The sequence below is a fragment of the Pseudomonas sp. TE24901 genome (assembly GCF_054058375.1).
The window spans coordinates 110734-484470 of the sequence record NZ_JBSSAF010000004.1 but is presented as its reverse complement, the minus strand read 5'-3'; the positions used below and the strand labels follow the sequence as shown (position 1 = coordinate 484470).

At 60.1% G+C, this 373737-nt stretch carries 364 protein-coding genes and 2 pseudogenes (1 of these 366 only partly in view); 190 read left to right on the top strand and 176 right to left on the bottom strand.

The window, feature by feature from the left end:
* Positions 1-187: 187 nt before the first annotated feature.
* Both ACVWVP_RS11030 and ACVWVP_RS11025 read right to left on the bottom strand, forming a co-directional pair.
* Complete coding sequence (locus tag ACVWVP_RS11030; RefSeq protein ID WP_178921589.1) at positions 188-1024, bottom strand: cache domain-containing protein; 837 nt, start codon at positions 1022-1024, stop codon at positions 188-190.
* 50 nt (positions 1025-1074) lie between these two features.
* A complete protein-coding gene (locus ACVWVP_RS11025) occupies positions 1075-1848 on the bottom strand; it encodes a transporter substrate-binding domain-containing protein (RefSeq protein WP_259173489.1) in 774 nt (257 codons plus the stop codon).
* A 415-nt stretch (positions 1849-2263) separates the two neighbouring features.
* Between ACVWVP_RS11025 and ACVWVP_RS11020 the strand changes: the two genes are divergently transcribed.
* The 7 genes from ACVWVP_RS11020 (at position 2264) to ACVWVP_RS10990 (ending at position 15068) form a co-directional block, all read left to right on the top strand.
* Positions 2264-3634, top strand: a complete 1371-nt coding sequence (locus ACVWVP_RS11020; RefSeq protein ID WP_178921585.1) for a glutamine synthetase family protein — start codon at positions 2264-2266, stop codon at positions 3632-3634.
* 101 nt (positions 3635-3735) lie between these two features.
* The gene (locus tag ACVWVP_RS11015; protein ID WP_178921583.1) at positions 3736-4335 is read left to right on the top strand and encodes a class I SAM-dependent methyltransferase; all 600 of its coding nucleotides are present in this window, start codon (positions 3736-3738) and stop codon (positions 4333-4335) included.
* 123 nt (positions 4336-4458) lie between these two features.
* Complete coding sequence (rnd, locus tag ACVWVP_RS11010; RefSeq protein WP_457405771.1) at positions 4459-5592, top strand: ribonuclease D; 1134 nt, start codon at positions 4459-4461, stop codon at positions 5590-5592.
* Positions 5589-5882 (top strand): YcgL domain-containing protein, encoded by a 294-nt coding sequence (locus ACVWVP_RS11005; RefSeq protein WP_016971378.1) that lies wholly within the window; start codon positions 5589-5591, stop codon positions 5880-5882. The genes rnd and ACVWVP_RS11005 overlap by 4 nt, the downstream gene beginning before the upstream one ends.
* Positions 5883-6001: 119 nt before the next feature.
* Positions 6002-6934: a D-2-hydroxyacid dehydrogenase gene (locus ACVWVP_RS11000; RefSeq protein ID WP_457405769.1), complete on the top strand. Its 933-nt coding sequence runs from the start codon at positions 6002-6004 to the stop codon at positions 6932-6934.
* A gap of 138 nt (positions 6935-7072) precedes the next feature.
* Positions 7073-10582, top strand: a complete 3510-nt coding sequence (locus ACVWVP_RS10995) for an OspG family effector kinase (RefSeq protein WP_457405767.1) — start codon at positions 7073-7075, stop codon at positions 10580-10582.
* Positions 10583-10628: 46 nt separating this feature from the next.
* Entirely contained in the window at positions 10629-15068 is a 4440-nt protein-coding gene (locus tag ACVWVP_RS10990; protein ID WP_457405764.1) for an SET domain-containing protein-lysine N-methyltransferase, read from the top strand.
* 48 nt (positions 15069-15116) lie between these two features.
* Here ACVWVP_RS10990 and ACVWVP_RS10985 read toward each other — a convergent pair whose 3' ends face one another.
* Complete coding sequence (locus tag ACVWVP_RS10985; protein WP_176995308.1) at positions 15117-15701, bottom strand: nitroreductase family protein; 585 nt, start codon at positions 15699-15701, stop codon at positions 15117-15119.
* A 154-nt stretch (positions 15702-15855) separates the two neighbouring features.
* Between ACVWVP_RS10985 and ACVWVP_RS10980 the strand changes: the two genes are divergently transcribed.
* Positions 15856-16305 (top strand): YcgN family cysteine cluster protein, encoded by a 450-nt coding sequence (locus tag ACVWVP_RS10980; protein ID WP_003172524.1) that lies wholly within the window; start codon positions 15856-15858, stop codon positions 16303-16305.
* 14 nt (positions 16306-16319) lie between these two features.
* A complete protein-coding gene (locus ACVWVP_RS10975) occupies positions 16320-17540 on the top strand; it encodes a hypothetical protein (RefSeq protein WP_457405762.1) in 1221 nt (406 codons plus the stop codon).
* 141 nt (positions 17541-17681) lie between these two features.
* On the opposite strand, the gene ACVWVP_RS10970 is transcribed toward ACVWVP_RS10975, so the two are convergent.
* The 3 genes from ACVWVP_RS10970 to ACVWVP_RS10960 all read right to left on the bottom strand — a co-directional run bounded on the left by ACVWVP_RS10970 (position 17682) and on the right by ACVWVP_RS10960 (position 19600).
* Positions 17682-18023, bottom strand: coding sequence for a YgaP family membrane protein (locus ACVWVP_RS10970; RefSeq protein ID WP_259173475.1), 342 nt, complete (start codon positions 18021-18023; stop codon positions 17682-17684).
* 67 nt (positions 18024-18090) lie between these two features.
* Positions 18091-18558 carry an RNA methyltransferase gene (locus ACVWVP_RS10965; RefSeq protein ID WP_003189607.1) on the bottom strand — a complete coding sequence of 156 codons (468 nt, stop codon included), beginning with the start codon at positions 18556-18558 and terminating at the stop codon, positions 18091-18093.
* Between the two features lie 97 nt (positions 18559-18655).
* Positions 18656-19600 (bottom strand): LysR family transcriptional regulator, encoded by a 945-nt coding sequence (locus ACVWVP_RS10960; RefSeq protein ID WP_178921568.1) that lies wholly within the window; start codon positions 19598-19600, stop codon positions 18656-18658.
* A 189-nt stretch (positions 19601-19789) separates the two neighbouring features.
* On the opposite strand from ACVWVP_RS10960, the gene ACVWVP_RS10955 reads away from it, so the two are divergent.
* From ACVWVP_RS10955 to ACVWVP_RS10925, 7 genes are read left to right on the top strand one after another with little or no spacing between them, the layout of a single operon-like run.
* Positions 19790-21436, top strand: a complete 1647-nt coding sequence (locus tag ACVWVP_RS10955; protein WP_178921566.1) for a DUF1302 domain-containing protein — start codon at positions 19790-19792, stop codon at positions 21434-21436.
* 38 nt (positions 21437-21474) lie between these two features.
* The gene (locus ACVWVP_RS10950) at positions 21475-22824 is read left to right on the top strand and encodes a DUF1329 domain-containing protein (RefSeq protein WP_178921564.1); all 1350 of its coding nucleotides are present in this window, start codon (positions 21475-21477) and stop codon (positions 22822-22824) included.
* Positions 22824-23867, top strand: a complete 1044-nt coding sequence (locus ACVWVP_RS10945; RefSeq protein ID WP_178921562.1) for a WD40/YVTN/BNR-like repeat-containing protein — start codon at positions 22824-22826, stop codon at positions 23865-23867. The genes ACVWVP_RS10950 and ACVWVP_RS10945 overlap by 1 nt, the downstream gene beginning before the upstream one ends.
* A complete protein-coding gene (locus tag ACVWVP_RS10940; protein ID WP_178921560.1) occupies positions 23864-26278 on the top strand; it encodes an efflux RND transporter permease subunit in 2415 nt (804 codons plus the stop codon). The genes ACVWVP_RS10945 and ACVWVP_RS10940 overlap by 4 nt, the downstream gene beginning before the upstream one ends.
* Positions 26275-27504 (top strand): MFS transporter, encoded by a 1230-nt coding sequence (locus ACVWVP_RS10935; RefSeq protein ID WP_178921558.1) that lies wholly within the window; start codon positions 26275-26277, stop codon positions 27502-27504. The genes ACVWVP_RS10940 and ACVWVP_RS10935 overlap by 4 nt, the downstream gene beginning before the upstream one ends.
* A gap of 35 nt (positions 27505-27539) precedes the next feature.
* A complete protein-coding gene (locus ACVWVP_RS10930) occupies positions 27540-28517 on the top strand; it encodes a fumarylacetoacetate hydrolase family protein (protein ID WP_259173468.1) in 978 nt (325 codons plus the stop codon).
* On the top strand, positions 28514-29302 hold the full coding sequence (locus ACVWVP_RS10925) for a cyclase family protein (RefSeq protein WP_178921554.1): 789 nt from the start codon (positions 28514-28516) through the stop codon (positions 29300-29302). The genes ACVWVP_RS10930 and ACVWVP_RS10925 overlap by 4 nt, the downstream gene beginning before the upstream one ends.
* Before the next feature lie 117 nt (positions 29303-29419).
* On the opposite strand, the gene ACVWVP_RS10920 is transcribed toward ACVWVP_RS10925, so the two are convergent.
* On the bottom strand, positions 29420-29794 hold the full coding sequence (locus tag ACVWVP_RS10920) for a YajD family HNH nuclease (protein ID WP_178921553.1): 375 nt from the start codon (positions 29792-29794) through the stop codon (positions 29420-29422).
* 97 nt (positions 29795-29891) lie between these two features.
* Between ACVWVP_RS10920 and ACVWVP_RS10915 the strand changes: the two genes are divergently transcribed.
* Complete coding sequence (locus tag ACVWVP_RS10915; protein ID WP_457405754.1) at positions 29892-30812, top strand: ParB/Srx family N-terminal domain-containing protein; 921 nt, start codon at positions 29892-29894, stop codon at positions 30810-30812.
* A 131-nt stretch (positions 30813-30943) separates the two neighbouring features.
* On the opposite strand, the gene ACVWVP_RS10910 is transcribed toward ACVWVP_RS10915, so the two are convergent.
* A complete protein-coding gene (locus ACVWVP_RS10910) occupies positions 30944-31630 on the bottom strand; it encodes a spermidine synthase (RefSeq protein WP_178921551.1) in 687 nt (228 codons plus the stop codon).
* A 78-nt stretch (positions 31631-31708) separates the two neighbouring features.
* Between ACVWVP_RS10910 and ACVWVP_RS10905 the strand changes: the two genes are divergently transcribed.
* Positions 31709-31993: a hypothetical protein gene (locus ACVWVP_RS10905; RefSeq protein WP_176995312.1), complete on the top strand. Its 285-nt coding sequence runs from the start codon at positions 31709-31711 to the stop codon at positions 31991-31993.
* Here the strand turns inward: ACVWVP_RS10905 and ACVWVP_RS10900 are convergent.
* Both ACVWVP_RS10900 and ACVWVP_RS10895 read right to left on the bottom strand, forming a co-directional pair.
* Positions 31990-32463: a cyclic nucleotide-binding domain-containing protein gene (locus ACVWVP_RS10900; RefSeq protein ID WP_457405752.1), complete on the bottom strand. Its 474-nt coding sequence runs from the start codon at positions 32461-32463 to the stop codon at positions 31990-31992. The two genes, ACVWVP_RS10905 and ACVWVP_RS10900, sit on opposite strands and share 4 nt — an antisense overlap.
* A 70-nt stretch (positions 32464-32533) precedes the next feature.
* The gene (locus ACVWVP_RS10895; protein WP_457405750.1) at positions 32534-34576 is read right to left on the bottom strand and encodes a S9 family peptidase; all 2043 of its coding nucleotides are present in this window, start codon (positions 34574-34576) and stop codon (positions 32534-32536) included.
* A 24-nt stretch (positions 34577-34600) separates the two neighbouring features.
* Here ACVWVP_RS10895 and ACVWVP_RS10890 point away from each other — a divergent pair, with 24 nt between their 5' ends.
* Genes ACVWVP_RS10890 through ACVWVP_RS10880 form a run of 3 tightly spaced genes read left to right on the top strand, consistent with a single transcriptional unit; the run spans position 34601 to position 36483 of the window.
* Positions 34601-35131, top strand: a complete 531-nt coding sequence (locus ACVWVP_RS10890; protein WP_178921546.1) for an MFS transporter — start codon at positions 34601-34603, stop codon at positions 35129-35131.
* Positions 35132-35152: 21 nt separating this feature from the next.
* Positions 35153-35929 (top strand): class II glutamine amidotransferase, encoded by a 777-nt coding sequence (locus tag ACVWVP_RS10885; RefSeq protein ID WP_457405747.1) that lies wholly within the window; start codon positions 35153-35155, stop codon positions 35927-35929.
* An 11-nt stretch (positions 35930-35940) separates the two neighbouring features.
* Positions 35941-36483: a DUF2937 family protein gene (locus ACVWVP_RS10880; RefSeq protein ID WP_178921544.1), complete on the top strand. Its 543-nt coding sequence runs from the start codon at positions 35941-35943 to the stop codon at positions 36481-36483.
* A gap of 109 nt (positions 36484-36592) precedes the next feature.
* Here ACVWVP_RS10880 and ACVWVP_RS10875 read toward each other — a convergent pair whose 3' ends face one another.
* Positions 36593-37513, bottom strand: coding sequence for a LysR family transcriptional regulator (locus ACVWVP_RS10875; protein ID WP_259173461.1), 921 nt, complete (start codon positions 37511-37513; stop codon positions 36593-36595).
* A 173-nt stretch (positions 37514-37686) separates the two neighbouring features.
* On the opposite strand from ACVWVP_RS10875, the gene ACVWVP_RS10870 reads away from it, so the two are divergent.
* From ACVWVP_RS10870 to ACVWVP_RS10860, 3 genes are read left to right on the top strand one after another with little or no spacing between them, the layout of a single operon-like run.
* Positions 37687-38427 carry a 5-oxoprolinase subunit PxpA gene (locus ACVWVP_RS10870; protein ID WP_178921539.1) on the top strand — a complete coding sequence of 247 codons (741 nt, stop codon included), beginning with the start codon at positions 37687-37689 and terminating at the stop codon, positions 38425-38427.
* Positions 38424-39128 carry a 5-oxoprolinase subunit B family protein gene (locus tag ACVWVP_RS10865; RefSeq protein ID WP_457405743.1) on the top strand — a complete coding sequence of 235 codons (705 nt, stop codon included), beginning with the start codon at positions 38424-38426 and terminating at the stop codon, positions 39126-39128. Before ACVWVP_RS10870 ends, ACVWVP_RS10865 begins: the two co-directional genes overlap by 4 nt.
* Positions 39125-40039, top strand: a complete 915-nt coding sequence (locus ACVWVP_RS10860) for a 5-oxoprolinase subunit C family protein (RefSeq protein ID WP_178921535.1) — start codon at positions 39125-39127, stop codon at positions 40037-40039. The genes ACVWVP_RS10865 and ACVWVP_RS10860 overlap by 4 nt, the downstream gene beginning before the upstream one ends.
* A gap of 106 nt (positions 40040-40145) precedes the next feature.
* On the opposite strand, the gene ACVWVP_RS10855 is transcribed toward ACVWVP_RS10860, so the two are convergent.
* From ACVWVP_RS10855 to ACVWVP_RS10845, 3 genes are all read right to left on the bottom strand, one after another.
* The gene (locus ACVWVP_RS10855) at positions 40146-41324 is read right to left on the bottom strand and encodes a vWA domain-containing protein (RefSeq protein ID WP_176995322.1); all 1179 of its coding nucleotides are present in this window, start codon (positions 41322-41324) and stop codon (positions 40146-40148) included.
* Entirely contained in the window at positions 41324-42169 is an 846-nt protein-coding gene (locus ACVWVP_RS10850; protein ID WP_034112447.1) for an AAA family ATPase, read from the bottom strand. The genes ACVWVP_RS10855 and ACVWVP_RS10850 overlap by 1 nt, the downstream gene beginning before the upstream one ends.
* Before the next feature lie 233 nt (positions 42170-42402).
* A complete protein-coding gene (locus ACVWVP_RS10845) occupies positions 42403-43479 on the bottom strand; it encodes a DUF748 domain-containing protein (protein WP_457405739.1) in 1077 nt (358 codons plus the stop codon).
* A 124-nt stretch (positions 43480-43603) separates the two neighbouring features.
* Here ACVWVP_RS10845 and cysK point away from each other — a divergent pair, with 124 nt between their 5' ends.
* Complete coding sequence (gene cysK, locus ACVWVP_RS10840; RefSeq protein WP_259173456.1) at positions 43604-44578, top strand: cysteine synthase A; 975 nt, start codon at positions 43604-43606, stop codon at positions 44576-44578.
* A gap of 109 nt (positions 44579-44687) precedes the next feature.
* Positions 44688-45626 (top strand): aspartyl/asparaginyl beta-hydroxylase domain-containing protein, encoded by a 939-nt coding sequence (locus tag ACVWVP_RS10835; protein ID WP_259173455.1) that lies wholly within the window; start codon positions 44688-44690, stop codon positions 45624-45626.
* A 128-nt stretch (positions 45627-45754) separates the two neighbouring features.
* Here ACVWVP_RS10835 and acnA read toward each other — a convergent pair whose 3' ends face one another.
* Entirely contained in the window at positions 45755-48496 is a 2742-nt protein-coding gene (acnA, locus tag ACVWVP_RS10830; protein ID WP_457405737.1) for an aconitate hydratase AcnA, read from the bottom strand.
* A gap of 196 nt (positions 48497-48692) precedes the next feature.
* Between acnA and rlmM the strand changes: the two genes are divergently transcribed.
* Together rlmM and tusA are read left to right on the top strand one after the other, a co-directional pair.
* Positions 48693-49769: a 23S rRNA (cytidine(2498)-2'-O)-methyltransferase RlmM gene (gene rlmM / locus ACVWVP_RS10825; RefSeq protein WP_457405734.1), complete on the top strand. Its 1077-nt coding sequence runs from the start codon at positions 48693-48695 to the stop codon at positions 49767-49769.
* Positions 49770-49893: 124 nt separating this feature from the next.
* Entirely contained in the window at positions 49894-50139 is a 246-nt protein-coding gene (tusA, locus tag ACVWVP_RS10820) for a sulfurtransferase TusA (RefSeq protein ID WP_218647059.1), read from the top strand.
* A gap of 97 nt (positions 50140-50236) precedes the next feature.
* On the opposite strand, the gene ACVWVP_RS10815 is transcribed toward tusA, so the two are convergent.
* Positions 50237-51631 (bottom strand): MATE family efflux transporter, encoded by a 1395-nt coding sequence (locus tag ACVWVP_RS10815; protein WP_259173453.1) that lies wholly within the window; start codon positions 51629-51631, stop codon positions 50237-50239.
* 286 nt (positions 51632-51917) lie between these two features.
* Between ACVWVP_RS10815 and pdxB the strand changes: the two genes are divergently transcribed.
* Positions 51918-53060 (top strand): 4-phosphoerythronate dehydrogenase PdxB, encoded by a 1143-nt coding sequence (gene pdxB, locus ACVWVP_RS10810; protein ID WP_259173451.1) that lies wholly within the window; start codon positions 51918-51920, stop codon positions 53058-53060.
* 139 nt (positions 53061-53199) lie between these two features.
* On the opposite strand, the gene ACVWVP_RS10805 is transcribed toward pdxB, so the two are convergent.
* Positions 53200-53373, bottom strand: coding sequence for a PA1571 family protein (locus ACVWVP_RS10805; protein WP_053136589.1), 174 nt, complete (start codon positions 53371-53373; stop codon positions 53200-53202).
* Positions 53374-53609: 236 nt separating this feature from the next.
* Here ACVWVP_RS10805 and ACVWVP_RS10800 point away from each other — a divergent pair, with 236 nt between their 5' ends.
* Positions 53610-55394: an ABC transporter transmembrane domain-containing protein gene (locus tag ACVWVP_RS10800; protein WP_259173449.1), complete on the top strand. Its 1785-nt coding sequence runs from the start codon at positions 53610-53612 to the stop codon at positions 55392-55394.
* A gap of 63 nt (positions 55395-55457) precedes the next feature.
* Here ACVWVP_RS10800 and ACVWVP_RS10795 read toward each other — a convergent pair whose 3' ends face one another.
* Positions 55458-57386 (bottom strand): transglycosylase SLT domain-containing protein, encoded by a 1929-nt coding sequence (locus tag ACVWVP_RS10795; RefSeq protein WP_457405729.1) that lies wholly within the window; start codon positions 57384-57386, stop codon positions 55458-55460.
* Between the two features lie 213 nt (positions 57387-57599).
* Between ACVWVP_RS10795 and ACVWVP_RS10790 the strand changes: the two genes are divergently transcribed.
* Positions 57600-59522: an ATP-binding cassette domain-containing protein gene (locus ACVWVP_RS10790; protein WP_178921514.1), complete on the top strand. Its 1923-nt coding sequence runs from the start codon at positions 57600-57602 to the stop codon at positions 59520-59522.
* Positions 59523-59620: 98 nt separating this feature from the next.
* Here ACVWVP_RS10790 and ACVWVP_RS10785 read toward each other — a convergent pair whose 3' ends face one another.
* Positions 59621-60061, bottom strand: a complete 441-nt coding sequence (locus tag ACVWVP_RS10785; RefSeq protein WP_178921512.1) for a universal stress protein — start codon at positions 60059-60061, stop codon at positions 59621-59623.
* Between the two features lie 106 nt (positions 60062-60167).
* Between ACVWVP_RS10785 and ACVWVP_RS10780 the strand changes: the two genes are divergently transcribed.
* A complete protein-coding gene (locus ACVWVP_RS10780; RefSeq protein ID WP_178921510.1) occupies positions 60168-60605 on the top strand; it encodes a hypothetical protein in 438 nt (145 codons plus the stop codon).
* Positions 60606-60777: 172 nt separating this feature from the next.
* Here the strand turns inward: ACVWVP_RS10780 and ACVWVP_RS10775 are convergent, their stop codons facing one another.
* On the bottom strand, positions 60778-61125 hold the full coding sequence (locus ACVWVP_RS10775; RefSeq protein WP_457405726.1) for a hypothetical protein: 348 nt from the start codon (positions 61123-61125) through the stop codon (positions 60778-60780).
* Between the two features lie 17 nt (positions 61126-61142).
* Between ACVWVP_RS10775 and fadB the strand changes: the two genes are divergently transcribed.
* The 6 genes from fadB to ACVWVP_RS10745 all read left to right on the top strand — a co-directional run bounded on the left by fadB (position 61143) and on the right by ACVWVP_RS10745 (position 68739).
* Positions 61143-63290 carry a fatty acid oxidation complex subunit alpha FadB gene (fadB, locus tag ACVWVP_RS10770; RefSeq protein ID WP_457405724.1) on the top strand — a complete coding sequence of 716 codons (2148 nt, stop codon included), beginning with the start codon at positions 61143-61145 and terminating at the stop codon, positions 63288-63290.
* A gap of 29 nt (positions 63291-63319) precedes the next feature.
* The gene (gene fadA / locus ACVWVP_RS10765) at positions 63320-64495 is read left to right on the top strand and encodes an acetyl-CoA C-acyltransferase FadA (RefSeq protein WP_016971415.1); all 1176 of its coding nucleotides are present in this window, start codon (positions 63320-63322) and stop codon (positions 64493-64495) included.
* 97 nt (positions 64496-64592) lie between these two features.
* Positions 64593-64829, top strand: coding sequence for a DUF1653 domain-containing protein (locus tag ACVWVP_RS10760; RefSeq protein ID WP_028619417.1), 237 nt, complete (start codon positions 64593-64595; stop codon positions 64827-64829).
* 114 nt (positions 64830-64943) lie between these two features.
* A complete protein-coding gene (gene topA, locus ACVWVP_RS10755; protein ID WP_457405722.1) occupies positions 64944-67565 on the top strand; it encodes a type I DNA topoisomerase in 2622 nt (873 codons plus the stop codon).
* Positions 67566-67782: 217 nt separating this feature from the next.
* Positions 67783-68304 (top strand): DUF6586 family protein, encoded by a 522-nt coding sequence (locus ACVWVP_RS10750; RefSeq protein ID WP_457405719.1) that lies wholly within the window; start codon positions 67783-67785, stop codon positions 68302-68304.
* Positions 68305-68505: 201 nt separating this feature from the next.
* On the top strand, positions 68506-68739 hold the full coding sequence (locus tag ACVWVP_RS10745; RefSeq protein ID WP_176995340.1) for a hypothetical protein: 234 nt from the start codon (positions 68506-68508) through the stop codon (positions 68737-68739).
* 273 nt (positions 68740-69012) lie between these two features.
* Here the strand turns inward: ACVWVP_RS10745 and sulA are convergent, their stop codons facing one another.
* Positions 69013-69486, bottom strand: a complete 474-nt coding sequence (gene sulA, locus ACVWVP_RS10740) for an SOS-induced cell division inhibitor SulA (RefSeq protein WP_178921503.1) — start codon at positions 69484-69486, stop codon at positions 69013-69015.
* 10 nt (positions 69487-69496) lie between these two features.
* Positions 69497-70105, bottom strand: coding sequence for a transcriptional repressor LexA (gene lexA / locus ACVWVP_RS10735; RefSeq protein ID WP_003172575.1), 609 nt, complete (start codon positions 70103-70105; stop codon positions 69497-69499).
* A 263-nt stretch (positions 70106-70368) separates the two neighbouring features.
* Here lexA and ACVWVP_RS10730 point away from each other — a divergent pair, with 263 nt between their 5' ends.
* Together ACVWVP_RS10730 and nagZ are read left to right on the top strand one after the other, a co-directional pair.
* Entirely contained in the window at positions 70369-71076 is a 708-nt protein-coding gene (locus ACVWVP_RS10730) for a TetR/AcrR family transcriptional regulator (protein WP_176995342.1), read from the top strand.
* 154 nt (positions 71077-71230) lie between these two features.
* Positions 71231-72241 (top strand): beta-N-acetylhexosaminidase, encoded by a 1011-nt coding sequence (gene nagZ / locus ACVWVP_RS10725; protein WP_178921501.1) that lies wholly within the window; start codon positions 71231-71233, stop codon positions 72239-72241.
* 112 nt (positions 72242-72353) lie between these two features.
* Here nagZ and ACVWVP_RS10720 read toward each other — a convergent pair whose 3' ends face one another.
* Genes ACVWVP_RS10720 through mfd form a run of 3 tightly spaced genes read right to left on the bottom strand, consistent with a single transcriptional unit; the run spans position 72354 to position 79084 of the window.
* Complete coding sequence (locus ACVWVP_RS10720) at positions 72354-75044, bottom strand: DEAD/DEAH box helicase (RefSeq protein WP_457405715.1); 2691 nt, start codon at positions 75042-75044, stop codon at positions 72354-72356.
* 9 nt (positions 75045-75053) lie between these two features.
* A complete protein-coding gene (locus ACVWVP_RS10715) occupies positions 75054-75623 on the bottom strand; it encodes a CsiV family protein (protein ID WP_178921497.1) in 570 nt (189 codons plus the stop codon).
* Between the two features lie 11 nt (positions 75624-75634).
* Positions 75635-79084 (bottom strand): transcription-repair coupling factor, encoded by a 3450-nt coding sequence (gene mfd / locus ACVWVP_RS10710; RefSeq protein ID WP_457405712.1) that lies wholly within the window; start codon positions 79082-79084, stop codon positions 75635-75637.
* Between the two features lie 340 nt (positions 79085-79424).
* On the opposite strand from mfd, the gene ACVWVP_RS10705 reads away from it, so the two are divergent.
* On the top strand, positions 79425-80888 hold the full coding sequence (locus tag ACVWVP_RS10705) for a glyceraldehyde-3-phosphate dehydrogenase (RefSeq protein ID WP_259173432.1): 1464 nt from the start codon (positions 79425-79427) through the stop codon (positions 80886-80888).
* 162 nt (positions 80889-81050) lie between these two features.
* On the opposite strand, the gene tcuC is transcribed toward ACVWVP_RS10705, so the two are convergent.
* Positions 81051-82349: an MFS transporter gene (gene tcuC / locus ACVWVP_RS10700; protein ID WP_176995348.1), complete on the bottom strand. Its 1299-nt coding sequence runs from the start codon at positions 82347-82349 to the stop codon at positions 81051-81053.
* Between the two features lie 273 nt (positions 82350-82622).
* Positions 82623-83165 carry a chalcone isomerase family protein gene (locus ACVWVP_RS10695; protein WP_178921491.1) on the bottom strand — a complete coding sequence of 181 codons (543 nt, stop codon included), beginning with the start codon at positions 83163-83165 and terminating at the stop codon, positions 82623-82625.
* Positions 83166-83399: 234 nt separating this feature from the next.
* Here ACVWVP_RS10695 and sthA point away from each other — a divergent pair, with 234 nt between their 5' ends.
* Positions 83400-84794, top strand: a complete 1395-nt coding sequence (sthA, locus tag ACVWVP_RS10690; RefSeq protein ID WP_016971429.1) for a Si-specific NAD(P)(+) transhydrogenase — start codon at positions 83400-83402, stop codon at positions 84792-84794.
* 42 nt (positions 84795-84836) lie between these two features.
* Here the strand turns inward: sthA and ACVWVP_RS10685 are convergent, their stop codons facing one another.
* Together ACVWVP_RS10685 and ACVWVP_RS10680 are read right to left on the bottom strand one after the other, a co-directional pair.
* Positions 84837-85559, bottom strand: coding sequence for a glycerophosphodiester phosphodiesterase (locus ACVWVP_RS10685; RefSeq protein WP_176995351.1), 723 nt, complete (start codon positions 85557-85559; stop codon positions 84837-84839).
* Positions 85560-85603: 44 nt separating this feature from the next.
* The gene (locus ACVWVP_RS10680; RefSeq protein ID WP_176995352.1) at positions 85604-86188 is read right to left on the bottom strand and encodes a PilZ domain-containing protein; all 585 of its coding nucleotides are present in this window, start codon (positions 86186-86188) and stop codon (positions 85604-85606) included.
* A 94-nt stretch (positions 86189-86282) separates the two neighbouring features.
* Here ACVWVP_RS10680 and ACVWVP_RS10675 point away from each other — a divergent pair, with 94 nt between their 5' ends.
* Genes ACVWVP_RS10675 through ACVWVP_RS10665 form a run of 3 tightly spaced genes read left to right on the top strand, consistent with a single transcriptional unit; the run spans position 86283 to position 89527 of the window.
* Positions 86283-87533, top strand: a complete 1251-nt coding sequence (locus ACVWVP_RS10675) for a lipoprotein-releasing ABC transporter permease subunit (protein ID WP_178921486.1) — start codon at positions 86283-86285, stop codon at positions 87531-87533.
* A 7-nt stretch (positions 87534-87540) separates the two neighbouring features.
* Positions 87541-88224, top strand: coding sequence for a lipoprotein-releasing ABC transporter ATP-binding protein LolD (gene lolD, locus ACVWVP_RS10670; protein WP_163000979.1), 684 nt, complete (start codon positions 87541-87543; stop codon positions 88222-88224).
* A 58-nt stretch (positions 88225-88282) separates the two neighbouring features.
* A complete protein-coding gene (locus ACVWVP_RS10665; protein WP_176995355.1) occupies positions 88283-89527 on the top strand; it encodes a lipoprotein-releasing ABC transporter permease subunit in 1245 nt (414 codons plus the stop codon).
* A 116-nt stretch (positions 89528-89643) separates the two neighbouring features.
* Here the strand turns inward: ACVWVP_RS10665 and ACVWVP_RS10660 are convergent, their stop codons facing one another.
* Both ACVWVP_RS10660 and ACVWVP_RS10655 read right to left on the bottom strand, forming a co-directional pair.
* Complete coding sequence (locus tag ACVWVP_RS10660) at positions 89644-90990, bottom strand: heavy metal sensor histidine kinase (RefSeq protein ID WP_457405708.1); 1347 nt, start codon at positions 90988-90990, stop codon at positions 89644-89646.
* Positions 90987-91667 carry a heavy metal response regulator transcription factor gene (locus tag ACVWVP_RS10655; protein ID WP_176995357.1) on the bottom strand — a complete coding sequence of 227 codons (681 nt, stop codon included), beginning with the start codon at positions 91665-91667 and terminating at the stop codon, positions 90987-90989. Before ACVWVP_RS10655 ends, ACVWVP_RS10660 begins: the two co-directional genes overlap by 4 nt.
* A 156-nt stretch (positions 91668-91823) precedes the next feature.
* On the opposite strand from ACVWVP_RS10655, the gene copI reads away from it, so the two are divergent.
* Together copI and queF are read left to right on the top strand one after the other, a co-directional pair.
* Complete coding sequence (gene copI, locus ACVWVP_RS10650) at positions 91824-92345, top strand: copper-resistant cuproprotein CopI (protein ID WP_259173428.1); 522 nt, start codon at positions 91824-91826, stop codon at positions 92343-92345.
* Positions 92346-92414: 69 nt separating this feature from the next.
* Positions 92415-93245, top strand: coding sequence for an NADPH-dependent 7-cyano-7-deazaguanine reductase QueF (queF, locus tag ACVWVP_RS10645; RefSeq protein WP_178921161.1), 831 nt, complete (start codon positions 92415-92417; stop codon positions 93243-93245).
* Between the two features lie 166 nt (positions 93246-93411).
* Here queF and ACVWVP_RS10640 read toward each other — a convergent pair whose 3' ends face one another.
* Both ACVWVP_RS10640 and ACVWVP_RS10635 read right to left on the bottom strand, forming a co-directional pair.
* Positions 93412-93678, bottom strand: a complete 267-nt coding sequence (locus tag ACVWVP_RS10640) for a DUF4404 family protein (RefSeq protein WP_005786202.1) — start codon at positions 93676-93678, stop codon at positions 93412-93414.
* 110 nt (positions 93679-93788) lie between these two features.
* Positions 93789-94397 carry an HAD family phosphatase gene (locus ACVWVP_RS10635; protein ID WP_457405703.1) on the bottom strand — a complete coding sequence of 203 codons (609 nt, stop codon included), beginning with the start codon at positions 94395-94397 and terminating at the stop codon, positions 93789-93791.
* Between the two features lie 197 nt (positions 94398-94594).
* Between ACVWVP_RS10635 and ACVWVP_RS10630 the strand changes: the two genes are divergently transcribed.
* Positions 94595-95284 carry an MlaA family lipoprotein gene (locus ACVWVP_RS10630; RefSeq protein WP_457405701.1) on the top strand — a complete coding sequence of 230 codons (690 nt, stop codon included), beginning with the start codon at positions 94595-94597 and terminating at the stop codon, positions 95282-95284.
* A 60-nt stretch (positions 95285-95344) separates the two neighbouring features.
* On the opposite strand, the gene ACVWVP_RS10625 is transcribed toward ACVWVP_RS10630, so the two are convergent.
* Complete coding sequence (locus ACVWVP_RS10625; RefSeq protein ID WP_178921156.1) at positions 95345-95641, bottom strand: PilZ domain-containing protein; 297 nt, start codon at positions 95639-95641, stop codon at positions 95345-95347.
* A gap of 276 nt (positions 95642-95917) precedes the next feature.
* On the opposite strand from ACVWVP_RS10625, the gene rssB reads away from it, so the two are divergent.
* Together rssB and rssC are read left to right on the top strand one after the other, a co-directional pair.
* Positions 95918-97099 carry a two-component system response regulator RssB gene (rssB, locus tag ACVWVP_RS10620; protein ID WP_178921154.1) on the top strand — a complete coding sequence of 394 codons (1182 nt, stop codon included), beginning with the start codon at positions 95918-95920 and terminating at the stop codon, positions 97097-97099.
* Positions 97099-97581 (top strand): anti-sigma factor antagonist RssC, encoded by a 483-nt coding sequence (gene rssC, locus ACVWVP_RS10615; protein WP_003172602.1) that lies wholly within the window; start codon positions 97099-97101, stop codon positions 97579-97581. The genes rssB and rssC overlap by 1 nt, the downstream gene beginning before the upstream one ends.
* Positions 97582-97690: 109 nt before the next feature.
* On the opposite strand, the gene tal is transcribed toward rssC, so the two are convergent.
* The 3 genes from tal to ACVWVP_RS10600 all read right to left on the bottom strand — a co-directional run bounded on the left by tal (position 97691) and on the right by ACVWVP_RS10600 (position 101614).
* The gene (tal, locus tag ACVWVP_RS10610; RefSeq protein WP_178921152.1) at positions 97691-98617 is read right to left on the bottom strand and encodes a transaldolase; all 927 of its coding nucleotides are present in this window, start codon (positions 98615-98617) and stop codon (positions 97691-97693) included.
* 262 nt (positions 98618-98879) lie between these two features.
* A complete protein-coding gene (locus tag ACVWVP_RS10605) occupies positions 98880-100160 on the bottom strand; it encodes an MFS transporter (RefSeq protein WP_457405698.1) in 1281 nt (426 codons plus the stop codon).
* 68 nt (positions 100161-100228) lie between these two features.
* Positions 100229-101614: a M20 family metallopeptidase gene (locus ACVWVP_RS10600; protein WP_457405696.1), complete on the bottom strand. Its 1386-nt coding sequence runs from the start codon at positions 101612-101614 to the stop codon at positions 100229-100231.
* A 120-nt stretch (positions 101615-101734) separates the two neighbouring features.
* Between ACVWVP_RS10600 and ACVWVP_RS10595 the strand changes: the two genes are divergently transcribed.
* Positions 101735-102619 (top strand): LysR family transcriptional regulator, encoded by an 885-nt coding sequence (locus ACVWVP_RS10595; protein ID WP_178921146.1) that lies wholly within the window; start codon positions 101735-101737, stop codon positions 102617-102619.
* Positions 102620-102625: 6 nt separating this feature from the next.
* Here ACVWVP_RS10595 and dusA read toward each other — a convergent pair whose 3' ends face one another.
* Positions 102626-103636 (bottom strand): tRNA dihydrouridine(20/20a) synthase DusA, encoded by a 1011-nt coding sequence (gene dusA / locus ACVWVP_RS10590; RefSeq protein ID WP_457405693.1) that lies wholly within the window; start codon positions 103634-103636, stop codon positions 102626-102628.
* A 103-nt stretch (positions 103637-103739) separates the two neighbouring features.
* Between dusA and ACVWVP_RS10585 the strand changes: the two genes are divergently transcribed.
* Positions 103740-104891, top strand: a complete 1152-nt coding sequence (locus ACVWVP_RS10585) for a tyrosine-type recombinase/integrase (RefSeq protein ID WP_457405691.1) — start codon at positions 103740-103742, stop codon at positions 104889-104891.
* Here the strand turns inward: ACVWVP_RS10585 and ACVWVP_RS10580 are convergent.
* The 9 genes from ACVWVP_RS10580 to ACVWVP_RS10540 form a co-directional block, all read right to left on the bottom strand.
* Positions 104866-105141, bottom strand: coding sequence for a pyocin activator PrtN family protein (locus tag ACVWVP_RS10580; protein ID WP_457405689.1), 276 nt, complete (start codon positions 105139-105141; stop codon positions 104866-104868). The two genes, ACVWVP_RS10585 and ACVWVP_RS10580, sit on opposite strands and share 26 nt — an antisense overlap.
* Before the next feature lie 258 nt (positions 105142-105399).
* A complete protein-coding gene (locus tag ACVWVP_RS10575; RefSeq protein WP_457405687.1) occupies positions 105400-105666 on the bottom strand; it encodes a hypothetical protein in 267 nt (88 codons plus the stop codon).
* A 58-nt stretch (positions 105667-105724) separates the two neighbouring features.
* Positions 105725-106036, bottom strand: coding sequence for a hypothetical protein (locus tag ACVWVP_RS10570; RefSeq protein WP_457405684.1), 312 nt, complete (start codon positions 106034-106036; stop codon positions 105725-105727).
* 60 nt (positions 106037-106096) lie between these two features.
* Entirely contained in the window at positions 106097-108895 is a 2799-nt protein-coding gene (locus ACVWVP_RS10565) for a toprim domain-containing protein (RefSeq protein ID WP_457405780.1), read from the bottom strand.
* Positions 108896-108906: 11 nt separating this feature from the next.
* On the bottom strand, positions 108907-109152 hold the full coding sequence (locus ACVWVP_RS10560; RefSeq protein WP_177036319.1) for a hypothetical protein: 246 nt from the start codon (positions 109150-109152) through the stop codon (positions 108907-108909).
* Positions 109153-109223: 71 nt separating this feature from the next.
* Entirely contained in the window at positions 109224-109598 is a 375-nt protein-coding gene (locus ACVWVP_RS10555; protein ID WP_178921126.1) for a hypothetical protein, read from the bottom strand.
* Positions 109595-109888, bottom strand: a complete 294-nt coding sequence (locus ACVWVP_RS10550; RefSeq protein ID WP_178921124.1) for an ogr/Delta-like zinc finger family protein — start codon at positions 109886-109888, stop codon at positions 109595-109597. Before ACVWVP_RS10550 ends, ACVWVP_RS10555 begins: the two co-directional genes overlap by 4 nt.
* Complete coding sequence (locus ACVWVP_RS10545; RefSeq protein ID WP_457405682.1) at positions 109888-110358, bottom strand: YmfL family putative regulatory protein; 471 nt, start codon at positions 110356-110358, stop codon at positions 109888-109890. The genes ACVWVP_RS10550 and ACVWVP_RS10545 overlap by 1 nt, the downstream gene beginning before the upstream one ends.
* Before the next feature lie 29 nt (positions 110359-110387).
* Positions 110388-110603 (bottom strand): DNA-binding protein, encoded by a 216-nt coding sequence (locus tag ACVWVP_RS10540; protein WP_065882224.1) that lies wholly within the window; start codon positions 110601-110603, stop codon positions 110388-110390.
* Between the two features lie 85 nt (positions 110604-110688).
* Here ACVWVP_RS10540 and ACVWVP_RS10535 point away from each other — a divergent pair, with 85 nt between their 5' ends.
* The 4 genes from ACVWVP_RS10535 to ACVWVP_RS10520 all read left to right on the top strand — a co-directional run bounded on the left by ACVWVP_RS10535 (position 110689) and on the right by ACVWVP_RS10520 (position 112622).
* Entirely contained in the window at positions 110689-111027 is a 339-nt protein-coding gene (locus tag ACVWVP_RS10535) for a helix-turn-helix domain-containing protein (protein WP_457405680.1), read from the top strand.
* 83 nt (positions 111028-111110) lie between these two features.
* Positions 111111-111635 carry a hypothetical protein gene (locus tag ACVWVP_RS10530; RefSeq protein WP_065882228.1) on the top strand — a complete coding sequence of 175 codons (525 nt, stop codon included), beginning with the start codon at positions 111111-111113 and terminating at the stop codon, positions 111633-111635.
* A 367-nt stretch (positions 111636-112002) separates the two neighbouring features.
* Entirely contained in the window at positions 112003-112305 is a 303-nt protein-coding gene (locus ACVWVP_RS10525) for a hypothetical protein (protein WP_457405678.1), read from the top strand.
* Complete coding sequence (locus ACVWVP_RS10520; protein ID WP_457405675.1) at positions 112302-112622, top strand: hypothetical protein; 321 nt, start codon at positions 112302-112304, stop codon at positions 112620-112622. The genes ACVWVP_RS10525 and ACVWVP_RS10520 overlap by 4 nt, the downstream gene beginning before the upstream one ends.
* A 60-nt stretch (positions 112623-112682) precedes the next feature.
* Here the strand turns inward: ACVWVP_RS10520 and ACVWVP_RS10515 are convergent, their stop codons facing one another.
* From ACVWVP_RS10515 to ACVWVP_RS10390, 26 genes and pseudogenes are all read right to left on the bottom strand, one after another.
* Positions 112683-113954, bottom strand: coding sequence for a phage late control D family protein (locus ACVWVP_RS10515; RefSeq protein WP_457405673.1), 1272 nt, complete (start codon positions 113952-113954; stop codon positions 112683-112685).
* Positions 113951-114391 carry a phage tail protein gene (locus ACVWVP_RS10510; protein WP_457405670.1) on the bottom strand — a complete coding sequence of 147 codons (441 nt, stop codon included), beginning with the start codon at positions 114389-114391 and terminating at the stop codon, positions 113951-113953. The genes ACVWVP_RS10515 and ACVWVP_RS10510 overlap by 4 nt, the downstream gene beginning before the upstream one ends.
* A 5-nt stretch (positions 114392-114396) precedes the next feature.
* Positions 114397-117072: a phage tail tape measure protein gene (locus ACVWVP_RS10505; protein WP_457405668.1), complete on the bottom strand. Its 2676-nt coding sequence runs from the start codon at positions 117070-117072 to the stop codon at positions 114397-114399.
* Positions 117062-117181, bottom strand: coding sequence for a GpE family phage tail protein (locus ACVWVP_RS10500; protein WP_457405666.1), 120 nt, complete (start codon positions 117179-117181; stop codon positions 117062-117064). Before ACVWVP_RS10500 ends, ACVWVP_RS10505 begins: the two co-directional genes overlap by 11 nt.
* Positions 117182-117189: 8 nt before the next feature.
* Positions 117190-117525: a phage tail assembly protein gene (locus ACVWVP_RS10495; RefSeq protein WP_457405665.1), complete on the bottom strand. Its 336-nt coding sequence runs from the start codon at positions 117523-117525 to the stop codon at positions 117190-117192.
* A gap of 51 nt (positions 117526-117576) precedes the next feature.
* Positions 117577-118092: a phage major tail tube protein gene (locus ACVWVP_RS10490; RefSeq protein ID WP_457405662.1), complete on the bottom strand. Its 516-nt coding sequence runs from the start codon at positions 118090-118092 to the stop codon at positions 117577-117579.
* 57 nt (positions 118093-118149) lie between these two features.
* A complete protein-coding gene (locus tag ACVWVP_RS10485) occupies positions 118150-119325 on the bottom strand; it encodes a phage tail sheath protein (protein ID WP_457405659.1) in 1176 nt (391 codons plus the stop codon).
* 108 nt (positions 119326-119433) lie between these two features.
* The gene (locus ACVWVP_RS10480; RefSeq protein ID WP_457405657.1) at positions 119434-120102 is read right to left on the bottom strand and encodes a hypothetical protein; all 669 of its coding nucleotides are present in this window, start codon (positions 120100-120102) and stop codon (positions 119434-119436) included.
* 3 nt (positions 120103-120105) lie between these two features.
* Complete coding sequence (locus ACVWVP_RS10475; RefSeq protein ID WP_457405655.1) at positions 120106-121818, bottom strand: phage tail protein; 1713 nt, start codon at positions 121816-121818, stop codon at positions 120106-120108.
* Positions 121815-122432, bottom strand: a complete 618-nt coding sequence (locus tag ACVWVP_RS10470) for a phage tail protein I (protein ID WP_457405652.1) — start codon at positions 122430-122432, stop codon at positions 121815-121817. The genes ACVWVP_RS10475 and ACVWVP_RS10470 overlap by 4 nt, the downstream gene beginning before the upstream one ends.
* Positions 122432-123343, bottom strand: coding sequence for a baseplate J/gp47 family protein (locus tag ACVWVP_RS10465; RefSeq protein ID WP_457405650.1), 912 nt, complete (start codon positions 123341-123343; stop codon positions 122432-122434). The genes ACVWVP_RS10470 and ACVWVP_RS10465 overlap by 1 nt, the downstream gene beginning before the upstream one ends.
* The gene (locus ACVWVP_RS10460; RefSeq protein ID WP_457405647.1) at positions 123340-123684 is read right to left on the bottom strand and encodes a GPW/gp25 family protein; all 345 of its coding nucleotides are present in this window, start codon (positions 123682-123684) and stop codon (positions 123340-123342) included. Before ACVWVP_RS10460 ends, ACVWVP_RS10465 begins: the two co-directional genes overlap by 4 nt.
* On the bottom strand, positions 123681-124259 hold the full coding sequence (locus tag ACVWVP_RS10455) for a phage baseplate assembly protein V (protein ID WP_457405778.1): 579 nt from the start codon (positions 124257-124259) through the stop codon (positions 123681-123683). The genes ACVWVP_RS10460 and ACVWVP_RS10455 overlap by 4 nt, the downstream gene beginning before the upstream one ends.
* Before the next feature lie 61 nt (positions 124260-124320).
* The gene (locus ACVWVP_RS10450; protein WP_457405645.1) at positions 124321-124779 is read right to left on the bottom strand and encodes a phage virion morphogenesis protein; all 459 of its coding nucleotides are present in this window, start codon (positions 124777-124779) and stop codon (positions 124321-124323) included.
* Positions 124769-125251, bottom strand: a complete 483-nt coding sequence (locus ACVWVP_RS10445) for a phage tail protein (RefSeq protein ID WP_457405643.1) — start codon at positions 125249-125251, stop codon at positions 124769-124771. The genes ACVWVP_RS10450 and ACVWVP_RS10445 overlap by 11 nt, the downstream gene beginning before the upstream one ends.
* A pseudogene (gene lysC / locus ACVWVP_RS10440) lies at positions 125248-125433 on the bottom strand (Rz1-like lysis system protein LysC); the annotation flags it as partial. The gene ACVWVP_RS10445 and the pseudogene lysC, both read right to left, overlap by 4 nt.
* Entirely contained in the window at positions 125348-125791 is a 444-nt protein-coding gene (gene lysB, locus ACVWVP_RS10435; protein WP_457405641.1) for an Rz-like lysis system protein LysB, read from the bottom strand. The pseudogene lysC and the gene lysB, both read right to left, overlap by 86 nt.
* Complete coding sequence (locus ACVWVP_RS10430) at positions 125788-125991, bottom strand: hypothetical protein (protein ID WP_457405639.1); 204 nt, start codon at positions 125989-125991, stop codon at positions 125788-125790. The genes lysB and ACVWVP_RS10430 overlap by 4 nt, the downstream gene beginning before the upstream one ends.
* Positions 125988-126833, bottom strand: coding sequence for an N-acetylmuramidase domain-containing protein (locus ACVWVP_RS10425; RefSeq protein WP_457405637.1), 846 nt, complete (start codon positions 126831-126833; stop codon positions 125988-125990). Before ACVWVP_RS10425 ends, ACVWVP_RS10430 begins: the two co-directional genes overlap by 4 nt.
* Entirely contained in the window at positions 126830-127108 is a 279-nt protein-coding gene (locus ACVWVP_RS10420; RefSeq protein ID WP_093511917.1) for a phage holin family protein, read from the bottom strand. Before ACVWVP_RS10420 ends, ACVWVP_RS10425 begins: the two co-directional genes overlap by 4 nt.
* A 1-nt stretch (position 127109) precedes the next feature.
* On the bottom strand, positions 127110-127463 hold the full coding sequence (locus tag ACVWVP_RS10415) for a putative holin (RefSeq protein WP_457405634.1): 354 nt from the start codon (positions 127461-127463) through the stop codon (positions 127110-127112).
* A gap of 27 nt (positions 127464-127490) precedes the next feature.
* A complete protein-coding gene (locus ACVWVP_RS10410) occupies positions 127491-127703 on the bottom strand; it encodes a tail protein X (RefSeq protein ID WP_457405632.1) in 213 nt (70 codons plus the stop codon).
* Positions 127703-128164 (bottom strand): head completion/stabilization protein, encoded by a 462-nt coding sequence (locus ACVWVP_RS10405; RefSeq protein WP_457405629.1) that lies wholly within the window; start codon positions 128162-128164, stop codon positions 127703-127705. The genes ACVWVP_RS10410 and ACVWVP_RS10405 overlap by 1 nt, the downstream gene beginning before the upstream one ends.
* Before the next feature lie 105 nt (positions 128165-128269).
* A complete protein-coding gene (gene gpM, locus ACVWVP_RS10400) occupies positions 128270-128971 on the bottom strand; it encodes a phage terminase small subunit (RefSeq protein WP_457405627.1) in 702 nt (233 codons plus the stop codon).
* Between the two features lie 10 nt (positions 128972-128981).
* Positions 128982-130034 (bottom strand): phage major capsid protein, P2 family, encoded by a 1053-nt coding sequence (locus tag ACVWVP_RS10395; protein ID WP_457405624.1) that lies wholly within the window; start codon positions 130032-130034, stop codon positions 128982-128984.
* A gap of 46 nt (positions 130035-130080) precedes the next feature.
* Positions 130081-130926: a GPO family capsid scaffolding protein gene (locus tag ACVWVP_RS10390; protein ID WP_457405621.1), complete on the bottom strand. Its 846-nt coding sequence runs from the start codon at positions 130924-130926 to the stop codon at positions 130081-130083.
* A gap of 153 nt (positions 130927-131079) precedes the next feature.
* On the opposite strand from ACVWVP_RS10390, the gene ACVWVP_RS10385 reads away from it, so the two are divergent.
* Together ACVWVP_RS10385 and ACVWVP_RS10380 are read left to right on the top strand one after the other, a co-directional pair.
* Complete coding sequence (locus ACVWVP_RS10385; RefSeq protein WP_457405618.1) at positions 131080-132840, top strand: terminase ATPase subunit family protein; 1761 nt, start codon at positions 131080-131082, stop codon at positions 132838-132840.
* Positions 132840-133862 carry a phage portal protein gene (locus tag ACVWVP_RS10380; RefSeq protein WP_457405616.1) on the top strand — a complete coding sequence of 341 codons (1023 nt, stop codon included), beginning with the start codon at positions 132840-132842 and terminating at the stop codon, positions 133860-133862. Before ACVWVP_RS10385 ends, ACVWVP_RS10380 begins: the two co-directional genes overlap by 1 nt.
* A gap of 70 nt (positions 133863-133932) precedes the next feature.
* On the opposite strand, the gene ACVWVP_RS10375 is transcribed toward ACVWVP_RS10380, so the two are convergent.
* Positions 133933-135246, bottom strand: coding sequence for a KAP family P-loop NTPase fold protein (locus tag ACVWVP_RS10375; RefSeq protein WP_457405613.1), 1314 nt, complete (start codon positions 135244-135246; stop codon positions 133933-133935).
* Between the two features lie 98 nt (positions 135247-135344).
* On the bottom strand, positions 135345-136316 hold the full coding sequence (locus ACVWVP_RS10370; RefSeq protein ID WP_457405611.1) for a BRO-N domain-containing protein: 972 nt from the start codon (positions 136314-136316) through the stop codon (positions 135345-135347).
* Positions 136317-137262: 946 nt separating this feature from the next.
* On the opposite strand from ACVWVP_RS10370, the gene ACVWVP_RS10365 reads away from it, so the two are divergent.
* Positions 137263-138078, top strand: a complete 816-nt coding sequence (locus ACVWVP_RS10365) for a hypothetical protein (protein ID WP_457405609.1) — start codon at positions 137263-137265, stop codon at positions 138076-138078.
* A gap of 237 nt (positions 138079-138315) precedes the next feature.
* Here the strand turns inward: ACVWVP_RS10365 and ACVWVP_RS10360 are convergent, their stop codons facing one another.
* From ACVWVP_RS10360 to ACVWVP_RS10345, 4 genes are all read right to left on the bottom strand, one after another.
* The gene (locus tag ACVWVP_RS10360) at positions 138316-138957 is read right to left on the bottom strand and encodes a Fic family protein (protein WP_457405606.1); all 642 of its coding nucleotides are present in this window, start codon (positions 138955-138957) and stop codon (positions 138316-138318) included.
* Positions 138954-139163, bottom strand: a complete 210-nt coding sequence (locus ACVWVP_RS10355; RefSeq protein ID WP_457405603.1) for a hypothetical protein — start codon at positions 139161-139163, stop codon at positions 138954-138956. Before ACVWVP_RS10355 ends, ACVWVP_RS10360 begins: the two co-directional genes overlap by 4 nt.
* 369 nt (positions 139164-139532) lie before the next feature.
* The gene (locus ACVWVP_RS10350) at positions 139533-139748 is read right to left on the bottom strand and encodes a hypothetical protein (RefSeq protein ID WP_457405600.1); all 216 of its coding nucleotides are present in this window, start codon (positions 139746-139748) and stop codon (positions 139533-139535) included.
* A gap of 373 nt (positions 139749-140121) precedes the next feature.
* On the bottom strand, positions 140122-140676 hold the full coding sequence (locus tag ACVWVP_RS10345) for a M91 family zinc metallopeptidase (RefSeq protein WP_457405598.1): 555 nt from the start codon (positions 140674-140676) through the stop codon (positions 140122-140124).
* Between the two features lie 222 nt (positions 140677-140898).
* Between ACVWVP_RS10345 and ACVWVP_RS10340 the strand changes: the two genes are divergently transcribed.
* Positions 140899-141123, top strand: coding sequence for a hypothetical protein (locus ACVWVP_RS10340; RefSeq protein WP_259173416.1), 225 nt, complete (start codon positions 140899-140901; stop codon positions 141121-141123).
* Between the two features lie 68 nt (positions 141124-141191).
* On the opposite strand, the gene ACVWVP_RS10335 is transcribed toward ACVWVP_RS10340, so the two are convergent.
* Both ACVWVP_RS10335 and ACVWVP_RS10330 read right to left on the bottom strand, forming a co-directional pair.
* The gene (locus ACVWVP_RS10335) at positions 141192-141830 is read right to left on the bottom strand and encodes a LysE family translocator (protein WP_457405596.1); all 639 of its coding nucleotides are present in this window, start codon (positions 141828-141830) and stop codon (positions 141192-141194) included.
* A 68-nt stretch (positions 141831-141898) separates the two neighbouring features.
* Positions 141899-143086 (bottom strand): MFS transporter, encoded by a 1188-nt coding sequence (locus ACVWVP_RS10330; protein ID WP_176995378.1) that lies wholly within the window; start codon positions 143084-143086, stop codon positions 141899-141901.
* Between the two features lie 482 nt (positions 143087-143568).
* On the opposite strand from ACVWVP_RS10330, the gene mqo reads away from it, so the two are divergent.
* Positions 143569-145215 carry a malate dehydrogenase (quinone) gene (mqo, locus tag ACVWVP_RS10325; protein ID WP_457405593.1) on the top strand — a complete coding sequence of 549 codons (1647 nt, stop codon included), beginning with the start codon at positions 143569-143571 and terminating at the stop codon, positions 145213-145215.
* Between the two features lie 463 nt (positions 145216-145678).
* The gene (locus ACVWVP_RS10320; RefSeq protein ID WP_031319816.1) at positions 145679-146008 is read left to right on the top strand and encodes a YXWGXW repeat-containing protein; all 330 of its coding nucleotides are present in this window, start codon (positions 145679-145681) and stop codon (positions 146006-146008) included.
* Positions 146009-146011: 3 nt separating this feature from the next.
* Here ACVWVP_RS10320 and ACVWVP_RS10315 read toward each other — a convergent pair whose 3' ends face one another.
* The 3 genes from ACVWVP_RS10315 to ACVWVP_RS10305 all read right to left on the bottom strand — a co-directional run bounded on the left by ACVWVP_RS10315 (position 146012) and on the right by ACVWVP_RS10305 (position 147108).
* Entirely contained in the window at positions 146012-146380 is a 369-nt protein-coding gene (locus ACVWVP_RS10315; RefSeq protein ID WP_405046579.1) for a hypothetical protein, read from the bottom strand.
* A gap of 78 nt (positions 146381-146458) precedes the next feature.
* Positions 146459-146854 (bottom strand): PIN domain-containing protein, encoded by a 396-nt coding sequence (locus ACVWVP_RS10310; RefSeq protein WP_259173413.1) that lies wholly within the window; start codon positions 146852-146854, stop codon positions 146459-146461.
* Positions 146851-147108, bottom strand: coding sequence for an AbrB/MazE/SpoVT family DNA-binding domain-containing protein (locus ACVWVP_RS10305; RefSeq protein WP_178919860.1), 258 nt, complete (start codon positions 147106-147108; stop codon positions 146851-146853). Before ACVWVP_RS10305 ends, ACVWVP_RS10310 begins: the two co-directional genes overlap by 4 nt.
* 155 nt (positions 147109-147263) lie before the next feature.
* On the opposite strand from ACVWVP_RS10305, the gene ACVWVP_RS10300 reads away from it, so the two are divergent.
* Positions 147264-147656 (top strand): RidA family protein, encoded by a 393-nt coding sequence (locus tag ACVWVP_RS10300; protein ID WP_178919861.1) that lies wholly within the window; start codon positions 147264-147266, stop codon positions 147654-147656.
* On the opposite strand, the gene ppnN is transcribed toward ACVWVP_RS10300, so the two are convergent.
* Together ppnN and ACVWVP_RS10290 are read right to left on the bottom strand one after the other, a co-directional pair.
* Complete coding sequence (gene ppnN, locus ACVWVP_RS10295) at positions 147657-149030, bottom strand: nucleotide 5'-monophosphate nucleosidase PpnN (RefSeq protein WP_178919862.1); 1374 nt, start codon at positions 149028-149030, stop codon at positions 147657-147659.
* A 149-nt stretch (positions 149031-149179) separates the two neighbouring features.
* Positions 149180-150004, bottom strand: coding sequence for an aspartyl/asparaginyl beta-hydroxylase domain-containing protein (locus ACVWVP_RS10290; RefSeq protein ID WP_259173410.1), 825 nt, complete (start codon positions 150002-150004; stop codon positions 149180-149182).
* Positions 150005-150278: 274 nt separating this feature from the next.
* Between ACVWVP_RS10290 and fabV the strand changes: the two genes are divergently transcribed.
* Entirely contained in the window at positions 150279-151472 is a 1194-nt protein-coding gene (fabV, locus tag ACVWVP_RS10285; protein ID WP_176995384.1) for an enoyl-ACP reductase FabV, read from the top strand.
* 229 nt (positions 151473-151701) lie between these two features.
* Positions 151702-152325 (top strand): HAD family hydrolase, encoded by a 624-nt coding sequence (locus ACVWVP_RS10280; RefSeq protein ID WP_178919865.1) that lies wholly within the window; start codon positions 151702-151704, stop codon positions 152323-152325.
* On the opposite strand, the gene ACVWVP_RS10275 is transcribed toward ACVWVP_RS10280, so the two are convergent.
* Positions 152322-153227: a LysR family transcriptional regulator gene (locus ACVWVP_RS10275; protein WP_259173407.1), complete on the bottom strand. Its 906-nt coding sequence runs from the start codon at positions 153225-153227 to the stop codon at positions 152322-152324. The two genes, ACVWVP_RS10280 and ACVWVP_RS10275, sit on opposite strands and share 4 nt — an antisense overlap.
* Before the next feature lie 103 nt (positions 153228-153330).
* Here ACVWVP_RS10275 and ACVWVP_RS10270 point away from each other — a divergent pair, with 103 nt between their 5' ends.
* The gene (locus ACVWVP_RS10270; protein ID WP_457405588.1) at positions 153331-154500 is read left to right on the top strand and encodes an acetylornithine/succinylornithine family transaminase; all 1170 of its coding nucleotides are present in this window, start codon (positions 153331-153333) and stop codon (positions 154498-154500) included.
* Between the two features lie 119 nt (positions 154501-154619).
* Here the strand turns inward: ACVWVP_RS10270 and punR are convergent, their stop codons facing one another.
* Positions 154620-155534 carry a DNA-binding transcriptional activator PunR gene (punR, locus tag ACVWVP_RS10265; protein ID WP_178919868.1) on the bottom strand — a complete coding sequence of 305 codons (915 nt, stop codon included), beginning with the start codon at positions 155532-155534 and terminating at the stop codon, positions 154620-154622.
* A gap of 122 nt (positions 155535-155656) precedes the next feature.
* Here punR and punC point away from each other — a divergent pair, with 122 nt between their 5' ends.
* A complete protein-coding gene (gene punC / locus ACVWVP_RS10260) occupies positions 155657-156841 on the top strand; it encodes a purine nucleoside transporter PunC (RefSeq protein WP_457405585.1) in 1185 nt (394 codons plus the stop codon).
* Between the two features lie 105 nt (positions 156842-156946).
* Here punC and ACVWVP_RS10255 read toward each other — a convergent pair whose 3' ends face one another.
* Both ACVWVP_RS10255 and ACVWVP_RS10250 read right to left on the bottom strand, forming a co-directional pair.
* Complete coding sequence (locus tag ACVWVP_RS10255) at positions 156947-157780, bottom strand: nucleoside-binding protein (protein ID WP_457405584.1); 834 nt, start codon at positions 157778-157780, stop codon at positions 156947-156949.
* Between the two features lie 143 nt (positions 157781-157923).
* On the bottom strand, positions 157924-158874 hold the full coding sequence (locus ACVWVP_RS10250) for a LysR family transcriptional regulator (protein ID WP_178919870.1): 951 nt from the start codon (positions 158872-158874) through the stop codon (positions 157924-157926).
* Positions 158875-159046: 172 nt separating this feature from the next.
* Here ACVWVP_RS10250 and ACVWVP_RS10245 point away from each other — a divergent pair, with 172 nt between their 5' ends.
* The gene (locus ACVWVP_RS10245) at positions 159047-160549 is read left to right on the top strand and encodes a nucleobase:cation symporter-2 family protein (RefSeq protein WP_178919871.1); all 1503 of its coding nucleotides are present in this window, start codon (positions 159047-159049) and stop codon (positions 160547-160549) included.
* A 79-nt stretch (positions 160550-160628) separates the two neighbouring features.
* Here ACVWVP_RS10245 and ACVWVP_RS10240 read toward each other — a convergent pair whose 3' ends face one another.
* Together ACVWVP_RS10240 and ACVWVP_RS10235 are read right to left on the bottom strand one after the other, a co-directional pair.
* A complete protein-coding gene (locus ACVWVP_RS10240) occupies positions 160629-161561 on the bottom strand; it encodes a proline iminopeptidase-family hydrolase (protein ID WP_178919872.1) in 933 nt (310 codons plus the stop codon).
* A gap of 93 nt (positions 161562-161654) precedes the next feature.
* Positions 161655-162419 (bottom strand): LuxR family transcriptional regulator, encoded by a 765-nt coding sequence (locus ACVWVP_RS10235; RefSeq protein WP_178919873.1) that lies wholly within the window; start codon positions 162417-162419, stop codon positions 161655-161657.
* A gap of 183 nt (positions 162420-162602) precedes the next feature.
* Between ACVWVP_RS10235 and ACVWVP_RS10230 the strand changes: the two genes are divergently transcribed.
* The 6 genes from ACVWVP_RS10230 to ACVWVP_RS10205 are packed head-to-tail and all read left to right on the top strand — an operon-like array spanning position 162603 to position 168763.
* The gene (locus ACVWVP_RS10230) at positions 162603-163490 is read left to right on the top strand and encodes a proline iminopeptidase-family hydrolase (protein ID WP_259173401.1); all 888 of its coding nucleotides are present in this window, start codon (positions 162603-162605) and stop codon (positions 163488-163490) included.
* Positions 163491-163493: 3 nt separating this feature from the next.
* Positions 163494-164441: an ABC transporter permease gene (locus ACVWVP_RS10225; protein WP_178919875.1), complete on the top strand. Its 948-nt coding sequence runs from the start codon at positions 163494-163496 to the stop codon at positions 164439-164441.
* Positions 164438-165295, top strand: a complete 858-nt coding sequence (locus tag ACVWVP_RS10220; protein WP_457405581.1) for an ABC transporter permease — start codon at positions 164438-164440, stop codon at positions 165293-165295. The genes ACVWVP_RS10225 and ACVWVP_RS10220 overlap by 4 nt, the downstream gene beginning before the upstream one ends.
* Positions 165292-166248, top strand: coding sequence for an ABC transporter ATP-binding protein (locus ACVWVP_RS10215; protein ID WP_178919877.1), 957 nt, complete (start codon positions 165292-165294; stop codon positions 166246-166248). The genes ACVWVP_RS10220 and ACVWVP_RS10215 overlap by 4 nt, the downstream gene beginning before the upstream one ends.
* Complete coding sequence (locus tag ACVWVP_RS10210; protein ID WP_178919878.1) at positions 166245-167216, top strand: ABC transporter ATP-binding protein; 972 nt, start codon at positions 166245-166247, stop codon at positions 167214-167216. Before ACVWVP_RS10215 ends, ACVWVP_RS10210 begins: the two co-directional genes overlap by 4 nt.
* A gap of 32 nt (positions 167217-167248) precedes the next feature.
* The gene (locus ACVWVP_RS10205; RefSeq protein ID WP_178919879.1) at positions 167249-168763 is read left to right on the top strand and encodes an ABC transporter substrate-binding protein; all 1515 of its coding nucleotides are present in this window, start codon (positions 167249-167251) and stop codon (positions 168761-168763) included.
* 134 nt (positions 168764-168897) lie between these two features.
* Here the strand turns inward: ACVWVP_RS10205 and ACVWVP_RS10200 are convergent, their stop codons facing one another.
* The 4 genes from ACVWVP_RS10200 to ACVWVP_RS10185 all read right to left on the bottom strand — a co-directional run bounded on the left by ACVWVP_RS10200 (position 168898) and on the right by ACVWVP_RS10185 (position 172587).
* A complete protein-coding gene (locus ACVWVP_RS10200) occupies positions 168898-169638 on the bottom strand; it encodes a YciK family oxidoreductase (RefSeq protein ID WP_457405578.1) in 741 nt (246 codons plus the stop codon).
* A 178-nt stretch (positions 169639-169816) separates the two neighbouring features.
* Complete coding sequence (mupP, locus tag ACVWVP_RS10195; protein WP_178919881.1) at positions 169817-170488, bottom strand: N-acetylmuramic acid 6-phosphate phosphatase MupP; 672 nt, start codon at positions 170486-170488, stop codon at positions 169817-169819.
* A gap of 4 nt (positions 170489-170492) precedes the next feature.
* Positions 170493-171191, bottom strand: coding sequence for a bifunctional 2-polyprenyl-6-hydroxyphenol methylase/3-demethylubiquinol 3-O-methyltransferase UbiG (gene ubiG / locus ACVWVP_RS10190; protein ID WP_003189760.1), 699 nt, complete (start codon positions 171189-171191; stop codon positions 170493-170495).
* Positions 171192-171255: 64 nt separating this feature from the next.
* Positions 171256-172587, bottom strand: coding sequence for a TRZ/ATZ family hydrolase (locus ACVWVP_RS10185; RefSeq protein ID WP_178919882.1), 1332 nt, complete (start codon positions 172585-172587; stop codon positions 171256-171258).
* A 108-nt stretch (positions 172588-172695) separates the two neighbouring features.
* Here ACVWVP_RS10185 and mtnA point away from each other — a divergent pair, with 108 nt between their 5' ends.
* From mtnA to ACVWVP_RS10100, 17 genes are all read left to right on the top strand, one after another.
* A complete protein-coding gene (gene mtnA / locus ACVWVP_RS10180) occupies positions 172696-173766 on the top strand; it encodes an S-methyl-5-thioribose-1-phosphate isomerase (protein WP_259173391.1) in 1071 nt (356 codons plus the stop codon).
* Between the two features lie 423 nt (positions 173767-174189).
* Complete coding sequence (gene gyrA / locus ACVWVP_RS10175) at positions 174190-176853, top strand: DNA gyrase subunit A (protein WP_178919884.1); 2664 nt, start codon at positions 174190-174192, stop codon at positions 176851-176853.
* A gap of 216 nt (positions 176854-177069) precedes the next feature.
* Positions 177070-178155: a 3-phosphoserine/phosphohydroxythreonine transaminase gene (gene serC / locus ACVWVP_RS10170; RefSeq protein ID WP_178919885.1), complete on the top strand. Its 1086-nt coding sequence runs from the start codon at positions 177070-177072 to the stop codon at positions 178153-178155.
* The gene (pheA, locus tag ACVWVP_RS10165; protein ID WP_003172650.1) at positions 178155-179249 is read left to right on the top strand and encodes a prephenate dehydratase; all 1095 of its coding nucleotides are present in this window, start codon (positions 178155-178157) and stop codon (positions 179247-179249) included. The genes serC and pheA overlap by 1 nt, the downstream gene beginning before the upstream one ends.
* A 9-nt stretch (positions 179250-179258) precedes the next feature.
* A complete protein-coding gene (gene hisC, locus ACVWVP_RS10160; RefSeq protein ID WP_457405574.1) occupies positions 179259-180371 on the top strand; it encodes a histidinol-phosphate transaminase in 1113 nt (370 codons plus the stop codon).
* A gap of 28 nt (positions 180372-180399) precedes the next feature.
* Complete coding sequence (locus ACVWVP_RS10155) at positions 180400-182610, top strand: bifunctional prephenate dehydrogenase/3-phosphoshikimate 1-carboxyvinyltransferase (protein WP_457405775.1); 2211 nt, start codon at positions 180400-180402, stop codon at positions 182608-182610.
* Entirely contained in the window at positions 182607-183296 is a 690-nt protein-coding gene (gene cmk, locus ACVWVP_RS10150; protein WP_003172653.1) for a (d)CMP kinase, read from the top strand. Before ACVWVP_RS10155 ends, cmk begins: the two co-directional genes overlap by 4 nt.
* A gap of 120 nt (positions 183297-183416) precedes the next feature.
* On the top strand, positions 183417-185102 hold the full coding sequence (gene rpsA / locus ACVWVP_RS10145; RefSeq protein ID WP_016975322.1) for a 30S ribosomal protein S1: 1686 nt from the start codon (positions 183417-183419) through the stop codon (positions 185100-185102).
* 160 nt (positions 185103-185262) lie between these two features.
* The gene (locus tag ACVWVP_RS10140; RefSeq protein ID WP_178919888.1) at positions 185263-185547 is read left to right on the top strand and encodes a hypothetical protein; all 285 of its coding nucleotides are present in this window, start codon (positions 185263-185265) and stop codon (positions 185545-185547) included.
* A 132-nt stretch (positions 185548-185679) separates the two neighbouring features.
* Positions 185680-185976 (top strand): integration host factor subunit beta, encoded by a 297-nt coding sequence (gene ihfB, locus ACVWVP_RS10135; protein WP_003218804.1) that lies wholly within the window; start codon positions 185680-185682, stop codon positions 185974-185976.
* Between the two features lie 20 nt (positions 185977-185996).
* Entirely contained in the window at positions 185997-186227 is a 231-nt protein-coding gene (locus tag ACVWVP_RS10130) for a LapA family protein (RefSeq protein WP_178919889.1), read from the top strand.
* A gap of 533 nt (positions 186228-186760) precedes the next feature.
* Positions 186761-187795, top strand: a complete 1035-nt coding sequence (locus ACVWVP_RS10125) for a polysaccharide biosynthesis protein (protein ID WP_178919890.1) — start codon at positions 186761-186763, stop codon at positions 187793-187795.
* Positions 187796-187798: 3 nt separating this feature from the next.
* Positions 187799-188917, top strand: coding sequence for a UDP-2-acetamido-2,6-beta-L-arabino-hexul-4-ose reductase (gene wbjC, locus ACVWVP_RS10120; RefSeq protein ID WP_457405569.1), 1119 nt, complete (start codon positions 187799-187801; stop codon positions 188915-188917).
* Positions 188918-188972: 55 nt separating this feature from the next.
* A complete protein-coding gene (gene wecB, locus ACVWVP_RS10115; RefSeq protein ID WP_457405567.1) occupies positions 188973-190103 on the top strand; it encodes a non-hydrolyzing UDP-N-acetylglucosamine 2-epimerase in 1131 nt (376 codons plus the stop codon).
* The gene (locus tag ACVWVP_RS10110; protein ID WP_457405564.1) at positions 190104-191369 is read left to right on the top strand and encodes a glycosyltransferase family 4 protein; all 1266 of its coding nucleotides are present in this window, start codon (positions 190104-190106) and stop codon (positions 191367-191369) included.
* A gap of 129 nt (positions 191370-191498) precedes the next feature.
* Positions 191499-192512: an MraY family glycosyltransferase gene (locus tag ACVWVP_RS10105; protein ID WP_457405562.1), complete on the top strand. Its 1014-nt coding sequence runs from the start codon at positions 191499-191501 to the stop codon at positions 192510-192512.
* A gap of 93 nt (positions 192513-192605) precedes the next feature.
* The gene (locus ACVWVP_RS10100; RefSeq protein WP_178919895.1) at positions 192606-194600 is read left to right on the top strand and encodes a polysaccharide biosynthesis protein; all 1995 of its coding nucleotides are present in this window, start codon (positions 192606-192608) and stop codon (positions 194598-194600) included.
* Positions 194601-194665: 65 nt separating this feature from the next.
* On the opposite strand, the gene ACVWVP_RS10095 is transcribed toward ACVWVP_RS10100, so the two are convergent.
* The 15 genes from ACVWVP_RS10095 to ACVWVP_RS10025 all read right to left on the bottom strand — a co-directional run bounded on the left by ACVWVP_RS10095 (position 194666) and on the right by ACVWVP_RS10025 (position 211587).
* On the bottom strand, positions 194666-195883 hold the full coding sequence (locus ACVWVP_RS10095; RefSeq protein WP_178919896.1) for a glycosyltransferase family protein: 1218 nt from the start codon (positions 195881-195883) through the stop codon (positions 194666-194668).
* Positions 195876-196673, bottom strand: coding sequence for a glycosyltransferase (locus ACVWVP_RS10090; RefSeq protein WP_457405558.1), 798 nt, complete (start codon positions 196671-196673; stop codon positions 195876-195878). The genes ACVWVP_RS10095 and ACVWVP_RS10090 overlap by 8 nt, the downstream gene beginning before the upstream one ends.
* 42 nt (positions 196674-196715) lie before the next feature.
* A complete protein-coding gene (locus ACVWVP_RS10085) occupies positions 196716-197360 on the bottom strand; it encodes a DapH/DapD/GlmU-related protein (RefSeq protein WP_457405555.1) in 645 nt (214 codons plus the stop codon).
* A 48-nt stretch (positions 197361-197408) separates the two neighbouring features.
* A complete protein-coding gene (locus ACVWVP_RS10080; RefSeq protein WP_457405552.1) occupies positions 197409-198395 on the bottom strand; it encodes a glycosyltransferase family 2 protein in 987 nt (328 codons plus the stop codon).
* Positions 198392-199711 carry a hypothetical protein gene (locus ACVWVP_RS10075; RefSeq protein WP_372339901.1) on the bottom strand — a complete coding sequence of 440 codons (1320 nt, stop codon included), beginning with the start codon at positions 199709-199711 and terminating at the stop codon, positions 198392-198394. The genes ACVWVP_RS10080 and ACVWVP_RS10075 overlap by 4 nt, the downstream gene beginning before the upstream one ends.
* 117 nt (positions 199712-199828) lie before the next feature.
* Positions 199829-200836, bottom strand: coding sequence for a 4-hydroxy-2-oxovalerate aldolase (dmpG, locus tag ACVWVP_RS10070; protein ID WP_457405549.1), 1008 nt, complete (start codon positions 200834-200836; stop codon positions 199829-199831).
* A complete protein-coding gene (locus ACVWVP_RS10065; RefSeq protein WP_178919901.1) occupies positions 200829-201731 on the bottom strand; it encodes an acetaldehyde dehydrogenase (acetylating) in 903 nt (300 codons plus the stop codon). Before ACVWVP_RS10065 ends, dmpG begins: the two co-directional genes overlap by 8 nt.
* Before the next feature lie 38 nt (positions 201732-201769).
* On the bottom strand, positions 201770-202708 hold the full coding sequence (locus ACVWVP_RS10060; RefSeq protein ID WP_178919902.1) for an FkbM family methyltransferase: 939 nt from the start codon (positions 202706-202708) through the stop codon (positions 201770-201772).
* On the bottom strand, positions 202705-203748 hold the full coding sequence (locus tag ACVWVP_RS10055; RefSeq protein WP_457405546.1) for an NAD-dependent epimerase/dehydratase family protein: 1044 nt from the start codon (positions 203746-203748) through the stop codon (positions 202705-202707). The genes ACVWVP_RS10060 and ACVWVP_RS10055 overlap by 4 nt, the downstream gene beginning before the upstream one ends.
* A gap of 20 nt (positions 203749-203768) precedes the next feature.
* Positions 203769-205601 carry a thiamine pyrophosphate-binding protein gene (locus ACVWVP_RS10050; RefSeq protein ID WP_457405544.1) on the bottom strand — a complete coding sequence of 611 codons (1833 nt, stop codon included), beginning with the start codon at positions 205599-205601 and terminating at the stop codon, positions 203769-203771.
* A 68-nt stretch (positions 205602-205669) separates the two neighbouring features.
* Positions 205670-207382 (bottom strand): thiamine pyrophosphate-binding protein, encoded by a 1713-nt coding sequence (locus ACVWVP_RS10045; RefSeq protein ID WP_457405541.1) that lies wholly within the window; start codon positions 207380-207382, stop codon positions 205670-205672.
* A gap of 3 nt (positions 207383-207385) precedes the next feature.
* A complete protein-coding gene (gene rfbH / locus ACVWVP_RS10040; protein WP_178919906.1) occupies positions 207386-208699 on the bottom strand; it encodes a lipopolysaccharide biosynthesis protein RfbH in 1314 nt (437 codons plus the stop codon).
* A gap of 24 nt (positions 208700-208723) precedes the next feature.
* The gene (rfbG, locus tag ACVWVP_RS10035; RefSeq protein ID WP_457405537.1) at positions 208724-209809 is read right to left on the bottom strand and encodes a CDP-glucose 4,6-dehydratase; all 1086 of its coding nucleotides are present in this window, start codon (positions 209807-209809) and stop codon (positions 208724-208726) included.
* A 2-nt stretch (positions 209810-209811) separates the two neighbouring features.
* Complete coding sequence (gene rfbF, locus ACVWVP_RS10030; RefSeq protein WP_178919907.1) at positions 209812-210585, bottom strand: glucose-1-phosphate cytidylyltransferase; 774 nt, start codon at positions 210583-210585, stop codon at positions 209812-209814.
* A gap of 12 nt (positions 210586-210597) precedes the next feature.
* Positions 210598-211587, bottom strand: coding sequence for an FAD-binding oxidoreductase (locus ACVWVP_RS10025; RefSeq protein ID WP_457405533.1), 990 nt, complete (start codon positions 211585-211587; stop codon positions 210598-210600).
* A gap of 655 nt (positions 211588-212242) precedes the next feature.
* On the opposite strand from ACVWVP_RS10025, the gene ACVWVP_RS10020 reads away from it, so the two are divergent.
* Positions 212243-212575 carry a ComEA family DNA-binding protein gene (locus tag ACVWVP_RS10020; protein WP_457405531.1) on the top strand — a complete coding sequence of 111 codons (333 nt, stop codon included), beginning with the start codon at positions 212243-212245 and terminating at the stop codon, positions 212573-212575.
* A gap of 17 nt (positions 212576-212592) precedes the next feature.
* Here the strand turns inward: ACVWVP_RS10020 and ACVWVP_RS10015 are convergent, their stop codons facing one another.
* Positions 212593-213171: a TetR/AcrR family transcriptional regulator gene (locus tag ACVWVP_RS10015; protein WP_034102685.1), complete on the bottom strand. Its 579-nt coding sequence runs from the start codon at positions 213169-213171 to the stop codon at positions 212593-212595.
* A gap of 132 nt (positions 213172-213303) precedes the next feature.
* Here ACVWVP_RS10015 and ACVWVP_RS10010 point away from each other — a divergent pair, with 132 nt between their 5' ends.
* Both ACVWVP_RS10010 and ACVWVP_RS10005 read left to right on the top strand, forming a co-directional pair.
* Entirely contained in the window at positions 213304-213948 is a 645-nt protein-coding gene (locus ACVWVP_RS10010) for a GntR family transcriptional regulator (protein WP_178919911.1), read from the top strand.
* Positions 213949-213962: 14 nt separating this feature from the next.
* A complete protein-coding gene (locus tag ACVWVP_RS10005; RefSeq protein WP_457405528.1) occupies positions 213963-214811 on the top strand; it encodes an urea carboxylase-associated family protein in 849 nt (282 codons plus the stop codon).
* Between the two features lie 74 nt (positions 214812-214885).
* On the opposite strand, the gene ACVWVP_RS10000 is transcribed toward ACVWVP_RS10005, so the two are convergent.
* On the bottom strand, positions 214886-215053 hold the full coding sequence (locus ACVWVP_RS10000) for a DUF2897 family protein (RefSeq protein ID WP_003172675.1): 168 nt from the start codon (positions 215051-215053) through the stop codon (positions 214886-214888).
* A gap of 110 nt (positions 215054-215163) precedes the next feature.
* Complete coding sequence (eat, locus tag ACVWVP_RS09995) at positions 215164-216528, bottom strand: ethanolamine permease (protein ID WP_259173358.1); 1365 nt, start codon at positions 216526-216528, stop codon at positions 215164-215166.
* 413 nt (positions 216529-216941) lie between these two features.
* Here eat and kdpF point away from each other — a divergent pair, with 413 nt between their 5' ends.
* The 6 genes from kdpF to ACVWVP_RS09965 all read left to right on the top strand — a co-directional run bounded on the left by kdpF (position 216942) and on the right by ACVWVP_RS09965 (position 224964).
* Positions 216942-217031: a K(+)-transporting ATPase subunit F gene (gene kdpF, locus ACVWVP_RS09990; protein WP_003218754.1), complete on the top strand. Its 90-nt coding sequence runs from the start codon at positions 216942-216944 to the stop codon at positions 217029-217031.
* A 9-nt stretch (positions 217032-217040) separates the two neighbouring features.
* Entirely contained in the window at positions 217041-218735 is a 1695-nt protein-coding gene (gene kdpA / locus ACVWVP_RS09985; protein WP_457405526.1) for a potassium-transporting ATPase subunit KdpA, read from the top strand.
* 11 nt (positions 218736-218746) lie between these two features.
* On the top strand, positions 218747-220804 hold the full coding sequence (gene kdpB, locus ACVWVP_RS09980) for a potassium-transporting ATPase subunit KdpB (protein WP_178919915.1): 2058 nt from the start codon (positions 218747-218749) through the stop codon (positions 220802-220804).
* A 110-nt stretch (positions 220805-220914) separates the two neighbouring features.
* Positions 220915-221460, top strand: coding sequence for a potassium-transporting ATPase subunit KdpC (gene kdpC, locus ACVWVP_RS09975; RefSeq protein WP_457405522.1), 546 nt, complete (start codon positions 220915-220917; stop codon positions 221458-221460).
* 125 nt (positions 221461-221585) lie between these two features.
* On the top strand, positions 221586-224237 hold the full coding sequence (locus ACVWVP_RS09970; RefSeq protein WP_457405520.1) for a DUF4118 domain-containing protein: 2652 nt from the start codon (positions 221586-221588) through the stop codon (positions 224235-224237).
* A gap of 37 nt (positions 224238-224274) precedes the next feature.
* On the top strand, positions 224275-224964 hold the full coding sequence (locus ACVWVP_RS09965) for a response regulator (RefSeq protein WP_017136125.1): 690 nt from the start codon (positions 224275-224277) through the stop codon (positions 224962-224964).
* 118 nt (positions 224965-225082) lie between these two features.
* On the opposite strand, the gene ACVWVP_RS09960 is transcribed toward ACVWVP_RS09965, so the two are convergent.
* Positions 225083-226120 (bottom strand): patatin-like phospholipase family protein, encoded by a 1038-nt coding sequence (locus ACVWVP_RS09960; RefSeq protein WP_178926036.1) that lies wholly within the window; start codon positions 226118-226120, stop codon positions 225083-225085.
* A 217-nt stretch (positions 226121-226337) separates the two neighbouring features.
* On the opposite strand from ACVWVP_RS09960, the gene ACVWVP_RS09955 reads away from it, so the two are divergent.
* The 3 genes from ACVWVP_RS09955 (at position 226338) to ACVWVP_RS09945 (ending at position 228310) form a co-directional block, all read left to right on the top strand.
* Positions 226338-226616, top strand: coding sequence for a hypothetical protein (locus ACVWVP_RS09955; RefSeq protein ID WP_010176194.1), 279 nt, complete (start codon positions 226338-226340; stop codon positions 226614-226616).
* Positions 226617-226660: 44 nt separating this feature from the next.
* Entirely contained in the window at positions 226661-227422 is a 762-nt protein-coding gene (locus ACVWVP_RS09950; protein WP_457405516.1) for a CHAD domain-containing protein, read from the top strand.
* A 90-nt stretch (positions 227423-227512) separates the two neighbouring features.
* The gene (locus ACVWVP_RS09945; RefSeq protein ID WP_259173348.1) at positions 227513-228310 is read left to right on the top strand and encodes an acyl-CoA thioesterase; all 798 of its coding nucleotides are present in this window, start codon (positions 227513-227515) and stop codon (positions 228308-228310) included.
* A gap of 3 nt (positions 228311-228313) precedes the next feature.
* Here ACVWVP_RS09945 and ACVWVP_RS09940 read toward each other — a convergent pair whose 3' ends face one another.
* From ACVWVP_RS09940 to ACVWVP_RS09920, 5 genes are all read right to left on the bottom strand, one after another.
* Positions 228314-228676 (bottom strand): Mpo1-like protein, encoded by a 363-nt coding sequence (locus ACVWVP_RS09940; RefSeq protein ID WP_010566540.1) that lies wholly within the window; start codon positions 228674-228676, stop codon positions 228314-228316.
* 296 nt (positions 228677-228972) lie between these two features.
* The gene (locus ACVWVP_RS09935) at positions 228973-229374 is read right to left on the bottom strand and encodes an Imm50 family immunity protein (RefSeq protein WP_457405512.1); all 402 of its coding nucleotides are present in this window, start codon (positions 229372-229374) and stop codon (positions 228973-228975) included.
* A gap of 69 nt (positions 229375-229443) precedes the next feature.
* Entirely contained in the window at positions 229444-229629 is a 186-nt protein-coding gene (locus ACVWVP_RS09930) for a hypothetical protein (RefSeq protein ID WP_457405509.1), read from the bottom strand.
* A 228-nt stretch (positions 229630-229857) separates the two neighbouring features.
* Entirely contained in the window at positions 229858-231339 is a 1482-nt protein-coding gene (locus ACVWVP_RS09925; protein ID WP_259173343.1) for a methyl-accepting chemotaxis protein, read from the bottom strand.
* A 96-nt stretch (positions 231340-231435) separates the two neighbouring features.
* Positions 231436-232242 carry a TatD family hydrolase gene (locus ACVWVP_RS09920; protein ID WP_457405506.1) on the bottom strand — a complete coding sequence of 269 codons (807 nt, stop codon included), beginning with the start codon at positions 232240-232242 and terminating at the stop codon, positions 231436-231438.
* A 235-nt stretch (positions 232243-232477) separates the two neighbouring features.
* On the opposite strand from ACVWVP_RS09920, the gene ACVWVP_RS09915 reads away from it, so the two are divergent.
* The 3 genes from ACVWVP_RS09915 (at position 232478) to ACVWVP_RS09905 (ending at position 235006) form a co-directional block, all read left to right on the top strand.
* A complete protein-coding gene (locus ACVWVP_RS09915) occupies positions 232478-233899 on the top strand; it encodes an MltF family protein (RefSeq protein ID WP_259173341.1) in 1422 nt (473 codons plus the stop codon).
* 103 nt (positions 233900-234002) lie between these two features.
* On the top strand, positions 234003-234437 hold the full coding sequence (locus tag ACVWVP_RS09910) for a DoxX family protein (protein ID WP_178924956.1): 435 nt from the start codon (positions 234003-234005) through the stop codon (positions 234435-234437).
* Positions 234438-234697: 260 nt separating this feature from the next.
* Positions 234698-235006, top strand: a complete 309-nt coding sequence (locus tag ACVWVP_RS09905; protein WP_259173340.1) for a class I SAM-dependent methyltransferase — start codon at positions 234698-234700, stop codon at positions 235004-235006.
* A gap of 4 nt (positions 235007-235010) precedes the next feature.
* Here the strand turns inward: ACVWVP_RS09905 and ACVWVP_RS09900 are convergent, their stop codons facing one another.
* From ACVWVP_RS09900 to ACVWVP_RS09890, 3 genes are read right to left on the bottom strand one after another with little or no spacing between them, the layout of a single operon-like run.
* On the bottom strand, positions 235011-236678 hold the full coding sequence (locus ACVWVP_RS09900; RefSeq protein ID WP_457405502.1) for a Gldg family protein: 1668 nt from the start codon (positions 236676-236678) through the stop codon (positions 235011-235013).
* A gap of 15 nt (positions 236679-236693) precedes the next feature.
* A complete protein-coding gene (locus ACVWVP_RS09895; RefSeq protein WP_259173338.1) occupies positions 236694-237419 on the bottom strand; it encodes an ABC-2 transporter permease in 726 nt (241 codons plus the stop codon).
* Positions 237416-238342, bottom strand: a complete 927-nt coding sequence (locus ACVWVP_RS09890) for an ABC transporter ATP-binding protein (protein ID WP_457405501.1) — start codon at positions 238340-238342, stop codon at positions 237416-237418. The genes ACVWVP_RS09895 and ACVWVP_RS09890 overlap by 4 nt, the downstream gene beginning before the upstream one ends.
* Positions 238343-238611: 269 nt before the next feature.
* Between ACVWVP_RS09890 and ACVWVP_RS09885 the strand changes: the two genes are divergently transcribed.
* Both ACVWVP_RS09885 and greB read left to right on the top strand, forming a co-directional pair.
* Positions 238612-239556, top strand: a complete 945-nt coding sequence (locus ACVWVP_RS09885; protein WP_457405499.1) for a hypothetical protein — start codon at positions 238612-238614, stop codon at positions 239554-239556.
* A 131-nt stretch (positions 239557-239687) separates the two neighbouring features.
* Entirely contained in the window at positions 239688-240161 is a 474-nt protein-coding gene (gene greB, locus ACVWVP_RS09880) for a transcription elongation factor GreB (protein WP_178924966.1), read from the top strand.
* 45 nt (positions 240162-240206) lie between these two features.
* Here the strand turns inward: greB and ACVWVP_RS09875 are convergent, their stop codons facing one another.
* A complete protein-coding gene (locus ACVWVP_RS09875) occupies positions 240207-242717 on the bottom strand; it encodes an ABC transporter permease (RefSeq protein WP_457405497.1) in 2511 nt (836 codons plus the stop codon).
* Positions 242717-243400: an ABC transporter ATP-binding protein gene (locus ACVWVP_RS09870; protein ID WP_259173328.1), complete on the bottom strand. Its 684-nt coding sequence runs from the start codon at positions 243398-243400 to the stop codon at positions 242717-242719. The genes ACVWVP_RS09875 and ACVWVP_RS09870 overlap by 1 nt, the downstream gene beginning before the upstream one ends.
* A 10-nt stretch (positions 243401-243410) precedes the next feature.
* Here ACVWVP_RS09870 and ACVWVP_RS09865 point away from each other — a divergent pair, with 10 nt between their 5' ends.
* The 3 genes from ACVWVP_RS09865 to ACVWVP_RS09855 all read left to right on the top strand — a co-directional run bounded on the left by ACVWVP_RS09865 (position 243411) and on the right by ACVWVP_RS09855 (position 245419).
* A complete protein-coding gene (locus tag ACVWVP_RS09865) occupies positions 243411-244016 on the top strand; it encodes an arylesterase (protein WP_178924972.1) in 606 nt (201 codons plus the stop codon).
* A 58-nt stretch (positions 244017-244074) separates the two neighbouring features.
* Complete coding sequence (locus ACVWVP_RS09860; protein WP_016972348.1) at positions 244075-244368, top strand: hypothetical protein; 294 nt, start codon at positions 244075-244077, stop codon at positions 244366-244368.
* 82 nt (positions 244369-244450) lie between these two features.
* Positions 244451-245419, top strand: coding sequence for a L,D-transpeptidase family protein (locus ACVWVP_RS09855; protein WP_457405494.1), 969 nt, complete (start codon positions 244451-244453; stop codon positions 245417-245419).
* Between the two features lie 122 nt (positions 245420-245541).
* On the opposite strand, the gene oprI is transcribed toward ACVWVP_RS09855, so the two are convergent.
* The gene (oprI, locus tag ACVWVP_RS09850; protein ID WP_003172710.1) at positions 245542-245793 is read right to left on the bottom strand and encodes an outer membrane lipoprotei OprI; all 252 of its coding nucleotides are present in this window, start codon (positions 245791-245793) and stop codon (positions 245542-245544) included.
* A 612-nt stretch (positions 245794-246405) separates the two neighbouring features.
* Here oprI and ACVWVP_RS09845 point away from each other — a divergent pair.
* On the top strand, positions 246406-246687 hold the full coding sequence (locus ACVWVP_RS09845; RefSeq protein WP_003189869.1) for a GNAT family N-acetyltransferase: 282 nt from the start codon (positions 246406-246408) through the stop codon (positions 246685-246687).
* A 65-nt stretch (positions 246688-246752) separates the two neighbouring features.
* Here ACVWVP_RS09845 and ACVWVP_RS09840 read toward each other — a convergent pair whose 3' ends face one another.
* Together ACVWVP_RS09840 and ACVWVP_RS09835 are read right to left on the bottom strand one after the other, a co-directional pair.
* Positions 246753-247829: a 3-deoxy-7-phosphoheptulonate synthase gene (locus ACVWVP_RS09840; protein ID WP_010211874.1), complete on the bottom strand. Its 1077-nt coding sequence runs from the start codon at positions 247827-247829 to the stop codon at positions 246753-246755.
* Positions 247830-247960: 131 nt separating this feature from the next.
* Positions 247961-248395 carry a PilZ domain-containing protein gene (locus ACVWVP_RS09835; protein WP_178924974.1) on the bottom strand — a complete coding sequence of 145 codons (435 nt, stop codon included), beginning with the start codon at positions 248393-248395 and terminating at the stop codon, positions 247961-247963.
* Between ACVWVP_RS09835 and ACVWVP_RS09830 the strand changes: the two genes are divergently transcribed.
* The 5 genes from ACVWVP_RS09830 (at position 248394) to cysB (ending at position 252323) form a co-directional block, all read left to right on the top strand.
* The gene (locus tag ACVWVP_RS09830; RefSeq protein ID WP_178924976.1) at positions 248394-248780 is read left to right on the top strand and encodes a thioredoxin family protein; all 387 of its coding nucleotides are present in this window, start codon (positions 248394-248396) and stop codon (positions 248778-248780) included. The two genes, ACVWVP_RS09835 and ACVWVP_RS09830, sit on opposite strands and share 2 nt — an antisense overlap.
* A complete protein-coding gene (locus ACVWVP_RS09825) occupies positions 248777-249739 on the top strand; it encodes a putative 2-dehydropantoate 2-reductase (RefSeq protein WP_457405491.1) in 963 nt (320 codons plus the stop codon). The genes ACVWVP_RS09830 and ACVWVP_RS09825 overlap by 4 nt, the downstream gene beginning before the upstream one ends.
* Positions 249740-249755: 16 nt before the next feature.
* Positions 249756-250673, top strand: a complete 918-nt coding sequence (locus ACVWVP_RS09820) for a 5'-nucleotidase (RefSeq protein WP_178924980.1) — start codon at positions 249756-249758, stop codon at positions 250671-250673.
* A 70-nt stretch (positions 250674-250743) separates the two neighbouring features.
* Positions 250744-251244: a universal stress protein gene (locus ACVWVP_RS09815; RefSeq protein WP_178924982.1), complete on the top strand. Its 501-nt coding sequence runs from the start codon at positions 250744-250746 to the stop codon at positions 251242-251244.
* A gap of 104 nt (positions 251245-251348) precedes the next feature.
* Complete coding sequence (gene cysB, locus ACVWVP_RS09810) at positions 251349-252323, top strand: HTH-type transcriptional regulator CysB (protein WP_003189876.1); 975 nt, start codon at positions 251349-251351, stop codon at positions 252321-252323.
* 107 nt (positions 252324-252430) lie between these two features.
* Here cysB and ACVWVP_RS09805 read toward each other — a convergent pair whose 3' ends face one another.
* Both ACVWVP_RS09805 and ACVWVP_RS09800 read right to left on the bottom strand, forming a co-directional pair.
* Complete coding sequence (locus ACVWVP_RS09805) at positions 252431-252913, bottom strand: GreA/GreB family elongation factor (RefSeq protein WP_178924984.1); 483 nt, start codon at positions 252911-252913, stop codon at positions 252431-252433.
* Between the two features lie 5 nt (positions 252914-252918).
* Positions 252919-253287, bottom strand: coding sequence for a hypothetical protein (locus ACVWVP_RS09800; RefSeq protein WP_176998255.1), 369 nt, complete (start codon positions 253285-253287; stop codon positions 252919-252921).
* Between the two features lie 132 nt (positions 253288-253419).
* Between ACVWVP_RS09800 and earP the strand changes: the two genes are divergently transcribed.
* Positions 253420-254553, top strand: a complete 1134-nt coding sequence (gene earP / locus ACVWVP_RS09795; protein ID WP_457405489.1) for an elongation factor P maturation arginine rhamnosyltransferase EarP — start codon at positions 253420-253422, stop codon at positions 254551-254553.
* 49 nt (positions 254554-254602) lie between these two features.
* Positions 254603-255175: an elongation factor P gene (locus ACVWVP_RS09790; protein WP_003172723.1), complete on the top strand. Its 573-nt coding sequence runs from the start codon at positions 254603-254605 to the stop codon at positions 255173-255175.
* Between the two features lie 64 nt (positions 255176-255239).
* Here ACVWVP_RS09790 and ACVWVP_RS09785 read toward each other — a convergent pair whose 3' ends face one another.
* The 4 genes from ACVWVP_RS09785 to ACVWVP_RS09770 form a co-directional block, all read right to left on the bottom strand.
* Positions 255240-256256 (bottom strand): alpha/beta hydrolase, encoded by a 1017-nt coding sequence (locus ACVWVP_RS09785; protein WP_259173304.1) that lies wholly within the window; start codon positions 256254-256256, stop codon positions 255240-255242.
* Positions 256257-256284: 28 nt separating this feature from the next.
* Complete coding sequence (locus ACVWVP_RS09780) at positions 256285-256704, bottom strand: organic hydroperoxide resistance protein (RefSeq protein WP_178924994.1); 420 nt, start codon at positions 256702-256704, stop codon at positions 256285-256287.
* A gap of 318 nt (positions 256705-257022) precedes the next feature.
* The gene (locus tag ACVWVP_RS09775) at positions 257023-257475 is read right to left on the bottom strand and encodes a MarR family winged helix-turn-helix transcriptional regulator (RefSeq protein ID WP_178924996.1); all 453 of its coding nucleotides are present in this window, start codon (positions 257473-257475) and stop codon (positions 257023-257025) included.
* Positions 257476-257555: 80 nt separating this feature from the next.
* Complete coding sequence (locus ACVWVP_RS09770; RefSeq protein ID WP_457405484.1) at positions 257556-258506, bottom strand: LysR family transcriptional regulator; 951 nt, start codon at positions 258504-258506, stop codon at positions 257556-257558.
* Between the two features lie 109 nt (positions 258507-258615).
* On the opposite strand from ACVWVP_RS09770, the gene ACVWVP_RS09765 reads away from it, so the two are divergent.
* Positions 258616-259365: a sulfite exporter TauE/SafE family protein gene (locus ACVWVP_RS09765; RefSeq protein WP_457405482.1), complete on the top strand. Its 750-nt coding sequence runs from the start codon at positions 258616-258618 to the stop codon at positions 259363-259365.
* Here the strand turns inward: ACVWVP_RS09765 and ACVWVP_RS09760 are convergent.
* A complete protein-coding gene (locus tag ACVWVP_RS09760) occupies positions 259355-260236 on the bottom strand; it encodes a LysR family transcriptional regulator (protein WP_178925002.1) in 882 nt (293 codons plus the stop codon). The two genes, ACVWVP_RS09765 and ACVWVP_RS09760, sit on opposite strands and share 11 nt — an antisense overlap.
* Before the next feature lie 70 nt (positions 260237-260306).
* Between ACVWVP_RS09760 and ACVWVP_RS09755 the strand changes: the two genes are divergently transcribed.
* Together ACVWVP_RS09755 and ACVWVP_RS09750 are read left to right on the top strand one after the other, a co-directional pair.
* Positions 260307-260513 carry a DUF1127 domain-containing protein gene (locus ACVWVP_RS09755; protein ID WP_256732950.1) on the top strand — a complete coding sequence of 69 codons (207 nt, stop codon included), beginning with the start codon at positions 260307-260309 and terminating at the stop codon, positions 260511-260513.
* A gap of 45 nt (positions 260514-260558) precedes the next feature.
* The gene (locus tag ACVWVP_RS09750) at positions 260559-261791 is read left to right on the top strand and encodes a winged helix-turn-helix domain-containing protein (RefSeq protein WP_457405479.1); all 1233 of its coding nucleotides are present in this window, start codon (positions 260559-260561) and stop codon (positions 261789-261791) included.
* Between the two features lie 113 nt (positions 261792-261904).
* On the opposite strand, the gene ACVWVP_RS09745 is transcribed toward ACVWVP_RS09750, so the two are convergent.
* Positions 261905-263251, bottom strand: a complete 1347-nt coding sequence (locus ACVWVP_RS09745) for a class II 3-deoxy-7-phosphoheptulonate synthase (protein ID WP_259173301.1) — start codon at positions 263249-263251, stop codon at positions 261905-261907.
* Positions 263252-263373: 122 nt separating this feature from the next.
* Here ACVWVP_RS09745 and ACVWVP_RS09740 point away from each other — a divergent pair, with 122 nt between their 5' ends.
* Positions 263374-264129: a spermidine synthase gene (locus ACVWVP_RS09740; protein ID WP_178925008.1), complete on the top strand. Its 756-nt coding sequence runs from the start codon at positions 263374-263376 to the stop codon at positions 264127-264129.
* Positions 264130-264248: 119 nt separating this feature from the next.
* On the opposite strand, the gene ACVWVP_RS09735 is transcribed toward ACVWVP_RS09740, so the two are convergent.
* Positions 264249-265040: a crotonase/enoyl-CoA hydratase family protein gene (locus ACVWVP_RS09735; protein WP_178925010.1), complete on the bottom strand. Its 792-nt coding sequence runs from the start codon at positions 265038-265040 to the stop codon at positions 264249-264251.
* A 422-nt stretch (positions 265041-265462) separates the two neighbouring features.
* Between ACVWVP_RS09735 and ACVWVP_RS09730 the strand changes: the two genes are divergently transcribed.
* Positions 265463-267136, top strand: a complete 1674-nt coding sequence (locus ACVWVP_RS09730; RefSeq protein WP_178925012.1) for a DEAD/DEAH box helicase — start codon at positions 265463-265465, stop codon at positions 267134-267136.
* Between the two features lie 207 nt (positions 267137-267343).
* Here the strand turns inward: ACVWVP_RS09730 and ACVWVP_RS09725 are convergent, their stop codons facing one another.
* Positions 267344-268111 (bottom strand): DODA-type extradiol aromatic ring-opening family dioxygenase, encoded by a 768-nt coding sequence (locus ACVWVP_RS09725; RefSeq protein ID WP_457405473.1) that lies wholly within the window; start codon positions 268109-268111, stop codon positions 267344-267346.
* Positions 268112-268214: 103 nt separating this feature from the next.
* Between ACVWVP_RS09725 and ACVWVP_RS09720 the strand changes: the two genes are divergently transcribed.
* Positions 268215-268871, top strand: coding sequence for a thiopurine S-methyltransferase (locus ACVWVP_RS09720; RefSeq protein ID WP_457405471.1), 657 nt, complete (start codon positions 268215-268217; stop codon positions 268869-268871).
* 164 nt (positions 268872-269035) lie between these two features.
* On the opposite strand, the gene htpX is transcribed toward ACVWVP_RS09720, so the two are convergent.
* A complete protein-coding gene (gene htpX, locus ACVWVP_RS09715) occupies positions 269036-269923 on the bottom strand; it encodes a protease HtpX (protein ID WP_178925016.1) in 888 nt (295 codons plus the stop codon).
* A 304-nt stretch (positions 269924-270227) separates the two neighbouring features.
* On the bottom strand, positions 270228-271439 hold the full coding sequence (locus tag ACVWVP_RS09710) for a pyridoxal phosphate-dependent aminotransferase (protein ID WP_016978462.1): 1212 nt from the start codon (positions 271437-271439) through the stop codon (positions 270228-270230).
* 202 nt (positions 271440-271641) lie between these two features.
* On the opposite strand from ACVWVP_RS09710, the gene msrB reads away from it, so the two are divergent.
* From msrB to ACVWVP_RS09695, 3 genes are all read left to right on the top strand, one after another.
* The gene (msrB, locus tag ACVWVP_RS09705) at positions 271642-272034 is read left to right on the top strand and encodes a peptide-methionine (R)-S-oxide reductase MsrB (RefSeq protein ID WP_457405469.1); all 393 of its coding nucleotides are present in this window, start codon (positions 271642-271644) and stop codon (positions 272032-272034) included.
* A gap of 184 nt (positions 272035-272218) precedes the next feature.
* Entirely contained in the window at positions 272219-272704 is a 486-nt protein-coding gene (locus tag ACVWVP_RS09700) for a glutathione peroxidase (RefSeq protein WP_176998239.1), read from the top strand.
* Positions 272701-273165 carry a MarR family winged helix-turn-helix transcriptional regulator gene (locus tag ACVWVP_RS09695; RefSeq protein ID WP_178925018.1) on the top strand — a complete coding sequence of 155 codons (465 nt, stop codon included), beginning with the start codon at positions 272701-272703 and terminating at the stop codon, positions 273163-273165. Before ACVWVP_RS09700 ends, ACVWVP_RS09695 begins: the two co-directional genes overlap by 4 nt.
* On the opposite strand, the gene ACVWVP_RS09690 is transcribed toward ACVWVP_RS09695, so the two are convergent.
* The gene (locus ACVWVP_RS09690) at positions 273146-275455 is read right to left on the bottom strand and encodes a response regulator (protein WP_457405465.1); all 2310 of its coding nucleotides are present in this window, start codon (positions 275453-275455) and stop codon (positions 273146-273148) included. The two genes, ACVWVP_RS09695 and ACVWVP_RS09690, sit on opposite strands and share 20 nt — an antisense overlap.
* 164 nt (positions 275456-275619) lie before the next feature.
* Between ACVWVP_RS09690 and ACVWVP_RS09685 the strand changes: the two genes are divergently transcribed.
* The gene (locus ACVWVP_RS09685) at positions 275620-276510 is read left to right on the top strand and encodes an ATP-binding protein (RefSeq protein WP_178925022.1); all 891 of its coding nucleotides are present in this window, start codon (positions 275620-275622) and stop codon (positions 276508-276510) included.
* Positions 276507-276989, top strand: a complete 483-nt coding sequence (locus ACVWVP_RS09680; RefSeq protein ID WP_178925024.1) for a GAF domain-containing protein — start codon at positions 276507-276509, stop codon at positions 276987-276989. The genes ACVWVP_RS09685 and ACVWVP_RS09680 overlap by 4 nt, the downstream gene beginning before the upstream one ends.
* Before the next feature lie 31 nt (positions 276990-277020).
* Here ACVWVP_RS09680 and ACVWVP_RS09675 read toward each other — a convergent pair whose 3' ends face one another.
* The 8 genes from ACVWVP_RS09675 to ACVWVP_RS09640 all read right to left on the bottom strand — a co-directional run bounded on the left by ACVWVP_RS09675 (position 277021) and on the right by ACVWVP_RS09640 (position 285812).
* Positions 277021-280656, bottom strand: coding sequence for a transporter substrate-binding domain-containing protein (locus tag ACVWVP_RS09675; protein ID WP_178925026.1), 3636 nt, complete (start codon positions 280654-280656; stop codon positions 277021-277023).
* 8 nt (positions 280657-280664) lie between these two features.
* Complete coding sequence (locus tag ACVWVP_RS09670) at positions 280665-281291, bottom strand: response regulator transcription factor (RefSeq protein WP_178925028.1); 627 nt, start codon at positions 281289-281291, stop codon at positions 280665-280667.
* 249 nt (positions 281292-281540) lie between these two features.
* Positions 281541-281942: a response regulator gene (locus ACVWVP_RS09665; RefSeq protein ID WP_178925071.1), complete on the bottom strand. Its 402-nt coding sequence runs from the start codon at positions 281940-281942 to the stop codon at positions 281541-281543.
* Positions 281943-282114: 172 nt separating this feature from the next.
* Positions 282115-283446, bottom strand: a complete 1332-nt coding sequence (locus tag ACVWVP_RS09660; RefSeq protein WP_178925030.1) for a deoxyguanosinetriphosphate triphosphohydrolase — start codon at positions 283444-283446, stop codon at positions 282115-282117.
* Positions 283447-283518: 72 nt separating this feature from the next.
* A complete protein-coding gene (locus ACVWVP_RS09655; RefSeq protein ID WP_457405459.1) occupies positions 283519-284682 on the bottom strand; it encodes an EAL domain-containing protein in 1164 nt (387 codons plus the stop codon).
* Between the two features lie 91 nt (positions 284683-284773).
* Complete coding sequence (locus ACVWVP_RS09650; RefSeq protein ID WP_178925034.1) at positions 284774-285115, bottom strand: hypothetical protein; 342 nt, start codon at positions 285113-285115, stop codon at positions 284774-284776.
* Positions 285112-285495, bottom strand: coding sequence for a phage holin family protein (locus tag ACVWVP_RS09645; protein WP_012723020.1), 384 nt, complete (start codon positions 285493-285495; stop codon positions 285112-285114). The genes ACVWVP_RS09650 and ACVWVP_RS09645 overlap by 4 nt, the downstream gene beginning before the upstream one ends.
* A gap of 2 nt (positions 285496-285497) precedes the next feature.
* Positions 285498-285812, bottom strand: coding sequence for a DUF883 family protein (locus ACVWVP_RS09640; protein WP_010211812.1), 315 nt, complete (start codon positions 285810-285812; stop codon positions 285498-285500).
* 347 nt (positions 285813-286159) lie between these two features.
* Between ACVWVP_RS09640 and ACVWVP_RS09635 the strand changes: the two genes are divergently transcribed.
* On the top strand, positions 286160-287368 hold the full coding sequence (locus ACVWVP_RS09635) for an ammonium transporter (RefSeq protein ID WP_178925037.1): 1209 nt from the start codon (positions 286160-286162) through the stop codon (positions 287366-287368).
* On the opposite strand, the gene ACVWVP_RS09630 is transcribed toward ACVWVP_RS09635, so the two are convergent.
* Positions 287355-289079: a cation:proton antiporter gene (locus ACVWVP_RS09630; RefSeq protein WP_457405455.1), complete on the bottom strand. Its 1725-nt coding sequence runs from the start codon at positions 289077-289079 to the stop codon at positions 287355-287357. The two genes, ACVWVP_RS09635 and ACVWVP_RS09630, sit on opposite strands and share 14 nt — an antisense overlap.
* 148 nt (positions 289080-289227) lie before the next feature.
* Here ACVWVP_RS09630 and ACVWVP_RS09625 point away from each other — a divergent pair, with 148 nt between their 5' ends.
* The 3 genes from ACVWVP_RS09625 (at position 289228) to ACVWVP_RS09615 (ending at position 290814) form a co-directional block, all read left to right on the top strand.
* On the top strand, positions 289228-289464 hold the full coding sequence (locus tag ACVWVP_RS09625) for a glutaredoxin family protein (protein ID WP_178925041.1): 237 nt from the start codon (positions 289228-289230) through the stop codon (positions 289462-289464).
* 74 nt (positions 289465-289538) lie between these two features.
* A complete protein-coding gene (locus tag ACVWVP_RS09620; RefSeq protein ID WP_178925044.1) occupies positions 289539-289874 on the top strand; it encodes a transcriptional regulator in 336 nt (111 codons plus the stop codon).
* A 49-nt stretch (positions 289875-289923) separates the two neighbouring features.
* A complete protein-coding gene (locus ACVWVP_RS09615; RefSeq protein ID WP_457405451.1) occupies positions 289924-290814 on the top strand; it encodes a pseudouridine synthase in 891 nt (296 codons plus the stop codon).
* A 55-nt stretch (positions 290815-290869) separates the two neighbouring features.
* Here the strand turns inward: ACVWVP_RS09615 and ACVWVP_RS09610 are convergent, their stop codons facing one another.
* Together ACVWVP_RS09610 and mobA are read right to left on the bottom strand one after the other, a co-directional pair.
* Positions 290870-291091, bottom strand: a complete 222-nt coding sequence (locus tag ACVWVP_RS09610) for a YgdI/YgdR family lipoprotein (RefSeq protein ID WP_016978480.1) — start codon at positions 291089-291091, stop codon at positions 290870-290872.
* Between the two features lie 80 nt (positions 291092-291171).
* Positions 291172-291774, bottom strand: coding sequence for a molybdenum cofactor guanylyltransferase MobA (gene mobA / locus ACVWVP_RS09605; RefSeq protein WP_457405448.1), 603 nt, complete (start codon positions 291772-291774; stop codon positions 291172-291174).
* 76 nt (positions 291775-291850) lie between these two features.
* On the opposite strand from mobA, the gene moaB reads away from it, so the two are divergent.
* Both moaB and ACVWVP_RS09595 read left to right on the top strand, forming a co-directional pair.
* On the top strand, positions 291851-292390 hold the full coding sequence (moaB, locus tag ACVWVP_RS09600; RefSeq protein WP_025857889.1) for a molybdenum cofactor biosynthesis protein B: 540 nt from the start codon (positions 291851-291853) through the stop codon (positions 292388-292390).
* On the top strand, positions 292374-293600 hold the full coding sequence (locus tag ACVWVP_RS09595; protein WP_457405444.1) for a molybdopterin molybdotransferase MoeA: 1227 nt from the start codon (positions 292374-292376) through the stop codon (positions 293598-293600). The genes moaB and ACVWVP_RS09595 overlap by 17 nt, the downstream gene beginning before the upstream one ends.
* A 130-nt stretch (positions 293601-293730) precedes the next feature.
* Here the strand turns inward: ACVWVP_RS09595 and ACVWVP_RS09590 are convergent, their stop codons facing one another.
* On the bottom strand, positions 293731-294060 hold the full coding sequence (locus ACVWVP_RS09590; RefSeq protein WP_259173285.1) for an EscU/YscU/HrcU family type III secretion system export apparatus switch protein: 330 nt from the start codon (positions 294058-294060) through the stop codon (positions 293731-293733).
* Positions 294057-295634, bottom strand: coding sequence for a flagellar hook-length control protein FliK (gene fliK, locus ACVWVP_RS09585; protein ID WP_457405442.1), 1578 nt, complete (start codon positions 295632-295634; stop codon positions 294057-294059). The genes ACVWVP_RS09590 and fliK overlap by 4 nt, the downstream gene beginning before the upstream one ends.
* A 200-nt stretch (positions 295635-295834) precedes the next feature.
* Between fliK and ccmA the strand changes: the two genes are divergently transcribed.
* The 10 genes from ccmA to ACVWVP_RS09535 all read left to right on the top strand — a co-directional run bounded on the left by ccmA (position 295835) and on the right by ACVWVP_RS09535 (position 303182).
* Positions 295835-296470 (top strand): cytochrome c biogenesis heme-transporting ATPase CcmA, encoded by a 636-nt coding sequence (gene ccmA / locus ACVWVP_RS09580; protein ID WP_178925056.1) that lies wholly within the window; start codon positions 295835-295837, stop codon positions 296468-296470.
* The gene (gene ccmB, locus ACVWVP_RS09575) at positions 296467-297135 is read left to right on the top strand and encodes a heme exporter protein CcmB (protein WP_014717701.1); all 669 of its coding nucleotides are present in this window, start codon (positions 296467-296469) and stop codon (positions 297133-297135) included. Before ccmA ends, ccmB begins: the two co-directional genes overlap by 4 nt.
* Positions 297136-297220: 85 nt before the next feature.
* Entirely contained in the window at positions 297221-297976 is a 756-nt protein-coding gene (locus ACVWVP_RS09570) for a heme ABC transporter permease (RefSeq protein ID WP_178925073.1), read from the top strand.
* Positions 297973-298149 (top strand): heme exporter protein CcmD, encoded by a 177-nt coding sequence (ccmD, locus tag ACVWVP_RS09565; protein ID WP_176998216.1) that lies wholly within the window; start codon positions 297973-297975, stop codon positions 298147-298149. Before ACVWVP_RS09570 ends, ccmD begins: the two co-directional genes overlap by 4 nt.
* The gene (gene ccmE, locus ACVWVP_RS09560) at positions 298146-298601 is read left to right on the top strand and encodes a cytochrome c maturation protein CcmE (protein ID WP_178925059.1); all 456 of its coding nucleotides are present in this window, start codon (positions 298146-298148) and stop codon (positions 298599-298601) included. The genes ccmD and ccmE overlap by 4 nt, the downstream gene beginning before the upstream one ends.
* A 3-nt stretch (positions 298602-298604) precedes the next feature.
* Positions 298605-300593: a heme lyase CcmF/NrfE family subunit gene (locus tag ACVWVP_RS09555; protein WP_178925061.1), complete on the top strand. Its 1989-nt coding sequence runs from the start codon at positions 298605-298607 to the stop codon at positions 300591-300593.
* Positions 300590-301126 carry a DsbE family thiol:disulfide interchange protein gene (locus tag ACVWVP_RS09550; protein ID WP_457405437.1) on the top strand — a complete coding sequence of 179 codons (537 nt, stop codon included), beginning with the start codon at positions 300590-300592 and terminating at the stop codon, positions 301124-301126. The genes ACVWVP_RS09555 and ACVWVP_RS09550 overlap by 4 nt, the downstream gene beginning before the upstream one ends.
* Positions 301123-301596 carry a cytochrome c-type biogenesis protein gene (locus tag ACVWVP_RS09545; RefSeq protein ID WP_457405434.1) on the top strand — a complete coding sequence of 158 codons (474 nt, stop codon included), beginning with the start codon at positions 301123-301125 and terminating at the stop codon, positions 301594-301596. The genes ACVWVP_RS09550 and ACVWVP_RS09545 overlap by 4 nt, the downstream gene beginning before the upstream one ends.
* On the top strand, positions 301589-302773 hold the full coding sequence (gene ccmI, locus ACVWVP_RS09540) for a c-type cytochrome biogenesis protein CcmI (RefSeq protein WP_176998213.1): 1185 nt from the start codon (positions 301589-301591) through the stop codon (positions 302771-302773). Before ACVWVP_RS09545 ends, ccmI begins: the two co-directional genes overlap by 8 nt.
* Positions 302774-302789: 16 nt before the next feature.
* Positions 302790-303182 (top strand): hypothetical protein, encoded by a 393-nt coding sequence (locus ACVWVP_RS09535; RefSeq protein WP_178925067.1) that lies wholly within the window; start codon positions 302790-302792, stop codon positions 303180-303182.
* 95 nt (positions 303183-303277) lie between these two features.
* Here ACVWVP_RS09535 and ACVWVP_RS09530 read toward each other — a convergent pair whose 3' ends face one another.
* Positions 303278-304465 carry an MFS transporter gene (locus tag ACVWVP_RS09530; RefSeq protein WP_457405431.1) on the bottom strand — a complete coding sequence of 396 codons (1188 nt, stop codon included), beginning with the start codon at positions 304463-304465 and terminating at the stop codon, positions 303278-303280.
* A gap of 110 nt (positions 304466-304575) precedes the next feature.
* Between ACVWVP_RS09530 and ACVWVP_RS09525 the strand changes: the two genes are divergently transcribed.
* From ACVWVP_RS09525 to phnP, 14 genes are all read left to right on the top strand, one after another.
* The gene (locus ACVWVP_RS09525) at positions 304576-305484 is read left to right on the top strand and encodes a LysR family transcriptional regulator (RefSeq protein WP_457405428.1); all 909 of its coding nucleotides are present in this window, start codon (positions 304576-304578) and stop codon (positions 305482-305484) included.
* Between the two features lie 233 nt (positions 305485-305717).
* Entirely contained in the window at positions 305718-306551 is an 834-nt protein-coding gene (phnC, locus tag ACVWVP_RS09520) for a phosphonate ABC transporter ATP-binding protein (protein WP_176998209.1), read from the top strand.
* Between the two features lie 32 nt (positions 306552-306583).
* Positions 306584-307585, top strand: coding sequence for a phosphonate ABC transporter substrate-binding protein (gene phnD, locus ACVWVP_RS09515; RefSeq protein WP_178925557.1), 1002 nt, complete (start codon positions 306584-306586; stop codon positions 307583-307585).
* Positions 307586-307732: 147 nt separating this feature from the next.
* Positions 307733-308515: a phosphonate ABC transporter, permease protein PhnE gene (phnE, locus tag ACVWVP_RS09510; RefSeq protein ID WP_017136208.1), complete on the top strand. Its 783-nt coding sequence runs from the start codon at positions 307733-307735 to the stop codon at positions 308513-308515.
* 36 nt (positions 308516-308551) lie between these two features.
* Positions 308552-309256, top strand: a complete 705-nt coding sequence (gene phnF / locus ACVWVP_RS09505; RefSeq protein ID WP_176998207.1) for a phosphonate metabolism transcriptional regulator PhnF — start codon at positions 308552-308554, stop codon at positions 309254-309256.
* A 12-nt stretch (positions 309257-309268) separates the two neighbouring features.
* Entirely contained in the window at positions 309269-309706 is a 438-nt protein-coding gene (gene phnG, locus ACVWVP_RS09500; protein WP_259173276.1) for a phosphonate C-P lyase system protein PhnG, read from the top strand.
* Positions 309706-310296: a phosphonate C-P lyase system protein PhnH gene (gene phnH, locus ACVWVP_RS09495; protein WP_178925554.1), complete on the top strand. Its 591-nt coding sequence runs from the start codon at positions 309706-309708 to the stop codon at positions 310294-310296. The genes phnG and phnH overlap by 1 nt, the downstream gene beginning before the upstream one ends.
* Positions 310296-311372: a carbon-phosphorus lyase complex subunit PhnI gene (locus ACVWVP_RS09490; RefSeq protein WP_178925553.1), complete on the top strand. Its 1077-nt coding sequence runs from the start codon at positions 310296-310298 to the stop codon at positions 311370-311372. The genes phnH and ACVWVP_RS09490 overlap by 1 nt, the downstream gene beginning before the upstream one ends.
* On the top strand, positions 311365-312231 hold the full coding sequence (locus tag ACVWVP_RS09485; RefSeq protein ID WP_457405422.1) for an alpha-D-ribose 1-methylphosphonate 5-phosphate C-P-lyase PhnJ: 867 nt from the start codon (positions 311365-311367) through the stop codon (positions 312229-312231). Before ACVWVP_RS09490 ends, ACVWVP_RS09485 begins: the two co-directional genes overlap by 8 nt.
* Complete coding sequence (gene phnK, locus ACVWVP_RS09480; protein WP_178925551.1) at positions 312228-313028, top strand: phosphonate C-P lyase system protein PhnK; 801 nt, start codon at positions 312228-312230, stop codon at positions 313026-313028. Before ACVWVP_RS09485 ends, phnK begins: the two co-directional genes overlap by 4 nt.
* On the top strand, positions 313025-313747 hold the full coding sequence (gene phnL / locus ACVWVP_RS09475; RefSeq protein ID WP_457405419.1) for a phosphonate C-P lyase system protein PhnL: 723 nt from the start codon (positions 313025-313027) through the stop codon (positions 313745-313747). The genes phnK and phnL overlap by 4 nt, the downstream gene beginning before the upstream one ends.
* On the top strand, positions 313737-314882 hold the full coding sequence (locus tag ACVWVP_RS09470; RefSeq protein ID WP_457405416.1) for an alpha-D-ribose 1-methylphosphonate 5-triphosphate diphosphatase: 1146 nt from the start codon (positions 313737-313739) through the stop codon (positions 314880-314882). The genes phnL and ACVWVP_RS09470 overlap by 11 nt, the downstream gene beginning before the upstream one ends.
* Positions 314882-315454 carry a phosphonate metabolism protein/1,5-bisphosphokinase (PRPP-forming) PhnN gene (gene phnN, locus ACVWVP_RS09465; RefSeq protein ID WP_457405414.1) on the top strand — a complete coding sequence of 191 codons (573 nt, stop codon included), beginning with the start codon at positions 314882-314884 and terminating at the stop codon, positions 315452-315454. Before ACVWVP_RS09470 ends, phnN begins: the two co-directional genes overlap by 1 nt.
* Positions 315445-316194: a phosphonate metabolism protein PhnP gene (gene phnP, locus ACVWVP_RS09460; protein ID WP_178925547.1), complete on the top strand. Its 750-nt coding sequence runs from the start codon at positions 315445-315447 to the stop codon at positions 316192-316194. Before phnN ends, phnP begins: the two co-directional genes overlap by 10 nt.
* A gap of 130 nt (positions 316195-316324) precedes the next feature.
* Here phnP and ACVWVP_RS09455 read toward each other — a convergent pair whose 3' ends face one another.
* On the bottom strand, positions 316325-317212 hold the full coding sequence (locus ACVWVP_RS09455) for a LysR family transcriptional regulator (protein WP_178925546.1): 888 nt from the start codon (positions 317210-317212) through the stop codon (positions 316325-316327).
* A 14-nt stretch (positions 317213-317226) separates the two neighbouring features.
* Entirely contained in the window at positions 317227-317883 is a 657-nt protein-coding gene (locus ACVWVP_RS09450) for a peroxiredoxin-like family protein (RefSeq protein ID WP_178925545.1), read from the bottom strand.
* 227 nt (positions 317884-318110) lie between these two features.
* Here ACVWVP_RS09450 and ACVWVP_RS09445 point away from each other — a divergent pair, with 227 nt between their 5' ends.
* Entirely contained in the window at positions 318111-318299 is a 189-nt protein-coding gene (locus tag ACVWVP_RS09445; protein ID WP_178925544.1) for a type II toxin-antitoxin system HicA family toxin, read from the top strand.
* A gap of 11 nt (positions 318300-318310) precedes the next feature.
* Positions 318311-318715 (top strand): type II toxin-antitoxin system HicB family antitoxin, encoded by a 405-nt coding sequence (locus ACVWVP_RS09440; RefSeq protein WP_178925543.1) that lies wholly within the window; start codon positions 318311-318313, stop codon positions 318713-318715.
* Positions 318716-318805: 90 nt separating this feature from the next.
* On the opposite strand, the gene ACVWVP_RS09435 is transcribed toward ACVWVP_RS09440, so the two are convergent.
* A complete protein-coding gene (locus tag ACVWVP_RS09435) occupies positions 318806-320002 on the bottom strand; it encodes an MFS transporter (RefSeq protein ID WP_178925542.1) in 1197 nt (398 codons plus the stop codon).
* 178 nt (positions 320003-320180) lie between these two features.
* Between ACVWVP_RS09435 and ACVWVP_RS09430 the strand changes: the two genes are divergently transcribed.
* Positions 320181-320795: a DUF5666 domain-containing protein gene (locus tag ACVWVP_RS09430; RefSeq protein ID WP_176998194.1), complete on the top strand. Its 615-nt coding sequence runs from the start codon at positions 320181-320183 to the stop codon at positions 320793-320795.
* 131 nt (positions 320796-320926) lie between these two features.
* Here ACVWVP_RS09430 and ACVWVP_RS09425 read toward each other — a convergent pair whose 3' ends face one another.
* The 8 genes from ACVWVP_RS09425 to gcl all read right to left on the bottom strand — a co-directional run bounded on the left by ACVWVP_RS09425 (position 320927) and on the right by gcl (position 330388).
* Positions 320927-321931 carry a sulfate ABC transporter substrate-binding protein gene (locus tag ACVWVP_RS09425; RefSeq protein WP_178925540.1) on the bottom strand — a complete coding sequence of 335 codons (1005 nt, stop codon included), beginning with the start codon at positions 321929-321931 and terminating at the stop codon, positions 320927-320929.
* 105 nt (positions 321932-322036) lie between these two features.
* On the bottom strand, positions 322037-322861 hold the full coding sequence (locus ACVWVP_RS09420; protein WP_178925539.1) for an ion transporter: 825 nt from the start codon (positions 322859-322861) through the stop codon (positions 322037-322039).
* Positions 322862-322892: 31 nt separating this feature from the next.
* A complete protein-coding gene (locus tag ACVWVP_RS09415) occupies positions 322893-323768 on the bottom strand; it encodes an urea transporter (RefSeq protein ID WP_457405410.1) in 876 nt (291 codons plus the stop codon).
* Positions 323769-323886: 118 nt separating this feature from the next.
* Positions 323887-325302 carry a pyruvate kinase gene (gene pyk / locus ACVWVP_RS09410; RefSeq protein ID WP_176998190.1) on the bottom strand — a complete coding sequence of 472 codons (1416 nt, stop codon included), beginning with the start codon at positions 325300-325302 and terminating at the stop codon, positions 323887-323889.
* Complete coding sequence (locus ACVWVP_RS09405) at positions 325292-326572, bottom strand: glycerate kinase type-2 family protein (protein ID WP_457405407.1); 1281 nt, start codon at positions 326570-326572, stop codon at positions 325292-325294. The genes pyk and ACVWVP_RS09405 overlap by 11 nt, the downstream gene beginning before the upstream one ends.
* Positions 326573-326763: 191 nt before the next feature.
* Positions 326764-327654 carry a 2-hydroxy-3-oxopropionate reductase gene (locus ACVWVP_RS09400; protein WP_071496242.1) on the bottom strand — a complete coding sequence of 297 codons (891 nt, stop codon included), beginning with the start codon at positions 327652-327654 and terminating at the stop codon, positions 326764-326766.
* 165 nt (positions 327655-327819) lie between these two features.
* Entirely contained in the window at positions 327820-328602 is a 783-nt protein-coding gene (hyi, locus tag ACVWVP_RS09395; protein ID WP_259173265.1) for a hydroxypyruvate isomerase, read from the bottom strand.
* Positions 328603-328612: 10 nt separating this feature from the next.
* Positions 328613-330388, bottom strand: coding sequence for a glyoxylate carboligase (gene gcl, locus ACVWVP_RS09390; RefSeq protein ID WP_178925534.1), 1776 nt, complete (start codon positions 330386-330388; stop codon positions 328613-328615).
* A gap of 256 nt (positions 330389-330644) precedes the next feature.
* Here gcl and ACVWVP_RS09385 point away from each other — a divergent pair, with 256 nt between their 5' ends.
* On the top strand, positions 330645-331085 hold the full coding sequence (locus tag ACVWVP_RS09385; protein ID WP_178925533.1) for a GlcG/HbpS family heme-binding protein: 441 nt from the start codon (positions 330645-330647) through the stop codon (positions 331083-331085).
* Positions 331086-331204: 119 nt separating this feature from the next.
* Here the strand turns inward: ACVWVP_RS09385 and ACVWVP_RS09380 are convergent, their stop codons facing one another.
* A complete protein-coding gene (locus ACVWVP_RS09380) occupies positions 331205-331663 on the bottom strand; it encodes an REP-associated tyrosine transposase (protein ID WP_259173264.1) in 459 nt (152 codons plus the stop codon).
* Between the two features lie 206 nt (positions 331664-331869).
* A complete protein-coding gene (locus tag ACVWVP_RS09375; RefSeq protein ID WP_176998184.1) occupies positions 331870-332475 on the bottom strand; it encodes a TetR/AcrR family transcriptional regulator in 606 nt (201 codons plus the stop codon).
* A gap of 241 nt (positions 332476-332716) precedes the next feature.
* Here ACVWVP_RS09375 and ACVWVP_RS09370 point away from each other — a divergent pair, with 241 nt between their 5' ends.
* From ACVWVP_RS09370 to ACVWVP_RS09350, 5 genes are all read left to right on the top strand, one after another.
* Positions 332717-333844, top strand: a complete 1128-nt coding sequence (locus ACVWVP_RS09370; RefSeq protein ID WP_457405399.1) for an efflux RND transporter periplasmic adaptor subunit — start codon at positions 332717-332719, stop codon at positions 333842-333844.
* Between the two features lie 13 nt (positions 333845-333857).
* Positions 333858-336920: an efflux RND transporter permease subunit gene (locus ACVWVP_RS09365; protein ID WP_457405398.1), complete on the top strand. Its 3063-nt coding sequence runs from the start codon at positions 333858-333860 to the stop codon at positions 336918-336920.
* Between the two features lie 4 nt (positions 336921-336924).
* Positions 336925-340050, top strand: coding sequence for an efflux RND transporter permease subunit (locus ACVWVP_RS09360; RefSeq protein WP_457405396.1), 3126 nt, complete (start codon positions 336925-336927; stop codon positions 340048-340050).
* Positions 340047-341453, top strand: a complete 1407-nt coding sequence (locus tag ACVWVP_RS09355; protein WP_259173260.1) for an efflux transporter outer membrane subunit — start codon at positions 340047-340049, stop codon at positions 341451-341453. The genes ACVWVP_RS09360 and ACVWVP_RS09355 overlap by 4 nt, the downstream gene beginning before the upstream one ends.
* Positions 341454-341887: 434 nt before the next feature.
* A complete protein-coding gene (locus tag ACVWVP_RS09350) occupies positions 341888-342802 on the top strand; it encodes a DUF808 domain-containing protein (protein WP_457405394.1) in 915 nt (304 codons plus the stop codon).
* Positions 342803-342891: 89 nt separating this feature from the next.
* Here the strand turns inward: ACVWVP_RS09350 and ACVWVP_RS09345 are convergent, their stop codons facing one another.
* Together ACVWVP_RS09345 and ACVWVP_RS09340 are read right to left on the bottom strand one after the other, a co-directional pair.
* Complete coding sequence (locus ACVWVP_RS09345; RefSeq protein WP_178921972.1) at positions 342892-343680, bottom strand: MlaA family lipoprotein; 789 nt, start codon at positions 343678-343680, stop codon at positions 342892-342894.
* Positions 343673-344971, bottom strand: a complete 1299-nt coding sequence (locus ACVWVP_RS09340; protein ID WP_178921970.1) for a serine/threonine protein kinase — start codon at positions 344969-344971, stop codon at positions 343673-343675. Before ACVWVP_RS09340 ends, ACVWVP_RS09345 begins: the two co-directional genes overlap by 8 nt.
* 236 nt (positions 344972-345207) lie before the next feature.
* On the opposite strand from ACVWVP_RS09340, the gene ACVWVP_RS09335 reads away from it, so the two are divergent.
* Complete coding sequence (locus ACVWVP_RS09335) at positions 345208-345576, top strand: hypothetical protein (RefSeq protein ID WP_457405391.1); 369 nt, start codon at positions 345208-345210, stop codon at positions 345574-345576.
* Between the two features lie 111 nt (positions 345577-345687).
* On the opposite strand, the gene ACVWVP_RS09330 is transcribed toward ACVWVP_RS09335, so the two are convergent.
* Positions 345688-347241, bottom strand: a complete 1554-nt coding sequence (locus ACVWVP_RS09330) for a glycoside hydrolase family 17 protein (protein ID WP_457405388.1) — start codon at positions 347239-347241, stop codon at positions 345688-345690.
* Positions 347242-347574: 333 nt separating this feature from the next.
* On the opposite strand from ACVWVP_RS09330, the gene ACVWVP_RS09325 reads away from it, so the two are divergent.
* The 3 genes from ACVWVP_RS09325 (at position 347575) to ACVWVP_RS09315 (ending at position 350675) form a co-directional block, all read left to right on the top strand.
* Positions 347575-348426 carry a glycine betaine ABC transporter substrate-binding protein gene (locus ACVWVP_RS09325; protein WP_016972152.1) on the top strand — a complete coding sequence of 284 codons (852 nt, stop codon included), beginning with the start codon at positions 347575-347577 and terminating at the stop codon, positions 348424-348426.
* 282 nt (positions 348427-348708) lie between these two features.
* A complete protein-coding gene (locus ACVWVP_RS09320) occupies positions 348709-349020 on the top strand; it encodes a DUF485 domain-containing protein (protein ID WP_176996499.1) in 312 nt (103 codons plus the stop codon).
* A complete protein-coding gene (locus ACVWVP_RS09315) occupies positions 349017-350675 on the top strand; it encodes a cation acetate symporter (protein ID WP_176996498.1) in 1659 nt (552 codons plus the stop codon). Before ACVWVP_RS09320 ends, ACVWVP_RS09315 begins: the two co-directional genes overlap by 4 nt.
* Positions 350676-350687: 12 nt before the next feature.
* On the opposite strand, the gene ACVWVP_RS09310 is transcribed toward ACVWVP_RS09315, so the two are convergent.
* Together ACVWVP_RS09310 and gltA are read right to left on the bottom strand one after the other, a co-directional pair.
* Positions 350688-350969, bottom strand: coding sequence for a hypothetical protein (locus ACVWVP_RS09310; RefSeq protein WP_178921964.1), 282 nt, complete (start codon positions 350967-350969; stop codon positions 350688-350690).
* 12 nt (positions 350970-350981) lie between these two features.
* A complete protein-coding gene (gltA, locus tag ACVWVP_RS09305; protein ID WP_176996496.1) occupies positions 350982-352271 on the bottom strand; it encodes a citrate synthase in 1290 nt (429 codons plus the stop codon).
* Between the two features lie 364 nt (positions 352272-352635).
* Here gltA and sdhC point away from each other — a divergent pair, with 364 nt between their 5' ends.
* From sdhC to ACVWVP_RS09250, 11 genes are all read left to right on the top strand, one after another.
* The gene (gene sdhC, locus ACVWVP_RS09300) at positions 352636-353010 is read left to right on the top strand and encodes a succinate dehydrogenase, cytochrome b556 subunit (protein WP_016979564.1); all 375 of its coding nucleotides are present in this window, start codon (positions 352636-352638) and stop codon (positions 353008-353010) included.
* Entirely contained in the window at positions 353004-353372 is a 369-nt protein-coding gene (gene sdhD / locus ACVWVP_RS09295; RefSeq protein WP_016974690.1) for a succinate dehydrogenase, hydrophobic membrane anchor protein, read from the top strand. Before sdhC ends, sdhD begins: the two co-directional genes overlap by 7 nt.
* Positions 353373-353375: 3 nt before the next feature.
* Entirely contained in the window at positions 353376-355148 is a 1773-nt protein-coding gene (sdhA, locus tag ACVWVP_RS09290) for a succinate dehydrogenase flavoprotein subunit (protein WP_176996495.1), read from the top strand.
* Positions 355149-355159: 11 nt separating this feature from the next.
* Positions 355160-355864, top strand: a complete 705-nt coding sequence (locus ACVWVP_RS09285; RefSeq protein WP_003172807.1) for a succinate dehydrogenase iron-sulfur subunit — start codon at positions 355160-355162, stop codon at positions 355862-355864.
* Positions 355865-356125: 261 nt separating this feature from the next.
* Positions 356126-358957 (top strand): 2-oxoglutarate dehydrogenase E1 component, encoded by a 2832-nt coding sequence (locus tag ACVWVP_RS09280; protein ID WP_178921962.1) that lies wholly within the window; start codon positions 356126-356128, stop codon positions 358955-358957.
* Between the two features lie 44 nt (positions 358958-359001).
* Positions 359002-360225 carry a 2-oxoglutarate dehydrogenase complex dihydrolipoyllysine-residue succinyltransferase gene (gene odhB, locus ACVWVP_RS09275; RefSeq protein ID WP_017255679.1) on the top strand — a complete coding sequence of 408 codons (1224 nt, stop codon included), beginning with the start codon at positions 359002-359004 and terminating at the stop codon, positions 360223-360225.
* 99 nt (positions 360226-360324) lie between these two features.
* On the top strand, positions 360325-361761 hold the full coding sequence (gene lpdA, locus ACVWVP_RS09270) for a dihydrolipoyl dehydrogenase (RefSeq protein WP_178921960.1): 1437 nt from the start codon (positions 360325-360327) through the stop codon (positions 361759-361761).
* Positions 361762-361965: 204 nt separating this feature from the next.
* Entirely contained in the window at positions 361966-363132 is a 1167-nt protein-coding gene (gene sucC / locus ACVWVP_RS09265) for an ADP-forming succinate--CoA ligase subunit beta (protein WP_003233235.1), read from the top strand.
* On the top strand, positions 363132-364013 hold the full coding sequence (gene sucD, locus ACVWVP_RS09260) for a succinate--CoA ligase subunit alpha (RefSeq protein ID WP_003172813.1): 882 nt from the start codon (positions 363132-363134) through the stop codon (positions 364011-364013). Before sucC ends, sucD begins: the two co-directional genes overlap by 1 nt.
* A gap of 433 nt (positions 364014-364446) precedes the next feature.
* Positions 364447-365760, top strand: coding sequence for a branched-chain amino acid transport system II carrier protein (gene brnQ, locus ACVWVP_RS09255; protein ID WP_178921958.1), 1314 nt, complete (start codon positions 364447-364449; stop codon positions 365758-365760).
* 256 nt (positions 365761-366016) lie between these two features.
* Positions 366017-366754 (top strand): DUF599 domain-containing protein, encoded by a 738-nt coding sequence (locus tag ACVWVP_RS09250; RefSeq protein ID WP_178921956.1) that lies wholly within the window; start codon positions 366017-366019, stop codon positions 366752-366754.
* A 104-nt stretch (positions 366755-366858) separates the two neighbouring features.
* On the opposite strand, the gene ACVWVP_RS09245 is transcribed toward ACVWVP_RS09250, so the two are convergent.
* The gene (locus ACVWVP_RS09245) at positions 366859-367110 is read right to left on the bottom strand and encodes a hypothetical protein (RefSeq protein WP_010211724.1); all 252 of its coding nucleotides are present in this window, start codon (positions 367108-367110) and stop codon (positions 366859-366861) included.
* Between the two features lie 157 nt (positions 367111-367267).
* On the opposite strand from ACVWVP_RS09245, the gene ACVWVP_RS09240 reads away from it, so the two are divergent.
* The 4 genes from ACVWVP_RS09240 (at position 367268) to ACVWVP_RS09225 (ending at position 370976) form a co-directional block, all read left to right on the top strand.
* A complete protein-coding gene (locus ACVWVP_RS09240) occupies positions 367268-367744 on the top strand; it encodes a PaaI family thioesterase (RefSeq protein ID WP_457405382.1) in 477 nt (158 codons plus the stop codon).
* Positions 367741-368193, top strand: a complete 453-nt coding sequence (locus ACVWVP_RS09235; protein ID WP_457405379.1) for a PaaI family thioesterase — start codon at positions 367741-367743, stop codon at positions 368191-368193. Before ACVWVP_RS09240 ends, ACVWVP_RS09235 begins: the two co-directional genes overlap by 4 nt.
* An 89-nt stretch (positions 368194-368282) precedes the next feature.
* Positions 368283-370187: a molecular chaperone HtpG gene (gene htpG, locus ACVWVP_RS09230; protein WP_457405375.1), complete on the top strand. Its 1905-nt coding sequence runs from the start codon at positions 368283-368285 to the stop codon at positions 370185-370187.
* Positions 370188-370253: 66 nt separating this feature from the next.
* Positions 370254-370976: a dienelactone hydrolase family protein gene (locus tag ACVWVP_RS09225; protein WP_178921947.1), complete on the top strand. Its 723-nt coding sequence runs from the start codon at positions 370254-370256 to the stop codon at positions 370974-370976.
* Between the two features lie 112 nt (positions 370977-371088).
* Here ACVWVP_RS09225 and ACVWVP_RS09220 read toward each other — a convergent pair whose 3' ends face one another.
* Together ACVWVP_RS09220 and ACVWVP_RS09215 are read right to left on the bottom strand one after the other, a co-directional pair.
* Positions 371089-371955 (bottom strand): pirin family protein, encoded by an 867-nt coding sequence (locus ACVWVP_RS09220; protein WP_178921945.1) that lies wholly within the window; start codon positions 371953-371955, stop codon positions 371089-371091.
* 65 nt (positions 371956-372020) lie between these two features.
* Positions 372021-372437: an OsmC family protein gene (locus ACVWVP_RS09215; protein WP_178921943.1), complete on the bottom strand. Its 417-nt coding sequence runs from the start codon at positions 372435-372437 to the stop codon at positions 372021-372023.
* Between the two features lie 141 nt (positions 372438-372578).
* Between ACVWVP_RS09215 and ACVWVP_RS09210 the strand changes: the two genes are divergently transcribed.
* Complete coding sequence (locus tag ACVWVP_RS09210) at positions 372579-373601, top strand: amidohydrolase family protein (protein WP_178921941.1); 1023 nt, start codon at positions 372579-372581, stop codon at positions 373599-373601.
* A 95-nt stretch (positions 373602-373696) separates the two neighbouring features.
* Positions 373697-373737 (top strand): annotated as a pseudogene (locus tag ACVWVP_RS09205) (MCP four helix bundle domain-containing protein); its annotated part runs 730 nt beyond the window's last position; the annotation flags it as partial.

Below are 373737 nucleotides of genomic sequence, written 5' to 3'. Positions count from 1 at the left end.
GCGCCATGGATGGCGCGTGGCGGCGGCCCCCCAAATACCTGTCGGATTACGGGCACACCGAGCCTAGGCGAGGTGCCGAGTGTTGGGGCAAGAGCCCTTTGCTTACTTTGGGGCTTTTCCAAAGTGAGCCGCCGTAAGGGCGGAACCCTAAGCCGCCGTTACCGCAGCAACGGATATGCACACACAATCAGGGACTGTAATACCCCACAGCCACCATCAAATCCCCCACCCTACGCAAATAAGCATGCTTATTCTCAACCCGATCCGTCACCGGGTTCTTCCAGCGATACTTGTACTCCCCCTGATCCTGCTCCCCCATCAGCCTCAAGATAGGCTCCCCCACCGGCTTCCCATCCGGATCCTTGATCTTGGCAAAGTCGGTATTCACCAGCCGCAAATTGGTCCCATGCGCCACATAGCGTTCGGTCTTAAGGTCCACCACAAACACATACAAATCATCCTGCAGAAACCCACCCTGCAATGAGTTGATCGCCTTCAGCGTCCCGGCTTGGTCCTTGAGCAGCGCATTCGCCGCCTTGTTGCGCAAGGCCCGCGCCTGTTCCGGCGTCGCCCGTGGCAGGTAATACCCCACCGCCAGAATCCGCTCCCCCACACGCTGATAAAACACATGCTTGTGTTCAACCTTGCCGTCATTCCAGTTCTGCCAGCGGTAGTCCGCCTGCTGGATGCCCTGGCCCTCGGGCACGTTCAAGGCGTCCTTGAACGACTGCCGCAAATCCGGCCCCAGCACCTCGGACACATCACGGCCGATCAGCGCCGAGGAGGGCCCGCCGCTGGCCAGCAAGACGCCTTTTGTGTCGACCACGAACACGTAGCGGTCATGGTCGACGAACTCACCCTGGCGGCTGAACGCGGCGAAGGCCTTGTCGCCGTTGCTCTGGTAATACACCAGGGCTTTTTCCAGCAGCGCCTTGGCGGCGCGGGCGTCCTCTTCCTGAGTGGTGGCGTGCACCTGGCTGGCACACAACAGCAGCAGCCAGGTGAGTCGGAGCAGTCCCTTCATGACCCGTCCCTCGTTGTTATTGATGTGACAACAGCGTAGACCGCCGTGGCTCAGGGCGCCGCCAGCCATTGGTTGACGATGCCGTCGTACACGCCAGTGGCCACGCTCAGGTGCAACCACTGGTCGACGTAGCTCTTCCAGGCCACATCATCGCGGGGCAGCAGAAAGGCTTTTTCGCTGTATTGCATCGGGTGGTCGGGGTTGACCGCGCACAGCCCGGGTTTCTGCTTCTGTTGGTAGCGCGCCTCACTGGCGTCGGTGATCATCACGTCGGCCTTGCCCGCCAGCAGTTCGTCGAAGATCGTCACGTTGTCGTGCAGGCGGATTTGCGCCTGGCCCAGGTGGGCACGGGCGAACACTTCGTTGGTGCCGCCAGCGGGCTCGATCACCCGCACTTCGGGTTTATTGATTTGCTCGACAGTCTGGTAGTGCTGCACATCAGCGCAGCGCACCAGCGGGATCTTGCCATCCACGCCGAGGGTTTGGCTGAAGAAGGCTTTTTTCTGGCGCTCCAGCGACACCGAGATACCGCCCACGGCGATGTCGCAGCGTTGGGCGAGGAAGTCCGGCATCAGGGTTTTCCAGGTGGTGGGCACCCAGCGGATCTTGGCGTTGAGGCTCTTGGCCAGGTTTTCGGCCATGGCAATGTCGATGCCTTCATACGTGCCGTCGGCGCGCAAGGAGGTGTAGGGCTTGTAGTCGCCGGTGGTGCACACGTTGAGCGTGCCCCGCTGCAGAACCTCGTCGAGACGCGACGGGGCGTTGTCGGCCAGGGCAGGCGTGGCCAGGCAGGCCAGTACACACAGGGTCAGAGGCGCTTTCATGCAGTCGAATCCTTGGGGGCATGATCAGGGGCGGTCATTATTTGCAGGTGCCGGGGAGGGTGGCAAGGCGCGGCGAATGTTTAGCCAACGTGCAACCAAACTCCATCAACCCTGACTTGAACCCCCTTTGCAGGCATGTGACGCTGCCGGGCATCTACCTCACTGTGACCCTTGTATGGACGGTTCCCCCGACACTCACCCCGAGACATCGCCTGGCGCCCATGTGCCGAGCTGTCCGACGGTTGTCGAGGCACTGCCGTCCGAGTTGGCCTTTTGGGCGTTGTTCCACTGCCGACACGCGCGCCCACCAGATACTTTTCTCCTACGTTGATCTGCCCCATGGATGACGCGCACCTGTGCGCATCTGCCCGGCGGCGCCTGCGCGCCTGCCTGACGCAAACGTATGAGAATTGCCATGAGTGTTTTTGCCAGCCTGCACGAAGCCCAATCCTTCCTTGAACACAACCCGGACATCGAGATGTTCGAGCTGTTTATCCTCGACAACAACGGTGTGCCGCGCGGCAAGTTGCTGCACCGCGACGAGCTGTTGGCGGTGTACGACAGTGGCCGTCCGCTGCCCAGCACCATCCTTGGCCTGACCATCAACGGTGATGACGTAGAAAACTCGGGGCTGGTGTGGGAGGTGGGTGATATCGATTGCCGTGCCTACCCGGTCAGCGGCAGTTTGCAGCGCATGCCGTGGCGCCTGATCCCGACGGCGGCAGTGCAGGTCAGCATGCACCCCACCGAAGGCCTGCCCGCGACGGTGGCCGACCCTCGGCATTTGCTGGCCAAGGTGATAGACGGCCTCAAGGCTGACGGTTACTACCCGGTGATGGCGGCGGAGCTGGAGTTCTACCTGCTCGACCAGAAGCCCGACAGCAATGGTCGCCCGCAACCGGCGCGGGATGGGGACGGCGGCCGGCCGCGCTCGACCCAGGTCTACGGCCTGCGCGAGCTGGAGCAGATCGAGCCGTTTCTCGCCGACCTCTACAGCGCCTGCAAACTGCAAGGCATTCCGGCGCGCACGGCGATCTCCGAATACGCCCCGGGCCAGGTGGAAATTACCCTGGAACACCGCGCCGACGCGCTGCAGGCGATGGACGAGGCGGTGCGTTACAAACGCCTGGTCAAGGGCGTGGCCCACAAGCACGGGATGACCGCCTGTTTCATGGCCAAGCCCTTCGACGACCTGGCTGGCACGGGCATGCACATGCACGTCAGCCTGGCGGATGCCCAGGGCAATAACCTGTTTGCCAGCGAAGCCACCGATGGCACGCCGCTGTTGCGCCAGGCGGTAGGCGGCATGCTCAGCACCTTGCTCGACTCGTTGCTGATGTTCTGCCCCAACGCCAACTCCTACCGCCGTTTCCAGACCAACAGCTATGCGCCGCTAGCCGCCACCTGGGGCGTCGATAACCGCACCGTCAGCCTGCGCGTGCCGGGAGGGCCGGCGAATTCGCGGCATATCGAACACCGCATCTGCGGCGCCGACGCCAACCCTTACCTGGCGGCCGCCGCGATCCTGGCCGGTATCCACCGGGGGATCCGTGAGCAACTGGACCCCGGCGCGCCGGTGGAAGGCAATGGCTATGCCCAGGCCAAGGAACTGCTGCCGACCGACTGGCTCACCACCTTGCGCGCGCTGGAAGGTTCCAGCTGGGCGCGGGATGCCTTCGGCAGCGAATTCCTCAACGTCTACCTGGCGGTAAAACGCGCCGAATACCGTCAATTCATGGGCGAAGTGGGCGAGCAGGATTGGCGGTGGTACTTGCATCAGGCGTGACGGGTTTGGTGGCGGTACGGGTTTCGACCTTTTTTTCACGTTGCAGTGGTTAAGCTGCGTATCAAGGTCGTTCACTACCGTTCCACTCACTTGAGCCCGTGATGTCGCCACAACCACCATCCTCCATCGAGATTGAATTCGCCGAGCGCTGCGACCGTGAGCACGCCAGGGTCTGCGGCGACACGCGCCCGCCGGGGCTGTTGCAGCGCCTGGCGGTGTGGCGCGATGAGCGGCTGGTGCGCCATGCGCTCAAAGTGGCCGGCGAACCGGGCCTGATCCTCGACCTGGCCTGCGGTTCGGGGCGGTTCTGGCCGGTGTTGGCCGAGCACATCAACCGCGTGATCCTGGCCTCGGACAATTCCCAGGCCATGCTCGACCACGCGTGCACCCATCACCCGGCGTCGTTGCTCAAGCGGGTCAAGACCTTCCAGGGTTCGGCGTTTTCCATCGGCCTGTCGGCCAATGCGGTGGATTGCATCTTCTGCCTGGAATTGTTCCGCCATGTGCCCACGCGCGAAGCGCGCCTGGCGCTGCTCAGTGAGTTCTATCGGGTCAGCCGCGATACGGTGATCGTGTCGGTCAATGCCGGCACACCGGTAGAGGAGGAGTTTCGCCACGCCGGCTTCAGCGTCCTGAACCACCAAGAGTTCCTGCCGGGCTCCAAGCTGTGGCGTGTCTACGTTCTGCGTAAGAGAGGATAACTCCTAGCGGTCGGACTACTCTTTCATCTCTTGTAGGAGTTTTCACGATTGTGCGTGCACAGCGAATGCTCGCTACGGCCTTTCGCGATATATACTGCGCGCCATTCTTCAAGGGAGAGCCGTGTGGCCATCGATATTCACTGGATCTGCGACAACGATAGCCTCGGCCAGCACTGCGCCGAATGGCAGCAGTTGCCATTCGTCGCCCTCGACACCGAATTCATGCGGGTCGACACCTTTTATCCTATTGCCGGGCTGATCCAGATCGGTGATGGCGCACGCGCTTACCTGATCGATCCCCTGACCATCGACAACTGGCAACCCTTGGCCGCCTTGCTGGAGAACCCGGCGGTGATCAAGGTGGTACACGCCTGCAGCGAAGACCTGGAAGTATTGCTGCGCCTGACCGGCAGCCTGCCGGTGCCGTTGTTCGATACCCAACTGGCGGCGGCTTACCTGAACCTCGGTTTCTCCATGGGCTATTCGCGCCTGGTGCAAGCCGTGCTCGATATCGAATTGCCCAAGGGCGAGACCCGTTCGGACTGGCTGCAGCGGCCACTGTCCGAGACCCAGGTGAGCTATGCCGCCGAAGATGCGGTGCACCTGGCGGAGGTCTACACCCGCTTGCGCCCGCAACTGTCGGACGACAAGTACACGTGGGTCCTGGAAGACGGCGCCGAACTGGTGGCCAACCTACGCCGCGAAGTGGACCCTTACGAGGTGTACCGCGACGCCAAGCTGGCGTGGAAACTGTCCCGCGCGCAACTCGCCGTATTGCGCGAGCTGTGCGCCTGGCGTGAACAGCAGGCCCGCGCGCGTGACTTGCCGCGCAACCGCATCATTCGCGAACACTCGCTATGGCCCCTGGCCAAATCCCAGCCGGATAACCTCGCCGCGCTGGGCAAGATCGAAGACATGCACCCGCGCACCGTGCGTCAGGACGGCCAGTTCCTGCTGGATCTGATCAAACGTGCCGGCAGCCTGCCCATGGACCAGTGGCCGCCCGCCGTTGCCGAACCGCTGCCGGTGGATGCCGCGGCGCTGATCAAGCAACTGCGCGCCCTGGGCCAGGCCGAAGCTGAGCGCCTGGACATGGCGCCGGAACTGATGCTGCGCAAGAAAACCCTCGAAGCCCTGGTCAAAAGTGGCTATCCCGATGGGCCTTACCAATTGCCAGACTCGCTGCGTGGCTGGCGCCGCGAGTTGATGGGCCAGGCGCTGCTCGACAGCCTGGCCACTGCCGGAGAACAGCCTTGAAACGTATTTGCTCCATCTACCGCAGCTCCAAACGCACCGGCATGTACCTGTATGTGCTCAAGAGCGATGCCCTTGAACGGGTACCCGAAGGCCTGCTGACGATTTTCGGCAAGCCGGCGCACGCCTTCGACCTGGTGCTGACGCCTGAGCGCAAGCTGCAACAGGAAGACATCGTGCAAGTCCTGGAAAACCTCGACAAGCAGGGTTACCACCTGCAAATGCCACCGGCCGAGGACGAGTACATCGAACACTTGCCCGAAGAGCTGCTGCGCCGCAACGACCCGATGTGATCGGTCGGTGCCCTGTTCAGGGCACATTCATCCATGGACTCGTATTATCAGGCGCTGGCCGCAGGGAGGCAGCGAACGGCCTCGGCGGTCGCCTGCATTGTTTTTGAAAGGTTTTAACCATGCGTGTTCTGATTGCTGAACAGGATCACCCGCTCTACGCCCAGTTGCTGAGCGCAGCGGCTCCGGACCTTGAGGTGCTCACCAGCGGCGACTCGGCCGAGCTGTCGCGCCTGGCCGCCGATTGCCCGGTATGGCTGGGCCAGCCAGACCTGCTGGCGACGCTGTTGCGCCAAGGTCATCATCCGCAATGGCTGCAATCGACCTGGGCCGGTATCACGCCGCTGTTGGCCGATGGCTTGCCCCGCGACTATCGCCTCACCCGTGCGGTGGGCATCTACGGCCAGGTCATGGCTGAGTTCGTGCTCACCTATATGCTCGGCCACGAGCGTGAAGTGCTGGCGCGGCTGGTCAGCCAGGTCGAGCGCAAGTGGGACAATCGCATGGGCCAGAGCCTGGCGGGGCGCAAGGCGTTGATCGTGGGCACCGGCGATATCGGCCAGGGTGTTGCCGAGTTCCTGGTGCCGTTCGGCGTGAAGCTGTACGGCATTGCCAGTGCCGCCCGGGAGCAGGCGCCGTTCATCGAAGTGGCCGGGCTGGACCAGTTGGGCCGCCTGGTGGGCGAGGTGGATTACGTGATCAACCTGCTGCCCAACACCCCCAACACCCACGACCTGTACGACGCGGCGTTGTTCAAGCAATTCAAGCCGACCGGGTTGTTTATCAACGTCGGGCGCGGTGTGTCGGTGGTGGATGCCGACCTGGTCGAGGCCTTGAAGGAAGGGCACCTGGCCGGCGCGGTGATCGATGTGTGCCGCCAGGAACCTCTGCCACAACGGCATCCGTTCTGGACCGCCTGGGGGCTGTTGCTGACGGGGCACAGCTCGGCGCCAACGTCGCCGGAGTTGATGGTGGAGTTGTTTGTGCAAAACCTGCGGGCGTATCAAGCCAAAAAAGCACTGCGTGGGGCTGTGGATTTCGCACGGGGTTATTGACCCAAATACAGTGGCATTGACATAAGCACTGACAGTCAAGCGGGAACTGCTTCCCTGGGGATTAACACCCAGTGAACGCCAACCAGGCCGAAAGGCGTGGGTGGCAGGAAGTATTCCCGCTATGGACAGGTCACTACTATGCACGCCATCAATGCCCTACGTACTCCATCATATTCCGTAACAAGCGCAGGTGATCAAACACCGCCACCCTCGACGAACCTCCCGCTACAGTCGCCAAACCGTCAGGTGCAGGCCCCGACGCTCGACAACCCGGCGGCGTTGAAAAGGGCTTTCGGCGACAGTTGCAACTGGCTAGCCCTGGCAAAAAAACTCAAGGATGTCACACAAGCCTTGAGCGAGGCTTATCCTGATCAAGCGCTGGCAGCGCCGCATCAGCAGGGCAGCGGTTTTCAGGCGGACTTGGCAGCACGCTTGAAAAACACCACGATCCATGTGTGTGAGGACTCCACCTATTTTCAGCAGCATCCTCTGACGTCTTCCAGTCTGGACGCCTTTCTGGCGGCCAGTGGCCTGAGCGTACCGAAATCCATTGGCGCGCTGATCGAACTCAATAACGTGGTCGCCAAGAACGCTCAGGTACATCCCCTGGGCAATTTCAGTGGCGCACTCGCCTGGCCTGTACCGTTGTCGAATCAGGACCAGGATTCGTTGGCTGCCTGGCTGCAAAGTGATTCGTCCGGCCTGCCGGGGGTGCCATTGGCCGAGGGTGCCAAAGGGGTGCTGGGGCACTTGCTCAGTGGCAGTGCTGTGTCCGAGTCTGACTTGAAGAGGCCGAGCCTGGCGATTGAGAAACTGCTCGGCTCACCCAAGGCCCAGGCGCTGGGGAAAGCCCTGCAGGACAAATTGGGTGGTATTGCCACGGACACCAGCATCAATGACTACCTTTTGGCAGCTATTCATGTCGGGCTTGATCCTGAGTCACGTGGGCGTCCTGCCCCCAACAGTGTTGCCGGGTTTGACCTGGCGCAGCGTTCACACTGGGGCAAACCTGCGTCGGTAGTGATCCAGGCTTTGGCCGAGCACTTGAGGATAAAGGGCAGAGCCTCCCGGCAGACGGCAGATCTGGCCGCACGCCTGCTGCTGGCTCGCCAGGCCCCTGAGTTGCTGGTCAAGGGCGTTCCTTCCAGCGTGACATATGGCAGCCTGCTCTGGACCCAATTTGCGATAGCCACGGCCAAGCTTGAGGCGGACTCCCCCGGCCGAGTCCTGAACATGACCTACAGCGAAGTCCTGGTCGCAGCCGAAGAGATCGGCCCCGGCCTACCGGGCGTTCAAGTGGCCCAGCGCAACGCCCTGACCCTATGGGCAGCGGCCAACGGTGTTGTTGATGGGCGCGACACTTCATCTGTCGCAAGTGAAATGGAACGCATCCGGCTCGCCTACAACAACCAGTTAAGTGTCCTGACGTCTGCAGCGACCTTGCTGCAGACTGAAATACCCGACCGCAAGGCGTTGGCGCTTGCCCAGCTCAAAGCGGCCTTTCCTGAGGTGGAAACCCACGTCTTTGAAGCAAAGACCTTGCAGAAAGCCTGGCTCAATCCAGGGCGGCCCGGTGTGTTTCCTGGCATGCGTTCGATGATGGATATCGTCATGGAGGGAGACACGCTGGGTGATAAGGAACATTGGATTTCCCAGGATAAACGCATCCCCATCCAGCGGTTCTGTGCATTGTCCGAAAGCGGCAAGCTGGATGTATCGGGTGCATTCGCCAGCGCCTATGAGCAAAGCCTCACAGCCCTTGAAAACGGGCATGAGGGTTTGGTTCGCTACCTGATTTCCACGCTGGCGACTGAAGATAGAATGAACTTCGAATATGGCCGGCTGGAGTTTTTTCACACGAATGACTACACCATGGCCATGGACCTCACCACCCCCCTGGCTTTGAAAACCCGGGGGCATACCCTCGATGTCAAGGTAACCCGGGGCGGCGAGACGCATATTTATGAGATCGACACCCGCACGTTCAGCATAAAAAACCGCGACTACTTAAGGTCACGCTACACACCGCCCTATACAACCGGGAAGCTGGAAGATCGCACGGCAAATACCGTTAGTAAGACAGTGCTGTTTGATCCCTTCAAGGAGGAGGCGGCCCAGGCCCGCGAAAAAAACGCGCCGGCAACCGTGCCTGACAGCTTGGGGTCCGAACGCAGTAAATACATTGCGAAGGTTTTCGCCAAGTCTCTCGACTTGCACAATGAAGACCTGCTCAACCACGCCAGGGGCTTCACGTCCTACGACCAGGGGCGTGCCCGGAATGATGCGATAGGTGAGTTCTTTCTCAACCTCATTCCCTTGCGATCGGCCATCGTCAATTTCAGTAACGGCAACTACGCGGCAGGCCTGTTTGACCTCGGGCTGGATGTCATAGGCCTCGTGACGCTGGGGGCCGGGAAGGCTGCACAGGCGAGCAGATTGCTGGCCAAAGGTGTTTCCAGTCTAGGTGCGGTGACCAAAGCCGCGCGCTTGCTGGGGGCTACCGCTGTCGAGGCGTTCAACCCCTTCAGTGGTTTGGTGGATTTGGCCAAGGGAGGCGCCCATTTGCTTGCCAAAGGTGCGCAGAAAGGCGTGGAAACCGTCAACAAGCTCAGGGGGGCCAGTGGCAGTTATGACCTGCTCAAGGCCGCCAGCAAACACTACGGTGAAGCAGCGACCGGCAGCCTCAAAATAGCGGGCCAAAGCACTGAAAACGGTGCAGTGCTCCTCAAGGGCAAATGGTACGGTTTTGACCCTGACAAGATGCGCCCCTACGGCCCACCCCTTGATGGGTTCACGCCAAGAACCCGGGCTGTGGACGGTGCGATCAGCCCCGCGAAAATCGAGCCCTCCCGAGCATTGAGCAATACCCAATTTGGCAACTACAAGGTGCCGGCATCGAGCATTACCGGGCTTACACCTGACAGCCGGGGCGTGTACGTCGCTGCTGATGGGCACCTGTCGCATATCCGGCATACCGACAGCACCGGCCTGAGCGCCGTGTACGAAGTCCGCCAGGTGACCCGTACAGCAGACGGGGCCGTGCAAGCGCGGATCTATCACAACAACCGGCAAACCCCTCTGCTGGTCGAGCATGTCCAGGGTGACCAGTGGCAACGTCTCGGCGCTCAGGGCGGTGGCCTGCCGTCGGTCAAGTCGGACCTTGGGCCGGAGATTGGGCGGGGTGGAGAGGGCATTATCTACGCGAGCCTGGATGGCAAGAGTGTTTACAAAGACCTGGGACCGACGCGACTGACCACTGCCGAGGGCCACACCGATATGGAGGTGGTCAACCTGAACAAATACTACGGCGAAGGCTTTGCCGTGGTGATGATCGATGAGGGGCGTAAGTACATAAAGATGGGCAGGATCGACGGCATCGACCTCAGTCAGATTGAAAAGGGCAGTTTGCCGGCATCCGCGCGGTCGTTACTCGACGATGCATTCGCAGAAATGGAAGCGAAGGACATTTTCCATAACGATCCTCAGTTGAAAAACTTCATGTACTCCGCAAGAGACAACAAAGTGTATCCCGTGGACATGGATGGTCTGCCTGCCGAGTTTATGGTGCCGGGCGTCAGCGATGTGTACTACCGGAGTAAGGAAGAGGCACGCCGCAAGTTCAACGAGCTTCTCGCTAAGGCGCCTTGACAGCGTTACGCCGGACAACCCCTTGACTATGGACAGGTAGCCTCTCATGACGGTCATTAATCCCGCCAACCCCTATTCCCGTGACACCCAGCCGACTGTGCCAGTCGCCAACCCTCTATCGACGGTGGTGGTAGGTCGGCCCCAGACGTCGAGCTCGCAAGGTGCAGCGTCGACGCTGGATAACCCGACCGCGTTGAAAACCGCATTTGGTGACAGCTGCAACTGGCAAGTTCTGGCGAGAAAATTACACACGCTGATTGAAGCACTGAATAAACGGTTCCCCTCAGACATCCCCCTCGTGCAGGGCCAAAACGCCGCCCGGTTTGAAGCCGAGGTAATGGCAGGCCTGAAAAGTGCCTCAATGACGGTGTGCGAAGACTCCACGTTTTACCGCCAACAGGCGCTGACGGCGCCTGCCGTTGTCAGCCTCGAGGCTTTTCTGAAAGGCAGTGGCTTGACCCTTGCGAAAACCTGGGACGCGTTGATCGAGTTGAATCACATCGTGACCCGGCGCGCGCAGGTCCACCCTTTGGGGAATTTCAGCGGTGCGCTGGCTTGGCCGATACCGCTCAGCGTGCAAGCACAGCGGTCAATCATCGACATGCTGCAAAGCCCAACCACCGGGCTGCCCGGCCTGCCGTTGGTGGATACGCACACTGGCGTCCTCGGGTATCTGCTCAGTGGCAGCTCGATCACCGAGAACGACTTGCGCGCGCCAAGCGCTGCGATTGAGACGTTACTTGGCTCACCCAAGGCCCAGGCACTGGGACGGGCGATCCAGGCAAAACTGGATGGGGTTGCCAGCGACAGCAGCCTTAACGAGTACCTGTTGGCTGCGATCCAGTTGGGGCTGGACCCTGAGGCTTTGGCCGCACCGCCGCACACGACAGTCGCCGGTTTTGACCTTGCACAAAAGGGGCATTGGGGCCAGCCACCTTCGACAGTGATCGATGGCCTCAGCCGTCATCTGTTGGAAAAAGGACGGGTGACAGCGCAAACCGCCAATCTGGGTGCTCGGCTGCTAATGGCGAAGTCGGCGCCGCAGTTCCTGGTCAAGGGCATTCCCTCAAGCGTGACTTACGGCAGTGTCACCTGGGTGCAGTTGGCGATTGCGACGGCGCGCATTGAAGCGGATTCTCCAGGGCGTGCGCTCAACCTCAATTACACCCAGGTGCTGGCCCTGGCCGAGCAGCTCAACACGCCCGAGGCTGTTCTTCAGCAGGCTCAGCAACACGCGCTGACCGACTGGGGTGTGGCGAACGGCTTGCTGAAAACCACCGCGCCGACAGATGCCGAGCGTGAGCGGGTAAGAGTGGCCTACAACAGCCAACTGGCGGCCTTGAGGCGTGCCAATACCCTGGCTCAGACGCCCATCCCCAGCCGTCGGGAAATGGCGCTGGATGCGCTGAAACAGGCGTTTCCCGACGTGGACCCCAAGGTGTTCGAAGCGCCAACCCTGCATAAGGCGTTCCTGATCCCAGGCCGTACCGGTCGATTTCCCGGGATGCAGTCCATGCTGGACATCGTCATGCACGGTGGCCCGTTAGGTGCCAATGAGCACTGGGTGTCCCGGGACACGCGCATCCCCATCAAGCCCTTCTGCACTCAGTACGCCGCGGGCAAGCTGGACGTTGCGACAGCCTTCAAGACCGCATACGACCAGGCGATCACGTCGATCGAAGCCGGCCAACAAGGCTTGGCCAACTACTTGATCTCCACGTTGCCGCCCCAGGATCGTGAGAACCTGGAACACGGGCAATTGGAGTTCTTTCATACCAACGACTATACGTTGGCCGTGGACATGACGACCAAACCCACCCTCAGTAATCGGGGCCACACCTTGCAGGTGAAAACCACGCGTGGCGGGGAGGTCAATATTTATGAGATCGACACGCGAAATGCCACGATCAAGAAACAGAATTATCTAAGGAGACGCTATACACCGCCCTATACGGACGAGAACCTGCATCACCGTAACGCCAATGTCGTGAGCAAAACGGTGGTATTTGATCCCTTCAAGGACGAACGGCTCCCCCAGGTCGGCTCGACGCGCAGCGATTACATTGCCAGGGTGTTTGCCAAGTCCCTTGACCTGCGCAACGAGGATTTGCTGCAGCAGGCCAGGGGCGTGACCTCCTTTGATGAAACCGCGGCGACAAACAAGGCCATCGGCGAGTTCTTCCTGAACCTTATTCCCCTGAGATCGGCCATCGTCAATTTCAGCAACGGCAATGTGGCTGATGGTCTGTTCGATTTGAGCCTGGATTTCATCGGATTGGTCACATTGGGCGCCGGCAAGGCGGCGCAAGCGAGCAAGGCGTTATCAAAGGGGGTTTCAAGTCTGCGTGGTGTGGCCAGGGTGGCGCGATTCATCGGCGCGACGGCCATTGAAGCCTTCAATCCCTTGAGTGGCGTGGGCGATTTGACGGTGGGCGCAGCCAGGCTTATCGGTGCGGGTGCGCAACGGGTGCTTTCCAAGGGGCTGGAAACGGTCAATGCGCTGAGGGGCGCCAGCGGCAGTTATGACCTGTTGAAGGCTGTGAGCAAGCACTATGACGGGGCGGCGACGGGCACGTTGAAGGTGGCGGGCGAGTCTGTTGAAGTCGGTGCCGTGTTACACAACGGCAAGTGGTATGCCTTTGATACCGCATTGATGCGTGCTTACGGATGCCCGCTTGAAGACTTCACCGCGCATACCCATGCCGTGGATGGTGTGAGTGGCGCGGCTCATGTGGAGCCAGGCAGCGAGTTGAGTAACACCTTGTTCCGCCACTTCAAAGTTTCCGAGGCGAGCATCAGCGGCCTGTCACGCAACAGCCAGGGGGTTTATGTGGCTGCCAACGGTCATGCCTCCCACATTCGCCACACCGACAATGCTGGGCAAACGGCCGTGTATGAAGTTCGACAAGTGACTCGCACCGAAGAGGGGGCTGTTCAGGCGCGGATCTATCACAACAACCGGCAAACGGAGGTATTAGTCCAGCATATCGAGGGGGATCAGTGGCAACGCCTGGGGGCGAAGGGCGGTGTGCATGTAAACGGCGATCATCTACGGGCGTGGGAAGCCTTGTCCGTACCGGAGCAGCAAAAGGTCACGATTCAGGGGTTTGCCAGGCGGCATCGGCTCAACCCGGCCACCTGGGCACATTACGTTCAGGCTGACGGCCGTTTGAGCGTCGCGGGCGTCATCCTGCGCGACCGCGCCGCGGGTGTACCGTTGAATGCGATTACACCCAGGCACATTCGTGACTGGCAGGGCATGACGCAGCAAGCACGTGATGCAATGACCATGGAGGGCTTCGCCAGTGGCCACAATCTGGGGATCGCTGATTTCAAGGGGCACGTGAGGCAATCCGGTGGCCTTATGGGCCGTGGCGAGGCGTTGTTGTTCAGGGCTGCCGGCGGTACGTACGACACCCTCACAGACACGCATTTGCAGCAGTGGAGCCAGCTTTTCCAACAGCCCGGTAATCGCGTCACCCCTGAGGCGTTCAGACGTCAACACAACCTCAATCCTGTCACGTGGGTCACCTTTGTCTATGTCGATGGCACCTTGAGCCCGGCGGGCTTGAAGCGCAGCGCGCGTGCGCCAGCGGGTGTTCCCGTTCTGCCTCCGACTGTGCAGCCGCCTCCTGGGGCATCGCGCAAACGACCAGCTTCTGACCCCATCGACCCGCCGCAACAGGAACCGCTGGACCTGTCGATGCCCAAACCCTCACCTCCAGCACCGGCGCCGAACGTACCGGTTCCCGGGCCGTCCAGGACTGTCCCGACCGTCGTCAAGATCGAGCCCGGCGTCACGACACCTCGTACCCTGTCGTCCCATCAGGTCGACAATTCGCTACCGATTCTGCAAGACCCGCGAGACCCCAAGATCAGCTTGACCCTCGCGCTGGAGGGGCCTATCGATGACATTCGGATCTCCCATTGGAATGGTCTGTTGGACGGTCTGGGTTCGGCAGAAAAAAAAGCGGTCGCTGATCGCATCAAGGCGTCCATAAAAGACTGGCTGCGCAGCGAAGGGCAGCACGGAACGAAGTTTGATGAAACATTGGAGGTCGTCACGCCACTGGACGATGGCGGGCCGGCGCGAGGGGCTTCGGTGTGGGCACGACGCGACATTCCCCAGTTCGAGGTGCTGGGGCCTTATTCAGGCAAATATCATGCGTCAGAGGCCTCATTATTTGAGGAGCAGCGCAAACAAGGCTCGCGAGCGGTGTTGACCTATCTGTTCGGCACGCGCTCGGGTACACGTTCGGTGAGTGCGTTCAACACCGGAAACACCCTGAGCCTGGTCAATACGGCGCAGTTGAGGAACGGGCCGGCGTGGCAGGCGAATAATGTCGCGTCCATCTCGGTGGGAAAAAACCTGACTTTCTATGTGTCGCTCAAGGACATCAAGGCCGGTGATGAGTTACTGCTGGACTATGGGCCTTATTACAACCCGGTGCCCGACATCGCGATCAAACCTGATCCCGACGCCTGACCGATCAGCGATAAAGCTGCATCCTTGGCGATGCAGCTTCATTCGGCATCAAAGGCTGAAATCACCTTCGGACACCAACTCGCTCAAGGGCCGACGTGGGCTCGGCGTTTCACGGCCTTGCAGGTACTCCGGCAAGGTCGACTTGTCACCCAGCTTGCCCACGGCCACGGCGGCGTGCAGCGCGTAGCCTTCGGGAATCTTCAACTCTTTGCGGGTCAGCTCCTGGTCGAAACCGGCCATGCCGTGGGTGTGCCAGCCGCTGAGGCTGGCTTGCAGCGCCAGGTGGCCCCAGGCCGAACCGGTGTCGAAGGTGTGCCACAGGGCCGGGGTTTCTTCGCTGGCGCCGGGGGCGGTGAAGTCGGTTTTCGAGGCGATGATCACCAGGGCCGACGCGTGTTGCGCCCAGCCACGGTTGAATTCATTGAGCAGGCCCAGGAAGCGCTCCCAGTCCGGCGTGTCGCGGCGCGCGTAGAGAAAACGCCAGGGCTGCGAGTTGTAGGCCGACGGCGCCCAGCGCGCGGCTTCGAAGAAGCTCAGCAGGGTTTCCTGGGAGATGGTTTCGCCGGTGAAGGCGCGGGGCGACCAGCGTTCGGTGAACTGGGTGTGGATCGGATAATCGGCAACACGTGTCATGGAGCAGTTCCTGATCGTCAATTCGGCGTTCAAAGCTACTGCGCGGCCACTAGACTGACAAGTGTTGTTACACCGCCAGTCGTAAGCGCTTGGCCCCGGGGGCCTCTGGCACTAGACTGGCGGCCTTTTCACCTACCGATACTGATGTAGAGCCATGGCCGCCAAAGTCGAACCTTTCTGGATACGCAAAACCCTCGAACACCTCGACCAGGAGGAATGGGAGTCGTTGTGCGACGGCTGCGGCCTGTGCTGCCTGCAAAAGCTCGAAGATGAAGACGACAACAGCGTCTATTACACGCGTATCGCCTGCAAACTGCTGGACCTCAAGACCTGCCAGTGCACCGACTACCCCAACCGCCGTGCGTCGGTGCCCGACTGCATCCAGCTCACCCCGGGCCAGGCCGACCAGTTCAAATGGCTGCCGCCGACCTGTGGTTACCGCCTGGTCAGCGAGCGCAAGGACTTGCCGCTGTGGCACCACCTGGTGTGTGGCGACCGCGACGCCGTACACCACGAACGCATTTCCCAGTCCGGGCGCATGCTCAGCGAAGGCAGCGTGCCCGAAGATGACTGGGAGGATTACCTGATCTTCCGCGCGGGCTGAAAAAAGGAGTGTGTATGAGGCTGGGATCCAAGCTGGCGGCGACCCTGGTGCTGTTGTCGCTGAGCCTGCCGGGCTGGTGCGCGAAGAAGGTCGACCTCGATTATCACGTCAAGCTGCTGCCCCAGAGCGACCAGGCCGAAGTGCGCGTGAGCCTGTCCCAGGGCGCGGCCGTGCGCAGCCTCGACTTCGACCTGGGCCATGACGGTGACTACAGCGACTTCAAGGCCGACGGCCAGTGGAAAGTCACCGGCACCCGTGGCCTGTGGCAGCCCGGCGCGAGCAAGGCCAGCCTGACGTACCGCGTTCGCCTCACCCATGCACGCAAACCGGGTCTCTATGAAGCCCGCATGACGCCAAGCTGGGCGCTGTTCCGTGGCGAAGACCTGGTGCCGGCCGCACGGTTGGACCAGCAGGATGGGGTCGAGCTGGTGTCGCGGCTGGTGTTCGAGTTGCCGGCCGGCTGGAAAAGCGTCGAAACCGCCTGGCCACGTATCGGCAAGAACAAATTCCGCATCGACAACGTTTCGCGTCTGTTCGACCGGCCCACCGGCTGGATGCTTGCCGGCAACCTCGGCAGCCGGCGCGTGCGCCTTGGGGAAACCGAAGTCACCGTGGCCTCGCCCAAGGGCCAGGCCATGCGCCGCATGGATGTGCTGACCCTACTGACGTTCGTCTGGCCCCAGGTGGAGGCGGCATTTCCGCGCCATCCGGCCAAATTGCTGGTGGTGGGCGCGAGTGACCCGATGCGCCGTGGCGTGTTTTCGTCGCGGGACTCGATCTACCTCAACAGCCGCACGCCGTTGGTCAGCGAGAACGGCAGCAGCCCGTTGATCCGTGAGGTGGTGCAGGCGATCGGCCGCTTCAACGACCATGAAAGCAGTGACTGGATCAGCGAAGGTTTGGGTGAGTACTACGCCATTGAGTTACTGCGGCGTGCCGGTGGCATCACCGATGAACGGTATGCCGCGATCCAGACGCGCCTGAACCATGAGGGCAAGGACGTCACCACGCTGCGTGGCGAGCACGTCGGTGCGGCGACGGTTGCGCGGGCGGTGGTGGTGTTGCAGGAGTTGGACCGGGAGATCCGCGTGAAGACCCACAACAAGCGTTCACTGGATGACCTGGCCCAGGCGGTGATGCGCGCCAACAGCATCACCACGCCAGAGTTTGTGCAGTTGGCTGAAAGCATTATTGGCGAGTCGTCGGTGGTGCTGGATAGCAAATTACTGCGCTGATTCCAAACCTTGCACTATCCAATGTGGGAGCGGGCTTGCTCGCGAATGCGGTTTATCAGTTCAAGATGAGTTAACTGACACACCGTCTTCGCGAGCAAGCCCGCTCCCACATTTAGATCTCCATTGTTTGGACGATCCCTGTTAGCCAGTGGTTTTTTCAGCGGCCACTTCAGCCTTGGTCTTCAAGTTTTTCAACTCGGCGCCCGCGCGTTCGATCTTCGTGCGCACGCTGTTCATTTCCTGGCGGCCCTGTTCCAGCTTGTCCTTGAGCGAGCTGTGCCCGGTAAAACCACGGGCCAGGGCCACGCCGCCGATCGCTACCTGGATCAAGCCGAAAATGCCGCCACGGCGCAGGCCTTTACCCACCATCATCACGCCACCGGCCACCGAGCCGATGCGTTCCCAGCCATGCACGTTCTGTGTCGGTGGGGTTTCAAACGGCGTGTGCTCGATGATAGGTCGCAGGGTTTTGCTGTCGCTCATGATCTGTCTCCAACAAGGGCAAAGGTAAACAGCTGACTGCCCGCAGGCGCCGGATGTTCCCGCAGAATCAGTATTTGGGGCCCGAACGGGTGTTGTTGCCCTTGGCCAGGCGGTCATAGAGCACCACGTTGACGGTCGCCGCGAGGTTCATGCAGCCGGTGGTCGGGATGTACACCACGTCTTCACACCAGTCACGGATCTCCTTGTCGAGGGAGCCGTCCTCAGGGCCGAAGATATACAGCGCGCGGTCCGGGTGGGTGTATTCGGGCAGCGGGCGGGCGCCCTCCACCAGTTCCACGGCGACGGGGATGCAGCCCAGGGGCAGGATCTTTTTCAGGTCATCGATGCCGATCAGCGGAATGTCGTGGTGGACCTTCTTGGTGTCGGTGATGAAGTCCCGGGCGCGCTCGTAACGCACGCCGGTGTAGAACACCGAGGCCACGCCGTAGCAGCCGGCGGCGCGCATCACCGAACCGACGTTTTCGGGGGATTTGGGGTTATACAGACCGATGCAGCTGTAGCGTTTATTGCCCACGGGGAAGGGTGCCTTGGAGAAAAAACGCGATTATACGGCCTGGAGGTGATGCGGTCTTGGACGATCGTTATGCAACCAAGTACAAGGGTCGGACGCTCTAGCGTTGATTCGAGCGGTCTGGGCTACCTGCACGCAGGGTATATTCCGCAGCCAACTCCTGCAGCATATTGCGTATCCAGCGATGGGCTGGGTCGCTGTCGAGCACTTTATTCCACAGGGTGAATTCCCGTAGCAGTGGCATCTCAAACGGCGGCGTCAGGACACGTAACGACAGAAAGTCCTTGTACAGCGTCGCCAGGCTGCGGGGTATCACGGCCACCCGCTGAGTGCCTACCAGCAGATGCGGCACGGTGTTGAAGCTGCTGGTGGTCAGTTCCACCCGGCGGGCTTGGCCATAACCCTGCAGGATCTTTTCGCTGAAGCTCGGTTCGCGGGCGCTGCCGAAGTTGACCGCGATATGGCCCAACTTCAAATATTCTTCCAGGCTCAGGTGCTCGCCCACCAGGTTGTTTTGCGACCAGACCACGCACTGGTAGTCATCCTCGAATAACAATTCCTTGGCATGCAGGTCGGACAAGTACTGATCCGGCATGATCACAAAGTCCACTTCGCCTTGGGTCAGCATCTGGTTGTAGTGATCGGAGGCGTGCTGGATGTCCAGTGTGATATGCGGCGCGCGTTGCTGCAGGCGCTGGGCCAGCGGCCCCAGAATTACCGTGGTCACGAAGTCGGTGGCAATCAGCTTGAAGTGCCGCTTGCAGGTCAGCGGGTCGAATTCGGGCTTGTTAACGATGGTCGACTGAATATCCAGCAACACTCGTCGCACGGGCTCCGTTAGCCCTTGGGCAAGCGGCGTAGGGAGCATCTTACGACCGACCTGCACCAGCAACTCATCATCAAAATAATCGCGCAGGCGCCCGAGCAACCCGCTGGCTGCTGACTGGCTGACGTTCAAACGCGCAGCGGCGCGGGTGATGTTTTGCTCGGTCAGCAGCGTGTCGAGCACCACCAGCAAGTTCAAATCCAAGTGATGAAAACGCATGGCCCTGCCCCCAGAAGAGTACGGCGCTTTGTATCACTTTTTTTGGATGGGTGGCATCCCGATAATCGATTGTTCGGATTGTTTGGCCGTCCCTATGATCGACCCAGAACCTGCAGGAGCGCAGCTTCGCAACAGACCTTTCAAGACAAAAATAACAAGTCAGAGGTTGGTACGATGAGACGGATACCTATGAGCGGCTGCCAAGCGACCGCCCTGGCCACCGCGCTGGCCGCAGTTGGCTGTTTGCCCCACGCGGGCGCTTTTGAAATCGACACTGGCGACTCCGACCTGCGCCTGCGGTGGGACAACACGCTCAAGTACAACGCCGCCTGGCGCGTCAAAGACCGTGACAGCAAGCTGGTGAGCGCGGTCAATCAGGACGACAGTGACCGCAATTTCAGCAAAGGCCTGATCTCCAACCGGGTGAACATCCTGTCGGAATTCGATGCGCGCTATAACAACTTCGGCGCACGCGTCAGCGCCGCCGGCTGGTACGACAACGTCTACGAAAACCGTAACGATAACGACTCGCCAGGCACTGCCAACCAGCGCTCCGTTAACTACGACCACTTTACCGACGACACCCGCAAACTGCATGGCAGCAATGCCGAGATCCTCGACGCGTTTGTATTCGGCAAGGGCAACATCGGCGAGCTGCCCAGCAGCTTCCGGCTGGGGCGCCATACCGTGCTGTGGGGCGAAAGCCTGTTCTTCGGCGCCAACGGCATCGCGGCGGGGCAAGCGCCCGTGGATATCATCAAGGCCACCTCGGTGCCCAACACACCGTTCAAGGAACTGATTCGCCCGGTCAATCAGTTCTCCGGGCAGATCCAATTGCGGCCCAATGTTTCGGTGGCGGCGTATTACCAGTTTGCCTGGGAAGAGAATCGCATCCCGGCGGTGGGCAGCTATTTTTCCACCTCGGATGCCGTGGGTGAAGGCGGCGAACGCTTGATTGTCGGCGGTCCGATTGGCCCCAATCGGCAACCGCTGGCGTTCTTTCGCGGCAAGGACATCAAGCCCGACGACAAGGGCCAGTACGGCCTGTCGCTGCGTTTTTCCCCGGAAGACTGGAACACCGACTTCGGCCTCTACGCCATCCGTTACCACGCCAAAGACCCGATGATTTACACCCATGCCAACCCCACCGGGCCGAATGTTCAGACCGGCCAGTTGGGCGATTACGAACTGGTGTATGCCGAAGGCATTCGTGCGTATGGCGCCAGTTTCAGCACCTCGGTGGGCGATGCCAATGTCGCCGGCGAAGTGTCGGTACGGCGCAATACGCCGCTGGTCAGTCTGTCCCAGGCCAACCCCACTGGCCTTGGCGACAACGACAGCCACGCGCTGTATGCGGTCGGCAACTCGCTGCACGCGCAACTCTCCAGCCTCTATTCGTTTAACAGCAACGGCTTTTGGGATTCCGCCAGCCTGGCCGGCGAAGTGGCCTGGCACCGACGCACCAGCATCACCAAAAACGCTGCCGCGCTGGACCCCAACAGTGAACGCGATGCCTGGGGATTGCGCATGAGCTTCACGCCGAATTTTTTCCAGGTGTATCCCGGTGTCGACCTGAGTGTGCCACTGGGGCTGGGCTACAACCCCAAGGGGCGTTCTTCGGTGATCAGCAAGTTCAACAACGGCGTGGGCGACAAGGGCGGCGATGTCAGCGTGGGCCTGCAGCTCGAGTACCTGCAAACTTGGAAGGCCGGCCTCAACTACACGCACTACATCGGTGGCGCCGACAACTTCCTCGACAGCCGCAATGCCAACACCTACGGGCAACCGCTCAAGGACCGCGACTTTATTGCCTTCACCGTCCAGCGGTCGTTCTGAACACAGCAGCACAACAACAATAAACAGAGGTGCGTTTCATGAAACTCCAACCGTTGATGCTTGCGGGTCTGCTGGTGGCCGTTGCGCCCTCCGCCTGGGCGGCGACCGAGGCCCAGGCCCAGCTACTCAAGTCCACGCTGACCCCGCTGGGCGCCGAGCGCGCCGGCAATGCCGATGGCAGCATTCCTGCGTGGGACAAGGGCTTTACCCAAGTGCCGGCTGGCGTCAACCCGGGGCCGCGGCTGCCGGACTACTTTGCCGCTGACAAACCGCTGTACTCGGTTACCCCACAGAACGTTGCGCAGTACGCCGACAAGCTCAGCGACGGGCAAAAAGCACTGTTCGCCAAATACCCGACCTACCGGATCGACGTGTACCCGAGCCGGCGCACGGCTGCCGCACCGCAATGGGTCTACGACAACACGCTGAAAAACGCCACCAGCGCGCACCTCACCAGCCAGGGCAACACCCTGGAAGGCGCCAGCGGCGGTATTCCATTTCCCATTCCCACCACCGGCGCCGAGGTGATCTGGAACCATCACTTGAGCTGGCGTGGCGTGGCGTGGAAGAACGACTACAACGTGTACGTGATTACCGCCAGCGGCCAGCGCATCTTGTCCGCTACCGTGCAGGCACAGCGCGAGATGCCGTACTACTTCCAGGACGGTAAATCCGAATACAAAGGCGTGTACTGGATGACCCGCCTGGTCAACCTCGGCCCGCCGCAGCGTGCCGGTGAAGCGCTGCTGGGACGCGAACCGCTGGATTACGCCAGCGGCGGCCCGCAATCCTGGGTCTATCTGGCCGGCCAGCGCCGGGTGCGCAAACTGCCGGTGTCGTCCTATGACACGCCAACGCCCACCAGCTCCGGCGTCGCCAACTTCGACGAAGTTTCGGTATTCACCGGCCCGCTGGACCGTTACGACTGGAAGATCGTCGGCAAGCAAGAAATGCTGATTCCCTACAACAGCAACAAAATTTTGCAACCGGCCAAGGATGATGCGGTCCTCAGTGAACGCTTCCTCAACCCCGACCACATGCGTTGGGAACTGCACCGCGTATGGGTGATTGAAGGCAACTTGGTTGCCGGCAAACGCCACAGCATGCCCAAGCGCCGGCTGTACGTAGACGAAGACACCTGGATGGCGGTTTTGGGGGACAGCTGGGACGCCAACCACCAGTTGTGGCGCACCTATTTTCAACTGCCGTACCTGATGCCGCAGTTGCCTGGCCTGGTGCGCGGCTTGTACGGCCAGTACGACCTGCAGACCGGCGCGTGGATGGCACACAACGTGGTCACCGAAAAACGTGTGCACAACGACGTGGTTGCGCCGTTTCCTGACAGTGATTTCAGCCCGGACGGCCTGGCTGCCGACGGGGTGCGTTGATGCCTCGTTATTACTACTGGCTGGCGCTGGGCCTGCTCGGCGCCAGCCTGGCAACCCAGGCCAGTGAAGCATCGGTCAGCGATGTTTTATTGCGCCCGGCTCTCAAGGTGAGCGCGCCGCAACAAGCGGTGTTGATCGACATCACCCGCGCCGGCACGCGGCTGGTCGCTGTCGGCGAGCAAGGTCTGATTCTGCTCTCGGACGACAACGGCCGGCACTGGCGCCAGGCCGCGGTGCCTGCCAGTGTGAGTCTCACGTCGGTGAGCTTTGTGTCTGCCTTGCAAGGCTGGGCGGCAGGGCATGCGGGCGTGGTGTTGCACACTGTCGATGGCGGTGAGCGCTGGACCCTGCAACTGGACGGCAAACAGTCAGCCCAGCGGGTGCTCGATGCCGTGCCCTCCGGCAACCGGCAGCAACTCAACATTGCCCAACGGTTTGTCGCCGACGGTGCCGACAAACCCTGGCTGGCGGTCCATTTCAGCAACGAGCGCGAAGGCATCGTGGTGGGCGCCTTTGGCCTGATCCTGCACACCAGCGACGGCGGCGCCACCTGGCAGTCGTGGGTCGATCGCCTGCCCAATCCGGCCGGCAACCACCTGTATGCAATCGCCACCCAGGGCCTGCGCATCTACATTGTTGGCGAGCAGGGCACCATATGGACATCGGCGGACGGCGGCGCGAGTTTCATCCGCTTGAGCAGCCCCTATGACGGCAGTTTTTTTGCCTTGGATGTGTCCCCTGACGGTGATGTTCTCGTGGCGGGATTGAAGGGCAATGTATGGCGCAGCAACGATCAAGGTGTGCACTGGCAAGCCGCGCCAAACCCATTTAACAGCAGTGTCATGTCGGCCCGCTCGCTGGGCAGGGCGGGCGTAATGCTCGCCGACCAGAGCGGTCACCTGTTACTCAGCACGCCAGGAGCTGCGCTGCGTGAGCAAGGCGTATCGGCAGCTGTGTCGTCATTTATCCAAGCGGCGGACGGACAATGGATCACGGTCGGCGCACGGGGCATCCAGCGCGTGGAACAGGTGAACGTGCAATGACCGATCTCAGTCATCCTGGCGAACAGAGTCTCAAGGCATTTGATCGGCGTTCCGGTTCGCTGGTCGAACGTGCGCTGTTCAACCATCGTGCGTGGGTGCTCTGGCTGTGCCTGCTGCTGACCCTCGGCCTCGGTGCCGCGAGCACGCGCCTTGGGCTTAACGCCAGCTTCGAAAAAATGATCCCTACCGGGCATCCCTACATCGCCAACTACCTGGCCAATCAACCAGAGCTTACTGGCCTGGGCAACGCCGTGCGTATTGCCGTAGAGGCCCCCGGCGGTTCGATCTACGACGCGCACTACCTGGAGCTGCTGGCACGCCTCAATGACAAAGTGTTCCTGTTGCCGGGTGTCGACCGGCCTTTCATGAAGTCGTTGTGGACCCCCAACATGCGCTGGATGGCCGTGACCGAAGAGGGCGTGGAAGGCGGCCGGGTGATCCCTGACGACTACGACGGTTCGCCCGACAGCCTCGACACCGTGCGCCGCAACGCTGCGCGCTCGGGTGAGATCGGCCAGACGATTGCCGTCGACGGCCGCAGCAGCCTGATCTTCGTGCCCTTGATGGACATCGACGCGCAAACCGGCAAGCCGTTGGACTACAGCGCCTTGTCACAACAATTGGAGCGACTGCGCACTGAATTCCAGGCCCAGGGTCTGACCCTGCACATCACTGGTTTCGTCAAAGTGGTGGGCGACCTGATCGAGGGCTTGCGCCAGGTGCTGCTGTTTTTTGCAGCAGCGATTGTGATTGCCACGCTGATGCTTTACGCGTTCACCCGCTGTCTGCGCAGCACGTTGCTGGTGATGGCCTGTTCGTTGGTCGCTGTGGTTTGGCAACTGGGCCTGGTGGCGTTGCTCGGGTTTGAACTTGACCCGTATTCGGTGCTGGTACCGTTTCTGGTGTTGGCCATCGGCATGAGCCATGGCGCACAGAAAATGAACGGCATCATGCAAGACATCGGGCGCGGCATGCACCGCCTGGTGGCGGCGCGCTTCACCTTTCGACGGCTGTTTCTTGCCGGTCTCACCGCGTTGCTGTGTGACGCGGTGGGTTTCGGCGTGCTGATGCTGATCGACATCCAGGTGATTCAAGACCTGGCATTGATCGCCAGCATCGGCGTCGCGGTGCTGGTGTTCACCAACCTGATCCTGCTGCCGATCCTGCTCAGTTATTGCGGGGTCAGCGCCCGTGCAGCCGTGCGCAGCCTGCGCAGTGAAGACGCCGCCCTGTGCGGGAAAAAGCATGCGTTGTGGGCGTTTCTGGACCGCTTCACCCAGCGCCGCTGGGCGACGGTCACGCTGATCGTCAGCGCGTTGCTCGGCGGTGGCGGCTGGTGGATCAGCCAGCAACTGCAAGTCGGTGACCTGGACGCCGGCGCGCCAGAGTTGCGCGCCGACTCGCGCTACAACCGCGACAACGGTTTTATGGTGGCGCATTACGGCGCCAGCAGCGATGTGTTCGCGGTCATCGTGCGTACGCCTGACAACGCGTGCTCCGACTACACCACGTTGATGCGTGTTGATGCACTGGAGTGGCGCTTGCGCCAACTGCCGGGCGTGGAGGCCACGGCGTCACTGGCGAGCCTCAACCGCAGCCTGTTGGTGGGCATGAGCGAGGGTAACCCGAAGTGGTATGACCTGACGCAGAACCAGGCGCTGCTTAATTCGATCACCGGGCGTGCGCCGCGTGAGTTGTTCAATCAAAGCTGCAACACCCTCACGCTTTACACCTACTTGCGCGACCACAAGGCGGTGACGCTCACCCGATTGGTGAATGAAGTTGAAGCGTTTGCCCAGGCCAACAACACCGCAGACGTGAAGTTTTTACTGGCTGCTGGCAATGCCGGTATCGAAGCCGCCACCAACATTGTGGTCAAGCAGGCCAATCACGACATGCTGTATTGGGTGTACGGCGCGGTCATCGTGCTGTGCCTGCTGACTTTCCGTTCGGTGGCGGCCGTGATTTGCGTGGTGCTTCCGCTGATGCTTACTTCGATTTTGTGCGAAGTGCTGATGGTGTGGCTGGGCATCGGCGTCAAGGTCGCGACCTTGCCGGTGATTGCGCTGGGCGTGGGCATCGGCGTGGATTACGCGCTTTACGTGATGAGCATTCTGCTGGCGCGACGCAAAGCCGGAGACAGCCTGTCCCAGGCGTATTACCAGGCCCTGCTGTTCACCGGCAAAGTGGTGATGCTCACCGGCGTCACCCTGGCCGTTGGCGTGGCCACTTGGGCGTTTTCGCCGATCAAGTTCCAGGCGGATATGGGTATTTTGCTGGCGTTCATGTTTTTGCTGAACATGGTCGGCGCACTGGTGCTGCTGCCGGCCCTGGCGCACTTTCTGCTGCCCGCGCCGGCAGCAGCTGTCACGTCTGAACACTCGATAACAACAACAGGAAAAACCTCATGAGTCAGTTCTCGCAAGCCGCTCCCGTGCCGCGTCGGCGCGGTTCGGGCGCATTGTTGTTGCTCGGCAGTTGCCTGCCGGTGCTGGGCGGCGTGTTGATTGCGCCGGTGTTGCCGCGCATCGCCGAACAATTTGCCGGCACGGCCAATGTCGGGCTGCTGGTGCCCATCGTGCTGACATTGCCGGCGCTGATGATCGCGCTGTTTTCACCGTTCGCCGGCTGGCTCTCCGACCGCATCGGGCGTAAGCGTCTGCTGGTGTTGGCGATGCTGCTGTATGGCATCTGCGGGCCGTTGCCGCTGGTGCTGGATGGCCTTGACGCGATCCTGCTCAGCCGAGCTGGGTTGGGGCTGGCCGAGGCGGCCATCATGACCTGCTGCACGGCGTTGATCGGCGACTACTACGACGGTCGTGAGCGCGTGCAATTGCTGTCGTGGCAGACCATCGTTACGTCGCTCTCGGCGACCGCGTTTTTCATGCTTGGCGGGTTTATCGGCGAGCACGGTTGGCGCGTGCCGTTTGCGTTATACATCGTCGGCCTGGTGTTTGCGCCACTGATGCATTGGGTGCTCAGAGAGCCATTACGCCGTGTCAGTGCTGCGCTTGCGGTGCCGCACACAGGGGCGTTTCCAGTGCGCTCACTGTCGGTGATTTGCGCCATGACGCTGTTGGTTGCGCTGGGCTTTTTTATCGTGCCGGTACAAACCGGGTTCCTACTGGAGCACATCGGCATCGACTCGCCGCAGCGCATCGGCATGGCAATTGGCTTGGGCCATTCGGCGGTGTTTCTGGGCGCAATACTGTTCCGTCGCCTGAGTCGGTTCGGGCCTGGGTTGCTGCTGGCGCTGGGGTTCTTGATCTCCGGCGCCGGCATCCTGCTGCTGGCCAATGCCGTGGATTACCGCACGGCGATCATCGCGGTCATGGTCAACGGTCTGGGGGGCGGCCTGGCATTGCCGACGGTGCTGAGTTGGGCGCTATCGACCTTGAGTATCGAACATCGCGGCAAGGGTACCGGCCTGTTCAATGCAGGTTTTTTTGGTGGCCAGTTTGCCAGTCCGTTATTAGTGATGGCCTTGTCCGGCGTGGCGGGCGGTCGCGTCGGCGCCGTGGCACTGGTGGGCTGGGGCCTATTGCTGGCGGCGCTGGTAGCGTTGATTGCGCCTTGGATAGCAGGCAAGCGGTTGCTGGATCCGATTCAGGTCGCCAATGACGTGGTACTGCATTGACCCGACCGCTGTTTACCCTTCAGAAGGATGCACCGATGAAACTCGCTACGTTAAAAAATGGCCAGCGTGACGGCCAGTTAGTGGTGGTCTCCCGGGACTTGCGCCAAGCCGTGATCGCGCAGCCGTTCACCACTTTGCAGCAAGCCCTGGAAAACTGGGCACACGCCGAGCCGGTCTTGAGCCAGCAATATCAAGCACTCAACCAGGGCCAGGTGCCCGAGGCGTTTGCCTTTGACCCGGTCGCTGCCGCTGCGCCGCTGCCGCGAGCCTATCAGTGGTGTGATGGTTCGGCGTTTCTCAATCATGCGCACCTGCTGCAAAAGGCCTTTGACCTGGCGCCGATGAAAGACGAACGCATCCCCTTGATGTACCAGGGCGCCAGCGATGACTTCCTCGGCCCGAGGGATGACGTGCCGTTGCCGGAGGTGAATCACAACATCGACTTTGAGGGAGAGTTTGCGGTGATCCTCGACGAAGTGCCGATGGGCTGCCCTGTCGAGCAGGCGTTGCAATACGTGCGGCTGGTGTTGCTCGTCAACGATGTGAGCCTGCGCGGGTTTCTGCTGCATGAGGTGAGCACCGGCTTCGGTTTTTTGCAGGCTAAGCCCTCGTCGAGTTTTTCGCCTGTGGCCGTTACCCCGCACGCACTCGGCAGTGCCTGGCGCAACGGGCGCGTGTGCTTGCCGTTGACCGTCACGTGGAACCAGAATTGGTTCGGCTCACCGAATGGCGCCGAAATGAGTTTCAGCTTTGCCGACCTGATCGCCCACGCCGCGCGCACCCGGCGTTTGCGTGCCGGGACCATTATCGGCTCAGGTACCGTGTCCAACCTTGACTGTGCGGCAGGTTCGGCGTGCATCAGCGAGCGTCGCGCCATCGAGATGATCGAGCATGGCAAGCCGCTGACCGGGTTCATGAACTTTGGCGACCGCATTCGCATCGAGGCGCTGGACGGCGACGACCAGTCGGTGTTCGGCGCCATCGACCAACGTGTGGTGGAGGCTTCTTCATGAGTGCGCGCCAACGTCGCCTGGTGGACTTATCCGTCGTCCTCGAAAACAACCCCTACACCGACCCACCGCCGTTACTGCCAAAAATCGAATACATCGATCATCAAGCCGGGGAAGCAGAGTTGCTGGCAATGTTCCCGGGCCTGCGCATCGAAGACATGCCGGGCCAGGAGGCCTGGGCCGCAGAACGCCTGAACATCACCACCCACAGTGGCACGCACATGGATGCGCCTTGGCATTACGCGTCCACCACCGACGGCGGCAAGCCCGCCTATGGCATTGATGAGTTGCCGCTGGACTGGTGCCTGCGACCGGGAGTGAAACTCGATTTTCGGCATTTCGCGGACGGGCACGTAGTGACCGCTGCCGAGATAGAGGCCGAACTCAAGCGCATCGACTACGTGCTGCAGCCGCTGGACATCGTGCTGGTGAACACCCGTGCCGGCGCGTTGTTCGGGCAGCCGGGTTATCTCGATGCGGGCGTGGGCATAGGTCGGGAAGGCACCCTTTATCTACTGGAGCGCGGCGTGCGCGTGGTGGGCACCGACGCGTGGAGTTGGGACGCACCGTTCAGTCACACCCGCGCGCGGTTTGCCGCCACCGGCGACAGTTCGTTGATCTGGGAAGGGCACAAGGCCGGGCGCGATATTGGCTACGGGCAGATGGAAAAACTCGCCAACCTGGAAGCGCTACCGGCCTTCGGTTTCGAGGTGTCGTGTTTTCCCTACAAGATCAAACACGCGTCGGCCGGATTTGTGCGGGCAGTCGCGATCTTTGAGGAGGACTAGGGCGATCGCTATCGCAGGCAAGCCAGCTCCCACAAGGGAACGCATTCCAATTGTGGGAGCTGCGGTGCGACGATTCGACTTGCCTGCGATGAGGTCAGAACAGGCGATGAAGAGCCTTCAGGCGTCCTTCTTCATCAACCCCGCCAACGCCGCAAACGGGTTATGCGTGGCCTTGGCAATCGTCGGGCTGCTGGTGGAGCCGTCGCCGAAGTACTGCTGGTCGGTGTAGCGCGAGTGCTCGTTGTCGTGGCAATACAGGCACAGCAACTCCCAGTTGGAGCCATCCTGGGGATTGTCATCATGATTGTGGTTGCGGTGGTGTACCGTCAGTTCGCTCAGGCGCTTGCCTGAGAACTCACGGGCGCAGCGGCCGCACACGTGGGGGTACATCTTCAAGGCTTTGTCGCGGTAGCCCATTTCCCGGTCGCGCTGGGCATCGGCAAGGATGCGGTCCAGCTTGGCGGTGTGGGAGGGCGGGTTGGTCGAGCTCATCATGGCTCCTGGCTATTTTGGGTTCACGGACAGGGTTGATTCTAGCCGCTTGCGCTGCACTTGACTGCTTCACTTTACAGATAAGGATCTGAAACTCATGCGTCTGCCTTCATGGATTGTTGCGTTACTGCTGTGTGCTGTTACCGCCCAGGCCCAGGCGTTTTCCACGCCCAAGCCCGGCCAGGTGATCGAGGTGGCCCTCGACCAGCTGCACCCCACCCAGGCCGTGGTGGGGTTTGACCAGATCTACTACAGCCTGGGCCTGTTCGCCGACAAACCGGCCAAGGTCTTCGACGAGTACTGCGAAACCAATGGCCAGGGCAGCGCTGACAAGGTGCCGAAAAAAGCCGACCTGCACACACCCGACAGTTTCACCTGCAAGGACCCGGTGGGCACCCACCCCGACGACATGAAAACCGTGGTGGTCGGTCCGGCCGGCCAGCTGTACCTGACCGATGGTCACCACAGCTTCACCACCCTGTGGGAAGTGCCCGGTGGTGGCCCGCAATTGAAAATGTGGGTGAAAGTGACGGACGACTTCAGCAACAGCCCGGACATGGCCACCTTCTGGCACCGCATGGAGGCCGCGCGCAAGGTGTGGCTCAAGGACAACCGGGGCCAGACGTTGCCACCCGAGCAACTGCCGGCGCACCTGGGCTTCAAGAACCTGCAGGACGACACCTTCCGCAGCCTGGTGTACTTCACCCGCAAGGCGGCCTACGGCAAGCCGGACGATGGCGCGATTGCGCCGGAATTCCTGGAGTTCTACTGGGGTAACTGGCTGCGCACCCAGATCGACCTGAGCGCGTACAACCTGGGCAAGAAGGGCGGCTACAAGGACGCCATCGAGGCAGTCGCCAAGCGCATGGTCAGCCTGGCGCCGGGTTCGCAGGTGGGGGACAGCGGGTTCACCGCCCATCAACTGGGCGGGATGACCCAGCTGGACCGGGATGAACTGGAAAAGACCTTCGACAAAAAAGTGCCGTACGTGATCGATTACCGCAAATCCCGAAACTGAGGCAGGACGAAATGTGGGAGCGGGCTTGCTCGCGAATACGCTGTGTCAGCCGGCACATCTGGTGGCTGATGCTCCGCATTCGCGAGCAAGCCCGCTCCCACACGGGACCTGTGGTGTTTGGTGAATCGTGTTCAGCCTTTGAGCTTCTCGGCGATCCAGATGGTATGCCGGGTGCCCTTGTTGCCATGGGCGAACACCTGCACTTCTTCGGCCTTGAAACCCGCCTTGCGCAGTTTGTCGCTGAACAGTTTGTCGGCGCTGGCCGACCACACGGCCAACACGCCCTTGGGGCGCAAGGCCTTGGCACAGGCCGCCAGGCCACCGGCGGAGTAGAGCCAACTGTTGGCCTTTTGCGTGAGGCCTTCGGGGCCGTTGTCCACGTCCAGCATGATCGCGTCAAACCCCTGGGGCTCGGTTTGCAGCACCTTGGCCACGTCTTCCATGCGGATCACGGTGCGTGGGTCCAGCAGTGGCCGACCGGATTTTTCTCCCAGGGGGCCACGGTTCCACTCCACCACGCCCGGCACCAATTCAGCGACAACCACCTCGGCTGTCTTGCCCAAATGCTTGAGTGCCGACGCCAGGGTAAAGCCCATGCCCAGCCCGCCGATCAACACCCTTGAACCCGGGCGCCCGGCAACCTTGCGGCAGGGGATTTCCGCCAGCGCGTCTTCGGAACCGTGCATGCGCGTGTTCATCAACTGGCCGCCGTCACCGCCCTGGATCTTGATGACAAAATCCTCACCGTATTCGAACAGGCACAAGGCACCGCCGTTGTCGGGGATCGGGGTGGTGTCCAGCAGAACGAAACGTTTCATGGAAATCTCATTGGGAAGGGCATTCTTGCGCGGTTGGGAGTAGCCTTACGACATTCCGGTCAGGCCATGGAGCCATCGATGAAGTGCAGCATTCTAACGGTCATTGTGCTTGGCGCGCTCACATTGGGTGCGGCGCAGGCTCAAGAGGTGCAAAGCGTGCCGGTCGCACCCGCGCCAACCCCAGGCGCCCCGGGCACGCCGACCCCAACCTTGTACCCACAAGTCACCCCGCCGGTCGCGCCAAAGGCCACGGCCAACGGTTCACCGGCACTGGTGCCCATCGTGTTGCCCACGCCGCCTAAAGATCAAACCGTGCCGGGCCTGCTGCAGAACGACAGCAAGCCAAAGACCCCGGGCGGTTAAAACTGTTGCGACAACAGTTGCCCGTCGGCCATGCGCAGGCGCTTGGACAGGGCAATGGCGATGGCACGGATGATCTTGGCGGCGACCCTGGGCGCTTCGTTGAGCATTTTTTCCAGGGAGTCCTTGCCCAGGTTCAACAGCACGCACTCAATGGCGGCCACGCAACTGGCTGAACGGCGCTCGCCGTCGAGCACCGCCATTTCGCCGAAGGCCCGACCGCTGCGCAGGGTGGCGATGGTCACGCGTTGGCCGTCGTGATGGGTTTTCTGCACGGCCACCTGGCCGCTATGGATGATGCACATGAACGTGCCGGCATCGCCTTCGAGGAAGATCACTTCATCGCGGGCAATGCTGCTGATATTGAAGTAGCCCGCAGCCACATGAAAATCTTCCGGCAGCAGCGGGTCAAACAGCCCGCAGTCCATCAGCATGTCGCGGATTTCGTTATTCAGTAAGGTCGGTTGTGGCATGGCTGCAATCTGGGTCCATCAAACAGGTAGGCGGTCTGTGTGTTCAGACAGGACCGCCGCACTAAGTTCCTTAACTCAGCCCCAACGCCTTGAACACAAATCCATATTCGAGCGCTACGTCACGTAATCCCTGGTAACGACCGCTCATCCCGCCATGGCCGGCGCCCAGTTCGGTCTTGAGCAGCAGCAGGTTGTCGTCGGTCTTGGTGTCGCGCAGCTTGGCCACCCACTTGGCCGCTTCCCAGTACTGCACGCGGCTGTCGTTGTAGCCGGCAATCACCAGCAGGTGCGGGTAGGCTTGGGCGCTGACGTTTTCATACGGCGCATAGGCCTTGATACGCGCATACACCTCGGGTTCTTCGGGGTTGCCCCACTCGTCGTACTCGGTGATGGTCAACGGCAGCTCCGGGTCGAGCATGGTGTTGAGCACGTCGACGAACGGCACCTCGGCAATCGCCGCCTGGAACAGTTCCGGGCGCTGGTTGAGCACCGCACCGATCAGCAGGCCACCGGCACTGCCACCGCTGATGGCCAGTTGTTGGGAGGTGGTCAGGCCTTGGGCAATCAGGTGTTCGGCGCAGGCAATGAAGTCGCTGAAGGTGTTCTGCTTGTGTGCCTGCTTACCGTTGCGGTACCAGGCTTCACCCAGCTCGCCGCCGCCGCGCACATGCGCGATGGCAAACGCCACGCCCCGGTCCAGCAGGCTCAGGCGCGCGTGGGAGAACCACGGGTCGAGGCTTGAACCGTAGGCACCATAGCCATACAGGTACAGCGGCGTTGGCTTGCCGAGGTGGTCGCGCTTGACCACCAGGCTGATCGGCACCTGGGTGCCATCGACCGACGTGGCCCACAGGCGCTGGCTGACGTAGTCGTCGGCGTTGAACACGCCGAGCACCGGCGTCTCCTTGAGCACCTGCTGCGCGCCGCTGGCCAGTTCGAGCTGGCGCACTTGGGCCGGGCGGCTCAGGGCCTCGTAGCGCAGGCGGATCTTGTTGCTGGCAAATTCCAGGCTGTTCTGTACGTAGAGGCTGTAGGCAGCGTCGGGCAATTCCACGCGATACACCGATTTGCCCTCGGGGTGCACTTCGATCACCGGCAGGCCGCCGATGCGCAGGCTCAGAGTCATGGCGCTGGCGTTCAGGCTGACGCCGTCGAGCATCACCTCATCGCTGTGGGGAATCAGGTTCTGCCATTCGCTTTCGGTCGGCACGTCGCCAATGTCGGTCGCCACGAACAAGGCGTAGTTGATGCCATCACGGTTGCTGCGGATGAACCAGGTCCACGCGCCATTCAACTGGCCATGGTCGACATCGTATTCATGGTCCTCGACCCGTGGCGCCAGGCAGGTGAAGTCCAGGTGCGGCTGCTCGGCGTCCAGGGCCCAGATTTCGCTGGTGGTCTTGCTGCCCAGCGCGAGCAGCAATTGGCGCTCGGAGCTGGAGCGGTAGCAATGCAGGAAGAAACGTCCGTCCGGCTCATGGAACACTTCCTGCGCCGCCGTGCCATCCAGGCGATAGCGATACAGCTTGTGCGGGCGGTGGGTGTCGTCCAGTTCGCCGAAGAACAGGGTCAGGCTGTCGTTGGCCCAGGTCATGCTGCCGTCGCAGTTTTCAAACTCCAGTTCGCTGACCTTGCCGGTGGCCAACTCCTTCACGTACAGGGTGAAGATTTCTTCACCGCTGGTGTCCAGGCTGTAGGCCAGGCGCTGATGGTCGGGGCTGATGCTGAACGCGCCCAGTGAAAAAAAGCCGCCATTGGCCAGCACGTTCGGGTCCAGCAGCAGTTCTTCGCTGCTGTCGTCCACCGTGTTGCTGTCGTCGGCGGGGCGGCGGCAGCGGTAGTGGCGGGCGTATTCGTCGCCGGCCGTGGTGCGCGTGTAGTAGAGGTACGGGCCCCAGGGGGAGGGCAGGGACAGGTCGGTCTCCAGGATGCGGCCCTTGATCTCTTCGAACAGGGTTTCGCGCAGGTCTTGCTGGTCGGCGAGCTGAGCCTCCTGCCAGGCATTTTCGGCCTTGAGGTAATCGAGGACGTCGCTGCTGTCACGCTCTTGGAGCCAGGCATACGGGTCTGGGCCTTCGGCCTTGCGGGCAATCGGGGCGAGCGATGTAGGCATGGATTATTCTCTATCTGGCGGAAGGTGGCCGGCATTGCAGCCGAGACACCGAAAAGCCGTTATCATAGCGGCCTGTTTGCCTACCTTGCCATGGACACCATGACCGAGAACGACTATCTGACCGCTTGGGGCCTTTACGCCTTCGCCGCTTTGGGCTGCCTGTTGGTGTGGTGGCGCATGACCCGCTGGATCTGGCGCTGGTTGCGCGAGCCGCTGCAATTGCTGATGGCGGTGCTGTTGTTCAGCCCGACCATCGTCGACCCGGTCAAGACCCAGTTTGCCCCGGCCGTGGCGATTACCGCCCTGGACCTGGTGCTCAAGGTCGGCAACAACGCCTGGCGGGCCATCTCCGACTTGTTCATGTACACGATGATCGCGTTTGGCGTGTACCTGGTGATTGTGTTGATCCGCTGGCCCATCGAACGCGCCGCCAAGGCCCGTCGTGAGCGCAAGGCCGCGGCTGACGCTGCCCTGGCCGCCGAGCCGCAGGAAGATGACGAACCTTTCCGTCGCCCGGCCCCGGTGAGCGGCATGCGGGTTGAACCGCGCCTTTAACGTTGCAGCGAGAGCCCTGGCATGTGTGAATTATTGGGCATGAGTGCCAACGTCCCCACCGATATCGTGTTCAGCTTCACCGGGTTGATGCAGCGCGGTGGGCGCACCGGCCCCCACCGGGATGGGTGGGGCATCGCGTTCTATGAAGGCCGTGGTCTGCGTTTGTTCCAGGACCCGGCCGCCAGCAGCGAGTCGGAAGTGGCACTGCTGGTGCAGCGTTACCCTATCAAGAGCGAAGTGGTGATTGGCCATATCCGCCAGGCCAACGTGGGCAAAGTGTGCCTGTCCAACACCCACCCGTTTGTGCGCGAACTGTGGGGCCGCAACTGGTGCTTTGCGCACAACGGCCAGTTGGCGGACTTCAACGCCCGCGCCACCTTCTACCGCCCGGTGGGCGATACCGACAGCGAAGCGGCGTTCTGCGACTTGCTCAACCGTGTCCGCGAGGCGTTTCCAGAGCCGGTGGACATCGAGCACGTGCTGCCGGACCTGATCGCCGCCTGTTCCGAATACCGCAGCAAAGGTGTGTTCAACTGCCTGCTCAGCGACGGCGACTGGTTGTTCTGCTATTGCTCGACCAAGCTGGCGCAGATTACCCGGCGTGCACCGTTTGGTCCCGCGCGCTTGAAAGATGTCGACGTGATCGTCGATTTTCAGGCCGAAACCACCCCCAATGACGTGGTGACGGTGATTGCCACCGAACCTTTGACCGACAACGAAAACTGGACCCGCTACGAACCGGGCCAATGGAGCCTGTGGCGACGCGGTGAATGCGTCAGCCAGGGCATCACCGAGTAAGGATATCGCCCATGTTGCTCAGCTATCTGCGGTTGGTGCTGTTTGCCATTGGTTTGTTGGTCGGCGTGCAAGTGCCGGGGTTTATCAATGACTACGCCAAGCGTGTCGAAGCCCACCTGATCGAGGCCCAGACCAACTTGCGTGGGTTTGATGCCACGGCGCAGCAGTTCTTCAACGGTGACTTGCAGGCCCTGGTGGCGCATTACCGGGCCAGCGATGACCCGGTGTTTCGCAGCGATGCCAACAGCCTGGGTTCGTTACTCGACCGCCAACTGGTGCTCGACAAGCAATTCCAGGCCATGCAAGGCCCGTGGTACATCCGCGCGTTGCAGGTGGCCGTGGCGGCCGACCCGGCTATCCGCCTGGAAACCTGGAACGGCTACAGCTATCAGATCCTGCTGACGCCAGAGGCCATGGGCTGGGGCCTGGGCGGCGCGATGCTGTTGTCGTTCGGCATTGAATGCCTGTTCCGCCTGATCGACTGGGTAGTGTTGGGCGGCAAGCGCCTGCGCCAGAGCCGGCCGATCGAAGAGCGTGACCTGAAGGGATTGTAAGTACACCTCGGATCAAATGTGGGAGCTGGCTGGCCTGCGATGGCGGTGGGTCAGCTCTCACATTGACTGCTGATATCCGCTATCGCCGGCAAGCCAGGCTCCTACAGGGTTAATCGGGTTTTGCCAGTAGCATCCGCGCTGGGCCGACTTCTTCGGCATAGCGGGCGACGACCCTCTGGCACAGCCCGACAATCTCCTCCACCAACTCCACCCCCACGCGCCACGACACCACCACCTGCAAGTTCGGCAAACGTTGCTCCATCGGCAGCATCACCAATTCCCCTCGCGCCAGTTCCTCCATGACCAGCACCGGCGGGAGCGCGCCGATCCCGAAGCCATCACGCAACAACCGGGTAATCGCCGACACCGAATTCACACAGCTCATCCGGGGCGCGGCCACGCCGTTGGCCTGCATCAGGCTAAGCACGTCCTGATGCGGGTGGGAGTTTTTCGAGTAGGTGATGATGCGTTCCTGGGCCAGTTCGGCGAGGGACGCGTAGTCTCGGTGGTAGATCGATTGGCTGGCGACGATCCAGGCCATGGGGTGGCTGGCCAGCTCCAGGCTGCGCACGGTTTCGAGGCGCAGCAGGTCGGTCTGCAGGATCAGGTCAAGGAAGCCTTTTTGCAGCTGATCGCTGAGGTTGAGTGCGGTATCGGCGACGAGTTCGATTTCCACCAGGGGGAAATGGTCCATCAGTTCCGCCACCAACGGGCTGAGCCAGGTATGGATCACCGTGTCCATGACGCCGATCCGAATGCGCCCGACCTTGCTGCTGGTGGTCTCCAGGGACTGCTTGAGGCCCTGCATGGTCACCATCATCTGCTCGGCGTAATCGAGCACCTTCACGCCTTCCGGGGTCAGGCTCACGCCCCGCGAGTCGCGCAGAAACAGCTTCACCCCCAGTTCGCTTTCGAGCACGGCGATGCGGCTGGAAATCGACGCCTGGGTGGTGAACAGCTTCTCGGCGGTCAGGCGAAAACTCTTGAGCTTGGCCACCCAGACGAAGGTTTCGAGGAACTTCAAATTCATGGGATCAACTTTTCTTATGCATGGATCGGTTTTTATTAGTTGGACGCCGCACCGGGCAAACGCCAAAAATCGAGCCATTCCACGATAAGCGTCGTGGGGGTGTCAGGACAAGTTGCGAGTTCTGCGTAAAAAATCCCACACTACAAAAAATAAAGCCTACAGGAGCAACTACCGTGAGCCGTCTGCTTTTGAATTGCGACATCGGCGAAAGCTTTGGCAACTGGACCATGGGTCTGGACGCCGAGGTCATGCCGTTCATCGATTGCGCCAACGTGGCTTGCGGCTTCCATGCGGGCGACCCGAGCATCATGCGCAAAACCGTCAGCCTGGCGCTCAAGCACGGTGTGCAAGTAGGGGCGCATCCGGCGTACCAGGACCTGCAAGGCTTCGGTCGTCGCTCCATGGCCTACACCCCCCAGGAAATCCAGGACCTGCTGCACTACCAGATCGGCGCGCTCGACGGTATCTGCCGTGCCCAAGGTGGGCGCGTGAGCTACGTGAAACCCCACGGCGCAATGTACAACGACATGATGGCCAACCCGGCGCAATTGCGCGCGGTGATCCAGGCCGTGGCGGCCTATGGCGACCTGCCGCTGATGCTGCTGGCCACCCGCGACAACAGCGCGGCACAGGCCCTGGGCGACGAGTACGGCGTGACCCTGTGGTTCGAAGCGTTTGCCGACCGCGCCTATGACGCCAAGGGGCATTTGGTCTCGCGCCAGTTGCCCGGCGCCGTGCACCACGACGCCGACACCATCGTGCAGCAGGCCCTGACCCTGTCCCGAGGCGAAGCCCTGGTTGCCAGCGATGGCAGCGACCTGGCCCTGCAGGCCAACACGCTGTGTGTGCACGGCGACAACGCCAGCTCGATTGCCGCCGTGAAGCGTATCCGCGAGGCATTGAAGCCAGCATGAAGGCACGGATTGAAGTGGTGGCCATCGACTGCCTGATGGTGCGTCTGTTTGAGGTGATAGCCGAAGCCAACATGCCGTGGATGCTCGCCGCCACGGGGCGCCTGCGCGAAGGCTTTGGCGCGGCGCTGGTGGACCTGGTGCCGTCCTACACCACCCTGATGGTGCATTACGACCTCAGCGCGTTGAGCCCGGTCCAGGCACGGGGGCTGATTGACCAGGCGCTCGCGGACCTGCAACCGCAGGCCCAAGGTGGCGGCCAGTGCCACGTGTTGCCCGTGTGGTATGACCTGAGTGTCGGTCCCGAGTTGACCCTGCTCAGCCAGCGCAGCGGCCTGAGTATCGACGAGGTGATCCGTCGTCACAGTGCCCATGAATACCAGGTGTTCGCCCTTGGCTTTGCGCCGGGCTTTGCCTTCATGGGGCTGGTGGATGAAATCCTCGCCACCCCACGGCTCAATACCCCGCGCAAACGCGTGGCGGCGGGCAGCGTCGGCATCGCCGAACGGCAGACCGCCGCCTACCCGGCGGTGTCGCCGGGCGGCTGGAACCTGATCGGCCGCACACCAGCCAAGCTGTTCGACCGTGAGCGTGACGGCTACAGCCTGATGCAGCCGGGCGACACGGTGCGTTTCGAGTCCGTCGATCACGCTGAATTCATCAGGCTAGGTGGCGATGACACGCCGTTGGAGGCGCAGGCATGACCCGCTTATTAATCGAAGCCAGCACGCCGCTGTGCCTGTTGCAGGACGCCGGCCGCTTTGGGGTACGCCATTTGGGTGTCACCCAGGGCGGTGCGCTGGATTGGGTGTCGATGTCCTGGGCCAACTGGCTGCTGGGCAACGCGCTGGATGCGCCGGTGGTGGAAATCACCCTGGGCGGGTTTACCGTGCAGGCCGAGGGGTATTGCTTGCTGGCCCTGGCTGGCGCGGATTTGGGGGCCTACATCGACGAGCGTGCCATCAGCCCCGGACGCAGTTTTATCCTGCAAAAGGGTCAGCGTTTGCGCTTTACCCAGCCGTTCAGCGGCGCGCGGGCCTACTTGGCGGCGCCGGGCGGGTTTGATGCGCCGCAGGTGCTGGGCAGCAGCGCCACGGTTGTGCGCGAAGAGCTGGGCGGGGTGGATGGTTTTGGCAAGGCGCTGGCCGAAGGCGGGTACCTGGCGTATTCCGGGGTGGGCGGCGCGATGAAGGTGTTGGGCGACCACGCCTTGCCGGCCAAGGCGCCGCTGGACGTGATTGTCGGCGCACAGATCGGCCAGTTCAGCGGCCAGAGCCTGTTCGATGCCTTCAACACCGAGTGGGCCTTGGACAGCCGCGCCGACCGCATGGGCATGCGCCTGCTGGGCACGCCGTTGCAGTATCAGGGGCCGTCGTTGATTTCCGAAGGGATCCCGCTGGGGGCGATCCAGGTGCCACCGGACGGGCAGCCGATTGTGTTGCTCAATGACCGGCAGACCATTGGCGGTTACCCACGCCTGGGGGCGTTGACGCCATTGTCGCTGGCACGGCTGGCGCAGTGTCTGCCGGGGGAGAAGGTACGGTTGGCGCCGATGGTGCAAGAGACGGCGCACCAGCAGCACATCGATTTCCTCCAGCGATTTTTGAACAGCTAAAAGCATCGCAGGCAAGCCAGCTCCCACAGGGGAGTGCATTCCAACTTTGAAATGCATTCCCCTGTGGGAGCTGGCTTGCCTGCGATAGCGTCAGTGAGCACACCGCCTATTTGGAAAGAAAGCGCATCCCTTCTTCCAGGCCCCGCAAGGTCAGCGGGTACATCTGGTCTTCAATCAACTCGCGCACAATTCCCGTTGACGCCGTGTAACCCCAGGTGTCCTTCGGGTACGGGTTTATCCAGATCAGCTTCTTGTACTTGGCCATGAAGCGCTGCATCCACACATAACCCGGTTCTTCATTCCAGTGCTCTACGCTGCCGCCCGCCTGGGTGATCTCGTACGGTGCCATCGACGCATCGCCGATGAAGATCACTTTGTAGTCGGCGCCGTATTTATGCAGCAGGTCCTGGGTGGAGGTGCGTTCCGAGGTGCGCCGCTGATTGTTCTTCCACACCGATTCGTACACGAAGTTGTGGAAGTAGAAATACTCCAGGTGCTTGAACTCGGTCTTGCACGCCGAGAACAGCTCTTCGCAGATCTTCACGTGGGCGTCCATCGAGCCGCCGATATCAAACAGCAGCAACAGCTTGATGGTGTTGCGCCGCTCCGGGCGCATCTGGATGTTCAGTAAACCGGCATCGCGGGCGGTGTGGTCAATGGTGCCGTCGATGTCCAGCTCGTCGGCCGCCCCCTGGCGCGCAAACTTGCGCAGGCGACGCAGGGCGATCTTGATATTGCGCGTACCCAGTTCCACCCCGTCGTCGAGGTTCTTGTACTCGCGCTGGTCCCACACCTTCACCGCCTTGCCCTGGCGCTTGCCGGCGTCACCCACGCGAATGCCTTCGGGGTTGTAGCCCCCGGAGCCAAACGGGCTGGTGCCACCGGTGCCGATCCACTTGTTGCCGCCGGCGTGGCGTTCCTTCTGTTCTTCCAGGCGCTTCTTGAATTCTTCGATCAACTTGTCGAGGCCGCCGAGGGACTGGATCTGCGCGCGTTCTTCGTCGGTCAGCGAACGTTCGAATTCCTTGCGCAGCCAGTCTTCCGGGATCAGCGCCTGCAAGTGGTCGTCGAGCTTTTCCAGGCCGTTGAAATAGGCGCCGAAGGCTCGGTCGAACTTGTCGAAATGCCGTTCGTCCTTCACCAGGATCGCCCGGGCCAAGTAATAAAACTCGTCCATGTCGGCGAAGGTCACGCGCATTTTCAGGGCGTTGATCAGGTCGAGCAGCTCGCGCACCGACACCGGCACCTTGGCGGCACGCATCTCATTGAACAGGTTGAGCAGCATCAGCGATTACCGCGACGGCTCATGAACGCCAGACGCTCCAGCAACTGCACGTCTTGCTCGTTCTTCACCAGGGCGCCGGCCAAGGGCGGGATCGCCTTGGTCGGGTCACGCTCGCGCAGCACGGCCTCGCCGATGTTGTCGGCCATCAGCAGCTTGAGCCAGTCCACCAGTTCGGAGGTGGAGGGCTTTTTCTTCAGGCCTGGTACTTTGCGTACGTCGAAGAACACGTCCAGCGCTTCGCTGACCAGGTCTTTCTTGATATCGGGGTAGTGCACATCCACGATCTTCTGCAGGGTGGTGCGGTCGGGGAAGGCGATGTAGTGGAAGAAGCAGCGGCGCAGGAAAGCGTCCGGCAGCTCTTTTTCGTTGTTGGAGGTAATGATGATGATCGGGCGTTTCTTGGCCTTGATGGTCTCGTCGATTTCGTAGACGTAGAACTCCATCTTGTCGAGTTCTTGCAGCAGGTCGTTGGGGAACTCGATGTCGGCCTTGTCGATTTCATCGATCAGCAGGATCACCCGCTCGTCGGACTCGAAGGCTTCCCAGAGCTTGCCCTTCTTCAGGTAGTTGCGCACGTCGTGCACTTTGTCCACGCCCAGTTGCGAGTCGCGCAGGCGGCTGACCGCGTCGTACTCGTACAGGCCCTGGTGGGCCTTGGTGGTGGACTTGATGTGCCAGGTGATCAGCTTGGCGCCGAAGGACTCGGCCAGTTGCTCGGCCAGCATGGTCTTGCCGGTGCCGGGCTCGCCCTTGACCAGCAGCGGCCGCTCCAGGGTGATGGCGGCGTTGACGGCCAGTTTCAGGTCATCGGTAGCCACATAGGCCTGGGTGCCTTCGAACTTCATCGGTGTTTCCTCGCATTCATCAATGCCCGGACTATACCGCGCAGCCCCGGCGACTGTGAACGCAGACGGGTTATTCAGTCTCTGAATGGCCGGTCACGCCACCCCAATTATTGTAGTGAGCGGGCTTGCCCCGCGCGGCGTCGCTCCAAACGCCCGGTTTCGCCAGCGAATGAGCGGTGTTTGGTCTGGCGTGGCGCGGGGCAAGCCCGCTCACTACAAATAATAGGGATGTCTTAGTCGGTGCTGGGCTTGGGCTGTTCGTAGCGTGCATTGAAGGCCTGGATAAAACCGTTACGCAAAATCGCCAAAAATGCAGAGAACGCGCTGACATTTTGCTGATGCACGTTGCCGCTGAGCTCCACGCGGGTGGCGAATTGGTTTTTGCTCTGGTTTTTCAGCACGGTTTCACTGGCGCCCACCACCGCCTCCCAGATCGAGCGGAAGATGTTCTTGTCTTTGTTTTCCACGTCCTGCTGCCAGTCGAACACTTCCACGTCGCGCAACAGCGGCTTGATATAGCCGGTCAGTTGGCCTTTTTCGGCCTGGGCTTCGATCACCACATCGCCGGTACCGGCCTTGAAGTCGAACTTGCCGTAGGCCGAGGCGAAGTCGTTCATGCGCTTGAGCTGCAGGTCCTTGGCGCGAAAGCGGAACTCGAAGTTTTCGAAATTGCTCAGCGGGTCAAAGGTGGCCGTGGCTTCCAGGGGCGCCTGGCCTTGCAGCAGGGCCTTGCCTTCGAAGCGGGCGTCGCGCTTACCTTTGACGTCGACCACGTTGGTCAGGTTATAGAAGCTGGCGTTAACCGCCGTGGCGTTGATGTTGACCGGTGGCTTGGAGCTGAAGTTACGAAAGGCGATCTTGCCGTCTTCGATGCGCACTTCGTCGAGGGTGACCGGCAGCAGCTTGCCCAGTTGCGCCCGCCAGTCGGTGCCCTTACCGGTCTGGGACGCCTGCTTGTTGGCGCCGCCATCGACGAAGTTCACCTCGGGGTTGATAAAACGCACCTTGGCGACCACCGCATGGTCATTGATCAGCGACGGCCAGCTCACCGCCAGGTCGATCAACGGCGCCTTGACGAACGGCACCGGTACTTTGCCATCGACCTTGGTAATCTCCAGGCCATTGATCTTGTACGCGCCGCGCCACAGCGCCAGGTCCACGTCGGCCACGCGGCCACGGTAGTCGCCCATGTCGGCAAGCTTGTCATTCAAGTAGTTGCGCACCAGATAGGGCAGGGCGAGGTCCAGGGCGACCAGCACCACCACCAGCCCGGCGACGGTCCATAGCGGCCAGCTGTAGCGACGTTTCATCGGATGTTCTCCATGCAGGTAGGCGATGGACTGCCGGGAGGTGCGCAACGTTCCTCTGACTGGACGCGTTGCAGCACGAGGCATACCCTTGGGGCCTTCCTGAAACCGCCCAATAGGATCCGTCATGAGCCGCATCTTTGCAGACAACGCGCACTCCATCGGTAACACGCCCCTGGTGCAGATCAACCGGATCGCCCCGCGTGGCGTGACCATCCTGGCCAAGATCGAAGGACGCAACCCAGGCTACTCGGTGAAGTGCCGCATTGGCGCCAACATGATCTGGGACGCGGAAAGCACCGGCAAACTCAAGCCCGGCATGACCATTGTAGAACCGACCTCGGGCAACACCGGGATTGGCCTGGCGTTTGTCGCTGCCGCCCGTGGCTACAAATTGCTGCTGACCATGCCGGCGTCCATGAGCATCGAACGGCGCAAAGTGCTCAAGGCCCTGGGCGCCGAGCTGGTGCTGACCGAGCCGGCCAAGGGCATGCCCGGTGCCATCGCCAAAGCCGCAGAAATTGTTGCCAGCGACCCGGCCACCTATTTTATGCCGGGCCAATTCGAAAACCCGGCCAACCCGGCGATCCACGAGAAAACCACTGGTCCGGAAATCTGGAACGACACCGACGGCGCGGTCGACGTGCTGGTTGCCGGTGTGGGCACGGGCGGCACCATCACTGGCGTGTCGCGTTATATCAAGCACATTGCGGGCAAGCCGATTCTCTCGGTGGCGGTCGAGCCGATCGTGTCGCCGGTGATCACCCAGGCGCTGGCCGGTGAAGAGATCAAGCCCAGCCCCCACAAGATCCAGGGCATCGGCGCCGGTTTCGTGCCAAAAAACCTGGATCTGTCGATGGTCGACCGCGTGGAGTTGGTCACCGATGACGAGTCCAAGGCCATGGCCCTGCGCTTGATGCAGGAGGAGGGGATCCTGTGCGGTATCTCCTGCGGCGCGGCGATGGCCGTGGCGGTGCGCCTGGCCGAGAAGCCGGAAATGCAGGGCAAGACCATCGTGGTGGTGCTGCCGGACTCCGGCGAGCGCTACCTGTCGAGCATGCTGTTCAGCGATTTGTTTACCGATCAAGAAAACCAGGCTTGATGTATGTCAGCGCCAATACCTTAGGCCTTCTGCATACTGGCCCAACTGTTTATCATGGCCGGCTGCTACGTCTGCTGTTGGCCAGGCGCTTATTTTCAGGAGTTGCTGCATGACCTTTTCTTTGGCCGCCAAGCTGTCAGTGCTGGCGTTGTTTATCGGCAGCACGTTGTACGTGCACCTGCGCGGCAAGGCGCGTTTGCCGATGTTGCGCCAGTTCGTCAACCATTCGGCGCTGTTCGCCCCGTATAACGCCTTGATGTACCTGTTTTCGGCCGTGCCGTCCAAGCCCTACCTGGACCGCAGCAAGTTCCCGGAACTGGATGTGCTCAAGGACAACTGGGAAGTGATCCGCGAAGAGGCCATGCACCTGTTCGACGAGGGTTACATCCGCGCGGCCGAGAAGAACAACGACGCCGGTTTCGGTTCCTTCTTCAAGAAGGGCTGGAAGCGCTTCTACCTCAAGTGGTACGACAAACCCCTGCCCTCGGCCGAGGCGCTGTGCCCGAAAACCGTGGCGTTGGTCAGCAGCATTCCCAACGTGAAAGGCGCGATGTTCGCGCTGTTGCCGGGTGGCAGCCACCTCAACCCGCACCGTGACCCGTTCGCCGGTTCCCTGCGGTATCACCTGGGGCTGTCCACGCCAAACTCCGACGACTGCCGCATCTTCGTTGATGGCCAGGTCTACGCCTGGCGCGACGGTGAAGACGTGATGTTCGACGAAACCTACGTGCACTGGGTGAAAAACGAAACCGAACAGACCCGTGTGATCCTGTTCTGCGACATCGAACGCCCCCTGAGCAACCGCCTGATGACCCGCGTCAACCGTTGGGTCAGCCAGCAACTGGGCCGCGCCACCGCGCCGCAGAACCTGGACGACGAACGTGTCGGCGGGATCAACCAGGCCTATGCCTGGAGCAAGACCTTCAGCGACAAGTTCAGTGGTGGGGTCAAGCAGTGGAAGCGCAAACACCCCAAGGCCTACCGCATTGCGCGGCCGGTGCTGGCGGTGGTGGTGCTGGTGCTGCTGTGGAAGTGGCTGTTCGGCTAATTTGAAACACAATCAAAAAATGTGGGAGCGGGCTTGCTCGCGAAAGCGGAGTGTCAGTTGATACATACTTGACTGGTCCACCGCATTCGCGAGCAAGCCCGCTCCCACATTTGGTTTTGCAGTGTTGCTTAGGAGGCGATTAGCTGGCGCAACACATAGTGCAAGATCCCGCCCGACTTGAAGTACTCCACTTCATTGAGCGTATCGATCCGGCACAAGACCTCGACCTTCTCGCGGCTGCCATCCTCCCGCGTAATCACCAGCGTCAGGTTCATCCGCGGCGCGATCTCCACGTCGGTCAGCCCAAGGATGTCGATCTTCTCCTTGCCCGTCAGCTTGAGCGTTTTGCGGTTCTGATCCAGCTTGAACTGCAACGGCAACACGCCCATGCCCACCAGGTTGGAGCGGTGAATCCGCTCGAAGCTCTCGGCGATCACCGCCTTGACCCCGAGCAGGTTGGTGCCCTTGGCCGCCCAGTCACGGCTGGAACCGGTGCCGTACTCTTGCCCTGCAACCACCACCAGCGGCGTGCCCGAGGCCTGGTATTTCATTGAGGCATCGTAGATCGCCATCTTCTCGCCGGTCGGGATGTACAGCGTATTGCCGCCTTCCTCACCGCCGAGCATTTCGTTGCGGATACGGATGTTGGCAAAGGTGCCGCGCATCATCACTTCATGGTTGCCCCGGCGTGAGCCGTAGGAGTTGAAGTCACGCGGTTCCACGCCTTGCTCACGCAGGTAGCGCCCGGCCGGGCTGTCGGTCTTGATGTTGCCGGCGGGGGAGATATGGTCGGTGGTCACTGAGTCCCCCAGCAGGGCCAGTACATTGGCACCTTTGACGTCTTTGATTTCCGGCAGCGGCCCGGCAATGTCATCAAAGAACGGCGGATGCTGGATGTAGGTGGAATCCTTCTGCCACACGTAAGTCGCCGCCTGCGGCACTTCAATGGCCTGCCACTGCTCGTCACCAGCAAACACCTCGGCGTATTCCTTGTGGAACATGCCGGTGCTGACCTGGGCCACGGCGTCGGCAATTTCCTTACTGCTTGGCCAGATGTCCTTGAGGTACACCGGCTTGCCGTCCTTGCCTTCGCCCAGCGGTTCGCTGCTGATATCGATACGCACCGTACCGGCCAGCGCATAAGCGACCACCAGCGGTGGCGAAGCCAGCCAGTTGGTTTTCACCAGCGGGTGCACGCGGCCTTCGAAGTTGCGGTTGCCGGAGAGTACCGAGGCCACCGCGAGGTCGGCCTTCTGAATGGCTTTTTCAATCGGTTCGGGCAACGGCCCGGAGTTGCCGATGCAGGTGGTGCAGCCATAGCCCACCAGGTCGAAACCGAGTTGATCGAGGTAGGGGGTCAGGCCTGCGGCCTTGTAGTAGTCGGTGACCACTTTGGAGCCGGGCGCCAACGAGGTTTTCACCCACGGCTTGCGGGTCAGGCCTTTTTCCACGGCCTTCTTCGCCACCAGCCCGGCCGCCATCATCACGCTGGGGTTCGACGTGTTGGTGCACGAGGTGATCGCCGCGATCACCACCGCGCCGTTTTTCAGGCGATAGGTGTGGCCGTCGTATTCATAGTCGGTTTCGCCCACCAGGTCGGCATTGCCCACGGCAACACCGCCACCGCCTTCACTTTCCAGGCGGCCTTCTTCCTTGCTGGCGGGTTTGAATTGCAGGTCGAGAAAGTCACTGAACGCCTGGCCCACATTCGGCAGCGCCACGCGGTCTTGCGGGCGCTTCGGCCCGGCCAGGCTGGCTTCGACGCTGCCCATGTCCAGGGCCAGGCTGTCGGTGAACACCGGTTCCTGGCCCGCGTTGCGCCACAGGCCCTGGGCCTTGGTGTAGGCCTCTACCAGCTGGACGGTTTCGGCAGGGCGGCCGGACAAGCGCAAGTAGTCCAGCGTCACTTCATCCACCGGGAAAAAGCCGCAGGTGGCGCCATATTCCGGGGCCATGTTGGCGATGGTGGCGCGGTCGGCCAACGGCAAATCGGCTAGGCCGTCGCCATAGAACTCGACGAATTTACCCACCACGCCTTTCTTGCGCAGCATCTGGGTGACGGTCAGCACCAGGTCGGTGGCGGTGATGCCTTCTTTCAGTTTGCCGGTGAGCTTGAAGCCGATCACTTCCGGGATCAGCATCGACACCGGCTGGCCGAGCATGGCCGCTTCCGCTTCGATACCGCCCACGCCCCAGCCCAGCACGCCCAGGCCGTTGATCATGGTGGTGTGGGAGTCGGTGCCTACCAAGGTGTCGGGGAAGGCGTAGGTGCGACCGTCTTCGTCCTTGGTCCACACGGTGCGGCCCAGGTATTCGAGGTTGACCTGGTGGCAGATGCCGGTGCCCGGTGGCACTACGCTGAAGTTGTCGAAGGCGCTCTGGCCCCAGCGCAGGAAGGCGTAGCGTTCGCCGTTGCGCTGCATCTCGATGTCGACGTTCTGCTCGAAGGCGCTGGTACTGCCGAACTTGTCGACCATCACCGAGTGGTCGATCACCAGGTCCACGGGTGACAGCGGGTTGATGCGCTGCGGGTCGCCCCCGGCCTTGGCCACGGCGGCACGCATGGCGGCCAGGTCGACCACGGCGGGCACGCCAGTAAAGTCTTGCATCAGCACGCGGGCAGGGCGGTATTGGATCTCGCGGTCGGACTGGCGCTCTTTGAGCCAGGCGGCGATGGCCTTGAGGTCGGCGCCGGTGACGGTTTTGTTGTCTTCCCAGCGCAGCAGGTTTTCCAGCAGCACCTTGAGGGACATCGGCAGCTTGTCCAGGTCACCCAGGCTCTTTGCGGCTTCGGGCAGGCTGAAGTAGTGGTAGGTTTTACTGTCTATTTGCAGGGTCTTAAGGGTTCTCAGGCTATCAAGCGATGACATGACACGACTCCTTATGGTCCGCACGGCTACGGACCTGACGGGACGAACAGAGCTATCAACTTAGCCCTGTTTTCATTAGCAGGCTAATAACTGGACTCTATCGTTGAGTCCAAGGTTCCGAAGTCCGTTATCATGCGCGGGTTTTCATGACAGGCATTGCGACAGCGCAAGGTCGGTTGATTCACTTGGAGAGTTGATGAACACCCTTTTTATGCACTGCCGCCCGGGTTTTGAAGGCGAAGTCTGTTCCGAAATCGCGGAGCACGCCGCGCGCCTGAACGTTTCCGGCTACGCCAAGGCCAAGACCGGCAGCGCCTGCGCCGAATTCGTCTGCACCGAAGAAGACGGCGCCCAGCGCCTGATGCACGGCCAGCGTTTTGCCGAGCTGATCTTTCCACGGCAATGGGCGCGCGGGGTGTTCATCGACCTGCCGGAAACCGACCGCATCAGCGTGATTCTTGCCCACCTGCGCGAATTCCCGGTGTGCGGCAGCCTGTGGCTGGAAATGGTCGACACCAACGACGGCAAAGAGCTGTCGAACTTCTGCAAGAAGTTCGAAGTGCACCTGCGCAAAGCCCTGCTCAACGCCGGCAAGCTGGTGGACGACCCGAGCAAGCCACGCCTGCTGCTGACCTTCAAGAGCGGCCGCGAAGTGTTCATGGGCCTGGCCGAGTCGAACAACTCGGCGATGTGGCCGATGGGCATCCCGCGCCTCAAATTCCCCCGTGAAGCGCCGAGCCGCTCGACCCTCAAGCTGGAAGAGGCCTGGCACCACTTCATCCCTCGCGACCAATGGGATGAGCGCTTGCACGGCGACATGACCGGCGTCGACCTCGGCGCCGCGCCGGGCGGTTGGACCTGGCAGCTGGTCAATCGCGGCATGCTGGTGACCGCCATCGACAACGGCCCCATGGCCGAAAGCCTGATGGACACCGGCCTGGTGCAGCACCTGATGGCCGACGGCTTCACCTTCGTGCCCAAGCAGCCAGTGGACTGGATGGTCTGCGATATCGTAGAGAAGCCGGCCCGTAACGCCGCGCTGCTGGAAACCTGGATCGGGGAAGGGCATTGCCGCGAAGCCGTGGTGAACCTGAAATTGCCGATGAAGCAGCGTTATGCCGAAGTGAAGCGCTTGTTGGAACGCATCGAAGAAGGCTTCAAGGCCCGCGGCATTCGTGTGGAGATTGGCTGCAAGCAGCTGTACCACGACCGTGAGGAAGTGACCTGCCATCTGCGTCGGCTTGAAAGTGCGAAGAACCCCAAAAAGCACTGATATCAAATGTGGGAGCGGGCTTGCCCGCGATAGCGGTATATAACAGTCGAAATTTATGTTGAATGTGCCCCTATCGCGGGCAAGCCCGCTCCCACAGAAGAGCGGGACTGTTTCAGGAGTGACTATGAGTATTGACCTACCCGTCGACGCCACCCTCGACGCCACCGGCCTCAACTGTCCGGAACCGGTGATGATGCTGCACCAGCACATCCGTGACCTGCCGCCAGGCGGCTTGCTCAAGGTGATCGCCACCGACCCGTCGACCCGCCGCGATATTCCCAAGTTTTGCGTGTTCCTGGACCACGAGCTGGTGGATCAGCAGGAGCAGGCGGGTACGTACCTGTACTGGATTCGCAAGAAGCTCGCCTGAACCTTGTAGGAGCCCGGCTTGCCGGCGATGGCGATTTCAAAGACGCCATCGCCGGCAAGCCGGGCTCCTACAGGGAGCGATAAGCGCTGATGAGGCGTCAGGCGTGCGCTGGCTCCAGGCGAATCCGCCGACGCGCGCTGCGTGCCAGGCGAATCACCAGCATCGCCGCTGCGCAACTCAGGCCCACGATCAACCCCTGCCACAGGCCGCTCGGCCCGCTGGCGGCGCCCAGCCAATCGGTCAGGCCCAGGGCGTAACCCACCGGCAATCCCACGCCCCAGTACGCGAACAGCGTCAGCACCATGGTCACCCGTGTGTCCTGGTAGCCCCGCAGGGCGCCGGCAGCGGTCACCTGGATCGCGTCAGAGAACTGGAACAGCGCCGCAAACACAATCAGCATCGACGCCACGTGGATCACCAGCGGGTCCGGGGTGTAGATCGCCGCGATCTGCTCGCGAAACAGCAGCATCAGGCTGCAGGACAGGCAGGCGTAGGTGAGCGCCGTGCCCATGCCGACCCCGGCTGCGAAGCGCGCTTGGCGCGGTTCGCCACGCCCGAGTGCCTGCCCTACGCGCACCGTGACGGCCATGCTCAGGGAGTAGGGGATCATGAACACCAGCGAGCTGAAGTTCAGTGCGATCTGGTGCCCGGCCACCACGTTGGCGCCCAGGCTGCCGATCAACAGTGCGATGACCGCAAAGATGCTCGACTCGGCAAAGACCGCAATGCCGATGGGCAGGCCAATGCTCAGCACGCGCTTGATCACTGCCCATTGCGGCCAGTCGAAACGCTTGAACAGTTCACTGCTCTGGTAGGCCGGGGCCCAGCGGGTCCAGGCGGCCAGGCCGAGCATCATCACCCACATCACAATCGCCGTGGCCCAGCCACAGCCCACGCCACCCATGGCTGGCACGCCGAAGTGGCCGTAGATGAACACGTAGTTGAGCGGGATGTTCAGCGCCAACCCGCACAGGCCCATGACCATGCTTGGTCGCGTGCGGCCCAGGCCATCGCTGAAGCAGCGCAACACGTAATACAGGGCGATGGCCGGCATGCCGGACGCGATGCCATGCAGGTAAGCCATGCACGGCTTTATCAGCTCGGGGTCGACGTTCATGGCGTGCAGGATCGGTTCGGCGCTGATCAGCATCAACAACGCGGTCACCCCCACGACCAACGCCAGCCACAAGGATTGGCGCACCAACGGCCCGATCTCGTTGAACGTGCCCGCGCCGAAGCGCTGGGCGACCTTGGGCGTGGTGGCCAGCAAGGTGCCGGTCATCAGCAGGTAGACCGGAATCCAGATCGAGTTGCCCAGGGCCACCGCCGCCAGGTCACGCGGGCTCACGCGCCCGGCCATCACCGCATCCACAAAACCCATGGCCGTGGTCGCCAGTTGGCCGATCATGATGGGCAGGGCCAGGGTCAGCAGGCTGCGTACCTCGCGGCTGACGCGGGCGGGGCGGGAGAGGGCGGTGGTGGCGATGTTCACGTACAGATGTCCGGTCAATAGAAGCGCAAGGACCGCGAAGTCTACGCTTTGACGCACCGGTCAGGAAAAAACCTGTGTTAGGGATTTGTAAGCAAGCCTCCGTGCACCACTATCCCCTGTGGGAGCGGGCTTGCTCGCGAAGGCGGAGTGTCAGTTAAAGACATGTTGGCTGATACACCGCCTTCGCGAGCAAGCCCGCTCCCACACAAAGCTTCATGCGCCTGGCATCTGCGGTGTTACGCAGGTCGCATCCCTGTACACTGCGAGTCCGCGAAAGGAGCCTGCCATGTTGATTGTTGCCGACGAAAATATCCCGCTGCTCGATGCATTCTTCGAAGGGTTTGGCGAGATTCGCCGAGTGCCCGGCCGGTCCATCGACCGCGCCACGGTCGAGCAGGCCGACGTGCTGCTGGTGCGCTCGGTGACCAACGTCAACCGCGCCTTGCTGGACGGGACCCGCGTGCGTTTTGTCGGCACCTGCACCATCGGCACCGATCACCTGGACCTCGACTACTTCCAACAGGCTGGCATCCAGTGGTCCAGCGCCCCCGGCTGCAACGCGCGGGGCGTGGTGGACTATGTGCTGGGCAGCTTGCAGACCCTGGCAGAAATCGAGGGGGCCGACCTCAACACACGGACTTACGGGGTGGTCGGTGCCGGTGAAGTCGGCGGGCGTCTGGTCAAGGTGCTCAAGGGCCTGGGCTGGAACGTGCTCGTGTGTGACCCGCCGCGCCAGATCGCCGAAGACGGCGATTATGTGAGCCTGCAGCAGATCATCGAACAGTGCGACGTGATCAGCCTGCACACGCCTCTGACCAAGTCCGGCAACGGCTCCACCTGGCACCTGTTCGACCGCCAGCGCCTCAACGCACTCAAGCCCGGCACCTGGCTGATCAATGCCAGCCGGGGCCCGGTGGTGGATAACGCCGCCCTGCGAGAGGTGTTGCTGGAGCGCGAGGACCTGCAAGCGGTGCTGGACGTGTGGGAAGGCGAGCCTGAAGTGGACGTCGACCTGGCTGACCTGTGTGTGCTGGCCACGCCGCACATCGCCGGTTACAGCCTGGACGGCAAACAGCGCGGCACTGCACAGATTTATCAGGCGTTCTGTGCGCACCTGGGCCAGGAACCCAGCCTCCAACTGAGCGACTTGCTGCCGCCACCTTGGCTGGCCGAAGTGCACTTGAATGCCGCCACCGACCCAGCCTGGGCATTGGCCACCTTGTGCCGCAGCGTGTACGACCCGCGCCGGGATGATGCGGATTTCCGCCGCAGCCTTGTGGGTACCGTGGAAGAACAGCGCAAGGCGTTTGACCTGCTGCGCAAGCACTATCCGGAGCGCCGCGAGATCGACGGCTTGAAGGTGCGCATCAATGGGGAGTCCGCTGTGCTGTCGTCGATCGTCTCTGCCCTGGGCGCTGAATTGCTCTGACCAGCACGTAATGCGCTCACTGTAGGAGCCGGCTTGCCGGCGATGGCGTGCTTACGGTTGCCATCGCCGACAAGCCTGCTCCTACAGGGGGCATAAAAAAACCGGCCACCAGGGCCGGTCTTGAAAGAGCTTGGGCACGTTAGCCTTGCTGGGCAGGCTTGACCAGTCGCTGTTCCAGCTCGCGGCATGCTTGCTGGATCATCTCTTCGGTAATCTGCACTTCCCGGCCTTGGGCGTCGATCACGGAGCAAGGCAACTGCTGCGGCTGGCGGATCACTTCAATCTTGGCATCGCTGCTATTTTGCAAGGTCATGGCCTGTCTCCTCATCAGGTTGTGTACCTACCTTAAAACCCCCGCGTGACCGAGCTGTTACAACTCCATACACAATCAGCGGTTCGAACACCCAGTCCACCAGAAACCGATACAAATTTCCAGACGGGCATTAGACCGATAGCCTCTAGGGGTCAGCATCGGCGGGCATAATTAACCTGACTCATTGTTATTTACTCAAGTTCCCCCAATGTAGGCTTACAGGTTCCTCATTGGTGATGCCCTCCATGTTCTCAGTCCGTCAACGTCGTGCGATTCGCCTGGCCAGCCGCTTCATTGCACCCTACCGCTGGCACGCCCTCGGTGCCCTGTTGGCGCTCATCGTGACGGCGGGTATTACCTTGTCCATGGGGCAGGGTATCCGTTTGTTGGTGGACCAGGGGTTCATGACCCAGTCGCCGCATTTGCTCAACCAGTCCATCGGGCTGTTCATGATCCTGGTGTTCGGCCTGGCCGTGGGCACGTTTGCGCGGTTCTATCTGGTGTCGTGGATCGGCGAGCGGGTGGTGGCGGATATCCGGCGGCAGGTGTTCAACCATCTCATCTACCTGCACCCGGGTTTCTATGAGAACAACCGCAGCTCGGAGATCCAGTCGCGATTGACCACCGACACCACCTTGCTGCAGTCGGTGATCGGGTCGTCGCTGTCGTTGTTCCTGCGCAATGGCTTGATGGTGCTGGGGGGCATCGTGCTGCTGTTCGTCACCAACCCCAAGCTCACCAGCATTGTGGTGGTGGCGCTGCCGCTGGTGCTGGCGCCGATCCTGATCTTCGGCCGTCGTGTGCGCAGCCTGTCACGCCTGAGCCAGGACCGTATCGCCGATGTAGGCAGCTATGTGTCCGAGACCCTTGGCCAGATCAAGACCGTGCAGGCCTACAACCATCAGGTGCAGGACGAGCAACGTTTCGCCGTGACGGTGGAAGATGCGTTCAGCACCGCGCGCCAGCGCATCTTCCAGCGCGCCTGGTTGATCACCCTGGTGATCATGCTGGTGCTGGGGGCTGTGGGCGTGATGCTGTGGGTGGGCGGCATGGATGTCATCGGTGGGCGCATTTCTGCTGGCGAACTGGCCGCGTTCGTGTTCTACAGCTTGATCGTGGGGGCCTCCGTGGGCACTTTGAGTGAAGTACTCGGCGAGTTGCAGCGCGCAGCAGGCGCCGCGGAGCGAATCGGCGAGCTGTTGCAATCGAGCAACGAGATCACAGCCCCCGCCACCGGTACCGTGCCGCTGCCGGAGCGCGTCAGCGGCCGTATGGAACTGCAGGACCTGCGCTTTTCCTACCCGTCACGGCCGGACAGCTACGCGATCGACGGCTTGAACCTGACCATCAACCCAGGCGAAACCCTGGCGCTGGTAGGGCCGTCCGGGGCGGGTAAATCGACGATCTTCGACCTGCTGCTGCGTTTCTACGACCCCCAGCAGGGCCGTATCTTGCTGGAAGGCCAGCCGTTGACCGAGCTTGATCCGATGGACCTGCGCCGCCACTTTGCCCTGGTGTCCCAGAGCCCGGCGCTGTTCTATGGCAGCGTCGAGGAGAACATCCGCTACGGCAACCCGACGGCCACCCTGGAACAGGTGCAGGCAGCGGCGCGCATCGCCCACGCCCATGATTTCATCCTGCAAATGCCCGACGGCTACCAGACCCATCTGGGCGATGGCGGCATGGGCCTGTCCGGTGGTCAGCGCCAACGCCTGGCCATCGCCCGTGCGTTGCTGGTGGATGCGCCGATCCTGCTGCTGGATGAGGCGACCAGCGCTTTGGACGCTCAGAGTGAACACCTGATCCAGCAAGCGTTGCCGCAACTGATGCAAGGGCGCACCACGTTGGTGATTGCCCATCGCCTGGCGACAGTGAAGCACGCCGACCGGATTGCAGTGATGGACCAGGGCAAGCTGGTGGCGGTGGGCACGCATCAGCAGTTGATTGCGAGCAACCCGTTGTATGCGCGGTTGGCGGCGTTGCAGTTCAGTGATGGAGTGGAAGAACACATCTCTCACTGATTGATCACCCATAAAAAATGCCCGCATCGTTCAATGCGGGCATTTTTGTGTCTGGGCTACGCCTTACTGATCGTCAAAATACCGCTCATGCCAATCCACCAACGGCTGCGGCGAATTGAGCTTCTGCCCGTAGATCACCGAATAAGACAGCACGTTCTGCACGTATTGGCGGGTTTCGTCGAACGGAATGCTCTCCACCCATACGTCGAAACTCAGGTGGTCGGCACCGCGCAGCCATTGGCGCACGCGGCCGGGGCCGGCGTTGTAGGCGGCGGAGGCGAGCACGCGGTTGCCGTTGAACTGGCTGTGCACCTGGCTGAGGTAGGCGGCGCCGAGCTGGATGTTCTTGTCCGGGTCGAGTACCTGAGCCGGGGAGGCCAGGGGGATGCTGAACTTGCGTGCGGTTTCCTTGGCGGTGCCGGGCATCAGTTGCATCAGGCCGCTGGCGCCTACGCCGGAGCGGGCGTCGTCCATGAAGGCGCTTTCCTGGCGCGTGATGGCAAATACCCAGCTGGAATGCAGGCCACGCACCTTGGCTTCACGCACCAGGGTGTCGCGGTGGGCCATCGGGAAACGGATGTCCAGGTCATCCCAGTACTGCGCCTGGCTGATGGTACGGATCGCCGGGAAGTACCACTTCATGTCGTAGGCCAGCTTGGCCTGGGCGACCATCTCATCGCGGTTGAAATGACGGCTGACGTGGTACCACTCGCGGCGGCCATCCACTACTTGGCCACGGGCGTAGAACTCCAGGGCGCGGCGCACGCCAGGAGTGTTGCGCACCTTATTCATCAGGGCCTGGCTCATGACCAGCGGCTTGTTGGTCAGCTGGTACGGCGATTTGGAGCGGTCGGCGGCGAGGAAGCCATAGAAGTCCCGTTCCTTGGCCACGTTTTTGTACAGCACCAGGGCTTGTGGGTTTTTCGGTTCGGCCAGTTCCAGGCTACGGGCCTGCCAGTAGCGCCAGCGGTTGGTGGTGGCCAGGTCCTGTGGGAGCTTGCGGGTCAACTGGTAGGCATCTTCCCAACGGGCCAGGCGCAAGAGCAGGCGCAGGCGCCATTCGGACACGGTGTTGTCACGCAGTTCCGGGTCGTACTGGGTCATCACGTCCAAGGCGCGGGGGTCATAGCGACGGGCCAGGGTCAGGCCGATTTCCCGGGCGATCGACACTTTTTCGTCACGGGAGAAGTGCATGCTGCTGGCGTAGCCGTCGAGCAGGGCCATGGCCTTGTCCGGGTCCTGGCGCGCCAGGCGGCGCAGGCCCAGGCCCACGGCGTCGGACATGGCCTCGTTGGCCGGCAGGAAACGCGACGGGTCGCCGAGCAGGTTGGGATTCTGCGCCACGTCCACCATCAGGCGGCCTTGGGCGCCGAGGGTCGGCAGGGTTTTCACCAGGCTGTTGGCCAGTGCGTAGTTGCGCGCTTCGGCAGCGAGCTTGGCGCGGTCCCAGATTTTCTGTTCGGTGAGCTGGCCATCAGCGGCCCATTGACCGAAGGTGGCGTCGCAGGCGGCCGGTTGGGATTTGCCGGTGAGCCAGAGTTTTTCGGTGTTTTTGTAGCCTTCGGCTTTCAAGTTGTGGGTGAGCTGGTACTGAGCGTGAAGGCAGTCCAGCTCGACGAAATTGAGCTTGGCGTCGTAGTACTTTTCAAAGGTCTTCCAATCGCCACGGTCGGATAACCAACGCAGCCAGCGCAGCTTCATCCAGTTGGCCTGGGGCAGGTCGCCGTTCTTGGCGAGGAATTGTTCGATTTCCTCGTTGCTCGCGGTTTTCAGGCGGGCAGTCAGCTCGTCGTAGGCCAGGTACGGCGTGAGCGGGTAGTCGGCCAAGGCGGCGCTGTATTGCATGTAGGGGCCGCTGTCGCCTTTGGCCAAAGCGCGTTTGGCTTCATCGTAATATTGACGTTGGGTGGTGAGGTCCACGGCCTGGGCGGATTGAACGGCGGTGGCGGAAAGAATCAGACAAGACAAAAAATTGAAAAGGCGACTGCGCATGAGACGTCCGTGCAGAGAAATCACGACTAGCACCGGCACCGCCGACACTGATTGCCCCTAGCTTAGCCTTTTGCCCGACGCGTGCGAAAGCTTTGCCGGCCGGTTCGTTCAGCTTGATGGGAAATGTCCTACAGAACATGTCGCCCATGAAAATGCTGGCCGCATCCCACCCTCAACTCAGGTAGAATGCGCGCCCAGTTTTTGGAGAAGCGTATGACCCTGCTCAAATTCAGCGATGTGTCCCTTGCTTTCGGCGCTATGCCGTTGTTGGACAAGGTGTCCTGGCAGATCGCCCGTGGTGAGCGGGTGTGCATCATCGGCCGCAACGGCACCGGCAAGTCCAGCATGATGAAGCTGGTCAAAGGCGACCAGAAGCCCGATGACGGCTCTGTGTGGCGCGCGCCGGGCCTCAAGATCGGCGAGTTGCCGCAAGAATTGCCGGTGGCCGACGGACGGACCGTGTTCGACGTGGTTGCCGAAGGCCTCGACGGTGTCGGCGCCTTGCTCGCCGAATACCATCACCTGGCGCAGCACTGCGTCACCGAGGAAGACCTGGACAAGCTGATGCACGTCCAGCAGGACCTCGAAGCCCGCGACGGCTGGCGCCTGCAGCAACTGGTGGACAGCACCCTGAGCCGCCTGCAACTGCCGGCCGACAAGACCCTCGCCGAGTTGTCCGGTGGCTGGCGCCGCCGTGTGCTGCTGGCCCAGGCCCTGGTGTCCGAGCCGGACCTGCTGCTGCTCGACGAACCGACCAACCACCTGGACATCGGCGCGATCGCCTGGTTGGAAGAAGCCCTCAAGGACTTCCAGGGCGCCGTGCTGTTCATCACGCACGACCGTTCCTTCCTGCAGAACCTGGCCACGCGCATCCTCGAACTGGATCGCGGCGGCTTGATCGACTGGAACGGCGACTACGCCAGCTTCCTGGTGCACAAAGAGGCCGCGCTGGCCGCTGAAGAAACCGCCAATGCCCTGTTCGACAAGAAACTGGCCCAGGAAGAAGTCTGGATCCGCCAGGGCATCAAGGCCCGTCGCACCCGTAACGAGGGCCGTGTACGTGCCCTGAAAGCCCTGCGGGTTGAGCGCAGCGAGCGCCGCGAGCGTACCGGCAAGGCGAATATCCAGCTGGATACCGCCGAGAAGTCGGGCAAGCAAGTGATGGTGCTGGAAAACGTCAGCTTCCATCACCCGGACGGCCCGTTCCTGATCAAGGACTTCTCCATGGTCCTGCAGCGCGGCGATCGCATTGGCTTGCTGGGCGCCAACGGCACCGGCAAGACCACCTTGCTCAAGCTGATGCTCAGTGGCCTGCAACCGACCAGCGGCAAGGTCGAGGAGGGCACCAAGATCGACGTGGCCTACTTCGACCAGTTGCGCCATCAACTGGACCTGGAAAAGACCGTGATCGACAACGTCGCCGAAGGCCGCGACTTTATCGACATCGACGGCCAGAGCCGCCACGTGCTCAGCTACCTGGGCGACTTCCTGTTCAGTCCGCAGCGTGCACGGACGCCGGTGAAAGCCTTGTCCGGTGGCGAGCGTGCGCGCCTGTTGCTGGCCAAGCTGTTCAGCAAGCCGGCCAACCTGCTGGTCCTCGACGAACCGACCAACGACCTCGACGTGGAAACCCTTGAATTGCTGGAGGAGGTGCTGCTGACCTTCAACGGTACCGTGTTGATGGTGAGCCACGACCGGGCATTCCTCGACAACGTGGTGACCAGCACTCTGGTCTTCGAAGGTGAAGGCAAGGTGCGTGAATACGTGGGCGGTTATCAGGACTGGCTGCGCCAGGGTGGTTCGCCGCGCCTGTTGGGCGTCACCGAAAGCAAATCCGGCAAGGCCGATTTGAACTCGGCAGTGGTGGCTCCGGTGGCTGCTGCGCCGGCTCCGGTTGCAGAAGCCGCGCCGGCTGGCAAGAAAAAGCTCAGCTACAAGCTGCAGCGCGAGCTGGAAGCCTTGCCGGGCGATATCGACGCCAAGGAGCAGCAGATTGCTGCGGTAGAAGCCGAAATGGCTGACGCGGGTTTCTACCTGCGTCCTGCGGCGGAAACTGCCAAGGTGATTGCTTCCCTGGAGACGTTGAACCAGGAGTTGGAAGCGCTGGTGGAGCGTTGGGCTGAGCTGGATGCCTGATTGATTCCAGTGCATTAAAAAAGCCCGGCGTTCATTCGTATGAACGCCGGGCTTTTTATATGAAACGCGATCAAAAAAATGTGGGAGCTTGGTAGGGCTTAAGGGGCCTTGACCAGCTTGACGGCCAGCACATCACACGGTGCGCCGTGCAATACGTCATTGGCGGTAGAGCCCAGCAGCAGCGCCAGACCATGGCGGCCGTGGCTGCCGACCACGATCAGGTCGCAAGCTTTTTCCTTGGCCAGGTGGTGGATTTCCTGACGCGGTTGGCCGTAAGTCAGGTGGCAGTCATCCTTTTTCAGGTGCGGGTATTTGAGAATCAAACGGTCAAGGCGCTCTTTGGCCTGGTCGAATTGTTGTTGCTGCAACTGGGAAAGATCCATCGGCACGTCACCCCCAAAGGCCATGGCCATGGGCTCGACGATATGCACCAGCGACAGTATGGCGCCATTGGCGATTGCGGATTCCTGCGCGCGCTTGATCACTGGGTCGCACTCTTCGGTCAGGTCGACAGCGACCAGAATATGTTGGTAGGGCATGAGGCGTTCCTCCAGAGGGACTGCAATAAGTTCAGTATGGCTGCTTTCAAGCGGATGGGGTTGCGTCAGATCAAATCCGCTCATCTAGAAATTCGGGAGTACACATATGACGGTCTGGATAGTGGTGTCAATCCTTGTGGTGGTTCTGAGCCCCTTGGCATGGCTGCGCCCGTCGCGCCATCAGAGCGGGCGCATGGCCTTGCGCATGGAAGCCCGCCGCATCGGCCTGGCCATGCAATTGGCGCCCCAGGAGTGGCCGCACTGGCTCAAGCAGGAGCCGCCCAGCCCGTGTGCGCAGTACTGCCGGCCACGACGGGGCAGCACGCCGGCGATCTGGAGTTACTGGCAGCTGGAGCCAGGGGTGTGGGTCAACCAATGGCGCGAAGTCTGCGTGGACGAGAAGTTGTTGCCGCATTTTGCAACGCTGCCGGCCAACGTCTACAAGGTCGAGGCCGATAAGCAAATGATTGCCCTGTATTGGGGGGAGAAGGGCGAGGCGAGCGTGTTGAAGGACATCGATACCTTGCTCAGGGCCCTGGCCTGATACGGACACTGGCGGCCTGGAATAACCCCCTGTAGGAGCCCGCCGATCCTGGGGAAACGGCGGGCAATAAAAAGCCCGACATCATCATCGGGCTGGAGTTGGCCAGGCAGGCCGGTAAATCTGTGTTTCACGCGTCGGATGTTCATCACGGCGCGCTACGGTTGCGGCTAGCCTAGCCGGATATCTCGTTCTGTACAGCCTTTTCCCACATCTTTTCCATTATTGATTTCGTGAATATTTGAATATTGACGAGGCGCGGGCCTATGGTTGGGGTTCTGAAATGACTGGAAAGTCGCGTTTTTCCTAGCCTTTGGAGCGATTGACAATTGCCCGGAATTGGATGAAGGTGGCGTACCCAAATCAAACGGGCGTATGAATTGAGCGTTTGTCTGTCAGACTGCTCATACAGAACCCCGACTATCGCATTGGCGGGTGTGCCTGGCGGATTGGCGTGAACATTGACCAAATCATCAATGTCCAACCAGAGGCCAGCGTCCAGTGTGTACTGTTCAGCTTCCATATCGTGGAGATCAGTTGATGATTTACGAAGGTAAAGCCATCACGGTTAAGGCTCTTGAAAGTGGCATCGTCGAATTGAAATTCGACCTCAAGGGTGAGTCCGTCAACAAGTTCAACCGTCTAACCCTGAACGAACTGCGTCAGGCCGTAGACACCATCAAAGCAGATGCTTCGGTCAAGGGCGTGATCGTCTCCAGCGGCAAGGACGTGTTCATCGTCGGCGCTGACATCACCGAATTCGTCGACAACTTCAAGCTGCCCGATGCCGAGCTGGTGGCTGGCAACCTCGAAGCCAACAAGATTTTCAGCGATTTCGAAGACCTCAACGTACCCACCGTCGCCGCGATCAACGGCATCGCGTTGGGTGGCGGCCTGGAAATGTGCCTGGCAGCCGACTTCCGCGTGATGTCGGCCACGGCCAAGATCGGCCTGCCTGAAGTCAAGCTGGGCATCTACCCAGGTTTCGGCGGCACCGTGCGCCTGCCGCGCCTGATCGGTGCCGACAACGCCATCGAGTGGATTGCCGCCGGCAAGGAAAACAAGGCTGAAGATGCACTGAAAGTCGGTGCTGTCGACGCTGTGGTTGCTCCGGACAAGCTGGCCGAAGCCGCACTGAACCTGATCAAGGGCGCCATCAGCGGCGAATTTGACTACAAGGCCAAGCGCCAGCCGAAGCTGGAAAAGCTCAAGCTCAACGCCATCGAACAAATGATGTCGTTCGAAACCGCCAAAGGTTTCGTGGCAGGCCAGGCCGGCCCGAACTACCCGGCGCCGGTTGAAGCGATCAAGGCCATCCAGAAAGCTGCGAACTTCGGTCGCGACAAAGCCCTGGAAGTGGAAGCTGCTGGTTTCGTCAAACTGGCGAAAACCTCCGCTGCCCAGAGCCTGATTGGCCTGTTCCTGAACGATCAGGAACTGAAGAAAAAGGCCAAGGCCTACGACGAAATCGCCCGCGACGTGAAACAGGCTGCCGTACTCGGCGCCGGTATCATGGGCGGCGGTATCGCCTACCAGTCGGCGTCCAAAGGCACGCCGATCCTGATGAAAGACATCAACGAGCACGGCATCGAGCAAGGCCTGGCGGAAGCCGCCAAGCTGCTGGTCGGCCGCGTGGACAAAGGTCGCATGACCGCCGCGAAGATGGCTGAAGTGCTTAACGGTATTCGTCCTACGCTGTCCTACGGCGATTTCGGCCACGTCGACCTGGTGGTCGAAGCGGTTGTCGAGAATCCGAAGGTCAAACAGGCCGTACTGGCTGAAGTGGAAGCCCAGGTCAAAGACGACACTATCCTGGCTTCGAACACCTCGACCATTTCCATCTCGCTGCTGGCCAAGGCCCTCAAGCGTCCGGAAAACTTCGTCGGCATGCACTTCTTCAACCCCGTGCACATGATGCCGCTGGTGGAAGTGATCCGTGGCGAGAAGTCCAGCGAGCTGGCTGTTGCCACCACCGTTGCCTACGCCAAGAAAATGGGCAAGAACCCGATCGTGGTCAATGACTGCCCGGGCTTCCTGGTCAACCGCGTGCTGTTCCCGTACTTCGGCGGTTTCGCCAAGTTGGTCAGCGCCGGTGTGGACTTCGTGCGCATCGACAAGGTCATGGAAAAATTCGGCTGGCCAATGGGCCCGGCGTACCTGATGGACGTGGTCGGTATCGACACCGGTCACCATGGGCGCGACGTGATGGCTGAAGGCTTCCCGGACCGCATGAAAGACGACCGCCGCTCGGCGATCGACGCGCTGTACGAAGCCAAGCGCCTGGGCCAGAAGAACGGCAAGGGCTTCTACGCCTACGAGGCCGACAAGAAGGGCAAGCAGAAGAAAGTGGCCGATCCATCGGTTCACGAAGTACTCGCGCCTGTCATCTACGAGCAGCGTGAGGTGTCGGACGAAGACATCATCAACTGGATGATGATCGCCCTGTGCCTGGAAACCGTGCGCTGCCTGGAAGATGGCATCGTTGAAACCGCCGCCGAAGCCGACATGGGCCTGGTGTACGGTATTGGTTTCCCTCCATTCCGTGGTGGTGCGCTGCGTTACATCGATTCGATCGGTGTGGCCGAGTTCGTTGCCCTGGCTGATCAATACGCTGATTTGGGCCCGCTGTACCACCCGACTGCGAAGCTGCGTGAAATGGCCAAGAACGGCCAGAGCTTCTTCGGTTAAGCGCCCAAACGACTAGAGCGAGACTATTTATGAGCTTGAATCCAAGAGACGTCGTGATTGTGGACTTCGGCCGCACTCCGATGGGCCGCTCCAAGGGCGGCATGCACCGCAACACCCGCGCCGAAGACATGTCGGCGCACCTGATCAGCAAAGTGCTGGAACGCAACACCAAGGTCGACCCTAACGAAGTCGAGGACGTGATCTGGGGCTGCGTCAACCAGACCCTGGAGCAGGGCTGGAACATCGCGCGCATGGCGTCGCTGATGACCCAGATCCCGCACACGGCTGCTGGCCAGACCGTCAGCCGCCTGTGTGGCTCGTCGATGAGCGCCCTGCACACCGCCGCCCAGGCGATCATGACCGGCAACGGTGATGTGTTCGTGGTCGGTGGCGTGGAGCACATGGGCCACGTGAGCATGATGCACGGCGTCGATCCGAACCCGCACATGTCGCTGTACGCGGCAAAAGCCTCGGGCATGATGGGCCTGACCGCGGAAATGCTCGGCAAGATGCACGGCATCACCCGCGAAGCCCAAGACGCGTTCGGCCTGCGTTCCCACCAGCTCGCCCACAAGGCGACCGTGGAAGGCAAGTTCAAGGATGAAATCATCCCGATGAACGGCTATGACGAGAACGGCTTCCTGAAATTGTTCGACTATGACGAAACCATTCGTCCGGACACCACCCTGGAAAGCCTGGCGGCCTTGAAGCCAGCCTTCAATCCAAAGGGCGGCACCGTGACAGCCGGTACTTCGTCGCAAATCACCGACGGTGCCTCGTGCATGATCGTGATGTCGGCGCAGCGTGCCCAGGACCTGGGTATCCAGCCGCTGGCCGTGATTCGTTCGATGGCCGTGGCGGGTGTGGACCCGGCGATCATGGGCTATGGTCCAGTACCGGCCACACAAAAAGCCTTGAAGCGCGCAGGCCTGACCATCAACGACATCGACTTCTTCGAGCTCAACGAAGCGTTCGCCGCACAGGCCCTGCCAGTGCTGAAAGATTTGAAAGTGCTCGACAAGATGAATGAGAAGGTTAACCTGCACGGCGGTGCGATTGCCCTGGGCCACCCGTTCGGTTGCTCCGGTGCGCGGATTTCTGGCACTTTGCTTAACGTGATGAAGCAAAATGGCGGCAACCTCGGGGTTGCAACCATGTGCATTGGTCTCGGCCAAGGCATTTCCACCGTCTTCGAACGCGTCTAAGCGTTGGGTTGACGGAAGCCGGGGCCCAGTGCCCCGGTTTTTGTTTTTTGGCAGTTTTGTATTTTTTTTTTAACAAATTTTGTAAGAGGGCCAGAGCATGAAAGTCGAACCAGGGCTCTACCAGCATTATAAAGGTCCGCAGTACCGTGTTTTCAGTGTGGCGCGGCATTCCGAGACCGAAGAAGAAGTGGTGTTCTACCAAGCACTGTATGGCGATTACGGCTTTTGGGTGCGCCCATTGAGCATGTTTGTGGAGACCGTCGAAGTTGACGGCGAGCAAGTCCCGCGCTTTGCTTTGGTCCAGGCCGAACCCAGTCTTTTTTCAGGGCAATAACGGCAGGCCGCGCAGAATGCTGCGCTTGACCTCACCTTGTTGCCACTATATATAGCGTTGCCGCGACAGGCGCCAACTGCCTTTCACTTCTCGAATTCAGGAATTTTCCGATCCATGGGCAAATCGCTGGTCATTGTGGAATCCCCGGCTAAGGCCAAGACCATCAACAAGTACTTGGGCAACGAGTACGTGGTGAAGTCGAGTATCGGCCATATCCGAGACCTGCCCACCAGCGGTTCGGCTAGCGCCAGCAAGGAGCCAGCCGCCAAGCGCGGCAAGGCCGCTGCGGGCGAAGGTCCGGTGCTCACCCCTAAAGAGAAAGCGCGCAAGCAGCTGGTCTCGCGCATGGGTGTGGACCCGGATCATGGCTGGAAAGCCAAGTACGAGATCCTTCCGGGCAAGGAAAAGGTTATCGAAGAGCTGCGCCGGCTCGCCAAGGATGCCGACACCATCTATCTCGCAACGGACTTGGACCGCGAAGGGGAAGCCATTGCCTGGCACCTGCGGGAAGCCATCGGCGGTGATGACAGCCGCTACAAGCGTGTGGTGTTTAACGAAATCACCAAGAAAGCCATCCAGGAAGCTTTCTCCAAGCCGGGCGAGCTGGACATTGACCGCGTCAACGCCCAGCAGGCCCGTCGTTTCCTCGACCGCGTCGTGGGTTACATGGTCTCGCCATTGCTGTGGGCCAAGATCGCCCGTGGTTTGTCGGCCGGCCGCGTGCAATCGGTTGCCGTGAAGCTGGTGGTGGAGCGTGAGCGCGAAATCCGTGCGTTCATCCCTGAAGAATACTGGGAAGTCCACGCTGACCTCGGCACCGCCAAGGGCGCCAACGTGCGCTTTGAAGTGGCCCGCGAAAAAGGCGAGGCCTTCAAGCCGCTGAACGAAGCCCAGGCCATGGCCGCGCTGGAAAAGCTCAAGGCGTCCAGCTACAGCATCGTCAAGCGCGAAGACAAACCGACCAGCAGCAAGCCGTCGGCGCCGTTCATCACCTCCACCCTGCAGCAGGCCGCGAGTAACCGCCTGGGCTTTGGCGTGAAGAAAACCATGATGATGGCCCAGCGTTTGTACGAAGCCGGCTACATCACGTATATGCGTACTGACTCCACCAACCTGTCGGTGGACGCGGTCGCGATGGCGCGTACTTATATTGAAGGCGAGTTCGGCAAAAAGTACCTGCCGGAGAAACCGAACGTCTACAGCAGCAAGGAAGGCGCACAAGAGGCTCACGAAGCGATTCGTCCTTCCGACGCCAACACCACGCCTGCCAAGCTGAGCGGCATGGAGCGCGACGCCGAGCGCCTCTACGAGCTGATCTGGCGCCAGTTCCTGGCCTGCCAGATGCTGCCGGCGCAATACCTGTCCACCACGGTTACCGTGGCGGCCTCCGACTTCGAGCTGCGTGCCAAGGGCCGTATCCTCAAGTTCGACGGCTACACCCGTGTGATGCCGCAGATCGCCAAGCCTGGCGATGACGACGTGCTGCCGGACATGGCCCAGGGCGATGTGTTGAAGCTGATCAAGCTCGACCCGTCCCAGCACTTCACCAAGCCACCGGCACGTTACTCGGAAGCCAGCCTGGTCAAAGAGATGGAAAAACGCGGTATCGGTCGTCCTTCGACCTATGCGGCCATCATCTCCACCATCCAGGACCGTGGCTACGTGGCGCTGCACAACCGTCGTTTCTACTCGGAAAAGATGGGCGACATCGTCACCGAGCGCCTGTCCGAGAGCTTCTCCAACCTGATGGACTACGGCTTCACGGCCGGCATGGAAGAGAACCTCGATGACGTGGCCCAGGGCGAACGCGACTGGAAAAACGTACTGGACGAGTTCTACGGTGACTTCAAGAAAAAACTCGAAGTAGCCGAAAGCCCGGACAGTGGCATGCGCGCCAACCAGCCGGTGATGACTGACATCCAGTGCCAGACCTGCGGTCGTCCGATGCAGATCCGTACCGCTTCCACCGGCGTGTTCCTCGGCTGCTCGGGCTACAGCCTGCCGCCGAAAGAGCGTTGCAAGGCCACCGTGAACCTGGTGCCGGGCGATGAGATCGCCGCCGACGACGAGGGTGAATCCGAGTCGCTGGTACTACGTGGCAAGCACCGTTGCCCGATCTGCAGCACGGCGATGGACGCCTACCTGCTGGATGAGAAGCACAAGCTGCACATCTGCGGTAACAACCCGGACTGCAACGGCTACGAGATCGAAGAGGGCACCTACCGCATCAAGGGCTATGAAGGCCCAAGCCTGGAGTGCGACAAGTGCGGCAGCGAGATGCAGCTCAAGACCGGCCGTTTCGGCAAGTTCTTCGGTTGCACCAACCCGACGTGCAAGAACACCCGCAAGTTGCTCAAAAGCGGTGATGCGGCGCCGCCGAAGATGGACCCGGTGAAGATGCCTGAGCTCAAGTGCGAGAAGGTCAACGACACCTACATCCTGCGCGACGGTGCTTCGGGGCTGTTCCTGGCTGCCAGCCAGTTCCCGAAAAACCGCGAGACCCGTGCGCCGCTGGTGCTGGAGATCGTGCCGCACAAGGATGAGATCGATCCGAAGTACCACTTCCTGTGCGAAGCGCCGAAGAAGGATCCCGATGGTCGTCCGGCGGTGATCCGCTACAGCCGAAAGACCAAGGAGCAATACGTGCAGACCGAAGTGGACGGCAAGCCTACCGGCTGGAAAGCGTTCTACGACGGTGGCAAGTGGAAGGTCGAGGACAAGCGCCAGGGCGCTTGATCGACTAGTCTGCGAAATACAAAGGCCGCCTGTATAGGCGGCCTTTTCTTGTTGCAGGAGTGAGCTTATTGTGGCGAGCAAGCTTGCTTGCGCTGGGGGCGAGGCTCTCCCAAGAAAGCACGCGACTGCTGCGCAGTCGAGCGGGAGCAAGCTCCCTCGCCACAGCAAGCTTGCCCCTAAGCCAGCATCACGCCTATTCGTTGTGGAGATTGCCGTCATGGCCAACGAACTCTATACCCGTACCAATCAGAAAATTTACTTCGCGGGTTTGTCCCTGGAAGCCCTTGGCCGTGCCGGGGAAGGGAAGGAGATGAACGCCATCGCGCTGGTCCAGGCGGGACGTGAAGCGGCCTTGTTCCACCTGTACGGCGCCTTGCTGGGCCTGTGCCATGAAATCGCCGGGTTCTACCGCTTGCCCCAGGCCGGTTCGCCCCGTGCAGAAATGATCATGAATCGCGAAGTGCTGGACACGATGGCGATTCCTGAACTGGCCGAATTGGTGGAAATGGCTCAAAGCCCTGACAGTTGGGTCGCGCGTTTGCTCAAGGCTCACGCGGATATGTTCCAGCCGCCGCGTATTCCTCATGTGCCGAAGGGCGACGTGACGCAACCGTTGATCGTCGCGGTTGCGGTGGAAGAGGAAGAGCCCAAGCCATTGAGCCGGGAAGAGCTGGAGAGCTGGCGTCAGGAATTGAAAAAGATGGCGCTGCGCTTTCGCGAAGGCTTGAACGAATGCTGATGGCTTTGTAGGAGCCGGCTTGCCGGCGATGACGGTCTTGGTATCGCCATCGCCGGCAAGCCGGCTCCTGCAGGGGTTTGTGGTAGGTGTCGGTCGGCGGGTAGGACCGTTCATCAAGCTGTAAAGAAACCTCTTCAGATCCTCAGCGGGGCCGGGTGGATGACTGATATAATCCCGGCCTTTCGTGGAGAACAGACTTTTATGCCGACGTCCTTTCTGGAAATTGTTGAGTTGCCTGACGGCCGAATCGAGCTGCGCCGGGCAGAGGACGAGGGTTCTCTGGTTATTCTGGATTTTTCCGAGGACGCCAAAGCGTTCCTGCAAGGCCAGCACGTGGAAGTGGCGAAAGCCATGTTGAGCGTGGGTGTGCAGATGGCCGGTCGTTTGGCTGAAGGCGAGCCGGAGAAAGAAGAGGGGCCGCGGGTTCTGCACTAAGTACGCGGGTTGTGGTGGGCGGGCTCGGCCCGCGCTGGGCTGCGCAGCGGCCCCAAATTGATTAACGCGATCTATCAGAAATTATGCGGTGCCTGGTTTGGGGCCGCTGCGCAGCCCAGCGCGGGGCAAGCCCGCTCATTACAGCACTCGGCTAGGCATATAGCGTCCGGTGAGGCATACAGCACCCGGTGAGGTATAAAGCAGTCCGGGGTGAGGCATACAGCATCCTGGGCGAGGCAGGCCCGATAAATAGCCCGCCAGTAGCGCCCCCGTTTACCCCAATCGAATATTCAAGCTCTGCGCATCACCCATGCGTGCAGCGCTGATCAGCTGTTGCTTGGCTGTCGCATTCAATGGGTTCAACCAACTCACCACCGTGTGGCTGCGCCCAAGGCGCAAGGCTTCGCACGTCAATTGTTGAGCGCTCTGCGTGCCGCGGGGTTGCAGCAGCAGGATACGCTCACGATTGAGGCCCGCGTCCCGCAACCAGGCCTGGGTCAGGCTGGCCGGTGGGGCGATCAGTGTCAGCCAGCGCGCATCCTGCTCTTCGCTCAATTCACGCAGGACCGGCGCCAGCAGGCTCAGGCAGCTCCCGGCCGTACCGCGCAACGACAGTTCACTGAACGCCTCAGGCTCGGCGCTCCAGGGCGCTTCGACCGTTTCCTTGAGGATGGGCGCAAGGGGTTGGGCCATGAAGGCCTCGAACAGCGACAGTTGTGTGTGTTGTGGGGTATGGACGAGCTGCATGGTGCCTCCTTTAGCGGCGAATAACGCCGACGCTCAAGCCTTCGATCACCAGGTCCTGATCTTTCAGGTTCACTTCAATCGGGGCGAACTCAGGGTTCTCGGCCAACAGCCAGACCTTGCTGCCTTCACGCTTGAAGCGTTTGACGGTGACTTCATCGCCGATACGGGCGACAACGATCTGGCCATTGCGGGCTTCGCGGGTGGTATGGACGGCCAGGAGGTCGCCATCGAAAATGCCCACGTCCTTCATGCTCATGCCATGGACCCGCAACAGGTAGTCGGCGCGAGGATGGAAGAAGGTCGGATTGATGTTGCATGACTCTTCGACGTGCTGTTGCGCCAGGATCGGCGCACCGGCTGCGACGCGACCGATGATCGGCAGTGTCGATTCGTCGGCCTTGGCTTCGAAGCCAGGGATGCGGATACCGCGTGAAGCCCCCGGAGTCATTTCGATCGCGCCTTTGCGGGCGAGGGCCTTGAGGTGTTCCTCGGCGGCGTTGGGGGACTTGAACCCCAGTTCCAGCGCAATTTCCGCTCGTGTCGGCGGGTAGCCGTTGTCATCGAGGCAGCGCTTGATAAAAGCCAGAATCTCAGCTTGGCGTGGCGTCAGTTTTAGCATGTTGATCGCTCTGTCTTTTTATACAGTGACTGGGATTATATACAGTGAACTGCACTTGGCAATCATCCTTTTCGGCCACTCCGCTGGACGGTCATTCGTCACCCTTCCTGCAAGGCAGGGATAGCGCTGCCTACAGACCTCGGCGGATGTGATTAAATAGTGATGAAATAGATGACTGCCCGGCCGGAAAACGGACCCACAGGGTTGACAAGACACAACCTGAAACGTATGTTTCAAACAAGTGTTTGTCAGGCGGAGTAGCCATGGCCCAGTCGGAAACCGTTGAACGCATTCTCGATGCTGCCGAGCAATTGTTCGCGGAAAAAGGATTTGCTGAAACTTCATTGCGGCTGATCACCAGCAAGGCCGGGGTCAACCTCGCCGCAGTGAACTACCATTTCGGCTCGAAAAAGGCCCTGATCCAGGCGGTGTTCTCGCGCTTCCTGGGGCCGTTCTGCGCCAGCCTCGACCGTGAGCTGGAGCGTCGCCAGACCAAGCCCGACAACAAGCCAAGCCTGGAAGACCTGCTGGAAATGCTGGTCGAACAAGCCTTGGTAGTCCAGCCGCGCAGCGGTAACGACCTGTCGATCTTCATGCGCCTGTTGGGCCTGGCGTTCAGCCAGAGCCAGGGGCACTTGCGCCGTTACCTGGAAGATATGTACGGCAAGGTTTTCCGCCGTTATATGCTGCTGGTCAACGAAGCCGCGCCGCGTATTCCTCCGATTGAGCTGTTCTGGCGTGTGCACTTCATGCTCGGCGCCGCAGCTTTCAGCATGTCCGGGATCAAGGCGCTGCGTGCAATTGCCGAGACCGATTTCGGCGTCAACACCTCCATTGAGCAGGTCATGCGCCTGATGGTGCCGTTTCTCGCCGCCGGGATGCGTGCCGAAACCGGCGTCACCGATCCGGCCATGGCCGCCGCCCAGTTGCGCCCGCGCAGCAAATCGACACCGGCTGTCGCCAAGGCGTGATCGACCCGGGTGTGCGCGGCCGCTTGCATCCGCTAAGCTAGCCGCCCATGCCGAATTCAGCTATTTACTCGCAACCCGTTGTTCTCACCGAGCCCCCATTGATAATGGCGCCAAGTGAGGGCAACGGGTTGTGTGCGTTATTTAAGGAAGGTTTATGACTGCTGCCCTGCAAGGTTCATTGATGGTCGACGTTGCCGGCACCTGGCTGACGTCCGAGGATCGCCACCTGTTGCGCCAGCCGGAAGTGGGCGGGCTGATCATTTTTGCACGCAATATCGAGCATCCACGCCAGGTGCGGGAACTGAGCGCGGCCATTCGTGCGGTGCGCCCGGACCTGCTGTTGGCCGTCGACCAGGAAGGCGGCCGCGTGCAGCGTCTGCGCCAGGGCTTCGTGCGCTTGCCGGCCATGCGTGCGCTGGCGGATAACCCCAACGCTGAATACCTGGCTGAGCAGTGTGGCTGGATCATGGCGACCGAAGTGCTGGCCGTGGGCCTGGACCTGAGCTTCGCCCCCGTGCTTGACCTGGATTACCAGCGTAGCGCGGTGGTGGGCACCCGTTCCTTCGAAGGCGACCCGGAACGCGCAGCGCTGTTGGCTGGCGCGTTCATTCGTGGCATGAACAGCGCCGGCATGGCCGCCACCGGCAAGCATTTCCCAGGACATGGCTGGGCCGAGGCCGATTCCCACGTGGCCATTCCCAATGACGAGCGCAGCCTGGAAGAGATTCGTGCGAATGACCTGGTGCCTTTCGCACGCCTGAGCCAGCAGTTGGCGGCAGTGATGCCGGCGCATGTGATCTATCCGCAGGTTGATGCGCAACCGGCAGGCTTCTCGCGCCGCTGGCTGCAGGACATCCTGCGTGGTGAATTGCAGTTCGACGGGGTGATTTTCAGTGATGACCTGTCGATGGCGGGGGCGCATGTGGTCGGTGATGCGGCCAGCCGGATTGAGGCAGCGTTGACGGCGGGTTGTGATATGGGGTTGGTGTGCAATGATCGCGCGGCTGCAGAACTGGCGTTGACCGCCGCCCAGCGTATGAAGGTCAAGCCATCGGCTCGAATCGCGCGGATGCGCGGCCAGGCGATGGCGTCGACGGACTACAAGCAGGATCCGCGTTGGTTGGCGGCAGTTACCGCGCTGCGTGAAGCGCAGTTGATCGGCTGAAAACCGCGGTGCGCCCATCGCAGGCAAGCCAGCTCCCACATTCGACCGCAGTTATCTTGAAGAAACGCGGTCACCTGTGGGAGCTGGCTTGCCTGCGATAGCGATCTGACAGTCAGCGCTTTTCCTGTTTGTGGGGCAACGGCGCAAACAACGCCTCGATATCCTCGTTGCCCAGCTGCCAGTCTCCGGTAGTACGCCCATCCAGCACGCCCGCTGCCAAGTCGGACTTTTCCTTCTGCAGGTGCTGGATTTTCTCCTCCACCGTACCCCGGGCAATCATCTTGTACACGAACACCGGCTTCTCCTGGCCAATGCGGTACGCCCGATCAGTCGCCTGGTTTTCCGTGGCCGGGTTCCACCACGGGTCGTAGTGGATCACCGTGTCGGCTTCGGTCAGGTTCAAGCCCACACCACCGGCCTTCAGGCTGATCAGAAAAATCTGCAGCTTGCCGCTCTGGAAATCCTTCACTGGCGTGCGCCGATCCCGGGTCTGGCCCGTCAGGAGTGCGTAGGCCACGCCACGTTTTTTCAGCTCGGCTTCGATCAGGCTCAGCATTGAGGTGAACTGGGAAAACAGCAGGATCCGCCGACCTTCCGCAAACAACTCTTCAAGCATTTCCATCAAGCTGTCGAGCTTGCCCGAACTGCTGCCACGGGCGGGCAGGGTGGCATCGTTGACCAGCCGCAAGTCGCAGCACACCTGACGCAACTTCAGCAGCGCCTCAAGAATGATGATCTGGCTGCGCGCCACGCCCTTGCGGGTGATCTCGTCGCGCACCTTCTTATCCATGGCCAGGCGCATGGTTTCATACACATCGCGCTGGGCTTCGTTGAGGTCGACCCAGTGGATGATTTCGGTCTTGGGCGGCAGCTCGGTGGCCACTTGCTCCTTGGTGCGGCGCAACAGGAACGGCTTGATCCGACCGTTCAGGTGCTGCAATCGCACATCACTGGCGCGTTTTTCGATCGGCACGCGGTAATCGCGGTTGAAGCTTTTCACGTCGCCCAGCCAGCCCGGCAGAAGGAAGTGAAACAGCGACCACAACTCACCCAAGTGGTTTTCCAGCGGTGTACCACTGAGGCACAAACGCTGCCGCGCATTCAGTTCACGCGCGGCCTGGGCCGCCTTGCTCGACGGGTTCTTGATGTACTGGGCCTCATCAAGGATCAGCACGTGCAAGGGCAGGGCGGCGAGTTGTTCGATGTCCTTGGGCAGAAGCGCGTAGGTGGTCAACAGCAGGTCGTAATCCTGCAGGTTAGCGAAATGTTTCTTACGCCCGGCGCCATACAACGCCTGCACCTTGAGTTGCGGGGTGAAGTGCGCTGCTTCGTCGAGCCAGTTGGGGATCAGGCTGGTAGGCATCACCACCATGCAAGGACGGTCGAGGCGCCCAGCGGCTTTCTCCGTGAGAATATGCGCCAGGGTTTGCAGGGTCTTACCCAGGCCCATGTCATCCGCAAGAATCCCACCGACATTCAACTGGCGCAGTGACTGCATCCAGCTCAAACCTTCCAGTTGGTAAGGGCGCAAGGTGGCGTTCAAGCCTTCGGGCGCCACGCAGGTGAAGTCCCTGATATCCCGCAGGCGCTGGGCAAAGTTGCGGATCTTCTCGCCACCTTCCCATTGCAGGGGCAGGTCTTCCAGTGGGTTCAGCCGGATCGCATCGGCCTTGGCCAGCCGCAAAGCCGTGGTACCCGACTCCTGCAGGTAAAACTCGCCGAGGGTGGCCAGCACCGGTTTCAGGCGGCCGTAGGGCAACGCGACCTGTATCGGACCGTGACCATTGGGCAGGCCCGGGATGTTCACCAGGATCAGCTCGTCATCGCGGCGTCGCGCCAGTTTCTCGGGGTTGAGGATCTCGGTGTGGGAGCGCATCAGGTTCAGCAGGATCGGCAACAGGCTCAGCCGCTCGCCGTTGACGATGATCCCCAGTTCCAGGTCGAACCAGTCGCGCTCTGGCCCGTCATCGACCGTGGCGTACCAGTCATCGACGGCGCTCAGGTCGAAACCGAAGTCCTCATCGATCTGCAGCTCCCAACCCTCGGCGCGTAAACCCGGCGAGGCGTTGAGCGTGAAGTTCAGCCAGGCACTGTCATTGACCATCTCGAACAGCTCGCCGGCACTTTCCGGCAGGGCTTTGCTCTGGCGCGTGGCGATCTTGAACCCCAGCTGGCGCAGCTGTTCGCGATAGGGTTGTTCCAGTTCGGGATGGCGCTTGATCCGCAGGCTCTGGGTTTCCTGGCGCACGATGATGTCGGCATTTTTCTGCCCGCTGACATAGTTGCCCAGGTAGTTGAACGACAGCGCCGCGCGGTGCTGGATGTAGCGCTGCATCTTGCCGTTGCGCGGTTCAAACGCGCTGAACTCCACGCTGGCCATCCACAGGCGCGGCACCGGCAGCACGTCCTCCATCACCACTTGCGGCAACACCACGCGGTTATCCAGCACCGCCTGGAGTTTCTCCAGCAGCTCGGCATCCTGGGCGGCGGCTGGGTAGGCCAGGGTTTCCTGGACCTTGAGCAGCACCGCGGCGATATGTTTGCAGTTGGTGTGCACCGGGCAGGTACAGCGGCTGTCCACCAGAATCAACGTGCCCTTGGCCGACTCGCGCAGCGAAATGGTCTGCCGATACACATTGCCGCCCGAGCCTTCGCAACTGGCGACGATGGTGCTGTCACCGGACTCGACAATGCGCACCCGGTTTTCCAGGGCATAGCGCCGGCCACGCTCAAGGCTTTGCTCTTTAAAGCGATTGGCCCACGAAGGGGCCAGGGGTTTGGTCAAGGACGACGTCAGGGGCATGGTGCTGGATCAGTCCTGGATGTCGGGCGGGGGTGCGCTGGGCGGTTTGGCGGTGAGCGAAGTGATCTTGATCAGCAGCGCCAGGTGGCCGCCGTCCAGGTAATTGAGCTGGTTGTTCTTGGTGCGTACGTCTTTCTGACTCAGGTGTTCGCTGGCGACCACGCTGCCGTTGCTGTCGAACTGATTGATCCAGAAGTCGGCATCGATATCGGTAAAGCGGCCCAGTTGCAGGCTCAACACCCCTTCGATCGGGAACTGGCCGAACTGCTCCGCACCGTCGGTGATCGCGACTTTCACCGGCTGGTCGCCCAGGGTCTGTTCCCAGGCCTTGTGCGCCAGCACGGTATAGCTGTTGTCGGCACTGAGTTTGTCGACAATGTTGTTCAGGCGCGGCGGGCTCATTTTATCGGTGCCCAGGCGCGCTGCGCCGGCATCCCAGTTTTCCGGCGCGGCACGGCTGTTGATCACCGGCTCTGCGTTCTGGCGCACCAGGATCATTTCCACCTGGTACGGGCTGTCGGCAAAGGCCGCCGGCGCCACGACCACCAACAACAGGCTCAACATGCGGAACAGGCGCATTGGGGCGTCCTTCAAGCAGATTTCGGGATGAGGCGCTCGAACAGCGCCTCCAATGTATTAAAGCGTTCTTCGGCGCGTTCCATCGGCACCATGAATTTGAACAGCGTAGCCCCTTCGAACTTGTAGCGGTTGGGCTGGCCCTGGATCAGCTTGATCAGCACCAGTGGGTCCACCGGCGTCTGTGCTTCGAACTCGATACGCCCGCCTTGCGGCCCGGCGTCGACTTTCTTGATGCCAAGCTGCTCGGCCTGCAATTTGAGCAGGGTCAGGCGCACCAGGTTCTTGGTCGGTTCCGGCAGCAGGCCGAATCGGTCGATCATTTCCACCTGCAGGTCCTTGAGGCCTTCTTCGTCAGTGGCCGAGGCGATGCGCTTGTACAGGATCAGCCGCGCATGCACGTCCGGCAGGTAGTCTTCAGGGATCAACGCCGGCAAGCGCAGGTTGATTTCCGGACCGCCACCCAGCGGTTGGTCGAGGTTCGGTTGCTCGCCCTTGCGGATGGCCTTCACCGCGCGTTCAAGCATTTCCATATAAAGGGTGAACCCCACCGCCTGGATCTGCCCGCTCTGGCCGTCGCCCAGCAGTTCGCCGGCGCCTCGGATTTCCAGGTCGTTGGTGGCCAGCACAAAGCCCGCGCCCAGGTCCTGAGTGTTGGCGATGGCTTCCAGGCGTTTCTCGGCGTCGCCGGTGATCTGTTGGCGCGGCGGCGTCAGCAGGTAGGCGTAGGCCTGGTGGTGACTGCGCCCGACCCGGCCGCGCAACTGGTGCAGCTGGGCCAGGCCGAACTTGTCGGCGCGCTCGATGATGATGGTGTTGGCGCTTGGCACGTCGATGCCGGTCTCGATGATGGTCGAGGCGATCAGCACGTTGAAGCGCTTGTGGTAGAAGTCGCTCATCACCTGTTCGAGTTCGCGCTCGCGCATTTGCCCGTGGCCGATGGCGATACGTGCCTCCGGCACCAGCTCGGCAAGGTCGGCGGCGCATTTCTCGATGGTCTTCACGTCGTTGTGCAGGTAGTACACCTGCCCGCCGCGCAGCAGTTCACGCAGCAGCGCTTCCTTGACCGTGCTCTTGTTCTGCTCCATCACAAAGGTGCGCACCGACAGGCGGCGCGCGGGCGGCGTGGCGATGATCGACAGATCACGCATGCCCGACACTGCCATGTTCAGCGTGCGCGGAATTGGCGTGGCGGTGAGGGTCAGGATGTCGACTTCGCTGCGCAGGGCCTTGAGCTGTTCCTTCTGGCGCACCCCAAAACGGTGTTCTTCGTCGATGATCACCAGGCCCAGGTTCTTGATCTTCACATCATCGGACAGCAGTTTGTGGGTGCCGATCACGATGTCGATCTTGCCTTCGGCCAAATCAGCGACCGCAGCATTCACTTCCTTGGCCGACTTGAAGCGACTCATCACTTCAACGGTCACCGGCCAGTCGGCAAAGCGGTCGCGGAAGCTGTTGTAGTGCTGCTGGGCGAGCAGGGTGGTGGGCACCAGGATCGCCACTTGCTTGCCACCGTGCACCGCAATGAAGGCCGCGCGCATGGCCACTTCGGTCTTGCCGAAGCCCACGTCGCCGCAGACCAGGCGGTCCATCGGCTTGGGTGCGAGCATGTCGGCACGCACCGCTTCGATGGTGGTTTGCTGGTCCGGGGTTTCTTCGAAGGCAAAGCCTGCGCTGAAGGTGGCGTAGTCGGCCTTCGGGTCGGCGAACGCATAACCTTCGCGAGCGGCGCGGCGTGCGTAGATGTCGAGCAGTTCGGCGGCGACATCGCGCACCTGTTCGGCGGCCTTGCGCTTGGCTTTTTGCCAGGTCTCGGAGCCAAGGCGGTGCAACGGCGCCAGGGCGTCGTCGCTGCCGGTGTAGCGCGCAATCAAATGCAGGTTGGCCACTGGCACGTAGAGCTTGGCGCCCTCGGCGTATTCCATGGTGAGGAATTCGGCGGCCTGGTTGTCGATCTCCAGCGTCTGCAAGCCCAGGTAGCGGCCCACGCCGTGGTCGATGTGCACCACCGGTGCGCCTTCGCGCAGCTCGGTGAGGTTCTTGATCACCGCATCGTTGTTGGCGTCGGCGCGTTTTTCACGGCGACGGCGCTGCATCACGCGCTGGCCGAACAACGGGCTCTCGGCGATCAAGGCTAGCGCCGGGTCGTCCAGCAGCAAGCCTTCATCCAGCGGTGCGATGGTGATCGCCAGGCGGTCTTTGCTTTTTACAAAGTCGGGCCAACTGTCGACGGTTTTCGGTCGCAGCTTCAGGCGTTCGAGCAGTTCCAGCAGCACTTCGCGGCGGCCGGCGGATTCGGCGGTGAACAACACACGGCCAGGGAAGTCACCGAGGAAGTTGGACAACGCTTCCAGGGGCTGGTTGGCCTTGGCCTGGATGGCCAGGTCTGGCAGCGTTTGCGCGGGAAAACGCTCGCGGCCGGCGCCACTTTCCACGTCCTGCTGGCTGGCGACCACGCGTGGCCAGCTTTTCAGGCGGGCGAAGCAGTCTTCCACCGGCAGGAACAGCTCGGCTGGCGGCAATAAAGGACGGGATGGATCGACGCGGCGCTCTTCATAGCGGTTGCGCACGTCGTTCCAGAAGTTTTCTGCAGCCTGTTCGATGCCCGGCAGCGAGAACACTTGGGTGTCCTGGGGCAGGTAATCGAACAGGGTGGAGGTTTCGTCGAAGAACAGCGGCAGGTAGTACTCGATACCGGCCGGTGTAATCCCGCTGCTTAAATCCTGAAAGATCGGGCAGCGACGGAAGTCCACGTCGAAACGTTCACGGAAGCGCGCCTTGAAGCGAGTGACCGCGTCTTTTTGCAGCGGGAACTCCCGCGCCGGCAGCAGCTTGACCGAGTCCACCTTGTCAATGGAACGTTGGTTTTCGGGGTCGAAGGTGCGCAGGGTCTCGATTTCGTCATCGAACAGGTCGATGCGGTAGGGCAGTTTGCTGCCCATCGGGAACAGGTCGATCAGCGCGCCACGCACGGCGAACTCACCGTGCTCGTACACCGTGTCGACGCAGCGGTAGCCACTGGCCTCCAGGCGCGTGCGCATCTGCTCGACGTCCAGCTTCTGGCCGACATCCAGTACCAGGCTGCTGCCCAGCAGGAACTTGGTCGGCGCCAAGCGGTGCAGCGCGGTGGTGATCGGCACCACCAGCACGCCGTGGGCCAGTTCCGGCAGGCGGTACAGGCTGGCGATGCGCTGGGAAATGATGTCCTGATGCGGCGAGAACAGATCGTAGGGCAGGGTTTCCCAGTCGGGGAAATGCAGCACCGGCAAATCGGGGGCGAAGAAGCTCAGCTCCTGCTCCAGCCGTTCGGCACTCTGGCTGTCGGCGGTGAGCAGCAGGGTAAAGCGCTTGGCTGCGCTGGCAGCCTCGGCAATGGCCAGGCTCAGGGCGGCACCGGGCAGGTTGCCCCAGTGCTGTTTGCCTGCCGCAGCAGGGAGAAGCGGTAGACGCAGGACGGGCACGGAAGGTTGAGCTCCAAGCGTTGCGACAAAGTCGGTAATTGTAACGGTCCGAGGCGCCGTCTGTCAGTTGCTGACTGAGCCTATTACGGTTTGTAGGAAATGTAGTGGCTAAGACAAACAATGCTGGGTTTTGACTCAATATGTAGTGTCAAAAAGCACGAGGTTTTCGGAGGGTTACGGACAAGTCACGCTGGCAGCCAACCAGGTGGCCTTCTGGAACCCGCGTATTTACTGGGCTGCAGAGGGGTGTCAATTTTTCGCAAGCACTTTTTGTTGCCTGGGGCGCATTGCTCCGGGGGCGACCGGGCGGCATAATGTAGCCCCTTTTTTCTGCCCCTACATGTGGAAGGTTCCCGTGACTCAGAAGCCCGACCAGTGTCTTGGTGAATGGATCGACCGTGAAGCACTCGCTGAAGCGATGATTCCGCTTATCGGTCAGCTGTACCGCAATAACAATGTGGTGAGCTCGATCTATGGCCGCAGCCTGATCAACCAATCAGTCATCGCGATTCTCAAGGCGCACCGCTTTGCTCGCCATCGCTCCGCCGACGACAGCGAACTCTCCGTCCACGAAACATTCCCCCTGCTCAAGGCCATGAGCGAGCTCAAGCTCGGCGCGGCTTCGGTAGACCTGGGCAAGCTGGCCTACAAATTCCGCAAAGAAGGCGCCGGCCGTACCGCCGAGCAGTTCGTGCGTGAAGAAATGGCTGAGGTGGTCGGCCAGCAAAACGCCGCCGCCCGCAAAGGCACCGATGTGGTGCTGTACGGCTTCGGTCGTATCGGCCGTCTGCTGGCACGCATCCTGATCGAAAAAACCGGTGGCGGCGACGGCCTGCGCCTGCGTGCCATCGTTGTGCGCAAAGGCGCCGAGAACGACCTGACCAAACGCGCGAGCCTCTTGCGTCGCGACTCGGTACACGGCCCGTTCAACGGCACCATCGTCATCGACGAAGAAAACAACACCATCACCGCCAACGGTAACCTGATCCAGGTGATCTACGCGAAGAACCCGACTGAGGTGGACTACACCCAGTACGGCATCAAGGACGCCCTGCTGGTGGACAACACCGGCGTATGGCGTGATGCCGACGGCCTGGGCCAGCACCTGGCCTGCCCGGGTATCGACCGCGTTGTCCTGACCGCACCGGGCAAGGGCAAGCTGAAGAACATCGTTCATGGCATCAACCACGGCGAAATCACCGCTGACGACAAGATCGTGTCCGCCGCTTCCTGCACCACCAATGCCATTGTGCCGGTGCTGAAGGCTGTGAATGACAAGTTCGGCATCGTCAACGGCCACGTCGAGACCGTTCACTCGTACACCAACGACCAGAACCTGATCGACAACTTCCACAAAGGCGATCGCCGTGGTCGTAGCGCCGCGCTGAACATGGTTATCACCGAGACCGGTGCTGCCACCGCTGCTGCCAAGGCCCTGCCTGAGCTGGCTGGCAAACTGACCGGTAACGCGATCCGCGTGCCGACGCCAAACGTGTCGATGGCCATTCTCAACCTGAACCTTGAGAAAGCCGCCACCCGTGAAGAGATGAACGAGTACCTGCGCTACATGGCGCTGCACTCCGATCTGCATAAGCAAATCGACTTCGTCAACTCGCAGGAAGTGGTCTCCACCGACTTCGTAGGCTCGCGCCACGCCGGTGTGGTGGACGCCGAGGCGACCATTACCCAGGACAACCGCGTTGTCCTGTACGTGTGGTACGACAACGAGTTCGGCTACAGCTGCCAGGTGGTTCGCGTGATGGAAGACATGGCCGGGGTCAACCCGCCGTCGTTCCCGCGCTAAGCATCAGCGCTGAATGAAAAAGCCCCGACTGGTTCGGGGCTTTTTTATGCCTGTTGGATTTGTGTTGATTGGTAGGGCCTCATCGCAGGCAAGCCAGCCCCCACATTTGGATCTGTGAATACCTTCAAATGTGGGCGCTGGCTTGCCTGCGATGACGGCTCATCAGGCGCCACCGACTACAGAAGCCTGCGCGGTCCTCAGCTCATGCCGATTGCCTTTAAACAGCACCAGCGTCGCAATCAATCCCAACACCGCCGCACCACTCAACCAAATCCCTGGCGCCGCCTTGTTATCCAGCACATGGATCAGGTAGGTACACGCCGCTGGCGTAAACCCACCAAAGGTCGCCGTCGCCAGGCTGTAGGCCAAGGAAAACCCGGTGGTACGCACTTCCACCGGCATGATCTCGGTGAGCGCCACCACCATTGCGCCGTTGTACGAACCGTACAGGAACGACAGCCACAACAGCACGATCAGCAAATGGCTGAAACTCGGGTTGACCACCAGCCACGACAGCGCTGGGTAGGCCGTAAGAATCGCCAGAATCGTCGCACCCAGCAGCAGGGGCTTACGCCCGATCTTGTCGGACACAGCCCCCATCACCGGCAACCAGATGAAGTTGGAGATGCCTACGCACACCGTCACCAGCAATGCATCGAAGTCCGACAGGTGCAGCTCGGCTTTGCCAAAGGTCGGGGTGTAGGCGGTGATCAGGTAGAACGACACGGTGGTCATCACCACCAGCGCCATGCCGGCGATGACGACGCCGAAATTCTGACCGATAGAGCGGACGATTTCCTGCAGGGTAGGGCGGTGCTTGCGTGCCTGGAATTCAGGGGTTTCTTCCAGGGAGCGGCGAATCACGAAGATCACCGGCACGATCAGGCAGCCGATCAGGAACGGTACGCGCCAGCCCCAGTCGCCCATTTGTTCGGGGCTGAGCCAGTGGTTCAGGCCCACGCCCAGCAAGCCGGCGAACACCACGGCGGCCTGTTGGCTGGCCGACTGCCAACTGACGAAGAAGCCCTTGCGGCCGGCCGTGGCGATTTCCGCCAGGTACACCGACACACCGCCCAGCTCGACGCCGGCCGAGAAGCCCTGCAGCAAGCGGCCGAACAGCACCAGCAGCGGCGCGGCGACCCCCAGTGTGGCGTAGCCGGGCACGCAGGCGATGAGGATGGTACCTGCGGCCATCAGCGCCAGCGTGATCACCAGGCCTTTCTTGCGGCCGTGACGGTCGATGTAGGCGCCGAGGAAGATGGCGCCGAGGGGGCGCATGAGGAAGCCGGCGCCGAAGGTCGCCAGGGACAGCATCAGGGAGGCAAAGGCGCTGTCGGTGGGGAAGAAGGTCTTGGCAATGGCCGTGGCGTAGAAGCCGTAGACCATGAAGTCGAACATCTCGAGGAAGTTACCGCTGACAACGCGAAAAATCGCTTTGCCTTTGCCCGTTGAAGTGGACATGTCATTCACTCATCTTGGCTATCTTATTAGTGATTCCCTGGTCGCTGTTCGTCCTTGCGGTGTTTTGTAACCATATGTGTATTGGCCACTACCCGCAACAGAAACCGATAGCAAGCTGACTAAATGCGCGAATGCCATTGTCGATAGAGAACGCTGTGGGAGCTGGCTTGCCTGCGATTGCAGTGTGTCAGTCAGCCAATGAATGGCTGACCCACCGCTATCGCAGGCAAGCCAGCTCCCACATGGGTTCTTTGGTGTTTTTACAAGCGGTGATTAATTCAGGAGAGTGTTTCTCAGGCTATCGGACAGGCCTTTGGGCGCGAGCCAGATGCCGAGGTAAGCCTTTGCCAGTTCGTCGTTGCGACTGCTGAACACCACCTGGTCATTGATCTCCAGGTTCAGGCCGCGTCCGGGACGAACATCCAGGGCGTAGCGGTCGCCGCTTTGGATGTCGCGGAAACGGGCATGCAGTTGATCCAGTTCCGGCTTCAGGCGGGCAAGGGTTGCGCTTGTTTGCTGGCGTTCGAGGGCCGTGGTGGCGGCCTTGATCACGTCGTTGCGGTCGATGTTGCGAAAGTAGTACAGCGCCAGGCGCAGATCCTTCTGCCCGTCCCACGCCTGCTTCGCGCTGAGATTGGCCGGGGTGTATAGCGCAGCGGCGTACACATCGGCCCAGAGATAGACCAGCACGGCCTGGTTTTTCAGCGCCAACGCGTGGGATTGGGTGGGGAAGTTGGCCTGCTTGAGGCGGTCTGCTTCACTGGCCTGCACCGTGATCGACAACATCAGCAATAAACAGAAAACGACATGCCGCATAATGGCTCGTCCTGCAAAGGTGCGTGCCGACAGTGTAATTGCAATTTCCTAAGCGTGTAGTTAAGGCAATACTGGCCTACGACGCGACCAAGGGTTAATGTGCGCGGCGTTGAGCCTTATATAGACTGTGCCCCGGTTCACACACTTGAGCCAAATTGTCCTTCATGACCGCTGGCCGCGGCATGATTTAGCCTGGCGTCCAACCGTACGCCTGGCCTGTTCTGAGGAGTACGCATGGCTGTCTACAACTACGACGTGGTGGTACTGGGTTCCGGCCCGGCTGGAGAAGGTGCGGCGATGAACGCCGCGAAGGCAGGGCGCAAGGTGGCGATGGTCGATAGCCGTCGCCAGGTCGGCGGTAACTGCACCCACCTGGGTACCATCCCGTCCAAGGCCTTGCGTCACTCAGTGCGCCAGATCATGCAGTTCAACACCAACCCGATGTTCCGGGCCATTGGTGAACCGCGCTGGTTCTCGTTCCCGGACGTGCTTAAAAGCGCCGAGAAAGTCATTTCCAAGCAAGTGGCCTCGCGCACCGGTTACTACGCGCGTAACCGTGTCGACCTGTTCTTCGGCACCGGCAGCTTCGCCGACGAGCAAACCGTTGAAGTCGTGTGCTCCAACGGCGTGGTCGAAAAGCTGGTGGCCAAGCACATCATCATCGCCACCGGTTCGCGCCCGTATCGCCCGGCCGATATCGATTTCCACCACCCGCGTATCTACGATAGCGACACCATCCTGAGCCTGGGCCATACCCCGCGCAAACTCATCATCTACGGCGCCGGCGTGATCGGTTGCGAATACGCCTCGATCTTCAGCGGCCTGGGTGTACTGGTGGAGCTGGTGGACAACCGCGACCAGTTGCTGAGCTTCCTCGACTCGGAAATTTCCCAGGCGTTGAGCTACCACTTCAGCAACAACAACATCACCGTGCGCCACAACGAAGAGTACGAGCGGGTCGAAGGCCTGGACAACGGGGTGATCCTGCACCTCAAGTCCGGCAAGAAGATCAAGGCCGACGCCTTGCTGTGGTGCAACGGCCGTACCGGCAACACCGACAAGCTGGGCATGGAAAACATCGGGGTCAAGGTCAACAGCCGTGGCCAGATCGAGGTGGACGAGAACTACCGCACCTGCGTGCCAAACATCTACGGCGCCGGTGACGTGATCGGTTGGCCGAGCCTGGCCAGCGCCGCCCATGACCAGGGCCGTTCGGCCGCTGGCAGCATCGTCGACAATGGCAGCTGGCGTTATGTGAACGACGTGCCGACCGGGATCTACACGATTCCCGAGATCAGCTCCATCGGCAAGAACGAGCACGAACTGACCAAGGCCAAGGTGCCTTATGAAGTGGGCAAGGCGTTCTTCAAGAGCATGGCGCGTGCGCAGATCGCCGGTGAGCCGCAAGGCATGCTGAAGATCCTGTTCCACCGCGAGACCCTGGAAGTTCTCGGCGTGCATTGCTTCGGCTACCAGGCCTCGGAGATCGTGCACATCGGCCAGGCCATCATGAACCAGCCGGGTGAGCAAAATACCCTCAAGTATTTCGTGAACACCACGTTCAACTACCCGACCATGGCTGAAGCCTATCGGGTAGCGGCCTACGACGGCCTCAACCGGCTTTTTTGAGCGGCTCCGGCCGGTGGCCTGAGCCGGCCGGGGAGACCGATTTCAGTAATTCTCGAGGGTGGCAGTGGCCAAACCGGGAAAGTCTGTAATCAGGCTATCTACGCCGAAGTCGGCGAGCCTGCGCATCAGCGCAGGTTCGTTGACCGTCCACACGGACACGTGCAAGCCCTGGCGCTGGGCTTTTTCCAGACGCTCAGGGGTGCACAACGTCCAGTTCAGCGCCAGAATCTCGCAGCCGTAGTTTTGCGCGACCTTCAGCGGGTCGAGCCAGGCGTATTCGGCGACCAGGCCGCGTGACAGGTCCGGGGTGAGTTCAACCGCCGCTTTCAGCACTTCCCGCGAACTTGAGGTCACGGTGACCTTGTCCATCAAGCCATGACGCACGGCCATCTCGCGGATTGCCAGTACGGTGGTTGCCGCGCGGGTGCGCGAAGCGCTTTTGACTTCCAGTTGCCAGTGATCGAAGTCGCACTGTTCGAACAACTCTTCCAGACGCGGAATCGGGCACGGCTTGACCCATCCAGGGCCGCCTTTGCGTGCGTCCATCTTCACCAGGTCCGCCGCCGAGTACTCGACGACTTTGCCGCGCCGGTCGGCGGTGCGTTTGAGGGTTGGGTCGTGGATGACCATCAGCTCGCCGTCCATGGACAGGTGCAGGTCCAGTTCGCAACGGCGCACGCCGTGCTTGAGGCACTCCTGAAAGCTGGTCAGGGTATTTTCCGGTGCTTCGCCTTTGGCACCGCGGTGGCCGTAAATCAGGGTCACAGTTGCTCCTATGCGCCAGGGTGTCTGGCGGGGTGAATACGTATTCAGGTGTCTTTGGCGTCGCTTTGTTCCCGCGCCAGGCGTCGTTCCTGGGCTTGTTTCTGCAGGATGTAGCGGGCGAGCAGTTGGCGTTGGGCGTCGGTCATGGACTCGAACTCCGTGCCTACGTCAAAACCATTGCCCTTGGGGTCGCAGTGGGTGACCCGTGCGCGCAGCAGCAGGCCAAGCGCCTGGGGCATCAGCACCAGCTTGACCGCCAGGTGCGCGCCGGTGGCGAGCGGGGTAGGGTGCTGGAAGTCGATGCCGCCTTCGGAAATGATCACCGGCTGCGGTGCGCCGACCTCGTCCAGCAGGCCGCGGGCCATGATCTGGCTGAGTAAATCGAGGCGTTTGTTCTGCACTTTGAGGAAGGCGGCGAGGCTGCGGTCCTTCTCGCTGATCTGGCGCAACAGGTGCTGGGCTTCGAATTCGCTGAGGTGCAGTTCGCTGAGCAGATTGAACAGCGGCGAATCATCCAGCAACACTTCCTTGCTCGCCGCTTCGGGGGTGGAGAGGCTTTTGATTTGAAGTGCGATCATGTCGTCGATACGGTAGTATTCGCGGCGTTCTTCTTCATCTAATGTCGACATGGCGAACCCCAGGTAACGGTGATGGTCAGAGTGTAAAGCTGCTTACCAGACCCCGCCACCGGGACGTCTTCTTTTCCTCCGAACAAGCCCCGACATGTTCAGACCTCTCTTCGTATTTATCGGCACGCGTTATACCCGTGCAAAGCGCCGCAATCATTTTGTGTCGTTCATTTCCTTGACCTCGATGATCGGGCTCGCCTTGGGCGTGGTCGTGATGATCGTGGTGCTGTCGGTGATGAACGGCTTCGATCATGAGATGCGCACCCGCGTGCTGGGCATGGTGCCCCACGCGACCATCGAAGGCGATGCGCCCATCAGCGACTGGCAAAGCCTGGCCGAGAAGGTCAAGCAGAACCCCAAGGTGCTGGCCGTCGCGCCGTTCACCCAGATGCAGGGGCTGCTGACCAACGACGGCAAGGTGCAGAAGATCCTGCTCAATGCCATCGACCCGGCCCAGGAGCGCAAGGTCTCGATCATCGACAAGTTCATGCTCTCGGGCAAACTCGATGACCTGGCGCCCGGCGAGTTCGGCATCGTGATCGGCGACAAGGCCGCAGCCAAACTGGGTGTGGGCCTGGGCGACAAGCTCACCTTCGTTGCCCCGGAAGTCACCGTGACCCCGGCCGGCATGTTCCCGCGCATGAAGCGCTTCACCGTGGTCGGCACCTTCCACGTGGGCGCCGGCGAGATCGACGGGTACCTGGGCCTCACCAACCTCACCGACCTGGCCCGCCTGCACCGCTGGCAGCCGGACCAGGTGCAGGGCCTGCGCCTGAAGTTCAACGACCTGTTCGATGCGCCGCGTGCCTCGTGGGAAATCGCCCAGCATTTGGGTGAGTCCCAGTACTACGCTCGCGACTGGACCCGCACCCACGGCAACCTGTACCAGGCCATCCGCATGGAAAAAGCCATGATCGGCCTGCTGCTGTTGCTGATCGTTGCGGTGGCGGCCTTCAACATCATCTCCACGCTGGTGATGGTGGTGAACGACAAAAAGGGCGATATCGCGATTCTGCGCACCCTTGGCGCCACGCCAGGGCAGATCATGGCGATCTTCATGGTGCAGGGCACCGTGATTGGCGTGGTCGGCACCTTGATCGGCACCGCCGTCGGCATTTTGGCCGCGCTGAACGTCAGCGCCGCCATCGCCGCCCTCGAAACCCTGATCGGCCACAAGTTTCTCAACGCTGACGTCTACTTCATCGACTACTTGCCGTCCCAGGTTCAGGCCCAGGACGTGTTGATGGTGGGCGGCGCCGCGTTGGTCCTGAGTTTCCTTGCTACCCTGTATCCAGCCTGGCGCGCGGCACGCACCCAGCCAGCACAGGCCTTACGTTATGAGTGAATCGGGCATGAGTGAAAAAGCAATCCTGAGCTGCCGCAACCTGGGCAAATCCTACGAGGAAGGCCCTGAATCGGTGGTGGTGTTGTCAGATCTGCAACTGGAGTTGCACCCGGGCGAGCGCGTGGCGATCGTCGGCAGTTCCGGTTCCGGCAAAAGTACCTTGCTGAACCTGTTGGGCGGCCTTGATACGCCGTCCAAGGGCAGCGTATGGCTGGCGGGTGAAGAACTGTCGGCCTTGGGCGAAAAGGCCCGTGGCCAGTTGCGCAACCGTTCCCTCGGTTTTGTGTACCAGTTCCACCACCTGCTGCCGGAGTTCACCGCCCTGGAAAACGTGTGCATGCCGCTGCTGATCGGCAAGACCGCGATCCCGGAAGCCCGCCAGCGCGCCAAGGCGCTGCTGGAGCGCGTCGGTTTGGGCCACCGCCTGGAGCACAAACCGGCTGAACTGTCGGGTGGCGAGCGCCAACGTGTGGCGATTGCCCGCGCCCTGGTGAACAACCCGGGCCTGGTGATGCTCGACGAGCCTACCGGCAACCTCGACTCCCACACTGCCCAGGGCATCAAGGATTTGATGCTGGAGCTGAGCACCCAGATGCGCACTGCGTTCCTGGTGGTGACCCATGACATGAGCATGGCCCGCCAGATGGACCGTGTATTGCACCTGCAGGAAGGTCATCTGGTCGCCATCTGACCTGTTTCAAGCCCGGTGCCAGGCACCGGGTTTTCTATTTTTCCAACGGTGCCCGCGAATGTTCAGACCGTTATCGATTTTCATCGGCACGCGCTATACCCGCGCCAAGCGCCGCAACCGTTTTGTCTCGTTTATCTCGATGACCTCGATGATCGGCCTCGCCCTGGGCGTGCTGGCAATGATCGTGGTGCTGTCGGTGATGAACGGCTTCCAGCGTGAAATGAGCTCACGCATCCTCGGCATGGTGCCCCACGCCACCATCGTTGGCGTGAACCCCATCGACGACTGGCAGCCGGTGGCTGCTGCCGCCATGAAGAACCCGGAAGTGACCGCTGCCGTGCCGTTCACGCAGATGGATGGCATGTTCTCCTACAAAGGCGCGATGCAGCCGATCGAGATCAGCGGCGTCGACCCGGACCAGGAAGGCAAGGTGTCGATCGTGGCCCAACACATCGTGCGAGGCAGCCTGCAAGACCTCAAGGCCGGTGAGTTCGGCGTGGTCATTGGCGACATCACCGCGCGCCGTTTCCGCTTGAATGTGGGCGACAAGCTCACCCTGATCGTGCCGGAAATCAGCACTGCCCCGGGCGGCATCACCCCGCGCATGCAGCGTTTGAACGTGGTCGGTATCTTCAAGGTCGGCGCTGAACTGGACGGTTCCATGGCGCTGATCAACATGGCCGATGCCGCCGAGATCCAGCATTGGCAGCCCAACCAGGTGCAAAGCGTGCGTCTGGCGGTAAAAGATTTGTACGCAGCCCCCAAGGTTTCGGCGGACATCGCTGCCAGCCTGGGCGCAGCCTATAAGCCGGATGACTGGACCCACACCCAGGGCAGCCTGTTCAGCGCAATGAAAATGGAAAAGACCATGATCGGCCTGCTGTTGCTGATGATCGTGGCCGTGGCCGCGTTCAACATCATCGCCACCCTGATCATGGTAGTGAACGACAAGGGCGCAGACATCGCGATCCTACGCACCATTGGCGCCACGCCCCGGCAGATCATGGCGATCTTCATGGTGCAGGGTACGGTGATCGGTATCGTCGGCACCCTCATCGGCGGCGTGCTGGGCGTGATTGCAGCGTTGAACGTGAGTGAATTGGTGGGCTGGATGGAGCGGGTGACCGGCCAGCATATCTTCAGTTCGGACGTGTACTTTGTCAGCAACCTGCCTTCGGAGCTGCAGGGTGGGGATGTGGTGCTGATCTGCACGGCCGGGTTTGTGTTGAGCTTTCTGGCGACGTTGTACCCGGCGTATCGGGCGGCGAAGATTGAGCCGGCGCATGCGCTGAGATATTCGTAGTATTTAAGACAGCTTTCGCGAGCAAGCCCGCTCCCACATTCGACCGAGTCCATTTTTTGGAATGCAGTCAAAATGTGGGAGCGGGCTTGCTCGCGAAGAGGCCGTCACGGATTGCATCAATCTATCTTGGGCAGCTCAATCACAAACCGTGTCCACCCCACCCCAGACTCACAAAAAATCCTCCCCCCATGGGCCCGCACGATCGATTGGGTAATCGCCAACCCCAATCCTGCATGCTCACTGCTGCCTTCACGGCGCGCCGGGTCCGCCCGGTAGAACCGATCAAACAACCTCGGCAGCAGTTCCGCTGGAATGCCTTCCCCGGTGTTCTCCACCGATAGCCTCACCCCATCCTCCAAGCGCACGCGTACTTCGCCGCCCGGCGGGGTAAACCGCAACGCGTTATCCAGCAGATTCGACAATGCCCGGCGCAACATCCCGCGATCGCCCGTGGTATGGGCAGTGCCCTCGCGTACCAGGCTGACGTGCCCGTCTTCCGCCAGCAGCGCGAAGAACTCCAGCAGCGCATCGACCTCATCCTCCAGCGCCAAGGTTTCGCACTTGGGCACCAGCAAGCCGTGATCCGCCTTGGCCAGGTACAACATGTCATTGACCAACTGCGCCATCCATTGCAGCTCTTCGAGGTTGCTGTGCAGCGCTTCGCGGTATTCCTCCAGTGGGCGTGGCTGGGTGAGGATGACCTGGGTCTGGGTCAGCAGGTTCGACAACGGCGTGCGCAGTTCGTGGGCGATGTCGGCTGAGAACGCCGAGAGGCGCTGGAACGCATCGTCCAGGCGGCCGAGCATGGCGTTGAAGGTTTGGGCCAATTCGGCCAGTTCCGCGGGCATTTGCTGCTGCGGCAGGCGCTGAGTCAGCGAATGGGCCGACACGCTGGCGGCCACTTCGCCCATGCGCCGCAAGGGCCGCAGCCCACTGCGCGCCGCCCAGGCGCCGAGCAGTGCAGTGGCCAGGGCCGAGAGGCCGACGGTGAGCCAGATCAGGTGCTGCATGCGTTGCAGGAAATGCTGGTGGTGGGTGATGTCGAGCATCAGGGTGAGTTGCGGCGAGTTGGCTTGGCCGGCGATCAATGGCGCGTTGTAGACGCGATAGTCGGTGCCGGCATTTTGCAGGCTATGCAGGCCGGGCGCCGTCGGCAGGGCGACATCCGGCGCGCCGTCGAACCAGCGTTTCCCGGCCGCAGTGATGCGCAGGGCAAGGTCTGGTTGGCGGTTGAGTTCGGTGCGCAACTGCGCTTCTCGCTCGGCGAAAGACGCGGCGGAGTCGACCCCTTGCAACGTGCTGCGCAACGCTACCAGCTTGCTGTCGAGCAATTGTTGGTCCAGCTCGATAAAGTGCGCCTCGCTGGCGTGGTTGAACAACACGCCTGCCAACAACGACACCACGGCGGTGCAGCCGGCAAACAGCAGCGCCAGGCGGCTTGCCAGGGACAGGCGCTTGATCAATTGAGGCGCTCCTCCAGCACATAGCCCATGCCGCGCACCGTATGGATCAGTTTGTTGGGATAGTGGTCATCGACTTTCAGGCGCAGGCGGCGGATCGCAACCTCGATGATGTTGGTGTCGCTGTCGAAGTTCATGTCCCACACCTGGGAGGCAATCAGCGATTTGGGCAGCACCTCGCCCTGGCGTCGCAACAGCAGTTCCAGCAGGGAAAATTCCTTGGCGGTGAGGTCGATGCGTTGGCCGTCGCGCTCCACGCGGCGGCGGATCAGGTCCAGGCGCAGGTCAGCCAGTTGCAGTGCGGTTTCCTGGGGCGTGCTGCTGCCACGGCGCAACAGGCTGCGCACCCGAGCGAGCAGTTCGGAAAAGGCAAAGGGTTTGACCAGGTAGTCGTCGGCGCCCAGTTCCAGGCCATGGACGCGGTCTTCCACGGCGTCGCGGGCGGTGAGAAACAGCACCGGGATATCCAGGCCGGCACTGCGCACGGCCTGGAGAATTTGCCAGCCGTCGCGGCCGGGCAGCATCACGTCGAGGATCAGCAGGTCAAAGTCGCCGGTCAGCGCCAGGTGCTGGCCCGTGATGCCGTCGGCCACCAGTTCGGTGGTAAAGCCAGCCTCGGCCAGGCCCTGGCGCAGGTAATGGCCGGTCTTGGGTTGGTCTTCGACGATCAGCAGTTTCATGGGCAACTCTTGGCAACGGGTGACGACGGGCTTTATACCGTGGGTGGCGGGGCAGGAGCGCAACCTTACAAAGTTGTAATCTAGCAGTCAGCTGGCTGGCAGCGGCGCAATCTTAGAGTGCTCCCCTGGCCAGTCATACATTTTTGGAGAAGAGCGATGGCGTTGCGTACACCCCTGTTGTTGGCGGGTTGCCTGTTGGCGTTGAGTGTTGATGCGATTGCCGACGCTGCCCACACGTATTCGTTTGGCCAGCCGGCAACGGCCGATAAAGCCACGCGCACTGTGGAAGTGACGCTGCAGGATATTTCCTTTTCGCCCAAGTCCCTGGACGTAAAAGCCGGCGAAACAGTGCGCTTTGTGCTGGTCAACAAAGGCCAGTTGCTTCACGAATTCAACCTGGGCGACGCGGCGATGCATGCCGAGCACCAGAAGGAAATGCTGCAGATGCAGGCCAGCGGCATGCTCACCGCCACCGGCATGGGCAAAATGGACCACAGCGCCATGGGCCACGGTGAGATGGGCGGCATGAAGCATGATGACCCCAACAGCGTGCTGGTGGAGCCCGGTAAAACCGCCGAGCTGACCTGGACGTTCACCAAGGCCACGGGCCTGGAGTTTGCCTGCAACCTCCCGGGGCACTACCAGGCGGGCATGGTGGGCAAGCTCAACGTCGATTGATCCGGCGGCGCTTAGGCGCGGGGGCAAAGGCTGGTAGACTGGCGCGGTTTATTTAGCCAGGTTTCCGCCATGCATCCCGCAGCCGAACATTCGCCGCTGGGCAAGTCCAGTGAATACATCTCCACCTACACCCCGTCATTGCTGTTTCCGATCCCTCGCGCCGCCAAATGGGCCGAGCTGGGCCTGAGCGCCGAGACCCTGCCTTACAAGGGTGTGGATTTCTGGAACTGCTTCGAACTGTCCTGGCTGCTGCCGTCGGGCAAGCCGGTGGTGGCCATCGGCGAGTTCAGCATACCGGCCGACTCGCCGAACATCATCGAGTCCAAGTCCTTCAAGCTGTACCTCAACTCGCTGAACCAGACCGCATTCGCCGACACGGCGAGCCTGGAAGCCACCCTGCGCACTGACCTCAGCGCAGCCGCCGGCAAGCCCGTGACCGTGCGTATTCGCACACTGGCCGAGATCGAGGCTGAAGGCGTGATGGCCTTGCCGGGCGTGTGCATCGACGACCTGGATATCAACGTCAGCAGCTATGAACATCCGCGCCCGGAACTGCTGCGCTGCGATGATTCGCGTGTTGTAGAGGAGAGCGTGCACAGCCACCTGCTCAAATCCAACTGCCCGGTCACCAGCCAGCCGGATTGGGGGAGTGTGGTGGTGGAGTACCGTGGTTCGGCACTGGATCACGCCAGCCTGCTCGAGTACATCGTGAGCTTTCGCCAGCACTCGGACTTCCATGAGCAGTGTGTGGAGCGGATCTTCCTCGACCTGCAGCGCCTGCTGAAGCCGGAGAAGTTGACGGTGTATGCGCGGTATGTGCGCCGGGGTGGGTTGGATATCAACCCGTACCGCAGCACTGAGGATGTGGCGTTCCAGAACGTGCGCCTGGCTCGCCAATAAACATCACCCCAAACTGACTGTGGGGGCTGGCTTGTGTGGGAGCTGGCTTGCCTGCGATGCAGACACCTCGTTTTTTCAGTTGCGCTGAGGTGATGCTATCGCAGGCAAGCCAGCTCCCACAAAGGCCAGCCCTCACATTGAGGTCTGCGGTTGAGTTTGATCGGGATCAGATGCCGATATTGCCCAAGGTGATCATGATATTGCGCAACGTCCCGGAAATGACCGGGTGCTCAGCGTCGAATTCTATGGCGGCTTGGTTCACATCGTCGGAGATGCTGGGCGTTTGAGTCGCCGGCTCGAGTTCAAGCTGCAATTCAAACTTGGCAATCAAGGCTTCCAGCGCTTCACGTTTTTCTTCCGACAGCGGCGGTTCCTGTTCCAACTGCCCGCGCAGGATTTCGACCTGTTCTTCCAGTTTTTTGCGATCAGGCATGACGTGTTTCCTTTTATCGATAGGCACTGGCATAGACCACGGCACGCCGAGAAAGGTCTACGGGCTGACCTGTAGATTAATCCACTGGCGCCGAGCGTGCATGATCCGTGTCAGGGCTTCTCGCCTTTGAGCTGGCGCAGGCTGATATCGGCCAGGCAGGTGCCCAGTTCACCCAGGTGATCGATCACCGAATGAACCCCCAGGCCGTACAGCGCCACGGTGGCCTTGCCGCGCTTGTGCTCGCGTTGTTGCTCGGTGAGTGCCTGCCATTGCTCGGGCGCCAGGCCGCACAAGGAGCCGCAGGACGCCAGGCCGATGGTCCACAAGCCGGCATTCAGGCCGGCTTGCAGCAAGCGTGGCTCGCCGCTGACCAGGACACAGCCTTCCAGGCGCTCGATATTCAGTTCCATCAAGGCTTGCCAGCAGGCGTTTGGCGCAGGCCAGCGGATAGCGGAGGGGGAAGTGGCTTTAATCCACTTGGGCAGTGTGGCAGCCAGTGGGGTGGTGACTGTGGCGGGTAGCTCGTCCAGCCAGGCACAGGGGATGCCTTGCTCCTTGAGGCTACGCAGGATGGCCAGGGCACCGGGCGTGGCTTGGGAATCGGGGGCGGGGGCGTCGGTGCGCGCCTGGGAACCGAAATCCACCAAGCAGCCACTCAGGCCAAATAGCACGGCAGTCAATGAGGGAGCGCTGGTGACGGCAATTTCGGCGTGAGGCATTTCGAGATCCCTGAAATAGCTGTGACGCTATCGGGATCGGATGACAAGGGGATGACACTTATGAGTAATTGTAGGGATTTTGTGCATTTATCATTAAGACAATTCCTACCGACTGCCTAATTTGACACTTCCGTCATATACTGACGGTCTTATTCAGGGCATAGCGCCCATGACAGACTATTCAAGGAGCCAAAGCTATGCGCTGGAGCCACTACATCGCTCAGCTATCTGTGTGTGCCACTGTTCTATTGGCCCCATTTGCCGCCCAGGCCGCGTCGGAAGACGACCCATGGGAAAGCTTCAACCGCCCGATCTTCACCTTCAACGACACCGTTGATACCTACGCGCTCAAGCCATTGGCCCAGGGTTACCAGTTCGTCACCCCGCAATTCGTGCAGACTGGCATCCATAACTTCTTCCGCAACATCGGCGATGTCGGCAACTTTGCCAACGACGTATTGCAGCTCAAGCCTCACGCGGCGGGCGTCGACACGGCTCGTTTGCTGGTGAACACCACCTTTGGCGTGCTGGGTTTCATTGATGTGGGCACCAAAATGGGCCTGCACCGCAACGACGAAGACTTCGGCCAAACCCTCGGCTACTGGGGCGTCGGCAGCGGTCCTTACGTGATGCTGCCACTGCTGGGCCCAAGCACCCTGCGTGACGCACCGTCCAAATACGTCGACAGCTACACCCAACCGTACCGCTACATGAACGACATCGGCTGGCGTAACAGCACCTTCGGCCTGAACATTGTCGATACCCGTGCCAGCCTGCTCGACAGCGAGAAGCTGATCACCGGCGACAAGTACACCTTCATCCGTAACGCTTACCTGCAGAACCGTGAGTTCAAGGTCAAGGACGGCAAGGTGGTCGACGACTTTTAAGTCGTGATGTTTTGAAATGAAAAAGGCGACCCAGTGGTCGCCTTTTTTGTGTGCGGCTTTTTAGTGCATCTTCAGGATCTTCAGGCCCAGGTGCTGGTCTTCACCGCTGGCCTTGGTCCAGACCACTTCGGTATCGGCCTCCAGGCCCCTGAGAGCGGCGTGCACCGAGTCGATACGCACGGTGAGCCTGTCACCCACCTGGAACTGGCGAGGAGCCTGCACCTGCATGCCGGAGCTGGAAAGGTCCACGCAAACCCCGGCAATCTCCTGCCCGGCGTGGATCAGTGACACATCGGCATCCACTCGCATGCGGATGAAATCGCGTTTTTCGGCGTAGTCGCGCTCGTGTTCGCTCACAGGTTCCATCCTTACTTTGTGTTGTGGTTGTTGCTGTTCTTATAACTCCCGGTGATTTGCGGTGTAAAGACGCTCGGCGACCATCGGCATGAGCTTGAAACCCCTGGCGGATGGGAGTACCGTCTGCGCCTTAGAAGGGCACCTCTGCTTTACTGTTGTGCGTGGGCCAAAAGCCCGTGCTTTGTAGGACAGAGTGGCTAGAAAGCGAATCCAGTACGTGAGCCCGGCCATTGTCGAGCCACCTACGCCAACCTAATTCTGGCGCCGTTTGCCCACATGCAAAAAACCAGTGCCACGCTGCTGATAATCGATGACGACGAAGTAGTGCGCGCGAGCCTCGCGGCCTATTTGGAAGACAGTGGCTTCAGCGTCCTGCAGGCCGGTAACGGCCAACAGGGTCTCCAGGTGTTCGAGCGCGACAAGCCCGACCTTGTGATCTGCGACCTGCGCATGCCCCAGATGGGCGGCCTCGAGCTGATTCGCCAGGTGACCGACCTTGCCCCACAGACGCCCGTGATCGTTGTGTCCGGTGCCGGGGTGATGAACGATGCCGTCGAGGCCTTGCGTCTGGGCGCGGCCGATTACCTGATCAAGCCTCTCGAAGACCTGGCTGTGCTGGAGCACTCGGTGCGTCGTGCGCTGGACCGTGCACGCCTGCTGCTGGAAAACCAGCGTTACCGCGAAAAGCTCGAAACCGCCAACCGCGAACTCGAAGCCAGCCTGAACCTGCTCCAGGAAGACCAGAACGCCGGTCGCCAGGTGCAGATGAACATGCTGCCGGTCAGCCCCTGGACCATCGACGACTTCCAGTTTGCTCACCAGATCATCCCGTCGTTGTACCTGTCGGGTGATTTTGTCGACTACTTCCGCGTCGATGAGCGGCGTGTCGCGTTCTACCTGGCCGACGTGTCCGGCCACGGAGCTTCCTCTGCTTTTGTGACCGTGTTGTTGAAGTTCATGACCACACGGCTGCTGTTCGAATCCAAGCGCAATGGCACCTTGCCGGAGTTCACCCCCTCCGAGGTGCTGGGCCACATCAACCGAGGCCTGATCAGCTGCAAGCTGGGCAAGCACGTGACGATGGTCGGCGGCGTGATCGATGAAGAAACCGGTCTTTTGACCTACAGTATTGGCGGTCACCTGCCGATGCCTGTTTTATACACTCCTGACAGTGTGCGTTACCTGGAAGGGCGTGGCCTGCCGGTGGGCTTGTTCAATGAAGCCACCTACGAAGACCACATCCTGGAGCTGCCGCCGACCTTCAGCCTCACGCTGATGTCCGACGGTATCCTGGACCTGCTTCCAGAGCCTACACTCAAGGAGAAAGAAGCCGCCTTGCCTCAAAAGGTCAAGTCGGCGGGCGGCAGCCTGGATGGCCTGCGGCAAGTGTTTGGATTGGCCACGCTAGGGGAGATGCCGGATGATATCGCCCTATTGGTGTTGAGCAGGAATCTTTGATGAGTACCGGAAGAATCCAATTCGCCGAGCAAGACGGGACCTTCGTCCTGAAGTTTGTCGGTGAAGTGCGCCTGACCTTGTGTTCGGCGCTGGATGCGACGATTGAGCGGATCTTCACAGCGCTGAATTTCTCGGCGATCGTGATCGATCTGACCGAAACCCGCAGCATCGATAGCACCACCCTTGGGCTGTTGGCCAAGTTGTCCATTCTGTCTCGGCAGAAGGTCGGCCTGTTGCCTACGGTCGTCACCACCCACGAAGACATCACCCGTCTGCTGCAGTCCATGGGCTTCGACCAGGTGTTCAACATCGTTGACCGCCCGATCCCTTGCCCGGAATGCCTGACCGACCTGCCATCCCAGGACCAGTCCGAGGAAGTGGTGCGGGTCAAGGTGCTGGAAGCGCACAAGATCCTGATGGGCCTCAACGAGTCCAACCGCGAAGCCTTCCACGACCTCGTCAACGCCCTCGAGCGCCACTGATTTTACTGTTGGAATACATTCCAAATGTACTGAGTTCGACTTCAGGTCGGTGAAAGACAAAAAAGGGCGGCACCCGCAAAGGTGCCGCCCTTTTTGCAACCGCCGCCTTTTACAACTTGGCAGTCAGCAATGCCTCCAGCTTCTCCTGGTCCCGAGCAAACTGACGAATCCCCTCCGCCAGCTTCTCGGTCGCCATCGCATCCTCGTTGGATTCCCAACGGAACTGCGCTTCAGTCAAATGCACCCGCGCTTCACCGGCATGGCCTGGCGACAGCTTGCGCTCCAGCTTGCCTTCGTCGGCAGCCAACTTCTCCAGCAGGTCCGGGCTGATGGTCAGGCGATCACACCCGGCCAGCTCTTCGATCTGGCTCAGGTTGCGGAAGCTTGCCCCCATCACCACGGTCTTGTAGCCATTGGCCTTGTAGTAGTTGTAGATGCGCGTCACCGACTGCACGCCCGGATCATCCGCGCCGGTATAGTCGTTGCCGTTGGCTTTCTTGTACCAGTCGTAGATACGGCCCACGAACGGCGAAATCAGGAACACGCCTGCTTCAGCACACGCCACGGCCTGGGCGAAGGAGAACAGCAGGGTCAGGTTGGTCTGGATGCCTTCTTTTTCCAGCTTCTCTGCAGCGCGGATGCCTTCCCAGGTGGACGCGATCTTGATCAGCACGCGGTCACGGCCAACGCCGGCCTTTTCGTACAAGTCGATCAGACGGTGCGCACGCTTGAGAATGGCCGCTTCGTCGAACGACAGGCGGGCATCCACCTCAGTGGAAATGCGACCCGGTACTACCTTCAGGATCTCCTGACCCACAGCTACCGCAAAACGGTCGCTGGCCAGGCCCACGTCACCGTTGCAGTCCTTTACAGCCTCATCCAACAACGGCGCATACGCCGAAATCGACGCGGCCTTGAGCAGCAGGGAAGGGTTGGTGGTGGCGTCTTGAGGCTTGAGTTTGGCGAGGGTGGAAAAATCGCCGGTATCGGCTACGACAGTCGTGAATTGCTTGAGTTGTTCCAGCTTGGAAGTCATGGGCGTGCTCTGTCCTATGGGTCTGATGACATTACCCGAGCGCCGACAGGCGCTCAAGGGCGCAAATGCGTTCGATCGTTTGCGAGGGCAACATCCTGAAAACAGCCGTTTGAAACACCGGCCTACCTGCTCAATAGGAGGCCAAATCGGCCAGCAGGTTCAACCCAAATGCCCTCCAGACAACCCGCCCCCCTGTAGGCGCTGGCTTGCCAGCGATAGCGCCTTCACTGTCACCGCAATCCTGCCGTCATAGGGGGTTGAGTTACGACAGCTTCAACTTCTGCTTGGCAACCAGCAAGGCACTGATGCTAAGTGCCGCCGCCAGGATCAGATAAAAACTCGGCGCCAACTGCGACCCGGTCAGCGCGATCAGCCCCGTGGCAATCACTGGCGCAAAGCCCCCAAAGATCGTCACTGACAGGTTGTAGCTCAACGACATGCCCGTCACCCGGGTACGGATCGGGAACACATCGGCCATGAGTGAGGCCAGCGGTGCAAAGTACACGGCCTTGATCAGCGCCATCATCGAGACGACGAGCAATAACGACGTTGCACTCGGCACTTTGTTCAGCCAGACGAAGGCCGGGAAAATACTCAGGATGTAGATGATCGAAGCCCAGAGCATGATCTTGATACGGCTGACGAACCCGGCGATGAAACCGACAACGGGTGTCACCAGGGTCAGGATCAGGCCGCCGGTCAGCGTCGCCAGAAAGCCCGACGACTGTGGAATGTTCAACGTGGTTGACGCATAGGACGGCATGTACTTCATCATGAAGTTGGACGCCGTCGACACGATCAGCACGCCCATCGCGACCAGCAGCAATGTCTTCTGCGAAACAAACACCTCCCTTAGCGGCTGTGAACCCGGCTCGCTTTCCTTGAAATCAGGCGACTCATCCACCGTACGGCGGATATAAAGACCCACCGGGCCCAGAATCAAACCGAAGAAAAACGGCACCCGCCAACCCCATTCGAGCATCTGATGATCATCCAGATTGGTCGTCAGGAAGTAGCCGAACAACGAGGCGATCACCACGCCAAAGCCTTGACTGGCAAATTGCAGGCTCGCGACAAAGTTACGCGTCTTTTGCGGCGCGTGTTCCATCATGAACGCGGTTGAGCTACCGAACTCGCCGCCGGCGGAGAACCCTTGCAGCAGGCGCGCAAACAGGATTCCGAGGGGGGCGATGACCCCGATAGCGGCATAGCTGGGCATCACCGCGATCATCGCCGTGCCGATCAGCATCAGCAATATGGACAGGCTCAAGGCTTTCTTACGACCTTGCCGGTCGGCATAGGAGCCCAGTACCGCAGCACCCAGCGGGCGAATCAGAAACGAAATGCCGAACGTTGCGAACGCCAGAAACAGCGACACTGCCGGGTCCGTTGCGGGGAAGAATACCTTGCTGATGGTTAACGCAAAGTAGGCGTAGACCGACAAGTCAAACCATTCAAGGGTGTTGCCGATCAAGGCGGCACCGACCGGTTTCCATAGGGGCTGTGCTTGTTCGATGGCGGGTGTGGACGACAGCGCTGTCATGTTCGACGCTCCTGGTTTTTGTAAGTGTGTGAGCGGCAGGGATAAAAGGTGGATCAGGGCCCTGTTTTTTATGCGCGGGCTTGCGCCCTATCGCCCAGTTCCCAGAACAGTGCGGTCATGATTTGCAGGCCTTCCAGCACCACCGAACCCAGCAGGTGTTCATCCGGCGCATGTTGCGAACAGCCGGGGTAGGAATGTGGAATCCACAAGGTCGGCAACCCCAATACATCAGCGAAAATGTCGTTGGGCAGCGTACCGGCAAGGTTCGGCAGTACGGCGATCGGCCTCGGTGTGGTGTCGCTGATGACCTTTTTTGCGAAGCGCACCCAGGGATTGTCAGGGTCTAACCGAGTGCTGGGCGTGCAGCGATCAACGACGATGTTGACGCCGTGAAAGCCCTCAGCATCCAAGTGCTGGCGCAGCAGGTGCTCCAGGTTCTTCCAGTCTGTACCGACCACAAAGCGCAATTGGCAATGCGCAATCGCCGACGGTGGAATGGCATTCACCGGCTTGGCCGGATTGCCCGCCGTGAACGCGAGAACTTCCAGGGTATTCCAGCCAAAGAGCCGTTCACCCAAGGTGAGGCCAGGCTCACCCCAGTCAACATCCAGAGGTCGGCCGAGGGAATGTTGATCAATGCCCAAGTCGTGGATGGCTTCGCGCACTGCGTCGGGTATGGAGGAGGGCACCAGCCCCCGGCACAGAATACGGCCGTCCTGATTCACCAGGCTGGCCAGTGCGTTGGCCAGCACCACGGCCGGGTTGGACATCACGCCGCCCCAGTTGCCAGAGTGCAAGCCCTTGTCGCGTGCCTGCACCTCAAGGGAAAACAGCGCCGAGCCGCGAGAGCCGAGAAAAATCGTCGGGCGGTTGTCACTCAGGCGCGGGCCGTCCGAGGCGATGAATACATCGGCTTGCAGCAGTTGGCGATGCTCCGTGCAGGCCTCGCGCAACCCGGGCGAGCCACACTCTTCACCGGTCTCGAACAGCACCTTGACGTTAAACCCCAGCCGCCCCTCGCGGGCGTTGATCACCGCCTCCAATGCCGTCAGGTTAATGCTGTGCTGGCCTTTGTTGTCGGCGGTACCGCGGCCATACCAACGGTCGCCTTCCACGGTCAGCGCCCACGGGTTAAGGCCTTCACGCCATTGCTCGGCATAACCGAGCACCACATCGCCATGCCCATAGGTCAGCACCGTTGGCAAGTCCGCGCCTTCATGACGCGAAGCAAACAGCAGTGGGCCCGCGCCCTTCGGGTTCTCAAGGGCCTGGCATTCAAAACCCATTCGCTCCAGCGCCGGTTGTATTTCCTCTTGCAGGTACCGTGTCAATTCCGGCGCTTGGCCGGGGGCCTGGCTTTCACTGCGAATAGCGACCCGGCGACGCAAGTCGGCTTCGAAATGACCGTCAGTGAAGGCGTGGCGAACACTGTCGAGGGCGTGTTGCTTGGACATGAGCGTTCCGATAAGGGCTGAGTGATTCAGGCCAATATAGAAGTCGCCCATCGCACTGTATATTGCTGTTTTTTGAAGACTGGCTTCTAATTAATAGATGCCTTTATGCGCGGGAAACCCATGGATTATCGTTATTTTCTGGCCGTGTTTGATTCAGGTTCGCTGGCGGCGGCGGGTGAGCGCCTGCATATCGCCCCCAGCGCGGTCAGCCGCCAGATCGCTCTGTTGGAAGAGAGTATCGGTGTGCCCTTGTTCGAGCGTCGGCCACGGGGCATGGAACCGACGGCGGCGGGCAGCGCGCTGGCCCACCACGCCAGGCGCGCCTCGTTGGAGGAACAAGCGCTGCTGTCGGAGTTGCGCGGTGGAGATTACCCCGGCGCGCGCGTGATTCGCCTGGTCTCGACAGAAGGGCTATCGCGCTATTTTCTGCCGAACGTGCTGATCCAGCATTACCGGCAACACCCGGATTTCCAGTACGTGTTGGAGGTGATGTCGCCGTTCGAATGCGCAGAGAAAGTGAAGCGTGGTGATGCCGACGTCGGGTTGACGTTCAGCACAGAGCCGACCGATGGTGTCGAGATCCTCTATTCAGGCCGCTCGGCGATACGCGCGATCATGCGCGCCGGCCATCCGCTGGCGACGCACAAGCAATTGCCCCTGCGCGCGCTCGCGCCGTTCCCCTTGGCGCTCACCCCCAAAGGCACGACCCAACGGCAGCTATTCGACCTGGTCTGCGAAATGGAGGGACTGGCCTTCAACCACGTGATGACCTGCAACTACTCCGGAGCCATCCACGAGTTTGTGCGCCACACCGACACCGTCGCCTTGGGCGGCGCAATCAGCCAGCGAGTGAATGGCAGCGATGAGCTGGTGTCGATCCCGCTGACAAACCCTCGATTTGCCGACCGCTCCGTTCAAGTCCTGACCATGCCCAAACGCACACTGCCACCCTCGTTGCAGCGGTTTATCGAGACCTTGATTGACTGCCTTGAGACCGTCGGCTGAGATCGGTTACCGTCCTTCCAGCAACGCCCCGGCCTGATCCAGCAGCGCCAGCGGATCACTCGCCTTATGAATATCCACCGACAACAACTGCCTGAACTTACGCGCTCCCGGAAACCCAGTCCCCAATCCCAAAATATGCCGAGTGACATGGTGCATCGAGCCACCGCTCGCCAAATGCTCGGCAATATAAGGCCGCAACTGCACCAACGCCTCAGCTCGGCTGATCACCGGCGCCGCACTGCCAAACAACTGCTGATCCACTTCCGCCAGCAAATACGGATTGTGATAAGCCTCCCGGCCCAGCATCACCCCATCAAACGTCTGCAAATGCTCATGGCACTGCTCCAACGTCTTGATCCCACCGTTGAGAATGAACTCCAGCGCCGGGAAATCCCGCTTCAACTGCGCCGCCACGTCATAGCGCAACGGCGGAATGTCACGGTTCTCCTTCGGCGACAACCCCTCCAGGATCGCAATCCGCGCATGCACCGTAAAACTGGTGCACCCCGCATCCCTCACCGTCCCGACAAAATCACACAGCTCGGCATAACTGTCACGCCCATTGATCCCGATACGGTGCTTCACCGTCACCGGAATCGACACTGCGTCGCGCATCGCCTTCACACAATCGGCCACCAGGGCAGGGTGCGCCATCAGGATTGCGCCGATCATGTTGTTCTGCACCCGGTCGCTGGGGCAGCCGACGTTCAGGTTCACTTCGTCGTAACCGGCGGCTTCAGCCATGCGAGCGCAGGCGGCCAGGTCGGCGGGGACGCTGCCGCCCAACTGAAGTGCAAGCGGGTGCTCGGCTTCGTTGTGGCGCAGGAAGCGGTCGTGGTCGCCGTGGAGGATAGCGCCGGTGGTGACCATCTCGGTGTAGAGCAGGGCGTGTTTGGAGAGCAGGCGCAGGAAGAACCGGCAATGGCGGTCCGTCCAATCCATCATAGGTGCAACGCTAAAGCGCCGAGACAGTGCGGTGCTTGATTCTGCTGGGCTAAAGCTCTGTTTATCTAGCATTTTACTCAACGTGTTCTAGGCGAGTTTTAGGGCGTTTTCAGGTGTTTTTGGAAGCTCGGTGGTACGATGTACCACATCAAAACTGACACGTACCACTTTCGATATGGCGACCATCAGGGCAAGAAAACTGGCGGATGGGACTGTGAGCTACACGGCTCAAATCCGCATCAAACGCGACGGAGTGCAAGTCTACCAAGAGAGCCAGACCTTCGCCCGGAAACAGGCCGCCCAGGCGTGGACGCGCAAGCGTGAATCGGAGCTGGACCAGCCTGGCGCGATCGAGCGGGCCAGTCGGAAGGGCGTCACCGTCAAAGACATGATCGACCAGTACCTGTTGGAAGTAGGAAAGGCCCGGCCGCTGGGCAAAACCAAGAAGGCCACGCTTGAAGCCATCGGCAAGATGGACATCGGCCAACTGAGCGATACCGACATCACCACCCAATGCCTGGTCGACTTTGCCCTGTTTCGGATGAGCCGTGAGGGCGGGGGCGTCCAGCCGCAAACCGCCGGCAACGACCTGGCGCATCTCGGCGCCGTTCTGGCGATCGCCAAAGACGCCTGGGGCTATCAGGTAGATCCGCTCGCCATGGGCGGCGCCCGCCGGGTGCTGCGTAAGTTGGGCTACAACCTGAAAAGCCGCGAGCGTGACCGCCGGCCGACTTTGGACGAGCTGGACAAGGTTCTCACGCACTATCAGGCCATGCAGGCGCGGCGCCCAACGGTCATCAATATGCTCAAGGTCGTGGGCTTTGCCCTGTTCTCCACGCGCCGGCTGGATGAAATAACCCGCATCCGCTGGGCTGACGTCGACGAGCCTGGCCAGCGTGTGCTGGTGCGTGACATGAAGAACCCCGGGCAGAAGATCGGCAACGACGTGTGGTGCTACCTGCCGGACGAGGCTTGGCAGATCCTCCAGACCATGCCGAAGGCCGGCGAAGACATCTTCCCCTACAGCCCTGAATCGATCTCCACGTCCTGGGCCAAAGCCTGCAAGTTCCTGGAAATTGTGGACCTGCACTTCCACGACCTTCGGCATGAAGGCGTCAGTCGCCTGTTTGAAATGGACTGGGACATTCCACGCGTGGCAAGTGTGTCGGGCCACCGGGATTGGAATTCAATGCGGCGCTACACCCACCTGCGTGGCAAGGGTGACCGTTATGTGGGCTGGGAATGGCACGGAAAGATACTGAGGGCGCCCGTCCAACTGGGCGCCGCATCAGAGAAGTGGCTCAAACGGCGTGTTTTATCCCGTTGAGCTGGTTGTGTTCCTTCACAGCGGCGGCGCGCTGCAAATCGAGGTAGGCAGCGAGGTCGGTGAGGTGGATACCTTTGGCCGACTTCTGGCTCGGTTCCAGGCGGGTGATGGGTAGCTTGATCTGACCGCTCATCACCTTGCGTTGGAACATCTCTGGCGTCAGGTGCGTGAAGTAGTCCCGGCACACCAGCTCCAGGGGAATAATCGCCTGGCCGTCGTATTGGGCCATAAGGATGAAGGCTGTATTCATGGCGGTCCCCTTACATCCGAAACGATTGATGAATGAACGCGGGTGGCACCTTGTGTTCTGCGGGTTTTGCCCGGTCGCCTTGAATCTCGCAAACGAATCGATGCCGGCCTTGATTGGGCGGAGTAAGAGCCTCAGTCAGGCCTGGCACAACTGAGGTGCATTGCTCGTAGGCGTCAGAGCCTTCCCAACTATCGGCCCTGACCACCTGACAGTCCGTACGGGTTGCATCCGCGCACAGATAGAGCAGAAGGAATACGGTCATACGTTAACCCCCATAAGCATGCGTGTCAGTGCATTGGGTTGGCCGTCCGGCGTCAGCTTGTGGAGTGGTTTGGTGACAGTGCCGCCGTTCGCGGTGCGTACTGTGGCAACGCCTCCATCGATCTCTTCAATCACGCCAGTAAGAGCACTGAGGTGGTATTCACGGTCACCACCGCTCATTGCCACGTAGCTGACCTCGTCGCCGACAGCGAGCGGTGTTGTGGTAGCCTCTGCGGTGCCGCCTTTGGGTTGATTCACTTGCATGGTGCTTCTCCTTTGGGTGGTCGGTGTCGAGGGGTTGCAGCCCCTCGGCACCACCTTCTTATTGGCTTTCGCCGGTTGGGTTTTGCTTTCGCACCAGGTGCAGCAGCAGGTTTTCGAACTCAACGACTTCATCCGTTGCCGACTGCCATTCCAGCACTGCCTGGATCTGATCCCGGCTGCACTCCAGCACCAGAATCTCTTTATCGCTGACCGCTAGAACTTCAAGAATCGCGATCAGACCGGCAGGGTCATAGGCTTCGGCGTGAACGATTTTCCCGGACTCGTTAAACCAGTCTTTCAGCTCTTTCACGTGCCGAAGGCGGTTGGTTTCCCCCTCGCGGCCGTCACCAGTGATGACTTGTAAGTGCATGGTGCTTCTCCTTTGGGTGGCAGGCGTTGCAGCGCCTGAAGGGGTTGGCTGTCGAATTCGTCAGGCGTTGAAGTGCCAGCACTTCACGATCGGCTGCTTGGTGATGACGGCGTTGCTGTTCTTGGCCTGGTGAGCCCGTACCGCGCTATCCGTTGCTTTATTGGTGTCGATCAACTTGCGCGAACGTGAGTCTTTCAAGCGCTCGCGCAGCTCGCTGACGTCGGCAATCTTCTGGCGATGCTCGGCCGCGCACTTCACAAAGTCGTTGAGGTTGATGGCTATGACGTTGTCTTTCTTACTGTGGTTGACCACGGGACCGTCAGCGTCGAGGCCTTCCAGGTACTCGTAGACTTCCCAAAATTCAGCCACCACCGGGTGGTCGGAGCTGATCGAGGACTGACGCTCAATCGCCATACGGATGATCTGCGTGCGGGTGTGGCTGATCTGCGGTTCGGTGAGTGGCACCACCATGCGCAGGCAGTCGAGCAGGGCGAGCAGTTGGGCGTGGTTCTTGTTGATCCGCTCCACTCGGATGTACCCGCGCAGCTTGTTGCCGCAGTGCTGACAATCGGCTTGCTCGTCCTGAAACGGTGTCTCGCAGGCAAAGCAATGCGAATGCAGGTTGCGCAACTTCGCCTCGTAGCCAGGGATGCGCTGGGCGAACAGCTCCATCACTTCCAGTTCTTTGCGAACCGCCTGCAATACAAAGTTGCTGAGCTTCGAGCCTTCCAGGGCATTGAGCCGATCTGCCGCCGCTCGGCTCTCAGGCGTAACGTTCGGGCGCACAAAGTGCAGTTTCACAATCCGGGTCATGATTGCTTCAGACGCCACCACAGGGGCGTTCTGGCTGATGGCAATCGTGCCGCGAAACGGCGGTTCGTAGGTCTCGTTGCCGGCGGTTTTGACGCCCTTGGTCGCGAGCGTGCCGCCGCCGTAGTAGTCCTTGAGTTCGTCCCATTCGAAGGTCTTGGCGTGGGCCTTGTCGTCGCCGCTGCGGTCCGACTCCAGCAGCACAATGGGCATGCCGGATACCTGGCCCATCAGACGGCTGCGGCCGGCCTTGGTGGACTTGGACGGGTCGAACCCTTCGTATCCGTCCCGGCCTGCCAGTTTCCAGAGCAGGGTGAGCAAGGTGGTTTTACCGGCGCCGGCTTCGCCCGTTGCTTCAAGGAACGGAAACGACTGGTAGCGGCTGCGGATTTGTTCGGCGAACAGTGAGCCAAACCAGAACGTCAGCGCGACGATCCCCTGCGCGCCAAAGCACTGCCACAAAAGGCCCGGCCACTGTTGGTCGTAGTTTTTACCGTCCTTCTCCAGATCGATCTTCACACCCTTTTGCAGGGTCTTGAGCTTCAGCTTGCCCATCTCAAAAAACTCCTCTTCATTGATGTGGATGACCTGGCCTTCGCGGACGGCTACGTCGTTGAACACGTAGCAGTGGTATTCCTTGCTGTAGCCCACGTAGTCGATGGTCTGAACGGTCTTGATGCCGAAAAGCTGGTCTTTCATGAGTTTGTCCAACTGTTGTCCACTGCCGGTGAACACGGCCCCGGCGCCCATGCCGAGAAGTCTTTTTTTGAATTCGCTGGCGACGGCGACCTGGCCCCCGGTGAAGGTGTTTTTCACTGACCCACCGTCGTGGGGGAAGTCGACGCGGAAGAAGTACCAGGACTCGTCGGTAATCTCGTTGCGCTGGAAATAGAGGGCTTTGGGGTAGCAGTTGGCGATTTCGACGACGCAGCCGGCCACGTTCAGGGCCTTCTCCCGCAGCTGCTTTTCGTTCAGCATCTGGGCTTCCTGGTCTTCGCTTTTCTCCAGCGCCTGCTTGGCGCTGTTGTATTTCGCAAGGTCCAACTTCCACCAGTACAGGCGGGAGTCGAAACAGAAGTGAAACTCCTCACGCTCACGCCACTGGTACATGAGCAACGCCTTGTCGCTGGCACTGTCTGCTATCAGCAGGGCGCCTTGATGGCGGGCTTCCTTCAGGTCTTTTTCGATTCGTTCCGCACGGGCCTTCTCGTCATCGATAAATGCCCAGCGTTGATGCAGATCGTTCCAGTCAACCTTGCGTGCATCCGGCTGCGTGACCTGAGCGGCGTCGCAGGTAAAGCCGAGTTCGCGGGCACGTTTCACCCAGGTGCGGGTGTATTTGTGAGCGCCTGGCTCGTTGTCCAAGGCCCAAACCAACTTGGGAGTTTTACCGCCGCGAGCGGTGATGAGCGCCTTCAGCGATTCTTCTGGAAAGGCGTTTGATGACAGAGCGGCGACAGCCGAGATACCGTTTTGAATGAGCGCAATCGCGTCGAAGATGCCTTCAACGATCCACAGTTCGTTTACTTCCAACAGGTCCAGACACGGTGGGCACCACCAATGCCCTCTGTAGCTCTGGAGCGGTTGGAACCGGGCCTTCTTCTTGCCGAAGCGGGAAGGCTGATCAATCAGGCGCTCCCAGTACCCGCCATGCTCAAGTGGAAACCGCACGGTTGCAGAGCCGATATTCAGGTCGCGATCGAAGTAGCTTTCCTGGGTGTACCAGCCCTCAATCAGCTCCACACGGAAACCCCGGGCGAACGCCAGGTAAGCCTGGGCACTGGCGGCTGGCTGGTCACTGGTAGCCGGTGCGCGCTTGCTCCAGTCGTCGAATAGGTCCGGGTACAGCTCTTTTGTGGGAGCCATGTACCGGCACTTTTCCTCACGGCCACAGCGTATGAACCACGGCTCATCGTGACGCGAGAACAGGCGTTTCTGATTGCACTGGGGGCAGGTGCCCTTGCGCATGTAATGCGTGCCGGTCATGTGCTGAAGGCCGTAATCGGACTCCAGACGCTGAAGTACATCAGCCCGGATCTTGTCTTCCATAGGCTTACGTATCACTGCGGACGCTCCGCAGTCGGCACAACGAGCTGCTTCTTCAGTTCGTGGCGCGTCTTACCAATACCTGCCAGGTGCGGGTAGTCGGCAAGCACTTTTGGCCCGCGCTGGCCGTTCGGTACATTCCGGTAGCGATCGGAGTACCAAATATCAGCCATGGTGACTTCGTACTGGCTGGTCAACCACAACAGGTAGTGCTGCGCCTGCTGCTCGTCCAGCTCAAGTTTTATGGTGATTTTGCTCATTTCGGCCACCAGTAAGTTGCAAATTTCCCCTACCCACGCGGTGCGGGCATACATCAGGGATTGGTTTCGGGTTAGTGCGGGAGGTTGCGAGTCAGCAGCAGGCGCGTGGGAAGCAAGCGCGCTGAAACGGGGTGTCGCTGTTGGGTGCAGTTGTCGAGCAGCCAGATGACCGGTCGAAACGGACTGCTATTGGGGTGAACGCCAAGCCATGCAACGCGCTTGCAGGTCATGCTTTCGAACTCGGCAACGGCCAGTTCAGCGATGCGTTGCACCAGGTGCTGAGGGACTTCAAGCGACAGCGTCAGATAGCGGGCGCAGTTCTCAAGCAACTGCGTGTCACCGGCCAGGTGCTGGCAGCGATGGCGATAGAGGTAGGCCACCGCCGCTTGTTGCATAGCGGCGCGGTAGTCGCTGGTGGGGTTTGTGGTCAAGGCGATGGCGTTCATACAGTTGCACCCTCCATTTCCATTTGGTCCAACAGATCAGGTTGATCATTGGCGGTTTTCATTGCCTGGCGACGAATGACCACGTCCGCAATCGGCAGCTTTACAGCGGGGTTGGGCATGCCGCTGGGGCTCAGTTCGTGGGTCATTTGAAATTCAGCGCGCACCGACCAGCCGCAAGCTTCGTTGGTGCATTGCATGTAAGTGATACGCAGGAAAATGTGTTGGCCTTCGCTGGTGCGGATGCGCATACGGCCTTGGCAGTGGGGGCAAACCAGTTTGTAGGTACTCACTAGACAGCTCCCTGGCTGTAGAGCTGGATGGTCGCGAACACTTCGGCGTAGCGAGCGGACATGTAGGTGATCAGTGCGGAGATGATTGCGTCGGCTTCCTTCTTTTCGATGACGCCATCGTCCAAGGCGGCAGACATGATCTGGTCGACCTTGCCCCGTTTAGCCGATGCCTTGAGTGAGCGGCTATACAACTCCACGTTGTCCAGGTTCTCCGGAAGGCTCAACGGAACGAACATGCCGCCGTACAGTGAGGCGATGTAATCGGCCAGGAACGTTGTGCCGGCGACTTGCTCCAGACGGTGAATATGCACGTCGGTGAGCGGGCGGCTGCCGGCGTTCTCGTAGGCCTGGTTGTCGAACTTCTTCAGCGGCATGCCGAGGTCTGCCGAGGCGTATTCCCGGCCACCTGGGTAGGCGCCGATGACGGCCATCACAACGCTCTTTCTGCTGTCTAGAACTGGGCGTTTCATCTTCTGGTTTCCCCTTGGAGCCAGAGGCCCTAGTTTGTGATCACGCCGTCTTTCTTGATGCCGAGTAACACGGCGGCGCGATGAGCTTCACCGCGCAGACACTTTTTCTGCCCGTTCAGTACTGCGTAGACGGTTGAGGGATGAAGGCCGTACTGAATGGCAAAGTCCTTGACGGACATGCCCTTCATTTCCAGACGAGTTCTAGCGGCCTGGCATGCTTGCTCGGGTGCATAGGTGGCGTGCATAGTTCGGATTCGTGTGATTTCGCGTAATGGTGTGATGATATTGGTTCAGGTATTTGAACCTGTCAATGCTTGAGGTTCAAAAAATATGACCATCAGCATTCGGCTGAAGGAAGAGAGAGCGCGCCTGAAGCTCAGTCAGACTGATTTAGGTGCTGTAGGTGGAGTCGGCAAAACCACCCAGATAAATTACGAAAAAGGAGTAGGGAGCCCGGACGCTACGTACCTTGCAGCTGTGTCAGAACTTGGTGTGGATATCTTGTACGTCGTTACTGGAGAGCGTAAGCCACAGATGGCCGACAGCCTCAGTATCGAGGCAGCACGATTTCTGGAGGTCTACGAGCAAGTCAACGATGACGACCGCCAGGTGCTTCTGAGAATGGCGTCAGCGTTTGCGGCTGCCGCAGGTATAAAGAACAACGGCTGAGTCGATCTTTAAGCAAGGCAGTAGGAAGTAGCACACCGACCACGAAGGTCGGTTTTTTCATGGAAGCTCAAAGGAGTAGAGGAATGGCGTTGAAGCCTTGTAAGTCCTGCAAACACACCGTGGACGCATCTGCGAAAACATGCCCCAACTGCGGCGTGGCGAATCCAGGTGTATCAACTGGCAGCGCGATTGGAGGAGGCATCCTTCTTGTAATCATCATTGCAGTTGTCGTTTCAATGTGTTCTGGCGGGAAGAGTGACAAACCCGAAGATAAACAGGCAGAGAAACAAGCGCAGGTGGATGAAGCGGCCTGTCGCAAAGACCTTCAATGCGCGGGCGACAAGTACACCGTCGCGGTTGGTGTGTATTGCAAGGATTCTGTGGCACGCCTGGCTAAGTACACCTCCCGCTGGACAGATGGAACCTTTGAGCCGAAGTTCAGCCATTTCCGTTGGCTAAACCAAGAGCAAGGCACCATTACTTACATAGGCGATAAAATCGAATTTCAGAACGGTTTCGGTGCCTTCCAAAAACACATCTACGAGTGCGACTTCAATCCCGCGAATAACCAGATACTTGATGTTCGCGCTCGTCCAGGGCAATTGTGACGTAACAGAGGCTCATAGTTTTTTTCTGTCCGGTGCGATGACACACAAAAACGTGATGGAGATTAGCTGTTCCCCGGGAAACCTCAACGGCGCCATGGTGGCGCCGGGTACCGGTTGCGTGTGAAAGGAGTATTCGCATGATGGAGAACAGCGGTGTGTCGGAAAGCAAAGTGTCAGTCGTAGACGCGAACTGCCTGAGCGACCAGGAAGTGAGGTTGCTCGCGATGTTCAGGGCGATCAACGTCCAGCGACAAACTGATGTAATGCGATTGTTGGAAGTTTTTGTATACGCACCTGACCAGTGAGCTATAACCCCGGCACTGCGTCGGGGTTTTGATTGAGGTTGACCCAGAGCATAGGAGGGCACGTGTCTAGCGATTATCAAAGTCTTAATACAGATCGTCTGGCTCAGATTTTCAAGGAACGCATAACAAAACCCAAGTGCCCGTTTTGCGAGCACGATGATTGGGTGTTGCCACATATCACGGGTTCCTCCGGTGTAAGGGTTCCTTGGGCGTTTGGAAACAATTTTCTTATGACTGGTCCAGCTGCTGTGATGCTTTATTGCAAAAACTGCGGGTTCATGCGGCTGCATGCTCTTGCTGCATTGGACGGTGTTCTTGTCGAGCCCGACGTCATTGAAGTCGGTCCGTTAAAGGAGGCGCCATGAGCGAGCCGTTTGAGCTGGTTAGCCTGAATGACAGGTTCCCTGGTCGCTTCGAGGGTGACAGAAAGGGAGGTGGAGACGATAATGGAGTCAGCCCCCCACCGGGACCTCCGGGAGAAGATCCAATGGAAGCACGCGTAGCGAAACTTGAAACCCACGTTGAATACATCCGTAGAGATCTGGATGAAGTCCGTGGTGATGTCAAAATCATCAAAAATAGGCTGGCCTATTTTGCGGGTGCTGCGGTGGTTATCACGGCCATTCTGGCTTGGATTGCGAACAACCGATTTGACCAGGTGCTACAGCTGTTGACCAAATAACTGTCAGATTTTCATTCAAACCCGGCGATTGCCGGGTTTTTTATTGGAGCGGTCAAATACTCACGCCTCTACCACCGCCTGCATTTTTTTCCATTCCCTATCCACCGCCCGTTTGGCCGTCTTCTCGCTGGCATACAACCACTTCAGCCGCCTCGGTTTGGTCTGATCCCCCGCAGTAATCGTTTTTTCCTTCCCGGTTTTCTGGTCGCGGTAGTGCGCGATGATCCCCGTGTAGTCACCCTTGTTCTCTTCTGCCAAGTCTTCAACGTTGTCCTCCGGCAACTTGCTTTCCAGCTCCAGGCTCACCGTATACCCGCCGTCCGGGCTCAGGCTGTGCTGCACATTCCCGCCATACCAAATGATCTCGTCAATTTCTGCCTTCACACCTTGGAGTGTGTACGTCAGCTCGGGAATCAGATCCGGCCGGCCCATCGCGAGGGTGTAGCTGAGCGTGGCACTGCCGCGCTGTAAGCGCCGAAACTCCGCCCGTGCCGAGCGCAGGGCTGACTGCTGATCGCTGTAGGTGTGGCGCAGGTCTTTGAGGTTGTCACCACCGCCGGCAATGGCTTCCTGCTTCTTGGCGCTGTTCACGTCGTAGTAATAGGCCCTCACACCGTCGTAGCTGTCGCGGTCGGCTTGCAGGTAGCGGTGTTGGTCGCCGTCTTCGCGGGTGAGGACGATGTGGGGCAGGTCCATGCCGCTGGCGGTCTTGCCGCCGCCCGCTGGCAGGCACAGCAGGCAGCCGGCTTTGACGCTGGCCACCGCGTCGAATTCTTCGCCCAGGCGGCTGATCAGGTTGGCGTCGGACTCGTTGGCCTGGTCGAGCTGCAGGATGGGCAAGCCGTCGAGGGCGCCGGCGATGGTGGCGGTGAGGCCGTTGCCAATGGCGATATCGCCCAGGACGTCGCCGAGCGTGGTGTTGCTCCAGCTCCGCTCGCGTTTGGTTTTCAGACCCTTGCGCAGGTCTGCCGATCGAGCGCGGATGCTGAGCACGTCCGGTGCTCCGCTGTGTTCGGTTTCGTCGACGGTGTAGGTGCCTTTGTCCACCAGGCCGGTGTCGCTCCAGCCCAGCCACAACCGCAGCACCGCGCCCTTGGGCGGGATGGTCAGCAGGCCGTCGTGATCGCTGAGGGTGATGCTGAGTTGGTCGGCCTCTACGCCGCGGTTGTCGGTCAGCTCCAGGGTCATCAGTCGCGGGCTGATCAGTTGGGCGATGTCCAGGCCGTCAACGGTGAGGCGGAACGCTGGCACCGAGTAGGCTGCATCGCGTACATAGCGCTCGGCGGTGTTGCGCAGGTAGCCGGTGACCTTGGATATGACGGACTCGATCACAACAGGCCTCGCAGGATGTTGACGCCTAGCCGGGTACCGGCACCGAGCAGGTCAATGCGGTCGTCGTCGGTGCGCTTGAGGCTCAGGGTGAATTCAATGCGCCGTGGGGTGCCGTCGCTGAAGAAGATGGTCTTGGTCTCGCTCAGGCTTTCGATCACCCACAGGCCGTAGATCCGGCCGGTGCCCTCGACCATGGGCCAGGCTTTGCCGGTGTTCGCCATCAGGCGTATGGCGTCGAGGCTGAGGGTGGTGCCGGCCAGCTCGGGGAAGATAATGCCGGGGAGGGCGATGGCGTCGTCGCCACGGCCCACGAACTGCCGCGCGGGCGCCGCGCCGATGCGGTTGTTGCTGGCATGGCGCCAATCGGTTTGGCGTTGCAGCTCCTGGTAGGCGGCGGTGCTGAGGCTGAACACGAACATGCCGAGGGCCATCATCATGGTGGTTATTCCAGGTCGGAGAGTTTGCTGCGCTGACGCGCTTTCTTTTCGTTTTCGATGCGGGCGAGGATGGCGCGCAGGCTCTTTTCCAGGCTTTGCATGTCTGTGCCAGGCCCTGCCGCGACGTCGATTTGGTACACGTCGTGACTGTCGTAAACGACTGTCGGCGCCGCGCTACTGATCGGCGGCTTGGTGTCGACGGCAAATGCAGGCATGGCAGTGGCGCCCAGGGCAAGCGTACCGGCGGCTGTCATCTGCTTGGTCATGCTGCTCAGGGCGTCCAGAGGGCCTTTCTGCCCACCTTCCAGGCCTTGTGTGAGGCCGGCCATTGTGAACCCACCCAACTCGGCGAACACGCGGGACGGGCTGTGGATACCAAGCTTTTCCTTGAACCATCCAATGCTGGCGTCGCCGATCGAGCTGATCGCCGCTTTGACGCTGCCCAGTCCTGCCATCAGCCCGTTGACCAAGCCGTTGACGATCATGTTGCCGAACTCGGTAAAGCGGTTTGGCAGATCCACGCCCAGGTAACTCAACATTGCGGCGAAGGCCTGGTAAATCAGGCCGATGGGGCTGAAGTTCGCCAGGGTGTTGATGATGCTGATGATTCCGCCGCTGAACCCTGCTTTGATCTCCGTCCAGGCGTTGGTGAAGTAGTTCTTCACTGCGTCCCAGTTCTGGTAGATCAGGTACGCACCGGCAGCCAGAGCGGCAACGACTGCAGCGATGGTCAATACAATCGGATTGGCCGCCAGGCCCCATAGCGCAATACCGACTGTGCGCAGGGCAGTGACAAGGGCGCCGCCCATGGTAGTAGCGAGCATACGAACGCCCTGGGCAAACATGGGGAATACGTTGCGAGCCAGGCCGGTCAGTGTGGGGAACAACTTGCCGATCATCTTGCTGACACCGCCACTTTGCAGACCGAACATCGTCATGCCGTAGCGAAGCACTGCAAAAGGTCCCAGCATGCTTGCCATGGTCAGCGCCAAGCCGCCGAAAACGAATGCCAGCCCAGCTATCGCGGCCACTACCTTGACCAAGCCACCGGCCAATTTCGGATTTTCTCGTGCCCAGGTGCCGATGCTGTTTGTGATCTCGCCCAGTGTGTTGATCAGATCCTTCAGATCGGGTGCTACAGCCGCACCGAACTCTGCCATGGCGTTAGTGAAGCTGCCTTCGGCGGCTTCCATGACGTTAGTCAGGGTGTTGAGCTGTTCGTTGACGCGGGTGCGCAGGTCGGCCTGGCTTTGCAGCTTCTGCTGGACTTCCCGATAACCAGCGAGACCCTTGTTCATCATGGCGTCCAGGGTCGACATCGTCTCCGCATCATCCCCGAACAACGTCTTTTTTATTTCTGTTCGGTCGATATCGTTCAGGCCTTTCAGTTTCTCAATTTGTGCATACAGATTTTCCAGGCCCGCAAAGTTTCCCTTGTCGTCCGTAAACTTAAATGACATCCCCGGTTTAGATTTCGCGAGCGCTTTGTTCGCTTTATCGACTTTGTCTTGATTTAGCCCGGCTTGGAAAATTTTGCGGAAAGCGTTACCTGCGGAACCGCCGTCCATAGCAGCCTGATCCATCATGATCAGTAGCGGCGCTAGTTCCTTGGCTGCATCAATCCCCGACTTCTTGATCACGTCCATCACTGGGGCGATCTTGCTGAAGCCCTGGAGCATGTTGCCGGGGTCCACACCGGCATAGAATCCGCGCTGTATGGTGTCCATCAGGCCCATCATGTCTTTTTCGGTGGTGCGTGTAGCGTCCTGCATCTTGGCGGCGAATTCCGCCGCTTCCGTAGCCTCCATTTTCAGCTGGACTCCAAGGTATGCAGCAGCTTCACCCGTGCCTCCAAGAATGCTCTGCGCGCTCAGACCCTGGCGCCGCAGCATGGTCATCATGTTCTGGAAGTCGGCCGTGGTGCCGGGCAAACGGTCGCCCAGCTTGGTGGCCAGCTCGGTGATTTTTTGGAAGTCCTCCGAGACCTTGCCGGTGTCGTCCATCATCGACACTTTGAGCTGTGTGGCGGAGTCCTCATTGGGCGCAAAGGCTTTCACAGCAGCTACTACCGGGCGGCTCGCCGCGTAGCCGACACCCAAACCGGCGGCACCGTTCACGGCCATGTTGCCGGCGGCACGCTGGGATTTCTCCATCTGACTTCGTGCCACCGCCGCCCGCTTGTGCTGTGCACTCAGCTCGGCCATGCGCTTGCCCTGCAAGCTGATGCTGGCATTGGTAGCGTTGATTTGTTCGCGGAGCTGGCGTTCGTGAGTGCCAAGGTTTTTCGTACTGATGCCAGCGTCATAGAGCTTGGAGCGCAAGCCTTGCAACTGTTCGCTCTGTTGCTGGTGCTGTTGCTTGAGCCTCGTGGCTTCCCGAACTGCCGCCTGGAAGCTCCTGGTCATTGCCCGGGTCGGCGTGTCGGTCGCGGCGAGTTCCTGGCTGAAGGTTTTGACGCGATCACGGGCATCGATGAGGGCCGCGCCGGTTTGCTCGGCGGCTGCACGCTGCGTCCGCCAGGCGCTTATGTCTTTCTGTTGGCTGTTGAGTTGCTTAAGGCTGTCGCGAGCAGCCTTGAGCGCGCGAGCGGTTTCAATGCCACCTTCGCTGATGTGCTTCAGTGGGCGTGTAGCCTTGTCGATGGTACTGAGCAGCACCTGAAGTCGCAGATCATTTCCCATCGTTAGAACTCCGTACCCTGGCACGCTCGCGCCAGTCCATCAGCTCTTGCAGGCCCAACTGATCCATGTCAGCCGGTGCCCAGTGAAAAACCACAGCCAGGTCAGCCATGGCGTCCTCTACGCAACGAGGGATGCATCCGTCTTCATCGATTTCTGTAGCAAAAAACCGCACACCTTGGTGCCGAGCGCGAAGAGGTCGGCAGGGTCCATTAACGTGACTTCTACGGCGGTGAGGGATGGAGTGCTGATGCGCGGCACGACCTTCATGAGGCTGTTGACGTCGATCTGCAGCAGCTCAGCCAAACTCACACCGCGCAGTTCGCCCGCGTTGGGCTTGCGCAACGCGATGCTGTCGATGGTGGTGGTGCCACGGCGGATCGGCGTGTCGAGGATGACGGTGTTGTCGTCTGCCAACGTTTTTACTTGGGCTTGTTCGGTGGCTTCGTCTTTCATGGGTAGAGCTCCTGGTGATGAAAAGATTGGGTTAGCGATCAATGACGGCTATCAAAGGCCAATGGCGCTGCGCTGTTTCTCCAGCATGTCGACGCCACCCACCTTCTCGATGAAGTTGAGCAGGTCGATTTCGATGATGTCTTCGTTGTCGACGGTCAGCTTGTAGTAGGTGCAGGTGGTTTTGATGGTGTGTTCAGTGTCTTCGCCTGGTTTGGCTTCACCCATTTCGATGCTTTCGTGACGGCCGCGCACGGTGATTTCCACGGCGCTGACTTCACCCGTGTCGTCTTGCTCGAAAGCACCCGCGAAGCGCATTGCTACACCCGACGCATTCACCGCGCCGAACTGCTTGAGCACGATCAGATCGAGACCGCCGAGCTTCCACTCCAACTGGATGCCGTCGTCGGACATGCCCAAGTCAGCCTTGACCGGGCCGTTCATGCCGCCACCGCGATAGGCTTCCATCTTGCGGCCCAGGGCCGGCAGGGTGACGGTCTTGGCTATGCCGGTGTAGCTACCGCCGTCGTTGAACAGGTTCATGTTTTTCAGCTTGTGGGGCAGGGCCATGGCGGTGTTCTCCGGTGTTATGGCACAGGGTTGGCTCCCCTTGCGGGGAGGCCCGGTTTACGCGTTGACGGCGGCGGCGAACTGCATCAGGTAACGGTCGGTGATGCGCTGACGCAGGGTGAGGTCTTCCAGGGGCGGCACAGGCGTGTAGTCGTAATCGAGGGTCAGCTTGCCGGCCTTGAGGGTGTCCTTATCGTTGATGTCTTCGGGGTACCAGCAGCTGCCGCCGATCAGGTAGCCCTGGGCGATCAGCTCGCGGAATTTGGCGTTGATCCCGTTGATAATGTCTTTGACCAGGGACGCGTGCATGGGCTTGTCCATGGCCCACATGTGGGCCTCGGCCATGGTGTCGGCGATGATTTGTGCGGTACGGGTGTAGTTTTCGAACGCGAACAGCGGATCGTCGCTACAGGTACGGCTGCCCCAGAAGCGGAAGCCGCCTTCGTTGATGAGCGTGGTGACTTCGTTGGCGTTGAGGTAGTTGGCGTCGGTAGCCGGGTTTTGCAGATCCCAGAACACATCGGCGCTGATGCCGGTCACGCCGTTGACCGCGACGTTGGAGAGGGTCTTGTGCCAGCCGGTTTCCTTGTCGATCTTGGCTCGCAGGCCCAGGGCGCGGGCCACCGCCGATGCGGTAACGGTCGCGCTGGTGACCGTGTCCCAGTTTTGGAACTCTGGCCAGATCACCATGACCTCACGGGCGCCGAAGTTTTCGCGGTAGGCGACCACCTCTTCCTTGGTTTTGCAGTCCCAGGCGCTTACGTAGGCGAAGGCGCGCAGGTCCTGGGCAATAGATACCAGTGCAGTTGCCACCGGCTGGCTGTCGAGGCCTGGCACGCCGAGAATGCGTGGCGTCATGCCCACGCGGGCCTTGGCCGCGAGCAGGGCTTTCATGCCGGTGTATTTACCGTCGGCGGTGGTTGTGCCGATGAGGGCGGTGGTGGTGGCGGCTGAGTCCGCGCCTTCCTTGACCCGCACCACGATGGTGTAGGGCTTGGTCTGGTCGGCGATGGCCTGCAGGCTCTTCGCCAGGGTGCCCTTGACGCCGGCTTTGGCGATGGCAGTTTGCACATTGCTCAGCAGGACAGGAGTGTCCAGCGGGAAAGCGAGCGGGTCTGCATCTTCAGCCGTACATACCAGGCCGATGACTGCGGTTGCGATGGTGCGAATGGGGCGGGTGCCGTCGTTGAGTTCGAGAACCCGCACGCCGTGGAGATAGTCTGAACCGGCCATGGGTGGTTGCCTGCGCTGTGATGGAATGACAGTGCACAGGCTGCCGCGCGCGCGCCGGTTGGGCGAGCGCGCAGGCTTGTAGAGAGGCGGGGTACAGGTGCGAGTGGGTTACTGGAGGTGTTCAGCCAACCAAGCGGGCTGTTCGGGCCTGTACTCGATTGCTGGGAAATGCTCCGACTCAGGCCAGTCGCGCAGATCCTGGCGGTAGCCCTGCAGTTGCTTGTACTGCTCGGCGGTGAGAGTCGTAGGGCGCTCAGCCTCCAGTTCGTCGCGGTGGCGGGCGATCAGCGGATCGGTGAGCAACAAAACCCTGTCACGAACAGCACGTTCCCGGCTCTTCAGTTCCTCCAAGGTCGGCCCTGGGGCATCAATAATGATCGGCCTACCATTCTCGCCCGCCGTAAAGGTTGAGCCACCACTAGCAACAGCCCGAAATATGGCGTCATGGTCCGCTTGAGATACCTCAACGACCTCATCTTCTGGCGGCAGTAAACATGCTGGATTGGGGGCAGAAATCTCCGGCCATTTTGCTTGGTCATCTGGCACGTCAATCAGGGGCGCCTCTGCGTCCATATCGGGGATCAGTATGAACTCTGGGGCCAAACTGTCTTCGCTCCATTCCGGGTTAGGCACCTCAGTAGTGGGGAGTTCCCATGCCGGATCCAGGACTTTTCGAGTCGGCCTTACCCATTCGGGATCCGGTATCTGGATGGTGCGAGTTCCGTGGAATAGCTCATTGAAAAAAGCGTTCGCTTTTGCGCTATAGAAGATTTTCACAATTCAGTTACCCCTTGCTTCAATGATCGCCACCAAGCCACCTTGGACAATGCCCGCCCATTCCTCTATGTGAATAATGCAGCCGTCTTTAGTTGGGGACAGGTAGTACGCCTGAACACACGCGGCCGCAGTTGTCGTTTTTTTCAGGGTTATCTGCGCGTTGATAAACTGATTCGGAAATTGAAACTGCCAGGTGACATTAATGGCTTTGATCGATGAAAGATCATCAAAGGCAATTTCTTGCCACTGCTTGATTTCCCCCGTATCCGGGTTTTTGCTCCAGCCATTTGTAGACAGCAGCGCCGTGTCTTTAGGGCGATCGACCTGCAAACTCACCACGGTACCATTTGCGTGTTTCATGTATGGCAGTGCTGCGTTGCCTCCCGCAAACCCCGCTTCGGAGCAGGTATTGCCGTTTAGTTTTCCGCTTATAGCCGTCGATACATAGGCGCAGTTGGCTATGAACCCACCCACGTATCCTGGGGCTTGAGTCGATACTGTGGTGTTGCTTGTGATTGCAGGGACGGACAAAGCATTTGGAACACTCAGGATTCCGTTTGCGCTATAGGACATAAGAGGACCAAGGGTCTGATTATCAGCCCCAACTGTTCCCCAGACGAAACCACCCGTACTGCCGCCGCCCTTATTGCAGATAAATTGCGCCGTCCCAGTGCCAGCAGACCCCCAACCAACATAAGAACCCAGCTCGCTGTAACCTGTGACCTCAGAATTAAAAGACAACCCCATAAATTTTGGATTGAAGGCGCCGCCGCTTTTGGGCATCCCGTCAGTAATGCCAGCCCCGGCCAACGTAGTTGGGTTCGTTCCTGCAATCACGCGACCGAGCTTATCTACGGTCAAACTGCGATAAGTACCTGCTACGATCCCGGTGCGCCCAGCGACAACCTCAAACGTCAGCTCCGTTGTACCCAGGACAATGGGAGCATCCGTTACCAGCTGCCAAACGCTATCGCCGTTGGCCGTACCCTTTTCGACAGCGACAAAAAGACCTGGCGTCACCTCCACGCTGGCGTCTGCATCCTGCGCACGCTTCCACGCCCCGCCTGCGGGCACAACGTAGATGCCGTTATTCCTGGCCAGGTCCTGGTCCTTCACCAGCACCCGCGAGCCCTCCACCAACAACACACCGTCGACCGTCTGAATGCCGCTCAATGTGATGTTGGCTGTGGTCGCGACCAATACCGAGTGCTTGAAGTCCAGTTTGGCCAGCGCCTCAATGACCGACGTGTCCACGTATTCGCGCGTGGCGAGCACCACGCTTGGGTCAATCTTCAACTCAATGTTGCTCGTACTGCTGACGATCAGGTTGATCCGTATCACCTGTGTCCGACCGGAACCCTGGGCGAGCAATGGCTTGAACGTGGGCGCGCAGTTGGCGACTGCGACCATGTCGCCGTCTGCGTCGTAAAGCGCGAGTTCGCGCACCCACCAACCGCCAACGCTTTCCGGGATGATCTGTTCGGCGATAATGACGCTGGCGTTGGTCGGGTCCACCTTCACCTGATTGAGCGGAGCACGGCGGCGTTCGTTGATTAGCTTGGTCTGCGTGCGGCTGGGGATTGGGTCTGTGCCATTGGCATCCCCCACGCCCATCTGAGCGAAAGTCCAGGACGTACCAAGGGCGGCAGCGTTGGCCTGCTTGGCTTCGCCGACAGCGGTGAGGATCGCGAAGAACTGGCTGTTTTGGTCGGTCATGAGTAGATGTCCATCGTGTCGATATGATGTTCGCGGCCACCGAGGCGAAACGCGCCGCTGACTCCAATGTCGCGCTGTATTGGTGGGTAAACGCTGAGTTCGTCGCCTTCGTACACGCAGGCACCGATGTGCACGGTGCCCGTATTTTCCAGGCTGATCGCCAGACCGGTCAGGTGCCGGGTGAGGGGCTTGGCGTCATCGATCAGCCACGTCAGCTCCCTGTACATTTCTTCGGTGATACCGGTGTCCAGCACGCCGACCTTCAAGGCAAAGGTGCCGGGCACAGCTTCTGGTACGGTTTGCCACCACTCCATCACTTCAATCAGATACCCCAGCGGCTCGACCACGCGCCGCAAGGCGCCGATGGTGCCCTTGTGCGCGTGGATGTAGCGGGATGAACGAATGGCGGCGCGCTTGGTGGCCTCGCTCCAGTTGCTGTCCCAGCGATCGACTGAGAAGGCCCAGGCCAAGTAGGGCAGGACGGCGACCGGACAAGTGTTTGGGTTGCAGAGTTGGCGCAGTGGAATCGGCACGCGCTGAATTTCCGCGAGCGCCTTGGCTGCCAGGCTTTCGAGCGGCGTGGAGTTGTTGGGAACCAGCTGTTGGGCGCCCATTACTCGGCACCCCGAGTGATGGTGATGGCAGTGCAGTATGGCGCCTGGGCTTTGGTGGCGACGATATCGACCCAGTTCTCCAGTTCTACCTTGCGCACGCCCTCGACGAATAGCGCGGCGTGCAGGGCAGACTCTGATACCTCCATCGCCAGGCGTCGACGTTGGTGGACATAGGCCAGTAGCCTTTGCTCAGCTGCAGCAAGGATGGGCTCCGATTCGGGGCCACTGGTCAGCAAATAGAGTTTGGCTTTGACCTGGTAGCGGATGATCTCCGCGCCTTGGACGGTCAGGCGGTCGGCCACGGGCCGGCGATCATCATCGCTCAGGTATTTTTTGACCCCAGCTACCAGGTCGGCCGACGCTGTTCCGTCGCCGAGCAATGCCTGCACGGTCACTACCACGACTGCAGGTGATGGACTTTCGGCGGTGGCGTCGGCAACCCGGCCGTCTGCCCCTCGAGCATGGAAAATGTAGCTCTGGCGTGGGCCAGCGGTGCTCAAACCCTCCCAGGACATCTGCGCGCGCTCACGCAGGCTGTCGTCGCTTTCCATCAACCGTGCCACAGGCGGAATCGCCATCGGCTTGGCTTCCTGAACCACCAGGCGCTTGACGTTGAAGTTGCCGGCTAACTGATCCAGGTCTGGGCCTTTCGCCAGGGCCAGCAGGTTGGCAATCGACGCCTCATTCACCCGCTGACGCCAGAGGGTTTCACGGTAGGCGTTCTCTTGCAGCAGCTTGGTCAGGGGCTCCGATTCCAGCTCAAGGCGGGCGGCAATCTGCGCCTGTTCCTCGATCGGCCACAGGCTGATCATGTACGCCTTGCGCTCGGCCAGGATCACTTCGAAGTCGATCTGCTCGACGATTTGCGGGGCCGGGAGCTGGCTGAGGTCAATCGCGGCGAAGGAGTTCATACGCTGCCACCCATCTGCAATGGCACGCTCAGGCTTAACGGTTCATTGCTGTCGACGATCGAGCCTTCCAGCTCCAGCGCCGATTGCCCTTGCAGGTTTGCGCCGAGGAACTGCACGCGGCTCAGGCTGATACGGGGTTCCCAACGCATCAACGCCATGACCGTGCCCGCGTAAACACGCAGGCGCGTGGCGTCATTGAAAGGGTGGTCCACCAACTCGGGCAGCAGGCTGCCGTATTCGCGGCGCATCACGCGAGTGCCAATGCGGGTAGTGAGGATGTCGTTGATGCTCTGGCCGATGTGGTCCAGTTCGCTGATGGCGGCGCCGGTTTCTCGGTTCATGTTGATACAGGCCCCCCAGATAGCTCGCTGCCGGACTTCACGTCGCGGTGCGGGTGATTTACCAGGCTCACACCCGCCGCGACCACGTCTTCGGAAACGGTGACAAGGCCGATCACGTTCTGGTTGCCGGTTTGGTTGTAATCGCCCTGGTGATTGATCGGGCCGATGATGTTGATTCCGCCCTTGCTCACCAGGCTGGTGGTGCCGCTGTCGGGCAGGGTGGCGTTCAGGTGGTGTAGGGCGCTGTCGTACTCGATCACTGCGCCGTCCGTATAGGTCCGACGGTGCAGGCCGGCGCGGTTGCCGTTGGCTGGGATGTGGTCGCTGAACAGGCCGGTTACGACGACGCCGTTTGCGAGCTGGCCGGACGGACTGAACAGGATCACCTGTTCGTCCACTGTGGGCGGGTCCCACTCGCGGTCGGATCCGGCGCGCAGGGCGAGCCACGGCAACCATGCAGTGGTCAGTTCACCGGTTTTTACCTGCACGCGCGGAGGCTCCATCTGCACGGCGGCGATGACGCCAAAGCGGATGAGGTTTTCGAGCATACGGGAGAGGGCGGCGAAGTCGTTCATGGCGCCGATGGTGGCGCCACGCGCGTGCGAGTGCAGCTTCATCACCTTGTAGGGGTGGGGATTACAGTGTCAGGTGCGCAAGCAAACCATCACGGATCATATCTAGGTCGGCATCTGTAAAGCCGAGAACCTCACGTTGTTCGTATTTCACATCGGGAGCGCCGCGCTCGGCACGATCCTTCAAACCGAACTGGTGAACCCTAGCAATACGGGCAATACGCCCGGTGAACCCCACCGAAATACCATTGCTGTCGCCCCGCACCTTCAGATAGGAAGCGGTTCGCAGCTTCTTGAACATCGCCAGCTTCCGCCGAATACGGCCTTTTTTGCCTCGCAGGTCACGCTTTTTACGCGGCGCGTACTTGCTGCCATCGGGATTTTCCTGCGCCATCACGCGCTTCTGCTGGCTTCGGCGCAGTTCCTGCCCAATGCTCCGGGCCAGTTTACTGCGCTCCGCTGGCTCCAAGCGCTCCAGCAGCACCGCTGCCCAGGTCTCCAGCGCTTCCAGATTATTCGCCACTTGGCACCATCCATTCACTGGTATTGCCCTGTGCACCAGGCTTCCAGTTCGGATCGAGATAGCCCACCACATACTGCGGTTCGTTCGGGTGCTTGACGGTGGTGTTGCCCTGGTCATCCTTACCGACAACCACGCGCTCCGTAAGCGCCAGGGTGATGCTGAGGTCCACCTTGTTCTTGTCGAGGATGTCGGCTTCGAACTGGATGCCATTTTTGACCTTGTCCAGGTTTTCCAGCAGTTCGGATTGGTTGACGCTGAGCCAAGCCAGGATGGGCAAGAACACACTGTCAGGGTGGCCGGCGAACTCGGTGAGGATGATCTGCAGGTCAAAGCTGTATTCGAATGACAGTGTGTGTGCGGCGGTGCAACGGACTTTGCCGTTGTCGATGAAAATCAATAGGCGGTCGGGGTTGTGCTTGAACTCGGCGACGGTGGCCAGGAGGTGAGCGCGCAGGCTTTCGTGCTTGTTCATGGGGTCGCCTGTTGGTGTTTGTAGACCATGTCGACTTGGGCGGCACAATCGGCCCACGCGGCTTCGACGCGGTCCTGGTCGGTGAGTTGATCGCCGTTATTGAGTGGGCTGGTCGCCGGCAGGATGCACGGCACCACGGCCGGACAGCCAGTCACGGTAAGCTGCGGCGCCGGTGAGGGCGGGACGCTCGCGCAACCGGCGAGCAGCGTCAGGCAAAGGCTGGTCAGCCCATTTGCGAAGTTCGTCGTTTTCAAGTTTGAGTACCTCAATGGTGCGCTCACGCTTTGCCAGGCCCTGGCGCAGTTGGTCCTGCTGGCTGCGCAGTTGGCTCTGTGCTTCACGTTCCTGTTTCAGGGTGTCAGTGAGGGTGTTGGCGGTGGCCAGGTTGCGGTCAGCGTCATCGCGGGCGGTCTTGGCCGCAGCCTTTGCCAGGTCGGTTTTGACTTCGGCGACGTTAATGCGCACTTCCTGACTCCAGATCAGCAGGGCTAGGGCGCCGAGCAAGGCAATGCCGTAAAGGGCCTGGCGCAGCGTGCTCACGCGCGGTACCAGCCGAGTTTGTTCATGGCTGCGGTGTCGAGTTGCATGATCGGGCCACGCACAATCACCGCTCTGGCGTTGTTCATCAACTGGATGCATTCGGCCAGTCGCTCCATGTCGGCCTGTTCAGTCGAATCGGGTACGACCAGCAGATCGCCGTCCTGAACGCGCAATTTCTTCACCGCTTCGAAGTCGATCATGCCGCCACCCCTTGTCCGCATTCGCAGCTGGCGTGCCGTTCATAGGCGCGCTGGAGCTTGGTGTCATAGAGATTCCGCTGGTAATCCGGCCCGTTGTAGAGTCGGGCGAACTCGGCCCATTTGCGGGCTTTGAGCGCCTTATGTAGCGCCGGATCGCTTTCGATGAAGCGGGTGAACGCGTCGAACTGCTGCGATTCGCCGGCACTCATCGCCGCCACGAAGGCCTGCACGCTGGCATAGCCCAGGCGCTGCCAGTGAAAGCCCATGATCTGGAACGCTCCCCAGGAAGCCGACTCCAGTGCGGCTGTGTCGTCGATCAGGCGGGCCATCGCCAGGCGCTGGTGTTCGGCCGTACCGCCGATGTATCCGCCGGGCTTCGGGTTGACCAGGGCAGGGTTGGCGGTGGCGAGCTGGTCCGCGTGACGCTTGAGTTCGGCCGCGTCATCGCCGGCATGTCGTGCCGTGGCGAGCTGGCGGTACATGATATGCCGTTCGAACAGGATCACCGGCTTGCCGTTGTCGAGAAAGCCCTTGCCCTTCGATTCCACTTCATTGACCGCATAGATGCTCGCCAACGGAACGTCGAGACGTTTGGCAGCGGCCACCAGGTCATTGTTGCGCAGCAGCTGTGTGCAGTCGCCACCAGCCAGGCTGGTTTGGGTCTTGGTGCCGGCGATACCGTCGGCGACCAGGCCGACTTTGACCTGGTAGGCGCGGACGGCAGCTTCTGTGGCGTCGCCGTAGTGCCCATCCGGCACCAGGCCGGCGCCGTGCTTGTTGAGGTTCTTTTGCAGCATTAGCACCGCTTGCGAGCGGTCGCCGTGGCGAAGGGTGGTGGTCATGCGCTGGGCCTCAACAGGGCGGCGACGTTGCCGCGTGAACGGAAAATCAGAGTGCAGAGCAGAACGATGGAAACGGCCTGCCACAGGCTGGTGGGCTGGCGATACAACAGGATCTCCAGACCGCAGATGCACAGTGCCGAGCCAAACAGGCTGGCAAGTAGCGAGATACTGCGCCGGTACCTGGCCTCGCCTCGGCTGTAGCAGGCCAGGCGCAGGGCACTCAGCAGGTAGGCGATTGCCGTGATCAGTTGCACGGCCAGTTCGATGCTAGGCATGTCAGCTGCCCCCTCGGATACGACGCCAGATGTCCCAGATGTCCGCTTTTTCCACCCACACCATCAGCTTGATGCTGATGGGGATGACTATCAGGGCGCAGAGGAAGGCACCGCCGCCGCTGGTGATAAAAGGGAGTACCTGCAAGGCCATGGGTGCGAACAGATAGCCAACGCCTGCAGACAAGAACAGCGAGCCCAGCCTCTGCCAGACCTTTAGGTCGTGCTTGGTACTGGTCACCAGCCATGCGCCCAGGATCGCCCCGAACAGCGCCTCGCCGTCGATGATCGGCGTCACGGTTGCCAGGCCCAGGCCCATAAGCAGGCCGGTCACAGCGCTGGAAGTCGGATCAGCCATGGTGTGGGTTTCCTTGGATGCAGGGGGTCAGTTCCATAGCTGCACCATCTGCCGCTGGGGCGCGCTGGTTTGGGCTTCGGGCATGTTGACGACAAGGCCTTGCGGCAGGATCGGGCCGTGGTCGGCCAGACCGGGGTTGGCTTCAAGCACGGCCTCTGTAACGCCGGCAGTGCGGCCGTAGAACCGCCAGCAGAGGGCGTCGACGGTGTCGCCTTGGTTGGTGCGGATGGCGGTGGGCATCAGATCAGCTCCACGGTGGTGCGGCTGATTCCGAGGAAGTCACGGACGGCCCAGCGCAGGTCGCGGCGGTAGTCGTCGATGGTTGGGGTGGTTTCTTCGGCTTTGTCGCTGCCGGTGTTGGTCGCGCTGTAGTCGCGGTACCGCTCGCAGACTTCGGCGCCGGTACCGGCCTCGATCGCACGGCGGTACAGGTGGGCCTGGACCGATACGTCGTTGATCTTGTCGTCTGGCACATCGGCCAAAGTTGCGTGGCCGGCAGCCTGTTGTTTGGCCTTCCAGGACTTCAGTTCACGGTTGAGGTTGATGGCAGCAGCGATTACGGCAGTTTCCAGGCGGGCAGGAGTGACGCTGTTGTCGATGCGCAGAGTGGCGCGCAGCTGCTCAAGATCAATTGAGGGCCAGAACGGGTCGGTGTTGATATGGCCGCCGGTGACTGGGCCGCTGGCTACAAATGCGCTCATGAAAACGGCACTCAAAAATAGATCGCCGGTGGTCGGGGCTTCACGTTCAGGAGGAGCGGCCTGGCCGATCCGCCCCGAGCCGGCGGGGTGCGTGGGGACGCTCGGTTAGCTGCTGGGAGCAGCGTGTTTCTTGAGGAGACGCTCGACGCGCTCCAGATCCTTTTTGCCGCCGCAGTTGCTGTGCAAGTCGATAGCTTTGGCCAGGTGCTGCTTGGCCTCAGTCAGGGCCACCAGATTGCCGGCTGCGGTATCGTCGGGAATGGCTGCCAGAGCCTTGCCGATCGCCAGGTGCAACTTGGCGCGAGCTTGGTCGGGCATGTCCTGTCCGGCAGTGATTCGCTGGGCTTCTTCAAGGAACTCCAGTGGAAAACTATCGCCAGCTTTTTGCGCTTTGAGGGCGGCTTCAGCGATTTCTTCTGCGATCAAGGTGCCGGTGGTGCGTTCGAAGCGATCCGGCATTTTCAAACCGTGCTTGATGACGTAGTCAGCAATCTTCAGCGCGCCGCCATAGCCGCCCGCATCAATGCACCAGAGCATGATGGTGGTGAGCACCTCGTCCTGAGCGCCGTTGCCGGCGTCCAACACGCCCTGCACATAGGGTTCGTACTCAGGGATCAGTAGCGCCTTGAGTTCAGCTTTGCCCTGGTTGGACTGCACCTGCTTCAGACGCGCGCGGTGCTGAGCCAGTTGGGCAAGTTGGTGCTCGTAGGCGGTTGCGCCTTCCATTGAAGTGGCCGGCGCAGTTGCAGCGGACTCAATGGCTGCGCGTTTGCGCAGCTGGTTGCGTTGGGCAGGTGTCTGGTGCATGGCGCGCCTCTTAAGCCGCAGTCGGTGCTGGGTAATTTACGGCCGTGATGCTTTCCACCAGGGCGACCAAGCCGAAGTCTTCGATCACGTAGGCTTCGTTCGACGACTGATAGTCAGCGATCCGATCCAGCTCTGGTTCGTCTTTCAGGTGACGGCGGCGGGCACCGTTCTGGTAGTAGATCGAAAGGTTGCTGAGGGTGGTGACCAGCACGGTGTTATCCGGGAAAAACGGCGCGTCGACGACCGGCAGGCCACCCAAACGGGCGCGGCTGACAATCTCTTGAGCGGCGTTTTCTTCCTGGTTGGAGTCGGCCCCCTTTTCCACGGCTGCCAGCAGTTTGCTGTGCATCAGGTTGCGAGAAACCAAGACGCGCAGATCCGGGCGGGTACGGTGCCATGGGTCGAGCATCTGGATCGCGTCGAACACCAGGCCATCGAGGTTGGCGTAATCACCCTCGAATACAGTGTCTACTCCCGCAACCTTGATGACTTTGCGGGGGCCGATGGTGGCAGCGTCCAACACGCGGTCGTCGGCGCTGAGGCGAATTTTTTGCAGCCAGCCGATGTTGACGTCTTGCAACAAAGGGTTGGCGGCACGGTTGGTGGTCGCTGCGGCACTGGTACCGTTGAAGCCGATCATGATGCGGTCCAGGGCCTGGCGCAGGATGATCGCGTTGCTCAGCTTGACTTGGAAGTCGGGGAACTTGGCCCAGGCATCCAGCAGGGCATAGGGGAACGCGCTGTCGAAGTTCGTTTGCTTGCAGACGTAGCTGTCTTTGGTCAGCGTGCTACGGCTCAACGGGCTACGACGGGTGCCGCCGGAGGTATCAGTGCGGCTTGCAACCGGGCCATTTACGCCCAGCAGCAGGGCCTCGCCGGACTGCTCGTCTACGCCAATGATGTTGATCTGTTTCAGGAAACCATCGGATTCCTGCACCGCAACTTCCAGTTTTTGCTGGATGCTGGGGTCGACGCTGAATTTTTCGTGGGCACTGGCTACGCCATTGAGCAGGGCGATCTGCACGGCCAGGGCGGCGAAGGCGAAGCGTGTTTCTTTACGCATGGGGGTGTTCTCCGGTGAAAAGGCTTGTCGGTGTCGGGCCGTGGGTTCAGTAGGCGGTCAGGACGGTGCCTTGACTGCCAGTACTGTGCGGGCGCTGCGGCTGGCTGGTATCAGCGGTTTGGCCGAGCTTGGTTTTGAGCTCTTTCAGCTCGGTATCCAGGCTGGTGAACTGCTTTTTCAGATCTTCCAGGGCCTTGCCTGAGGTCTCGGCTTTTTCTGCCTGCTGGGTCGCGAGGGTGACCAGGCTTTCCAGCGCTTCACCGATGTCGGAGAAAGTGTTGGCGTCCTTGCCATCCTTGTCCTTGCTCATTTTGATGAACTCACTGAGCTTGGCCTTGATTGCTGCGAAAGCACTTGGCTGGTCGGTGACTTCTTCGAATTCGAGGGTGGCTTCTTCGGCGGCGCTGAACAGGTTGTCTTTGTCCTGTTTACGCCCGGCCAAAGTGCCGTGGGTAGCGCTGAAGCTCAAGGCTTCGGTGCCCAGGCTGGCTGGAGTGTCAGTGATGGCTAGGCCCACCAGGTAGGCCTTGCCGCTATCGGCAAACTTCGGCTGGATCTCGACTGAGGTGTAGATCTTCTGACCGGCTTTGTTCAAAGCCAGCAAGGCATCATTGGGTTCAAGCTGCGCGAACAACGCCAGTTTCTTGATTCCGGCAATCTCGACTTCTTCAGCCTTGAGCGCCACTACGTCGCCGTAAGCGCCGAACTCGCCACCAGGCCAGTAACCTTTGATGTGTTCGCAGTTGATGCGAGCGCCATAGGTGTTCTGGCTGTATTGCGAGGCCATGTCGTCAATCCAGCTCCGCTCGATGATGCGGCCATCGGTGGTCGCGCCTTCTACTGCAATGCGGGTCCACTTGGAGCGGAATTTCTGTTTGGTGCTGCTGGCCATGGGGAGTCCTCAGTGCTGTGGCGGCGAACTGCCGTTGCGATGTGGGCATGGTCGATAGGTGCGGCCTCGCGGGCAACGAGCCGCACTTGTAGAGCAACGCCCTACAGGGAGCAGAGCGGGTATGCCACGCGCGCGGGAGGCAGCATCTGCGCCATGAATGCTCTCGCTGAAATTCCCGTCCGTGATAACCGTCGCCAGGCCAAGTTTTTGTACTGGACCGGTTGGCGCATCACTGAAATTGCCGAATACCTCGACGAAAAAGAGAAGACGGTCCACAGCTGGAAGGCCCGTGACGAATGGGACCGGGCGGATAACGTCGAGCGCATCGGCGGGGCGCTGGAGGCCCGGCTGGTTCAGTTAATCCTGAAGGAAGGCAAGACCAGCGGCGACTTCAAGGAAATTGACCTGCTGCACCGCCAATTGGAGCGCCAGGCTCGCATTGAGCGGTTCCAGGGCGGCGGTACCGACGCTGAGCTAAACCCGAAACTGAATGACCGCAACAGCGGGCCGAAGAAAAAACCGAGCCGCAATGAGTTCAGCGAAGAGCATATCGAGCTGCTCACCCAGGCGTTTGTCGATGGATGCTTCGGTTATCAGCTTGATTGGTACCGGGCCGGCAATCAGCGTACTCGCGCCATCCTGAAAAGCCGTCAGATCGGGGCGACGTTCTACTTCGCTCGGGAGGCGTTGATTGATGCGCTTACGACGGGGCGTAACCAGATCTTCCTGTCGGCGTCGAAGAATCAGGCGCACATTTTCAAGTCGTATATTCAGTCATTTGCCAGGGAAGTCGTCGGCGTCGAGTTGACCGGCGATCCCATAACGCTGGCGAACGGCGCCGAGCTGCACTTCCTGGGCACCAACGCCCGAACCGCCCAGGGCTACCACGGCAATTTCTACTTCGACGAATTCTTCTGGACGTTCAAGTTCAAGGAACTGAACAAAGTCGCCTCGGGTATGGCGATGCAGAAGCAATACCGCCGTACCTACTTCAGCACGCCGTCGAGCATGGCACACGAGGCATACACGTTCTGGACGGGGGAGCGATTCAACAAGGGCAAACCCGCTGCCAACCGTATTTCAGTCGATGTTTCCCACGATGCCCTGCAACAGGGGCGGTTGTGCGAGGACAAGGTGTGGCGGCAGATCGTCACGATTCTGGACGCCGAGCAGCGCGGCTGTGACCTGTTTGACCTTGAGGAACTGCGCCAGGAATACGACGCCGAAGCCTTCCAGAACTTGCTGATGTGCCAGTTTGTGGATGACGGGGCGAGCATTTTCCCTCTGTCGATGTTGCAGTCGTGCATGGTGGACAGCTGGGTCGAATGGGCCGAGGACTACAAGCCGATGGCGCCGCGCCCGCTGGCCGATCGCCAGGTGTGGTTGGGCTATGACCCGGCCGAAACGGGCGACAGCTCGGGCCTGGTGGTCGTGGCTCCGCCGATGGTGCCAGGCGGCAAGTTCCGGGTGCTTGAGCGGCACCAGTTCCGTGGCATGGACTTCGCGGCGCAGGCCGAGGCCATCCGAATGGTGACCCAGCGTTATTGGGTGACCTATATCGGCATCGATACAACAGGCATGGGCTCTGGCGTGGCGCAGTTGGTGCGGCAGTTCTTCCCAGGGCTGACAACGTTCAGCTATTCGCCAGAGGTGAAGTCGCGCCTGGTGATGAAGGCCTATGACGTGATTAACAAAGGCCGTCTTGAGTTCGACGCTGGTTGGACGGACTTCGCGCAATCACTGATGGCTATCCGCAAAACCATCACCGCCAGCGGCCGACAGTTCACCTATACAGCCGGCCGCAGCGAATCAACCGGCCACGCCGACCTGGCCTGGGCGCTTTTCCATGCACTACACCACGAACCGCTCGAAGGGCAGACGGCTGCCAATACTGGGCGGATGGAGCTTTTTTGATGAGTACAGACAATGAGGTGGCGGTTGCCACGGAGCAGGCGGTGAGTGATCACAAGTCGGTGGCGTTCACGTTCGGCGAGCCGGAGTCGGTGCTTTCGGCCAGGGAGATATTTGACTCGTTGGAGTGCTGGTTTAACGGGCGCTGGTATGAGCCGCCGTTGTCGCTGGATGGGCTGGCTCGATCGGTGAAGGCCAGCGTCCATCTTGATTCAGGGCTGCGCTTTAAGCGCAACCAGCTGACCCGCACGTTCATCCCGCACAAGTTGCTGAGCCGCGAGGCGTTCGACCAATACGCCCAGGACTACTTGGCCCTAGGCAATGGGTATATGGAGGCCCGACGATCATTGCTGGGCACGACGGTAGCGCTGAAACCCGCGCTGGCTAAGTACATGCGAGTAGGGAAGGACGATCGTTTTTTTCAGGTGCAGGGCTGGAAGAGTGAACACGAATTCGACCAGGGCAGCGTGTTTCATCTGCGTGAGCTGGATCTGCATCAGGAAATTTACGGGTTGCCGGAGTGGCTCTGTGCATTGCAATCGGCGCTCCTGAACCAGTCGGCGACGTTGTTCCGCCGCAAGTACTACGAGAACGGCAGCCATGCCGGTTTCATCCTGTACATGACGGACGCCGCGCAAAGCGAATCCGATATCGACGATCTGCGCACTGCGCTGAAAAACTCCAAGGGGCCGGGCAACTTTCGAAACTTGTTTGTGTACGCGCCGAACGGCAAGAAGGAGGGCATTCAGCTAATACCGGTGAGCGAGGTGTCGGCCAAGGACGAGTTCAACTCGATCAAAGACCAGACCCAAGGCGATGTGCTCGCAGCGTTACGGGTTTATCCCCAATTGATGGGCATCGTGCCGAAGAACGCGGGGGGCTTTGGTTCACCGAAGGAAGCGGGGGCGGTCTGGGCCACCCTGGAGCTTGAGCCGATTCAGACGCGCCTGGCCCTTCTCAATGATTGGGTCGGCGAGGAAGTCGTGCGCTTCAAACCTTTTGAACTTGGACCGGGGGAGAAATAGTACCTCTGCGTACTGGTTGAGGCGTCGAGCTGTGTTGTGTAGATTCAGCTCGACGGCGAACTGCTAGAAATTACCCAGCCGAAAAGCTATTGAGTTTTTGAACCAATAACCCAAGAAAGGTTTTTCTATTACGTAGGTGCTGTCCCAGCCTTCTAAGGTCATCGGAAGGATCAAGATTGTTGAAGTCTGAATCGGACATTACACATATGTATAGCCACTTCATTATGTACTCCATATTGTAATTTTCGTTTTTAGGGTCTGGATAGTACTTGAACGCATCGTGAATATCTCCTATTGGAATGTTACCTTCCACCAAGCGTGAAAATATTCCAGGGCGCATTACTTTTAATGTGCATACGGTGGCGATAAGTGCCTCATGAACTTCCGCGCCTTTTTTCTCACTCATTAGCATGATTGCTAAGTTTGAGAAGATTCTCTCAAGCTCTCTTAGAGAACAATTAAGCTGAGTTCCTAGGGTCGTAAAGAACTCTGCCCATTCTCCGTCTGTTAAGTTGTATTGGTTGATTAGGTGTGCACAATATTTTTCGATGTCACCGTTTCGGCCTTTTTTCTTCGGTAAAGTAGCTTCGATGGTGATAAATTTTTGTAAGTATGTATGAGCGTTAAGGTTTGCGCCATATGTGGATTTTATTGATTCTTGCAGCTGTGATTTATTGATTACCAAAAGAAAATTTACGTTTGGAACAGAGAATAGATGTTTTATTTTTTCCAACATTTCAACCGCGAACGACGGGCGGCACCGATCTAGCTCGTCGATGATGATAGTAAGAGGGCTTTCAGACGGCTCTTTTAAACTATTTGGGATGGTGGAAAGAAAGGATTTAAAGTGCTCTATAGATTGACGTTCAGCTTTATGGTTTGTTAACCGGTCTTTTATATATTTTTCGGCGCTTGAGCTTATATCTTTAGAGATGTCTTCGCTTATCTTTCCAAAGTCTTGTAAGTCAGTTTCTTTAATGACTCCTGCGGATATCGCTCGGATTCCGATTTTTGCACTTAATGATAAAACATGTGCGCCGACATTTTTAGCCTTGTCGATAAACTCTGTTGATTTTTTCGGAGGTGCATTTTCTGTAACGTAGTCAGTAATTGCACCTGCGACTACCATGAATGCATCATCGACATAGTCGGAAGCGAAAGCGTCAATATAAATATTAGGTACTTTTTCTTGGTCTAGTATTTTTTGCCATGCTTTTACGAATGTTGACTTTCCCTCCCCCCAGTTGCCATCGAGACCAATAACCAAAGGGTCTTTCGAGTTTTTTACGATATTTGCTAGTGCGATGCCGAAATTTTTTCGCCCGAACAAATCTGGACCGAAATCGTCGTCCGATATCTGGTGAGGCTGTACGACCAGTTTCATTTTTATTTCCTTATAGGGTGAAGACCACCCACTGTGTTGTGCGGGGGGAATTTAGTGTCCAACTGTGGCCGAGTGCTAAATGTGTCTGGTTACTGTAGTCAGGTCCGCTCCACAAGTCGCTCAAATACCCAGCATTTGATGCTTTTACCGGTGAGGCGGCTGTAAACGGTGTAGTTCTTGTGCAGGCAGCGGGGCGTATGGCTCTGCCACATTGCTTGGCGTAGTACGCTGTCGAAGGTTAGTGGTTGGCCGTGTTTAATCAGCAGGCTGGCCAACTCTCGTAGATTGATGGCTAGAGTTTTAGAGGCTGTGGAGTGGTTGTAATCCACGCCTTTACCTTCGAGGTAAGCTAGGGCTTCCCAGAATGCCTTGAGAGCGTCCGGTAAGACAGGAGCGGAGCGACCTAAATTTTCGATTTCGGGTGCGGGTAGGCCGAGTGCAAAGGAGACGTCAGCCAACTGCTGATGAATTAACTTACGTAATTCAGAGTCTCGGGTGCGATAAAGCTCTTTACCTAATGCTAGGCGAAGCCGGTGGTTGGCAATGCGCGTAGCTGCTGTTGAGGGGTTACCCAACTGATAACCGCCGGTCTTGCGCAAGCTTGGGAGCACTTCATCGCATACCCAGGTCTCGAACCGCCGTGCTTCCTCTTTTCGGCTTTTGATAATCAGGCGGTACAAGTTGCCTTCATTGATGAACGCTATCTCGCGTTGCTGACCTCCTGAGCTGGTATATCGTTTCGATACACCAGCCTCACGGCAATGGTCTTCAATTGTCTGGCTGGTGTTGCTATACCCGAGCACATCACAGACATCCTTGGCGCAGAACCAATACTCGCCATCCTCTTCGGTCACCACTCGCACCGGCAATGCTTCAAACTCAAATAGCATGGGCATGGTCACCGGTTCATTCCTTTCGACATCTCGTCCATTGTGGGTCTCTGCGCCGAGTAGTTTGCCCAGTCCAGTCGCGGCAGGCAACCCGATCAGCACCCGGCGCGCGCCGTCGTCCCCCCACCACGCCTGCGGGCTAAATGGGTCGTTTTTTCTGCATACCTGCGGACCGTTCAACACGGCCCCGGCTGGGGGGCTGCTCGGGGATGTGGGGTGGTCAAAAACCTGCGGAACCCTGCGAGGGTGGATGTTTTACGCAACGCTTATAAGCACGCACGAACGGCTGAAATCAGTAGGTGCCTCGGGAAAAAGGTTAGTTTTTTTTTGAAGGGGTGCTTAGGGCTTGGGAGGCCCGTGTTTGTTGGGCTTGAGACCTAACTTTGATGGGTTAGGTTGGGTTAGGTTAAAGGTTAGTAATTCGTAAGTGACTGTTTTTAAAGGAATTAATATATTTAATATTTAACACTAATAAAGGTTAGGAAATAACCAGACCTAACCCAAAAGCTAACCTTGCCAACCCGTCGGAAAGTCATAACAGACAAGGCTTTCAGGGCCCCCAGCAAAAAACTAACCCTCCTAACCTCTTTCCCGTGGGTCAACATGAAAACGCGAAATGTGCCTAGGGCGGGGCACTTTTGAAGCTGCATGCTGCATTGCGCAGTACTCACGACCTTTACGTTCACGCGCCCGCACTCACACAGCGTCCGATGTTGACGTCTGCAGGGGATGTTGGGATTGGGGCGACAGGCACTGGCGACAAGCACTGTGGCGCAACCATGCGGATGTGGTTTTGCCGGCCAGACGAGAGCTAGCTCAGGGGGTGAGGCAGAGGCGGGGAGTTTATCAGGATTGGGATCGGGTAAGGTCGGCGGCTACAGAGCTGAGGGGGTTGAATCTTCCGGCAGGGTCAGGAGTTCCGTGTCATAGCAGCCTCAATGATTACGTCTAGTCGGCATCTTAAATCGCTGGTCGCTGTGTTGGTTCGGCAGGCCCCGGTAGGGCTGCTAAATAAATCTGTCCCCTTTTTCGTAATCATTTCGACGTGACAGCGGCCGGTTCAAACTCTCGCTCGGGTAACATGGCGAAGCACGGAGCGTTCTATCCTGCTTTTGGAGTGTAATTCATGCAGCGTCTACGAAGAAAAAGGCTTACCCAGAATAGGCCAAATGAGGCCAAGAGAAACATGAGTCGAGGCGACTATAAAAATAATCTGGATATTTGGCTGTCACGACTAAGTCATATTTCTCAGTTTGGGCTTTTTGCGCTAACTATTGGAGCTCTTTATTATACCGTTATTCCGTTATATAAAACCGCAGCTCTAGAGGAAAGTATCGCTCGGCGCGAGGCTGAGCTAAGTGTGATGAACAGTAAGCTAGAGATTGCGACTGCCTCATTTGAAAAGGTCAAAGCTGAGATTTACGATCGAAATAGGAAGGATTTAATTAAGGGGATAATTTCAGTGTCTCCATATTGCTCAGGTTTGATGACACCACCAAGCTCGCCAGATAAGTCGGAAGGCGGGGAGTTAGGTAAACATTTATTAAAGGTTGACGCTGCCCAGTGCTTGCAAGAAGAATTCGAAGCTCGAGGAGCTGTATCTATTCTTACTGCTGACGACTATTTAATTCTCAAAAATGCCGTTGAGTCGATTTGTAGTAAATTGTCGGAAATGCAAAAAAAAGCGTTAATAGATATCGACACTCTTCCGGAGCGGGCAGCCAAGGACCCTTCAATTTTGGCGCCGTTAGGGCCCTACTCAAAGGAAGAGGAAGAGTTTGATAAGCTTGTAGAGTCGCTTGTTCCAGGTGTTATGAACAAAGAGTCAAAATTTAAGTCAGCTTTAGCTAGTACGCGTACTAAAATATCCATGGATTATGTTGCGTCCGTAACTGAAGAGATTCTAAAGCTTCGGGAAATTAAGTGGTCTGTTGTGAAGTAGCTACTTTTTTGCGGTGGAAACGCGTTGAGGGTTTAACATGTAGGAATAGTGCTGTTACAGGGGTGATGCTAATACTTGGGAGTATTACTGTATTGTCTCTTGTCTCATACCTATAGCTTTAAGACCTCCAATGCATCACCAACGACATTTTTTATTTTCGCCTTACTGAAAGAGATCAACCCAAAACTGGCTTTTGCAGAATCCTCAAGGTGATTTTGGCCTGAGACGGCGAAGGGATTATTGAGGTTCATCCTGAGGGTTTTCAGCAGGGGGCTGTTGTGTGCTGAGTTGCTCGGTGATGAGTTTGGACAGCAGCTGATGCAGTGGGCTTAGGTCAGGCGAACCTAGGGCTAAGGACGCGTCTACACGCTGGAGAGCAACGACGTATTCATCTCGGTCGCGACAAATCAGCTCGGGAAGGATCGTAGTTCCTGGTAGCCAGCTACCGGATTTCACACACAGTACGAAATAGCAGGCGGCCCTAGCTGTTCGACCGTTACCGTTGATGAACGGGTGAATGTGGTTCAGCCGCCAAAGCACGTATGCCGACAGCGCCACTGGGTCGGTTTGCTCCCAGTTTCTATTGACCATATTGACGAGGTCATCCATGAGCGCCTCGACCCGGTAGTGGTCGGGGGGCGTATGTTGGCCGACGTAGACTTGGCACGGGCGGTATTCGCCAGCATTTGTATGCAGGCAAGTGATCGCATGAAAGTTCAATGCCTTGATGATGTGAGTCGACAAAAAAGGGCGCTGCGTAGCCAATGCAGCGCCCACAATGGACTTCAAGAAATCGTACTGTCGATTGCCATTGGAGACTTCAAGCTCCTGATAAACAGGGTGTTGCTCAGTGCCTCCACACAGCTCGAACAGAATCAACGTTTCGCCCCTGGTATCCCTTCCTGCTCAAGGATCAGCTTGCGAACCTGCTCACGAGTGACGCCGTTCTTAGAGCCCACAGACCCGTAGACGAACGATACACGCTGTTCCAATACTTCCTCAGCCGATTGCTTATGCTGCGCGGCCCCTTTGAGTGCAAGCAACAGATCTGGGCTGGTATCCAGATCCAGGAAATTCTTCGCCACGGTGACCTCCTTTGCGCTGTTTAATCTATGCATTTGACATCGGCGCGGGCCAAGTGTCCTCTTTATTTATCGGTCCCGCTCATGAAGATCGCAAGGAAATTAACGCTCTTGGTTCCTAGCGCCGACGGGTGGGGTCGAACTCCATGTGCTGCTGATTGTAGACTGTTCTCACATTTTTCCTCTGTCTGTTTAAGGCGTCCCGTTGAATCTGCACACGCTTTGGGAAACGACAAGCGGCTACGCTAGGCCCTTTTCGACCATTCAGGCACAGCCTTTACAGCCAGCTAATGAGTAGGCTTGAGGCTGGTTTCCTATACGCATTTCTGCTCCTCGTGTGCCCACCATCCTCTATGTGCCTAGAACGTCCAGTTAGGTCAGATTCGCGCCCCTCAATCGCGCTAGGCCTTGTTTGATGTGACCCGAGTTTTCCCCAATAGTGTGAAGGGCTCCCCGAACGTTCTCACCCAGCTCTAAAGCGTTTTGCTGCTCAGCCCAAAGAGTTAGCTCCATCACCGCCGCTTCCAGGGCAAGTTGATTTTGATAAAACCGTTCCAGCACGTCCGTCAGTGAATACTCGCTTGCCATAGTCGGTGATCCGTTTTGAAAGTTATCAAGCATAGCAGTAGCAGTTTTCGGGATTGCTAAAGCAGCGGAAAAAGGGGGGGGGGCGTCACTGCTCGAGAGTAGTGGTGGTACGAAAGTGGTACAGAGATTTCTATGGTGCGCTACAAGGCTTGTATTACAAGGCCTGTAGAATTAGCAGTTCCAATCCATCATGGGTGCAACGCTAAAGCGCCGAGAGAGTGGCGCAATTTGTAGAGACATGGGCAATCTGAGTCAACGAGGCGAATGGCGCGCAGTTTATCAGGGATGCCTCTTGGGTGTGGCAGAGGCATTAGCTGCGTTTTTCACCGTGTTGAGAGTTGCGTGAACATTGGAGGCAGCCCCCGATAGCCATTCACCTCGAATAAGCAGTCCGTCGCGGCAAGCTGTGTTCAGCGCGAATGCTATTTTCACTGAATTTCTTGCTCGCCGAATCACCAATACCCGTCGCGCGGGTTTCTTCCTTGATGTTGCTGCCCCCCAGGTAAGTGCCGCGCAGAATGCGATAGGCGTGTACCAGTTCGTGGGCCAGGCCAATGAAGCTCGTCGAGCTGTCTTCATAGCTCATCCCGGTGGGAACGCCTTGGGCGTCCAGTGCGAGGCTGGAGTAGGGGTTCCATGTCACTTCGACACTGGTGCCGGGCCCTTTGAAAATCCACTTTTTCAAGGCGTCGGTTGCATTGCCGACGGAGGCGCAAGTGTTCGGCGTCGTCGAGTAATCGCTGGCGATAGCAATGATCTTGATGGTTTTACCGGTGCTGGGGCCGCAAAGCTCATTGATTTCCTTGAGCAGGTCGCGCCCGGTGTTTCTCGACTCGATCCTTTGCAGCGCGGTGATCAGGTTGTTCATGAATTCAAGGCTGGCTGACTCCAGGGTGATGTTGGGGAAGGCGCTGTAGTTTTGGATCATCACCTGTGTTCCTTATGATCTTGAAATGACTAGGAACACAACACGCAGCCGCCGACTTTTATTCCATGGCGTTTGGGCTGGGTAAGTCCCGACGCGCCACGAAGGGATAACCTGAACCCGCCCTGTCGCCCCGTAAAGTTTCATCATCCCCAGCATCTTTGAGGTCTACGATCCTCTTCAAGAGAGGACCTCCGTGCCTCCGGTCCATAGGGAACTGAAAACATGATCTCGAACCTCGTCAAAGTCGTGATGGTCGCTGGTGCGTTGCTGTTGAGTGCTTGTTCGTCGGGGTCGTCGGGCGGTAGCAGTGACCCTTGTTTTTCGGGGGGATGCCAGGCGTTTGGTGACCACAGCCCTGGCAAAGCCGCCAAGATGAATTTTGGTGGCGGCAGTGGATTGGGGAGCAGTTTTGGGGAGTATGGGGCGGGGTTGATGCATGACGATTGATAGGGCTTAGGGCTGCTGCGCAGCCCAGCGCGGGGCGAGCCCGCTCACTACAGGGATGGGTGTTCAGTTTAGGCTTGGGCGTGAGCTGAGCCCAGGATCAGGCGCAGGCCCAGCGCGCCCATGACCAGGCCGGCGGTGCGGTCAAACCAGTGTTTTGAGCGCAGGTACGCGGCGCGAGGCCGTTCCGACGAGAACGCCAGCGCGACGACGGTGTACCAACCGGCCTCAATCGCAAAGATTGCCGGTAGCAGCACGGCAAAGGTCCAGGCCGGGGCGTGCGCTGGCAAGAACGCCGCAAAGATACTGCCGTACACAACCGCCGCTTTCGGATTGCTCAGTTGCGTTACTGCCGCCAGCGTGAAGGATTTGCGTGCGCTTTGCGGCCTGCCATCGGCGGTGGTGGGTACGACGATCGGGCTTTTTGCCGAGCGCCACAGCTGTACGGCCAGCCAGATCAGGTAGGCGCCGCCGAGTATTTTCAAAATCACGTACAGCCATTCCACTTTGGCCAGCAGCGTTTGCAGGCCGAACAGGCCGAGCCCGCCGTACACCACGCCGCCGACGCCCATGCCCATCGCCGCTGCGAGTGCGTCGCGCCGCGAAAGGGCGATGGCGGTGCGGGTGACGAAGACGAAGCTGGGGCCGGGGCTGGCGGCGCCGATGGCAATGGCGCCGAGGATGCTTAGCAAGGGGAGAGTGATGTCCATGGGGCCCTTCGTTTTATGTTGGGGTTGTTCGAATCAACATAACAATTCAGGGCCCGCGTTTATTCCGTTCAGTGCCCGCCTTTCATGCGCCTTGCGATCAGGTAGAGGCCGAGCCCGATCAGCGCAGTCACCGCACCAATGTAACCCGTGCTCGTCCATCCATACCCCGCCGTAATCGCCATCCCGCCCAGCCACGGCCCCAGCGCGTTCGCCAGGTTGAACGCCGCATGGTTGGACGCTGCCGCCAAGCTTGGCGCTTCATGGGCGATGTCCATCAAGCGGATTTGCAACGGCGCCGCCATGGCGATCATGGTGCCGACCAGGCCGATGCCCAGCAGCACGCTCCACAGCGAGCTGGCGGCGAAGGTGAAGAAAATCAGCACGGCCATCGACCACACCATGATCCAGCCCACCGCGCGAAATTGCAGGCGATCAAACAGCTTGCCGCCGGCGATGTTACCGATGATGCCGCCCACGCCAAACGCGGCGAGGCCGAAGGGAATCCACTGCGGCGAGACTTTGGTCACTTCAAGCATGGTCGGCGCCAGGTAGCTGAACACGCAGAACATCCCGGCAAACCCGATCGCGCCGATGGACAGCGCCATCCACACCTGGGGTTTGGTGAAAGCGCGCAGCTCCTTGCGCGGGTCGCTGCGTTGTTCGTCGTGACGGTGTGGCACGAACTGCCAGACCAGCGCAATGGTGCACAGGGCAATCACGCTGACCAGCGCGAACGCCGAGCGCCAGCCCAGGTGTTGGCCGAGGAAGGTGGCGATGGGGTTGCCGAGCAGCATGGCCAGGGTCAGGCCCATCATCACGCGGGCGACGGCGCCAGCGCGTTTGTCGTTGGGCACCATGCTCGAGGCCACCACCGCAGCAATCCCGAAATAGGCGCCGTGGGGCAGGCCGCTGATGAAGCGGAAGGCCACCAGTGAGCCGAAGGTCGGGGTAAATGCCGTGGCCAGGTTGCCCAGGGCATACAGCCCCATCAGCAACAGCAGCATATGTTTGCGCAGCAACTTGGCGCCGAGGATGGCCAGCAGCGGCGCGCCGACCATCACCCCCAGCGCGTAGGCGCTGATGGCGTGGCCGACTTGCGGTTCGCTCAAGCCCAGGTTCTGCGCGATATCGGGCATCAAGCCCATGATGGCGAACTCGCCGGTGCCGATCGCAAAGGCGCCCACGGCCATGGCAGCTTCCATTTTGGCGGCGCTGCGCGCGGGCAGCACGTGCCCGGGTGTTTGCTGGATAGTCATGGGTAACTCTATTTGGATGGAACGCACGAAGGAGAGCCGCCGATGCTACGCAACAGGCGGCGAAGGTGTCTAGAACAGCCTTTTGCGTGAGAGTTCCAGGCCTGTGACCCCAGGTCGCGCCTGTCGGGCTTGACACTGGCGCGTTAAAACCCGCGATTTAGAGCTGTCAATTGGCCAAACGGCGCATAAAGGCCATCTGCCGTGATATTCTGCGCGCCGTCTTGGTCTAGTCTTTCCTTGGTGCGTACATCCGTATACGTCCCAGCGATTGGCTGTCGCCCAGGTAGCTGAAGCCAATAATGATAAGAAGTCAGCGCAGAAGGGACATAAAAGTGAGGTCGACACGTCGGCCTTGTGTGCCCACCCTGCGGTCTCCTCGTGAATGTGCAAACCCCGCGGTGCGTTGCCTGGCGCACCGTGATGGAGGGCTGCCCATGATCAGGGGCGGTGGGGCGGATGGCGTTTTATCATAGGTGCTACAGATGTTTAAAAAACTGAACACTGCCCTGCTGGGGCTGGCTTTGTCGGTGGGGATCACGTCCGTTCACGCGGAAGAGGCAAAGAAAGTCGATGTGCTGCTGATCGGCGGCGGCATCATGAGTGCAACCCTGGGTGTATGGCTCAACGAGCTGCAGCCGGACTGGTCGATGGAAATGGTCGAGCGCCTCGATGGCGTGGCCGAAGAAAGCTCCAACGGTTGGAACAACGCCGGTACCGGTCACTCGGCCCTGGCTGAGCTGAACTACACCCCGGAAGACAAGAACGGCAACATTGAGATCCCCAAAGCGGTCGAGATCAACGAAGCGTTCCAGATCTCCCGTCAGTTCTGGTCCTGGCAGGTCCAGCAGGGCGTGCTGAAGAACCCGCGTTCGTTCATCAACTCCACTCCGCACATGAGCTTTGTGTGGGGCGATGACAACATCAAGTTCCTGAAAAAGCGCTACGAAGCCCTGCAAGCGAGCCCGCTGTTCGCTGGCATGCAGTACTCCGAAGACCCGGCTGTGATCAAGAAGTGGGTCCCGCTGATGATGGAAGGGCGTGACCCGAACCAGAAAATCGCGGCCACCTGGACCCCGATCGGCACCGACGTGAACTTCGGCGAGATCACCCGCCAGTTCGTCGCCCACCTGCAAACCACGCCGAAGTTTGACCTGAAACTGTCGAGCGAAGTGCAGGACATCACCAAGAACGCCGACGGTTCGTGGCGTGTGAGCTACAAAAACCTGAAAGACGGCACCAAGACCGAAACCGACGCCAAGTTCGTGTTCATCGGCGCGGGCGGCGGTGCACTGCACCTGCTGCAAAAATCCGGCATCCCTGAAGCTCGTGAATACGCTGGCTTCCCGGTAGGCGGCTCGTTCCTGGTCACCGATAACCCAGCCATCGCCGAGCAGCACCTGGCCAAGGCCTACGGTAAAGCTTCGGTTGGCGCGCCACCGATGTCGGTTCCGCACCTGGACACCCGCGTGCTGGATGGCAAGCGCGTGATCCTGTTTGGCCCATTCGCGACCTTCTCGACCAAGTTCCTGAAAGAAGGCTCGTACCTGGACCTGCTGACCAGCACCACCACCCACAACATCTGGCCAATGACCAAAGTCGGTATTCGTGAATACCCACTGGTCGAGTACCTGGCAGGCCAGTTGATGCTGTCGGATGACGACCGCTACAACGCCCTGAAAGAGTACTTCCCGAACGCCAAGAAAGAAGACTGGCGTCTGTGGCAAGCCGGTCAGCGCGTGCAGATCATCAAGCGTGACGAAGAGCAGGGCGGCGTCCTGAAACTCGGTACCGAAGTGGTCAGCTCCGCCGACAACACCATCGCTGGTCTGTTGGGTGCATCGCCAGGCGCGTCCACCGCGGCTCCGATCATGCTGACCGTGCTGCAAAAGGTCTTCAAGGACAAGGTCGCGACCCCTGAGTGGCAGGCCAAGCTGCACCAGATCGTACCGAGCTACGGCACCAAGCTGAACGACAGCCCTGAAGCAGTTGCCAAGGAATGGGCCTACACGGCTGGCGTCCTGCAACTGACTCCACCGCCTGCGATCCCGCAACTGGCTGCACCCAAGGCCACCGAGGCTGCCAAGCCTGCGGCAGAGCCAAGCAAGCCGGCGTCTGACCTGGCGCTGTAAGCCAAGCCCGATGCAACAAAGCCCGCTGAACCGGTAACGGTCAGCGGGCTTTTTATTTGTAGTGAGCGGGCTTGTCCCGCGGCGGTGTGTCAGCCAACCACGATGCAGCTGACACACCGCGGCGCGGGGCAAGCCCATAGCATCCGTAGGGCATGAGGCATCTGCCGTTCAGCCTATTGATAGACACCACCGGTTAAAAAACCAGAGCCAAGAAGAAGCAACTAACTTTGTAGTGAGCGGGCTTGCCCCGCGCGGCGGTGTATCAGCCAACCACGATGCAACTGGCACACCGCGGCGCGGGGCAAGCCCGCTCACTACAAGCATCCGGGGGGAGGCATCTGCCGTTCAGCCCGCCGACAGACACTACCTGTTAAAAAGAATCCAGAGCCGAGCAGGAGCGAGGCTGCAGCAAAGGGGGCATTTTCAGTGTGTTTGTTGGGCGAGTACGCCCGAGGGTTTTTGTATGTTGCTACGTTATGCAGCAATGGCAGCGGTCGTCGTCGCAGCGTCCGGGTGTGTGCAGGAACGGGTCGTGCACGAGCGTGGGCCGGTTCAGCGTGAATATGTCGAAGTCGTCGCGCCGCAGCCGCCACCGGTGCAGGTGATCGAAGTTGAGCCCGCAGCCCGTTACGGCTACGTGTGGTCCCGTGGCTACTGGCGCTGGGAAGGCGGGCGTTATGTGGCGGTGCACGGCCATTGGGAGGCCGTGCGCGAGGGTTATCGCTATGTGCACCCGCACTGGGTGCAACGTAACGATGGCTACCACTGGCAGGGCGGTGGCTGGGTACGTTGAGGCCTAGATCGGCTTCTGGGTACCGAGCAATCGCACCTCACGCAACAGCGCGGCACCGAGTTGATCGGTGCCCAGCTCCTTGTAGCCCACGGCCTTGATGTCACCGTTTTCTTCCGCCTGGATGATGATCACCGGCGTCTCTTTGCCGGTGGCTTCATCCACATGCAGGGCGTACTGCGGAATATCCACCTTGATCGGCGTGCCTGCTGCCTGGCCTTTCACGTTGATCAAGAATGCCGCACAGCCGGTGTCGACATCCTGGCTGGTGGCAGAGCGCCCGCTGACGAAGCAGGTTTTCGGCAAGTCGGGCCAAGTGATGGCTTCGGCGTTGGCAAAGGCCGAAGCCATGCTCAAGGTAGCGAGAAGGAGCATGCGCACGGTGAGTATGTCTCTTGATCACGGTTGAACGCGATTTTTACCAAAGGCTGAATAGCGTAGCAATGCCGTGGCTCAGTTCAGTGGTTTCATTCCAGCAGCCTTGGCGGCATTGAGGTCGAACGTGGCCGTGTACTTGCAGCCGGCCGAATGAGCGCACCGCTCGATCAGACAATCGGCAAAATCGGCCTTGTTGGCTGAAAAGCGTCGCAGGGCCTGCCAGATGATCTCGGCATGTTCGATGGTCAGCTCGCGGGTGCGCAGCAGCGTTTCCAGCACCGCCACCACTTCACTTTTGGTCGACTGGTAGCAGCTTTGTAAAACCCACACCAACTCAACCACCGACACCAGGCTGACAAAACCTGGCGACAGTGTGGAGAGCGATTCGATCAGCTCGGAGGCCTTGGGCGATTGAACGGGGTCATCCTGGGTGACATAGCGCACCAGCACGTTGGTATCCAGGCCGATCATCCCGCTTTGGCTCCTTGCGTTGCGATAGCGCGATTCATGTCCTCGACCGAGACGGCCTTGGCGGGTTTGCGGATCAGGCCCTTGAGGTCTTGCACGGTTTTACTCGCCGAGATGATCGAGAACTTGCCGTCCTCCATTTCGACGAACTCGACGCGGTCGCCTGTTTCCAGGCCCAGGGCGGTCCTCACTTGGACCGGAATAGTGATTTGCCCTTTTGAAGTCAGTGTGGCGGTTGCCATATTAAAAATCTCCATCGCAATGCTCCTTACCTTAGGGTAAGGAATAGTGAAGGACAAGATCCGTTGGTCCATAGGTCGCTCTTCTGGTGTGGGTGAGTGGGAACAGGTAAAACGTTAGCCCGACTCATCCCATCGGCACGCCTGAAAACGACTGTAAAGAGATACAACATATGACCGATCGCCAGCTCATCATTCCCACCGCCATGCAACCCATCGTCGAACGCGCCGGCTACGTGCCCGCTGTCAAAGTCGGCAAAACGCTCTACTGCGCCGGGCAGGTCGGCCGTACCTCCCAATTGGCCGTGATTGAGGATCCCGAGGCGCAATTCGTCGCCGCCTGGGAGAATCTGCGTCAAGTTTTGGAGGAGGGGGGATGCAGTTTCGATGACGTGGTGGACATGACCACCTACCACGTGAACATGAGCCAGCACATGGCGGTTTTTCGTGAGGTGAAAAACCGCCTGTTCCCACGCGGGCATTGCGCCTGGACCACAATCGGGGTGTCGGAACTCGCACACCCCGGCCTGCTGGTGGAAATCAAATGTGTGGCGGTGCAGCGCTAGTTACTGCACCACGCGATAGCACGGCACATACGCCGCGCCGCCCGGCAACTTCATGCGGTGCTGGGCGACGAACGCCTGCAGCAGTTCGTCCAGCGGTTTCATGATGGCCGGGTCGCCGTGGATTTCATAAGGGCCGTGCTGTTCGATCAGGCGAATGCCCTTGTCCTTGACGTTGCCCGCCACAATCCCCGAGAAGGCGCGGCGCAGGTTGGCCGCCAGTTCGTGGGGTGGCAGCGCATGGCTCAGTTGCAGGCTGGCCATGTTGGCGTGGGTCGGGTCGAACGGGCGTTGGAAGCCCTCGTCGATCTTCAGCAGCCAGTTGAAGTGGAACGCGTCGTTGCGCTCGCGGCGGAACTGCTTCACGGCCTTGAGGCCGGCCGTCATCTGGCGAGCCACTTCGGCCGGGTCGTCGATGATGATCTGGTAGTGGGCCTGCGCCGCATCGCCCAGGGTGGCGCCGACGAATGCGTGCAGTTGTTGCAGGTAAGGCGCGGCGTGTTTTGGCCCGGTGAGGATGACCGGGAACGGCAGGCCCTTGTTGTCCGGGTGCATCAGGATGCCCAGCAGGTACAGGAACTCTTCCGCCGTGCCTGCGCCACCTGGGAAGATGATGATGCCGTGACCGACGCGCACGAAGGCTTCCAGGCGTTTTTCGATATCCGGCAAAATCACCAGCTCGTTGACGATCGGGTTCGGCGCTTCGGCCGCGATGATGCCAGGCTCGGTCAGGCCGAGGTAACGCCCGCCGGTAATGCGTTGCTTGGCGTGGGAAATGGTCGCGCCTTTCATCGGACCTTTCATTACACCAGGGCCACAGCCGGTGCACACGTCGAGGCTGCGCAGGCCCAGTTCATGCCCGACTTTCTTGGTGTATTTGTATTCTTCGGTATTGATCGAGTGCCCGCCCCAGCACACCACGATCTTCGGCTCGACACCCGGGCGTAGCGTGCGGGCGTTGCGCAGCAGGTGGAACACGTAGTCGGTGATGCCCTGGGAGTTGCTCAGGTCGATGCGCTGGCTGTCGAGTTCGTTCTCGGTGTAGACGATGTCGCGCAGTGCACTGAACAACATCTCACGGGTGCTGGCGATCATTTCGCCATCGACGAACGCATCGGCCGGGGCGTTCAGCAGTTCCAGGCGCACGCCGCGATCCTGCTGGTGGATGCGCACTTCAAAGTCTTTATAGGCGTCGAGAATAGTCTTGGCGTTATCGATATGTGCGCCGGTGTTGAGGATGGCCAGGGCGCACTGGCGGAAGAGGGTGTAGATACTGCCGGTGCCGGCTTCACTCAGTTGCTGCACTTCACGTTGAGACAGGGTTTCGAGGCTGCCCTTGGGGCTGACGGAGGCATTGATGACTTGACGTTGGGGCATTCTGATTCCTTGAAAGCACAGCCACCGCGCCCTGTTGAAACGCGATGGCTCGAGAATGGTGGGCGCCGAATACGGACGCACGAGACGATTTTTTACCCCAGTCGCAATGCCGGGTGCAAATACCGTCCAGCACCATCATGCCGCAGAACTTACTGAATCAGCTTCCAGTTTTTGTAGAAAACCCGACGCAGGGTAAAGACCAGCCCGGCAAAGCCCGCGATCACGGCGTTGAGCACCGACGGCAGCAAGGTCGGTCGCACAATATCAATGAACAAGCAGTAACGTTTTGCGTCGTTCTTGTTGAAGGACGCGTGCATCAGCGTGTCATCGAAGATAAACAGCGGGTCGTCGTGCCAGTAATGCTTGTGCTTGCCCACCTGGATGTACACACCCTCGTGGTGAGGGGCCGGCGCCATGTTGTAGAGCACGCGGAACATCATGCGCAGCGGGCCGAAGTGAAACGACGTCGAACGGTTTTCGTTGAACACCGAGACGCCGATGGTCTTCACGAACGGCAGTTTCTTGCGCAGTTGCGGGATATCCAGGCTGGTTTCGATCGGGCGACCGTACCATTGGAAAAACAGCATGCCGCGTTTTTTCTCGGCCATGCGCTCGTCCAAGTAGCCGATGATTTCATCCTTGCGGGCCATGGCGTCGTCGATCACTTGCTGCAGGTCTTCGCGCCAGGCGGGTGGCAGGTCACGCATCGTGTAGACATGGCGATTGCGTTGGCTCACCAGGTCGAACAGGGTGTTGAACGGTGCCAGCAGCCAGGTGTTGCGGCCACTGCCGATGAAATATTTCTTGATCGTGTCAGTGTCATACAGACCATTGCGCAGGAAATCGTAAACGCCGCAGAACACTACCAGCAGCGCAAACACCAGGGTGGTCCGTGGGAAGCAGTAGATGAACAGCAGAACACCGAGCGCCCAGGCGACGGAGATCAGCTTCTTGCGAACAGCACTTTTACTCATGAAACGTGGCTCCGGACATGAAACATAACGAAACAATGTAGTCATGATAGGGGGTTATGACCCCGGCGGGCGTTTTAAATATTGCGAAATTGTGAAGGCCCGACACAGTTTTTAACCCTTGCGACGGCCGATCCTGCGTTTTTGGGATTGGATTTTGTAAACAGAAGATTTGCGACTATCGTGACGCTTCGGTTTTTCGGACGTCATAGACCCGTACGAATGAAGTTGAATGGCCACCACTGGCCGTCGACCCCTTGGAAGAGGCAGAAATTTTATGATCATCAAACCGCGGGTTCGTGGCTTTATCTGTGTGACCGCTCACCCTGTTGGCTGTGAAGCGAACGTCAAGGAACAGATCGACTACGTGACCCAACACGGCGCCATCGAAGGCGGCCCGAAGAAGGTGCTGGTCCTGGGCGCTTCCACCGGCTACGGCCTGGCCGCGCGCATCAGTGCTGCGTTTGGCTGCGGCGCCGATACCCTGGGCGTGTTTTTTGAGAAAGAAGGCGAAGAGGGCAAGCTGAGTTCCGCCGGCTGGTACAACAGCGCCGCATTCGAGAAGTTTGCCGTTGAAAAAGGCCTGTACGCCAAGAGCATCAATGGCGACGCGTTCTCCGACGAGATCAAGCGCCTGACCATCGAAACCATCAAGAAAGACCTGGGCAAGATCGACCTGGTGGTCTACAGCCTGGCCGCGCCACGCCGTACCGACCCGCAAGGCGTGGTGCACAACTCCACCCTCAAGCCGATCGGCAAGGCCGTGACCCTGCGCGGTATCAACACCGACAAGGGCGTTGTGGTCGACACCACCCTGGAGCCTGCGACCCAGGAAGAAATCGACGGCACCGTCAAAGTGATGGGCGGCGAAGACTGGCAGCTGTGGATCGACGCCCTGCGTGATGCCGACGTGTTGGCCGAAGGCGCCAAGACTACCGCGTTCACCTACCTCGGCGAGAAGCTGACCCAGGACATCTACTGGAACGGCTCCATCGGCGAGGCCAAGAAAGACCTGGACAAGAAAGTCCTGACCCTGCGCGACAACCTCGCCGCCCTCAAAGGCGACGCCCGTGTGTCGGTGCTCAAGGCGGTGGTGACCCAGGCCAGCTCGGCGATCCCGATCATGCCGCTGTACCTGTCGCTGCTGTTCAAAGTGATGAAAGAGCAGGGCACCCACGAAGGTTGCATCGAGCAGGTCTACGGCCTGTTCAAGGACAGCCTGTACGGCAAAGCGCCGAAACTTGACGCCGACGGCCGCCTGCGTGCCGACCTGGCTGAGCTTGAGCCGAAAGTCCAGGACGCCGTGGCTGCACTGTGGAACCAAGTGACCGACGACAACGTCAACGAGATCAGCGATTTTGCCGGCTACAAGGCAGAATTCCTGCGCCTGTTCGGCTTTGAAATCGACGGCGTGGACTACGACGCCGACGTGAACCCGACCGTGAAAATTAATGGCTTGATCCAAGCTTAAACACGGTCGAAAAAATGTGGGAGCGGGCTTGCTCGCGAATACGGAGTGTCAGTCACTGAATATGGCGACTGATGCACCGCTTTCGCGAGCAAGTCGAATCGTCGCACCGCCGCTCCCACATTTGTTTTGTGTAACGCCCAAGAGCCTTCCTGCGCGCCATTGCGCTCCTATCCTCCCTCACAATCTGGCAGACTCCTCTGGCTATCAAGCCACGCTAACGGAGAATCTGATGACGATTCGTGCAGTAGTTTTTGATTTCGGCGGTGTCCTGTTCGACTGGAGCCCGCAGCACCTCTACCGCAAGCTGATTGCCGACGACCATGAACGGCAATGGTTTCTCGACACCATCTGCACCCAGGCCTGGAACACCGAGCAGGATGCCGGCCGCACCTTGGCAGAAGGCACTCGCAGCCTGATCGAGCAATACCCCCAACACCGAACGCTGATCCAGTCCTACTACGACCGCTGGCACGAAATGCTGCGCGGGCCTTTGCCGGACGGTGTGGCAATCCTCGAGGCGCTCCACGAGGCCGACATGCCATTGTTCGGGCTCACCAATTGGTCAGCCGAAACCTTTCCGTATGCCCGGGCCAACTACCCGTTCCTGCAGCGTTTTCGCGACATCGTCGTGTCCGGCGAATTGAAGCTGATCAAGCCGGATCCGGCGATCTATCACGCCAGCCTCGCCCAGGTGCGCGCCCATCTGCCGGATATCCAGGCCAGTGAGGTGGTGTTTATCGACGATGTGGCCGGCAATATCGAGGCCGCCGTCGCACTCGGTTGGCAGGGCGTTCATCACGTGTCGGCCGAGCGCACAGCGGCACGCTTGCGTGAGTTGGGCGTAGGCTTCTAGCGCGCCCACTGCTCCATCGCGAAGTCCACGAACGCCCGCAGCTTGGGTAGGCGATGACGGTCCTGGCGATACAGCAGGTGCATGGGGCGGCTGGGCAATTTGTAGGTGGTCAACAAGGCCACCAGTTTGCCGCTTTCCAGGTCCGGGTGTACCAGGGCATCGGCCAGCATGATGATGCCCATGCCGTTCACGGCCGCCTGGCGCAAGCCTTGTGAGCTGTTGATGGTCAATGAGCCGGACACCGGAACCTCCACCTCGCCCCCGTCATTGCTCATGCGCCACAGTTTGCCGGTGTCGCGCCAGTTGTCGTTGGCCGGGTAGGCGAACGCCAGGCAGTCGTGCTGTTGCAGGTCATCAGGCGTCTGCGGCGTGCCGCGTCGCGCCAAGTAGTCAGGTGATGCGCAGAGGGTGAGGGTGTAGTCCTGCATGGGCCGGGCGATCAGGCTGGAGGTTTCCAGTTCGCCGAGGCGGATCGCCACGTCAAAGCCGCTGTCGACCAGGTCCATCCGCTCGTTGCTCAGCACGACGTACAGGTTGATCAGCGGGTAGCGCTTGGAAAATTCGCTCAAGGCTGGCACAAGGCGTTCAGTGCCGAATACCGGGGGCGCGGTGATACGCAGGTCGCCCTTGGGGGTTTCGCTGTGGATCTGTTCGGCCAGCAGCTCAGAGTCGGCCACCAGCCCCAGTACTTCCAGGCAGCGCTGATAGTACTCCCCGCCAAATTCGGTAAGGCTTTGTTTGCGGGTGGTGCGCTTGAGCAGGCTGACCCCCAGCCGTTGCTCCAGCGCGCGCAGGTGGTTGCTGACCATGGTGGTCGACATCCCGCACTCCTGCGCCGCGGCGGTCATGCTGCCGGTCTCCACCACCTTTACGTACACCGTCATCGCTTGGAACAAATCCATTATCAAGCCCAGGTTTAAAGTCATTGCAGGTTTGCACAGTTTATCCAGCTCGAGTGGCTAACGATACTGGGTGCACTGACACACTGCCTTGGAGTTCGACGCCATGACCGCCGCCTGCCTGATGACCACCTATCAACCTTCGCCTTTGAGCTTCACCCGTGGCCTGGGCACGCGTCTGTGGGACCAGCAGGGGCGCGAATACCTGGATGCCGTGGCCGGCGTGGCCGTGACCAACGTCGGGCATTCCCACCCCAAGCTGGTGGCAGCCATCAGTGAGCAGGCCGGCTTGCTCTTGCACACCTCCAACCTCTACAGCATCGACTGGCAGCAACGGCTGGCCGAGCGTCTGACCGGCTTGTCAGGCCTGGACCAGGCGTTTTTCAACAACTCCGGCGCCGAGGCGAATGAGACGGCATTGAAACTCGCTCGGCTGCACGGCTGGAAAAAGGACATCGAAGCACCGTTGGTGGTGGTGATGGAGAACGCCTTTCATGGGCGCACCCTCGGCACCATGGCCGCCAGCGATGGTCCCTCGGTGCGCCTGGGTTTTCAGCGCCTGCCGGGGGATTTCCTCAAGATCGGCTTTGGCGACCTGGCTGCGCTGGAGGCAATCACCCAGCAGTACGGTGCGCGCATTGCGGCAGTGCTGCTGGAGCCGATCCAGGGCGAAAGCGGCGTCCTGCCTGCGCCACCGGGCTATCTCAACGCCTTGCGTGATCACTGCACGCGCCACGGCTGGTTGATGATGCTCGACGAGATCCAGACCGGTATCGGCCGTACCGGCGCCTGGTTCGCGTTCCAGCACGAGGGCATTGTCCCGGACGTCATGACCCTGGCCAAAGGCCTCGGCAACGGTGTGCCCATCGGCGCCTGTCTGGCGCGTGCTTCGGTGGCCAAACTGTTCACCCCCGGCAGCCACGGCAGCACGTTTGGCGGCAATCCACTGGCCTGCCGTGTGGGCTGCACCGTGCTGGATATCATCGAGGAACAAGGCTTGCTGCAAAACGCCGCGCAACAGGGCGAACGCCTGCTGGCGCGGTTGCGGGTGGCGTTGAGCGAATACCCGAATGTGCTGGCGATCCGTGGGCAGGGTTTGATGATTGGTATTGAACTGGCCGAGCCATTGCGTGACCTGGCCCTGCGGGCGGCCCAGGAGCATGGGCTGCTGATCAACGTGACGCGGGGCAAGATCATCCGGCTGTTGCCGCCGTTGACCCTGGATGCCAAGGAAGCCGAGATGATCGTGCGGGCCATTACCCGGTTACTGGATTGAAATGCGATTAAAGTGTGGGAGCGGGCTTGCCTGCGATTGCAGTGTGCCAGCCAACACAGTTGGCACAGATAGTCCGCTATCGCCGGCAAGCCAGCTCCTACACTCAGGCGGTGTGATTTTCAGAGATCAGGCCCATTCAACCACTCCTGATTCATCGTCTCGGTATCCCCCAGGTACTCCAGCAACCACGCCATGGCCGGCGACAATTTGTTCTGTGCCCAGGCCACACACGACGGGCTGGCCGGAAACGGCCGGCTCAGTTGCAACGCCACCAACTCACCGCGCTCGATCCACGGCAACACCTGATGCGCCGGCGCCATGCCGACGCACAGGCCGTCGCGCAGGCAATCGATGGCCGAGGCCCAGTTGGGCACCACCAGCCGCCGTTGGTTATCCAGGGTCCAGGTGTCGCGCTTGGGCAGGTTGCGCGACGTGTCGGTCATGCACAGGGAGGCGAAGGGACGCAGCTGATCGTCATTGAGCAACCCCTCGACTGTCGCCAGCGGGTGCTTGGCACTGACCACGCACAGCCAGTTCAACAGGCCCATGTCACGAAACGTGAAGTGGCTGGCCACCGGCACCGCGCTGGTGGCGCCGATCACAATGTCGGTGCGCTCATCGGCCAGCGCATCCCACACACCGTTGTACACCTCGTATTCCAGCAGCAACTCCACTTCGGGAAACTGCCGGTAGAAATCCAGCACCAGTTGCCGGCAGCGCTGGGGTTTGACGATTGAGTCCACGGCCACTTTCAATTGGCCGCTCCAGCCATTGGCCACCTGCTGGCATAGCCGGCGCGTGCCGAGCATCTTTTTCATCACGCCACGGGCTTCTTCTATAAAGAGGCGGCCGGCGGGTGTCAGCTCCACGTCCCGGTGCCTGCGCACGAACAGTGGTACGGCCAGCCACTCTTCGATCTGACGCACCGTGTAGCTGATGGCCGACGGCACACGGTGCAATTCCTGGGCGGCCGCACTGAAGCTGCCATGGCGCGCTACCGCATCGACCACGTCCAGAGAGTATTCAGACCACATGATGGTTGCCTTCAAAATATTTGATCAGAGTGTCCAATTATTATCGCTTCACACAAAAACTGTCAGCTTCATAATGGGCGCCAGTCAGCAAATAGTTTGATGGCAGGATCTTCAAGGCTTCAATGAAAAATTCTTTTGGTTTCACGGGGTATCTGGCGGGGCTGAGCATGCTCGGTTATCTGGCCATGGACATGTACTTGCCGGCCTTCGGCGCCATGGGCGAACAGTTGCAGATCGGCGCGGGTGCCGTGGGCGCCAGCTTGAGTATTTTCCTCGCGGGCTTTGCGGTGGGGCAGTTGCTGTGGGGGCCGCTGTCTGACCGCTTGGGGCGCAAGCCGATCTTGCTCACCGGCCTGAGCCTGTTTGTGCTGGGTTGCTTGGGCATGTTCTGGGTCGAGACCGCGCCGCAACTGCTGGCGTTGCGCTTTGTCCAAGCGATTGGCGTGTGTTCCGCCGCCGTGAGTTGGCAGGCGCTGGTGATCGACCGTTACCCGGCCGACAAGGCCCATCGCGTGTTCGCCAGCATCATGCCGCTGATGTCACTGTCGCCGGCCCTGGCGCCGTTGCTGGGGGCGATGGTGTTAAACCACTTCGGCTGGCAAGCGATCTTCGGCGTGTTGCTGGGCGTGTCGTTGCTGCTGCTGTTGCCCACTTTGTTCCTGCGCACTGTACCGAAACGTCAGGCGCAGACGGGCGAACGTTCGCGCCTGGGTTACGGGCAACTGCTGACATCCCGCGTGTTTACCGGCAACGTGATGATCTTTGCCGCGTGCTCCGCCAGCTTCTTCGCCTGGCTGACCGCCTCACCGTTCATTCTGGGCGATATGGGCTACAGCCCGAATGACATTGGCTTGAGCTACGTGTTGCCGACCTTGGCATTCCTGGTGGGCGGCTACAGTTGCCGCAGCGCCTTGCAGCGTTATCAGGGCAAAACACTGCTGCCGTGGTTGCTGGTGGCGTATTGCATCAGCATGCTGGCGTTGTACCTGGTTGCCACCTTGACCGTGCCGACCCTCACCACCTTGCTGATTCCGTTCTGCCTGATGGCCCTGGTCAATGGCGCGAGCTATCCCATCGTGGTGGCGAATGCACTGATGCCGTTTGCAGAAAATTCCGGCAAGGCCGCGGCTCTGCAAAACACTCTGCAATTGGGGCTGTGTTTCCTCAGCAGCCTGTTGGTGTCGTCGATGATCGATCAGCCGTTGTTGATCACCGTGATCGTGATGCTGGCGACTGCGCCGTTGGCGGTATTGGGTTACTGGCTGGCGCGGCCAAAAAACAACCCTGCCAAACTGGCCCAGGCCTGACCCCTGTAGGAGCCGGCTTGCCGGCGATCGCGGTCTATCAGTTAGCCCATTCGTCGCTGACCCACCGCTATCCCCGGCAAGCCGGCTCCTACAGGTTGGCGGGTGTCAGAAGGTGACTTCCATGTTCAGCGTCGGGGTTGAAGTGCGAGTACCTCGGCCACCGTCGACGCCGAACTTGTTATGCCAGTACTCATAACCCACGCCCAGGTACAGGTTCGGTTTCACGCTTTTGCCCGGCCGCACCGCCACCATCAGCGCGGTACGCATCAGCGCTTCCGGCGCGGTGTCGCGGCCGTGGTAGTCCTTGCCTTTTTCCCCGACGTAATTGATGAAGCCCTGAAACTTGACCGCGTGGCTGGCAACCTCGAACGGGCGCATCCACGTCAGGTTGAGCATGTAGGTGTCATCGAACGTGTGGTTCGACTCTTGCGCGCCGGGGATGCCGGTGTGGTTCTTTTCCTTGTAGTACATCAGGCTCAGGTCGAGCACACCGACGGTGTTGAATTTCAAGGTAGGACCAATCACCAGGGCGCGCTTTTTGGCTGACGCGAAGTTGTTGTTGCGGTTGGCGTCAAACCCCGCCGTCAGGGCGTAATCCTTGATCAGGCCGGTGCCCAGCGGCACATCGAATACCCGCGACGCGTACAACTGGTGCCGGTACACGCCGTACACCTCGCTGCCGCCATGGTCCGTGCCTTTGCGCGGGTCGCTGCTGTCGGACAGGAACACATCAAGGTTGAAGTAGTTGCTGCCGTATGTGTAACCGCTGGCGTGGGTAAAGCTGTAGATGCGCTTGCTGAAATCGTCGGGGTTGTTCGGATTGGTGAAGTGCTGGCCGTAGCGGAAACCTACGCTGTTGTTCATCCATTCCACCGCGACAGCCTCCCCGCCGCCGAGGAGGGACAGTAAGACGGTTGCGCCGTGCAGTGCCTTTTTCATTGTTTTTATTCCTTTGGCGTTTGGCTCATGGCGGCCTTGCAGGGACCGCCGGGCGCAGTATCAGCACAGGGCGGGCGTGCGCCAAAGAACAGAATCTCGCCTGGGGCGATGCCGAAACGGCAGCACGGTATTTGCCCTGAAAGTCAGGAAATACGCGGCGCCGCAGGCATTTCCTCGCGTTCGCGCAAGGCGATCTCTTCGCCCAACAGGTGGGTCAGGGCTTGCACCGCCACGGGCAAGTCACGGTCCTTGCGGGCATACACGCCCAGGTCGCTGAAGATGCCACCCTGGTCGCTCAGCGGAATGTGCAGCAGTTCGCCGCGCTGCAGGTCGGCCTCGATACCGATGCGAGTCTGGAAGGCGATGCCCAATTGCTGGCGCGCCAACTGTCGCGCCAGTTCCATGGAGTTGCTGTGCAGCAGGGGCTTGCTCGCTGCCGCTGTGGATGTGTGCAACGGGGCGATGAGGTGATGCACCGACAGTTCGCTTTTGGCCTGGATCACCCCGTATTCGCAGCATTGCCCATAGCTCACCCGCGTTTCACCGGCCAGCGGATGCTCCGGCGTCATCAATGCGCCCAAGCGGAAATGGCCGACGCACAACTGGGTGATTTCGTTGCTGCGCGGTAGAGCAAACGCCAGGCCGAGGTCCGCCTGGCCATTGACCACCGCGCCGGGAATCGACTGCGAACCCTGCACCGTGACGCCAATCGTCACCTTCGGATAGCGCTCGCGCATACGCCGGAGTGCGGCAGGCAGCAGTTCGACGGCGGCCCCTTCCACCGTGGCGATTTCCACATGCCCGGTCTGCACGCCGTGCAAGCCATCCAGTTCACCGCGCACCCGTTCTACATCCTGCAGCAGCAGGCTGATGTGGCGCGTAAGGATCTCACCGGCGGCCGTCACGCGCAGGCCGCCCGGCAACCGCTCGAACAGTGGTGCGCCCATCTCGTCTTCCAACTTGAGGATCTGCCGGTTCACGGCCGACGACGCCACGTTCAGGCGCCGCGCGGCTTCGCGGATCGAATGGCAGCGCCGCACCATGTCGAAGTAGTAGATGGCCGGAGCATGAATACGCAGCTTGCGGTTGAGCATTTTTTTTCAGGTCCTTTTGCGCACGGCTTCAAGCCACAGGGCAGGGCGGCTGAATGGATTTTTGTATCGCCGTCATCTGGCTTATTGTGAAATTGATTGTATACAACTCTATGGACATCCCGTCTTTCCTTTGCATACAGTGAATACACAACAAAAACAGAGACCCCCCACCATGACTATCCCGAAGGCGTCACCGCAGCGGCCAGAAGATGAGAATCTCGGCGTCGCGGCCAATATGGCTTACGGCCTGCAGCATGTGCTTACCATGTACGGCGGCATCGTTGCCGTTCCGTTGATCGTCGGTCAGGCAGCGGGGTTGTCGCCCGCCGATATCGGCCTGCTGATCGCTGCGTCACTGTTTGCCGGTGGCCTGGCCACGCTGCTGCAAACCCTTGGCTTGCCGTTTTTTGGTTGTCAGTTGCCGCTGGTGCAGGGCGTGTCCTTTGCCGGTGTGGCCACGATGGTGGCGATTGTCGGCAGTGATGGGGCGGGCGGCGTGCCGGCGATACTCGGGGCGGTGATGGCCGCGTCGTTCATCGGCTTGCTGATCACGCCGGTGTTCTCGCGGATCACCAAGTTTTTCCCGCCGCTGGTGACTGGCATCGTGATCACCACCATCGGCTTGACCCTCATGCCCGTCGCGGCCCGCTGGGCCATGGGCGGCAATAGCCGCGCGGCGGATTTTGGCAGTATGTCCAACATCGGGCTGGCCGCGCTGACCCTGGTGTTGGTGCTGCTGCTGAGCAAAATCGGCAGCGCGACGATCTCGCGGTTGTCGATCCTGTTGGCAATGGTGATCGGTACGGTGATTGCGGTATTCCTGGGCATGGCCGACTTCTCCGGTGTGGCCCAGGGGCCGATGTTCGGTTTCCCTACACCATTCCATTTCGGCATGCCAACCTTCCACGTGGCGGCGATCATTTCCATGTGCATCGTGGTGATGGTGACCCTGGTGGAAACCTCGGCAGACATCCTGGCCGTCGGTGAAATCATCGACACCAAGGTCGACTCCAAACGCCTGGGCAATGGCTTGCGCGCCGATATGCTGTCGAGCATGTTCGCGCCAATCTTCGGTTCCTTCACCCAAAGCGCATTTGCCCAGAACGTAGGCCTGGTGGCGGTGACCGGCGTGAAGAGCCGTTTTGTGGTGGCCACCGGCGGGGTGTTTCTGGTAGTGCTCGGCTTGCTGCCCTTCATGGGGCGGGTGATTGCGGCGGTGCCGACGTCGGTGTTGGGCGGTGCCGGGATCGTGTTGTTCGGCACCGTGGCGGCCAGCGGTATCCGTACCTTGTCCAAGGTGGATTATCGCAACAACATGAACCTGATCATCGTGGCCACTTCCATCGGTTTCGGCATGATCCCCATCGCCGCGCCGAGCTTCTATGACCACTTTCCGAGCTGGTTTGCGACGATTTTCCATTCGGGTATCAGCTCGTCGGCGATCATGGCGATCCTGCTGAACCTGGCGTTCAACCACTTCACGGCCGGCAACTCGGACCAGCAGTCAGTGTTCGTGGCGGGGACCGAGCGCAGCTTGTGCTTCCGCGATGTGTCGGAACTGCGCGATGGCGATTACTTCAGTGGCGGCAAGTTGTTTGATGCCGAGGGCAAGGAGATTCCGTTGGTGGCCGAGGTGCCCAAGAAGTCCGCCAAGCCCGAGACCAGCGAAGTCTAAAACCTCCCCGATATACCTGTAGGAGCTGGCAAGCCAGCTCCTACAGGGTTTCAGCCAGTCGGTGTAGCAACAGGGGTGTTTAGCCGGCCTTGAGTGCGCGGTGCGGCAACGAGCACGCCTCATCCAGAAACTTCACCACCGTGCCCATGCACGCCTGACGTTCTTCCACGTGAGGCATGTGGCTCGAGTCTTCGAACAGTGCCCAGCGCACATCCTCGATCTCATCCAGGAACGGCTTGACCACCAGCGGTGTGGCTTCGTCGTGGCGGCCGGAGATCACCAGGGTCGGCACCTTGATCGCCGACAGCCGGCCAATCACATTCCAGTCCTTCAAGCTGCCGATCACGTGGAACTCGGTGGGGCCGCTCATGGCGTGGTATACCGTCGGGTCGGCATCGACCTGGGCGAATGTGCGTGCCACTTCTTCTGGCCATGGGTTGACCCGGCACACGTGCTGGTCGTAGAAAATCCGTGAGGCAGCCTGGTACTCGGGGTCGCTGTAGGTGCCGGCCGCTTCGTGCTTGAGCAGGGTTTCATGCACGCCTTCGGGCAGCAACTGGCGCAGGCGGTTGGCTTCGCTCACCCAAGTACGCATGCAGGTCGGCGAGTTGGCCGGGATGAATGCGCGCAGGCCCTTGGGTTGCAGGATGGCGTGTTCGCTGCCGAGCATGCCGCCCCAGGATTGCCCGAGGATCGCGTAGTTGTCGCTGATTTGCAGGTGGTCCAGCAGGTTGTTCAGCTCTTCAAGGAACAGGCCGATGGTCCAGAAAGACGGGTCTTTGTCGGGCAAGTGGGTGGAACGGCCATTGCCGATTTGATCGTAGTGAATCACCGCATGGCCGCTGGCCGCGACGTCCTTGAACGCATCGACGTAGTCATGGGTGCAGCCGGGGCCGCCGTGAATGATCACCAACGGTGTACGGCCGGTGGTCAGGTCGCCGGTGACGCGATACCAGGTCTGGTAGGCGCCGAAGGCCGCAAAGCCTTCGCGGATTTTCTCGATGAATTCCATTTCGTACCCTGCTCTTAAAAAAAGGATCAGGGACACCATAGTCGGCAGGGCAGCTTTAGGTAACTAGCAAAACAGCTAGGTTTTGCCGAAGGGTCAGTCCTCCAGCAGGCGGTAATGGGTGGCGCGTACCACCGCTTGCACGCGGTTCTTGGCGCCCAGCTTGTGCATCGCCGAGGCCAGGTGCAGGGTGACCACCGCCAGTGACCGGCTCAGTTGCGTGGCGATTTCGGCGGCGGTCAGGCCGTCGGCGGCCCATTTCAGGCATTCGCGTTCGCGCTTGGTCAGGTGAATATGGGGGTAGCTGCGTAGCGCCTTGCTGAACAGTGGGTAGGCTGCTTCCTGCAATGCATGGGTAATCAGGCTGAAGTCCGCCAGGGTCTGCTGGGCGTCGCGTAATACGGTGCGCGCCTTGCCGGTGCGCAGGCCGGTCAGCGATGCGAAGCCGCCACGGGGCAGGTGGATGGGCACGCTCACGCCGCAGGTGAGTTGCCGCTCATGCAGGTAGGAAGACACCGGGGCATGGCAAGGATCGATGATCTTTTGCAGCGCGGTCTCGGCCTTGGCCTCATAGGACCAGACAAACGGCGACACCGTGCTCAGGGCCAGGTGCTGAACCGGGTCGATCTGATAGAACCCTTCACTGCACCACAAGGCGTGCCAGTCGGACGGGGTGTTGCGCAGCTCCAGCACCGAAGGGGTGATGAGCGAGCCATCCTGGTCGATGGGCACCGGGGTGTAGTCGTACACCAGTGCATCGAAGCCCAACTGCTGGGCGAGAATAAACGTATTGTCCATCTGCTCATCCAGGCTCCTGCCCGGCATCAGACGATTGTTGAAGGCAGTAAGCTTGGCCAGCATCCGTTCTGCTCCCGAATTCATTTGAATCTCGACTTGCGGCAAGTAGAATGCCACGCCCCGGCGAAGGACTGCCAGGCCAAACCTATAAGAAATACTAGGTTATGGACGCACGGCATCCTCGGTAGTGTTGGCCTGATAAACGGCCGCTACCTGCCAGGCCGATACAACACAAGGAATGTATGCATGTGGCGTGAAATTGCCCCCGACCAGCAGTACAACGTGCAAGTCGACGGCCATAACCTCGTGGTCTACAGCTTTGGCGAAGGCGATGAGGTGCTCTTGTGTCTCAACGGCGGCCCGGGCCTGCCGTGTGACTACTTGCGCGACGCCCATGGCTGGCTCAAGGACCATAACCTGCGAGTGGTTGCATTCGACCAGCTTGGCACGGGCGCTTCAGCCAGACCGACCGACGTTTCGTTGTGGGATATCCGCCGTTATGTCGAAGAAGTCGAAACCGTGCGCCAGGCCCTGGGCCTGGGCCGCGTGCACCTGCTCGGGCATTCCTGGGGCGGCTGGCTCGGCATCGAGTACGCCATTTATTACCCCGACGCGCTGAAAAGCCTGATCCTCGAAAACACGGTCGGCGACATTCCGCACCTGTCCCAGGAACTTGAACGCCTGCGCGGCGCCCTCGGCAGCGAAACCGTGGCCATGATGCAGCGCCACGAAGCCATGGGCACCCTGGATCATCCGCAGTACCAGGCCGCGATCACCTTGCTCAACTATCGCCACGTGTGCCGCCTGGACGAATGGCCGGAGCCGGTCAAACGCTCTCTGGGCGACTGGAACATGGGCCCGTACGAAACCATGCAAGGCCCCAACGAATTCCTCTACATCGGCAACCTCAAGGACTGGAACCGCATCAAGGAGATGGGCGAGTTCACGATGCCGATCCTGATCACCACCGGGCAGCACGACGAACTCACCCCGGCCTGCGCCCACCGCATGAAGCTCGCGGCCAGACACGCGCAGTTGCACGTGTTCCCCAACAGCAGCCACATGCCTTTTTATGAAGAGCCCCAGGCGTACTTTCCGGTGCTGCTGGACTTTCTCGCTCGTCACCGGGGCTGACGGATGAACCTGGCGCGTTACCGTTTTGTGCTGTCCCGGCCGCTGCAATTGCTGCCGGTGCTGTTTGGCATCAGCCTGATCACCTTTGTGCTGGTGCGCTCGATCCCCGGGGACCCGGCACGCGCGTTGCTGGGCTCGCGCAGCACGCCGGACGCCTTGCTGAAGATCCGCGCCCAGTACGGCCTGGATCAGCCGTTGTGGCTGCAATATTTCTACTTCCTCAAGAACCTGCTCAAGGGCGACCTCGGCCAATCCCTGCTGTACAAGGTCGATGCCCTGAAGCTGATCGTCACACGCATCGAACCCACCCTGGTGCTGGTGCTCGGCAGTGTGGTGCTGGCGCTGTTGATCGCGGTGCCGCTGGCAACCTGGGCGGCACGTAATAAAGGTGGCTGGGCGGATAACTTGATCCGCGTGTTCACCACGGTCGGCCTGGGCATGCCGGCGTTCTGGCTGGGCTTGATGCTGATTTTGTTGCTGAGTGTGCAGTGGGGCTTGTTTCCGGTGTCTGGCTACGGTCGCACCTGGCTCGACAAGGCCCACCACATGGTGCTGCCATGCTTGACCATCGCCCTGGCGCTGTCGGCGGTGCTGGTGCGCAACTTGCGCGCAAGCATGCTGATGGAGCTGCAGGCCGACCATGTCACGGCGGCCCGGGCCCGTGGGTTGTCGGAAGCCGCGGTGTTTCGTCGGCATGTGCTGCCCAATTCCCTGGTGCCCGCGGTCAACCTGCTGGCGGTGAATATCGGCTGGCTGATCAGCGGCACCGTGGTGATCGAAAGCCTGTTCGCCATTCCCGGCATCGGCCAATTGCTGGTGCGCGGCATCTTTACCCGCGACTACATGGTGGTGCAGGGCGTGGCCATGGTGCTGGCCTGCGCCACGGTGCTGATCAACTTCATCGCTGACGTGGTCACTGTGGCCCTCGACCCACGGGTGAAAATGCAATGAGCAGCCGTCCGTTGATTGCGCCCTGGCGCCTGCGCTTGCGCTTCGGTTTTCGCAATGGCCGTCTGACGGCCGCGTGGGGTTTGCTGATTCTGCTGGCGTGGCTGGGGCTTGCGCTGTTCGCCCCGTGGATTGCGCCTTATGACCCGATAGCACAGAACACGGACATCAGTTTGCTCGGGCCGAGCCTGGCCCATCCATTTGGTACGGATAACTACGGTCGCGACATTCTGTCGAGGGTGATCTGGGGCGCGCGCATCGACCTGCAATTGGCCATCGTCGGCGTGATCTTCCCGTTCATGATCGGCACCTTCGTCGGCGCGGTGTCCGGTTATATCGGCGGGCGCTTCGACAGCTTTTGCATGCGCGTGATCGACGTGATCCTGGCCTTTCCCTTCCTGGTGCTGATGCTGGCGATCATGGCGATCCTCGGGCCGGGCTTGAAGAGCTTCTACATCGCCATGGCGCTGGTGGGCTGGGTGTCTTACGCGCGGCTGATTCGCTCGCAGATCCTGGTGCTCAAGGAAAGCGACTTCGCCCTGGCGGCCAAGAGCCTGGGCTTTGGCCATGGGCGCATTCTGTTTCGGCATTTGCTGCCCAATGCGATGTTTGGCTCGATCGTGTTTTCCATGTCGGACGCGGTGCTGGTGCTGCTCAATGGCGCGGCCGTCAGCTACCTGGGCCTGGGTGTGCAACCACCGACAGCGGAGTGGGGCACCATGGTGGCCGAAGGGCAAGCGTTCATCACCACCGCGTGGTGGATCTGCACCTTTCCCGGCGTGGCCATCGTGACCCTGGCCATGGGTTTCAGCCTGCTGGCCGACGGTGTGGCGCAAGTGTTGGGAGATCGCTCATGAGCCTGTTGCAAGTGCGCGACCTCAGTGTGATCGCCAGTAACGCCGGTCGTGATGTCACCTTGGTGGAGCGCGTGTCGTTCGACCTGGCCGAAGGTGAAATCCTCGGCCTGGTGGGCGAGAGCGGCTCGGGCAAGACCATGGCCTGCCGTGGGCTGATGCGCCTGCTGCCGTCGCCCAACCTGCGTGTGCAAGGCGGTGCGGTGCGGCTGGCCGGCCAGGATCTGCTGCAACTGGACGATGCCAGTATGCGCGCCGTACGCGGTGGGCAATTGGGCATGATTTTCCAGAACCCCAGCAGCCACCTGGACCCGTTGATGCGCATCGGCGAGCAGATCGCCGAGGGCATCCGGCTGCATCAAGGTGCCTCGAAAAAAGACGCACGCCGGCAGGCCATCGAGGTGCTGCGCCAGGTCGGTATTCCCGACCCCCAGGCCCGCGTCGACAACTACCCCCACGAGTTTTCCGGCGGCATGCGCCAGCGCGCGATGATCGCAGTGGCGTTGGGCTGCAACCCGAAAGTGCTGATCGCCGATGAACCGACTACCGCCCTGGACGTCACCGTGCAGGCGCAGATTTTGCGGCTGCTGCTGGCGCTGCGTGACGAGCGCGGCCTGTCGATCATCATGATCACCCATGACCTGGGCGTGGTGGCACAAACCTGTGACGCCATCGCGGTGATGTACGCCGGGCGCCTGTGCGAGCACGGCAGCAAATACGAGGTGCTGGCCCATCCGCAACATCCGTACACAGCGGGTTTGATCGACTGCCAGCCTGCCCATAGCAGCGGTCACGCCTTGCTGCGCACGATCCCCGGACAGCCTCCCTTGCTGGACGCATTGCCCGCCGGTTGTCGGTTCAACCCGCGTTGCCCGCAGGTCGGCGCGTTGTGTACCCGCGTGTTGCCTGAAGGTGCGCGAGTGGCGTGCCACTATCCCCTCGGAGGCCAGCCATGAGCTTGTTGCAGATCAAGGACCTTGAGGTGAAGTTTGCCGCGTCCGGCACGGGCGTGTTCGGCCTGAACAAGCAGTGGGTGAGGGCGGTCAATGGCGTGTCGCTGAACCTGGCGGCGGGTGAAACCCTGGGGCTGGTGGGCGAATCCGGTAGCGGTAAAAGCACTCTGGGCCGGGCGATCCTGCACCTCAACCCCATCAGCGCCGGCCAGGTCTTGTTTGATGGCATCGACATGGCCCATGGCAGCGCCATCGACATCACCCGCCTGCGCCATGAAACCGCAATGATCTTCCAGGACCCGTACGCCGCGCTGAACCCGCGCCACACCATCGGTGAAACCATTGCCGAGGTGCTTCGGGTGCAACGCAAGGTCGCGTCAGAGCAGATCCCCGCACGCGTGAATGAGTTGCTTGATCTGGTTGGCCTACGCCCCGAACTGGCCAGCCGCAAACCCGGCTCCCTCAGTGGGGGCCAGTGCCAGCGCGTGGGTATCGCCCGGGCGCTGGCGGTGGAGCCGCGCCTGATCATTGCCGACGAATGCGTGGCGGCGCTGGATGTGTCGATCCAGGGCCAGATCATCAACCTGTTGCTGGAACTGCAACAGCGCATGAACCTGGCGATCCTGTTCATCGCCCACGACCTGGCCATCGTGCGGCGTTTGTGCGACCGCGTGGCGGTGATGTACCTGGGCAAGATCGTCGAGGAGGGGCCGGTGGAGGCGGTGTTCACGGCGCCGCGTCATCCGTATACCGCCGCGTTGATCGAGGCGATTCCCGAGATCGATCCGCATCGGCCGTTGCCTGCCGAACCCTTGCCAGGTGAGCCACCCAGCCCGCTGAATTTGCCCACAGGCTGCGCCTTCCACCCCCGTTGCCGGCATGCCCGGGCCATGTGTTCCGTCGTGTTGCCGCCTACCCATTTCCTGCACGAGCATCGGTACAGTTGCGTGCTTGAAGAACCGTTGCTCTAACCCTCTGCCATTCATTAACAAGGAGTTGTGATATGCAATCGCGCCATTTGAAATTGCTCGCCGCCGCTACATTGACTGCATGGTCCCTCACTGCCGGGCTGGCGCAAGCCGCTGGCGTACTGACCATTGGTTGCCGTGAAGACAGCACCACGTTCGACCCGATCAAAAGCGCGCAAAACCGCGACACCTGGGTATTTGCCAACGTCTATGACACCTTGGTGCGCGTCGACAACCTGGGCACGAAGATGGAACCGGGCCTGGCCGAAAGCTGGGAGATCTCCAAGGACGGCCTGACCTACACCTTCAAGCTGCGCGATGCGAAGTTCTCGGATGGCTCGGCGATCACCGCCGATGACGCAGCGTTCAGCCTGCTGCGCATCCGCGACAACAAGGCGTCGCTGTGGGCCGATCCGTTCAACCTGATCAATACGGCCAAGGCGTCAGACCCGAAAACCCTGGTGGTTACGCTGAAGACTCCGGCTGTGGCCTTCCTCTCGCAACTGGCGTCGCCGACGGTGTCGATCCTGTCGGAAAAAGCCATGACAAAAATGGGCGAAGACGCCTACTCGGAAAACCCGGTGACCTCCGGCGCGTTTACCGTGGATGAATGGCGCAAGGGGGATCGTGTGATCCTGAAGAAGAACCCGAACTTCTGGCAAGCCAAGAACGTGAGCCTGGATGGCGTGGAGTGGGTGTCCGTCACCGACGACAACACGCGCATGCGCATGGTGCAGAACAACGAGCTGGACACGGCGATCTTCGTACCGTTCTCCCGCGTTGAAGAGCTGAAGAAAGACAAGAACGTGGTCATCCACGCCGACCCGTCCACCCGCGAGGATCACCTGCTGATCAACCATGCCCACGGTCTACTGGCCAAGCAGGAAGTGCGTGAAGCGCTGGACATGGCCATCGACAAGCAGTCGCTGGTCAAGACCGCCACCTACGGTCAGGGCACCGTGGCGTATTCCTACATTCCAAAGGGCTCGCTGTACCACTACGCCAACAACCTGCAGCGTCCGTACGACCCGACCGCCGCCAAGAAGCTGCTGGAGCAGGCCGGTGCCAAGGACTTGAAGCTCAACTACGTGGTCAACGCCGGTAACGAAGCCGACGAGCAGATTGCGGTGATCATCAAGGACCAACTGGCCAAGGTCGGCGTGACCGCCAACCTGCAAAAGGTCGACCCGACCCAGAGCTGGCAGATGCTGGTGGACGGTGAGTACGATATTTCGGTGATGTACTGGACCAACGACATCCTCGACCCGGACCAGAAGACCACCTTCGTGCTGGGCCACGACACCAACCAGAACTACATGACCCGCTACAAGAACGACAAGGTCAAGGCACTGGTGGCGCAGGCGCGGATCGAGGCGGACCCGGCCAAGCGCGAGCAGATGTATGTCGAACTGCAGAAGCTGGCTAAACAGGACGTGAACTGGATCGACTTGTACTACAGCCCGTACATCAACATCTCTCGCAAGAACGTGAGCAACTTCCTGCAAAACCCACTGGGCCGCTTCACCCTCGAAGAAGTGGTGAAAAACTAAGATCCAGAGAGCACTGCATACAACTGTGGGAGCGGGCTTGCTCGCGAAAGCGGTACATCAGTCAGTAATTTTTTGACTGATACTCCGCTTTCGCGAGCAAGCCCGCTCCCACATTTAGTTCTCTTGCATACCTGTTATTGCGCGTCGAACGCCTGCCCATTGATGCCGGTACTGTCCGGCCCCATCAGGTACAGGTACACCGGCATGATCTCTTCCGGTGTCGGGTTGTCCGTCGGGTTTTCCCCTGGGTAGGCCTGGGCCCGCATGCTGGTGCGCGTGGCGCCCGGGTTGATGCTGTTGGCCCGTACCGGTGCGACCTTGTCCAGCTCATCCGCCAGGGTTTGCATCAGGCCTTCGGTGGCAAACTTCGACACCCCGTAAGCCCCCCAATACGCCCGACCCTTACGCCCGACGCTGCTGGAAGTGAACACCACCGAAGCATCCTGGGACAGCTTGAGCAGCGGCAGCAAGGTGCTGGTCAGCATGAACATCGCGTTGACGTTCACCTGCATCACCCGCATGAAATTCTCACCGGACAACTGCTCGATCGGCGTGCGCGGGCCGATGATCGAGGCGTTGTGCAGCAGGCCGTCGAGGTGGCCGAACTCCTTTTCGATCATCGCGGCCAGCTCATCGTATTGATGGGGCAGGGCGGTTTCCAGGTTGAACGGGATCACCACCGGCTGAGGCTGGCCTGCGGCTTCGATTTCGTCGTACACCTGGGCCAGGTTGGCTTCGGTCTTGCCCAGCAGCAGCACGGTGGCGCCGTGGGCGGCGTAGGTTTTCGCGGCGGCCGCGCCGATCCCGCGACCGGCACCGGTCACCAGGATCACCCGGCCTTTGAGCAATTCTGGGCGTGCGGAGTAATCAAACATAAATAGCCTCGACAAAATTCACAGTAAATCCATGTGATTGATCGCAGCCGGGCTTTTGTGGCGAGGGAGCTTGCTCCCGCTGGGCTGCGTAGCGGCCCCAAAAGCTTGGGAGCGCTTCGCACTCCAGCGGGAGCAAGCTCCCTCGCCACAAAGGCGCATCAGCCACAAGCACTTCCCATCAGCAACTGCACAGTGCGTTATCCAGCACCTTGCGCAGTTCCAGCGGGTGGTCCACCACCACGTCAGCACCCCAGTTGCGCGGGTTGTCGTCCGGGTGGATGTAGCCAAAGGTGACCGCAGCGGTGCGCGTGCCAGCGTCGCGGCCGGATTCGATATCGCGCAGGTCGTCGCCCACGAACAGCACGCTGGCCGGGTCCAGGTCGAGCATCTTGCACGCCAAAATCAGCGGCTCCGGGTCCGGCTTGCTGTTTTTCACATGGTCCGGGCAGATCAGCAGCGCCGAGCGCTCGGCCAGGCCCAGTTGCTGCATGATCGGTTCGGCAAAACGCAGCGGCTTGTTGGTGACCACGCCCCACACCAGCTTGGACTTCTCGATGTCTTCCAGCAGCTCGGCCATGCCGTCGAACAGCTTGCTGTGGATCGCGCAGCCCTTGAGGTAGCGCTCCAGGAACTCCTGGCGCAGGTCTTCAAAGCCTGGGGATTCGGGGTCCATCGAGAAGGTCACGGCAACCATCGCCCGTGCACCACCGGAAATTTCATCGCGGATATGCTGCGGGTTGATCGGCTCAAGGCCACGGTCGGTGCGCATGGCCTGGCAGATGGCGATAAAGTCCGGCGCGGTGTCCAGCAGGGTGCCATCCATGTCGAAGAGTACGGCTCGCAACTTCACAGGCTCACTCCTCGCGCAGGGTCTGGATCATGTAGTTGACGTCCACATCGTTGGCCAGCTTGTAGTGCTTGGTCAGCGGGTTGTAGGTCAGGCCGATGATGTCCTTGACGGTCAGGCCGGCCTGGCGGCTCCAGGCACCCAGCTCGGAAGGGCGGATGAATTTCTTGAAGTCATGGGTGCCGCGCGGCAGCAGCTTCATGATGTATTCGGCGCCGATGATCGCGAACAGGTAGGCCTTGGGGTTGCGGTTGATGGTGGAGAAGAACACCTGACCACCTGGCTTGACCATGCGGAAGCAGGCGCGGATCACCGAGGACGGGTCCGGTACGTGTTCGAGCATCTCCAGGCAGGTGACCACGTCGAACTGCTCGGGCATTTCTTCGGCCAGGGCTTCGGCGGTGATCTGGCGGTATTCGACGCTCACGCCGGATTCCAGCTGGTGCAGCTGGGCCACGGCCAGCGGCGCTTCGCCCATGTCGATGCCCATGACGGTGGCGCCGCGCTGGGCCATGGCTTCGCTGAGGATGCCGCCGCCGCAACCGACGTCCAGTACCTTCTTGCCGGCCAGGTTGACGCGTTCGTCAATCCAGTTGACCCGCAGCGGGTTGATGTCGTGCAGCGGCTTGAACTCGCTCTCGCGGTCCCACCAGCGGTGGGCCAGGGCTTCGAATTTGGCGATTTCGGCGTGGTCGACGTTGCTCATGGTGAATCCTCTAAACCTGATAAATCGTTTGGTCAGTCCTGAACCCGTGGGTTCAAAACCTTCGTTATTCGGTGTGCCCGCTGATGCGTTGGCCCCAGGCGATGGCCGTGGCGGTCAACTGTTGTTCATCCATGCGGGTCAATTGCCGGTCGTCGAGCAACTGCTTGCCGGCGACCCAAAGGTGTTTCACGCAATCGCGTCCGGTGGCATATATAAGCTGTGAGACCGGATCGTAGATCGGTTGTTGCGCCAGCCCCGACAGGTCGAAGGCGACGATGTCGGCGGCCTTGCCCACTTCCAGCGAACCGATCTCGCTTTCCAGGCCCATGGCCCGGGCGCCGTTGAGGGTAGCCATGCGCAGGGCACGATGGGCATCCAGGGCGGTGGCCGAACCGGCGACGGCCTTGGCCAGCATCGCGGCTGTACGGGTTTCGCCCAGCAAGTCCAGATCATTGTTGCTGGCTGCGCCGTCGGTGCCGATGGCCACATTGACGCCAGCCTGCCACAGACGCTCCACCGGGCAAAAGCCGCTGGCCAGTTTCAGGTTCGATTCCGGGCAATGGATGATGCTGGTGTTGCTTTCTACCAGCAAAGCCAGGTCGTCCTCGCTGATTTGGGTCATGTGAACGGCCTGGAAGCGTGGGCCGAGCAGGCCGAGCCGACCCAGGCGCGCCAGTGGGCGCTCGCCGGTCTGTTCGACAGCTTGCTGCACTTCGAAGGCGGTTTCGTGAACGTGCATATGGATCGACGCGTCCAGCTCTTCGGCCATGACCCGGATTTTTTCCAGGTTCTCATCGCACACGGTGTACGGGGCATGGGGGCCGAACACGATTTTGATGCGCGGGTGATGCTTGAGGTCGCCGAACAGCTCGACACCCTGGCGAATGGCCTCATCGGCGGTGCTGGCGCCCGGGATCGGGAAATCGAGGATCGGGAATGCAATCTGTGCACGGATGCCGCTGTTGTGCACGCAGTCGCTGGCAACCTTGGGGAAGAAGTACATGTCGGAGAAGCAGGTGATGCCGCCCTTGAGCTGTTCGGCGATGGCCAGGTCGGTGCCGTCGCGCACGAAGGCTTCGTCGACCCATTTGGCCTCGGCGGGCCAGATGTGCTTTTCGAGCCATGTCATCAGTGGCAGGTCATCGGCCAGGCCGCGAAACAGGCTCATCGCCGCGTGGCCGTGGGCGTTGACCAGGCCCGGGCTGAGCAGCATGCCCGGCAGTTCGCGCACCTCCGTGGCTTTAAGCTTCAACGCTGCGGCCCGTGGCCCGATAAAGGCAATGCGCCCGTCCCGGATGCCGAGGGCATGCTCCTTGAGCACCACGCCGGCAGGTTCGACGGGCACCAGCCAGGTCGGCAGCAATACCAAGTCAAGCGGGGCAGCAGTGGCGGTCATCGCAGGCTTCTTCCCAGGCAGCTATAAAAGAAGGGCGAAGTATACCCGAGCGTCTCCGCTGGCGGATCGCTATAATCGGCGGCTTTGTTCATGAGTGCGGGGTAAGGGATGCGCGATCGACTGTTGGCTGCGGAGAGGGTGAAGGCCATCGATTGGCGTGATGGCGCACTGCACCTGCTCGATCAGCGTGCCTTGCCGGCCGTTGAGCGCTGGGTGATCTGCATCTCGGCCGACGAGGTGGCGGCGGCCATTCGCACGATGGTGGTGCGTGGTGCACCGGCTATCGGCATCAGCGCCGCCTATGGCCTGGTGCTCGCTGCCCGCGAGCGGATCGCCGAGGGCGGCGACTGGCAGGCTGCCTGGGAAGAAGACTACGCACTTTTAGCCGATACCCGGCCGACCGCATCGAACCTGTTCTGGGCGTTGAAGCGCATGCGCGACCGCCTGGACCGGGTCAAAAAGCACGCCGACCCGTTGGCGGTGTTGGAAGCCGAGGCCATTGCGATCCATGAAAGTGATCGGGAAGCCAACCTGACCATGGCTCAATTGGGCGTCGAGTTGATCCGCAAGCACCAAGGCAATGCCCAGGCGATCCTCACCCACGGCAACGCCGGTGCCCTGGCGACCGGTGGTGTGGGGACGGCGCTCGGGGTGATTCGCGCGGCTTACCTGGAAGGCATGGTCGAACAGGTGTACGCCAACGAGACCCGTCCGTGGCTGCAAGGCTCGCGGCTGACGGCCTGGGAGCTGGCGGGCGAGGGCATCCCGGTGACGGTGAACGCTGACTCGGCCGGCGCGCATATCCTCAAGACCAAGGGCGTGACCTGGGTGATCGTCGGCGCCGATTGCATCGCGGCCAATGGTGATGTGATCAGCAAGATCGGCACCTACCAGCTGGCGGTGTGCGCCATGCACCACGGCGTGCGCTTCATGGTGGTGGCGCCGAGCTCCACGCTGGACCTGATGATGGCCACTGGCGATGACGTTGCGCTGGAAGAGCGGGATTCGGGGGAGTTGCTGGACATTGTCGGGCAGCGACTGGGGGGTGAGGCGTTCAATCCGGTGTTTGATGTGACGCCGGCTGACTTGATTGACGTGATCGTGACGGAAAAGGGCATTGTTGAGCGGCCGGATACGGCCAAACTGGCGAAGTTGATGTGCCGTAAGCGGTTGCATTGAGGGCATTGGTGCCTGTTGGATTGCATTCGCGAGCAAGCCCGCTCCCACATTTGATTTGTGAACACTTTCAAAATGTGGGAGCGGGCTTGCTCGCGAATGGCCCTTTCACTCAACAAAACCCCTGGATCCAACCCTAAAAAACACCACCCATCCAGCTCTGAGCCCCTCTCGTCCCCCTCAAGCCTGTCATCCGTCAACTAACTATGCTCCATGCGCATCAGGGGGATAGGTGCGTGGCGGCGATTGTGATAACATCCGGCGGTTTCCAGGGTTGCCCCGAGGGGCTGCCTATAACGTGCAGATCCGTGTCATAACTCGTTGATTTGTCGTAAGTCGTTGTCAGGCACTTGCCGGCAGCGGCGAGCTTCGTTCGTCCCATATGGATGTGACGAGGTTTCACCCGAAAAAGGAATCAGGCTTCTCATGGGCGAACTGGCCAAAGAAATCCTCCCGGTCAATATCGAAGACGAGCTGAAACAGTCCTACCTCGACTACGCGATGAGCGTAATTGTCGGTCGGGCACTGCCTGATGCGCGCGATGGCTTGAAGCCCGTGCACCGGCGTGTGCTGTTCGCGATGAGCGAGCTGGGTAACGACTGGAACAAGCCGTACAAGAAATCTGCCCGTGTTGTCGGTGACGTGATCGGTAAGTATCACCCTCACGGCGACACTGCGGTGTACGACACCATCGTTCGGATGGCCCAGCCGTTTTCCCTGCGCTACCTGCTGGTAGACGGCCAGGGCAACTTCGGTTCGGTCGACGGCGACAACGCCGCGGCCATGCGATACACCGAAGTGCGCATGACCAAGCTGGCGCACGAGCTGCTGGCCGACCTGCACAAAGAAACCGTGGACTGGGTGCCGAACTACGACGGCACCGAAATGATCCCGGCCGTCATGCCAACCAAGATTCCCAACCTGCTGGTCAACGGCTCCAGCGGTATTGCCGTGGGCATGGCCACCAACATCCCGCCACACAACCTCGGTGAAGTCATCGACGGTTGCCTGGCCCTCATCGACAACCCTGAGCTGACCGTCGATGAGCTGATGCAATACATCCCCGGTCCGGACTTCCCGACCGCCGCGATCATCAACGGTCGTGCCGGCATCATCGAAGCCTACCGCACCGGTCGCGGCCGCATTTACATGCGCGCCCGCTCGATCATCGAAGACATCGACAAGGTCGGTGGCCGCCAGCAGATCGTCATCACCGAACTCCCTTACCAGTTGAACAAGGCGCGCCTGATCGAGAAGATCGCCGAGCTGGTTAAAGAGAAGAAGCTCGAAGGCATCACCGAACTGCGCGACGAGTCTGACAAAGACGGTATGCGCGTGGTGATCGAGCTGCGTCGTGGCGAAGTGCCTGAGGTGATCCTCAACAACCTCTACGCCCAGACCCAGCTGCAAAGCGTGTTTGGTATCAACGTGGTTGCCCTGATCGACGGCCGCCCGCGCATCCTGAACCTCAAGGATCTGCTGGAAGCCTTCGTGCGTCACCGTCGCGAAGTGGTCACCCGCCGTACCGTGTTCGAGCTGCGCAAGGCTCGCGAGCGCGGCCATATCCTGGAAGGCCAGGCGGTTGCGCTGTCGAACATCGACCCGGTGATCGCGCTGATCAAGGCCTCGCCAACCCCGTCGGAAGCCAAGGAAGCGCTGATCAGCACCCCTTGGGAATCCAGTGCCGTGGTGGCCATGGTTGAACGTGCCGGCGCCGACTCGTGCCGTCCGGAGACCCTGGACCCGCAATACGGCCTGCGTGAAGGCAAATACTTCCTGTCGCCAGAGCAGGCCCAGGCCATCCTGGAACTGCGCCTGCACCGCCTGACCGGCCTGGAGCACGAGAAGCTGCTGGCTGAGTACCAGGAGATCCTCAACCAGATCGGCGAGTTGATCCGCATCCTCAGCAGCGCCGTGCGCCTGATGGAAGTGATCCGCGAAGAACTGGAAGTGATCCGCGCCGAATACGGCGACGTGCGCCGTACCGAAATCCTCGATGCGCGCCTCGACCTGACCCTGGGCGACATGATCCCGGAAGAAGAGCGTGTGGTGACCATCTCCCACGGTGGTTATGCCAAGACCCAGCCGCTGGCGGCGTACCAGGCCCAGCGTCGTGGTGGTAAAGGCAAGTCGGCTACCGGCGTCAAGGATGAGGACTACATCGCTCACCTGCTGGTTGCCAACAGCCACACCACGCTGCTGCTGTTCTCCAGCAAGGGCAAGGTGTACTGGCTCAAAACCTACGAAATCCCGGAAGCCTCCCGTGCCGCCCGTGGTCGCCCGTTGGTCAACCTGCTGCCGCTGGACAGTGATGAGTACATCACCACCATGCTGCCGGTCGAGGAATACACCGAAGGTCACTTCATCTTCATGGCCACCGCCAAAGGCACCGTGAAGAAGACCCCGCTGGAATCCTTCAGCCGTCAACGCAGCGTGGGCCTGATCGCCCTGGAGCTGGACGAAGGCGACGTGTTGATTTCGGCTGCCATCACCGATGGCGAGCGTGAAGTCATGCTGTTCTCCGACGGTGGCAAGGTGACACGCTTCAAGGAATCCGACGTTCGCGCCATGGGCCGTACCGCCCGCGGTGTGCGCGGCATGCGCCTGCCAGAAGGGCAGAAGCTGATTTCGATGCTGATCCCGGAAGAAGGCAGCCAGATCCTCACCGCTTCGGCGCGTGGTTATGGCAAGCGTACCGCCATCAGTGAGTTCCCGGAGTACAAGCGTGGCGGCCAGGGCGTGATCGCCATGGTCAGCAACGACCGCAACGGCCGTCTGGTCGGCGCAGTGCAGGTGCTCGATGGCGAGGAGATCATGCTGATTTCCGACCAGGGCACCCTGGTGCGTACCCGTGTGGCTGAAGTGTCGAGCCTGGGCCGTAACACCCAGGGCGTGACGCTGATCAAGCTGGCCAGCGACGAGACGTTGGTAGGCCTGGAGCGTGTCCAAGAGCCATCGGAAGTCGAAGGCGAGGAGCTGGAAGGGGAAGAAGGTGCGGTATTCGATGGCGAGGTGATCGCAGCAGGCGATGACAACGTGGACGAGCCAACCCTCGATGCTGCCGCAGACGAAGAAGAACCGCAGGAATAAGCGGACACACAGGGGGCGGATGAAGATTCGCCCCCTTGTTGTTTGTCCCCTTTGAAACATGTGGGAGCTGGCTTGCTTGCGATGGCATCACCGCGGTATCACTGAAATACCGAGGTGCCTGCATCGCAGGCAAGCCAGCTCCCACAACGGTCCGCTCCAATAAGAGCGTGTTGCCGAACATGATTGCAGCCCCACCAGATCAGAGTGAGATTGGATGTGAGCAAGAGAGCCTATAACTTCTGTGCCGGTCCCGCGGCGCTTCCTGAAGCAGTCCTGCAGCGTGCGCAGGGTGAACTCCTCGACTGGCATGGAAAAGGCCTCTCCGTGATGGAAATGAGCCATCGCAGCGATGAGTTTGTATCAATCGCCACCAAGGCCGAGCAGGATCTGCGCGACTTGCTGGACATTCCATCGAACTACAAAGTGCTGTTCCTGCAAGGCGGCGCCAGCCAGCAGTTCGCCCAGATCCCGCTGAACCTGCTGCCGGAAGACGGCACTGCTGACTACATCGACACCGGTATCTGGGGCCAGAAGGCCATTGAAGAGGCCTCCCGCTACGGCAACGTCAACGTGGCAGGCACCGCCAAGCCTTACGACTACTTCGCGATCCCGGGCCAGAACGAGTGGAAGCTGTCGAAAAACGCTTCCTATGTTCACTATGTGGCGAACGAAACCATCGGCGGCCTGGAGTTCGACTGGGTGCCGGAAGTCGGCGACGTGCCGCTGGTGTGCGACATGTCTTCGGACATCCTTTCGCGCCCGATCGACGTGTCGAAGTACGGCATGATCTACGCCGGAGCCCAGAAGAACATCGGCCCGAGCGGTATCCTGGTCAACATCATCCGTGAAGACCTGCTGGGTCGCGCGCGCTCGCTGTGCCCGACCATGCTCAACTACAAGGTCGCCGCCGATAACGGCTCGATGTACAACACTCCGCCGGCCTTCGCCTGGTACCTGTCCGGCCTGGTGTTCGAGTGGCTGAAAGAGCAGGGCGGTGTCGCTGCCATGGGCAAGTTGAACGAAGAGAAGAAGCGCGTCCTGTACGACTTCATCGACGCCAGCGGCCTGTACAGCAACCCGATCAACCTGACTGATCGCTCGTGGATGAACGTGCCGTTCCGCCTGGCTGACGACCGCCTGGACAAGCCATTCCTGGCCGGTGCCGACGCGCGCGGCCTGCTGAACCTGAAGGGTCACCGTTCGGTCGGTGGCATGCGCGCCTCTATCTACAACGCCGTCGACATCCACGCCATCAATGCGCTGGTTGCCTATATGGCAGAGTTCGAAAAGGAACACGGCTAATGTCTGAGCAAGAACTCAAGGCCCTGCGAGTACGCATTGACAGCCTGGACGAGAAAGTCCTGGAACTGATCAGTGAGCGCGCGCGGTGTGCCCAGGAAGTGGCGCGGGTGAAGATGGCGTCCCTGGCCGAAGGCGAGGTGCCGGTGTTCTACCGTCCCGAGCGTGAAGCGCAGGTGCTCAAGCGTGTGATGGAGCGCAACAAAGGCCCGCTGGGTAACGAAGAGATGGCGCGGTTGTTCCGCGAAATCATGTCCTCGTGCCTGGCCCTGGAGCAGCCGCTGAAAGTGGCTTACCTGGGCCCGGAAGGCACCTTCACTCAAGCGGCGGCCATGAAGCACTTCGGTCACGCGGTGATCAGCAAGCCAATGGCGGCGATTGATGAAGTGTTCCGCGAAGTGGCGGCCGGTGCGGTGAACTTTGGCGTGGTGCCGGTGGAGAACTCCACCGAAGGCGCGGTGAACCACACCCTCGACAGCTTCCTTGAGCACGACATGGTGATCTGCGGTGAGGTTGAGCTGCGTATCCACCACCACCTGCTGGTGGGCGAGAACACCAAGACCGACAGCATCAGCCGCATCTACTCCCACGCCCAGTCCCTGGCCCAGTGCCGCAAGTGGCTGGACGCGCATTACCCGAATGTCGAGCGCGTGGCGGTGTCCAGCAACGCCGAGGCAGCCAAGCGGGTCAAGGGTGAGTGGAATTCGGCGGCGATCGCCGGTGATATGGCGGCGGGCCTGTATGGCCTGACGCGCCTGGCTGAAAAGATCGAGGATCGCCCGGACAACTCCACGCGCTTCCTGATGATCGGCAGTCAGGAAGTGCCGCCGACCGGCGATGACAAGACTTCGATCATTGTTTCCATGAGCAACAAGCCCGGCGCGCTGCATGAGCTGCTGGTGCCGTTCCACGATAACGGGATTGACCTGACGCGCATCGAGACTCGTCCTTCGCGCAGCGGTAAATGGACTTACGTGTTCTTTATCGACTTCATCGGCCATCACCGCGACCCGCTGGTCAAGGGTGTGCTGGAGAAAATCAGTCAGGAAGCCGTGGCACTCAAGGTGCTGGGCTCTTACCCGAAAGCGGTTTTGTGAGGCTTTAACATGAGTGGCAACTTCCTCGCCCTGGCTCAGCCGGGCGTGCAACAACTGTCGCCTTACGTCCCGGGCAAGCCTGTGGACGAGTTGGCGCGTGAGTTGAACCTGGATCCGGCGAATATCGTCAAGCTGGCCAGTAACGAAAACCCGCTGGGTCCGAGCCCCAAGGTGCTGGCGGCGATCCGTGAAGAGCTGGCCGAGTTGACTCGTTATCCGGATGGCAATGGCTTTGCGCTCAAGACCCTGCTGGCTGAAAACTGCCGGGTCGAGCTGAACCAGGTCACCCTGGGTAACGGTTCAAACGACATTCTTGAGCTGGTCGGCCGTGCTTACCTGGCCCCGGGCTTGAATGCGGTGTTCAGCGAGCACGCGTTCGCGGTTTATCCGATCGTGACCCAGGCCGTGGGTGCCGACGCAAAGGTAGTTCCAGCCAAAGATTGGGGGCATGACCTGCCGGCCATGCTGGCGGCGATAGACGCGAAAACCCGCGTGGTGTTCATCGCCAACCCGAACAACCCGACCGGCACCTGGTTCGACGTCCAGGCATTGGACGACTTCCTGCAGGACGTGCCTGAGCACGTGCTGGTGGTGCTGGACGAGGCCTACATCGAGTACGCCGAAGGCAGCGACCTGCCGGACGGCCTGGACTTCCTGGCGGCCTACCCGAACCTGCTGGTGTCGCGCACGTTCTCCAAGGCTTACGGCCTGGCGTCGCTGCGGGTGGGCTACGGCCTGTCCACGGCCGTGGTTGCCGATGTGCTGAATCGTGTGCGTCAACCGTTCAACGTCAACAGCCTCGCCCTGGCGGCGGCCTGTGCGGCGGTGAAGGATGCCGAGTACCTGGAAGAGGGGCGTCGCCTCAACGAAACCGGCATGCTGCAGTTGCAGGACGGCTTCCGTGAGTTGGGCCTGGGCTGGATTCCGTCCAAAGGCAACTTCATCTGCGTCGACCTCGGCCAAGTGGCGGCTCCGGTATTCCAGGGCTTGCTGCGTGAAGGCGTGATCGTGCGTCCGACCGCCAACTACGGCATGCCGAACCACCTGCGTATCACCATCGGTCTGCCGGCAGAAAACGCCCGCTTCCTGGAGGCGCTGGCCAAGGTTCTGGCTCGTGGTTGATGTCACTGCATTGCAACCTGCTGTGCCTATGATCGGTCGCCTGGTGGTGGTCGGCCTGGGGTTGATCGGCGGCTCCTTCGCCAAGGGCCTGCGTGAAAGCGGGCTGTGCCGCGAAGTGGTCGGTGTGGACCTGGACCCGCAATCGCGCAAATTGGCGGTTGAGTTGGGCGTGGTGGATCGCTGTGAGGCAGACCTGGCGCTCGCGTGCCAGGGCGCTGATGTGATCCAGCTCGCTGTGCCGATCCTGGCCATGGAGAAGTTGCTGGCGTTGTTGGCAGGCATGGACCTCGGCCAGGCGATCCTCACGGATGTCGGGAGTGCCAAGGGCAATGTGGTGCGCGCCGCGCAGCTGGCCTTTGGCGGTATGCCGACGCGTTTCGTGCCGGGGCATCCGATTGCCGGTTCCGAGCAAAGTGGGGTGGAGGCGTCCAATGCGCAGCTGTTCCGCCGTCACAAAGTGATCCTGACACCGCTGGAACAGACCGATCCGGCTGCGCTGGCGGTGGTGGATCGCCTGTGGCGTGAGTTGGGCGCGGATGTCGAGCACATGCAGGTCGAGCGTCACGACGAAGTGCTGGCGGCGACCAGTCATCTGCCGCACCTGCTGGCGTTTGGCTTGGTGGACTCGTTGGCCAAGCGCAACGAAAACCTGGAGATTTTCCGTTACGCCGCCGGTGGCTTTCGCGATTTCACGCGGATTGCCGGCAGCGATCCGGTGATGTGGCACGACATCTTCCTTGCCAATCGTGAGGCGGTGTTGCGCACCCTGGACACCTTCCGCAGTGACCTCGACGCCTTGCGCGACGCGGTGGATGCCGGGGATGGTCATCAGTTGTTGGGCGTGTTCACCCGTGCGCGGGTGGCGCGTGAGCATTTCAGCAAGATCCTGGCACGCCGGGCCTACATGGAAACTGCAGTGAACGCCGATGAGTTGACCTTTCTCGCTGAGCCGGGTGGCCGCTTGAGCGGGCGCATCCGGGTGCCGGGCGACAAGTCGATCTCCCATCGGTCGATCATGCTGGGGTCGTTGGCTGAGGGTGTGACCGAGGTCGAAGGTTTCCTGGAGGGCGAAGATGCCCTGGCGACCCTGCAGGCGTTTCGCGACATGGGCGTGGTGATTGAGGGGCCGCACCATGGGCGCGTGACTATTCATGGGGTGGGCCTGCATGGGTTGAAGGCGGCACCGGGGCCGATCTATCTCGGTAACTCCGGTACGTCCATGCGTTTGCTGTCCGGTTTGTTGGCGGCGCAGAGCTTCGACAGCGTGTTGACCGGCGACGCGTCGTTGTCCAAGCGTCCGATGAGTCGCGTGGCCAAGCCACTGCGGGAAATGGGTGCAGTGATCGAAACCGGGCCGGAAGGGCGCCCGCCGCTGACCATTCGAGGTGGGCAGGCGCTGAAGGGGCTGAATTACGTGTTGCCGATGGCCAGTGCGCAGGTCAAATCCTGCGTGTTGCTGGCAGGGCTGTACGCTGAGGGCAAGACCTCGGTGACAGAGCCAGCGCCGACCCGTGATCACACCGAGCGTATGTTGCGTGGCTTTGGTTATCTGGTGGCGGTGGATGGTGCTACTGCGTCCGTAGAGTCCGGCCACGCGCTGACCGCTACCCATATCGAAGTGCCGGGGGATATTTCCTCCTCGGCGTTTTTCTTGGTGGCGGCTTCGATTGCCGAGGGCTCCGAGCTGTTGCTGGAGCATGTCGGCATCAACCCGACGCGTACCGGGGTGATCGACATCCTGCGCCTGATGGGCGCGGATATCACTCTGGAGAACCCGCGTGAAGTGGGTGGCGAGCCTGTAGCTGACCTGCGCGTGCGCGCCGCTGCGTTGAAGGGGATCGAGATTCCCGAAGCGCTGGTGCCGCTGGCGATCGATGAATTCCCGGTGCTGTTTGTGGCGGCGGCCTGTGCCGAAGGGCGCACCGTGCTGCGCGGTGCCGAGGAGTTGCGCGTCAAGGAGTCCGATCGCATCCAGGTGATGGCCGACGGTCTGTTGGCGCTGGGGGTCAAGTGTGAACCGACCCCTGATGGGATTATCATTGACGGTGGCCTGATGGGCGGTGGTGAAGTCCATGCCCATGGCGATCATCGGATTGCCATGGCATTCAGTGTGGCTTCCCTGCGGGCAGCGGCGCCGATTCGTATCCGTGACTGCGCCAATGTTGCTACGTCTTTTCCGAACTTTCTTACACTGTGTGCCCAAGTCGGCATCCGTGTTGCCCAAGAGGCTCAATTGTGAATATCAAAGCACCGGTGATTACCATCGACGGGCCAAGCGGCTCGGGCAAAGGCACGATCGCCGGCATCCTGGCCAAGCGCCTGGGCTGGTGCCTGCTGGATTCCGGCGCGCTGTATCGCCTGCTGGCGTTTGCTGCGCGCAACCATGGCGTCGACCTGACCAACGAAGAATCCCTGAAGCTGCTGGCGGCGCACCTTGATGTGCAGTTCGTCGGCGCGACGGAAGGTCATCCGCAGCGCATCATCCTGGAAGGGGATGACGTGACCGATGATCTGCGCAACGAGCAAGTCGGCTCCTGGGCCTCCCAGGTTGCCGCACTGCCGGCCGTACGCGATGCGCTGCTGCAGCGTCAGCGGGCGTTCCAGGAGCCGCCAGGGCTGGTGGCCGACGGGCGTGATATGGGAACCGTGGTGTTCCCGGAGGCCCCGCTGAAGATTTTCCTGACTGCCAGCGCCGAGGAGCGGGCTCGCCGCCGCTACTTGCAGTTGAAGGGCAAAGTCGATGGTGTTAGTCTGTCGAGTCTGCTAGATGAGATCCGTGCACGCGATGAGCGTGATACCCAACGCGCAGTAGCCCCGCTCAAGCCGGCGGCTGATGCCATACAGCTGGATTCCACGGAGCTGTCCATCGAGCAGGTGCTGGAACGCATCTTGAGCGAAATCGCCATTCGCGATATCGCCGGGTGATCAAGAAGGCCGCAGGGGACCAGTCATAGTCCTGCGGTGGCTTCTTTTAACTGAAACTGACCCACACCGTCTGGGGTGTGGAGATGGGCGTATTCTTCGCCCTTATCAACAGGAATTAAAATGAGCGAAAGCTTTGCGGAACTCTTTGAAGAAAGCCTAAAAACCCTGAACCTTCAGGCAGGCTCCATCATCACCGGTGTTATCGTTGATATCGATTACCAAGCTCGCTGGGTAACCGTTCACGCTGGTCTGAAGTCTGAAGCTCTGATCCCGCTGGAACAGTTCTACAACGATGCTGGTGATCTGACAATCAATGTCGGTGACGAAGTTCACGTTGCTCTGGACTCGGTTGAAGACGGTTTCGGTGAAACCAAGCTGTCCCGTGAAAAAGCCAAGCGCGCTGAATGCTGGATTGTTCTCGAAGCAGCCTTCGCAGCTGAAGAAGTGGTCAAGGGCGTTATCAACGGTAAGGTTAAAGGCGGCTTCACTGTCGACGTTAACGGCATCCGTGCGTTCCTGCCAGGTTCTTTGGTCGACGTTCGTCCTGTGCGCGACACCACGCACCTGGAAGGCAAAGAACTCGAATTCAAGGTCATCAAACTCGACCAGAAACGCAACAACGTTGTCGTTTCCCGTCGCAGCGTCCTGGAAGCAGAGAACTCCGCCGAGCGTGAAGCTCTGCTGGAATCCCTGCAGGAAGGTCAGCAAGTCAAAGGTATCGTCAAAAACCTCACCGACTACGGCGCATTCGTCGACCTGGGTGGCGTGGATGGCTTGCTGCACATTACCGACATGGCTTGGAAGCGCATCAAGCATCCTTCCGAAATCGTCAATGTTGGCGACGAGATCGATGTCAAGGTTCTGAAATACGATCGCGAGCGCAACCGTGTTTCCCTGGGCCTGAAGCAACTGGGTGAAGATCCATGGGTTGCTATCAAAGCCCGTTACCCAGAAAGCACTCGCGTAACCGCGCGTGTTACCAACCTGACCGACTACGGCTGCTTCGCTGAGCTGGAAGAAGGCGTTGAAGGCCTGGTACACGTTTCCGAAATGGACTGGACCAACAAGAACATCCACCCTTCGAAAGTCGTACAAGTCGGCGACGAAGTGGAAGTTATGGTTCTGGACATCGACGAAGAGCGTCGTCGTATCTCCCTGGGCATCAAGCAGTGCAAATCTAACCCATGGGAAGATTTCTCTGGCCAGTTCAACAAGGGCGATAAAATCTCCGGCACCATCAAGTCGATCACCGATTTCGGTATCTTCATTGGTCTGGACGGCGGCATCGACGGCCTGGTTCACCTGTCCGACATCTCCTGGAACGAAGTGGGCGAAGAAGCTGTTCGTCGTTTCAAGAAGGGCGACGAGCTGGACACCGTTATCCTGTCGGTTGACCCAGAGCGCGAGCGCATCTCCCTGGGTATCAAGCAACTGGAAAGCGATCCGTTCTCCGAGTACGTTCAAGAGAACGACAAAGGCGCAATCGTTAAAGGCACTGTGAAAGAAGTTGACGCCAAAGGCGCCATCATCGTTCTGGCCGACGATATCGAAGCGACTCTGAAAGCCTCCGAAATCAGCCGTGACCGCGTTGAAGACGCGCGCAACGTTCTGAAAGAAGGCCAGGAAGTAGAAGCCAAGATCATCAGCGTTGATCGTAAGAGCCGCGTAATCCAACTCTCCATCAAGTCGAAAGACGAAGTTGAAGAGAAAGAAGCTATCCAGAGCCTGAAATCGGCTCCGGAAGCTGCACAAGGCGAGACCACCATGGCCTCCCTGCTGCGCGAAGCAATGGCTAAGCAGAACTAAGTTCTGTAAAGCTGTAAAAAAGGGCGACTTCGGTCGCCCTTTTTTATGCCTGAAATTTGTTGAATCATCGCCCGAGAACCTTGGGCTATCGAGCGGGGTCAGATCTAACTATAGTCTTTGAAGAAACCGCTCTTGTGTCGCTGATTCAATAAGGATTTGAATGAATAGGCTTATAGTTGTATTCGCCGTGGTAATGCTGGCAGGGTGTTCGGCCACCAGTGCCAAGACTCACGCCAGGCACGGCGTCAGCGGTATCGAGATCGACTGTTCGGGGCTGGGTTCCGGCTGGGACAAGTGCGAAAAGCGTGCGGCCCGTGAGTGCAAGCAGCAGGGCTACAAGGTCATTACCAGGTCCAGTGATGCCAAGGATGAAGAGGGTGACTACCTGTTTGGCTGGAATCCTGCGGGTGCGGTGACTCGGACGATGCTGGTGATGTGTAATTGAGCATGGAAGGCGCGTTTTATTGGTATGAATTGATCATGCAGATAAGTTGGCGTATGGGCTGTTCAAATTCATCAAGTCATGCTAAAACCTTCGAAGCGCTTTTCCTAGCTGCTTGAAAAAGAAGGGAAAAATATGACGAAGTCGGAGTTGATCGAACGAATTGTCACCCATCAAGGGCTGCTCTCATCCAAAGATGTGGAGCTGGCTATCAAGACCATGCTTGAGCAAATGTCCCAGTGCCTGGCGACTGGTGATCGGATCGAGATCCGCGGGTTTGGAAGTTTTTCGTTGCACTACCGCGCACCGCGAGTAGGCCGTAATCCAAAAACCGGCCAGTCGGTTAGCCTTGACGGAAAATTTGTGCCTCATTTCAAACCGGGCAAGGAACTGCGGGATCGCGTAAATGAAGATGAAGAAGAGGGGGTCTGACTGACCTTCTGGAGAACGTTATGTCTAGAGCCATGCGCTTTGCATCGGTTGTATCTGTTTTGTTCTGCGTACTCGTTGTGGTGTTCTTTGTGCTGGAGAACCAGCAGCGTACGACCTTGTCATTTTTCAGTTGGTCCACCGCCGAATTGCCTGTATCGGTTTTTACGATTTTGGCGTTGTTCGTGGGGATGATCATTGGTCCTGTGTTGGGTGTGGTGGTGGGCTTTAAGAGGCGACGCGAGAAAGCCTGATCCTTCTGCGCAGGGCGAATATTTTGATTGAGCGCCGCGCAGCATGGTCGTTTTACGTTTGATGTCTTTTCTGTCTTCGTTGTAAAGGCAGGCTGAATTACTGCTCGTGGTGTGTACCCAGCTTAGGATTCCACCTTTATTGGCCTTGTGAGTCCTGCGTGCATTTATTCGTGCTAAAAATTCGATATGTCGGGGCAAGGTCGGTCGCCGATATTTCTCTGCATGGTCTCGCCTTGATCCCACCCTCTTAATTATCGCTAAGGCCTGTTTTTACGCATCGTGTATCTGTGTTGGCTTTTGACTTTAAGGATGCAGGCCTTAAAATAGTCACCACTTTCCATGCCCTTCATTTTTAATTGCACCACACAACGCTTATTTTTCGGGCTGTTTGCTAGCGAGCTTCGACGTTTTCCTTGAACCTCTTTACCGTTGAGCATTCCGGGGCGGCATATTGGCTTTGTTAGTCAGCAGGCATTGAGGTGAGTGGCCGACTAGAAGCTTGTCGTGCTGTGCGCGTTGCTTTAGGACTTACTATGTTCAGCGGAAAAACGCTTCTTATCACCGGTGGTACCGGTTCATTCGGCAACGCCGTTCTCAAGCGCTTCCTCGACAGTAACATTGCAGAAATCCGCATCTTCAGCCGCGACGAGAAGAAGCAGGATGACATGCGAAAGCGCTACGCCAACCCCAAGCTGAAATTCTATATTGGCGACGTACGCGACTATCAAAGTGTTCTCAACGCCACTCGTGGTGTGGACTACATCTTTCACGCGGCCGCGCTGAAACAGGTGCCTTCCTGCGAGTTCCATCCCATGGAAGCGGTCAAGACCAACGTAATTGGCACCGAAAATGTCCTGGAAGCTGCTATCCAGAACATGGTCAAACGTGTGGTTTGTCTTAGCACCGACAAAGCTGTTTATCCTATCAATGCCATGGGTATCTCCAAGGCTATGATGGAAAAAGTAATGGTCGCTAAATCCCGCAATGTAGATGATGCAAAGACGGTTATCTGTGGGACCCGTTACGGCAACGTCATGGCGTCACGAGGTTCTGTAATTCCTCTGTTCATTGAGCAGATTCGTGCGGGTAACGCTTTGACGTTGACCGACCCGAGTATGACCCGCTTCATGATGACGTTGGCTGACGCTGTAGACTTGGTGTTGTACGCCTTCGAGCACGGTCGCAATGGTGATCTTTTTGTTCAGAAGGCGCCTGCTGCGACCGTCGAAACACTGGCCAAAGCCTTGACTGCAATGGTTGGTAAGCCTGAACACCCGATTCAGGTGATTGGTACGCGCCATGGCGAAAAGCTATTTGAAGCTTTGTTGAGTCGTGAAGAAATGGCCTGCGCTGAAGACAAGGGCGATTACTACCGCATTCCTCCTGATTTACGTGACTTGAACTACTCAAAATTTGTAGAGCAAGGCGAAGAAAAGATCTCCCGCACGGAAGATTACAATTCCCATAACACTGAAAGGTTGGATGTGGCCGGCATGCAACGGCTTCTGCTCAAGCTTGAATTCATGCAAGCGATCCAGCGTGGCGAACTTGCTACGCCGGAGGAGTAATCGATGAAGGTACTGATCACGGGCGCCAACGGTTTTGTAGGCAAGAACCTGATCGCGCATTTAAGTGAGCGCAGTGATGTCAAGGTTACCGTCTTTACTCGCGATAACGGCACTGCCCAATTGCCCGCTTTGGTTGCCGGTGTCGACTTTGTTTTCCACCTCGCTGGCGTTAATAGGCCGCAGTCGTCCGATGAATTCAAGGCGGGTAACACTGACTTGACCTTGGCTCTATGTGAGGCCATCAAGGCAAGTGGTAAACCAACGCCAGTGCTTTACACCTCATCGACCCAGGCTGATCGGGACAATCCCTACGGGCTCAGCAAGCTGGCTGCTGAACAGGCATTACACGATCTGCAAGTCAGTCACGGCTCCAGGGTTCATGTTTTGCGCCTGCCGAATGTGTTTGGCAAGTGGGCTCGGCCAGATTACAACTCGGCGGTGGCGACTTTTTGCCACAACATCACCCGAGGTCTCCCAATCCAGATCAATGACCGACAAGCGATGGTCAACCTGGTGTACATCGACGATGTGATTGACTGCTTCGTTCGAGTCATGGACTCGAACCTGTCTCGCGACTCAGTTGCTCAGGTTGAGCCGGTATACAGCATTTCCGTGGGCGAGCTGGCCGATCAGTTGCACGCATTTCGTGACAGTCGCGACACGTTGATCAGCGAAGCCGTTGGCAACGGCCTGGTTCGGGCGCTTTACTCGACCTACGTCAGCTATCTACCCGTCGAGCAATTCACTTATGACGTTCCGAAGTACGGTGATCCGCGCGGCGTTTTCGTTGAAATGCTGAAGACCCGGGACAGTGGGCAATTTTCCTACTTCACCGCACACCCTGGCGTGACACGGGGTGGTCACTATCACCATAGCAAAACTGAAAAGTTCCTCGTAATCAAAGGCAAAGCCTGCTTCCGTTTCCGTCACATTGTATCCGGTGAGTTTTATGAGTTGCTCACTCAAGGCGAACAGCCTCAGATCGTGGAAACGGTTCCTGGCTGGACCCACGACATTACCAATGTCGGCGAAGAAGAGATGATTGTCATGCTCTGGGCTAACGAGATTTTTGACCGTGAGCGACCCGACACCTTTGCGATGCCGGTAGGTACTCAAGCCTGAGCGTAGGCGTGCATCAGGCAATGCATGGGTCCAATGATTCTTGAAGAGTGTTGAGATGAAAAAGCTGAAAGTTGTCACGGTTGTGGGGACACGCCCCGAAATCATCCGCTTGTCTCGGGTGATAGCCAAACTGGACGAGCATTGTGAACATGTCCTGGTACATACCGGGCAAAACTACGATTACGAATTAAACGAAATTTTTTTCCAGGATCTTGGTATCCGTAAGCCGGACCATTTTCTCAACGCCGCGGGTGCGACAGGTGCCCAAACGATAGGCAACGTAATCATCGCGGTCGACCAAGTACTGGAAGACGTGAAGCCAGAAGCTTTGTTGGTTCTTGGCGATACCAACAGCTGTATGGCGGTGATCCCGGCCAAGCGTCGCAAAATTCCTACGTTTCATATGGAAGCTGGTAATCGCTGTTTTGATATGCGCGTGCCTGAAGAGATCAATCGCCGGATTGTCGATCACACTGCAGACATAAATTTGACCTATAGCAGCATTGCGCGTGACTACCTGCTTCGCGAGGGGCTTTCTCCAGATAGGGTGATTAAGACCGGCAGCCCAATGTTTGAAGTGCTCAATTACTACCGCGACGGGATCGAAGCTTCGGACGTTCTGGCGCGCCTCGGCCTGGAGGCTGGCAAATTCTTTGTGGTCAGTGCTCACCGCGAAGAAAACATTGATTCCGATAAGAACTTTCTCAAGTTGGTCGATGTGTTAAATACAGTTGCTGCACATTATGAGCTGCCGGTGATTGTGACCACGCACCCTCGTACACAGAAGCGTGTAGATGCCATGGGCGTGGCGTTTCACAAGAATGTGCAATTACTCAAGCCGCTGGGTTTCAAGGATTACAACAAGCTGCAACTGACGGCCAAGGCAGTGTTGTCGGACAGTGGGACCATTAATGAAGAGTCGTCGATCCTCAACTTCCCGGCCTTGAACCTGCGCGAGGCACATGAGCGGCCGGAAGGGATGGAAGAGGCTTCGGTCATGATGGTCGGCCTGGAAGTCGAGCGTACCATGCAAGGTTTGCAGCTTCTCGAGAGCCAGGCAGCCGGGGAGGAGCGCACGCTCAGGCTGGTCACGGATTACAGCATGCCGAATGTTGCCGAAAAGGTCGTGCGGATTGTTCACAGCTACCGCGACTACGTCATGCGCACTGTATGGAAGCAATATTGATTGGACAAACTTGCCCAGGAAACACCGCTTAAGATTCTGGTGGTGACCCAGTATTTCTGGCCCGAAAACATGCGCATCAACAATATGGTCGAAGGTTTTGTCGCCAAAGGTCATGAGGTAACGGTGCTTACCGGGTTGCCCAACTATCCGGAAGGGCAGGTCTATGCCGATTTTCGACGCGATCCCGCCCAGTTTTCCAGCTATCACGGAGCTCGCATAATTCGGGTTCCAATGTTGGCGCGCGGTAAGTGGAGCGTTACGCTAGCCTTGAATTACCTTTCGTTTTTCAGCAGCGCCTCACTCATTGGCAGTTACAAGCTGCGCGGTCAGCCATTTGATTCGATCTTTGTGTACGGCGTGTCGCCCATCATGGGCGCTATCCCGGCGCTTTTGCTGGGGCGGTTGAAAAAAGCTCCGGTGCTGGTTTGGGTGTTGGACCTGTGGCCGGAAAGCCTCAGGGCGGTTGGGGTCGTCAATAGCCCAAGGCTGCTGGGGGTGGTCGGTAAAGTTGTGTCTTGGATTTATAACCGTACTGATTACTTGTTGTTGCAGTCGCGTTCGTTCGACGAGAACATCAAGCAATACTGCACGCGTGCGATTGATGAAGACCGGCTGGTTTACTTTCCCAGTTGGGCCGAGGATGACTTTTCTGCGGAGGTTCAGGCGCCTTCTGATCTGCTACAGCGCGACGATTCTCTTTTTACGATCGTTTTTGCTGGAAACATAGGCGATGCTCAGGATTTTCCTGCAATCATGGCCGCAGTCAAGGCTGTCAAGGCGGACCTGCCTGTACGCTGGGTGATTGTGGGGGATGGTCGGGCCAGCCAATGGCTAGCCGAACATGTGGCGGAAACTCGACTGGATAACGTCCTGTTGCTAGGAAGACACCCCCTGGAAAAAATGCCGGCGCTGTTCGCTGCTGCGGATGCTTTACTGGTTTCGTTGCGGACCAATGAGGTCTTTGAGAAAACCATCCCTGGCAAGGTTCAGGCTTACCTGGCGTCAGGCAAGCCCATCATTGCCATGATTGATGGTGAAGCGGCCAAAGTCGTTGTTGGCTCAGGTGCCGGCATGACGTGTGCCTCGGGCGATGCGGCAGGGTTGGCGGATATCGTGCGTACCATGGGTGCTATGCCTAAGACCGAGCTCGAGAATATGGGCTCGTCGGGCAGACGTTATTACCTTGAGCATTTTTCCAAAGACACATTGTTCGATCGTTTGGAGGAGCTGTTCAGAAAAGCCACCCTGAGGCGGAACAAAAAATGACCGAAAAATCACTGCTTGCTGGCGCCATTGGTCAGGTACGACCTGTTTGGTGTGAAACGCTTGTGAGTGCCGGGCATTGATGAGCCCTGAACCCTTTTGCCTCTATCTGTTCCAGGAACTGCTTCTTACATGACCATCTGGTTAGTGTTTTCCGTGGTGCTTGTCGCATCGCTTCTATTGACTTGGGTGCTACGTCGTTACGCGTTGTCGCGTAGTTTGATGGATATTCCCAATGGTCGCAGTTCGCACTCTGTCCCAACGCCACGAGGAGGTGGCGTTGCAATCGTGTTGACGTATCTAGTGGCTTTAGTGCTGGTGGCACTTTGTGGCTGGGTCAGTTGGAGTGCCGCCTGGCCATTGTTGGGGGCCGGAGCACTCATTGCGATAGTTGGCTTTCTCGATGATCATGGTCATATCGCAGCCCGTTGGCGTTTACTGGCCCACTTCGGTGCCGCAATATGGGCGTTGTCCTGGATGGGGGGGCTTCCTACGGTCAGCGTGATAGGGGTTGAGCTGGACTTGGGGTGGTTCGGCCATGTGCTGGCAGCCTTATACCTGGTGTGGATGCTGAACTTGTATAACTTCATGGACGGCATTGACGGAATTGCCAGTGTCGAGGCCGTCTGTGCCTGTTCAGGAGCATGCTTGGTGTACTGGCTGACAGGGCATCAAGATCTCATGCTTGCGCCGATGTTGCTGGCCGTCGCCGTGCTCGGTTTTCTATACTGGAATTTCCCTCCTGCCCGCATCTTCATGGGCGATGCAGGGAGTGGTTTCCTCGGCATTGTCATCGCTGTGTTGTCGTTACAAGCGGCCTGGGTCGCCCCTCAGATGTTGTGGGTTTGGCTGGTTTTGCTGGGTGTGTTCATTGTAGATGCGACCTTCACTTTAGTGCGACGCCTGTTGCGGGGCGACAAAGTCTACGAAGCCCATCGCAGTCACGCCTATCAGTACGCATCGCGTCGGGTAGGGCGCCATTTGCCGGTCACCCTGGCAGTAATGGCCATTAATCTGTTTTGGCTACTGCCTATCGCCGTTTGCATCGGCTTGGGGCTTGATGGCGTGCTTGGGCTGATAGTGGCGTACGTTCCACTGGTAGTGCTGGCTATCAAATTTCACGCGGGGGAGTCGGAATACGCGTGATAATCGATAGGCGCAGGAGCTTGAAGGGTTCTCTGCACACTTACGCAACTGCCATTTTCCGGCAGTACTAGGGACTGAGGTATAAAAGGGTTTATGGAAAGTTTACGTGCCCGATTGTTGGGCTTGCCGCGCAGGCAAAAACGCATCTTGCAGGTGGCGACTGACATCGTTCTGGTCTGGGGGGCGTTGTGGCTGGCATTTGTCGTTCGTTTGGGCTTCGACGATCTCAACAACCCCTTTGTTGTCCACCTGTGGCTGTTTCTCAGTGCGCCGGTTATTGCCATTCCGCTTTTTATCCATTTTGGCATGTACCGGGCGGTCATGCGTTATTTCGGCAATGACGCGCTGATCGCGATCATCAAGGCGGTCAGCCTCTCTGCACTGTTGTTGGCTCTGGTGGTGTACTTGTACAGCAATCACCAGACCGTGGTGCCACGTTCTATCGTTTTCAACTATTGGTGGTTGAGCATGGTCATCATTGGTGGCTTGCGGCTGGCCATGCGCCAATACTTTCAGGGAGACTGGTTCACTGCGGCGCAGCATGTGCCTTTTACCAGTCGGGATAACGGACTCACAAAGGTCGCGATCTACGGGGCCGGGGCGGCGGGTAATCAATTGGTCGCTGCCTTGCGTATGGGGCGGGTAATGCGACCGGTGGCTTTTATCGATGATGATAGCGGTATCTCGGACCGTATTATCTCGGGACTGCAGGTGTACAAGCCCAAGCGTATACAGCAAATGATCGATGAGACCGGCGCCGAAGAATTGTTGTTGGCGATACCTTCATCTACGCGCGCTCGTCGTAGAGAAATACTGGGATATCTAGAGGGTTACCCGCTGCACGTCCGTAGTGTGCCCGGCTTCATGGACTTGGCCAGCGGCCGAGTCAAGGTCGATGATATCCAGGAAGTGGACATCGCCGACCTGTTAGGCCGAGATCCCGTACCTGCGCAGCCTGAATTGCTGGAGAGGTGCATCAAGCACCGCGTGGTGCTGGTTTCTGGTGCGGGCGGTTCAATTGGATCGGAGCTCTGCCGTCAGATTCTTTCGCTGGAGCCCACCAGTCTGCTGTTGTTCGATCATAGCGAGTACAACCTCTATTGCATTCTGTCCGAACTTGAAGAGCGCGTTCAGTCAGAGGCATTGAACGTCACGTTGCTGCCCATCCTTGGATCGGTACGGCACCCGGAAAAACTGCTGGACGTCATGAACACTTGGTCTGTCGATACGGTTTACCACGCGGCAGCCTATAAGCATGTGCCCATGGTTGAGCACAACATTGCTGAAGGTATTCTCAACAATGTGATTGGTACTCTCAACACCGCGCAGGCAGCTCTGCAGGCCGGAGTTGAAAACTTTGTGCTCATTTCAACCGACAAGGCCGTACGACCCACGAACGTCATGGGCAGCACCAAGCGGTTGGCGGAGCTCGTGTTGCAAGCTTTGAGCAAAGAGTTGGCGCCGGTATTGTTTGGTGACGCGTCTAACATCTCACGGGTTAACAAGACCCGTTTCACCATGGTTCGCTTTGGTAATGTACTGGGCTCGTCAGGTTCGGTTATCCCGTTGTTCCACAAACAGATCCAGGCGGGAGGGCCGCTGACGGTCACCCATCCGAAAATAACACGCTATTTCATGACCATACCTGAGGCCGCGCAGCTAGTTATCCAGGCGGGGTCAATGGGGCAGGGCGGGGACGTTTTCGTACTCGATATGGGCGAGCCTGTGAAGATCGTAGAGCTCGCCGAAAAGATGATTCATCTGTCGGGATTGAGTATTCGTTCGGAGAAAAACCCACACGGCGATATCCTCATCAACTTCAGCGGCCTGCGCCCTGGCGAAAAACTCTATGAAGAGTTGTTGATTGGCGACAACGTAACGGCGACCCGTCATCCGATGATCATGCGCGCCAGTGAAGAGTTGTTGGGCTGGGAAGTGCTCAAGGTGAGGTTGCAAGAGCTGTTGGCGGCTCTCGATGCGGGCGATTTCAAGCTCGTCAGGCAACAGTTGAAGCAAACAGTCAGCGGCTATACCCCGGAGGGTGAGATTGTCGACTGGACGCATATTCAGCGACATCGCGAAGTCTGATACTCCACGGCTGCTCTGATGGGCCTGTTGAGGTCCCATCAGAAATCGCTGCAGTCCAATAAGCTTTAGAGCTTCCAGAGCTTCCTGTTCAGTCTGAAACTCGACAGATAGACGAATAACCTTGAAATGTTCATGAAGCGGTTGGGGCCTACAACGTAGAGAATCCCTTTCATCAACGAGTTGATGATCTGGAGCTTTCCAGAATGGGTTTGCGCATCGCTGAACCCGGCAGGCTTGTACTGCCCACCCGCCTCGAACAAGTAGTTCTTCTTGGCAAATGCGTAAACAGGGCCACTGGCGTCAAAAGGCTCGTGTCCGGTGGGCATCTCATCCAGCACACTGGCGTAAGCTCTTCTCAGCGTAGGGGAGATGTATTGTCCATCACTCATGTAATCAAACGCATAGACTGCGTTGGAAGGGAAGGCTGAGAAGCTGGTGAGACGCTCCTTGTAATAGACGCTGACTTCCCGCAAGTCCTCGCGCTTTTTCTCTCTTCCCGCGAATGCGCGCTTGCTCAAAAGCTCTGGGTTTTTCTCATCAAACGAGCTGAAGTGGAAGAACACCAGTGGGAATTCTCCGTTGACCGTGTAGCCCCCCTTGCCGTCAGGCGAGAGCGTTCGTTCATGGCTATTCCAAAAAGCCACGTTGTAGCCAAGATTGAATGATACGTGCAGTGTCGGGAAGAAACAGGGGGCGATACTGACCCACTTCTGATCGGTCGAGAGGCCGAACTGGGTTTCGAAATAGCAATGTTCCAGGCAGCGTTCATTCCACCACTGGAGAAACCGTATACCTTCAGCCGTGTTGGAAACTGCATAAAAGCCCAGATTGAAGGAGCCAAAGCGCAGCATCCCAATATCACCTTCGACATGAGGGGTGACGTAGTGGGGAGTTAGAATAATGTCGTGAGTGCCGAGCTCGTCCCATAGGTTGTCAAGGCGGCTGAATACGCACGTGTCGGGGTCCAGGAAGATAACCTTGTCGTGCTGCTCAAGCAGCTTCAGAGTGATCCAGGGCTTCAGGCTCGTACTGAACTCCACGATGTCGTATTTGAAGGCATAGTGCCGGACATCTGCCAGTCCGATGTCTTCTACCCAATGGAATTCTGCCAGGTGAGTGGGCAGATCCATCTCTACCTTGCGATCAAAAATATAGATCTTCAGCTTGGGTTGATCGAATTTAACCAGCGACTCGGCCAGCACCAAGGCTTTGGACAAGTAAGCCAGGTTACACACGGTAAAAATGGCTGAACGGACGTCGGTCATGCCTTTTTCATCAGTCACGTTTAAGGATTCCTAATGTATTGATTACCCTGACGAGGATCTGAGATGCACAATAGAGAGTCAGTAATCTTGTAATTCTGAGCGCAAAGCTGAATTGACAGTTTTTTAGCGCAGAAAAAATAAGTTTAAAGTTTGAGGATACAGTGTCTTTTATCCTCGACCATGAGTAAGCCCGCATAGAGTAAGTGCGGCCGGCTATGTGGTAGCGGCTGTCAGCTTGCTCGGTGACATGATCAAATCCTGGCGTGGCGCCGCATAGGCCAATGCGATAGCCTTTATTCAACGAGTCCAGGCAGAGCTTATAATCCACGCTGTCAACGAAGTAGCTGCAGTCCATCCAGTCAAGGGCTTTTAGTTTTTCCAGAAAGTAGAGGCTGCCACTGTTTATGAGCAGAGGCACGTCCTGTACCGACGCTCTGCCTTCGGCTTTGAAAGCGATTGCACTGAAATCCCTGTAGGAATCAATGTTGTCTATGTAGTTCGTTTCGACATAGGACAGTGTTTCGTCGCTGAACCCAGTGTCTTGATCAAAAAACAGCAGTGCCGACTGACCGTGTTGATAGGCATTGGCACATACCGTTGATATACCTACACCCAGTCCCAGGTTTTTACCGCAGGTAAAATAGTGAATGCGCGGATGCAGTGCGGAAAACTCTCGCACGTTGGGAACGTCGGGTGAGTTGTCGAACACATAGACTTCAAATCCATTCGTCGAAGCCAGCTCAAGCCGGCGTAGCAATTCGTTGCCGGCGTGATAAACAACAATGCCTACTGCAATCTTACGCGTCATGCCATACCTTAGATGTGTGGGGCCACCCATGCAGGGTCACGCTTATACACTTAACCATTTGCTCTCCTCATCGCTCCATACTTTTACTATCTTGGCGGGGCAGCCCACGGCAATGACGTTACTGGGGATGTCTTTGGCGACAACGCTATTGGCGCCGATGATCGATCCACTGCCGATAGAGGTGTTGGGGAGCACCACGACATTGTCCCCGATCCATACGTTGTCGCCAATGGTTACTGGGCCGCTGCTGCCCAGCTTTCGTTCGAAAGGTGCTTCGTAGGGGCTGGATTGGTTTTCTCCCGAGTAGACCCCGTGAGAATGGTCAGTGATGTGAATCTTGCTGCCCATCAAGACATTACGGCCTATCGTTATTTTGTTGCAGCACGCTATATGCAGATGATCACTGGCGGAAAAGTTCTCACCAATCTCGACATGCGGCTGATAGGTGAACGCTAGGTATTGAGGAATGGCGTGTAGCCAGAGCCCTTCACCGACCCTGAAGTTGTTACCCAGGGTGATGTGTTCCAGTCCAAAGACCTTGGGGCCACGGCCAAGGTAGGCACGCCTGCCTGGTGCAGGAAGCGTTCGGAGGTGAATCAACGCGCGCCACACCAACAGAAACCGTCCCACCACAAGAGGGATGATGAACAGATGGTGCTGCTTTAATTTCTTTAGAAAGTATGACACCGCGTTTACTCGTACTTAGGTTTTAACGGATTTTGCCAACAGTGGATTTTAATCATGTCCGGATTCAGGCGACCGGTTGCGTGTCAGCCGAAGATAAGTGTTAGCCATGATTTTAAGCAGAGGCCGTGGGGCAATTGAAATTACGGCAACAATGAACAGTGGGTAATGGATGGACAGGCGAAGGGATTGCTTGAATTGCCTATAGATCGAGTAGCTCAACAATCCGCGAACGCGTAGGGATATCATACCCCTTACTGAAAAAGCACCGGACACGGCTGCAAAACTACGGCATGCGAAGAGTTTACTCTTCAGCGTATAGCTTGAAGGCAGCGAGAAAACAAAATTCACCCATTTTTCAATCCCGACTTCAAAGATCTTCGGCGTATGCGCCCAGCTCTTTTTTTGCAAGGTTGGACTTTCGAGCGACGTAATGGAAACATCGTGCTCCCATCGGATCACCCCATTGTTGCGTGCAACATGCTCAAATATGATCCCCGTCTGCATAAAATAAGAGCCGATGTACCGGTTGAAGTCGGCATTGGCGATCAACTCTTTATTAAAAATAAGGCAACTCATGCAACTCATTATTCCGGCAAGCTCGGTCAACAACGTATCTGGGCAGCTATAGTTTTTGCTGGTCGTTGTATTTTTATCTATTAGATTGACGACTATTGCGCTATAGCTGTCTGGGGTTTCAATAAGCTTGAGTATGGTTGCGATACCGTTTTCGGGAATTTGCGACGTGTCCCCCAGAAGCCAGACATACTGGGTGTTTGCAGCCTTCAATGCTTTCTCGAAATTGGCCTCGGGACCTACCGTGCTTTCGCTTCGTAGGCTATGAATAAGACCATATTCTTTTTGCCACTTGGCGATCACGTCCTGTGTGTTATCGGTCGAGGCATTGTCTGATATGAAAATCTGCACGTTATGGCTACGGGCCAGTGGGACGTGCACGGAGAGGGATTGATCAAGAAAGTCGGCCCGATTGTAGGACGGAATAACGATTGAAAGTGAAGGGTTTCCAACGGGGCTCATGTGTGCGATCTCTTGAAATTTTTAAATATCCAGTACACCCAAGGCATCACCAAACAAAGCGCGCTGAAGAACCCGAGAAACAGGTAGTCGAAAGGAAGGTAGATGGAGATAGCCAGCGTTGTTGCTCCTACGTACACGCCTTGTACCACAGAGGCAATGAGCAGTGGTTCCCGTTTGTGGGCACGCATGTAAACAGCCATCGAATTAATCCACAGTTGGATCAGCCAGCCAAGTCCCACCAGCGTCAGTGCTGTGTGTGAAAGCAGGCGGCTGGCAATCGGCAAGTAGCCCTTGAGCAGTTCGATGCCTATAAACAGAGTTGCCAGGCCTAGGATATACGTCAGTGTGGCGAGCAGAAGGGCGCGCTTGAAGGTCGTTTCCAGTGCTGGATAATCTTTCTGCGCAACATACATGTTCATTTTTGGCGTGTTGATCGAGACCCAGATGTTCGCGATGCTGAAAAGCGCCATGCATACCGCCATGGACAGGCCCACCTGTCCCGCCTCTACCGTTCCATAAAAATGGAATGCCAAAGGGGTAAAGATGGACAGGATGAAGTAGCCGCTTATCCAACTGACGGCAAATCGCCACATCAGTGGCATGATTTCGGGGGCCCACGCGTGGTGGTTGTTCCTACTAGCGATACAAAGCTGTTGCAGCATTTTTTTATAGCGGTGTCCGATCAGTGCCAAGCCTGTTATTGCACCGGCTAGCAAGGCTATCGCCAGTGCGTAGAGTTCTTCCCCGCAGAACAGCAGAAGTGCGGTCACGGTGACGGTGCTTACGCTGATGTAGAAGCGGATTTTTTGCACATCACCAACACTGTCGCACCCCTCGATAAACGATAGCAACATGCTGTTCAGGAACACCAATACTGATGCCGCACCATAGATGAGCCAGGGCAGCTGCCAGTTGATAGATGAGCCTTTGCTGTTCAGAAAAAAGTACCCCGCCACCAAGACCAGAGGGAAAATCACGATGGCCATTGCACTTGACCACTTCAAGGCAAATTTTCCAAGGGTGGCCAAACGGGCCAAGTGCTGGGTATTACCTGTGAGTGTCTTATCAGGATTGAACTTGAGGTGCGCGAACTCGTGGGATGAATACAGCAGCAGTATTGAAGAGAATCCCATGTCGGCGAATACTGCCAGGGCGGCAAGGCTAATAAATGTGTACCAGTAACCTTGAGCTTCTGCAGAGAGGTAAAGGGGGACTAATAGCAACAGCAGAGGTCCGGAAAACAATCTCCAGAGCTGATTGATGGCAGAGTGACGGACATCGTAGCTCAGTAGTGTTTTGAGCAGCTTATTTTTCACGGCTGGTGGCACATTCTATTTTTCAACTTTTGAAGGTGGACGTGAAGTGGTGTTCGGGGCTCCCGACCAACATCCCATTTGGACATGACCGTGCCCCGAATACTGTATTGCCGTAGATCACTGCTTCGCGGCCAACTCTTTGGCAACTTCGATAATCAGGCTTTCCTGGCCAGCAACTGCTTTGCGTTCGCCCAATCGAAAAAACACGTCCCTTGGGTCTACATCGAACTCTGCGGCCGCTCTGGCCACGGGTTTGGCAAAGCCAGAGAAAACGCCCGCGAGGCCACTCACGATGGAAATCGGGGAGATGGAGGGGGCGATAAAGCCCAGCTCCTTTTCGGCCATCGTAGCGGCATCGAGAATTTTGAACAGATCAATCCCTGTGTCATATCCCAGTTTGTGCAGTATCCCAACGAGTACTTCAAGTTGGGTATTGCCAGCGCCAGCGCCAAATCCACGGATAGTGCCATCGAGAATGGTCGCGCCTTCATTGACCGCTGTTACGGAGTTGATAACAGCCATTCCAAGATTATTGTGGCCGTGGAAGCCGACAGGGATGGACAGACCACCTACCAGAGCGCTGATGCGGGCTTTTACATCATCGACCATCTGGGCGCCCGCAGAGTCCATGATGACAATGGCCTGCGCCCCATAGGATTCCATCTTCCTGGCTTCTTCAAGCAGTACTTCGGGGCTAGCCATGTGCGTCATCATTAGGATGCCCCAGGCCTCCTTACCCGACTCTCGAACATAGCCGATATGACGCTGCGTAACATCGGCCTCGGTGCAGTGGGCGGCGATCCGGAACACGTCGACACCGAGTTCGACAGCCTTGCTCAGGTCTTTTTTGATAGTGCAAAAACCCGGAATGACGTGAATGGCCAGTCGGGTGTTAATGAGGTGCTCGCGGGAGATTCTGAAAATTTCCGGGTCGCTGAGGCGACTTTCCCCGACAAGCATGGAGGAGCCACCGAGACCATTGCCATGGCCGACCTCGATAATCGGTACATTCGCGGCCTCGGCTGCCTTGCAATAAGCGATGAACGCCTCCGCTCCCAATTTGTGACCCACTGCGTGGTTACCATCGCGCAATGTGGGATCTGTAATGAGAATTTGCTTAGGCATGCAGTTTTTCCTTGGCGTGTGCGGATGTCGCGATCATTTCTGCGACTGCAATGGCCGCACAGTTGATGATGTCCAGGTTGCCGGCATACTGTGGCAGGTAATCGCCGTTGCCCACGACTTTTATGGTCGTCAGTACCCGGTCTCCTTCAATCGTCGGCGGTACGATCAGCGCGTAGCCCGGAACATACTCCTTAAGCTTCGCAACCATTGCCTCCACCGACTGACGAATTGCAGGGATGTCAGGGTTGGCGATCTTGGCGTAGATAGTAGTCTGCATGTCGATCGGCGGGTTGGCCGGGTTCAGGATCAGGATAGCCTTGGTCCTCTGCGCGCCTGAGAAACGCATCAATGCATCTTCAGTGGTTTCTATGTACTCATCGAGGTTGGCTCGAGTTGCCGGCCCCGCACTGAGCGAGGCAATGCTGGAGACAACTTCGATGTAGTCCACATTGGCATGAACGGCGGCGATCGCGCTGGCGATCGGGATAGATGATTGCCCGCCGCAGGTAATCATATTGATGTTCTGAGCGTCTCCACTTACGCATTCCTCGGCGTTAATGGCTGGGATGCAGAAGACGCCCAGCTTTGCCGGGGTCATGTCGATGACGGTCTTTCCGAGTTTACGCAATGCATCCCAGTGCCCAACATGGGCATGAGCGGAAGTCGCATCAAAAACCAGGTCGCATACGTCAGGCGACACGAGAATCGCATCAATACCCTTATCGGATGTTGGAATGCCTAGCTCGGCTGCTCTTTTCATGCCGGCCGACGAGTAGTTGCGCCCGGCGAAAAGCGTACACACGAGATGCTGAGAGCGCATTATCTTAACGAGCAGATCGGTACCAATATTGCCCGAACCGATAATAGCTACTTTCAGTACTTTTTTAGTGACCATTACATACATCCAAGGAAGCGCATATTCAAAGCAAGTCGTTAGTTTACCAGTAGCTCTTTGATCTCAAGCGCATGCTGTGTTTCGTGCAAGAAGAAGAAGTTCGTTTCTTGCGTCTGCTCATCCATCAGGCCGAACGCGCGAAGTTTTCCTTCAGGGTCAGCGGTGAAACATTGGTAGCCCAGCCCGTGAAACAGCTCAATGATCTGGTTGGGGTGGTAGTCAAATTTTGCTGCCCATTTTCGCAGCATTTCAGTGAATACAATAGGCTTGTCCTGGGCCAGTAACTTCAGTGCACCCTGGAAGACAAAAAGCTCGGCGCCTTCGACGTCACATTTGATGAAGTCGACTTTAGGCAGATTCAATTGTGTTGACGTGTCGTCGAGTACTTTGACGTCGCAAGTGATTTTCTTGACGTCGGAGCGACCGCTCAAGTTAGCTGAAGAAGCGTTCCCGGAGCCGCCGGGGTAGAAATAGAACTCTAGAGTTTTTTCTTCCGAAGAAAAACCGAAATTGAAGGTCTTGATGTTATTCAATTCGTTGATTCGCACGTTTTCCTGAAGTGCCAGATACGTGGAATCAATGGGTTCGAAAGCGTAGACACTGACACCTGGATTTTTTTTGGCGATGTTGAGGGCATACCACCCCATGTTTGCGCCAATATCCAGTACGCATGCATTCGGCTTGACCAGTTTCATGATCATGTTTGAATCGATCAGCTCATAATCGCCGAAATTGAGAATCTCAACCGGCGCAACGCGCTTGTCAAACTCGGGGCATACAATTTTTATTCCGTTGTCACGCGACGTCATGATCACCTTTGCGTCGGTGATTTCAATACGAGCAACGTTTGTTTCTTGCAACCATGATGCGTAAGAAAAGAGTGTGCTATGGAAGTCGTTGTACATTCCATCTATATAGTCAGGTTTGCTCAATGCTTGGTTTTCAAAACACTGACGCATCTCTTCCATATTCTTCATGTGTAGCTCTCAATTGTTTTTTTGAAGCCCTCACGGACAGAGGTCCGGGGGAGCCATCCTAGCTTTTTGACTTTAGCGATATCTGGGCAATTTCTTACAATGGGACTTACTAAGTACGTGCTGTCATTTTCTCGGGCAGCAAACAAGACACTCAACTTTTTCTCGGGATACAACCCCGCCAGCATTTCGGCCAGCTCTCGGATACTGATTTCTCCCTCTGGGTTGCCGACATTGTATGCCTCGCCGTGGGCGCCGTTGAACAACACCGTCCAGAAACCTGCAACCGCGTCTGCGGCGTAGCAGAAAGCGCGCCGAGCCGTGCCGTCGCCTTTCATGGTAATGGGCTGATTATTCAGGATATTGGCCACAAAATCAGCATAAACCCTGCCGTCATTCAATAACATGTGAGGGCCGTAGGTGTGAAACGGCCTGACGATGGTCGCCGGCACACCTGCCTGATGCTGCCAGCTGATGCACATGTTCTCACCCATTCGTTTGCTTTCCGCGTAGCAGGCACGGACTGACGTGGGGTCGACGAACCCGAAATCTCTCTCGGAGGTCGGTACACTATCCGTCTGACCGTATACTTCGCCGCTGCTGAAGAAGAGAAACCCTTTCGATCCGCTCTCGGCTGCACGCTTCAGTAACGCTGCTGTCCCGAGTGTGTTGGCGCTCAAGGTGCCAATCGGGTCGGTCGAGTAGTACTTGGGGCTGGCCTGGCTGGCGGCGTGAACAATGTAATCGGGGCGCACATCGAATGCCAAAGGCTCGCTGACGTCTTGCTCTATACAAATTAAATCCGCTCTGCCCATGGCATGTGCAAATCTGCGTTCAAAGCGCTGCCGGCTGCGCACCAGGGCGAAGATCTGAATCTCCAGCCCTTGGGTTTCGTTGAGAAACAACAACGTTTCCACCATGTAGGCGGCAAGAAAACCCGAAGCGCCCGTGATGAGCACCTTCTGTCCTTTGAGGCGATGCCAGGGCAGTGCGTATTGGGTCGTTATTGCCAGCAAGTCGCTTGCGACGATGGCATTGCGCACGATGTTTTCCATAGGCGGGTTTAAGCGCCTAACGTCTTGGATTTTTCATGCATCCCCTGGAGCATGGCACTTTCCAGCTGGTCACGTGGGATCAATGGCGAGAGATCTTCCAGTGGCGGAGAAACCAGCGAACCATCCTCTTTCACTATCACAGAGAGCTTGGGCGAGAACAGTTGCTCGGGGTGCATAAACACCTCGCAGATAATCGGCCCAGTTGCGGCCTGCACTTTTTCCAACGCTGCGTCCACGTCATCCCAGTGACGAATCTGGCAAGACGGGATGCCAAAGCCCGTCGCCAATTTTGAGAAGTCTGGGCACGAAACGCCGGAGGTCCGGTCGGTCCCCACGTAAGAGCCTTTGAATAATGAGTTCTGGGTGTGCTTGATCATCAAGTAGCCATCGTTGTTGAAGATAAACAGCTTGATTGGCAACTGGTGATGCACGATGGTTTGCAGTTCCTGCAGGTTCATCATCATGCCGCCGTCACAGTTGAGGCACATGACTTCGCCCCGATCGGTGGCAAACGATACCCCCAGCGCCGCGGGCAGCCCATAGCCCATTTCACCCAGGCCGGTAGAGGTCATCAGGCGCTGGCCATCTTTCAGGCGCAGTACTTGGTGCCCGCACAACAGGGCGGTGCCCATATCGGTAACGACGATTTGGTTCGGTTTGAATGCGCGATTCAGGCGCTCCATGAAGCGATAGGAGTTGATAAAGCCGCCTTTGTCGGCATGCTCTTCAGCGACCCAAGGGAACTGCGCTTCGTAGGCTTCACATTGCGCCAGCCATGGCGCCTTTGAGGGAATTGTCAACGGCTCCAGACGCGCTATCAAGGCTTCGATAAAGACAGCGGCGTCGCAGACGATGACTTCCTGGGTGCGTGAAGCATTCTTGATCGCCTCTTCACGGCTGATGTCTACCACGTCAATCCGCGCTTCACGTGCCAGTTCGGTCAGGTCATAACCAACCTGGGGTATGGCCAGGCGGGTACCGATGGCAAGTACGTAATCACTGTTTTGCAGGATAAAGTTTGCCGAGCGCTGGCCGTAGACACCGGCGCGCCCGAACACCAAGGGGTGATCGGAGTCGATCATGTCGATACCCGCCCAAGAGACCAGGCTGGGTGTACCAAGTTTCTCCAGTAACGGCGCAATTCGCTTTTCGGCACCCGCCAAACGGATGCCATTGCCCAGCCAAAGGAGTGGTCGCTCGGCGTTGAGCAGGGCGGCTACAACACTGTCAACCTGCGCGGTCAGATCAGCGCTGATTGTTTTATCGACAGGGGGGGCCTGGAAATGTGTCATCTCGTTGGCCGGAATGCGGCTGGACTGGATGTCCATCGGTATTTCGATCCAAGTTGGGCCCGGGCGGCCTTCCAGCGCGACGTGTACGGCTTTTTCGAGTTCGTAGACCGCTTGTTCCGGCTGGGTGACGCGCTGGGTGTATTTACAGACTCGGCTCACCATCTGGCAGGAGTCGTAACCCTGGACGCCCCACATGCGCAGTGGGTTATCCACCGAGCAATGCTTGGAGTGTTCATTGCCTGCGATAACCAGGCACGGAATGGAGTCGGCCCAGGCGGAGACCACCCCGGTGACGCCATTGGTGGAGCCGGCGCCCGTCGTCAGCAATGCGGCGCAAAGGCGGCCGTTGGTACGGTAGTAGGTTTGTACTGCCATGCAAGCGGCCTGTTCATGGTGTACACAGACAATTTCTGTGTAGCCACGACGGCTGATGGCTTCAAAAAGATGAACGTTGCCAGCGCCGATAATCCCGAACGCGTGGGTGATGCCCAGGTTCTCCAGTGCTTCAGCAATCTGCTCGCTTACTTTTATTTTTTCCTGTGCTTGCATTTTAAAACTCCGTCGATGGACGCTCAGCCTGATCGAAGACCCGCAGCTGACTTTCGAAAATTTATGGGTTAAATACCCATGCCTTTTGGGGGCATTTGCTGGTCAATCAACTTCCCGAACTCGAGCCGTGGGCGACACTCTCGTGCGTCAGGCATGATGACCTCAATCAACATGGGGCGGGGTGCTTCCAAAAACTCCCTGACAGGGGCATGGAAGTCGGCATCCCGTGTAACAATCCTGCCAGTGATGCCATAAGCTTCACCAATGGCTTTGAATTGAGATGTGTAACCGTTCCAGTAGGTCGAAGACGTTCGGCCCTCAAAGTACATTTCTTGAAACCCGTGTACCATCCCCAGAGAGTGGTTGTTGAGCACTATTACCAGTACCGGCAGTTGGTCTCGCGCAATGATATCCAGCTCCTGAATGTTGAGCTGCGCGCCACCGTCTCCGGTAATGACAATCACAGGCTTGTTGCCGGCGTTGCAAGCGCCAATGGCGGCTGGAATCGCGAACCCCATGGTGCCCAGCCCACCGGAGTGATGCATGGATTGGCCGGGGCTCAAGCGGAGTGTATGCGCTGCCCACATTTGGTTGTTGCCGACATCGGCAACATAATCGACAGCCTGTCCTTTAGCCAGCTTGCAAAGACTCGAAAAAATCGCAAACGGGCTAACACGCCAGTCGCTGTACTCGTCTACAAAACTGATCTGGAAGCGGGCCTGCAATTCGGCTGCCCAGGCGGCCCACGCCTTGTTTTTCGGCACTTGGGAAAGAACGAAACTGGCAAAGAAGGTATTCAGTTCCATTATGTAGGAGGCGTGTGTTTGAACCCGGTTGTTCAATTGCCCTGCCATCAGGTCAATCTGGAAAATTTTGGCCTTGCGGGCGAAATCTTCGGGTTGTGCACCCGTTTGTCGAACATCCAGGCGACTTCCCAATACCAGTAGGAAATCGCAGTTTTGCACCGCGTGGTTGGCTGTGCGCGTTCCGTAGGCGCCGAGCATGCCCAGGTAGTTCGCGTTCGCCGGGATTTTCTCTGAACCTTTCAAACTGGCTACATATGGAACGTCCAGACCTTCCAACTGTTCGAGCCATTGCTTGAATTGGCGTGTGTTGACGGCGCCTCCACCCAGCAAGATCAAAGGTCTTTGCGCGGATGCCAGCGCATTGGCTATTGCCTCGATGTCGCAAGCGCGAACTTGATCCACGGCCTGTTCATCGCGCGGCGCCAACATCGCTTGTACGACGCTGTCATCAATATCGGCGCGTTGTATGTTCATCGGAATATCCAGCAGCACCGGGCCGGGGCGTCCTTCCTTGGCGATGTCGATCGCTTTCTGCAGACAAACAAGCAACTCGTCGACATGTTTGACCTGATAGGCATACTTTGTGATGCTGCTGACCAGCGCAACGCTATCGAGCTCCTGAAAACCCTGTTGGCGAATATTTCTGCCACCTTTGAGTTCGTAGGTATTAACCTGGCCTGTCAGAAATAGGCACGGGTGGCTGTCAAGCCAGCAGTCGGCTATGCCGGTCATCAGGTTAGTGGCGCCCGGGCCGCTTGTACCCAGGGCAACACCGAGTATTTCGTGGTGCGTTGCACGGGCAACGGCAGATGCGGCAAACGCGGCCCCTTGCTCATGGTGAACCGAGACCAGTTTGGTCTGACCCAACTGATTGATGCTGTCAACCAGGTGCGTGATCATCCCACCGATCAGTTCATAGCCATACAGAACCTTGTTCTGTGCAAGAACCAGCGCCACCGCATCCGATGCTTTCATCGCCTAGAAGCCGATTCCAAAGAATTCTTCCAACTTCTCACCTACAAACTCGAAGTGCTCTTGGCCCAGCGATGGCTGTACACCAAGCCAGAAGGTCTGGTTCATGGTGCGGTCGGTATTGGTCAGTTCGCCCACTACGCGGTATTCCAGGTTCTGGAAGTAAGGCTGGCGAGTCAGGTTGCCGGCAAAGAGCAGTCGTGTGCCAATTTTGTGCTGGTCAAGGTACTTGAGCAAATCGACGCGGTTGACGCCGCTGCTTTCCTTGAGCGTCACCGGGAAACCGAACCATGAAGGATCGCTGTTGGGGGTGGCTTCAGCGATTTCCAGGAACTCGGACAGGCTGGACAAACGCTCCTTGAGCAACGCGAAGTTGCGCTTGCGGGTGTCGATGAAGTCCTGGGCGCGTTCGAGTTGGGCCAGGCCGCAGGCTGCCTGCATGTCGGTGATTTTCAGGTTATAGCCCAGGTGTGCGTACACGTACTTGTGGTCGTAACCTTGAGGCAGGCTGCCATATTGCTGGCCAAAGCGATCACCGCAGGTGTTGTCGCAGCCGGGTGCGCAGTAGCAATCACGGCCCCAGTCGCGGAACGACTCGGCAATTACCTTGAGCTGTGGGTTGTTGGTGAATACGGCCCCACCTTCGCCCATGGTGATGTGGTGTGCGGGGTAAAAGCTGAGGGTGGCGATGTCGCCGAAAGTACCCACCAGCTTGCCGTCGTAAGTTGCACCCAGGGCGTCGCAGCAATCCTCAACCAGCCACAGGTTGTACTTTTCACACAATGCCTTGACCTTGCCCAGGTTGAACGGGTTGCCCAGCGTGTGGGCCAGCATGATCGCCTTGGTTTTTGGCGTGATGGCTGCTTCGATCAAGTCTGCATTGATGTTGTGGGTGGCCATGTCGACATCGACAAATACCGGGATCGCACCGAATTGAACGATGGGATTGACCGTGGTCGGGAAGCCCGCGGCCACACCAATCACTTCATCGCCTTTCTTGATCGCCCGCTCACCCAGCTTGGGTGAGGTCAGGGTGCTGAAGGCAACCAGGTTGGCGGAGGAGCCGGAATTGACCGACAACAGGAATTTGACACCGATGAACTCAGCGAGCTTTTTCTCGAACTCAGCATTGAAGCGGCCGGTTGTCAGCCAGCCATCCAGGGAGGCTTCGACCATCAGTTGCAATTCGCGAGCGCCGATAACCTTGCCGGAAGGCGGGATAACGGTCTCACCGGCCACGAACGGCTTGCTCGCCAATGCGACGTTGGCGTATTGCTCGACGAGCTTGCTGATTTCCTGGCGGAGCATATCGGGTGTCATGAAAAATCCTGCTAAAAAATAGATTTAGTTGCTGCTGGCATGCATGGCGAGCATGTAGGCATTGATTTCTTCCAGGCAATGGGCCTGCATGTCGCTACCACTCAACCAGGCTCGGTGCCAGGTGACAATCCGGCCGAGCGTGGTTTCAAGGTTCCAGCTGGGTGTCCACTGCAAGTGCGCACGCGCCTTTGAAATATCCAGCTTGAGGTAGTTGGCCTCGTGCGGTTGCGGGTCCTGATCCAGTTGCCATCGGGCACCTGAGCCCCAGGCCTGCACCATGTGATCGAGGATCCACTCCACGGGGCGTGCATCTTCATCCTTGGGGCCGAAGTTCCAGCCTTGGGCAAAACGATGGCCGTGATTCCAGAGATGTTCTGCCAGCACGAGGTATCCACTCAGCGGTTCCAGCACGTGTTGCCATGGCCGGGTGGACTTCGGGTTACGTATTGTGACGGGCTGCCCCTTCTCGAAGGCACTGAGAATATCAGGTATTAGCCGGTCCTCTGCCCAATCACCGCCGCCAATTACGTTGCCAGCCCTGCCAGAGGCCAGTGCGGCACCTTGGGGATTGTTGAAAAACGACTTGCGATAGGCACTGGTGATCAGCTCCGCACAACCTTTGCTGTTGCTGTATGGGTCATGACCGCCCATGGGCTCGTCTTCACGGTAGCCCCATTCCCACTCGCGGTTTTCATAACATTTGTCTGTGGTGACGTTGACGATTGCGCGCAGATTGGGGCACTGCCGTGCGGCTTCGAGCACGTGCAGGGTGCCCATCACGTTGGTGGCGTAGGTCTCGACTGGCTCGCGGTAAGACAAGCGGACCAGCGGCTGTGCTGCCATATGGATCAATATGTCAGGGTTGAAGTGCGTCATGCTGTGGGTGATAGCCGCCAAATCGCGAATATCACCTTGTTCCGACTCCATACGTTCTGCCACCTTGGCCTCGAGGAACAGGGCAGGGTGAGTCGGTGGCGCCAGGGCAAAGCCCTTCACGTGCGCGCCAAGGCTGGTCAGCCACAGAGACAGCCAACTGCCCTTGAACCCGGTGTGGCCAGTGACGAAGACTCTTTTGCCTTGCCAAAAGGCAGGAGAAACTGTCGACTTCATATTCAATCCCAGGATTTCCAGGGCGCTTTGCCTGACTGCCAAAGTTCCTCTAGATAGTGTTTGTCGCGCAACGTGTCCATGGGTTGCCAAAAACCTGGATGCTCGTAGGCCATGAGCTGGCCTTCGGCCGCGAGCCTCATCAACGGTTCCTGTTCCCAGGTAGTGCTGTCGTCTTCCAGGTAATCGAGTACCGTCGGGCTCAGTACGAAGAAGCCGCCATTGATCAGCGCACCATCACCCTTGGGTTTTTCCTTGAAGTTCAGTACTTGTCCCTTCTGAATGTCCAGGGCGCCAAAACGGCCAGGCGGGAATGTTGCGGTGAGCGTTGCGGCCTTGCCGTGTGCCTTATGGAAGGCCAGGGTGGCACTGATATCAAGGTCGCTGACACCGTCGCCATAGGTGAAACAAAAGGCCTCTTCGTTTTTGACATAGTCAGAGACGCGACGCAGGCGACCACCGGTCATAGAGTCGTCACCGGTATCGACCAAGGTAATATTCCAGTCTTCAGCACGCTGGTCATGCACCTTCATGGTGTTGTCACGCATGTTAAATGTGACGTCGGACATATGCAGAAAATAGTTGGCAAAGTATTCCTTGATCACATACCCCTTGTAGCCGCAGCAGATAATGAAGTCATTGATGCCGTGCGCGGAATACATCTTCAGGATGTGCCAGAGGATGGGTTTGCCGCCGATCTCGACCATCGGTTTTGGGCGTACACTGGTTTCTTCGCTTAGCCGCGTTCCCAGGCCACCGGCCAAAATAACTGCTTTCATGCTGTCTCCGGGTCAATTCGAGCTTACAAAGGCATCAGAATGGAAATGTTTGAGGGGCAGGCCAGCCTGTGTCAGCACCTCGCGTGCCGCATGGATCATGGCTTCAGAGCCACAGGCATAGACCGAGGTATCGGCCAGATCAAGGTTTTCTGCAAGTACAACCTGCTGGACGTAACCCTTGGCACCCGGCCACTGCGCGTTCGCGCGTGACAAAGTTGGTCGGTAGGTCAAGCCCAGTGTTGGAAAATCAGGGGTCCAGTACAAGTCGGCTTCTGTACGGCCACCCCAGTAGACGTATATGTGCTTGCCGCTTAGTGATTCGGGGGTGGCCGCCAGCGCCTCGAGCATGGCCTTGACGGGCGCGATTCCGGTCCCTGTGGCCATGAATACCAGGTTTGTGGTGCGGGTCTCGCGCAGGCAGAAGGTGCCAAGTGGGCCTTCCAGCCGTAACAGATCATTGGGTTGAGCATCGCCAAACCAGTATTGGCTCATGACACCATTGGGAACCTGGCGAATATGCAGCTCCAGCTTGGCATCCTCGCGCACGGCGTTGGCAATGGAATAGCTGCGACGCACGCCTTCCTTGCCAATGACATCAATGTACTGCCCGGCGAGGAAGAAAAGCGCGCTTTTGGGAGGGGTTCTGAGGACCACTCGCACCACATCGTCCGCCAGTCGCTCCAGCGTATCGAGTCGGCAAGGCATCGTTCTGATCTGAATTTCAGCCAGTGCGCCAAGATCTTCTATATCCAGTTCAAGATCGGAGGTTGCCGCACGGCAACACGTCAGGATTGCACCGCTTGCGCGCTCGTCTTCTGTCAGCGCCAGCTCGGGTTGTATCACCTCAGTCTCGCCCTGAAGCACATTGGCTTTACACACGCCACAGCGACCGGTACGGCAGCTGTATTCGAGCACGATGCCTTGCGATTTTGCACAGGCCAGAAGGGTTTTGTCGGGCTCTGCCGTAAATGTCTTGTGGTTCGACAGTGTGATAATTGACATGTGTCAGGCACCACGCACAGAGGTGGCGTCACGGCAGCTTCGCCCATCCTCTTGAATGTTAGGTGTTGTACACACCGGTGCCATACTTTTGATACCCATGTACGTTTACATCTCCTCTCGTCATAACTCTGAACGTCGTGCGACATTCAGTGCGCAGACTGCATACCCCACGTCAGGGGCATTTTCGTATAGGTTAAAGCGAACAAAAACAACCGGTTCTAACCGCATACCGATTGAATCCTGTCGATAATTACCAGTGGTAACGCAAAATAGTGAGTCTTCGGACGCGATATTCTGCTGGGGCGTTGCTGCAGGTGTAATGAATCTATGAACCTTCCATTGCACCCAATGGCAGATGTTCCCGCCAGGTGGGCAAGTGCTCATCGGGCATACGCTCGTCAAGCTCGCACACGGCGAGAACGCGCTAGTGCGTTCAGATTGATTCATGTGAAAAGTTGCGGCAATTCTACCTGCTTGGGGCCCTAACTGGAAATGTAGGATGGCCACCGCTCTGGCTAGTGGCACCCTGGGTGTCGCAAGCAGGAGTTACACGCCGTAACCCACCCGTTTTTGACTCTCGCCCATCATCACCTAAGTTAAAAAAGCAGCTTCGGAAAAGCTGCTTTTCTCTTATCGATGTCATGGAGCGTCACCAATGCAAAACACCTATCTCTCTTCGTTGATCTTCGCTTTCCTCACTACCTTCTCCGTTGCGGCCACTGCGGCACCTTCCATCAAGCCCGAAGCCCCGGCCCCCATCACCGCCCAGCTCACCAAGGCCGACCAATCGGCCAAGGTCAACCTCAACGCCGCCGACGCCGAAACCCTGCGCCGTGACCTCTTCGGCATTGGTGCCGCCAAAGCCAAGGCGATCGTGGCTTATCGTGAAAGCAATGGCCCCTTCACGGCAGTGGATGAGTTGTTAGAGGTAAAAGGTATTGGCAAGGCGTTGCTGGAGAAAAATCGCGACCGGCTTGCTATCAACTAAGTCACGCAAAAGGCCGGTCACTGACCGGCCTTTTCATTCTCCATGTTCTGTGTCTTCAAGCTGTCGCGCACCACGTTCATGATCCGTTGCGCCAACGTCGGGTCTTCGACGCTCCTGGCCAGTACCAATGCGCCCACCAGCGTCGACATCATCACCAAGGCCTGCGTGTCGCCACGGCCGTCCCCCAACGCTGTTTCGATCTGTTTGAGCCGGGCGCCAAGCACGGCATCTGTGGTCGCACTATGCTGGCCTCTCAGGCCCAATTCAGAGGACATGGTCGGCAAAGGGCAACCCTCAGCAGGCGAAGTCAGGTGCCACTCCGACAGGTAGCTGTCGATAAACGCTTCCAGCGGGCGTTCCTGGCTGAACAGCCTGTCGCAATGGGCATCGAGTTCTGCCGCCGCAGCCTGCAGGGCTTTTTCGACCAGTTCATCCTTGGATTTGAAATGCGCGTAGAACCCGCCGTGTGTCAGGTTCAGCGCTTTCATCAATGGCTGCAAACCGGTCGCGCCAATGCCGTCGCGGCGGAAGCGCACGGAGGCTTCCTTGATGATGCGCTGATGGGTCTGGGCCTTGTGGTCTTGTGAGTAACGCATAGAAACGCCTCGGAAACGTGCGGGCAGTCTAACGGAGTTGAACCTTTTTACGCATCCAGCCTGCGTGCAAGGCGTTGGCATGAAAAGTGATTACGTCTAGGGATAGGATTGTTCAACAATCATGAGGTGGTCATGACGCTCAGTTTGTCGTTAGCCGACCAGATCGCCCTGGAGTTGCGTGCCGATATCATCGGCGGGCGACTACTGCCGGGGATGGCGCTGGTCGAGGTGGACCTGGTCAAGGTCTATAGCGCGTCGCGCAATACGATTCGCGAAGCGTTGCACCGTTTGGGGCAAGAGGGGCTCACCCGTTATGTGCGCAACAAAGGCGTCATGGTGCGACGGCTGGAACGGGATGAAGTGCGCGACCTGTTTAGGGTGCGCCGTACCCTGGAATTGCAGGCGATCGCCCAGAGCGACAGGCTTTCTGAAACACAGTGTGAACGCATGCAGAGCGCCATCGAAGCCACAACGTTGGCCCGAGAGCGGGAGGACTGGCGCGCCGTGGCGACCCATAGCCTGGTGTTCCACCAACACGTCGTTGGTTTGATGCACAGCCCGTTGTTCGATGAGTTTTTTGCCCAGGTCATCGCGCAACTGCGCCTGGTGTTTTGTGCCGCGCCTGATGAACAACGTTTCCAGTCGCCCTGGCTGGAGCGCGACCGTGAGATCTACACGCTGCTCGCCATCGGTAATAAACCTGCTGCGCAAGAGGCGATGGAGCTGTACTTGCACGATTCCGAGCGCCTTTCGCTGGCCCTGTTTGATCACCCTTGATGGAGGATTGCCCCATGTACAAAGACTATCCGGCCGCTTATCAGGTCAGTAAAGGTTCGGCGTTGCAGGTTGATACGGCGTTTTACGAACGCATACGTGACCGAAAGGACCAGCGCCAATTGATCGAGCAGTTCGAGGTGCCGATTCGCACGGGTAAAGCTTGGAAGGTGCCGGCCGGGCATGTGTTTCGGGTCACCACACCGGTGGGGCCTCAGGTGGGTGACTTCAACGTGTGGAACGCCAATGACCCCCGCGAGCGCCTATGGGCGGCGCGCACTCGCCAGTTGCAGGGCGCCCATGTCAGTACCCATGACCGTTTGTGGTCGAACCTGCCGTTTCTGCGTCCGCTGGTGACGATCACCGATGACAGCCTGGCCGGTTATGGCATCGACGAGCATGGCGGGCGGCTCCACGACCTGCTGGGCACCCGCTGCGATCCGTATGTGAACCGCATGCTCACCGGCGAAGACTTCCATCACCACTGCCACTCCAACCTGACCCGTGCAGTATTGCCCCACGGTTTGACGGAGTTTGATGTGCATGACGTGCTGAATATTTTCCAATGCACCGGCCTTAATCATGACGATATGTACTTCATGAAGGCGTGCCCGGCGCAGAAGGGCGACTACTTGGAGTTTTTTGCCGAGATTGATCTGCTGTGTGCGTTGTCCACGTGCCCTGGTGGAGATTTGTCGCTGCCGATGTGGGGGCCTGAAGCGCAGGACCCGCTGACGGTGTGCCGTCCTTTGGGGGTTGAGATCTACAGGTTGGAAGAGGCATTGCTGAGCGGCTGGAGCCAGCCGGAGCGTGCGGCCTATAAGGGGCAGCATGGGTTGCAGATTGCCAAGGCGGCTTGGGAGTGATTGGGGGAGGGGCTGCTTCGCAGCCCGGCGCGGGGCGAGCCCGCTCACTACAGTGAACGACCTCATTGGATCGGTCAGCGGTCCTGCGCATCCTTGGCATCCGCCTGGGCGTTGCGCTCGGCCACGCGCTTGCGTTGTTCGTCGGTGAGTTCCACTTTGTTGGCGCTGTCACGCAGCATCATCAAACCACCGACGATCGAACCGATCGCGACCACCATAATCAACCACGCATACCACGGCATAAGGCTCTCCTTGAGGCGGATTACCGTGGGAGAATTTTCCCACGGTAATAACTGCTTTGAGCAACAGGCTTTCTGAGTAGTTCATTGTAGGCCTGTTCCGCCTCGTTAACTCAGAGCCCGGTCAACATCGCATCCGCCGGCGCATCGGCGCGATCCTGTGCAGTCATTTGGAAGTAGACGAACCCCGCCAGCATGAAGCCGAGGAAGATCAGCCCGATCAGCGCGTTGAACCACGCCATGGCCACCAGGCACACCACCGCCAGCACCAGCGCAATGCCGGGCACGATCGGATAGCCCGGCGCCCGGAAGGTACGCTCCAGCAATGGTTCGGTCTTACGCAGCTTGAACAGGCTGAGCATGCTCATGATATACATCACGATGGCCCCGAAGACCGCCATGGTGATCATCGCTGCGGTCAGCGTCATGCCGCCCAGGTTGATCAGGCCGTCGCTGTAGATGGCGGCGATGCCGACCACGCCGCCGGCGATGATTGCTCGGTGCGGTGTCTGAAAACGCGACAGTTTGGCCAGGAACGGTGGCAAGTAACCAGCGCGGGCCAGGGCAAAAAACTGGCGCGAGTAACCGAGGATGATCCCGTGGAAGCTGGCCACCAGGCCAAACAGGCCGATCCACACCAGCATGTGCAACCAGCCGGAACTCTCGCCGACCACGGTTTTCATGGCCTGGGGCAACGGGTCATTGATGTTCGACAGGGTGCGCCAGTCGCCTACGCCACCGGCGAAGAACATCACCCCCATGGCCAGGAGCACCAGGGTGAGGATGCCGCTGATGTAGGCTTTTGGAATGGTGCGCTTCGGATCTTTGGCTTCCTCGGCCGCCATGGCCGCGCCTTCGATGGCCAGGAAAAACCATATCGCAAACGGAATCGCCGCGAACATCCCGGCAATTGCCGGGGCGCCGAAGGTGTCAGCGCCCGCCCAGCCATTCAGGGCAAAGTGGCTGAAACTGAAGGCCGGGGCAACCACGCCCATGAACACCAGCAGTTCGGCGACGGCCAGTACGCACACCACCAGCTCAAAGGTTGCTGCGAGCTTCACCCCGAGGATGTTCAGGCCCATGAACACGATGTAGGCACCCACGGCCGCGTGTTTCGGGTCCAGTGCCGGAAACTGCACATTCAGGTAGGCGCCGATGGCCAAGGCGATGGCGGGCGGGGCGAAGACAAATTCGATCAGGGTGGCGAGACCCGCGATCAGGCCACCTTTTTCTCCGAAGGCGCGACGGCTGTAGGCAAACGGCCCGCCAGCATGAGGAATGGCGGTGGTCAACTCAGTGAAACTGAAGATAAAGCAGGTGTACATCGCCGCGACCATCAGTGAAGTCACCAGGAACCCCAGCGTACCTGCCACGCCCCAGCCATAGCTCCAGCCGAAGTATTCACCGGAAATCACCAGCCCGACCGCAATGCCCCACAAATGCAGGGTGCCTAAAGTGGGTTTGAGTTGTGTGTTCATCGTGTTGCTCTCCCTGAACCGGTTGGAATGATTCAGGGTGTTGCAGTGGGCATGCCAGCCTGAGAATCATTGTCGTAAAGCAGTGCAACTGTCGCCAGTACGACGGTTTGGCGTTTGAAATTTTCCAGCGTTGCACCAGATAGGGGCGCTGGTGACTGAGCTGGCGCCTTCGCGGGCAAGCCCGCTCCCACAGTGGAGCGCGCATATCCTGGTCAAACGCAGCCAGGTGTGGGAGCCGGGCTTGCCCGCGATGAGGCCCTCAAACTCACCATAAATCCCCCTGTAAACCCCGCATAAACCCACTCTTTACGCCGTCTTTACGCCCCACCCATACCCTCGCTCTCGTTCCTTTACGCCACTCCTGCCGACAATTGCCCCACACGCGGCAATCGCCGCAAAACGGAGAGACTTCCATGAGCGTTCTGGACGGGGTGTCACTGCTATTGGCCGTGGCGCTGTTCATTTATCTGCTGGTTGCGCTGTTACGCGCGGATCGGAACTAGGAGCGGGCCATGCACAGTTATGACTATTGGCTGATCATCGCCTTCTTTGCGGTGGTGCTGGTGCCGGCACCGTTCCTCGGGCGGTTCTACTACAAGGTGATGGAAGGGCAGCGCACCTGGCTCACGCCGGTGCTCGGCCCGGTGGAGCGCGCCTGTTATCGCCTGTCGGGCGTGGATGAGCATCAAGAACAAAGCTGGCAGAAATACACGCTGGCCTTGCTGGCATTCAACCTCGCAGGCTTTGTGCTGCTCTTCGCGATCCTGTTGTTCCAGGACTATCTCCCACTGAACCCGCAGAAATTGCCGGGCCAGGAATGGACCCTGGCCTTCAACACTGCGATCAGTTTCATGACCAATACCAACTGGCAGTCCTACAGCGGTGAGGCTTCCCTGAGCTACCTCAGCCAGATGGTTGGCCTGACCGTGCAGAACTTCGTCAGCGCCGCCACGGGGCTCGCCGTCCTGGTCGCGTTGTGCCGTGGGATTGGTCGCAAGTCCACCAAGACACTGGGCAACTTCTGGGTCGACATGACCCGCGCCACCCTCTATGGCCTGCTGCCATTGTGCCTGGTGCTGGCGTTGTACCTGGTGTGGCAGGGCGTGCCGCAAACCTTCGCTCATTACGTTGATGCCGTGACGATGCAGGGCGTGGATCAAGTGATTCCGCTGGGCCCGGCTGCCAGTCAGATTGCGATCAAGCAATTGGGCACTAACGGCGGTGGTTTCTTCGGCGTCAACTCGGCCCACCCCTTTGAAGACCCGACAGCCTGGGCCAACCTGTTCGAGCTGGCGGCGATCATTCTGATCCCGGTGGCACTGGTGTTTACGTTTGGCCACTACGTCAAAGACCTGCGTCAGAGCCGCGCGATCCTCGGCTGCATGCTGGCGCTGTTCCTGATCGGCGGTGCGACCTCGCTGTGGGCCGAGTATCAGCCCAACCCGACGCTGAATAATCCTGCCGTCGAGCAAACCGCACCGATGGAAGGTAAGGAAGCACGCTTCGGTACCACTGGCACGGTGCTCTGGTCGGTGACCACGACGGCGGCGTCCAACGGCTCGGTCAATGGCATGCAGGACAGCCTCAACCCCCTCAGCGGCATGGTGGCGCTGGTCAACATGATGGTCGGCGAAGTGATCTTCGGCGGTGTCGGCGCCGGCATGTACGGCATGTTGCTCAATGTGCTGATCGCCGTGTTCCTCGCCGGCCTGATGATCGGCCGCACACCGGAATACCTGGGCAAGAAACTTCAGGCCAAGGAAGTGCAATTGCTGGTGGTGACCTTGCTGGTGATGCCGGTAGGCACCTTGGTGCTGGGTGCCATCGCCGCCAGTTTGCCTGGTCCGGCGGGCGCTATCAGCAACCCCGGTCCCCATGGTTTCAGCCAGTTGCTCTACGCCTACACCTCAGCGAGTGCCAACAACGGTTCGGCGTTCGGCGGCTTCAGTGCCAACACCCCGTTCCACAACCTGATGCTGGGCCTGGGTATGTTGATCGGCCGCTTCGGCTACATCCTGCCGGTACTGGCACTGGCCGGCAGCCTGGCGATGAAGAAGACCGCTCCGATTGGCCAGAACAGCTTCCCCACTCATGGCCCGCTGTTCGTGACGCTGTTGACTGTGACCATCTTGCTGGTGGGCGGCCTGACGTTCTTGCCGACCCTGGCGCTGGGCCCGATTGCTGAACACCTGAGCATGGGCTTCTGAGGGATATGAAAATGAATATGCCTGCAAAAAACGCAGCTCCTGTGCAAACCCAGGAGCCTGCCAAAACCGCCATCTCTGCCCTGTGGCGCCCTGCGCTGGTCCAGGCGTTCGTCAAGCTGGATCCGCGCCAACTGCAACGCTCGCCGGTCATGCTGGTGGTCGAACTGACCGCCATCCTCACCACCGTGTTGTGCTTTGTGCCCGACACAGCAGTGCCCACCTACGTTGCGGTGCAGATCGCCGTATGGCTGTGGTTCACCGTGCTGTTTGCCAACTTCGCCGAGGCCCTGGCCGAAGGTCGCGGCAAGGCCCGTGCCGACAGCCTCAAGGCCGGCAGCGAAGGCCTGAGCGCCCGGCGCAAGGAGGCCGATGGCAGCTTCAAGGTGGTGCCGGCCACCAGCCTGCGCAAAGGCGATGTGGTGCGCGTCGCCGCCGGGGAAATGATCCCCGGTGACGGCGAGGTCATCGAAGGCATCGCGGCGGTCAACGAAGCGGCGATTACCGGTGAATCCGCGCCGGTGATCCGTGAGTCCGGTGGCGACCGTTCGGCCGTCACCGGCAACACCCGCCTGGTGTCCGACTGGCTGCTGATCCGCATCACTGCCAACCCGGGCGAGTCCACCCTTGACCGCATGATCGCCCTGGTCGAAGGCGCCAAGCGCCAGAAAACCCCCAACGAAGTCGCGCTGGATATCCTGCTGATCGGCCTGACGCTGATCTTCCTGCTGGTGGTGGTGACCCTGCAGCCGTTCGCCCACTTCGCCAGTGGCAGCTTGCCGCTGGTGTTCCTGGTCGCACTGCTGGTGACGCTGATTCCTACCACTATCGGTGGTTTGCTGTCGGCCATCGGTATCGCCGGCATGGACCGTCTGGTGCGCCTCAACGTGATCGCCAAATCCGGTCGCGCGGTGGAAGCGGCGGGCGACGTGCACGTGTTGCTGCTGGACAAGACCGGCACCATCACCTTCGGCAACCGTCGCTGTGCGGCGGTGATCGCAGCGCCCGGCGTCAGTGGCCGGGACCTGGCCGAGGGCGCGCTGTTGGCGTCGTTGGCGGACGACACGGCGGAAGGCAAATCCATTGTTGAATACCTGCGCGCCTTGCACCCTCAGGCCGAACCGACCCTGGACCAGCTGACCTCCGTGCCGTTCAGTGCGGAAACCCGGTTGTCCGGCGTGGATTACCAAGGCCGTGTGTTCCGTAAAGGCGCCGTGGATTCGCTGCTGACGTTTATCGGCCAACAGCGTCGCGACCTGCTGCCCGCGCTGTCGCGTGAAATCGACAAGATCGCCCAGAGCGGCGGCACCCCGTTGCTGGTGTGTGCCGATGGCAAATTGCTGGGCGCGATCCACCTCAAAGACGTGGTCAAGCCCGGCATCCGTGAACGCTTCGCCGAGTTGCGCAAGCTGGGGATTCGCACCGTGATGGTCACCGGTGACAACCCGCTGACCGCCGCCGCGATTGCCGCTGAAGCCGGTGTGGATGACGTGCTGGCCGAAGCCACCCCGGAGAAAAAGCTCGCGCGCATTCGCCATGAGCAGAACGACGGCCGCCTGGTTGCGATGTGTGGCGACGGTGCCAACGATGCCCCGGCGCTGGCCCAGGCTGACGTCGGCATGGCCATGAACGACGGCACCCAGGCCGCACGCGAGGCCGCCAACATGGTCGACCTCGACAGCGACCCGACCAAGCTGCTGGACGTGGTACAGATCGGCAAGGAATTGCTGGTGACCCGTGGCGCGCTCACCACCTTCTCTATCGCCAACGACGTGGCCAAGTACTTCGCGATCCTGCCGGCGCTGTTTGCCTCGATCTACCCGCAACTGGGCGTGCTCAACGTGATGCACCTGCAGAGCCCGCAGAGCGCGATTCTCTCGGCCATCGTGTTCAACGCCTTGATCATCGTGGTGCTGATTCCCCTGGCGCTGCGCGGCGTGCGCGTGCAGGCGGCGAGTGCGGCAGCGTTGCTGCGTCGCAACCTGCTGATCTACGGGCTGGGCGGGATCCTGGTGCCGTTCGTGGGCATCAAGGCCATCGACATGCTGCTGACGGCGCTGCACCTGGTGTAACCCAACTCTCGTAGGAGCCGGCTTGCCGGCGATCGGTCCGACGCGGTGCAACTGACCCACCGCCATCGCCGACAAGCCGGCTCCTACAGATCTAATGTGAGGAAGTTGAAATGTCTAACATCATCCGCCCAGCCCTGAGCCTGCTGGTGCTCATGAGCCTGATCACCGGCGTTGCCTACCCGCTGGTGGTGACTGGCGTCGCCCAGGTGGCCTTCCCTGATCAGGCCAATGGCAGCCTGGTGCACGACGCCAGCGGCAAGGTGCGGGGTTCCAGCCTGATCGCCCAGGACTTTAACGGCGACACCTGGTTCCATCCACGCCCCTCGGCCGGTGCTTTCGCCACTGTTTCCAGCAGCGCCAGCAACTTGGGCCCAAGCAACCCGGCGCTGGCCACACGCATCTTCGACGATGCCAGCAAACAGTTGGTACCTGGCCAGGGGCCCGTGCCCCTGGTCTCGCTGACTACCTCCGGCAGCGGTCTTGATCCACACTTGCCTCCACAGGCGATTGCCTATCAACTGGCGCGAGTGGCCGCCGCACGGAATGTACCGGTGTCGACCCTGCAGCGGTTGCTGGATGAGCACATTGAAAGCCCGCTGATCGGGCCGCCGGTGGTGAACGTGCTGGCGTTGAACATGGCCCTGGAAAAGTTGTAGGCAGTGACGCCGCCATCGCAGGCAAGCCAGCTCCCACAGGGGAATGCTTTCCCTTGTGGGAGCCGGGCTTGCCCGCGATGGCGGTCTGAAGCACACCCGATAAACACCTGAAGGAACCCCCGCGCATGAGCGACTCCGGCCGCGCCGATGCCCTGCTAGCCGAACTGCCACGGGACGGCCGTGGCCGGCTCAAAGTCTTCCTGGGCGCCGCGCCGGGTGTGGGCAAGACCTACGCCATGCTCCAGGCCGCCCACACTCAGCTGCGCCAAGGCGTGCGCCTGATCGCCGGCGTGGTCGAAACCCACGGCCGCGCCGAAACCGAAGCCTTGCTCGGCGGCCTGCCGCAACAACCATTGCTGCGCAGTGAATATCGCGGCGTGATGCTCGAAGAAATGGACCTCGACGGCCTGCTCGCCGCCAAGCCCAAGCTGGTGCTGGTGGACGAGCTGGCCCACAGCAACGCCCCTGGCAGCCGCCATGAAAAGCGTTGGCAAGACATCCAGGAACTGCTGGCCGCCGGCATCAACGTGTTCACCACGGTCAACGTCCAGCACCTGGAAAGCCTCAACGATCAAGTGCGCGGCATCACCGGCGTACAGGTGCGCGAAACCCTGCCGGACTGGGTGCTGCAAGAGGCCGACGAACTGCTGCTGATCGACCTGCCGTCTCGCGAGCTGCTTGAGCGTCTGCGCGACGGCAAGGTCTACGTGCCCGAGCAGGCCCGCGCGGCCATCGAGGCCTTCTTCACCCAGACCAACCTGATGGCCCTGCGTGAACTGGCGATGCAAACCGCCGCCGCCCATGTCGACGACGACTTGGCCCAGGGCTATCGCCAACTCGGGCAGGCAGCACCTGCCGTGCGCGGGCGGTTGCTGGTGGGCGTGGATGGCGATGCGCAAGCCGAACGCCTGGTGCGTCACGCCAGCCGCGTGGCCCAGCGCCGGCATCTGCCGTGGAGCCTGGTGCATGTCGATAACGGCCGGGCGCGGGATGAGCAATCGCGCCTGCGCCTGCAGAACGCCCAGCAGTTGGCCGAGCGGCTGGGCGGTGAAGTGGTGTTGCTGCGGGCGGGGGAGGTGGCCAAGACGCTGATCCAACACGCCGCCGAACGCCGTGCCAGCCTGTTACTGGTCGGGCAGTCACGGATGCGCTGGCGCCGGCGCCTGTTCGGCGGTGGCTTGGCCGCGCGCTTGTTGCGCAATGCCCGCGGCTTGGAAATCAACGTGCTGGACAGCGACGACATCCCCGCGCCGCCACGCTTGCCGGATGTGCGCGGGCTGGTCTGGTTCGACTACGGCCTGGCGGTGGTGGCGACCATCATCGCCGCCGCGTTGGCCTGGGCGGTGGCCAGTGTGCTGCCGTTGCCGAACATCTCGTTGGTGTTCCTTGCTGCCGTGTTGCTGGTGGCGGTGCGCAGCAGCCTGGGCCCGTCCCTGGTGTGTGCGGCGCTGTCGTTCCTGACCTACGATTTCTTGTTTATCCCGCCGAATTTCTCCTTCGCCATCCAGCGCGAAGAGGACGTGTTGACCCTGTTGTTCTTCCTGTTGATGGCCGCCTTGACCGGCAACCTTGCCGCACGGCAGCGCCGGCAATTGCAGGCACTGCGCGATACCCAGGAAGAAACCAGCGAACTGCTCGACCTGTCGCGCAAACTCACGGCGGCGACCGACCGCCAGGCCGTTATCAGCGCGGCGGCTCATCACCTTGAGGGGTGGAGTGACCTGGACCTGTGCCTGGTCAACCGTGACGGGCAGGGCGGCTGGAAGGTCGAAACCGGCGCCGCATTGAACCTCACTGAAGCCGAGCGCGCCGCTGCCGATTGGGCGTGGCAACACGATCAACCAGCCGGCATGGGCACCGGCACCTTGCCGTTCGGGCGTTGGTGGTGGTGGCCGTTGTCGGGCGAGGAGGGGCCGCTGGGCTTGCTCGGGGTCAGCCCCAAACCGGGGCTGGAGTTGAGCGGTCAGCGTCGTCGTTTGCTCACGGCGTTGAGCCAACCGCTGGCCCAGGCACTGGCCCGGGCGCAGCTGGCGCAGGAGCTGGAGTCTGCGCGCCTGCACGGTGAAACCGAGCAACTGCGCAGCGCCTTGCTCGCCTCGGTGTCCCATGATTTGCGCACGCCGCTGACGGCCATGCGCGGCAGCATCGACAGCCTGCTGGCCCTCGGCGAGGCCATTCCGCTGGAGGATCGCCGCGAACTGCTGGAAGGCACCCGCGATGAAGCCGAGCGCCTTGATCGCTACATCCAGAACCTGCTGGACATGACGCGCCTGGGCCACGGCGCCCTGAAACTGGCACGGGACTGGGTCTCTCCGGGTGACATCGTGGGCAGTGCACTCGGCCGTTTGCGCGCCGTGCTGGCGCCCTTGCGGGTGAAGGCCGATGTGCCCGTGGCGTTGCCGCTGCTGTACGTGCACGCGGCGCTGATCGAGCAAGCCTTGGTCAATGTGCTGGAAAACGCGGCACGCTTTTCACCCGCCCAGGGCCGCCTGGAGGTGAGCGCCGGGGTGGCCGATGATCAGCTGTTTTTCGCGGTGGCCGATGAGGGGCCGGGTATTCCTGAAGACGAGCGCGCGAAGATTTTCGACATGTTCTACACCGCCGCCCGGGGTGACCGGGGCGGGCAGGGTACCGGCCTCGGCTTGGCCATTTGCCAGGGCATGGTCGGTGCCCACGGCGGGCATATCAGCGTGGCTGATGGCATTGAGGGGCGGGGTACTTGCATCACCTTGTTCCTGCCACTGCCAACCCAGCCTGGCCTGGAGCGCGAGGCATGAGCTACCCTGTTTTCTTCACAGATTTTGATTGGACACCATGAGCCAGACCGCAACGATTTTGGTCATTGATGACGAGCCGCAGATCCGCAAATTCCTGCGCATCAGCCTGGCCTCCCAAGGCTACAAGGTGATCGAGGCTGGCACCGGCAACGAAGGCCTGGCGCAAGCAGCGTTGAGCAAGCCGGATTTGCTGGTGCTCGACCTGGGCCTGCCGGACATGGACGGGCAACAGGTGTTGCGCGAGTTTCGCGAGTGGTCGACGGTGCCGGTGCTGGTGTTGTCGGTGCGCGCCAGTGAAGTGCAGAAAGTCGAGGCGCTGGACAGCGGCGCCAATGACTACGTGACTAAACCGTTTGGCATCCAGGAATTTCTCGCCCGCGTACGTGCCCTATTGCGCCAGGCTCCGGCCGGGGAGGCCCAGGAAGCCGCGTTGAGTTTTGGCCCGTTGACGGTGGACCTGGCCTATCGCCGGGTGCTGCTGGACGGTGCCGAAGTCGCCCTGACCCGTAAGGAGTACGCGGTGCTGGCGCAACTGGCGAGGCATCCTGGGCGCGTGATCACCCAGCAGCAATTGCTCAAGGACATCTGGGGGCCGACCCATACCGAGGACAGCCACTACTTGCGGATCGTGGTGGGGCATTTGCGTCAGAAGCTGGCGGATGATCCGACACAGCCGCGTTTTATCGTGACCGAGGCGGGGGTGGGGTATCGGTTGTTGAACGCATAGGTTTGTGGTGCCTGGCCTGACGCTATCGCCGGCAAGCCACCCCACATTCGAAGGTGGTATGCGATCAACTGTGGGAGCTGGCTTGCCTGCGATGGCGTCATCAGCAACACCGAAGTTCTTAGTGTTGCTCACTCTCATACCGATCCAAGGTATCACTGGCAATTTCCCGTCCCAACGCAATCAACTCCGGCGCCTTGTAGAACTCAAAAAACCGACACACCCGCTTTGGCACGTTGATCAACACATCAGGCGGGTAACCGGCAATCTTGTACTGCGCCAAGGACGTCTGCATCACCTCGAAACTCTGGTTGATCAGGTCAAGCAGTGATGCGGGCCCCACGTTGTCGATGATGAACGAACCGGTCGCCGACTTGGGCGCGCCGGCTTTTTCCGGCGCGGCGGCGGGTTGCTGGGATTCGGGCTCGGCCGATTCCAGCCACGGGTTGATCTCTGCCGCTTCAGCCTGCAAGGCTTCCTGTTCCAGCTTCATCAGTTGCTCGGCCTGCTTGCGTCGAAAGGGCAGGTGCGAGCCCAGGGATTTGGCCAGGCTGTTGAAGCGGCTCTTGAACGCAGGCGGGCGCTGGATCACCGGCAGGTGATAGTGTTTCTGGTTGGTGGCGTTGAGGTTGACCGCAATGATCAGGTCGCAATGGCTCGACACCACCGGCACGATCGGCAGCGGGTTGAGCAGGCCGCCGTCCACCAGCATGCGGTTGCCTTGCATCACCGGCGTAAACAGGCTGGGGATGGCGGCCGAGGCGCGCATGGCCTGGTGCAGGCAGCCTTCCTGGAACCAGATCTCCTGCTGGTTGGTGAGGTCGGTGGCGACGGCGGTGTAGGGGATGCGCAGTTCTTCGATGTTGATCTCGCCGACGATCTTGCGGATCTGCCCGAAGACCTTCTCGCCACGAATCGCCCCCAGGCGAAAACTCACGTCCACCAGGCGCAGCACATCCAGGTAGTCGAGGCTTTCAATCCAGTTTCGATAATCCTCCAGTTTGCCGGCTGCGTAGATCCCGCCGACCACGGCCCCCATGGAACAACCGGCGACACAGGCGATGTCATAGCCGCGCCGTTCGATCTCTTCGATCACTCCGATGTGGGCGTAACCTCGGGCCCCTCCGGAGCCCAATACCAAGGCAACACGTTTTTTCATGGTCCATGTCCTCCCCAAGGCAGGTGCCCACAATGCACCCATTGAGGGGGCGCCTTCAATCTTCGCCTGGGGCGGTAATATTTTTGCTGGCGGGGCGCGGTGCTCGGGTATGCTCTGGCGATAGACGCTTTTGATTTGGGGCTGACAGACAAGGCACTTTTTCTTGTAGGCAACGTCTACAACGTACGACTGTTTTTCTTTATTTGAGGTGTCATCGATGAAAGCCTGGATGTGTGTGCCTGTGATCGTGTTGGCCCTGGCCGGTTGTGCCGGGAAAACCGCGTACCGCGACAGCTGCGGCACGCAACTGGATGCCGCGTGGCATGAACTGGACCTGGCCAAGGCCGAAGGCTTTGCCGGCACTGTGAGCTACTCTAAGGCCTTGTCCTTGCTGACCGGTGCCAAGACCCAACAGCAATTCGAAGCGTTTGAAGGCTGCTCCAACAAGGCCGAGAAAGCGCGGTTCTATATTCGTGAGTCGCGCGCCGGGCGTTGACCTTTCGCCGTGATCAGGGATCTTCATCGTCAGGGGAGGAAGGGATGTCAGCGTTGGTCGATCAGTTAGTCGCTCAGGTCATTGGCCTGGAAGTAGGGTTACTGAGCTGCCAGGCTCGCCTCGCCGCCGTCACCGACGATGAAGCCTTGCATGACCTGCGCACCACCGTGCGGCGGCTGCGCAGCCTCCTTCGCCCATTGCGCGGGCTGCCAGGTGTCGAGCAGCTTGAGTTGGCGGCGAGTACGGTCGGCCAGATCACCACGCCGCTGCGGGACCGAGAGGTCCTGGCGGCGTATCTGCATCAGCACGGCCATCACGCGGCGGCAGACCGGCGCTTGCGCTTGCAACCCGATGCGTATCGGCACGTGGCGCAAAGCCCGGAGCTGGCTCACCTGCTGCTCATCCTGGATGCCTTCCCGCGCTTTCTCCGTGCCTCTGAGCATCAAAAGCTGCTCAAGGGGCTGCGCCCACGCATCGAGAAACGCTTGGCCAAGCAATGGCAGAAACTCGATGAAGCACTCAAAGACCCAGATCACGATCGCCACCGCCTGCGGTTGCTGATCAAGCGCGTGCGCTACGCCGCCGAAGCCTATCCCGAGCTGGACAAACTCCCTGCCAACGCCATGTCCCGACTGAAAAAAGCCCAGGGCGCCCTCGGTGATTGGCATGACTGCTGGCAGTGGTTGGCTCAGGCCCAGCATCAACCGGACCTGCAGCCATGTGTTGCGATCTGGCATCGCACCATGGCCAAGGCCGAAGGGCAGGCCGACAGGGTGCTGGAAAAGCTCAGCGCCGATTGTTTCTGAAGCGGTCCGGTTTTTGGCCGGAATAGGCGCTGTATCGCAAGGGCGCGATGGTTAACATCCCCCCATCTGTTTAGCTGATGTGAGGTCGCCATGCGCTTTAGTGATTTGCTCGACGCTGCCCGTCGCAACCCGCTGGATGTCACCATCCCCGCCGAATGGGCTCAGGGGCGCGCAACCTTTGGTGGCCTGGTCGCCGCACTGCAATACGAAGCCCTACGCGCCAAGGTGCCGGATGGCCGGCCTTTGCGGTCATTGGCCGTGACCTTTGTCGGCCCGGTGACAGCGGATGTTCCCGCCAGTTATCAGGTTGAAGTGTTGCGCGAAGGCAAGGCCGTCAGCCAATTGTTGGGTCGCGTGGTGCAGAACGGTGAAGTGGCGACCCTGGTGCAAGCCAGCTTTGGCGCATCCCGCGAGTCAGAGATTGATGTGGCCAGTGAAGCGCCGCCGACCTTCAAGCATTGGGATGAATGCCAGGAGCTGCCGTACATCAAGGGCGTGACGCCTGAGTTCATGAAACACGTGGCAATGCGTTGGAGCGTCGGCGGGCTGCCGTTTACCGGCAATAAATCTCGCGACATGGGCGGTTGGGTGCGCTTGCGCGGCGACGTGAAGGAAGAACCGTTGACCGAGTCGCATATCCTGGCCCTGGTCGACGCTTGGCCCCCGGCCCTGCTTCCCCATCTGAAAAAGCCCGCGCCCGGCAGCACGCTGACCTGGACGATCGAGTTCATCCAGCCCCTGCAAGACCTGACGACCCTCGACTGGTGCCAGTACTACGTCAACATCGAGCACGCCCGCGACGGCTACGGCCATGCTGCCGCCGCGCTGTGGAGCCCGACCGGCGAATTGATCGCCATCAGCCGCCAGACCGTGGTGGTGTTCGCCTGAGGCTCAGTGCCGATGGCGCTGCCGCCAGGCGCGCCACCAGCCACCGCTCAATACAAAGCGTGGGAAGGTCACAAACTGCTCGACCACCAGGCGCTGCACCGCATCTTTACGATCACTGAACGGCTCACTGGCCTGGGCTTCCAGGCTGTGGCCATGACGCTGCAACGCCAAGCCGGCCAGGATGCCGACCACGCCAACAGCGAAACTCGCCAGGCTCAGGCTGAACACGCCCGACACAATCAACAGAAACCCGATGATGAACAGCGGCACGGCAATCAGGTGCAACGCCAGGTTGGTCGGGTGTTGATGGTTTTGTGGGTAGTTACGCCATTGCCAGGCGGGGAGATTGGGGTGACGTTTGCCCATGATGGTGAATCCTCTGTCCGTTGAAACATCTTGGACAGAGTTTAGGTGGGGTGAGGCGGGTGGGCGAATTGGGGATGGCTATGGGCGTTATAGAGAGGCGTTTTTCATGCCCAAGTGACGCAGTCATGGTCGTCCATATGGATTAGAAACGTGAGATGGGTATCGGTTAGCCAGAATGGGTAGCCGGTTGTTTCACCCAAGAGAGATGTAACGTCTAGCGCACTACCGACTTGCCAGCCTCTGTATTTTGAGTCGCATACCAACAGAATTAGATTGTTTTCGCTAAAGAGTGCTTTTTAAAAGTCCTCATCATTGCCTCTGATGTAAACATTTGGGTTGATCAATGAAATGTCCTTAGAGTTGAATTCGATTAAAGAGTGTTTGTTGGCGGCTTTAAAGTGAAGTTGGCCATCTTTTTTTGTTATTTCTACTGCGAAAGTATCTCTGTTTGGTATGTTGAGTATTTTTAGATCGCTAATTTCATAGCAGTCAATGCCGAGCCTGCAGGCGTTGTAGCCCTTGTCTTTCCATTTTTCCGGTAGGACGTCCGGGAACTCAGGTATGTCAAATCCAATTCCCAGCCTCGGTCGGTCATTGTCTATTTGTAGCGATAATAGAAAAATTTCACCTATCTCGACAGGTTGACTGAAGATTTTTTCAAAAAATATAGTGTTCTCTATTTCATTCCAATATTTCATTATTTCCCTCTAAAGTAATATTTTGTTTTTGTGCCGATAACTTTTCCGTTTCGGGTTGCTCAATAGGTGTTAAGTGGAAGTGTGTCCTTTGGTCTTCAACTTAGTTTCCAGCAACAGAGGCATGTCTGCGGCGTGGTTGACTGAGTTCAATGCGCGCGAATAGCAGGCGACCGCCTGTTGGTGATACTCCGATATGCTTTGATGAACGCCATTCAGCTCATGCTCTATTAGGGCAATGTGGGAAGCGTCGGTCATGCGCGATGCCTCCATATGGGAGAGGCGTCTGAGGCAGCCCTGCCCATCAGGGCACTAACGAAAAAAATCATCTGCAATCCTTCGCACTGTTTGATCAGGCGAAGGACTTTGCAGAGGTTTATAAGGGAAAGAAGTCGGCGTTATTCGCCAGGAATGCTAGGAAGATTCGCGAAAGCCTCGGGTAAACCGAGGCGTTGGTGTAAGGGATGGATTACAGGTTAAAAAGCCTTACAGCTTCAATTGCCCAATCGCTTTACTCAATTCCCCAGCCAACGTTGCCAGCTCATTACTGGTCGTCGCCGAGTCCACGGTCTGCTGCACGGTATTCTCGGTGACATCACGGATGCTCACCACCGCGCGGTTCATCTCTTCGGCGACGTGGCTCTGCTGTTCGGCGGCGACGGCGATCTGGGTATTGCTTTCACGCATCTGCGCGACCGCTCCGGTGATTTCGGCGAGTGCGGCGCCGGCTTCCTGGGCTTGCTGTACGCAATCGTCGGCCTTGAACGAGCTTTCCTGCATGAAGTCCACGGCATCGCGGGTGCCGGCTTGCAAGGCCGAGACCATGCGGGTGATTTCGTCGGTGGAGCTTTGCACGCGCTTGGCCAGGTTGCGCACTTCGTCGGCGACCACCGCAAAACCACGACCCATTTCCCCAGCGCGGGCAGCTTCGATGGCGGCGTTGAGGGCGAGCAGGTTGGTCTGCTCGGCGATGCTGTGGATCACCCCGACCACGCCGTTGATCTTCTGGCTGTCTTCGGCCAGTTTCTGGATCATTTCGGCGGTCTGCTGCACACCGGTGGACAGGCCGGCAATCGAGCGTTGTACGCGGGTGACCACCTCCTGGCCGCTGCCGGCAAGGGTGTCGGCGGTCTGGGACAGGTCGCGGGTGGCGCCGGCGTGTTGGGCGATATGGTAGACGGTGGCCGTCATCTCGTTGATCGCGGTGGCGGCCTGGTCGGTTTCGCTTTGCTGGCCGAGCATGCCGTGCTGCACCTCGTTCATGCTGCTGGCCAGGCGTGCGGCGCCGTCGTCGAGTTGCTGGGCTGTGCGCGCCACGGTGCTGACTACCCGCTGGTAGCCGGCCTGCATGGCATTGAACGCGGTGGCCATCTGGCCGACCTCATCCTTGCACGCCAAGGGTACACGCGCCGACAAGTCGCCGGTTTTCTCCACGTGCAGCATCACGTCCTTGAGCGTATTGAGCTGGCTGAGCAGGAAACGGATCAGCAGTTGTGAGGCGCCGAGCATCGCCAGCATCAGGATCGCAACGGCGACGGCGTAATTGGCAAAACGATCACTGAACACCTGGCTCAGGCTGGGCGCGTAGGCCAGCACGGCGAGATTCTGGCCGTCTGCACGGTTGATCACTTCAGCACCCAGCAGCGGATTTTCACCCAGCAACGGCATGGGGTTGAGCTCGACCCAGCCGCTGGCGCTGCTCAGGGCTGACAGATCTTGATCGGCCAGGTGTGGGGTTTGGCCACGAGTAAACGTCAGCCAGTGTTCGCTTTTGGGGAGCGCTTTTTCGGTCGGCCAGGCAGCGAGCAATCGCCCTTGAGCCTGCGCCGAGGCCTGGGACGCATCGCTGCGTGCCTGTTGTTCGAGCTGCACTGCGTACAACACCAGCAGCAATGTGGTGATGAAAGCGACCGCGTTCACGGCCCAGAATTTGTATTTCAGCGAGATATTGCTAAGCCAGGCACCCATGGAAGGTTTTCTCTGATAGCGGAAACAGCATTGGCAAGGTGCCATTATTGTGCCGCTACTCAGGAAGCCGGTTTTGACATGGGTCAATGCGCCGCATCAATCCACGCTGGGCAGCCCAAAAAAGCGGCGGGCGCAGGCGGTGCTGTGCTGGGCCAGGTCTTCCACGCTTTCGTGGCGATGCAGAGCCACTTCGCGCAGTACTTCCACCAGATACGCCGGTTCGTTACGGCCGTTTTTCGGCTTGGGACGCAGGGTGCGCGGCAGCAGGTAAGGGGCATCGCTTTCCAGCATCAGGCGGCCCCGGGGAATTTCCCTGACCAGGGGGTGTAGGTGCGTCCCACGGCGTTCGTCGCAGATCCAACCGGTGATGCCGATATGCAAGTCGAGGTCGAGGTAGCTGAACAGCGCCTGTTGTTCCCCCGTGAAGCAATGCACCACGGCGCCGGTGAGGTGGTCGCGATAGTCCTTGAGGATCTCCAGCAGGCGCTGATTGGCATCGCGCTCATGGAGAAACACCGGCAGCTTCAGCTCGACGGCCAGGGCCAGGTGTTCTTCAAGGACTTTTTCCTGTTGAGGGCGTGGGGAAAAATCACGGTTGAAATCCAGCCCGCATTCGCCCACTGCCCGCACACGAGGTTCGCTGAGCAAACCGCGCAAACGTTGGGCGCTGTCGCCGTTCCAATCGCTGGCGGAATGAGGGTGGATACCGGCCGTACTGAACAGGCGCTGGCCGCTTTCGTCGAGTTTCACGCTCAGTTCCAGGGCCTGTTCGCTGCCATCGACACTGGTGCCGGTGAGCACCAATTGTTGCACGCCGGCAGCATAGGCACGCTCGAGAACAGCCTGGTGCCTCTCGTCGAAACTGGGGTTGGTCAGGTTGACGCCGATATCAATGAGTTGCATGGTGCTACCTCCGCCTGCGGTCGGAAAGCATATCAGAGCTGTAGATTTATAAGAAAATCGAAGAACTACAACGAGTTATAGCTGTCTTTGAACGTCGCAAGTGACATTGCGTTTGGCTGACTGCCTTACCTGTGCCACCGTTGCGCGCCTTGCCAGCGCATAAAGCGCTCTGTTTCTGACACCCAGCGTCTCGTTTTTCGCGAGGGCGTTGGCCAGTATTCTTTCCGGAGAGCGGATGATCCGACCCTCGGCGTTGCTTATGTTGTGCCTGACGTTATCGCTGCCCATGGTGGCGGTCGCGCGTCTGGACGGGCCGCTGGAAGTGACCAAGCCCGGCAAGGTGCGGGACCTGGCGCAAATCCGCTCCAGCCGCACTCTACGCGTGCTGGTCAACCAGAGCCGCAACAGCTCCGGTGAAATCCAGGGCCAGGCCATTGGTATCGAATACCACCGCCTGCGTGCGTTCGAGCAATACCTGAACGGCCACGCCCGTGATGGCGAAGAAATTTCCCTCAAGATCATTCCCAAGGCCAAGGATCAACTGCTGGGTGCGTTGGCCCGTGGTGAAGGCGACCTGGTAGCCCCCGGTGAGTTGCTGGATGTGAAGGCGGCGCACAAGATCAGCACCAGTGACCCGATCGCCAGCGATGTGCCCTTGTGGTTGGTGGGCGTCAAGGGGGAACGCCGGTTCACCAAGCTCGAGCAACTTTCCGGGCGTACCCTGGCGCTGACCACCGGCAGTGCGGCTGCGGACGCAATCAGCCAGGTCAACCAGAAGCTGGCCCTGCACAAGCAGCCGCCGGTAAAGGTGGAATGGGTCGACCCGACGCTGGCCGTTGAAGACGTGCTGGAGATGGTACAGGCCGGAATCTTTCACCTCACCATTGTCGAAAAACCGATAGCCGAGCGCTGGTCGAAGATCCTGCCCAAGCTGCGCTTTGACCGGCAGGTGGCGATCAGCGAGCCGGGCGACGAGTATTGGTTTGTCCGCCAGGACGCTTCGATGCTGCGGGCCAGCATCGACCGCTTCCTCAAGACGTATCGAACGCCGTCCGACCAGGATGTGGCCTTTCAACGCATCTACCGTCGTCTCTACCAGGTCCGCAACCCCTTGGCCCGGGCCGACCGCCAGCGCCTGGAAAAATTGCGCCCGGTCCTGCAGAAGCATGCCCGCGAGCAGGGCATGGACTGGCTGAACCTGGCGGCGCTGGCCTTCAAGGAGTCGGCGTTTGACCCGGGGGCGCGTAACAGTGGCGGACCGACCGGCCTGATGCAGATCACGCCGTCCGCAGCGCAGCGGGTAGGGGTCAACAATATCGAGAGTCTCGACAGTAATGTGCAGGCCGGTGCGCGCTACCTGGCGATGATTCGACGCAAGTTCTTTGCCAGTCCCAAGCTGAACGAGCGTGAGCGCATGGCGTTTGTACTCGCCGCCTACAACATGGGGCCAGAGCGCGTGCAGGGTATGCGCGCAGAAGCCCGGCGCCGAGGGCTGAACCCCAATCAGTGGTTCTTCCAGGTCGAGCGTATTGCCATGGAGCAAGTGGGGATGGGCGGCGTCAGCTATGTTAATAGCGTGAACAAGTACTACTTGGCGTTTGATCGGGAGCGGGAGTCCCTGGAGCCGCCAGCGCCGAAAGTCGCCTCACGCAAGTGATCTAATTTGTCGATATGAATTAGGCATTTTTTCGGCTTTTATCATTGTTTAATCTGATTAATATAGCGGCCAACCCAACCCTACTTTGAAAAGGATTATCCCCATGAGCCCACTGATCAAAAGCATCCTGTCCACTCGCGCTGGCTATGGCCTGACGATTCTGCGCATTTTTGTCGGCATCATCTTCGCCGCCCACGGTTCGCAAAAACTCTTCGGCTGGTTCGGAGGCTACGGCCTCGCAGGGACTGCGCAGTGGATGGAAAGCATCGGCCTGGCGCCCGGTACCCTGATGGCGGTGTTGTCCGGTGGTACGGAGTTCTTTGCTGGCCTGGCATTGATCATTGGTCTGCTGGCTCGCCCTGCGGCGTTGGGTCTGACCATCCTGTCGGTGGTGGCGATCTTCTCTGTGCATATTCATAACGGCCTGTTCATGGCCAACAACGGCTATGAATTCGCCCTGGCCTTGCTTGGCGGCTCGCTGGCGGTATTGCTGGAAGGGGCGGGCAAGTTGTCTGCGGACCGTGCCATCAGCCACTGACACCTGCAGAAAAACCTGAAAAAGCCCGCCATGAGCGGGCTTTTTCGTCTCTCGGGATTCTTGACACTGGCCCACCGGCTTCTCTAGGATGCTGCTCATGCGCCGATTTAAACAGCTAATTGCGGGGCGCCAGCGGGACTCAATGCAGTCCTGACAGAAGCATGCACTCACCCCGAGGCAGGTTTCGAAATACCGCTAAAGCGCTGGTTCGGTGTTGCCTCTCACCTGCCCGCAGACTTTTGAGGCAGAGACACGACACGATGAATGCACTACGCCCCCTGATACGCCTGGCCCCGATCACCGCGGACCTGACTCAACGCAATCCTAAAATCCTGCTGGGTGGCAAGCACCAGCCGACGCTGTTGCGTTACCTGGACGGCTGGCCGCGTCGCAGCGGACGCCCTTCGGCCTTCCTGATCCAATTTGTGGAAGCGGGTGATTCTCTGGCCCGGTTTGCCAACAACAGCTTTGACCTGGCTGTGATCCAGGCCCCCAGCGCCTATGCGGCAGACGAAGTGATTGGACACTTGGTGCGCATCGCGCGCCAGGGGCTGATTGCCCGTCGCTGAGGGGTCAGTCAAAAGCCACGGGTGGCAAAGTGCGGTGACGGTTCTGGTACAGGAGCAGCGCCCAGGCAATCAGGCACAGCACCAGCGGCACGGCCGCGATCAGTACCAGCTTGATGATGAATTTCAGGCGCTGCAGTTCGGCGTAGGCCTCGACCTTCAAACCGTGCAATTCCATGGGCAAACGCAGCCGTTCTTTGTTGAGTGCTTGCAGTCGGGTGCTGATGTCAACCGACTGGGGAGTGAGCGTCACGGCTTGCGGGTGCAGCGTCTGCCACTCCCGTTCCGTTCGCTCAAGGCTTAGTTCCAGCTCACCCGCCTTTTCTCGGTAGTGTTGTTCAGCGGCCGCCCCCATGGCTTTCAACACGTGCAGTGTGTGGCCTGTCATTGATCGGGGGCGGATATCGGCAAGCGCTTCGGGAGCGGCCAGGTTGTCCAGTATATTGAGGGCAAACCTTATGTTGTCGTTGTTGCCTGGGTCATTCAGGGCGTCACTGAGCATGTCGGCGTCAGCCACGACGACGGCATGAATCTGCGAAGCTTTCTGCAATCCGGCAGGCAGTCCGCCGATACCGTCCGTGAATGCAGAGTAGGCCGGCCCCTCGATACGCGCGGCGATCACTGCGCGCTGGGCTTCGGGAGAGGCTTTATCGGCGGGCACGCTAATCCCAGCGATCACCCATCGGGATTGCGCTGAACCCTGGAGCAGCGGAGTGAAGCGGGTGCGGACTTTCTCGGCGCGCGCGAGTGCGCCAACGCTCGACATTGTCAGCGCGTTGACCCTTCCACTGCTGATGTCGTTGGCGTTTGTCGCTTCGCGAGGCAGCGCCAACAGGCCTTGGGGGATGGTATAGGTAGTGTCGACGAGTATCCCGTCCGTCTGCAGATGCACGCCCCAGCCAGCCAGCATTGAGCCGAACCTGGTCGGTGCGCCGCTTGACGGTTCGGTAAACACCACTATTTTGCCGCCGCCCAATACAAACTGATCGATCGCATACAGGGCCCGATCAGGCAGTTTTTCCGGATGGATGACCATCAACGTCTTGATGCCTTGAGGCATGCGCTCAAGGTGCGGCGCCAACTCCATGACATTGAAATGTCCCCTCAATTGCGTCAGCAGGCGCCCAGCGGATTTATTGATGGATACCCCTGAGAGCAGACCCACCGACCTGGGGTCGGGGTTTGACAGGTTTTGCAGCAAGTGGCCGATTTCATACTCGAGCAATGCTTCGCGATCACTGCTGAAGGCTTCGATACGTTGCGCGTTCTGGCCGGCGCGGGTGCCGATAAGCCCGAATAAACCGTACTGGTCGTCAAGGCCGAACAACCCTGCCTTGTAGGCATCTTCTGAAAAAGGAGCGGGGTGAATGATGTGCAGATTGATCCTGCCCGACGCCGCTTTTTCGTATTCCTTGAGCAGGTCCTCCACTCGCAGGCCAAAGCGTTTCTCAATGCTGTTTCGTTTGGGGTGCAGTTGATCGTTGAAAAAATACAAATCCACCGGACCCTCGAGCGTTGCTGCCAATTGGTGTGCGGCAGGCGACAACGTGTAAAGTTTTTGCTGTGAAAAGTCCCACCGAATATTCGGAATCTTACCTATCCACACTAAGTTGAACGCCAGAAACAGCAATAGGATGACGATCAGTGTGATACCTGAGCGAAGAGCGGAATGCATAGCGTGCTTTCCTTGTCAGCGGTTTTTAGCGTTAAGCGTGACAGTCGCCGCAAATAGAAAGGCCAAGATCATGCTGATGAAATACAAAGTGTCATGCAGGGTAAGTTTTCCATAGCCGACAGTGCCAAAGCGTAATAGGGAGTCCAGGGTAGCCAGGCTATCGATCAACCAGATGGGGGCCTGATGTTCAAGTGCGTCCAGGATCGAAGAAAGCGCGCAGGCCACAAGTAACAGGCAGATCGTCAATATGAAGATAACGGTTCTACGATGGGTCAAGGTGCAGATGAAACAGCCTACCGACAGATAACTCCCGGCCAATAGCCAACTGACCATGTATTGCGAAAAAATAACGGTGTTGTCCGCAGTGCCCAGCAAGTTGGCAGCTATTACGACAGGGAATGTCAGTGATAAGGCGATTGCGCTGATTACCCAGCCTGCCAGGAACTTTCCGATGACGTGCTCTGCCGGTGTAATGGGCAAGGCTTGCATCAACTCGAAAAAGCCGCGGTTGCACTCATCGGCCCATAACTGCATCGACAGTGCGGGTATCAACCACAGGTAAAGCCAGGGGTGAAACCGGAAGAAGGCCTGTAAATCGTTGCTTTCCTGTTCCAGCCACTGGTTTGTCAGTAGGCCCAACGCAGCAGATAAAGCCAGGAAAACCGCGACATGCAGGTAGGTGCCTGGCACGCAGGCATAACGGATGAGTTGATGCTTGAAAATGACGGATACCTGTTTCAAAGCGGGCTTCCTTGACTCAGGTGATTAACGACATCGCTCAGGCGCCCGGGCTCCAGGCTGACCGCTGTTATGTTCCATCCCCGGCTGGCGATAAGTGCATTGATGGGTGGATAGATGGCATGCCCAGGCATGGCGAGCACGGTGACCGTACCCGGCGCGAGTCGGTTTTCTTCGATACCCGCGACGCCGGGTAGAACCGCCAGGGCCAACAGGTCAAGCGGGGTGTCACAGGCCAGGGTGATGGCTTGGGAGTGGCGAGAGTTGCGTTGCAACTGGGCCAGCGGCGCGTCGGCAACCAGGTGCCCGTCTGCGAGTACCAGGGCGCGGGTGCAGAGATTGGCCAGTTCGTCGCCATGGCGAGAGGTGACAATGACTGCCATTTCTTCGGCCAGGGATCGGATAAGCGTCATCAGCTTGAGTTGTTGGGTCGGCGTCAGTCCTGCGGTTGGCTCGTCAAGCAGCAACACCCTGGGATCGTGGAGGATGGCCTGGGCAATGGCCACCTTGCGTTTCAAGCCGAACGAAAGCGTGTTGATGGGGTAATCGAATACCGGCCATAACGCCAGGCGTGACGCTGCCATGTCTACGCGTCTGCGATGTTCCGCGCCCCTGAACCCGTGCACAGAGGCGATGAAGTTTAGAAAACCGTTGACTGACAGGGTGCAATGACAGAGGCCTTTATCAAGTTGGTAGCCAATCTGTTTCTTGGCTTGAACGGGATGGGAGCCGATATTGAATCTTTCGATTTTTATATGGCCGGTGGTGGGCTTCATGACCCCCGCCATCAAGTTCAGGAGTGTGGTTTTCCCCGCGCCACTACTGCCCAGCAGGCCTACACACTCTTGATGTTCAATGCAAAATGACAAGTCGCTGATTGCACGCTTCATACCCAGGGTTTTTGTCAGGTTGCTTATTTCTATCATTGTTCTACCAGGTGGGTGGGCTAGAGCATTTTAAGGGTGTAGGAAAAGTTGAAATATTGGTGATTTTCTCACGCGCAGTAGTGAGTGGTTTCGAATGAGAGTACGTTCAATTATTTGGCTTGAAAATGTACGTTGGCTTTTATAAGACAAGTCCTACGCTTGATTTGGATGTCGCTGAAACAATTGAATTGCTCTGATGTTTATGGCGTGTCGATGATTTATCTGCTGTTTATGTAATGTCGCCCTTTTTACAGTGAGGCCTGTTTGTCATGATGCTTCTACGTACTCTTGTTCTTGAACGTGGTGGTCAAGATGCCCCCGTCAACGGTGCTTTGCTCTGTGGGTTTGCGGTTGCCCAGACCCAGTCCAACTATCTTGCCTATAGCCTCGACGAGGAGTTGGAACCGGGCAGTTCCAGGGTTTACATCGCCATGCTGCGCAAGAAACTCGAGCGGTATTTTTTAAGTGGGGTGGACTCCCGGGAAGACCTGCAAGTCGCCATGCAGGTGTTTAAACACATTCTCATGGTGGCTGCCGGATCAGGAGGCAAAGCGGGAGGTGTCGAGCCGCCCGTCCCGTATCACTTTATTGATTTGAAAGGCTGCAAACTGCCACCGGCGAGGCCTGAAGATCATCATTCGGTGATCATCAAGAAAGCCTTGGTAATGAAAGTGGTGACGTTGGGCATGTCCGCTCCTGTGCTGCCGGCGATCGAGAGTGCTTCATTGATCGTGCCGTCCATTCGCTTCTCTTCACAAATGACCGCGGCCACCAAGGATGCAAGCCCGCCGGAATCCGCGCCGCAGCAACTTCCTGCGTTACCCACTGAAGAAGCGCCGCAGCCCGCCGACGTCGCAACCGCGCCGTTTGTAGAGCCGAAAAATATCGCGCAGATGGATCAAGCCGTGTTGGTTGAAGTCGACAGCACGCTGAGTAGCCTTGCTCGAGTTGCCCAGGAACTGACACAGCAGAAGCTTGCGATTACCGAGCGCGAGTCGATGCTGGAGCAGTGGCAGGCACGATTGCAGCAGGAGCAATCGCAGGTTGAGAACGGCGCACGTGAGCAGGAGCAACGCGCAGCTGAATTGGATGCTCAAGCCTTGGCGATCAACCAGAAGGCTCAGGAACTGGCGCGAATGACGACACAGTTATCGCAACTGCAACTGAGCCTACGAAGTGTGCTGGGTGAACTGGATCAGTCTCTGCAGGCTTGAGGCGGCTCGGAACTGTTCAGCGGCCTGGCTACTTTCCTCGGTTCATTTATCATCAACCCCAGCCCGCCGACGCCAGGGCAAGAAGCCCTGGCGGATCGGCACCGTTGGACTTTGCCTGGGGATGCACGCGTTTGAGTACCAAGCTGATTACCAAAGAAGGTCATGAAGCGCTGAAAAAAGAGCTGGATTACCTGTGGCGCGAAAAACGCCCGGACACCACCCGCAAGGTGACTTGGGCAGCCTCCCTGGGGGATCGCAGTGAAAACGCCGATTACCAGTACAACAAGAAGCTGCTGCGCGAGATTGATCGGCGTGTGCGCTACCTGCGCAAACGCCTGGAAGACATGCGGGTCGTGGAGTACATGCCCGAGCAGGAGGGCAAGGTGTTTTTCGGCGCCTGGGTCGATATCGAAAACGAGGCGGGTGACACCAAGCGCTTTCGCATCGTCGGGTATGACGAGATTTATGATCGGATGGATTACATCTCCATCGACTCGCCCATGGCCAGGGCCTTGCTGCGCAAGGAGGTGGACGATGAGGCCATTGTGCAGACCCCCGGCGGCGAGGTGTGCTGGTGGATCACCGGTATCGAGTATGTGAAGTAACCCTTGATGGCCCGCGCACTGAAGAGTGCGCGGGCCATCATCGTTTCAACCTTCGCGCAGCACCGTCAGCGGGCTGGCATTCAACGCTCGGCGTGTGCCGAATACACCGGCCCCCCCGATCAGCACCGCTCCGATGACCGGCAACAGCAATAGCCACGGGTGAGGGTGCCAGGCCAGGTCAAAGGCGTAGCGGTACAACACCAGCGTCACCAGTTCAGTGCCCAGTGCGGCCAGCAGGCCGCTGACCGCACCCAGCAAACCGAACTCGATGCGCCGCGCCTTGACCAGCAGCTTGCGTTCGGCGCCCAGTGCCCGTAGCAGCGCACCCTGGCGGATCCGTTCGTCCAGGGTGGCCTGCAAGCCGGAGAACAGCACGGCCATCCCGGCGGCCAACACAAACAGCAGCACATACTCCACCGCCAGGGTCACCTGGGCGAGGATGCTGCGCAGTTGTTCCAGCAGTGCCTCGACCTGCAGGATGGTTACCGCCGGGAAGGCCCTGGAGAGGTCGACGATCTGTTGGTCGTGGCCTGGCGCCAGGTAGAAGCTGGTGAGGTAAGTGGCCGGCAGGTCCTTCAAGGTGCCCGGCTGGAAAATCATGAAGAAGTTGGGCTGGAAGTTGTCCCAGTTGATGGTACGCAGGCTGGTCACCCGCGCTTCGCGGTTTTCCCCGCCCACGGTGAAGACCAGGTGGTCGTCGAGCTTGAGCTTGAGGCTCTCGGCGACCTTGGCCTCCACCGACACACCAGGTATTTCATCGCCCGGCTGCTGCGACCACCAGGAACCGGCTGTCACGACGTTGCCCGGTGGCAGGTCGGCGGCCCAGGTCAGGCTCAAATCGCGTTGCACCGCACGATCGCCGCTGGAGTCCTTGCTGACGATCTGCTGTACCGGCTCGCCATTGATGCTGATCAGCCGGCCCGGCACCACTGGATACAGTGGCGCCGATTGCGCTTGCACCTCCAGCAGGCGGGCGCCAAAGGCGTCCTTGTCGGCCGGCAGGATGTTCAGGGCGAAATAGTTGGGCGCGTCCTTGGGCAACTGGTTCTGCCAAGTGTCGAGCAGTTCGTCGCGCAATAAGGCAATCAACCCCATGGACAGCAGGATCAGGCCAAACGCCAGGGATTGGCCTGCCGCTGCCAGTGGGTGGCGCAGCAATTGGCCAAGCCCCAGGCGCCACGGCAAGGAGGCGCGCGCCAGCAGCCGTCGCAGGCTTTGCAACAGCAGCAGGAGCAAGCCGCCGAGAATCAGCGCGGCGATGACACCACCGCCCAGTAGGGCGAAGGTCAACACCAAGTCGAGGCTCAGGCGCCACATGATCAGGCCCAGGGCGAACAATGCCGCACCGTAGACCATCCAGGTGCTGGACGGGATTGGCAGCAGGTCGCGGCGCAACACCCGCAACGGTGGCACGCGGCCCAGCGCGGCCAGTGGCGGCAGCGCGAAGCCGGCGAGGGCGACCAGCCCGGTGCCGATGCCCGCGACGGCGGGCAGCAGCCCACCCGGTGGCACATCGGCTGGCAGCAGATCGTGCAGGAAATAGAACAGGCCAAATTGTGCCAGCCAGCCCAGCAGTGCGCCGGCGAGGCTTGCCAGCAGGCCCAGCACGGCCAGTTGCACGCTGAACAACAGCATGGCTTCGCGCCGTGACAGCCCGAGGCAGCGTAGCAAGGCACTGGCATCGAAGCGTCGGCTGGCGAAGCGGTTGGCGGACAATGCCACGGCCACCCCAGCCAGCAGCACTGCGACCAGGCTGGCCATGTTCAGGTAGCGTTCGGCCTTGCCCAGGGCGCCGCCGATCTGTTGGTTGCCGTCGCGTGAATCCTGCAGGCGCTGGTTGGCGGCAAGCCCTGGCTTGACCAGGTCGCGGTAAGTTTGCAGTGCTGTACTGCCCTGAGGTGCGCGCCACAGTTCGCGGTAGCTCACGCGGCTACCCGGCTGGACCACGCCGGTGGCGTCCAGGTCCGACAGGTTGATCATCACCCGTGGCGTGAGACTGTAGAAGTTGCCGGCTCGGTCGGGTTCGTAGGTGAGGATACGGGCCAGGCGCAGGGTCTTCATGCCGACATCAATGCTGTCGCCGACCTTCAGGTTCAGCGCCGTCAGCAGTCGTGCTTCCACCCAGGCTTCGCCGGGCTTTGGGCCGCCGCCAGGCGTTTCGGCCCCATAGGGTTCGGCGGCGCTTTTCAGTTCTCCACGCAGCGGGTACTGCTCGTTGACGGCCTTGATGCTCGACAGCTGAATGCCGCTGTCGGCAGCGATCACACTGGAGAACTCGACGATGCGTGCGTGATCCAGGCCCAGCTCGGTCCCGGATTTGATTTGCTCGGGGCGAGCGGGCGAGCTGCCTTCCAGCACCAGGTCGGCCCCCAGGAACTCGGTGGCGCGCAACAGCATGGCGCCGTTGAGGCGAGCCCCGAAGTAACCGATGGCAGTGCTGGCGGCCACAGCCACCAGCAAGGCGAAAAACAGCACGCGCAATTCACCGGCGCGGGCGTCGCGCAGCAATTGGCGCATGGCAAGGCTGAACAGGCGCAACAGCGGCAAACGTGCCATCAAGGCTCCAGGGGCGCGACCATCAGGCCGGCTTCAAGGCGGATCAGGCGTCGGCAACGGTGGGCCAGGCGCTCGTCGTGGGTGACCAGCACCAGGGTCGTGCCGCTCTCTTTATTGAGTTCGAACAGCAGGTCGCTGATGCGCTCGCCGGTGTGGCTGTCGAGGTTGCCGGTGGGTTCATCGGCAAACAGCACGTCCGGTTCGGCAGCAAACGCCCGCGCAATCGCCACCCGTTGTTGCTCTCCACCGGAAAGCTGGCGCGGCGAGTGGGTCAGGCGTTGCCCCAGGCCCACGCGCTCAAGCAGGTGCCGGGCGCGCTCGCGGGCGTCCGGGCGGCCGTCCAGCTCCAGCGGCAGCATGACGTTTTCCAGGGCGTTGAGGCTGTCGAGTAACTGGAAGGATTGAAAGACGAAGCCGACGTGCTCGGCACGGATGCGCGCGCGCTGGTCCTCATCGAGGGTACTCAAGGCCTGGCCGGCGAGGGTGACTTCGCCGCTGCTGGGCAGGTCGAGGCCGGCCAGCAGGCCGAGGAGGGTGGATTTGCCGGAACCGGAACTGCCGACGATGGCCAGGCTGTCGCCCTTGTTCAGTTCCAGGCTCAGTTCGTGCAGGATAGTCAGTTCACCTTCCGCGCTGGGAACCACTTTGCTAAGGTTCCGCGCGGTGAGAATGCTTGCGCCCATGGAGAATCCGATGCGAATGTGGTTTTTGAGTGCTGGCCTGGCCTTGATGTGCATGGCCCAGAACGCAGCGGCGGGTACAGTCCTGATCGTTGGCGATAGTATCAGTGCCGGTTTCGGCCTGGATACCAGCAAAGGGTGGGTTGCACTGCTGGAGCAACGGCTCAAACAGGAAGGTTTCGACGATAAAGTGGTCAATGCTTCCATCAGCGGTGACACCAGTGCCGGAGGCCTGGCGCGGCTGCCGGCGGCACTTGCAGAGCATAAACCCGAAGTCGTGATCATCGAGCTGGGCGGCAACGATGGCCTGCGTGGTCAGCCACCGGCGCAATTGCAACAAAATCTTGCTTCGATGATTGATCGCTCCAAAGCCATCGGCGCCAAGGTGTTGTTGCTGGGGATGCAGTTGCCACCCAATTACGGCCCGCGCTACACCCACGCGTTTGCCGAAGTCTATGGCACCCTGGCAACGGAGAAAGACGTGCCGCTGGTGCCGTTTTTCCTGGACGGCATCGGTGGCCATCCGGAGTTGATGCAGGCCGATGGGCTGCACCCCGCCGTCGGTGCTCAGGGCAAGTTGCTGGAAAATGTATGGCCGTCGCTAAAACCGCTGCTATGACGCTTTTCTACCGGCAGGCTTTCGGCTAAGGTGGCGCCCCCCCGATCTGGAGCCCCCGATGTCGCGTCCTGCCTGGTCCCTGTTCAACTACCAACTGATCGAGCCTGACGAGCAGTTGGATCTGTTCGCCTGCCAGGAAGTCCGGGTGCATCTGGTCGCGCGTCAACTGGAGCTGGGTGGCTCGATTGACCGCACGCTCTGCGGGACGTTGCTGCCGGCCCAGCCGCGCTGGTCATCGGTGGATCGCTCGATCTTCCAGGACCAGCGCCTGTGCCCCCTGTGCCGGGCGATTCTCGAGTCCCAGAAGCGCGGCACGCCGCCGATCTGGCCGGAGCTGCGCTTCGAGCTGTAACGCCGCCTGCGGGGTGCTTGAAGCTCGCTTCGCGTATACAATCAACTTTTCCCTACCCGTCGTTCTGCGAAGGATTTTCCGGATGTTGTCGCGCCTTTCCGTCGTTACCTGCTGCCTGTCTCTTGCTGCCCTTTGCGCCGCAGGTTCGGCAGCAGCCTTGCAGTTGCCTTTGCCGCCGCCAGGTGAAGATATCGTCGGTCAGGTCCAGGTGATCAAGGCCAAGTACGAAGATACCTTTGCCGACCTTGGCACCACCTATGACCTGGGTTATTCGGAGATGGTCGCGGCCAACCCAGGCGTGGATGCCTGGTTGCCCGGCGCGGGCACCGAGATCGTGCTGCCGACCCGCTTCATCCTGCCGCCCGGCCCGCGCGAGGGCATCGTGATCAACCTGGCGGAGTACCGGCTCTACTACTTCCCCAAAGGGCAGAACGTGGTCTACACCTTCCCGTTGGGCATTGGCCGTGAGGGTTGGGGTTCGCCGATCGCCCACACCAGCATCATCGCGAAGACCCCCAACCCGACCTGGACGCCACCGGCTTCGATCAAGGCCGAGCACGCCGCCAATGGCGATCCGCTGCCCAACGTGGTGCCTGCCGGTCCGGACAACCCGCTGGGCCCGTTCAAGTTCACCCTGGGCACGCCGGGCTACCTGATCCACGGCTCCAACATGAAATTTGGTATCGGCACGCGTACAAGCCACGGCTGCTTCCGCATGTTCAACAACAATGTGCTGGAAATGGCAGGCATGGTGCCGGTCGGTACATCGGTGCGCATCATCAACGATGCGTACAAGTTCGGCAGCAGTGGTGGCAAGGTGTATCTGGAAGCGCATACGCCGCTGAATGATGATGGCACGCCGTCGGTGGTCGACAAGCACACGGCCGTCATCAACGCACTGCTCAAGCGTGAAGACCTGGCCAATAACCTGCGGGTCAACTGGGACCAGGTGCGTGATGTGGTCGCGGCGGAAGAAGGGTTGCCCACGGAAATCGGTGTGCCGGGCGCAGCTTCGGTCGCCGCCAGCGCACCGATCGACCTGCAGCAGTAACGCTGTTCGATCAACAGCCCGCTACGGCGGGCTTTTTATTACCCGCGATCCAGGTACAAACGCGAGGCAATAAAAAAGCCGACCCATAAATGGATCGGCTTGATAACAACCCCGAGGGATTATTACTTGCGGCTAGCTTTTTCAAGCATGCGCAGAGCGCGCTCGTTAGCTTCGTCAGCAGTCTGTTGTGCTTTTTGAGCAGCAGCCAGAGCTTCATCAGCTTTACGGTAGGCTTCGTCTGCACGAGCCTGGGAGCGAGCTGCTGCGTCTTCAGTTGCAGTCAGACGAGCTTCGGTTTCTTTGGAGACGCTGCTGCAACCGGTAGCCAGAACTGCGGCCAGAGCCAGAGCAGAGAATTTCAGAACGTTGTTCATCGTGTTCCCCTTCAAGGACTTTCTATTAAGTGGCTACTTTCTCAGAGTGAGCTGATAGCCGGCGTACATACTACTCATTACTTGTAGTAAGTAAACTGACGTAGCGCAAGAAGCAAAAAAAATTCTTGCGCCGAATCTATTTTGGCTAATCTTTTGGAGGTTTGTATAAAAACCGTCCAATTTTTTTCATCTTGCCGGGAACTGGATCCAGCCTGAGAGGTCCGGCCGGCATGTGTTAAGCCCGGTAGGTAGGTGAAGATTTATATATCGACGCTGACACTTAGGGTTGGCTTGGCTTTACCTTGCCTGGCATCTTTTGCGCATGTAGAGGTGACTTTAAGAGCGGCAGTTCGTCTCAAGCTTCAACTGCCGGCAATGTTCAGGCTATCGGTCATCGATTGATCGGAGCCCTTTGTGTAACCTCCAGCGGCAGGGGATGACAAGCGCGCCTTGAGCTATTGCTGTAATGGTGCCTACTATTCCCTACGTGCTGGTTGTGAGCGCTATAGGTTTTCTCGTTGTCGAAACCGGCACGGGGTGGCGTAGATGTTCCTTCGCCGGAAAAACATCGGTAAGGTAGGGGTCGAAATACAAGACCCGCGAGGAGTAGTGATGAGCGAGGCGTTGTCCATCCACCATGACCAGGCTGGTCATCAGTTCGAGACCAATGTGGACGGTCATCGTGCCTATCTGACCTATATGGACCTCGGTAAACAGACCCTGGATATCTATCGGACCTTCGTGCCCAACGCACTGCGAGGCCGTGGCATTGCAGCGGCATTGACCGAGGAAGCCCTGAAGTTCGCCGAAGAGGCCGGCTACACGGTGATCCCTTCGTGCTCTTATGTCGAACGCTACATGGAGCGCCATCAGCGCCATGCTGCCAAGCTGTAAGGCTTGAGACAGCACCCTGAAAAACGCCGGGCATTGCCCGGCGTTTTTGTGTGCGCAGCGTGTACTCAGGTGCGTTTGCGCTTGGGCAGAACGTCCTTGAGCTTGGCGTGCATGCTGCGCAGGGTGTTTTCGGTGGCAGACCAGTCGATGCAGGCGTCGGTGATCGAGACACCGTACTGCAAGTCGGCCAGGTCTTTTGGAATCGCCTGGCAACCCCAGTTCAGGTGACTCTCGACCATCAGGCCGATAATCGACTGGTTGCCTTCCAGGATCTGGTTGGCGACGTTTTCCATCACCAGCGGTTGCAGGGCCGGGTCCTTGTTGGAGTTGGCATGGCTGCAGTCGACCATGATGTTCGGCTTGATCTTGGCCTTGTTCAACGCCTGCTCGCACAGCGCAACGCTGACCGAGTCATAGTTGGGCTTGCCGTTGCCGCCGCGCAGTACTACGTGGCCGTAGGCGTTACCTTTGGTCGTGACGATGGACACGCCACCTTCCTGGTTGATCCCCAGGAAACGGTGCGGGCTGGAGACCGACTGCAGGGCGTTGATCGCCACGGTCAGGCCGCCGTCGGTGCCGTTCTTGAAGCCCACGGCCGAGGACAGGCCGGACGCCATTTCACGGTGGGTCTGGGATTCGGTGGTACGGGCGCCAATGGCCGACCAACTGATCAGGTCCTGCAGGTACTGCGGGGAGATCGGGTCGAGGGCTTCGGTGGCGGTGGGCAGGCCCATCTCAGCCAGGTCCAGCAACAGTTGGCGACCGATGTGCAAGCCATCCTGGATCTTGAACGAGTCGTCCAGGTACGGGTCGTTGATCAAGCCTTTCCAGCCGACGGTGGTGCGCGGCTTTTCGAAATAGACGCGCATCACCAGGTACAAGGTGTCGGACACTTCTGCCGCCAGCACCTTGAGGCGCTCGGCGTATTCGTGGGCGGCCTTGAGGTCGTGGATCGAGCAAGGCCCGATGACGACGAACAGGCGGTGGTCGGTGCCGTCGAGAATGTCACGGATGACTTCGCGGCCCTTGGTGACGGTCTGCAGGGCAGCGTCGCTCAGGGGGATTTCGCGCTTGAGCTGATCGGGCGTGATCAGGGTCTCGTTGGATTCGACGTTTAGGTCATTGATCGGTAAATCAGCCATCGTGTTACTCGTCAGGGTCACGGGTGCCGGCCGCCAGCCATCCCCGTGCGGCGGAGCACAGCATGATTTGAATGCAGGGGGAAGGAACCTTAGCGCGTAACACGGGCCCGCGACAATGGGCAAAGCCCGCTTTAATCCAGCGCTGGCGCCACAAAGGCTTCGTGGGAGAACTCGCCGGCATGGCGCGAGACCCACTCCCGAGCCAGGGCTTCGAGTTGCTCGGGGGTGGGATCGGCGTCTTCATGCTGGCGGCAATAGCGCTCCATCCGGCATGCTTGCTCACCCATCCGCGCGCCGAACAGCGCATGCTCATCGGTAAACGACACGCCGACGCGGTAGCCGTTTTCCACCTTGCGGCACCACGCCACATAGCCTGGGTAGCGCGCGCTGGCGCCCAATGAGGGGATGTGCAGATCAACCGCCGTGCCTTCGCGCCAAGCACGTGGCCAGTGACAGGCGATACCGCCCAGGCCGATAGTGTGCAGGCGTTGGCGGGGGAGGGCAGGTGAGGGACGTTGGATTAACTCGACAGCGACATCATCAGGGTGAGGTAAAAAACGACCCATGTACACGGACTCCGAGCACCGTCCAATTGACGGCGGTGGCAGCAGTATAGTGAAGGAACTGGAATTGACCGACCTGGATATTGACCAGCAATTGCTGGGATTACCAGGTATTTCGCTCGTGGTGTTCACCAGTGCGGGGTGTTCCAGTTGCCGTTGGGCGCGCCGGCAATTGCCAGGCTGGCATTTGCCGGTGGATCGCGTGTGCTGGGTGGATGCCGGGCACAACGGCGGTGCAGTCGAACGCTACCAGATCTTTCATTTGCCCGCGTTGTTCCTCGTGTGCGAGGGTCAGTTCCTGGGGCAATTACAGACATGCCTTACGCCGTCCGACCTTACCGCCGCCCTGAACCAGGCACTCACCCGTACACCAGAGGATTTGCCATGACTGCAGTTGCACCCAAGTCACCCCGCATTGGCATCATCGGCACCGGCGCCATCGGTGGGTTCTATGGCTTGATGCTGGCGCGTGCCGGGTTCGACGTGCATTTTCTGTTGCGCAGCGAATATGCGGCGGTCAGCGAACACGGTTTGCATCTCAACAGCACCGTGCACGGGGCTCTGCATTTGCACCCGGTGCAAGCCTATGCCCACGCCGCCGACATGCCGCCATGCGACTGGCTGCTGGTAGGCACCAAGTCCACCGGCAATGTGGACCTGGCGCCGACCATCGCCCAGGTCGCGGCACCGGATGCCAAGGTGGTGCTGTTGCAAAATGGCCTGGATGTAGAAGACAGCCTGCGTGAGCACCTGCCGGCCTCGCTGCATCTACTGGGCGGTCTGTGCTACATCGGCGTGCACCGCTCCGGCCCTGGCGTCGTCGAGCATCAAGCGTCGGGCCGGGTCAATCTCGGCTATCACAGCGGCACGGCAGCCAATGATGAGCTCCGGCAGAAAGCCATTGTCGAAGAGGGCGCTGCGCTGTTTCACACGGCAGGCATCGAGTCCCAGGCCATGGCCAACGTGCATCAGGCACGCTGGCACAAGCTGGTGTGGAACGTGCCTTATAACGGTCTCTCTGTGTTACTGGGCACGGGCACGACCGCGATGATGGCGGATGAGTCCAGCCGCGAACTGATCCAGGCGCTGATGGCTGAAGTGGTACAAGGTGCCCACGCCTGTGGCCATGAAATACCTGCGAGCTACGCTGAGCAGATGTTCGCCATGACCGAGACCATGGATGACTACCTGCCGAGCATGTACCACGACCACGTGCACAAGCGCCCGCTGGAATTGGCCGCCATTTACGCGCGACCGCTGGCCGCCGCCAAGGCCGCCGGTTGCGAATTACCGCGCATGCAGGCGCTTTACCAGGCCTTGAGTTTTATTGATCGGCATAACCGCTGAGTCGGAGGGGGGCGCCATGGCGAAAGGATTGGGCGACAAGTTGGTGCTGGCGATTTCGTCACGGGCGTTGTTCGACCTCAGTGACAGCCACAAGGTCTACCTCGCGCAAGGCGTCGAGGCTTACCGCAAGTACCAGATCGATCACGAGGAGGAAACCCTCGAACCCGGTGACGCCTTCCCGCTGGTCAAGAAACTGCTCAGCCTCAATGCCAGCCTCGGCCGTGCCCGAGTCGAGGTGGTACTGGTGTCGCGCAACAGCGCCGACACCGGCCTGCGCGTGTTCAATTCGATCCAGCATTACGGCCTGGATATTTCCCGGGCGGCGTTCGTCGGCGGCCGCAGCCCCTATCCTTATCTCGCCGCCTTTGGTTGCCACCTGTTTCTTTCCACCCACGCTGAAGACGTGCGCAGTGCACTGGATGCCGGTTTTGCCGCGGCGACGATTCTCTCGGGCGGCGCACGCCGGGCCTCGAGCGAGGAACTGCGCATTGCGTTCGATGGCGATGCGGTGTTGTTTTCCGATGAGTCCGAGCGTGTCTACCAAGAGGGTGGGTTGGCCGCATTCCAGGCCAGCGAGCGGGAGTCGGCGCGCCAGCCTTTGCACGGCGGTCCGTTCAAAGGGTTCCTGGCAGCGCTCAACCTGTTGCAGCGTGAGTTCCCCGACGAGGCCTGCCCGATCCGTACTGCGCTGGTGACGGCGCGCTCGGCGCCGTCCCATGAGCGGGTGATTCGCACCTTGCGCGAATGGGATATTCGCCTGGACGAATCCTTGTTCCTGGGCGGGCTGGAAAAATCTGCATTTCTGGAGGCGTTTGCCGCCGATGTGTTTTTCGATGACCAGGCCGGTCATTGTGAGAAAGCCAGGGAGGTGGTTGCCACCGGGCATGTGCCCCACGGCATCAGCAACGAGCTCAAGCTCCAGTCGCCAAGCTAAGTCAGTCGAACTCGGCGAGGCGCTGCTAAGCTCATTTCATCTCCGCCATCCTGGCCTTCCAGGGGGTTCTATGATCCGTTCGATGCTGTACGCCACAGACCTGGGTCTGTATGCGCCTTATGTCATGCAACATGCCCTGGCGCTGGCGCGAACGTTCAAGGCGGATTTGTACGTGATTCATGTGGTGGAGCCGATCGGACTGTTCGCCGAATCGGTGTTGCAGAGCTACCTTGATGAGAAGGCCTTGAGTGAATGGCAGACCCAGGGGCTGACCACGGTCATGGCGACAATCGAACAGCGGGTGCTGGACAGTTTTCGCGAGGAGTTGGGGGAGGGGGAGCAAGACTTGAAGCTGATCCGTTCGGTACGGGTGATCCAGGGGGATCCGTGCGAGGTGATTCTCGACCAACTGCGCAAACTTTCGGTCGACTTGCTGATCGTAGGTAGTCATAGCCATGCGACCGCTGCCGCTACACCGTTGGGGCGCACCGCCGCCCGGGTGTTGCAGTTGTCTACGGTGCCGGTGTACCTGGTGCCTTCGTTGCAGCGCCGGCGCAGCGACGATACATGAATGGTAATAAACGATAAAAAGTTCTAGATTTATCCATCTAACCTTTAATATAGTTATATACCGTCGCTGATACCCGTGGCGTCTATCTGCTTTGAGGGATACATATGAAGCTTCAACAACTGCGCTACATCTGGGAAGTGGCGCACCACGACCTCAACGTTTCCGCTACCGCTCAAAGCCTCTACACCTCGCAACCCGGTATCAGCAAGCAGATCCGCCTGCTCGAAGACGAGCTGGGTGTCGAAGTGTTCGCGCGCAGCGGCAAGCACCTGACCCGTGTCACCCCGGCCGGTGAACGCATCATCACCACCGCTGGCGAGATCCTGCGCAAAGTCGAAAGCATCAAGCAGATCGCCCAGGAATTCTCCAACGAGAAGAAAGGCACCCTGTCTATCGCCACCACCCACACCCAGGCACGTTATGCGTTGCCGCCGGTGATCCGTGATTTCATCAAGCAGTACCCGGATGTGGCGCTGCACATGCACCAGGGTTCGCCGATGCAGATCGCCGAGATGGCCGCCGACGGCACCGTGGATTTCGCCATCGCCACTGAAGCCCTGGAGCTGTTTGGCGACCTGGTGATGATGCCGTGCTACCGCTGGAACCGTTGTGTTGTCGTGCCGCAAGGTCACCCATTGGCCAAGCTGCCGAAGCTGACCCTGGAAGCCTTGGCTGAATACCCGATCGTGACCTACGTGTTCGGTTTCACCGGCCGCTCCAAGCTCGACGAAGCCTTCAGCCATCGCGGCCTGACGCCCAAGGTGGTGTTCACGGCTGCCGACGCCGACGTGATCAAGACCTATGTGCGCCTGGGCCTGGGCGTGGGCATCGTCGCCAAGATGGCGGTCGACACCAACCTCGACAAAGACCTGGTGGTGCTCGATGCCAGTGAACTGTTCGAATCCAGCGTGACCAAGATCGGTTTCCGCCGTGGCACTTTCTTGCGTGGCTTCATGTGCGATTTCATCGAGAAATTCGCGCCGCACCTGACCCGTGAAGTCATGGCCAAGGCGATCCAGTGCCACAACAAGCAGGAACTGGAAGAACTGTTCGATGGCGTGGAACTGCCCGTCCACTGATAACACCTTGTAGGAGCCGGCTTGCCGGCGATGACGATGGCATGGCGGGCAAATAAATCGCCGGTCACACCGCCATCGCCGGCAAGCCGGCTCCTACAGGGGGATCATTATTTGGCCTCGGTAATCGCAAAGAACTGCCGGGCGCCCGCCACCAGAATCTCGACCTCATCCCCTTCGAACTTGCCCAGCAGGCCTTTGCCCAGGGGCGAGCGCGGGGTGATGACGGTCACCGGTTGCCCCACTACGTCCACTTTCAAACCCGCAGCATCGGGGGCCAGGAACAGCCACTGCTGGCGACCGTTCTCGTCCTCGAGGCCCAGCAGTGCGCCGATTTCGATTCCCCGCTGATCATCGTACGCGCGCAGTTGCAGGTTCTGGCACAGCGTCAGTGCCTGCTTGATCTCTTCGACGCGCCTGGCCTGTCCGGCTGCGAGATAGGAGGCTTCCAATCCCAGCGTGTCGTACTTGTTTTCCGCGATGTTTTCTTCGTGGGTCGCGGTTTCGTAGGCGGTCTGCGCGGCGCGTTGGGCGATATCGAGATCGATGCTGAGCTTTTCCAGGATCAACTGGAGGACGGCGTGTTTATTCATGGTCATCAATCGCAGAATTGCAGGACATTGGCTCGGGTCTTTTCGTTGGGGGCGTTCTGGTCCTGTTGCAGCCAGAACTGGCATTTGGGGTTGGACAGGTTGCGCGCATTGCTACGGGCCTGGTCCAGGGCTTGCTGTTGTTCCTGCTTCTGCAGGTTCTGTTGATACTGCTCGAACATGCGGTTCGGCGGCTCGGCTGGCGCAACCGCCGGCTTGCCCAATTGCTGCACTGCCTGGGCCACCGGTGCCAGGCTTTGCGGGAACAGGTAGCGAGACGCCAGCCAGGTGCTGAGCACGATGGCGACAAACCCCAACCAGACGCCAAACGCGATAGCGACACTGAGCTTGAACAGCGACAACGGACGATCAGACATGACGGCCTCCTGGCAGGCATTTGCGGCGTGGCGGCGATTGTCGCACAGCCACCGTGCAGAATAATCGCGATCAAGCCTTCTGCATCGGGGCATTTATGCGGACAATCGAGCCTTTGATCGTTGGAGCCCGGAATGAAAGCCCGCTGGGATATTTTTTGCAGCGTCGTCGACAACTACGGCGACATCGGCGTGACCTGGCGCCTGGCCCGGCAACTGGTGGTGGAGCATGGTTGTGACGTGCGCTTGTGGGTTGATGACCTGCGGGCCTTCGAGCGCATGTGCCCGGAAATCGATGTGCAGCGGGATACGCAATGGCAGGAGGGCGTTGAAGTGCGCCACTGGCCGGCTGAATGGCCCGGGACCGCGTCCGCCGATGTGGTCATTGCCGCATTCGCCTGCCAACTGCCTCCCGACTATATGGAAGCCATGGCCGCGCGCGAACGTGCGCCGTTGTGGATGAACCTGGATTACCTCAGCGCCGAAGACTGGGTGGTGGGGTGTCATCGCCTGCCATCGGTGAAGTTCAAGGGCGTGCAGAAGTACTTCTTCTTTCCCGGTTTTCGTGTGGGAACGGGCGGTTTGTTACGTGAGACGGGCCTGTTGGAGCAGCGTCAGGCGTTTCAGCAAGATGGCGCCGCGCGTCAGCAATTCCTGCAATCCTTGGGCGTGTTTCCTGCGCCGGATGCGCGTTTGATGTCACTGTTTGCCTATGAAAATGCAGGGCTCGCCAGTTGGCTGGACGTGTTGGCGACGGACGGGCGCGCCACTCATCTGCTGGTTCCGGAAGGGCGCATCCTGGGTGATGTGCAGCGCTGGCTGGGCGTTGAGGGGCTGGTAGCGGGCGATATCCACGTGCGCGAGGCCCTGACCGTGCAGGTGCTGCCGTTCGTGCGCCAGGAACAATACGACCGTCTGCTGTGGAGTTGCGAGTTCAACGCGGTGCGCGGTGAAGACTCGTTCGTGCGCGCCCAGTGGGCCGGGCGCCCGCTGTTGTGGCACATCTATCGGCAGGACGAAGACATCCACTTGGACAAGCTCGATGCGTTCCTGGCGCTCTATACCGCTGCGTTATCCCCGGCCGCGAAGGCTGCACTGATCGAGCTCTGGCAAGCCTGGAACACGGAGGGCGATATGGCACAGCCGTGGAAAATGTTGCTGGAACACTGGCCGGAGGTGAGCCTGCACGCGCAATCGTGGTGTCTGGAACAAGGCTTGCAGGCCGATCTTGCGACGGCGCTGGTACAGTTTTATGAAAGTTGGATATGATACGCCACCTTGAATTTTGTAAATCCCATCCAAATTTCGGATATATGCAATGAAAACTGGTAAAGAACTGAAACCCGGTACAGTGATCCGTCTCGAAAACGACCCTTGGCTGGTTCAGAAAGCTGAGTTCACCAAGTCTGGTCGTAACAGCGCAATCATGAAGACCAAGCTGAAGAACCTGCTGACCGGTTACAAGACCGAGATCGTTTACAGCGCCGACGACAAACTGGACGACGTGATCCTCGACCGCAAAGAAGCGACCCTGTCCTTCATCAGCGGCGACACCTACACGTTCATGGACACCACCGACTACACCATGTACGAGCTGAACGCTGAAGATATCGAAGCCGTTCTGCCGTTCATCGAAGAAGGCATGGAAGACGTTTGCGAAGCTATTTTCTTCGAAGAGCGCCTGGTTTCCGTAGAACTGCCGACCACCATCGTGCGTAAAGTGGCCTACACCGAAGGTTCCGCTCGTGGCGACACTTCGGGCAAGGTCATGAAGCCAGCCAAGCTGAGCAACGGTACCGAGCTGCAAGTTGCCGACTTCATCGAAATCGACGACCTGATCGAAATCGACACCCGTGAAGGTGGTTCGTACAAAGGTCGCGCCAAGAAGTAATTCTGGCCCTGCCGATACGAAAAAAAGCCCGACCTAGAGTCGGGCTTTTTTGTGGACGTCACTTTTACTTCAGGTGCTGCTTGAGCTCATCCGCGGCTTGGAGCAGGGCTGAACGGACTGCCGGTACCTGGCTGACCACGTTGAGCAAACCGTAGTCGTGGATCATGCCGTTGTAGCGTACGGCGGTCACCGGCACACCGGCTGCGTCCAGCTTGCGGGCATAGGCTTCACCTTCGTCACGCAGCACGTCGGCGCCGGCGGTCTGGATCAGCGCGGGCGGCAGGCCCTTTAGCTGGTCCGTGGTGGCCCGCAATGGCGAGGCGTAGATCTCGGCGCGTTGCTTGGCATCGGTGGTGTAGTTGTCCCAGAACCACTTCATCATGTTCCGGGTGAGGAAGTGCCCTTCGGCATATTGGTTATAGGACCCGGTGTCGAAGTTGGCGTCGGTCACCGGCCACAGCAGCAACTGGAACTTGATCGCTGGCGTGCCCTTGTCCTTGGCCATCAGGCTGACCACCGCCGCCATGTTGCCGCCGACACTATTGCCCGCGACCGCCAAGCGCTTGCCATCGACGTTGATCTCTTTACCGTGCTCGGCCACCCATTTCGTGGCGCCGTAGGCCTGGTTGATCGCCACCGGGTAATGCGCTTCTGGCGAAGGCGTGTAGTTGACGAATACCGCCGCCGCCCCCGAACCCACGACCAGGTCCCGCACGAGGCGTTCATGGGTCGGGTAATCCCCCAGCACCCAGCCGCCGCCATGGAAGAACATGAACACGGGCAATGTGCCCTTGACCCCGGCTGGACGCACGATGGTCAGGCCCAGGGGCTTGCCATCGACCTGGATGGTCTTCTGGCTCACATCCGCCTGTGGCAGCGTCAGCCTCACACCGGCCTGGGCGCCGGCCAGTACGGCACGGGCGTCCTGTGGCGTCAGTTGCTCCATCGGTTTACCGGTACCTGCGTTCAACACATCCAGGAAGGCCTGAGTGTTGTGCTCGACATCACCGGTTGCAGCAAACGCGCTGGTGATGGACAGGGCGAGCAGGGTGCCGGTGAGCGCTTTACCAATTGTGTTCATTGTTCTCTCCAAGGGCGGCCGAGTTCATTTAGACGGTCACGTGCAGGCGTACATCGACGTTGCCACGGGTGGCGTTGGAATACGGGCACACCTGGTGGGCAGCATCGACCAGGCTTTGCGCGTCGTCCTGGGCCAGGCCCGGCAGATTGATGTTCAGGTCGATGTCAAGACCGAAACCACCAGGGATCTGGCCGATGCCGACGTGGGCAGTGATCGACGCGTCATCGGGGATTTTGCGTTTGGTCTGGCTGGCGACGAACTTCAGTGCGCCAATAAAGCAGGCTGAGTAGCCGGCGGCGAACAGTTGCTCAGGGTTGGTCGCCTGGCCGCCAGCACCGCCCAGTTCTTTGGGGGTGGTGAGTTTTACGTCGAGGATGTTGTCGCTGGAAACAGCACGGCCATCACGGCCGCCGGTGGCGGTGGCTACTGCGGTATAGAGAGTTTGCATGGTGTCGTCCTCTTGGTTTTTAGCGCTAAATGTTTGCGCGCTAAGTAGTTGGTGAGGCGAATGTATAGCGCTAATGTTTTGCGCGCAAGATAAATTTACAAATTATTTTTGTGAGCGACTGTCAGTCAATGTGGGAGGGCGCTAATGAAATTTGCTGCAACCGATTCTTGTAGTGAGCGGGCTTGCCCGCGCTGGGTGGCGGAGCCGCCCCAAAACCAGTCATCCAGCTCTACCTGGAAGAATGCGGAGGCCGGGTTGAGGCGGCTTCGCCACCAGCGCGGGGCAAGCCCGCTCACTACAGGGGGAGTGGCAATAGGTCTAGATGGCGTTCTGCAGATTGCTCCGCAATGCAACGAGATCTGCCTGCAGCTTAAGTAATTGTTCCAACTCCAAACCGCTGGCGCCGAGAATGCACTGTGGAATGCCCATAGCCTTGTCCTGCAAGGCGCGGCCGGCGTCGGTCAACTCCACCACGACAACCCGTTCATCTTCACGGCTGCGGGTGCGGCTGAGCAGACCTTCGGCCTCCAGCCGCTTGAGCAGTGGGGTCAGTGAGCCCGGGTCGGTCAGCAGTCGGCTGCTGATTTCGCCGACGGTCAAACCGTCTTCTTCCCACAAGACCATCATGGCCAGGTATTGCGGGTAGGTCAGGCCAAGGGCTTGCAGCAGCGGTTTGTAGACCTTGGTCATCAACAGCGATGTGGAGTGCAGGGCAAAGCACAGCTGGTTGTCCAGCATCAGTGATTCGCATGGGGCAGGGTTCTTGCTCATGGCGGTGCCTCGAAAAAGCGTGTCTGGGCTGGAATCTAGCGGCCAAATCTTTAATGCGCCAGATAATTCTGTCTGCCCGGTCAGACCAAGCCGCTTTGCAGCGCCAGATCCCAAGGCGGCACAGGGCTGAAACGTGACTTGAGGTATTCCAGCAGCAAGCGACTGCGGGCGTTGGCCTGTTGTTCCAGGCGCAGTGCGTAGATTCCTGTGGTTTCCGGGCTGGGCAGGCCGTTTTCGCAGAACAGCGGTAGCAATTCGCCGCGTACCAGGTATTCACTCGCCAGCCAGGTGGGAAGGTGAGCGATGCCCAACCCTGCCAAAGCGCCCGACAGCAGCGCCTCGGCATTGTTGGCGCTCATGCGGATACGTTTTGGGCGATAGGTGGCGCGGCGCCCATCCAGTTCGAAGCGCCAGGCGAACATTGGCGCCAGCCCATCCCAGTCCAGGCCGTCGTGGTCGCTGAGTTCGTGCGGATGAGTGGGTGTACCGCGGTTTTTCAGGTAAGCCGGGCTGGCGCAGGCGATGCGCACGATACTGGCCAGGGGCGTGGCAATCAGTCGGGTGTCGACGATATGCCCGGCGCGCAGCACCAGGTCAACCTTGCCCAGGTGCGCGCCCTGCATGTCCACAAAGCTGTCGATCAGGTGCAGGTGCACATCCAGGCCTGGGTACACATTCAGGAAGTCGGCAATCACCGGGGCGAGGTGCCGCCGACCAAACGCCGCCGGTGCATCCACACGAATCAAACCTTCCGGCGCATGGCTCAAGGACACCGTCTCGGCCCGTGCCAATTGCAGTTCGCTGACGATCCGCCGCGCACGCTCGGCAAAGGCCAGGCCTGCCGGTGTGGGCACCACCGCATGGGTGCTGCGCTGGAACAACTGGCTGCCCACCGAGTTTTCCAGGCTGTCGATACGTCGCGCCACCGCTGAAGGTGTCAGCGGATGGCGGCGCGCAGCCGCAGAAAAACTGCCGGTTTCCAGCACATCGAGGAACAGACCCAGTTGATCGGTCAGGGCATTAGGATTCATGGAATATACGCTTATGCGAGATTGGCACAGCCATTGTGCGTTGCTGTGCGTTTCCGCGCCAGAGCCGACTGCGTAGCATGCAAGGCCTGGGCTTCTGGAGTAATGAGCGGTGTTGGATTTGGCGATGTACCTCTTATTGGGCGCGGCTCTGGGCACGGTCGGCGGGCTGTTTGGCATTGGTGGCGGGTTGATTGCAATCCCGGTGCTGGGCGTGTTGTTTGGCCTGGATCAGCAGCTTGCCCAAGGCACGGCACTGGTCATGGTGGTGCCTAACGTGATGCTGGCCCTGTGGCGTTATCACCAGCGCAACCGCATCGAACTGCGCCACGCACTGCCATTGGGCGTGATGGGTTTCAGCTTTGCCTGGCTCGGTTCTATCTGGGCCGTGGGCCTGGACGCGGGGGCCATGCGCGTCGGCTTTATTGCGTTTCTGCTGACGCTGGCGGCCTACAATCTGCTGCGCATGTTCACGCGCAATGCGCCGCCCACCGCGCAGATGCGCTATTCCTGGCCTTGGCTGGGTGTGTTGGGCGCGGCCTCGGGCTCCATGGGCGGCCTGTTCGGCGTGGGCGGTGCGGTGGTTGCCACGCCGGTGCTGACCAGCGTGTTTGGCACCACCCAAGTGGTAGCCCAAGGCCTGTCCCTGGCGCTGGCGTTGCCCAGTACCGGCGTGACTCTGGTGACTTACGCCTGGCACCACGAAGTGGACTGGATGATCGGTGTACCGCTGGCCGTCGGCGGCCTGTTGAGTATCAGTTGGGGCGTGAAAGTGGCCCACGCATTGCCGGAACGCGTGCTGCGCGGTTTGTTCAGCGGCTTCCTGGCGGTTTGTGCGGTGATGCTCACCTTCAAAGTTTGAAGCCTTCGAGGATGTATTCGGCCAGGCATTCGGTGATCGGCGAAGTCATTGCCGGGTTGCGCAACAAACGCAGGTTCACCGACGGCAATGGCGGGAATCCTTCTTCGCTGCCCAGAATGCGCAGGTCTTCGGTCACCAGGCTTTCCATGCTGACCGTGACAGCCAGGCCTGCGCCGACCACCGCCTGGATCGCCGCGCCATTGGAGCTGTGGTAGGCCAGGCGGTAATCACGCCCCACCGCATCGAGCGCGGCGCGGGTCCACTGGGTGCAAAAACTGTCCAGGCCGGAAATGGCCAGCGGCAGAGACTCATGTTCTTCCACGCAAAAGCACGGCGCCGCCACCCAGACCATGCGCTCATTGCGCAGCAGTTCGCCGATTTCACTGCCGGGCTCGCGGCTGATGACGGTCAGTGCCAGGTCCCGCCGCTGCATCAACACCAATGACGACTCACAGTGCATCTCGATCTGGATCAACGGGTACGCCTTGGAGAACCGCTTGAGGATGCCCGGCAGGTAGCGCATCACGTAGTCGTCCGGCGTGCCGATGCGCACCAGCCCCACCATATGCGGCTCGCGCAGCGTGTTGAACACCTCGCTGTGCAATTTCAGGATGCGCCGCGCATAGCCCAGCAGCACCTGGCCTTCGGGCGTGAGCCGCACCTGGCGGCCGTCGCGCTCAAACAGCTTGCGCTGCAGCACGTCCTCTTCCAGGCGTTTCATCTGCATGCTCACCGCCGATTGCGTGCGGTTGACCAGTTCTCCCGCGCGGGTGAACCCGCCCTGATCGGCGATGGCGACGAAGGTGCGCAGCACGTCAGTGTCGATGCTCGGGTAGCCTGACAATTGATCAATCTCCGAGATGTATTGCATAAAAAACATTCGTTGGATTGATCATAGTGCCAAGCACACACTGGCGTCATCCCCACTGGAGGGCGAAAAGATGAAAGGTCAAACCGGGTTTGTGTTGATGGCGAAACGTCCGTTTTCCGGGCTGTTTCACACCGTGGCGCGCTGGCAGGCGCTGCACCATGAGCGCCAGATGCTGGCGAGCCTGAGCGACGAAGCGCTCAAGGACATCGGCCTCAACCGTGCCGATGTAGAGCAAGAGCGTCACCTGCATTTCTGGGAAGACCCGCTGCGAAAATGATCGCGGATGCAGTAGGGTAGTCGGCGAGCCCACACGGAGACCCCCATGCCTGCCGACCTGTCATTTTCACTCAAGCAAGCTCGACGCATGGCGCTGGCGGCCCAGGGATTTTCCGGGCGCCAGGCGCCTGCGCTGATCAAGGCCGCGCACCTGAACCGGATGATCGATCGGTTGGGGGTGTTGCAGATCGATTCGGTGAATGCCGTCGTGCGTTCCCATTACCTGCCGCTGTTTTCCCGTTTGGGCAACTACGCCCCCTTGATGCTTGAACAGGCGGCCTGGAGCCAGGGCCGGCGACGTTCGCTGTTCGAATATTGGGGGCATGAAGCCTCATTGCTGCCCATGGCGCTGTACCCGCTGATGCGCTGGCGCATGGAGCGAGCCAAGCAAGGGCAGGGCATCTATTCGCAGATGGCGCGTTTTGGTCGTGAACAACAGGCCACTATCCAGCGCGTGCTGCGCAGCGTTGAGCAGCAAGGCGCATTGGGTGCGGGCAGCCTGTCGACCCGTGAGGAGCGGGCCGGTCCGTGGTGGGACTGGAGTGATGAGAAACATGCGTTGGAATGGCTGTTCGCGGCCGGCTTGGTCACGGTTGCAGGACGGCGCGGTTTTGAACGGCTCTATGATTTGCCGGAGCGTGTCATCCCGGACGACATCCTTCAACACCCCGCCTTGAGCGAAGCCGAGGCCCACCACGGCTTGCTGCTGCACAGCGCCACTGCGCTGGGCGTGGGCACCGAGAAAGACCTGCGTGATTATTTCCGCCTGGATCCGGCCGACAGTCGCAGCGCTTTGGCGGAACTGGTCGAGGATGGCCAGTTGGTGACGTGCCAGGTCCAGGGTTGGAAGTCGCTTGCCTATTGTCTTCCCGAACCCCGAGTGCCGCGCAAGGTTCCGGCCAGCGCCCTGTTGTCACCCTTTGATTCACTGATCTGGGAGCGCAGCCGCACCGAGCGTCTGTTTGATTTCCGGTACCGGCTGGAGATCTACACACCACAGGACAAGCGGGTGTTCGGCTATTACGTGCTGCCGTTTTTGCACAACGAACGGATTGCCGCACGCGTCGACCTGCGCGCCGAACGCGCCAATGGGCGCCTGGCCGTGCATGCGGTGCATGAAGAAGAACCGGCTTTGGACGAAGAGGGCATGCAGGCGCTGGCTGCGAACCTGCTGCAAATGGCCAGCTGGTTGGGGCTGGAGCAGGTGCAGCTCAATTGCCAGCGACCGAGTGCTGATAGGTTGCGGGTGGCAATGGCTAAAATGGATAGTGGTTTTTAGGGCCTCTTCGCGAGCAAGCCCGCTCCCACACTTGACCGTATTCCAGAGGAGGTACGCGTACAAATGTGGGAGCGGGCTTGCTCGCGAAGGCGACAGCCCAGACAACTAAAATCTCAGCGCTTAACTTGCTTTAACGTCTCCGCAATCAAAAACGCCAACTCCAACGACTGATCGGCATTCATCCGTGGGTCGCAATGAGTGTGGTAGCGGTCCGATAAACCGTCCTCAGTGATCGGCCGCGCGCCCCCGATGCATTCGGTGACGTTCTGCCCGGTCATTTCGATGTGGATGCCGCCTGCATACGTGCCTTCGGCCTGGTGCACCTGGAAGAACGCCTTCACTTCGCTGAGGATCTGCGCAAAGTCACGGGTCTTGTAGCCACTGCTGGCCTTGATGGTGTTGCCGTGCATCGGGTCGGAGCTCCACAGCACCTGCTTGCCTTCGCGCTGGACGGCGCGAATCAGGTTTGGCAGGTGGTCGCCGACCTTGCCGGCACCCATGCGCGCGATCAGGTTGAGGCGGCCTGGGTCGTTGTCCGGGTTGAGGATGTCGATCAGGCGGATCAGGTCGTCGGGGTTCATGCTCGGGCCGACCTTGACCCCGATCGGGTTGTTCACGCCACGCAGGAACTCGACGTGGGCGCCGTCCAACTGGCGAGTGCGATCACCGATCCAGAGCATGTGGGCCGAGCAGTCGTAGTAGTCGTTGGTCAGGCTGTCGCGGCGCACGAACGCTTGTTCGTAGTTGAGCAGCAAGGCTTCGTGGGCGGTGAAAAAGCTGGTTTCGCGCAGTTGCGGCGAATCGTCCATGCCGCAGGCGCGCATGAAGGCCAGGGTTTCGTCGATGCGGTCGGCCAACTGGCTGTACTTTTCGGCCAGGGCGGAGTTGGCGATGAAGTCCAGGTTCCACTTGTGCACCTGGTGCAGGTCGGCAAAGCCGCCCTGGGCAAAGGCGCGCAACAGGTTCAGGGTGGCGGTGGACTGATGGTACGACTGCAGCAGGCGGTCCGGGTCTGGCACGCGGCTTTTTTCGTCGAAACCGATGCCGTTGACGATGTCGCCACGGTAGGCCGGCAGAGTGATGCCGTCGATGGTCTCATCGTTGGCCGAACGCGGCTTGGCGAACTGGCCGGCCATGCGCCCGACTTTCACCACCGGGCAACCGGCGGCGAAGGTCATCACGATGGCCATCTGCAGCAGCACCTTGAAGGTGTCGCGGATCTTGGCCGCTGAGAACTCGGCAAAACTCTCGGCGCAGTCACCGCCCTGCAACAGGAACGCGCGACCCTGGGTCACTTCGGCAAACTGACGGCGCAACTCGCGGGCTTCCCCGGCAAACACCAGCGGCGGGTAGCTGGCCAGGCTCTGCTCCACCTGCAGCAAGTGTGCAGCGTCCGGGTACTGGGGTTGTTGCTGGATCGGCAGGGCGCGCCAGCTGTCGGGGCTCCAGGGTTGGCTCATCATGAACTCGATTGGGTGGTTGACGGTCGGGCGCCAATGTTATCAGCAATTAGTGCGTGACCTGTTGCCGCCGGTTGGCCGACAATCGCGCCTTTGCAGTGCCCAACCCGTTAGGAGTAGTGATGACCGAGGAGCGTGTCGAGCGCCTGCTGGCCGAAGTCCATGATGATTTCGGCATGATCCGTGTGCTCGAAGTGGCCGATTACCGTTTTCTCGAGTTTGGCGATGCCATCGAGCAAAGCTGCGTGTTTACCGCCGATCCGAGCTGGCTGGAATACGACTACACCCGCGCGATGCTGATTGGTGCGCTGTGCCATGAATTGCCGGAGAGTGCGCTGTTCCTGGGGCTCGGTGCCGGTACGCTGACCCAGGCGTGCCTCAAGTTCCTGCCGCTGGAGGATGTCGAGGCCATTGAGCTGCGCCCTGACGTACCGCGCCTGGCCATCGAGTACCTGGGGCTGGATGATGATCCGCGGTTGTACATTCGCATCGGCGACGCCCTGCAACTGCTGGAGACGGCCGAGTCGGCCGACCTGATTTTCGTCGACCTGTACACCGATGTCGGCCCCGGCGTCGGGCACCTGGCCTGGACCTTCCTGGAAAACTGCCAGAAGAAACTCAACCCGGGTGGTTGGTTGGTGATCAACCAATGGGCCACGGATGATGGCAAGCCGTTGGGCGCCGCGTTGCTGCGTGGGTTGTACCACCGGCATTATTGGGAACTGCCGGTGAAGGAGGGCAATGTGATCCTGCTGGTGCCGTCAGACCTGGACCAGCCGCTGGATATGCAGGCGCTGTCGGCCCGCGCCGAAGCCTTGGCGCCGCGGTTGGGGTATTCGTTGCAGTCGCTGATCAAGGCGATCCGGCCTGCGACCTAGTTGTCTGTACCGACGCCTTCGCGAGCAAGCCCGCTCCCACATTCGGCCGCATTCCAAAGGATGTACATGTACAAAGGTGGGAGCGGGCTTGCCCGCGAAGAGGCCATCACTGCCGGCGACTAAATCCCCTTGAACACCCCCGGCCGCTTCTCGACCATCGCCCGCACACCCTCCTTGGCATCTTCACTGTTCAGCAACTTATCCACCATCGGCGGCAACGCCGCGGCCGCCACCGTTTCACCTTCCATGCGCGCCAGTCGCGCCGACATCAAAGTGGCCTGCACACCCAGCGGCGCCTGGCGTGCAATGCGGTTGGCCAGCTCAAGGGCGCGCGGCAGCAGGTCTTCGCTGGCCATCACTTCCTGTACCAACCCCAGGCGCAGGGCCTCGTGGGCGTCAAACTCGTCGCCGGTGAGCAGCCAGCGCATCGCGTTGCCCCAGCCGGCGATCTGATGAAAGCGCAAGGTCGCGCCGCCAAACGGAAAGATCCCACGCTGCACTTCCATTTGCGCAAAGCGCGTATTGCTGGCGCACAGGTTGATATCGGCGGCCAGCATCAGCTCAATGCCAATGGTCAGGCAGTAACCCTGGGCGGCGACGATCACCGGTTTACTCACCCGTGGACCGGCGAATACGCCCCAGGGATCGCAGCCGCCCAACGGGGGCTGCCAGCCTCCGGCCATCACGCCGCTGACATTGGCCAGGTCCAGCCCGGCGGTGAAGTGATCGCCGTGGGCAAACACCACGGCCACCCGGGCCTCCTCGTTTCGATCAAATTCGCCATAGGCCAGACTCAATTCATTGAGCAGGTCCAGGTCAAAGGCATTGCGCTTGGCGACTCGGTCCAGGCCCAACAGCAGGACATGGCCCTGTAATTCACGGCTGACGCGACTGCTGCTGGCTTGATTCATCGGGTGTGCCCTCGGGCGCAGGGAAGGTTTCAGACCAAAGGGTCCAAAGGGTTAGGTGAACCGTTTAAGCGTTGTGACCAACAGGGCCGGGCCTTTGAAAAATAGACCCTGGCGCGCTTATCTGCAAAGACTGTGACACAGCGCGGTTTATCGGTGCTTTGCGATAAAAAAAGCTCCCTTTTTCAGGTATTTCCGGTATAGTGCGCGCCGGCCTTTAACCGGGCCGCGTTTAGGTAGCGCAATTCCCCGAAGTCAGCTTCGGCTGCACGTCCGCACAGCGGACTCTTCCTTGACGAATCTTTTTCATTCATTCGTTTTCGCAAATCCCCGCCGACAAAGCAGCCAGGGCGACTCTTGAGTCTCAACACGGCATGCGCAGCTTTGGAGCATGGGTCTTTGCGGATGCACTTAGAGGCAGACCCATGACCCAGGAAACCGGCGGCTTCGCCGCTTTTAATCTGAACCCGAATATTCTTGCAGCCGTCGCAGCGACCGGCTACGAAGAGCCTTCGGCGATTCAGCAGCAATCGATCCCGATCATCATGGCCGGCAAGGACATGATTGGCCAGGCGCAAACCGGTACCGGCAAAACCGCCGCGTTCGCTTTGCCTATCCTGCAGTGCATCGACCCTGCCAAGCGCGAACCGCAAGCCCTGATCCTGGCGCCAACCCGTGAGTTGGCGCTGCAAGTAGCAACCGCTTTTGAAACCTACGCCAAGCAAATGCCAGGCGTCACCGTTGTGGCCGTTTACGGCGGCGCGCCGATGGGCCCACAACTCAAGGCAATCCGTAATGGCGCACAGATCGTTGTCGCCACCCCGGGCCGTCTGTGCGACCACCTGCGTCGTGATGAGAAAGTGCTGTCGACCGTGAACCACCTGGTTCTGGACGAAGCTGACGAAATGTTGAAGCTGGGCTTCATGGATGACCTGGAAGTCATCTTCAAGGCACTGCCTCCGACCCGTCAGACCGTGCTGTTCTCGGCCACCCTGCCACAGTCGATCCGTGCCATTGCCGAGCGTCACCTGCGTGACCCGGAGCACGTCAAGATCCAGACCAAGACCCAGACCGTTACCGCGATCGAACAGGCTCACCTGTTGGTTCACGCTGACCAGAAGACCTCGGCTGTCTTGAGCCTGCTGGAAGTCGAAGACTTCGACGCCCTGATCATGTTCGTGCGCACCAAGCAAGCGACCCTGGACCTGGCCAGTGCCCTGGAAGCCAAAGGCTACAAAGCCGCTGCGCTGAACGGTGACATCGCCCAGAACCAGCGTGAGCGCGTGATCGACTCCCTCAAGGATGGCCGCCTGGACATCGTTGTAGCGACCGACGTTGCTGCTCGTGGTCTTGACGTTCCACGTATCACCCACGTGTTCAACGTTGACATGCCGTACGATCCAGAGTCCTACGTTCACCGTATCGGCCGTACTGGCCGTGCAGGTCGCGAAGGTCGTGCACTGTTGCTGGTGACTCCACGTGAGCGCCGCATGCTGCAAGTGATCGAGCGTGTGACTGGCCAGAAAGTTGCCGAAGTCCGCCTGCCGGACGCCCAGGCTGTCCTGGACGCGCGCATCAAGAAACTGACCAACAGCCTGTCGCCGCTGGTGGCTGATGCTGAATCGACCCACGGCGACCTGCTGGACCGCCTGACTGCCGATATCGGTTGCACCCCGCGTGCCCTGGCTGCAGCCCTGCTGCGCAAAGCAACCAACGGTCAAGCCCTGACCCTGGCTGCCATCGAAAAAGAACGCCCACTGGTTCCGAACAGCGCGCCACGCGGTGATCGTCCAGAGCGTTCCGGCGACCGTCCAGACCGTGGTGATCGTGAGCGTCGTGCTCCGGTTCCATTGGCTGAAGGCCGTGCTCGTTGCCGTACCGCGCTGGGCGCGCGTGATGGTATCGCTGCCAAGAACCTGCTGGGCGCTATCCTCAACGAGGGTGGCCTGGCACGTGAAGCCATCGGTCGTATCCAGGTCCGTGACAGCTTCTCCCTGGTGGAGTTGCCGGAAGACGGTCTGGAAAAACTGCTGACCAAGCTGAAAGACACTCGCGTTGCCGGTAAGCAGCTCAAACTGCGTCGCTACCGCGAAGATTGATCCGCCCTTGGGCTGATTGATCGCACATAAAAAATCCCCGACTGGTTCGGGGATTTTTTTTGCCTGGTATTTTCGGATCAACACTCGCCAACTGTGGGAGTTGGCTTGCCTGCGATAGGATCACCCTGGTCTGCCTGGCACAACGAGGTGCCTGCATCGCAGGCAAGCCAGCTCCTACACACGCCCGTTTCCATGATTGGATTGGCGTCAGCCGAAGCGGTAGATGTCCATGCCCAGCGCGCCCAGGGTGAAGCCTTGGTGAGCGACACTGAAGTCACCCCCCGCACCCCGCGCAAAGTACAGCGGCAACAGGTGTTCATCGCTGGGATGGCTGCGCACGGCATGGGGCGCCTGGCGGCGGTAGTCATGCAGCGCGGTTTCATCGTTGGCGGCCAGCTTGTCCACCACCCAGTCACGGAAATCCCGCGCCCAGGGTTCAATGGTTTCTGGCCCGGCACGCCAGTTCAGCTCGCCCAGGTTGTGGGTGATGCTGCCGGAGCCAATCAGCAATACGCCTTGCTCGCGCAGGCTGGCGAGGGCATGCCCCACGCGCGTCTGCAGCGCTGGGCCCATACGACTCGGCAGTGACACCTGGACCACCGGAATATCGGCAGCCGGGTACATCAGCGACAGCGGTACCCAGGTGCCGTGGTCGAAGGGGCGCCGTTCATCGATGTGGGCATTCAAACCGTCGGCGTGCAGCAACGCCACAATTTCAGCGGCCAACTGCTGATCGCCGGGTGCGGGGTACTGCACGGCAAACAATTCGCGGGGGAAGCCCCCGAAGTCGTGCCAGGTTTCCGGGGTCGGGCTGCCGCTGACGAGTAATTCGTGACTTTCCCAATGTGCCGACACCACCACGATCGCTTTGGGACGGGGCAATTCGGCGGCCAGACGCTGCAGGGCCGGGCCACTGGCGCCGGGTTGCAGGGCCAGCATGGGCGAGCCGTGGGAGATAAACAGGCTGGGGAACATAAGTTGGGTCCTGAGCGTTAACATGGGACCATCTTCAATCAGATCATTGATCTAAATCTAATATAAGTTTTAGCGCCTTTTGATCGAATTTTCAGGGTGATTTATGGAGCCTAAGTTTTGGCAGGAGCGCTGGGCGCGCAATCAGATCGGCTTTCACTTGCCTGAGGTCAATCCGTACTTGCAGCGACACTGGCCGCGGCTTGCACTGGCTGAAGGCACCAAGGTACTGGTGCCACTGTGTGGCAAGAGCCTGGATTTGATGTGGCTGGCCAGTCACGGGCACCGAGTGATGGGCGTGGAGCTGTCGGAGCAGGCGGTGGAGGCCTTCTTCACAGAGCAAGGGCTCACGCCTCGGATCAGCCAGCAGGGGGCCTTCACGGTGTACCAGGCTGATCAGGTGGAGCTGTGGTGCGGTGATTTTTTCGCGCTAGGCCCGGGGGACGTGGCCGATTGCACTGCGCTTTACGACCGCGCTGCACTGATTGCCTTGCCGCCCCTGATGCGGGCGCGTTACTGCGAGCACCTCAGCAACGTGCTGGTGCCTGGTTGCCAGGGCGTTTTGATCACGCTCGATTATGACCAGACCCAGAAAGCCGGCCCACCTTTTGCGGTCACCGATGAAGAGGTGAAGGTGTTGCTGGGGGAGTACTGGGCGTTGGCAGAGCTGGAAGAGCAGGACATTTTGGCTGAGAGCTGGAAGTTCGTGCAGGACGGTGTTGATCGCCTTGAGGAGCGTGTCTACCAGTTGGCGAAGCGTTGACCGTGCAGCCGCTATCGCAGGCAAGCCAGCTCCTACATTTGGAATGCATACCCCTGTAGGAGCTGGCTTGCCAGCGATGACGACAGAAGCCTTGGCACAGAAATCACAGGCAATAAAAAAGGGGCGATCAAATCGCCCCTTTTTTGTGTGTGATCTACTGACCGTCAGCCGCGACGACGCAACGCGTCGATTCGCTCTTCCAGCGGCGGGTGGCTCATGAACAGGCGAGCCATGCCCTGCTTGATGCCGCCGTTGATACCAAATGCCGTCAGGCTGTCCGGCATATGCACCGGCAGGCCCTGCTCGGAGCGCAGGTGCTGCAGGGCTGCGATCATTGCCCCGGTGCCGGCCAGGCGTGCGCCGGCTTCGTCTGCACGGAATTCCCGTCTGCGCGAGAACCACATGGTGATGGCGCTGGCCAGGAAGCCCAGCACCACTTCGGCGAAGATGGTCGCCACGAAGTAGGCGATACCGCGGCCTTCTTCGTTCTTGAAGATCACCTTGTCGACAAAGTTGCCGATGATCCGCGCGAAGAACATCACGAAGGTGTTCACCACGCCCTGCACCAGTGCCAGGGTGACCATGTCACCGTTGGCCACGTGGCCGATCTCGTGGGCCAGTACCGCCTTCACTTCATCGTACGAGAAGCGTTCCAGCATGCCCTGGCTGACGGCAACGAGTGCGTCGTTCTTGTTCCAGCCGGTGGCAAAGGCGTTGGCCTCGTAGGCCGGGAAGATCCCGACTTCGGGCATCTTGATCCCGGCTTCGCGGGACAGTTGCTCGACGGTCTGCAGCAACCATTGCTCATGCCGGGTACGGGGTTGGGTGATCACCTGGGTGCTGGTGCTCATCTTCGCCATCCACTTGGAGATGAACAGCGAGAACAGCGAACCGGCAAAACCAAAGACCGCACAGAAGACCAGCAGCTGATTGAGGTTCAGATCAACCCCGTTGGCCGCCATGAACCCGTTGAAGCCGAAAAGGCTCAGGGTGATGCTGGCAATCAGCACGACCGCCAGGTTAGTGGCCAAGAACAGCAGGATGCGCATCATGGTTGTAGAGTTCTCCTCATGCTTAATATGTCGCGTACTGCGGGGTATATAAGGTGCGGCCTGGGGCTATTCAACCGAGCGACTATTTCAAACTGTGTCCTACAGCCTGAATGTAGAGCCTTGAGAGGTTTTTCCGATCTGGAAAGTCGCTTTTGATCACCACATTCATGCCTTGCCGTCCCGTAATTATAGGGGGCTGGCCGATCCGTGGCGTGCCGCGATGGGGGGGGCGGTCAGGCAGGGCAGAGAAGTGTTGCCAGATAATCGCTGTGCGACCGTATGACGATCGCACAGCGCCACTTCGTTATTGGCGATAGGACTTGAGGAAGTTGCCGATGCGACCAATGGCCATGTCCAAGTCATCCACACGCGGCAAGGTCACCACGCGGAAGTGATCCGGCCACGGCCAGTTGAACGCGGTGCCTTGCACCACCAGCAGCTTTTCCGACAGCAGCAGGTCGAGTACGAACTTCTCGTCATTGAGGATCGGGCAGACCTTCGGGTCTATGCGTGGGAAGGCATACAGCGCGCCCATGGGCTTTACGCAGCTTACGCCCGGGATGGCATTGAGCAGTTCCCAGGTACGGTTGCGCTGTTCCAGCAGACGGCCCTGGGGCAGGACCAGGTCATTGATGCTCTGGTAGCCGCCGAGGGCGGTCTGGATCGCGTGCTGGCTCGGCACGTTGGCGCACAGGCGCATGTTGGCCAGCATGTCGATGCCTTCGATGTAGCTCTGGGCGTTGTGCTTGGGGCCGGAGATGGCGATCCAGCCGGAGCGGAAACCCGCCACGCGGTAGGACTTGGACAGGCCGTTGAAGGTCAGGCACAGCAGGTCCGGCGCCAGGGAGGCGGTGCACACGTGCACGGCGTCATCGTAGAGGATCTTGTCGTAGATCTCGTCGGAGAACACCACCAGGTTGTGCTGGCGCGCCAGTTCGAGCATGCCCAGCAGCACTTCCTTGGAGTACACCGCGCCGGTGGGGTTGTTCGGGTTGATGATTACCAGGGCCTTGGTGTTCGGGGTGATCTTGGCTTTGATGTCGGCCAGGTCCGGGAACCAGTCGGCGCCTTCGTCACACAGATAGTGCACCGGGTGGCCGCCGGCCAGGGTCACGGCAGCGGTCCACAGCGGGTAGTCGGGGGCCGGCACCAGCACTTCGTCGCCATTGTTGAGCAGGGCCTGCATGGACATCACGATCAGCTCGGACACGCCGTTGCCCAGGTAGATGTCTTCGATGCCGACGCCTTCCACCTGCTTTTGCTGGTAGTACTGCATCACCGCCTTGCGCGCGCTGAACAGGCCCTTGGAGTCACTGTAGCCCTGGGCGGTCGGCAGGTTGCGGATTACGTCCTGGAGGATTTCGTCCGGCGCTTCGAAACCAAAAGGCGCCGGGTTGCCAATGTTCAGCTTGAGGATGCGATGGCCTTCCTCTTCCAGGCGTTTGGCGTGCTTGAGCACTGGGCCGCGAATGTCGTAGCAGACGTTGGCGAGCTTGTTCGATTTGCTGACCTGCATGGCGATGTGATCCTGAAAATGAACGATCCAGACGGTGTGGGCACGACCGTACTGCGAATCCTGCGAGGCCTGCACCCATAAATACGTTTGAATGCCGGTAGCGCGGGTGCCAGACTGGCGTTTTGAAGAGGCGCAATCATACGTGCCGCCTGATCCATGGAAAAGACACAGATCAGGGTTTTTCAGTTGCCGAGGTGTACCGATGGAAAAGTTGGATAAAACGCTGGAGGAATGGCGGGAAATGCTCGACCCCGCTCAATATCAGGTCTGCCGGCTCAAAGGCACCGAGCGGCCGTTTTCCGGCAAGTACAACGCCACCACGACCGATGGTGTGTACCACTGCATTTGCTGCAATGAGCCGCTGTTCGATTCCTCCACCAAGTTCGATTCCGGCTGCGGCTGGCCGAGCTTCTACGCGCCGATTGCCGACAGCGCGATGATCGAGATCCGTGACGTCAGCCACGGCATGATCCGCACCGAAGTCACCTGCGCCAAATGCGATGCCCACTTGGGCCATGTATTCCCGGATGGCCCGCCGCCGACTGGCCTGCGCTACTGCATCAACTCGGTGTGCCTGGACCTCGTTCCGCGCTGATTCAACACCGTACCCGTAAGAGACCGGCTTGCCGGCGATGGCGATCTCACGGACGCCATCGCCGGCAAGCCGGGCTCCTACGGGGATTGGTGGTGATGGTGGGGTATCAGTTTGGTCAATTAAATTGCACGCAATTCAATTGCCTACTATGTTTGTCCCACTTCTCCTTTATCGAGGCATTGCCATGAGCAACAACCTGCTGAGCATCCCGTGCACTACCATCAAGGGTGAACAAAAGACCTTGGCCGACTTTGCCGGCAAGGCCATCCTGGTGGTCAACACCGCCAGCAAGTGTGGCTTCACCCCGCAATACAAAGGCCTTGAGCAACTGTGGCAGCAATACAAGGATCAGGGCCTGGTGGTGCTGGGCTTCCCCTGCAACCAGTTCGGCAAGCAGGAGCCAGGTAACGAAGGGGCCATTTCCGAATTTTGCGAGCTGAACTTCGGCGTCAGCTTCCCGCTGTTCAAGAAGATCGACGTGAATGGCAGCGAGGCCCACCCACTGTTCGTACAGCTCAAGAAGCAGGCACCGGGGCTGCTGGGTTCCAAGGGCATCAAGTGGAACTTCACCAAGTTCCTCATCGGTCGCGACGGCCAGGTGGTCAAGCGCTTTGCCCCGACCACCAAGCCCCAGGACCTGACCCAAGAGATCGAAGCCCTGCTCAAATGACTGCCGCCCCGACCGTGTCCCTCGCCCTGGATGACCAGCTGTGCTTCAAGCTCTATGTCGCCTCACGGGCGGTGACCCGCGCCTACAAGCCGATGCTGGATGAGCTGGGCCTGACCTACCCGCAATACGTGGCGATGCTGGTGTTGTGGGAATGGCATTCAAAAAAGCCCGCGCAGCCCACAGTCAAGGCCCTGGGGGAGCGGCTGATGCTCGACTCCGGCACCCTGACGCCACTGCTCAAGCGCCTTGAGCAGTTGGGGCTGGTCAAGCGTCAGCGCAGTGCCATGGACGAGCGCGAAGTGCACTTGGGGTTGAGCGAGGCGGGCATCGGGTTGTACGACCAAGCCCACCGCCTCAAAACCCGCTTGCTCTGTGACAGCGGCGTCGACCTGAACCAGGCCGATGCCTTGCGCCAGGGCCTGGATCAGTTGCTGGCACAGATCAGAGGCTTGTCGTCTTAGGCACCCACAGGTCCAGCAGGGCGTTGAGTTCTTCGCGCCGGAACGGCTTGGCCAGGTAGTCATCCATTCCGGCGGCCCGGCAACGTTCGCGCTCTTCCGACAGGGCGTTGGCGGTCAGGGCGACGATGGGCAGGTCCGGCCAGCGCCCGCTGCGGCGGATTTGCCGGCTGGCCTCGTAGCCATCCATCACGGGCATGTTGCAATCCATCAACACCATGTCGAAGCGCTGCTCCTCAAGACGTTTGAGCGCCTCGCCGCCGTGGGCGGCCACGACCACTTCGCACCCAAGCTTGCCGAGCATGCCCTTGGCCACTAGTTGATTGACCGCGTTGTCCTCCACCAACAGGATGCGCGCCCGGTGCGCGAGCGGCGGGGACTCCATCTGGATGGGGTCGAGGATCAGCTGTGTGTCGCTGCGCAGGTTGCGTTGCAGTATCTGGTACAGCGCGTTGCGGCTCAGCGGGCGGGCCTGCTGTTGCAACGGCGCCAGGGCCGCTACTTCTTCGCTGGGCATGAAGTTGCCGTAGGCGGTGACCAGCAGGATCGGTGCGTTGCTGGTCGGGCGCAGGCGGAACAGGCATTCGGGGCAGTCCGTGATCAGCAGATCGGGGGTTTGCCCACTCAGGTCCTCATCGCGGGAATAGCAGCGAGGTGTCAGCCCCCAATGGGGCAGCAGGGTGGTGAGCAGCTCCGTGAGGCCACTGTCGGCACTGGTGATGGCAATTACCTCACCCGCCAGGGGGGCATAGCCAACCGCAGGCAGGTGGGTGGGCAATGGCAGGTCGGCACAGAACTGGCTGCCAAAGCCCACTTCCGAGCTGATACTCAAGCGTCCCTTCATGGCTTCGCACAGGTTGTGGGTCAGCGCCAGGCCCAGGCCCGTGCCACCGAACTGGCGAGTGATGCCCGCGCCGGCCTGGGTGAAGGGTTGGAAGATTTTGACCTGCGCTTCCTGGGCAATGCCGATGCCGGTATCGCACACTTCAATCTTGACCTGGCCTTCATGGGCGCTCAGACGCACGTCAACGCGGCCGAAGCGCGTGAACTTCAAGGCGTTCGAAAGCAGGTTGCTGACGATCTGCCGCACACGTGTCGGGTCACCGATCACTTGGGCGGGGAATTGCGGGTCGATCAGGCACGTCAGCTCGACGCTCGGCGCCGCATTCTGCGAAAGCAGGTTGGCGGTGTCTTCCACCAGGGCGCCGAGATCGAACGGGATACGCTCAAGCTCCAGCTGCCCGGCGTCGAACTTGGACAGGTCGAGAATATCGTTGAGCAGTTCCACCAACACCTTGCCGGAGTCGTGGGCAATCGACAGTTGCTGGCGTTGCTCGGCATTCAACGGGCTGTCCAGGGACAGCGCGATCATGCCCAGCAAGCCGTTGAGGGGCGTGCGGATCTCATGGCTCATGTTGGCCAGGAACGCCGCCCGCGCCTGGGCCATGCCTAGGGCGGTCATCTTGGCCGCCTCCAGCTCGTCGTTGGACTGGCTCAAGCGTTGGTTGCTGGCCTTGAGTTCCAGGGTGCGCGCCGAGACGATGTCTTCCAGTTGCCCCAGGTACTCGGTGAGACGGTCCTCGGCATGACGGCGTTGCTGGATTTCAGTCTCCATGTTTTCGAATTGTTGGTTGGCGACATTGACCAGCACGCCGATTTCATCGTTCTCATGCCCGGGCGGGCAATCCAGGTGGGCCTGTTTGCTGGTGCTCAAGGCGCGAATGATGCGGACCAAGGGTTGGGTCAGCATCACGTAAAACAGGCCCAGCAAAATGCCCGTCAGCAGTAGGCTGCGGGCGAAGCCATTGAGCAGGGTGATTTCCGCGCGCCGCAGGAAACGGCTACCGAAGGCGTAGGTGTCCACATCCAGGCGCAGCACACCGAGGGAGTCGTTGGGCATGTGGCTGAGGAACAGGCGGTCTTCAAACTGGCGGCTGGCGCCAAACAGGAAATCGCTGATGGGACGGTAGGAGCTCTCCTTGCGTGGGCGATCAACGTCCGCCAGGACCACGCCATTGTTGTCGATCAATTGCGCGTGGGTGATCGCAGGCGAGTGCAGCAGACCCAGGGTCAGTTCCTGGGCCAGCTCGGCATCGATGTTGTAGGCAATGCGTGAGGCGGGGTTGTGGCTGATTTCGATCAGCGAACGAATTTCACGGTTGATGGATGCGTCTTCGCTGGCATAATCAATACCGATTTGGATCAGGCTGAGCAAGGTTCCCAAGACGAAACCGACCAGCACAGTCAATCTGGCTTGTTTATAAGACAAGCGGTGGGCGAACTTGATATCCATCGAGTGTTGAACCACTTCACGTTTCCCTTCGCCCGGCAAGCATAGCTGAACATCCACAGGCTCTGGCTTGGCCGGCATGAATCGTTTTTTTACGCAGCCTCGTGCGGTCTGCCGCAGGGTTGCCAATACGCCATCTTTTGCAAGAACTTGCCAGAGGAATAATCGTGGATTCTCGATTGAATGCCTTTCTTGAGCGGGCCGATGCGGTACTTGCTCGCCTGGAACCCTTGTTGCCTGCGCCACGCCAAGCCGTTGACTGGAACCAGTGCCTCGCCGCCCGTTGGCAGCGCGAAGGCCGCACCGGCTTCCTGCTGCCGCTGGACGTGAGCTTGGACATGCGCCTGTCCGACCTGATCGGCGTGGACAAACAACGCGAACAACTGGCCCGCAATACCCAACAATTCATCGACGGCCTGCCCGCCAACCACGCGCTGCTGTGGGGCTCGCGCGGTACCGGCAAATCGTCGATGGTGCGCGCCTTGCTGGCCCAGCACGCCAAGGCTGGCCTGCGCCTGATCGAAATCGAGCGCGACCACCTGGCCGACCTGCCACGGGTGGTGGAGCAACTGATCAAGCTGCCGCAGCGATTCATCCTGTTCTGCGACGACCTGTCGTTCGAGGCAGGCGAGGGCGACTACCGCGTACTCAAGAGTGTGCTGGACGGCTCCCTCGAACAGGCGCCGGAAAACGTATTGCTGTACGCCACGTCCAACCGGCGTCACCTGGTGCCGGAAAACCAGAGTGACAATGACAACTGGAAGCGGGTGGATGGTGAGTTGCACCCAAGCGAAGCGGTGGAAGACAAGATTGCCCTGTCCGACCGTTTTGGCCTGTGGCTGTCGTTCTACCCATTCACCCAGGAACACTTCCTGGACGTGGTCGAGCACTGGATCGGCGAGTTGGCGCGCAAGGCCGGTCTGCAATGGCAGCGTGACGAGGCGCTCGACATCCTTGCCGTGCGCTGGGCCACCGGCCGCGGCAACCGCAATGGCCGCTGTGCCTATCAATTCGCCCGTTATTGGGTGGGCCTCAAATTGCTGGAGCGTCAACCATGATCGACCTACAACACGCCGGCACGGGCCTGGATGGCTACGCCATGCTGTGCGCGCAGTTGGAATCGCTGCTGGCTGATGAGCGGGATTTCATTGCCAACAGCGCGCAGTTTTCCGCGTTCCTCTTCAATCAGTTGGAAGACCTGAACTGGGCCGGTTTCTACCTCAACCGCAATGAAGAACTGGTACTTGGCCCGTTTCAGGGCCAGATTGCCTGTGTGCGCATTCCGTTCGGCCGTGGCGTATGCGGCGCGGCGGCGGCGTCACGGCAAACCCAGCGAGTGGAGGACGTGCATGCGTTCCCGGGGCACATCGCCTGCGACAGCGCCTCGAACAGCGAACTGGTGGTGCCATTGGTCAAGGACGGTACGTTGATTGGTGTCCTTGACCTGGACAGCCCGTCGCTGGCGCGGTTTACCCTCCAGGACCAGGCGGGCATCGAGCAATTGGCGGCTATTTTCCTGCGTTTGACTGACTGCTGATCGGTGAGGCAGGGGCGGCAGCCCCTGCCTTTCATTGGCGGTTGAGCTCCTGAAGCTGCTGGTGCAGCATTCTTTCCAGATCCTGCATGAGTTTTTCCAGGGACTTTACCCCAGCGTCGATCAGTGAGCGGTCTTCGTCTTTGGCACAGGCTTGCTCCAGCGCTTCGCATTGCGCGGCCAGTGAGTAGGCCTGGACAATGCGTGCGGCGCCCTTGATCTTGTGGGCTTGTTCGATGATGTCCTGTGGCGGTGCCCCGCTAGCTCGTAGGGTTACCAGTTCCTGACGATCATGGCGACTGCTGCTCAACAGCTCCTCGAGTAAACGCCTGCTTAATTGCGGGTCACCATCGGTCAAGGCTTCCAAGCAGCCAAGGTCCAGCCGTTGGTTGTCGGGTTGCAGAACAATATGTGCCAGTTGCCGTTCAAGTGCCGTGAGGCTGATGGGCTTGAACAGGCAATCGTTCATGCCGGCCTCAATGCAGCGCAGTTTTTCTTCCGGCTGGGCATTGGCGGTAAAACCCAATATCACACACGGTGTCAGGTGCTCGCGTTGTTCGTATTCACGAATCGAGCGACTGAGTTCGTAGCCATTCATGATGGGCATATTGCAGTCGGCGATTATCAGGTCGAAACGGTCCTGCCGCCAGGCCTGGAAGCCAGCAGCACCGTTCTGGGCATCAGTGAACTGATGACCCAAGTAACCCAACTGCTGGCACATGAGCAATCGATTGGCCGGATGGTCGTCCACCACCAGCACGTTGAGCACCGGCGCTTTGGCACAGGGCTCGGGCTTGAGTTCATCAACTTTCACTGCTGGCTGCAAGAGAGGCATTTTCAAGGCCACATGAACTTGGGTGCCTACCATCGGCACGCTGCTCAGGCTCAACTCACCGCCCATCATCGAACACAGACTGCGACAGATCACCAGTCCCAGGCCAGCGCCGCTCCTTGCCAGGTGTCCGGAGTTGTCGGCTTGGGCAAAGGGGGCGAACAGTCGCAACTGGTCCTCACGGCTGATGCCTATGCCGGTGTCTTCGACCACCAGCTTCATCTCGATCTGCTGCGGCAATTCGGTTGCGTGCACCGTGACCTTGACTTTCACCTGGCCACACTCGGTGAACTTGATAGCATTGCTGATCAGGTTCGACAGTACCTGCTTGAAGCGCAATGGGTCGATCAGTACGGCGGTGTCATCGAGCGGCGGGGTGAACTCCAACGAAAGACTGAGGGTTTTCTGTCGGGCCAGGCCGTCGAAGACCCGCACCACAGACTCGATCACCTCTCGCAAGTTGACCCGTTCTGGCGCGAGGCTCAAGCGCCCGGATTCGATACGTGCGATGTCTAGGATATCGCCGATCAGCTCCAACAGGTCCTTGGCCGAGTTGTACGCCACCTCGATGGCCGGGCGGTCGAGATGACCCTGGTCGGCCCGCTTGAGGGTCAGCTCCAGCATGCCAATCACCGCGTTCATCGGGGTGCGGATTTCGTGGCTCATGGTGGCGAGGAAGGTGCTCTTGGCACGGTTGGCCTCGTCAGCCCGCTCCTTGGCAGCGCGTAACTCATCAAACAGCTGGCGCCGCTCGCTGATGTCGATCCAGCCGCCAATAATGCCCTGGACTTCGCCGACGGAGTCGCGATAGGGCAGGATCCAGTGATAGATCGTCAGTTTTTTACCGTGGATATGCAGGGTGCGATCGAGGATCAACGGAGTACCCTCGGTCACCACTCGCTGGTAGTCGGCATGGTACTGCGCCGCTTCCGCCTCCTGGGCCATGTTCATCTGGATCACACTTTTGCCGATCACGTCCTCGCGATTGACCTCGAACACTTGCAAGTAGCTGTCGTTGCAGGTTTGCAGCAAGCCTTTGCGATCGCGTACGTAGATCGGATGGGGTGTTTCATTGACCAGGGCACGCATGAACTCGAACTGATCGTTGAGCGCTCGCTCGGCCATTTGTCGATGCTTGATCTGGCGGCGCATGTAGGCGTTCCAGGCCAGGGAGATCAATAGCAGCAGTCCGGTACCCACGATGATCTGGGCTATCAAGTGATGGTAGTTACGCCAGTAGCTGTCGGAGGCGGCGGTGTAGCCACGCCAGCGGCTGTTGATCACCCCCAGTTCGTCAGGGGCGATGCTCAGCAATGCCTTGTTCAGGATCGAACTCAGCTCAACCGCATGGCGTGACGTTGCCAGGGCGAATGTGGCAGGAAGCGTGCCGATGCTGCTGCTGATCTGCAGTTTGTCCTGGAACACTTGGGAGGACAGGAAATAGTTGGCGATCACCAGCGAGTTCACGGCACCGTCAACGAGCCCTTGTGCGAGTAGCTCCGATGCCCGGAAGGTGTCACTGGCCTCTACCAGTTGTATCTGCGGGAAGTCGCGTTGCAGGCTTTTTGCCAGCGGGTTGCCCGTGGTGATCGCCAGGCGTTTGCCTGCCATCTGCTCCAGGTTCGAGGGGGCATTGGGCTCTTTGCGCGTCAGCAGCACATAGGAGTTTTCCAGGTAAGGGCGACTAAAGTTGAGTTGAGCCTCCCTTTCAATACTCGGGACGATCGCGCCGATGATATCGGCTTTGCCAGTGCTCACCTCATCGATCATCGTGTTGATTTCACGGCTGCGCTGGATATGGAAACTCAACCCGGTACGCAGGCGAATCAGTTCCAGCAAGTCAGCGGTGATGCCACGAAAGTTGCCATCGGCGTCGAAGAATGTCAGTGGTGCAAACGTTTCGTTCACGATGACGTTGACGACCGGGTGGTCTTTCAACCAGCGCTCTTCGCGTGGTGTCAGCTGCAATTTCTTATCGGTCAGCAGGATGTCGCTGCCGGCACTCCAGCGTCTGGCGATGGTGTCCCGTTCATTGACAGGCACGGCAGCCAGCACCGAGTCGACGATGCCCAGGAGGATATGCTGGTCCTGGCGCAATGCGAAGCTGAAGCCGTAGGCCTCATGCTTGCCGAAATTGGCCATGTGGATGTTCTTCAGATAACCCTTGTTGATCATGTAGTGGGTGGAAATGGTATCGCCGAGAAAAACATCCGCCTGGTCAAAGGCCACTGCGTTCAGGGCGTTTTGATAGGACGGGTAGGTACGGATGTTGGCCTGCGGGTACAGCTTTTTGACTTCGCTGATCGGTAGATAGTGATAGACAAGGCTCAAGCGGAGCCCGCCCAGCCCATTGCTCAAGCTGCGAGTTTCCCCCTCCCGGGTCACCAGTACCGGTTGATCCACCGCGTACGGCTGCGACAGGGTGAGGTTCGGATTAGCGGCTTCAAAGCCATTCGAGGAGCCCAGCAAATCGATTTCGCCGGCCTCAAGGGCGCGGATCGACGCCTCCCGGTCAGGGTAGCGCAAGACCTTGACGGGCAAGGCCAAGGCCTTGGACAGCAGCCCTGCGTAGTCGGCGGTGAGGCCTTCGTAGTCGTGGCCGCTGGACGTCAGATCGAAAGGAGGGTAATCAGGTGCGGCGGTGCCGAGCACCAGTTCGCGTTTGTTCTGCAACCACTGGCGCTGTGCCTTGTCCAACTGAGTGTCGAGTTGAACGGCACCCGCGCGGCTCAACAGGGTGAAGTGTTCCGGGCCGGTTTGAGGGGCCGCGGGCACGGCGGTGCTGAAGCACAAGCCGGTACTCAATATAATGAGATAGTCCTTTATACGGCTGGGCATCCGTTTTCTCACACTAACGCGTTTCGTTTTGCCATCTCGATAAGTTCTACCAAAGATTTGGCTTTCAGTTTTTGCATAAGTCTCTTTTTGTAAGTGCTGACTGTCTTGTTGCTTAAAAACATACCTTTGGCAATTTCTTTGTTGGTTCTTCCCTGTGCAAAAAGTTGCAATACCATCAGTTCTCGATCGTTGACTGTTTTGAATAGTTCAAGTTCATAGGTGTCGGCGCCCTCAGCACCGTTGCCGCTCAATGCCTGGCTTGGGAAATAGTTGTAACCTGACAATACGGCACGGATGGCGCTCAGCAGTTCGCTCAAGTCGCCTTCTTTGCAGACATAGCCGTCAGCACCCGAGCGCATGCAGCGCGTTGCAAACAGCGTGGGGCACTGGGCTGTAAGGATCAGGGTTTTCATTGGCGTGTTCATTGCGTTGAATCGGCAGAGCACTTCGAGGCCGTCAAGCTTTGGAATACTGATATCCAAGATAATAAGGTCTGGCAGGCATTCCCTGACCATTTGTATCGCATCACACCCGTTGTCCGTTTCTCCTACGACTTTATAACCCTCATGTTCCAATAACATTCGGATAGCAAGCCGTATGACGGGGTGGTCATCGATAATAAAAACTGAGTTCATGGTCATATCCCAGGCAAGTGCAAATAAAGACGGCACATTAGCTCAGAAGCTCAGGGGGGAGCATGAGCCAGAGGGGGAGGGGATATAAAACAGGAAAAATCCTACGCAAAAAAAGGTGTTGACCTACTTGTTGGTAAGGCATTGTGAAGCGAAATGTAAATATTTGAGAAATATAAGGTGCGGTGAGTACGCTGGAGCGCGGGTGTAGATCGTGAGGCGACTTTTTGTGGTGTTGCTATGTTTAAGTTCCTACACGTTGGCGGTCGGCAATCGACTCACCAACTCGATAAGTTTCTCTTTACTCAGTGGCTTCGATAAATAACCCAGCAGCGGCAGGTTTCTTTGCCGAGCCTGGTCGCTAAGTTCGGATAACTCCGACACAGGCAACCCGCTAAGAAGGATGGCGGCAAGGATGAAGTGGCGGCGATTGGCGATGTCAATCAACTCAAGCCCGGGCAGATCCGGCAGGCACTGGTCGCACAGCATGAGATCGAAAGGCGTACCGGCCTGCGTCATCAGGAGGATCGCCTGTTCGGCATTTTCTGCAAGGGTCAGGTTGTCGAAGTCGAAACTTTTGAGCAGGCATTGGGTGGCCAGAAGTTGAAAGGGATGATCCTCCACTAACAGGATACGAAGGCGATGTCTGGGCATAGTGAGCATACGTAGGGGTCAGGCTTTGATAGCGTGACGTAGGAAATCATCGTCAGGTCCGCCAAAAGCGTGCGTGATTATTCTTCGGGTACGTGTGCGAATTCGATCAGGCTGCTCTGTTCCCTGTGTAGGCATATTCCTTTCAGGGAACAGGCAAGCTTGATCCATGGTGCTATTGAGGGCTGGAACGCCCCGTCATCTCCCGCGCCATTTCGGTGGCGTAGCTGTCGGTCATACCCGCGATGAAGTCGATCATGCGCAGGAATGATGCGTGCAACGGCCACGCCGGGTTTGGCGCGCTGTTGCCCAGCAAGTCGAGGATGCGGCGGTTCTTGAAGGAGGGCGTGCGCCCGCCATGTTGTTCCAATGCCGCCCCGCAAAAAGCGTTCAGCAGGATTTCCAGAGTGGTGTAGGCACCGATTTCGTGCAGTGTCTTGCGCTTGTCCTGGAAGATTTTCTTGCGGGCCATGTCCTTGGCGTCCAGCACGCAGCGTTTGGCGGGACCGTGCATGTGCTCCACCAGGTCACCCGGCAGCAGGCCTGCCAGCAAAGCGTCCTGCTGTTCGACAAACGCGCGTGCCGCCGCATTGGTCAGGTGTTCGATGGCCTTGCCCCGCAGGATCGCCAGCTTGCGCCGGCGCGAGTCCTGCGCGCCCAATTGCCGGTAGGTCTGGGGCAAGTCGTCGCCCACCAGATCGAGCAGCAAGGACTCGACCTCGGCGTATTCCAGCAACTCCATTTCCAGGCCGTCTTCAAGGTCGATCAACGCGTAGCAGATGTCGTCCGCCGCTTCCATCAGGTAGACCAGCGGGTGGCGGGCCCAACGCTGTTCTTCCAGCTGTGGCAGGCCGAGTTTGTGGGCGATCTGTTCAAGGATCGGCAGCTCGCTCTGATAGCAACCGAACTTATGTTTCTTGTAGCCCAGGGAGTCCGCATGGCGGGCGGTCCAGGGGTACTTCAGGTAAGTACCCAGGGTGGCATAGGTCAGCCGTGTGCCTCCATCGAACTGGTGATACTCAAGCTGGGTCAACACGCGAAAACCCTGGGCGTTGCCTTCGAAGTTGAGGAAGTCATTGCGCTCGGCGCTGCTCATGTCATCCAGCCAGCCACGGCCGGCCGCCTGCTGGAACCAGTGACGGATGGCATCTTCGCCCGAATGCCCGAACGGTGGGTTGCCGATGTCGTGGGCCAGGCAGGCCGATTGCACCACCATGCCCAGGTCGCTCGGGTCGCACCAGTCGGGCAGGGCGCTGCGCAGGGTCTCGCCCACGCGCATGCCCAGGGAGCGGCCCACGCAACTGACTTCCAGGGAGTGGGTCAGCCGCGTGTGGATATGGTCATTGCTGGACACCGGGTGTACTTGGGTCTTGCGGCCCAGGCGGCGGAATGCGCCCGAGAAAATGATGCGGTCATGGTCCTTGTGAAACGGGCTGCGGCCCAGTTCTTCCGGGCTGTGCAACGGTTTTCCAAGGCGTTCGCGAGTCAGCAGGGTGGGCCAATCCAAGGCGGGTACTCTCCGTGCGGTGAATGACGTCCCCCAGCTTCCCGGTTCCGCCGTGGCGGGGCAAGCGAAAATCTACAGCCCGGCCGCGTCGATATCGATTAACAGCAAACGCTGACCGTTATCGAAGAATTGTCCTGCGGTCAGGCAGTAGCTATTAGTGGTGGCGTCGCGATAGGTCGACGACAGGGTCAGGCGCCGTTCCTCCCAGCCTTCCGCGAGCAGGTGATAGAAGTAGGGGCGCCACGACCAGTTGTGGCCCAGGTAGCGGCTGTCGGCCTGCCAGGCGTCCTGGCGCCATTCGAAGTTGGGCGTCAGCTGGGTGCCATGCCGGTCGCATTGGTAAAAGCGCAGCAGCCAGGGAAAGTTCGGCAATTGGGGCAGTTGAGCCAGGGGGGCCTGACCCTGTGCCCAGGCCTGCAGGATTTTCATCAGCTCGGCCAATTGCAGGCGCAACTGCATTACGCGTCCCCGCTCTGCGAGCTTCTGCTGGACGTAGGCCGTCCGTAATTGGGCAAAGCGCGGCACAAAGGCGTCTGTGGCGAACCAGTCCAGCTGCGCCTGGGCGAACAGGTAGCCCTGCACGTAGCGCGAGCCGCATTCCGAGGCGAAGCTCAACTGCGCCTCGGTTTCCACGCCTTCGGCAATGATCCAGCAGCCGGTTTTCTCGGCCATCTGTGCCAGGGCCCGTACCACTTCACTGCTCGGGCCGCCTCGGGCGGCTTCCTGGAACAGGCGCATGTCCAGCTTGAGAATGTCCGGCTGCAACGCCAGCACGCGGTCGAGTTGGGAGTAGCCGGCACCAAAGTCATCAATGGCGATGCGTGCGCCGGCCTCGCGATAGCGTGCTACCACCTCGGCCAGGCGCTGGATGTTACCCCCCAGCTCGGTGATCTCGTACACGATGCGCTGTGGATCGACGCCATGGGCTTGCACTTGCTTCAAGCTGGGCAGCGCCTGGCCGGGGCGCAGGCGGTTGATCCAGCGGGGCGAGATGTTCAGGCTCAGAAACCAGTCGTCGGGGGCCTCATGCAAGCGGCTCAGGGCATTGTCGCGAATCTGCCGGTCAAGGCGTCGCAAGGTGGCCCCCGGCGTGCGCGGGTCGGCGAACAAGGGGCCCACAGACTGCAAGCGGCCATCGGCCTGGCGCAGGCGGCCGAGGGCCTCAACGCCAGCAATGCGCCCGGTGGCGGTGTCGATGAACGGCTGGAAGCAGGCGAGCGGTTGCCCGTCAATCACGGGGCCTCCTTAAAGAGTCGGCGAAAAAAGGCCCAGCCCTCAGTAACGAGGGCCGGGCCGATTCTGTGTGCAAGAATGCAGCCAGCAGGCCTCAACCTTTACGAGACGCGCCCTGCATGGCCAGCTTGATCAGCGGGATCAACCCGGCTCCCAGTCGCACCAGGCGTGTCAGGCTGCTGATACTGCCGCCCTTGGCACCTTTGCCGGTAAAGAAACCCAACAGTGTGACCGCAGCCACGCCCCACAGCGGCGCGTGCTTGATGCCCAGGCTGTCCTGCCAGTTACTGCCCATATTGCGCACCTTGTTCAGGGGCAGCATCAATTGCTGGGACTCGTGGCGGATCTCCTGGCGGTGCATTTCCATGCGCAGGCGGATCAACGCCTTGCGCATTTCTCGGCGGGAGGTGGTTTGGGGGATTTCAGTGATGCTCATGGCAGCAGGCGCTCCCGGTCATTGGCCAGCTCTTCGAGGGTGGCGTGGAACGGTGTTGATTCATCGAACACCGCCGCTTTCAGGCGCACCCCGCAGAAGGCGGCGGCCAGGCTGTAGAACACACAGAGGCAGATGATCCCCGTCAGGCGATAGCCGGTGTCCCATACCAGGATCATGACCAGTGTCGACAACCCCACCAGCAACAGCAGCGCAAACACCAGCGCCAGGCCGGCAAACAGCAGCAGGCTGACAGTGCGGGCTTTCTGTTCCTGCAATTCGATGCCAAACAATTCGACGTGGCTGTGCAGCAAGCCCAGCACGGCCGCGCCCAGACGTCTTGAAGTGGTGCCCGTGGACGAGCCCGTTTCGCCGATAGACATGGTTAGCGCCTTGTAGCCAGCAGGCCGATCAGAAAGCCCACGCCGGCGGCAATGCCCACCGACTGCCAAGGGTTTGCCTGCACGTAATCTTCGGTCGCGGTGACGGCCGCCTGGCCGCGTTCACGCAGGGAGTCCTCGGTCAGTTGCAGGGTTTCACGGGCCTTGAGCAGGCTCTCGTGGATCTTGCTGCGCAGCTCGTCAGCCTGGTCACCGGCGAGCACCTTGGTGTCATCGAGCAACTTTTCGGTGTCGCTGACCAGGGTTTGAAAATCCGCCATCAGTATTTCTTGAGCAGTCTTTGCAGTTCTTCTGGCCATGGGTATCTCCGTGATTGGCTGAACGGTACTTAGTGGTTTCGAGTCACCGGCTTCGGTGAAGGTTCAGTGCAATTGTCTGGTACAGCTTTTGCTTTGCCTTGGTGCGCACGCCCCGGGGCCTGCGCTGAATCTGGGCGGAATGAGGCAATGCCTTCAAAAACCTTACCCTAAATAACTGAAACTCGCGGAAAAACCCTGTCGGCAACAGCCTGTTGAGTTGATCGCTGCGCTAAAGCGGTTCACGCCCCCTGAAGAGGGGCGAGGCCGGTGGCGCCAATTTAGTGCGTGAAACCCTGGCTTGAACCGCTTTGGTGCTTTTTGCCTTTAATGCAGGCCTGCCAACCTCCATGGAAAATTTGCAAAGTGCGGTGGACACCCTCGTCCATAGCTCCAATACCCTGTTCATCCTGATCGGCGCGGTCATGGTCCTGGCCATGCACGCCGGCTTCGCGTTCCTGGAAGTGGGCACGGTCCGCCAGAAAAACCAAGTCAACGCCTTGTCGAAGATCCTCAGCGACTTCGCCATCTCCACCCTGGCTTATTTCTTTATAGGCTATTGGATCTCCTACGGCGTGAGCTTCCTGCAACCGGCTGCGGTGATCAGCGCCGACCACGGCTATGGCCTGGTGAAGTTCTTCTTCCTGTTGACCTTTGCGGCGGCGATCCCGGCGATCATTTCCGGGGGTATTGCCGAGCGTGCACGTTTTGTTCCGCAGTTGTGCGCCACCGCGTTGATCGTGGCGTTTATCTACCCGTTTTTCGAAGGCATGGTGTGGAACGGCAACTTCGGCCTGCAAGCCTGGCTGCTGGCGACGTTCGGCGCCAGCTTCCATGACTTCGCCGGTTCGGTGGTGGTGCACGCCATGGGCGGCTGGCTGGCGCTGGCAGCGGTGTTGCTGCTGGGCCCGCGTAACGGGCGTTATCGTGAAGGGCGACTGGTGGCGTTCGCGCCGTCGAGCATTCCGTTCCTGGCCCTGGGTTCGTGGATCCTGATTGTCGGCTGGTTCGGCTTCAACGTGATGAGCGCGCAAACCCTCAACGGCGTGAGTGGCCTGGTGGCGGTCAACTCGCTGATGGCGATGGTGGGCGGCACTGTCGCGGCGCTGATCATTGGGCGCAACGACCCGGGCTTCCTGCACAACGGCCCATTGGCCGGGTTGGTGGCAATTTGTGCCGGCTCCGACCTGATGCACCCGGTGGGCGCGCTGGTCACTGGCGCGGTCGCGGGCGGGCTGTTCGTGTGGTGCTTCATTGCGGCCCAGGATCGCTGGAAGATCGACGACGTGCTGGGGGTGTGGCCGCTGCACGGCCTGTGTGGCGTGTGGGGTGGCATCGCCTGCGGTATCTTCGGCCAGACCGCACTGGGTGGCCTCGGCGGCGTCAGCCTGATCAGCCAGCTGATCGGTACTGCCCTCGGCGTGGTGGTGGCGCTGGGCGGCGGCCTGTTGGTGTACGGCGTGATCAAGCGCGTGCACGGGCTGCGCCTGAGCCAGGAGGAGGAGTACTACGGCGCGGACCTGTCGATCCATAAAATCGGTGCGGTCAGTCAGGATTGATCGGCGGTTCGGCCGATGGATTAAAGCCGTGCAGCAGGCGATAGCGGTTATGCCGTACTTCGTCGACCCGCGCCTGCACCTGTTGGTCCGGCAGGCCCAGCAGGATCAAGGCGTGGGAGGCGAGCATCAAGCTGGATTCCAACAGTTCGGGCACCACTTCGCTGGCGCCCGCGGCTTTCAGCTCGGCCAACTGGCTGTCATCACGGGTGCGCACCAGGATCGGCACGTCAGGGTTGATGCGCCGCGCTTCCTTGAGCACCACCAACGCCACATCGCTGTTGTCCACGGCGATGACCACCAACCGCGCGCGCTCCAGGCCCACCGCGCTGAGCAGGGCGCCACGCCGGCAATCCCCGTAATGCACGCTGCTGTCTTCAGTGGCTGCTTCCTGTACCCGCTCAGGGTCGTCATCCAGTGCGATAAAGGCTTGCTGTTCGCGCCGTAGAAAACGCCCGATGGATTGCCCGACGCGGCCATAGCCACAGATCACCGCATGCCCGTGCAGCTCGGCGTTGAGCGCGGTGATTTCGTCCAGCTGGACCTGCTGATTGGGCGTGCGGTGCAGGCGCAGGGCCAGGCTCGGAGCGGCGCGCAATAACAGGGGCGTGAGCAGCATCGAGCAGAAGGTCGCGGCGAGTAGCAAGCCGTTGAATTCGTCGGGGATCAAGCGGCTTTGCTGCATCTGCGCCATCAAGGCAAAACAGAACTCGCCGCCCTGGGCCAGGGCCAGGCCGCTGCGCCAGGCGGTTTCACTGTCGCTGCCGCGTAGCTTGACCAGCGCGGCCACCACGCAGCCCTTGACCAACATCAAGGTGAGGGTCAGGCCAAGGATCAGCAGGCTGTGGCTGACGAACAGCTGCAGGTCGATGAGCATGCCGATACTGACGAAAAACAGCCCCAGCAGGATGTCGCGAAAGGGCCGGATGTCCGCTTCGATCTGGTGGCGATAGTGGCTCTCCCCCAGCAGCATGCCGGCCAGGAAGGCGCCGAGGGCAGGGGACAAGCCCAGCAAGTGGGTAAGCCACGCCGTCAGCAAGACAATCACCAGGGCCAGCAGCACAAACAATTCGGCCGAGTGGGACGCGGCCACTTCGTGGAACAACCGTGGCAACAACCAGCGGCTGGCAAATAGAAGGCCCACAAACAGCACCACAGTCTTGCCCAAGGTCAAGGGCAGTGCCAGGTACCAAGCCTGCTCACCGGTGCCGGCGAACACCGGCACCAGGGTCAGCAGCAAGACAGCCACTACGTCCTGGAACAGCAACACGCCAATCGCGTTCTGGCCATGGCTGCTGAAAATCTCCCCGAGGCTGCCGAGCTCCTTGCTCACGATGGCGGTGGACGACAAGGCCAGTCCCGCCCCCAGCAGCAGGGCGATGCCGGGTGCCACGCCCAGGATCATCAACAGCACGCCCAGCAACACCCCACAGCCCACCACTTGCAGGCTGCCCAAGCCAAACACCACGCGGCGCAGGACGAGCATCTTGCTCAGGGAAAACTCCAGCCCCAGGGAAAACAGCAGGAACACCACACCCAGTTCGGCGAGGTCGGGGAGCTCTTCACTGTCGTTCACCCAGTCCAGGGCGGTGGGCCCCACGGCCAGGCCCACGCACAGGTAGCCCAGCACGGGAGGCAATTGCAGCCGGCGAAACAGCGCAATCACTACCAGGGATGAGGCCAGGATGATCAACAGGTTGGCAAACACAGGCATCTCCGTTGCAAGGGGGCAGGCAAAAAAGCCACAAACATCGCTGAATCAGTTATAGGCCATGGTGATCTGGGTCAGGGTTTATGGGGTGGGCGTGAGGCTGCTACCGGGCTTAGAATGTGTGCCTGTTTTCTGATCAGGTCCATTCACCATGCTTCCTGAATGCCAGTTGTTCGGCACCCTGGGTTGCCATCTATGCGAGATCGCCGAAGCCGAAATCATGCCGCTCGTCGAACACGGGTTGCTGGTGGAATTGGTGGATATCACCGACCCCGACGACCTGACTGAAGTCTACGGCCTGCGTATTCCGGTGCTTCGCCGGGTAGACACGGGGGCGGAACTGGATTGGCCTTTCGACACACAACAGGTTGTTGCCTTCCTTCGTTGAGTGTTATGCGATGGCAGGTTTCCAAATATTAAGTTACTGTATGTTTGTACAGCGATTGAATAGAGGGAACGCCCGTGGTGAATGTTGAACAACTGAAAAGCAGCGTCAATCGCATGTCTGCCGATGTCGTACGCGACGCGGTAAACGAGCTGCGCCTCGATGGCCTGGTCACGGAAGGCAAGACGCCCTTCAACAAAGTGCATTTCAATACCTGTTTCGCCGAGATCGAGGCGCTGTTTCAGCGCGCCGGTTATCACAAGCAGCTGGATGTGGTGGGTTACCAGGGCCTGTTATACGCGCTCTACGATCCAGGCCGCTGGGAGGCGGTGGACGTACTGCGTTGGCTCAAGGAATTCACCGAGGCGGCCAGTGCTTCGCCGGCGCTGCGGGCGCAATTGGCCAAAGCCTGAACCCTGCGGGATAATGCCCGCCGGTTTTCCCAAGGCTTCGAGCATCTGCATGTCCACTTCCGCGTTTATCGCCTCCGAGCACCAAGCCAGCACCTTGTACCTGCCGCCGGGCCCTTGGGCGCTGGTGCTCGACTGCCTGTGTGAACACTTCCCGGCTATCAGCCGTGAGCACTGGCTGGACCGCATCGCCCGTGGGCGGGTGCTGGACATCAACGGCAGCCCGATAGGACAGGACCTGGCCTACAAGGAAGGCCTGTGCATCTACTACTTTCGCGAAGTGCCGAATGAAAAAGTGATCCCGGTGCAGGAGAGCATCCTGTATGCCGACGAGCACCTGGTGGTGGCCGACAAACCGCACTTCCTGCCCGTGACGCCCGCCGGTGAATACGTCGAGCAAACCCTGCTGCGTCGCTTGATCCGCCGTCTGGGCAACCCTTCGCTGGTGCCGCTGCACCGTATCGACCGGCATACCGCAGGGCTGGTGCTGTTTTCGGCCAACCCGGCCAGCCGCGCGGCGTATCAGCAACTGTTTCCCACGCGAAAGATCGACAAGTTCTACGAAGCCATTGCCCCGGCGTTACCGGGCCTGACGTTCCCGCTGGTGCACAAAAGCCGCCTGGTGGACGGCGAGCCGTTCTTTCGCATGCAGGAAGGCGTTGGCGCCAGCAACACCGAAACGGCGGTAGAGGTGCGCGAGAAAAATGGCGAGCTGTGGCGCTACGGCCTGTTCCCCGTGACCGGCAAAAAGCATCAGTTGCGTGTGCACATGACCGCGCTGGGGGCGAGCATCTGCAATGACCCGTTCTACCCCGACGTGATAAAGGACGCCGTGGACGACTACGCCAACCCGCTCAAGCTGCTCGCCCAGGGTGTGCGTTTTATCGACCCGGTGACCGGGCAAGAGCGCAGCTTTCGCAGTGATATCACCCTCGACTGGTAACCGCCAGAAACGACAAGGCCCGCGCGAGGCGGGCCTTGGTAGCAAACGCTGAGGTTTACAAGTCTTTAACGGTGCGGACCTGATCCTTGTTGATGCGGGTCTGCTTGCCGTCCAATTGTTCGAACTCGTAGAAACCCGAGTCCTTGTCGAATTTAGGAGTGTCGACGGCCTGGATTTCGCGACCGTCATTCAGGGTGATCACTGTTGGCGAGGCGCAACCGGCAAGGGTAGCGAGGCCCAGTGCAAGCATGAGAGCGGCGATGGTCCGTTGAGTCATGAGTGTGTCTCCGAGAGAATACTTTTTTGAGTGCTGACCTTGTGACGTATAAGACGTCGGCAAAGTTCCTTATCCGACGCTCATTCTGACACGCCAAACCCTGGGTGCAACAGCTCCGGTGTATTCAGGTTGGCCAGGCGTGGGTCATCGGCCGGGCATTCAAGCCCGATGCCACCCAGTTGCAGGAGGATCTTGCGCGGGCTGCGCTCACCGGCATCCCAGGCCGCTTCCACGGCGTCGCGCAGGTGGGTGGGGATGATGCAGATCAAGGGTTCCCAGAACTCGCCATGGCGCACCATCAACGGCAATAGCGGATTGCGCTGCACCGTCTGACGCATCTGGGTCAGCAGGTGCACATCAATATTGGGCACATCGCACGGCAAGATCAGCAGGTGCCCATGACGTGCGGCGGCCAGCCCTGCACGGATGCCGGCCAGTGGCCCGGGAAAGTCCGGGCTGTCGTCGCTCACCAGCTGATCGGCGTACGGCGCGTAAAGCGCATGGTTGCGATTGCACGAGATGATCAGGTCATCCGTCAGTGGCCGAGTCAGGTGTTGCAGATGCGCGATAAGGGGCTGGCCGTGCCATTCCAGCAGACCTTTGTCTTGCCCGCCCATTCGCTGGCCACGCCCTCCGGCCAGCAGCAAAATCGAACAGGGCAGGGCTGAAGAATCTGAAGGCATGACGGTTCCGCTGCGGCAGGCAAATAGGGCCCTGTGATATAACATCGGGCTGTTCCTTCGACAACCGGACCGAGCCATGAAAGCCAAGGCTGATGCGCCCTTCGTACCCCTGAACATCGCTGTACTGACCGTCAGCGACACCCGCACCCTAGAAACCGATACCTCAGGCCAGGTCTTCGTCGACCGCCTGACCGCTGCCGGCCACAACCTGGCCGAGCGTGTATTGCTCAAGGACGACCTCTACAAGATCCGCGCCCAGGTGGCCCACTGGATTGCCGAAGACGTCGTGCAAGTGGTGCTGATCACCGGCGGCACCGGCTTCACCGGACGCGACAGCACCCCCGAAGCCGTGAGCTGCCTGCTGGACAAACAGGTCGACGGTTTTGGCGAGCTGTTCCGCCAGATCTCCGTGGCCGATATCGGCACCTCTACTGTGCAGTCCCGCGCCCTGGCCGGCCTGGCCAATGGCACGCTGGTGTGCTGCCTGCCGGGCTCCACCAATGCCGTGCGCACCGGGTGGGACGGCATCCTCGCCGAACAGTTGGACAACCGTCATCGCCCGTGCAACTTCGTGCCGCACCTCAAGCAGGCCGAGCCCTGTGAATCCCGTGGGTAAGCCCGGCAAGACCGGCGCCCTGATGCCGGTGGAACAGGCGCTGCAGCAACTGCTGGACATGGCCGACGCCGCGCCGATCCGTGAACGGCAAAGCCTGCCGCTGGCCGATTGCGATGGGCGCGTGCTGGCCCAGGACCTGGTGTCCACTCTCGACCTGCCGCCATGGCCCAACAGCGCCATGGACGGCTACGCCCTGCGCCTGGCGGACTGGAACGGTGAGCCACTGGTGGTCAGCCAGCGCATCTTCGCTGGCCAGGCACCGCAACCTCTGTCTGCCGGCACCTGCGCGCGGATCTTCACCGGCGCCCCGGTGCCCGAAGGCGCAGACTGCGTCGAAATGCAGGAAAATGCCGTGGTCCACGCCGACGAGCGCGTGAGCTTTAGCGAGCCGTTGCAGTTGCACCAAAACATCCGCCCGCAAGGGCAGGAGACCACCGTCGGCGAGTTGGTGCTGACGGCCGGCACGCGCCTGGGCCCAGTCGAACTCGGCCTCGCGGCTTCCCTGGGGCATGATCGCCTTGACGTGGTACGCCGCCCGCGCGTGGCAGTGCTGTCTACCGGGGATGAGCTGATCGAACCTGGCTTGCCGCTGGGCCCGGGGCAGATCTACAACAGCAATCGCCGCGTGTTGTGCTCGTGGCTGACGCGCATGGGCTGCGAAGTGATCGACGCCGGCATCCTGCCCGACGACCTCGAAAAGACCCGCACACGCCTTGCTGGCTTGGCTGACGTTGACCTGATCCTGTCCACGGGCGGTGTGTCGGTGGGCGAGGCGGACTTCCTCGGCATCGCCCTGCGCGAAGAGGGGGAGCTGGCGCTGTGGAAACTGGCGATCAAACCCGGCAAGCCGCTGACCTTCGGCCACTTTCGCGGTGTGCCAGTGATCGGCCTGCCGGGCAACCCGGCGTCGACCCTGGTGACCTTTGCCTTGCTGGCGCGGCCTTACCTGCTGCGCCGTCAAGGCGTGCAGGACGTGGCGCCGCTGCGGTTCGAAGTGCCGGTAGGGTTCGAGTGGCCCAAGCCGGGCAACCGTCGCGAATACCTGCGCGGCCGCATCGAGCAGGGCAAGGCGATCATCTACCGTAACCAGAGCTCCGGCGTGCTGCGCAGCGCGGCGTGGGCAGAAGGGTTTGTGGAGGTGTTGGAAGGCACGACGCTGACGGTGGGCGATAGCGTCAATTTCATCCCGCTAAGCGAAGTCCTCAACTGACAATAGAGATCTACTGTGGGAGCTGGCTTGCCTGCGATGGCGGTGCATCAGTCATACATAAGGTGACTGACACACCGCCATCGCAGGCAAGCCAGCTCCCACAGTTGGATTTGTGTATGCCTGTGAGAAGTCAGTAATCGTCCCCACGCGCCGTCACATCCCGCTCCACCGGCCCTGCGTCCGGGTCATACCCCACCGGGAACTTGCCTTTCAAGGTCCAGGCAAACGCGATGATCTCCGCCACCGTGCGGTACAACTCCTCCGGGATGCTGTCACCCAATTCCATGCGCGCCAGCAGCTTCACCAGCTCGGCGTTCTCATAGATCGGCACTTCATTTTCCCGCGCCAGTTTCAGGATCGCCTCGGCCAAGGCGTCGTCGCCCTTGGCGGTCAGTGTGGGGGCCTGCTGGCCGTCATACTTGAGGGCGATCGCCTGACGCGGTGGGGTGGTGTTCTTCATGCGGTTTCATCCACCCAGCGTTGCTCCAAGCCAGTTCGCGGCCCGCGTGGCGGCGTGCCGAGGTGGCAATCCAGGTCGCCGACATTGATGCCCGAGGTCACCAGGCGTTCGCGCAGGCTGCCCAAATGGCTTTCGATCAGGCTGGCGGTAAACGGCCGGGACGCCCACAACTGGCTGGAGAGCTTGCCCTGGGTCAGTTGCGCCTGAACCTGCAACGGCCCCAGCGGTTCCATGTCGAAGGCCAGCTCCACGCGCCAGAGCATCTGCTTGGGGTCCTTTTTGTCTTTGCGTTCGGGCTGGTCCTTGTCCGGCGGCGGCTCTTCGCGCTGGAACTTGACCTGCAACGGCACGATGTCCTGCAGGGTGCGCATGGGGATTTCCAACTGCCAGGTGGTCTGCACGCGCCCGTCGGCGGTGGTGCCGGTTTGTTCCAGGCTCGACAGCTGGTGGCTCTGCAGGCGCGAGATGGCCCCGGCGGCCAGGCGCAGCAGGTTTTCCAGGTCGCCTTCGCCTTCCAGCTTGGCCATCAGCCGCTCCGGCAGCGGAAAGCCGGCCGGTGCCTGGCGGGCGCTGACCTGGCCCAGGGTGTTCAGCGGGTTGCGCACAAAATTGGGCAGCACCTGGGCCAGGGTGTTGGCGGCAAGGATCGCATTCAGGTTGGTGGCGGTGGGCAGGGCGGGCAACAGGTCAGCGACCAGGCGCAGCAGCGCGCCTTTCATGTCCAGCGGCGGGATTTGCGGGTTTTGCCCGGCCAGCAATTTGGCTTCGAGAAACGCGCCGCTGTTCTGGATCACCTGCGCCAGCACCTTGGGGTTGCTCACCTGCGACAGGTCGGGCAGCGCGGCGAGCAAGCGCGCGGCAGCCGCGCGCAGGTCGCTGGAGGTGGTGTCGTCGGCGGGCAGGTTCTGCAGAGCGGTGAACACCACGTCCAGCGAGCCCTGGCGGCTTTGCTGGGTGGCGAGTTGCTGCGCCACCGCCAGTTGGTCCTTGAGCCCGCTCAATGGCACGAAATTCAACGTCTGGGTGTCTTGCACCACGGCGCTGAGCAAGCTGCCCACCCGCAGCGGTTGCGGGCTTTCCACGGTCAGGGTCGCGCCGGCCAGGGCGTTACTGAGCACGGTCACCAGCGAGCGGTAGATGGCCGGCTGCGTGGTGCCCTGGGGCAGCATCTGGGTGGTCAGCACCTTGGCCTGCAACAGCGTGCCCACCGGCATTTGCGTGGTGTCGATACGGGTGAGGGCGGCCACATTGGCGCTCAAGGCTTGCTGCAAGGTGATGGTCAGGTTGCCCGTCGGCGTCTGGCTCACGGCCACGTTGCTTCCCAGCGGCAACGGCTGGGCGCTGCTGGCTTGCACCAGGGTCTGGCGGCCGCCTTCCAAGGTCAACTTGAGCAGCAACTGAAACGCATCACCGCCCTGTTTGAGCGCGAGTACCTCGGCGTTCACGGTTTTTCCGGGGTCGATCAAGCCGATCTGCGGTTCCAGCAGTTTCAGCAGCTCACCGGTCGGGGGCAGCGGGGCGGGCCCGGCCACGGGGGCTGGCGGCAGCGTAGGAAGGTTGATCTCACCGGTCATCGTGCGCGTCGTCTCGAAGGAAATTGCCCTCTTTAGAGTAGGGCATCGCATGTATAATGCCGCCCGTCTACAAAGAGAGCGGTAAAAACCTCACAACTATTTGATCCAGCTCTCTAAAATCGGTCGCCAAAGCCGTTATTGTGCATTTCTCTTTAACGGCCGCTGCACCGCCGACTTGAACCGTAAAGGCCCGCGATCTTTTGACCAGCCCTCTTCTTGAAGCCGTAGCGCTTTCCTGTGAACGCGACCTGCGCCTGTTGTTCGAGCACCTCGAACTGCGGCTGACGGGTGGTGACATGGTGCAGGTCAGCGGCCCCAACGGCAGCGGCAAGACCAGTTTGCTGCGCCTGCTGGCCGGGTTGATGCAGCCGACGGCAGGTGTTGTGCGGCTCAATGGCAAGCCGCTCAACGAACAACGCACTGAGTTGGCGCGCAACCTCGTCTGGATCGGCCACGCCGCGGGCATCAAGGACGTGCTCACCGCCGAAGAAAACCTCAGCTGGCTGAGCGCCCTGCATCATCCCGCGTCCCGCGACGCTATTTGGCAAGCCCTGGCCGCTGTCGGTCTCAAGGGCTTCGAAGACGTTCCCTGCCACACCCTGTCTGCCGGCCAACAGCGCCGCGTGGCCCTGGCGCGTTTGTACCTGCCGGGCCCGCCGCTGTGGATCCTCGACGAACCCTTCACCGCCCTGGATAAGCAAGGCGTGGCCCAGCTCGAAGAACACCTGGCCCAGCATTGCGAAAAGGGCGGGCTGGTGCTGCTCACCACCCATCACACCCTCAATCGCACGCCTGCCGGTTACCGTGACCTGGACCTGGGAAGGTGGTCGGCATGAGCGTATTCGCCCTGTTGGTCGCCCGCGAAGCGCGGCTGTTGTGTCGCCGCCCGGCCGAACTGGCCAACCCATTGGTGTTCTTCGCGATTGTCATCGCCCTGTTCCCGCTGGCGGTGGGCCCCGAGACTAAACTGTTGCAAACCTTGTCCCCGGGACTGGTGTGGGTGGCGGCGCTTTTATCGGTTCTGCTCTCGCTGGACGGGCTGTTTCGCAGTGATTTCGAAGACGGTTCCCTTGAACAGTGGGTCCTTTCGTCGCACCCCTTGCCACTTCTGGTGCTGGCCAAGGTGCTGGCACACTGGGTTTTTTCCGGCTTGGCGCTAGTCTTGCTTTCGCCACTGTTGGCGATGATGCTGGGCTTGCCCGTCGAGTGCTTGCCGGTGCTGCTTCTATCCTTGTTGCTCGGTACGCCGGTGCTCAGCCTGTTGGGGGCGGTGGGCGCAGCGTTGACCGTCGGTTTAAAGCGGGGCGGCCTGTTGCTGGCCCTGCTGATTCTGCCTTTGTATATCCCGGTGTTGATCCTGGGCAGCGGCGCCTTGCAGGCCGCGCTCATGGGCATGCCGGCGACCGGTTACCTCCTGTGGCTTGGTAGCCTGACCGCCCTGGCGGTAACCCTGACACCCTTTGCTATAGCGGCCGGCCTGAAGATCAGCGTCGGTGAATAATGAGGTCTGACCAAGCGTTATGTCTTAGTCAGTAAAGACCCTGAGTTTCCTGCAATGACAGGAAGCCACCGTGATGGAAACAGCAATGAACTGGACCTGGTTTCACAAGCTCGGCTCGCCCAAATGGTTTTATGGCATCAGCGGCACGCTACTGCCGTGGCTGAGCATCGCTGCCGCCGTGTTGATTGGCATCGGCCTGGTCTGGGGCCTGGCCTTCGCGCCACCGGACTACCAGCAAGGCAACAGTTTTCGCATCATCTATATCCACGTTCCCGCCGCGATGCTGGCCCAGTCCTGCTACGTGATGCTGGCCGTGTGCGGCATCGTCGGCCTGGTGTGGAAGATGAAGCTCGCCGACGTGGCCCTGCAATGCGCCGCGCCCATCGGTGCCTGGATGACCGCCGTGGCGCTGGTCACCGGCGCGATCTGGGGCAAACCCACCTGGGGTTCGTGGTGGGTGTGGGACGCGCGGCTCACGTCCATGTTGATCCTGCTGTTCCTGTACTTCGGCCTGATCGCCCTGGGCAACGCCATCAGCAATCGCGACAGCGCCGCCAAGGCTTGCGCCGTGCTGGCCATTGTCGGCGTGATCAACATCCCGATCATCAAGTACTCGGTGGAGTGGTGGAACACCCTGCACCAGGGCGCCACCTTCACCCTCACCGAAAAACCGGCCATGCCCGTGGAAATGTGGGCGCCGTTGCTGCTGATGGTGCTGGGGTTCTACTGCTTCTTCGGCGCCGTACTGCTGATGCGCATGCGCCTTGAAGTGCTCAAGCGTGAAGCCCGCGCCAGTTGGGTCAAGGCCGAAGTGCAAACCTGCCTGGGAGCCCGTGGATGAGCTTTGCGTCTTTCAGTGATTTTCTAGCCATGGGCCATCATGGCCTGTACGTCTGGACGGCCTATGGCATCTGCCTGACGGTGCTGGCCCTCAACGTGGCCGCGCCGATCCTGGCCCGCAAGCGTTACCTGCAACAAGAGGCGCGTCGTCTGCGCCGGGAGACCGAAAAGTGAATCCGCTGCGTAGAAAGCGTCTGTTGATCATCCTTGCCATCCTGGCCGGCGTCGGCATTGCCGTGGCCCTGGCCTTGAGCGCCCTGCAGCAGAACATCAACCTGTTCTACACCCCGACCCAGATCGCCAATGGCGAAGCCCCACTGGACACACGCATCCGCGCCGGTGGCATGGTGGAGAAGGGCTCGCTCAAACGCTCCCCCGACTCACTCGACGTGACCTTCGTGGTCACCGACTTCAACAAGGCTGTGACCATCACCTACCGCGGCATCCTCCCGGACCTGTTCCGCGAAGGCCAGGGCATCGTCGCCCTGGGCAAGCTCAACGCCGACGGCGTGGTGGTGGCCGACGAAGTGCTGGCCAAGCACGATGAGAAATACATGCCGCCGGAAGTGACCAAGGCCCTCAAAGACAGCGGCCAATCCGCGCCAACGCCCGCCAAGGAGGGCTAAGCCATGACGTCCGCATTGTTTATTCCAGAACTTGGCCAGTTGGCGATGATCCTCGCCCTGTGCTTTGCCATTGTGCAGGCCGTGGTGCCGTTGCTTGGCGCGTGGCGCGGTGACCGCTTGTGGATGAGCCTGGCGCAACCGGCTGCCTGGGGCCAGTTTGCGTTCCTGTTGTTCGCCTTCGGCTGCCTCACCTACGCCTTCATGACCGACGATTTTTCCGTCGCCTATGTGGCCAATAACTCCAACAGCGCACTGCCCTGGTACTACAAGTTCAGCGCCGTGTGGGGTGCTCACGAAGGTTCGTTGCTGCTGTGGGCGTTGATCCTCGGCGGCTGGACCTTCGCCGTGTCGGTGTTCTCGCGCCAACTGCCACAAGTGATGCTGGCACGGGTGCTGGCGGTGATGGGCATGATCAGCATCGGCTTCCTGCTGTTCCTGATCATGACCTCCAACCCGTTCAGCCGCATCCTGCCGCAGATCCCGGCGGACGGGCACGACCTCAACCCGTTGCTGCAAGACATCGGCCTGATCGTGCACCCGCCGATGCTCTACATGGGCTACGTCGGTTTCTCCGTGGCCTTTGCCTTCGCCATCGCCGCCTTGCTCGGCGGGCGTCTTGACGCCGCCTGGGCGCGCTGGTCGCGACCGTGGACCATCGTCGCCTGGGCGTTCCTCGGCATCGGTATCACCCTGGGCTCGTGGTGGGCCTACTACGAACTCGGCTGGGGCGGCTGGTGGTTCTGGGACCCGGTGGAAAACGCCTCCTTCATGCCCTGGCTGGTGGGCACGGCGCTGATTCACTCGCTGGCCGTCACCGAAAAACGTGGCGTGTTCAAGAGCTGGACCGTGTTGCTGGCCATCGCGGCGTTTTCCCTCAGCCTGCTCGGTACCTTCCTCGTGCGTTCGGGTGTATTGACGTCGGTGCACGCGTTCGCGTCCGACCCGGAGCGCGGCATTTTCATCCTGATCTTTCTGCTGTTTGTGGTCGGCGGCTCGCTCACGCTGTTCGCCCTGCGCGCGCCGGTGGTCAAGAGCCAGGTCGGCTTCAACCTGTGGTCGCGGGAAACCCTGCTGCTGGGCAATAACCTGGTGCTGGTGGTGGCCGCGTCGATGATCCTGCTCGGCACCCTGTACCCGTTGGTGCTGGACGCCTTGAGCGGCGCCAAGCTGTCCGTCGGCCCGCCGTACTTCAACGCGTTGTTTATCCCGCTGATGGGGCTGTTGATGGTGGTGATGGCCATCGGCGTGCTGGTGCGCTGGAAAGACACCCCGGTGAAATGGCTGGCAGGCATGTTGATGCCGGTGCTGCTGGGCAGCGTGGCATTGGCGGTGATCGCCGGTGTGGCTTACGGCGACTTCAACTGGGCGGTGCTGGCTACCTTCCTGCTGGCGGCGTGGGTGTTGCTGGCCGGCGTGCGCGACATCGTCGACAAAACCCGGCACAAAGGCCTGATCAAGGGCCTGCCAAGCCTGACCCGCAGCTATTGGGGCATGCAGGTCGCCCACATCGGCATCGCCGTGTGCGCTCTGGGCGTGGTGCTCTCCAGCCAGAACAGCGCTGAGCGTGACCTGCGCCTCGCGCCGGGCGAGTCCATGGACTTGGCCGGTTACCACTTCATCTTTGAAGGCGCCAAGCACTTCGAAGGCCCTAACTTCACCTCCGACAAAGGCACCGTGCGCGTCGTACGCAACGGCAAGGAAGTGGCGGTGCTGCACCCGGAAAAACGCCTGTACACCGTGCAGAGTTCGATGATGACCGAGGCCGGTATCGACGCCGGTTTCACCCGGGACCTCTATGTGGCACTGGGTGAACCGCTGGGCGACGGTGCCTGGGCTGTGCGCGTACATGTGAAGCCGTTTGTACGCTGGATCTGGTTCGGTGGTTTGCTCACCGGTTTTGGCGGTTTGCTCGCCGCGCTGGACCGGCGTTATCGGGTCAAGGTCAAGAGCCGGGTGCGTGAAGCCCTCGGCCTGCAGGGAGCGGCGGTATGAAGCGTTGGCAGTTGGCTATGCCTCTAGTGATGTTTCTGCTGGTGGCTGTATTTCTTTATCGAGGCTTATACCTGGACCCGGCCGAGCTGCCTTCGGCGATGATCGGCAAGCCATTCCCGGCCTTCAGCCTGCCGACGGTGCAGGGCGACAAGACCCTGACCCAGGCCGACCTGCTGGGCAAGCCGGCGCTGGTCAACGTGTGGGGCACCTGGTGCATCTCCTGCCGCGTCGAACACCCGGTGCTGAACAAGCTGGCCGAGAAGGGCGTGGTGATCTACGGCATCAACTACAAGGACGACAACGCTGCCGCGTTGAAGTGGCTGGCCGAATTCCACAACCCGTACCAGCTGGATATTCGCGATGAAGACGGCAACCTCGGACTGAACCTCGGCGTGTACGGCGCTCCGGAAACCTTCTTCATCGACGCCAAAGGCGTGATCCGCGACAAGTACGTGGGCGTGATCGACGAAGTGGTGTGGCGCGAGCAACTGGCCGCCAAGTACCAGGCCCTGGTCGATGAGGCCAAGCCATGAAGCGCCTGTTAGCCGCTGCCGTGCTGGCGTTGGGTTTGGCGGGCGTGGCCCACGCCGCCATCGACACCTATGAATTCGCCAACGATGCCGAGCGCGAACGTTTCCGCGACCTGACCAAGGAACTGCGCTGCCCCAAGTGCCAGAACCAGGACATCGCCGACTCCAACGCGCCCATCGCCGCCGACTTGCGCAAAGAGATCTTCCGCATGCTGGGGGAGGGCAAGGACAACCAGCAGATCATCGAATTCATGGTGGACCGCTACGGTGATTTCGTGCGCTACAAACCGGCCCTCACCGGCAAGACCGCGCTGCTCTGGTTCGGCCCGGCCGGGTTGTTGCTGGCCGGTGTGGGGGTGATGGCCGTGATCGTGCGCCGCCGCCGCGCCGCGCCGACTGATGGTTCCGACGCGCTCTCCCTCGATGAACGCAAACGCCTCGACCAACTGCTGGACACCAAGACTGATGATTGATTTTTGGCTTGCAGCAGGGTTGCTGCTCCTGATTGCCCTGAGTTTCCTGTTGATCCCTGTACTGCGCGACCGCCGCGCCCAACGTGAAGAGGACCGCACGGCGCTGAACGTGGCGCTGTACCAGGAGCGTGTGGCCGAGCTGCAAGTGCAGCAGGACGAAGGCGTGCTCAACGCCGCGCAACTCGACACCGGCCGCGCCGAAGCCGCCCGCGAACTGTTGGCCGACACCGAAGGCGTGGAAAAACCCCGTGAATCGCGTCTGGGCAAGCCGTTGCCACTGTTGGCGGCGTTTCTGGTGCCGGTGCTTGGCGTTGCGCTGTACCTGCATTACGGGGCGAGCGACAAGGTCGAGCTGACCCGCGAATTCTCCCAGCCGCCGGTGTCCATGCAAGACATGACCCAGCGCCTGGAGCGCGCCGCCGCGGCCCAGCCGGACTCGGCCGAAGGCTTGTACTTCCTCGGTCGCGCCTACATGGCCCAGGACCGTTCCGCCGATGCCGCCAAAGTCTTCGAGCGCACCGTGGCCCTGGCCGGTCGCCAGCCGGAACTGCTCGGCCAGTGGGCCCAGGCCCAGTACTTCGCCGACAACAAACAGTGGTCGCCCAAGGTTCAGGCGCTGACCGACGAGGCGTTGAAGCTGGACCCGAAAGAAGTCACTAGCCTGGGCCTGTTAGGCATCGCGGCCTTTGAGGGTCAGCGTTACCAGGAAGCCATCGACTACTGGAACCGCCTGCTGGCCCAACTGCCACCGGAAGATAATTCTCGTGCAGCGCTGCAAGGCGGTATCGACCGGGCTGCCGAAAAGCTCAAGGAAAGCGGCGGCACTGTCGCTCAAAAAGCGCTGATGAAAGTGCGTGTGGATTTATCCGCCGACGTGAAGGCCAAGGCCCTGCCCACCGACAGCGTGTTCATCTTCGCCCGCGCCGTCAGTGGCCCGCCTGCGCCATTGGCGGCCAAACGTGTCACCGTCGCCGAACTGCCGATCACCGTGGAACTGGGCGATGCCGACGCGATGATGCCGCAGTTGAAACTGTCGAACTTCCCCGAAGTCCAACTGGTTGCACGCCTATCCCGGGCAGGTCTTCCGACCGCTGGCGAGTGGATCGGCCGCAGCCAACCCTTGGCCAGCAGCACCACTGCCTTGCAGCAGCTGACCATCGACAGTCCGGATCAGTAATTTCGAGGAAACGCCTATGACCGCACTTGCACGCCTTACCCTGCTCAGCCTGATCGTGGGCCTGAGCGCTTGTGCGGTCCACCGGCCTCCGTCGCCTACCGGCCCGACCATCCCGCCGTCAGGGCCGTCGACCCAACCGAGCACCAAGCCTTCCGGCCCGGTCACGCCAGCACCGAAGCCGGTGCCCACCTCGTCACCGACCTTCGCCCCGCCCCCGGGCGCCGCCAGCCACTGGGACGGCAAGATGCAGGTGTATGTGCTCGACGACCAGCCCGACACCTTCTACCGCCAGCGCACCTACTACCGCTGGAGCAACGGCTGGAGCCGCTCGATCAGCCCGAACGGGCCGTGGGAAGAGACCAGCGTACAGGGCGTGCCGCCCGGGTTGAGCAAGCAGTACGCGCAATAAAAAAAGGCGACCTATTACAGGTCGCCTTTTTTGCGCTTTGAAATCCAATCTCTCAAACACTGGAGATCAAATATGGGAGCCTTTTGATCCGGGATTTATGCCAGCTCTTGAGCCCTGCGTGGCGCACCCAGCCAATGGATACATCCCGCAAGTACCCCCAGCACAACGCCAAACTCCACCACCCCGACCCAGCCAAACTGCGCCATCAACCCACCACTCACCGTCGCGCCAATCGCCCCACCGACAAAAGTGGCGGTCATGTACAAACTGTTGATCCGCCCCTGAGCCTTCGGGTCCACCGCAAATGCCCGGCTCTGGTTCGCCACCAACCCCGCCTGCACGCCGATATCCAGCACAATTACCCCGATTACCAGCAAGATCAGCGACGCTTGCGCCCCCGCCAGCAACAAAAAGGCCAATGTCACGATGCCGACGCTGGCCCCGATCACCCTGCGGCAACCCAGCCTGTCCGCCGCCCGCCCCCCATACGAGGCCGCAAACGCCCCCACCGCGCCGATAATCCCGAACGCCCCGGCCCACGCACTGCCCAAGTGCCACGGCCCGTTAGCCAGCAACCCCGCCAGGTTCACCCAGAACGCGTTGAAGCACGCCCACAACAGCGCCTGCACCATCATCGACTGGCGGATCTGGCTGTTGTCGCGCATCAATGGCCACAGTGAAGCCAGCAGGCGAGGGTAGGACAGGTTGCTGCTCGGCACGCCCGGTGGCAGCAAGCTGGCCGCGATACACCACACCGGGATCATGAACGCCGCTTCCATCGCGTACACCGCGCGCCAGCCATAGACCTCGCCCACCACGCCGCTGATCGTGCGACCCAGCAGAATCCCCAGCATGATCCCGCTGACCACCGTGCCCACATTGCGCCCGCGTTCGTGGGGCTGGGACATCACCGCCGCGAACGGCACCAGGTGTTGTGGCACGCAGCTCACCATTCCTAAACCAAACGACGCGCCAATCAACGCCCCGATACTTGGCGCAAACGCCGCCGCCAGGGCAAAACAGAACGCCAGCGCGATCTGGCCCAGCACCAGCTTGCGCCGGTCAAAACGGTCGCCCATCGGCAGCAGTAGCGCTAGCCCGGTGGCAAAGCCCAGCAAGGCTGCGCCCGCCACCAGATTGACCGTCGACACCGCCACGGCCATGTCCGAAGCAATCAGCGGCAACACGGGTTGAGTGCAATAAATGTTGGTGACCACCGCGCCGGCGATCACCGCCATCATGATGATCTTGCCTCGCGGCGGATGACTCTCGGCTGTGCTCATGGCGTGCTCCATAGGGTTGCAGGGGATGAGTGGCCAACCTTACGCAGTCGCATTTATGTCGATAATCCCCTAGGATCGAGAATCATCCTTCCATAATTTGATAGAGCGCCATGAACCGTCTTGAGTCGATGTCCGTGTTTGTCGCAGTGGTGGAAGCGGGCAGCTTGTCGGCCGCCGCTCGCCAGCTCGACATGCCCCTGGCCACCGTCAGCCGCAAGGTGGCGGAGCTGGAAGCTCATCTCAAATCCCGCCTGTTGCACCGCACCACACGGCAACTGTCGTTGACCGATGTAGGGGCTTCCTACCTGACGGCCTGCCGGCGCATTCTCGAAGACATCGGCGAAGCCGAGCGCGCGGCCACCGGCGAATACGCGCAGCCCAAGGGCGAGTTGGTGGTGACCGCGCCTATCGTCTTCGGGCGGCTGCACATCGTGCCGGTGGTGGCAGAGTTTCTCGCGCAGTACCCCGAGATCAGCGTCAATCTGATGCTCACCGACCGCGTGGTGCATTTGATGGAAGAGCAGTGCGACGTGGCTGTGCGCATTGGTGAATTGCCCGACAGCTCGCTCAAGGCGGTGCCCGTGGGCACGGTGCGGCGCGTGGTGTGCGCCAGCCCCCGCTACCTGAAAACTCACGGCGAACCGGCCAGGCCACAGGATCTGGCGGATCACAGTTGCATCACCTTCGACGTGCTCGCCTCGGTGGGCGCCTGGGTATTTGGAAGTGGCAAATCGGAACAGACCGTGCCCGTGCGTTCTCGGCTGTCGGTGAACACGGCGCAAGCGGCGATTGCGGCGGCGACGCTGGGCGTTGGCATGATTCGGGTGTTGTCGTATCAAGTGGCGGATGCGCTGCAAAAGGGCGAGTTGCAGGTGCTGCTGCAGCCCTATGAGTCGGCTGCACTGCCCATCAGCCTGGTGCACAAAGGCCAGGCCCCGCTGCCATTAAAAGTGCGCGCATTCCTGGACTTCGTCACTCCGCGACTGCGCGCCCGCGAAGCCAACGTACACCCCCGGTAAAAGCCGGCTTGCCGGCGATGGCGGAATATCAACCACCTATTCGTCAACTGACCCACCTCTATCGCCGGCAAGCCAGCTCAAGGCTGCAGTGACCTTTCAACCTTTCACAAAACCTTCATCGAACCGACCCCCTGCAGTCATGTGCAAGTCATAGGGCTGACACAGCCCGCGCCTACTGTCGTTTGAACTCAACCGCAGCCACCTTTGGCTGTTCAAACAAGACAGAGAAGCCCATGACTCACGCTATCCATGTCGATCACTTGAACAAGACCTTTGCGAAGAAATCCGCACTGGTCGACCTCGAACTCACCATTGATGCCGGTGAGATGGTCGCGCTGATCGGCGCTTCCGGTTCCGGCAAGTCCACGCTGCTGCGCCACTTGGCGGGCCTGGCGTGCTGCGACAAGAGCAATGGTGGCAGCGTCAAGGTGCTGGGCCGGGAAGTGCAGGCCAGCGGACGGTTGAATGGCAAGGTACGGCGGTTGCGCGCAGACATCGGCTACATCTTCCAGCAGTTCAACCTGGTCAACCGCCTGAGCGTGCTCGACAACGTGCTGCTCGGCTGCCTGGGGCGCATGCCGCGCTGGCGCGGCAACCTCGGCCTGTTCAATGCCGAAGAGAAGGCCTTTGCCCTCGAATCCCTGGCCCGCGTGGGCCTGGCCGACCTGGCCGAGCAACGTGCCTCCACGTTGTCTGGCGGCCAGCAGCAGCGCGTGGCGATTGCCCGTGCGCTGACCCAGCGCGCCGAAGTGATCCTCGCCGACGAGCCGATCGCCTCCCTGGACCCGGAGTCGGCGCGCAAGGTCATGGAGATCCTCGCCGACATCAACCGCCGCGATGGCAAGACCGTGGTGGTGACCCTGCATCAAGTCGATTACGCCGTGCGTTATTGCCCGCGTGCCGTGGCGCTCAAGGGCGGGCGCATTCATTTCGACGGGCAGGGCAGCGCCATGAGCAGCCACTTCCTCAATGATTTGTACGGTGCCGATGTCGACACCAGCCTGATGTTTTCCGACCAGTCCCGCGCCACCGCCGCCACGCCTCGGCTGGCCCTGGCACGCGCTTGAAACCCTACTCACGACCCACAGGAATACCTTCCATGTTCAACCGTATCGGCCAAGTATTTTTGTCTGCCGCCTTGTTGGCCAGCGTCGCGATGGGCAATGCCTATGCGGCGGACAAGGCCATCAACTTCGGCATCATGTCCACCGAGTCTTCGCAGAACCTCAAGAGCATCTGGCAGCCGTTCCTGGATGACATGCACAAGAAGACCGGCCTGACCATCAACGCCACCTTCGCCTCCGACTACGCCGGCCTGATCCAAGGCATGCGCTTCAACAAGGTCGACGTGGCCTGGCTGGGCAACAAGGCGGCGATGGAAGCGGTGGACCGCTCCAACGGCGAGATCTTCGCCCAGACCGCCGCCGCCAACGGCGCTGCCGGCTACTGGAGCGTGCTGATCGTGCGCAAGGACAGCCCGATCAACAACGTCGACGACATGCTCAAGAACGCCAAGAACCTGACCTTCGGCAACGGTGACCCGAACTCCACCTCGGGCTACCTGGTACCGGGCTACTACGTGTTCGCCAAGAACAACGTCGACGCCGCCACCGCCTTCAAGCGCACCCTCAACTCCAGCCATGAAGTCAACGCCTTGAGCGTGGCCAAGGGGCAGTTGGACGTGGCCACCTTCAACACCGAAAGCTGGGACCGCCTGGAAGTCACCCAGCCGGACAAGGCCGCCATGCTCAAGGTGATCTGGAAATCACCGCTGATCCCGGCTGACCCGATGGTGTGGAGCAAAGCCCTGAGCGACAGCGAGAAGACCAAGATCCGCGACTTCTTCGCCCACTACGGCGATACCGATGAAGAGAAGGCGGTGCTCAAGAACATGCAGTTGGGCAAATTCCTGCCGTCGAGCGACGACCAGTTGCTGCCGATCCGCCAGCTGGAGCTGTTCAAGCAGCGCACGATCATCAGCGCCGATGACCACCTCGAAGCCGCTGACAAAGCCAAGAAGCTCGCCGACATCGACGCTGACCTGGCCAAGCTGCAACAGCGCATCACTGAGCTCGACAAAAAGACCGCAGCCAACGGCTAACCCCCTGTAGGAACCGGGCTTTATGTGGGAGCGGGCTTGCTCGCGAATACGGTGTGTCATTCAACGCATCCCGCGACTGATACACCGCATTCGCGAGCAAGCCCGCTCCCACAGAGATCCAGTTCCCCCAGTTACCGAGAGTGATCCATGACAACTTTGCATGCAGAAGCAGTGGGCAAACGGACTTGGCCGCAATACCTCGGCTGGGGCCTGTTCCTGGTCCTGCTGGCCTGGGCCTGGCACGGCGCGGAAATGAACCCGCTGGCGCTGTACCGCGATTCCGGAAACATGGCGACCTTCGCCGCCGACTTCTTCCCGCCGGACTTCCACGAATGGCGCTCCTACCTCAAGGAGATGATCGTCACCGTGCAGATCGCCCTCTGGGGCACGGTGCTGGCGATTGTCTGCTCGGTGCCGCTGGGCATTCTCTGCGCCGACAACATCACCCCCTGGTGGGTCCACCAACCGCTGCGCCGGGTGATGGATGCCTTTCGCTCCATCAACGAAATGGTGTTCGCCATGTTGTTCGTGGTCGCCGTCGGCCTCGGTCCTTTTGCGGGTGTCTTGGCGTTGTGGATCAGCACCACCGGCGTGCTCGCCAAGCTGTTTGCCGAAGCCGTCGAGGCCATCGATCCAGGCCCGGTTGAAGGGGTACGGGCTACTGGCGCGAGTGCCTTGCAGGAAGTGATCTACGGCGTGATCCCCCAAGTGATGCCGTTGTGGGTGAGCTACGCGCTGTACCGCTTCGAGGCCAATGTGCGTTCGGCCACGGTGGTGGGCATGGTTGGGGCGGGCGGGATCGGCGTGATCCTCTGGGAAAACATCCGCGCCTTCCAGTTTGTACAAACCTGCGCGGTGCTGCTGGTGATCATCGTGGTGGTGAGCTGTATCGACGTGCTGTCCCAACGCCTGCGCAAGCAGTTCATCTGACGTCGGAGGGGTGCCCGCGCGGCGCTTTTTTTAAGCATGCAGTTGTCTAGACAAGAAGAGCCGGTGTACCGCGAACTCGCGGATATCCTGCGCCGTGAACTGAGCAGCTACAGCGCCGGCGATTTCCTGCCCGGCGAGGTGCACATGGCCGAGCGGTTTGGCGTCAATCGCCACACCCTGCGCCGTGCCATCGACGAGCTGGTGTTCGAAGGCAGCCTGTTGCGCCGCCAGGGCAAGGGCACCCAGGTGCTCGACCGCCCGCTGATCTACCCGATGGGCGCCGAGACGTCCTACAGCCAGTCGTTGTCGGCCCAGGGCGTGGGCGTGCAGGCGGTGTTGCTCAAGCGCCGCTATTGCTACGCCAGCCGTGATGAAGCGCTGCAATTGGGCATTGCCGAAATGGCGCCGATGATCGAACTGCAGACCCTGCGCAAGCTCGACCACCAGCCTGTCAGCCTGATCCGCCATCGCTACTGCGCCAGCCGTGCGCCGTTGCTGGCGGACTACAACGGCGGCTCCCTGCGCCAATACCTGCGTGAGCGTGACTTGCCGCTGACCCGCACCCAAAGCCTGATCGGTGCGCGTTTGCCCAACCGTGATGAAGCCGCGCTGCTGATGATGCCTCGGCACTTGCCGGCCCTCACCGTTTTTACCCTTTCCCGCGATCGCGACGGCCGCCCGGTGGAGCTGGCGCAGTCCACCAGCCGCTCGGATCGCTTCCAGTACCAAGTGGTGACCTGAATGGAGACCGTGATGAGTTTGTCCCCGCGTCAGCATTGGATCGGCGTGTTAGCCCGCGCCCGGCTCAGTGAACTGCAACCCCATGAAGCGGCGTTGAAAGACGTCGAGTACCACCTGATCCGCGCCCCCGAAGTCGGCATGACCCTGGTGCGCGGCCGCATGGGCGGCGACGGTGCGCCGTTCAACGTCGGTGAGATGAGCGTGACCCGCTGCGTGGTGCGCCTGGCCGATGGCCGTACCGGCTACAGCTACCTGGCCGGGCGCGACAAGGTGCATGCCGAACTGGCGGCCCTGGCCGACGCCCACCTGCAAGGCAGCCAGCCGAGCATCTGGCTCAGCGACCTGATCACCGCGCTGGCCAATGCCCAGGCCAGTCGCCGTGCGCAAAAGGAAGCCGATACCGCTGCCACCAAGGTCGAGTTCTTCACCCTCGTGCGAGGAGAAAACTGATGAATGCGCAACTGTTGCAACCGGCCTTCGTTGACCCGGTGCTGGACGCCCAGCGCGGTTTTCGCGCGGCCCTCAAGGCCCTGGCCGAACCCGGCCTGATCCAGCACCTGGCGTGCGCGCCACAGCTCGATGGCCTGGCGCCCGCCACCTACGCCCTGTGCCTGGCCTTGCTGGATGTGGACACGCCGCTGTGGCTGGCGCCGAGCTTCGACACGCCGCTGATCCGCGCCAACCTGGCGTTCCACTGCGGCTGCCCGTTCACAGCAAACCGCGAAGACGCGGTGTTCGCCTTGCTTGGTGAGCACGACCTGCTCGACCTCGGTGGCTTCGACCACGGCAACGACCGCTACCCCGACCAGTCCTGCACCGTGCTTGTGCAGCTCACTGACCTGGAGTCCGGGCGCGGCCTGCTGTGGCGTGGCCCGGGCATCAAGGCCCAGCGCCAGGTGCACCTGCCGGTGCCCCAGGCGTTCTGGTTGGAACGCCAGCGTCGCGAAGCCTTCCCCCGTGGCCTGGACGTGCTGTTTGCCGCTGGCCACCACTTGATCGGCCTGCCGCGCAGCAGCCGTGTCGCAGAGGAGCGCACCTGATGTACGTAGCCGTCAAAGGTGGCGAACAGGCCATCGACAATGCCCACCGCCTGCTCGCTAAAAAACGCCGGGGCGACACCGCGATTCCCGAACTGAGCGTGAGCCAGATCCGCGAGCAACTGCCGTTGGCCGTGGCGCGGGTGATGACCGAAGGTTCGCTGTTCGACGAAGAACTCGCCGCGCTGGCGATCAAGCAAGCGGCGGGCGACCTGGTGGAAGCGATCTTCCTGCTGCGCGCCTACCGCACCACGCTGCCGCGTTTCAGCCCGAGCCTGCCGATCGACACCTCGAAGATGCTGTTGAGCCGGCGGTTGTCGGCCACCTTCAAGGATGTGCCGGGCGGCCAACTGCTCGGCCCCACGTTCGACTACACCCACCGCCTGCTGGATTTTGCGCTGTTGGCCGAAGGCGAATACCCCGGCCCGCAGACCACGCCCGAAGCGCGCATCGACGCCTGCCCACGGGTGCTCGGGTTGCTCGCCAAAGAAGGCCTGATCAAGCACGAAACCGACGACAACGCCAGCGTCGCCGACATCACCCGCGACCCGCTGGAATACCCGGCCAGCCGTGCCGAGCGCTTGCAAGCGCTGGCCCGTGGCGACGAAGGGTTCCTGTTGGCGCTGGGGTATTCGACCCAACGTGGCTACGGCCGCAACCACCCGTTTGCCGGTGAGATTCGCATCGGTGACGTGGAGGTGTGGATCGACCCGCAAGAGCTGGGTTTTCCCATCTGCCTGGGCAGCATCGAGGTGACCGAGTGCGAGATGGTCAACCAGTTCGTCGGTTCGGCCACGGAGCTGGCGCAGTTCACGCGTGGCTACGGGTTGGCGTTCGGGCATGCCGAGCGCAAGGCCATGGGCATGGCGCTGGTGGATCGCTCGCTGCGTGCCGGCGAATACAACGAAGAAGTGGTGTCGCCGGCCCAGCGTGAAGAGTTCGTGCTGGCCCACTGCGACAACGTCGAGGCGGCCGGTTTTGTGTCGCACCTCAAATTACCGCACTACGTGGACTTCCAGTCCGAACTGGAACTGATCCGTAAACTGCGCCAACCGGCCGAGGGTTCGAGCCATGAATGACCTCACGCAATCGCCCGCGCGCGATCCGGCGTACAACTTCGCCTACCTCGACGAACAGACCAAGCGCATGATCCGTCGCGCCTTGCTCAAGGCCGTGGCGATCCCCGGTTACCAGGTGCCGTTCGGTGGCCGCGAGATGCCCTTGCCTTACGGCTGGGGCACGGGCGGCATGCAATTGACCGCCGCAATCCTCGGTGAGGATGACGTGCTCAAGGTCATCGACCAGGGCGCCGACGACACCACAAACGCCGTGTCGATCCGCCGCTTTTTTGCGCGCACGGCCGGCATCGCCACCACCGAAGCCACGCCCGAGGCCACGGTGATCCAGACCCGCCATCGCGTTCCGGAAACGCCCCTGCAGGCCGGCCAGATCATGGTCTACCAGGTGCCGATTCCCGAGCCGCTGCGCTTTATCGAGCCGTCGGAAACCGAGACCCGCACCATGCATGCGCTCAACGATTACGGGGTGATGCACGTCAAGCTCTACGAAGACATCGCCACCTTCGGCCATATCGCCACCAGCTATGCGTACCCGGTGATGGTCGACGAGCGCTACGTGATGGACCCGTCGCCGATCCCCAAATTCGACAACCCCAAGCTCGACATGAGCCCGGCGCTGATGCTGTTCGGCGCGGGCCGTGAAAAGCGTTTGTACGCTGTGCCGCCTTACACCGAGGTCACCAGCCTGGACTTTGAAGACCACCCCTTCGAAGTGCAGAAGTGGCAACACAACTGCGCCATCTGCGGCAGCCATGATTCGTTCCTCGATGAGCTGATTCTCGACGATGCGGGCACCCAGAGTTTTGTGTGCTCTGACACGTGGTACTGCGCCCAGCGCGTTCTGGAGAACAACCAATGAGCCAGGTTCTTTTGAAGCAAAAAGCCGGCGCACCACTACTGCAAGTGCGTGACCTGTCCCTGTTGTACGGCCCGGAGAAGGGCTGCCAGGGCGTGAGTTTCGATCTGTACCCCGGTGAAGTGCTGGGCATCGTCGGCGAGTCCGGCTCGGGCAAGTCCACGTTGCTCTCGCTGCTGAGCGGTCGCTTGCCACCGCAAGCGGGTTCGATTGGCTACCGCAGCAAGGACGGCGAATGGCTGGACTTGTACAGCGCCAGTGAAGCCGAACGCCGTACGTTGTTGCGCACCGAATGGGGCTTTGTCGAGCAGAACCCTCGTGACGGTTTGCGCATGGGCGTGTCGGCCGGGGCGAACATCGGCGAGCGCCTGATGGCCCAGGGCGTGCGCAATTACGAGCAACTGCGCGGTGCCGGTCTTGATTGGCTGAGCCAGGTGGAAATCGACCCGCAGCGCATCGACGACTTGCCACGCACCTTTTCGGGCGGCATGCAGCAGCGCCTGCAGATCGCTCGCAACCTGGTGTCGAGCCCGCGTCTTGTGTTCATGGACGAACCGACTGGCGGCCTGGACGTGTCGGTGCAAGCGCGCCTGCTCGACCTGCTGCGTGGCCTGGTGCGTGAGCTGGACCTGGCGGTGGTGATCGTCACCCACGATTTGGCTGTTGCACGCTTGCTGGCCGACCGCCTGATGGTGATGCGCCGTTCGCGTGTGGTGGAAACCGGGCTCACCGACCAGATCCTCGACGATCCACAGCACCCTTACTCTCAACTGCTGGTGTCTTCGGTATTGCAGCCATGACGAATGCTCTGATCGAGGTCCGTGACCTCTCGAAAACCTTCACCCTGCACCAGCAAAACGGCGTGGTGCTCAACGTGCTGCGCGGCGTCGAGTTCAGCGTGCAGGGCGGTGAATGCCTGGTGCTGCACGGCCAGTCCGGCGCCGGCAAAAGCACCTTGTTGCGCACGCTGTACGCTAACTACCTGCCGGCCGGTGGCAGCATTCGTGTACGCCATGCCGGTGAGTGGCTGGAGCTGGTGGGCGCCGAGCCGCGTGACATTTTGCAGGTGCGCCAGCAGACCCTGGGTTACGTCAGCCAATTTCTGCGGGTGATCCCACGGGTGGCTTGCCTGGACGTGGTGATGGAGCCGGCCCTGGCGCGCGGCTGGTCCAAGGCCAATGCGCAGTCACGCGCCGAACACTTGCTGACTCGCCTCAACATTCCGCAACGCCTGTGGCAACTGGCGCCCGGCACTTTCTCCGGGGGCGAGCAACAGCGCGTCAACATCGCCCGCGGCTTCATGGTGGCCTGGCCGGTAATGCTGCTCGACGAACCCACCGCGTCCCTGGACGACAACAACCGCCAGGTGGTGCTGGAACTGATGAACGAAGCCAAGGCGGCCGGCGCGGCGCTGATCGGCATCTTCCACGACCGCGCCGTCCGTGAGGCGGTTGCCGACCGCCATTTCGACATGACCCCAACGCCTGTTGCCCAAGAGGAATACGCCCATGCCCGCTGAACAGATCCTCAGTAATGCCCAGATCGTGACGGCTGATCGCATGTTCCTGGGTTCGGTGGTGCTGCGTGGCGGCAAGATCGTCGATGTCGCCGAAGGCCGCAGCCAGTTGCCCCAGGCCCGGGACCTGGAGGGTGATTTCCTGTTGCCGGGGCTGGTGGAGTTGCACACCGACAACCTGGAAAAACACATGACCCCGCGCCCCGGTGTGGATTGGCCGTCGATCTCGGCCGTGCTCAGCCATGACGCACAGATCATCGCGGCGGGGATCACCACGGTGTTCGACGCGGTGTCCATCGGCGATGTGAACCCCAAGGGCAACCGCATGAAGAAACTGCCGGCGATGCTCGATGCCATCGCGTCGGCGGAAGACGCCGGCTTGACCCGCGCCGAGCACCACCTGCACCTGCGTTGCGAGCTGTGCCACCCGGACACCCTCAGCGTGTTCCGCGACCTGGTGGAAAACCCGCTGGTGCGCCTGGTCTCGGTGATGGACCACTCGCCGGGCCAGCGCCAGTTCGTGCTCGAATCCAAGTACCGTGAGTACTACATGGGCAAGTACCACTTGAACGATGAAACCATGGACGCGTTCATCGTGTTGCAGATGGCCAACTCTCGGGAGTACAGCGACCGTTATCGTGCCGCGATTGTTGCGCATTGCCTGGAACGCGGCCTGTCGGTGGCCAGCCATGACGATGCGACGCTGGCCCATGTCGAGGAGTCGGCAGGCTATGGCATGACCATCGCCGAATTCCCGACCACGCTGGAGGCGGCCAAGGGTTGCCAGGCGCTGAACATGAAAGTCTTGATGGGCGCGCCGAACGTGGTGCGCGGTGGGTCGCACTCGGGTAATGTGGCCGCCGCTGGCCTGGCGGCTGAGGGATTGCTGGATATACTTTCCAGCGACTATTACCCGGCCAGCCTGTTGCAGGCGGCGTTTGTGCTGGCCGACCAGCAGGACGGCGGCGACCTGTCGCGGGCGGTCAAGATGATCAGCCTGGCACCGGCGCAAGCGGCGGGCCTGGCGGATCGCGGTGAAATTGCCATCGGCCTGCGCGCCGACCTGGTCCAGGCCCGCAGCCGTGAAGGGCTGCCGGTGGTGCAACAAGTGTGGCGGCAAGCGAAGAGGGTGTTTTGATGGCAGGCAGGTTGATCTATCTCATCGGGCCATCCGGTTCGGGCAAGGACAGCCTGCTGGATGCCGCCCGCCCGCGCTTGGCCGAGCGCGGTTGCCGCATTGTGCGCCGCGTGATCACCCGCTCGGCGGAAGCGGTGGGCGAAGCGGCGCAGGGTGTGAGCCCGGAGCAGTTTGCCGCGATGGAGGCTGAGGGCGCGTTTGCCCTCAGCTGGCACGCCAATGGGTTGTCCTACGGCATCCCCCGTGAGATCGACGATTGGCTGGCGGCGGGGGAAGACGTGCTGGTCAACGGCTCGCGGGCGCACCTGGGGCAGACCCGCGCGCGCTACCCGACGTCGCTCGTGCTGCTGCTGACGGTTGACCAGGCGGTGTTGCGCCAGCGCTTGATCGCGCGTGGGCGTGAGTCGCTGGCGGATATCGAAGAGCGCCTGGCGCGCAATGCCCGTTTCACTGCCGAGCTGATTGCCGGCCATGGCGCGGGTTTGTTTGTGCTGGACAACTCCGGGCCGCTGGAACACAGCGTCGAGCGTCTGCTGTGCTGCCTGAACCACGGACATTCGGCATGCGCCTGACCTTGTTGGGTACCGGCGATGCGCGGCAAGTCCCGGTGTATGGCTGCGAATGCGTGGCCTGCGCCATGGCCCGCCAGGATGCCAGCCTGCGCCGCCGACCGTGCAGCGCGCTGATCGAGTGTGGTGACCAGCGCTGGTTGATCGACAGCGGCTTGCCTGACCTTACCGAACGTTTCCCGCCGCGCAGTTTCAACGGGATTTTCCAGACCCACTACCACGCCGATCACGCCCAGGGCCTGCTGCATTTGCGCTGGGGGCAAGGGCTGGTGATTCCGGTGCACGGGCCGGCGGACCCGGAGGGCTTATCCGACCTCTACAAACACCCGGGCATCCTGGATTTCAGCCAACCTTTTGCCGCGTTCGAAACGCGGCAGTTGGGTGAGCTGACGGTGACGGCGTTGCCGCTGGAGCATTCCAAGTTGACCCTGGGTTACCTGCTGGAGGGGCAAGGGCGACGCATTGCCTACCTCACCGACACGGTCGGCCTGCCGCCAGACACGCTCGCCTGGTTGCAACGCGAACCGCTGGACGTGCTGGTGCTGGACTGCTCCATGCCGCCCCAGCCGCAAGCGCCGCGTAACCATAATGACCTGACGCTGGCGCTGCAGAGCATCGAGCAGACCGGTGCGAAACTCGGCGTGCTGACCCATGTGGGGCACACGCTGGATGCGTGGTTGGTGCAGCACCGCTCAACGCTGCCGCGCCACGTCACCGTCGGTTGGGATGGCCGTATCCTCTAGGGCAGGTCCACCGCCATCGCCGGCAAGCCGGCTCCTACCGTTCAAAGGCGCTGCGAAACCTGTGTAGGCGCTGGCTTGCCAGCGATAGCGGTAGACCAGGCAGCACCTCCCGCACAGACCACCGGCGGATTCATTTGGACGACGCCAGCAAGCCTTCGACATAGTCCACAAACGCCCGCGCCTTGGCACTCGCCAACCGGCCGGTAGGCAGTACCGCCCATAAATCCCGGGGTGGCAATTCCCAGTCCGTCAGCACGGCCCTGACTTCGCCGCTGGCAATCTCCGGGGTGAACATCCATTCCGCTGTCATTGCCAGGCCGTGGTGGGCGAGCACGCCGGCGCGTATGCCTTCGGAGGAGGTCACGCGCAGGCGGCCGTGCGCGACGACGGGGTGTTCGTGTTCACCTTGTTTGAACGGCCAGCACGCACTTTGCCCCAGGCTGTAGATCACCGCCTGGTGGTTGAGGAGGTCGGCGGGGCTTTGGGGTTCGCCGTAACGCTCGAAATACGCCGGCGTACCGAAGATCCTTGCGGGGCTCTGACTGATGCGCCGCGCCGTGAGGCTGGAGTCGTTCAGGTTGCCGATGCGCAGGGCGACGTCGATGCCTTCCTCCACAAGGTTGAGCATGCGGTCATCGAGCATCACGTCGATGTTCAGGCCGGGGTGCTGCTCCAGGAACGGCGCCAGGTGGGGAATGATGTGCAGGCGCGAGAGCGTCACGCCAGCACTCACACGCAAGTTGCCCGATAGCCCGGCGCCCACGCTGCGGGCAATGTCCTCGGTGTGGTTGATCTCATCGATCGCGCGTTTGGCGCGCTCGAAGTAGGCCCGCCCGGCTTCGGTGGGCGTCAGGCCCCGGGTGGAGCGCAACAGCAACCGCACCGCCAGGCGCGCCTCCAACTGCGCAATACTCTTGGAGACGGCCGGTTGACCGATGCCCAGGCGTTTGGCGGCCGCCGAGAACGAGCCGGTTTCGACCACGTGGACAAAGGTTTCCATGGCGGTGAGGCGGTCCATCGGGTGTCCTCTGGTTACCGGTTGAGGGCGTCGAGCATGTCCGACGGTTCTGGGCGTTGAGTGTAATCCGGGTTGACCTCGGCGTAACGGATCACGCTGTCCTGGCCGATCACAAAGCGCGCGGGCATGGGCAAGGTCCAGGAGGGATCGTCATTGATCAGCGGCAGGTTGTTGCCAAAACCTTTGTAGAGCTCGATCAAGTAGTCCGGCAGTTCAAAGCGCAGACCGAAGGCCGCGGCGACGTCATTGTGGGGATCGCTGAGGATCGGGAATTCCAGTTCGGTGATGCGCGTGGACTTGCGGCTGTTGGCTGCCGTCTGCGGCGACACCGCCACCAGTTGCGCCCCGGTGGCTTTGAGCGTCGGCAAGAAGGCCTGGAGTGCCTCCAATTCCATGTTGCAGTAAGGGCACCACACGCCCCGGTAGAACGTCAGCACCAGCGGCCCTTTTGCCAGCAGTTGTGCCGAAGACACCAGCTCGCCGTCGGCGTTCTTGAGGCTGAACAGCGGCGCCTTGTCCCCCACCTTGAGCGCGCGTTGTGCGGCGCCGGAAGCGATCAGCTCGGCGGTGGCGCGTTCCATGATCGGGTGAATATGCGCAGGCGCGTTGAACGGTGGTTTGCCGGCTTTGAAGTCGGCACGGAAGGCATCCAGTGTGGCTTGAAGTGTCATGGAGATATTCCCTCGGGAGATGAGCCGGTTGGCTGGAGAGAATGATGAGCGCGGCAGGAGAGGCGCGGAAGCGGGGTGGGGGGCATAGGCTCTATGCCAGGTTGGAATAACCGTTGGGGTAGGTTCAACATTCGGCAAAACAACCGTCAGTCCGCTTGGGCAAATCTGTGCTTGAGTAAATATAACTCTAGGGTTACTTTTGTTCGGGCCAAGCCAAGGAGGCTGCGGTGCAAAGCAGGTTATTGATCAAGGAACTGCAAGAGGCAGGTTGGGTGTTGGATCGGGTCACGGGCAGCCATCATATTTTTATCCATCGCTATAACCCGTACACGATCCCGGTGCCCCATCCAAAGAAAGACCTGCCTCTGGGCACCGTCAGAAGCATCAGGAAACGTGCCGGCTTGTTTGAGTTTTAAGGAGAGCATTCATGCAATACCCAATCTGTATCGAATGGGGCGATGACTTCACCGCCACCGGCATTCAGATCCCCGATATTCCAGGCGCTGTCACCGCCGGGGACAGTTTCGAAGAGGCCTACAACGCTGCGGTGGAAGTCGCGCACATCCTGTTGCAAGAGATGGCGGCAGAAGGTAGGCCGATTCCGCTGCCAACGTCGGTGGCGGCTCATCACACCCACGAAGACTATGCCGGGATGGGGTGGGGGATGTTAGAGCTGGATATCTCGCCCTATCTTGGCAAGACCGAGAAGGTCAATGTGACCTTGCCCGGTTATGTCATCCAGCGTATCGACAGGTATGTACGCGAGCACAACGTCAAAAGCCGCTCGTCATTCCTGGCGGACGCGGCCCTGGAAAAATTGGTGCGCTCCTGACCCGGTCCTTGTAGAAGCCGGCTTGCCGGCGATAGCGGTTTGACTGATATACCGCTATCGCAGGCAAGCCCGCTCCCACACGTCCTGCGTTTACGCGGCTACCGGCGCCGCTTCGCGGGAGGCACTCAAAAAGCGCAACAACGCCACCAGTGGGAACGCACTGCCCACCAACATCACACCCAGCCAGCCACCGTGTTCATACACGCTGCTGGCAATCGCCGAGCCGAAGGCGCCGCCGATGAAGATACTGGTCATGTACAGCGCATTCAGGCGGCTGCGGCTGTTGGCGTCGAGGGCGTAGATGGCGCGTTGGCCGAGCACCATGTTCATCTGCACGCAGAAGTCCAGCACCACGCCGGTGACGGCCAGGCCGATCACGCTGTACAGCGGGTGCACGAAGGCCGGCAGGAAGCTCAACGCGGCAAACAGCATCGCCAGCAAGGAGGCGCGGTGCGTGTGGCCGGCGTCGGCCAGGCGGCCAGCGATGGGCGCGGCAATGGCACCCAGGGCTCCGACCAGGGCAAACAGTGCGATTTCGCTTTGGCTCAGGCCATGGTTACGCGCCAATTCCAAGGGGGCGGCGGTCCAGAACAGGCTAAACGTAGCGAACATGCAGCCCTGGTAGAACGCCCGTTGACGCAACAGCGGTTGGCGCACCAGCAGGGTGCCCAACGAACGCAAGAGTTGCGCGTAGCTGGCGCTGTGGTCGGGCTGGCGCTTGGGGATGGTGAGCAGCAAGACAACACTGATAAACGCCATCAGGGCGGCGGCCGCCATGAACATCGCACGCCAGCCAAAATGATCCGCCACCACGCTGGACACCGGCCGTGCCAGCAGGATGCCGAGCAACAGGCCACCCATGATGCTGCCGACCACCCGGCCACGGGATTCGGCGGGCGCCAAGTGCGCGGCCAACGGGATGAGGATCTGCACCGACACCGAACTGAAACCGATCAGCAACGACACCAGCAGGAACAGGTTCGGCTGCTCGGTGAACGCAGCCCCCAACAGGCTGGCGATGGCCACCACGGTGGTGGTGATCATCAGCTTGCGGTTTTCCAGCAAGTCACCCAGCGGTACCAGGAAAAACAGGCCCAAGGCGTAGCCGATCTGGGTGAGCGACACGATCAGGCTGGCCATCGCCGGGGTCAGGCCGATGTCCGGCGCGATCAGCTCGATGATCGGTTGCGCGTAGTAGATGTTGGCAACGATGGCGCCGCAGCAGAACGCAAACAGCATGACCATCCCGCGGGTCATGGTGGTTGTAGCGTGTGAGGTAGCGTTCATGGTGTTCTCATAAAAGCGAAGGAAGAGGGCGTGGAAGAGTAAAGACATCGCCCTGTGGGCAGTAGGCCGCTGGCAGTGATAACACTCATGCCGCAAATTAATGACTGAATCGTTAACGTTCGGGTCGAACGGCAATGATACATTCAGTCACAACTGCCGAAACAGGAAATCCACCTTCATGAAAATCACGCTGAACAAGATGATCCTGGCCTCAACCCTTGCCGCCGCCATGGCGATTGGCCTGGCCAACGCCGCCGAAGCCCCGCGTGTGGGCGTGCGCGGCGCCATCACGGCGGTCGACGGCGACGCGATCCACGTCAAGGTCAACAGTGGCGAAGACGTCACCGTGCACCTCACCAAAGACACCCAAGTACGCGCCGTTACGCTGGCCAAGATCGACGAGATCAAGCCCGGCAGCTACATCGGCTCCGCTGCCATGCCCAATGCCGACGGCACCCTTACCGCGTTGGAAGTGCACGTGTTCCCACCGGCCATGGCCGGCACCGGCGACGGGCATCGTGCGTTCGATTTGAAAGAAGGCAGCAGCATGACCAACGGCACCGTCGGTGACCTGGTGGTGAGCAACGGCCGCACGCTGACCGTGAAGTACAAGGGCGGTGAGCAAAAGATCGTGGTGCCGGAGGACGTGCCGATCGTGAACCTGGAGCCGGGGGATCGCAGCTTGCTCAAGGTGGGGGTGAAGGTGGTGTTGTTTGCTGCGAAAGGGCCGGATGGCACGGTGACTGCCCAGGCCATCTCGGCGGGCAAGGACGGCGTAACCCCGCCGATGTAACTGCCAAACACAGAGCCAAATGTGGGAGCGGGCTTGCTCGCGAAAGCGGAGTTTCAGTCACCGAATCAATCGACTGAACCACCGCTTTCGCGAGCAAGCCCGCTCCCACAGTTTTAACCGCGTTTATTCAGTTATTGACCGTTGTAGATCTGGTCAAACACCCCACCGTCATTGAAGTGGGTTTTCTGCACGGTGCGCCAGTCGCCAAAGGTCTTCTCGACCGACAAGAACTCGACTTTCGGGAAGCGGTCGGTGTACTTGGCCAGCACCTTCGCGTCACGTGGGCGCAGGTAGTTGTTGGCGGCGATTTCCTGGCCTTCCGGCGACCACAGGTACTTCAGGTAGTCCTCTGCGGCAGCGCGGGTGCCTTTCTTCTCGACCACTTTGTCGACCACCGACACCGGCGGCTCCGCTTCGGCAGAAACGCTTGGGTAGATCACTTCGAACTGATCACGGCCGAATTCACGGGCGATCATTTCGGCTTCGTTCTCGAAGGTCACCAGCACGTCGCCGATCTGGTTGGTCATGAACGTGGTGGTGGCGGCGCGGCCACCGGTGTCCAGCACAGGCGCTTGCTTGAACAGCTTGCCGACGAAGGCCTTGGCCTTGTTTTCGTCGCCGCCGTTCTTGAGCACGTAGCCCCACGCCGACAGGTAGGTGTAGCGGCCGTTACCCGAGGTCTTCGGGTTAGGCACGATCACCTGCACGCCGTCTTTCAACAAGTCCGGCCAGTCTTTCAGGGCCTTGGGGTTGCCCTTGCGCACGATGAACACGGTGGCGGAGGTGAACGGCGCGCTGTTGTTCGGCAGGCGGGTGACCCAGTTGTCCGGCACCAGCTTGCCGTTGTCGGCCAGGGCGTTGATGTCGGTCGCCATGTTCATGGTGATCACGTCAGCCGGCAGGCCGTCGATCACCGAGCGCGCTTGTTTGCTGGAGCCGCCGAAGGACATCTGCAGGGTCAGCTTGTCGTTCGGGTGCTCGGCTTCCCAGTGCTTCTGGAAGGCGGTGTTGTAGTCCTTGTAGAAGTCGCGCATCACGTCGTAGGAGACGTTGAGCAGTGTGACGGGGGCGGCCTGGACGGCGCCCGCCAGGGCAAGGCCGGCGGCCAGGAGAGAGGCGCTAACGAGTTTTTTCACTGCTCATTCCTTGTTGTTCGAGAAGGGTGTTGATTGAGTGGGGGCAATTTGCCATCGACTATAACGGGCGCCGCATAGACGTTTAAAGATTAAAACGCTCTTTGCTTATTCCAGTTTCTTGAAAAGATTATTCCCGCAGCGCGAACAGAACGCGGCGTTCGGCTCGTGGCTGTTTTTCTTGCACACCGGGCAGTCATGTTGCAGCTGTTCACCGCGCATGGCACTCGCCAGTTCAGCGGTAAAAATCCCGGTGGGTACGGCAATGATCGAGTAACCGGTGATCATCACCAACGATGAAATTACCTGGCCCAGCGGCGTCTTCGGCACGATGTCGCCAAAACCCACGGTGGTGAGGGTCACGATGGCCCAGTAGATGCCTTTGGGAATACTGGTAAACCCGTGCTCCGGGCCTTCGATCACGTACATCAGGGTGCCGAACACCGTCACCAGGGTGCACACGCTGACCAGGAACACCACGATCTTCTGCTTGCTGCCGCGCAGCGCCGCCATCAGGTAGTTGGCCTGCTTGAGGTACGGGCTGAGCTTGAGCACGCGGAAGATGCGCAGCATGCGGATGATACGGATGATCAGCAGGTACTGCGCGTCGCTGTAATACAACGCGAGGATGCCGGGCACGATGGCGAGCAAGTCCACCAACCCATAAAAACTGAAGGCATAGCGCAACGGCTTGGGCGAGCAGTACAGCCGCAGCCCGTATTCGATCAGGAAGACGAGGGTAAAGCCCCACTCGATGTAGGCCAGCACATCGGCGTAGTTCTGGTGGATCTGGTCGATGCTGTCGAGCATCACGATCACCAGGCTGGCGAGGATGATCAGCAACAGAATGCCGTCAAAGCGCCGCCCGGCAGTGGTGTCACTCTGGAAAATCATGACGTAGAGCCGCTGGCGCCAGTCGTTGCTGCTGTCCATAAATCCCGCCTGAATCGAATATCGAGCAAGCCTAGGGGGATTCGAAGGGGCTGTCCATGCGGGGTTTGCGCAGCACCCGGGCGCCTGCGCGCACCAGCCAGCAGGCGAGGATGAACGGCGCGGTCAAGGCGGGCAGGTGCAGGGCGGCAAAGCCGGGGGTGAGGATGATCGCCAGCAGGATGCCCAGCAACGGCAGCCAGGGCTGACGCCGTACCTGGCTCAACGCCACGCCAGCCAATGCGGGGTTGTAGCTGTGCAGGCCGAGGAGGGCGCTGGCGGGTTCGTCCAGCCACAGGGCGACCAGCACGCCGATGCTGGCACCGGCCAAGGCCCATAAGGCGGCTCGGCGATTGGCGAGGAACAGGCCGAGTGCAATCAGGGCGCCGGCCAAGGGTTGGTCCAGCAACATGACTTGCGCAAGCCCGATGAAGGGCGCGGCAAGCACCGCCAGGGTGTCGGGTTCGGTGAGGGCGAATGCGCTGGGCGCGGCGGGCCCCAGCAACAGCCAGCCCAGCCCGACAAAGGGCGCGGTGTAGGCAGGCAGGTCATCCGGCTGGGCCGCATGCTTCAACCATTGCCGCGTCAGCATCGCCGAAAGCCCGCCGCACGCCAGGATCAGCGGCGGCAACAGCGCCGACCAGGCGAAGTGCTGGCTGATCAACAAGCCCAGCAGCACACCGTTATAGCTATACAGCCCGGCCTGGCGCTCGACCTTGGGGTAACCCCGGCGCTGGGCCGTGAGCAAACCGGCCACACCGCCCAGCAGCGCGCCGCCGAACAACGCCGGGGCGCCGATCAGGATGGCCAGCAGGCACAGCAGGCCGCACAGCGGCTGGCGCTGCAGGAATATCTGGCTGAAGCCATTGAGCAGGGCTTCGGCCCAGTCTGGGCAGGTTGGATTATGCATTTGGGTAAGTCAGGTAGACCGAGTTGCCCTTATCGCAGGCAAGCCAGCTCCCACCTTTTGATGTGTGAATACAGTCAAATGTGGGAGCGGGCTTGCCGCGAAGAGGCCCGAACAGGCGCTAGATCAATGTCTCGATGCGCAGCGAATTGGTCGACCCCGGCTGCCCAAACGGCACCCCCGCCGTGATCACCAACGTATCCCCGCGCTGCGCCATCCCTTGGGCCTGGGCGATTTCCAGCGCCGTGGAGCACACCTCATCCACCTGGCGCAGCCGGTCGTTGACCACCGAATGCACGCCCCACGCCACGCTCAAGCGCCGCGCCGTCGACAGGTTCGGCGTGAGGTTGAGGATCGGTGCCACCGGCCGTTCCCGTGCGGCACGCAGGCTGGAACTGCCCGACTCGCTGTAGTTCACCAGCACCGCCACCGGCAGGATGCTGCTGATACGCCGGATCGCGCAGCTGATCGCGTCCGACACCGTGGCCTCGGCCTTGGGCCGGCTCACGTCCAGCTGGGTCTGGTAGTCCGGGCCGTTTTCCACCTGGCGGATGATCTTGCTCATCATCTGCACGGCTTCCAGCGGGTACTCCCCCGAGGCGGTTTCCGCCGACAACATCACCGCGTCGGCGCCTTCGGCCACGGCGTTGGCCACATCGGTGACCTCGGCACGGGTCGGGGCCGGTGAGAAGCGCATGGACTCGAGCATCTGCGTCGCCACCACCACCGGTTTGCCCAACTGGCGGCAGGTGCTGATGATGTCCTTCTGGATCTGCGGCACGCTCTCGGCGGGCACTTCCACGCCCAGGTCGCCTCTGGCCACCATGATCGCATCGCTCAGCTCGGCAATTTCCTGCAGGCGTTGCACGGCCGAAGGCTTCTCGATCTTGGCCATCAGGAAGGCCTTGTCGCCGATCAGCTCACGGGCCTCGCGGATGTCTTCCGGGCGTTGCACGAACGACAGCGCCACCCAGTCCACGCCCAGTTCCAGGCCGAAGCTCAAGTCGCGGCGGTCCTTGGCGGTCAGTGGGCTGAGTTCCAGCAGCGCCTGGGGCACATTCACGCCTTTGCGGTCCGACAGTTCGCCGCCATTGAGCACGGTGGTGTCGATGGCGTCGGCATGCTTGGTAATCACCCGCAGGCGCAGCTTGCCGTCATCCAGCAGCAGGTCCATGCCGGGTTCCAGTGCCGCGATGATTTCCGGGTGGGGCAGGTTGACCCGGCACTGGTCGCCCGGCGTCGGGTCCAGGTCCAGGCGCAATGCCTGGCCGCGCACCAGTTGCACCTTGCCTTCGGCAAAACGCCCGACGCGCAGTTTCGGCCCTTGCAGGTCCATCAGGATGCCCAGCGGGTAATTGAGCTGGCGCTCCACCTGGCGGATCCACTGGTAGCGCTGCGCGTGGTCGGCGTGGTCGCCGTGGCTGAAGTTGAGGCGGAAGATGTTCACCCCGGCTTCCACCAGCTCGCGGATGTCATCGATGCCGTCGGTGGCCGGGCCGAGGGTGGCGAGGATCTTGACCTTCTTGTCAGGCGTCATGTGTCGGGTTCCCAAGGATCAGAATGGCGCGGAAGTCGTTGACGTTGGTGCGCGTCGGCTCGGTGACGATCAACCCGTCGAGGGCGGCGAAGTAGCCGTAGCCATTGTTGTTGTCCAGCTCGTCACTGGCCGACAGGCCGAGGGCTTCGGCGCGCGAATAGCTGCACGGCGTCATGATCGCGCCGGCGTTGTCTTCTGAGCCGTCGATGCCGTCGGTGTCACCGGCCAGGGCGTACACGCCCGGCACGCCCTTGAGGCTGTCGGTGAGGCTCAACAGGAACTCGGCGTTGCGCCCGCCACGGCCATTGCCGCGCACGGTGACGGTGGTTTCACCGCCCGACAGAATCACGCACGGCGCCGCCAGTGGCTGGCCGTGCTGCACGATCTGCCGCGCAATGCCGGCATGCACCTTGGCCACGTCGCGGGCTTCGCCCTCCAGGTCGCCGAGGATTAGCGGGCTGAAGCCGGCCTGACGGACTTTGACCGCCACGGCCTCCAGCGATTGCTGCGGGCGGGCGATCAACTGGAAGTGGCTGCGCGCGAGCACCGGGTCGCCGGGCTTGACGGTTTCCGAGGCCGGGTTCTGCAGCCAGCTGCGCACCGAGGCGGGGGCGTCGATGCTGTAGCGTTTGAGGATCGCCAAGGCCTGGGCCGAGGTGCTCGGGTCGCCGACGGTGGGGCCGGAGGCAATCACCGTGGCCTGGTCGCCCGGCACATCGGAAATCGCATAGGTGTACACCGTGGCCGGCCACGCGGCCTTGGCCAGTCGGCCACCCTTGATCGCCGAGAGGTGCTTGCGCACGCAATTCATCTCGCCAATGGTCGCGCCGGATTTGAGCAGGGCTTTGTTGATGGCTTGCTTGTCGGCCAGGGTGATGCCTTCTGCGGGCAGGGCAAGCAATGCCGAGCCGCCGCCGGAGAGCAGGAAAATCACCCGGTCGTCTTCGGTGAGGTTGCTGATCAGTTCCAGCACGCGCTTGGCCACGGCCAGGCCGGCCGCATCGGGCACTGGGTGCGCGGCTTCGACCACTTCGATTTTCTTGCACGGGGCGCCGTGCCCGTAGCGGGTGACGACAAGGCCGCTGACTTCGCCCTGCCAGCAGTTTTCCACGACGAGGGCCATGGCCGCGGCAGCCTTGCCGGCGCCGATCACGATCACACGGCCGCTGCGGTCGGCAGGCAGATAAGGTTCAAGGACTTGCCGGGGGTGGGCGGCGTCGATGGCTGTGGCAAACAGCTCGCGAAGCAGGTGTTGCGGATCGACCGACATAAGCGGGCTCCCGGGGATTTTTTGTTATTAGAGGTGCAACATTTTCGCTATGGAATGCGATCAAAAATGTGGGAGCGGGCTTGCTCGCGAAAGCGGTCTACCATTCGACATCCATGCTGGCTGGCACACCGCTTTCGCGAGCAAGCCCGCTCCCACATTCGACCGCATTTCAAAGGTAGGAGCGGCGTAGGTTATTTGTCGCGGATACTGAAATTCGCCATATGCTCCAGCCCCTTGATCAGCGCCGAGTGGTCCCAGTTGCCGCCGCCAATCGCGGTGCAGGTGCTGAACACTTGCTGGGTGCCGGCGGTGTTCGGCAGGTTGATCCCCAGCTCCTTGGCGCCGGCCAGGGCCAGGTTCAAATCCTTCTGGTGCAGATTGATGCGGAAGCCCGGGTCGAAGGTGCCTTTGATCATGCGCTCGCCGTGCACTTCGAGGATTTTCGACGAAGCAAATCCGCCCATCAGCGCTTCACGCACCTTGGCTGGGTCGGCGCCGTTCTTGGAGGCGAACAGCAGTGCTTCGGCCACCGCCTGGATGTTCAGCGCGACGATGATCTGGTTGGCGACCTTGGCGGTCTGGCCGTCACCGTTGCCGCCGACCAGGGTGATGTTCTTGCCCATGGCCTGGAATAGCGGAAGGGCGCGTTCGAAGGTCTGCGGCTCGCCGCCGATCATGATGCTCAGGGTGCCGGCCTTGGCGCCCACTTCACCGCCGGACACGGGCGCGTCGAGGTACTGCGCGCCGGTCTCGTTGATCTTGGCGGCAAACGCCTTGGTGGCGGTCGGCGAGATCGAACTCATGTCGATCACGACTTTGTTTGGCGACAGGCCTGCGGCCACGCCGTCTTTGCGGAACAACACGTCGTCAACCTGCGGGGTGTCGGGCACCATCACGATGATGAACTCGGCTTCCTGGGCGACTTGCTGCGGGTTGGCCAGGGCCACGGCGCCGGCGTCGATCAAGGCTTGCGGCGCCTTGCCGTGGTGCTCGGAAAGAAACAGTTGGTGACCTGCTTTCTGCAGGTTGGCGGCCATGGGTTGGCCCATGATGCCGGTGCCGATGAATCCGATTTTAGCCATGATCAAAATCCTCTTGTTATTCGGTATGTCGAGACCTGCCAAACGCCTCAGGCCCAATGTGGGAGCTGGCTTGCCTGCGATGGCATCAACTGGCTATGCCTGAAACACCGCGGTGCCTGCATCGCAGGCAAGCCAGCTCCCACATTTTGTTTTGCGTTTGTTCTGCTAGATCGCGTTATGGCTCTTGAGCCAGCCCAAACCGGCTTCGGTCGTGGTCAGCGGCTTGTATTCACAGCCGACCCAGCCGGTGTAGCCGATGCGGTCCAGGTGTTCGAACAGGAAGCGGTAGTTGATCTCACCGGTGCCCGGCTCGTTGCGCCCTGGGTTGTCCGCCAGCTGGATGTGGTTGATGTCATCCAGGTGGTTGGCCATGGTGCGGGCCAGGTCGCCTTCCATGATTTGCATGTGATAGATGTCGTACTGCAGGAACAGGTTGGCGCTGCCCACCTGCTCGCGAATCGACAGGGCCTGCGCCGTGTTGTTCAAGTAGAAACCTGGAATGTCGCGGGTGTTGATCATCTCCATCACCAGCTTGATCCCCGCCGCCTGCAGCTTCTCGGCGGCGTACTTGAGGTTGGCGACGAAGGTCTTTTCGACGGTTTCATCGTCAACGCCTTGCGGCCGGATACCTGCCAGGCAGTTGACCTGGGTGTTGCCCAGCACCTGGGCGTAGGCGATGGCCAGCTTGACTCCGGCGCGGAACTCCTCGACCCGGTCCGGGTGGCAGGCCAGGCCGCGTTCGCCCTTGGCCCAGTCACCGGCCGGCAGGTTGAACAGCACTTGGGTCAGGCCGTTGGCGTCCAGTTGTGCCTTGATCTCGGCAGAGCTGAACTCGTAGGGGAACAGGTATTCCACTCCCTGGAAGCCCGCATCGGCGGCCGCTTTGAAACGGGCGAGAAAGTCCTGCTCGGTAAACAGCATGGACAGGTTGGCAGCAAAGCGCGGCATAGGGTTCTCCTTAATCGAGCAGGGAAATGGCAGTCGGCGCATCGTTGCCGACCAGTGCCAGATCTTCGAATTCGTTGACGGCGTTGATCTCGGTGCCCATGGAAATGTTGGTCACACGTTCCAGAATAATCTCAACGATCACCGGAACCTTGAATTCTTCGATCATTTCCTCAGCCTTGCGCAACGCAGGTGCAATCTGCCCCGGCTCGAACACACGCAGGGCCTTGCAACCCAGGCCTTCGGCGACGGCCACGTGGTCCACGCCATAGCCATTGAGTTCCGGCGCGTTGAGGTTGTCGAAGGACAGCTGCACGCAGTAGTCCATCTCGAAACCGCGCTGGGCCTGGCGGATCAAACCCAAGTAGGAGTTGTTCACCACCACGTGGATGTACGGCAGCTTGAACTGCGCGCCCACGGCCAGTTCTTCGATCATGAATTGGAAGTCGTAGTCGCCGGACAGCGCCACCACTTTGCGGCTCGGATCCGCCTTGACCACGCCCAGCGCGGCCGGAATGGTCCAGCCCAATGGGCCGGCCTGGCCGCAGTTGATCCAGTGACGTGGCTTGTACACGTGCAGGAATTGCGCGCCGGCAATTTGCGACAGGCCGATGGTGCTGACGTAGCAAGTGTCTTTGCCGAACACCTGGTTCATCTCTTCGTACACGCGCTGCGGCTTGACCGGCACGTTGTCGAAGTGGGTCTTGCGGTGGAGGGTGGCCTTGCGCTGCTGGCAGTCGTTCAACCAGGCGCTGCGGTCCTTGAGCTTGCCGGCGGCTTTCCACTCGCGGGCCACTTCAATGAACATCGTCAGGGCGGAACCGGCGTCGGAGACGATGCCCAGGTCCGGGGTGAACACGCGGCCAATCTGCGTCGGCTCGATGTCGACGTGAATGAATTTGCGGCCTTCGGTGTACACCTCGACCGAACCGGTGTGGCGGTTGGCCCAGCGGTTGCCGATGCCCAGCACCACGTCCGACTTGAGCATCGTCGCGTTGCCGTAACGGTGGGAGGTTTGCAGACCGACCATGCCCACCATTTGTGGGTGATCGTCCGGGATGGTGCCCCAGCCCATCAGGGTCGGGATGACCGGAATGCCGGTGAGTTCAGCGAATTCCACCAGCAGTTCGCTGGCGTCGGCGTTGATCACGCCGCCACCGCTGACCAGCAGTGGGCGTTCAGCCTGGTCCAGCAGCGCCAGGGCTTTTTCCACCTGCACGCGGGTCGCCAGTGGTTTGGCCAGGGGCAGCGGCTGGTAGGCGTCGATATCGAATTCGATCTCGGCCATCTGCACGTCGAACGGCAGGTCGATCAGCACCGGCCCCGGGCGGCCGGAGCGCATTTCATAGAAGGCTTTCTGGAACGCGTAAGGCACTTGGCCCGGTTCCAGCACAGTGGTGGCCCACTTGGTCACCGGCTTGACGATGCTGGTGATGTCCACGGCCTGGAAGTCTTCCTTGTGCATGCGGGCACGTGGCGCTTGGCCGGTGATGCACAGGATCGGGATCGAGTCGGCCGAGGCGCTGTACAAGCCGGTGACCATGTCGGTGCCCGCCGGGCCCGAGGTGCCGATGCACACGCCGATATTGCCGGCCTTGGTGCGGGTGTAGCCCTCGGCCATGTGGGAGGCGCCTTCAACGTGGCGAGCAAGGACGTGATCGATGCCACCCACTTTCTGCAAAGCCGAGTACAGCGGGTTGATTGCGGCGCCTGGGATACCGAAGGCGGTGTCCACACCTTCACGGCGCATCACCAGAACGGCGGCTTCGATTGCTCTCATTTTGCTCATGGTTTTGGTGCCTCTTGCGTTTTGTAATTGTATACAAGTGGTGTCTGATCAAAGTGTATTCACGGCGAGCAGCGCAGGTCAATTCATTTTATTCGGTGGCCTTTGCGTTCGTCGGAAGGCATTTTTTCGACGTATGGAAGCTTTGTGCGAAAATATTGTATACAAAAACAAATTTCATTGTGTTCTATTTGTTTGATCGAGCATCTGATCAAACAGACCTCCACCGCTTTCCCAATAACAAAAGAAGGACGGCACCATGAGCGCTTTAACCTTGAAAATTGCCACCCAACTGGCCAGCCAGGCTTTGAACGCCGGTCGCACCATTTCGGCAGCGCCGCTGACCATTGCGGTGCTCGACAGCGGCGGCCACCTGATCACTCTGCAACGCGAAGACGGCGCCAGCCTGCTACGCCCGCAGATCGCCATCGGCAAGGCCTGGGGCGCGATCGCCCTGGGCAAAGGCTCACGCCTGCTGGCGCTGGACGCGCAACAGCGGCCGGCGTTTATCGCCGCGCTGAACAGCCTGGGGCAGGGCAGCGTCGTGCCGGCCCCGGGGGGGGTGTTGATTCGCAATGGGGAAGGGGTGGTACTGGGGGCAATCGGGATCAGCGGGGATACATCGGACATTGATGAGCAGTGTGCGATTACGGCGATTGAGGGGGTGGGGTTGTTGGCGGATGCGGGGGTGTCGGCTTGATCTTTGGGTGACCTGGCGGGCCTCATCGCAGGCAAGCCAGCTCCCACATTGGCCGGTGTTAACACCACCAATCCCTGTGGGAGCGGGCTTGCCCGCGATGCAGGCGACTCGGTCTCAAGTTAAAGCCAGATGGCATCCCACAGCGGGTAGTCGCCAAATTTCTTTACCAGCCCGGCTCTCAATGGATTGGCCACAATATATCGAGCGATGCCTTCAAGACTTTCTTCACGGCGCACCGCATGGTCGTGAAAGCCGGGTTGCCAGAGTCGACCTTGGCGCCCGGCGACTGCATTCACCACACGAGTACTGTTGGACTTCACTTGACGCATCAAATCAGCAAGTGAGCCTTTCTCCAGCGAGATGAGCCAGTGGAAATGATCCGGCATGACGACCCACGCCAAGGAGGTCGCCAGGCCCTGGTTCTGAGCAATCCTGAATTGTTGAACCACCCGGCGACCGAGTTTGAAGTCCTGGAAAATGGGTTCGCGATCCAGGGTGTTGGTCGTCAGTAAATAGATGCGGTTGGGTTCGTCATAGCGGCCGATGCGTAGGCGCTTTGAAGCGGGGAGATCAGGCATTCCTTGGCCTCTCTTCAGTGGGGGTTCTGAGAGGCTAGATCTCGGTGTGTGGTGCTGATTGGCGGGCTTTTGGCAGGATGTGTCTGCACTGGCGCTATCGCGGGCAAGCCCGCTCCCACAGGGGGCTCGCAGTGTTCATACAATGTGTGTTTGGCGCGGATCAAGTGTGGGAGCTGGCTTGCCTGCGATCGCCACACCTCGATCTCTCAGTCCGGCTCACACCCCTTCAACACCAACCGAATAATCGTCAACGCCGCCGCTTCATAATCCGCCTCATCCAGCTTGGCCTTTCCCGTTACCGCCGAAATCTGCCAGTCGAAATCCGCATAGGTCTGCGTCGCCGCCCAGATGCTGAACATCAGGTGGTTGGGGTCGATGGCGGCGATCAGGCCGCGGTCGACCCAGTTCTGGATGCAGTCGATGTTGTGCTTGGCCTGGGCGTTGAGTTGCTCGACTTGATCGGCGCTCAGGTGCGGCGCGCCGTGCATGATTTCGCTGGCGAAGACCTTGGAGGCAAACGGCAGGTCGCGGGAGATGCGGATCTTCGAGCGGATGTAGTTGCTCAGCACGACCGATGGCTCGCCCTCGGGGTTGAAGGGCGTGGAGGCGGCCAGGATCGGCTCGATGATGCTTTCGAGCACCTCGCGGTAGAGGTTGTCCTTGGACTTGAAGTAGTAATAGACGTTGGGCTTGGGCAGCCCGGCCTTGGCGGCGATGTCGCTGGTTTTGGTCGCGGCGAAGCCTTTGTCGGCAAACTCCTCGCTGGCCGCCCGCAGGATTTTTTCTTTGTTGCGCTCGCGAATGCTGCTCATAAACCTGGAGTTTCCTTGCCAAGACTGGCGGTTGCGCATGGTAGCACCGGCTTTGCGCAGCGCTCAAGAATCCCGCCGTAGCCCACGTATCACGGGCGTTACACTGACATTGTCTGTCTTGAGGCTGAACGCATTCAAGGTAGTACAGGCAGGCGAAGGGCAGGCTGCTAGAGTTCAGGGCAACGACGCGACCTTTGCCGGTTGCCGTTCTGTCCTGTATTCGGCGTTCGAGTGAGAAACCGTGGAGAAAAGCAGACGACGTACGTTCGCCTGGGGTGTTGGCGCGTTGTTGGTGATCGCGCTGGTGGTCGGCCTGGGCATGCACCTGATGGGCGGCGCCCATAAAGGCAAGCCACCGTCTCCCGGCGAGCCCGTCGCGGTGGTGCCGGTGGTGTTGCAGGATGTGCCGGTGTACATCGACGCGCTGGGCACCGTGACACCGACGCGCAGCGTCACTGTGGTAAGCCAGGTCGACGGGATTCTCAGCAGCGTGGAGTTCAAGGAAGGCCAGCACGTGAGCAAGGGCCAGGTCATCGCCCGCATCGACGACCGCGCGCTCAAGGCGCAGCTGGCCGTGGCCAAGGGCACGCTCGCCCATGACCAGGCGGTGTTGAGCAACGCCCAGCGCGACCTCGCCCGTTACCGCGACCTGGTCAAGGCCGGCTCCACCAGCCAGCAAACCCTCGACACCCAAGCCTCCCTGGTCCAGCAGCAACAAGGCACCGTGGCCGCCGACCAAGGCAATGTGCAAAACCTCGAAGTGCAACTGAGCTACTGCACCATCACCTCACCCGTGGATGGCGTGGTCGGTCTGCGGCTGGTCGACCCCGGCAACTATGTCACCACCGCCAGCACCACCGGCATTGTGGTGATCACCCAGATGAACCCGGCCACCGTGGTGTTTGCCGTGCCCGAGGATGACCTGGCTGCAATCGACCAGGCCCTGGCCCGTGGCGCCGTGCCCGTGCTGGCTTACGACCGCAACAAGAAGTCCTTGCTGGCCACCGGCAGCCTGTTGGCCCTGGATAACCAGGTGGACACCAGCACCGGCACGATCAAGGTCAAGGCGCAGTTCGACGATTCGGGCGATACCCTGTTCCCCAATCAGTTCGTCAACGCACGGCTCAAAGCCGACACCTTGAGCCAGATCGCCGTGGTGCCGACCCGCGCGATCCAGCACGGCAGCAAAGGCGATTTCGTGTTTGTGGTGAATGGCAACAAGGCCAGCCTGCGCACGATCAAGACCGGCCCATCCACCGGCGACGTGTCGGCGGTGCTCGACAACGGCGTCAAGGCCGGTGAGCAGGTGGTCACCGAGGGCGCCGACAAACTGGACGATGGCTCCGTGGTGAAGGTCGTCGCCCAGTGAGGAGCTGCCGAGCATGAACATTTCGCGGCCCTTTATCGAACGCCCGGTCGCCACCACCTTGATGATGGTGGCGGTGCTGCTGCTCGGCCTGTTGGGGTATCACTTGCTGTCGGTGTCGGCGCTGCCCGAGGTGGATTACCCGACCATCCAAGTCTTCACCCAATACCCTGGCGCCAGCCCGGATGTGGTCAGTTCCTCGATCACCGCGCCGCTGGAGCGCCAGCTCGGTGAAATGCCCGGGCTCAAGTCGATGAACTCCACCAGCTCCGACGGCGCCTCGGTGGTGACCCTGCAGTTCGACCTGTCGCTGTCCCTGGACGTGGCCGAACAAGAAGTGCAGGCAGCGATCAACGCGGCGGGCACGTTCCTGCCGGCGAACCTGCCGTACCCGCCGGTGTACAGCAAGGTCAATCCGGCCGATGCGCCGGTACTGACGCTGTCGCTGACCTCCGACGTGCTGCCGCTGACCAAGGTCGAAGACCTGGCCGACACGCGCCTGGCGCAGAAGATCTCGCAGATCACCGGCGTCGGCCTGGTGACCATCAGCGGCGGCCAGCGCCCGGCCGTGCGGGTGGAGGCCAACACCTTGGCGCTGAACAGCCTCGGCCTGTCCCTGGATGATTTGCGCACCTCGCTGGGCACGGCCAACGTCAACCAGGCCAAGGGCAATATCGATGGCAAGTTCCAGGCGTATTCCATCGGCGCCAACGACCAACTGCAATCGGCCGAGGAATACCGCGACCTGGTGATCGCCTACAAGCATGGCGCGCCGATCCGCCTGTCGCAGATCGCCAGTTCCACCCAAGGGCCGGAAAACCCGCGCCAAGCGGCCTGGACCAATGACACGCCGTCCATCGTGCTGAATATCCAGCGTCAACCCGGCGCCAATGTGATCGAGGTGGTCGACCGCGTGCAGCAACTGCTGCCCAAGTTGCGCGCCAGCCTGCCGGGCACCTTGAAGGTGGCGGTGCTGACCGACCGCACCCAGACCATCCGCGCCTCGGTCACCGATGTGCAGTACGAGCTGGGGCTGGCGATCCTGCTGGTGGTGATCGTGATCTTCCTGTTCCTGCGCAATATCCCGGCGACGATCATCCCCGCCGTCACCATCCCGCTGACGCTGATCGGCACCTTGGCAGTGGCCTACGCCCTGGGTTTTTCGCTGAACAACCTGACGCTGATGGCGCTGACCATTGCCATCGGGTTTGTGGTGGATGACGCCATCGTCATGATCGAAAACATCACCCGTTACCTGGAGGCGGGCGACACGCCGTTGCAGGCCGCGCTCAAGGGCGCCGAGCAGATCGGCTTCACCATCATTTCGCTGTCCATCGCACTGATTGCGGTGATGATCCCGCTGCTGTTCATGGGCGATGTGGTGGGGCGGTTATTCCGCGAATTCGCCATGACCGTGGCGGTGACCATCGTGATTTCGGCGGTGATTTCCCTGACGCTCACACCGATGATGTGCGCGCGCATGCTCAAGTCCAAGCACGAGGCGCGCCGGCCGGATTTCTTCGACCGGATCAACCGCCATTACGTGCGCGGCCTGGACTGGGTGCTGGCGCACCGCACCCTCACGCTGATCTCGGTGGTGCTCACGGCTGCGCTCACGTTGTTCACCTTGGTGATCATGCCCAAGGGGTTTTTCCCGGACCAGGACACCGGCCTGATCCAGGGTATTTCCCAGGCGTCGCCGACCGTTTCGTTCCAGCAGATGCAGGTTGAGCAGCAACGTTTGGCCGCGCGCATTCTCAAGGATCCGGCCGTGCAGAGCCTGTCCTCGTTCGTGGGGATCGACCAGACCAACCCGACCATCAACCAAGGCAACCTGCTGATCAACCTCAAGCCCCGTGGCGAGCGTGACAGCAGCACCGCCGTGATCCGCCGCCTCGCGGACGCCAATGCCGATGACGCCGGCATCCGCCTGTACCTGCACTCGGTGCAAGACCTGACCCTGGACGCCACGGTGTCCACCACCAGCTACCGCCTCGGCCTGCAAGCCACCGATCCGGATGAGCTGGAGCAGTGGACCACCAAACTGCTCGCCGCGATCAAGAAAGACCCGATGTTCACCGATGTGCAAAGCCAGGCCATGCAGTTCGGCAACCAGATCAAGCTGACCTTCGACCGCGCCACCGCCTCGCGCCTGGGCATCACCCCGCAAGCCATCGACGATGTGCTGTACGACGCCTTTGGCCAGCGCCAGGTATCGACCCTCTACACCCAGCTCAACCAGTACCACGTGGTGATCGCCACCGACCACCCGCCGCGTAACCTGCCGGACTTGCTCACCGGTTTGTACGTGGACATTCCCGCAGGCGGGGTGGCGCCGCTGTCGAGCATGGCGACCCTGGAAGTGGTGCGTACGCCGGTCACCATCAACCGCCTGGGGCAGTTTCCCTATGCGGACGTGTCGTTCAACCTCGCGCCCGGCCAAACGTTGGGCGCGGCGGTCACGCGTTTGCAGGACATCGAAGCCCAGGTCGGCCTGCCGCTGTCGGTGCAAGCCAACCTGGAGGGCGCGGCGGCGACGTTCCAGGCGTCGTTGTCCAACCAGGTGTTCCTGGTGTTGGCGGCGATTGTGGTGGTGTACCTGATGCTCGGCATTCTGTACGAGAGCTTCGTGCACCCGGTGACCATCCTCTCGACCTTGCTCTCGGCGGCCCTCGGTGCGTTGCTGGCGCTGCTGCTGACCGGCACGCAGTTCGACATCATTGGCTTGATCGGCATCGTGTTGCTGATCGGCATTGTGATGAAGAACGGCATCATGATGGTCGACTTCGCCCTGGAGCTGTTGCGCGAAGGCGGCTTGAGCCCGGTGGCTGCGATTCGCCAGGCGGCGGAGTTGCGGTTCCGGCCGATCCTGATGACCAGCATGGCCTCGCTGTTCGGTGCGGTGCCGTTGGCGCTGGGCACGGGGATTGGTTCGGAGTTGCGTCACCCGCTGGGCATCGCAATCATCGGCGGCCTGTTGCTGAGCCAACTGCTCACGCTGTTTTCCACCCCGGTGATCTTCCTCGCCATGCACGGCCTGGGCGAGCGTTTCAGCCGTCGTCCGGTTGCCGTGGATTGATGCGATGAACCTCAGCGCGCCGTTTATCCATCGCCCCATTGCCACCACGCTGCTGGCGGCCGGGCTCGCGCTGTTTGGCGTGCTGGCGTTCAACCTGCTGCCGGTGGCGCCGCTGCCGGAAGTCGACTTCCCAACCATCAGCGTCAGCGCCTCGTTGCCCGGCGCCGACCCGACCACCGTCGCCAGCTCCGTGGCCACGCCGCTGGAGCGTCAGTTCGGCCAGATCGCCGGGGTCACGCAAATGACCTCCGCCAGCAGCCTGGGCTCGACGCGCATCACCATGCAGTTTGATTTGAACCGCGATATCGACGGCGCGGCGCGGGACGTGCAGGCGGCCATCAACGCCGCGCGCAGCAACTTGCCGAGCGACCTGTCGGGCAACCCGACGTACCGCAAGGTCAACCCGGCTGACTCGCCGATCCTGATCATCAGCTTGACCTCCGACAGCGCCACGCCGGGGCAGATGTACGACGCCGCTTCGACAGTGTTGGAACAACGCCTGTTGCAGACCACGGGCGTGGGCGATGTGACGGTGGGCGGCGGTGCGTTGCCGGCGGTGCGTATCGAGCTGAATCCGGATCGCCTTAATCAGTACGGGGTGAGCCTTGAGCAGGTGCGCCAGGTGATCGGCGCGTCCAATGCCAACCTGCCCAAGGGCAATGTGGCGGTGGGCGACCGCTCCTACGGCATCGGTGCCAACGACCAATTGCTTAACCCTGACGATTACGGGCCGCTGGTGGTCAAGGAGCACAACGGCGACCTGATCCACATCTCGGACCTTGGCTACGTGCGCGAAGACGTTCAGGACCTGCGCAACTTCGGCCTGTCCAACGGCAAGCCGGCCGTGCTGCTGGTGGTGTTCAAGCAGCCGGGCGCGAACGTGATCGACACGGTGGATGCGGTGAAGGCGTCGCTGCCGTTTCTGCAAAGCTCAATCCCGGCCTCGATCCAACTCAACCTGCTGATGGACCGCACCACTACCATTCGGGCGTCGCTGCACGACGTGGAAGTGACCTTGCTGGCGTCGATCCTGCTGGTGACGCTGGTGACCTTTGGTTTCTTCCGCGACTGGCGCAGCACCCTGGTGCCGGCGATCGTGGTGCCACTGTCGTTGCTCGGCACCTTTGGCGCCATGTATTTCCTTGGCTACAGCCTGAATAACCTGTCACTGATGGCGCTGACCATTTCCACCGGCTTTGTGGTGGACGACGCCATCGTGGTGGTGGAAAACATCATGCGTCATCTGGAGCGCGGCAAGACCCGGGTGGAAGCGGCCCTGGCCGGGGCGCGGGAAGTGGGGTTCACGGTGCTGACCATCAGCGTGTCGCTGGTGGCGGTGTTTATTCCGCTGCTGTTGATGGGCGGGATTGTCGGGCGGCTGTTTCGCGAGTTCTCGGTGTCGTTGTCGGTGGCCATCGTGATCTCGATGCTGATCTCGCTGACAGTCACGCCGATGCTCGCCAGCGTGCTGTTGCGCGCGCCCACAGAGGTGCATGAAGGCAACGAACACCCGGACTCACGCTTTCATCGCTTCTATGATCGCACCCTTGGCTGGGTGATCGACCATTCGATCCTGATGGGCTTGGTGACGGTGCTGGTGATCGTGCTCGCGGGCGTGTTGTACGTGCTGGTGCCCAAGGGCTTTTTCCCCCAGGAAGACACCGGGCGCTTGCAGGGCAGCATCATTGCGGCGCAGAGCATTTCGTACGGGGCGATGCAAAAGGACTTCACCGCGATCAACCACAAGGTCATGCAGAACCCCAACGTGGAAACCGCTGCCGGGTTTGTGGGCGGCGGTGGTGGGGGCGGCGGGGCGGTCAACAGCGCGCAGTTGTTTGTGCTGCTCAAGCCCATCGATCAGCGCAAGGACAGCGCCACCGAAGTGATTGGCCAGATCCGCCACACCCTGGGCGATATGCCGGGCACCAAGCTGTTTTTGCAGGCGGCCCAAGACATCACCGTGGGCGGCCGGCAAAGTGGCGCGCAGTACCAATACACCCTGACCGCCGATGACCAGCAGTCCCTGGATGAATGGGTGCCCAAGGTGGTGGCGGTGTTGCACACGCTGCCGCAATTGACCGACCTGAATACCGACCAGCAAGACAACAGCCTGTTGGCCAATGTGCAGATCAACCGCGACACGGCGGCGCGGCTTGGGGTGGGCATGTCGGCGGTGGACCAGACGCTGTACGACGCGTTTGGCCAGCGCCAGGTCTCGACCCTTTACCGCGCCGCCAACCAGTACCATGTGGTGATGGAAATCGCCCCCGAGTATTGGAACGACCCGACGGCGCTCAAAAGCATTTATGTGCCCACCGGCAGCGCGGCGGTGGCGGCCAAGGGCACCACGGCCACGCCGAACCTGGCCAACCCGGCAACGTTGGTGCCGCTGTCGGCCTTGGCGGATAACACGGTTTCGCGCACGGCCATTTCCATCAGTCACCAGGGTACGTTCCCGGCCGTGACCGTCTCGTTCAACCTGGCCCCGGGCACGTCGATCGGCCAGGCCACTGCACTGGTGGATGACGCGGTGAAGCAACTGCGCATGCCGGCCAGCGTCACCGGCCAGTTTGCCGGCACGGCCCAGGTGTTCCAGTCGTCGGTGGCCAGCGAGCCGCTGCTGATCGTCGCGGCGCTGCTGTCGGTGTACATCGTGCTGGGCATTCTGTACGAAAACCTGATGCACCCATTGACCATCCTGTCCACGTTGCCGTCGGCGGGTGTCGGTGCGTTGATTGCGTTGCTGCTGACCGGCACTGAGCTGTCGATCATCGCGCTGGTGGGGGTGATTTTGTTGATCGGTATCGTGAAGAAGAACGCGATCATGATGATCGATTTTGCGATCACCGAGCGGCGCGAGTTCGGGCTCACGGCCAAGGAAGCGATTCGCCGCGCGTGCCTGATCCGTTTCCGGCCGATCATGATGACCACCTTGGCGGCCATCCTCGGCGCATTGCCGCTGGTGCTGGGGCATGGCTACGGCTCCGAGCTGCGCCGGCCCTTGGGGATTTCGATTATTGGTGGCCTGTTGCTCAGCCAGGTGCTGACGCTCTACACCACCCCGGTGATTTACCTCTGGCTCGACCGGGCGTCCCAACGCCTGGGGCGGCACAAGGAAGCAAGGTCATGAAATTCAAATACAGCGTGCTGTTCCTCAGCCTGGTGCTTGGCGGTTGCATGGTCGGGCCCGACTACCAGAAACCCGCGATGCAATTGCCGCAGACGTTCAAGGAAGGCGCGCAGTGGCAGCGTGCGGTGTCCAACCCCCGGGGCGCTTTGGACAGCCAGTGGTGGCTGGCCTATCAGGACCCGGTGCTGAACGACCTGGTGGCGCGCTCGGCCAAGGCCAACCAGTCGATCATCGCGGCGGAGGCGGCGTACCGATTGGCCCAGGCGCAGGTGGCATCGAGCCGCGCCGGGTTGTGGCCGACGGTGGGTGTGGGGCTGTCGGGGTCGCGGGGGGAGGGTGGTGACGGCACCACCTCCACCGCCACGACGTCCACTGGGGTGAAAAACAGCGTGAGTGCCACCCTCACCGCCAGTTGGGAGCCGGACCTGTGGGGCCAGGTGCGCCGGGGGATCGAGTCGAGCCAGGCCACGGCGCAGCAATCCGACGCGTTGCTGGCCGGGGTGCGGTTGTCCATCAGTTCCAGCGTGGCGAGCAACTACCTGGCGTTGCGGCAGATGGACATCGATGTGCGCCTGCTGCAGCAACAACAAACCATCAATCAGCAATTGCTGGACATGATCCAGGCCCAGTTCACCCAGGGCGTGGCGACCAACGACCAGTTGCTGGTGGCCCAGGACCAACTGACCACCTCGATTGCCGACCTGCAAACCTCGTTGCGCGACCGTGAGCAGTATGAGCATGCCCTGGCGGTGCTGGTGGGCATGGCACCCAGTGAGTTCAGCGTGGCACCGCGTACTGACTTCAGCTTCGTGGTGCCCCGGCCGCCGTTGACCTTGCCGTCGACTTTGCTGCAACGCCGGCCCGATGTGGTGGCGGCCGAGCGTTCGGCGGCGGCGGCCAACGCCAAGATTGGTGTGGCCGAGGCGGCGTTTTTCCCAACCCTTGACCTGACCGCGTCATTGGGCTATCGCGGCAGTGCGCTGGGCGGTCTGTTCTCGCTGCCTAACCGCATCTGGACGTTGGGGCCGGCGTTGGCGGAGACGATCTTTGATGGCGGCGCCCGAGAAGCGGCGGTCAAGCAGGCTGAGGCGAGTTATGACCAGATTGCGGCCAACTACCGTGGCACGGTGCTCAGTGCGTTGCAGAACGTCGAGGACAACTTGTCGGCGATCAATCATCTGCAGGCGCAGGCGGATGCGTTCCAGCAGGTGTTTGCGCGTAATCAGCAACTGTTTGGCAGCCAGGAGGCGCAATTGCGTGCGGGCACGGTGAGCCGTGAGGCGGTGTTGACCCAGCAATTGGTGTTGCTGCAGGCCGAGCAGAATCTGCGGGATACGCAGGGGCAGTTGAGCCAGGGGAGTGTGGCGTTGATCCAGAGTTTGGGGGGCGGTTGGCAGCCCTGATGGCTCACTATGTTGCTGATGGACCCACACTCAAATGTGGGAGCTGGCTTGCCAGCGATAGCGGTCTATTGATTGTTCACTGACTTACTGACGCCACTCGATCCAACTGTGGGAGCGGGCTTGCTCGCGAAGGCTATGTGGCAGGCTCTAGGGATCTTTGGTCGGAGTACATATCCATTGCTGCGGTAACGGCGGCTTAGGGTTCCGCTCTTACAGCGGCTCACTTTTGGAGAGACCCAAAAGTAAGCAAAAGGTCTTCGCCCCAACACTCGGCACCTCGCTTAGGCTCGGTGTGCCCGTAATTCGACAGTGATTTGGGGGGGCGCCTAAGATCAAAATCAAAAGCAAGAGCACAGCGGCCTGACCGGATATCTATGTTCCGTCACCGCGCTCGCGGTATATTCGCGGCACTTTAAACGCAGGAAGCCCGAATCATGGCAGGAAGCAGCTTGTTGGTATTGATCGATGACATCGCCGCCGTGCTCGACGATGTGGCGTTGATGACCAAAATGGCGGCCAAGAAAACCGCTGGGGTGTTGGGCGATGACTTGGCGCTCAATGCCCAGCAGGTCTCCGGCGTACGCGCCGAGCGGGAGATTCCCGTGGTGTGGGCGGTGGCCAAGGGCTCGTTTGTCAACAAGCTGATCCTGGTGCCGGCCGCCTTGCTGATCAGTGCGTTTGCACCCTGGGCGGTCACGCCGTTGTTGATGCTGGGCGGGGCGTACCTGTGTTTTGAAGGCTTTGAGAAGCTCGCGCATAAATTTCTGCACAGCCAGAGCGAAGACAAGGCTGACCATGCCCAGTTGGTCGACGCCGTGGCCGATCCGGCGACCGATCTGGTGGCGTTTGAAAAGGACAAGATCAAAGGCGCGATTCGCACGGACTTCATTCTCTCTGCCGAAATCATTGCCATCACCCTGGGCACGGTGGCGGACGCGCCGTTGATGCAGCAGGTGGTTGTGCTGTCGGGCATCGCCATTGTCATGACCATCGGCGTCTATGGGCTGGTGGCCGGCATCGTCAAGTTGGACGACCTGGGCCTGTGGCTTACGCAGAAGCCTGGCGTGATGGCGCGCCGTATCGGCGGCGCAATCTTGCGCGCGGCCCCGTACATGATGAAGAGCCTGTCGGTGATTGGTACGGCGGCGATGTTCCTGGTGGGCGGTGGCATCCTTACCCATGGTGTGCCGGTGGTGCATCACTGGATCGAGTCGGTCAGCCAAGGCGCGGGTGGGGTGGCCTGGTTGATGCCGACGCTGCTCAATGGCGTGGCGGGAGTGATTGCAGGGGCGGCGGTATTGGTCGTCGTTCAAGTAATTGGCAAGGTATGGCAAGCCGCGAAGGGCTGATGTTGATCGTTGCCACGCCACGCGCGGGAACGATCCACGCCGCAACAAAAAAGGCCATTCAATCGAATGGCCTTTTTTGTAGGCGTTGTTTACTCGGCAATCTGCAACTTGCGCGACTCGGTATAGATGTACCGCACTTTTTCATACTCAAACGGCGAGTTCATCTGCCCATAGCGGAAGCTGGTCTGGTAGCGCTTGTCCACCGCGCGCAGGGCCCAGATTTCCGGGTGGTTTTCGCTGACCTTGGACACGTTGAGGAAGTTGATCTCGGTTTCTGCGCCGTAGTCGACGACCAGGCCGGTGGTGTCGCGCAGGTTCGACGGGCCGAAGATCGGCAGCACCAGGTAGGCGCCCCCGGGGACGCCGTAGAAGCCCAGGGTCTGGCCGAAGTCTTCGCTCTGGCGCGGCAGGCCCATGGCGGTGGCCGGGTCCCACAGGCCGGCGATGCCGATGGTGGTGTTGAGCAGCAGGCGCCCGGTGGTTTCCAGGGAGCGGTGGCCCTTGAGCTGCAGCAGGCTGTTCAACAGGTTGGGCACGTCGCCCAAGTTATTGAAGAAGTTGCTCACGCCCGTGCGCAGGAAGCTCGGCGTGACGTAGCGGTAACCGTCCACCACCGGCAGGAAGACCCATTGGTCGAAGCGGTAATTGAAGTGGTACACGCGGCGGTTCCACGACTCCAGCGGGTCGTAGACGTTAAGCGCAGTCAGCGAGGAACGTTCGAACTCACGTTGGTCCAGGCCCGGGTTGAACTTGAGCTTGGACAGCGGCTCCTTGAAGCCATCGGCGTCGACCTTGACCGGTTCATGGGCCTTGCTGTTGTCGGCATTGGCCACGCCTGCGCACATCAGGGCGGCGAGCAGCAGAAGATATTTAGCCACGGAAGAACTCCAGCATGGCGTCGGCGTTGACGCGGTAATTGAGGTTGCCGCAGTGGCCGCCCAGCGGGTAGACGGTCAAGCGATCGCCGAAGGTTTTACGCAGGAAGCCGAGGTCGCCAGGGCCGAGGATCACGTCGTCGGCGTTGTGCATGACGGCGATTTTCGGGCTGTTGTGCAGGTAGTCCTTGAGGGCGTACAGGCTGACCTGATCGACCAGTTGCAACAGGCTGCCGCCATCGGAGCGGGCGCGCCACATCGGGATCACTTGCTCGGTGAGGTAGCAGTCGAAGTCACATTGCAGCGCACGCTTGAGGAATGGCGTGAGGCTGGTGCCTTCGGTGATCGGGTATTTGGGCGGGATGATCAGGCCGCGACGGTTGATCAGGTCCGAAGTAAAGGCGATGTCGGCCGCCGAGAAGCGGAACGAGGTACCGATCAGCATGGCCATCTGTTCGTTGGTCAGGTGCTGCTTGGATTGCTGGAAGTCGTAGAGCAGGGCGTCGTTGAGGTCGATGTAGCCCTTCTGCTGGAAGTAGCGGGTCAGCTTGTTCAGCACCAGCTCATAAAAGGTGGTGGTGTTGTTGATGCCCTTGACCTCGGTCTGCACCAGCTTGTCGAGGTTGGTGATCGAGGTGTAGAGGTTGACCGGCGGGTTCAGCAGCAGCACTTTCTTGAAGTTGAAACTGCGGCGGGTTTCGTCCAGCTTGCTGACAAACGCCGCATCCAGGCCGCCCAGGCTGTAGCCGGTGAGGTAGAAGTCGGTGATCGGCAGCGAGGCGTTCTGTGCACGCACGGCTTGCATCACGCGGTACATGTCTTCGGCGTCTTCCTGGGTGATACCCGGGGTGGCGAAGCGCGAGGCGGCGCTGATGAAGTCAAAGCTGGTGGGCGACGAGAGCTGCACCACGTGGTAGCCGGCCTGGTAATACAGTTTTTTCAGGTATTCGTTGATGCTGCTGTCAAAGCGCGCACCGGTGCCGGCGATCAGGAAGATCAGCGGCGCGGCGTGATCCTGCTTGGCGATGCGGTAGGTGAGTTTCTTCACCGCCCAGAAGTTGTCCGGCAGGCTGAACTCGCGCTCGGGGCGCATCGTCAGGCTGTAGTCGGACTGGTTGATCTCGTCGTCACTCGGCAGCTTGGGCCGCAAGTCCGGCGGGGTGGTGGCGATGGTCGCTTCGAACGGGTTGGTCAAAGGGAAGCCATAGGTGGCTTGGTCGACGTCGACCGCCAGTGCTGACGCACTCAGAAAAAGGCTGCCCAGCAGGGCAGCACAGCGCAAGGAACGGAGCATGACTTAATCCCTAAGAGGAAACGTGCTGAAAGATGTTCGCAGGCTATGACCACCGCGCTGTCGCCGAAGTGCCAGCACTCGGCACGAAAAGTCGGAAAAAACGTCGGATTCAGGGTAATAGTAGCCAGACGATACACTTTGCCACGCGTTGGTGAACACTAATTGTGTGTATGCGCCTTGCCAACGGCCACCGGGGCATTAAGCTGAGCGCCGTTTTTGCCTATCGGAGTGCCCCAATGTCCCGTCGTTTACCCTGGATCCTGCTGCTGATTGCCCTGCCTTTATGGCTGGCCGCCAGTTATGGCGCACGTTATGGCTTCATGGAGGACGGTCAATGGGTCGGCATCTGCGCCGATGAGGCCAGCCGCTGGGAATGCCAACTGCGCTCGAACCTGGGCCTGATGATCCACTTCAAGGTGATGGGCTGGGCGGCGCTGGTCACGGCGGTGCTGGCGTTCTTCGTGCCGGGCCGTGCGGGCTGGGGGCTGGCGGTGCTGGGGATGCTGTTCGGCCTGCCGGCGCTGGCGTTGTACAACACCACGTTTGCGGTGTTTGCGGTGGTGATTGCGGGGTTGCGGTTGGTCAGGAAGCCACGGGTAGCCTGATTATCCCTATGTGGCGAGGGAGCTTGCTCCCGCTGGGCTGCGCAGCGGCCCCAAAATCTTGGGAGCGCTTCGCACTCCAGCGGGAGCAAGCTCCCTCGCCACAGGTCAGGTTTAAGCCTTGCGCACTCGCAAGCAACGCCACAACGCTGCAACCATCAACACGCTGACCACCGCCCACCCCCACGCCTGCTGGTTCAACAGGCCTTCTCGGTACAACTGCGGCGCAATGCCGGCACCGATGATAAAGGCCAGCAGCGCAATTTCCCGACGCGGCCCGGTTACCGGACGCACCAGGTACACCAGCGCCGGTAATACCAAGGCCGCACTCGGAAAGCTGCGGTAGCGCGGGTCAAACACCAACGCCAGCATCATCACCGCACCGGCAAACCCGGCGATCGCCACCAGCCAACCGGCGCGCTGTTCCAGCCAGTTGAATGCGCGTCCACGCCAACCTTCCCGGGCACTCAGGGACAAGGCAGCGTGAGCGAGTACCAGCAGGTTCAACAGCACCAGCAAGCCTGCCCACACCCATTCGTCATTGAAGCGTGCGGTCACACGGGTCAGTTCCGCCCAGGTGCCGATGGAGCAGGCCGCAACGGCGCCGAGCAGCGGCAGCAGGATTGCCGAGCGCTTGCTGCGCACGCAACCGCCGAGCGCCAGCGTGCCGAGCAGGATGAGCCCGCCCACCCCGAGCCACAGCGGCCAGTACGGCACATTGCTCACCGGGCCGGCGAGGATGCCTTTGTCCTGGCGATCAGCATCGAACAGGCCCCAGTAACCACCGACGGCACCTTCGCTGGCGCGCTTCCAGGGTTGGTCGAAGGCTTCGATCAGGTTGTAGTGCCAGCCGTTGGCTTCGGCCATGGCCACGAAACCGCGCATGAACTTGGCCTCGTTGACGCGGCTCGGCACGGCGGTTTCACGCTGGCGGCCTTCGCTGGGCCAGCCGGTTTCGCCGATCAGCACGTCCTTGGGGGCGAACTTGTTGCCGAAGGTTTGGCGCACATCGCCCACATGCTTGAGGGCCTGGTCGATGCCCGACGGGTCATCCTCCCAGTACGGCAGCAGGTGGATGGTGAGGAAGTCCACGGCCGGAGCGATTTCCGGGTGTTGCAGCCAGAACTCCCACACGTCGGCGTAGGTCACCGGTTGCTGGATGTGGCTTTTGACTTTATGAATCAGGGTCACCAGCTGCTTGGCGGTGACTTCCTTGCGCAGCAAGGCTTCGTTGCCGACGATCACGGCGGTCACCACATCCGGGTTGGCGTTGGCAGAGGTGATCAGTTCGTCGATTTCTTTCTCGGTGGCTACCGGGTCGCTGCTCACCCAGGCGCCGGCCATCAGTTTCAATCCATGCTTGCGTGCCATTTCGGGCAGGGCTTCCAGGCCGGTCATGGAATAGGTGCGAATGCATTCGAAGCGGGTGGCCAGCAAGGCCAGGTCGGCGTCCATGCGCTCGGGGCGCAGCTTGAATGGCTGGTCGAATGGCGATTGGTCTTTGTCGAAGGGCGTGTAGGACGCGCATTGCATCTTGTGGCTGGCGCTGGCGACGTCCGGCAGCACCACGGGCCGGCCGAGGCCGTACCAGTAACCGACGAGGGCCAGCAGGCCGAGGGCAAAGGCGAGGAAATAGGGCAGGGCGGGGAAGCGGGCAGTCGCGGGCATGGTCGGCTTATCTGGAAGAGCAAAGGCGCGCATCTTACCCGGATTTGCCCCGTCCCAGTGGGGCAGCATAATTTTGACATGCAAAGTTCGGGCGGGATTTTGACGCCATATCCTACAAAACGTCCTGCTGGCGTTGTGATGTCGTTTCTTGCTTACCTGAGGTCGCAGGCAGAGCAGGTTCCAAGCCCCGTCAGGTTGATGATCAAAGGGTCAGCACTCCACTGATGTGGCAGCAGCCGGATCGATGCGCGTGAAGGGGGCGCGGTGCACCACATAACAACTAGGTTGACGTCGCTCGGCATCCGTCGGGCGCAGCACTTTCGGGGAAGTACTATGAAGATGCGACGACTCTTGGGCGCAGCTGCCACTCTGGTAGTTGCGATGAGCTCCACACTGGCCAGCGCCGACAGCAAAACCCTGAGCATCGGCTATGTGGATGGCTGGTCCGACAGCGTGGCCACCACCCACGTGGCGGCGGAAGTGATCAAGGAAAAGCTCGGTTATGACGTGAAGCTGCAGGCAGTCGCCACCGGGATCATGTGGCAAGGCGTGGCCACCGGCAAACTCGATGCCATGCTCTCCGCCTGGCTGCCAGTGACCCACGGTGAGTACTGGGCCAAGAACAAGGACAAGGTGGTCGACTACGGCCCCAACTTCAAGGATGCGAAAATCGGCCTGATCGTGCCGGAGTACGTCAAGGCCAAGTCCATTGAAGACCTCAAGACCGACACCACCTTCAAGAACAAGATTGTCGGCATCGACGCCGGTTCAGGCGTGATGCTCAAGACCGACGAAGCCATCAAGCAGTACGGCCTCGACTATAAACTGCAAGCCAGTTCGGGCGCGGCGATGATCGCCGAACTGACCCGTGCCGAAGACAAGCAGGAATCCATCGCGGTCACCGGTTGGGTGCCACACTGGATGTTCGCCAAGTGGAAACTGCGTTTCCTCGACGACCCGAAAGGCGTTTACGGTGCAGCGGAAACCGTCAACAGCATCGGCAGCAAGGGCCTAGAGAAGAAAGCGCCGGAAGTCGCAGCCTTCCTGAAAAAATTCCAGTGGGCCTCCAAGGATGAAATCGGCGAAGTCATGCTGGCGATCCAAGAAGGCGCCAAGCCTGATGCCGCAGCCAAGGATTGGGTGGCCAAGCACCCCGAGCGTGTAGCGGAGTGGACCGGTAAGTAACCGTTAATCTGTAGAAATTACGCCGCAAACCTAATGTGGGAGCGGGCTTGCCCGCGAATGCAGTGTGTCAGTCGATGCATAAGTCGACTGAACCACTGCATTTGCGGGCAAGCCCGCTCCCACATTTTTGTCTGTATTCCGGCTGTTGTTTATTTGTTGGCCGCAAAACTTGCGAAGTGGCTATCTCCATCTACTACTAAGGTCGTCTGGAACCTCTACGGCAGCCGCATACAGTGGATACGTTCCAAAATAATAAAAAGCTGTGCTGCGAGGATAAAAACAATGAACGACAGCATTTACCTCTCGATTCAAAACAGCCCGCGTTTCAAGGAGCTGGTGAGAAAAAGGGAACGATTCGCCTGGATACTCTCGGCAATCATGCTAGGGCTTTACTCCGCTTTCATCCTGTTGATCGCCTACGGGCCACAAATACTGGGGGCCAAGCTCAGCCCTGGTTCCTCGATTACCTGGGGCATTCCCCTGGGCGTCGGACTGATTGTGTCCGCCTTCATTCTGACCGGCATCTATGTGCGCCGGGCCAACGGCGAATTTGACGACCTGAACAATGCGATTCTCAAGGAGGCTGCGCAATGATCCGGCGTCTATTGGCTGTATTCGGCGCTTCGCTGTTTGCTCCGGCCGTTTGGGCGGCGGACGCATTGACCGGTGAAGTGCACAAGCAACCGCTGAACGTCTCCGCCATCGTGATGTTCATCGCGTTTGTCGGTGCCACTCTGTGCATCACCTACTGGGCGTCCAAGCGCAACAAGTCGGCGGCCGACTATTACGCGGCCGGCGGCAAGATCACCGGTTTCCAGAATGGCCTGGCGATTGCCGGTGACTACATGTCGGCGGCGTCCTTCCTGGGGATTTCCGCGCTGGTGTATACCTCCGGTTATGACGGCCTGATCTACTCGATCGGCTTCCTGGTGGGTTGGCCGATCATCCTGTTCCTGATCGCCGAGCGCCTGCGTAACCTGGGCAAGTACACCTTTGCCGACGTGGCGTCCTACCGCCTCGGGCAAACCCAGATCCGCAGCCTCTCGGCCTGTGGTTCGCTGGTGGTGGTGGCGTTCTACCTGATCGCGCAGATGGTGGGGGCGGGCAAGCTGATCCAGCTGCTGTTCGGCCTGGACTACCATGTGGCGGTGATCCTGGTGGGCATCCTGATGGTGCTCTATGTGTTGTTCGGCGGCATGCTGGCAACCACCTGGGTACAGATCATCAAGGCGGTGCTGCTGTTGTCCGGCGCGTCGTTCATGGCGTTGATGGTGATGAAGCACGTCAACTTCGATTTCAACGTCCTGTTCTCCGAGGCGATCAAGGTTCACCCTAAAGGTGAAGCGATCATGAGCCCTGGCGGCCTGGTAAAAGACCCGATCTCGGCGTTCTCCCTCGGGCTTGCGCTGATGTTTGGTACCGCTGGCCTGCCGCACATCCTGATGCGCTTCTTCACCGTCAGCGACGCTAAAGAAGCCCGCAAGAGCGTGTTCTATGCCACTGGCTTCATTGGTTACTTCTACATCCTGACCTTTATCATCGGCTTCGGCGCGATCCTGCTGGTCAGCACCAACCCGGCGTTCAAGGACGCGGCAGGCGCGTTGCTGGGCGGTAACAACATGGCGGCGGTGCACCTGGCCAACGCGGTGGGTGGCAGCATTTTCCTGGGCTTCATCTCGGCCGTGGCCTTCGCCACCATCCTGGCAGTGGTTGCCGGCTTGACCCTGGCCGGTGCGTCGGCGGTGTCCCATGACCTGTATGCCAGCGTGATCAAGAAAGGCAAGGCCAACGACAAGGATGAGATTCGCGTCTCGAAGATCACCACCATCGCCCTGGGCGTGCTGGCTATCGGCCTGGGCATCCTGTTCGAAAGCCAGAACATCGCGTTCATGGTCGGCCTGGCGTTCTCCATTGCGGCCAGCTGTAACTTCCCGGTGTTGCTGCTTTCCATGTACTGGAAAAACCTCACCACCCGTGGCGCCATGATCGGCGGCTGGTTGGGCCTGATCAGTGCGGTTGGCCTGATGATCCTGGGCCCGACCATCTGGGTCTCGATCCTGCACCATGAAAAAGCCATCTTCCCTTATGAGTACCCGGCGCTGTTCTCGATGATCATTGCGTTCATCGGCATCTGGTTCTTCTCCATCACCGACAAGTCGGCGGCGGCAGACAAGGAACGTGCGCTCTACTTCCCGCAGTTTGTGCGTTCGCAGACTGGCCTGGGGGCGAGCGGGGCGGTTAACCACTAATCGCGCTGGCTGTTACAAAAAAATGCCCCGGTCGCGAGATCGGGGCATTTTTTTGCTTTTATTGGTAACAGATACGACAAAACTGTTTCTCAGATCCTGCACCAATAAAAGGTGTAGGTGGGCGGTGCGCAATCCGTTGTAGGGGCCCGGCTTGCCGGCGATGGCGTCCTTGAGCCTGGCGCTGACCTTGCGGGCCTCATCGCCGGCAAGCCGGCCACCTACAGAGGGGGTGGTGTTGTTGGGAGGGCGGAAACGAATAAGGCCTCCAGAGGAGGCCTTATTCAGTGCAATCAAGCCGTTAGCGGCTTACTTGCGATCTTCCAGCTGGGTGATGTCACGCGACTCGTAGCCGGTGTACAGCTGGCGCGGGCGGCCAATCTTGTACGGGCTGGAGAGCATTTCTTTCCAGTGGGAGATCCAGCCTACGGTCCGCGCCAGGGCGAAGATCACGGTAAACATGCTGGTTGGAATGCCGATCGCCTTGAGAATGATCCCCGAGTAGAAGTCGACGTTCGGGTACAGCGAGCGTTCGATGAAGTACGGGTCGGTCAGGGCGATCTCTTCCAGGCGCATGGCCAGTTCGAGTTGCGGATCGTTCTTGATGCCCAGTTCCTTCAACACTTCGTCGCAGGTCTGCTTCATGACGGTGGCGCGCGGGTCGCGGTTCTTGTAGACCCGGTGACCGAAGCCCATCAACTTGAATGGATCGTTCTTGTCCTTGGCCTTGGCGATGAACTTGTCGATGTTGGACACATCGCCGATTTCATCGAGCATGGTCAAGACGGCTTCGTTCGCACCGCCGTGGGCAGGGCCCCACAGTGCGGCGATACCGGCGGCGATACAGGCGAACGGGTTGGCACCCGAAGAGCCGGCCAGGCGCACGGTGGAGGTCGATGCGTTCTGCTCGTGGTCGGCGTGGAGGATGAAGATCCGGTCCATGGCCTTGGCGAGTGTCGGGCTGATCGGTTTGATCTCGCACGGGGTGTTGAACATCATGTGCAGGAAGTTTTCCGCGTACGACAGGTCGTTGCGCGGGTACATCATGGGTTGGCCCATGGAGTACTTGTACACCATCGCGGCCAGGGTCGGCATCTTGGCAACCAGGCGGATCGCGGAGATTTCGCGATGCTGCGGGTTATTGATGTCGAGGGAGTCGTGATAGAAGGCCGACAGGGCGCCGACCACGCCGCACATGACCGCCATCGGGTGGGCGTCGCGACGGAAACCGTTGAAGAAGGTCTTCAACTGCTCGTGAACCATGGTGTGGTTCTTCACATTACTGACAAACTTGGCTTTCTGCTCAGCGGTTGGCAATTCGCCATTTAGCAGCAGGTAGCAGGTTTCCAGGTAGTCCGACTTCTCGGCCAACTGCTCGATCGGGTAGCCCCGGTGCAGCAGGATGCCATTGTCGCCATCGATATAGGTGATCTTCGACTCGCAAGAGGCGGTCGACATGAAGCCTGGGTCGAAAGTGAAACGGCCCGTGGCCGTCAGGCCCCGTACATCGATAACATCGGGACCAACGGTGCCGGTTAAAATGGGCAGCTCGACGGGGGCTGCGCCCTCGATGATCAACTGCGCTTTTTTGTCAGCCATGTGGCCTCCTATTTATGCTTCAAATCATCAGACAGACCCCCCACGCAGGGCCCGCACCACTATATTGATATAAATCCAGATGTCAATTTGCCTAAAGTCTTGCAGCAGAAGGCTTTAACCGTACTTTTTCCTCGAAATTGACTGCCATTTACGCCTTTTATACCGCCAGCGCAATCAGCTATTAGGGTGAGGACAGCGCGTTGTCATTAGTAACCTAACTGTCTATACTCGGCCACCGACCGCCAAGGGCTTTTGGGCTTGCTTTCATTGGGGGTCGCACTCCCTGGGTGGTGCTTACCTGACCAGTGCACTCCCCAACAACTTTGCCCTGATTGTTAGGGGCTCTTCAGTGTGAAAAAAAGCCGTGAATAGCCAACGACCTGTAAACCTAGACCTAAGGACCATCAAACTCCCCATCACCGGCGTTACGTCGTTCCTGCACCGTGTTTCCGGCATCATCCTGTTCCTGGGCTTGGGCATCATGCTTTACGCATTGAGCAAATCCCTGGGTTCCGAGGAAGGTTACGCCGAGGTGAAGGCATGCTTGACCAGCCCGCTGGCCAAGTTCGTAGCATGGGGCCTCCTGTCCGCTCTGCTGTATCACCTGGTTGCCGGTGTGCGCCACTTGATCATGGATGCGGGTATCGGTGAGACGCTGGAAGGCGGCCGCCTGGGCTCGAAAATCATCATCGCCATTTCCGTGGTGCTGATCGTTCTGGCAGGAGTTTGGATATGGTAACCAGCGTTACGAACCTTTCGCGTTCGGGCCTCTATGACTGGATGGCACAGCGTGTGTCTGCGGTCGTTCTCGCGGCTTATTTCATTTTCCTGATCGGATACCTCGTCGCAAATCCAGGCATCAGCTATGAGCAATGGCATGGCCTGTTTTCCCACAATGCGATGCGAATCTTCAGTCTGCTGGCCCTTGTAGCCCTGGGCGCTCACGCCTGGGTCGGCATGTGGACCATCGCGACCGACTACCTGACGCCAATGGCGCTGGGCAAGTCCGCGACCGCAGTACGTTTCCTCTTCCAGGCAGTCTGCGGCGTTGCAATGTTCGCTTACTTCGTCTGGGGTGTGCAGATTCTTTGGGGTATCTGATTCATGGCTAACATTCCAACTATTTCCTTCGACGCCATCATCATTGGTGGCGGCGGTGCTGGCATGCGCGCAGCGCTGCAGCTGGCTCAGGGTGGTCACAAGACTGCCGTGATCACCAAGGTGTTCCCAACGCGTTCCCACACCGTATCGGCCCAGGGTGGCATCACCTGCGCCATCGCGTCCGCCGACCCGAACGATGACTGGCGCTGGCACATGTACGATACCGTCAAGGGTTCCGACTACATCGGTGACCAGGACGCTATCGAATACATGTGTCAGGAAGGCCCGGCTGCGGTGTTCGAGCTGGACCACATGGGTCTGCCGTTCTCCCGTACCGAGCAAGGTCGTATCTACCAGCGTCCATTCGGCGGCCAGTCGAAGGATTACGGTAAAGGCGGCCAGGCTGCCCGTACCTGCGCGGCATCCGACCGTACCGGTCACGCACTGCTGCACACCCTTTATCAAGGCAACCTGAAAGCCGGTACCACGTTCCTGAACGAGTACTACGCGGTAGACCTGGTGAAGAATGCCGACGGTGCATTTGTTGGCGTGATCGCCATCTGCATCGAAACCGGTGAAACCACCTACATCCGCGCCAACGCTACCGTTCTGGCGACGGGTGGTGCTGGTCGTATCTACGCCTCGACCACCAATGCCCTTATCAACACCGGCGACGGCGTCGGCATGGCACTGCGTGCTGGCGTACCGGTACAAGACATCGAAATGTGGCAGTTCCACCCGACCGGCATCGCCGGCGCCGGTGTACTGGTGACAGAAGGCTGCCGTGGTGAAGGTGGTTACCTGATCAACAAGCACGGCGAGCGATTCATGGAGCGTTACGCTCCGAACGCGAAAGACCTGGCGGGTCGTGACGTTGTAGCCCGTTCGATGGTTAAAGAGATCATCGCCGGCAACGGCTGTGGCCCGAACGGCGACCACGTACTGCTCAAGCTCGATCACCTGGGCGAAGAAGTACTGCACAGCCGCCTGCCAGGCATCTGCGAACTGTCCAAGACGTTCGCACACGTTGACCCGGTGGTTGCTCCGGTTCCGGTTGTTCCGACTTGCCACTATATGATGGGCGGCGTTGCCACCAACATTCACGGCCAGGCGATCACCCAGGACAGCGAAGGTAAAGACGCCATCATCCCTGGCCTGTTCGCAGTGGGTGAAGTGGCTTGCGTATCGGTTCACGGTGCCAACCGTCTGGGCGGCAACTCGTTGCTCGACCTGGTGGTATTCGGCCGTGCTGCCGGCCTGCACCTGGAAAAGGCGCTGACCGACGGTATCCATTACGACGACGCTACCGAAGCCAACATCAACGCGGCCATGGCCCGTCTGAACGCGCTGAACGAGCGCACCGATGGCGAAGACGTAGCCACCCTGCGTCGCGAGCTGCAAAGCTGCATGCAGAACTACTTCGGTGTATTCCGTACCGGCGAATACATGCAGAAGGGTATTGCCCAGCTGGCGGATCTGCGCAAGCGCATCGCCAACGTCAAGATCAACGATAAGAGCCAGGCGTTCAACACCGCTCGTATCGAAGCCCTTGAGCTGCAAAACCTGCTGGAAGTGGCCGAAGCGACTGCAATCGCGGCCGAGGTTCGTAAAGAATCCCGTGGTGCCCACGCCCGTGAAGACTTTGAAGATCGCGACGACGAAAACTGGTTGTGCCACACCCTGTACTTCCCGGGTGACAAGCGCGTAACCAAGCGTGCCGTGAACTTCTCGCCGAAGACGGTTCCGACGTTTGAACCGAAGATTCGGACTTACTAAGGGTGGCTGCCATGTTGAAAGTCAGTGTTTATCGCTACAACCCTGATCAGGACGCCGCGCCGTTCATGCAGGAATTCCAGGTCGATACCGGTGGTAAAGACCTGATGGTGCTGGATGTACTGGCACTGATCAAAGAGCAGGACGAAGGTTTCTCCTATCGTCGCTCTTGCCGTGAAGGTGTATGCGGTTCCGACGGCATGAACATCAACGGCAAAAACGGCCTGGCGTGCATCACGCCGCTGTCGGCCGTGGTCAAAGGCAACAAGCTGATCGTTCGTCCTCTGCCAGGTTTGCCGGTTATCCGTGACCTGGTCGTCGATATGAGCATCTTCTACAAGCAATACGAGAAAGTTAAGCCGTTCCTGCAGAACGACACGCCGGCTCCGGCCATCGAGCGTCTGCAGTCCCCTGAAGAGCGTGAAAAGCTCGACGGTCTGTACGAGTGCATCCTGTGCGCTTGCTGCTCGACCTCGTGCCCGTCCTTCTGGTGGAACCCGGACAAGTTCCTGGGTCCAGCTGCGCTGCTGCAAGCCTACCGCTTCCTGGCAGACAGCCGTGACACCAAGACGTCCGAGCGTCTGGCTTCACTGGATGACCCGTTCAGCGTATTCCGCTGCCGCGGGATCATGAACTGCGTCAACGTATGTCCCAAAGGCCTGAACCCGACTAAGGCCATTGGTCACATCCGTAACATGCTGCTGCAAAGCGGCGTGTAACTGACGTTGTAGCAAAGCAGGACCGTTGTGCCCGTAAATGCTACGGCGCAGGCTTCAACCGGCGCCGTAGTTTTAACTTGAGCAGCGACTTACAAAGCCGCGGCTCTTATTTTGAAGAAATGAGACAAGCAGGGGCATTCGGGTTGGTACCCGAACTATCAGCGTGATCCTAAGTGGCTTGTTTTGGTCGCTGCACTTGGCCTTTTGCAAGCAAACTCGGTGTTTTCGCCGGTGGTGTCCCCAAATCGAGGGTGACCAAGCATGCAAGAAAGCGTGATGCAGCGCATGTGGAACAGCGGCTATCTTTCAGGTGGTAACGCTGCCTATGTGGAAGAGCTTTATGAGCTCTACCTGCACGACCCTAACGCTGTGCCAGAAGAATGGCGCACCAAATTTCAGACGTTGTCTTCAGACGGCAACGCTGCCACCGATGTATCGCATGCAACAATTCGCGATCAGTTTGTGCTGCTGGCAAAGAACCAGCGCCGCGCCCAGCCGGTTTCCGCCGCAAGCGTGAGCAGCGAGCACGAGAAGAAGCAAGTTGAAGTACTGCGACTGATCCAGGCCTACCGGATGCGTGGCCACCAGGCGGCCCAGCTTGACCCGCTGGGGCTCTGGAAGCGTCCTGCACCTGCAGACCTGTCGATCAATCATTACGGCTTGACCAATGCCGATCTTGATACGACCTTCCGTGCCGGCGACCTGTTCATCGGCAAAGAGGAAGCGAGCCTACGCGAAATTCACGAAGCGTTGCAGCAGACATATTGCCGCACCATCGGCGCTGAATTTACGCACATCACCGATTCCGAGCAGCGCCACTGGTTCCAGCATCGCCTGGAAGGCGTGCGTGGCCGTCCGGTTCTGTCCGCCGACGTTCGCAGCCACCTGCTTGAGCGCGTGACCGCAGCTGAAGGCCTGGAAAAATACCTGGGTACCAAATACCCGGGCACCAAGCGTTTCGGTCTGGAAGGCGGCGAAAGCCTGATCCCGATGCTCGACGAGCTGATCCAGCGTTCCGGTTCCTACGGCACCAAGGAAATCGTGATCGGCATGGCCCACCGTGGTCGCCTGAACGTGTTGGTCAACACCTTCGGCAAGAACCCGCGTGAGCTGTTCGACGAGTTCGAAGGCAAGAAGAAGGTCGAGCTGGGTTCCGGTGACGTTAAGTACCACCAGGGCTTCTCGTCCAACGTGATGACCACCGGCGGTGAAGTTCACCTGGCCATGGCCTTCAACCCATCCCACCTGGAAATCGTTTCCCCGGTGGTCGAGGGTTCGGTCCGTGCGCGTCAGGATCGTCGCAACGACGCCACCGGTGAGAAGGTTCTGCCGATTTCCATCCACGGTGACGCGGCATTCGCCGGTCAGGGCGTGGTCCTGGAAACGTTCCAGATGTCGCAGACCCGCGGCTTCAAGACCGGCGGTACCGTTCACATCGTCATCAACAACCAGGTGGGCTTCACCATCAGCAACCCGCTGGACGCACGCTCTACCGAGTACGCGACCGACGTTGCCAAGATGATCCAGGCGCCGATCCTCCATGTGAATGGTGATGATCCGGAAGCCGTGTTGTTCGTGACCCAGCTGGCTGTCGACTACCGCATGCAGTTCAAGCGTGACGTGGTCATCGACCTGGTTTGCTACCGCCGTCGCGGTCACAACGAAGCGGATGAGCCTAGCGGCACCCAGCCGTTGATGTACCAGCAGATCACCAAGCAGCGCACCACCCGTGAGCTGTACGCCGAAAGCCTGACCAAGGCCGGCGTGGTTGACGATGCGCGTGTTCAGGCGAAAGTCGATGAATACCGCAACGCGCTGGACAACGGCCTGCACGTTGTGAAAAGCCTGGTCAAAGAGCCGAACAAAGAGCTGTTCGTGGACTGGCGCCCGTACCTGGGCCACGGCTGGACTGCCCGTCACGACACGTCGTTCGACCTCAAGACCTTGCAGGAACTGTCCGCCAAGCTGCTGGAAATCCCGGAAGGCTTCGTCGTACAGCGCCAGGTTGCGAAGATCTACGAAGACCGTCAGAAGATGCAAGCCGGCGGCCTGCCGATCAACTGGGGTTACGCCGAAACCATGGCGTACGCGACCCTGGCGTTCGAAGGTCACCCGATCCGCATGACCGGCCAGGACATCGGCCGTGGTACGTTCTCGCACCGTCACGCGGTTCTGCACAACCAGAAAGACGCAACCACCTACGTACCACTGCAACACCTGTACGAAGGCCAGCCACGTTTCGACCTGTACGATTCGTTCCTGTCCGAAGAAGCCGTACTGGCGTTCGAATACGGTTACTCGACCACCACGCCAAATGCGCTGGTGATCTGGGAAGCCCAGTTCGGCGACTTCGCCAACGGTGCCCAAGTGGTGATCGACCAGTTCATCACCAGCGGCGAGCACAAGTGGGGCCGCCTGTGCGGTCTGACCATGTTGCTGCCACACGGTTATGAAGGTCAGGGTCCTGAGCACTCCTCGGCCCGTCTGGAGCGTTACCTGCAGCTGTGCGCCGAGCACAACATCCAGGTGTGCGTACCGACGACCCCGGCCCAGATCTACCACTTGCTGCGTCGCCAGGTGATCCGCCCGCTGCGCAAGCCGCTGGTAGTGCTGACCCCGAAATCGCTGCTGCGTCACAAATTGGCCATCTCGACCCTGGAAGATCTGGCGGATGGTTCGTTCCAGACCGTGATCCCGGAAATCGACACGCTGGACGCGGCCAAAGTGACTCGCCTGATCCTGTGCAGTGGCAAGGTCTACTACGACTTGCTGGAAAAACGCCGTGCCGAAGGCCGCGAAGACATCGCCATCGTGCGTATCGAGCAGCTTTACCCGTTCCCGGAAGACGACCTGATGGAGGCCATTGCGCCTTACACCAACCTCACTAACGTGGTGTGGTGCCAGGAAGAGCCGATGAACCAGGGCGCGTGGTACAGCAGCCAGCATCACCTGCGTCGCAGCATGGGTAACCACAACAAGGCGCTGAACCTGGAGTACGCCGGTCGCGATGCTTCTGCTGCACCTGCATGTGGTTATGCGTCGATGCACGCCGAGCAGCAGGAAAAACTGCTGCAAGATGCTTTCACTGTTTAACGCCTTCGCGCTGACTGAAACCGAATTTTAAGGACCCACAGATAATGGCTATCGAAATCAAAGCCCCGTCATTCCCGGAATCGGTTGCCGATGGCACCGTTGCCACCTGGCACAAGAAACCAGGCGACGCTGTAAAGCGTGACGACCTGATCGTCGACATCGAGACCGACAAAGTCGTTCTGGAAGTGTTGGCTGAAGCTGACGGCGTACTGGGCGCAATCGTTGCCGAAGAAGGCGCTACCGTTCTGTCGAACCAGGTTCTGGGTTCGATCGAGGAGGGCAGCGCTGCTGCCGCTGCTCCTGCCGCTGCTGCACCGGCCGCCGCGGCTGCTCCAGCTGCCGCTCCGGCTGCTGGCGCTGAAGACCCGATCGCTGCACCGGCTGCCCGTCAGCTGGCTGAAGAGAACGGCATCAACCTGGCTTCCGTAAAAGGCACCGGCAAAGACGGTCGCATCACCAAGGAAGACGTGGTTGCTGCTGTTGAAGCCAAGAAGAACGCTCCAGCTGCTGCACCTGCCAAGGCTGCTGCCCCGGCTGCCGCTGCGCCTGTGTTCGCTGCCGGCGACCGCACCGAGAAGCGCGTTCCGATGACCCGTGTACGTGCCACCGTGGCCAAGCGCCTGGTTGAAGCACAATCGAACATGGCGATGCTGACCACCTTCAACGAAGTCGACATGACCGAAGTCATGGCGTTGCGTTCGAAGTACAAGGATCTCTTTGAGAAGAGCCATAACGGCGTGCGTTTGGGCTTCATGTCGTTCTTCGTGAAGGCGGCCACCGAAGCGCTGAAACGCTTCCCGGCAGTCAACGCTTCGATCGACGGCAACGACATCGTTTACCACGGCTATGCAGACATCGGCGTTGCCGTGTCCAGCGACCGCGGCCTGGTGGTTCCGGTTCTGCGTAACGCCGAACTGATGAGCCTGGCTGAAATCGAAGGCGGCATCGCCACCTTCGGCAAGAAAGCCCGTGACGGCAAGCTGACCATCGACGAGATGACCGGCGGTACCTTCACCATCACCAACGGTGGTACCTTCGGTTCGATGATGTCGACGCCGATCGTCAACCCACCACAAGCTGCGATCCTGGGCATGCACAACATCATCCAGCGTCCTATGGCCATCAACGGCCAGGTCGTGATCCGTCCGATGATGTACCTGGCGCTGTCCTACGATCACCGCCTGATCGATGGTAAAGAAGCCGTGACTTTCCTGGTGACCATCAAGAACCTGCTGGAAGACCCGGCTCGTCTGCTGCTGGATATCTGATAGAAGCAGCTGCAGGCCCTGGGGCAAACTGCCAGTCAAGGCAGCTTGACCCTGGGCTTGCGGCTTGAAAGCTTGCTGCTAAATAGAGGAACTATTTTCATGTCGCAGAAATTTGACGTTGTAGTGATTGGTGCAGGTCCTGGCGGTTATGTTGCCGCCATCAAGGCCGCACAACTGGGCCTCTCGACTGCTTGCATCGAAAAATACACCGACAAGGAAGGCAAACTGGCACTGGGCGGTACCTGCCTGAACGTCGGTTGCATTCCTTCCAAGGCGCTGCTGGACAGCTCCTGGAAATTCCACGAAGCCCAAGACGGCTTCGCGATCCACGGCATCAACCACGCTGGCGTGACCATGGACGTGCCAGCAATGGTCGGCCGTAAAGCCAACATCGTTAAGGGCCTGACTTCCGGCGTTGCGACCTTGTTCAAGGCCAACGGTGTGACTTCTCTGCAAGGCCACGGCAAGCTGCTGGCCGGCAAGAAGATCGAAATCACCAAGCCAGACGGTTCGGTTGAAGTCATCGAAGCTGAAAACGTGATCCTGGCGCCAGGTTCGCGCCCAATCGACATTCCACCAGCTCCAGTCGACAACAACGTGATCGTTGATTCGACCGGCGCCCTGGAATTCCAGGCTGTGCCTAAGCGCCTGGGCGTGATCGGTGCTGGCGTGATCGGCCTGGAACTGGGTTCCGTATGGTCCCGCCTGGGTGCCGAAGTGACTGTCCTGGAAGCCCTGGACACGTTCCTGCTGGCCGCCGACACCGCTGTGTCCAAAGAAGCCTTGAAAACCCTGACCAAACAAGGTCTGGACATCAAGCTGGGCGCGCGCGTAACCGGCTCCAAAGTGAATGGCGAAGAAGTCGTTGTTAACTACACCGACAAAGATGGCGAAAAAACCATCACTTTCGACAAGCTGATCGTAGCCGTTGGTCGCCGTCCAGTGACCACCGACCTGCTGGCTGCCGACAGCGGCGTGACCCTCGACGAGCGCGGCTACGTGCACGTTGACGATCACTGCGCGACCACCGTGCCTGGCGTGTACGCCATCGGCGACGTGGTGCGCGGCATGATGCTGGCACACAAGGCTTCCGAAGAAGGCATCATGGTTGTCGAGCGCATCAAGGGCCATAAAACCCAGATGAACTACGACCTGATCCCATCGGTTATCTACACCCACCCGGAAATTGCATGGGTCGGCAAGAACGAACAGCAGTTGAAAGCTGAAGGCGTTGAAGTTAACGTCGGCACCTTCCCGTTTGCCGCTTCTGGCCGTGCCATGGCAGCCAACGACACCGGTGGTTTTGTCAAAGTCATCGCTGATGCCAAGACTGACCGCGTATTGGGCGTCCACGTGATTGGCCCAAGCGCTGCAGAACTGGTTCAGCAAGGCGCTATCGGTATGGAATTCGGCACCAGCGCCGAAGACCTGGGCATGATGGTCTTCTCCCATCCGACCCTGTCCGAAGCGTTGCACGAAGCTGCGTTGGCAGTGAATGGCGGCGCCATCCACATCGCCAACCGCAAGAAGCGCTAAGCGAGATAATAAGAAACCACGGCGGAGTTGCCCGTCGTGAGCCTTGCGCGCAAGACTCACCGCGGAATATCCGCTGGACGCAGTCTTGCGCAGCTTTACGGGCGTTAAGCCCCGCAAGTTGCGCAAGCAGCAGTCACAGGTGGCGCGGCACTCATAATGAGCGCAGCGCCGAATGCGCAGTACCTAACGAAGACGGTAAAAAGCATGAATCTTCACGAGTATCAGGGTAAGCAGCTGTTCGCTGAATACGGCCTGCCAGTATCCAAGGGCTACGCAGTAGACACCCCGGAAGCAGCAGCAGAAGCTTGCGACAAAATCGGCGGCACTGAATGGGTTGTCAAAGCCCAGGTTCACGCCGGTGGTCGCGGTAAAGCGGGCGGCGTTAAGCTGGTTCGCAGCAAAGAAGACGCCAAGGCCTTCGCACAGCAGTGGCTGGGCAAGCGTCTGGTGACTTACCAGACTGATGCCAATGGCCAACCAGTCACCAAGATCCTGGTTGAATCGTGCACTGATATCGCTAAAGAGCTGTACCTGGGCGCTGTCGTTGACCGTTCGAGCCGTCGCATCGTGTTCATGGCTTCCACCGAAGGTGGCGTGGACATCGAGAAGATCGCTCACGAAACCCCAGAAAAAATTCTGAAAGCCACCATCGATCCACTGGTTGGCGCTCAGCCATTCCAGGGTCGCGAGCTGGCTTTCCAGCTGGGCCTGGAAGGCAAGCAAGTTGCCCAGTTCGCCAAGATCTTCGTAGGTCTGGCCAAACTGTTCCAGGATCACGATCTGGCCCTGCTGGAAGTGAACCCGCTGGTGATCAAGGCTGACGGCGATCTGCACTGCCTGGACGCCAAGATCAACATCGACGCCAACGCCATGTACCGTCAGCCTAAGCTGAAGACTTTCCACGATCCGTCGCAAGACGATCCGCGCGAAGCGCACGCTGCCAAGTTCGAACTGAACTACGTAGCCCTGGAAGGTAACATCGGTTGCATGGTCAACGGTGCTGGCCTGGCCATGGGTACCATGGACATCGTCAACCTGCATGGCGGCAAACCAGCCAACTTCCTCGACGTAGGCGGTGGTGCTACCAAAGAACGCGTGACCGAAGCCTTCAAGATCATCCTGTCCGACTCCAACGTCGCTGCAGTATTGGTCAACATCTTCGGCGGCATCGTTCGTTGCGACATGATTGCCGAAGGCATCATCGGTGCAGTGAAAGAAGTCGGCGTTAAAATCCCGGTTGTTGTTCGCCTTGAAGGTAACAATGCTGAACTGGGCGCTAAAGTACTGGCAGAAAGCGGTTTGAACATCATCGCGGCTACCAGCCTGACCGACGCTGCTCAACAAGTTGTTAAAGCTGCGGAGGGCAAATAATGAGCGTCCTGATCAATAAAGACACCAAAGTTATCTGCCAGGGTATTACCGGTTCGCAAGGTAGTTTCCACACCCAGCAAGCCATCGAATACGGCACCAAGATGGTTGGCGGCGTAACTCCGGGCAAAGGCGGCACCGAGCACCTGGGCCTGCCAGTGTTCAACACCGTGAAAGACGCTGTAGCTGCCACTGGCGCCACCGCCAGCGTGATCTACGTTCCAGCTCCTTTCTGCAAGGACTCGATCCTGGAAGCGGCATTCGGCGGCATCAAGCTGATCGTTTGCATCACCGAAGGCATTCCTACCCTGGACATGCTGGACGCTAAAGTTAAGTGCGACGAGCTGGGCGTAGTCCTGATCGGCCCTAACTGCCCAGGCGTGATCACTCCAGGCGAATGCAAGATCGGCATCATGCCAGGTCACATTCACTTGCCAGGCAAAGTCGGTATCGTTTCCCGTTCCGGCACCCTGACCTACGAAGCTGTTAAGCAGACCACTGACGCCGGTTTCGGTCAGTCGACTTGCGTCGGCATCGGCGGTGACCCGATCCCAGGTTCGAACTTCATCGACATCCTGAAGCTGTTCCAGGAAGACCCGAAGACCGAAGCGATCGTGATGATCGGTGAGATCGGCGGTTCGGCTGAAGAAGAAGCGGCTGCCTACATCAAGGCACACGTGACCAAGCCGGTTGTTTCCTACATCGCTGGTGTGACTGCCCCTGCTGGCAAGCGCATGGGCCATGCTGGCGCAATCATCTCTGGCGGCAAAGGCACTGCAGACGAGAAATTCGCTGCTCTGCAAGACGCAGGCGTTAAAACCGTGCGTTCGCTGGCAGACATCGGCAAGGCCCTGGCCGAGCTGACCGGTTGGGCTGTCAAGTAAGCCTCGCGCTTAGCTGACGCTTTACCAACACAAAGGCCACCTTCGGGTGGCCTTTGTGCTTTCCGCGTTTGCCCATTTGTTGGACGTCTACTCGGTCAACTGTGGGAGCTGGCTTGCCTGCGATAGCGGTGCGTCAGCCAACGAAAATGCTGGATGACACACCGCTATCGCAGGCAAGCCAGCTCCCACACGGGGTCGGGTTGTCAAATAAGGTATGAAAACGCGACATGAAGATGTCGCTTATCGGACAGTTCGCCCCGCAACAGTGCGTTCGTCAGCCAATTTCTGTAACCTAGCCGCCTCTTTATGCGTTCGCATCCCAAAAGGAAGCCACGCGCTAGACCGGTCGGCCGCCATAAGGGCCGGCAGCATTTCCCTCATCCATAGGGAATCCCTCTCTAAATTCCGATTCAGTAGTGTGGTATTTCCTCAAATGAAAGTGTTGAAAAGCCAGGATATCCTGGCGTTGGGCTTTATGACGTTTGCCCTGTTCGTGGGCGCCGGCAACATCATCTTCCCGCCTATCGTTGGTTTGCAGTCCGGGCCTCACGTCTGGATGGCAGCGCTGGGCTTCTTGATCACGGCAGTGGGCCTGCCGGTGGTCACCGTGATCGCCCTGGCCAAGGTCGGTGGCGGCATGGACGCGTTGAGTAGCCCGATCGGCAAGATCGCCGGTGGCCTGCTCGCGGCGGCGGCGTATCTGGCGGTAGGGCCGCTGTTCGCTACCCCGCGTACTGCGACCGTGTCCTTTGAAGTGGGCCTGGCGCCACTGACCGGCGAAAGCCCGCTGGCGCTGTTCCTCTACAGCTCGGTGTACTTCCTGGTGGTGTTCTTTGTATCCCTGTACCCGGGCCGACTGCTGGACACCGTGGGTCGCTTCCTTGCACCGCTGAAGATCATCGCTCTGGCCATCCTGGGTATCGCCGCATTTGCCTTGCCGGCCGGTGAAGTGGGTGTGGCAACGCCGGAATACGTAGCTGCACCGTTCTCCCAAGGCTTCATCAATGGTTACCTGACCATGGATACCCTGGGCGCGCTGGTGTTCGGCATCGTGATCGTCAACGCGATCCGCTCCCGGGGCGTCGAGTCGCCAAAACTGATTACTCGCTACGCCATCATCGCTGGCCTGATCGCCGGTGTCGGTCTGGCACTGGTGTATATCAGCCTGTTCCGCCTCGGTTCGGGCAGCCATGCAGTTGCCGCCGGTGCCAGCAATGGCGCAGCGGTGCTGCACGCCTATGTGCAACACACCTTTGGTTCCCTGGGCAGCGGCTTCCTGGCCGTGCTGATCTCCCTGGCGTGCCTGGTGACGGCGGTGGGCCTGACCTGCGCCTGCGCCGAGTACTTCAGCCGTATCCTGCCGTTGTCCTACAAGGCGCTGGTGGTGATCCTGGCGCTGTTCTCGCTGTTCGTGTCCAACCTGGGCCTGACCAAGCTGATTGCGTTCTCGATCCCGGTGCTCACCGCGATCTACCCGCCATGTATCGTGCTGGTGGCCCTGAGCTTCTGCAAAGACTTCTGGCAGGAGCAGGGCCGTATCGTGGGCCCGGTGATGCTGGTGTCGTTCATCTTTGGTTGCATCGATGCGCTTAAGGGCGCAGGCCTGGCGGATTGGATGCCATCGCAACTGGCGCACCTGCCGCTGAGCGAGCAGGGCTTGGCGTGGCTGGTGCCTTCGGTGATGACCCTGGCTGTCGCGGTAGTGGTTGACCGTATGCTGGGCAAGCGCAGCGAAGCGATCGCTTAAACGCTTTTGACGCTGTACAGAAATGCCCCGTATCAATCGATACGGGGCATTTTTTATGGGGATCAGGCAGTGTCTTTTCGCCTGAACTGGCGTCGAAACAGCATTCCAAAATTGAAATGTGGTCAGTGTGGGAGCGGGCTTGCCTGCGATAGCGGGGTATCAGCCAGCCTGTTCAGTGGCTGACACACCGCTATCGCAGGCAAGCCCGCTCCCACAAGGGCTGTGCTCGTCATTCCTGTAACGCACAAGGACCCGCATGTCGTTCATCGAAACCAACCAGATCCACCTGCTCGCCGCCTTCTGGTTTGCCCTGTGCTGGGGCGGTTACACCCGTTATGCCACCTGGAAAGCCCGGGACACGGCCTGCCTGGCCAGCGTGCTGCACCTGTATCGCGAGGACTGGATGCGCCGCATGCTGCTGCGCGACAACCGTATCGCCGACGCCAGCGTAATCGGCAACCTGGAACGCAACGCGTCGTTCTTTGCGTCCAGCACCTTGATCATCCTGGCCGGCATTCTCACCGTCCTCGGCGCTTCCGAGCGGGCGGTGTCGTTGTTGGCGGATATTCCCATGGTGCAGCAGGCGTCCCAGGGCATGTCGGAAATCAAGCTGCTGTGCCTGGCGCTGGTGTTTGTCTACGCGTTCTTCACGTTCAGCTGGTGCATGCGTCAATACAACTTTGCGGCGGTGTTGGTCGGCTCGGCGCCCATGATCGGAGAGCGCCATGTGTCGGAGCAGGAGCGCAATGCATTTGCCCTGCGCGCAGCGCGAGTGATCTCCATGGCGGCCAACCAGTTCAACTTTGGCCTGCGCTCTTATTACTTCGGCATGACCATGCTGGCGTGGTTTGTCAGCCCTTGGTTGTTCATGTTGATGAGCAGCGGGGTGGTACTGGTGCTGTACCGCCGTGAGTTTCACTCTGATGTACTGCAGGTGATGGTCTATACCCCCACGGATACACCGTTGCCCGAGCCCGCCAAAGAGCCTGCTTAATCCATTCAGTGTATTAACGCGCGGACTAAAAACGGCAGACAAAGAAAAGCCCGCTATCTAAGCGGGCTTTCTTTATTGCAACAAAGCTATTTCAAGCCGCGGTCTCAAGAACCGGTGGCAGGGGTAGCAGGTGCTGCTTCTTTTGCGGCGGCTTCGTTCGATTCAGCCTGAGCTTTGGCAGCATCGGCGTTTTCTTTCGCAGCGTCGTTCACTTTATCCTGAGCCTTCGCCATGTCTTTCTGAGCTTGCTCAGAGTGTGCGGCGGCGTCTTGGGCTTTGTCTTCGGATTTCTTATCGCAAGCAGCGAGACCGAGGGCAGCGGCGAGCATCATGGAAATAGCTAAAGTCTTGCGCATGGGGTGTTTCTCCTTATTGAAGATATCTACTGGCCTTTCGAGCATGGCGGTTCGGCATTAGTTCCTTTTGTTTCATAGATATATAAATCGCTGACTGGCAGGAACTTTTGCCTGTGCCCCTCATTCGCGGATCAACACTAATAAGAGTCTGAAAAGAATGACCGAAAATCCCCTGTTAGAGCGTGCGACGCGTTTTGTATCGGCCTTGCGCCATTGCCAGGTATTGGGCATTACCGTTCATCAGGCCAGCGAGGAGGGCATCACACTGCTGTTGCCCTACAGCCCCTCTATCGTCGGTGACCCCCAGACCGGAGTGATCCACGGCGGCGCGCTGACCTCTTTGATGGACACCGCCTGCGGCATGGCCACCCTGTGCGTGCTGCCGGAGTTCGAGGTATGCCCGACCCTCGACCTGCGTGTCGACTACATGCACCCCGCCGAACCCCACAAGCCGGTCTACGGCTTCGCGCAATGTTACCGAGTCACCACCGATGTGATCTTTACCCGTGGTTTCGCCTACCAGGATGACACGCAGCAGCCCATCGCCCATGTCGTGGGCACGTTCATGCGCATGGGCAAACGTCTCAAGGGCACCCAAGGGCTGGGCAACGCCATCAAGGGAGCGCAGGCATGACACACCGGTTCAAGACCCGCCTCGAGCAGGCCCATGAGCGTGGTGATTACGAGGCGCTGCTCAACCTGATCCCCTACGCCAAGCTGATCGGCATTGAATGCACCCGTCAAGGGGATGAGTTGTTGTTCCGCCTGCCAGCCAACAAGGACAATATTGGTAACCCCATATTGCCGGCCCTGCACGGTGGCGTGATTGCCGGCTTCATGGAGCTGTCGGCGGCTTTGCACCTGCTGGTCTTCACCGGCTCGCCTGGCTTGCCGAAAATCATCGACTTCTCCCTGGATTATCTGCGCGCCGGGCAGGCCCGCGACACCTACGCCAAATGCCAGGTATGGCGACAGGGGCGGCGCGTGGCGAACGTGGCGATTACCGCCTGGCAGAGCACCCCGGCCGAACCGATTGCCACTGCCCGTGCACATTTCAAGATCGAGGAACCGGCTCGCCCTTGAAATCCCTGTCTTAGCCCCCAACTTTGATGACAACCCGCCGCTCACCCTCGAGGGGGCGGCCACTGCCATCCAATTGGAGTTTGATGACCATGAGTGTGGAAACTCAAAAGGAAACCCTGGGCTTCCAGACCGAGGTGAAGCAACTGCTGCACCTCATGATCCATTCGCTGTATTCCAACAAGGAAATCTTCCTTCGCGAATTGATCTCGAACGCCTCTGACGCTGTCGACAAATTACGTTTCGAAGCCCTGTCCAAGCCTGAGTTGCTGGAAGGTGGCGCCGAACTGAAAATCCGTGTGAGCTTCGACAAGGACGCCAAGACCGTCACCCTCGAAGACAACGGTATCGGCATGAGCCGTGACGATGCGATCACCCACCTGGGGACCATCGCCAAGTCCGGCACCGCCGATTTCATGAAGAACCTCTCGGGCGACCAGAAGAAAGATTCGCACCTGATCGGCCAGTTCGGCGTGGGCTTCTACTCGGCCTTCATCGTGGCCGACAAGGTTGAAGTGTTCAGCCGTCGTGCCGGCCTCGCGGCCAGCGAAGGCGTGCACTGGGCTTCCAAAGGCGAGGGCGAGTTCGAAATCGCCACTATCGACAAGGCTGACCGTGGCACCCGCATCGTACTGCACCTTAAATCCGGCGAAGACGAGTTCGCCGACGGCTGGCGCCTGCGCAACATCATCAAAAAGTACTCCGACCACATCGCACTGCCGATCGAGCTGCCGAAAGAACAGGCCGCTGCCGAAGGCGAGGAAAAACCTGCCCTGGAATGGGAAGTGGTCAACCGCGCCAGCGCCTTGTGGACCCGTCCGCGTACCGAAGTCAAGGACGAGGAATACCAGGAGTTCTACAAGCACATCGCCCACGACTACGAAAACCCGCTGAGCTGGAGCCACAACAAGGTCGAAGGCAAGCTGGAATACAGCTCGCTGCTGTACGTGCCGGCCCGCGCGCCGTTCGACCTGTACCAGCGTGAAGCGCCGAAGGGCCTGAAGCTCTACGTGCAGCGCGTGTTCGTGATGGACCAGGCGGAATCCTTCCTGCCGCTGTACCTGCGCTTCATCAAGGGTGTGGTCGACTCCAACGACCTGTCGCTGAACGTGTCGCGGGAAATCCTGCAGAAAGACCCGATCATCGATTCCATGAAGTCGGCGCTGACCAAGCGCGTACTCGACATGCTGGAAAAGCTGGCGAAGAACGAGCCTGAGCAATACAAGGGCTTCTGGAAAAACTTCGGCCAGGTGATGAAAGAAGGCCCGGCTGAAGATTTCGCCAACAAGGAAAAAATTGCTGGCCTGCTGCGCTTCGCTTCCACTCAGGAAGAAGGTGGCGAGCAGGTGGTGTCCCTGGCCGAGTACCTGGCACGCGCCAAGGAAGGTCAGGACAAGATCTACTACCTGACCGGCGAAACCTACGCCCAGGTCAAGAACAGCCCGCACCTGGAAGTCTTCCGCAAGAAAGGCATCGAAGTGCTGCTGCTGACCGACCGTATCGATGAGTGGCTGATGAGCTACCTCAGCGAGTTCGACGGCAAGACCTTCGTCGACGTGGCCCGTGGTGACCTGGACCTGGGTAACCTGGACTCCGAAGAAGAGAAGAAGGAAGCCGAAGAAGTCGCCAAGGCCAAAGAAGGCCTGGTGGAGCGCATCAAGACCGCCTTGGGCGAGGCCGTCAGCGAAGTGCGGGTATCGCACCGCCTGACCGACTCCCCGGCGATCCTGGCCATTGGCGAGCAGGACCTGGGCATGCAGATGCGCCAGATCCTCGAAGCCAGCGGTCAGAAGGTGCCGGATTCCAAGCCGATCTTCGAATTCAACCCGGCTCACCCGCTGATCGAGAAACTCGACGGCGAGCAGAGCGAAGAGCGTTTTGGCGACCTGTCGCACATCCTCTTCGACCAGGCGGCCCTGGCCGCTGGTGACAGCCTGAAAGACCCGGCGGCCTACGTGCGCCGACTGAACAAGCTGTTGGTTGAACTGTCGGTTTAACACCGTTGTAGAAAAACCCGCTTCGGCGGGTTTTTTCGTTCTAGCGCACCTCAACTGGAGTAAATGATGAGCCAAGTCACTGTACGTTCCGTGGTCTATCAGATTGATGGCCAGTCTTATGAAAGCCGCCTGGCGTTCGATGCCAGCCACAAAGGGGCGCTGCCAGGCCTGTTGATGGCGCCGAACTGGATGGGTGTGAGTGCAGGTGCTGAAGAGATCGCCAAGAGCGTTGCCAGCAAGGGCTACGTGGTGCTGATCGCCGACCTGTATGGGCAGACCGTGCGTCCGTCGAATGGCGATGAAGCCGGCGCGGCGATGATGCCGTTGAAAAATGACAACCCGCAACTGCTCAAGCGCATGCAGGCGGCGTTCGAGCAACTCAAGGCCCAGGCCGAGGTGGATACTTCGAAACTGGCGACCTTCGGATTCTGCTTTGGCGGCTTCTGCTCGCTGGAACTGGCGCGTACCGGTGCACCCTTGAAGGCGGCCGTATCGTTCCACGGCACCATCGACACCCAGAACCCGGACGGCGCAAAACACGTCAAGGGCTCGGTGCTGGTGCTGCACGGTGCTTCCGACCCATTGGTGCCGAAAGAGCAGTTGCCGAAGTTTGAAGAAGAAATGAACGCGGCTGGCGTAGATTGGCAGCTTCTGAGCTATGGCGGTGCGGTGCATTCCTTTACCGACCCGCACGCCAACGTGCCGGGCAAGATGATGTACGACGCCAAGACGGCCAAGCGGGCATTCACCTCGATGCACAATTTGCTGGATGAAGTGTTCAAGGCCTGATTTTTTTCAGCGCCTGTTCCGGCCTCTTCGCGAGCAAGCCCGCTCCCATATTCGACCGTATTTTACCTGTTGGAATGCGGTCAAAATGTGGGAGCGGGCTTGCTCGCGAATGCTATCTCACCGGCAACTCAATTCTCTCAGACTCACCCGGCACCGTCGGCCAATCCCCGGCTGCCCAGCGCTGCCTGGCCTGCTCGATCACCGCCGGATCACTCGCCACAAAATTCCAGTTGATTCGCCGTGGCCCGTCCAACGGTGCGCCGCCAAACACCACCAGGTGGCAGTCGCTTTCGGCAAACAGGGTCATTTCCCGCCCGATCGGCAATACCACCAGGCTGTGCACGTCCAGTGCCTCACCGTCCAATTGCGCATCACCCTCCAGCACATACACCGCCCGTTCCTCGTGCTCGTCCGGGATCAGCAAGGTGGTAGCCGTCTGCATCTGCACATCGGCGTACAACGTGGGCGAAAGCACCGGCACCGGTGATTTGAGGCAGAATCCACTGCCGGCGATCAGGCGGATCTGGACCCCCAGGTTGTCGCTGACCGGCAAGCTCGCTGCCGGGTGATGGCTGTAGTGTCCCGGGCCGGTTTCGTGGTCCTTGGGGGAGGCCAGCCACACTTGCAGGCCGTGCAGGCTGAAACCGCTGGCCTTGACCGCCTCGGGTGTCCGCTCGACGTGGGCGATGGCGCTGCCAGCGGTCATCCAGCTGACATCGCCGGCCTGCACCACTTGGTCCGAGCCCAGGCTGTCCTTGTGTTGCAGCGTGCCTTCAAACAGGTAGGTGAGGGTCGACAGTCCGATATGCGGATGCTGGCGGATATTCATGCCGCTGCCCGGCGCGTAGCGGGTGAGCAACATATGGTCGAAAAACACAAAGGGGCCGACGCTGCGGCATTCCCGCGAGGGCAGCGGGCGCAGGATCGGCTGGCCCTCGACATCTTCGGGGCGAGGGCGGATCACGGTGAGGGTGGTCATGGGGCGTCCCTGTCTGAGCGGGTTAGAGGCCTCTTGAGCATAACCCGCTCGACGCCAGGTTGCTGCTACTGGCTGAAGGCGCCTTCCGACAGTTGGGTTTCGATGCTGACGTCGGCGGTGGTCATCAGCTTATGGACCGGGCAACGGTCGGCCACGCGGTGCAGTTCGTCGCGCTGCTCATCAGTGAGCACACCCTTGAGGGTCAGCTTGACGTTGAGCTTGTATTTGCCCTTTTGTTCTTCGCTGCTGTCATGGGTCACCTCGACGGTCACGCCGGTCAGCGGGATATCTTTTTTCTGCGCGTAGAGCTTGACCGTCAGGGCCTTGCACGAGGCCAGCGCCGCGTCGAAGTAGTCGTGAGGGGAGGGCGCCGAATCGTCGCCGCCCAGGCTCTTGGGCAGGTCGGTGAACAGCTCGTGGTTATTGATGTTCACGCTGTGGCGGAAGTTGTCGTGGTTCAGGGTGTTGACGGTAACAGGCATGGTGAACCTCACAGGGCGGCAGGAGAAAGGGTCATGAAGGTATAGAGCATGCTGGCACTGGGGTGTTCCACGTTTTTTTGCGGATGAACCCTGGCTGGGCACCCAAGGTCTACTCGTAGCCCCCCTTATCGAGGTTTTACCGTGCCCTGGACCCGCCTGACCCTTGCCCTGTTGCTCGCCACCAGCAGCCTTGTGGTGCAGGCCCGCGACTATGCCTACAGCGATGCGCACCTGCATTACGTGGACTTCTTCCAGGAAACCGCGGGCATGGACAAGCTGCTCAAGGCGATGGCTGACAACCGCATCGAGCACGTGATGATTTCCGGCATCCCCGTCGCAAAAAAATGGCACGAAGACGAACCCAAGCGCCCACGCTATTACGCCGGTGACGACGCCGACGCCTACTGGTACAGCGCCACCGACGTGATCGTCGCCGCCGCGCTCAACAAACTGCCCCCGGAGCAGCGCCAGCACTTTCATCCCTTTCTGTCTGGCTTCAACCCCAACGACAAGAACTCGGTCGCCCATATCCAGCGTATGCTCGACCTCAATCCAGGACTGTGGCAGGGCATCGGTGAAGTCTTCACCCGCCATGACGACCTCACGGCTATCACCGCCGGTGACACTCCGCGCGCGAATAACGAAGCCATGACCCGCATCTATCACCTGGCAGCAGAAAACGATCTGCCGGTGATGCTGCATTCCAACATCACCTCCAAGCGTGAGCGCAACCCGCTGTACCTGGCCGAGGTAGAAGAGCCACTGCGCAATCACCCGCACACCCGTTTTATCTGGGCCCATGCCGGCACCAGCAAGGAAATCCACCGTCATCAGGTACAGATGGACTTTTTGCTGCCGACCTTGAACCGTCTGCTGGAGGCTTATCCGAACCTCTACATCGACCTGTCCTGGAGCATGCTCACGCCGTATTTGCTGGATGACGCCGGTCAGCCACGCCCGGAGTGGGTCAAGCTCGTGGAGCGCTTCCCTACGCGCTTTATGCTGGGCTCGGACGTCGTAGGGCGCTTCAATAAACTGGGTAAGGAAATGCGCCGCTTTGATCCTTTTCTGGATGCCTTGCCGGAAGACATCGCCCGCAACGTCGCGCGGGACAACTTCCTGGCGATCCTGCCTGAAACTGCTCGCGATGGTGTGCGACGTTGATATCGCGTTTTCGTCTTACGCAAAGAGGCTAAGGCGCCGATACCTTTCAAGAGCTGGCTGCAAATGGATGCAGCGCACTTGGAAGGAGCCAAGGCATGAGTATCAGAAGTCTGAATATCGCCCCGCGTGCAGGTTT

Bases quoted from the DNA above. Each gene is read 5' to 3' on its own strand.
- ACVWVP_RS11030 (WP_178921589.1), bottom strand. From the start codon at position 1,024: ATGAAGGGACTGCTCCGACTCACCTGGCTGCTGCTGTTGTGTGCCAGC.
- ACVWVP_RS11025 (WP_259173489.1), bottom strand. From the start codon at position 1,848: ATGAAAGCGCCTCTGACCCTGTGTGTACTGGCCTGCCTGGCCACGCCT.
- ACVWVP_RS11020 (WP_178921585.1), top strand. From the start codon at position 2,264: ATGAGTGTTTTTGCCAGCCTGCACGAAGCCCAATCCTTCCTTGAACAC.
- ACVWVP_RS11015 (WP_178921583.1), top strand. From the start codon at position 3,736: ATGTCGCCACAACCACCATCCTCCATCGAGATTGAATTCGCCGAGCGC.
- ACVWVP_RS11000 (WP_457405769.1), top strand. From the start codon at position 6,002: ATGCGTGTTCTGATTGCTGAACAGGATCACCCGCTCTACGCCCAGTTG.
- ACVWVP_RS10995 (WP_457405767.1), top strand. From the start codon at position 7,073: ATGCACGCCATCAATGCCCTACGTACTCCATCATATTCCGTAACAAGC.
- ACVWVP_RS10990 (WP_457405764.1), top strand. From the start codon at position 10,629: ATGACGGTCATTAATCCCGCCAACCCCTATTCCCGTGACACCCAGCCG.
- ACVWVP_RS10985 (WP_176995308.1), bottom strand. From the start codon at position 15,701: ATGACACGTGTTGCCGATTATCCGATCCACACCCAGTTCACCGAACGC.
- ACVWVP_RS10980 (WP_003172524.1), top strand. From the start codon at position 15,856: ATGGCCGCCAAAGTCGAACCTTTCTGGATACGCAAAACCCTCGAACAC.
- ACVWVP_RS10975 (WP_457405762.1), top strand. From the start codon at position 16,320: ATGAGGCTGGGATCCAAGCTGGCGGCGACCCTGGTGCTGTTGTCGCTG.
- ACVWVP_RS10970 (WP_259173475.1), bottom strand. From the start codon at position 18,023: ATGAGCGACAGCAAAACCCTGCGACCTATCATCGAGCACACGCCGTTT.
- ACVWVP_RS10960 (WP_178921568.1), bottom strand. From the start codon at position 19,600: ATGCGTTTTCATCACTTGGATTTGAACTTGCTGGTGGTGCTCGACACG.
- ACVWVP_RS10955 (WP_178921566.1), top strand. From the start codon at position 19,790: ATGAGCGGCTGCCAAGCGACCGCCCTGGCCACCGCGCTGGCCGCAGTT.
- ACVWVP_RS10950 (WP_178921564.1), top strand. From the start codon at position 21,475: ATGAAACTCCAACCGTTGATGCTTGCGGGTCTGCTGGTGGCCGTTGCG.
- ACVWVP_RS10945 (WP_178921562.1), top strand. From the start codon at position 22,824: ATGCCTCGTTATTACTACTGGCTGGCGCTGGGCCTGCTCGGCGCCAGC.
- ACVWVP_RS10940 (WP_178921560.1), top strand. From the start codon at position 23,864: ATGACCGATCTCAGTCATCCTGGCGAACAGAGTCTCAAGGCATTTGAT.
- ACVWVP_RS10935 (WP_178921558.1), top strand. From the start codon at position 26,275: ATGAGTCAGTTCTCGCAAGCCGCTCCCGTGCCGCGTCGGCGCGGTTCG.
- ACVWVP_RS10930 (WP_259173468.1), top strand. From the start codon at position 27,540: ATGAAACTCGCTACGTTAAAAAATGGCCAGCGTGACGGCCAGTTAGTG.
- ACVWVP_RS10925 (WP_178921554.1), top strand. From the start codon at position 28,514: ATGAGTGCGCGCCAACGTCGCCTGGTGGACTTATCCGTCGTCCTCGAA.
- ACVWVP_RS10920 (WP_178921553.1), bottom strand. From the start codon at position 29,794: ATGAGCTCGACCAACCCGCCCTCCCACACCGCCAAGCTGGACCGCATC.
- ACVWVP_RS10915 (WP_457405754.1), top strand. From the start codon at position 29,892: ATGCGTCTGCCTTCATGGATTGTTGCGTTACTGCTGTGTGCTGTTACC.
- ACVWVP_RS10910 (WP_178921551.1), bottom strand. From the start codon at position 31,630: ATGAAACGTTTCGTTCTGCTGGACACCACCCCGATCCCCGACAACGGC.
- ACVWVP_RS10905 (WP_176995312.1), top strand. From the start codon at position 31,709: ATGAAGTGCAGCATTCTAACGGTCATTGTGCTTGGCGCGCTCACATTG.
- ACVWVP_RS10900 (WP_457405752.1), bottom strand. From the start codon at position 32,463: ATGCCACAACCGACCTTACTGAATAACGAAATCCGCGACATGCTGATG.
- ACVWVP_RS10895 (WP_457405750.1), bottom strand. From the start codon at position 34,576: ATGCCTACATCGCTCGCCCCGATTGCCCGCAAGGCCGAAGGCCCAGAC.
- ACVWVP_RS10885 (WP_457405747.1), top strand. From the start codon at position 35,153: ATGTGTGAATTATTGGGCATGAGTGCCAACGTCCCCACCGATATCGTG.
- ACVWVP_RS10880 (WP_178921544.1), top strand. From the start codon at position 35,941: ATGTTGCTCAGCTATCTGCGGTTGGTGCTGTTTGCCATTGGTTTGTTG.
- ACVWVP_RS10875 (WP_259173461.1), bottom strand. From the start codon at position 37,513: ATGAATTTGAAGTTCCTCGAAACCTTCGTCTGGGTGGCCAAGCTCAAG.
- ACVWVP_RS10865 (WP_457405743.1), top strand. From the start codon at position 38,424: ATGAAGGCACGGATTGAAGTGGTGGCCATCGACTGCCTGATGGTGCGT.
- ACVWVP_RS10860 (WP_178921535.1), top strand. From the start codon at position 39,125: ATGACCCGCTTATTAATCGAAGCCAGCACGCCGCTGTGCCTGTTGCAG.
- ACVWVP_RS10855 (WP_176995322.1), bottom strand. From the start codon at position 41,324: ATGCTGCTCAACCTGTTCAATGAGATGCGTGCCGCCAAGGTGCCGGTG.
- ACVWVP_RS10850 (WP_034112447.1), bottom strand. From the start codon at position 42,169: ATGAAGTTCGAAGGCACCCAGGCCTATGTGGCTACCGATGACCTGAAA.
- ACVWVP_RS10845 (WP_457405739.1), bottom strand. From the start codon at position 43,479: ATGAAACGTCGCTACAGCTGGCCGCTATGGACCGTCGCCGGGCTGGTG.
- cysK (WP_259173456.1), top strand. From the start codon at position 43,604: ATGAGCCGCATCTTTGCAGACAACGCGCACTCCATCGGTAACACGCCC.
- ACVWVP_RS10835 (WP_259173455.1), top strand. From the start codon at position 44,688: ATGACCTTTTCTTTGGCCGCCAAGCTGTCAGTGCTGGCGTTGTTTATC.
- acnA (WP_457405737.1), bottom strand. From the start codon at position 48,496: ATGTCATCGCTTGATAGCCTGAGAACCCTTAAGACCCTGCAAATAGAC.
- rlmM (WP_457405734.1), top strand. From the start codon at position 48,693: ATGAACACCCTTTTTATGCACTGCCGCCCGGGTTTTGAAGGCGAAGTC.
- tusA (WP_218647059.1), top strand. From the start codon at position 49,894: ATGAGTATTGACCTACCCGTCGACGCCACCCTCGACGCCACCGGCCTC.
- pdxB (WP_259173451.1), top strand. From the start codon at position 51,918: ATGTTGATTGTTGCCGACGAAAATATCCCGCTGCTCGATGCATTCTTC.
- ACVWVP_RS10805 (WP_053136589.1), bottom strand. From the start codon at position 53,373: ATGACCTTGCAAAATAGCAGCGATGCCAAGATTGAAGTGATCCGCCAG.
- ACVWVP_RS10800 (WP_259173449.1), top strand. From the start codon at position 53,610: ATGCCCTCCATGTTCTCAGTCCGTCAACGTCGTGCGATTCGCCTGGCC.
- ACVWVP_RS10795 (WP_457405729.1), bottom strand. From the start codon at position 57,386: ATGCGCAGTCGCCTTTTCAATTTTTTGTCTTGTCTGATTCTTTCCGCC.
- ACVWVP_RS10790 (WP_178921514.1), top strand. From the start codon at position 57,600: ATGACCCTGCTCAAATTCAGCGATGTGTCCCTTGCTTTCGGCGCTATG.
- ACVWVP_RS10785 (WP_178921512.1), bottom strand. From the start codon at position 60,061: ATGCCCTACCAACATATTCTGGTCGCTGTCGACCTGACCGAAGAGTGC.
- ACVWVP_RS10780 (WP_178921510.1), top strand. From the start codon at position 60,168: ATGACGGTCTGGATAGTGGTGTCAATCCTTGTGGTGGTTCTGAGCCCC.
- ACVWVP_RS10775 (WP_457405726.1), bottom strand. From the start codon at position 61,125: ATGGAAGCTGAACAGTACACACTGGACGCTGGCCTCTGGTTGGACATT.
- fadB (WP_457405724.1), top strand. From the start codon at position 61,143: ATGATTTACGAAGGTAAAGCCATCACGGTTAAGGCTCTTGAAAGTGGC.
- fadA (WP_016971415.1), top strand. From the start codon at position 63,320: ATGAGCTTGAATCCAAGAGACGTCGTGATTGTGGACTTCGGCCGCACT.
- ACVWVP_RS10760 (WP_028619417.1), top strand. From the start codon at position 64,593: ATGAAAGTCGAACCAGGGCTCTACCAGCATTATAAAGGTCCGCAGTAC.
- topA (WP_457405722.1), top strand. From the start codon at position 64,944: ATGGGCAAATCGCTGGTCATTGTGGAATCCCCGGCTAAGGCCAAGACC.
- ACVWVP_RS10750 (WP_457405719.1), top strand. From the start codon at position 67,783: ATGGCCAACGAACTCTATACCCGTACCAATCAGAAAATTTACTTCGCG.
- ACVWVP_RS10745 (WP_176995340.1), top strand. From the start codon at position 68,506: ATGCCGACGTCCTTTCTGGAAATTGTTGAGTTGCCTGACGGCCGAATC.
- sulA (WP_178921503.1), bottom strand. From the start codon at position 69,486: ATGCAGCTCGTCCATACCCCACAACACACACAACTGTCGCTGTTCGAG.
- lexA (WP_003172575.1), bottom strand. From the start codon at position 70,105: ATGCTAAAACTGACGCCACGCCAAGCTGAGATTCTGGCTTTTATCAAG.
- ACVWVP_RS10730 (WP_176995342.1), top strand. From the start codon at position 70,369: ATGGCCCAGTCGGAAACCGTTGAACGCATTCTCGATGCTGCCGAGCAA.
- nagZ (WP_178921501.1), top strand. From the start codon at position 71,231: ATGACTGCTGCCCTGCAAGGTTCATTGATGGTCGACGTTGCCGGCACC.
- ACVWVP_RS10720 (WP_457405715.1), bottom strand. From the start codon at position 75,044: ATGCCCCTGACGTCGTCCTTGACCAAACCCCTGGCCCCTTCGTGGGCC.
- ACVWVP_RS10715 (WP_178921497.1), bottom strand. From the start codon at position 75,623: ATGCGCCTGTTCCGCATGTTGAGCCTGTTGTTGGTGGTCGTGGCGCCG.
- ACVWVP_RS10705 (WP_259173432.1), top strand. From the start codon at position 79,425: ATGTGGAAGGTTCCCGTGACTCAGAAGCCCGACCAGTGTCTTGGTGAA.
- tcuC (WP_176995348.1), bottom strand. From the start codon at position 82,349: ATGTCCACTTCAACGGGCAAAGGCAAAGCGATTTTTCGCGTTGTCAGC.
- ACVWVP_RS10695 (WP_178921491.1), bottom strand. From the start codon at position 83,165: ATGCGGCATGTCGTTTTCTGTTTATTGCTGATGTTGTCGATCACGGTG.
- sthA (WP_016971429.1), top strand. From the start codon at position 83,400: ATGGCTGTCTACAACTACGACGTGGTGGTACTGGGTTCCGGCCCGGCT.
- ACVWVP_RS10680 (WP_176995352.1), bottom strand. From the start codon at position 86,188: ATGTCGACATTAGATGAAGAAGAACGCCGCGAATACTACCGTATCGAC.
- ACVWVP_RS10675 (WP_178921486.1), top strand. From the start codon at position 86,283: ATGTTCAGACCTCTCTTCGTATTTATCGGCACGCGTTATACCCGTGCA.
- lolD (WP_163000979.1), top strand. From the start codon at position 87,541: ATGAGTGAAAAAGCAATCCTGAGCTGCCGCAACCTGGGCAAATCCTAC.
- ACVWVP_RS10665 (WP_176995355.1), top strand. From the start codon at position 88,283: ATGTTCAGACCGTTATCGATTTTCATCGGCACGCGCTATACCCGCGCC.
- ACVWVP_RS10655 (WP_176995357.1), bottom strand. From the start codon at position 91,667: ATGAAACTGCTGATCGTCGAAGACCAACCCAAGACCGGCCATTACCTG.
- copI (WP_259173428.1), top strand. From the start codon at position 91,824: ATGGCGTTGCGTACACCCCTGTTGTTGGCGGGTTGCCTGTTGGCGTTG.
- queF (WP_178921161.1), top strand. From the start codon at position 92,415: ATGCATCCCGCAGCCGAACATTCGCCGCTGGGCAAGTCCAGTGAATAC.
- ACVWVP_RS10640 (WP_005786202.1), bottom strand. From the start codon at position 93,678: ATGCCTGATCGCAAAAAACTGGAAGAACAGGTCGAAATCCTGCGCGGG.
- ACVWVP_RS10635 (WP_457405703.1), bottom strand. From the start codon at position 94,397: ATGCCTCACGCCGAAATTGCCGTCACCAGCGCTCCCTCATTGACTGCC.
- ACVWVP_RS10630 (WP_457405701.1), top strand. From the start codon at position 94,595: ATGCGCTGGAGCCACTACATCGCTCAGCTATCTGTGTGTGCCACTGTT.
- rssB (WP_178921154.1), top strand. From the start codon at position 95,918: ATGCAAAAAACCAGTGCCACGCTGCTGATAATCGATGACGACGAAGTA.
- rssC (WP_003172602.1), top strand. From the start codon at position 97,099: ATGAGTACCGGAAGAATCCAATTCGCCGAGCAAGACGGGACCTTCGTC.
- tal (WP_178921152.1), bottom strand. From the start codon at position 98,617: ATGACTTCCAAGCTGGAACAACTCAAGCAATTCACGACTGTCGTAGCC.
- ACVWVP_RS10605 (WP_457405698.1), bottom strand. From the start codon at position 100,160: ATGACAGCGCTGTCGTCCACACCCGCCATCGAACAAGCACAGCCCCTA.
- ACVWVP_RS10600 (WP_457405696.1), bottom strand. From the start codon at position 101,614: ATGTCCAAGCAACACGCCCTCGACAGTGTTCGCCACGCCTTCACTGAC.
- ACVWVP_RS10595 (WP_178921146.1), top strand. From the start codon at position 101,735: ATGGATTATCGTTATTTTCTGGCCGTGTTTGATTCAGGTTCGCTGGCG.
- dusA (WP_457405693.1), bottom strand. From the start codon at position 103,636: ATGCTAGATAAACAGAGCTTTAGCCCAGCAGAATCAAGCACCGCACTG.
- ACVWVP_RS10585 (WP_457405691.1), top strand. From the start codon at position 103,740: ATGGCGACCATCAGGGCAAGAAAACTGGCGGATGGGACTGTGAGCTAC.
- ACVWVP_RS10580 (WP_457405689.1), bottom strand. From the start codon at position 105,141: ATGAATACAGCCTTCATCCTTATGGCCCAATACGACGGCCAGGCGATT.
- ACVWVP_RS10575 (WP_457405687.1), bottom strand. From the start codon at position 105,666: ATGCAAGTGAATCAACCCAAAGGCGGCACCGCAGAGGCTACCACAACA.
- ACVWVP_RS10570 (WP_457405684.1), bottom strand. From the start codon at position 106,036: ATGCACTTACAAGTCATCACTGGTGACGGCCGCGAGGGGGAAACCAAC.
- ACVWVP_RS10565 (WP_457405780.1), bottom strand. From the start codon at position 108,895: ATGGAAGACAAGATCCGGGCTGATGTACTTCAGCGTCTGGAGTCCGAT.
- ACVWVP_RS10560 (WP_177036319.1), bottom strand. From the start codon at position 109,152: ATGAGCAAAATCACCATAAAACTTGAGCTGGACGAGCAGCAGGCGCAG.
- ACVWVP_RS10555 (WP_178921126.1), bottom strand. From the start codon at position 109,598: ATGAACGCCATCGCCTTGACCACAAACCCCACCAGCGACTACCGCGCC.
- ACVWVP_RS10545 (WP_457405682.1), bottom strand. From the start codon at position 110,358: ATGAAACGCCCAGTTCTAGACAGCAGAAAGAGCGTTGTGATGGCCGTC.
- ACVWVP_RS10540 (WP_065882224.1), bottom strand. From the start codon at position 110,603: ATGCACGCCACCTATGCACCCGAGCAAGCATGCCAGGCCGCTAGAACT.
- ACVWVP_RS10535 (WP_457405680.1), top strand. From the start codon at position 110,689: ATGACCATCAGCATTCGGCTGAAGGAAGAGAGAGCGCGCCTGAAGCTC.
- ACVWVP_RS10530 (WP_065882228.1), top strand. From the start codon at position 111,111: ATGGCGTTGAAGCCTTGTAAGTCCTGCAAACACACCGTGGACGCATCT.
- ACVWVP_RS10520 (WP_457405675.1), top strand. From the start codon at position 112,302: ATGAGCGAGCCGTTTGAGCTGGTTAGCCTGAATGACAGGTTCCCTGGT.
- ACVWVP_RS10510 (WP_457405670.1), bottom strand. From the start codon at position 114,391: ATGATGATGGCCCTCGGCATGTTCGTGTTCAGCCTCAGCACCGCCGCC.
- ACVWVP_RS10505 (WP_457405668.1), bottom strand. From the start codon at position 117,072: ATGGGAAATGATCTGCGACTTCAGGTGCTGCTCAGTACCATCGACAAG.
- ACVWVP_RS10500 (WP_457405666.1), bottom strand. From the start codon at position 117,181: ATGGCTGACCTGGCTGTGGTTTTTCACTGGGCACCGGCTGACATGGAT.
- ACVWVP_RS10495 (WP_457405665.1), bottom strand. From the start codon at position 117,525: ATGAAAGACGAAGCCACCGAACAAGCCCAAGTAAAAACGTTGGCAGAC.
- ACVWVP_RS10490 (WP_457405662.1), bottom strand. From the start codon at position 118,092: ATGGCCCTGCCCCACAAGCTGAAAAACATGAACCTGTTCAACGACGGC.
- ACVWVP_RS10485 (WP_457405659.1), bottom strand. From the start codon at position 119,325: ATGGCCGGTTCAGACTATCTCCACGGCGTGCGGGTTCTCGAACTCAAC.
- ACVWVP_RS10475 (WP_457405655.1), bottom strand. From the start codon at position 121,818: ATGACCGACCAAAACAGCCAGTTCTTCGCGATCCTCACCGCTGTCGGC.
- ACVWVP_RS10470 (WP_457405652.1), bottom strand. From the start codon at position 122,432: ATGGGCGCCCAACAGCTGGTTCCCAACAACTCCACGCCGCTCGAAAGC.
- ACVWVP_RS10465 (WP_457405650.1), bottom strand. From the start codon at position 123,343: ATGAACTCCTTCGCCGCGATTGACCTCAGCCAGCTCCCGGCCCCGCAA.
- ACVWVP_RS10460 (WP_457405647.1), bottom strand. From the start codon at position 123,684: ATGAACCGAGAAACCGGCGCCGCCATCAGCGAACTGGACCACATCGGC.
- ACVWVP_RS10455 (WP_457405778.1), bottom strand. From the start codon at position 124,259: ATGAACGACTTCGCCGCCCTCTCCCGTATGCTCGAAAACCTCATCCGC.
- ACVWVP_RS10445 (WP_457405643.1), bottom strand. From the start codon at position 125,251: ATGAACAAGCACGAAAGCCTGCGCGCTCACCTCCTGGCCACCGTCGCC.
- ACVWVP_RS10430 (WP_457405639.1), bottom strand. From the start codon at position 125,991: ATGATCGACTTCGAAGCGGTGAAGAAATTGCGCGTTCAGGACGGCGAT.
- ACVWVP_RS10425 (WP_457405637.1), bottom strand. From the start codon at position 126,833: ATGACCACCACCCTTCGCCACGGCGACCGCTCGCAAGCGGTGCTAATG.
- ACVWVP_RS10420 (WP_093511917.1), bottom strand. From the start codon at position 127,108: ATGCCTAGCATCGAACTGGCCGTGCAACTGATCACGGCAATCGCCTAC.
- ACVWVP_RS10415 (WP_457405634.1), bottom strand. From the start codon at position 127,463: ATGGCTGATCCGACTTCCAGCGCTGTGACCGGCCTGCTTATGGGCCTG.
- ACVWVP_RS10410 (WP_457405632.1), bottom strand. From the start codon at position 127,703: ATGCCCACCGCCATCCGCACCAACCAAGGCGACACCGTCGACGCCCTC.
- ACVWVP_RS10405 (WP_457405629.1), bottom strand. From the start codon at position 128,164: ATGAGCGCATTTGTAGCCAGCGGCCCAGTCACCGGCGGCCATATCAAC.
- gpM (WP_457405627.1), bottom strand. From the start codon at position 128,971: ATGCACCAGACACCTGCCCAACGCAACCAGCTGCGCAAACGCGCAGCC.
- ACVWVP_RS10395 (WP_457405624.1), bottom strand. From the start codon at position 130,034: ATGCGTAAAGAAACACGCTTCGCCTTCGCCGCCCTGGCCGTGCAGATC.
- ACVWVP_RS10390 (WP_457405621.1), bottom strand. From the start codon at position 130,926: ATGGCCAGCAGCACCAAACAGAAATTCCGCTCCAAGTGGACCCGCATT.
- ACVWVP_RS10385 (WP_457405618.1), top strand. From the start codon at position 131,080: ATGAATGCTCTCGCTGAAATTCCCGTCCGTGATAACCGTCGCCAGGCC.
- ACVWVP_RS10380 (WP_457405616.1), top strand. From the start codon at position 132,840: ATGAGTACAGACAATGAGGTGGCGGTTGCCACGGAGCAGGCGGTGAGT.
- ACVWVP_RS10375 (WP_457405613.1), bottom strand. From the start codon at position 135,246: ATGAAACTGGTCGTACAGCCTCACCAGATATCGGACGACGATTTCGGT.
- ACVWVP_RS10365 (WP_457405609.1), top strand. From the start codon at position 137,263: ATGCAGCGTCTACGAAGAAAAAGGCTTACCCAGAATAGGCCAAATGAG.
- ACVWVP_RS10350 (WP_457405600.1), bottom strand. From the start codon at position 139,748: ATGGCAAGCGAGTATTCACTGACGGACGTGCTGGAACGGTTTTATCAA.
- ACVWVP_RS10345 (WP_457405598.1), bottom strand. From the start codon at position 140,676: ATGATCCAAAACTACAGCGCCTTCCCCAACATCACCCTGGAGTCAGCC.
- ACVWVP_RS10340 (WP_259173416.1), top strand. From the start codon at position 140,899: ATGATCTCGAACCTCGTCAAAGTCGTGATGGTCGCTGGTGCGTTGCTG.
- ACVWVP_RS10335 (WP_457405596.1), bottom strand. From the start codon at position 141,830: ATGGACATCACTCTCCCCTTGCTAAGCATCCTCGGCGCCATTGCCATC.
- ACVWVP_RS10330 (WP_176995378.1), bottom strand. From the start codon at position 143,086: ATGACTATCCAGCAAACACCCGGGCACGTGCTGCCCGCGCGCAGCGCC.
- mqo (WP_457405593.1), top strand. From the start codon at position 143,569: ATGTTTAAAAAACTGAACACTGCCCTGCTGGGGCTGGCTTTGTCGGTG.
- ACVWVP_RS10320 (WP_031319816.1), top strand. From the start codon at position 145,679: ATGTTGCTACGTTATGCAGCAATGGCAGCGGTCGTCGTCGCAGCGTCC.
- ACVWVP_RS10315 (WP_405046579.1), bottom strand. From the start codon at position 146,380: ATGCTCCTTCTCGCTACCTTGAGCATGGCTTCGGCCTTTGCCAACGCC.
- ACVWVP_RS10310 (WP_259173413.1), bottom strand. From the start codon at position 146,854: ATGATCGGCCTGGATACCAACGTGCTGGTGCGCTATGTCACCCAGGAT.
- ACVWVP_RS10305 (WP_178919860.1), bottom strand. From the start codon at position 147,108: ATGGAGATTTTTAATATGGCAACCGCCACACTGACTTCAAAAGGGCAA.
- ACVWVP_RS10300 (WP_178919861.1), top strand. From the start codon at position 147,264: ATGACCGATCGCCAGCTCATCATTCCCACCGCCATGCAACCCATCGTC.
- ppnN (WP_178919862.1), bottom strand. From the start codon at position 149,030: ATGCCCCAACGTCAAGTCATCAATGCCTCCGTCAGCCCCAAGGGCAGC.
- ACVWVP_RS10290 (WP_259173410.1), bottom strand. From the start codon at position 150,004: ATGAGTAAAAGTGCTGTTCGCAAGAAGCTGATCTCCGTCGCCTGGGCG.
- fabV (WP_176995384.1), top strand. From the start codon at position 150,279: ATGATCATCAAACCGCGGGTTCGTGGCTTTATCTGTGTGACCGCTCAC.
- ACVWVP_RS10280 (WP_178919865.1), top strand. From the start codon at position 151,702: ATGACGATTCGTGCAGTAGTTTTTGATTTCGGCGGTGTCCTGTTCGAC.
- ACVWVP_RS10275 (WP_259173407.1), bottom strand. From the start codon at position 153,227: ATGGATTTGTTCCAAGCGATGACGGTGTACGTAAAGGTGGTGGAGACC.
- ACVWVP_RS10270 (WP_457405588.1), top strand. From the start codon at position 153,331: ATGACCGCCGCCTGCCTGATGACCACCTATCAACCTTCGCCTTTGAGC.
- punR (WP_178919868.1), bottom strand. From the start codon at position 155,534: ATGTGGTCTGAATACTCTCTGGACGTGGTCGATGCGGTAGCGCGCCAT.
- punC (WP_457405585.1), top strand. From the start codon at position 155,657: ATGAAAAATTCTTTTGGTTTCACGGGGTATCTGGCGGGGCTGAGCATG.
- ACVWVP_RS10255 (WP_457405584.1), bottom strand. From the start codon at position 157,780: ATGAAAAAGGCACTGCACGGCGCAACCGTCTTACTGTCCCTCCTCGGC.
- ACVWVP_RS10250 (WP_178919870.1), bottom strand. From the start codon at position 158,874: ATGCTCAACCGCAAGCTGCGTATTCATGCTCCGGCCATCTACTACTTC.
- ACVWVP_RS10245 (WP_178919871.1), top strand. From the start codon at position 159,047: ATGACTATCCCGAAGGCGTCACCGCAGCGGCCAGAAGATGAGAATCTC.
- ACVWVP_RS10240 (WP_178919872.1), bottom strand. From the start codon at position 161,561: ATGGAATTCATCGAGAAAATCCGCGAAGGCTTTGCGGCCTTCGGCGCC.
- ACVWVP_RS10235 (WP_178919873.1), bottom strand. From the start codon at position 162,419: ATGCTGGCCAAGCTTACTGCCTTCAACAATCGTCTGATGCCGGGCAGG.
- ACVWVP_RS10230 (WP_259173401.1), top strand. From the start codon at position 162,603: ATGTGGCGTGAAATTGCCCCCGACCAGCAGTACAACGTGCAAGTCGAC.
- ACVWVP_RS10225 (WP_178919875.1), top strand. From the start codon at position 163,494: ATGAACCTGGCGCGTTACCGTTTTGTGCTGTCCCGGCCGCTGCAATTG.
- ACVWVP_RS10220 (WP_457405581.1), top strand. From the start codon at position 164,438: ATGAGCAGCCGTCCGTTGATTGCGCCCTGGCGCCTGCGCTTGCGCTTC.
- ACVWVP_RS10215 (WP_178919877.1), top strand. From the start codon at position 165,292: ATGAGCCTGTTGCAAGTGCGCGACCTCAGTGTGATCGCCAGTAACGCC.
- ACVWVP_RS10210 (WP_178919878.1), top strand. From the start codon at position 166,245: ATGAGCTTGTTGCAGATCAAGGACCTTGAGGTGAAGTTTGCCGCGTCC.
- ACVWVP_RS10205 (WP_178919879.1), top strand. From the start codon at position 167,249: ATGCAATCGCGCCATTTGAAATTGCTCGCCGCCGCTACATTGACTGCA.
- ACVWVP_RS10200 (WP_457405578.1), bottom strand. From the start codon at position 169,638: ATGTTTGATTACTCCGCACGCCCAGAATTGCTCAAAGGCCGGGTGATC.
- ubiG (WP_003189760.1), bottom strand. From the start codon at position 171,191: ATGAGCAACGTCGACCACGCCGAAATCGCCAAATTCGAAGCCCTGGCC.
- ACVWVP_RS10185 (WP_178919882.1), bottom strand. From the start codon at position 172,587: ATGACCGCCACTGCTGCCCCGCTTGACTTGGTATTGCTGCCGACCTGG.
- mtnA (WP_259173391.1), top strand. From the start codon at position 172,696: ATGCGCGATCGACTGTTGGCTGCGGAGAGGGTGAAGGCCATCGATTGG.
- gyrA (WP_178919884.1), top strand. From the start codon at position 174,190: ATGGGCGAACTGGCCAAAGAAATCCTCCCGGTCAATATCGAAGACGAG.
- pheA (WP_003172650.1), top strand. From the start codon at position 178,155: ATGTCTGAGCAAGAACTCAAGGCCCTGCGAGTACGCATTGACAGCCTG.
- hisC (WP_457405574.1), top strand. From the start codon at position 179,259: ATGAGTGGCAACTTCCTCGCCCTGGCTCAGCCGGGCGTGCAACAACTG.
- ACVWVP_RS10155 (WP_457405775.1), top strand. From the start codon at position 180,400: ATGATCGGTCGCCTGGTGGTGGTCGGCCTGGGGTTGATCGGCGGCTCC.
- rpsA (WP_016975322.1), top strand. From the start codon at position 183,417: ATGAGCGAAAGCTTTGCGGAACTCTTTGAAGAAAGCCTAAAAACCCTG.
- ACVWVP_RS10140 (WP_178919888.1), top strand. From the start codon at position 185,263: ATGAATAGGCTTATAGTTGTATTCGCCGTGGTAATGCTGGCAGGGTGT.
- ihfB (WP_003218804.1), top strand. From the start codon at position 185,680: ATGACGAAGTCGGAGTTGATCGAACGAATTGTCACCCATCAAGGGCTG.
- ACVWVP_RS10130 (WP_178919889.1), top strand. From the start codon at position 185,997: ATGTCTAGAGCCATGCGCTTTGCATCGGTTGTATCTGTTTTGTTCTGC.
- ACVWVP_RS10125 (WP_178919890.1), top strand. From the start codon at position 186,761: ATGTTCAGCGGAAAAACGCTTCTTATCACCGGTGGTACCGGTTCATTC.
- wbjC (WP_457405569.1), top strand. From the start codon at position 187,799: ATGAAGGTACTGATCACGGGCGCCAACGGTTTTGTAGGCAAGAACCTG.
- wecB (WP_457405567.1), top strand. From the start codon at position 188,973: ATGAAAAAGCTGAAAGTTGTCACGGTTGTGGGGACACGCCCCGAAATC.
- ACVWVP_RS10105 (WP_457405562.1), top strand. From the start codon at position 191,499: ATGACCATCTGGTTAGTGTTTTCCGTGGTGCTTGTCGCATCGCTTCTA.
- ACVWVP_RS10100 (WP_178919895.1), top strand. From the start codon at position 192,606: ATGGAAAGTTTACGTGCCCGATTGTTGGGCTTGCCGCGCAGGCAAAAA.
- ACVWVP_RS10090 (WP_457405558.1), bottom strand. From the start codon at position 196,673: ATGACGCGTAAGATTGCAGTAGGCATTGTTGTTTATCACGCCGGCAAC.
- ACVWVP_RS10080 (WP_457405552.1), bottom strand. From the start codon at position 198,395: ATGAGCCCCGTTGGAAACCCTTCACTTTCAATCGTTATTCCGTCCTAC.
- dmpG (WP_457405549.1), bottom strand. From the start codon at position 200,836: ATGCCTAAGCAAATTCTCATTACAGATCCCACATTGCGCGATGGTAAC.
- ACVWVP_RS10065 (WP_178919901.1), bottom strand. From the start codon at position 201,731: ATGGTCACTAAAAAAGTACTGAAAGTAGCTATTATCGGTTCGGGCAAT.
- ACVWVP_RS10060 (WP_178919902.1), bottom strand. From the start codon at position 202,708: ATGAAGAATATGGAAGAGATGCGTCAGTGTTTTGAAAACCAAGCATTG.
- ACVWVP_RS10050 (WP_457405544.1), bottom strand. From the start codon at position 205,601: ATGCAAGCACAGGAAAAAATAAAAGTAAGCGAGCAGATTGCTGAAGCA.
- ACVWVP_RS10045 (WP_457405541.1), bottom strand. From the start codon at position 207,382: ATGAAAGCATCGGATGCGGTGGCGCTGGTTCTTGCACAGAACAAGGTT.
- rfbH (WP_178919906.1), bottom strand. From the start codon at position 208,699: ATGACACCCGATATGCTCCGCCAGGAAATCAGCAAGCTCGTCGAGCAA.
- rfbG (WP_457405537.1), bottom strand. From the start codon at position 209,809: ATGAAGTCGACAGTTTCTCCTGCCTTTTGGCAAGGCAAAAGAGTCTTC.
- rfbF (WP_178919907.1), bottom strand. From the start codon at position 210,585: ATGAAAGCAGTTATTTTGGCCGGTGGCCTGGGAACGCGGCTAAGCGAA.
- ACVWVP_RS10025 (WP_457405533.1), bottom strand. From the start codon at position 211,587: ATGTCAATTATCACACTGTCGAACCACAAGACATTTACGGCAGAGCCC.
- ACVWVP_RS10020 (WP_457405531.1), top strand. From the start codon at position 212,243: ATGCAAAACACCTATCTCTCTTCGTTGATCTTCGCTTTCCTCACTACC.
- ACVWVP_RS10015 (WP_034102685.1), bottom strand. From the start codon at position 213,171: ATGCGTTACTCACAAGACCACAAGGCCCAGACCCATCAGCGCATCATC.
- ACVWVP_RS10010 (WP_178919911.1), top strand. From the start codon at position 213,304: ATGACGCTCAGTTTGTCGTTAGCCGACCAGATCGCCCTGGAGTTGCGT.
- ACVWVP_RS10005 (WP_457405528.1), top strand. From the start codon at position 213,963: ATGTACAAAGACTATCCGGCCGCTTATCAGGTCAGTAAAGGTTCGGCG.
- ACVWVP_RS10000 (WP_003172675.1), bottom strand. From the start codon at position 215,053: ATGCCGTGGTATGCGTGGTTGATTATGGTGGTCGCGATCGGTTCGATC.
- eat (WP_259173358.1), bottom strand. From the start codon at position 216,528: ATGAACACACAACTCAAACCCACTTTAGGCACCCTGCATTTGTGGGGC.
- kdpF (WP_003218754.1), top strand. From the start codon at position 216,942: ATGAGCGTTCTGGACGGGGTGTCACTGCTATTGGCCGTGGCGCTGTTC.
- kdpA (WP_457405526.1), top strand. From the start codon at position 217,041: ATGCACAGTTATGACTATTGGCTGATCATCGCCTTCTTTGCGGTGGTG.
- kdpB (WP_178919915.1), top strand. From the start codon at position 218,747: ATGAATATGCCTGCAAAAAACGCAGCTCCTGTGCAAACCCAGGAGCCT.
- kdpC (WP_457405522.1), top strand. From the start codon at position 220,915: ATGTCTAACATCATCCGCCCAGCCCTGAGCCTGCTGGTGCTCATGAGC.
- ACVWVP_RS09970 (WP_457405520.1), top strand. From the start codon at position 221,586: ATGAGCGACTCCGGCCGCGCCGATGCCCTGCTAGCCGAACTGCCACGG.
- ACVWVP_RS09965 (WP_017136125.1), top strand. From the start codon at position 224,275: ATGAGCCAGACCGCAACGATTTTGGTCATTGATGACGAGCCGCAGATC.
- ACVWVP_RS09960 (WP_178926036.1), bottom strand. From the start codon at position 226,120: ATGAAAAAACGTGTTGCCTTGGTATTGGGCTCCGGAGGGGCCCGAGGT.
- ACVWVP_RS09955 (WP_010176194.1), top strand. From the start codon at position 226,338: ATGAAAGCCTGGATGTGTGTGCCTGTGATCGTGTTGGCCCTGGCCGGT.
- ACVWVP_RS09950 (WP_457405516.1), top strand. From the start codon at position 226,661: ATGTCAGCGTTGGTCGATCAGTTAGTCGCTCAGGTCATTGGCCTGGAA.
- ACVWVP_RS09945 (WP_259173348.1), top strand. From the start codon at position 227,513: ATGCGCTTTAGTGATTTGCTCGACGCTGCCCGTCGCAACCCGCTGGAT.
- ACVWVP_RS09940 (WP_010566540.1), bottom strand. From the start codon at position 228,676: ATGGGCAAACGTCACCCCAATCTCCCCGCCTGGCAATGGCGTAACTAC.
- ACVWVP_RS09935 (WP_457405512.1), bottom strand. From the start codon at position 229,374: ATGAAATATTGGAATGAAATAGAGAACACTATATTTTTTGAAAAAATC.
- ACVWVP_RS09930 (WP_457405509.1), bottom strand. From the start codon at position 229,629: ATGACCGACGCTTCCCACATTGCCCTAATAGAGCATGAGCTGAATGGC.
- ACVWVP_RS09925 (WP_259173343.1), bottom strand. From the start codon at position 231,339: ATGGGTGCCTGGCTTAGCAATATCTCGCTGAAATACAAATTCTGGGCC.
- ACVWVP_RS09920 (WP_457405506.1), bottom strand. From the start codon at position 232,242: ATGCAACTCATTGATATCGGCGTCAACCTGACCAACCCCAGTTTCGAC.
- ACVWVP_RS09915 (WP_259173341.1), top strand. From the start codon at position 232,478: ATGATCCGACCCTCGGCGTTGCTTATGTTGTGCCTGACGTTATCGCTG.
- ACVWVP_RS09910 (WP_178924956.1), top strand. From the start codon at position 234,003: ATGAGCCCACTGATCAAAAGCATCCTGTCCACTCGCGCTGGCTATGGC.
- ACVWVP_RS09905 (WP_259173340.1), top strand. From the start codon at position 234,698: ATGAATGCACTACGCCCCCTGATACGCCTGGCCCCGATCACCGCGGAC.
- ACVWVP_RS09900 (WP_457405502.1), bottom strand. From the start codon at position 236,678: ATGCATTCCGCTCTTCGCTCAGGTATCACACTGATCGTCATCCTATTG.
- ACVWVP_RS09890 (WP_457405501.1), bottom strand. From the start codon at position 238,342: ATGATAGAAATAAGCAACCTGACAAAAACCCTGGGTATGAAGCGTGCA.
- ACVWVP_RS09885 (WP_457405499.1), top strand. From the start codon at position 238,612: ATGATGCTTCTACGTACTCTTGTTCTTGAACGTGGTGGTCAAGATGCC.
- ACVWVP_RS09875 (WP_457405497.1), bottom strand. From the start codon at position 242,717: ATGGCACGTTTGCCGCTGTTGCGCCTGTTCAGCCTTGCCATGCGCCAA.
- ACVWVP_RS09870 (WP_259173328.1), bottom strand. From the start codon at position 243,400: ATGGGCGCAAGCATTCTCACCGCGCGGAACCTTAGCAAAGTGGTTCCC.
- ACVWVP_RS09865 (WP_178924972.1), top strand. From the start codon at position 243,411: ATGCGAATGTGGTTTTTGAGTGCTGGCCTGGCCTTGATGTGCATGGCC.
- ACVWVP_RS09860 (WP_016972348.1), top strand. From the start codon at position 244,075: ATGTCGCGTCCTGCCTGGTCCCTGTTCAACTACCAACTGATCGAGCCT.
- ACVWVP_RS09855 (WP_457405494.1), top strand. From the start codon at position 244,451: ATGTTGTCGCGCCTTTCCGTCGTTACCTGCTGCCTGTCTCTTGCTGCC.
- oprI (WP_003172710.1), bottom strand. From the start codon at position 245,793: ATGAACAACGTTCTGAAATTCTCTGCTCTGGCTCTGGCCGCAGTTCTG.
- ACVWVP_RS09845 (WP_003189869.1), top strand. From the start codon at position 246,406: ATGAGCGAGGCGTTGTCCATCCACCATGACCAGGCTGGTCATCAGTTC.
- ACVWVP_RS09840 (WP_010211874.1), bottom strand. From the start codon at position 247,829: ATGGCTGATTTACCGATCAATGACCTAAACGTCGAATCCAACGAGACC.
- ACVWVP_RS09830 (WP_178924976.1), top strand. From the start codon at position 248,394: ATGTACACGGACTCCGAGCACCGTCCAATTGACGGCGGTGGCAGCAGT.
- ACVWVP_RS09835 (WP_178924974.1), bottom strand. From the start codon at position 248,395: ATGGGTCGTTTTTTACCTCACCCTGATGATGTCGCTGTCGAGTTAATC.
- ACVWVP_RS09825 (WP_457405491.1), top strand. From the start codon at position 248,777: ATGACTGCAGTTGCACCCAAGTCACCCCGCATTGGCATCATCGGCACC.
- ACVWVP_RS09820 (WP_178924980.1), top strand. From the start codon at position 249,756: ATGGCGAAAGGATTGGGCGACAAGTTGGTGCTGGCGATTTCGTCACGG.
- ACVWVP_RS09815 (WP_178924982.1), top strand. From the start codon at position 250,744: ATGATCCGTTCGATGCTGTACGCCACAGACCTGGGTCTGTATGCGCCT.
- cysB (WP_003189876.1), top strand. From the start codon at position 251,349: ATGAAGCTTCAACAACTGCGCTACATCTGGGAAGTGGCGCACCACGAC.
- ACVWVP_RS09805 (WP_178924984.1), bottom strand. From the start codon at position 252,913: ATGAATAAACACGCCGTCCTCCAGTTGATCCTGGAAAAGCTCAGCATC.
- ACVWVP_RS09800 (WP_176998255.1), bottom strand. From the start codon at position 253,287: ATGTCTGATCGTCCGTTGTCGCTGTTCAAGCTCAGTGTCGCTATCGCG.
- earP (WP_457405489.1), top strand. From the start codon at position 253,420: ATGAAAGCCCGCTGGGATATTTTTTGCAGCGTCGTCGACAACTACGGC.
- ACVWVP_RS09790 (WP_003172723.1), top strand. From the start codon at position 254,603: ATGAAAACTGGTAAAGAACTGAAACCCGGTACAGTGATCCGTCTCGAA.
- ACVWVP_RS09785 (WP_259173304.1), bottom strand. From the start codon at position 256,256: ATGAACACAATTGGTAAAGCGCTCACCGGCACCCTGCTCGCCCTGTCC.
- ACVWVP_RS09780 (WP_178924994.1), bottom strand. From the start codon at position 256,704: ATGCAAACTCTCTATACCGCAGTAGCCACCGCCACCGGCGGCCGTGAT.
- ACVWVP_RS09775 (WP_178924996.1), bottom strand. From the start codon at position 257,475: ATGAGCAAGAACCCTGCCCCATGCGAATCACTGATGCTGGACAACCAG.
- ACVWVP_RS09770 (WP_457405484.1), bottom strand. From the start codon at position 258,506: ATGAATCCTAATGCCCTGACCGATCAACTGGGTCTGTTCCTCGATGTG.
- ACVWVP_RS09760 (WP_178925002.1), bottom strand. From the start codon at position 260,236: ATGCAATACATCTCGGAGATTGATCAATTGTCAGGCTACCCGAGCATC.
- ACVWVP_RS09755 (WP_256732950.1), top strand. From the start codon at position 260,307: ATGAAAGGTCAAACCGGGTTTGTGTTGATGGCGAAACGTCCGTTTTCC.
- ACVWVP_RS09750 (WP_457405479.1), top strand. From the start codon at position 260,559: ATGCCTGCCGACCTGTCATTTTCACTCAAGCAAGCTCGACGCATGGCG.
- ACVWVP_RS09745 (WP_259173301.1), bottom strand. From the start codon at position 263,251: ATGAGCCAACCCTGGAGCCCCGACAGCTGGCGCGCCCTGCCGATCCAG.
- ACVWVP_RS09740 (WP_178925008.1), top strand. From the start codon at position 263,374: ATGACCGAGGAGCGTGTCGAGCGCCTGCTGGCCGAAGTCCATGATGAT.
- ACVWVP_RS09735 (WP_178925010.1), bottom strand. From the start codon at position 265,040: ATGAATCAAGCCAGCAGCAGTCGCGTCAGCCGTGAATTACAGGGCCAT.
- ACVWVP_RS09730 (WP_178925012.1), top strand. From the start codon at position 265,463: ATGACCCAGGAAACCGGCGGCTTCGCCGCTTTTAATCTGAACCCGAAT.
- ACVWVP_RS09725 (WP_457405473.1), bottom strand. From the start codon at position 268,111: ATGTTCCCCAGCCTGTTTATCTCCCACGGCTCGCCCATGCTGGCCCTG.
- ACVWVP_RS09720 (WP_457405471.1), top strand. From the start codon at position 268,215: ATGGAGCCTAAGTTTTGGCAGGAGCGCTGGGCGCGCAATCAGATCGGC.
- htpX (WP_178925016.1), bottom strand. From the start codon at position 269,923: ATGATGCGCATCCTGCTGTTCTTGGCCACTAACCTGGCGGTCGTGCTG.
- ACVWVP_RS09710 (WP_016978462.1), bottom strand. From the start codon at position 271,439: ATGCAGGTCAGCAAATCGAACAAGCTCGCCAACGTCTGCTACGACATT.
- msrB (WP_457405469.1), top strand. From the start codon at position 271,642: ATGGAAAAGTTGGATAAAACGCTGGAGGAATGGCGGGAAATGCTCGAC.
- ACVWVP_RS09700 (WP_176998239.1), top strand. From the start codon at position 272,219: ATGAGCAACAACCTGCTGAGCATCCCGTGCACTACCATCAAGGGTGAA.
- ACVWVP_RS09695 (WP_178925018.1), top strand. From the start codon at position 272,701: ATGACTGCCGCCCCGACCGTGTCCCTCGCCCTGGATGACCAGCTGTGC.
- ACVWVP_RS09690 (WP_457405465.1), bottom strand. From the start codon at position 275,455: ATGGATATCAAGTTCGCCCACCGCTTGTCTTATAAACAAGCCAGATTG.
- ACVWVP_RS09680 (WP_178925024.1), top strand. From the start codon at position 276,507: ATGATCGACCTACAACACGCCGGCACGGGCCTGGATGGCTACGCCATG.
- ACVWVP_RS09675 (WP_178925026.1), bottom strand. From the start codon at position 280,656: ATGCCCAGCCGTATAAAGGACTATCTCATTATATTGAGTACCGGCTTG.
- ACVWVP_RS09670 (WP_178925028.1), bottom strand. From the start codon at position 281,291: ATGAACTCAGTTTTTATTATCGATGACCACCCCGTCATACGGCTTGCT.
- ACVWVP_RS09665 (WP_178925071.1), bottom strand. From the start codon at position 281,942: ATGCCCAGACATCGCCTTCGTATCCTGTTAGTGGAGGATCATCCCTTT.
- ACVWVP_RS09650 (WP_178925034.1), bottom strand. From the start codon at position 285,115: ATGAGCATCACTGAAATCCCCCAAACCACCTCCCGCCGAGAAATGCGC.
- ACVWVP_RS09645 (WP_012723020.1), bottom strand. From the start codon at position 285,495: ATGTCTATCGGCGAAACGGGCTCGTCCACGGGCACCACTTCAAGACGT.
- ACVWVP_RS09640 (WP_010211812.1), bottom strand. From the start codon at position 285,812: ATGGCCAGAAGAACTGCAAAGACTGCTCAAGAAATACTGATGGCGGAT.
- ACVWVP_RS09635 (WP_178925037.1), top strand. From the start codon at position 286,160: ATGGAAAATTTGCAAAGTGCGGTGGACACCCTCGTCCATAGCTCCAAT.
- ACVWVP_RS09630 (WP_457405455.1), bottom strand. From the start codon at position 289,079: ATGCCTGTGTTTGCCAACCTGTTGATCATCCTGGCCTCATCCCTGGTA.
- ACVWVP_RS09625 (WP_178925041.1), top strand. From the start codon at position 289,228: ATGCTTCCTGAATGCCAGTTGTTCGGCACCCTGGGTTGCCATCTATGC.
- ACVWVP_RS09615 (WP_457405451.1), top strand. From the start codon at position 289,924: ATGTCCACTTCCGCGTTTATCGCCTCCGAGCACCAAGCCAGCACCTTG.
- ACVWVP_RS09610 (WP_016978480.1), bottom strand. From the start codon at position 291,091: ATGACTCAACGGACCATCGCCGCTCTCATGCTTGCACTGGGCCTCGCT.
- mobA (WP_457405448.1), bottom strand. From the start codon at position 291,774: ATGCCTTCAGATTCTTCAGCCCTGCCCTGTTCGATTTTGCTGCTGGCC.
- moaB (WP_025857889.1), top strand. From the start codon at position 291,851: ATGAAAGCCAAGGCTGATGCGCCCTTCGTACCCCTGAACATCGCTGTA.
- ACVWVP_RS09590 (WP_259173285.1), bottom strand. From the start codon at position 294,060: ATGAAGAACACCACCCCACCGCGTCAGGCGATCGCCCTCAAGTATGAC.
- fliK (WP_457405442.1), bottom strand. From the start codon at position 295,634: ATGACCGGTGAGATCAACCTTCCTACGCTGCCGCCAGCCCCCGTGGCC.
- ccmB (WP_014717701.1), top strand. From the start codon at position 296,467: ATGAGCGTATTCGCCCTGTTGGTCGCCCGCGAAGCGCGGCTGTTGTGT.
- ACVWVP_RS09570 (WP_178925073.1), top strand. From the start codon at position 297,221: ATGAACTGGACCTGGTTTCACAAGCTCGGCTCGCCCAAATGGTTTTAT.
- ccmD (WP_176998216.1), top strand. From the start codon at position 297,973: ATGAGCTTTGCGTCTTTCAGTGATTTTCTAGCCATGGGCCATCATGGC.
- ACVWVP_RS09555 (WP_178925061.1), top strand. From the start codon at position 298,605: ATGACGTCCGCATTGTTTATTCCAGAACTTGGCCAGTTGGCGATGATC.
- ACVWVP_RS09550 (WP_457405437.1), top strand. From the start codon at position 300,590: ATGAAGCGTTGGCAGTTGGCTATGCCTCTAGTGATGTTTCTGCTGGTG.
- ACVWVP_RS09545 (WP_457405434.1), top strand. From the start codon at position 301,123: ATGAAGCGCCTGTTAGCCGCTGCCGTGCTGGCGTTGGGTTTGGCGGGC.
- ccmI (WP_176998213.1), top strand. From the start codon at position 301,589: ATGATTGATTTTTGGCTTGCAGCAGGGTTGCTGCTCCTGATTGCCCTG.
- ACVWVP_RS09535 (WP_178925067.1), top strand. From the start codon at position 302,790: ATGACCGCACTTGCACGCCTTACCCTGCTCAGCCTGATCGTGGGCCTG.
- ACVWVP_RS09530 (WP_457405431.1), bottom strand. From the start codon at position 304,465: ATGAGCACAGCCGAGAGTCATCCGCCGCGAGGCAAGATCATCATGATG.
- ACVWVP_RS09525 (WP_457405428.1), top strand. From the start codon at position 304,576: ATGAACCGTCTTGAGTCGATGTCCGTGTTTGTCGCAGTGGTGGAAGCG.
- phnC (WP_176998209.1), top strand. From the start codon at position 305,718: ATGACTCACGCTATCCATGTCGATCACTTGAACAAGACCTTTGCGAAG.
- phnD (WP_178925557.1), top strand. From the start codon at position 306,584: ATGTTCAACCGTATCGGCCAAGTATTTTTGTCTGCCGCCTTGTTGGCC.
- phnE (WP_017136208.1), top strand. From the start codon at position 307,733: ATGACAACTTTGCATGCAGAAGCAGTGGGCAAACGGACTTGGCCGCAA.
- phnF (WP_176998207.1), top strand. From the start codon at position 308,552: ATGCAGTTGTCTAGACAAGAAGAGCCGGTGTACCGCGAACTCGCGGAT.
- phnG (WP_259173276.1), top strand. From the start codon at position 309,269: ATGAGTTTGTCCCCGCGTCAGCATTGGATCGGCGTGTTAGCCCGCGCC.
- phnH (WP_178925554.1), top strand. From the start codon at position 309,706: ATGAATGCGCAACTGTTGCAACCGGCCTTCGTTGACCCGGTGCTGGAC.
- ACVWVP_RS09490 (WP_178925553.1), top strand. From the start codon at position 310,296: ATGTACGTAGCCGTCAAAGGTGGCGAACAGGCCATCGACAATGCCCAC.
- ACVWVP_RS09485 (WP_457405422.1), top strand. From the start codon at position 311,365: ATGAATGACCTCACGCAATCGCCCGCGCGCGATCCGGCGTACAACTTC.
- phnK (WP_178925551.1), top strand. From the start codon at position 312,228: ATGAGCCAGGTTCTTTTGAAGCAAAAAGCCGGCGCACCACTACTGCAA.
- phnL (WP_457405419.1), top strand. From the start codon at position 313,025: ATGACGAATGCTCTGATCGAGGTCCGTGACCTCTCGAAAACCTTCACC.
- ACVWVP_RS09470 (WP_457405416.1), top strand. From the start codon at position 313,737: ATGCCCGCTGAACAGATCCTCAGTAATGCCCAGATCGTGACGGCTGAT.
- phnN (WP_457405414.1), top strand. From the start codon at position 314,882: ATGGCAGGCAGGTTGATCTATCTCATCGGGCCATCCGGTTCGGGCAAG.
- phnP (WP_178925547.1), top strand. From the start codon at position 315,445: ATGCGCCTGACCTTGTTGGGTACCGGCGATGCGCGGCAAGTCCCGGTG.
- ACVWVP_RS09455 (WP_178925546.1), bottom strand. From the start codon at position 317,212: ATGGACCGCCTCACCGCCATGGAAACCTTTGTCCACGTGGTCGAAACC.
- ACVWVP_RS09450 (WP_178925545.1), bottom strand. From the start codon at position 317,883: ATGACACTTCAAGCCACACTGGATGCCTTCCGTGCCGACTTCAAAGCC.
- ACVWVP_RS09440 (WP_178925543.1), top strand. From the start codon at position 318,311: ATGCAATACCCAATCTGTATCGAATGGGGCGATGACTTCACCGCCACC.
- ACVWVP_RS09435 (WP_178925542.1), bottom strand. From the start codon at position 320,002: ATGAACGCTACCTCACACGCTACAACCACCATGACCCGCGGGATGGTC.
- ACVWVP_RS09430 (WP_176998194.1), top strand. From the start codon at position 320,181: ATGAAAATCACGCTGAACAAGATGATCCTGGCCTCAACCCTTGCCGCC.
- ACVWVP_RS09420 (WP_178925539.1), bottom strand. From the start codon at position 322,861: ATGGACAGCAGCAACGACTGGCGCCAGCGGCTCTACGTCATGATTTTC.
- ACVWVP_RS09415 (WP_457405410.1), bottom strand. From the start codon at position 323,768: ATGCATAATCCAACCTGCCCAGACTGGGCCGAAGCCCTGCTCAATGGC.
- pyk (WP_176998190.1), bottom strand. From the start codon at position 325,302: ATGACGCCTGACAAGAAGGTCAAGATCCTCGCCACCCTCGGCCCGGCC.
- ACVWVP_RS09405 (WP_457405407.1), bottom strand. From the start codon at position 326,572: ATGTCGGTCGATCCGCAACACCTGCTTCGCGAGCTGTTTGCCACAGCC.
- ACVWVP_RS09400 (WP_071496242.1), bottom strand. From the start codon at position 327,654: ATGGCTAAAATCGGATTCATCGGCACCGGCATCATGGGCCAACCCATG.
- hyi (WP_259173265.1), bottom strand. From the start codon at position 328,602: ATGCCGCGCTTTGCTGCCAACCTGTCCATGCTGTTTACCGAGCAGGAC.
- gcl (WP_178925534.1), bottom strand. From the start codon at position 330,388: ATGAGCAAAATGAGAGCAATCGAAGCCGCCGTTCTGGTGATGCGCCGT.
- ACVWVP_RS09385 (WP_178925533.1), top strand. From the start codon at position 330,645: ATGAGCGCTTTAACCTTGAAAATTGCCACCCAACTGGCCAGCCAGGCT.
- ACVWVP_RS09380 (WP_259173264.1), bottom strand. From the start codon at position 331,663: ATGCCTGATCTCCCCGCTTCAAAGCGCCTACGCATCGGCCGCTATGAC.
- ACVWVP_RS09375 (WP_176998184.1), bottom strand. From the start codon at position 332,475: ATGAGCAGCATTCGCGAGCGCAACAAAGAAAAAATCCTGCGGGCGGCC.
- ACVWVP_RS09365 (WP_457405398.1), top strand. From the start codon at position 333,858: ATGAACATTTCGCGGCCCTTTATCGAACGCCCGGTCGCCACCACCTTG.
- ACVWVP_RS09360 (WP_457405396.1), top strand. From the start codon at position 336,925: ATGAACCTCAGCGCGCCGTTTATCCATCGCCCCATTGCCACCACGCTG.
- ACVWVP_RS09355 (WP_259173260.1), top strand. From the start codon at position 340,047: ATGAAATTCAAATACAGCGTGCTGTTCCTCAGCCTGGTGCTTGGCGGT.
- ACVWVP_RS09350 (WP_457405394.1), top strand. From the start codon at position 341,888: ATGGCAGGAAGCAGCTTGTTGGTATTGATCGATGACATCGCCGCCGTG.
- ACVWVP_RS09340 (WP_178921970.1), bottom strand. From the start codon at position 344,971: ATGCTCCGTTCCTTGCGCTGTGCTGCCCTGCTGGGCAGCCTTTTTCTG.
- ACVWVP_RS09335 (WP_457405391.1), top strand. From the start codon at position 345,208: ATGTCCCGTCGTTTACCCTGGATCCTGCTGCTGATTGCCCTGCCTTTA.
- ACVWVP_RS09330 (WP_457405388.1), bottom strand. From the start codon at position 347,241: ATGCCCGCGACTGCCCGCTTCCCCGCCCTGCCCTATTTCCTCGCCTTT.
- ACVWVP_RS09325 (WP_016972152.1), top strand. From the start codon at position 347,575: ATGAAGATGCGACGACTCTTGGGCGCAGCTGCCACTCTGGTAGTTGCG.
- ACVWVP_RS09320 (WP_176996499.1), top strand. From the start codon at position 348,709: ATGAACGACAGCATTTACCTCTCGATTCAAAACAGCCCGCGTTTCAAG.
- ACVWVP_RS09315 (WP_176996498.1), top strand. From the start codon at position 349,017: ATGATCCGGCGTCTATTGGCTGTATTCGGCGCTTCGCTGTTTGCTCCG.
- gltA (WP_176996496.1), bottom strand. From the start codon at position 352,271: ATGGCTGACAAAAAAGCGCAGTTGATCATCGAGGGCGCAGCCCCCGTC.
- sdhD (WP_016974690.1), top strand. From the start codon at position 353,004: ATGGTAACCAGCGTTACGAACCTTTCGCGTTCGGGCCTCTATGACTGG.
- sdhA (WP_176996495.1), top strand. From the start codon at position 353,376: ATGGCTAACATTCCAACTATTTCCTTCGACGCCATCATCATTGGTGGC.
- ACVWVP_RS09285 (WP_003172807.1), top strand. From the start codon at position 355,160: ATGTTGAAAGTCAGTGTTTATCGCTACAACCCTGATCAGGACGCCGCG.
- ACVWVP_RS09280 (WP_178921962.1), top strand. From the start codon at position 356,126: ATGCAAGAAAGCGTGATGCAGCGCATGTGGAACAGCGGCTATCTTTCA.
- odhB (WP_017255679.1), top strand. From the start codon at position 359,002: ATGGCTATCGAAATCAAAGCCCCGTCATTCCCGGAATCGGTTGCCGAT.
- lpdA (WP_178921960.1), top strand. From the start codon at position 360,325: ATGTCGCAGAAATTTGACGTTGTAGTGATTGGTGCAGGTCCTGGCGGT.
- sucC (WP_003233235.1), top strand. From the start codon at position 361,966: ATGAATCTTCACGAGTATCAGGGTAAGCAGCTGTTCGCTGAATACGGC.
- sucD (WP_003172813.1), top strand. From the start codon at position 363,132: ATGAGCGTCCTGATCAATAAAGACACCAAAGTTATCTGCCAGGGTATT.
- brnQ (WP_178921958.1), top strand. From the start codon at position 364,447: ATGAAAGTGTTGAAAAGCCAGGATATCCTGGCGTTGGGCTTTATGACG.
- ACVWVP_RS09250 (WP_178921956.1), top strand. From the start codon at position 366,017: ATGTCGTTCATCGAAACCAACCAGATCCACCTGCTCGCCGCCTTCTGG.
- ACVWVP_RS09245 (WP_010211724.1), bottom strand. From the start codon at position 367,110: ATGCGCAAGACTTTAGCTATTTCCATGATGCTCGCCGCTGCCCTCGGT.
- ACVWVP_RS09240 (WP_457405382.1), top strand. From the start codon at position 367,268: ATGACCGAAAATCCCCTGTTAGAGCGTGCGACGCGTTTTGTATCGGCC.
- ACVWVP_RS09235 (WP_457405379.1), top strand. From the start codon at position 367,741: ATGACACACCGGTTCAAGACCCGCCTCGAGCAGGCCCATGAGCGTGGT.
- htpG (WP_457405375.1), top strand. From the start codon at position 368,283: ATGAGTGTGGAAACTCAAAAGGAAACCCTGGGCTTCCAGACCGAGGTG.
- ACVWVP_RS09225 (WP_178921947.1), top strand. From the start codon at position 370,254: ATGAGCCAAGTCACTGTACGTTCCGTGGTCTATCAGATTGATGGCCAG.
- ACVWVP_RS09220 (WP_178921945.1), bottom strand. From the start codon at position 371,955: ATGACCACCCTCACCGTGATCCGCCCTCGCCCCGAAGATGTCGAGGGC.
- ACVWVP_RS09215 (WP_178921943.1), bottom strand. From the start codon at position 372,437: ATGCCTGTTACCGTCAACACCCTGAACCACGACAACTTCCGCCACAGC.